Genomic DNA, 452,578 nt, shown 5'->3' with positions numbered 1-452,578 from the left:
GCACTGGATGCATAGGTGCCATTCTGGAACAGCGCTACCCTTCCACCCGCCTGCGTACTATCTTCAACTCATCGATCGGGGCGGCGCACTCCTCCTCCCAGCGCCCCTCGATTTGGATCGGCGACACTCCTCCTCCCGGTTGCCGATCAGAACAAAGCGACGCTCGCTGGATCTCCTCCCCCAGCGGGCGTTGTTTGTTTTTGGCCCTCACATTTCGGGCAGCTTTCCAGCCACGACAACTCGATTGCGCCGCGCGTTTTAGGCGCCAGCCGTGAACACGCCATCGCGTAGAGGCTTGCACGGCCTGCATGGGTGCGATGCAGCATTGTCTCTGTAACTTCTGCTCAAAAAGATTATATTTCAGAGCATCAGATGACGGCCAGCAAGAGAGATGAGCGCTGGCACACGACCCTAGAAAGGATAGGATCATGAACCTCGCACGTTCTTTCAACAATTGGCGCAAGTATCGTCAGACCTGCAACGAACTCGGCCGTATGACCGACCGCGAACTGTCTGACCTCGGCATCGGCCGTGGCGACATCCCGTACGTTGCTCGCCAGGCGATCAAGTAATTCAGGCTGCGCGTCAAGCGCAACCGACCTCCAAGTAAGACGCCCTCCGGTTCATTCCGGGGGGCGTTTTCTTTTGTCGCAGCGAGTACGATCCAGGTGACGCCTTCGCACTTGCGAGAGGCACCGGATGCTTCGCCATCTGCGACTGCCGATGCGGCCGAACCGCGTCCATCGACAGACGCTGCGTCCTTGCTCACCATCGGCTCGTAAGTCCCTTTGAAAACAATCGCTTATCAACGGGCAATTAAGTTTTTAATCAATCATTAATCGATGCCGCCTTTTGAAGCGGTGCCCATCTATGCGGCGATGCACTGCACAAATGCATAGCAGCTGCATTTTCTTTGCACTCCACCTTCTAATTAGACAAGCGTATAAGAACCTCAACGACGCAGACAGATGGCTGTCGCGACAACCTGATTTTGAGGAAATGACCATGAACCCGATTCGTATCGCAAAAAGCTGGATCAACTACCGCCGCACCGTCAGCGAGCTCGGCAACCTGTCGAACCACGCTCTCAATGACATCGGCATCACCCGTTACGACATCCGCAACATTGCGGCCCGTTCCTTCCGTTAATCGGAACGAACGACCAGGACTTCCAAGACGGCGCCTTCAGGGCGCCGTTTTCGTTTATAGGCGTTGGAACGAAAGGCCGAGCCGTGATAGGAAGCCGGCCATGAGCAAAGACACTTCTTCCCACTCCCCCATCCACGTCATCGGCGGCGGCCTTGCCGGATCGGAAGCCGCCTGGCAGATCGCCGAAGCCGGCGTACCGGTCATCCTGCATGAGATGCGCGGCGTGCGCGGCACTGACGCGCACAAGACCGACGGCCTTGCCGAACTCGTCTGTTCCAATTCCTTCCGCTCGGATGACGCGACCAGCAACGCGGTTGGCGTGCTGCATGCGGAAATGCGCCTTGCCGGCTCGCTGATCATGAAATCCGCCGACGCCAACCAGGTGCCTGCGGGCGGTGCGCTTGCGGTCGACCGTGACGGCTTCTCCGACGCGGTCAGCGCGGCGATCGCCGCTCATCCGCTGATCACGGTGGTGCGCGAAGAAGTCACCGGTCTGCCGCCGAAAGATTGGGATCTCGCCGTCATCGCGACCGGCCCGCTGACCGCACCCGGTCTTGCCGAAGCGATCCGCGCGGAAACGGGCGCCGATGCGCTCGCCTTCTTCGACGCCATCGCGCCGATCGTCTATACCGAGACGATCGACATGGACATCTGCTGGTTTCAGTCGCGCTACGACAAGGTCGGCCCCGGCGGAACCGGCAAGGACTATATCAACTGCCCGATGACCGAGGAGCAGTACAATGCCTTCGTCGATGCGTTGATCGCCGGCGACAAGACCGGCTTCAAGGAATGGGAAGGCACGCCCTATTTCGACGGCTGCCTGCCGATCGAGGTGATGGCGGAACGCGGCCGCGAGACGCTGCGCCACGGGCCTATGAAGCCGATGGGCCTCACCAATGCCCATAACCCCACCGTCAAGCCCTATGCCGTCGTACAGCTGCGCCAGGACAATGCGCTCGGCACGCTCTACAACATGGTCGGCTTCCAGACGAAGCTGAAGTATGGCGCTCAGGCCGAAGTCTTCCGCATGATTCCCGGCCTCGAGAATGCCGAATTCGCCCGTCTCGGCGGCCTGCACCGCAACACCTACATCAACTCGCCGACACTGCTCGACGGAACGCTGACGCTGAAGTCGCGGCCGGGCCTGCGCTTTGCCGGACAGATCACCGGCTGCGAAGGTTATGTCGAAAGCGCCAGCATTGGCCTGCTCGCTGGCCGCTTCGCCGCTGCCGAACGCAAGGGCGAGACTTTGGCGACCCCGCCGGCGACCACCGCCTTCGGCGCATTGCTCAACCACATCACCGACGGCCACATCGTTTCCGACGATGAACCGGGCAAGCGCTCTTTCCAGCCGATGAACGTCAATTTCGGCCTGTTCCCGCCGCTCGATCCGGGCGCGATCACCAAGCCGGAAGGCGTCAAGCGCTTCCGTGGCAAGGAAAAGGCAGTCGCCAAGAAGCAGGCGACGGCGTCGCGCGCGCTCGCTGATTGCGCCGCCTGGCTCGGCAAGTCCGCCTGACAGGCGGACACGCATTTGTTCCACGACAAAAGGCCCGCCTGCAGTGATGCAAGCGGGCCTTTTCTTATGGAAGAACGCGGTGAGAGCTACTCGGTCGCCTGTGCCGTATGCGGCGGCTCGGCGGCGGGCTGCTCGAACTCCGATTTCGGACTGAAGCTGCCGAGCAGCCAGAGCGAAACCTCGGCCGCCTCGCCGGCGCTCTGAAACTCGAAGTCGTTGTCGAGATAAGCAAAATCGGGGAAATGCACGATGAGGCCGCGGCCGGTCTCGGAGCTATTGACCCGAACCTTTCCGGGCTGGATCACGTGGCAGACATAGTGGGTGCCGTGCGACTGGATGAAGCCCGCCTTGCCGTCATGCAGCCGCAGGAAGATCGCCGTGCGGTCCGCCGTCGAGTGCAGCGCCCGGATCGCCTCGTCCGGAAAGGCACGCCCGAACTCCACCATCGCAGAGCCGGCATCGGGATTGTCCCAGTCCCGCTCGGCGCGGGCGTTCATCCACATGTAGAATGCGCCGACCAAGACGATGACGGCGATGAGCAATAACCAAAGCATCCGCGGGCGCTCCCCTTCGCTCGGCATGACGCCGATAAAGCGCTTCTATACGCTGCGAGGCTTGCGCCAATTTGTCGTCACGGCGTGTGCGTCTGCGCCAAAGCCCCGAGCAGACCGAACCTCTGACGTATCAGAAGCGGCGGCGCCGTGCCGCACGCCACATCCACCATTGCCGTTGCCATTGGGCCGGGCGGATGGGTTTCTGCAGAAGCCCGGCGCCCGCAGCCTCCGCGCGGTTAAGGATAGGCTCGACAAGCGCAAGCGGTATGAAGGCGGGGAAATTCGACGGCGCGATCGCCGCCAGCTGCGCACGCGCCCTGGCGAGATGATCTCGCCCGAAGCCCGCGAAGGCCCGGATCGCCTGGCTGATCGCGGCGCTGTCTTCGCCGGCGATCAGCGTTTCGCGATCGAGACCGGTGGCGCGCAGCAATTCGGCTGGCAGGTAGACCTGGCCACGGCGCAAATGCAGCGGCAACAGCATGAGGAGGCCTGCGACCGTCTGCGCGACTCCGCCGTGACCGGCGACTTCGGCCGATTTCGCGGCATTCTCTGGATCAAGGACCAGGGATGAGAGCTGGATCAGCGCCGAGGCGGTCTCGCCGGCATAGCCCTCAAGCGCCGAACGGTCTTCCATCGGATCGTCGTAGAGATCGAAGATCCGGGCATCGATCATGTTCTCGAACACGGAGACCGGCAGCCGATGCGCGCGAATGCAGCCAAGGAGCGCTTCAGCGAGCGGATGCCCTTCTCCGGTCGACGCGTCGTTGCCGATGAGGTCCCGCCACCATTGCATGCGGATCTCACCGGGGATCGGCTCGTGCACGAGATCGCGGATGCGGGCGATCTCCGCACTGAAGGCATAGAGTGCGGCAAGCGCGGGCTGCTTGTCGGCCGGCGCAAGCAGGCAGGCGAGATAGCGGTCGCGGTCCGTGTCCCGCAGGTCAGCCAGAATCTGGGCAGAATTGTCGTGCACGTCGTCTTCCCCAGACCCGATCAGACTGCGATCAGTGCGACGGCGACTGCGCGCGATTCGGCCAGCATCACATTGTAGGTGCGGACAGCGGCCCCGGTACTCATGGGATCCGACGATATGTTGGCGGCGCGTAAAGCTGTCTTCACATCGGCCGGCAGCGGGCGAATGTCCTTGCCGGTGCCGACCAGCAGCACCTCAATGTCCTTCGCCTCATCGACGACCTTGTAGAACTTCTCGACCGTCAGCGCATCGCCCTCCGCGACGTCCCATGCATAGACGCCCGAGGGCAGCATCAGGATCGAGCCACGATGCGACATGTCTGCGAAGCGAAAGCCACCATTGCCGTAGGCATCGATGGGCGCACGTCCCGGAAAATGGGCTTCGCGAATTTCAATTCCCTTAGGCATTTCAAACAGCACCCTTTGCCGCGCCCGCCGCACCCGTATCCGCGCCGGAGGCGTTCTCGTCCCCCGGAATGTGGTCGGTGCGCTTTCTGAAGAGGATGAGGATCGGCCCGGCGATGTAAATGGACGAGATCGTTCCGACGATAACGCCAAACAGCATTGTAACACTGAAGGCGCGGATAAGGCCGCCACCGAAGAGATAAAGCGCTGTCAGTGCCAGAACGGTCGTCAGCGCTGTCAGGATGGTGCGCGACAGTGTCTGGTTGATCGACGTATCGATCAGCACCGACAACGGCATGCGCTTGTAGCGTGCAAGGTTTTCGCGGATGCGATCGTAGATGACGACCGTGTCGTTCAGCGAGTAGCCGACGATCGTCAGAACCGCGGCAATGCTGCCGAGATTGAACTCGATGCCGGTCAGCACGAGGAAACCGATCGTCAGCAGGACGTCGTGCGTCGTGGCAATGATCGCGCCGACGGCGAAGCGCCACTCGAAGCGCAGCCACACATAGAGCAGGATAGCAAGGAACGAAACAGCAAGCCCGATAGTGCCGGCGCGTGTCAGTTCGCCGGATACGACGGGGCCGACCACCTCGACGCGGCGGAAATCATACTCGTCCGAAAGTTCCGACCGGATGACGCCGGCGGCCGTCTGTTCGGCGTTGTCTCCCGCCTCCTGCGACGGTACCCGCACCAGAACGTCCTCGCCCGAGCCGAGCTGCTGCACCTGGACCTCGCCGAAATTCAGCTCGTCGAGGCGCGCGCGAAGATCGGCGACATCGACCGGTCCGCCTTTGGAATGCAGCTCGATGATCGAGCCGCCCTTGAAGTCGACGCCGAGATTGAGCCCGATGCCGGCAAGCAGCAGGACGGAGGCGAGCGACAGCGCCGCCATCAGGATGAAGACCGGGTTGCGAATCCGCATGAAGCGGATGTCCAGGTCGCTGAAGCGGCCGGTCCGAATACCCTTCGGCAAGCGTTCCGACTTCCATTGGCGCAGCCAGCGCTTCACGATCAGGCGGGTGACCGTGTAAGCGGTGAAGAGCGTCGTCACGCTACCGATCGCAAGTGTAACGGCAAAGCCGCGCACCGATCCGGAGCCAAGATAAAAGAGGATGGCGCTCGCAATCAGCATCGTCAGGTTGGCATCGAAGATGCTGCTGAAGACACGCGAAAAGGCGTTGTTGATGGTGCGCCGCAGGGGCTCGGCGCCGCGAACCTCTTCACGCAGGCGCTCGTAGATCAGCACGTTCGAATCGACGGCCACGCCGATCGTCAGAATGATGCCGGCAATGCCCGGAAGGGTCAGCGTCGCGCCCGAGAGGGAGAGCGCCGCGATAATCAGGACAATGTTCAGGGCGAGCGCAATGACCGCAAAGACGCCGAAGACGCCGTAGAAAAAGATCATCGATGCGGCGACTGCGACAGCCGCGACCAGACCCGCCTTCAGGCCGTCGGCGATGGCGTCGCCACCGACACCGGGACCGACCGTTCGCTCTTCGACGAAGGTCAGGGGCGTCGCGAGCGGCCCTGTGCGCACGAGAGCGGCAAGGTCGGTCGCACCTTCGGTCGGCAGGTCTGCGGAGATGCGCAAGGTGTCGCCGTTGACAGCCTCCGACAGCTTGAGCGTCGCGATGACCTGTCCATCGAGAACGATCGCTGCATCCTTTGGCGGCTGCTGCGCCGCAAGGGCGGCAACACGCTGCTGCGAAGCGGCATCGATCTTGATGGCGACCGACGCGCTTTCGCCGGAAGCATCAGGTTCCGGCTGGGCTGCAACAAAATTCGCCGCTGCGAGCAGCGGTGCCTTTTCGACCAGATAGGGCACCGGCGGGTCGTCGAAGGAATAGAGGACTTCCGTGCCGGACGGAGGCTGGCCCTCCACGGCGCGTTGCACGGGCACGGAGGTATCCAGCATCCGCAGGGCCAGGTTGGCCCTTTGGCTGAGCAGATCCTTCAACCGCTGCGGATCGCCGAGGCCAGGCACCTGCACGATCAGCCGGTCATCACCACGGCGCTGGATCAGCGGCTCGATGGCGCCGACTTCGGCGACGCGGCGGCGCACGACGTCGATGGACTGCGCCACGGCCAGCGAGAGCCGGTAGTCGATGCCTTCGTCCGTCAGGCGCAGGCGAACCAGTTCATCCGGTTCTGCACTGTCGAACACCACCTCGGAAATCGGCTCGGAGCCGAAACCACCGATATCGACGGGCGCCGTCAGCGGCCTCAGCCGCTCGCGAGCGGCAGAGAGTTGCGACCGGTCGCGAACGCGGAAGGCGATCGACTGGCCTTCGCCGGAAAGGCCGATATAGGCGATGTCGGCATCGCGCAGCGATTTGCCGACCTCGTTGGCGATCGTCTCGAGCCGTTCAGCGACGATGTCGCTGCGCGCCGCCCGCAGCATGAAATGAGAGCCACCCTGGAGATCGAGCCCGAGCGCCACCTGGCGATGGGGCAGCCAAGACGGAAGTTCGGCTGCCTCTTCCCGGCTTAGAACGTTCGGCAGCGCAAAGGCGATGCCGGCAAGTGCCACCAACCAGACGAGGATACGTTTCAACGGCGGTAATCTGCGCATGCCTCAAACGCTCCAGTTGCTCGGCTGGTGGTGGCTGTTCCTGCCTTATTCCTTGACAGGCTCGCCCTTGACGCGAACTTCCGACACGCCGCTGCGGACGACGCGGATCTTCACGCCATCGGCGATTTCGACTTCGAGTTCGCTGTCGTCAACGACCTTGGTGACCTTGCCGACGATGCCGCCACCGGTCACGACCTGGTCACCGCGACGGATGTTCTTCAGGAGTTCCTCGCGGCGCTTCATCTGAGCGCGCTGCGGACGGATGATCAGGAAATACATAACGACGAAAATCAGCAGGAACGGCAGGATGGACATGAGAATGTCCGCGCCGCCGGCGGAAGGGGCGCCGGCAGTCTGCGCAAAAGCTTCGGTAATGAACATCGATCACTCCTTGAGTTCAAATATCGGCGGTTCCTCCGCGCCAAATCGGCCGGAATATAGGGACGCCCCGCCGCTCTGCAAAGCCGCGGGCACCCGTACCCGTTCCTGTGCCTCTGACACAATTTACACAAGAGGAGAACCCCTCGCGCGGGCCTCGGTGACCTTTTCCAGCGTAAACCTGCGTGCTACCGGGTTTCTGGTGGGACCTGGCCGCCACGCGGTTACGGTAAACACCAGGGCCACGCCGCCTCGAATCATGACGGCACGGCCAAACACCTGATTCAGCGAGTGGAGAGAGACATATGCCGGAAGCCAAGATCGACGTTCTCATCAGGGAAATGCAGAAGCTTTCCGCGGCGATCGAGCGCATGGCCGGACCCGCCGCTGCAGCCAACGACTGGACCGCTGCCGAGTGCTTCGTCTGGGCCCCGGCGACACACCATCTGCAGCCGGTCGCCAAGCCGAACCGCATCGAACTGTCCCTGATCACCGGGGTCGACCATGTCCGTGACATTCTGCTCGACAACACGCTGCGTTTTGCCGAGGGCTACACGGCCAATAACGTGCTTCTCTGGGGCGCACGCGGCATGGGCAAATCATCGCTGGTAAAATCGGTTCATGCGCAGGTTGCGCGCGACACCGGCGTTGCGGTCAAGCTGGTCGAGGTACATCGCGAAGATATTGCCACGCTTCCGGCGCTGATGGACATTCTGAAGTCGGCACCGGTCCCGGTTATCGTCTTCTGCGATGACCTGTCCTTCGATCACGACGATACGTCCTACAAGTCGCTGAAGGCCGTGCTCGACGGCGGCGTCGAGGGACGCCCTTCCAACGTGCTCCTTTACGCCACCTCGAACCGGCGCCACCTGCTGCCGCGGCATATGATGGAGAACGAGCAGTCGACCGCGATCAACCCGTCGGAAGCGGTCGAGGAGAAGGTTTCGCTGTCCGACCGTTTCGGCCTGTGGCTCGGCTTCCACAAGTGCAGCCAGGACGACTATCTGGCGATGATCGACGGCTATGCCGCGCACTATGGCTTCAAGCTCGATCGCGACACCTTGCACGCCGAAGCGCTGGAATGGGCAACGACCCGTGGCGCAAGGTCCGGCCGCGTCGCCTGGCAATTCATCCAGGATCTCGCCGGCCGCCTGCGCCACAGGCTCGACGGGTAACCGGGCGCGTCGCGAACCGCACGCCTTGCCGACATCCTGAAATAGAAAGCACCGCCTGCCCGAGAGGGCAAGCGGTGCAAACATCGGATCCGGATCGGCTTTGCGACCGATCGAGACTATTCGAGGAAGGTCGCCGGGTTTACCGCGGTGGCGTTCTTGCGCACCTCGAAGTGAACCTGCGGCTGGCTTGCCCGGCCGGTCATGCCCGAAGCAGCGAGCGTCTGGCCGCGCTGAACCTTCTGGCCGCGCTGAACCTTGAGTTCGGAAGCGTTACCATAAACCGTGACCGTGCCGTCGTCGTGGCGCACCAGGACGGCGTTGCCGAGTTCCTTCAGGCTGCTGCCCGAATAAATAACGACACCGTTTTCAGCCGCCTTGATCGGCGTGCCCTCGGGCACCGAGATGTTGATACCGTCGTTGCGGTTGCCATCGACATTGGCGCCGTAGCCGGCGACGACTGCGCCGCGCACAGGCCAGCGGTACTTGCTGATGCCGGTCGACTTCGGAGAATCGTCGTCGATATCCGTCGTCTTGCTGGCGACTTCGCTGACGCTCTGCTTGGCAACCGGCGCCTGGTATTCAGCCGGCTTGTTCTTGTCGAGCGAGGCAACCTGCGGCTGCTCGGCCTTCTTGGGAACCGAGGCCGTCTTGAGCTGATCCGGAACGGCACCATTTGCGCCCGGCAGCTGCAGCGTCTGGCCGACGCGGATCGATTCGGCCGTCAGGCCGTTTGCCTGCTTGAGGGCGGCAACGGATACGCCCGTCGTCTTGGCGATACGGTTGAGCGAGTCGCCCGGCTTGACGGTGTAGGATCCACCGCCGGCGCCCTCGCCGTTCGTTGCCGGCTTGCCTGCAACGACGTCAGACTTGCCTTCACCCTTTTCGCGGGACTGGGCCGAACCCGGCAGGATCGCAACGTCGCGCTGGTTGACCGGCAGCGGCGACGGCTGGCGGCTGTTGCCATCGAGATCGGCGATCGAGTTCGTGGCTGCCGCCTTGGCAGCGCTGCCTGCGACACCGAAGGTCGGGATGACGAGACGCTGACCGGTCTCGACCTGCGCTGCGGACTGCAGACCGTTGGCCTTCAGGATTTCCTTTTCCGGGACACCAAAACGCTTGGAGAGAACGGCGACATTGTCACCCGGGCGAACCATGATCGTCGGAGCGTTCTGCGTCGTCCAGCCGCTCTTGCTTGCGGTTTCCTTGACCGTTGCGGGAAGCGTCTGCTGCGTGGCGAGTGCGGCCTGCTGGCGTGCTGCCGGGAACGGCTGGGCTTCGGCGCGCTGGTTTCCAGCAGCGCTCGGGTCAGCCAGAGTGTTGCGCTGAACGGAGATCGGGGTCGAGGCGACGCGGGCGTTCGATACGGGCGTGGAGGCCGTGTTTACCGGATCGTAGGCACCCTGCCCAGCTGCCGCAGGATAGGGCTGACCGAGGGCTGAACCACGGTTATCAACCGGCGCTGCCGCCATCTGACCGACGGACACATCGCCGCGCGGAACCGGCGTTGCGTCTCGGGGGATGGAATTTGTGGTGATGTTGTCGGACCGGGAGAACAGGCCGTCAAACCGGCTTGCATCCGAACTGCAGCCTGTTGCGACGCCTGCCAGCAGGACCGCCACGCAAAGGCGGATCGTCGACTTTCCAACCCCGGGAGATACAAACTTACGCATGACGCTTACCCACTCCGAACGCAACTCGATGTGGATTGATTAAAGCGTATTAGAGTTACCGCGTGGTTAAGGCAGACCCCACCAAAGGACTAATTTGACCAAATGCTAACCATAGGTCGACCGTCGCCCGTGAAGGGCATGCTAGAGGCAACGTCACAGCTGCCGCCCGGGCACGAGGAGCCTAGCGCTAGATCAGTTCGGAATAGAGGCGCTCGATCTCGGATACGGATCGCCGCTCCGTCTGGTCCTCTTCGTAGCTGATGCTCGTCAGGTCCCAGGCAAAAATCTGGCGACCGGCCGGCTGCGCCAGGGTTTCGGACTGCGCCGTCTTGTCTTCGTCGAGCAGGACGCTCACCAAAGTCTGGAACGCCGCGTCTCCGTCCGCACCGCTTGCTTCTTCATATTCGAGCGACCGCAGACCGGCCACCGCCGCCTCGCGTGTCCCGAAATAGCGCAAACTGTTCTGGTCCTCCGGACGAAGGCCGTCGTAGTAGTCGATGAAGTTCTTGTAATAGGCCTGGTGATCGCCGGAATCGAGAAACTTGCCGAAGGCCTGGTATTCGCGCGAGGCCAGTTGCGGCGACAGGCGGTTGTTCCACTCCTCGCGGGTGAGTGCCGGCTGGCCGTCGGATCCCTTCTTCGTCTGGCCTAGATAAAGCAGGGCATCGGCCGAAAGCGAGATGCGTGGCGTCGGATCAAAGAAGGTCGCGGCAAGCGCCTGTGCCGCCTGCTCATCCTTGCCTGCGGAATTCGTCTGGCCGGCATTGCGCCCGGCAAGATTGTTCAGCCCGTCGCCGGATGCTGCCGCCGTCAACCTGTTCGCGATCTGCATGTGCCGTCTCCGTACCTCGCGTCCGCCGACGTCGCAAGGCAAGCGACGACTCGCAGGCGGAACCCTGTCCGTGCACGGCAGGCGTATGGCGCGAAGCTTGCGCGAAGCTGGAGGAAGTTAAGGGGTCGTTAATAGTCGACGCCGGCGCGACCGGCGCTCCTCACCCGCGCGGACGGGAATTCAATATTTAGAGAAACGACGCCAGCTGCTGCACGATCGGAAGGTAAGGCGCGTCGAACAGATCCTCGCGATCGAAGCGGCTGCCCGTGCGGCTGACGCGCACGACCCGGCAATGGGTCTCGCTCATCATGATCGGAACCAGCAGGGTGCCGCCCGAAACGAGGTGATCCGAAAACATGCGCGGCAGACTGTTGAAGGCGGCCGTGATCAGGATCCGGTCAAAGGTGCCCTCACCCGGCACGCCGGCGCTACCGTCGGCATGCCGGACGATGACATTACGAACACCTGTTTTTTCGAGGTTCTTCTGGGCCATGCCAACGAGCGTCTGATAGCGGTCGATCGTCAGCACCCGCTCGGCAACGCGTCCCATGACCGCGGCCGTGAAGCCGCTGCCGGTGCCGACTTCGAGAACACGCTGGCCGGATTTCAGATTGAGACTGTGCAGCAAACGGACCGCAAAGTCGTATCCCTCCATGAACGAACCGCAATCGAGCGGGATCGTCCGCTGCGAATGGGCTTCGGCCTGGTACTGCGGCGGCGCGAAATGGCTTCGCGGCGTCTGCTCAACCGCCTTCAACAGGTCATGGTTGGTGATGCCTTCGGCGCGCAGACGCAGCACCATCTTGGCAAAGCCTTCCTGTTCGGTCACCCGCGCACTCAAGCAACGGCTCCCTCGTTGAGCGCCCGCGCCAGGCGATCTTGGACACTGTAGTCGGTAAGGTCGAGTTTGAGCGGCGTGACCGAGATCATGTTTTCACGCAGGGCGTGAATGTCGGTTCCGGCGCGGAAATCGCCGAAGCGTTCGCCGAAACGCAGCCAGAAATAGGGAAAGCCGCGGCCATCCGTTCGCTCGTCGATCGACAGGCCGAAGTCGAGCTTGCCTTGCGACGTCACCTCCGTACCGGCAATAGCGTCCGCCGAGCAATTGGGGAAGTTGACGTTGAGCAGCGTACCGTCAGGCAGATCCACCTTCATCAGCTTGCGGACCAAGGCCGGCGCGTGCGTTTCGACGACATCCCACGGAACGGTCTTTCCGACGGCGTGATTGTAGGCCTGGCTCAGCGCGATCGAGCGGATACCCTGCAGCGTTCCTTCGATGGCGCCGGCGACGGTACCGGAATAGGTCACGTCGTCGGCCATGTTGGCGCCGATGTTGACGCCGGACAGCACGAGATCGGGCTTGCGATCGAGTACCTTGCGGACGGCCATGATGACGCAATCGGTCGGCGTGCCGCGAAGTGCGAAGCGCTTTTCCGCGATCTGCCGCAGCCGCAATGGCTCCGACAGGGTCAGCGAATGGGCAAGGCCGCTCTGGTCCGCTTCGGGCGCGACGACCCAGACATCGTCCGAAATCGTCCGGGCGATGCGTTCAAGTACCGACAGGCCCTCGGCGTGAATGCCGTCATCGTTTGTCAGCAGGATCCGCATGATGCCGCACTCCCCTCGACGTTCGCTCAGGCTACCTTTTCGATGCGCGTCTGGCCGCCCATGTAGGGGACCAGTACCTCCGGCACCGATATCGAACCGTCGTCATTCAGATAGTTCTCGATGACGGCGATGAGCGCGCGGCCGACGGCAACGCCCGAACCGTTCAGCGTGTGAACGAAGCGGGTTCCCTTGTCTTCCTTGGTGCGGTAGCGGGCGTTCATGCGGCGCGCCTGGAAATCGCCGCAGACCGAGCAGGACGAAATCTCGCGGAACGTATCCTGTCCCGGCAGCCAGACCTCGAGGTCGTAGGTCTTGCGGGCGCCAAAGCCCATGTCGCCGGTGCAAAGGGTCATGACGCGGTAATGCAGGCCGAGGCGCTTCAGCACCTCCTCGGCGCAGGCGGTCATGCGCTCGTGTTCGGCAACGGACGTTTCGGCATCGGTGATCGAGACGAGTTCCACCTTGTTGAACTGGTGCTGGCGCAGCATGCCGCGGGTATCGCGACCGGCAGAACCAGCTTCCGAGCGGAAGGACGGCGTCAGCGCGGTGAAACGCAGCGGCAGCTTTTCGCCTTCCAGGATCTGCTCCCGGACGATGTTGGTCAGCGGCACTTCCGCCGTCGGAATCAGCCAACGGCCATCCGTGGTGCGGAAGAGGTCTTCGGCAAATTTCGGCAGCTGGCCGGTGCCATACATCGCATCGTCGCGCACCAGAAGCGGCGGTTGCACTTCGGTGTAACCATGTTCCTGGGTGTGCAGGTCGAGCATGAACTGGCCGAGCGCGCGCTCGAGCCGCGCCAATTGGCCCTTGAGGATCGTGAAGCGCGAACCGGAAATGCGAGCCGCACCCTCGAAATCCATCAGCCCGAGCGCTTCGCCGATTTCAAAGTGCTCGCGCGGCTGGTGGTTCCAAGTGGGCTTCTTGCCAACCACGCTCTTGACGACGTTGCCGGTCTCGTCGGCACCGACGGGTACATCGTCCAGCGGGATGTTCGGAATGCGCGACAGGGCGTCGTTGAGCTCGGCCTCGATTTTGCGGCTGTCCTCTTCGAGCGCCGGCATGGCGTTCTTCAGGTCGGCAACCTCGGCCTTCAGCTTATCGGCGAGCTCGGCATTCTTCTGCGCCATGGCCGCGCCGATATCCTTCGAGGCCGCATTGCGGCGCGACTGCATGTCCTGCAGCGCCTGAAGGTTCGTACGGCGGCGTTCGTCGAGCGCGATCAGAGATGCCGACAAAGGCTCCGCGCCCCGCTTCGCCAGGGCGGCGTCCAGCATCTCGGCATTCTCACGGATCCATTTGATATCAAGCATTTTCGTTCCACGCGTTGGTCAGATCACGGCGCGAAATCTCGAATGCTCAGCCCTTGGCGGGGCCGACCTCTCCGGAAGATCCTTCCTGCGACTCGGCAGCCTCGCTCTTGAGCGCGTCCGCTGCCCGCTGCCTTTCGACGAGTCGCGCCGTATAGATCGAAATTTCGTAGAGAAGGATGGCTGGCAGCGCAAGGCCGATCTGGGAAATCGGGTCCGGCGGCGTGAGCACGGCCGCGACAACGAAGGCGATCACGATCGCGTATTTGCGCTTCTCGGCAAGACCCTGCGAGCTCACGAAGCCGACGCGGGCAAGAAGCGTGGTGATGACCGGGAGCTGGAAGACAAGGCCGAAGGCGAAGACCAGCGACATGATCAGGCTCAGATACTCCGAGACCTTCGGCAGGAGCTGAATGGCCACCTGCCCTTCGCCACCGCCCTGCTCCATGGCCAGGAAGAACCACATCACCATCGGGGTGAAGAAGAAATAGACAAGCGCGCCGCCAAGCAGAAACAGGAGCGGTGACGCGACCAGGAACGGCAGAAACGCCGCGCGCTCGTTCTTATAGAGCCCCGGTGCAACGAACTTGTAGATCTGTGCCGCGATTACAGGAAAGGCGATGACCAGCGCACCAAACATCGCCACCTTAATCTGGGTGAAGAAGAACTCCTGCGGCGCCGTATAGATGAGCTCGACATTGCGATGGTTGAGGCCCGCCCAGCTCACGGCCCATTTGAACGGCAGCACCAGAAGGTTGAACAGGCCCTTGGCGAAGTAGAAGCAGACGAGGAACGCAGCGAAGAACGCGCCGATGGCCCACATCAGGCGCTTGCGCAATTCGATCAGATGCTCGATCAGCGGCTGCGGCCGGTCCTCGATATCGCCGCTCATGCTTCACCTTTCTTGCGCGCGCTGGTGCGCGGCTTTGACGTCTTGGCAGCAGGCTCTGCCACTGTCGGCGTCACTTTTTTCTTTTCAGCGGCCGGCTTCGCGGGCGCCTTGGCAGCAGACTTTGCCGTGGCCGACTTGGATGCAGTTGTTGCCGTCTTGGGCGCTGCCGTTGTCGACTTGGGCGCGGCCTTCTTTACAGCCGGCGTCGCATCGGCCTTCGTTCTGGTCGCACGCTTCGACTTTTCTGCCGGTACGGATGCGACCTCTGCGCGCTCGATCTGGCGATTGGCCGAACCGATTGCCGCAGCGGCAACCGCATCTGCGGGCTTGGCTTCGACCGCGGCCGGCGCAACGGCCGGTTCGACGGCAGAAACCGTATCGACGGTGTTCGGTGTCGCAGGCTGGTCGGGTGTCGCCGCCTTCTGCAGGTCCGCCTTGATATCGTTGCCCATCTGGCGCAGCGGATTGATTGCATCGCGCAACGCATTGGCCGGATTGAGACTTTGCGCGTCGCTGATGGTCTTTCGAACCTCGTCAAGGTCCGCTTCGCGCAGCGCTTCATCGAACTGCTGACGGAATTCCGATGCCATGCCGCGCATCTTCGAGGTCATGCGGCCGAAAGCCCGCAACATTGGCGGAAGGTCTTTCGGCCCGACAACCACGATCAGAACGATTGCGATGACGACGAGCTCGGTCCAGCCGATATCAAGCATGCGATATGTCCTGCAAACCCTTGATGCCGCCAGCCCGGTATGGACACCGGACAGGCTTCACCGACACCAGACTGTTAGCGAACTTCGTCAGACTTGTGGTCAACGGTCTTGCTGTCGAGCGTCTTGTCGGCAGCAGCCGCCTCATCGTCGGACATGCCCTTCTTGAAACTCTTGATGCCCTTAGCAACGTCACCCATCAGTTCGGGGATCTTACCGCGACCGAACAAGAGCAGCACCACGACCAGAACGATCAGCCAGTGCCAAATGCTTAACGAACCCATGCTCTTACTCCTCTGAGCCTTCCCCGATTTAGGCTCTATCACATGTCAATTTTCAGGCGTGCCTCAAGCACGCGTCTCGTTGTGACAGAACCTAAGATGCCGAACTGCTTTTTTCAAACAGTAATATATCCCGCTCGTTAACTGAAAGCATTACATCACGCAATCCATGCGGCAATCGGTCCGCCCTGATGCGCGCCCGAACCACCTCTTCACAACGCGGCACAGCGAGCTCCAGAAGCTCGACCACGCCGATGAAGCGACGGGAGAGAATGCGGGCGGGAATGTCGCCATCCTCTTCGCCGACGCGCACTCCAGACAACCTGACAGCCACCGAGAGGCGCTTACCTTCCGGATGGGGGCCGGCTGCAACGCTTCCGACCGGCGTTTCGACGCGGCCGTCACGAACCTGCGCATCGAAGACGTTGATCTCCGAGAAGAAGCCGGCGGCAAAAAGATCCCTCGGCTCGCGGTAGAGTTCGTCGGCCGTTCCGACCTGAACGAGGCGCCCGTCCTTCAGGAGCGCGATGCGATCCGCCATGCGCATCGCCTCTTCGGCGTCATGCGTGACGACGATAGCCGTTGCCCGCGTTTCCCTGAGGATCGCCAGCGTATCGGCACGGATCGAATCCTTCAGGCGCGAGTCGAGGCCGGAAAATGGCTCGTCCATGAGCAGCACCGCCGGGCGCGGCGCGAGCGCGCGGGCAAGCGCTACGCGCTGCTGCTCGCCGCCGGAAAGCACGTGCGGATACAGATCGGCATAGTGCGACAGGCCGACACGCTCGAGCGCCGCATCCGCCTGGATCAGACCTTCCTTCTTGGGGATCGCCGTCAGACCGAAACGGACATTGTCGCGGATCGTCATGTGCGGGAAAAGCGCAAAGTCCTGAAACATCAGCCCGACGCCACGCTTTTCCGGCGGCAGGAAGACAGAGGGGCCGGAAATTTCCTGGCCATTGAGCATCAGACGCCCAGCGCTCTGCCTCTCGATACCCGCGGCGATGCGCAGCAGGGTCGTCTTGCCGGATCCCGAAGGCCCGAGCAGGCAAAGGACCTCGCCGGCCTTTGCCGCCAGGCTGACGCCCTTGATCGTTTCCTTGGCGTGATAGCTGTGGTGAATATCTTCGAAGGTCAGGCTCGCCGCGAAGGAGACGCCCGCTGTCCGTCGCGTGGTCATGACGGGAGCGTCCTGCGGATCTGAAACCATGCTCTTGCATTCCTTGACACCAGTGGCGCAGGGTCAGCGAGCCCCGACGCCATGGAAAGCCGATATCTATAATCAGGTTTTTCTAATCGGCTTCTTCGCCCTTCGGTGTCAAGAGCCCCAGTTCCTCCAGGTCGAGCTGGGTGATCGGATCCTCGTTCTCGGCCAGTTCGTCGTCGCCGGTCGGAACGGGGATGTTGAGGTTCGAAGGCACACGGCCGGAGAGCAGCCCGGCGCCCTTCAATTCCTCGATGCCCGGCAGGTCGCGCAGTTCCTCAAGCCCGAAGTGATCGAGGAAGTCGCGCGTCGTACCGAAGGTCACCGGACGCCCCGGTGTGCGCCGGCGCCCGCGGAACCGGACCCAGCCCGCCTCCATCAACACGTCGAGCGTACCCTTCGAGGTCTGCACGCCGCGGATATCCTCGATCTCGGCGCGCGTAACCGGCTGATGGTAGGCGATGATCGACAGAACCTCGAGGGCTGCCCTTGAAAGCTTGCGGACCTCCTGTTCGTCGGTCTGAACGACGAAAGAGAGATCGGCGGCCGTGCGGAAGGCCCAATGGTCGGCCACCTGAACGAGGTTGACGCCCCGCATCGCGTAAACGGCTTTAAGCCGCAGCATGATCGTGCGGACATCGGCGCCACGCGGCAACCGGCTCTCGATATAGGCCTCGGACACCGGCTGCGCCGAAGCGAACACCAGGGCTTCGGCGATCCGCTCGGCTTCCTGCTCCAGCCGGGGGTCGAGGGATGCCGTTTCGATCTCGTCCTCCTCGTCGGGAACGCCAGGCAGGTACTTCTGGGCTTCAGCCACGGGCTGCCTCCATCTCGGCGAGAGTCTCCGCATCGATCGGATTTGGTCCGCGCCGGAGATAGATCGGCGCGAAGGCCTCCTCTTGGCGGATCTCCAGGCGGCCCTCGCGAACCATTTCGAGCGACGCGGCAAAGGAGCTGGCGATTGCCGTCGCTCTCTCCTTCGGCGTCGTCATGTAGCGCACGAGAAAATGATCGAGCGCAGTCCAGTCGTCGAGACCACCGATCATGCGGGCCAGGATCAGCCGCGCATCGGACAGCGACCAGACGTGGCGCTTCTCGATTGTCACCTGGGTGATCGCCTGTCGTTGGCGCAGGCCCGCATAGGCGCTCAGCAGATCGTAGAGCGAAGCGTCGAAACCGGATTTCCTCTCGGTGACGATATGCTCCGGTGCGCCTCGGACGAAAACGTCCCGGCCGAGCCGGTTTCGGTTGATGAGCCGCGTCGCCGCCTCGCGCATCGCTTCCAGCCGCTTGAGCCGGAAGGCCAGCGCCGAGGCCATCTCCTCGCCGGTAGGACCGTCATCCTTCGCCTGCTGCGGGATCAGCAGCCGCGACTTCAGATAGGCGAGCCACGCCGCCATGACGAGGTAATCGGCCGCAAGCTCGATGCGGATGCTGCGCGCGCGTTCGATAAAGGCGATGTACTGTTCGGCGAGCGCCAGGACGGAAATGCGCGAAAGGTCGACGCGTTGGCTTCGGGCGAGATGCAGCAGCAGGTCGAGCGGACCTTCGAAGCCGGCGATGTCGACCACCAGCGCTTCCTCATGCAGTCCGCGCTCGGCAGTCTCATCCTGCCACAAGGGCTCCAACGGCGCCTTCGACGCAGGCTTGCCTTGTCTTTCGCCCGCATTGCTCACTGGCAGCCCGATCCTTTCCTTCAGTCCCTGTTTGCCGTCAGCCTCTGTTTGCCTCAGACGGTTGCAAACAGGGCATTGAACTCCGCCCGCAGATCGACTTCGCTCGCACCGTCAGGCGCCCGGAACGCGGCTTCGGCGGCCCGCGCCCGGCGCAAGCTTTCGCCGGCCAGAACCGGCACGACATCCGCGACGGCCTTCATTTCCTCCATTATGCCATGACAATGCAAGACGAGATCAAGTCCCGCAGCAATGATGTTGCGCGCGCGGGTCGTCATGTCGCCGGCAAGCGCGTTCATTGACACGTCATCCGACATCAGCAGGCCGTCGAAACCGATATGGCCGCGAATGATCTCGCGCACGACCTTCGCAGAGGTGGTCGCCGGATTGTCCGGGTCGATCGTGGTGAACACCATGTGCGCCGACATCGCCATCACCTCGTCCTTCATCGCAACGAAGGGCAGGAAGTCGCTCGCGGCAAGCTCATCGAATGTGGCGCTGACGACAGGCAGGTTGTGGTGCGAGTCGACGAAGGTGCGTCCGTGGCCCGGCATATGCTTCATTACAGGCAGCATGCCGCCGGCCTTCAGCCCCTCGCCCATCGCACGGCCGATAGCCGTGACGGTCTCGGGATCGTGCCCATAGGCGCGATTGCCGATGACGTCGTGGCTGCCGGGCACGGGCACGTCGAGCACAGGCAGGCAATCGACGGTGATGCCGAAGCGCATCAGGTCAAAGGCGTGCAGGCGTCCCATCAGCCAGGCGGCGCGCAGACCGAGCTCCGCGTCGCGGCGGTAGATTTCGCCGATCGCCGCGCCATTCGGATACTGCTGAACGAGCGGTGGGCGGATGCGTTGAACGCGTCCGCCTTCCTGGTCGATGAGCACGGGCGCATTGGGATTGCCGATGCTGTCGCGAAGGGCTGCCACCAGATCCGAGATCTGCTGCTCCTCGCCAATGTTGCGACCGAAGAGGATGAAGCCCCAGGGGCGTTCTCCTGCAAAGAAATCGCGCTCGTCGCTCGTGAGGAAAAGGCCCTTGCAGCCGGAGATAAATGCTTTTGATTCGCTCATCCCAAAAGCATAGAGCGTGGGCTGCCCGGCGCGAAGCCACAAAGACAGCGCCCCCCCACTCATGCACAAGGTCATGGGGCAATCGGAAGCCCGAAAACGCGAAGGGCGCGGCCTCCTCGGCCGCGCCCTTCGTCAACTCGATCATGATGCCCGTTTACTTGGTAACCAGGCAGCTTCCGCCAGCGCCCTTGTACTTGGAGCAAAGGGCATTGGCCTCGTCCTTCGAACCGGCCGGGATGCGGACGCGGTAGTAGGTACCCTTGCCGGCGATCTCCGCCTTGCGGATGTCGACGCCGCGGCCGCCGATGACGCTTCCGAACTTGCTCGAAAGGCTGTTGTAGGACTTCTGCGCCTCGGCTTCCGACGGCAGAGATGCGACCTGGATGAAGTAGCCACCGGCCGGAACCGATGCCGTGGCAACCTGCTGCGCGGGCTGGGTCTCAGCCGGGAGAGCGGCCTGCTCTTCCGCCGGACGGGCGTTTTCGGCAGGCTGTGCGGCCGGACGGGTCTGCGGCGTCGGCGCCTTGTCGCCACCGGCAGAAGCCGTCGTCGTGACGCTGCGCACCGGAACCTGTTCGATGTTGGCGTTACCCGTTGCGGCAAGCGCAACCTGGTCGGTGTTGGCCGCAGCCTGCCCTGCAGCAGCGACTTCGTTCGAAGGTGTTGCGGGCAGCGGCTGGGTCGTGCCGGCGACATCGGTCGCCGGTGCTGCAACCGGCTCTTCGCGAGCAACCAGCGTTCCATCCGGCTTGACGATCATCGTGCGCACCTTCCTCGGTGCGACGGCCGGCGTCTTGTCTTCTTCCTGGGCAGCGGTCTCGCCGTTGGCACCATCCGGCAGCAGGCGATCGCCGTCCTCTTCGTTGGGCAATGCCGTCTGCAGAGTTTCGGCCTCGTTGCTGCCTTCGAGCGGCAGGGTCTCCGGCGTCAGCGTCCTCTGGACGACATCCATCGGCTCCTCGGTCGAAGACACCAGGGCTTCCTGCTGCGGGGCACCAGCCTGAGCACCGGCAACGCGGTCATAAACCGCCTTGTCCTGGTTCGGCACGGTCTTGCCGCCCTTTTCCTCGGGCACGACCTTGACCGGGGCCTTGTCGGCAAGAATGATCTTCGGGCCTTCGGCCGAGCTGACCGCGCCGCTACCGCCCATCCAGGCGTAGACGGCAGCGCCACCAAGGATGATGACGCCGGCAACGCTTGCTGCCAGCAGCATCGTGCGCTGCGAGCGACGGCCGGTGCCATATTCGCGGTATTCGCCGGCATCCTGCTGGGTCTGCGCCGCTGAAAGCCGTTCGGCATCGCGGGCAACCGCCGGACGCTCGACGATCGAGCGGCGGAAATCTTCTTCCATCGCCTTTTCAAACTCGTCGAAATCGTCAAGCGAACCCTGACCGAAGGCCGGCGCAGCGGCAGCGGCCGGTGCCGGACGGGCCGGCTCCACCTTTTCGACGGCAGCCGGACGGCTTTCCTTGACCGGAGCCGGCGTTCCGAAGAGCTGGGCCATTTCCGCGTCGATGTCGAGATCGTAGTCGGCCGGATAAGCGACCGGCTTCTCGGTCTCGATAACCGGCAGCTGCGGCACGTCCATATCCGCGATCGGGGCGACGCCGTTCTCGGCTTCGGCAATCATCGACGGATCGAAGGGCAGCGTGCTCTCGGGCTGTGCTTCCTGGCGCTCGACCGGCGCGGGAGCGACGTAAGACTCGACGAACCGCTCCGGCTCGCGCGGCGGAACGGCCGCCTGCGCGACCGGTCGCACCGGTGCTTGCGGCACGACGGCAGCTACGACCGGCTCATCTACGGTGACGTCTGCGAAGTCGAGCTTCAGTGCCTCGTCGGAGAGCTCAATTTCGAAGTTCTCGATGTCGAAGCTCGGCTCGTGATCCGGCTGCTCGACTGGCTTGGCCACCTCGACCGCGGGTTCCGCGACCTGAACGGGGGCAGCAGCCACTGCCGCAACCGGCGCAGCAACAGCGGCGACCGGTGCTGCGACCGACGTTACCAACGGGCCGGCAAAGGCACGCTGCTGGCTGGCGCCCGAGGCGGACGCAACCGGCGTCGCCCGGCTAAAGGTGGGCGTAAAGGGATAAGGGCTCTTCTTTATCGGAGCGGCAGTGGCAGCCGCTGGCGTGACCACCGGCGCCACGACGGGCTGTGTTTCCACATGCAGAGCCGGATGCGACTGGACCGCAGCGGCAACCATCGCTGAGACCGGCGGAACCGGGAACCGCTCGATGTCCGCCAGAAGATCGTCGCGGCCAGCATCCTGCTCAACGACTGCCTGAGCTGCCACCACGTCTTCCTGATAGGAAGGCTCAATTTCGCGCGGCTGTTCATAGGCCGAAAATGCATCCGCAACCGGAGCCGGCTCGGCCCAGACCGAAGCGGCTTCGACGGCCGGCGCCTGCCACGCATCGACGAACTGGTCACGCGGATCGATATCCTGCGGCTCGACGTGCGCCGTAACCTCGGCAACGTCGTCCGACAACAGATCGGCTTCGCCAAGCGACAACTCGAGTTCGCGCTCAAGGTCGAACGCCGGCTCGTCGACAACGGCCTCGGCGTTACCGGCTTTGGCCTGCGGCGCCACGGAGAAGGCCTGAACCTCGGCATAGTCCTCGTCAGCGACGTGGGCTGGCGCCGCGTCGACGCGTTCGGGCTGGAGGAACACCGGCTCTTCAAGCTCGGCGACGGGCTCCGCCACCGGCTCTTCGTGAACGACGACGTGTTCGGCTACCGGCTCGAACCTGGGCTCTTCGATCGGAGCAGGCTGGATTGGAGCCGGCTGCGGCGCGGACCGCGGCGCGTCGTAGCTGTCGAACGCGCGAAGCAGTTCGTCTTCGAGATCGAAGGCGGGGTCTTGACGCACCGCCTCCTGGTGTCGCTGCAGTTCCTGCAACTGTTGGACGGCCGGCCGGGCATCGTAACCGACGATCCGGGCGAGTTCGGCCAACGGATCATCGTCTGCCAATACATCGAATTCAGCCGGCCCGCTTCGTGCGAATTGTTTGTCTGCCATGCTCTCCACTCACAATTGCCTGTATCGCTGTGCCAGTGCATTGTGGGAAAATGGTGACAATACTTATCGCATTTCCTCCGGTGCGGAGGTGCCTGTAATAGACAGGCCGGATTTCAATACCGAAGCGACAGCATGCACCAGCCCGAGTCTGGCAGTACTTAATTCTCTATTTTTATCGTTAACAAAACGTAATTCCGGATTCTCTTTACCTTTGTTCCAATGTGCGTGGAAGGCGGCAGCAAGATCATACAGGTAAAACGCGATGCGATGCGGCTCCTGAGCCAGTGCCGCAGCCTCGATGACTCGCGGATATTCTGCGAGCTTGGCGACGAGCTGGAGCTCCGTCGGATCCGTGATCTGGCCCAGAACGGCACTGGCGAGATCGACCGATTCGAGGTTCAGATCCGGGAACGCGTCCGCAGCCTGGCGGAAGACCGAGCGGCAGCGCGCATGCGCATACTGCACGTAGAAGACCGGGTTATCCTTCGACTGTTCTGTTACTTTAGCAAAATCGAAGTCGAGCGGTTCCGAGTTCTTCCGATAGATCATCATGAAACGAACCGGATCGCGGCCGACTTCATCGACGACGTCGCGCAGCGTGACGAAGTCACCGGAGCGCTTCGACATCTTCACCGGCTCGCCGTCGCGGAAGAGCTTGACCAGCTGGCACAACAGAACCGTAAGCTTCGACGAACCGCCGGAGACCGCGCGCGCCAGCGCTTCCAAGCGCTTGACGTAGCCGCCATGGTCGGCACCGAGCACATAGATCATCTCGTCGAAACCGCGGTCGAACTTGTCCTTGAAGTAGGCAACGTCGGCGGCGAAGTAGGTATAGCTGCCGTCCGACTTGATCAGCGGCCGGTCGATATCGTCGCCGACCTCGGTCGAACGGAACAGGGTCTGCTCGCGGTCTTCCCAATCTTCCGGCAGCTGGCCCTTCGGCGGCGGCAGGGTGCCCTTGTAGACGTGGCCCTTGAAGGTCAGGTCGTTGATCGCCGTGCGGATGGCGGCAGCACCGTTCGCGTGCAGCGTGCGCTCGGAGAAGAAGACGTCGTGATTGACGTTCAGCGCCGCGAGATCCTCGCGGATCATCGCCATCATCGCGTCGATCGTCCGGTCCTTGACGAGCGGCATCCACTTGTCTTCAGGCATCAGCCTGAGGCTCGTGCCGAATTCGTCGGCGAGCGCCTCGCCGACCGGCACGAGATAGTCGCCCGGATAAAGGCCCGGCGGGATCTCGCCGATCTCTTCGCCCAGCGCTTGGCGATAACGCAGGAATGCGGACCGCGCGAGAACGTCGATCTGCGACCCCGCATCGTTGATGTAGTATTCCTTCGTGACCTCATAGCCGGAGAAGGCCAAAAGGTTGGCCAGCGCGTCGCCGACAACGGCTCCGCGGCAATGGCCGACATGCATCGGGCCGGTCGGGTTGGCCGATACGTATTCGACGTTGACCTTGCGGCCGCCACCGACAGCGCTACGGCCGTAGTCGACGCCCGCACGCGCCATGCCCGACAGCAGCTTCTGCCAGTAGGAAACGGAAAGGCGGACGTTGATGAAGCCCGGACCGGCGACGGAGACGTCGGTGACTTCCGGATCCTGCTTGAGCTTCTCGACGATGAGTTCGGCAAGCGCGCGAGGATTCATGCCGAGCGGCTTTGCCAGCACCATCGCAGCATTGGTCGCAACATCACCATGGCTCGGATCACGTGGCGGCTCGACATTGACACGGCCGAAGTCAAGCTCGGATCGCTTTTCTCGAACGCTTTCAAGCGTTTCGAGAATGTCCTTAATTCTTGATTCGAAGTCCGTGAAGAGATTCATCTGATCCGTCCGCTTTTCCCGACCACAAGTGACCGGCGCAAAACTCAAAAAGGAGGCTCGGTTCGGCCGAACCGCAAGCCTCCGGGCGGGGGGTCCCTAGCGCAAATCGGGCGTATGGTCAAACAAGCGCTTGTGCACGCTGATCGCAAAAGTGTCGGTCATGCCGGCGAGGTAGTCGCCGACGTGCCGCGCCCGCGCCGGCTCCGCCATGCCGGCAATCTGGTCGATCCAATAGTGCTCACGCATCAGCTGCGGGTCGTCCATGAAGGCATGATAGAGATCGCAGACGATCGAGGCTGCATTTTCGCGCACGCGCATGACTTCCGGGTGCCGGTAGATCCGGGTCATCAGCAAGCGCTTGATCTGCTTGTCCGTCTCGCCCATCTCCTCAGAGAAGGTCGCCATCACGGTGCCGGCCTGGCGCACATCGACAGCACTTTGCGGCCGTATCTCGCCGATCCGTTGCTGCGCGACGCCGATCACGTCCTCGACCATCGCGGTAATCTGACGCCGCATGATCTCATGCGTGAAGCGGCTTCTTTCAAGACCGGGATAACGGTCATGGACCTCGCGCATCAGGCGCGCGAGAAACGGCACGTCTTCGAGCATTTCGAAGGTGAGATAGCCAGCCCGCAGACCGTCATCGATATCATGGGTGTTGTAGGCGATATCGTCAGCAATGGCCGCGACCTGCGCTTCGAGGCTCGCAAAACTCGCCAGTTCCAGATCATGCAGCGCGCAATAGTCGAGGATCGGCTGCGGCACAGGCCCTCGCGTGCCCTCACCGTCCGCGGTCAGCAACGGCCCGTTGTGCTTGACCAGGCCTTCCAGGCTCTCCCAGGTCAGGTTCAACCCGTCGAACTCGGCGTAGCGCCGCTCGAGCTTGGTGACGATGCGCAGCGACTGGGCATTGTGATCGAAGCCGCCATAGGGCTTCAGCATCTCGTGAAGGGCATCCTCGCCCGTATGGCCAAAGGGCGTGTGGCCGAAATCATGCACGAGAGCGACGCCTTCGGCCAGATCTTCGTCGAGCTTGAGCGCGCGCGCCAGAGCCCGGGCGATCTGCGCCACCTCGATCGTGTGCGTAAGACGGGTGCGGTAGTGATCGCCGTCAGCGGCAATGAAGACCTGCGTCTTGTGCTTCAGGCGGCGAAACGCCGTGGTGTGCACGATGCGGTCGCGGTCGCGCTGAAAATCGGAGCGCGTCGCGCTCGTCGCTTCGGGAAAGAGCCTGCCGCGCGTCATCCAGGGATTCGACGCGAACGGCGCATGTTCACCATAACCGAAGCCGAGCGCATTTTTGTCGAATGTCATCTTCCACCTAATTCGTCGTCCCATTGACGGGACATTCAAGCCTTCATACCTATAGTGAAAGCTACGGAAACGCGTGATGCAAGATCGACCGATTCCGCAAGCGGAAGCAACGGCTTGGCCGCGGGTCTTGAAAGAGGCCCCGAAACCGACCAGATCGCATGCTTTAACACAGGGCAATTCTCTCCGGTTCTTGACCCCGGCAGGAGGCAGATATGACGCATGAAACCGTGACCCTCTCGGACGCTGCAGCGAAGCGGATCGCCACGATCCTGCGTTCCGACAGCCACAACAACGCCATGCGAGTGTCCGTCGAGGGCGGCGGCTGTTCGGGCTTCTCCTACAAGTTCGACCTGGTCGACAGCAGCAATGACGACGACCTGGTGCTGGAAAAGAACGAAGCCAAGGTCCTGATCGACAGCCTGTCGCTCGTCTATATGGGCGGCTCGGAAATCGACTTCGTCGACAACCTGCTCGGCCAGTCGTTTCAGATCAAGAATCCGAACGCGGTTGCAAGCTGCGGATGCGGAACGAGTTTTTCCATCTGACGCCAGCGCCCCACGTCTCTCTTAGCCGGCTCCGTTTCAACAACGAACGGAGCCGTTTGCGTCAGAGATAGGGCGATCCGAGCCAGAGAATGCGGTTCGCCAATCGATCCGCGAACGACTTTTTGCGCAGCCTTTCGAGCGTGACCGGCTCGGCTGATGCGAGAATGTCGGAGATCGTGCCATTAATCGCCTCGGCGACACCACGGTCGAGAACCTCCAAGTCGAATTCGAAGTTGAGGCGCAGGGAGCGCGGGTCGAGATTGGTAGACCCGACATAGGCCCAACGCTCGTCCACGGTCAAAAGCTTGGAGTGGTTGAAGGCGCCCTTCGCCCGCCAGACACGACAATGGCCCTTCAGCACCTGATCGAACTGCGCAGTCATCGCCCTGTCGACCAGCAGCAGATTGTTGACTGCGGGAACGATGATATCCACCTCGACGCCGCGGCGCGCGGCGGTGACGAGCGCGCTGATCAGTTCGCGGTCCGGCAGGAAATAGGGTGACATCACGCGGATATTCTTCTGCGCGACCGAAAACGCCCCCATGAGCATCTTGTGATTGGTCTCATTGGTGGCGTCAGGTCCGGATGGCACGGCGCGCATCAGTACCGACGGCCCATCCGCCGGCAGCGGTGCCTCTTCGATCGCCCATGCGGGGCCCGCCAGAACCTCGCCACTTGAGAATTGCCAATCTTCGGACGAGACCTGGAAGATATCGGCGACCACCGGTCCGGCCATGCGGAAATGCGTATCCTGTGCCGGCGCCTGACCGGCGATCTCGCTGGTGAAGCCCACCCGGATGTTCATGCCGCCGGCAAAGGCAACCTGACCGTCGACCACGAGGATCTTGCGGTGCGTGCGCAGGTTGGCATAGGGCAGCCGTAACCCCATGATGATGTTGCCGTTGAAAACCGCCGTCGGAACGCCCGCCGCCTCCAGATGACCGACAATGCTCGGCACCGAGTAGCGCGCGCCTACGGCGTCAATCAGCACCCGCACCTCGACACCCCGCGCCACCGCCGCGATCAGGGCGTCGGCAAAGCGCAGGCCGATGACGTCGCGATCGAAGATATAGCTTTCGAGCAGGATCGAGCGCCGGGCGCCGGCGATCGCTTCCAACATCGCGGCATAGACGGCATCGCCGCCGGCGAGCACCGAAATACGGTTGCCCGTGCACATACGATGGCGTGAAACGCGGTCGCCGAGGATCTTCATCGCCGCAAATCGTTCTCCGAACTGCACCGATATGTCGGCATCCGAAATGTCGAAGCGGCCGAACTGATCCGGCCCCTGCCCGCGCAACAGAGCGCGTTGCGAGCCGATCGAGGAGCGCCGGATACGGTTGATTCCGGCAACGGCATAGATCAGCGCGCCGACGATCGGCGAAAGCAGGACGACACCGACCCAGCCGGCCGCGGCGCGCACGTCGTCCTTCGTCATCGCGGCATGAATGGCCGCAGGAATGCCCAGCGCGAAGGACAAAAGCGCCAGGATATGCGGCCAATAATTCTGCACGAGATCGATCATGGGCGGGACTATAGCCCGCCAACGGGCGGAATCAATTCGACGCCTGCAGCGTATACCGTATCGACCGCTGGCTCCTGATGGGAAGCGTCGGTGCTGCTCGGGCGCGCGGTTGAAAACCCGCAGGTAACGGATTTGTCAAAAGAATCCGGAGCGGCTAGAAATGACCCCGCCAAGGACTTAACCGACATGGAAAGGGCGTTTCGAGCCATGAAGATTGCCACCTGGAACATCAATGGCGTCAAGGCGCGAATCGACAGCCTGCTGGCCTGGCTGAAGGAAAGCGGACCGGATATCGTCTGCCTGCAGGAGATCAAATCGGTCGACGACGGCTTTCCACGCCTCGAGATCGAGGCGCTTGGCTATCATGTCGAAACACACGGCCAGAAGGGCTTCAATGGCGTCGCGCTGCTTTCCAAGCTGCGGCCGGACGAGGTCAATCGCGGCCTGCCTGGTGACGATACGGACGAACAGTCACGTTTCATCGAAGGTGTCTTCTCGGTCGAAGGCGGCGCGATCCGCGTCTGCTCGCTCTACCTTCCGAACGGAAACCCCGTCGACAGCGAGAAGTATCCCTACAAACTCGCCTGGATGCGCCGGCTTGAGGCCTATGCGAAGCAGCGCCTGTTGCTCGAGGAACCCTTCATCCTTGCCGGCGACTACAACGTCATCCCCGAGGAACACGACTGCTGGGATATCAAGGTCTGGCAGAACGATGCCCTCTTCCTGCCGGAAACGCGCGAGGCATTTCGCCGGCTGCGCAACCTCGGCTTCACCGACGCTGTGCGCGCGACGTCGGACACTGTGCCGCTCTATACGTTCTGGGATTATCAGGCCGGCTGCTGGCCGAAAAATTTCGGCATCCGCATCGACCATCTGATGCTGTCGCCGGAGGCGACCGATCGGCTGGTGTCAACATCCATCGACAAGCATGTCCGCGCCTGGGAGAAGCCTTCGGACCACGTGCCCGTCATCGGGACGTTTGCGTTCGCGCCCGCTTAAGGCGCGTCTTTCCAGATCTTAGTGTGTGGAGAATGATCCCTGGGCCGGCGGCGGTTCGGGGACCGCTCGACGATGACAATCAGTCGTCGTCGCCCTGCATGTGCAGGTTCTGCGACAGTGCGATTGCAGTGCGTCGATCGTCCTCGCTGGCAAGCGAGAAGGCCTGCTCCTGCATCGACTGCATCCAGGGCCGATCCTTCGGCGAACACTGGTCGAGTGCCGCAGTCATGAACGCGAGACCACGAACGGTCTGGCCTTCCTGGAAAATCACATTGCCAAAGACGCCCATGGCTCCGGCGTGACCGCTCTTGCGCGCACGATTGAGCCATTTCTTGGCCTGCTGAACATTCACGCTACCGCCCTCGCCCGACAAGAGCATGCGCGCGAGCTGGAACTGCGCCTCGGCGACGCCGAAGGTCGATGCCGCCTGGAAATAAAGCTGGCGCGCCTGGGACATGTCGGACTTGATCGGGCTGTCGGGAATGCCGCGGCGATAGTAGCCGGCAAGGGAGATCAACGCGTTGACGAAGTAACCGGTGTCTTCCGAGCCCGGCTCCACGCCTTCCTGGGCGATTTCGCTATAGATCTTGAAGGCTTCAAGGTCGTTCTCGGCGACGCCGTCGCCATAGGCGTACATGTTGGCGAGGGCCCAGCGGGATCCGGTGTGGCCCTTCTCGGCCGCGTATTTGTAGGCTTCTACGGCCTCGTCCTTGCGGCCATTCTTGTAGGCGGAAAACCCGAACTTGAAGAGCGCGAACGGACCTGATTCTTTGGTGACGCCCGCACCGGGATCAAAAGCGTAGGCCGGCATGGCGAAGGTCCCACAGACCGCCAGCGACACGCCGAGTATCGCAACCTTTAGTGACTTTAGTTCACCCGCAAGCATCACAGTCTAATTCTTCCGTTCCAGCCGGCCACGCCGAACCCATCACCGCTGCAAACACACAAGCCCGGACGACCCGCCGCCGGGAACTGCACCAACTCCGCCGACAAAGCCGGCGCAACCTTTCCACAATGAAACTTCGACATAGTCCCCGAAGCAGTCATTTTAATGGACCACTTGCACTGGCGTGCCGGAGGCCACATTTCTCATGACGGTCGTCGATCCAAGTTTCATTTCACCCCAAACGCTGCAGGTATCGCACTCACATTGCAGGCTTGTCCCTATATCGCTGCTCCCTGTTTGTGGCGGGAAATGGACATAGCCGGAACGAGTCTGATCCTAGCAAACTCTAGCATTAAAAGTGTTGCTGAATCGTCACATTGCGGCACAGTGCGGATGCGTGGTTAAGAGGCTCCACACATAAGAAAGGCCCGGTAAAACCGGGCCTTGCAGGATCAGATGACGAAGGATCAGAACTTCACTTTGATCGATGTCGAAATGGCACCGACAAAGTCGTCGTCGAAATCGTAGGAAACGTCGTCACCAATGACGTCGTCACCATACTTCACCGCACCGGAACTGCCACCGGTCATGATGCCGACAGCACCAGCAAGACGGAACTCGAGGTTCTCGGTCGGCGTGTAGGAAACACCGGTTCCCAGCGTCCAGGTGTCGGTCTGCGTTCCATACCCGTGGCTGGTGCCGCGGTCCCAGGTCAGGCTGACGGCGCCGCTCCATTGATCATTGAACTTGTGGCCGACACCGCCGGTGATGGTCCAGCCGTCACGGTAGAGAAGATCAAGGCTCGTGCACGGCGTAGTACGGGAGACCGTGGCGGGGCAGAACTTCAGGACCTGAAGCTGGCTCCAGTCCGTCCACTTCACCGAGCCAAATGCCGCCCAACCGGGTGCAAAGCCGCTCTGCAGCTTGAGTTCCAGCGAGTCCGGCATCGAAGCCGCACCGTTTACGTCGTATTTCGTACCGGTCACAAGGCCCACGCCCGGTACAACGAAGCCCAACTGGCGAAGGTCGATGAAGCCCGAGAGGTTATCCAGATCGACAGCACTGTTGTAGACGAGGCTCGCTCGCAAGGCATACTCGGGGATTTCGTAGGCAGCACCTGCGCGCCAGCCCCAGCCATGCCCTCCAAGCTCGAGCCTGCCAATGCCGGTAAAGGCACCAGCGAGCGGCGTGCCTGTATAATCCTGAACCAGCCTTTCCTTGAAGCCGTTGACTTCCTGATAGAAGACGCCGCCGATCACACGGAACTGGCCTGGCCCCATGTCCCATTTGTAGGAGCAGGTCGCGGCGTAGTTGTCGCTCTCTACCTTCGTTTCGATATTGCTGTTGGCACCGGCCCAGTTCTGCCCCGGATTGGTGTGGGCACCCCAGGGCTGGGAGTAGTCAGCCATACAGTCGACGCTGTCACCAAAGGCTGCCTTAACGCCGACGCGCGGAACCCAGTAGCTCTCGGTGTCGTCAGCAGTATTCGGTCTGTTGTTGAGATTGCCGCCACCAAAAGTCCCGGTAAGGATGTTGGTGTTCCCGGTATCGGTATCACGGACGTTCTTCAATTCGCGCTGCGGATTGACGTAGGTCGCCGACGCTTCCCCCGCATAATCCGACGGGTCGAACAGCAGATCGATGTTGTAACCGCCGCGCTCAAGACCGCCCGCGTGCGCGGCGGAGGCAAACAGCAAACCCGCTGCTACCGACAGAACACCCCGCTTCAAATTCATGTGAGCCATCCAGCTCCTCCCCCTGCACTGCAAAACTGCGACATTCCACCTCATGTCGTGTGGGCCGAAGTATTCTCACGATCCCGTGAAATCGCAAATGCGAGATCTAGCAGTTAGCAGGCTCGATCGGTCACAGAATTTACGTAAGATTCTCATGATTTAGCCACAATGACGCCAGATCGGAACCATTTTTCCAAAATCATGGATAAAATCCACTGAATTAGAATGGATTTCCAAACCATCGAAAACCTGTGTCGCCTGAACAACATTATCGCTTTTTGCGGTAGAACAGCGAAAAACTCCGTTGAAGTTCCGCTCAAACGCCACGCGCGCTTAATGACCCGCGCAGCAGATTCAACTGATCGAATCAATGCAAAATCTCGATAGGCTAAAGTCTATCTTGTATCTCTAAAATAAAGAATCCGCGGCATTTCTGCCGCGGATTTCGATTTCTGACGGTCAGGCATTCTCTTGAACGCCCTCTCGTTGAATCCGTCGATTAACGGCCTCAACCGGCCTCGGCGACGCGCGTCAGCGCAACGCTCAGCGATTCCTTCTGGAGATCGAGCTCTACGAGGCGTTCACGTTCCGCTTCGACCAGTTCCGGCTTTGCATTGGCGACAAACTTCTCATTGGCCAGCTTGCCGAGGATGCGCTCGCGCTCGGCTTCCACCTTGGCGATCGCCTTCTCAAGCCGGGCCTTCTCGGCGGAAAGGTCGATCAGGTTGCCGAGCGGCAGGCAGGCCGTTGCCTCGCCAACGACTATCTGGGCGCTGCCGCGCGGCGCAACAGTGGCGTGGTCGATATGCTCGACGCGCGCCAGACGACCGATGGCCTGCGCATGCTGCTGCAGGCGCTCGCGCGTCAGGTTGTTGGCACCGACAACGATCAGCGGCGCGGTTGCCGCCGGCGGGACGTTCATCTCCGAACGGACCGAACGAATGCCCGAAACCAGATCGATCAGCCAATTGATCTCGTCGGCCGCCGTGTCGTCAGCATAGGACGGCGCCGGCCATTCGGCGTGGCACAGCAGCGTCGAACGCTCCTGGCCCTCGCCTGCCGTCTGCGCCCAGAGCTCTTCCGTCATGAACGGCATGAACGGGTGCAGCAGCTTGTAGATCTCGTCGAGAACGTAGGCGACGCAAGCCTGCGACTCCCGTTTTGCCGCTTCGTCCTCGCCACTGAAGATCGGCTTCAGCAGTTCGAGGTACCAATCGCAGAACTGGTTCCAGACGAACCGATAGAGGCTGCCGGCCGCGTCGTTGAAGCGATAGGCATCGAGCGCCTCGGTGACGTCGCGGATGGTCCGCGACAGCTCCGTCAGGATCCAGCGGTTGACGGTGAGCGATGAGGTTTCAGGAATGAACCCATCGCTGCTGGTAACGCCATTCATCTGGGCAAAACGCGTCGCGTTCCACAGCTTGGTGCCGAAGTTGCGGTAGCCGGCGATGCGGGCCGGGTCGAGTTTCACGTCACGCCCCTGGGCCGCCATGATCGCGAGCGTGAAGCGCAAGGCGTCAGCACCGTATTCGTCGATCAGTTCGAGTGGATCGATGACGTTGCCCTTCGACTTCGACATCTTCTGGCCGTTCTTGTCGCGAACGAGCGCATGGACATAGACCGTATGGAAAGGCTCGACCGGAGTGCCGTCGGCATCCTTCATGAAATGCAGGCCCATCATCATCATCCGGGCGACCCAGAAGAAGATGATGTCGAAACCGGTGACCAGCACGTCGGTCTGATAGTACTTCTCCAGTTCCGGCGTCTCGTTCGGCCAGCCGAGCGTGGAGAACGGCCAAAGCGCCGAGGAGAACCAGGTGTCGAGAACGTCTTCGTCACGCGTCAGGATTTCGCCCGGCTTGAAGTTCTCGAGCAGATCCTCGACATAGGCCTTCATCGGGCCTTCATGCGCCAGATAATGCTGGATCGCTGCGTGCAGCGCCTCTTCCTCGGTCTTTTCGACGAAGACCTGACCGTCCGGACCGTACCAGGCCGGGATCTGGTGCCCCCACCACAGCTGGCGCGAAACGCACCAGGGCTGAATGTTTTCCATCCACTCGTAGTAGGTCTTCTCCCAGTTCTTGGGAACGAAGTTGGTCCGACCTTCCTTGACGGCCGCGATCGCGGGCTTGGCCAGCGTCTTCGCGTCAACGTACCATTGCTCTGTCAGACGCGGTTCGATCGGCACGCCGCCACGGTCGCCATGGGGAACCATGTGCTTGTGCGGCTCGATCTTGTCGAGCAGGCCCGCCTCTTCGAAGATGCGAACGATGATCTTGCGCGCTTCGAATCGGTCCTTGCCTTCGAGTTCGTCCCAGGCACCGTGCAGGGCAGCCGGATCGCTGAGCCCTTCGAGGAAATCCTCGTTGTCCTTGATCGTGATGCGGCCTTCGATCGTCATGATGTTGATCGCGCGCAGACCGGCGCGCTTGCCGACGTCGAAGTCGTTGAAATCATGCGCAGGCGTGATCTTCACCGCACCGGTACCGGCGGTCGGATCCGCATAGTCGTCGGCAACGACAGGAATGCGGCGACCGACGATCGGCAGAATGACGTGCTTGCCGATCAAAGGCTTGTAGCGCTCATCCTCCGGATTGACCGCGATGCCGCTGTCTCCGAGCATGGTTTCAGGACGCGTCGTGGCGACGACGAGGTAATCGCGCTTTTCCCACTCGGTCGCCTTGCCCTCTTCATCGAAGGCGACCGGGTAATCGAAGGTTACGCCAGGCTCCAACGGATAGCGCAGGTGCCAGAGGTTGCCGTTGATCTCGTGCTGCTCGACCTCCAGATCCGAAATCGCGGTCAGAAGCTTCGGGTCCCAGTTGACCAGGCGCTTATCCTTGTAGATCAGGCCTTCCTTGTAGAGCGAAACGAAGACCTCGAGAACGGCTTCGGACAGCCCTTCGTCCATGGTGAAGCGTTCGCGCGACCAGTCGCAGGACGCGCCAAGACGCTTCAATTGGTTGAAGATGAGCCCGCCCGATTCGGCTTTCCATTCCCAGACCTTTTCGATGAAGGCTTCGCGGCCCATCTGCCGGCGGTGCTGCTGGCTCTCCATCAGCTTACGCTCGACGACCATCTGGGTGGCGATACCTGCATGGTCCATGCCCGGCTGCCACAACACATCCTTGCCGCGCATGCGTTCGAAACGAACGAGCACGTCCTGAAGCGTGTTGTTGAGCGCGTGGCCCATGTGCAGCGAACCCGTCACGTTCGGCGGCGGGATCACGATGCAGAAACTGTCGGCGCCGGGCTTGGCACCCGCCCCTGCACGAAACGCGTTTTCTTCGTCCCACTTCTTGGCGATACGCGGGTCGACGGATGCGGAATCGTAGGTCTTATCAAGCATTTTGGAGCCAATTTACGAGATTGATGTCAGCGTCTTGTAAACCGGAACGGCCGGTGCAAGTCAACACGAACGCAAAAAGCCGCGACGATCGCGCGGCTTCTTTCGTGTTCGGATTCGGCTTTTAGCGGCGGGGGCCGCGCGCGACGCGTTCGATTTCCTCGCGGACGAGCCGCTCGACAAGCGTCGGCAGATTGTCATCGAGCCATTCCTGCAGCATCGGCCGTAGCATCGCTTCGGCAATTTCATCAAAGGAACGCCGCGATTCCTGATCCACTGCGTGGGCAAGATCGCCGAACGACTGAGCGACCTTGCGGCCGACCTCCGGCGAGACGATCGCCGCAAGCGCCGTCTCCGGCGCGGGCGCTTCCGGCGGAACGACGGCGGCCACCGGCGGAACCGCGCTTAGAACTTCCGGGAGTTCGACTGGCGGCGGCGCTACGACTTCCGGCTCTGCCGGCGCCTCAACAGCAGCAGCGGGCTCGATCACCGGCGCTTTCGGCGCGGAAACCGCTGCCATGCGCGAGGTGACGACCGGACTGTCCTGAATAGCGACGACCTGCGGCGCAGGCGGCACCTCACGTCCGGCAAAGCCCGTCGTATGACGCTCGGACGCGGCGCGAACCCGTGCTGCGACATCGGCAAGTGAAAGCGGCGGCTGCGCTGCCGGCGACGGCTCCGACAGCCCGGCCTGGCTGTCCACGACCGGTTCGACAAACGCGGCCTTGGGCGCCTCATCGCGTCGGCCAAAGGCGATCGTCTCGATCTCGCTGTCGATGGTCAGCTCGATCTCGTCGTTGCCCTCGTCCTCGAACTGCTCCTGCGGCGCAAATCCGGCTTGCCCGGGTTCGTTGCTCTCAATGATCTTGCGAATGGATGCCAGGATTTCATCCATCGACGGTTCACGCGCGACATTGAGCTGTGCCATTTCCATCCTCGTTTGACGCGGCAGACATGTGTCCCAAAACTGGACATGCGCCGATTTCCGACAAACCTTAAGTGAGTTCGCGAACGAAACATACGCCACGAATCAACGCTAAGGATTCTTGCACAGATTTGTTTTCAGGGGAAAAAATAGAAACGCCCCGGGGAAGACCCGAGGCGTTGGCAAGTACTCAATAATGCGAACGGACGCCTTAGCGACCGTCAACGGTTCGCAGACCGAACCACTTGTCCTTGACCACTTCGTAGTGCTCTTCGGCACGGTATTCGGCAACCTGCAGGCCCTGATCCTTCACGGTCAGCCGCGCGGCGGCAGCAAGCAGCGAATAGCTCGCAACGACCGCGTCGCGCTGGGCAACGGCCAGAAGTTCCTGTGCCTGAAGCACGTCCTGCTGCGAATCAAGCACGTCGAGTGTCGTACGCTGGCCGACCTTGCGCTCTTCGATCACGCCATCGAGAGCCAGCTTGGCGGCGGAAATCTGCGCCTTGTTGGCGGAGATGCGCGCAATCGCGGCTTCCAGCTGAGCATAGGCGGAGACAATAGTCTGCTGGACCGCCGCACGCGCCGAATCGACGAGGATGCGCTGCTGGCCGAGACGTTCCTTGGCCTGGCGGATCTGGCCGTACTCGGCGCCACCCTGATAGATCGGAACTTCGAGGCGAGCCGTAATGCTCGATGCATTGCTATCGAACTGGCTGGCATTGCCGGTGGTGCGGCCAACCTGGCCCTGCAGCGTCACACCGGGGAGCATCGTGCCTTCCGCCGACTTGACCTGATAACCGGCCGAATCAACGGAGTACTGCGCCGACAGAATGATTGGGCTTTCGCGCAGACCGGTCGCGACGGCCTGATCGAGCGTGCGCGGCAGGGCCTTCGAAGCCGGCGAAGCCTGCTTGATGCCACGTGGCACATCGCCGACGATCTGTACATAGGTCGCTTCGCTCTGCTTCAACTGAGCGACGGCGACGATAAGCTGCGACTGGGCGTTGGCGAGCGAGGCTTCGGCGAGGCTCACGTCCGTTCGGGTGCCTTCGCCCACATCGAGACGGGCTTTCGCCGCGTTAACCTGCTCCTGAAGGAAGGCGATGTTCTGCTTGCGGATCGATACGAGCTGCTGGTCGCGCGCGATGTTGGAATAGATGGTCGCGGCCGAAAGGAGAATCGATATCTCGTTGGCGCGCAGCGATTCGCGGGTCGCAAAGACGTTCGATTCAGCGGCGCGCACATTGTTCAGCGTCTGAAAGCCGTCAAACACCATCTGGTTTACGGTGATGCCGACCTGTCCCTGGTGGAGGTCTTCGCTCAGGGTCTTTTCTCTGTCGATGGTCGAAAGCGTTCCGGACGCGAATGCCGCCACCTGGGGGCGAAAGCCGGACTTGGCAATCGGCACGCTCTCATCGGTCGCCCTGAGGCCGGCCCGCGCGGCGTTCAGGTCAGGGTTGTTTGCGTAGGCTTTGGCCATTGCGCCGAAGATCGTTTCGGCCAGTACTGCGTGCGGTGCAAGCAGCAAGCTTGTCGAAACGGCGGCCAGGAGGGCCGCTTTGCGGACAATCGACACCATTACTTCTCTCTCCGATCGGGGCGGCAGAGCCTGCCCTCTATTTCCGCGGCGCCGCTCTCTTTGCAAAAAGCGACCCCAACTAGACACGGCGATGAAGCGCTCACACCGCCCACTGGTGAGCAAATCACTACCACTGCACTCTTTGAAACCCGGAATCAGCATTCCGACAACTGCGCAGCCATACTCTGCGCAGCCATTTCAAAAAGAAACAAGTACCGCGTTGCGAATTGGCAACATTGTTATTTTAGCAACGCAATTAATTGTTGATATCCCTCAATAAGCGGGACCTCAAAAAACAAATTCCTGTGCACGACGGAAGCCGGGAAGCGGCTTGACCGCGGTGTTGAAATCGGGGCGCTCGGACGTCTTTCCGTGCTCGTGCACATAGAGTTTAGCGCGAGAAGCATTGCCAAATCCTTCAACGACGACCAGCCGCCCGCCATCGCGCAACTGCTCGAACAAAGCGGTCGGCAGGACTTCGACCGAGCCGTGAACGAAGATCACGTCATAGGGTGCCTCGGCGGCATATCCCTTCTCGAGTTCGCCGGTCACGACGGCGATGTTGTCGTAGCCGAGGCGAGACAGCGTTTCCGTCGCGGTGGCGGCAAGGTCTTCATCGCTTTCGAGCGCAACGACCGAACCTGCAACCTGTGACAGCAGTGCGGACGCGTAGCCGGTGCCGCAGCCGATCTCCAGGACGACATCGGACTTGGCGATTTCGGCCAGCTGGAGAAGCTTGGCGAGCGGCGACGGCTCCATCAGGAAACGCGGCGCGTTGCCATTGGTAACCTCAAGCGCGATATCCGTGTCGATGTAGGCAAGCTCTTTCATCTTGGCAGGCACGAATTCCTCGCGCGGCACGCTCAGGAACGCGGACAGGACCGAGTGGGACGTGACATCCGTCGTGCGGATCTGGTTGTCCACCATCTTGGTGCGCGCTGCTTCGAAATTCATGGTAGTGCCCTCGTGTCCGGATAGGCGCGGCGCCCGCTTTCGGGCAAGCACGCACGATCGTCTTCTGGCTCCCGTCGGAAAGCCTTTGAGGTAAGCTCATAAATCGGCGCCCGGCCGGTTTCAAGCGATAGCGGCAATCTGCGCCGGAAAAACGGGAGGGAATTGCACTGCGAATGGCGGAGGCAACACGATTGCCAGCCGGGATCAGCGTCCCGGCGCGCCTTCCAGCCCAACGAGGGCAATCTTGGTGTAGCCGGCGTTCTGAATGAGGTTCATCACCGTCATCAGCTCACCGTAGTCGACGGCTTTGTCCGCGCGCAGCAGAACGCGCGTCTCGGTATTGCCTTCGGTCAGGCGCTTCAACTCGTCGGCAAAGCTCTCGCGCGCCGTCTCATCGTTGCCGATCGCCAGAGCCAGATCGGCCTTCAAAGTCACGAAGACCGGCTTGTCGTCCCGCGGAGCCGGCTTTGCGGCCGATTGCGGCAGGTCCACCTTCATGTCCACGGTGGCAAGCGGCGCCGCCACCATGAAAATGATCAACAGCACCAGCATGACGTCGATGAAGGGGGTGACGTTGATCTCGGCGTTTTCATCGAGATCGCCGCCACCGTCGCTGATTTTTCCGGCCATAGGTCACCCGATCCTTGCGATGGTCGTCTCGGTGTGACCGAAGTCCTGGCGGCGCGGCTGCGCCTTGCGGGCCAGGCGATGGTCGAGGTCGCGGCTGACGAGCCGTTCCACGGCCGCCGCGGCATCGGCGAGAATGACCTTGTAGCCACCGACCGAGCGGGCAAAATAGTTGTAGATGACGACGGCCGGGATCGCCGCCACCAGGCCGATAGCGGTCGCCAGAAGCGCCTCCGCGATGCCCGGCGCCACGATCGCCAGATTGGTCGTCTGTGCCTTGCTGATGCCGATGAAGGAATTCATGATCCCCCAGACCGTGCCGAAAAGGCCGACGAACGGGCCGACGGAGCCGATCGAGGCCAGGATGCCGGTGCCACTTGTCATGCGCTTACCGGCGCGAACCTCGATGCGGGTCAGAAGCGAGGAAACACGCTCCTTCAGGCCGCCTGTCGGCGCATGGTCGATCACCGCCTCCGAGCGGGCCATTTCGTCGATCGCCGCGGCGACCATTTCGGGCGCCGGTCCCGACTTGCCGTCAAAGGCTCCCTTGACGTCTGCCAGGCCGTTGGCAGCCGACAGCAGGCGAACTGCGCGCGTCAGGCGCGCCTTGGCGCCAAAGAGTTCCAGCAGCTTGACCACAAAGATCGCCCATGTGGCGACGGACGCCAGCGCAAGGCCAATCATCACGCTCTTCACCACCACGTCGGCGGCCATGAACATGCCAATCGGCGAAAGATCATGCGGCAACACCGGGCTTGCTGCTCCCTCGCCCGTTGCCGGCCCGCTTTCCGCCGTCGCCGGGGCGCCTTCAACGGCTACCGGCGCGCCCTCGCCCGACGTAGCGGCAGGAGCTTGCAGTGTCGGCCGCGCCTGTGTCGCCGGCTCCGCCGGCGGAACGGTTACGGCCGTGCCCTGACTTTCTGCCGTCGGCGCGGATGCGGACGGCGCTGTTGCGCCGCTTTGCGTACCACTAACCGCGGGTGCCTGCGTCGTGGCTTGGGCCAAGGCGGCCGTTGGCGAAGCTGCGGAGGACAGGACCAGCATCGCGGCTGCCAACAAATTGATCGTCGATCGGGCTCGTCTCGGCATCTCGTTCCTCACGTACTGGTCCATTTCGTCGTGTCAGGGCGAAGGGTTTTCCGTCATCCGCCGCTACCCTTGCGCGCTTCCGGGGCTCTTTAAGCAAAGGAAAACCGAATGACAAGGATTTGTGGAGTTTATCAATCAAGAATAATTTCGCAACCACCCATTGCCGGAACTGGACAGGCGTTTTCAGGGCGTCGGCTGATCTTCGATGAAGGTGTCGCTGCGCCAATCATAGGTGCGATGGCGCTCCCAGGGACGGGCAAGCGTCGTGAAAGCCGGCCGGATTTGCATGACGGGTGAGCCCCGCCCTTCCTGCTGCTCCGCCCGAATTTCGATTGCGCCCGTGCGGCGCAGCGTCCGTGCGTCGACGATGCGGGCTCGGCGCGGCGCGCACGCTTCCACATCGACCCGCGCGGCGACCACGATCAGGTCCGCCTGATCGCACAGGGCGGGAAAGAGGCGCGGGTTTTCGAGGGTGACGATCGTCCAGCCGATGGCGCTGCGCGCCGCACACCATTGCTTGTCGCGGCAGACAAATCGGCCTGGCCGGCTTGCCTCGATGGCCGATGAAAAATCCGCACGGATCGCCGTAGCCTTTTCTCCATCGATCGGTGGAGCTCGTCGGACCGCCTGTTCCATAGCCGGGTAAAGATCATCGGCTGCAGGCGGGAGCATGACCGGCCGCTCGTGCTCCCCCACGGCGAGCGCCCGTTGCCATTGCGAAAATATGAAGTCCGGCGGGCGCGGCCGGTTCGTTGCGATGGCATCATCCGTGACCAGACCGAGAAGGCGTCCGTCCTCGGCGATCAAGATGTCGGGCCGGCTCCTATCTTCCAATGCCAGGCTGAAGAAGCCTGCACAGATCAGCACGATGCCAGAGATTGCCAGCCAACTGCGCAGCACGCAGAGAAAAACACCGCCGATCGCGATCAGCACGAAGCCGATGGGTCCGATGCGGCCGGTCACGACCTCGCCATCGAGCGACGTCACGAACCGGGCGACGTCGAGCATCCGATCGAGACCCCACGCCATCGCCATCAAAGGCAGATGCTCAAGCCCGAACGGCATTAGCAGCATGGCGAACAGACCGAAGGGCATGATCACGATGCTGATCAGCGGCATGGTGAGAATGTTTGCGAGCAGGCCATAGGCCGGCAGCCTGTGGAAGTAGGCGATCGAATAGACCGACGTTGCCAGGCCGCCGATGAGCGAGGTGATGAGGATGCCTGCGGCGACGCCGGTGATGAGGCGCCCCTTGCTGCGGCCGCCAGCCGCTTCGGCCTTGCCGGTGCGCCGTTCGCGCCAGCGCCCGTAGCCGGCAACCAGCGCCAGGGTGGCGGCGAAGGACATCTGGAAGCCTGGCCCGGCCACAGCCGAAGGCATGAGAACCACGATGACGATTGCGGCGAGCGCGACGTTGCGCAGGCTGATCGACATGCGGTCGAAAAACACCGCGACCAGCATGATCGAGATCATGATCCAGGCGCGAAGTGCCGATACGGCGCCGCCGGAAATGAGGATGTAGAGGCAGACCATCAGCAGCGCACCGGCAGCGGCAACCTTCTTGATCGGCACACGGTGCGCCAGCCCCGGAACCATGCTGAGAGCAGTGCGTGCGCCGATCAGAAACGTGCCGGCTGCCAGCGCCATGTTGAGGCCGGAGATCGCCAGCACATGCGCTAGCCCCGCCTGTCGCAGCACCTCGACCGTCTCCCGGCTGATGGCCCTTTCCTCTGCGGTCACCAGAGCCGCCGCAAGCGCGCCGGTATCGCCGCCGATCGAGGCGCGGATCCTCTCGCCAACCGTTTCCCGCATTGCGGCCATCGTTTTCGCCGCTGCCGAACGCAGCGAGAAAGCCGCCTCGGGCTCTTCGGTCGCCACCTTCTCGGATAGTTTGGGCGCGCCGTAGAAAACCCCGACGGCGCCGATTCCCTTGAAATAGCTGTCGAAGGCGAAATCGTTCAGGCCGGGCAGCGCCGGACCCGAGGGCGGAGACAGCCGCGCCCTGCCCTCGATCATCGCGCCGAGCGGAAACGGCTCTCCGGAGCCCCGCGTCACCAGCGTCGCCTTCAGCGGCTGGCGGCGCAGCTTTGGCCGGCTCGTTTCCTCGATCTCCAGCCCGTAGCGCCAGCGGCCGCGATCGTCCTGCTCGCGCGAAAAGACCACGCCCCGCAGGTTCGTGGTCACCGGAGCGTCGAGAACAACCGTGTCGGTGCACCACGTGTCGATCGCGACCAGCAGCATGCCGCAGATGAAGAGCGTAACCGCAATCAACGGAGCCCTCAAAGGCGCCAGCCGCCACCGACAGGCCAGCGCTGCTATTCCGAAAATGCACAGCAGCACTGCAAGATTGGCAATCCGGATATCGAAGGGCAGCGCCAGCCAGGCGAGCACGCCGAAGATCAAGAACACCGGGATCAACACGAAACCGTGACCGAATGCCCGTTCCTCTTCGATCGCGGCGAGGAATGCCGGTTTAAGCGCGGCAGGCCGGAAACGAGCTGCGCGGCCCGCAATTGCTTGCCACGATGGCCGGAGAAACAGGAAGAACCGGCCTCGCGTAGGCAATGTCGCGGCGACAACGGCGGCATCGGATTCGGGAAGCCTGAAGCTTCCGCGTTCGACGTCGAGCGACGCTTGCCGCATTTCCGTTTCGCTCATTGCGCCCGCACTTTGGACCCTGACTTCGCGGTCGATCATGCAACCAACGCAGCGCAACTGCAACCGAGGCGCTATCTGCCGAAAAAAGCGGCAAACCTATATAGAATGGTACCGCACCATCATCGGACGAGCTTATTGATCTCTTTGGACTTATTGCCGTAACATGCCATTATTGCGTCGCCATATGCACATTTTCGCATCGCACAATTTGCCTTTCGTACAGCTTGGCAGTCGAAAATAAATCATATAGCAAATTCGCAACGTTCATTGTCGTGGCACGTCTGTGTGCCACGTTGCCATAAGACGGAGGGTCCGATGACTGATAAAACCGCGGTTGTAACACTCGATGGAAAGTCGGCGGATCTTCCGGTGCGATCTGGGTCCATCGGCCCTGACGTCGTGGACATCGGCTCGCTCTACAAGCAGACGAAGATGTTCACCTACGACCCGGGCTTCACGTCGACGGCGTCGTGCGAATCCAAGATCACCTATATCGACGGCGACGAAGGCGTGCTGCTCCACCGCGGCTATCCGATCGAACAGCTCGCCGAGCACGGCGACTTCCTGGAAGTCTGCTACCTGCTGCTTTACGGCGAACTGCCGACGAAGGCGCAGAAGGCTGACTTCGACTATCGCGTCACGCACCACACCATGGTGCATGAGCAGATGTCGCGGTTCTTCACCGGCTTCCGCCGCGACGCACACCCGATGGCCGTCATGTGCGGCTGCGTCGGCGCGCTTTCTGCCTTCTACCACGACTCGACCGACATCACCGATCCGCACCAGCGCATGGTTGCGTCGCTGCGCATGATCGCCAAGATGCCGACGATTGCGGCCATGGCCTACAAGTACCACATCGGCCAGCCCTTCGTTTACCCGAAGAACGACCTCGACTACGCCTCGAACTTCCTGCGCATGTGCTTTGCCGTTCCCTGCGAAGAATATGTCGTCAACCCGGTTCTGTCGCGCGCCATGGACCGTATCTTCATCCTGCACGCCGACCACGAACAGAACGCTTCGACCTCGACGGTTCGCCTTGCCGGCTCGTCGGGTGCCAACCCGTTCGCCTGCATCGCGGCCGGCATCGCCTGCCTCTGGGGCCCGGCGCACGGCGGCGCCAACGAAGCGGCACTCAACATGCTTGCCGAAATCGGCACGGCCGACCGTATTCCGGAATTCATCGCCCGCGCCAAGGATAAGAACGATCCGTTCCGCCTGATGGGCTTCGGTCACCGCGTCTACAAGAACTACGATCCGCGCGCCAAGATCATGCAGAAGACCACGCATGAAGTGCTCGCCGAACTCGGCCACAAGGACGATCCGCTTCTCGAAGTGGCGATGGAACTCGAACGCATCGCGCTCACCGACGAGTACTTCATCGAGAAGAAGCTCTACCCGAACATCGACTTCTACTCGGGCATCACGCTGAAGGCTCTCGGCTTCCCCACCACCATGTTCACCGTTCTCTTCGCGCTTGCCCGTACCGTCGGCTGGATCGCGCAGTGGAACGAGATGATCGAGGATCCGGAACAGCGCATCGGCCGTCCGCGCCAGCTCTATGTCGGCGCTCCGCAGCGCGACTACGTGCCGGTTTCCAAGCGCTAAGACTGACAATCAGCAGAGACAACAAAGCCCGGTCAGCGATGGCCGGGCTTTTGTTTTTGCAGGGTAGGATCGACGTTTCGCACCGGTTGTGGCGATTTTTGTAATAGCAGCAACACAACCACCCGAGCGCACACTGTGCGCCAGGCTCGTCTTCAGTGAAGCGTTGAGGCAATCGCGCGCTCGGGCGTAAGTCTTACGGCTTGCTCTTATTGAGATAGCCAAGAACGATTTCGGCCGCCATCTCGCCCGGCGGATGATCGGTCGCCATGCGCTGTTGCACCAGCGCGTAACCGTCGAGCATCGAGGCCCGCTGCGCCGTTGCGCCCGAAAGCCGCTCCATCCAGCGCGTCAACGCGCCGGGACGGATCGATTCGCCGAAATATTCCGGGACGATCGGGAAATCCGCGATCAGGTTCGGCAGTGCGCCACTCCAGATGCGGATGCGCTTGTGCAGGAACTTCACCAGGAAATCCGGCGCATAGGTTGAAACCACGGGCACGCCAGCCAAAGCGAGTTCCAGAATGACCGTACCCGAAGCAGCAATCGCCGCGTCGGCTCGATCGAAGGCCGCCCATTTGTCGGCCGCACCGACCGAAATTTCCGGCTGGATCGTCCAGGATGCGGTAATTTCCCGCACCAGCTTCTCCTGGCGCGGGACGGTCGGAAGCAGGAAGCGAATGCCCGGATGGCGGGCTTCGAGTTCCTCGACTGTCGCGCGGAAGATCGGAAGCAGGCGACCGACCTCGCTGGAGCGAGAGCCCGGCAATAGAAGGCATGTCTCAACACGCCCGTCCTTGGCGCCCGCAAGGCGCGGCTGGCGGCTTGCGCGAACGGCGAGCACATTGGCGTCGCTTGCAAGGCGATGGCCGACATAAGTGGTCGGGGGGCCTTGCAGCCGCTCCATCGCCTCCGGCTCGAACGGCAAGACGGCGAGCACGTGATCGACGTAGCCGCGCATGCGCGGTGCTCGCTCCGGCTTCCAGGCCCAGACGCTCGGGCAGACGTAGTTGATGACGGGCAGATCCGGCAATGCGGCGCGCACTTTTCGCGCTGCGCGGTGGGTGAAATCCGGGCTATCAATGATCAGAAGCGCGTCGGGTCGGGCTGCGATGATCGCCTTTGCCGTTTGGCGAATACGCATGATCAGCTTCGGCAGACGGGCGAGCACCTGGGTGAAGCCCATGATCGACAGTTCGGAATAGTCGAACAACGAGCGAAGGCCCTCGGCCTCCAGCGCCTCGCCGCCGACCCCGACGAGTTCGACGTCGGAATGGCTTTGCGCCCGAAGCGCGCGGACGAGATCGGCACCCAGAAGGTCGCCGGAAACTTCACCCGCGATTACTGCGAGCTTGTAACGTGGCGCGTTCATCGCCTGATACCTCCGGAAGTGCGCTCCACTCCGGCGACAAAAAGCCCCGCTTGATCGGCGACCTTGACCACTTCGCTACGTTCCAGCACCAGCGCCCGTCCGGCTTCGACGGCAACACCGGCAAGACCGGCCCGCTCGGCGAGCGCGATGGTGGACGGGCCGATCGACGGCAGATCCGCGCGCAGATCCTGCCCGGGCTTGCAAAGTTTGACGAGAACGCCGCGCCGGCGCGAAGAGACGCGCCCCTCCGCCTTCAAGACGGCGACACGCTCCAGCATGGCGTCCGTGCCCTCGGCGCCCTCGAGCGCTACGACACGCCCGCCGACCGCAACCGCCCCCTGCCCCACGTCGAGCGCGCCGAGCGCGTTGGCCGCAGCGATGCCCGCTTCTATGTCGCGTTGGTCGTCACCGTCAGGGTTCACAGCACCGATGGGGCCTGATTCGGCCAGGAGATTGGGTACCACCTCGTGCACGCCGATGACATGCGCGCCGCTTGCCTCGATCAGCTGCATCGCCATGCGCAGAACCGCATCGTCCCCGCCCGAGACCAAGGTCTTCAGCACTGACGGTATCTTTGCGAGGGTCCGCAACGTCGGGCGGATATCGCGCCACTCCGGCCGACGCCGAACCCACCCGGACAAGACGACGCGGTCGATGCCCTCTTCTTTGAATGTGCGGCTGATATTGGCGAAATCGCCGATCGCCAGAACCGAATGGTCAAAATCGACCCAATCGGTTTCTTCCGCTTCACGCGTGAGCGCGATGATGTAGGGATCTTCGCCGCGTGCACGAACCGCTTCGGCGACGTGATGAGGCAGCGCGCCGCCACCAGCGATGATTGCGAGCCGGCCGCTGGTCGCCGCGCGGCTCGCAGCAGAAGACATCACGGTCAGGCCTTGCCGCGTTGCGGCGAAGATAGCGCGCGGTCGCTCTCGGCGCCGATGAAATCGAGGATTTCCATGACCGGCGCGCAATCCATATAGTCTTCGCGAATCGCTGCGGCATTGGCGCGGATCGATTCCGGCCCTTCGAAGATCTGCTTGTAGGCGCGGCGAACCACATGGATCGTTGCACGATCGATGCCAGCCCGGCTCATGCCGACGACATTCAGACCGCTCAGCAGGCCGGGATTGCCGTTGAGCATGCCATAGGGAATGACGTCGTAGCTGACAGCCGACAGACCGCCGACAAAGGCCTGACGGCCGACGCGGGTGAACTGGTGGACCGCACAGCCGCCGCCGAGAATGACGCGATCTTCGACCGTGACGTGGCCCGCCAGCATCACATTGTTGGATAGGATGATGTTGCTGCCGAGGCGGCAATCATGCGCCACGTGCGAGTTGGCGAGAAAGAGATTGTTATCGCCGACGACCGTCTTACCGCCATGCTCGACGGTTCCGGTGTTCATCGTCACGCCTTCACGGATCGTGCAATTGGAGCCGATCAGAAGCTCGGTATCGACGGCGCTGTGGTGAACGCTCTGAGAATCACCGCCGACCACGGCGTTCGGGAAAATCTTCGTTCCCTTGCCGACGGACGTCCGGCCGATCACCACGACATGGCTGAGAAGCTCGATATCGTCGCCCAGAACGACTTTCGGCCCGATGTAGCAAAACGGGCCGATCTTGACGTTCTCGCCGATCACAGCACCGCTCTCGACGATCGAGGACGGGTGGATCTTCGCAGATGCTGCAATCATGTTCAGGCGTCTTCCTTGCTGACTATCATCGCGCCGATATCAGCTTCTGCGACAAGTTGCCCGTCAACTTTTGCGTCACAGTGAAATTTCCAGATATTGCCGCGCTGCTTCTGCTTCACGACATGGAATTCGACACGATCGCCGGGCACGACCGGCTTGCGGAAACGGGCATTGTCGATGGTCATGAAATAGACCAGGTTCGTGCCGGTTCCCACCTTGCGGGCGCAGATCGCGCCGGCGGTCTGCGCCATGCCCTCGACCAGCAGGACGCCCGGCATGATCGGCTGCTCCGGGAAGTGGCCAGTGAAATGCGGCTCGTTCGCCGAAACGTTCTTGATGCCGATCGCCGAATTGTCGCCGTCGATCTCGATGATGCGATCGACGAGCAGAAATGGGTAGCGATGGGGAAGCAGTTTCAGGATTTCCTGAATATCCGCCGTGCCGAGAACCGTTGCTGCTTCACTCATTCGCGCCGCCCTTCTTCTTTTTCTGTCTTTCCTCTGCCCGCATGGCCATCTCCGCAACGTCGCGCAGGAAATCACGCATCGGGCGCGCTGGAATACCGCCGTACCGTTCGCCGGCGGGAACATCAGCCGCCACGCCGCTCATGGCGGCGATCTGGACGCCATCACCAACCGTGATATGGCCATTGACGCCGCTGCCGCCGCCGATCATGACGCCATCGCCGATCTTTGTGCTGCCGGCGATGCCGACCCCGCTGACGATGCCGCAATAGCGACCAATGCGCACGTTGTGACCGATCTGAACGAGATTGTCGATCTTCGTACCCTCGCCGATCACTGTGTCATCCATCGTGCCACGGTCGATGGTCGTATTCGCGCCGATCTCGACATGATCCTGAATGATCACCCGTCCGACCTGAACGATCTTGATCATCCCGCCTTTCGGACCCGGCGCATAGCCGAAGCCGTCCTGACCGATGCGAGCGCCGGGGTGAATGATCACGCTGTTGCCGACGAGAGCGCAAAGTACGCTTGCACCTGCGGCAATCGTGCACTCGCGACCGATGCGTACGCCTGGGCCGATGACCGCGCCGGCCGCGATCCGCGTGCCGCGGCCGATCTCGGCGCCGGCACCAACCACAGCCGTCGGTTCGACCTCGACATCGTCCTCAAGCCGCGCCGTCGGATCCACGAACGCCCCAGGCGCGATGCCGCGTAGGCTCGTATTGCGTGCCGGACGCATCGCAATCTCGTGCAACAACGTGCCGGCAAGCGCAAAGGCCGTGTGCGGCCGCGCTGTCAAAAGGACGGGAATATGTGCAGGGACGAGAGACGAAATCGTCTTATCGCAAATGATCGCCGATGCTTCACACGTTTCGAGCTCGGCACGGCTCTTGCGAGACAACATATAGCAGACGTCCCCGGGCTTTGCCCGATAGACCGGCGCTACGGAGCGGACAGCACGGTCAGCGACCGCGACATCCACCAATTCCGCCCCAATTCGATCCGCCAGGTCGCCCAGGCGGATCCCATCGTGGGGCGGAAAAAACCAGTTCTGTTCCATGTACACTCCAGAACGATCTTCTGGCAGTTCTGGACTGCTTCTTATCAGAACGACGAGGAAATACCGAACTTCAAGTTCTGAACCTTGTCGAAATCTTCCTTGGCGATCGGCCATGCGTAGTCGACGCGCAGCGGACCGAAGGGCGAAGCCCAGATCAGACCAACACCGACCGATGCACGCAGCGACGAGTTGTTGCCCTGCACGGTCTCGCCCGGGGCCATCTTGACCTGGTTGCTGTAAAGCGTGCCGGCATCAGCGAAGACCGCACCGCGGAAGCCGCTGTCACGCGGGATACCCGGAAGCGGGAACGTCGCCTCGGCCGAAGCCGTGAAGTAGGTCGTACCGCCGAGCGCATCGCCCGTTGCCTTGTCCCGAGGACCAACACCGTTACGCTCGAAGCCACGGATGTCGCTGGTGCCGAGCTGGAACTGGTCGAAGACCTGCAGATCGCTACCGGTTTCGAAGATATGGCCGGCGCTACCGCCGAGCGAAGCGATGATGTCGGCTTCGTCGTTAACGGTGTAGTACCACTTGGCCTTACCGGTCATCTTGTAGAAGTCGGAGTCACCACCGAGGCCGGCGAATTCATGCGTGAAGGTCGCGAGAATGCCGTCATGCGGCAGCTGCGCATCGTCGAGCGTGTTGTACGTGATCGACTGCGACACCGACGAACGAACCCAGTTGCCACCCTCGACCGCGCGAACGTACGGCGAAGAAAGCTTCGCGACGTTACCGCTATAATCGAACTGCGTGAAGTTGTAACGCAGCGTCGTCGACAGGTTCTCGGTGATCGGCGCGGTCACGCGCAGGCTGAAGCCCTGATCTTCGTAGCTGTAGTTGTCGTCATCGAAGTCGTTTTCGTTCTTGAAGACGTCGAAGCCTGCGGCCAGACGATAGCCGAGGAAATACGGCTCCGTGAACGAAACGTTGTACGTGCGGCTCTCGTCACCACGACCAGCGGCAACGCGGATGTACTGACCACGGCCGAGGAAGTTCTTTTCTTCGATCGAAGCTTCGACGAGGAAGCCACCACCGCTACCGGCGGAGTAACCTGCACCGATACCGAACGAACCGGTCGACTGATCCTGTACGTCGACGATCACGACAACACGGTCAGCGGCGCTGCCCGGAGCGGTCGAAACGTTGACAGTCGAGAAGTAACCGAGAGCCTCGAGACGACGCTTGGCGCGCGCTACCATTTCCTGGTTGAAGGCGTCGCCTTCACCCATGTCGAACTCGCGACGGATAACGTAGTCGCGGGTACGGGTGTTGCCGCGGATTTCGATACGCTCGACATAGGCGCGCTCGCCCTGGTCGACGAGGTAGTCGACGGCGATCGTGTGGTTGCCGAGATCGCGGTTGCCGCGAGGCGTGACGCGAGCGAACGGGTAGCCAGCCGAAGCGACGCGCTTCGAGATCTCGGTCATCGTCGCCTGAACGTCCTTGGCCTTGTAGACCGAACCCTGACGGCTGACGATAAGCCCCTTCAGTTCTTCGGCGTTGATGCCCTCAACGGTCGATTCGACGTTGACGGAACCAAAGTCGTAGCGCGGACCTTCTTCGACGGTGATCGTCACCGTGTATTCGTTGGTCGCTTCATTCAGGGTCGCATCCGAGGTAACGACCTGGAAGTCGGCGTAGCCGCGGTTGTAGTAGAACTGACGCAACAGTTCTTCGTCCGCGCGCAGCTTGTCGGGATTGTAGACGTCCTTCCGCGTAATGAAGGAGAAGATGCCCGATTCCTTCGTCGCGATGACCGACTGCAGGCGACCGTCGCTGTACGCTTCGTTGCCGACGAAGTTGATCTGAGAAATCTTGGTGCGCTCGCCTTCGTTGATGACGAACGCGAGGTTGACGCGACCTTCGGCGACAGGAACGACCTGCGTCGTCACCGTGACATCGCCACGACCGATCGCCGCATAGGCGTCCTTGATCGACTGGATGTCCGTCTCAACCGTCGCTTCGCTATAAGGACCGAGCGGCTGCGTGCGCACAACGCCCTGCAGCTTGTCGTCCTTGATCTTGCGGTTGCCGTTGAAGACGACCTGGTTGACGAGTTGATTCTCGCTGACGCTGACGACCAGCGTGCCGCCGGAAACGTTGATGCTGACGTCGGAGAAGTAGCCAGTCGCATACAGGCGCTTCACGGAAGCGTCGATGTCGGTGTTGTTGAAGCTCTTGCCCGGAACGATCGTGATGTTGGCGCGAACCGTCTCAGCGCTGACGCGCGTGGCGCCGCGCACTTCGACACGATTGATGACCGCAGCTTCTGCAACGGACGTGCCTGCGAGCAACCCAACACCAGCGCCGGAAACAACAATGCTTGTTGACAGCGCAGCCGCCGACACCGCGTTCAAAAACCTTGAACCAGCTTTCATGTTCAAATCTTACCTTTTCCAAACGTCGCGCGGCAGTTTCGTGCCGACTCCGGTCACGGTTGCCGTTTTAACCGCTTTTCCCATACAAGCAAGCCAGCTCGTTAATTTCTGTTTACTTCAATTCGAACCGTGGCTTAACGGCCACTACAGCTTCGATTTATCGTAAACAAAACCTTTCGTCGCAAGCCGTTGAAAACCAATCGTTCACAGTATCCGTCGAAATCCCCCTCGCCGTTTCCCCGGCCGAACGCTAGCCGAAGAACATCGATATGTCGTTCCAGGTGGCAAAGACCATGAGCATCAGCACCATGGCAAAACCGATCCGGTAGGCGACATCCTGCGCGGCCGGGCCCACCGGCCTTCCGCGCAAGGCCTCAACCGCATAGAACATCAAGTGGCCGCCATCAAGCACCGGAACGGGCATGAGGTTAAGCAATCCTATGGAAACAGACAGGATCGCGGCAATATTCAGCAAAAACGGAATTCCAAGCGTCGCCATCTGCCCCGAGACCTTGGCGACGCGTATCGGTCCACCGATCTGATCCGCCTTCATCCGCCCGGTCACGACATTGGAGAGATAGTCGAAAGTACCGGTGACAACGTGCCAGCTTTGCAGGACGCCCTGCCCGACGGCCTCGATCGGACCATAGTTAACCGTGCGGAAATTGCCGGCTTCCTGGTCGGTCAGGATACCGATGACGCCGATTTCCATCTTGTTGCCAAACTGATCCGTGAGCTCGGTACGCTGCGGCACCATGGACAGATCGAGCATCGCGCCGTTGCGTTCGATTCGGATCGAAATCGGCATTTCCGGGCGAACACTGACGTAGCGGCGAACGTCGTCGAAGGTGACGACGGGCGTGCCGTCGATCGAAATCAGACGGTCTCCCGGCACGACACCGGCTTGCGCAGCAGCACTGTTCTCATTCACCCGCGCAACCACCGGATCGGCGACCTGACGCCCGTAGACGGAAAACAGCACGGCAAAGATGGCGATGGCGAGAATGAAGTTTGCGATCGGTCCGGCGGCGACGGTTGCCGCACGCTTCCACAATTTGGCGCCGAGGAAGGTCTGGCTGCGCTCTTCCGGCGCCAGCGCCTCCAGGCGCTTGTAGTCCGGCACGCTCGCCGCATCCTCGTCGCCGTAGAACTTGACGTAACCGCCAAGGGGAATCGCCGCCAGTTTCCACCGCGTTCCGTGCCGATCGGTCCAGCCGACGAGCTCAGGGCCAAAGCCGATCGAAAAAGCCAGAATGCGGATGCCCGACCAGCGGCCGACGAGGTAGTGGCCCATCTCGTGCACAAAGACCAGCAGCGTCAGCACCAGAAGAAATGGGACGACGTAGCCGGTCAGAATCTGAAGGGCATCAAGCAGATATGTCATGAACGTTCCTCAAGCACCCGCGGGCCTAAGCTCAAAGGCTATACAGGACGGATCCGAAAGCGATCTGGCGCCCATCGCTGACGAAATACTGAATCATGACCAGAATCAACGCCGCGACACACGCGAAAATCAACCCGTCGACCCGATCCATAACGCCGCCATGCCCCGGAATGAGACGGCTGGAATCCTTCACCCCAAAACGGCGCTTGATGAAGGATTCGAACAAGTCTCCCACTTGGCTGGCGACGGAAAGCACCAGCGCAATGATCGGAATGCGGAGATCTTGCAGTGAAAAATAAGCCATAAAGACGGCAACACCGGCAACGATGCCGCAAATTGTGCCACCGATGGCACCCGACCATGTCTTGCCGGGTGATATGCGTGGCGCGAGCTTCGGTCCACCGATCGCGCGGCCGGTAAAATAGGCGAAGATGTCGGTCGCCCAGACGACGGCAAAGACGAACAGCGTCGCCATCAAGCCAAGATCGTCGGCGCCGCGAAGGGCCGCAAGCGAAATGCCGGTCAGCCCGGCATAGGCGATGCCACCCGGCAGCCACCAACTGGTCTTCTGCAGAAATACCCAAAGGACAGTGAGAACTACAAAAGCGGCCAGGACCGGAAGGCTGTAGCCGATATAGCCGGTCACGATCAGGCCGGCGATGATCACGACGCCCAGCCAACCAACGGCATTGCCTTGGAAATCCCGCTCCTGGAGGTCCGTGATCGTCGACCACTCATAATAGACGAGCAGCGCAATCAGCGCCGACAGCAACTGAAACGCCAAACCGCCGAACCAGGTCGCCGCCAGTGTCACCGCTGCGAGGACCACGCCCGAAGCGATACGAAGCTTAAGTTCAGTCTGCATCAGGAACCGACCGCCAACGTGGGCTCGGCGACGCCGCCGAAGCGGCGCTCGCGGCAGGCGTATTTTTCAAGCGCCGCCTGGAACGTTTCGCGCGTAAAGTCCGGCCACAACTCCGGAACGAAGATCAGTTCCGAATAGGCGCCCTGCCAAAGAAGGAAATTCGAGAGACGCTCTTCGCCGCTGGTGCGGATGATCAGGTCCGGATCGGGAATGTCCGACGTGTCCAGCATCGCCGCGATACGCTCGGGGTTGATGTCTTCCGGCCGCAAGCGTCCTTCGGCGACTTCCGTCGCCAGCCGCCGCATGGCTCGTGTCATTTCGTCCCGGGCGCCGTAATTGAAGGCAATGACGAGCGTAATCCCGGTATTTGCCCGCGTCGTTTCCTCCGCCTCCACCAGCAACGGTAGAATGTCGCCTCTGAGGTTGGAGCGGTCACCGATGACTCGGATGCGGACATTCTCGCGGTGCAGATCGGCAAGATCCCGACGGATGAAGGTCTTGAGCAGCCCCATCAGATCGCTGACTTCCGCCGCCGGCCTGCTCCAGTTTTCCGAGGAAAAGGCAAAAAGCGTGAGGTAGCGGATCCCCAAGTCGCCCGCCGTCTTGACGGCGGCGCGAACGGTCTCGACACCCTTGCGGTGCCCCATCGTGCGCGGCAGCCCACGCGCGTTCGCCCAACGCCCGTTGCCATCCATGATGATGGCAACATGTTCCGGAACGGTCGTGGAATTGAGGTTTTGCATAAGGCGTCCGCGAAAGGAGACTCAGATCACGAGCAGAGCAGATCAGACCTGCATGATTTCCTTTTCCTTCTCGACGAGCAAGCGGTCGATATCGGAAATCGTTTCGTCGGTCATCTTTTGCACGCGCTCGGACTGAGAACGGCTGATATCCTGACCGATGTCGCCATCCTTTTCGGCTTTTTTCAGGTCGTCCATGCCGTCACGGCGCACGTGGCGCACGGCGACCTTCGCCTTTTCGGCGTAGTCATGTGCCACTTTGACGAGCGACTTGCGGCGCTCTTCGTTGAGTTCCGGCAGCGGAATGCGCAGGTTCTGGCCGTCGATGATCGGATTGAGGCCGAGGTTCGATTCGCGAATGCCGCGATCCACAGCGCCGACCATCTGCTTGTCCCAGACCGAGACGGACAGCATGCGCGGCTCGGGAACCGTGATGTTCGCCACCTGGTTGAGCGGCACGCGTGAGCCATAGGCTTCGACGGTCACCGGATCGAGAACGTTCGCCGACGCGCGGCCGGTACGGAGCGACGCGATATCGCTCTTGAATGCGGAAATGGCGCCATCCATGCGACGCTTCAGTTCCTTCAGGTCAACACCTTCACTCATGGTCGAAACTCCCGTTCTATCATTCGCCGGCCCGAGGGCCGTTCTGCAGCTTTTTAATTGTCTGTGACGATGGTCGCGCGACCGCCGCCGGTCAATATTTCCGCAAAGCCACCCTTCTCATGAATGGAGAAGACAACGATCGGAATGGCATTTTCGCGTGCAAGCGCGACGGCGGCAACATCCATGACGGCAAGCCCCTTCTCGAGGACTTCGCTGTGCGTCAGGCGGTCGAAGCGGGTCGCGTCCGGATCCTTCTTCGGGTCGGCGGAATAGATGCCATCGACCTGGGTGCCCTTGAAGATCGCCTGCGCGCCCATTTCGGCGGCGCGAAGGGCGGCGGCAGAGTCGGTCGTGAAGAAGGGATTGCCCGTGCCGCCGGCGAAGATCACGACGCGGCCGAGGGAAAGATGGTAGAGCGTTGCGCGCTGCGAGAAGCTCTCGCAGATTTCCGGCATCGCGATTGCCGAAAGCACGACCGTATCGATGTCGAGCTTGCGCAGCGACGTTGCGAGCGCCAGCGCGTTGATGACGGTTGCCAGCATGCCCATGTGGTCGCCGGTTACCCGGTCGCCGCCCTTGGAAGCGACGGCCACGCCGCGGAAGATGTTGCCGCCGCCGACAACCACGCCCACTTCGACGCCCATGGCGCGCGCTTCGGCGATATCTGCGGCGATGCGGTCAGCGACCGCCACATCGATACCGAAGCCCTGGCTGCCCATGAGAGCTTCACCGGAGGCTTTGAGTAGAACGCGTTTGTAGAGTGGCTCGGCCGGCATCATCGCTCCTGAACAGATCGGCGCGCGTGCGCACGATGGCGGCGCACAGCGCATAAGGACACATTGCGCACCATGGTTTCAACCGCAGCGGCGTATTTTCCGGCGGGTCCAGCGCATTGACGAAGCCGGATACACGAAGGGCATCGCGTTGTCACGCGATGCCCCAAGGTTTTCCCAATATGGGTGAAGAAATCAACCCTTGGCGACGGCTGCAACTTCTGCAGCGAAGTCGGACTCTTCCTTCTCGACACCTTCGCCGAGCAGCAGGCGAGCCATGCCGGTGACTTCGATCGGTGCGCCAGCGAGCTTTTCAGCGTCCTTGACGGCCTGACCGACGGTGATTTCCGGGTTCATGACGAAGGCCTGCGACAGCAGAGCGACTTCTTCGAAGAACTTGCGCATGCGGCCTTCGACCATCTTTTCGATGATGTTGTCCGGCTTGCCCGAAGCGCGCGACTGTTCGATGAAGACGTTGCGTTCGCGCTCGGCAACAGCGGCGTCGACTTCGTCCGCACGGATCGCCAGCGGGTTGGTGGCAGCAATGTGCATGGCGATCTGACGGCCAACCGAGAAGAGAACTTCCTTGTCGCCGATCGACTTCAGGGCGACGAGAACACCGAGCTTGCCGATGCCGTCGCCGGCAGCGTTGTGGATGTAGGTGGCAACAACACCGTCTTCGACCTTGAGCAGGGCTGCGCGGCGAAGCGTCATGTTCTCGCCGATGGTGGCGATCGCGTCCTTGATGGTCTCGTCGACCGACTTGCCGGTTGCCGGGTAGTTTGCAGCCGCGATGGCTTCAACCGAGCCGTCGGTGGTCAGCGCTACATTGGCAACGCCGCGGACGAGTTCCTGGAAGGCTTCGTTGCGGGCAACGAAATCGGTCTCGGAGTTGATTTCGACGACGACAGCCTTGACGCCACCGCTGACAATACCGATGAGGCCTTCAGCAGCCGTGCGGCCCGACTTCTTGTCGGCCTTGGCGATGCCCTTGGCGCGCAGCCAGTCGATCGCAGCTTCCATGTCGCCGTTGGTTTCGGCGAGCGCCTTCTTGCAGTCCATCATGCCTGCGCCGGTCTTTTCGCGCAGTTCCTTCACCATTGCTGCAGTTACACTCATCTTATTGCCTCTTTGTCTGTTTGGTTGGCGCGCTGCCCTTGAGGGCGCGGTACCAGGAGGTGTGGCAGGGAATGGCTTTTCAATGTGACACCGTGATGACTGAACCATCACGGGGTTGCTCGGCTCCAAAGATCCGAACGGATCAGCGCCATCCCCGGCTGAAAAGAACAAGGCCGTTCAGATTTTCATCACAAACGGCCTTGTCCCGACATTTCATTGGGGGCGGCAGGCTTACCTGCCGCCAAGGCCCGATCAGGCGTCGGAGGCCTCGTCGAGCGCCGGCTCGACCGGAGCTTCGGCAGATGCGCCGAGGTCACGGCCCGATGCGCCCTGCTGACGTGCGATGCCGTCGATGGCAGCGCGTGCAATGAGGTCGCAGTAGAGAGCGATGGCGCGCGAAGCGTCGTCGTTGCCCGGGATCGGATAGTCGATCTGGTCCGGATCGCAGTTCGAGTCGATGACTGCGACAACCGGGATGCCGAGGCGCTTGGCTTCGTCGATCGCGATCGATTCCTTGTTGGTGTCGATGATGAACATCAGGTCCGGCGTGCCGCCCATGTCGCGGATACCGCCGAGAGCGCGGTTCAGCTTTTCGCGTTCGCGCTCGAGGTTCAGGCGTTCCTTCTTGGTGAAGCCCGAAGCTTCCGAAGAGAGGATTTCGTCGAGCTTGCGCAGGCGCTGGATCGAGTTCGAAATCGTCTTCCAGTTGGTCATCATGCCGCCGAGCCAGCGAGCGTTGACGTAGTACTGGGCCGAACGCTTCGCAGCGTCAGCGATGATTTCGGACGCCTGGCGCTTGGTGCCGACGAACAGAACGCGGCCGCCGTTGGCAACGGTGTCGCTGACGATCTGCAGGGCGCGCGACAGCATCGGCACGGTCTGTGCGAGGTCGATGATGTGAACGTTGTTGCGATCGCCGAAAATGTACGGCTTCATCTTCGGGTTCCAGCGGTGCGTCTGGTGGCCGAAGTGAACGCCAGCTTCCAGAAGCTGACGCATGCTAAAATCAGGCAATGCCATGCCTTTTCTCCTTTTCCGGTTGAACCTCCGCGAAGCGTCGAGCATGTCTTTCGACCGGCCCACCGGCGGAACGATCCGGATTTCTCCCGGAACATCCCAAGCTTCACGTGTGGAATGGGCAGCCCCTTAACGGCAACCGCCCGAGAAATCAAGCCGCAAACGCCGCTTTTTACCGCAATCGGCTATTTGCAGTCCTCGGATTTGAACACTTCGAGGTCCGCAAGCTTGCCGCTCAGGACGAAATCGCCGTAGTCCATCGTCAGGTCGCGGGTGATTCCGTTCTCGTAGAGCTTGAACGACATACGGTAGATCGGCAGCGCGTCGCCGCTCTTGTCATCGTTGAAATAGGAGATCGTCACCGGCCAGTAATTGTCACCGCTGAGCTTGCCCGCCTTGCCGGCATCCGGCTCGTCCGCCGTGGGTTTGCGCGATTTGCCGACGAAGGTCGAGGTGATCAAGGTCTTGTCACCCGAATCGGAGCCGTCGAAGATGCGCGCCTCAAAGAGGCTCTCGCCTTTCTTCGCTCGCGAGATCACCTCCATCATGTGCGCCGTCGGAAACCGGCTCGCCGCAAGCTCGATTTCGCGCTTGTCCGGCGCAGTCAGCTCGACCTTAACGCCCGCTTTTTCCTCATGCGCCGTACCGCGCACTTCCTTGTCCAGCTTCTCATCGGTGAAAGAGCGGGTCAGGAAGCGGAAATTGCCATTCTTTAGATCTTCATAGGTGGTCGTCTGCTGATCGGTCAGGCGCACTTCCTCGCCGGTATCGACCTGGGTGACGAAACGGAAGCTGACGGTATAGCCCGCGCAGGCCGAGCCATTGAACTCGTAGACCATGCGACCATACATTCCGGAAATGCCCGAACGATCCGATGCATCCTTGAGTTCAAGATCATAGACGGCGCGGTGCGGCACAAGGGCGTTTGCGTGTGCCGCCGTGGCGCCCGATACTGTCATGACGGCGAAACAGGCGCTGCCCAAAGTGACGAGACCGAAGCCTTTATGAAACATCCGTTTCCTCCTGTTGGACTCGCCGGCAATGCTATAAACAAGCGTTCGGCAGAAGCGAGGCGGCGTTCGCAGGAAAAAGCCGGTGCCCGCCGCGATCCGGCCTGAATGCAGGATTTTAACACAAAAGACAACAATGGAGCTTTCCATGTCGGCAGAGATCGAAGCGCGCCTCAAGGACCTCGGCGTCACACTTCCCCAGGCTGCGACCCCGGTTGCAAACTACGTGCCCTACGTCATCAGCGGCTCGATGCTCTACATCTCTGGACAGCTTCCGATGGAAGACGGCAAGGTCGCTGTGACCGGCATCGTCGGCAAGGATGTGGACGTGGCCCGTGCACAGCGCGCCGCCGAACTCTGCTCGATCAACATCCTCGCCCAGGCCAAGGCAGCACTCGGCGGCGATCTCGGTCGCATCCGACGCCTGGTGAAGATCAACGGCTTCGTCGCCTCGACACCGGAATTCGTCGAGCAGCATCTGGTCATCAACGGCGCATCCAATCTGCTTGCGACCGTGCTCGGTGAAGCCGGCAAGCACGCGCGTGCCGCCGTCGGCATGGCTTCCCTTCCCTTCAATGCCGCCGTCGAGATCGACGCCGTCATCGAAATCGCCTGACAGAGTGCCCGGCATGGCTGATATTTCCTGGCTGAAGGCCCAACCGATTGCCCATCGCGGCTATCACGACATGAACAAGCAGGTGTGGGAGAATACGCTTTCGGCCTTCTCCCGCGCCGTCGACGCCGGTTTCGCGATCGAATGCGATCTGCAGTATACCGCCGACAGCATTCCGGTCGTCTTCCACGATGACGATACCGAGCGACTGTGCGGGATCAAGGGCGACGTTCGCGCGCGCACCGCCGGCGAACTCGGCCTGATGGCGATCGGCGGCACGAAGGACAAGGTGCCGACGTTGACGCAGATGCTGCGCCTGGTTGCCGGCAAGGTGCCGCTCGTCATCGAGCTCAAGGGCCGCAAGGGCGACGACGAGGGCTTTGCCGCCGCCGTGCTCGAAACGCTCGAAGGCTACAAGGGCCACGTTGCGCTGATGAGCTTCGATCACTGGCTGCTCAAGGACCTGAAGGCGCTCGACGCGCCCTACCCGCTGGGCCTCACCGCGGAAGGTGCCAATCCGGAGACCTTCTTCGTGCATGAGGAAGCGATGCAGCTCGGGCTCGATTTCATCTCCTACCACTACGGCCACCTGCCGAACTCGTTCATCACCAAGGAACGGACGCTCGGCAAGACGATCATCACCTGGACCGTGCGCGACCGGCAGGCCGAAGCCTACACGTTTGCCCATGCGGATCAGATGACCTTCGAGGGTTTCGACCCGCGGGAGGCCCTGGTTTCCTAAAGTAATGTCAGACGCCGTCACCCTCCGCATCGCGCAATCCTTCACCGATATACCAGCGGCACGCTGGAATGTGCTGTCCGGTGCATCGAAGGCGTTTCCTGGCGGCGTCTACAATCCCTTCCTCTCGCATGCCTATCTCTCGGCGCTCGAAGAGTCCGGGTCGGCGACGGCCAAGACCGGCTGGCTCGGCCAGCATCTGTTGCTTGAAGGCGGCGACGGGCAATTGCGCGGCGGCCTCGTCTGCTACCTGAAGAGCCACAGCCAGGGCGAATACGTTTTCGACCACGGCTGGGCAGACGCCTTCGAGCGCGCCGGCGGTCGCTACTATCCGAAACTGCAAAGTTCCATCCCCTTCACGCCTGCGACCGGACCACGGCTGCTTTCGGCACCGGACGAAAATACTAACGCCGTTCAGGATGCGCTTGCCGCGGACCTGAAAGAGCTTGCCCGCAGACACGATGTCTCTTCGGCACATGTGACTTTCGTGCCCGAAGCCGAGATCCCTGCGCTTGAGCGCGCCGGGTTCCTGCACCGCACAGACCAGCAGTTCCACTTCACCAATGAAGGCTATGGCTCCCACGCCGATTTTTTGGAGACCCTTGCCTCACGCAAACGCAAGGCGCTGAAGAAGGAGCGCAGGGCTGCGCTCGAAAACGGCATTTCGATCGACTGGCTGACCGGCAGCGACCTGACGGAATCGATCTGGGACGAGTTCTTCGCCTTCTACATGGACACCGGCGGACGCAAATGGGGCCGCCCCTATCTGACGCGCGCGTTCTATTCGCTCATTGGCGAGCGCATGGCCGACGATATCCTGCTGGTGATGGCACGCCGCAACGGCCGCTACATCGCCGGCGCGATCAACTTCATCGGCGGCGATGCGCTCTACGGTCGCCACTGGGGCTGCATCGAGGATCACCCGTTCCTGCATTTCGAAGTCTGCTATCACCAGGCGATCGATTTCGCGATCGCCAAGGGGCTGAAACGGGTCGAGGCTGGCGCCCAGGGCGAACACAAGCTTGCGCGCGGCTACATGCCCGTCACCACCCATTCCGCCCATTTCATCACACATCCGGGACTTGCCCGCGCCGTCGGAGACTATCTTCAGCGCGAGCGCAGGGATGTGGAGGAAACGGGCGAGTTTCTTGCCGAGCACGGACCTTTCCGAAAGGGTGAACGGCAGGACGACTGACCCCCTTTTCGTGAAGGCCGGCTTCATTACACGAGGAAGAACAATGAGCTACGACGACAACAACATTTTCGCCAAGATCCTGCGCGGCGAAATTCCCTCGCACCGCGTCTACGAGGACGACGCGACGATCGCCTTCATGGATGTCATGCCGCAGGCAGAAGGCCATCTGCTCGTGGTGCCGAAATCCCCTTCGCGCAACCTGCTCGACGCCGATGCAGCAACGCTGCCGGCGCTGATTGCCACCGTGCAGAAGCTGGCCGTTGCCGCCAAGGAAGCTTTCGACGCCGATGGTGTGACGATCATGCAGTTCAACGAAGCACCGGCCGGACAATCGGTCTTCCACCTGCACTTCCACGTCATTCCGCGGCAAGCAGGCGTGCCGCTGAAGCCGCATTCCGGCACGATGGAAGACGGCGCCGTTCTGGCTGCCAATGCCGAAAAGGTTCGGCAGGCGCTCTGATCGCGCTCATACTATCCGCGCAGGAGCCAGGGAGCCGGCGACGCGCCGGCTCTTTAACCGACGGTCAGGTGAAAGCACCTCACCCGGCCTAAAAACCCAACCACCACAGGCCCAGCGCCAACGCGGCAATCGCTGACGCGATCCCGATCGCCGGCTTTCTTCCGAACAGGAAGAAGGCGGCCGCCCCGAGCGCGACGGCACCTGCGCGCAGCCAGAGCGGAGATTGTTCGAGTACGCCGGTCGGATAGAGGATAAGCTTTGCGATGACCGCTGCGACCAGCGCGGTGGCAACCGCCCTCACCCAGTTCAGCGCCTCGGAATCATCGCGCAGCCTGTTGCCTGTGATGACGCCCAACCAGCGCCAGATGTCGGTCGCCAGCCAGCCGGCAATCGCGATGAAGACATAGGCCCACCAACCATCCTGCCAGGTCATGCTCCCACCTCCTTGCGGCGGCGCCAGAGGCGCTCGATGAGCCAGGCAAGCGTGCCGCCGACGAGGCCGGCGAGCAGGATGTCGAATTCCGGAAACAGCCAGTAGAACAGCGGCCCGCCTGCAAGACCGAAGAGCAACGCCACATAGACGACGGGATGGCGCGCCGAATGCCAGATCGAGGCGAGAAAGTAGACCGGCGTCAGGAAGAAAAGGCAGCCGGCAACGATCGGCGGGAAATCGGCGACGAAGTGGTAGACGACAGCGACGAGCAGCATGTTTGCCGCCACCAGCGTGATGCCGAAGCCCGCGAAAAAGGCGACGCGCCGCTCGCGCGGCACGTGCGGCACCTTCTCCATCGCGAACACCCAGGCGGTGATCGCGACGAAATGCGACAGGAAGAGCAGAAGCCAAGTCGGCGTGCGCGACCCGCGCAGCTCCGGTATCAGCGCGGTGACCATCGGCATCAGCCGGACGGACGACAGCGAGACCGCGAGGAACGCGGTCGCGAGCCCGGCTCCGCTCATCATCGAACTGACGAGAATGACCTTGGCCGGAAGCGCCCAGACCATGCCGACCATGAAGACCACCTGCTCGACCGGGATGCCGGCCTGAGCCGTCAGCGAACAGAAGCCGACAAAGGACAACATCAGAATGAAGGCCGGCAGACTGAAAATGCCGCGCATGCCTTTCCCGAACCAGGCGAGCGAAGATTGCTCGTCTTCTTCTCTCTTCATCGGCGATTCCGGATTGTTTTCAACTCGAATACGACCACCCCGGATCGAATCGTCCGGGATCAGCATGACCGAATATAGGCTATCAGACCGGCACGCGGACGAAAAACCACGCAGGCTCTTCTCATTTCGTTTTTAAAGAAAAACGGTGCCGGATGGTTTGCATCCAGCACCGTCGAACGTGTCTTGCGGAGGGCTACTTCTTGCGCGGCACCTTCGGCACCGTGCGGCCCTTTCTGGGAGCCGCGTCGCCCGCCCCGGCCTCGTCATCCGTTGACGCCTTGGCGGCAGCCTTCTTCGGCTTGGACTTCGGCGCAGGCTCGGCGCCCACCTCTTCCTTGTCCTCGGCCTTTTTCGGCTTGGCGGCCTTCATCGCCGGGCGGGATACTTCCGCCTTCGGCTTGATTGGCGTCGTCTCAGGAACGGCATCGAGCAGCAGGCCCTTGGTGCCATCGGCCTTCGTGCCGATCGTCACCTTGACGACGCCGCCCTTCTTCAGCTTGCCGAAGAGGATTTCATCGGCGAGCGGCTTCTTGATGTTTTCCTGGATGACACGCGACAGCGGTCGCGCGCCCATCTTCTCGTCGTAGCCCTTTTCGGCAAGCCAGGCGATCGCCTCCGGCGCGAGGTCGAAGGTGACGTTGCGCTCGGCAAGCTGGGTTTCAAGCTGCATGACGAACTTCTGAACCACCTGGTGGATAACCGGTGTCGGCAGCGAAGCAAACGGAATGACCGCATCCAGACGGTTGCGGAATTCCGGCGTAAACAGGCGGTTCAGCGCCTCTTCGTCTTCGCCCGTACGCTTGGAAGAACCGAAGCCGATGGCGGCCCGGGCCATTTCCGATGCGCCGGCATTGGTCGTCATGATCAGGATGACGTTGCGGAAGTCGATCTTCTTGCCGTTGTGATCCGTCAGCGAGCCATGGTCCATGACCTGCAATAGGATGTTGAACAGGTCCGGATGCGCCTTCTCGATCTCGTCGAGCAGCAGCACGCAATGCGGATGCTGGTCGACGCCATCGGTCAAAAGGCCGCCCTGGTCGAAGCCGACATAGCCGGGAGGTGCACCGAGCAGGCGGGAAACCGTATGCCGCTCCATGTATTCCGACATATCGAAGCGCAGGAGCTCGACGCCGAGCGAGGTCGCAAGCTGCTTGGCGACTTCCGTCTTGCCGACGCCGGTCGGGCCGGAGAAGACGTAGCAGCCGATCGGCTTGTTCGGTTCGCGCAGGCCGGCACGCGCCAGCTTGATCGACGAAGCGAGCGCCTCGATCGCCAGGTCCTGGCCGTAGACGACCGAGCGCAGCTCTCTCTCGAGATTGGCAAGCACGGCCTCGTCGTCCTTGGAGACGGTCTTCGGCGGGATGCGCGCCATCGTCGCGATCGTCGCCTCGATCTCCTTCTCGGTGATCAGCTTGCGGCGCTTGCTGGCTGGCAGCAGCATCTGTGCGGCACCGGATTCATCGATCACGTCGATCGCCTTGTCCGGCAGCTTGCGGTCGTTGATGTAGCGGGCCGAAAGCTCGACCGCGGCCTTGATCGCCTCGTTCGAGTATTTCAGGTGATGATATTCCTCGTAATAAGGCTTCAGCCCCTTCATGATCTCGATCGCGTCGGCAATCGTCGGCTCGTTCACGTCGATCTTCTGGAAACGGCGGACCAGCGCCCGATCCTTCTCGAAGAACTGGCGGTATTCCTTGTAGGTGGTCGAACCGATGCAGCGGATCGCGCCGGAGGAAAGCGCCGGCTTCAGAAGGTTGGATGCATCCATCGCGCCGCCGGACGTAGCTCCGGCGCCGATGACCGTATGGATCTCGTCGATGAAGAGCACGGCGCCCGGATAGTCCTCGAGCTCCTTGACGACCTGCTTCAGCCGTTCTTCGAAATCGCCACGGTAGCGCGTGCCGGCAAGAAGCGTGCCCATGTCGAGCGAGAAGATCGTCGCATCCTGCAACGCTTCCGGCACCTTCTTTTCGATGATCCGCTTGGCAAGGCCTTCGGCGATCGCCGTCTTGCCGACGCCGGGGTCCCCGACATAGAGCGGATTGTTCTTCGAGCGGCGGCACAGCACCTGGATGGTGCGGTTCACCTCGGCGTGACGGCCGATCAGCGGGTCGATCTTGCCGGACTTCGCCTTCTCATTGAGGTTGACGCAATAGGCGGTCAGCGCGTCCTGCTGCTTCTTGGCGCTGGCCTCCTCGTTGTCGCGCGCGGGCTTCTGCTCGCTCTCATGATCGTCAGAGCCGCGCACAGGACGGGACTCGGAGCTGCCAGGCCGCTTGCCGATGCCGTGCGAAATGAAGTTGACCGCGTCGTAGCGGGTCATCTCCTGCTCCTGCAGGAAATAGGCTGCGTGACTTTCGCGCTCGGCGAAGATCGCGACCAGCACGTTGGCGCCGGTCACTTCCTCGCGGCCGGACGATTGCACGTGGATCACCGCCCGCTGGATCACGCGCTGGAACCCGGCCGTCGGCTTGGAATCTTCGTCGTAGCCGGTCACCAGGTTCGACAGTTCGTTGTCGACATAATCGGTTACGGTCTTGCGCAGCGTCTCAAGATTGACGTTGCAGGCGCCCATCACGGCCGCCGCGTCGGCATCGTCGATCAATGCCAGAAGCAGATGCTCGAGCGTAGCGTATTCGTGGTGGCGCTCGTTGGCAAAAGTCAGTGCCTGGTGCAGCGCCTTTTCGAGGCTGGGCGAAAATGTTGGCACGTTAGTTCCTCATTTCTTTTCCATGACGCATTGCAACGGATGCTGATGCTGCCGGGCGAAGTCCATCACCTGCGTCACCTTGGTTTCGGCGACCTCATAGGTGAAGACGCCGCACTCTCCCACACCGTGATTGTGGACGTGGAGCATGATGCGGGTCGCCTCTTCCGGGTTCTTTTGAAAGAAGCGCTCCAGAATATGGATGACAAATTCCATCGGCGTGTAATCGTCATTCAAAAGCAGAACGCGATACAAACTCGGCTTTTTGGTCTTCGGCTTGGTACGCGTGATGACGGACGTGCTGCGGTTGTTGCCGTTCCCCTCATCATCGCTACCTTGCTGCATCCGGACCGGCATGGCGATCATTCTTGTCAGTTCCTTGTACAGTAGCGACCCATCGAACTCGGCCGCAGCCTGCTTGCCCTTTATCTAATGGTTCGTTTTCAGATTTTAAGACCGAACCAACACACTGCAATCATAATCGCACGTTGACCGGCAAGATTGATCAACTTTCTTTGGGCTGCGCACAGCTTATGCGAAAAACAAAAAGGCCGGTCGCAAGCGCTGCGACCGGCCTTTTTATTGAGAAATTGTTTTAGCCGGTGATCAGGCTGCTGCAGCGGCGGCCTTGACTGCTGCCGTTGCCTTGGCAACTGGCGCTTCGTAGGGCTTGTAGGCGTCCTTGGCGAGGTCGGCATACATTTCGCCGATCTTCGTTGCTTCGGCGACAAAGCCTTCGTAGCTCGACTTCACGAAGTTGGTTTGCAGTTCGAAAGCAGCCTCGACGCTCTTGACGCTGGTCAGCTTTTCGACATGCGCGACGCTGTCCTCGAAGGACTTCTTCGAAAAGTCGGCAGCTTCGGTCGCGATAGCCTGGAGACCCTTGGTCCAAGCGGAATAGCTCTTTACAGCCACGTCAATGGCTTCCTTGCTCTTCTTGTTTGCATCGTCGAAGTTGAACATCCGGTGTCTCCTTGGTGACGGCCTGATCTGGAGGCTTCAGTTTATGTGCACTGCACAAAAAGTCAACACGAGTGTGCGATGCAATAAAATACAACAGATGCAACAACTTGATGAAATATCGCGGTTCGGCATGAAATTTCTTGCCGCGCTCGCTACAGCCGCAAGATAAGCACTAGCGAGCAATTGCCCAGCAAGACATCAACATCCCGCACAAAACAATAAACCCCGAAAATCCCATGGATTTTCGGGGTTTATACTGAAAGCGTCCGGCGTCGCGACTTAGAGGTCGATGTCGAGGATCGCCATGGAGAAGTTGTAGGAAAGCTCGCCGTCTTCCTCATCGCGGAAGACCACACCGAGGAACTCGTCACCGAGATAGACTTCAGCGGACTCGTCCTTCTTCGGGCGAGCCTTGACGACCATCTGCTGATTGAAGGTGCGCTTGAAGTAGGCTTCAAGCTTGCGGATTTCTTCGGGCTTCAAAACACGTCTCCGTAGCCGTTTAAACTGTGCGGCGCTTCTCGCACGCTGCATCGGCGGGTGTAAACCCCTCGAAAGAGGCTACACACCGGTTCCCGCATGTCAGATATCGAAGCTGGCAAGGATCTGGTCCATCTGGCGCGACGGCTCGGAACAGCCGGCCTCGCCCACGACCTTTGCCGGTACGCCGGCGACCGTCGACTTCGGCGGCACCGGTTTCAGCACGACCGAACCCGCAGCGACGCGCGAGCAGTGTCCGATATGGATATTGCCGAGGATCTTGGCGCCGGCGCCAATCAGCACACCGTCGGCGATCTTCGGGTGGCGATCGCTGCCTTCCTTGCCCGTGCCGCCGAGCGTCACGCCGTGCAGGATCGAGACGTTGTCACCAATGACCGCGGTCTCGCCGACGACAAGGCCGGTGGCATGATCAAGGAAAATGCCGCGGCCGATGCGGGCGGCGGGGTTGATGTCCGTCTGGAAGACGCTCGACGCCCGGCTCTGCAGGTAGAAGGCGAAATCCTTGCGGCCGCGCTTCAATAGCCAATGCGCCAGGCGATGCGTCTGGATCGCATGGAAGCCCTTGAAATAGAGCACCGGCTCGATGAAGCGGGTGCAGGCGGGGTCGCGGTCGTAGACGGCCTGGATGTCGACACGCAGAATGGTGCCCCATTCCGGCCAGTCCTCCAGCATCTCCGAGAAGGTCTGGCGCAAAAGGTTCGCCTGCAGATCCGGGTGATCCAGCCTTTCGCAGATGCGGTAGATCACGCTTTCTTCGAGAGAGTGCTGATTGACCACGGTGGAATAGAGGAAGGCCGCGAGCATTGGGTCTTGCTCGGCGGCAATCCTGGCTTCTTCGCGCAGGCTGTTCCAGATCGGGTCCATCACTTGCAGCGCTTCTGCCTGGCGAAGTTCGGTCTTGGCGACCATCGTCGCTCTCCTTCCTTGTCCGTGCCTGCCACCACTATAGGGGAAATCAGGCGTGACTTAAATGGCGACTGGCGGCAATGACGATACGCTAGATGCGATCGATCTCTGCCAGAAATTCGAGCACCGCTTTCTTGAAAACCCGGTCGCCGACGGCGAGCATATGGTCGCGGCCCGGAATGTCGAGCGCACGCGCACGCGGCATCAGCGCTGCCAGTTCCTGCGCCGATCCGGCGATGTCATCGGTCGTCCCGACGCCAATCAGCGTCGGCTGCTCGATGCGCGCCATATCCTGTGCCGTCAGCAGATCCCGCGAGGTCGAGATACATGCCGCAAGCGCCTGCCGGTCGCTCTTGGTCTGGTCGGCAAAGGCGCGGAACATGCGCCCGCGCGCATGGGTCACGTCGTCAAGCGACGGCGCCACCAGAGCGTCGGCAATCGGATCCCAATCCCCTACCCCCGACACCATGCCGATGCCGAGGCCGCCGAAGACCAGCGAGCGCACGCGGTCGGGATGCGCGAGCGCCAGGAAGGCCGAGATGCGAGCGCCCATCGAATAGCCCATGACATGGGCCTCGGCGATCCCGAGATGCCCAAGCAATGCGGCGGCGTCACCCGCCATCTGCTGAGGGTGGTAGAGTTCCGGGTCGTAGGGCTTGCTGCTCTTGCCATGACCTCGGTTGTCGAGCGCGATGACGCGGTAGCCGGCGTCACCCAGCGTCTTCAGCCAGCCCGGGAAAACCCAGTTGACGTTGGCGCTGGATGCAAAGCCGTGAATGAGCAGAACGGGCGCGCCGGACGGGTCGCCCTCGTCGAAGAAGGCGATCTCCAGACCGTCATGATTGAAACGGGAAAACGGCGGCGGGGTGAGATCCATCTATTCATCCTCGGGCATATCGATCCGGCGCAACCTAGTTCGTCGCCTTGGCGGGCGAAACCCCGCACCGGCAAAAACCACAACTGCGGCAGCTTTGCCGCTACACATTTCCGGCAAAGCTGACTATGGTGCCGCCAAATTTGACCTTCAGACTTGCATTCATCGGAGCATGACATGGCCGGCCACAGCATCCCGCATTTCCAGAACGACGGCGGACATCAGGCAATCGAAATCGGCGTCAAGGAATTCATGTGCACCGGCGCATCCATTCCCTACGATCACCCGCACATCTTCATCGACATGGGTGACGACAACGAGAAGGTCTGCTCCTACTGCTCTACGCTCTATCGCTACAATCCGAAGCTGAAGGCGACCGAAACCAATCCCCCCGGCTGCCTCTTCGCCCATAAAGCCGCCTGATAAGCGCCGATGTCGCGCCCCGTCGCGATCATCGGCGCCGGCATCGGCGGCCTCACGGCTGCCCTATGCCTTGCCCGGCGCGGCTTCGACGTCGATATCATCGAGCGGGCGACGGCACTGACCGAGGTCGGAGCCGGCCTGCAGCTCTCACCGAACGCCTCCCGCATCCTCATCGAGCTCGGCCTGCTGACGCAGCTTGAGAGCGTATGGACGGAGCCCGAGCGCATCGGGCTCGTTGACGGCCGCTCTCTGCGCGCGCTTGCCAGCGTACCGGCCGGGACCTTCGCGCGCCGCCGCTGGCATGCGCCCTATGCCGTTCTCCACCGCGCCAGCCTTCAGAGAATCCTGTTTCAGGCTGTTCAATCCGAACCGCGCTGCCGTCTCCACCTCGGATGCCAGATCGACAAGCCCGGGGACCAGGCGATCGCGGCAGTGACAGGGCGCATGCCGGACGTCGTCATCGGCGCCGACGGCATCTGGTCGCGGCTGCGCGAGACTGTGCCCGCTGCCGGCCGTGTCCGGTTCTCGGGCAATATCGCCTGGCGCATGACGCTTGCAGGCGACGTTGCCGCGGGCGTGCTCAAGCGCGGTGAGGTCACCGCCTTCCTCGGCCCGCGCGCCCACCTCGTTGCCTATCCTCTGCGGGAAGTCGGCGGTTTCAATCTCGTCGCCATCATCGAGGGCAAGGAGACCGACGCGATCTGGGTCGGCAAGGATTCGGACGCGCGGCGCCAGGATTTCCTCAGCGCCTTTTCCGATTGGAGCCCAGGCATCCGCTCGCTTCTCGATAAGGCCGTGGCGCCCACCTACTGGCCGCTCTGCACCGTCGACGACGGCGCCTGGCATGATGGTCAAAAAACAGTGCTGATCGGCGACGCGGCCCATGCGATGACGCCCTTTGCGGCGCAAGGTGCGGCCATGGCCATCGAGGACGCATCCGCGCTTGCGGCTTGCCTGTCTGAAAACCTCAGCGTCGCGGATTCCTTGCGGAAATTCGAGGCGCTTCGCAGGCCACGCATCGCGCGCGTCCGCCGCCGTGCGGCCTTCAACCATTTCGCCTATCACGCCCGCGGGCCGGTGCGTATCGGCCGCGACATGGTGTTGAAGCTCAAGGGGCCCGACGCGCTTGCAGCCGACCTCGACTGGCTCTACGGCTACGGGGCGCCGGAGCACTGAGAAGCGACGGCCATTCACCGCGATCCGTTCGATAAACTGCCGGCGCGCAAGATCTAGTCCAGAAAAGCAGAACGCCGCGGATGACCGCGGCGTCCGTCATTGCCTTCGTCAAACGGCGTTTGCCGCAGCCAGGCCCGCTTCGATGTCGCGCCGGATATCCGGCACGTCCTCAAGGCCGATCTGCAGGCGCAGAACCGGACCTTCGGTCGGCGCCAGCGCCACCTTGCGATCTCCGAGACCGACATGGAGTGCCAGGCTTTCGAAACCGCCCCAGGAATAGCCGAGCCCGAACAATCTCAGCGCATCGAGGAAGGCGTGCGCCTTGGCCTTGAAGCGGTCAGGGCTCTCCGCCTTCAGCACGAAGGAAAAGATGCCGCTCGCGCCGGTGAAATCGCGCTTCCAGAGCTCGTGGCCGGGGAAGCTCGGCAGCGCCGGATGCAGCACGCGAGCGACTTCCTCGCGTGTTTCCAGCCATTTCGCCAGCGTCAGGGCGCTTTCCTGGTGCCGCTCGAGACGGATGCCCATGGTGCGAAGGCCACGCAGGATCTGGTAGCTGTCATCGGGCGAGACGCAGACGCCGAGCGTCACCATGGCCTCTGTCAGGGCCGGCCAGTGCTCGGCATTGGCCGAAACGGTACCGAAGAGCACGTCCGAATGGCCGGACGGATATTTGGTCGCCGCATGGATCGACACATCGACGCCATGGTCGAGCGGCTTGAAGTAAACGGGCGTCGCCCAGGTATTGTCCATGGTGACGATGCAGCCATGGCGATGGGCGGCATCGGCGATCGCGCGGATGTCCTGCATTTCGAAGGTGTTCGATCCCGGTGCTTCGGTGTGTACCAGGCGCGTGTTCGGGCGGATCAGGCTCTCGATCGCAGCGCCGATCATCGGATCGTAGTATTCGACCGTGACGCCAAGTCGCTTCAGCATCGTGTCGCAGAAATGGCGCGTCGGGAAGTAGACCGAATCGACGATCAAGGCGTGGTCGCCGGCCGAGAGATAGGCGAGGAACGGCACCGTGACCGCCGCCAGCCCCGAAGGCACGAGGATCGTTCCGGCGGACCCTTCGAGTTCGTTGATCGCGTCGCAGAGCGCGTCCGTGGTCGGCGTTCCGCGCGTGCCGTAGGTGTACTTCTGCGCCCGCGTCTCCATGGTCTTGGCGTTCGGGAACAGCACCGTGGAGGCGTGCACGACCGGCGGATTGACGAAGCCGAAGTAATCGGAGGGGTTGTTGCCGCCATGGGCGAGACGCGTGTTGATGCCTGCCTTGCCGTTCACATTGCCACTGTCTGCCATTGCTCATTCCGCTTCTAGATTTCGAATGCAAAACTCTTCGAACGAGCCACAATCGCGGTCAAGTGGCAAAAATCATGAAGCGTCGTTTTGACCGTCGCGAGGCCACTTCTGGCGAATTCTCCGCCAGAGCGTGCTTCACACCCCCAAGATCTGCCTAACTTTCTGGCTTGTTTCGAGTTTTTCACATGCAAAACCAGAAAATCGGCGGCCTCTCTTGACCCTCATGGAAATTGAGCATGAGATAGCCGACACTCGCGCCAGGAGGGTGGCGGAGGCTCACCGCGCTAGGAGACGCGACGGTGCAGACTGGAACTAACGACAACAGAAAAAGGTTCTAAAAATGGCAAAAAGAATTCTGACAGCTCTCGTTGGCGCTGCTGTCATGGGGATTGGCACACAGGCGGCTTCGGGCGCTACTCTTGATGACGTCAAAGCCAAGGGCTTTGTCCAGTGCGGCGTGAACACCGGTCTCGCCGGCTTCGCAGCGCCGGATGCTTCGGGCAACTGGAGCGGATTCGACGTAGACTACTGCAAGGCAATCGCCGCCGCGATCTTCGCGGATGGCAGCAAGGTGAAGTACACCCCGACCTCCGCCAAGGAACGCTTCCCGGCGCTGCAGTCGGGCGAAGTCGACGTGCTTGCCCGTAACACCACCTGGACGATCAACCGCGACACCGCGCTCGGCTTCAACTTCCGCCCGGTCAACTACTATGACGGCCAAGGCTTCATGGTTCGCAAGGGCCTGAACGTCAAATCCGCGCTGGAGCTTTCGGGCGCCGCTGTCTGCGTGCAGACGGGCACCACCACCGAGCTCAACCTCGCCGACTACTTCAAGTCGAACAACCTGCAGTACAATCCGGTCGTTTTCGAAAAGCTTGAAGAAGTCAACGCCGCCTATGACGCCGGCCGTTGCGACGTCTACACGACCGACCAGTCCGGCCTTTATTCGCTGCGTCTGACGCTGTCGAAGCCAGACGATCACATGATCCTGCCGGAAATCATCTCGAAGGAGCCGCTCGGCCCGGCCGTGCGCCAGGGTGACGACCAGTGGTTCGATATCGTCAGCTGGGTTCACTATGCGCTGATCCAGGCTGAAGAGTTCGGCGTCACCCAGGCCAACGTCGAAGAAATGAAGAAGTCCACCAACCCGGACGTTCAGCGCTTCCTCGGCGTCGAAGCTGACTCGAAGATCGGCACCGACCTCGGCCTCACCAACGAATGGGCCGTGAACGTGATCAAGGCCGTCGGGAACTACGGCGAAGTCTTCGACCGCAACATCGGCGCCGGCAGCCCGCTCAAGATCGAGCGCGGCCTCAACGCGCTGTGGAACAAGGGCGGCATCCAGTACGCTCCGCCGGTCCGCTAAAGCGAACCGAAAATACCGGGGAAGCGGACAACCGCTTCCCCATCCCAACGATAAAAACACCCAAAAGGGTGAAAAGGGGAAAGAGGCATTGCATGGCGATTGGCGTCACAACTACGCCTGAGAAATCGAAACCTTCGGGGTCGATCATCAACGACCCGCAGGTCCGCGGCATCTTTTATCAGGTTATTACCGTCGTCCTACTCGGGGCCTTCGTCTATTGGGTGGCCGACAACACGATCGAGAATCTCAAACGGGCGAACATCGCTTCCGGTTACGGCTTCCTCAATGGACGCGCCGGTTTTGACGTCGGGCAGTCGCTGATCGCCTATACCAGCGATTCCACGTATCAGCGCGCACTTGTCGTCGGCCTGCTCAACACATTGCTGGTCGCCGTCTGCGGTATTTTTACCGCCACCATCATCGGCTTTGGAGTCGGGATCGGCCGCCTGTCGCACAACTGGCTGATCGCCAAGCTGTCGCTCGCCTATGTCGAGATCTTCCGCAACATCCCGCCGCTGCTGGTCATCTTCTTCTGGTACAGCGGCGTCCTGGCGATCCTGCCGCAGCCGCGTGAATCGGCAGCACTGCCGCTCAACATGTTCCTCAACAACCGCGGCCTTGCCTTTCCCAAGCCGATCTTTGGCGACGGTTCGCTGTACACGGTTCTAGCCTTTGTCCTCGCGATCGTCGCCAGCTTCCTCCTGGCACGCTATGCGCGCAAGAAGCAGGAGGCCACCGGACAGCGTTTCCCGGTTCTTTGGGCGTCTCTCGGCCTGATCATCGGTCTGCCGTTGCTGGTCTTCCTTGCCACGGGATCGCCGATCACCTTCGACGTCCCCGTCGCCGGCAAATTCAACCTCACCGGCGGCTCGGTCATCGGACCGGAATTCCTGTCGCTGTTCCTGGCGCTCTCGTTCTACACGGCCGCCTTCATAGCCGAGATCGTGCGTGCCGGCATCCGCGGCGTATCCAAGGGGCAGACGGAAGCCGCGCACGCGCTCGGTGTACGCCCCGGCCTGACGACACGACTGGTGGTGGTTCCGCAAGCGCTCCGGATCATCATTCCGCCGCTCACCAGCCAGTATTTGAACCTTACCAAGAACTCGTCGCTCGCCGTTGCGATCGGTTACGCGGATCTTGTCGCCGTCGGTGGCACCATCCTCAACCAGACAGGACAATCGATCGAGATCGTCACGATCTGGATCGTCGTCTACCTGTCGCTGAGCCTTGCGACGTCGCTGTTCATGAACTGGTTCAATGCCCGCATGGCCCTGGTGGAGAGATAAGATCATGAACACACACCAGGCAACTTTTGTTCGTACCTCGATGATCGAAGGGTCCGCCCCGCCGGTCGCCGAAGGTGGCATCGTCCATTGGCTGCGCGAAAACCTGTTCGCGACGCCAAAGGATGCGGTGCTCACCATCGTCAGCCTGCTTGCGCTTGCGTGGCTCGTGCCTCCGGCCATCCAGTGGCTCTTCATCGACGCCGCCTGGACCGGCGGCGGCCGTGGCGTTTGCGCCACGGTTGCTCAAGGAGGCTCGCAGCCGGATGGCTGGAGCGGTGCGTGCTGGGCCTTCGTCAACGCGAAACTCGACCAATTCGCCTACGGCCGCTACCCGCTCGATGAGCGTTGGAGACCGACGCTGGTCGGCATCCTCTTCGTGCTTTTCCTCATTCCGATGTTGATCCCGAAGGCTCCCTTCAAGGGCATCAACGCCATCCTGCTCTTCGCCGTGCTGCCGATCATTTCCTTGATCCTGCTTCCCGGCGGCTGGTTCGGACTGACCTACGTCGAGACGCCGCTCTGGGGCGGTCTGATGGTGACGCTCATCCTTTCGTTCGTCGGCATTGCCGTGTCGTTGCCACTCGGCATTCTTCTGGCACTGGGGCGGCGATCGCATATGCCTGTGATCAAGATGCTCTGCACCGCCTTCATCGAACTGGTGCGCGGCATCCCTCTGATCACCGTGCTCTTCATGGCGAGCGTCATGCTGCCACTGTTCCTGCCGCAGGGCGTCACCTTCGACAAGTTCCTGCGTGCACTGATCGGCGTGTCGTTCTTCGCCTCGGCCTACATGGCCGAAGTGGTGCGCGGCGGCCTCCAGGCTATCCCGAAGGGGCAGTATGAGGGCGCGGATTCCCTCGGTCTCAGCTTCTGGCAGAAGATGAACCTCATCGTGCTGCCACAGGCGCTGAAGCTCGTGATTCCGGGCATCGTCAACACCTTCATCGGCCTCTTCAAGGACACGTCACTGGTGTCGATCATCGGCATGTTCGACCTGCTCGGCATCGTCCGCTTCAACTTCACGGACGCCAACTGGGCCTCTTCGGTGACGCCGATCTCAGGGCTAATTTTCGCTGGCTTCATATTCTGGCTTTTCTGCTTTGGTATGTCGCGCTATTCAGGTTTCATGGAACGCGTGCTCGACACGGCCCATAAACGATAAAATGAGGGGAGGATCGCATGGCAAACGCAGCCACTGCTTCCAAAATGACTGTTTCCGCAACGGATGTCGCAGTCGAAATCACTGGAATGAACAAGTGGTACGGGGACTTCCACGTCCTTCGTGACATCAACCTGAAGGTTATGAAGGGCGAGCGCATCGTCATTGCCGGCCCGTCGGGCTCCGGCAAGTCGACGATGATCCGCTGCATCAATCGCCTCGAAGAGCACCAGAAGGGCAAGATCGTCGTCGACGGCATCGAGCTCACCAACGATCTGAAGAAGATCGACGAAGTGCGCCGCGAAGTCGGCATGGTGTTCCAGCACTTCAACCTCTTCCCGCACCTGACGATCCTCGAAAACTGCACGCTTGCGCCGATCTGGGTGCGCAAGATGCCGAAGAAGCAGGCCGAAGAAATCGCGATGCACTTCCTGAAGCGCGTCAAGATCCCCGAGCAGGCCAACAAGTATCCGGGCCAGCTCTCCGGTGGTCAGCAGCAGCGCGTGGCGATCGCCCGCTCGCTGTGCATGAAGCCGAAGATCCTGCTGTTCGATGAGCCGACCTCGGCGCTCGACCCGGAAATGGTCAAGGAAGTGCTCGACACCATGGTGTCGCTCGCCGAAGAAGGCATGACCATGCTGTGCGTGACCCACGAAATGGGCTTCGCCCGCCAGGTTGCCAACCGCGTGATCTTCATGGACCAGGGCCAGATCGTCGAGCAGAACTCGCCGGCCGAGTTCTTCGACAATCCGCAGCACGAGCGCACCAAGCTGTTCCTCAGCCAGATCCTGCACTAGGACCGGACGAGACGACACAAAAAGAAGCCCGCCTCATCGAGGCGGGTTTTTTTTCGTTCTGTCCGTTATCGATCCTACTCGACGCGATAGCGCAGGGTGCCGACTGACCAATGGATTCCGCGCGTGTCGAGATCCTCGGTCCAGTTCTTCTGCAGCCGCGCGATGATCTCGCTCAAGGTCTCGCGCGCATCGACCTCCACCTTGAGGCCCCGCGATATCGGCGCAAGATCGCTCAAGTCGACAGCATCGCTGACGACAAGCGCCACGAAAATGCCGTCGCCCTCGCCCGAGGCCTCGAAATCGAAACCGTAATATTCATCCGGCAAGGTCAGCGGCACGTCCGGCGCCAACGTCGTGATCTTTTGCGCGAACTCGTTCGGGAAAATCTGTGTTGCCTTGCCCTGGCTGTTGACATCGAAAAGCAGGAGATTGCCGGCCGTGTGGCTGTTGACCGTCAGTTTGAAGACTTCGCCGGCCTTCATGGTGGTCGGCTTGTCGATAGAGAGCGTGACATCGCCGGCTTCGCTCTTGCCGATGATATCACCGACGGCATCGATGGGGTTGGCCGCCTGATAGCTCGGCACCGCTGCATTCGGTGCATTGGCGTGCTGATTACCGCCCTGCCCGCTGCCATCCGCATCGCGCTTTTCCGGCACCATCGCGCTGTCGCCGAGCGCCTCGGGTCTGCCTTCCAACTGCGGGTCGAGATTGCCGCATTGGTCCTGCAAGGCGCAGTAGGAGGCAGATTGCGCCTTTACATATCCAAGAAGCTCGGCGTTGCTCGTCAATCCGTTGCCATTGCCATCGGCAGCGTCGCCGGTCTGGCCGGCGACGAAGGCTGCGGTGAAGACCCCGTGCCGATCCGCTGTCGGTAACCGGACATCGTCCCAGGCGACCTGATAGGGCGCCGCCGCACTCCAGGCGGTCACCCCGGCATCGACGAGCTTCGGCTTGTCGACTAGGGCAAGATCGATCCTAAGGCCGCGGGTCAGCGCTTGCTCGACCGGCTTGGCATCGGGACGCGGGAGAAAGCGGGCGCCGTCGATAGGCTTTTTGATGTCCTCGGACAGCGACCGGGAGATCGTGCCGGAGTGACAGGCGTCGATCACGACCGTCACAGCGCGCCCCTTCAGGCGCTCCAGCACCGCATCGATCTCGTCGTCGAGGACAGCGCCTTGCCAGTCCGTTTCACCGGCGGCAATGTCGGCAGGTGCGATCGCTTCATCCAGCCCATCCGCTTCGTCGCCATCCGCATCCTTCACCTGCAGGCCGTGGCCTGAAAAATAGAGATAGACGCGATCGCCGGGCTTCGTCGCATCGACAAGCCAGCCGTTCATGGATGACAGGATTTCAGCTCTGGTCGCCTGCCCGTCCTTCAGCACGCGGATCGAGGCACTGTCGAAGCCGAGCCGTTCCGTGAGGAGCCTTTGCATCGCCACCAGATCGTTCGCCGGTCCGGGCAGGGAAAACTCGGTCGGCAAGTTCTGATAGTTGCCGACCCCGATCAGCAAAGCCCGATCTCCGGCGACCGCAGGAGCAGCCAGCAGCATGAAACACGCAAGGGCGTGAAAGAACGGCACTCGCGATCTGGCGCCCATGCTCATTGGCCCTGACCTCTCGTGTAAAGCGGTTGAACTGCGATCGTACTCTCACTCCCCTCCAGGCGCGTTTCGAGCAAGCGCAGCAAGGCCGCTGCGTCGAGGTCCGAATTGGCAAAGGCGGCCGCGATCGCGTCGACAGGCGCATTGGTCGCGATGACGACCAGATGGTCCGCACCGAAGGGCTTGACCACCTCCAGGTCACGCAGCTTGAAGGCATGGCTTTCGCTGCCGGCAATCTGCACGTCGAGCAGTTGCGCTTCGCCTGTGTTGGCGAGGTTGAAGACCAGCATGTTGGCATAGCCGCCCTGCGGCGCCTCGACGTTCAGGCGGTCGCCGGCAAAGTAGATGTCCTTGACGGGCTTCAGCGAAACGGCTCCCGGGCTCTGCGCCGCAAGTGCTTTCAGAAAACCCACCAGGATGAATTTGTCGACCACGCCCTGGAGCCTTTTGGGCGCGACATGTTCCGCGGCGACGTCCCCGTTCGGCGTATAGAAGACACCGGATGTCGCCTCCCACCGGTAGGGCACGCCGTCGCCACCGATATTGGCAAGATCAGGCATGTCACCGACGACGCTCAATGGCAACTTGCCCGTCCATCCGGTTTCGCGCGGCGACTTCAGTGCATGTTTCGTGCCGCTCACTGTTGGCGCCACGCCGACCTTGGCGCTGCGCGGCAGGGACAGCACGATCTCCTTATCGGAGCGCGCCAGTTGTGGCGTGAAGTTCGGCACCTGCAGGGCTTCCGACTGCAGCTTGACGTTGGAAAACACGTAGTCTTCGAGTTCGACCCGCGAAATCCGCCCGTCGCCATCGCGATCGGCGGCGCCTTCCAACGCACGGGCAAAACTCCAGCTCAGGGCGCCGCGGGGCTCGCCGCCGATAACCACTTCCGGGGTCGGCTGGCTTTCGAGCGATGCGGCGAGGATCGTCACCTGCGACAGCTCCACGTCCCTCACCTTGGCGCCGGACAGCGCCTCCTTGGATGGCGGCGGCAGCTTGGCGCGCACCATCGGCGCCAGCCGCGTCTTGCCGGAGATCGAGCGGTTCATGCCGCCTGAATAACAGCTGTCGGAGACGAACAGGACATGAATGCCCTTGGTTTCCGCCTCCGCGAACCAGGCGCTGAGCTCGTTGTCGACGATGATTTCGCTCGCCGTCTCCTCAGCACGCGCCCGGTCGAAGCCCGGCAGCTCCAGGAATTCGTCGAGCCCGTCCTCCTCACTGCCGGCGACCAGCTCCGGCATCTGCGCGCCGTGCCCGGCATAGGTGAAGACGATCGTATCACCATGCTCAGCGGCCGTCACAAGCTCGCCCCAGGCCGCACGGATTGCATCCTTGGTCGCCTGTTCGTTGATGAATTGGCGGATCGGGGCGACATCCGCCGCCTTCAGCGCCTGCGTGACGTCTTGCGCATCGCGGACGGCACCATCGAGGCTTACTTCGTGCGGATACTTGTCCACCCCGACGACCAGCGCCGAGGTCGAGGCCATCGCCGAGGCCACCGGCAATGCGAGCAAGCTCATCGCAAGCAGGGTTCTGCACAGCACTGTCATTTCCCCACATCCACATCCACACGCCGGTCGAGCTGGTGCAACATCTCCTCGCTATAGGCGGTCGGATCATCGGGTTTGAACGGTTCGTCCTCGCCCCTGCCGACGACTGTCCAGGTGCCGGGATAACCGGCGTCGACGAGGTATTGAGCCAACGCTTTTGCACGGGCGAGCGAGAGCGCCATGTTCGCCTCGGGGGTACCTACCGGATCGGTGTGACCGATCAGGGTGATCGCGGCCGGCTTTGCCGACTTCAGGCACTCGAACAGGTCCCTGGCCGACTCGAGGCCTTCGGGCGTAAACTCGGCCGTGCCGAAGACGTAGCGCACCGGCGTCGCCTTTTTCCGGATCGAGACACCGCGATAGGAGAACTTGCAGGCGCCGCGCGCGGCGAGCTTTACCGGCTTGCTTGCAGCGAGCCGCATTTCCGAAGCCAGGCGGTCCAGCCGTTCGATATAGGCCTTGTCCGGCGCCATCCAATCGGGCGTCAGTTCCTCGTTTGCCGCATCTTCCAGCGCCTGCTGATAGGAGGTCGCCGCGGCGTCGTAATCCTTGCGCTCGCGCTTGATGTCGCCGAGCGCATCGAGGATCTGCCAGGGGCCGCCGGCGTCGCGGCTTGCGGCCGTCAGTTCCGCTTCGAAGGTTTCAAGCTTCGCGCCTTGCCCCACTGCCGCTGCAACCCGGTTGAAGGTTGCGAGCGCCGCGATGCGCCGGGTGAGCGCGATCTCGGTCGCCGAGCAACCCTTCATGTTTACGGGGTCGGCCGCCACCTTAGTGCCGGCCTCGTCGGCGCGGTTCAGCGCCTCGGAGGCCAGGCGAAGACCGTCGCAGGCCATGACCGGCGCGGTGAAGACCGCCAGAACCGCCGAAGCGAGGAGAAATGCTCGTAGCTGAACCATGACTCGACCATCAATCCTTGATCTCGAACGTCACCATCTGAACACTGCTGGCACCCGCGTCACCCTGCGCCCGCTTGGCCAGGTTGATCGCGAGTCCCCGTGTCGGCGGCAACCGCGACGTCGCGACATATTGGCGTGCCTTCTCCACCGTCAGCTTCTGGTCACCGAGCCCGCCGGCACGGCAGAACGCCAGCATCGTTTCGGCGGGCGCAGGTGTGTCGAAGGTGAGCGTGCCCGTGCCCGGCTGCGGGATCAGGCGCCGCTCGCCCGGCTTAAGCGTGGTGTTGCCGATCATGACGTCCGGGATGACCTCGACGTTGCCGTTCTCCTCGACATAGAGGATTTGCAGCTCGCAGGCCTGGTTGGCGCTGAGTTCGAAGGAAAGCTCGTCGCCAACCTTCGCCGTCGTCGACTTCACGTTCAGGGCCAGCTCGAGCTTGTGGCCAGTCCCCGCATCCTCCTTGCGATAGTCCGGCACGGCGGCTGCGATCGACTGCGGCCTGTCGTCCACCATCGGCTCGGAACCGGCAATGACGATCGCCGTCGTGTCGAGCGGACGGCGCTGGGTGAGCGGCGCCATCAGCAATGCATATTGTTGCTCGACCTCGTTGCGCGGAATGGTTCCGCCCGCTTCCAGCGTCGTCACCCAGTCGAGCCCGAGGCGCAGGACATCGGTGTTCGTCACCCGCTTGATCGCTTCTGAGAATTGCTTGGGCGTCATGTCAAACTCGGCCGCCAGAGCATCGAAGTCGAGCTCGTCTTCGTACTTGTCGGCAAAGTAGGTGATGAGCTCCGCCTCGCCCGGCGCATGCTTGCTCTGGAGGCCCCCATCGGGCGTCGGCTCGGTGACGCCGAGCATCTTCAACGCGTTGACGAAGCGCTCGCGGTCCTTGCGATAGGTTTCGTCCAGTTCCTCCTGCTTCACATACATGGCAAGCAGCACGTCCTGTTGATCCTTGCTGAACAGCGTCGACGTCTCGATTTGCTCGCGCAGCTGATCGCGTTTCGAGAGGATGCCATCGGCGTGGCAATCGACACAGGACCGCGCGTTGATGATCTCGACGCCCTTGCCGATCGGGCGCTTGCGGAAGGACACGATGGTGGTCGGCCCGACATCAAGCTGCTTTCCTGCTGACGTCGAGAGGTAGTAGCCCTGCAGGCCGTTCGGCAACGAGAAGATCATTTCGCCGCCGTCGTGCTCGAAGGGCACGAGGCCCGCGTCGAGCGGTGCCAATTCCCGAGGCCCGTGCGGGAAGCGCTTCAGCACCTGCTTGCCGATGTCGCCGCCGAAATCATAGGACTTCCAGTAGTAGCCGCCGAACGGCATGTCGTGCCGTTCGAGCATGCGGTTGTGGTCGGAAACCCCGGACGAGCCGTCGGCGAATCCGGCCCGCAACACATCGCGCCTGCGAATGTTGCCGGCCACGTCGATCTTGAAGCGCTTTTCGAGTTCGGCGATCTCGGTCGGCAACTTCATCAGCCGGTTGTAGATCTCCGGGCGCGCGCCGTTGCTCATGAACCAGTCGACCCGCATGATCGGCAGTTGCGTCGCCGTTTCCTTCGAAAGGGCCGAAAGCGACGCATCGCTCTCGGGATCAATCCCATAGAAATAGCGCTTGATCAGGAAGTCATAGTCCGCCGCGTCCCATTGGAGTTCGCGCAGATCGACGCGCACCAGCAAGCCATTGGTGCCGTCGACCTCTGTCGGAAGCACCAGCATTGGCCCGTAGGACAGCGAATTCAGCAGCTTCTTGAAGCCGCCGGCAAGCACGTCCATGCGCTTCATGAAGGTCTGGTCGTCCTCGCAGCCCATCATGCCGTTGTACTGGTCGCGATACGAAAAGTAGCGCATGTAGGGGCGGTCGAGCGCGCTGACCGTCTCGATGTCCTTCAGCGCCGCATCGACGAACTGGCCATAACCCAACATCGGGCGGGCGCGCGCCGGTTTTGCGGCCACCGTCTGCGGCAGGCTCTTTTCGTTCAGTGCGTTGATCCAGTCCTCCAGCACCTTGATCTCTTCGGCAGAGGGGCGCTTGCCAAGCGGCATGCGGCCGCTGACGACAGTCGCGTAGAGCCGTGACTTCGAGGCATCTCCGGGGGTCACGAAGTTTGCGTCGGCGGCAATCGAGGCGAGTTCGCCCGCCGGGTAGCTCCCCTGCGAACTTTCGCCCGGCCCGTGACAGTTGCGGCAGTATCTGCCGATGAAGGCATCTGCCTGCTGCGCCAGCGCCGCATTGCCGCCGCCCAGCGCTTCAGTCGCCGTATTCTCCTTGCAGACGGCCGTGACCGACTGCGCCACCGGCGCGGGGGCCTTCACTTCACGATCGGCAAGGAAGGCATAGATCGCGCGGCGATCGTCGTCAGAAAGAACGTTCAGCCCCTTGGCTATACGCCGCATCACCGGATCGCTGATCGGCGCGCCCGAGAGCTTCTTGCCTTCCTCGATCAGGCCCCTGGTGAAAACGTCGGGCGAGGCAAGACCGGCCATCTTCGTCTTGCTGATGTCGGGCGCGACCGCGCCGCTCAAATCCTTTTCGCCCTCATAGGCGCGCTCCAGGTCGAGCCCATAGGTCGTGGTGCGCGGTGTGTGGCAATCGCCGCAGCCGCCGACATTCTCGACCAGATAGCGGCCGCGCTCGGCTTGCGTCTCCTCGCGCGGCTGGTAGGCCGGCACCGTGAAGTGGCTGCGCTTCCAGAGCGTGATCGTCGTCTGGCGACTGAACGGAAAAGCAATCTCATCCTCTTTCGACACCGCATCCGCCTGGGGCAACGTGTCGATATAGGCTTTGATGTCGAGCGCATCCTCCGGCTTCATGCCGCCATAGGAGGTGTAGGGCATAACCGGATAGAGGTTGTTGCCCTCGCGATCGAGACCGACCAGAACCGCATTCAGAAACTGCGCATTGGTCCAACCGCCGATGCCATTGGCGTGCGGCGAAATGTTCGGCGCATAGAAGGTGCCGATCGCCGTCTTCATCTCCATGCCGCCGGAGAGCAGTTCGGTGTTGTCGCCGGAGCCGTGGCAGGCGCCGCAGCCTGCGGCGTTGAACATGTATTTCCCGTTGTCGACATTGGCCTTGTAGGTGGAGAAGGCATCCTCAGCGAAGGCATCGCGTGCCGAGGCACCAGCGGGACAGAGCGAGACTGCGACCAGCGCCGCAAATGAAACGGCCCAATATCCGCGGCCAAGACCGGACAATGACGAGGCGCCTTCTCGCTTTCTCTGCAGACTGCGCATGAAACCCACTCCCTAAAACAATAGAATCGCTACTGAAATCCGCTGCACTATCGAAACTGAAATCGCTCGAATTCAACCCGCTTCGGCCGCTTACCGAGATCTTTCAGACCTTTGACGATCGCCTCCCTGAGAGGTGGCGGACCGCAAAACCACAGATCGGCTTCCGCCGGATCGATCGCGCTGCCGTTCGCGAGCTTGGCCGCATCCAGGCGCCCGTCCACGGAGGAATCGTGCAGGACAAAAGTGAAGTTGCCGAGCTTTCCGGCCTGCCCCTCGAAGGTCTCCAGGCCGATCGCCTCGCGCCGGTCGCGCACGCAATAGACCATGTGGATGTCCTGCCCCTCATCGCCATTGAGATGCCGCGCCATCGCCAGGAACGGTGTAACGCCGATGCCGCCGGCGAGCCAGATCTGCTTCTTGCCGCCACGGCGGTGGTTGAAGCGGCCATAGCCACCCTCGAGCTTCAATCGGTCGCCGACAGCGATTCCGTCGCGCAGGGCCTGGGTGTAGTCGCCAAGCGGCTTGATCGCGAAGCGCACGACCCCGTCGGGCTCGATACCAGCGATCGTAAACGGATGCGGCTCGCGCAGCCCAGGCTTCAGCACCCGCAGAAAACCGAATTGCCCGGGCTTGGCGCGCAAGGCACGCCGCAGCGGCCGCGCCGCAATCACCGTCGCCCCGTCCTCCCGGGCGACATCGAAGACTTCGTAGCCGCGGGTTCTGAGCCAGGGCAGCAGCTGGGTATAGGCGTAGCTCAGGATGCCAAGTGCTGCGAAGGCGTTGAGGTAGACCGCCAGAAGCGCGGTACCGTCATAGGGGCGCTTGATGAACATCTGGTGGAAGGCGACCATCAAGAAGAGCAGGCCGATGAAGCGGTGCGTGTAGCGCCACAGATGGTAGGGGATCTCGATCTTCGTCCGCGGTATGATCTTGACGATACTGAGAACGAGCAGCACGACGAAACCGTAGAAGGCATATTTGCCGGCGGATGCAGCAAGCTGGTTCAGACCGCTCGTCAGCGCCAGGCCCTTGAAGTCCGGTTTCAGGAAATAGTGCACGAGGATGAGGCACAGCACCGAGATGCCTATCCTGCGATGAAAATGATAGACACGGTCGAGCCCCCCGAAGAGAGCCTCGACGAACGGCGGGCGCGCGGCCATGAACTGCGCGACCGCCATGCCGACAAAGGCCGCCGACGACGCCATCAGCGAGAATGTCGTCAATGCATTGGTGTGACTGACTGCGGGTACGGCCAGCAGCGCCGCAAATGCCATCAAGGACCAGACCAGAAACGCGCCCACTTGCATCTTGCGCCCCTCAACGCCGATGGCTGACGGTTGTTGCCTTGCCTTGTGCCTGTTGCCTTCGACCCCTAGCGACCAAGGAAACATGCAACCAGGTTCTTGCCGCAACGGCCCACGCGCCTCTTTCACGCGGGGCCTTTGTTGGGAGAGTGGCAAGCACCTCCCGGTTCGTCAACACGATTCCTATTGGAAACGTCCTATGAGGTTGGTTTATTCATGCCTTTGAAATTCGTATTTTTTAAGCATTCGCTTATTTTATTGACCACATAGGCAAACCACCCCCTTTGACCCGCACAAATGCAGGCAATCGACGCGCTTGCCTGGTTGCAGGAAATCGTGCAAGTTACTGATATATCAGAACCAAAGGAACGGCATGTCACCGCAATCCCAGGCTCACCTCGCCTATCTCGCGCTTGAACGCCTGATCGTCACGCTGAAGCTCGAGCCCGGCGCCCTGGTCACCGAGAGACAGTTGATCGAACTTGCCGGGCTCGGGCGAACACCGGTTCGCGAGGCGATCCAGAAGCTGGCATGGCAGGGTCTCATGGATATCCGTCCCCGTGTCGGTTTGCAAATCACCACGATCCGGCCGGACGACCAGGTGCATGTCATGCAGACGCGCCAGAAACTGGAGCCGCTTGCCGCCGCCCTCGTGGCAACGCACGCAAGCGCCGAGGAGCGAAGCGCGATGAAACGTTGCGGTGCGGAGATGGCTACCTGTCTTGATGCGGGCGAAATGGAGGGTTTTCTCGTCGCCGACAAGGTGTTCGACGAACTGATGGAAGAAGCCTGCCCCAACCGGTTCCTGACCGCAGCACTTGCCCCGCTGCAGACACATGCGCGCCGCATCTGGTTTGCTTCGTCCTCGCCTGAAAAGATGGCCGGATCGGTCCGCCGCCATGTCACGGTGATCGATGCGATCGAGCGGGCCGACGCTGAAGGCGCGTCGGCCGCGATGGCGGACCTGATGAGCTATCTATCAGACGCCTGAAGAAACCTTGCCTGCACGAGAAGAAACAACGGCAAGCGATTGCTTTCACGGTTGTTTCTTCAACACACTTCAGGCCGTCGGCATCATGCTGCCGGTCTTCAGCCGGCGCACATGCCAGTCGAAAGCCTCTTCCAGAATATGCGGGGTCTGTCCGCCACGGGTGGCGACCGCACGATTGAAGTAATCCGACAAAAGCTCCCGATAGGCCGGGTGGCAGCAGTTTTCGATGATGACGGGTGCGCGCTCCCGCGGCGCCAGGCCGCGCAGATCTGCAAGACCATGCTCGGTCACCAGAATATCGACGTCGTGCTCCGTGTGGTCGACATGGGACACCATCGGCACGACAGACGATATCGCCCCGCCCTTGGCAACCGACTTGGCGACGAAGATCGACAGGAAGGCGTTGCGGGCGAAATCGCCGGAGCCGCCGATACCGTTCATCATGTCGGTACCGCCAACATGGGTCGAGTTGACGTTGCCGTAGATATCGAATTCGAGCGCCGTGTTGATGCCGATGACACCGAGGCGCCGAATGATCTCCGGATGATTGCTCACCTCCTGCGGCCGCAGCACCAGCTTGTCCTTGTAGGCGCGGATGTTGCGGAACACGCGATCAGCCCAGGCGCTGGAAAGCGTCATCGACGAGGCCGAGGCGAAGCTCAGCTTGCCGGCCTCGAAAAGCTCGAACGTGCTGTCTTGCAGCACCTCGCTATACATACGCAGATCATGGAACGGACTGTCGACCAGGCCGCTCAGCACCGAATTGGCGATGACGCCGATGCCCGCCTGCAGCGGGTTGAGCGTCATGTCGAGGCGGCCCTTGCGCACCTCCTCCTGCAAGAAGGCGATCAGGTGGCCGGCGATCGCCGTCGTCTCCGCATCCGGCGGAGAGATCCGTGCGGCGCTGTCCTCTTTCTCGGTGACGACGATTGCGACGATCTTTTCCGGATCGACAGGAATGTAGGGCGAGCCCGCACGGCTATCGCAGGCAACGACCGGGATCGGCGTGCGGCTCGGTCGCTTCGCCGGAATGAAGATATCGTGCAGGCCTTCGAGTTCGGGACTGTGGCTGAGATTGAGCTCGACGATCACCTTCTTCGCCAGGATCGCGAAGCTTGCCGAATTGCCGACCGATGTCGACGGAACGATGCCGCCGTCTTCGGTGATCGCCACCGCCTCGACCACCGCATAGTCGATCGGGCTGATCTGGCCGGACCGCAACTGCTCGACGGTTTCCGAGAGGTGCTGATCGATGAACATCACCTCGCCGCGGTTGATCGCCGCTCGCAGAACCGGGTCCGACTGGAACGGCAGGCGCCGGGCAAGAACACCGGCCTCTGTCAGCGTCTTGTCGATGTCATGACCGAGCGAGGCGCCCGTCATCAGCGTGATGCGAAACTTCTCCCGTGCGGCCCGTTCGGCCATGGCAAGCGGCACGGCCTTCGCGTCACCGGCCTTGGTGAAGCCGCTCATGCCGATGGTCATGCCGTCCTTGATCAGCCCGGCCGCCTCTTCCGGCGTAGCGATGCGATCACGCAGCGATTTGCAGCGGATCCTGGCTTCCAGGTCGGTTGGCGGAACATGACTCATCGGGCACTCCCAGAAATGGCCCACGAGGCTCATATCAGGACGGCGCGGGCTTGGTTCGTCGTGCGCTTATTTTCGCATGTCTGCGTGCGCACGCTATGAAGATTTGCAGGAGCACGATAGCCGCTCGGACCGCAGGGCGGTACGCAGAATGGGCAAGGCGGAACTACCGCCGACGCATAGCTCGATGGCATTTCGCCTTAAACGACGAGGGGCGCACCCTTGGCGCGCCCCTCGAACGATAAACTGCACAAAAAAGGGTCAGCCGACGAAGGCGCGTTCGATCACGAATTCGGCCGGCTTGTTGTTGGCACCTTCGGTGAGACCAGCGGCCTCGAGGATTTCCTTGGTGTCCTTCAGCATCGCGGTCGAGCCGCAGATCATGCCGCGATCGACAGCTGGATCGAGCGGCGGCAGGCCGAGATCGGAGAAGAACTTGCCGTTTACCATCAGGTCGGTAATGCGGCCCTTGAACGGGAAGTCTTCGCGGGTCACCGTCGCGTAGTGGCGCAGCTTGTCGCCGACAATCTCGTTCAGGAACTCATGGTTCCGGATTTCCTCGACCAGATCGAAGCCGTATTTCAGTTCGGCAACATCGCGGCAGGTATGGGTGAGGATCACTTCCTCGAACTTTTCATAGGTCTCGGGATCGCGGATCAGGCTTGCGAAGGGCGCAATGCCGGTGCCGGTCGAGAACATGTAGAGACGGCGCCCGGGAACGAGCGCGTCGAGCACCAGCGTACCGGTTGGCTTCTTGCGCATCAGCACCTTGTCGCCCGGCTTGATCCCCTGCAGGTGCGAGGTCAGCGGGCCATCCGGCACCTTGATCGAGAAGAACTCGAGTTCTTCGTCCCAGGCCGGACTGGCGATCGAATAGGCGCGATAGACCGGCTTGTCGCCGACCATCAGGCCGATCATCGCGAATTCGCCCGAGCGGAAGCGGAATTCGGCAGGGCGGGTCATGCGGAAGCGGAAGAGCCGATCCGTATAGTGTTCAACGCTGGTCACCGTCTCGACGTAGACGCCTGCCGGTGCCTGGATCGCGAAATCTTCCGTTTTTGCCGGAGCATTCATCTTAGCTACAAGTCCTGTAAATGATGACCCTGTCTATCAACAATAAGCCGATATTCCAAGCTGCGCCTTGTTGAAAGGAAATCTCTTCCAAATATAGTCGCTTTTGGGGATTTCGGCGTGCTTCACACTGTCGCGGCCAACCCTACCCTATGACACCCGGCGCCAGCTATAGGATTTAGCATCAGTCGAAGGCTTGGCGGTCGGCTGGTAGTGCACAGCAATGCCCGGCAGGCGTCCTTCGGACAAACGCTTCAGCGCTGTCGCATTGCTGACAGCGAAGCTTTCGACGCCACAGCGCAGCATCAGCGGGATCTGGTCGATCAGCACGTCGCCGACCGCCCTCACCTCGCCGGTAAAGCCAAGCCGCGCGCGCAGCAGCGACGCATGGCTGAAGGCGCGGCCGTCATTGAACGCCGGGAATGCGACGGCCACCAGCGCAAGGCGATCAAGGTGTGGTGCGAGCTTCGTCACGTCGTCTGCCGGCGCGATGACCACGCCAAGACCGGTTTCGTCGCTGTCTGCAACCTTGGCCAGGAACGCGTCGAGACCGACGATCGCCTTCTCGTTCGAGCCTGCCTTGGTTTCCTCCGTCTCGATGACCCAGGGATCATCGCCCACGAAACCGGTTTCCTTCCAGATTTTCGTCATTTCCGTTCCTCAGCGCCTCAGGCAGCTTCCTGCGCGCTGCCGTAGAGCGCATCCTTGAAGGGTTGGGGGCCGACGCGGCGATAGGCCTCGAGGAAGGTCTCTTGACCGTCGCGGCGCAGTCCCAAGTAGGTGTCGACGATGGTCTCGACGGCGTCGGTCACCTTCTCCGGTTCGAAGCCGCGGCCGATGATCTCGCCGATCGAGGTGTTCTCGTCGCCGGAGCCACCAAGCGTAATCTGATAGAGTTCCGCACCCTTCTTTTCAACGCCAAGCAGCCCGATATGGCCGACATGGTGATGACCGCAGGCATTGATGCAGCCGGAGATCTTGATCTTCAACTCACCGATCTCGGCCTGACGCTCGGGCGAACCGAAGCGGGTCGAAATTTCCTGCGCCACGGGGATGGAGCGCGCATTGGCAAGTGCGCAGTAGTCCAGCCCAGGACAGGCGATGATATCCGTGATCAGGCCGGCATTGGCAGTGGCAAGACCTGAGGCGACCAGCGCGCGGTAGACCGGCTCGAGATCGGCCAGCGCCACATGCGGCAGGATCAGGTTCTGTTCGTGGCTGACTCGGATTTCGTCGAAGGCGTATTCCTCGGCAATATCGGCAACGGCATCCATCTGCGCGTCGCTGGCGTCGCCCGGAATGCCGCCGATCGGCTTCAGCGAGATCGTCACCATGCCGTAGTCCGGGTGCTTGTGCGGTTGCACATTCTGCTGCACCCAACGGGCAAACTCGGGATCGGTCTTCTTCCAGCGCGCCAGGCTCTCCCAGCCTTCAGCACGGTTTTCGAGGGCCGGTGGTGCGAAATAGGTGGAGATCGCCTGGATGTCGGTCTCCGGCAGCTTCAGTTCTGTGTCCTTGAGGGCCGCGAACTCGACTTCGACCTGACGCGACAATTCTTCGGCGCCGGTCTCGTGTACGAGGATCTTGATGCGGGCCTTGTACTTGTTGTCGCGGCGGCCGTGCAGGTTGTACACGCGCATGATCGCCGTCGTGTAGGACAGCAGGTCCTCCTCCGGCAGGAAGTCGCGAATTTTCTTGGCGATCATCGGCGTGCGGCCCTGACCACCGCCGACATAGACGGCAAAGCCGATGCGGCCGTTTTCGTCCTTTTTCAGGTGCAGACCGATATCATGGACCTGGATTGCGGCGCGGTCGCGCTCAGCACCCGTGACGGCGATCTTGAACTTGCGCGGCAGGAACGAGAATTCCGGATGTACGCTCGACCACTGTCTCAAGATCTCGGCGTAAGGCCTTGGGTCTGCGACCTCATCGGCGGCCGCGCCGGCAAAGTGATCGGCGGTCACATTGCGAATGCAGTTGCCCGAGGTCTGGAGCGCATGCATCTCGACGCTTGCGAGCTCTTGCAGGATATCCGGCGTGTCGGACAGGCGCGGCCAGTTGTACTGGATGTTCTGGCGCGTGGTGAAATGGCCGTAGCCGCGGTCATATTTGCGCGCGATATGGGCGAGCATGCGCATCTGGCGGCTCGACAGCGTGCCATAGGGAATGGCGACGCGCAGCATATAGGCGTGAAGCTGCAGGTAGACGCCGTTCATCAGGCGCAGCGGCTTGAAGGCGTCTTCGGCAAGCTCGCCACTCAGTCGCCGCTCGACCTGATCGCGGAACTGTTCGACGCGGGAGGAAACGAAGGCGTGGTCGAATTCATCGTAACGGTACATCGGGTATCGGTTCCTCAGGCAGCGTGTTTCGGGCCGGAAAGGCCATTGTAGCCGGCAGCGTAGGGGATCGAGGGGCCTTCAGCGCGGATGCGCTCGCGCATGCGCAGCGGGCGAAGTGTGCCGTTGATCTCTTCGACGTCGACGACGTTGGCATCGACGACCTTGTTGTCATCGAACGCCTGCTTACCGGTGGCTTCGAGCGCCGTCACGGCCTCGGCGTGGCGAGCGATGAAGGCATCCTGAAGCTGCTCGACCCAGTTGCCCGCGGCATCCAGCCAGACGGAAATGCCGTCCGAAAGTCGATTTGCCGTCAAAACCTTGCTCACCATGACCTCTTCCTCAGTTCAAAATCTGTTCGTCGCGCCCGAAAGCGGCTTCAATGTTTTTCTTCTCGCCACGCGCCTTGCCTGCGACGAGCGGTTCGGACCGCTCGAAATTGGCGCCGGCGACGGCATCGCCGATGATGACCATGACCGGACCTGCAAGCTCGCTGCGGTTTTCAAGATCCGGAAGGTCCTTCAGCGTGCCGTGCAGCAGGCGCCGATCGGCGCGGCTGGCATTCTCGATGACGGCAACCGTCGTTTCCGGCGGAAGACCTGCCTGCATCAGACGACCGGCGACCGACGCCGCAACAGTGCGCCCCATGTAGACGGCGATCGTTGCGCCCGAGACGGCAAGCCGCGCCCAATCGGGCAGGACTTCGCCGGTCAGATCGTGGCCGGTCGTAAAGACCAGCGAGGAGGCAACACCGCGAAGCGTCAGCGGCAGTTCAAAATCGGCCGCCGCGGCGAAGGCCGAAGTGATACCCGGGACGATCTCGTAGCTGATACCGGCTTCGCGCATCGCCGCCATCTCTTCGCCGGCGCGGCCATAAACCAAAGGATCGCCGGACTTCAGACGGACGACGCGCTTGCCTTCGGCAGCCAGCGTCACCAGCAGCTGGTTGATCTCGTCTTGGGACTTGGTGTGGCAGCCCTTGCGCTTGCCGACCGACAGGCGCTCGGCGTCACGACGACCCATATCGACGATCGTCTGCGGCACCAGCGCATCATAAACGATCGCATCGGCTTCCATCATCACGCGCTGGGCGCGGAGCGTCAGCAGGTCTTCAGCGCCTGGACCGGCACCGACGAGCCAGACATGGCCCCCCGCCTTCTCGGTCGCATCGAGCAGACGCGAAGCCTCACGACGGGCAGCGGCCAGATCGCCGCCGGCGACCTTGTCTGCCACCGGCCCCTGGAAAAACCGACGCCAGAACATGCGGCGGGCAACGCCGCGCGGCACCAGGCGATCGACGGCCTCGCGATAGCTCGCGGCAAGCGAAGCAACGACGCCGAGCGAGGGGGGCAGCAGCTGATCTATCTGCGCACGGATCATCTGCGCCAGAACGGGTCCTGCCCCTTCGGTCCCGATGGCGACTGCAACGGGGGCACGGTTCACGAGCGCCGGCGTGAAGAAGTCGCAGAAGTCGGGTTGGTCGACGGCATTTGCCGGGATCTTGCGTTCACGCGCTGCAAGGACGATGCGCTGATCCTCGACGGCATTGCCGGTCGCGGCAAAAACGAGAATGGCGCCGTCGAGCTGCTCGGGTGCGAAGGCGGCCGCGACATGTTCGATCCCACGGTCACGAAGGTATTGTGCGAACTCCGCTTCCGGCGCGTCGGCGAAGACGACGATCGACGCTTCGGTGTTCAGCAGCAGCCGCACCTTGGCAAAGGCTTCGTCGCCATTGCCGAAAACCGCCACGCGCTTTTGCGCGACGCGAAAGAATGCGGGGAAAACGGCGAGCTGCTGCGACATGGTCTGGCGGTCGTTCCTTCTACAGGCTGCGGCGAATATCCCTTATGGCGCACGACAATTGAAGGAACAGAAATTTCAATGCCTTTCCAGGCACGTATTGTTTTGCTCGGCGGTGCACCATTTTGAGCAAATATCTCCGAGCCTGTTCAATCGCCGACCTTGGCGCGGCCATTGCGCCGCATGGGTAACCTCCGTTAAATGCCGTCAACGACCTGCCGGAGGCCCAAGACATGACAAAACCCGAACTCGCCGAACGGCTTTTGACCGTCATCGAGCAGGATATCCTGCCGCTTACCGAAAAGGGTGTTGCCGCCGGCAACAAGGTCTTCGGCGCAGCGATCCTGCGCAAGTCCGATCTGTCGCTGGTGCTTGCCGAAACCAACAACGAGACGGAAAATCCGCTCTGGCACGGCGAAGTGCACACGCTGAAGCGTTTCTACGAGATGGCGGAGAAACCGGACACGCGCGACCTCATCTTCCTCTCGACGCACGAGCCCTGCTCCATGTGCCTTTCTGCCATCACCTGGGCCGGCTTCGACAATTTCTACTATTTCTTCAGCCACGAGGATTCGCGCGACGCGTTCGCGATCCCGCACGACCTCAAAATTCTGAAGGAGGTCTTCCGGCTGGAACCGGGTGGCTACGCGCAAGACAACGCCTTCTGGCACTCGGCCTCGATTGCTGCACTCTCGAAAGACGCCGATGCCGAAACCCGCGATCGGCTTTCCGCCCAGGATGCCCGCATCCGCGCCCGCTACCAGAGCCTTTCCGACAGCTACCAGTCGGGTAAGGACGACAACGCCATTCCGCTGAACTGAGATCCATGGAACCTTCACGCGACATAACGCGCCTGCTCGACATCATGGCGGCGCTCCGCCAGCCCGAGACCGGCTGCCCCTGGGACATCGTCCAGACCTTCGAGACCATCAAGCCCTATACGATCGAAGAGGCCTATGAGGTTGCCGACGCCATTGAGCGCGGTGACATGCACGACCTCTGCGACGAGCTCGGCGACCTGCTGCTGCAGGTGGTCTTCCACGCCCGTATGGCCGAAGAGGCCGGCGACTTCGCTTTCGGCGACGTCGTTGAGGCGGTGACCCGCAAGATGATCCGCCGGCACCCGCATGTCTTTGCCCGATCCGACGCCGATACGCCCGAGGCGGTGAAGCTACAATGGGATGAGATCAAGCAGGCCGAAAAGGCAGAGCGGCAAGAAAAGCGCGCCAAGCGCGGCCTCGCGCCTGATGCAGCCGCAAACCATTTGGGCTCGGTGCAGCGCTCATTTCCGGCGCTCGTAGAAGCCCTGAAGCTGCAGGAGCGCGCCGCAAAAGTCGGCTTCGACTGGTCGGAGCCGGAACCGATCCTCGACAAGATCGAGGAGGAAATCGGCGAGTTGCGCCAGGCTCTGCGAGAAAAGGACCGCGCCAAAGTCAGCGACGAACTGGGCGACCTGATCTTTGCCGTGGTGAACATCGGGCGCCATGTCGGCACCGATCCGGAGATGGCGCTTCGCGGCACCAACACCAAATTCCGCCGCCGCTTCGCCCATATCGAGCGGGAACTCGGCGCGGCCGGCGAGACGCTGGATGAGGCAACGCTGGAGCGGATGGAAGAGCTCTGGCAGGCAGCCAAGGCGATCGAGCGACAGCTGGGCTAGAACGAGCGGGACGCGTGCCCGCCATACGTCCCCTTTCCCAAAGCTGAGGCCGACAGCCCGCTAGCCGCCGACCCCTGGAAAGCTACGGCTTACCAGTCTTCCTCGACGGGCTTCGGCCCGTTTCCAAGGCGACGCTCCAGCTCGGAGGCCTCGTTCTCGGTCAACCTGAGATCAAGGCTCACACGCCCGTCTTCCAGGTCTTCGCGACCGTCGACGATCGCGTGCTGGTAGACCCAGGGCAGAAGCTGCAGCTGATCGATGCCGAGAACGACAGTGCATTCCGTCAGGACGCCGGAAAGACGACGGCCGATTTCGCCGAGCAGTTCGTCGACGCCGTCACCGGTGATCGCGGAAACGGCAACCGTGTTGTTGGACGTCGCCGCTTTGCCGCGCAATGCCTCGCGTGATTCGTCATCCAACCGGTCGATCTTGTTCCAGACCTCGATCAGGCGCTCGGAGGCTTCCTTCTCGTCGATGCCGAGATCGGACAGGATTCTGAGAACGTCGCTTGCTTGTGCCTGGTTGTCCGGGTCCGAGAGGTCGCGGACATGCAGGATCAGATCCGCCTCCAGCACCTCTTCCAGCGTCGCGCGAAACGCGGCTACGAGATGGGTCGGCAGGTCGGAAATGAAGCCGACAGTGTCGGAGAGGATGACCATCCGGCCATGCGGCAGCTTCAGCCGCCGAAGCGTCGGGTCGAGCGTCGCAAACAGCATATCCTCGGCCAGAACGCCTGCCCCGGTCATGCGGTTGAACAGCGTCGACTTGCCGGCATTGGTGTAGCCGACGAGGGCGACGATCGGGTGCGGTACCTTCTTGCGCTTAGAGCGATGCAACTGCCGTGTGCGGCGCACCTGCTCCAACTCGCGCTCGAGCTTGACGATGCGATCCTGCAGCAAGCGCCGGTCCGCTTCGATCTGGGTTTCACCCGGACCGCCCATGAAGCCGCCACCGCCGCGCTGGCGCTCAAGGTGGGTCCAGCTTCGGACCAGGCGGCCCTTCTGATAGTTGAGATGCGCGAGATCGACCTGCAGCGTGCCTTCCTTGGTGGAGGCGCGGCGGCCGAAGATTTCGAGAATGAGGCCCGTACGGTCAATGACCTTGGCGTTCCATTCCTTCTCGAGATTGCGCTGTTGCACCGGCGTCAGCGGATGGTCGACGATGACAAGACCGGCATCGAGCTCGACGAGGATGTGGCCAATCTCTTCGATCTTGCCGGTACCAAGCAAGGTGCCCGGCTTCGGCTGCGCCACCGGAACGATGGCGCCATGCACGACCTCCAGATCGATCGCGATGGCGAGACCGGTCGCCTCTTCGAGGCGACTTTCGTCCGAGCGCGTCGTGGTGGTCGAGAGCATATCTGCGGACTGCCGTCCGGTCTTTTTCAAGACTGGAACGATGACGACCGCGCGCATGTCGTCGCGGAGCTTCTCGAGCTCCGGAATGATCGACGACAATTTTGAATCACGTTTGGTAATGTGCCTAACGTCCCGTCAGGATGCGGCTTCTTCGTTCTCGAACATCTGCAGCGGCTGGCCGGGCATGATGGTCGAGATCGCGTGCTTGTAGACCAGTTGCGAGTGGCCGTCGCGACGCAGCAGGACGCAGAAGTTGTCGAACGAGGTCACAACGCCGGTAAGCTTGACGCCGTTGATGAGAAAAATTGTCAAGGAAATCTTTTGCTTGCGGACCGTATTGAGAAAGAGATCCTGCAAGTTTTGAGAACGTTCCGCCATCGCGCCGCTTCTTTCTTATTTGCCGGCGTTTTGCGCCGGTGCATTTTTGTCAAATTCAGCAATCAGAGGCGCCACAAGTACCTTCCCCGACACCTCTTCAGAGTTGGTATCAAATCAATGTCTTTTCCGCAACGCCGAAAAAGGCTTCGCGAATATTCTGTGCTATGCTTCCTGGATGGCCGTTGCCGATCGGCTTGCCGTCGATCGAAACGACCGGAAAACAGATGCTGGTGGCGGCCGTAATAAAGACTTCGCGCGCCGCGAGCATCTCATCGACCGAGAACGCCCTCTCCTCGATTTTAAGCCCAAGCGGCACCGCCACATCCATCAAGGTGGTGCGGGTGATTCCCTTGAGGATGCCGTGTTCTGCCGGTCGTGTGCGCAGGTTTCCGTCGCGGTCGACAATCCAGACATTGGTCGCTGCGCCTTCCTTCACCGTGCCGTCAGCATCGACGAAGATCGCCTCCTGTGCGCCTTCCTCCTTGGCTTTCTGGCGCGCCAGCACGTTGGGCAGAAGCCCGACCGACTTGATGTCGACACGATCCCAACGGTTTTCCGGCACCGTGATCGCCGCAATGCCATGGGTCGCCTTCCTGGCAATGGCTGCAGCGTCGGTGCGCTTCGCCGTCACCACGATCGACGGGCGTGTTTCCGCTACGGGAAAGACGTGATCGCGGCGCGCCACGCCGCGCGTGACCTGCATGTAGAACAGGCCGTTTCTCACCCGGTTGCGCCGGATGACTTCGCGGATCACGTGGACGAGCGCGGCCCTTGTCATCGGCCAGTCGATGCGCAGTTCGCTGAGCGAGCGGCCGAGGCGATCGAGATGACGGGTGAGATCGACGATATAGCCGTGACGCACCTCGCAGACCTCGTAGACGCCGTCCGCAAACTGATAGCCGCGGTCCTCGATATGGACGCCGGCGTCCGCGTGCGGCACGTAGGCGCCGTTGACATAGGCAATTCGGGACATCGTCTCGACCTTAGAAATACTGGATGCTGACGCGGAACAATTGCTCGACATGGCGCACCGCATCGGCGGTGGCAAAGAGCACGACGCGGTCCTTCGCCTTGATCCGGGTGGCGCCATCAGGGCGGATGAACGTCTTGTCGCGATAGAGCGCGCCGATGCGGATTCCGTCGGGAAGTTCGAGGTCGCGCAGGGCCTTGCCGACGAGCGGCGACGTTTCCAGAGCCTCGGCCTCGATCACCTCGGCCATGCCCTTCTGCACCGCATAGACCGAGCGGATGCGGCCCTTGCGGACATGCTGCAGCACGCGCGAAATGGTCACCGCGCGCGGGTTCACATAGGCGTCGACGCCGGCAGTCGCGGCAAAATCCTGGTAGGACGGTTCGTTGATGAGGACGAGTGTGGACTTTGCACCCAGGTGTTTCGCCATCATACTGCCGAGGATGTTGATCTGGTCGTTGTTCGTGAGCGCCACGACGAGATCGGCGTCCTGGACATCGGCCTGCGCGAGGATCCGCTGGTCCATGGCCGACCCGTTGAGGACGACCGTGCTGCTCAACTTGTCGGCCATCATCACCGCGCGGTCGCGATCGCTCTCGATCAGCTTCACCCGCGTGCGCGGCTGGTGTTCCTCGATCGTCTTGGCGACGAAATAGCCGACATTGCCGCCGCCGAAAATGATGATGCGCCGCGCCTCCTGCTCTTCGTGGCCGAAGAGCGTCAGCGTGCGCCGCGCATGATCCCGATCGCAAACGACATAGGCGATATCGCCCGCCTGCAACTGGTCGTCGGAATGGGGCACGATCACCTTGCCGTTGCGGAAAATGCCGGTGACGGTCGCAAGCAGGTCAGGAAACAGTTCGCTCAACTGTTGCAGCGGCGTGCCGACGACGGGACAGTCTTCCAGGCACTCGAAGGCGACCATGGCGATGCGGTCATCGGCGAAACGCACGACGTCGATCGCGCCGGGAAAGGAAATGCGCCGCAGCACGAGCCGCCCGACCTCGACTTCGGGCGAGATGGTGACGTCGATCGGCACGTTCTCGCGCGAAAACAGGTTCGCATACTCAGGCGCGAGATAGCTCTGCGCCCGAATGCGCGCAACCTTCGTCGGCACGTTGAAGATCGCGTGCGCCACTTCACAGGCGACGATGTTGACTTCGTCGGACAGCGTGACCGCAATCAGCATGTCGGCCTGGTCAGCACCCGCCTTGGCGAGCACATCCGGATGCGCGCCATGGCCGACGTAACCGCGCACGTCGAGGCTCTCGGTGATGTTGGCGATCAGCGCCGCCGACGTATCGATCACCGAAACGTCGTTGTCTTCCTGCGCCAGTCGCTCGGCAATGCCGTAGCCGACCTGCCCCGCGCCACAAATGACTACCTTCATGTCGTTCTTTCACATGCGAGCGCGGGCGGGTTGGCCAGAAATTCCGGTTCAGACGCCCAGCGACTTCAGCTTCCGATGCAGCGCCGACCGCTCCATACCGACAAACTCCGCCGTGCGCGAAATATTGCCGCCGAATCGGTTGATCTGCGCGATCAGATAATCACGTTCGAACATTTCGCGAGCCTCGCGCAACGGCAAGGTCATGATGTGCTGGTCGCCCTGGGCCGAAATCTTCGGCAGGGTGTCACCCACTTCGGTTGGGAGCATGTCGGCCGAGATCGGCGTATCCGGACCGTCGCTGCGGGCAAGGATCATCAGCCGCTCGATGTTGTTGCGAAGCTGGCGGATGTTGCCCGGCCAGTCATGCGCCTGCAGCACCGCCAGCGCGTCGTCGCCAATCTTGCGCGGACGGATGCCCGCCTGCTCGCTGACCTGGCGCATGAACATGTCGACGAGGAACGGAATGTCTTCACGCCGCTCGGCCAGTGCCGGAACACGAACCGGAATGACTGCCAGCCGGTGGAACAGGTCTTCGCGGAAGAGCCCCTCGGAGATCATGTTTTCGAGATTGTAGGCCGTCGACGAGATGATCCGGACGTCGACCTTCACGCGTTTGGTGCCGCCGACACGCTCGAACTGCTGGTCGACGAGCACGCGCAGGATCTTGTTCTGCGTCTCGCGCGGCATTTCGCCGATCTCGTCGAGATAAAGGATGCCGCCATGGGCTTCCTCGAGCGCGCCCGTGCGGCGCGGCTGGCCCGGCGTGCCCTCGGTCCCGAAGAGCGCGATTTCCATTCGGTCCGGCGTGATAGCCGCTGCGTTCAGCGCCACGAAGGGGCCCGTCGATCGCGCCGACTTGCGGTGGATCATACGCGCGACCAGTTCCTTACCGGAACCAGAGGGCCCCTGGATCATGATGCGGCTGTTGGTCGGCGCGACCTTTTCGACCGTCTGGCGAAGCTGCGAGACGGCAACGGACGTGCCGATCAGCTCGACCGGATCGCCGGACTTCTTCTTCAGCTCCGAGACTTCGCGCCTGAGCTTGGAATTTTCCAGCGCCCGTTCGGCGATCAGGATCAGACGGTCAGCCTTGAAGGGCTTCTCGATGAAATCATAGGCGCCGCGCTTGATGGCGTTGACCGCGGTCTCGATGTTGCCGTGACCGGAAATCATGACAACCGGAAGATCCGGGTGCCGCCCCTTGATCTCGTCGAGCAGCGCCAGGCCGTCGAGGCGGCTTCCCTGCATCCAGATGTCGAGGAAGACCAGCCGCGGCACGCGATCGCTGATCGCCGCCAGCGCGCTGTCGCTGTCGAAGGCGGTGCGCGTTTCGTGCCCCTCGTCGGACAGGATACCCGACACGATCTCGCGGATATCTTCCTCATCGTCCACAACCAGAATATCAGCGGCCATCGCTCGCACCCTTATCCTTCAAACTCTCTTCGCCCCCGGTTTCTCCGGCAGGCGGCAGGATCACGCGGATCATCGCCCCGACACCGCCGTCGTATTCGGCAGGCGCGTCGTGCAATTCCAATTGTCCGCCATGGTCCTCAATGATCTTCTTGACGATGGCGAGACCCAGGCCCGTGCCCTTCTCGCGCATCGTCATGTATGGCTCCAGAATACGGTGCCGGTTTTCCGTGGGCAGGCCCTTGCCGTTGTCGATGATGTCGACGACAAACTGGCCGGTCGCCGCATCGGTTCGCGCACGCGCCACGACGACAGACTGGCCGCGGACCGCATCCGCCGGCACCGCCTCGATGGATTCCACGGCATTCTTGACGATGTTGCCGAAGGCCTGACCGAGCATGCGCCCGTCGAACGAGCCCTCAAGCGGCTCCTCGCCGAGATCGCGCACGAAGTTGATGTGGTTGTTGCCCATTTCGCGCAGGAACACTGCATCCTTCAGGATCGCGCGAAGATCCGCCCGTTCCTTTGTCGGCTTCGGCATGCGCGCGAAGGCCGAGAACTCGTCCACCATGCGTCCGATGTCTTCCACCTGGCGCACAATGGTGTCCGTGCACTGGTCGAAAACGGCTTTGTCGTCCTGATTGATCTGTTTGCCGTAGCGCCGCTTCAGGCGCTCGGCGGAAAGCTGGATCGGCGTCAGCGGGTTCTTGATCTCGTGGGCGATGCGGCGCGCCACGTCCGCCCAGGCGGTCGAGCGCTGGGCGATGACGAGATCGGTGATGTCGTCGATGGTGATGACGTAGGATTCGTTCGCCTCGCCGCCCTCTTCGCGCGTCACCTGAACGTTCAGCGTGCGCTCGGTTCCGCCGCGCATAACGTTGATCTGCTTGCGGTAATCGTTGCGATGGCGCCCTTCGGCCTCGACCAGGACCTCCTCGATCTCGGGCGCGATCTGCCTGAGATCGGCACCGAGAAGATCCGGCGCGGCCTTCTTCAGGAAATCTTCGGACGACGGATTGGCAATGGTGATCTGGCGGTCACGACCGACACCGATGACAGCCGCGGTCACGCCCGACAGAACCGCCTCGATGAAGCGGCGGCGGTGGTCGACTTCGTCCTTGGCCTCCAGGATCTGCTCCTGCTGGCTGCGGATCTCAGAAACCATCTTGTTGAAGGTTCGTGACAGATTACCGACGTCGCCATCGACGGCGCGCACCGGCACGACGACATCGAGATTGCCGGAAGCGACGCTGTCGGCGGCACCGATCAGCTGGCGGATGGGCCGGACAATCCGGTCAGCGACGGCGATCGCGGTCCAGATCGCGGCCAGCAGTACGATGAGGGCAAAGCCGAGATAGAGGACGCCGAAGGCGATCTGGGTGAAGGTTCGCCCGGCCTCGAGCATCTTGTACTCGGCGGTGTTCTCCTCCATCAGCCGGAGCGAGCGCATCACCTCCGGATCGACGTTGCGAACCGTGTAGAGGAAGGTGCCCGGGATGTCGTCAAGCGGGATGACTGCGCCGACAAGGTTGGTGATCCCCGGCGGGATCAGGGTCGGCTGGCCGGAGACGGAACTCTTCAACGCATCCGGCGGGATCGCCGGCAGCGGCCGATCGGTCGAGATGTTGGCCTGCACGATGGGGCTGCCGTCGGCACGCACAAGAAAGGCGCCCAGCATACCGCGTCCGCGCGCCTGGCGGGTCATCAGCTCGGCAAAGCCCGTGCGGTCGAGGCTGTAGAGCTGACGGTTGCGCTCGAGGTCGTTCGCCATCGACACGGTCTGGCCCTGGAGATAGCTGGCATTCTCGAGCACATAGGCCTGCGCCACGTTGATCGAGGAGCGGACGATCGCCTGGGTTCGGAGCGAAAACCAGCGGTCAAGGCCGACATCGAGCGTGATGCTGGCAAAGATCGCGACGAGAACCGCCGGCGTGATCGCCACGATTGAAAACAGCGCGACGATGCGCACGTGCAGTCGCGCTGCGGCACGGCCTTTGTGGCGGGCGCGCAGGAGACGCAGGATTTCACGGGCGATCAGATAGATGAGGCCGACGACGAAGAGGCTGTTGATCGCCGCACAGGCGATGACGATATTTCGTTCGAGCTTGATTGGCGTCAGGCCGAGAAGCACGAGCAGGGAAACGGTCGCACAGATCAGCGCGCCGGTTGCCAACATCAGGCCCGGCAGGGCAAAGGAGCCACGGCGATCCTGCGCCGCCAGTCCCTCATCTGTGCCCAGCGGCAAGGCCATTGCGTCCACCATGAAAAGCGTTCCCCCAACCGTCGCCGGCCGGCGACGGCATCTCTTGCTTGCATTCTCGGGTCAAAGGTTGACCTCACCACCCAGATGGGCTGCCGCGCTGTACCCCCGTCAATCGATTGGGTCAAATCGATTGAACAGGACGGCAACGACGCGCGATTCGGCGGCCGTTATCCGTTCAAGCAACGCATTGTGGCGAAAATGCAACGGTGGGTGCGACCAAGTCAAGCGCTGCGTGAGCTGCGATAGACCGAAACACCGAGCTCGCGGATCTTCTTGCGCAGCGTGTTGCGGTTGAGGCCGAGCAGATCGGCCGCCTTGATCTGGTTGCCGCGGGTGGCGGTGAGCGCTGCGAGGATCAGCGGATACTCCATTTCCGCAAGTACCCGGTCGTAAAGGCCGGCCGGAGGCAAGGCCTCGCCAAAGCTTGCGAAATACTGGCGCATATTTTCTTCGACCGCCTGCGAAATCGTCAGCGAGCCCGGACGCGCCGCCGCCTTTTCGATCGGGCTATCCGGGATCTCGGAGCGAAGCTCGTTTTCGATGATCTCGCGGCTGATGACATCCTGTGGATAAAGTGCCGTCAGGCGCCGCACCAGGTTCTCCAGCTCGCGAACGTTGCCCGGCCAGGGGTGCGCCTTCATCAGCTCCAGCGCCTCATGGTCGAAGCGCTTGACGTCCAAGCCTTCCTTTTCCGCTTGCTGGACGAAGTGGCGCACGAGGTCCGGAATGTCCTCGGCACGGTCGCGCAGCGGCGGCAACCGCAGCGGCACGACGTTCAGACGATAGTAGAGGTCTTCGCGGAACAGGCCCTGATTGATCGACTGCTTCAGGTCCTTGTTGGTTGCCGCGACAATACGCACGTCGGAGCGGATCGGCGTGCGTCCGCCGACGGTCGTATATTCCCCCTGCTGCAAGACGCGTAGAAGACGCGTCTGCGCGTCCATCGGCATGTCGCCGATTTCGTCGAGGAAGAGCGTTCCGCCTTCGGCCTGCTCGAAACGCCCGGTCGAGCGCATCTGCGCGCCGGTAAACGCGCCCTTCTCGTGGCCGAACAGTTCCGATTCGATCAGGTCGCGCGGGATCGCCGCCATGTTGATCGCGACAAACGGACCGTTGCGGCGCTTGCCATAGTCGTGCAGCGCGCGGGCAACAAGCTCCTTGCCGGTGCCGGACTCGCCGGTGATCATCAGGGTCAGGTCGGTCTGCATCAGGCGCGCCAGCACCCGGTAGATTTCCTGCATCGCAGCCGAGCGGCCGACCAGCGGCATGCCGTCCTGGGTGTCGTCGTCGAGCTTTGCCGGCCGGCGCTTCGGCTCCGACAGCGCCCGGCCGATGATGCCGATCAACTCGGTCAGGTCGAAAGGCTTCGGCAAATAGTCGTAGGCGCCCTTCTCCGATGCCTTGATCGCCGTCATGAATGTGTTCTGGGCGCTCATGACCAGCACCGGCAGGTCGGGGCGCGCCTTCTTGATGCGCGGGAGAAGATCGAAGGCGTTTTCGTCCGGCATCACCACGTCGGTCACGACCAGATCGCCATCGCCCGCCGCAATCCAGCGCCACAGCGTCGCCGCGTTGGAGGTGATGCGGACATCGTAGCCGGCGCGGCTCAGCGCCTGGTTCAGCACGGTGCGAATGGCGGCGTCGTCATCCGCGACGAGGATCGTGGCACCGGTCATGCAAGGTTTCCTTTTGTCATCGGCATGTCGTCGTCATCCGCGGCCTGGCCCTTGGAGGCAGGCATCAGCACGCGGAAGGTGGTGCGGTTCTGCTGGCTGTCGCATTCGACGATCCCGCCATGGCCGCCGATGATCTTGGCAACCAGAGCGAGACCCAGGCCTGAACCATTGGTCTTGGTGGTGATGAAGGGGTCAAACAAGAGCGGCAGCAGGTCCTGAGGGACGCCTGGGCCATTGTCGTGCACGCAGAATTCCAGCGGCAGCGAGATCTTCTCGCGCGTCCCGGCAACCGACAGGCGAATGCCCGGCCGGTAGGCGGTCGTCAGCAGGATTTCGCCGTCGTGGCGCTCGCCGATCGCTTCGGCCGCATTCTTGATCAGGTTCAGGAACACCTGAACCAGCTGATCGCGGTTGGCATAGACGGGCGGCAGCGACGGATCGTAGTGCTCCGCGAACTTGATGTGGCGGGCGAAGCCGGCCTTAGCGATCGCCTTCACGTGGTCGAGCACCGAATGGATGTTCAGCGGCACGCGATCGACGGGGCGCTCGTCGGAAAACACCTCCATGCGATCGACCAGCGAAACGATGCGGTCGGTCTCGTCGCAGATCAGCCGCGTCAGCGCGCGGTCCTCGTCGTTGGCGGAGGTCTCCAGCAGTTGCGCCGCACCGCGGATGCCTGAGAGTGGGTTCTTGATTTCATGCGCCAGCATCGAGGCGAGACCGGTCACCGAACGGGCAGCGCCGCGATGCGTCAGCTGCCGGTCGATCTTGTCGGCCATCGAACGCTCCTGGAAGACCACGACGACTGCACCCGGCTCGGACAGCACAGGGGCGACATAGAGATCGACGAGCTTGTCGGCCCCAAGGCGCGGCGAACTCAGGTCGACGCGATACTCGTTGACCGGCGCCTTGCGCTCGCGCACCTGCTCGATCAGCGTCAGCAGCGGACTACCAAAGGGAATGAAGGCGCTGATGTCATGGCGCGCCAGGTGGTTGGCGCTGGCGCCGAAAAACGATTCGGCCTCCCAGTTGGCAAAGGCGACGAGACCCTTGGCATCCACCATGATCACCGGGTTCTGGATGGCGTTCAGAACCGCCATCGACAGACCGTTGGCGACGGCATCGGGCATGCTCGGTTTCTCCGTCATGCGGCAATTCCTTCTGCGACCGCCTCGCCTTCCGGCTTACTCGAGGTGGCGTCGAGCATCGCCGCACGGGCTCTGTCGCGGACGAAACGGGCATCGGTCGATGTCAGGATTGCTGCCTTTTCCGGACCCGCAAGGTCCGGGGCGGCGCGATCGAGATACCAGGCGACATGCTTGCGGGCATGCCGGAGGCCGACCTCAACGCCATAGAATTCGAGCATCATCTCGTAGTGCTCCGCAAAGATATCGGCGACCTCCGCCGGTGACGGATGCGTGACCGCCCCGGCGAGAAGCCCGACGTGCCACGGGCGCCCCTGCGAGGAACGGCCGGCCATGACGGCGTCCGCGCCCGATCGGCGGAGAATCTCTTCCGCATCGGCGACCGTCTCCACGTCACCATTGGCGACCAGCGGCACGGTGACGACCTCGCGGACCAGTCGGATCGCATCCCAATCCGCCTTGCCGTTGTAGAACTGCATGCGCGTGCGGCCGTGCACGGTAATTGCCTTCACACCCGCCTCTTCGGCGCGCTTGGCAATCAGCGGCGCATTGATCGAGTTTTCATCCCAGCCGAGCCGCATCTTCAGCGTCACGGGCACATCGACGGCGTTGACGGTCGCCTCGACCAACGACAAAGCGTGATCGGGGTCGCGCATCAGGGCCGAACCGGAATAACCGCCCGTCACCTTCTTTGCCGGGCAGCCCATATTGATGTCGATGATGTCGGCGCCATTGTCGGCAGCGATCTTCGCGGCCTCTTCCATCCAGTGGGCCTCACGGCCCGCAAGCTGGACGATGTGCGGCTCGATCCCGGAGTTCTTCAGCCGCGCCCAGGATTCCTGGGCATTGCCGACCAGTTCACGGCTAGCCACCATTTCGGTCACGACGAAACCCGCACCGAAGCGCCAGGCAAGCCGCCGGAATGGGAGATCGGTGACGCCGGACATCGGCGCGAGCGCAACTCGGTTGCGGATTTCGATGGATCCGATGCGAAGCGGAGACGAAAGAGCCGGAATTGGCAAATGCATATCTTTCAGGCACATGTTGTTCCTGCACTATTTTTAGACATTGTTCTCGGACTTGCCAAGCGATTTCGGCGCGGCGCGCAAAATTCTAAGCTCAGCTGGCAAAGCACGACCCTTCGCGGTACATCACGGCGAAGATCGGCGAATGCGGGACCTCATACAGAAAATGCAGCCTCAAGAACAGTTCAAGTGCGGCGTGGTTATCGTCGCGGCAGGACGCGGCGAACGCGCCGGGCAATCCGCCGAGGGCCCGAAGCAGTACCGAACCATCGGCGACCGCCCCGTTATCGCCCATACGCTTGACACTTTCGCGACATGGCCGGGCGCCGGTCCGATCGTCGTCGTCATCCATCCGGACGACGAGGCGTTGTTCGACGCTGCATGCAAGCGCTCCGTGGCCAGCGACGTGATCATCGTCCACGGTGGCGCGACCCGGCAGATATCGGTGCTCGCCGGCCTCGAAGCCCTGGCCGACATCGGCGCGCGCCGCGTGATGATCCACGATGCGGTGCGCCCCTTTGCCGATCACGCGCTGCTGTCGCGGTGCGCTGCGGCATTGAGTGAGGACGTCAGGGCCGTACTGCCGGCGGTCGCCGTCGCAGACACGCTGAAGCGTGCCGGCAAGGATGGCATGGTCACGGAAACCGTGCCGCGCGACGGCCTCTACGGCGCACAGACGCCACAGACATTCGATCTCCAGGCCATTCTTGCCGCGCACCGGGAGGCGGCGAGAAGCGGCCGCACGGATTTTACCGACGACGCGTCGATCGCCGAATGGGCCGGCCTCAAGGTCGTGCTCGTCGAAGGCGCCGTCGACAATGTCAAGCTTACGCTGAAAAGGGATATCGCCATGGCCGACGAGAAACTCAAGCGCGCGCCCCTGCCCGATGTGCGCACTGGCAACGGCTACGACGTGCACCAGCTCGTCGAGGGCGACGGCGTCACGCTCTGTGGCGTCTTCATTGCGCACACCAAGAAACTTTCCGGCCATTCCGATGCCGACGTGGCGCTGCATGCGCTCACCGACGCGCTGCTCGCCACCTGTGGCGCCGGCGACATCGGCGATCATTTCCCGCCGTCCGACCCGCAATGGAAGGGCGCGCCGTCTCGCATTTTCCTGGAGCACGCGGCCAAAATCGTGCGCGAGCGCGGCGGCATCATCACCAATGCAGACGTTTCGCTGATCGCCGAAGCGCCGAAGGTCGGGCCGCACCGCCTGACGATGCGCGAAAATCTCTCGGACATGCTGGGGATTTCACTCGACCGCTGCTCGGTCAAGGCAACGACCAACGAACGCCTTGGTTTCGTCGGCCGCGACGAAGGCATCGCTGCGATCGCCACGGCGACGGTCGTCTATGGGAACCTTTCGTGATGTGGTCCGCCGACATCGAAGTCAAAGCCGGTGAGATCATCGCTCAGTTCACGGCAAATGGCCGCAAGGTCGCGACCGCCGAATCCTGCACTGGTGGCCTGATCGCCGGTGCGCTGACCGAGATCTCCGGTTCGTCCGCAGTCCTCGACCGCGGCTTCGTCACCTATTCCAATGAGGCAAAGGTCGCAATGCTCGGCGTCGAGACGGCGACGCTCGTCGCCCATGGTGCCGTCTCGCGGCAGACGGCGATCGAGATGGCACAGGGCGCAATCGCGCATTCGGCGGCTGACTTCGCCGTTGCCGTCACCGGCATCGCCGGGCCGAGCGGTGGTTCGGCTGAAAAGCCTGTCGGCCTTGTGCATCTCGCTGCGGCAGGGCGAAACGGCGCGCTGCTGCATCGCGAGATGCGCTACGGCGATATCGGCCGCAGCAACATAAGGCTTGCGACCATCCGCACCGCACTCGATCTGCTCACGCAGATCGCTCAGGCCGAATAGATGCTGTCGGCGCGCTTTTCGAAGGCGTCGGAGAACATGCGGAAGGCACGGTCGAACATCGAGCCCATCAAGGCCCCGAGGATGCGGCTCTTGAACTCGTAGTCGATGTCGAAGTGCACGATCGACTGCCCCTCGCCCGAAGGCTCAAAGCGCCAGCGGTTGTCGAGATATTTGAACGGCCCGTCGATGTATTTGACGTCGATCGTCCGCTCTGCCTTGTTCAGCAGCACCTGCGTCGTGAAGGTCTCGCGGATCGCCTTGTAACCGACGGTCATATCGGCAAGCAGAAGCACTTTTCCATCGCGCTCCTTGCGCGAGCGTACCGTCAGCGCCTCACAGAGCGGCAGGAACTGCGGATATTGTTCGACGTCGGCAACGAGGTCGAACATCTGGTCTGCGGTGTGCTTGACGACGTGGTTGGTTTCGAAATGCGGCATAAAGGGGAGTTAAGCGGGAGAACCGAGAAGATCAAGGAGCCTGCGCATCTGGCGCCGCGATTTCAACTGCAGAACTGGCACGTCAGGGCCGTGCTTCGCCAGACCTGCGACGATGTGCGGCGTAAACTTCTGCTCAAACGTCCAGATGAACTGAAGGAAATCCCAATCGACCTTTTCGATGCAGCCCGGTGCCATCTCCCGGCGGGTGCGGCCGAAATGTTTCAGCCAGCGGGTGACGACGCCCCATATGCAGACAAGCCGCGGCATGCGCACCCAGATCACGATGTCGCTTCTCGGCACCCGGATATCGAATGTGGACGGACCGGTGCCATCCATGACCCAGCGATCGGCGGCGATCCTCTCGACAATGCGCTGGCGCTGCTCCGCCCGGTCACGCTCTGCCCAACCCGGCAACCACCGGATATCGCGATCGATCGAGATGTAGGTCAACTGGAACTGACGGGCGAGCTTCTGTGAAAGCGTTGACTTGCCGCCGCCGGAGCATCCGACCACGAGGATGCGCCTGGCCCTGCGAATATGGTCGGCGGCAACGGCATCGTCGACATAGTTGACGATTGCCGGTTTTGACGGCAGGTCCATGGAAACTCCCGCGGAACTCGGGAACAAGTAAACCCAATGCGAAACTCCGGCTCGGGGCCGGAGTTTCGGTATTTTTTTGAGCGGCCGAGCCGTCAGCCTGCCACGGCCGCCAGCTTCTTTTCGCGGGCTGCACGCAGCCGCGCAAAGTCGTCGCCGGCGTGGTGCGACGAGCGCGTCAGCGGGCTCGACGACACCATCAGGAAGCCCTTGGTGTAGGCGACAGTCTCGTAGGACTTGAACTCCTCGGGCGTGACGAACGCTTCGACCTTGTGGTGCTTGCGCGTCGGCTGCAGGTATTGGCCGATCGTCAGGAAGTCGACATCGGCGGTCCTCAGGTCGTCCATCAACTGCAGCACTTCGTTGCGCTCTTCGCCGAGGCCGACCATGATGCCGGACTTGGTGAACATGGTCGGGTCCAGTTCCTTCACGCGCTGCAGCAGGCGGACGGAGTGGAAGTAGCGCGCACCGGGGCGGACCGTCAGGTAGTTGCCGGGAACCGTTTCCATATTGTGGTTGAAGACGTCGGGCTTGGCGGCAACGACGCGCTCCAGAGCGCCCGGCTTCTTCAGGAAGTCCGGCGTCAGGATCTCGATGGTCGTCGTCGGCGAGGCCTCGCGGATCGCCCAGATGACCTTCTCGAAATGTTCGGCGCCGCCATCTTCCAGATCGTCACGGTCGACCGAAGTGATGACGACGTGGCTGAGGCCCATCTGCTTGACGGCCTTGGCGATGTTGGCCGGCTCTTCCATGTCGAGCGCATTCGGCTTCCCGGTCGCGACGTTGCAGAAGGCGCAGGCGCGGGTACAGATCTCGCCCATGATCATGAACGTGGCGTGCTTCTTGTCCCAGCATTCGCCGATGTTCGGGCAACCGGCTTCCTCGCACACGGTCACGAGCTTGTGCGAACGCACCAGCTCGCGCGTCTCCTGGTAGCCCTTGGACATCGGCGCCTTGACGCGGATCCACTCCGGCTTGCGCATCACTTCCGTGTCGGGCTTGTGGGCCTTTTCCGGGTGGCGGACGCGTTGCGCCCGGTCAGAGACGGCATCGAACACCGTTACCATACTGTCTTCCTCGTCGCGGCGGATCCGGCATCAGGCCGGATGACCCATTTTCGCTCTATATAGACGGCCCGACCGGAAATGTCAGGCCGTCTATTTTCGAAGCCCGACGGAAGCGCAGATGGCCCGACGGACTATCGTTTCACGACCCGACCAGCGACGATCAACAGGCATGCGCCGATGAAGCCGATGATCAGGTAGGCGACCCAGCCGGCATAGGCCATGCCGAAGGCCGCCAGGACGAAATTCAGCACCACCGCACCGATGATGCCGAGCACTATGTTCATGATCAGCCCCATGCTGCTGCCCATGAACTTCTCCGCGAGCCACCCGGCCAAACCGCCGACGATGATCGCAGCCAAAATACCGACGCCGTTCACGCTCATTTTGGTCTCCGTGCATTGAAAATGCGCCCATTATCAATGCCAAAGCTACACCAAAAGCGCCGGCGCCGAAACCATCAGGCGTTGAGCGCGCGGCCGTAGGCGTCGAGCACGCTTTCCTTCATCGTCTCGGAGATCGTCGGATGCGGGAAGATCGTGTGCATCAGATCTTCTTCGGTCGTCTCGAGGTTCATCGCGACGACGAAGCCCTGGATCAGTTCGGTGACTTCCGCACCGACCATGTGGGCGCCCAAGAGTTCGCCGGTCTTCTTGTCGAAGATCGTCTTGACCATGCCCTGGTCCTCGCCGAGCGCGATCGCCTTGCCGTTGGCCACGAAGGGGAAACGGCCGACGCGGATGTCGCGTCCAAGTTCCTTGGCCTTGGCTTCCGTAAGGCCGACGGAGGCGACCTGCGGGTGGCAATAGGTGCAGCCCGGGATCTTCAGCTTGTCCATCGGGTGGACGTTCGGCAGGCCAGCGATCTTTTCGACGCAGATGACGGCCTCATGCTCGGCCTTGTGTGCGAGCATCGGCGGGCCGGCGACGTCGCCGATGGCGTAGACGCCGGGAACGTTGGTCTTGCCGTAGCCGTCGATGACGATGCAGCCGCGGTCGGTCTTGACCCCGAGCGTTTCGAGGCCGAGGTTCTCGATGTTGCCCTGAACGCCGACGGCCGAGATCATGCGGTCAGCGGTGATCTTCTCGACCTTGCCGTCCTTCATCTCGACATGGGCGGTGATCGAGTTGGCAGCCTTCTCGACCTTCGTCACCTTGGCCTGGAGATGGATCTTCATGCCCTGCTTTTCGAACTGCTTCTTGGCGATGTTCGAAATCTCGGCATCTTCGACCGGCATCACGTTCGGCATCACTTCGACGACCGTCACGTCCACACCCATGGTGCGGTAGAAGGAGGCGAATTCGATGCCGATCGCGCCCGAGCCCATGACCAGCAGCGACTTCGGCATTTCCTCAGGCTTCATCGCCTCGAAGTAGGTCCAGATCAGCTTGCCATCGGGCTCGATGCCCGGCAGCGCGCGTGGGCGGGCGCCGGTCGCGATGATGATATGCTTGGCGGTGTAGGTGCCCTCGCCCTTGGTGTTCTTCGGCAGCGGCGCCTGCGGCTGGACGACCGGCTTCGTCGACTTGCCGACGACGATTTCGCCGGGCTTCGTGAGCTTGGCTTCACCCCAGATCACATCGACCTTGTTCTTCTTCATCAGGAAGCCGACGCCGCCGTTCATGCGCTCGGCAATGCCGCGCGAGCGTGCAACGATCGCCTTCAGGTCCGGCGTCACCGTGCCTTCGATCTTGATGCCATAGCTGCCGGGGTGCTGGGCGTAGTGCAGAACTTCGGCGGAGCGCAGCAGCGCCTTGGTCGGGATGCAGCCCCAGTTGGAGCAGATGCCGGCCAGATGCTCGCGCTCGACGACCGCGGTCTTGAGACCCAACTGTGCCGCACGAATGGCGGCGATATAGCCCCCCGGACCCGAACCGATGACGATGACGTCGTAATTCTCAGCCATGTGTTTCCTGCCTTTGTCTCAAGCGACCTTGCGGGTGAAGAGCACCCAGTCGTGTTTCTTGCTTTCCTCAAAGAGCGGAACCGCCTCGGCGCGCGCTGCCTCGCCGAAACCGTTTGCCCTGTATAGTGCCTGAGCCCTGCCGTTGTGGCTCTCGGTGATCAGGCTCACCGGCGCCGATCCGGCGCGTTCGAATTCCTTTGCCAGAAGCGCCTTGCCGATCCCCCGGCCGCGCTGATGGCGATAGACGCCCAGGCTCTCTATGAACCAGTGGCCGACGATCTGGCGCTGCAGCGCCAGCAGGGGCTCGAGAACCGGGTGCCCGGCAACAATCTCAGCCGCTTCCGGCCCGACCCCATAGCCGAGCGACAGTCCGGCAACCTCGTCATCGACCTCGGCAACCAGCGCATCACGCCAGTTCCCCGGACCCGGCTCTTCGCGCAGCTTGTTGCGCCCGCGCTCAAAAGCCGTATCCGTCACCCCATGCTGGACGGCGCCGTACCAGAGCCAGGAGGCAAAGCCATGCGCGGCGATATCGACGAGGATGGCGAGTTCCGCCGCCTCACGTCTTTCGGCCGGACGTATGGTGACGCCCCCGACCATTCTCAGACCCCGAGCATCATCCGCACGACCGGTTCCAGACCCCGGCCAATCGCACGCGTGTTTTCCGCATCGAGATGCACGCCATCGAGCGGCGTCGTCACCGCCACTGATCCGGCATCGAAGAAGCCGCAATCGAGTTCGTCGGCGAGATCGCGATAAAGGGGCGCCAGCATCGAAGACTGCTCGATGCCGCCTGCGAACATTGCGGCAAAGCCGGCGTCGGCCGTTTCGCAAAGCACCGGCGGCGACACGATCAGGATCTCCGGGCCGTCCTCACTCTCAACCGGCCAATCGTGACGACGCACCAGATTGACCAACCGCTCGACGCCCTTGACGGCGCCGAAGGCGGTTCCGTGGATCACCGGCTTCATGTCATTTGCGCCGAGAAGAAGAATGATGAGATCGAGCGGCGCGTGGCTGTGCAGCAGCGTCGGCAGCACCTTCGCACCATTGCGGTCGCAATCGGCGAGGTGATCGTCGTAGGCGGTCGTGCGGCCGTTCAGCCCCTCGGCGATGACCTGGACGTCCGGCCCCAGCGCCTTCTGCAAGACACTCGGCCAGCGATCGGCAAGCGCATGTCGACCGCCATCCGTGGCATCATAGCCCCAGGTTAGACTGTCGCCGTAGCAGAGAACTGTTTTCATCGTCCGGGCCCGCCTTCGACTGCGCGAAAAGGAACGGACCGGCCCGAAGGCCGGCCCTCATCCAACTCAGACCAGCATGCCCATCGGGTTTTCGATGTAGCGCTTGAAGGCACCGAGCAGTTCGGCACCAAGCGCGCCATCGACGCAGCGATGGTCGGTCGAAAGCGTGACGGTCATGACGTTGGCGATGACCATCTGCTTGTTCTTGACGACGACGCGCTCCTCGCCGGCACCGACCGCGAGGATCGTGGCATGCGGCGGGTTGACGACGGCGGCGAAGTTCTTGACGCCCATCATGCCCATGTTGGAGACGGCAGTCGTGCCGCCCTGGTATTCTTCGGGCTTCAGCTTGCGGTCCTTGGCACGCTGGCCGAGGTCCTTCATCTCGTTGGAGATGGTCGACAGGCTCTTCAGTTCCGCCTGGCGGATGATCGGGGTGATCAGGCCGCCCGGGATCGACACGGCAACGCCGACATCGGCGTGCTTGTGCTTGACCATGTTGCTCTCGGTCCACGAGACGTTCGCGTTCGGAACATCGCGCAGTGCCAGCGCCAGAGCCTTGATGACCATGTCGTTGACGGAGAGCTTGTAGACCGGCTTGCCACCCTGCTCGGGAGCCGCTGCGTTGAGCTGCGCACGCAGTGCCAGCAGCGCGTCGAGTTCGCAGTCCACCGACACGTAGAAGTGCGGGATCGTCTGCTTGGATTCGACGAGACGCTTGGCGATCGTCTTGCGCATGCCGTCATGCGGCACGAGTTCGTAGGAACCTGGCTCGAACAGCTTGAGAACGGCGTCTTCCGACATGCCCTTGGCAAGCGGTGCGGCTGCAGGAGCAGCAGCGCCGGCGGCCGGTGCGGCGGCGGGCTTGGCAGCGCCACCGGAGACGGCGGCTTCGACGTCCTTCTTGACGACGCGGCCATGAGGACCGGTGCCGGCAACTGCCGACAGGTCAATGCCCGCGTCCTTTGCCAGACGGCGTGCGAGCGGCGAGGAGAAGACGCGTGCGCCGCCCTCGGCCTTGGCCGGCTGGGCTGCAGCCGGTGCAGCGGCAGGAGCCGCAGCCGGAGCTCTCGGCGCTGCCGGTGCAGGCGCTTCGGCCTTGGCGGCGGGTGCCGGTGCTGCCGCGCCGTTGCCGCCCTTGGCGGCGGCGGCGACATCCTCGCCATCGGCGGCGAGAACGGCGATCAGCGCATTGACCTTGACGCCATCGGTGCCGGCGGGAACGACGATCTTGGCAACGGTGCCTTCGTCGACGGCTTCGACTTCCATCGTCGCCTTGTCGGTCTCGATCTCGGCAATCACGTCACCGGACTTGACCTTGTCGCCTTCCTTGACGAGCCACTTGGCCAGATTGCCTTCTTCCATCGTCGGGGAGAGGGCAGGCATTGTGATGTTGATAGGCATCGAAGGGCCCTCCCCTTATTTGTAGCAAACGGCTTTCACCGCATCGACAACCTCTGCGACGTTCGGAAGCGCGAGCTTCTCGAGGTTCGCGGCGTAAGGCATCGGCACATCCTTGCCGGCGATCGTCAGGATCGGGGCGTCAAGGTAGTCGAAGGCCTGCTGCATGACGCGGGTTGCGATCTCGGTGCCGACGGAAGACTGCGGATAGCCTTCTTCGACGGTGACCAGACGGCCGGTCTTCTTGACGGATTCGATGACCGTCGGCAGGTCCATCGGACGGATGGTGCGCAGGTCAATCAGTTCGACATCGATGCCCTGGGCTTCGAGTTCGGCAACCGCCTTGACGGCGTAGGTCATGCCGATACCGAAGGAAACGATCGTTGCGTCCTTGCCGACCTTGTGGATACGGGCCTTGCCGATCGGCAGCACGAAATCGTCAAGCTTCGGCACTTCGAAGGAGTGACCGTAGAGGATTTCGTTTTCGAGGAAGATGACCGGGTTCGGGTCGCGGATCGCAGCCTTGAGCAGGCCCTTGGCGTCGGCAGCCGTGTAGGGCATGACGACCTTGAGGCCCGGGATATGGCTGTACCAGGCGGCGTAGCACTGCGAGTGCTGGGCGGCCACGCGGGCAGCGGCACCGCTCGGGCCACGGAAGACGATCGGCGCGCCCATCTGGCCGCCGGACATATAGAGTGTCTTGGCAGCGGAGTTGATGATCTGGTCGATCGCCTGCATGGCGAAGTTGAAGGTCATGAACTCGACGATCGGACGAAGGCCGGTCATGGCAGCGCCGACGCCGACGCCGGCAAAGCCGTGCTCAGTGATCGGGGTATCGATGACACGGCGGGCGCCGAATTCCTGCAGCAGGCCCTGAGTAATCTTGTAGGCGCCCTGATATTCGGCGACCTCTTCACCCATGACGAAGACGTCATCGCTTGCGCGCATTTCTTCGGCCATGGCGTCGCGAAGTGCTTCGCGAACGGTCATCGTCACCATTTCGGTGCCGGCAGGGATCGCCGGATCAGCAGCGACTTCGACCTTCGGCTGGGCTGCAACCGGAGCCGGCGCGGAAGCGGCCGGCGCTTCGGCAGCGGCTGCCTTCGGCGCTTCGGCCTTCGGAGCGGCGATGTCGCCAGCGCCTTCACCGTCCTGCAGCAGCACGGCGATCGGGGTGTTGACCTTGACGCCTTCGGTGCCGGCGGCAATCAAGAGCTTGCCGATCGTGCCTTCATCGACGGCTTCGACTTCCATCGTTGCCTTATCGGTCTCGATTTCGGCAATGACGTCGCCGGAGGACACCTTGTCCCCCTCGTTCTTCAGCCATTTCGAGAGCGTGCCTTCCTCCATGGTCGGGGAAAGGGCGGGCATAAGAATTTCTACTGGCATGTTTGTCCCTCCCCGGATCAAAGCAGGATGTCGGTGTAGAGCTCGGATGCATCCGGCTCCGGATCGGCCTGGGCAAAATCGGCGCTGTCGGCAACGATGTCACGGACTTCCTTGTCGATCTGCTTCAGCTCATCCTCGTTCGCCCAACCCTTTTCGGTCAGACGCGCCTTCACCTGCTCGATCGGGTCATGCTCCGAGCGCATCTTCTGCACTTCGTCCTTCGAGCGGTACTTCGCCGGATCGGACATCGAGTGACCGCGGTAGCGATAGGTCTGCATCTCAAGGATGATCGGACCCTTGCCCGAGCGGCAATGCTCGACCGCCTCGTCGCCAGCGGCCTTGACCGCGCGCACGTCCATGCCGTCGACCTGGAAGCCCGGAATGTTGAAGGAGACACCACGCTGCGAGAAGTCGGTCTGTGCCGAAGCCCGCGAAACGGAAGTACCCATGGCGTAGCGGTTGTTCTCGATCACGTAGATCACCGGCAGCTTCCAGAGCTGCGCCATGTTGAAGCTTTCGTAGACCTGGCCCTGGTTGGCAGCGCCGTCACCGAAATAGGCAACGGACACATTGTCGTTGCCGCGATAGCGGTTGGCAAAAGCAAGACCGGTGCCGAGCGACACCTGGGCGCCGACGATGCCGTGGCCGCCATAGAAGTGCTTTTCCTTGGAGAACATGTGCATCGAGCCGCCCTTCCCCTTGGAAAGACCGCTGCGACGACCGGTGAGTTCGGCCATGACGCCGCGGGCGCTCATGCCGCAGGCCAGCATGTGGCCATGATCACGGTAGGCGGTGATGACCTGGTCGCCTTCCTTCAGCGCCATCTGCATGCCGACGACAACGGCTTCCTGGCCGATGTAGAGGTGACAGAAGCCGCCGATGAAGCCCATGCCATAGAGCTGGCCGGCCTTTTCCTCGAAACGCCGGATCAGCAGCATCTCGCGGTAGGCACTCAGATCTTCCTGTTTGGAGAAGTCGGCGAACGTGCCGCCGTTGAAGTCTTTCTTCGCCGGCTTTGCGGCACTCTTGCGGCTGGAAACGGACGCGGATTTTCGCGGAGCCATTCGTTCCTCCCAATGGTTAGCCTTTTGCGGTTACCATAGGGAAAGAAAGCAGACACAGCAATGCCATATTTGCATGGCTCACATTCCACGCAAATAATTGATTTTGCTTTACAAATTTCAATTAACTGAATTCAGGTTAATTTGCGGCACGGTGGAAAATAACGATCTCGTCACTTCGCGACATGTTCAGCGCGAGGCGAGCCTTTTCATCCAGCATGTCCCGTTCCAGCGACCCATCACTCATCAGCTGAACCTCCTTTTCGAGGATCATTCGCTGCTTCGTGAGCTTATCCAGCCGCGCCTGCCGCTCGACGATCTGACGATCGAATTGCTCGGTCGCCTTCAGGCCATAGCCGCCGTGAATGGAATGATAGCCGAAGTAGGAGAGAAAGGCGACCGCGATCAGCGGCATCACCAGCCGACCCAGTTTCCGTTTCTTATGATGCCGTGTCCACATGCATTCCCGCCCTGATACGCAGTACGGCAATCAGATTAGCGGCGATTGATTAACCGACCGTTGACCATGAACGGCAGGAAAATAGAAACCCGCCCACACGGGGCCGTGTGGGCGGGCTCAGTTTTCAGACAAAAATCAGGCGGCGATCAGCCACGCAGGATCGAGCGGCCGGCGTACTCGGCCTGCACGCCGAGCTGCTCTTCGATGCGGATCAGCTGGTTATACTTTGCGAGCCGGTCCGAACGGGCGAGCGAGCCGGTCTTGATCTGGCCGCAGTTGGTGGCAACCGCGAGATCGGCGATCGTCGCATCTTCGGTTTCGCCCGAACGGTGCGACATGACGGCGGTGTAGCGCGCCTTGTGCGCGGTCTCGACGGCGTCGAGCGTTTCCGACAGCGAACCGATCTGGTTGACCTTGACGAGGATCGAGTTGGCAACGCCCATCTTGATGCCGTCGCGCAGGCGGGCCGAGTTGGTGACGAACAGGTCGTCCCCGACAAGCTGGCACTTGTTGCCGATGAGGTCGGTCACAGCCTTCCAGCCGTCCCAGTCGTCTTCGGCCATGCCGTCTTCGATCGAGAAGATCGGGTACTTGGCGGCGAGTTCCGCCAGGTATTCAGCCATGGCACCCGGCTCCAGCGTGCGGCCTTCGCCTTCGAGCACGTACTTGCCGTCCTTGAAGAATTCGGTTGCGGCGCAATCGAGCGCGATGAACATGTCTTCGCCCGGCTTGTAGCCAGCCTTCTCGATCGACTTCATGATGAAGTCGAGCGCTGCCGGAGCAGAGGCGAGACCCGGCGCGAAGCCGCCTTCGTCGCCGACATTGGTGTTGTGGCCGTCGGCTGCAAGCTGCTTCTTCAGCGTGTGGAACACTTCCGAACCCATGCGAACCGCATCACGCATCGTGTCGGCGCCAACCGGAACGATCATGAACTCCTGGAAGTCGATCGGGTTGTCGGCGTGCGCGCCACCGTTGATGATGTTCATCATCGGAACCGGGAGCACGTGGGCGTTCGGACCACCGACGTAACGGTAGAGCGGCAGGCCGGCAGCTTCGGCGGCAGCCTTGGAAACGGCAAGCGAAACGCCGAGAATGGCGTTGGCGCCGAGGCGCGACTTGTTCGCCGTGCCGTCGAGCTCGATCATGGTCTTGTCGATCTGGATCTGGTTCTCGGCATCGAGACCGCCGATCGCTTCGAAGATCTCGCCGTTGACGGCTTCGACGGCACGTTCGACGCCCTTGCCGAGGTAACGCGTACCACCATCGCGCAGCTCAACAGCCTCATGGGCACCGGTCGAGGCGCCCGACGGGACTGCCGCGCGGCCGAAGCTTCCGTCTTCCAGGTACACGTCGACCTCGACGGTCGGGTTGCCGCGGCTGTCCAGAATTTCTCGGCCGATGATGTCGATGATTGCAGTCATGATCTCTTCCCTGTTGAGGACGGTGGGTGGTCGGGGCCTGTCATACGCCAAGGCCTCGAAATTACAATGGCGCGCAATATGCAAAAACAACCGCGCCATTGCGGTTCATGAAAATTTCACGAAGCGTCGCGCGGGTCTCAGCCCTTGGCGATCGCGTCGAAAGCCAGCAGCTTTTCGAGCAGCCGCGGCATGTCCTTCAGATGCACCATGTTCGGGCCGTCCGAGGGTGCGTTGTCCGGGTCTTCGTGCGTCTCGACAAACACACCTGCGACGCCAACCGCCACGGCCGCACGCGCCAGGGTCTCGACAAATTCTCGTTGACCGCCCGAAGAGCCGCCCTGCCCGCCCGGCTGCTGAACCGAATGGGTCGCATCAAAGACGACCGGCGCGCCGAGCGAAGCCATGATCGGCAGCGAGCGCATGTCGGAGACCAGCGTGTTGTAGCCGAAGGAAGCGCCACGCTCGCAGAGCATGACATTGGGGTTGCCGCTGTCGGTGAATTTCGCCAACACGTTCTTCATATCCCAGGGCGCCAGGAACTGGCCCTTCTTGACGTTGATCGCGCGGCCGGTCTTGGCGGCTGCGACCAGAAGATCGGTCTGGCGCGACAGGAAGGCCGGGATCTGCAGGATATCGACCGTCGGCGCGACCAGAGCACATTGCTCTTCGGTGTGCACGTCGGTCAGAACCGGAAAGCCGAATTCCCTTTTCAGGTCGGCGAAGATTTCCATCGCCTTGTCGAGACCGATGCCACGCTTGCCCGAAAGGGAGGTGCGGTTGGCCTTGTCGAAGGAGGACTTGTAGACGAGGCCGAGGCCGAGCTTGTTGCAGAGTTCTGAGAGCGCGCCCGCCATCATGAAGGCGTGTTCACGGCTCTCCATCTGGCAGGGGCCGGCGATCAGCGACAACTTCTCGGTCTGTGCGAAGGCGACCTGACGGGCGCCCTCACCGACAACGACTCTGGCATTGGTTTTCATCATCAAGCTCCAAACGCGAAGATCACCCCTTGCCCCGGCATTTCGGGGACAATGAGGCGCCCGCCCATTTCTGCAAATTCGATATCGTTCTCGGCAAAGAGCGCCCGCGTTGCCTCGAGATCGGCAACACGGAAGACGACCGCCCGTCCGCGAAGGCCCCGTTCGGCACCGCGCACCGAGCGACCGAAGAAGGCTTCCATGCCGGCGGCGTTCAGCACCGAGATCTTGGCGTTGGTGGTCGCGACGTCCATGCCGAAGGAATGCGCCGAAACCTCGCGCTCATCGACCGCTTCCTGCAGCAGATACTGGAAATCAGTCGGATTGGCTTCCGACAGCACCACTTCGCTTATGCCGATCACGCCGTTGTCGTGTCGCTCCAGCGCCGCCCGGTCGGTCGGGAGTGCGCGAACGCGCTGACAATTGAAAAGAAAGAGATCCGGCGCGCGCAGGTCCGCCGCAAAGGCAAGACGGAACGAGCCCAGTCCTTCGCGGCCATCGGGCAGCTTCATCGGCCGGGAAAACTCCAGCATGTCGCCGCCGGAGATGCCCCGCGCCCGAAAACGGATGTGGTCGCTCGCCGCATCCTCGGTGCCGAAGACCAGCGCCGAGAGGCCTTCCGGTCCCTGGCGGAAACGAAACGCCTGATCACGCGCCACAAAGGCGTTGCCGTCGAGTGCCGCCGCCTCGCACTCCTCGCGGGACGCTATGGCTAGCGGTTCGAGATAGGTGCCGTCGGCGAAGAAGACGCAGGCATTTTCGGTGCCGAAGGGATGGCGGGCATCGTCGGCGACGGTGAAGCCGAGATTGGAAAGCCGACGCCGCGCCTGGGTAAGCGTATCCACCGGCAGCACGAGGTGATCGAGCGGGCGGGTGGTGCGCTTGGAGAGGCTCATGGCGTGTTCCCTGATGGTTCGCCGCTGTTTGCAACTTTTGGCCGGCGAATGCAAGCCGGGTCACCGCCAGGGACCGGATCGGCCATCCGGGTTCGGGCCGTTGCCGCAAAAGTGAGCCGTCCGCGGCCGGCTGCGCCCGCCGCGGATTATGCCTGTCAGCGGGAGACGAACCGCCGGGAGGTCAGTAGTAGCCCGGCGCCGTCGTGGCGTTCGCCGTGTTCCCCGCACCGAGACCGGGGGCGAACGTCTGGGGCTGCGTGTAGGATGTATTGGTCGAGGACGTCGAGGCACAACCCGAAAGCCCCAGCACGGCAACCGCCAAAGGCACGAACAATAAAGCGATGAAGCGCATACGGATTGACCCCTTTCCAGTTTCGCTGACGAACAGGAAAGTACGAAACCGATGCGTTGGCGAGTACGTAACAGTAACGCGAGGTAAAAAGGCGGTGCGGAAGCCGGGATCGGCAACCGCAGCGCCTTCCGGCCGCTGCGACTGCCCTCGTTACGTGCGAGCTTGCGGGCCCGAACAGAGCGCCGGGCCTGCCGCATCAGGGATGAAGATCGCCTTTGATGGCAAAGGTGGCGATGAAGGTCGGCACGAACCTGTCGATCAGGAAACGAGCCGACGGCTGCCAATCCTCGTGAAAGCCGGCCAACAGGAAACCGACCTTCAGCTGCCCCTCGATCTGCGCAGAAAGGCTGTGTCCGAAGACCAGGGCCTCGCCCCGATCGACCTTGGCCTGCACGACATCGGGCGCGAGATGCTCCACCTCGGCAAAGGGGAGCCGGTAAGCCGGGCGGATAAAGCCCTTTTCCGCATGGGCCGGATCGCGGTCGCCGACGAAAACGATCGGATTGTAGAAGCTCGAAAGCAGCCGACCGCCGGTCTTCAGCACCCGGTGGCACTCCCGCCAGACCGGCTGGATGTCGGGAACATAGAGGTTCGAGATCGGATGAAAGACGATGTCGAAGGTTTCGTCCGCAAAGGTCGCGAGGTCCCGCATGTCGCCCTGCACGGTCAAAAGCGACAGCCCTTCGCGTTCGGCGACGCGCCGATCCTGTTCGAGCTGTCCCTCGGAGAGGTCGAAGACCGTAACGTCCGCACCGGCGGCGGCCAGGATCGGCGCCTGCTGCCCGCCGGCGGACGCCAGGCAGAGGATCTTCTTGCCCTTGACGTCGGGCAACCAGCCCACAGGCAGATCGCCGGGCGTCAGCCGCGCCTGCCACTGCCCTTTGCGGGCGTCGGCGATCATCTCCGGTGTTACCGGACGCGACCATTCGCAGTCCTGGCTTGCCTGCCTGTCCCACGCCTGGCGATTGTGATCGATGATATCGAGATTGAAGGAGGAAATATCTTGCATGTTCGGTCCCTGGAAACTTTGTCCTGATGTGACCGCCCACGAAGGCGAATGGAGATCGCAGGCAGAAATGCCCTAGCGTTCGTCCGTCGATGCGGATCGCAGCAATGCCATCGTCCATCCTCTTCGCAAGCGAAGTTGAGGCGATTCGGTTTTCACCGGGCATTACTGGCGCATTGGACGACGCTCCCCTTACTGGAAGCCGCAAGCTAGCGGCTAGGTTGCGGATGGTCAACGCGAACGGAGGCCAACGGCTGCGACGTGCCGCCGCAATGGTTTCTCCGTCATGGTGTCGGCGAACGAATATCCGGCATGGTCTGCGCGTTATCATGTTGCGCATGATTTCAACCGCTTGAGAAGCCGTCACAATTGCGTAAAATTCGTCATTGCAGCCTGGAGTTATGCCGGGCAGCAGGCTGAGGGGCAGCATTTGATTATTGAGTCGCAAGACAAGAAACGCATCCGGGCACGGCCGAGTCACGCCAAGGGGCGCTTCGGCACACTGGCTCGGCTCCCAACCGGGCACAAAACCACATGATGCGCGAGATGATGGCCAAGCTGGCTTCCATCGCCATCATGATGTTTGCGCGGGCGCTGACGGCAGCGCGCGCCATCTGGCATGAGACCGGCCTGCCGCCGAAGCAGAGCATCTATTTCGCCAACCACTCCAGCCACGGCGATTTCGTGCTGATCTGGGCGGTCTTGCCGCCCTGGCTCAGGGAACGCGCGCGGCCGGTCGCAGGTGCCGAATACTGGCTGAAATCGAAGCTTTCGACCTTCATCGGCCGCGACGTCTTCGACGCGGTGCTGATCGAGCGCGACCCGGATGCGCGCACGCAGGACCCGGTCGAGCAGATGACGGCCGTGCTCAACGACGGATCGTCGCTCATTCTCTTTCCCGAGGGAACGCGCAACCAGACCGAAGCGCGACTGCTGCCGTTCAAGAGCGGGCTCTATCACCTCGCCTGCAAGCGCCCGGACGTGGCGCTGGTTCCCGTCTGGATCAACAATCTCAACCGCGTCATGCCCAAGGGGGAGTTCGTGCCGATCCCGCTCATCTGCACCGTCAATTTCGGCGAACCGATGCGCCTCAAGGCGCAGGAGACGAAGGAAGAGTTCATCGCTCGCGCCGAGACCGCCCTGCTTTCGCTCGCGCCTTCATCGACGGATGACGGCGCATGAGCGCGGCCAGCCTGGACATGCTCAAGCTGCTCTTCGGCGTCGGCGGCGTTCTCGTGCTGGCGTCAAGCGTCGGCTACATGCTCAAGCAGAAGCTGTCGCCTGACGGGTCGAACGGCTCGATCGAGAACCTCAACGCCCGCATCAAGGCGTGGTGGGCAATGGTAGTGCTGATCGCCATCGCCTTCGTTGCCGGACGGGTCGGCGTGCTCCTGCTCTTTGCCTTCTGCTCGTTTGCGGCGCTGCGCGAGTTCATCACGCTCATCAACACGCGGCGCGGCGACCACTGGGCGATCGCGGGCGCCTTCTTCGTCGTCCTGCCGATCAACTACTTCCTGCTGTGGGCCGAGCAATACGGCATCTATTCGATCTTCGTGCCGGTCTACGCCTTCTTGCTGATGCCGATCGTCGCGGTTCTTCGCGGCGACACGCGCGACTTCCTGGTCCGGATCTCCGAGGTGCAATGGGCGCTGATGATCTGCGTCTTCTGCGCCTCGCATGTGCCGGCGCTGCTAACGCTGCAGATCCCGGGCTATGAGGGACGCAACGTGCTTCTCATCGCCTTCCTCGTCATCGTCGTTCAGTCGAGCGACGTGCTGCAATATGTCTGGGGCAAGCTCTTCGGCAAAACCAAGATCGCGCCAACCCTTTCGCCGTCGAAAACGGTCGAGGGTTTCGTCGGCGGCGTTGCGAGCGCAACGCTGATCGGCGCCTCGCTCTGGTGGATTACCCCGTTCACCCCGGCACAAGCCGCGTTGATGTCGCTCATCATAACCCTGATGGGATTCTTCGGCGGGCTCGTCATGTCGGCGATCAAGCGGGACCGCGGCGTCAAGGACTGGGGCCATCTGATCGAAGGCCATGGCGGGCTGATCGACCGGCTCGATTCCGTCGTCTTCTCCGCGCCGATCTTCTTCCACCTGACGCGCTACTGGTGGTCGCTGACATGAGCGCGAAACTGAAGGGGTTGGCATCAAGCGGCGTCGTACATGTGGCCTTCGCCTTTTTCGCCATGGGCGGCTGGGCGCTTTTCGCCAACGGCCATCACCCCATGCCCAAGCCGCTTGTTGCCGGCCTCGTGCAGGGAACGCTTTCGGCGCTGCTTACCCTCTACCTCAAAACGGCGATCGATGCGCTTTCCAGGCGGTTCCGCGGCGCAAGGCGCCTGGTTCTGCCACCGCTCTTCGCGTGCCTTGGCTCATCTGCAATTCTGATCGCGATCCATGCCGCCAGCGGCACGCCCGAGATCCTGAAAACGATTGCGCTGCCGCTCACGGTTTCGACCACCTACGCCGCCATCTACAACTATTCCATCAGCCGAGGCGAACATGACCGAGACCGGTGACCGCAGGCCGCTCGCGAGCCGCAACACCCGCTGGGCGCAGGCCACCGCGCGCCGCCTGGCATCGATGAACCTCACGCCAAACCGGATCTCGCAGGCAAGCATGCTGGCGGCCGCCCTTGCCGGCCTTTCCTTCTGGCTCACGGGCGAAAGCGAGGACGGCGTAAGGGCGAGCCTGTTCATCGCCGCCGCGCTCTTCTGCCAGTTGCGCCTGCTCTGCAACCTTTTCGATGGCATGGTCGCCGTCGAGGGTGGCAAGGGCGAGGCCGATGGTCCCTTCTGGAACGAGTTTCCCGATCGCATCGCCGACATCTTCATCTTCGTCGGCGCCGGATTTGCCATCGGCGTGCCGGCTCTCGGTTTTGCCGCGGCCACCTTCGGCGTGCTGACCGCCTATGTACGCGAGCTCGGCCGTGCCAATGGAGCGCCGGGCGACTTCTCCGGCCCGATGGCCAAACAACACCGCATGGCGACGATGACGCTGGCCGCCGTGGTGTCCGCCTTCGAAGGCCTCTGGCTCGGCGATGGCGAACTGCTGTGGATCGCGCTCCTTGCGATCTCGACTGGGGCTGCGCTTACGGCCCTTCTGCGCGCCCGTCGCCAGATTGCCTGGCTTCGGCAAAACGCTCCCCACAAAGGCTAAACACCCGCTTCACGCACCATGAACGAGGCCGCCGCAACATCGCGCGGCCCTCTTGACGTATGTCCATGCCAATTATTAGATAGATTAGTCAATTTATTAAATGCCACGCGTGTCGACGATGAACGAATGCTCGCGCGCACCAAGATCGGCGGCGATCAGGTCATGGTCGCTGCCTCATGAAAGCGAACTTTTTCAATCGGTTACGGCGCAAATTTATAGCGCCTCCCGTAACGGAGAACACGAATGAGTACCCCAGACCGCATCGACGACGTCGATGCATTGCGTGGCTTTGCCTTGCTCGGCATCCTCCTTGTCAACATCATGGCCTTCGCCTCCGCCTTCTACGGGCTGGAAATTTCCGACCCCGCCTTCGGCGGCATCCTCGATCGCAGCGTGCATTTCGTGATCGCCCTGTTCTTCGAAATGAAATTCTACCTGCTCTTCTCGTTCCTGTTCGGCTACAGCTTCACCCTGCAGATGCGTTCGGCGGAAAAATCCGACGAGGCCTTCGTTCCCAGGCTCTTGCGCCGACAGATGGGCCTCTGGCTGATCGGGCTTGCCCATGCGGTCCTGCTTTTCCATGGCGATATTCTCACCACCTACGCGGTGCTTGGCATCGTCCTCCTGATGCTCAGAAACCGCAGCGATGGGGCCCTCTTCCGCCTGGCGAAATGGCTGGTCCTTATCCTTGCAGTGGTCTGGGGCACACTCGGCATCCTCATCACGCTGGATCCGGTACCGCTCGATCGGTCTGCCATTCTTTCCGCCGCGGAGGCGGCCGAGCTTGCCTTCCAAGGCGACTGGCAAGCCGTCATCGGTCAGCACCTTAAGGAGCTCAACTCGGTCTGGATCATCCTCGTCCTGCTGCAAGCGCCGTGCGCGCTGGCGATGTTCCTGCTCGGCCTGATCGCCGGGCGTCGCAAGACCTTGGCGCGGCCGGAGGAGAACACGGCGTTGTTCCAGCGCCTCGTTCGTACCGGTCTCTGGATCGGCCTGCCTGGCGCCGTCATCTATGCCTATGTCAGCGTCGAGATGCCCGAATCGCCAATCGCGGTCATCGCGCTTTCGATCGGGCTCGCCACCGGCCCGCTTCTCACCGGCGCCTATGTCGGCGCCATGATGCTGCTCTTCGGATCCGAAACCGGCCACAGCCTGCGCAACCTGCTGGCGCCTGCCGGCCGCATGGCGCTGTCCAACTATCTGCTGCAGTCGCTGATCGCGGCGCTGATCTTCCATGGTTACGGCCTTGGTCTCATCGGCCAGGTCGCGCCTTTGGCAAGCGTGCTGATCGCGCTTGCGATCTTTGCCGCCCAGCTCTTCATCAGCCACTGGTGGATGGCCCGTTTCGCCTATGGCCCGCTCGAATGGATCCTGCGCTTCATCACCATCGGCCGCGTGCCGCAGTGGCGCCGCCCGGCGGAGGCGCGCTGACGGACACCAGCCAATTCCCGCAACCAATGCTGCCCGGCGCCTTCGGCGCTGGGCATTTTCGCTTCCTGGCTTGAGACACAGTTCGGCACTATTTCGCTTTGACTCTAATTAGATGCTTGTCTAAATATTGAGACAACAAGCGAGCGGAGACGATGCGGATCAACAGGGTTTTCGAGGCGCTTTCTCATCCCGTGCGGCGGCAGATCCTGGCACTGTTGAAGGCCGGGCCGATGAGCGCCGGCGAACTCGCCGAGCATTTCGACCTGACCAAGCCGACGCTTTCCGTGCATTTCAACAAGCTGCGCGAGGCAGAACTCGTCGCGGTCGAGCGGCGCGGCACGAGCCTCATCTACCACCTCAACATGTCCATTCTCGAAGAGGCGCTCGGCGGTCTCCTCAGCACAAGGGATCAAGCACCATGACCTTGCTTTTGCGTTCCCCGATCGCGCTGGTCGCTGGCGGCATACTTTTTTCCGCGACGCTCGTCGGCTATCTCGCAATCCCCGCCGAGGCGCTGCTTCCGATCCATTGGGGTGTTGACGGCACGGCCGATGCCTTCTGGCCGCGCGACCGGGCGCTGGCGCTGGCGCCTGTGGCGGTCGCCGTGCTTGCCGCATTCTCGTTCGCCGTTGGTCGGTTCGCACCACAGGCCGAGCTTCAGGCGGGCCGGCATATCGCCGAAGTCACCCTCCCCGCGATCCTCGCGCTCTTTGCCGCCATTCAAACTGTGATCGTGCTGATCGGGCTTGGCGGCGACCTCTCGATGACGCGCGTGATCGCCTTCGGCCTCGGACTTCTGTCGATCGTCGTCGGCAACGTCCTGCCGAAATCGCAGCCGAACGGCCTTGCCGGCATTCGGCTGCCGTGGACGCTCGCCGATAACGCCAACTGGCGGGCAACGCACCGGCTTGCGGGCCTGCTGATGGTCTGCGCCGGTATCACCCTGGCGCTGCTGGCCCTCGTCATGAGCACCGGTCCAGCGCTTGCCGCAGCGACGATCGCCGCGCTGCTGCTGCCGGTCGCAATTGCAACGCTCTATAGCTACCACATCGCCCGTCGCAGTTAGTGGCTCCAGGCGTCGCAGCTCGGCCGCAGCGCAACGGCAGAAATGAAAAAGGCCGGTCTTGCGACCGGCCTTTTGCTTGTCTTTCCTGTGCGCCTCAAACGAGACGCGACTGTTCCAGTGCAGCTTCGATGAAGCTTGCAAACAGCGGATGCGGATCGAGCGGACGCGACTTCAGTTCCGGGTGGTACTGAACGCCGATGAACCACGGATGGTCCGGATACTCGACCGTCTCCGGCAGGATGCCGTCCGGCGACATGCCCGAGAACACCAGACCGCAGGACTCAAGCCGATCCTTGTAGTCAACGTTGACTTCGTAGCGGTGGCGGTGACGCTCAAAGATCTCGGTCGAACCGTAGATCTCGGCAATCTTGGTGTCGGCCTTCAACGATGCGCGATAGGCGCCAAGCCGCATCGTGCCACCGAGATCACCCGATGCGGAACGCTTCTCGAGTTCGTTGCCCTTCACCCACTCGGTCATCAGACCAACGACCGGTTCCTTGGTCGGACCGAACTCGGTGGAGGACGCCTTCTCGATGCCGGCGAGGTTGCGGGCAGCTTCAACGACAGCCATCTGCATGCCGAAGCAGATGCCGAAATACGGCACCTTGCGCTCGCGGGCAAAGCGCGCCGCGTTGATCTTGCCCTCGGAACCGCGTTCGCCGAAACCGCCGGGAACGAGGATGCCGTGTACCTTTTCAAGGTAGGGCGCTGCGTCTTCCTTCTCGAAGACTTCCGATTCGATCCACTCGAGCTTGACCTTCACCCGGTTGGCGATGCCACCATGGTAAAGCGCTTCAATCAGCGACTTGTAGGCATCCTTGAGGCCGGTGTACTTGCCGACGATCGCGATCGTGACTTCGCCTTCCGGCGTGCGGATGCGATCGGCAACCCGTTCCCAGGCGTCCATGCGCGGCTTCGGCGCCGGCTCGATGCCGAAGGCTGCCAGCACTTCGTTGTCGAGGCCTTCCTTGTGGTAGGCGATCGGAACGTCGTAGATCGAGGCAACGTCCAGCGCCTGGATGACTGCCGACTGGCGGACGTTACAGAAGAGCGACAGCTTGCGACGCTCGGCCTCCGGAATTTCGCGGTCCGCACGAACGAGGAGGATATCAGGGTGGATGCCGAGTGCCTGCAGTTCCTTGACGGAATGCTGCGTCGGCTTGGTCTTCAGTTCGCCGGCTGCCGGGATATAGGGCATCAGGGTGAGATGGACGTAGACGGCGGTGCCACGCGGCAGGTCGTTGCCGAGCTGGCGGATCGCCTCCATGAACGGCATCGCTTCGATGTCGCCGACGGTGCCGCCGATTTCGCACAGCACGAAGTCGTAGTCGTCGTTGCCTTCGGTAACGAAGTTCTTGATTTCGTTGGTAACGTGCGGGATCACCTGAACGGTTGCGCCGAGATAGTCGCCGCGACGTTCCTTGTCGATGATGTTCTTATAGATCCGGCCCGTGGTGATGTTGTCGGTCTTCGTCGCTGAACGCCCTGTGAAGCGTTCATAGTGGCCGAGATCGAGATCGGTCTCCGCGCCATCGTCGGTTACGAAAACCTCACCGTGCTGGGTCGGGCTCATGGTGCCCGGGTCAACGTTGAGATAGGGGTCGAGCTTGCGCAGTCTCACCCGGTAGCCACGCGCCTGCAGCAGTGCTCCGAGAGCCGCTGCAGCGATGCCTTTTCCGAGGGAGGAAACCACGCCGCCTGTGATGAATACATATCGCGCCATGGGAGTCACCGGATACCTTTTAACAAATGATTCCGCCACCGAAAAATTCATGTTCCAGAACTTTTCGTCTTGGGATGGAGGCAGATTTCACACAAAACAAAACCGGCGGATGAAACATCCGCCGGCGGGTTCTTCAGAATTGCGACCTTATTGGCCGCTGGGAACTTGCGATCCCGTATTGCTGTTGGCGCCAGCGGCGGGCGCCGGGGTCGTTGCGCCGCCGGCCGGGGCTTCGCCCGTCGTTGCCGGTGCGGTCGTCGAGGGAACGCCATTGTCGGCCGGAGCGGCGTTGCCGGTTGCCGGCTGCTGTCCAGTCGCACCGCCAGCCGGAGCCGGAGCGCCGCCACCGAGCGAATTGAGAACGCCTCCGCCATTCGAGCTGGTGCCCGGGATACGGTCGAGGATGTCGGTCGCCTGCGGCTGGTAACGCGCGAGAATGCCCATGCCGAGCGCCAGGACGAAGAAGAGCGCGGCAAGGATCGCCGTCGTGCGGGTCAGCGCATTGGCCGTGCCGCGCGCGGACATGAAGCCCGAGCCGCCGCCGATGCCCAGGCCACCGCCTTCGGAACGCTGAATGAGTACGACGCCGATCAGGGCGACGACGACCATGAGATAGATGACGAGTAGTACGGTCTGCATCAGCTTCCAGTCCTGCCCTTGGGGCACACGAATCAAACCCTGCGCAAACTCGGCATGGCCGGGCGCAATTTTCGCGCCTCTTTATACCATGCCGTGCGCCATTCCAAGCCCCTGCCCGGTAACCCGGGCGATCAGGCCGTCAATTCTTCATAAGCCCGGTAGATGGCGAGGAAGTCTTCGGCTTTCAAGCTTGCGCCACCGATCAGTGCGCCGTCGACATTGGCAACGCCCATCAATTCCTTCGCATTGGACGGCTTGACCGAGCCGCCATAGAGGATGCGCATCTTGGCGCCGCCGTCGGCAAAGCGTGCGATCAGCTCCTTGCGCATGAAGGCGTGGGCTTCCTCGACATCCGTGGCCGTCGGCGTCAGGCCGGTGCCAATCGCCCAGACGGGCTCATAGGCAATCACGGTGTTTTCCGCGGTTGCTGCATCCGGCAGGCTTTCGGCGAGCTGGCGCTTCAAAACATCGAGCGTCTTTCCGGCCTTGCGCTCATCACCGGTCTCGCCGATGCACACGATCGCGACGAGTTCGGCCGAATGGGCCGCTTCCGTCTTTGCGCGTACCAGCGCATCGCTTTCGGCATGATCGGTGCGGCGCTCGGAATGGCCGACAATGACGTGGGTGCCGAAGCAATCGGCGATCATTTCGGCGGAAAGGTCGCCAGTGTGGGCGCCCGACTGCTTCTGGTGGCAGTCCTGCGCGCCGATCAGCAGCGGGCTGTCGTCGCAAAGCGCCGTCGCCACGTAGAGCAACGTTGCCGGCGGGCAGATCAACGTTTCGACCTTGGCGGAGAGTTCGCCCTTGACCCCTTCGGCCATCGCCTTGATCTGATCGAGCGAAGCGCGGGTTCCGTTCATCTTCCAGTTGCCGGCGACGAGCGGGCGGATATCGGGCGTCATGCTATTTCCTCCGGGTACTTTTCTCCGGAAGCGGCCTAGCAAATGCAGCCGGCAAATAAAAGCACCGCCGTCGATTATTCATGGGCCGCGGGGCCGGTTGCCCTGCCCCGCCGTCAGGCGTTGCGCGTCGCCAGCATCATGACGAAGGACGCCCTGCCTTCTCGCGATATTCCGCCGTCGACCCGACCTTTGCGGCCACAATCGCATACATCAGCGGCAGGCTCGGCATGGCCGCCGGCGGCGCCATGCGCCCGCCGCCAAGGTCGCGCATGCCTTCAAACGCCACCCAGCCGTTGGCATAGGGGTATTCCTTCAGGACTTCCATCCGGAGCCCGGCGTCGATCAGCGCCTGCACAACATCGGCGATACCCCAGTTGAACTCGAAGGACGGGTGCGGATTGGTGAATCCCACCACGCCCTCCTGATAGCCGCCATGGGCAAGGCCTGCGCCCGAGTCGGCGACATAGTCACCGACGCCCGCTTCCGCGACCGGGTCTTTGGGCGCGTAGTCGTAGTGTGGCTTCCAGCCCTGATCGAAAACCATCGCAAAGGGATGGAATTCAACGAAGGCGAAACGCCCGCCGGGCTTCAGCACGTCGGCAATGCCACGCGCCCAGACACCGAGGTCCGATAGCCAGCAAATGGTACCATAGGAAGCAAAGACGCGATCGAACCGGCGGCCGGCCTTGCGGGCGTCGTCGAACCAGCCGAACAGGTCGGACCGCTCGAAGGCGGCTGCGATGCCGCTTTCCGCCGAAAGCCCTGTGGCAAAGGCGATCGCCTCATCCGAGATATCGACTCCGGTCACGTTCGCGCCGCGCCGCGCCAGGCTCAGGCTATCCTGGCCGGAATTGCATTGCAGGTGGAGGACGTCGAGCCCAGCGATATCGCCGAGCAACTCGATCTCTTCCGGATAGAGCGTGGAGCCGCCGGCGCGGAAGAAAGCGGCCTGGTCGCCCTTGTGACTGTTGTGCGCGACGGTCGCGGCATTCCACGAGAGGCGATTGGCCTCGTGAAGATCAATGCTCATGTTCCAACTCTTGAATATCTGGGAGAGACACGGGAGGTTTTTTCCCCGTATCCCGGCGCCCTTAGAATTTCAGCACAGCCTCAAGCTCGTCATCATAGTACTCGCCCGTCGGCTTGAAGCCGAGGCCTTGGTAAAAGCCCTCGGGGCTGCCAGGGCCCTGCCCGTAACTCGTGTAGAGCTCATGCAGGCCCCGCGCCTTCAGATCGCGCACGACAAGGGCAATCGCCTGCTTGCCATACCCTTTGCCCTGGAAAGGCCGGGCGATCATGAAGCGCCAGAGATAGACACCCGGGCAATCGATGCCGTCATCCCAGTCGGATCCTTCGTGTAGCATGATGAAGCCAATGAGCGTCTCATCGGCGTAGACTGCACGGAACCAGGCATTCTCGGAAAAATGCGCCTCGGCGATCGAGGTGCCGTTGTCCGCCACCATGTTGCGTTGTTCGTCGCTCAGCGTCTCGCTGAGTTCGCAGACGTCGCAGACGGTCAAGGCTGATATGCGCCGAAGGGTGATTTCGGCATCGGACGGCAATACGGTTTCACTCATGGGAAACTCCTTAGAAAAATCAAAATGTTAAAAAAGGGCCCGAACCAGAACGGCGGACCTCGAATCACCCGTTAAAGGGGCAATCGGCGGATAAAATGAAATCATGGCGAGAAAACGCCAAAGTCAGAACTGCCGGTATCTCGCCAGATTCCGGCACCGCTGTTACTAGGCTATACGCCTGCCTTCACTTCGGGCGGCCGGCCGTCGGTTGATTGCCCCCGTTCTCCAAGCCGGCGATCGCCGCGTGAACGTCGGCTTCGGCATCCTCGTCGAACTGCTCGAAGATCGCGTCGCCGATCAGGGCGTGAACCTCGCGGAGATAGGGTGCTGCCGCCTCGCCTTCGCCGAGCGCCAGATAAGCGCGCGCGATCGAAAGCGACGAGAGCGGCTGGCGCCGCGCGAGCGTCCACTCACGGGCAAGCAGGGAGACTGCAATGCTCTCCCGATGGTGCCCGGCATCGCAAAGGGCGGCGCCGTAGCCGCTCTTGACCCAATAATACATGTCCGTGAAAGCGAGGTGGACATCGGCTACGTTGGATGCCAGACGCCAGGCGTCGACCGCTTCGCCATAGTTGCCTTCGGTTCCAAGCCGGATGCCCGCGCGGCCGTGTTCGTAGGCTTCCCGCTCGTGCGGGTTCATTGGTGTCGTTTTCTTCTTTGTCATGTACGCCAGTCCACATGCTCCCAGGAACAACCCCTCCGTGTCCCCTCCACCAGCAAATGGACCATAGCTTGCCGAGATCAACAAGATCTCAGTGCAATTTTATGGTATTCTAGGCGAATAAAAGCACGAACTCATGAGTCTTACCGCAGTCGCCGAGCCAATAGCGGCCGGGCGAGCGACCATGGGGTCGAACATGCTGCGCAACGACAAAGCCGGATTTGGGTGGATCACCATCGTCCTTCACTGGGCGATTGCGGCATTGATCCTCACCCTACTCGGCCTCGGCTTCATCATGCGGCGAACGCCCGTCGATCCGGCGCTGCAGTTTTCGCTTTACCAATGGCACAAGTCGCTCGGTTTCACCGCGCTCGGTCTGGCGACAATCCGCGCGCTCTGGCACCTGGTCGAGGTTCGTCCGCGCCCGCCCGCAGGCCTCAACGCGCTCGAGCGCCGTGCAGCCAGCGCCACCCATGTGGTGCTCATCCTCCTCGCGCTCGCCGTTCCGCTTGCCGGCTGGGCGGTGGCCTCGACATCGACGCTGAACATACCGAGCTTCTATTTCAACTGGATCGTCATCCCCCACCTGCCGATGGCGAAATCGGAATCGGCCGAAGACCTCTGGACGCTCGTCCATATGACGCTCGCCTACCTCCTGCTCTGCTTCGTCGCGCTTCACGTCCTGGCCGCCCTCTACCATCACTTCGCACGCCGCGACGACGTCCTCGTCCGCATGCTTCAGACCGGATCACGCCAACGCGCTTCCTCCCAAGCGGCTGGTTCGGATCCGGTTATCGCCGGAAGGAAGAAACCATGACACTGCACTCGCAATCACCAACAAAGGCCATTGCCTTCACGCTGCTGCTGGCGCTCGGGAGCATTCCGTCGCCCGCCACGGCAGCCGCGCCGGACCTTGCCGATGCTGCCGGCAACTACGGGATCACGCCGGCTTCGCGTATCCATTTCACCGTTGCGCAAGCGGGCGGCGGCGGCATTGTCGGCGATTTCGCCAAGTTTTCCGGCAATTTCCGCATCGACCGAAATGATGTCGGCCATTCGACGGTCGAATTCACGCTTTACCCGGAGAGCGTGAAAACCGGAGAAAAGCGGATCGAGGACTTCCTGAAGTCGAGCGCCGTCTTCGATACCGCAAACTTCAGCACCGTCACATTCCATTCGACGACCGTGAAACAGACCGGACCGGACACGGCCGCGGTCGAGGGAACGCTGACGGCGCGCGGCACGTCGCGAAAGGAGCGCTTCTCGGTAACGCTGCTTGACTGGAACCGCGGCTCGATCGCCTTCAACATCCGCGGCAATATCCACCGATCACCCTACGGCATGGATGTCGGCACGCCGATCTATTCCAACGTCGTCGAGTTCGACATGAACATCAAAGGGCAGAGGCGCTGAACGCCCCTGCCCTTTGCAAGTCGATAGGCTTCTCGATCAACCGATCTGGCTGCCGACGAAATCCTTGACGATCCGCACGATGCCGCGGCCGAGCAGGTCGTCGAGGGCGGCGATGAACTGGTCGACATGAGCGCGCTCGCAGATCAGCGGCGGTTCGAGCCGGATGACGTTGCGATTGTATTCGGTGAAGGCCACCAGCACGTCGTAGTCACGCAAGAGCAGCGCACCGATGAAGCCAGAGAGCGAGCCTTTGAGCTTGTCGTCGAGCATCGAGACAACAGGACGCAGCACCATCGGCAGCGTCTGGCTGAAGTCCTGGAATTCCAGGCCGACCATCAAGCCCTTGCCGCGGACGTCCTTGATGATCTTCGGATACTTCTCTTTCAGCGCCTGCAGACGCTCGAGCAGATAGTCGCCGCTGTCGGCGGCGCGGTCGATCAGGTGCTCGTCGTAAAGCACATTGATGCCTTCAATCGCCGTGACGCAGGCCTCGCCCATGCCGCCGAACGTGGCCATCGCATGGATCATGGCGGTCTTCGGCGTGCCGTAAGCCTTCATGTAGACCTCACGACGGGCAATCATTGCGCCGACGGCGGCCTTGCCGGCGCCGAGCGACTTGGCGAGCGCCGTCACGTCAGGCACGACGCCGTAATGCTCGAAGGCATAGAAGCGGCCGGAGCGGCCATAGCCGCACTGCACTTCGTCGGCGACCCAGAGCACGCCGTATTTGTCGCAGAGCGCACGCAGCTTCTGCCAGTACTCCGCCGGTGCCTGGATGATGCCGCCGCCGCCCTGGATGGTTTCGAGCACGATGACGCCGATTTCCGGGTCGGACTTGAAGGCATTCTCCACCGCGTCGATATCGGCAAAGGGCACGCGCACTGTGTTGTCCGTGATCTTGAAGTCGGCGCGGTAAAGCTGGCCATCGGTGATGGCGAGCACGCCCTTGGTCTTGCCGTGGAAGGAATTCTCCGCATAGACGACCTTCGGCCGCTTCGGGCCGGCGGCACGTTCGGCAAGCTTGACGGCAGCCTCCATGGCCTCCGAACCGGAAGAGCCGAGGAACACCATGTCGAGATCACCCGGCGAGCAGGCCGCGATGTTCTTCGCCAGCGCCGCTGCATATTGCGACATGAAGGCGATCGCGATCTCGTGGCGCTTTTCGTCCTGGAATTTCTGTCGGGCTCCCAGAATGCGCGGATGGTTGTGGCCGAAGGCGAGCGAGCCGAATCCGCCGAAGAAATCGAGGATCTGGCGGCCATTCTGGTCGGTGTAGAACATACCCTCGGCGCTCTCGATCTTCACCTTGTGGAAACCGAGCAGCTTCATGAAGTGGAGCTGGCCCGGGTTCAGGTGTTCCTTGAACGCGGAGGTGATGTCGCCGATCGACATGGCTTTCGCCTGTTCGACGGTGATGAGATCGGGCTTGGCGACGCCACCGTCGAGCGACGGCGCGGCAACGGCGATACGGTTCGGTCTGTCCAGCATGATCTTTCCCCTCATTCGGCCGGCACGGCGGCAGCTGCAGGAACTGCGGCGCCCATCTTCTTGGCCCGATATTCGTCATAGGCGGCGATCAACATGTCGCCATCGTTGAACTCCGCGCGCCAGCCGAGTTCGCGCTTCAGCTTGCCGGTCTCGCGCACGCACATTTCGTCGGCGATCAGGTACTGTTCCGGATCCATGATCGGCTTGTTGATCAGGTCGAAGAAAGCCAGCGTCTGCTTGACCGCAAAGGCCGGCGTCGGCAGCAGGAACGACTTCGAACCGGCATGCTTGATCAGGTTGCCGAGCAGGTCGCGCACGGACGGCGGATTGTCGGAGCCGAGATTGTAAGCTTCGTTCGGCACGCCACCCTTCCAGGCAAGGCGCGCAGCTTCAGCGCAATCGAAGACCGAGATGAACTGGTAGGGCGCCTTGCCCGAGCCGATCATCGGCACCGGCAGGTTCAGGTCGATCAGCTTGAACAATTTCTCGAGGATGCCGAGACGGCCGGGACCGATGATCAGGCGCGGGCGGAAGATCGAAATGTTCATGCCCTGCTTGCGCCACTGCATGGCCAGCTGCTCGGTTGCCCATTTCGACTTGCCATATTCGCCGAGCGGCTTTGCCGGATGGGTCTCGGTTTGCGGCGACTGGACGGTGTGGCCATAGATCATGTCGGTGGTGAACTGCACCAGGCGTGATGCGCCGGCGGCATCCATCGCCTTCATGATGTTTTCGGCACCGTAATAATTGACGGGCCAGAAGAACTCCCAGCGCTTGGCGCGGACCTGCAACGGTGACAGCATCTTGGCCGCCATGTTGTAGATCATGTCGTCGGCGCCGATGCCGACCTTTTGGACGGCTTCCAGATCGGTGACGTCGCAATGAACGAAGCGGACGCGGCCGTAGTGCGGCAGGTCGGACTTGACGATATCGGCGACAACGACGTCCTCGCCTTCCTTGACGAGGCGTTCCGCCAAATGACGGCCAACGAAGCCGTCGCCACCAAAGATGATGTGTTTCATGACTTGCTCCCGAATTCTGCGGTGCTCACCCCGGCGGCATCAGCCGATTTCTCGTCGGCGCTGGATGAGATGCCCGACTGGGCGATAAGAACGGTTCCGGCGCAGATCAGCGCGATGCCGGCGATACGCCAGGCATTGAGGTCTTCGCGAAAGACGAAATAGGCGAAGACCGCAACGAGAACGTAAGCGAGGCTCAGGAACGGATAGGCAAAGGAAAGCTCGACCTTCGACAGCACATAAAGATGCGACGCCATCGAGATGACGAAGGTCGCAAGACCGGCAAAGACCCATGGGTTGAAGACGATCTGAAACAGCCGGACGATCGCGGTTTCGGCAGTCATCGAAATCGGTCCGAGCGTCATCATGCCCTGCTTCAGCATCAGCTGAGCGGCGGCGTTGGTGAGCACGGTAAAGAGAATGAATGGAATATATTTCATAGTTTTACTCCCAGTCCCGAAAATCTACTTACGGGCAAGAGACGGATATTCCGTGAAGTTTGCGCATTTAATTGAATAAAATTGTCTGCATTCTCATTCTGGCAAAGCCAGAGCCGTGCGTTTCCAGAAGTTCGAAACCAGCGCAGGGTCGCGCAACGTTTCGATCTTTCTCCAGAAAGGAAAAGATTTTTCAAAAACTTGCGGGCTCATGCGGGCATCCTTGTACGGATTGATCGCACCGCCGGCCTCGACTACGATGCGATCGAGCGCATCGAGCAGCTTTACTGTCCGTTCACCTTGATTGGCGAAGTCCAGCGTCAAAGTAAAACCGGGACGCGGGAAGGACAGGATGCCCCGGGAGCCGATGTCGCCGAAACGCTTCAGGATCGTCAGAAACGACGCATGGCCGGCCTGGCGGGCGGTTTCCATGAGCTTGGCCGTGATCTCCGGTGCGTTTTCCGCGGGATAGACGCTCTGATGCTGGTAGAGCCCGCGCGGGCCATAGAGCCGGTTCCAGGCGCCGATCGCATCCAGCGGATAGAAATAGGACGTCCAGGGAACGGTCGTCACCGTCTCGCCCGGCTTCACCTTGCGGAAGTAATACTCGTTGAAGCCTTTGAGCGTTGCCTGGTTGAGGAGGTTGAACGGCGGCGAAAACGGCACGGACAGCTTCAATCCCTTGGGGATGTCGGGCAGTTCGCAGGAACCGTCGGCATGATCGCCGGCGAGCAGCACGCCCCTGCCCATTCGAGATCCCTTTGCGAGCTGGTCGATCCAGGCGACGGAGTATTCATGCTCGGCATCGACGCCGTCGACGAGGGCAAAATATTGGTCCAGGTTCTCGAAACGGATCGCGTGCTGCTGCACATGCGGCGACGGCACCTTCATCAACCGGATATCGACGGTGAGGATCAGTCCGGTCAGCCCCATACCGCCGATGGTCGCGGCGTAGAGTTCCGGGTTTTCGACCGGCGAGCAGGTCAGCCGTTCGCCGGTCGAGCGCAGCAGCGTGAAACGCGTCACGTGATTGCCGAAGGTGCCGCGCGCGTGATGGTTCTTGCCGTGCACGTCGTTGGCGACCGCGCCGCCGACGGTGACAAAGGCCGTGCCAGGCGTCACCGGCAGGAAGAAGCGATGCTCGATCGCCCGTTCCAGCACCTGGCGCAGCGTCACCCCCGCCTCGCAGGTCATCATGCCGGTGCCGGGATCGAAGGCGAGTATCCGGCCGTGAAGGTTGCTTTCGATCAGCGTACCGCGATCGTTGTGGCAGCTGTCGCCGTAGCTGCGTCCGTTGCCGAAAGGGAGATAGCCTTCGGCCTCAAGGCTGCCGAGCCGGTCTTCATAGTCGTCAGGCGAAATTCCAGGCCGCACGCGATTGTCGATGCGGCCCCAGCTTTCATGGTCTTGCAGGGTCATTGCGGCCCGATGGCTCCGAATAGGATCAGCAGCGCGCCGATCAGCATGGTCAGTTGGCTGCGCCAGTCGCGCATGATGAAGACGACCGGATCCTCATGCAGCATGCCGCGGCGCGCAAGCATCCAAATGCGCAGCAACATATAGAGCACCAGCGGGCAGAGCGGCCACAACGCCCAGGGCGTGGTGTACATCTCCTGCAGTTCCTTGCTGTGCACGTAGAGCGCCAGAACCAGGGCCGAGGTGAAGGCGGAGGCAACGCCGGCCTGGCCGACCATCTCGAAGTCGACAGCGAGATAGCCACGCCCCGGCACGTTGCCGCCGTCCTTGTCCTCGAATTCGTGCAGCTCGACGTAACGCTTCACCAGCGCGAGGCTCAGGAAGAAGAAGATCGCAAAGGACACCAGCCAGAAGGACAGTTCCGTGCCGGTCGCGGCCGCGCCAGCGACGATGCGTGTGGTGTAGAGGCCGGCGAGCGTGAACACGTCGACGAGCAGCTTGCGCTTCAGCACGAAGGTATAGGCCGTCGTCGCGCAGGCGTAGAAGGCGAGCACCCCGGCAAACTTCCAGGGCAACAGAAGGGTCAGCGCCACGGACGCGATGATGAGGCAGCCTGCAAGCACCAGCGCTGTCGGCACGGACATCTGGCCGCTCGCGAGCGGCCGGTAACGTTTCTTCGCATGGCGGCGATCGTTGGCAAGGTCCGAAAGATCGTTGATGACGTAGACGGCGGATGCGAGGAAGCTGAAGGCAAAGAAGGCGATGATGACGCTGACGATCGCATCGAAATGCAGCACCTCGTGGTTGAGGATCATCGGCACGCCGATGAGCACGTTCTTCGCCCATTGATGCACGCGGATCGACTTCAGCGGCGCAAGCGCGCTGACCTTGCCGGTATCGAGCCGTTCGGCATCATGGTTGCGACGCCATCTTTCCGCGGCCGCATCGGGCGAGACCACGATCGCGCGGCGTGCCACCTCAAAGACGGCGATATCGTCACGGCTGTTGCCCATGTAGTCGAAGGCGCCGTCGCCGTACCGCTCGACCAGCGCCCGGCGCTTGTTGCTGCTCGTCAGGTTGAGCGCGTCGGTCGAATGCATGACCGAGGAGAACATGCCGACATGGGCGGCAATGTCGTTTGCAACGGACGGTGCTGCGCCGGTCACGAGCACGAGTTCGCGCCCGCTCTTCTTTTCCTCCATGAGCCGGTCGATGACGGCCTGCCGATAAGGCCAGTCTTCCGCACGGCGGCCGGATCTAAGGGCCACTTCGTGCTTCAGCCGTGCCTTACCTTTTGCCAGCCAGACCAGCATCGGAAACAGCATCAGCGGATTGCGCAGCAGGATGATCGCCGCCCCTTCCCACAAGGTGTCGGCGGCCAGCAAAGTGCCGTCAAGATCCACACACAGCGGAATGTGCCGTGTCTCGGTTCGCGCGTCCATGAAGTCCATCCCAGCCATAGTTGCCGGTATCATCACGACTTCAACTTTCCAGAGTGGAAACGCAGGCCTTGGTTTCGCTCGCAAATTGGCGGGCTGGTTAACAAATCCGCAGCAGCAGGGCGACGCCTATCGCCTGTCGCGTGAACGAAGAATCACACACCGGGCCTTAGGCTCTTGTTTTGATGCATGTCGCTGCCGCAAAACTGCTGCACACTTTTGCGCGACATGCATTAGCGGCTGCCGATCCAGTTCAGCGCATCGCGCCAGTCGGTCATGCGCACCGGCGTTCCGTGCGAGCCGGTTTCGAAAAGCACGAAGCGCGTCGGATAGCCCTTGGCCTTGAGAGAGCGATAGAGCGCCTTCTGGCCTTCGGCGGGATAGACGCTGTCACGGCTGCCATGGCTGAAGAACATCGGCAGCTTCGCCTTGTAGGCGGCACTTTTCGTGAAGTCCGGATCACTGACGCCGCCCATCACCATCATGCCGGAGAGTGCTGCGACGGCGGAGGCGTCGCGCGCGACACCCCAGCAGATGAAGCTTCCCATCGAGGCGCAGGCGAGCACGACCGGACGGCCTCCGGAACGTTCGGACGCGTATCGAACCAGGCCGGCAATATCGGCGGCACCTGCCGTATCGAAGGACCGGACGCTCGGGGCGTAATAGACGCCGCCATTGGCGACGGCGAGGTTCTTCAGCCGGTTGAAGTTTCCACCGAAGGAAAAGTCGTTGGCACCGAGCCGACGGTCGCCGCCGCGGCCATGGATGAAGATGACCGAGAAGCCGGCGCCGCGATCGGGGCCGACACGGGTCACGTCGAGCGCGCGGCCACCGATATCGAGCGTTTCATTGGCCTGCTCGTTCTTCACGCCAAGCGACACATAGGCGCGCTTCACCCGGCGTTCGGGGATTTCGTCGCGTTCGTTGATATCCCGCAGTTCCTGGTAATCGATCGTCAGGTCGTCACCGCCATCCTCCTGGCCGAGCACCTTGGCATAGGAGAACAGATCGTCCTTGTAGGGCTTGAGCGTCTGCGCCTCTGCCGGCGAGGCGGCAATTGCCAAGGCCAGAGCGAACAGGCAGGCACGAAACGGAAAAACAACTGTGGACACGGCCAAATGACGGGCTCCCTCTTTCGCCGCAAGCCTTGCCATTGGCCGCACCGCAAAGCAACACTTGGCCCGAAACACGGCCGTTCGTGCGAAAAATCATCGGCGGCCGGTGCCAGAAATTCTCCTTTTGTTCGCGTATCCTGTGAGAGTCTGGCAGAATTCAGGTGATTCGACCGCCGGGGGATGGCGGCAGAGCCTGGGGCTTGCTATGGCCTCTGGCATTCCCGAACGACAGGAACGATCCGAACGGCCCCATGGACGACAACAGCGACCTCTTCTCAATGCCCGAGCAACCGAACGCCGTACAGCCGAGCGCCAAGCCGGCCGTGGCTGCAGCCCCCATCGCGCGCGAAGAGCCGCGCCCTGCCCCGAAAGGCAGCGATGGCAGCGATTACGATGCGTCGGCGATCGAGGTGCTCGAGGGCCTTGAGCCGGTCCGTCGTCGTCCGGGCATGTATATCGGCGGCACCGACGAGAAGGCGCTGCACCATCTCTTTGCCGAAGTCATCGACAACTCGATGGACGAAGCGGTCGCCGGCCATGCCAACTTCATCGAGGTCCATCTCGACGCGGACGGGTTCCTGACGGTCACCGACAACGGCCGCGGCATCCCGGTCGAAAACCATCCGAAATTCCCCGGCAAGTCGACGCTCGAAGTCGTCATGACGGTGCTCCATGCCGGCGGCAAGTTCGATGGCAAGGCCTACGAGACCTCGGGCGGTCTGCACGGCGTCGGCGTATCCGTCGTCAACGCACTCTCCGACGCGCTCGAAGTCGAGGTCGCCCGCAATCGCAAGCTCTATCGCCAGCGCTTCTCCCGCGGTATTCCGCAGGGCGGGCTCGAGGAACTCGGCGACGTGCACAATCGCCGCGGCACGCGCGTCCGCTTCCATCCGGACCCGGATATTTTCGGACCGCACGCGCATTTCGAGCCCGGCCGGCTTTTCCGCATGGCGCGCTCGAAAGCCTATCTCTTCGGTGGCGTCGAGATCCGCTGGTCCTGCGATCCGTCATTGCTGCAGGAAGGTTCGGAGATCCCGGACAAGGCCGTCTTCCACTTCCCGGGCGGCCTGAAGGACTACCTGGCGGCGACGCTCGGCAAGGAATTCACCGTTACCCGCGAGATCTTCGCCGGCAAATCGGAGAAGGCCAACGGTCACGGTTCGCTCGAATGGGCGGTCACCTGGTATGGCGGCGACCAGCAGGTTCACTCCTACTGCAACACCATTCCGACGCCTGAGGGTGGTACACACGAGGCGGGCTTCCGCATCGCGCTGACCAAGGGACTGAAGAACTATGCCGAGCTGAAGCAGAACAAGCGTGCAGCGCTCATCACCACCGATGACGTGATGATCTCGGCCGCCGGAATGCTGTCCGTGTTCATCCGCGAACCGGAATTCGTCGGCCAGACCAAGGACAAGCTAGCGACAGTCGAAGCACAACGCATCGTCGAAAATGCGCTGCGCGATCCCTTCGACCATTACCTTGCCGACAATCCGGCCGAGGCCGACAAGCTGCTCGACTGGGTGGTCGAGCGCGCCGAGGAGCGCGTGCGCCGGCGCAAGGAAAAGGAAGTCAACCGCAAGACGGCCGTGCGCAAGCTGCGCCTGCCCGGCAAGCTTGCCGACTGCTCGCAGAACACCGCTGAAGGTGCCGAACTCTTCATCGTCGAAGGGGACTCAGCAGGCGGCTCGGCGAAGCAGGCGCGCAACCGCGCCAACCAGGCGATCCTGCCCTTGCGCGGCAAGATCCTCAACGTGGCGAGCGCCGGTCGCGAAAAGCTCGGCGCCAACCAGCAGATTGCCGACCTCATCCAGGCGCTTGGCTGCGGCACCCGCAGCAAGTACCGGGAAGAGGATCTGCGCTACGAGCGCATCGTCGTCATGACCGACGCCGACGTCGACGGCGCGCATATCGCCTCGCTGCTGATCACCTTCTTCTACCAGGAGATGCCCGAACTGATCCGCGGCGGTCACCTCTATCTCGCCGTGCCGCCGCTCTATCGCATCAGCCAGGGCGCAAGGACGCTCTATGCCCGCGACGACGCGCACCGCGAGGAGCTGATGCGCACCGAGTTTGCCGGTCGCGGCAAGGTCGAGATCGGCCGCTTCAAAGGTCTCGGCGAGATGCTGCCGGCGCAGCTCAAGGAAACGACGATGGATCCGAAGTTCCGCACGCTGCTCAAGGTCGAGATCGACGATGTCGATTTCGAGGGCACGCGCGAAGCGGTCGACAACCTGATGGGCACGAAGGCGGATGCCCGCTTCCGCTTCATCCAGGAGCGCGCTGTCTTTGCGGAAAACCTGGACATCTGAGCCGGCTTTTTGCCGGCAAGCAGGATCACAATAATCCATACAGAAACGGCGGCTCACAGGCCGCCGTTTCTGTATTCAGGGTTTGAAGGCTGCTCGAGCTTACGCAACGTGAACGGGCTTCTCCATGAAGAGGCTCAGCGGATCCGGCTGATACTCCCCGAACGGCGGGCGCTCGACGTAGCCGGCCGCCTTGTAAAGGCCGATCGCTTCGGGCTGATAGATGCCTGTTTCGAGGCGGATTGCCGCCAGTCCGAGTTGCGCCGCGCGCGCCTCCAGCGCCTGCAGCAACAACTTGCCGACCCTCAGCCCCCTCGCCTCGGGATCGACGAACATGCGCTTGATTTCCGCAGTCCCGTCACCGGCATCAACCAGGGCGCAGCAGCCGACGGTATCGCCGTCACGCCGTGCGACGAAGAACGATACCTCCGGCTTTTCCAGGTTCGACAGATCGACCATGTGATTGCTCTCGGCGGGGTAGAGTGAGGCGGCGTAGGCGTCAGAGAGTTGCAGGAGACGCAGAACTTCAGCTTGGCGCGGCGTCTCCTGGGCTATGATTACGGCAGGCAATCGGGTCGTCCTTTTCATTCAGGCGTGGTTTCGCGCCAAACTACCGCCGGCCTACGCCCGGACCAATACGTCAAATGGCGCAGGCTCGTATGCCTCCCCATCAATCCGCCTAACAGGCTGAAACAATTTGTTCCGCGCTGCCGGCAGCATCGCCCTATTTCGAGGAGAATCATGCAGGCATAGGTTGATCCACCACAACCTGCAAAGACGATGGGAATGCGATGCAAGCGGCGCTGATAGTGATGACCATTCTCGGCTGCGACCACGACGTCAGCCAATGCCAGTACATCTCGACGGTCAACGGGAGCTGGCCATCGATCGCGCAGTGCGACACGGATTCGAACGCGCAACTGCCGAAGTTTTCCAATGCGAACTATCCGGTCGTCGTTGCGGTTTGCGAGAGCTCGGCGCCAAGCGTCGCCGAAATCCCCACGCCGCCACCCGGCGCCCAGCAGAACCAGGCGCTGCCCGTTCCGGCAGCGGAGCCGGAACCCGCGCAAGGGTTGCCGAAACGCACGCTGGCTTTCCTGTCGGGCGCCATCCCCGATCGGGAGAAGCTGAAGACCATCGTCACGAAGCCGGTGCGCTATGTCGAAGATGGCTATTCCTGGGTCGCGCGCCGCTTTACCGACTGACGCACCAAGCACGCCTCAGACGAGGCCGGCCGAAATCAGGCTGTTCGCCGAGGCCACGACGGCCTCTTCGGCAGAGCGCGGCTGCCATGCGAGAACACGGCGCGCCTTTTCGTTGGAAATGCGGGGGTCATGCCCGAGTTCGCGCACGATGAGGCGCAGGCCCGCATCGAAGGGGGCGGCAAGCCCTGCCAGCCAATTGGGCAGCGCGAACCTCGGAAGCCTGCCCGCATGTTCAGGGAACCTGCGCCGGAGGATGGCCGTGATATCCGCAAGGGAAGCGCCTCTCCCGCAATCAGGAAACGCTCGCCTGCCGCTGCGGCGACGCTTAAGGCCTGCACATGCGCATCCGCCACGTCGCGGACGTCGACAACCGGCACGGCGAACTTCGGCAAGGCGGGATAGTTCCCCTTGAGCAGGTTGCGCACCACGGCGACGGATGTGCCGATCTCATGGCCAAGAACCGGCCCGAGGACCATTCCGGGATTGATGACCACAAGCTCCAGGCCGCTGTCAGCCGCACAGTCCCAGGCCGCGCGTTCGGCGAAGGTCTTGGAGCGGTAGTAGGGTGTCGCAAGCGATGACTGCGGATCGGTCCAATCGTCCTCCGTAAACGGCGCGCGCCCTGCCCCGTAGATGACCGCGGCGACCGACGACGTGAGCACGACGCGTTTGGCACCGGCCGCATGGGCTGCCCTGAGCACACGCAGCGTACGGTCACGGGCCGGCCCGATCAGGTCATCTTCATTGGCGGGCAAGCGAGCCGGAAATGGCGAGGCGGTGTGGACGACGTAGGAAACCTCGGCAAAGGCCTCAGCCCAGCCCCGCTCCTCCAGGAGATCCGCCTCTCCAAACGTCAGGCGCGCGGCATCCGTACCACCGGCCGCGCGAATGGATCGCTCGATCTCCTCGACGCGCCCGAGCGCGCGAACCGTGCCGTGCACAGGATAACCTTCGCGCAGCAAGGCGAGCGCGACGTGCCGTCCGACAAAACCGCCGATTCCGGTCACGGCAACGGTCGCGGTCCTCGCGTTCATGGGTCCATTCCTCGCTAAAACGGGTCGCGATCAGGCGGCCTGGCGTGCGGCAAGTTCCGCGTAGTCACGGGCCGACTGGCGCTCCTCGGCGAATGCCAGGCGCTCGAGCAGATCGATCATCGCTGCGTCGGTCGGCGATGTTGCCCGTCCACGTCGCAGGCGCACGAGCAGTTCTGCCGAGACCGTCGCGTGGCCGCCGATTGAACCCGGCCCGTCCTGACGCCACAGGAGGACCGCTGTCGCAAACGTCTCGCTGACGTCGCGGCCGAGCCCGGCGCTTTCGAACAGGGCACGGATCGAGTGGACGCGCCCACCGGACAGGATGGAACGCACGCGTTTTTCGTTGACGCCGGAGAGGTCGACGATTGCGGCCGAGAAAAACTCTGCACGGCCGGTCACGAGCGCATGCAGCAGGAAGGCGGGCGTCAGGCGGCCGGTCTCGCGCAGATGCGTGACGAGGTCCGGCAGCTCCTCGACGGCTGTCGTTCCAACCATGCCGACGGCAGCGATATCGCAGGCTTCACGGGTGACCCGCTGCACGCGACCTTCTCCAATCGTCACCTGTACGAGGCCGAAGGCGGCAAGTGCTGCACCGACTTCTTCGACAAGCGCGTGGCGGGCGGCACTCGGCAGGTCGTCGCGCGCAAGAAGCAGGTCACGAACCGAAGCCGAATGGCCAAGACGCTCGGCAATGCGCTTCAGCGAACGGCGCGACAGAAGAGCGCCGGGGTTTTCGAGCAGGATCAGCATTTCGTCTTCGTCGCCGATTTCGGCGATCGCAGCGGCGACCCCGCGCGAAACGAAACTGCGCGCCGCGATCAGCGCGCGGGTCTCCAGCGTTCCCCGAGCCGCGAGGTCGACCAGGTCGTCGTCGGTCAGGACGGGAGAATGCGAAACGACGAGATAGGCAATTTCAGGCTGGTCCCCGGCAAGACCAAGAATGATGGCGCGCGGCACGGACGAGCAATTGCAAAGGACTTCGGCCAAGGCAAGGCGCACTTTCGGCGATGGATCGTCCAGCAGAAAGGTCATCGCCATCTCGGCGGCGCGACGATCGAGGCCATTCAGTTGCGCGTCGACATAGGCGCGGCCGAGCGCGCTGGCGGCGCGAATGCGCTCGCCTGTTCTCGCCGTTTCCACCCAGCGAAGAAATGCTTGTATGATCACCTACGCCCCACTAGACCACGCCAATGCCACCGATGTTCTGAGCCTAGCGAGCAAAGGTTTAAGATTGGTTCACCATGTCTGTTAACCGCCTCCAAACCATAATACCGCTGCTGTTTGCGGACGCCGACGCGCTTAGCCTGGACGTGAGCGTTCTCAACACATTGGCTGGGCTGATCCTGACTGCCGGCTGCGGCCACGAAACGCGTCTTGGCCTCGCCCGGATGGAAGGACGCGATCTCGCGCTGCTCGCCTGTGTGGAACCGGTCGGGCTGCTCCATGAAGACGACGTACACTGGCTGCTTGATAGCGGCATCGATGGCGTCGTGCTTACCGGATGCCGCGGCCGCGCGGACATACAGAAGCTCGACGTGATGCTGCGGGTTGCCGAAGCAAGGATTGGCCTTCCAGCCAATCGCACCCGGATTTACGCCGAATACGGCGCAGCACCCGAAGGCCTGCTGTCGCCGCACACACTGGCGGGGTGCTCGCAGCGACTGGAAGGATTGATCTTCAACGGCTCGGCGCTGGCAAAGGCAGTCGGCTGCAAGGAGCCGGCGAGTGCCGCGCATCAGGGCGTGGCCGCGCCCGTGCTCGCGGGTCGCGCCAATGTGGTGCTAAGGGCCCACGAGGCCGGCATCCGCGCCTATGAGGTGCTGCCGCCCACCGCCGATGCGGCAGCCACACGCTGGGCGCTTTCACAAAGCAGGAACGACGGATTCGCTTCGGTCGTCTGCCGCTCGCCCGAGCAAGCAGTCATCGCCGGCAGCCTATGACGCCGAGCCGGCGCGGTAACCGTCAGCGCGTCGGGCGGGTCATCTGGAAGACGTCGCCGCCGTCGCAATAGTCCATGTAGCCGAGGCGGGCGAGCGGCTTGACTGTCGCCATGTCGAAACGGCCATCGCGGATCGCGTCTTCGCGAATGTGGATGCCGACGACCTGGCCGATGACGACGTAGTTGTCGGACAATGCACCATCCAGATCCTTGGGCTGGAACATCTCGGTCATCCGGCATTCGAGCGCGGCATAGGCTTCACCGACGAACGGCGCCCCAACCAGCGCGCCGTCGACCGGCGTCAATCCGGCGATCTCGAATTCGCTCTCGCCATGCGGCGCCGGGATCGACGTCTTGTTGATGGCGGCCGCCAGGTCACGGCTGGCGAAGCTCGCCGTGAACTCGCCGGTTGCCTCGATGTTGCGAACCGAATCCTTATAGCCGCTCGATGAAAACATCACGAGCTTCGGCCGGTCGCTGATGGCATTGAAGAAGGAATAGGGCGCGAGGTTCAGCGCGCCCTCGGCCGACCGCGTGCCAATCCAACCGATCGGCCGCGGCGAAACAATCGCCTTGAAAGGATCATGCGGCAGACCGTGACTGTTCGAGGTCGTATCGTAAAACATCAGGCTTCCTCGCCAACCCAGGTGACGATCTCGGCCAGCTCCGGCCGCGGCCGCTCCGTCGGTGGCACCATGGCGGTACCGATATGGATGAAGCCGGCAATTTTCTCGCCCGGCTTCACGCCCAGCAGCGGATAGGTGCGCTCGTCGAAAGCATACCACTCGGTCAGCCAGTTGGATGCGTAACCGAGGGCGTTGGCGGCCATCAGCAGGTTGAGGCAGACGGCACCAGCGGACATGACCTGTTCCCATTCCGGGATCTTGAAATGCGGCGCGGCGGTGCTGACGACGGCAACGACCACAGGCGCGCGCGACAGACGGGTTTCCTCCACCTTGATCATCTCTTCCGACAGATCCGGCTTCAGCTCAAGCGCCATTGCCTTCAGCTTGGCGCTGATGCGTACCCTCTCCTCGCCGCGATAGACGATGAAGCGCCAGGGCGCGAGTTTGCCGTGGTCCGGCACGCGCGAAGCAAGCTTCAGCATTTCCTCGACCTCGGCCTTGCCGGGACCGGGACCTCCCATCTGGAAAGCGGGGATGGAGCGACGGGACGTCAGGTAGTCGACGAGCTTAATTTCGGTTTTCATGTCAGATGAATTCCACTAATTTGCCGCCCCACAGGCAGCCACGAAAATGCCATACCGGCGTCCCAAGTGGAGTCACTCAGTCAGGAAGTCAACTGTTCTCATGCGTGCACTCTCTCGTATTTTCCTTCAGACCGGTCTTGCGATCCTTGTCGCCGGCACCGCTACGGGAAATGTGTTCGCAGAGGATGCGACCCAGGCGTTTGAAAGTTTCCCCTCGATCGCCGGCCCGCGCAAGATGCCGAAGCTGACGGGCTTCAGCCCGATGACATCGGATCCGCTGGCGGACGGCACGCTGAAGGATATCAAGCTCGAGGCGCTGCTGACCGAAAAAGGCGGACCGGTCGAAGCTGGGCTCACCTGGCGTGTGTTCAGCCCGATCCCCGGAAGCGACGGCAAGCTGCCGCTTCTCGCAACGTCGGAAGGCGGCTCGACAGCGTTCAATCTGGTACCGGGCGAATATTTCGTCAATGTCTCCTTTGGACGCGCCTCAGCCACGCGCAAGGTCCGCGTGCCGGAGCAAGGCGCGCTCGACAAGCAGGTGCTGGTGCTCGATGCCGGCGGCATGAAGCTCAATGCGGTCTCCGGCAGCGACGTGCGCATCCCACCGGCCGAACTCAGCTTCGACGTCTATTCCGCCGACACCCAGAGCGACGGCGAACGGGCGCTCATTGTCGAGGACGTCAAGCCGAACACGGTGGTCCGGCTGGGTGCCGGAACCTATCACGTGACCTCCAGCTATGGCGGCACGACCAACGCCTCGACCGCGGCAGACATCCAGGTCGAAGCGGGCAAGCTGACCGAAGCAACCATGCAGCACCGCGCCGCCAAGCTCACGCTCAAGCTGGTTTCGGAACCGGGCGGCGAAGCGATCGCCAACACCGCCTGGACGATCCTCACCTCCGCCGGCGATACGGTGAGCGAAGCCAACGGCGCCTTCCCGACGCAGGTTCTGCTCGAAGGCAGCTATTCCGCTGTGGCGCGCTACAAGGACAAGATCTACGAGCGCGACTTCACCGTGAAGGCCGGCGTCAACATGGACGTGGAAGTACTGCTCAGCAGCGGCGGCAACAATGCGAACACCAATGCGAGCGTTGTGTCGGAAGCACAGGACTGAGCTTCGACGTGACGGAACGCAGTTGACCTAACGTCAGCCTGCCCGTCGCATGAACCGCCGACGCGGCGGCGCCATGGAAAAGACCGCTTCATAGATGCGCGCCAAAAGGTCCTTGCGATCGCCACAGGCACAGAGATCCTCGGGCGTGAGCACGCCGCCGATGCGCGCCGCGATCGTCGTTCCGGACAGACGCCGGAATTCGCGGATCAAGAGCGACAGTCTCAGCGTCAGTGAAATCTTGCTCGCCAGGTGGAAGAACGGGCCGTTCTGCCCTTCGAAGTAGATCGGGATCACGCTCGCCCGCGCCGCCTGAATGAGCTTTGCCGGAAAGATCTTCCACGGCAGGTCCTCGGCCCGACCAAAACCCTTCGGCGCGGTCGCCACGCCGCCGGCCGGGAAGATGACGATGGTCACGCCTTCCTTCAGCAGTCGCAGCGCTTCATGGCGTGTCGCCATGTTGACGGCCAGCGCCTCCTTCGTCTCTTCGAACGATACCGGCAGCGAGTAAGGCGCCATTTCCGGCACCTTCAGCAGTTCGTTGTTGATGAGGACGCGGAAGGGACGGCCGAGCTGTTCGGCAAGCGCCAGCACGGCGATGCCGTCGCCGATGCCGAAAGGATGATTGGCGATGATGACGATCGGCGTATCGGGCAGGTTCCGCGGCGGCCACTCGCCTTTTGTCTGCAGCGTCACATCGATGAGCTGCAACATCTCCCCGAAGACGCGCTCGCTCTTGCCGACGATGTCGGACCGCCAGCGCGTATAAAGCTTGGCATAGCGGTTGCGGCCCGACAGGCCTTCCATGGAGCGAATGAACCAGCGCTTCAGGCGCCGGTCGTTCTCATTGGCGTAGGACAGCTCTTTGAACTGCACGGAAATCTCCGATGGATACGATCTTATCCGGATATTCCGCTAATATGACAGTTTGCTGACAAAGCAAATGCTCGGGGTCTCAACCCCGAGCTTTCTTTTCTGCCTTGCGCTTGAGATCCGGCGCCATGGCTTCGAGCGCAAGCGATGCAATCGCCTCGTCGAGCGACATGGCGGTCTGGGCCTGCGAGCCCAGACGGCGGATGTTGACCGAGCGCTCTTCGGCTTCGCGCTTGCCGCAGACCACGATGACCGGAACCTTCGTGACCGAATGTTCGCGGACCTTGTAGTTGATCTTCTCGTTGCGGAAGTCGGTCTCTACAGTCAGCCCTGCATCACGCAGGAGTTCGGCAACCTCGCGACCGTAGTCGTCGGCTTCCGAAGTGATCGTCGCGACGACGACCTGCAGCGGCGAAACCCAGAGCGGCATGTGGCCGGCGAAGTTCTCGATCAGGATGCCGAGGAAGCGTTCCATCGAGCCGCAGATCGCGCGGTGGATCATCACCGGCTGGCGCTTTTCGGATTCCTTGTCGATGTAGAAGGCACCGAAACGCTCCGGCAGGTTGAAGTCGACCTGGGTCGTGCCGCACTGCCATTCGCGACCGATCGCGTCCTTCAGGGTGTACTCGAACTTCGGACCGTAGAAGGCGCCCTCGCCCGGCAGAATGCCGGTCTTGATTCGGCCTTCCGACTGCGCCTCGATCGTCTTCAAGACGTCCGTCATCACGCTTTCAGCGCGATCCCAGAGCTCATCGGAACCGACGCGTTTGTCCGGACGGGTGGAGAGCTTGACCACGACTTCCTTGAAGCCGAAGTCCTCGTAGACCGAGAGGATGAGGTCGTTGATGCGCAGGCATTCTTCCGCCATCTGCTCGTCAGTGCAGAAGACATGCGCGTCGTCCTGGGTGAAGCCGCGCACGCGCATCAGCCCGTGCAGGGCGCCCGACGGCTCGTAGCGATGAACGTTGCCGAACTCGGCGAGGCGCACCGGCAGTTCGCGATAGGACTTCAGGCCATGCTTGAAGATCTGGATATGGCCCGGGCAGTTCATCGGCTTCAGCGCAAAGATGCGCTCGTCGTCGGTCTCGTCACCGGCAACGGTCACCTTGAACATGTTGTCCCGGTACCAGCCCCAGTGACCCGAGGTTTCCCAGAGCGACTTGTCGAGCACCTGCGGCGCGTTGACTTCCTGATAGGTGTTGGCGAGCCGGCGACGCATATAGGCAACCAGCGTCTGGAACATGCGCCAGCCCTTGCCATGCCAGAAGACGACGCCCGGGCCTTCTTCCTGGAAATGGAACAGGTCCATTTCGCGGCCGAGGCGACGGTGGTCGCGCTTTTCGGCTTCAGCGAGCACGTGCAGGTACTGGTCGAGCTCTTCCTGGGTGTGCCAGGCGGTGCCGTAAATGCGGGTCAGCATCGCGTTGTTGCTGTCGCCGCGCCAATAGGCGCCGGCCACCTTCATCAGCTTGAAGGCGGTGCCGATCTGGCCGGTCGAGGCCATGTGCGGGCCGCGGCAAAGATCGAACCAGTCGCCCTGATAGTAGATCTTGAGATCCTGCCCTTCGGGGATCGCGTCGACGAGTTCGACCTTGTAGGCCTCGCCCTTGTCGGCAAAAACCTGGCGGGCCTTATCGCGCGACCAGACTTCCTTGGTGAAAGGCTTGTTGCGGGCGATGATCTCCTTCATCCGCTTTTCAATGAGCGGCAGGTCGTCGGGCGTGAAGGGCTCGTTGCGGGCAAAGTCGTAATAGAAGCCGTTGTCGATGACCGGGCCGATGGTCACCTGCGTTCCCGGCCACAGTTCCTGAACGGCCTCCGCCATCACGTGCGCGGCATCGTGGCGGATCAGTTCGAGCGAGCGCTTGTCGTCACGAACGACGATTTCGAGGCGACCATTGGTCACCGGATCGGACAGATCGCGCAGCTCGTCGTCGAGCGCGATCGCAACCGCCTTCTTGGCGAGCGACTTCGAAATCGATTCTGCCACGTCGCGGCCGGTCGTGCCGAAGGGATATTCGCGCACCGAGCCATCAGGAAATGTAAGGGAAACAGGATTCGACATAGTGATCTCCTATCCAGTCCCGCCAACGAATGCGGGTGGTATGGTTGACCGGCAAGGCCGGTGAATTGACGATACAGCGTCGCATCCGTCAGGCGCGCAGAGATCGCTGTAGTGCTTTGGATTGCTGCGTGTTTTTCCCCGAGCCGGAGGACGACCCGCGGAAACACGCCGTAGCCTGATAAAGGGTTTTCGAAAGTGAGTAAAGGCAAAGGCTGCTGCGGAGGCTAGCTGCGCAGCATCTCGCAAAGCCCCTTCACGGTGTTCCAGTTGCGGAACGTCCCGATGCCCAGCCGCTTGGTGGTCATGGCGCCGAGCAGCTTCGATTCGCTCGCCTTGCCCGGGAAATGCACCCAGAGATCGCCATCGACGATCGCCAGTCGCTCGCCGGCGGTGCAGTACCGCCGAAGCCCTTCGAGTGCCGCTTCCGTCAAAGGTTCGCGCATCACCCGGACATGAACCTGCGTCGCGTCCGCCTCGCCCTCCTCATGGAAGGGATTGGCTGCGGCAAGCGTCTGCCAATCGGCGCCCGACCGGACAAGAATGTCGACGTGCCGGCCAAACGTCTCGGCAAAGGCCTTCTCAAGCGGCATTTCGAGGTTCCGAGTGGACGTTTGTTCGGTCTGAAACACCAGATTGCCCGTTGCGACCAACGTCCGCGGCGCTTGATAGCCGAGCCCTTCCGCCATCTTCTTCAGGTCAGCCATGACGACCCGGCGGCCAGGCCCGAGAACGATGCTGTAAAGCAAGGCGACGTAGCTGTTCATCATTCCCCTTGTCAGGCGCGCCAGAAATCCGCTGCGCCCGCCGGCAGCCGGGCGAGCACCCGGTCGAGTTTCGCCTCGTCGATGTTGCGACGCAAGGCGCCAGCGACGTCTGCAATGGCGCTGTCCGGGGAAATATTGTGATCCGGGCGCAGCGCCTGTACCTCGCGGGTCATGGCGATGCGACCCGAAAACGGGAGCCGCGGCTCTTCAAGGTCCCACTCGGCAACGAAGATCGCCCGGATGACAGGCGGCAGGATGTCGGCAAACAAAATGGCATCCTCGATATCGAGCCGGCGCCGAAACGTCTGCAGTACCGCCTGGACCATCGTATAGGCCTGGTTCGTCGTCTGCAGCCCTGCCACGTCGCGGGCATCGAGAAGGAAGCGCTCGAAGTCTAAGGAAGCCTGACGATACTCCATCGGCATGGGCATGGCGGTCATCCAATCTTCGGCCGCGGCCGCCAAAAGCGCCACGGCGCATACCATACGAGGCGCGGTTCAAGCCGCTCCGGCACCGGATCGAAACCATGCGTTCCGCCCGGCCCGCAGCGCGCCACGCGAAACAGCGTCATCCAGCCTCCGGCCCAGAAGCCATGGCGCGCAATCGCCTCATAGCCATATTCCGAACAGGTCGGCAGGTGTCGGCACGAATTGCCGATAAAGCTCGAAAGCGTGAGCTGATAGGCGCGGATGAGCGCCATGCCTAAGAGCCGCCCGGGGGTCTTGCGAAAGGGGCCCGACCAGTTTCGGCCACGGACCGCTGGCGCTGCCTTGTCGTGCGCAGCGTGCCGGCAATTCGGTTCCCCGCACATCTCAGACGGCCGCGAGCAGTCGCCTGGCCTCGATCTGCTCGATGGCATCGACGACCGCATCGAAGGTTAGCATGGTCGATGCGTGGCGCGCCTTGTAGTCCTTCACCGGACGCAGGAAGCGCATATCCTCGAAACGGCCCGAAGGCCCCTCACCGTCCGCCTTCAACATAGCCAGCATGTCCTCGCGCGCCTGGCGGATCTCCTCAGCCCCGGCGCCGACGACATGGCGCGCCATGATCGAGGACGACGCCTGGCCGAGCGCGCAGGCTTTGACGTCATGGGCAAAATCGGTGACGACGTCGCCATCCATCTTCAGCCAGATATGCACCTTGGAGCCGCACAGCTTGGAATGCGCCGTCGCGTCCGCATCGGCATCGCCGAGCGTCCCGATACGGGGAATGTTGCCGGCGAATTCGAGAATTCGGCTGTTGTAGATGTCATCCATCATTTGACGCGATCCGACTGATTTTTCGCGGTTTTGAGTGATCGACGCATGATTTTCTCCGGTAGACGGGAAAAAAGCACGACGCGACACGCTCCGCCTCTTTCATCTCTGTGGCACCATACTATATGCTATGTTGTGTTGGGGCGACAGTTCCGCAAGAGGAACAATGTCGCCTGTTGTTTGGGAAACCGTGCCGGAAGGTCCAGTGCACTGCTAAGCCAGGACCGGAAAGCCCCGGAGCCCGCCAACGGAACCCAAGCCTGCAGGGTTAGGCGAATGGCCAGTGGCGAGTTGTCCGAAAGATAAAACGTCAAGCAATCCCGTATTGCTAAAAGAGGCCATTATGGATGCCATAGTGAAGAATTTTCCTGTGCTCGACGATGCGAGCGGCCGCCCCACCCAGAAGGAGGCCGAGGAAGCGGTGCGCGTTCTTTTGCGCTGGGCTGGCGAAGACCCGCAGCGCGAGGGGCTTTTGGATACGCCCGCGCGCGTGGCCAAGTCCTACCGCGAGCTTTTCAGCGGTTATGATCTGGCTGCCGAAGACGTGCTTGGCCGCACCTTCGAGGAGGTTGCCGGCTACGACGATATGGTGCTCGTCAAGGACATCCCGTTCTATTCGCATTGCGAGCACCACATGGTGCCTATCATCGGCAAGGCGCATGTCGCCTACCTGCCGAACGGGCGCGTGCTCGGCCTGTCGAAGATCGCCCGCGTGGTCGATATTTACGGCCGCCGCCTGCAGACGCAGGAATCGATGACGGCGCAGATCGCCAGGGCGATCGACGAATCGCTCGCCCCGCGCGGCGTTGCCGTCATGATCGAAGCCGAGCATATGTGCATGGCGATGCGCGGCGTGCAGAAGCAAGGCTCGACAACGCTGACGACCACATTTACGGGTACCTTCCAGACGGAGCCGGCCGAGCAGGCGCGGTTCATGACGATGATCAGGGGCTTCAAGTAAGGCTCCGACAGACGGAGCCTTTCCATGACGCTCACCTTCGACGCTCCCTCCTCAGACAAGGCCGAACTGGAAACCGGTCCGGCCTTCACTCCCCGTTTCGATGAAAAGGGGCTGATCACCGCCGTCGTCACCGACGTCAGAGACGGCGAGTTGCTGATGGTCGCCCACATGAACGCGGAGGCCCTGGCCCTGACGATCGAGACCGGCGTGGCCCACTACTACAGCCGCTCGCGCAAGAGCCTCTGGAAGAAGGGCGAAAGCTCCGGGAACCTGCAGACAGTCAAGGAAATCCGCACCGATTGCGACCAGGATGCGATCTGGCTGAAGGTTTCCGTCGCCGGCCACGACGCCACCTGCCACACTGGCCGCCGCTCCTGTTTCTACCGCACCGTCGGCACTGAAGACGGCAAGGCCTCGGTCAAAATCACCGACGACCACAGGCATTTCGACCCCGCCGAGATCTATGATAAAAATTAAGCATCGCGCATCTTTTTGGCGCGGGTGCATGCTATATTTATATTTTGGAAACCAACCGGGCGCCTAATCCTTAAGCAGGGATGCGGCGCAATCGGAACGATCTCGTTCCAAACTGTATTGCAAACTGTATCCAATGTTTATCGGTCGTGCCGCAATCGTCGGTGGGATCGGTGATATACCTTAGACAAAGGTGCCAGTCTTTCAGCAATGAAGCGGACAAGGCCAGCACCGGCGCCGGCTTGGCGGAGCCTCCCCAGGACGCGCGCATGAAATTGCCTCTCTCCAGGATCAATCCCGACCCCTGGAAGTTTAGTCAGCGATGAATTGCCACAGCGACCTTCGCGCATTCTCATCGACGTGTCGCGCTGCGGAGTATTCGGCGGTGTTGGAGGTGCCGGATGTTGAATTGGACGTTTACGCGTAACAATCAGATTACGGATCTGTCCGGACCGGACGGAACATCGATTTCGACAACGCCACCTGAACCGGCGCCACCTCCGCAAAAACCGAAGATCGCAATCGCGCTTGGCGGCGGTGCCGCGCGCGGCTGGGCCCATATCGGCGTGCTGCGCGCGCTCGACGAAGAAGGCATCGAAGTCGGCATGATCGCCGGCACCTCGATCGGCGCGCTCGTCGGTGGCTGCTATCTTGCCGGCAAGCTCGACGAACTCGAAGCCTTCGCCCGCTCCCTCACCGTACGCCGGATCGCCGGCCTGCTCGATTTCGCCATCGGCGGCGGCGGCCTTTTCGGCGGCCTGCGGCTCACCAAGCGCATGCAGGAGCATTTGGAAGGCCTCAGCATCGAAGGCCTCGACAGGCCGTTCATTGCTGTTGCAACGGAAGTTCACAGCGGCCACGAGGTGTGGCTTGAAAAGGGATCGCTGATCACCGCGATCCGGGCCTCCTACGCCCTGCCCGGCATCTTCGAGCCGATCAAGGCGAATGGACGCTTGCTGATCGACGGCGCGCTCGTCAATCCGGTTCCGGTTTCGGTGTGCCGCGCCCATGAGCAGCAACTCGTCGTCGCGGTGAACCTCAACTACGATCTCTATGGCCGCTCGGCCGTCGTCAAACACAGCGCCGGCGCTGAATCCCTGGATGCGCCCGCCAAGGAAGCGCCGCACCAGTCGCGCCTCGGCATGACCAGCGTCATGGTCCAGGCCTTCAACATCATCCAGGACCGGATTTCCCGCGCCCGGCTTGCCGGCGACCCGCCGGACCTGGCGCTGCACCCGAAACTCAACGACATTGGTCTTTCGGAATTCCATCGCGCGGGCGAAGCAATCGATCGCGGCTACCACGAGGCAAAAGCGAGGCTGGTTGAAATTCGCCGCATGCAGGAAGTGCTCGTTCGCTGACGGAGCGTGCGCGGCATGAAAGCCGCGATACGCGGCGGCGCACTTACCGGTCGCCCAGGGTGCATCCTGAACACACGGGTGCTTCGCGGCTCCCAGGGGGATTAAGAGGGCGGCGCAATGCCGCCCTTTCCTGTCAGCCGGCGATATAGGCCTTGATCTGTTCGGTCTCGTGCTCGATGGCGCGGATGTGATGCTTGATCACGTCACCGATCGAGACGATGCCGGCAAGCTGGCCGTTCCTTTCGACCGGCAGGTGACGGGCCCTGAGCTTGCTCATCATTTCCATCAGGGTCTGAACCGACATGTCCTCGGTGCAGCAATAGACATTCTGCCACATGACCGCTGCCACCGGCCTTTCGAGACAGGTCGAACCCTGCTTGGCAATCGCTGCGACGATGTCGCGCTCGGTGAGGATGCCTGCGATCTGATCGTCCGCGTCGAGGATGACGACCGCACCGATATGATTGTCACGCAAGAGGATGGCAGCCTGTTGGACTGTCATCTGAGGGCCGACCGTTACGACATTCCGGCCCTTTTCATCGAGTATGGCTTTTACTGACATGCGCACATCTCCCGTTGCGACAACACCGGGTCGGCAGGGATAGGTCCAGCCATCTCACGTGCGGTACGGTCGGGCGATGGAACCTGTACCCTGGCCGCTTGCGAAAGCCGTCTCGCGTGCTCCTCAGACGCGGATGGCATTCGATTCCCGGCCTACACGGGTCGCCCAGTCTTTCGATCACGGGCGACCGTAACAAATGGTGCGCCAGCGCCCTGGGGAAATCAAGCGCTCACAAGCGCCGTCCGCCGATCTTTCGCTCCGTCAGTCACGCGGATCGAAAAGGCTGAAGAGCAGAAAGCCGAAGAGGAAGCCGCCGATATGCGCTTCCCAGGCCACGCTGCCCGCTCCGCCGGGGGTAAACATGCCAAGGCCGATCAGGAAATTGGTCAGGAACCAGATACCGGCAAAGACCACGACCGAGCGGTTGGCCAGAGCCTCACCGACGTCGAGCCGGCGATTGAGATGGGCAAACTGCCGGCTGATGCGTCCGCTCGGCGAGAAGACGAAGCGCGCGGCAGCCCCCATGAATCCGGACACCACGCCGGAAGCGCCGACGACGACGATCATTTCCCCCCAGTGAAACGCCGTATGCAGCGCGACTGCGGCCGCCGCCGACAGGCACCAGAACACGGCGAGACGCCCCATGCCGATCCGCCGCACGACCGGCGCACCGAAGGCCACCATCCAGAAGATGTTGAAGATCAGATGCTCCCAGCTTCCATGCAGGAAGGAATAGGTGACGGGGCTCCACAGCCAGGCAAGCCCCTGCTCGGCCAATGGGTGATCGTAGCGGGCCGGGAGAAAGGCGAAGTTGAAGATGATCTCCTGATCGATCGCCGGCGGCAGCACGTAGGTTCGCAGAACATGGATTGCGATCAGAAACAGCAGGATGAAGGTCAGCCCCGCCGGCAGATTGAAGGCCGGCTCGCGCGCCGGGTTCGCGGCGCTGTCGCGCTCTGCTTCCGGTGGCGTCGCCGTCTGATCTCGTTCCATGGTTGCTGTGTTCTCCTCTCAATGCGGCCCACACATTCCTGTGCGATCGCGGCAATGGCATGGCATCACCGGAATTAGGACTGGAGTTGGGGCGACCAGCCATAAGCAAACAAAAAAAGACCGTCCAGCAAAAACTGAACGGTCGCCAAGCTCAGATCCGAGCTCCAGTTCAAGTGCCGAAGACAACGCTTCGTAAAGTGATGTCCTCCCCTGCCAGTTGCGGCGGCGCACTGCAACGGAAACCGTTTGTTAACCTTAATTTCCGGCTGGCACGGTTTTCGCTCCTTAATCCTCAGAACCGAAATGCATGGCCGAAGATGTCTCGAACCGGGACACAACGGGCCGCAGGAATGGAATGAAAGAAGCGATGCGCAGCAATACGACGACGGAGCTTTTCCGATACTGGAACACCATTCGCGGGAAGCGCGAGCTTCCGCGCCGCGACGAGCTTGAACCTTCCGACATCAGAACGCTGCTGCCGAACCTGTTCATTCTCGAGCGCGACCGCAATGCCGGCATCTCGTTTCGCCTAGCGGGAACCCAGGTGTGCGCCCTCTTCGGGCAGGAGCTGCGCGGGCGGCAATTCGGCATGCTCTGGCTCGGCAGCCAGGCGGCGAAAACGCAGCGCATCACCGGCCAGGTCATGACGCACCGTGTGCCGCTCGTGCTTTCGGCCAAGGGCCGTACCGCCGACGCGCGGGAAGTCGATATCGAAACCCTGCTTTTGCCGCTTGCCTCCAGCGAAGGCGAAAGTGACCGGGTCCTTGGCGCCCTCTCACCTCTTTCCCGCCCGTATTGGTTGCATGCAACCTCAATCGAATGTCTCGATGCGACGGGCATGAAGGTTCTTGACCCTGATCGGACCGCTGTTTTTCGCGACGAGGAAACCGAACGACAGAGCGATGCCCTTGCGAAATCGCCTGCCGCCGGCGCATTTTCGCGCGAATTCCGCCAGTTCGGGCATCTCCGCATCCTCGAGGGTGGGCGCCGCGATTGATCGCGCCGACTGTCCCGAGATGATGTCAGGGACCAACCGGAGGACGAACCTTCTATTAACTTGAAAAGGCTAAGCTCCGCCAGCCAAGCTATGTCGCCACAGAGTCAACATGTTCTCGTTTCAGCACGCACAGAATACCGCTCCGAAACCGCACCACGAAGGTGCGTTCCAGCGCGTTTCCGTGAATCTGGCGGGGCGGCTGATGCTTGCCAATCGTGACGAGTTCGAGTGCACCGCCATCGACATGTCGCCCGGCGACGTCCTGCTTTCCTCGCCGGCCCAGCCGCGCGCGGGCGAACGCATCATCGCCTATGTCGATCACGTCGGTCGCCTCGAAGGCACGGTGTCTCGCATCGCCGATGGCGCTTTCGTCATCCAGCTCAACGCGACCGAGCGCAAGCGCGAGAAGCTCGCGGCCCAGCTCACCTGGATCGCCAACAAGCATGAGCTCGGCCTGCCCGAAGACCGCCGCCACGATCGCCTTGCGCCGCGCAAAACGGTAACCGAATTGACGCTCGACACCGGCGAAAAGTTCCCGTGCCGCATCATCGACCTTTCGCTGTCCGGTGCTGCCGTCGACATCGAGAACCGCCCGCCGATCGGAACCGCCATCCTCCTGGGAAATATGAAGGGCCGGATCGTCCGTCACTTCCAGGAAGGCTGCGCCATCGAGTTCTTGGGCATCCAGTCCCGTGAGGCACTGACCGAATTCCTCTAACGGCGCGCCTGCGCCGTCCTTCGGCTACCCGCCTTGCATTGAGCAACGCTCCTAGCCCGACCATCTCCCGAACTGTCCTTCAGACATAAAACCGTCTTCGTGCTTCTTTTGTGCGGCAAAGAACCCCCGCTCCCACATCGCTCCGCTCGGCTACGCCCGAGGGAACGCGCTAAAGGCGTGCTCGCTTAGGCCCTACGTCCCCGAGCCCGAAGACACACGATGATCGGTGGCAACCGGAGCGGTATTCGCGAGCAGAAGCGCGCCGCATCCGCGCCTGGATCATTTCGAGACAAGTCCGGCGCCGCGATCAAAATGCTCTCGTCGTCCGCAAATATTTTTCCGGTGGAATTCAAGCGAAAACGCATATTTCAAGTCAAAACTCTCCTGAAGTGGCAAGTACAGACGCTGCAAAGACGCATCTCCTGCCGTGGCCGCGCCGCAGTTTTTGCACCGCCCAGTCGCTCGTTTCCCGCATAACCAAGCAAATACAGCGGGTTAAATGCTTAACAAATTACGTCTCCACCAGCGGGCGGAGCTAAAATCGATAAAATTTGATTCAAATTCGATTCAAATACAAATAAAATTCTATTCTTGTTTTATTCTTATACGACTTTCATTTGTACTTGTTTTTAGCTCGCAAGTTCGCGAGCGATAAAAACGTCTGTGCCATTGTCGAACCATAACGGGGAGACAATCATGCTCAAGACAATCACCAAGCTGATCGCGGTTGCGGTCCTTTTCACCGGCGGCCTTTTCGGCACGGCTCAGGCGCTTCCGGCCAACATGGTCGTGACCGGCTCCACCAACCCGCCGATCGGCCACTACGAGTTCTGCAAGATCTATGCGTCGGAGTGCACCTCCAACGGCAAGGATGGCGGCCCGATGGTGCTGACCCGCGAAGGCTGGCAGAAAATTCTCGAGATCAACTACGACGTCAACCAGGCGATCACTCCGATGACCGACATGGAAATCCATGGCGTCGAAGAGAAGTGGTCCTATCCGGAAACCGTCGGCGATTGTGAAGACTACGTCCTCCTGAAACGCCGCAAGCTGATCGAAAACGGCTTCTCCGCATCCGACCTGCTGATCACCGTCGTGCTGCAGCCGAATGGCGACGGCCATGCCGTCCTCACCGTTCGTACCGACCGCGGCGACTTCATCCTCGACAACATGCGCAACAAGGTGCTGCTGTGGTCGGATACCGAATACACCTACCTCAAGCGCCAATCGACCGAGCATTCCGGCCGCTGGGTCAAGCTTCAGGACGGCCGCACCGTTGCCGTCGGTAGCGTTCGCACGCAGTAAGATCTGATACACAGGCGAGCCGCCACCCGGCGGACGTCTCCCAACGGGCCTCGGTCAGTCCATTTTCCCCGTCCAGACCGAGCCTCGGCCGGTTCCGTGTCCCTCGGAACCGGCCGTTTTTTTGCGGCCTTGCCTCCCCGGACGCACGCAGGCATAGGGCATTCATCGAAAGTTAACCGTCTTCGACCAGCGTCGGGCAAGCGGCGTCCGCCACACTTCGGTCCGCCGCCAACCAGGGGCTCGACACTCGACTTGGGCGCGGCCAACGCGACGGGACGGCCACCATGAGCAACGCTCCAAACGGGATAGACGAACCGGAACTCCGGCCGCTGCTGTCGGCCCGCTTCATCTACCGGGTGACGGCGGTCGTTGTTGTGCTCGCAGCCCTGACGGCGGCAATCGCGTTCGCGGGAAGATGGTTCGGCGAAAACCTGGCGCTGGCCGGTCACACCGCCAGCAGGGAGCCCTACGATATCTTCATCGGACAGGATCATCTGCGGCTGCCGGCGAACATGATCCGCTTCGAGGCCCAACGTGCCACCTCGATCGTCGGGCGTGTCGATGTCTACCTGACATGGCCCGGCCTTGAAGGTTACAGCGACGAAAATCGCGACCTCTTCAACGACGTCGACGCGCCTGAAAATCTGATCTTCCTGCAGATTTCGCAAAGCACGATGTCCCGCGACATGTCGGGTCGGGTGGAGCCGATCTACAAGCAGGTCTTCGACGGCACTCCATCCCCCGGGCCGAACGGACTGCTTTTACATGCGACCAAAGCTGCCTCCAGCTACGCAGGCGAAGTCTTTTATACTGCGGAGCGGACAGGCCAGGCGCCCTACGTGGTCCGCTGCCTGAAATCCGATGCGCAAACCATATCGACCAGCGCCGACTGCCAGCGCGACATTCATGCCGGCAAGGACCTCGTCGTGCTCTACCGCTTCGCCAACAAACTGTTGCCGCAATGGAAGGAAATCGACCACGCGATTACAGCTTTCATCAAAAGCCGAATCGTGCCCTGATTTCGTCCAACTGATGTGGTGCAGGCAGGCACCGCATCATTGCGCTACACCGGAATTGTCTTTGTACGAATGCGTCCGATTCCGGAAACCAATCATTCATCATAAACCGATTGGTAACGCTATGCCGATACTGTCTCGAGAACGGTCGTTCCCGGAGGCGGCGTCCGGACAACCCCATGACATGAGAATAAAGAGCAGCGTAGTGTCCCAAACCGGTTTTTTTGATCTCGCGAAGCGCCCGTTCGGCGCTCTTTCAAAGATGGTAAAGCGGGTCGTCCTGGCAGGCACCATTGCCTCGGTCGCCTTTGTGTTGCCCGGCTTTGCGGCGTCGACCTACGCCAATCCCAAATATTCGGGCATCGTCGTCGATGCCAAGACCGGCAAGATCCTCTATGGCGAGGATGCCGACGAACTGCGCTATCCGGCGTCTCTCACCAAGATGATGACGCTCTACCTCACCTTCGAGGCGCTCGAAGCCGGTCGGATCAGCAAGTCCACGCAGATTCCCTTCTCGAAGAATGCGTCCGCGGAACCCCCGTCGAAGCTCGGCGTGCGCGCCGGCCAGTCGATCACCGTCGAACAGGCGATCCTTTCGCTCGTTACACGGTCGGCCAACGATGCCTCCACGGCACTTGGCGAGTATCTCGGCGGCTCCGAGCAACGCTTCGCCCGTATGATGACGAACAAGGCGCGCGCGCTCGGCATGACGCGCACGACGTACCGCAACGCCAACGGCCTGCCCAATCCGGAACAGCGCACGACCGCACGCGACCAGGCCCGCCTCGGCCTCGCGCTTCGCCAGCATTTCCCGCAGTATTACGACTACTTCTCCACGCGCAGCTTTCGCTTCGGCAAGCAGACCATCGGCAACCACAACCGCCTGCTCGGCAATGTGCGCGGCGTCGACGGCATCAAGACCGGCTACACGCGCGCTTCCGGCTTCAACCTCGTGACCTCGGCCCAGCTCGACGGCCGCAGCATCGTCGCCGTCGTCATGGGCGGCACCTCGGGCGCCAGCCGCGATGCACAGATGCGCCGCCTGGTCGCGAAGTACATGCCGGACGCATCGCGTCGCGGCAACGGCAACCTGATTGCCGAGACCAAGCCGACCCCCGTTCCGGCCGAAGAGACCCAGGTTGCAGCCGCAGCGCCCGTTGCCGAGACGCCGGTCGTCGCAGCCGTCGCCGCTGGCCATGACCTGCCCAACACCGGTCCCGTTCCGGATTTCCGCTACAACGGCGAAAGCGCCAGCAGCGTGCAGATGGCCTATGCCGGCAACAAGCGTGCATCGGACAACCCTGTCCTTTCTCCGAAAATCGTTCCCAACACGCTCGACGCGCAGAGCCTGAAGCTTCGCCAGCCTGCGACCGCAGCGATGGTCGACACCCAGATCACCAATTCCGTGCCGAAGAAGGCAGAGGCTGTTGCCAAGGCAGAGCCTGCTGAAGTCGCAAAGGCCGAGCCGATGCCGGCGCAGCCGCAGGGCTGGGTGATCCAGATCGGTGCCACTCCGGACAAGGATCAGGCCATGACGCTGCTCGGCAACGCCAAGGACAAGGGTGGCAAGGCACTGCGCAACGCGCAGCCGTTCACCGTCGCCTTCGGCCAGGTATACCGCGCCCGCTTCGGCGGCTTCGATGACCAGAATTCGGCAGTCAACGCCTGCAAGGCCTTGAAGAAGAAAGGCATCTCCTGCTGGGCCAGCCAGCAGTAACGACGAAATTTGGCGGCCGGATGTGTTTGTTTTCCGGCCGCCTTCCTCGGATTTGTACAGCGTAACGAGGTTAAACATGGCAATGAACGAGAACGTTCCGGGTGTCACCCCGCTGCCGGGGCGACGGGCTAAACCGTCGCGCATCAATCTGCACCCCCTGCACGAGGCGGCCATGCGCATCGCCGATCTCGGCCTCAATCGATCAAAGGCCAAGACACGCGATCTCGTCGGCATGCTTTTGACGCACGGAGCTCGAGCCTGGCGCTCGACCCAGCCGCGCGCGGGCATCCACCTTCACGTGACGGCGCCAAACCGGCGCCATCCGCTGAAGATGCGGATCACCTGAACATTCACAGTTCGAAAGGCGGCCACGGCCGCCTTTTTGCTTTCTGGCTGGATGATGGTGCGGCCTCGGTAGGACCGTTTCGCGCGCGCAGAAGAGTGCGAAAGCAGGCGACACCTTCAAGGACGCGTTGGTTGCCGCTCGATTGCCAAGAGCTCAGCAAAATGCCCGCGGCATAGGACTTCTAGAGAAGCCCGAGTTCGGCCAGTTCGCGCCGCAGTTCGAGCGGCATCTCGGAGCCGCCGCCCGATAGCGACGCCAGGTCGCGCGGGGCGTCCTTGTCGGTCAGGTAACGCCATCCCTGAAACGCGCGACGCGGCTGCAGTTCGGTTTCGATCACTTCCGGGCCCAGCAGCAGATTACAACGGCCGATACCTTCGCCGTCGGTAAAGGTCTCGATGCCGATGAGCGGCTGGCGCGCCTGCACGCTGCCCTTGATCACCCAGTAGAGCGAGCCGCCTTCCAGCAACTCCTCCACGCGTTTGGGCACCATGCGCGTCGTGTGGAACGAATGCGGCTCGAGGCCGGCGGCCATGGCCGCCATCGCCTTGCGCGAAACCCATTCGCGCAGGTCCTCGATCGATTCCGCTCCGACGCAAAGCTTTATGAGATGTAGAGACATGGCTTTTTTTGAACACCCGTCCGGCCGTTGCGGTCAAGCGGCCAGACGTCGTTCATCCACAATCACCGCAATACGTCCGGTCGATATACCGGCGTCTGGGCTTCGAGAGGCTTGAAAGCCTCAACATTCGACAACGTTGACCGCAAGACCGCCAGTCGATGTTTCCTTGTACTTCTCGTTCATGTCGACGCCCGTCTGCCGCATCGTCTCGATGCAGGCGTCGAGCGGCACGAAATGCTTGCCGTCACCTTTGAGCGCCAGAGAAGCGGCCGTCACCGCCTTGACCGCGCCAAGCGCATTGCGCTCGATGCAGGGCACCTGCACGAGGCCGGCCACAGGATCGCAGGTCATGCCGAGGTGATGTTCGAGTGCAATCTCGGCGGCATTTTCGATCTGCTCGGGGGTACCGCCCATAACGGCAGCAAGGCCCGCCGCCGCCATCGCGGACGCCGAGCCGACTTCGCCCTGACAGCCGACCTCAGCGCCGGAAATCGAGGCGTTGTGCTTGATGATGCCGCCGATCGCGGCAGCCGTCAGCAGATAGTCGCGAATGCCTTCCTGGTCGGCGTCGTCATGGAAATGCATGTAGTAGCGGATCGTCGCCGGCACCACGCCTGCGGCACCGTTGGTGGGCGAAGTGACGACGCGGCCGCCGGCGGCATTTTCCTCGTTGACCGCCATTGCGTAGACGCTCAGCCAATCGTTGGCGAGCAGAGGATTGGCCTTGTTGGAACGCCACTCCTCCTGCAGCTTGTCGTGGATCGAGCGGGCGCGGCGGCGAACCTTCAAGCCGCCGGGCATGATGCCGTCCTGGCTCAAGCCCCGGTCGATGCAATTGCTCATGGCGCCCCAGATGCGGTCGAGCCCGGCGTTCAGCTCGTCCGGCGACATCGTCGCCTCTTCGTTCGCCCGCTTCATCTGCGCAATCGTCAAGCCGGAGCGCGCAGACATGTCCAGCATTTCCTGGGCCGAGGAGAACGGGAACGGCACCTTGACGCCCGTCGCTTTGTTCTTCGAGGCGCGCATGGCCTCAAGTTCCGTGTCGGTCACGACGAAGCCGCCGCCGATCGAATAGTAGATCCGCTTCAACAGCAGCCGGCCGTCACGGTCGAAGGCAGAAAACGACATGCCGTTGGCATGGCCGGGCAACGGCACCTTCTTGTCGAAGACCAGATCGGTCTTCGGCTGGAATTCGTAGGACGGATGGCCCGGCGGTGTAATGCGGCCCGTGCGTTCGACCTCATCGATGAGGGCATCCATGCGATCCGGATCGACGAGATCCGGGCGTTCGCCAACGAGTCCGAGGATCACCGCCCTGCCCGTTCCGTGGCCGATGCCGGTGTGGGCGAGCGAACCGTGCAGGCTCACCTTGATCGCCGCAACGGAGGCATGGGACGGACGTGGCCAGTCGTCGGAAAGGATGAGATCGAGAAAGCGATTGGCGGCCGACATCGGCCCCATCGTATGCGAGCTCGAAGGCCCGATACCAATCTTGAACACGTCGAAGACGGAAAGAAACATAAGCTGCCTGCCCCGGAGACTGACCCGCGACGCACGGGCATGATCGCCCGGCACCGCATTCACGATTGCCTCGATACCACGCTTCGAAGTCTATGCGAACCGGCGTGATACCCTCTTATTTGCTGGTGGATTTTACGCCTTGATCGGTGCCGATTTAAGGAGATCCGCAAGCAGATATAGGAACGAAGCCTAAGCGATCCCATAGCAGGCCGTCAGGCGGTCAACCGACATTCGATCCCGTCCGTGCGACATTGACCTCCCGCAAGGGCTCCGGGTAGCGCCACCGGTTGCCTGGAATCAAAAACGGCGCGGCTTTTGGGAAGCCGCGCCGTCAATCAGTGGACTTTTCTAGATACTAGATATCAAAGGCCGCCGAAAAGATAAGCAAGAACAAGAACGCCAGCGAAACCAGCCACAGCGCGTGCAGTTACGCCCCAGCAAGACTTCTGAATTGTATTGTCCATGATGTCTCCGAAAACACTCTCAACGGCCGCGGGCAGCACAGTGGGCGCCCGCGTCTGGGGCCATGCATATTGAAGAAAGCGTAAATGCGCAATGGGGGAATGTGGCGGAAAGGTGTCAAGCCCGTGCGACCGAACACAGGATCCTGGTGAAAACCGCACAAATGGTCGGTACGGCCGGGAAGAAATTCCGCCGCAATTTCATCACAGTAGTTGACGCGTCGCGGATTCCGACACCGCCCCGGCCACCTTGCAATTTCCAAAAGCCATGCCAAAAACACGTGTATGACCTTCGAAGATTACATAGCGCTTGTCGTGTTTATCCTGCTTTGGGCGGGTTTCAGCTGGGCGACCGATGGCACGCGCGGCTTCAAACGCGTGAGTCTTACGCGCCTCATGAACGAGCATCGCGGCCGCTGGATCCGCAATTCGCTCAACCGCGACCTGAAGATGATCGATACGCAGATCATCGCGGGGCTCCAGGCCGGCACCGCTTTCTTCGCTTCAACAACCATCTTCGCGCTCGGCGGCTGCTTCGCACTGCTCGGCGCTACCGAACAGGCGCAGATGATCTTTGCCGACATGCCCTATGTCTTCCATGGCGGGCGCACGGCGTTCGAGCTGAAGGTCGGCGGCCTCACCTGCCTCTTCGGCTACTCCTTCTTCAAGTTCGGCTGGTCCTACCGGCTGTTCAACTATTGCTCGATCCTGATGGGTGGCATCCCGATGACCGCCGACATGCAGCGGGATCGACATGCGGCGGAGAAGGCGGCCGAACGGGCGATCCGCATGAACGTGCTTGCCGCCAAGCACTTCAACGCCGGTCTCCGGGCGATCTTTCTTTCGATCGGCTATCTCGGCTGGTTCATCAGCCCCTATGTGTTCGTGGCGCTCACCGCCTTCGTCATCTTCGTCTTGACCCGCAGACAGTTCTTCTCGGAGGCGCGTTCCGCGCTCCTCAAGGACGCAACACCCTGACAATCCGCGCAACCGGCGCGCCGGACGGCTGCGGATCGCAGCCGCGGCGTTCCATCAGCAATCAAGGACGCGTGCCTGGCGCAAGCCAGGCCTGCCACTCTTCCTCACGCCAACAGGATGGCGAATGCCCATGTCCGATATCCATGTGACCGCACCGGCAGCAGAGACCCCAGCGAAACCGACAGGCAGGCGGCTCGCCTTCATCGATGTCGCGCGCGGCGTGGCGCTGCTTGCCATGGCGACCTATCACTTCGTCTGGGACCTCGAGTTCTTCGGCTATGTCGCAGCAGGCACGGCCGGCACCGGCGGCTGGAAGATTTTTGCGCGGCTAATTGCCAGCAGCTTCCTGTTTCTTGCCGGCTACAGCCTCGTGCTCGGACAATGGCCGACGATCCGCATCAATGCGTTCCTGCGCCGTTTCGCCAAGATCGCCGGCGCCGCAGCGCTGATCACGATTGCCACCTATTTTGCCTTCCCGGACACCTTCATCTTCTTCGGCATCCTGCACGCGATCGCCGCGGCAAGCCTGATCGGTCTGATATTCCTCAGGCTTCCTGCCGTCGTTTCCTTCGCCGCAGCCGCCGCGGCCATCGCGGCACCCTTCTATCTGCGCTCGCCGATCTTCGATGCGCCCTGGCTCTGGTGGGTCGGTCTGTCCGAGACGCTGCCACGGTCCAACGACTACGTGCCGCTTTTGCCGTGGCTCGGGCCGTTTCTGCTCGGCCTTGGTGCCGCCAAGCTCTTCCACGCGCGGCTGGTATCCGCTCTTGCAAGCCGGCCCTCCACAGATGGCAAGGGGCGGCTGTGGATGACGCCCCTCGTCTTCGGCAGCCGTCACAGTCTGGCCATATACCTCATTCACCAGCCCGTGCTCATCGGACTGGTCTATCTCTTCTCGCTGATCTCTCCGCCGACACTGCCGGATCCCAAGGAAGCCTACCGCAGCAATTGCGTTGCGGCCTGCAACCAGGGAAATCCAGCCGTGCCGTGCGACAGCTTCTGCGGCTGCACCCTCGACCGTCTGGTGGAACAGAACCTGTTCGACAGCCTGAACAGGGGAGAGATCAACGTCAGCAGCGATGAACGCATTGCGCGAATCGCGCAGCAATGCACAATGAACGTGCAATCAGGGGACTAGGACATGAATGCCTATCGTGCCAAGCCGCTGAACTTCCCATGGCCGGCCCTTCTCTACGGGGTCGCCACTTTTGCGGCGCTTCTACTGGCGCGACATTTTCCCATTCCGGTGGCACATGGCCACGGCTGGTTTCCCTGGATCAGCGGCGGCGCTCTGATTGTCGTCGCGATCTGGCTGGCCCTCTGGGCCGTCAAAACTCTCCTCGATCGGCATACAGCGGTCATGCCCTACCGATCGGCCACATGCCTGGTTACCTACGGTCCGTTCCGCTTCACCCGCAATCCGATCTATCTCGGCTACACCTTGATGATGATCGGCTTTGGTTTGGCGACGCTCAATCCCTGGTTCTTCATCATGGCAATCGCAGCCGTGATGCTCACGACGCTCTTTGCCATCCGCAGTGAAGAGCGGCACCTGCTATCGCGCTTCGGTTTCGAATTCGAGCGCTACTGCCGGCATACCAGCCGTTGGATCTGAGCGGCGGCAGGGATACACGCCGCAAAAAGGGCAGCGCGAACGCTACCCTTCGAAATTTCCAGACATAAACCAGCAACCCTTCAGGTGCCGACGCCGATTTCGGCCAAACGCGTCAGGCACGCTTCCTCGACATTGTCGAGTTCCGTCAGCGTATCGTCGATGTCCTTGCGCTTCTGGCGCAGCTCTTCGCGCTTTTCCTCGACGCGCGACATCAGCAGCTGAAGCTGGCCGAGCTCGCCGGGCGGGTCCTTGTAGACCTGAATGATTTCACGGATCTCGGCGATGGTGAAGCCGATGCGGCGCCCTCGCAGAATCTCCTGAATGAGCCGCCGGTCGGCCGGCCGGAACAGGCGCGTGCGACCACGGCGCTCCGGATGGATGAGGCCCTCGTCCTCATAGAAACGCAGCGTTCGCGTGGAAATGCCGAATTCCCGCGTCAATTCGGTGATGCTATAGTATTTATCCACGCTGCCATTCCATGTGTTCCTGGGCATGCACTATCGTTGACCTTGACGTAAAAGTCAAACAACGCGCCACGTTACGTGACGTGGAACCACCAGGTGGCGATGCCGAGAAAGCTGAAGAAGCCGGTGATATCGGTAATGGCCGTCACGAAGACGGCGGAAGAGACCGCCGGGTCGGCGCCAAAGCGATCGAGGCAGAGCGGCACGAGGATACCGCCAAGGGCCGCAGCCATCATGTTGATCAGCATCGCAGTTGCGATGATGCCGCCGATGTTCGGGTCCTGAAACCAGAGACCGGCAAGAAGCCCGATCAGCGTGCCGAAGATCATGCCGTTGAGCAGCCCAACGCCGGCTTCACGCCGGATGATGCGCGGCGCGTTGTGAATGTCGAGACCCCGTGTTGCGAGCGCGCGCACGGTAACGGTCATCGTCTGCGAACCGGCATTGCCGCCCATGCCCGCAACGATCGGCATCAGGATGGCGAGAGCCACGATCTGCTGGATCGTCGCGTCGAAGAGGCCGATGACCGAAGCGGAGATGCAGGCGGTCATCGAATTGATGAACAGCCAGGGCACGCGCGAGCGCGATGCCTCCCCGACGGAGTCCGAAAGCTCTTCGTCGCCGACGCCGCTCAGGCGCAGCAAGTCTTCCTCGGCCTCTTCCTGAATGACGTCGACGACGTCATCGATGGTGAGCACGCCAACAAGCCTGCCATTGTCATCGACGACGGCCGCAGAAAGAAGGTCGTATTGCTCGAATAGCTGGGCCGCCTCTTCCTGGTCCATCTCGGCCGGAATGGCATGGCTGGTGTCGTGCATGATCGCATCGACCTTGACCGAACGCTTGGTTCGGAGGATGCGGTCGAGGTCAATGGCGCCGAGCAGCTTGAAGGTCGGGTCGATCACGAAGATCTGCGTGAAACTCTCCGGCAGGTCCTCGTCTTCGCGCATGTAGTCGATCGTCTGGCCGACAGTCCAGAATGGCGGCACCGCCACGAACTCGGTCTGCATGCGCCGGCCGGCCGTGCTTTCGGGGTAATCCAGCGAGCGTCGCAGGCGAACCCGTTCGGTAAACGGCAGCTTCGCCAGGATCTCGTCCTGGTCTTCCTGGTCCAGGTCTTCCAGAATGTAGACCGCATCGTCCGAATCCATCTCGCCGATGGCCTCGGCGATCTGTTCGTTCGGCATGTGCTCGACGATATCGAGACGGATCGCTTCGTCGACCTCCGTCAGTGCCGAAAGGTCGAATTCCTTGCCGAGCAGCGAAACCAGCGCCAGGCGCTGATCGGGCTGGATCGCCTCGAGCAGGTCACCCATTTCCGACGAGTGCAGGTGGGCAACGTGCTGGCGCAGATAGATCGTATCGCGGTCGGCGATTGCCGCGCCGACATGCATGAGAAAATCAGAGCGGATAGAACCGTCGTCGGCATAAATGTCCGAGCCGTCAAAGGCCTTGACGTCTTCTGAGCCGCGGTCTTCGTCGCCAGTATTGCTCATGCGCGCCCTCGAAACGATTTGCTGCTTCCCGGCCGTCCGCCTCGCGAGCCGGAAAGAATGCGTCCACTGACGTTTGCCTCGCCCTCATCCGCCGCCATGGGCGGGAATTCTGGCCTTACAGCGTGCTAGCGCAAAGCCCTGCCGAGGTCCACAGCACAGATACCACCGGGCGCGCCGCAACAACAGATTTATTCAAGCTGTTGCAAATACATGAAAAACCGGCTGCTTCTCGACACAGTCGACATCGACCGCGCGATCGGCTAGCACTTCAGTCGAGATATCGGAGGCGCAACACCCATTTGGCGCCGCCAAGGAAGATCTGATGGCCATTCGCCCCATTGTCCGCTTTCCCAACCCGCTGCTGACGCGGAAGGCGGAGACGATCACCCGCTTCGACGCGGCATTAGAGGCGCTGGCCGCGGACCTTCTCGACACGATGCGGGACGCCCCCGGCGTCGGCATCACCGCGCCGCATATCGGCATCCTGGAGCGCGTGACGGTGATCGAGCTCGATCGCGAAAGCGGCGCCAGGACCTTCGTCAATCCGGAGGTCATCTGGCGTAGCGACGAGAAGGCGACCCATACGGAAGGCAGCGTCTCGATGCCGGGCATCCTTGAAGAGGTCGAACGCCCCCGCGCCGTTCGCGTCCGCTACCAGACGCTTGGCGGCGAGACGATCGACGAGGAAGCCGACGGCTTCATGGCCACCTGCCTGCAGCACGAAATCGACCAGCTCGACGGCATCTTCTGGACACAACGGCTCTCGCGCCTGAAGCGCGATCGCGCCATCAAGAAGTTCGAAAAGCTGACCAGGGAGCAGGCGCGCGGCTAGCGCACCGATTCCCTGCTCGCAACATCACGTCATAGTCACCAAGGACCGAACCATGAAACCGACCTATCTCGCCCTCATCGGCCTCCTCGCGCTCGCCGGCTGCAACAGCGCCCAGCAAGATCTCGAGCCCCTGCCCCAGAGCCTGACCTATGGCGAGAACGCGGCCAGCAGGAAGACACAGGCCGCACCGGGCGCCATGATCCAGAACCGCTTCATGTATGAAGGCCAGATGGTCTACGAGACCTACGAGGTTCAGCCCGACCGCACCTACAAGCTCGTCCGCCGCCGCATGGACCAGAGCGGACCTGCCGGCAACAACTGACACGGATCAGGGCGGACGGGCGCAGCGACCTCTGTCGCCCGTCGCCGCTATGTATTTCGAGCCGCGTACACCGCCGTTTCGAAATCGAGATAGCTCCCGAACGAAGCGGGATCGGCAAAGGGCAGTATCTGTGTCGCCCACAGGCCACCGAGACCGTTTTGGCGATCTATCCAGTAGTAGAGGTTCGCAAGCCCCGCCCAGGCTAACGCACCGGCTGGCCGTCCCGTCGGTGCTGCTTCATCGTTGATCATGAAGCTTATCCCCCAGGACTTCGGCATGCCGGGGAAAAATTCGGCGTCGTGCGACAGGCTTCTTATTACCCCCGGGAGCCTCTTGATCTTCCTTTCTCCGAGGCCGTTCCTTGCCGCCATTTCGACCGTTTCCGTCTTCAGCACCCGACCGCCGGGTGACATCCCGTCGTTGAGCCACATGCGGATAAATTTGGCGTAGTCGACGGCCGTCGAATAGAGACCGTGCCCGCCCATCTGGACCTCCGGGTCCTGCGGGAGCCTGAAATCAGGCAACGGCGACAAACGTCCGGCATCGTCCCTTTGGTGCAAGGTAACCACGCGGGATGTCATGGATGCGGTCATTGCAAAGCCGGTGTCTTCCATGCCAAGCGGCTGGAGGATGCGTTCCGCCATCACAGCGCCAAGCCGCTTGCCGGTGATGCTCTCCACGACCTGCCCGGCCCAGTCCAGGCTGCTCCCATATTCCCAGTCGTCGCCCGGATCGAAGAGCAAAGGCGTCCGGATGGATGCATGGGACGCGGTGATCACGCTCGGCTGTCCATGTTGCCGCGCCAACCGGGCATAGGTCTCGTTGAAAAAATCGTAGCCAAAACCGGCCGTGTGCAGGAGCAGCATGCGCGTGGTGATGTCCCGTTTGGGCGGGCGGAGTTTCGGATTCCCCGCGAGGTCAAACCCCTCGATCACCTGCAGCGTGCCGATTTCGGGCGCGTATTGCCTGGCGGGAGCGTCGAGATCGAGCTTGCCCTCCTCGACCAATTGCAGGCAGACCGTCGCCGTGATCGCCTTCGTCATCGAGAAGATCGCAAAGACGCTGTCGATGGTCATATCCGTCGCGCCAGCCAAAGAGCGCTTTCCGGTGGCGCCCGCGTAAAAATTGCCATGGCGATCCGTGGCGATTGCGACAACGCCTGGCACGCCATCGGCGGAAGCGACCGCGGTATTGAGGATTGCATCGGCAGCAGTCTTGAGATCGCCGGACAAAGGAACCTCCCGCACAGCCAAGGCTTCGACACGCGTGGCGGTCGTGCCACCCTTCACGTTGAACCGCCGCGCAAATCTTAACATCAAAGGGCGGCCCAAGCCATTTTCTAACGGCTGTGGAAAAAGAGTGCCGTCGGCCAACTCAGCGCGAAACGAGCGAGACTCGGATTGCCAGAAGGCATCGCGATGCCGCCGATCAGGGCGCGCCAGAACGGGGAAGCTAAACATGGATTTGAAACAAAAAACCCGGCCGAAGCCGGGTATTTGGTGCGGTCGAGAAGACTCGAACTTCCACGGGTTGCCCCACAGCGACCTCAACGCTGCGCGTCTACCAATTCCGCCACGACCGCATCGTGGTAGGGCCGACTTGCGTCGGCGCGGCTGCATGTAGCAAAAGCCCCTTGAGTGCACAAGGGATGGCTGTGGACAAATTAAACGATGGCGACGGACGGGAGGGCATTCACAGTGCGGCGCTAAAAAAGTCAGCGTTCAGCGCGCGCATTTCAGACCAGCGAACGAACCTCCCCGACGCCTTTCGAGGCTCGCTCTCGCCACGACGGGATCGTCGGCAATTCGTTCGGCATTCGCGCGCAAGATGAGCGACGGCCGCCACCCCTATTCGAACGCATGATATGGACTGGAAGACAAAAGGGATGCGCCGGTTGCGCCCGGGCAGAAGGCCTATTTGGCTAACACCAGGATTAAAAACAAAAAACCCGGCCGAAGCCGGGTTTTTTTGGTGCGGTCGAGAAGACTCGAACTTCCACGGGTTGCCCCACAGCGACCTCAACGCTGCGCGTCTACCAATTCCGCCACGACCGCATCGTGGTAGGGCCGACTTGCGTCGACGGGGCTGCATGTAGCAAAAGCCCCTGGGGGGCACAAGGGGATCACGACAGAATTTTGACGGGAAATGAAACTATTTCAACAGCCCGCCCGAGGAGCCCCGGAAACGCTGGACTCTTGCCTCGCGCCATCCCATGTACAGGCTCTAAAAAACAGGAATGCCGAGCGAATGCAGCGTGAAAATCTGAGCCAGGACATGTTTGCCCCTCCGAAATCACCCCCGGTTCGCTGGCGGATTGCCGGCGAACTGGTCGATTATCCGCAGGCCGTCGAGCTGATGGAGCAGGAAGCCGCGGCGATTGCCGCCGGCACCGCAGATGAACTGGTCTGGCTCGTCGAGCATCCGCCGCTCTACACGGCCGGCACCAGTGCCGACGCCGCCGATCTCGTCATGCCCGACCGTTTTCCGGTCTTTGCCACCGGCCGCGGCGGCGAATACACCTATCACGGCCCGGGCCAGCGCGTCGTTTACGTCATGCTCGACCTCAAGCGCAGGAAGCAGGACGTACGCGCTTTCGTCGCGGCACTCGAAAGCGTCGTCATCTCCACGCTCGATTCGATGAACGTTCGGGGCGAGCGGCGTGAAGACCGGGTCGGTGTCTGGGTGCGGCGCCCGGAAAAGCCTGCCCTGCCCGACGGCTCCATGTCGGAAGACAAGATCGCCGCGATCGGCATCCGCCTGCGCAAATGGGTGAGTTTCCATGGCTTTGCGCTCAACGTCGACCCGGATCTCGACCATTTCGGCGGCATCGTGCCCTGCGGCATTCGCGGTTATGGCGTCACCAGCCTCGTCGATCTCGGCCTGCCCGTGATGATGCCGGACGTGGACATCCGCTTGCGCGAGGCCTTCGAGACCGTGTTCGGTCCGACGCGGAACGACGCGCCGTAAGCCCGTTCAACTTGCCGCTCGACGTCCAGCCTGCCGCTCACGCCAGATGATGAAGAGGCCCGAGCCAACGATGATGGCGATACCAAGCCATTTGGAGAGCGACGGAAAGTCTCCGAAGATGAGATAACCGAGCGCCGTCGCCGTGACGATCTCGAAATAATGAAACGGCGCGAGCAGCGAGACGGGTGCCGCCCGGAACGCCTTGACCACCAGCAGATGGCCGTAGCCGGATAGTGCGCCAAGCACGATCACGAGCATCCAGCCAAGCGGCGACTTCGGCAGCGACGGCACGAAATCGGCGCCGCCCATGCCGTTGCCGATCAGGATCACCAGCGCCATCGTCAATGTGCCGCCGATGCCGGCAATTGTCTGCATCGTTAGCGGCGAGTCGCCGGTACCGACAGCGCGGTTGAGGAGCAGGTAGCAGGCAAAGACGAAGGCGCAGGCAACCGGCAACAGCGCGGTCAAGCCGAAAGCGGCAAAGCTCGGCTGGATGACGATCATCGCTCCACCGAAACCGACGACAATGGCGAGCCAGCGCCGCCAGCCCACTCTTTCCTTGAGGAACACCGCCGAAAGGCAGGTCAGGATGAAGGGCTCGACGAAATAGATGGCGAAGGTGTCGGCAAGCGGCATGTACTTCACCGATATGAAGAAGAACAAGGCCGCGGTCGCCAGCAGCACACCGCGCAGCAGATTGGCCCAGGGCCGCTTTGGCCTCAACGCCCGCAGGCCACCGGCGCCAAGCAGCATCGGTAGCGTCGCCACCAGTTGGAAGAAGAAGCGGTAAAAGGTCACCTGCCCCGGCGACATGCCCTCATAGACGGCCATGTATTTCGCAATCACGTCCATACCCGGCAGGATGACCATGGCAAAGAGCATGATGGCGACGCCCTGCATCACCGTGTCGGTGTGTTCGGTGGTCGCAGTTCGGGCGTCTGTCATGGGGCAAGCTCCTGTGGCCGCCGCACATTAGAGCCTACGCGTTGGTTTTCAACGGCCGAGGATGCGACGGAGGAAGAACTATCCGCGCCCCAGCCGCAATTGACGGTGTTTTTGGCGCTTCGGGGTGGTCCCTCGCCGCCCAAATGCCTATAAGCTCAGGACAATCTTCCGCCCCGGATCTCATGGTCAGCCGTCGGCCCCATGGTTCGGGACCTTTGAACGTGACCGTGGCAAAGGAGATGTCCATGCGCTTGTCCACCGAAACGATGATTGCCCGCCTGCGCGACACCAGCGACGGTGATACGCTGGGAGGACGCATCTGGAGGGCGCGCGACGCCGCAAATCTCAGCGCCAAGGAACTGGCCGATCAACTCGGCGTGCGCACGGAGACGATCGCGGCCTGGGAGCGAGATCGGGCCGAACCCCGCACAAACCGGCTGTTCATGCTTGCAGGCGTACTCGGCGTCACCCCGGCCTGGCTGATCGCCGGGCTCGGCCGCGCGCCGGATGCCGACGCAATCGACGAGAAGGACGGCCTGCGCGAGCAGCTCGCCCTCGTCAAGAAGCTGCACGAACAGACCGGCAAGGCGATTGCCGCTCTTGAGATGGAACTCAATCGCGTTCAACAGAACATTCGATAACCTATTGCGATTCCACTTAGGGCCGCCGTTCTGGCGGCCCGACGTCATTTCAGTCCAAGGAGAAAATAGATGGATGTACGCGCCGCCGTTGCCGTTCAGGCAGGCAAGCCGCTCGAGGTCATGACGGTTCAGCTCGAAGGCCCGCGGGCCGGCGAAGTGCTGATCGAGGTCAAGGCCACAGGCATCTGCCACACCGACGATTTCACCCTGTCCGGCGCCGATCCGGAAGGCCTGTTCCCGGCGATCCTCGGCCATGAAGGCGCCGGCATCGTCGTCGACGTCGGCCCGGGTGTGACCTCGGTGAAGAAGGGCGATCATGTCATTCCGCTCTACACGCCCGAGTGCCGCTCCTGCCCGTCGTGTCTGTCGCGCAAGACCAATCTGTGCACCGCGATCCGCTCGACGCAAGGCCAAGGCCTGATGCCTGACGGCACCTCGCGCTTCTCGATCGGCAAGGACAAGATCCACCACTACATGGGCTGCTCGACCTTCGCCAACTACACGGTGCTGCCGGAGATCGCGGTTGCCAAGGTCAACCCGGACGCCCCCTTCGACAAGATCTGCTACATCGGCTGCGGCGTGACGACCGGCATCGGCGCCGTCATCAACACGGCACAGGTGGAAATGGGTGCGACTGCGATCGTCTTCGGTCTCGGCGGCATCGGCCTCAACGTCATTCAGGGCCTGCGCCTTGCCGGCGCCGACATGATCATCGGTGTCGACCTCAACAACGACAAGAAGGCCTGGGGCGAACGCTTCGGCATGACCCACTTCGTCAACCCGAAGGAGGTCGGCGATGACATCGTGCCTTACCTCGTCAACATGACCAAGCGCGGAGCCGACCAGATCGGCGGCGCCGACTACACCTTCGACTGCACCGGCAACACCAAGGTCATGCGCCAGGCGCTCGAGGCCTCGCATCGCGGCTGGGGCAAGTCGGTCGTCATCGGCGTTGCCGGCGCGGGCCAGGAGATCTCCACCCGGCCGTTCCAGCTCGTCACCGGCCGCAGCTGGATGGGCACCGCCTTTGGCGGCGCGCGCGGCCGCACCGACGTGCCGAAGATCGTCGACTGGTACATGGAAGGCAAGATCGAGATCGACCCGATGATCACCCACACGATGCCGCTCGAAGACATCAACAAGGGCTTCGAACTGATGCATTCTGGCGAGAGCATCCGCTCGGTCGTTCTCTACTAAGCTGCTATTTTGATTCAAGGAGGCGCCGGAGACGATTGATTTCCGGCGCCTTTTTCAGTCCCGTTGAGAAGTTGATTCAAGATGATCTATGTCGACGCAGACGCCTGCCCGGTGAAAGCCGAAATCCTGAAAGTGGCCGAGCGCCACGGGATCGAGGTGACCTTGGTCGCTAATTCGGGCCTGCGCCCTTCGCGCGACCCGATGGTGCACAATGTCATCGTCTCGGCAGGCTTCGACGCGGCCGACAACTGGATCGCCGAACGGGCGCACGAGGGCGATATCGTCGTTACCGCCGACGTGCCGCTTGCCGTTCGCTGCGTTGCCGCCGGCGCACTTGTCACCGGCCCCTCCGGCCGGGTCTTCGACAAGGGCAATATCGGCATGGCGTCTGCGATGCGCGATCTCGGACAGCACCTGCGCGAGACCGGCGAGAGCAAGGGCTACAACGCCGCCTTCACACCGCGCGATCGATCCGCCTTCCTCGAAACCCTTGACCGACTCGCGCGTCAGTCGAAAAAATGATCGCGCAACGGGCGGGACCATGGGGCCCGCAATCGCAGGGGCACTAGCATGGCAGCGACGACTAAGCTCAGGCACTGGCCGTTTTACACTGCCATTCTGTGCGCGCTCGCAAGCGTGCCTGTCCTCTGGTTCGTGGCGCAGCGTTTCGCCCTTGAAGGGGCAGCGATCACCTTCTTCTGCGTCTATCTCGTCCTATGCTGGCGGCGCTTGCGGATGATGACCGGTCGGCATCTGAAGACCCATGCCAGGAACACCGACGAGCCCGAGGTCGTGATCCTGCTCGTGACGTTCGGGGCAGCCGCGAGTTCGCTCGTATCCCTGTTTTTCGCGCTCAACGGCGAGAAGTCCGGCTCGGCGCTGGCGCTCGGCCTCGCCTTTGCCTCCGTTGTGCTCGGCTGGGCAACGATCCACATGATGGCAGCCATGCACTACGCCCATGTCTATTGGGTCCCAGCGCCCGATGGTCTGACCACCGAACCGGCACGCGGACTCGATTTTCCCGAAACGCCCGAGCCCGGCGGCTTTGACTTCCTCTATTTTTCCTTCGTCATCGGCATGACGGCGCAAACCTCCGATGTCGCCATCACCAAGACGGCCATGCGGCGCATCAACCTGATACACGCCATCGTATCGTTTTTCTTCAACACCGTGCTCGTCGCCGCCGCCGTCAATGCGGCCGTGCAGCTTGCCGGCTGAGCATCTTTATCCAAGGAGCATCCCATGAAAGTCCTTTCGCAAAATACCGCCTTCGGCGGCATGCAGGGCGTCTTTTCGCACGAGTCCGAGGCATGCAAGGGCGAGATGACCTTCGCCGTCTTCGTACCGCCGCAGGCAATCAACGAGCCGCGGCCGGTGCTCTGGTATCTCTCCGGCCTCACCTGCACGCATGCGAACGTCATGGAGAAAGGCGAGTACCGGCGCATGGCCGCCGAGCTCGGCTTGATCGTCGTCTGCCCGGATACGAGTCCGCGCGGCACTGATGTTCCCGACGAACTGACGAACTGGCAGATGGGCAAGGGCGCAAGCTTCTATCTCGATGCCACCGAAACGCCCTGGGCCGAGCACTACCAGATGTATAGCTACATCACCGAGGAGCTGCCCGCCTTCGTCAGCCAGCACTTCCGCATGGACATGAGCCGCCAGGGCATCTTCGGCCATTCGATGGGCGGTCACGGCGCCATGACCATCGCGCTCAAGAACCCGGGCCGCTTCAAGAGCTGCTCGGCCTTCGCCCCGATCGTCGAGCCTTCGACCGCCGACTGGTCGATCGGCGCCTTCGAGAAATATCTGGGCGCGGACCGCGCCGCATGGCGCCAATATGATGCCTGCGCGCTCGTCAAGGATGGTGCGCGCTTCCCCGAGTTCCTGATCGATCAGGGCAAGGCCGACAGCTTCCTTGAAAACGGCCTGCGTCCCTGGCTGTTCGAGGAAGCGGTCAAGGGCACCGGCATCGATTTGACGCTGCGCATGCATGAACGCTACGACCATTCCTACTACTTCATCTCGACTTTCATGGACGATCATCTGCGCTGGCATGCCGAGCGGCTGATCTAGCCACCGAATGGCGCAATTCCGTATGAAAGCCGCTTTCGCGGAATTGCGCCATCAATCTACCCGGAGCGACTGATGACCCACCTTCTCCTTGTTGGCGCCGGCGGCGCGATCGGCTCGATGCTGCGTTATCTCGTCGGTCTCTGGGCCGTTCACCGCTTCGGGTCCGGCTTTCCCTGGGGCACGTTTGGCGTCAACATAACGGGGTCGTTCCTGATCGGCGTGCTCGCTGAAGTGATCATGCGCAAGTTCGGCGCCTCGCCGGACATGCGTGTCTTCCTCATCACCGGTATTCTCGGCGGTTACACCACCTTTTCCGCCTTCTCGCTGGACGCAATCACGCTCTTCGAGCGCGGCGATGTCATGCTATCGGCCGTCTATGTCATCGCCAGTGTCGCGCTTTCGATCCTCGCGGTCTTCAGCGGGCTGGCTCTGATGCGCGCAATAGTCTAAAGGCTCGTCTTACAGGCGCTGCGTATCCAGGGGACACGCGGCGCATTGCTGCATTGTCCTTCAACCGTTGTCGCTTCAAGGGCATTGTCATGCAGCAACGAAAATATTGCGGCAGCCTTTGCGCGCCTGAAGCTTCCTCTTTGCGTCATCCCAACGCAGGGGCTTCGGACCGACGCGCGACGCTGCGACCAAACAGAAGGCAGGTTCGCTCAAATGGCAGGCATAGAACACAGGCAGGTGGACGGTGACGAGGCGGGCATGCGCCTGGATCGCTGGTTCAAGGTGCATTTTCCGGGACTGGGCTTCGGCCCGCTGCAGAAGCTTTTGCGCTCCGGCCAGATCCGCGTCGACGGTGCCCGCGCCAAATCCGACACGCGGATCCAGCCCGGCCAGACGATCCGCATTCCGCCGCTCGGAGTGGATCCCAAGGAAACCAAGACCGGGCCGATCGCCGGACGCGACCTCAGGAACTCACCCGACGGCGAACTGCTGTCGCGCATGGTGCTGCACGAGGACGCCAAGGTTATCGTGCTCAACAAGCCTGCCGGCCTTGCCGTTCAGGGCGGCTCGGGCGTCAACCGACATATCGACAAGATGCTTGAAGCCTGGACCAACCAGAAGGGCGAAAAGCCGCGTCTCGTCCACCGGCTCGACCGCGACACGTCAGGCGTGTTGGTGATCGCCCGCACCCGGGGTGCAGCGCAGAAGCTGACCGCCGCCTTCCGCGAGCGCGACACCAAAAAGACCTACTGGGCGCTGGTCAAGGGCGTGCCGCGCAAGCGCGAAGACCGCATCTCCACCTGGCTCGTCAAGGAGCAGACGCCGGATGGCGACCGTATGCGCATCGCCAAACACGGTGAAGACGGTGCCGACCACGCCATCTCCTACTACCGTATTCGCGAACAGGCCGCACAGAACCTCGCCTGGCTGGAGATGGAGCCCTATACCGGCCGCACCCATCAGCTTCGCGTCCATGCACTGCACATTGGACACCCGATCCTCGGCGACCCCAAATATTTCGACGCCGACGTCAATTGGAGCCTGCCCGGCGGCATGCAGAACCGTCTGCATCTGCACGCGCGCCATATCGATATTCCTCACCCGGACGGTGGCCGCCTGCGCGTGACCGCGCCGCTGCCACCGCACATGGTCCAGAGCTGGAACCTGCTGGGCTTCGAAGAGAACGAGCCTGGCGAGGACGACTGATGAAACTGGCGCTTTTTGATTGTGACGGTACGTTGGTCGATAGCGGAGGCCTGATCCATGAAGTGATGGCGCGCACCTTCGAGGCCTTCGATCTCGAGCGCCCGCCCCTGTCGGCAACCAAGAGCATTATCGGCTTGACCCTCGACATTGCCATCGCGCGCCTGCTCGGCCGTGAACATGTCGACGATCAGGCGCTGGCGATGACGGCGCACTACAAGTCGATCTTCGCCGGCGTTCGCGCAGAGGCAGGCTTCCAGGAGCTTCTGTTTCCGGGTATCGCCGACATGATGCAGACGCTGTCGTCACGCGACGCACTGTTGATCGGCGCCGTAACCGGCAAGTCGCGTCGCGGCCTGACGCATATTTCCGAGACTCACGGCTTCGACCGGATTTTCTTCGTGTCCCGCACCGCCGACGACTGCCCCTCCAAGCCGCATCCGGCCATGGTGACGGAATGCTGCTTTGAAGCCGGCATCGATGCGAAGGATACAGTCGTCATCGGCGACGCGATCTACGACATGCAGATGGCCAAGGCCGCTGGAGCATCCGCCATCGGCGTCGCCTGGGGCTATGCTTCCGTTCCCGACCTCATCGAGGCGGGCGCGGATTTCGTTGCCCGGACGCCGGCCGACATCATTGAATGGATGGAACACAATCATGTCTGATATTCGCGACGAACTCAGCGGTGCGATGAGCCACGAGGATCCGGTCCGCCGCGCGCAAATCCAGATGCTGAAGCCACTGCCGAAGCGCTTCTACAAGGACGTCAGCGTGGCCGCGGCCGATGGCGATACGCACGCGGTGCTGCTCGACGGCCGCACCGTGCGCACGCCGGCCAAGCAGCCGCTTGCCGTGCCGACGCGCAAGCTCGCCGACATGCTCGCCGCCGAATGGGATGCGCAGGCAGAGGTCATCGATCCCGGCAAGATGCCGATCACGCGAATCGTCAATACCGCACTTGACGGCGTCGCCAAGGACCAGCGCTCGGTCTTCGACGATATCCTGCGTTTCGCCGGAACGGACATGCTCTGCTATCGCGCCGATAGCCCGGAGGGCCTCGTCGCCCGCCAGAACGAAATCTGGAACCCGGTGATCGAGTGGGCCCAGCAGGCACTCGGCGCCCGTTTCATACTCGCCGAAGGCGTGATCCACCAGGAGCAGCCGGAGGAAGCGCTTTCCGCCTATGCCGAAGGCCTGCGCGCCTTCGCAACCCCGCTCGGCCTCACCTGCGTCCACACGGTGACGAGCCTGACCGGCTCTGCGTTGCTGGCGCTCGCCTTCGCTTCCGGCCGGATATCCGCCGAAAAAGCCTGGACGGCCGCCCATGTCGACGAGGACTGGCAGATCGAACATTGGGGAACCGACGAGGAGGCCTTCCGCCGCCGCGAGAACCGCTGGCAGGAAATGCAGGCGGTCGCCACGGTTCTTGACGCCCTGCGCTGACGACACCGGATACCACGGAATGCGAAGCGGGCTGCGTGTCTTCCGACGCGCAGCCCGCTTTCTTTTTGGTTCAATATGTCGCCGTCAGAGCGGCTCTGTTCGCGCTAACGTAACGGAAGCCAATAGCCGCAGCGTTAAGCGGCCAGCTTCAGGCCGGCGATACCGCTGACGATGAGCGCGATGCAGCCAAGGCGAACGAAGGTTGCCGGTTCGGCAAACAGGAAAATGCCGAGGATCACGGTGCCGACGGTGCCGATACCGGTCCAAACAGCGTAAGCCGTACCGAGCGGCAGGGTCCGCACGGCGAGACCGAGCAACGCGATGCTGAGGATCATCGAACCGACGGTCAGGATCGTCGGTGTCACCCGCGTAAAACCATCCGTGTATTTGAGACCAATTGCCCAGCCGATTTCAAGAATACCGGCAAGCAGAAGAAGGAACCAGGCCATGTCAAACTCCCAAAGTTTGGAGCGAGGCCGTCCCCGCGGATGTTCGGTATCGCCTTTGCGAACCGTGCAGCCGTCTGCAACGCGGGTTCTATCTCACACTCCAGTTTCGCCGGCAAGGCGGTCAAGGGCAAATCAGCCTTGCGTCCGCGGCAAAGCTAAACCATTTCACGCTGTCGTTGAAACCATGGAAACGTGCGAGGCGCTGAGGGTCTGCAAGTCTGCCCCCTACGGTGCGTTGCGCTCCCGACGGAGTTTCGCCCACCATTCCAGCCGCTTGCGGATCTCGCGCTCGAAACCGCGCTCCGGCGGATCATAGAAGGTTCTGCGCCCCATCTTCTCGGGGAAATAGTCCTGGCCGGAAAAAGCATCCGGCTCGTCATGGTCGTAGCGGTAGCCGTCGCCGTAGCCCTCACCCTTCATCAGTTTCGTCGGGGCGTTGAGGATATGTTTCGGCGGCAGCAGCGAGCCGTTTTCCTTCGCCGCCCGCATCGCTGCCTTGTAGGCGGTATAGACGCCGTTCGATTTCGGCGCGGTCGCGAGATAGACGCAGGCTTCGGCAAGCGCCAGTTCGCCCTCGGGCGAGCCGAGATAGTCATAGGCGTCCTTGGCGGCGTTGCAGATCACCAGGGCCTGCGGGTCGGCAAGGCCGATGTCCTCGACCGCCATGCGCACCAGGCGCCGCCCGAGATAAAGCGGATCCTCGCCAGCATCGAACATGCGGCAGAGATAGTAGAGTGCGGCATCCGGATCAGAGCCACGCACCGCCTTGTGCAAGGCCGAGATCAGATTGTAGTGGCCGTCCTGGCCCTTGTCATAGACGGGCGCCCGGCGCTGTACGATGTTCTGGAGTGCTGCCGCATCGAAGATCTCGTCGCGGCGCGCGGCGCGCCAGACTTCTTCCGCCAGTGTCAGCGCAGCGCGACCGTCGCCGTCGGCCATACGGATGAGGCTGGCGCGCGCATCCGCATCGAGCGGCAGTTTCTTGGCCTCGGACTCTTCGGCGCGCGACAGCAGTTCCTCGATGCTGTCTTCGCCATGCGGCTTGAAGGTCAGCACCCGGGCTCGGGACAGGAGAGCGGCGTTGAGTTCGAAGGATGGGTTTTCCGTCGTCGCGCCGACAAGGATGACGGTGCCGTCTTCCATCACCGGCAGGAAGCTGTCCTGCTGTGCCCGGTTGAAGCGATGAATCTCGTCGACGAAGAGCAGCGTCTGACGGCCGGACATGCGCCTTGCCCGCGCCGCCTCGAACACCTTCTTGAGATCGGCGACACCGGAGAAGATCGCGGAGATCTGCTCGAAGGCGAGACCCGCCTCCCCCGAAAGCAGCCGCGCCACGGTCGTCTTGCCGGTTCCGGGCGGCCCCCAGAAGATCATCGACCCGAGCGAACCCGAAGCAATCATGCGCGACAGCACGCCGTCCTCACCGGTCAGGTGATCCTGACCGGTGACTTCGGCAAGCGTTCGCGGGCGAAGCCGGTCGGCAAGCGGTCTTGCCGACGCCATTTCCGGTGGCTCGTGGGCGGTGAACAGGTCGCTCATCGGAAGAACTGACGGATGAGCTGGCCGTCGCGCTCGATCTCGACACGCCAGAAGGAGGCATCGTCGGCCATTACCTGTTCCAGCGTCTTCGACGTGTCAATCGCCGTGCCGTTGACCGACCGCACGATGTCCTTCGGCTCGAGGCCGATGCGGGCGGCGGGCGAACCGCGGTTGACCTGCATGACGACGACGCCCTGCAGCGAGGTCGACATGCGCAGCTCGTCGGCAAGGCGCGGCGACAGGTTGGCAACGACTGCACCGGCGAAGGGGTTACGACCTTCGATCAGCCGTTCATCCCGTGGCGACGTTTCTGGAGCCCGGTCGAGCTTGATCGTCACTTCCCGCGGCTTGCCGTTTTCCGATACGGTGACGCGCGCCTCATGACCGATGCCGACCGTCGTCAGGCGATAACCGAGTGCGTCGGGATGTTCGACCTCGATGCCGTTGACGGCGGTGATCACCTGGCCGGGCTTGATACCGGCCTGTTCGGCCGGGCCACCGGCCACGACGGCGGTCACCAGCGCTCCGCGGGCGCGGCTGAGGCCCAGGGCTTCGGCCACTTCCGAAGTGACCGGCTCGAAGCTGGCGCCGATGAAGGGACGCACGAAGGCGCCGTTGCCACCTTCGGCCGACGCAACGAAGACCTTCACCAGATTGGCCGGGATGGCAAAGCCAACGCCGTTAGAACCGCCGCCCTTGGAGAAGATCGCGGTGTTGATGCCAATGAGCTGGCCGTTCATGTCGATAAGGCCACCGCCGGAATTGCCCGGGTTGATCGCCGCATCCGTCTGGATGAAGAAGCCGAAATCACCCGAGGAGACCTGATTGCGCGCGAGCGCCGAAACGATGCCACTCGTCACCGTCTGGCCGACGCCGAAGGGGTTGCCGATCGCGAGAACGAGGTCGCCGACCTCGACTGCATCGGAATCACCAAGCGGCACGATGTCGAAGGGACCGTCCGACTGGATCTTCAAAACAGCGAGGTCGAGCCGGTCGTCCTTGAGCACGATCTTGCAGGGAAACTCGCGGCCATCGGCCAGCGCCACCTTGATATCGTCAGCGCCCTCGATGACGTGGTTATTGGTCACGACGATGCCGTTCTTGCCGACGATCACCCCGGAACCGAGCGAAGACTGCTTCTCCGAGCGGTTCGGCATGCGTTGGCCGAAGAACTCCTCGAAGAAGGGGTCACCGGAGAAAATCGAACGGCGCTCGACCACCCGCTCGGCATAGACGTTGACGACGGCATTTGCCGTCTGCTTGACGAGAGGCGCAAAGGAAAGCTGCATTTCGGTCCGCGATTGCGGAACGCTCTTGGCCTCCTGGGCCAATGCCGGACAGGCGAGAGAAACAGCGATGACGAGCGAAACAAGCGCTCTTCGACCTACGATCATGTGAAGCATTCTCCTATTCGTCGCGGCTACGTTCAGATAGGATTTCGCGGGAAAAAAGGCAAATGTTGGCGCAGGATATGCAAAGTTGCCGGCTTCACGCGCTACGCACGAAAACGTGGTTCGCAACCCCTTTCACGGTGATCGAAAGTCTGGTGAGTTCATAGAAGACAAGGCTCATAAATCACTTCGGAAAAGACCATGCCATCTTACCGCCCGCCGCGAATCGTTTCCTCCGAGATCACCCCGGAGGCCCTCTTCTTCAACCGCCGCACCTTCCTCGGGGCTGCTGCCGGCGGCGGCATGCTGCTTGCAGGCAGCGGCACGGGGCTGGCGGCCGCACTCGGCGCGCCCAAGAGCAAATACACTGTCGACGAAGACCTGACGCCGGAGGCCGACGTCACCAGCTACAACAATTTCTATGAGTTCGGGACCGGCAAGGGCGACCCGGCTGCCAATTCGAACAGCTTCAAGGCAACGCCCTGGACGGTGAAAGTCGATGGCCTCGTCGGCAAGCCGAAGGAATTCGGGCTCGAGGAACTGCTCGCGCTCCCGATCGAGGAACGCGTCTACCGCATGCGCTGTGTCGAGGCCTGGTCGATGGTGATCCCCTGGACCGGGTTTCAGCTCTCGGCCCTGCTCGACAAGGTAGAGCCGCTTGGCAGCGCGAAATATGTCTCGTTCGAAACCGTGGTGCGCCCGTCGGAAATGCCGGGACAATCCGGTTTCTTCCAGCCGCTTGCCTGGCCCTATCGCGAAGGGCTGAGGCTCGACGAGGCCCGTCACCCGCTGACGCTGCTGTCCGTCGGCGTCTACGGCAAGACGCTTCCCAACCAGAACGGCGCGCCGATCCGGCTGGTTACCCCCTGGAAATACGGTTTCAAGGGGATCAAGTCGATTGTGCGCATTTCGCTCACGGAAACCCAGCCACCGTCCACCTGGAACCTCTCGGCGCCGAACGAGTACGGCTTCTTTGCCAACGTCAATCCGGCGGTCGATCATCCACGCTGGAGCCAGGCAACGGAAAACCGCATCGGCGGTGGCGGCTTCTTCGGCTCCAACCGGCGCGATACCCTGCCCTTCAATGGCTATGCCGACGAGGTGGCCGGACTTTATGCCGGCATGGATCTCAGAGCGAACTATTGATCATGGCCCGCCTGCCCTCGCTACCGAAACGCTACCATTCGGCCTCGGTCTGGGGGCTCTACGGCTTTGGTCTGCTGCCCGCCGCCTATGCATTCTATCTCGGCGCTACGGGCCAACTGCCCGGAAACCCGGTCAAGGAATTCGAACACCTGCTCGGCCTGTGGGCGCTGCGTTTCCTCGTCGCGACATTGGCGATCTCGCCGATCCGCGACCTATTCGGCATCAACTGGCTGCGCTATCGGCGGGCCTTGGGTTTGCTGGCGTTCTACTATGTGCTGATGCACTTCCTTGCCTACATGCTGCTCGATCAGCGGCTAAACTTTCCGAGCATACTGGCCGACATCGCCCGCCGCCCCTTCATCACCATCGGCATGGCCGCACTCGTCATGCTGATCCCGCTGGCGCTCACCTCCAACAACTGGTCGATCCGCAGGCTCGGTACGCGGTGGAACACGCTTCACCGCCTGGCCTATGTGATCGCCACCGCCGGCGCCGTGCATTTTTCGATGTCGGTGAAGGTCATCGGCGCCGAACAGCTGCTTTATCTCGGGCTCGTCGCCGTACTGCTTGTCTGGCGGCTGGTGCGCAAGCCGTATCTGCGGCGCAAGCGACAGGCGGCCAATGCGCCGGTCAGAACCGCCGCCGGAAGCGCCTGCGGCCATCTTCGCCTCGCCAGGACATCGACCCTCGATCGCATTTCGACGAAACGGTGACAGAACGAGCACACCGCCAAACGCACGCTAAGCAACAGCCCCAAAAGAAAAAGCGGCCGGGTGACGAACACCCGGCCGCTTCAATTTTCTGCCTTCGATCGGCTTAGGCTGCTTCAGCAGCTTCGGCTTCTGCAGCAACGCGGGCGAGATCCTTCGCGCCCTTTGCCGAGACGTCGCGGTCAACGAATTCGATGACGGCGAGCGCGGCGTTGTCGCCGTGACGGAAGCCAGCCTTCATGATGCGCAGGTAGCCGCCGTTGCGGGTGGCGTAGCGCGATGCGATCGTGTCGAACAGCTTGGCAACGACAGCGGCGTCGCGGATCTGCGAGATCGCCTGGCGGCGAGCGTGCAGGTCACCGCGCTTGCCGAGCGTGACGAGCTTCTCGACGATCGGGCGGATTTCCTTGGCCTTCGGCAGCGTCGTAACGATCTGCTCGTGTTCGATCAGCGAAGCTGCCATGTTGGCAAACATCGCCTTGCGGTGGCTGGCGGTTCTATTCAGCTTGCGGCCGGCTTTACCGTGGCGCATGGCTATTCTCCTTCACTTGCAGGCATTCGCCCGCAGTCTAATGGTTAGTATTGGTCTTCGTAACGCTTGGCGAGATCTTCGATGTTCTCGGGCGGCCAGGACGGCACTTCCATGCCGAGGTGCAGGCCCATGGAAGCGAGAACTTCCTTGATTTCGTTCAGCGACTTGCGACCAAAATTCGGCGTGCGGAGCATTTCTGCTTCGGTCTTCTGAATGAGGTCGCCGATGTAGACGATGTTGTCGTTCTTCAGGCAGTTGGCCGAACGGACCGAAAGTTCCAGTTCGTCGACCTTCTTGAGAAGCGCCGGGTTGAAGGCGAGTTCGGTAACGGCCTCTTCCTCTGCTTCCTTCTGCGGCTCGTCGAAGTTGACGAAGACCGACAGCTGGTCCTGAAGGATGCGGGCCGCAAATGCGATCGCATCTTCACCGGTGACGGAACCGTCCGTCTCGATGGACATCGTCAGCTTGTCATAGTCAAGAACCTGGCCTTCGCGGGTGTTTTCCACCTTGTAGGACACCTTCTTGACCGGCGAGTACAGGCTGTCGACCGGGATCAGGCCGATCGGAGCATCTTCCGAACGGTTGCGATCAGCCGGCACGTAACCCTTGCCGTTGTTGACGGTGAACTCCATGCGGATCTCCGCGCCCTCGTCGAGGGTGCAGATCACATGGTTCGGGTTGAGGATTTCGATATCGCCAACCGTCTGGATGTCACCGGCGGTTACAACGCCCGGACCCTGCTTGCGCACGACCATGCGCTTTGCGTCGTCGCCATCCATCTTGATGGCGATTTCCTTGATGTTGAGCACGATGTCCGTCACATCTTCCCGGACGCCCGGGATAGAGGAGAACTCGTGCAGGACGCCGTCGATCTGCACTGCGGTGACAGCAGCACCGCGCAGCGACGACAGCAGCACGCGGCGAAGCGCGTTGCCGAGCGTCAGACCGAAGCCGCGTTCAAGCGGTTCCGCAACCAACGTTGCCTTGGTGCGGCCGGAGGAGACGAACTCCACCTTGTTCGGCTTGATCAGTTCCTGCCAATTCTTCTGGATCATGTTTTCTGCCTTCCGTTCGTTGCCACCATCCAATCGTGACAACCGAGCCCCGAAGACCGGGAGCGCGCGTCTGCGCCCTCACCGGCATGTTGAATGCATATGATCAGACGCGGCGCTTCTTGCGCGGGCGGCAGCCGTTGTGCGGGATCGGGGTCACATCGCGGATCGAGGTGATCATGAAGCCCGCAGCCTGCAGCGCGCGAAGAGCGGATTCACGGCCGGAACCCGGACCGCAAACTTCGACTTCCAGCGACTTCATGCCGTGTTCCTGAGCCTTCTTGGCGCAGTCTTCAGCGGCGATCTGTGCGGCAAACGGGGTCGACTTACGCGAACCCTTGAAACCCTTGGCACCGGCAGACGACCAGGCAATCGCGTTGCCCTGTGCGTCGGTGATGGTGATCATGGTGTTGTTGAACGACGAATTGACGTGCGCGACGCCAGACGTGATGTTCTTGCGTTCGCGACGGCGAACGCGGGTGGCTTCCTTGGCCATAGGATCCCTTTCTTAGATCTCTGCACCGCCGTAATTCCAGCGGCTCCACCGGGAAAAGGATTTGACGTCCCCTGCCCTGCATCTTCATTTCCCGCAGGACGAGATATCGTCCGGCGAACATATCGCCCGGCCGGATCGGCCGAACAAAGGTCAGGCAAACGCCCTTCCAAACTGCAAAAGGAGGCCGGCGTTTGACACCAGCCTCCCAATCTCCCTTTTCGGGAAATTACTTCTTCTTACCGGCAATCGCCTTCGCCGGACCCTTGCGGGTGCGGGCGTTGGTGTGGGTGCGCTGACCGCGAACCGGCAGGCCACGACGGTGACGCAGGCCGCGGTAGCAGCCAAGGTCCATCAGGCGCTTGATGTTCATCGAGGTCTCGCGACGCAGGTCACCTTCGACCTGGTAGTCGCGGTCGATCGTTTCGCGGATCTGCAGGACTTCAGCGTCCGTCAGCTGATGCACGCGACGATCAGCCGGAATACCGACCTTCTCGATGATTTCCTGTGCGAATTTCGGGCCGATCCCGTGAATGTAGGTCAGCGCAATAACTACGCGCTTTGCCGTCGGGATGTTGACGCCAGCGATACGTGCCACGTCTATTCTCCTTGCGTTCCAGTTGCCATCCGGCAATAGGTGCTTCGTTACGCGACCTCGAAGAGCCGCACGTTGATTGAGGTTCGAGACACGTCAAAAACGACCGTACCCGGACTTCATTTTCTTTGAAGACCGCGCCGACCGCTCTCATGTCGCGAGTTGGCGCTGTCTTTGGCGGAATCGGCCGGAAAAGTCAACTCCCCGGCAGTTCCTTTTCGGCAAAGACCAGTGTCTAAGCCAGAATCTTCTCGATCTCGGCGGTGACGGTGTTCACTTCCGCCATGCCATCAACCGTTCTGAGCTGCCCCGTTCCGGCGTAGTGCTCGGAGAGCGGCGCCGTCTTTTCACGGTACTCGGTCAGGCGGCGCTTGAAGGCTTCCGGATTGTCGTCCGAACGGACGGTGCCGCCGGCTGCGATGGTTTCCGCTACGCGATTCTCCATCCGCTTTACAAGGGCTGCCTCGTCGACCTTGAGCTCGATTACGGCATCGAGCTTCAGACCCTTGCCCTCGAGCATCTTGCCGAGCGCAATCGCCTGCGGAACCGTGCGCGGGTAACCGTCGAGGATGAACCCCTTCGCGCAGTCCGGCTGGTCGATGCGATCCGACACGATTTCGTTGACGATCTCATCGGATACCAGCTGACCGGCATCCATGACCGCCTTCGCACGCTTGCCGACCTCGGTCGCCTGGGCGACGGCCGCCCGCAGCATATCTCCTGTGGAAAGCTGCGGAATGCCGTATCTCTCCGTCAGAAGCTTGGCCTGTGTCCCCTTGCCAGCGCCCGGCGGTCCCAAAAAAATCAGTCTCATCGTCCCCTCTTTCCTCCGCGCAGCTTCGACTTCTTGATCAGCCCCTCATATTGCTGTGCGATGAGGTGGCCCTGGATCTGTGCTACCGTATCAAGGGTGACGCTGACAACAATCAAAAGCGACGTACCACCAAGGTAGAACGGCACGCCGGTCTGAGCGATCAGAACTTCCGGCAGAATGCAGACGAAGATCAGATAGGCCGCACCGATCACGGTGATGCGCGTCAGGACATAATCGATATATTCCGCGGTACGCTCGCCCGGACGAATGCCCGGAATGAAGCCGCCGTGCTTCTTCAGATTGTCGGCAGTGTCCTTCGGATTGAACACGATCGCGGTGTAGAAGAAGGCGAAGAACGCGATCATCGCACCGTAAAGCACCATGTAGAGCGGCTTGCCGTGCGCAAGTGCACCGACCACGGTGGTCGCCCAACCCGGCAGCGTCGCCGTATTGGCAAAGCCTGCGAGCGTTGCCGGCAGAAGCAGCAGCGACGAGGCGAAGATCGCCGGGATGACGCCCGCAGTGTTGAGCTTCAGCGGCAGGTGCGAGGTGTCGCCCTGGAACATGCGGTTGCCGACCTGGCGCTTCGGATACTGGATCAGAAGCCGCCGCTGCGCACGTTCGACGAACACGATGAGCGCGATCACGCCGACGACCATGACGATGATCGCGAGGATCAGCGGGGTGGACAGAGCGCCGGTGCGGCCGAGTTCGAGCGTGCCAGCGAGAGCCGTCGGCAGATGTGCGACGATACCGGCGAAAATGATCAGCGAGATGCCGTTGCCGATGCCGCGCGAGGTGATCTGTTCACCGAGCCACATCAGGAACATGGTGCCGCCAAGCAGAGAAATGACGGTCGAAACACGGAAGAACCAACCCGGATCGTTGACGAGGCCGTTGCCGCTCTCGAGGCCGACGGCGATGGCGTAAGCCTGCGCCGTGCCGAGAAGCACCGTGCCGTAACGGGTGTACTGGTTGATGATCTTGCGGCCCTGCTCGCCTTCCTTTTTCAGCTGTTCCAGTGCCGGAACGACAGAGGTCATCAGCTGAACGATAATCGAAGCAGAGATATAGGGCATGATGCCGAGCGCGAAGATCGCCATGCGCTCAACTGCACCGCCCGAAAACATGTTGAAGAGGCCGAGGATACCGCCGCTCTGGCCGCGGAATGCCTGGGCAAACGCTTCCGGGTTAAGACCGGGCAGCGGGATATAGGTGCCAAGACGGTAAACCAGAAGCGCACCAAGCGTGAACCAGAGCCGTTTCTTCAGATCTTCCGCCTTGGCGAAAGTCGAGAAATTCAGGTTCGAGGCGAGCTGTTCCGCTGCAGAAGCCATGCAATTCTCCGCGTACCAAATCTCGGAATCAGCGGGAACACCCGGTCCGTTCCGGAAGGACTAACTTTTCGTCTTGAAAACCGGACGCTAGGCGATTGTGTCTGCAATCGGATGCCTCACCGTGGTTTCCGCTATGTCCGCCGCGGCGAGCGATTCGCGCTTGCGGACGTGAGGCTCACATATGGGAGCAAAACCGCCCGGAGTGAAGCACCCCGGGCGGTTCATCAATAATATTATTCAGCAGCCGCAGCGAGCAGCTTGATCGAGCCGCCAGCCTTTTCGATCTTCTCGATCGCCGACTTGGAAGCACCGGCAACTTCGAGCGAAACCTTCGCCTTCAGTTCGCCGTCGGCCAGAACGCGGACGCCGTCCTTTTCGCGACGGATGACGCCGGCAGCCTTGAGGGCAGCTGCGTCAACGGTCTTGGAAGCGTCGAGCTTCTTGGCGTCGATTGCCGTCTGGATACGGCCGAGCGACACGACAACAAACTCCGAAGCGAAGATGTTGTTGAAGCCGCGCTTCGGCAGACGACGGTAGATCGGCATCTGGCCGCCTTCGAAGCCGTTGATGGCGACGCCCGAACGAGCCTTCTGACCCTTCACACCGCGACCGGCGGTCTTGCCGGAGCCCGAGCCGATACCACGGCCAAGACGCTTACGGCTGTGGGTCGAGCCTTCGTTGTCCTTGATTTCATTCAGTTTCATGAGCTTATCCCCCTCACTTCTCGTCGACGACGCGAACGAGGTGCTGGACAGTCCGGATCATGCCGCGGACAGACGGAGTGTCTTCCAGCGTGCGAACCCGGTGCATCTTGTTGAGGCCCAGACCGATCAGCGTCTGACGCTGTACGGCCGGACGGCGAATGGGGCTACCGATCTGCTCGACGGTAACGGTCTTCGCTGCGACTTCTTTCTTAGCCATCTGTCAGCTCCCTTATTCTTCGGAAGCAGCGCCGGAGGAAACACGACGAGCCTGGAGCGTGGCGTACTTCATGCCGCGCTGAGCTGCGATGTCCTTCGGGTGCATCTGGTTCTTGAGGGCGTCGAACGTTGCGCGAACCATGTTGTAGGGGTTCGACGAACCGGTCGACTTGGCAACGACGTCATGAACGCCGAGCGTTTCGAAGACGGCGCGCATCGGGCCACCAGCGATGATACCGGTACCGGCCTTGGCCGAACGCAGCAGCACCTTGCCGGCGCCATGACGGCCGTGAACGTCGTGATGCAGGGTACGACCACCACGCAGCGGGACGAAAATCAGGTCGCGCTTTGCGGCTTCGGTTGCCTTGCGGATGGCTTCCGGCACTTCGCGTGCCTTGCCATGACCGAAGCCAACGCGGCCCTTCTGGTCGCCAACGACGACGAGAGCGGCGAAACCGAAACGACGACCGCCCTTCACCACCTTGGCGACGCGGTTAATTGCTACGAGCTTATCGACAAATTCGCTGTCGCGCTCTTCGCGGTTCTGGCGATCTTCGCGAGAACCCTTTCTTTCCTGTGCCATTGTCCTTTTCCTTTTTCTTTTCCGGGTGCAATCGGCAGATTGACAAAAGTCGCCCCCGTCCGATGGATCGGATGCGACCGGAAACCTATGAGAGTGCCAGGCAGGCGCAACGCCCGCCTGGCGACCGATCAGAAGTTCAGACCACCTTCACGGGCAGCATCGGCCAAAGCCTTGATGCGGCCGTGATAGATGAAGGCGCCACGATCAAAGACAACGTCCTTGACGCCAGCCTTAGCGGCACGCTCAGCGATGAGCTTGCCGACGGCAGCAGCAGCTGCCGTGTCAGCGCCCGTCTTCAACGACGAACGCAGATCGGTATCGAGCGTGGAGGCAGACGCAAGCGTCTTGCCGGCCACGTCGTCGATAACCTGTACGTAGATGTTCTTCGACGAGCGATGAACCGACAGGCGCGGACGGCCATTGGCGACCGCCTTGATTTGACGGCGCACGCGGTTGGCGCGACGCACAAGAGTATCTTTCCTGCTAGCCATTTCGCGTGATCCTTACTTCTTCTTGCCTTCTTTGCGGACAATCCGCTCTTCGGCATACTTGACGCCCTTGCCCTTGTAGGGCTCGGGGCCGCGGTATTCGCGGATTTCCGCGGCAACCTGGCCGACCTGCTGCTTGTTGATGCCGGACACGATGATTTCGGTCGGCTTCGGAACAGCAATCGTGATGCCTTCCGGGGTCTGGTAGACGACGTCGTGGCTGAAGCCGAGCGCCAGCTGCAGGTTCTTGCCCTGCAGCGACGCACGATAACCAACGCCGTTGATTTCGAGCTTGCGCTCGTAACCGTCCTTGACGCCCTTGAAGATGTTCTCGATCATCGTGCGGGACATGCCCCACTTCGAACGAGCATCCTTGCTCTGGCTGAGCGGCTGTACAACAACCGCATTTTCTTCGAGCTTTACCGATACTTCGTCGTTTGCAACAAAGAACAGTTCGCCCTTCGGGCCCTTCGCCGTTACCTTCTGGCCATCAACGCTTGCCGTGACGCCTGCCGGAACCTGAACGGGCTTCTTACCGATACGAGACATTTTTATACCTGTCTGTTCGCTATGGAGAACTTGCTACCGTCTTCGATTAGAAGACGGAGCAAAGGATCTCGCCACCAACATTCTGTTCGCGTGCCTGATGATCGGCCATCACGCCCTTCGGGGTCGAAAGGATGGTGATGCCGAGGCCGTTCGCGACCTGCGGAATGGACTTAACCGAGACATAAACTCGGCGGCCCGGCTTGGAGACGCGTCCGATCTCACGGATCACGGAAGCGCCTTCGTAGTACTTCAGTTCGATGTTCAGCTCGGCCTTGCCGTTGCCGAATACGACTTCGGAGTAACCACGGATGTAGCCTTCAGCCTGAAGAACATCCAGAACACGTGCACGGAGCTTCGAAGCCGGCGTGGAAACGCTCGACTTGCGGCGAGCCGCGCCGTTACGGATACGGGTGAGCATATCGCCCAGCGGATCAGTCATTGCCATGTGCCCGTCTCCTTACCAGCTCGACTTGACAATACCCGGCACCTTGCCGAGGTTGCCCAGTTCGCGAAGCGCAATACGCGACATACGAAGTTTACGATAGAAGGCGCGCGGACGGCCGGTAACTTCGCAACGGTTGCGGATGCGGGTCTTGGATCCATCGCGCGGCAGGCCTGCCAGCTTGATGGTTGCCTTGAACCGCTCTTCAATCGGCAGAGACTGGTTCATGATGGTCGCCTTCAGAGCGGCACGCTTTGCAGCCTGCGAGGCAACCAGTTTGCGGCGGCGCTTGTTCTTTTCAACTGCGCTCGTTTTCGCCATTACAGTTATCCTTCTTTACGCTTGTCGTTACGGATTACTGACGGAACGGGAAGTTGAACTCTGTGAGCAGAGCGCGAGCTTCGTCGTCGTTAGTAGCCGTCGTGCAAACGATGATGTCCATGCCCCACATCTGATCAACCTTGTCGTAGTTGATCTCAGGGAACACAATGTGTTCCTTGACGCCCATGGCGAAGTTGCCACGTCCGTCAAAGGACTTCGGATTGAGGCCACGGAAGTCGCGAACGCGCGGAAGCGCGATGTTCACGAGGCGATCCAGGAACTCAAACATCCGAACGCCGCGCAGGGTAACCTTGGCACCGATCGGCATACCTTCGCGAAGCTTGAAGCCTGCGATGGAGTTGCGAGCGCGGGTGATTACCGGCTTCTGACCAGCAATCGCTGCGAGGTCGGCTGCAGCAACGGTCGGCTTCTTGGAGTCGCCCGTCGATTCGCCAACGCCCATGTTGATGACGATCTTGTCGAGGCGCGGGATCTGCATTTCGTTGGCGTAGGAGAACTTCTCCTGCATAGCCGCACGAATACGCTCGACATATTCCTTCTTGAGCCGCGGCTCGTAAGCGGACTTAGCCATCGATCACTACTCCCGAACGCTTGGCCACGCGGACCTTCTTGTCGCCATCGATCTTGAAACCGACGCGGGTCGGCTTGCCGTCCTTCGGATCGGCAATCGCGATGTTCGAAAGATGGATCGAGGCTTCCTTGTTGATGATGCCGGCTTCCTGGCTCTGGGTCTGGCGCTGGTGACGCTTCACCATGTTTACGCCACGCACGACAGCCCGGTCTTCCTTCGGCATTACCTGTACGACTTCGCCGGTACGACCCTTGTCCTTACCGGTGAGAACGACGACTTTGTCGCCTTTGCGAATCTTTTGCATCTCTCAACGCTCCCTTAGAGTACTTCTGGAGCCAGCGAGATGATCTTCATGTGGTTCTTGGCGCGAAGTTCGCGCGGAACCGGTCCGAAGATACGGGTGCCGATCGGCTCTTTCTTGTTATCGATAAGAACGGCTGCGTTGGTGTCAAAGCGGATGACAGAGCCATCCGGACGGCGGATGTCCTTCGCAGTGCGAACGACAACAGCCTTCATGACATCACCCTTCTTTACGCGGCCGCGCGGAATGGCTTCCTTGATCGAAACGACAATGATGTCGCCGACCGACGCATACTTGCGCTTGGAGCCGCCCAGCACCTTGATGCACATGACACGACGTGCGCCGGAATTATCCGCCACGTCGAGGTTTGTTTGCATCTGAATCATGTCAGGTCGCCTTCTTGTTGTTACCAGGCCGGTTGGGTCGAAACCCCCTCGCCCGGCTTATAGTGCTCATCTCAAAGCAAAAGAACGCCCGGAATCGAGCGTTCCCCTGCTTCAATTGCGTGCTTCATACAGGTATTTTCCCAAGACGCAAGGGTCTTGGCGTCAAAACCTGCTGAAATCAAGCGTGGGCGGCGACTACCGTCCAGCGCTTATCCTTCGAGATCGGCGCACATTCCTCGATGGAAACGACGTCACCAACCTTGTACTGGTTGTTTTCGTCATGCGCCTTGTACTTCTTGGAGCGACGGACGGTCTTCTGGAGGATCGGATGCGCAAAGCGGCGCTCGACCCGTACGACGACGGTCTTGTCGTTCTTGTCGCTGACAACAGTGCCCTGCAGAATGCGTTTCGGCATATTTTCTGGTCCTTAGGCCTTGGCTTCTGCCGCCTTCTGGCGGGCAATGGTTTTGACGCGTGCGATGTCCTTGCGGACTTCGTTGATACGCGAAGACTTCTCGAGCTGGCCGGTTGCCTTCTGGAAGCGCAGGTTGAACTGCTCCTTCTTCAGCTTGGCGAGCTCTTCGTTGAGTTGATCGGCGCTGAGAGCGCGAACATCTACGGCTTTCATGAGTTCACTCCTTACTCTGCGATACGCTGCACGAAGCGCGTCTTGACAGAGAGCTTGGCAGCGCCAAGACGAAGTGCCTCACGGGCAAGTTCTTCGCTGACACCATCGATCTCAAACATCATTCGGCCGGGCTTGACCTTGCATGCCCAGTATTCGACCGAACCCTTACCCTTACCCATGCGGACTTCCGTCGGCTTGGCGGTGACCGGAACGTCAGGGAACACACGGATCCAGACGCGGCCGGCGCGCTTCATGTGACGCGTGATCGCGCGGCGGGCCGCTTCGATCTCGCGTGCATTCACGCGGTTGGGTTCCTGAGCCTTAAGGCCGAATTCGCCGAAAGCGAGATCAGATCCGCCCTTGGCTACGCCCTTGATGCGGCCCTTGAACTGCTTGCGATACTTCGTACGCTTTGGCTGCAACATTTTTTTACTTCTCCGATATTGGCTGCCAAACGCGAATGTTACGCGTTTTCACGACGGCGGTCACGATCGCCACGGTCGCGATCACGGCCTGCCGGGCCCTGGTTGTCACTTTCGATCGCGCGACGCTCCGAAGCCATCGGATCGTGCTCAAGGATTTCGCCCTTGAAGATCCAGACCTTGATGCCGCAGATACCGAAAGCGGTTTCCGCTTCAGCCGTGCCGTAGTCGATGTCCGCACGCAGCGTGTGCAGCGGAACGCGACCTTCGCGGTACCATTCGGTACGAGCGATTTCGGCGCCACCGAGGCGGCCGGCGCAGGTGATCTTGATGCCTTCGGCGCCAAGACGCATGGCCGACTGAACAGCGCGCTTCATCGCACGGCGGAAAGCCACGCGGCGCTCGAGCTGCTGGGCAATCGACTGAGCGACGAGGGTCGCGTCGACTTCCGGCTTACGCACTTCAACGATGTTGAGGTGCGTTTCGGAGCTGGTCATCTCGGAAAGCTTCTTGCGGAGCTTCTCGATGTCAGCGCCCTTCTTGCCGATGATCAGGCCCGGACGAGCGGAGTGAATCGTGACGCGGCACTTCTTGTGCGGACGCTCGATTACCACCTTGGCGATGCCGGCAGCCTTCAGTTCTTCCATCAGGTAAGCGCGGATCTTCAGGTCTTCGTGAAGAAGCTGGCCGTATTCGGCGTTGTCCGCGAACCAGCGGCTGTCCCAGGTCCGGTTGATACCGAGACGGAAGCCGATCGGATTAATCTTCTGACCCATTATGCGGCCTCCCCTTTGGCTTCCACTTCACGGACGACGATCGTCAAGTGCGAGAACGGCTTTTCGACACGCGATGCACGGCCGCGACCACGAGCGTGGAAGCGCTTCATGACAATCGACTTGCCAACGTAAGCTTCTGCAACGACGAGCGAATCGACGTCGAGATCGTGGTTGTTCTCCGCGTTTGCGATGGCAGATTCAAGGGTCTTCTTGACCGTCTCTGCAATGCGCTTGCGGGAGAATTCCAGTTCGGCCAGAGCGCGATCGACCTTCTTGCCGCGGATCATCGCGGCAACCAGGTTGAGCTTCTGGGGGCTGACGCGGATCGTGCGCGCAACTGCCTGCGCCTCATTATCCTTCAGCCGGCGTTCGGCTTTTGCCTTGCCCATTGTTACTTCCTCTTTGCCTTCTTGTCCGCACCGTGACCGTAGTAGGTCCGGGTCGGAGAGAATTCACCAAACTTGTGGCCGACCATGTCTTCGTTGACGCTGACCGGAACGTGCTTGCTGCCGTTGTAGACGCCGAAGGTGAGACCGACAAACTGCGGAAGGATCGTGGAGCGGCGGCTCCAGATCTTGATCACTTCGTTGCGACCGCCTTCGCGGACCTTCTCAGCCTTCTTGAGAAGATAACCGTCAACGAACGGACCTTTCCATACTGAACGAGTCATTCGAGACTTCCTCTCTTACTTCTTCTTCTGGTGGCGCGAGCGCATGATGAACTTGTCGGTCGACTTGTTCGAGCGCGTACGCTTACCCTTCGTGGGCTTGCCCCACGGGGTAACCGGGTGACGACCACCCGAGGTACGGCCTTCACCACCGCCGTGCGGGTGGTCAACCGGGTTCATGACGACACCGCGAACGTGCGGCCTCTTGCCACGCCAACGCGAACGACCAGCCTTACCGTCATTGATGTTGCCGTGGTCGGGGTTCGACACGGCGCCGATCGAGGCGAGGCAGGAACCATGCACCAGGCGCTGTTCACCAGAGTTCAGGCGAAGGATCGCCATGCCCTGGTCGCGGCCAACGAGCTGTGCGTAGGTACCGGCGGAGCGAGCCATCTGGCCGCCCTTGCCCGGCTTCATTTCCACGTTGTGGATGATGGAGCCGACCGGGATGTACTGCAGCGGCATCGTGTTGCCGGGCTTCACGTCAACGGCCTTTTCCGAAGCGATGACCTTGTCGCCAGCAGCAAGGCGCTGCGGAGCGAGGATGTAGGCCTTTTCGCCGTCGGCGTAGTTGACGAGCGCGATGAACGCGGTGCGGTTCGGGTCGTATTCCAGACGCTCGACCGTGCCTTCAACGTCGAACTTGCGACGCTTGAAGTCCACCAGACGATAGGTGCGCTTGTGACCGCCGCCCTGGAAGCGAACGGTGATGCGACCGAGGTTGTTGCGACCGCCCTTGGAGGACAGGCCCTCGGTCAGCGCCTTCACCGGCTTGCCCTTGTAGAGGCCGGACCGGTCAACGATGACCAGCTGGCGCTGGCTCGGGGTCGTCGGATTGAAACTTTTCAATGCCATTTTCTTGTTCCCTTTTGGGTTTTTACCCTAATGGGCCTATCCGTTAGAGACCGGTGGAGACGTCGATGGACTGACCGTCGGCGAGCGTAATGACCGCCTTCTTCACGTCCTTCTGCTTTCCGGCAAAGCCGCGGAAACGCTTCGTCTTGCCCTTGCGGACCAGCGTGTTCACGGCCGTAACCTTGACGCCGAACAGAGCTTCGACTGCAGCCTTGATTTCAGGCTTCGAAGCGTCCTTGGCGACGTTGAAGACGACCTGGTTCTGTTCGGAAACCAGCGTCGACTTTTCAGTGATCGAGGGGGACACGATCACGTCGTAGTGGCGAAGATCCGTCATTTGAACCGCTCCTCCAGAGCTTCCACGGCAGCCTTGGAAAGCACGAGCTTGCCACGGCGCAGAATGTCGTAAACGTTGATGCCCTGAACCGGCAGAACGTCCACGTTCGGGATGTTCTGGGCTGCGAGCTTGAAGTTGTTCTCGATCTCGGCGCCGCCGATGATGAGAGCGTTGGTGAGGCCGAGCGACGCGAATACGCCGGCGAGAGCCTTCGTCTTGGCTTCCTTGGCAACGAGATCGTCGATGACGATGATCTCTTCAGCCTTCAGCTTGGCCGAGAGCGCATGGCGCAGGCCGAGGGCGCGAACCTTCTTCGGCAGGTCATGGGCGTGGCTGCGAACAACCGGGCCATGAGCCTTGCCACCGCCGCGGAACTGCGGAGCACGAGCGGAGTGGTGGCGGGCGCGGCCCGTACCCTTCTGCTTGTACATCTTGGCGCCGGTGCGGGACACTTCAGCGCGGCCCTTGGCCTTGTGCGTGCCCTGCTGCTTCTTGGCGAGCTGCCAGCGAACGACGCGGGCAATGATGTCTTCACGGGGTTCGAGGCCGAAAATGGCGTCAGAAAGAGAAACCTTTCCTGCGTCCTTGCCCTCGAGGGTTTTGACGTTGAGATCCATTATTCGGCTCCCTTACTTCGATGCTTCGGCGCGCACAGCGGCCGGACGCGGAGCGCCTTCCGGGGTGCCCGACTTGATGGCGTCACGAACGACGATCCAGGCACCCTTGGAGCCGGGGACAGCGCCCTTGACCAGGATCAGACCGCGGTCTTCATCGGTCGATACGACTTCGAGGTTCTGAGTGGTGACGCGCGTCTGGCCCATGTGACCAGCCATGCGCTTGCCCTTCCAAACGCGGCCCGGGTCCTGGTTGGAACCGGTAGAACCATGCGAACGGTGCGATACGGAAACGCCGTGCGTTGCACGCAGACCGCCGAAGTTGTGGCGCTTGATGGCGCCGGCAAAGCCCTTACCGATCGTGGTACCGGTGACGTCGACGAGCTGACCGGCGACGAAATGGTTCGCCGTCAGTTCTGCACCGATGTCGATCAGGTTGTCCGCGGAAACGCGGAACTCGACGAGCTTCGCCTTCGGCTCGACGTTGGCAGCAGCAAAGTGGCCGCGCATCGCCTTCGGCGTGTTCTTGACCTTGGAGCGGCCAGCACCGAGCTGGACAGCAACGTAGCCGTTCTTTTCTTCCGTACGCTGGGCAACCACCTGGCAGCTTTCCAGCTTCAAAACTGTAACCGGGATATGCTCACCGGCGTCGTTATAGACGCGGGTCATTCCCACTTTCTGTGCAATCACACCTGAACGCATTGGTTCATTCCTCTTGAGAGTTAGTGACGGAGCAAGCCCCTTCACATCTCTGGTTTAAGGTTTCCTCGAGATCATCCGATCTTGAGGTCGCCCGTTTTTGGAAGCCGTTGGACCGAGGTCCACGTACCTTCCTTGTTTATTAAAGCTTGATTTCCACGTCGACGCCGGCAGCCAGGTCGAGCTTCATCAGCGCGTCAACGGTCTGCGGGGTCGGGTCTACGATATCGAGAAGGCGCTTGTGGGTGCGCATTTCGAACTGTTCACGGCTCTTCTTGTCGACGTGCGGCGAGCGGTTGACCGTAAACTTTTCAATGCGCGTCGGCAGCGGTACGGGACCGCGCACGCTTGCACCGGTACGCTTTGCAGTCGACACGATTTCGCGCGTCGAGGCGTCGAGGATCCGGTGATCAAACGCCTTGAGGCGGATGCGGATGTTCTGGCCGTTCATACGACTTATCCTTGTTCAGGTTACTTGCGGTTTCCGTGGAAAAACACGCAGTGAACTTCGTTTAATTTCGGCCAGTCCGCTAACTTTTCAAAGATCGGAGGGACAGGGTTTCCCCTGCCCCTTCCTATTTGAGCGGCCGTGGCCGGCCTGTCTTTCTGTGAGCGCACAACGTCGAAGCACCGTGCAAATCACGCGTGGGCGCCATTTGCACTATTTCGTCGTCTTCGGCAAGCCGTGCGACCAACTAAATCTTTCGGGGCGGGTATGTCCAAGGCGCATAGCACATGCGCCTTGTGTCTTCCCGCCCTCAGTCTCGTCGATTACTCGACGATCGAGGCAACGATGCCTGCGCCGACGGTACGGCCGCCTTCGCGGATTGCGAAGCGCAGCTTTTCTTCCATCGCGATCGGAACGATCAGCTCAACGGCAACGGTGACGTTGTCGCCCGGCATAACCATTTCCGTGCCTTCCGGCAGCGTCACGATGCCCGTCACGTCCGTCGTGCGGAAGTAGAACTGCGGACGGTAGTTGGTGAAGAACGGCGTATGACGGCCGCCTTCTTCCTTCGTCAGGATGTAGGCTTCAGCCATGAACTTCTTGTGCGGCTTGACCGAACCCGGCTTGCACAGGATCTGGCCACGCTCGACGCCGTCACGGTTAACACCACGGATCAGCGCGCCGATGTTGTCGCCGGCCTGGCCCTGGTCGAGCAGCTTGCGGAACATTTCAACGCCCGTAACCGTCGTCTTCGACGTGTCGCGGATGCCGACGATTTCGACTTCTTCGCCGACCTTGACGATGCCGCGCTCAACGCGACCGGTCACAACCGTACCACGGCCCGAGATCGAGAACACGTCTTCGATCGGCATCAGGAACGGCTGGTCGATCGGACGCTCAGGCGTCGGGATGTAGGCGTCAACAGCTGCCATCAGCTCGCGGATCGCGTCTTCGCCGATCTTCTTGTCCGAATCTTCCAGAGCAGCAAGAGCCGAGCCCTTGATGATCGGAATGTCGTCGCCCGGGAATTCGTAGGACGACAGAAGTTCGCGAACTTCCAGCTCGACGAGCTCGAGAAGCTCGGCGTCGTCAACCTGGTCGACCTTGTTGAGGAACACGACGATTGCCGGAACGCCAACCTGACGAGCGAGCAGGATGTGCTCGCGGGTCTGCGGCATCGGGCCGTCAGCAGCCGAGCAAACCAGGATCGCGCCGTCCATCTGCGCTGCACCGGTGATCATGTTCTTGACGTAGTCGGCGTGGCCGGGGCAGTCAACGTGAGCGTAGTGACGGTTCGGCGTCTCATACTCAACGTGCGCCGTCGAAATCGTGATACCACGGGCCTTTTCTTCCGGAGCAGCGTCGATCTGGTCGTACGCCTTGAACTCGCCGAAGTACTTCGTGATCGCTGCGGTCAGCGACGTCTTGCCATGGTCAACGTGGCCAATCGTGCCAATGTTAACGTGCGGCTTGTTGCGCTCAAATTTGCTCTTTGCCATTTCCGGCTCTCCGTTTTCTATCCCCTACCGGGGAAAACTTTTAACTTCTGTCAGCGTCTTGGTATTCCGGTCACTTCTGACCGGAATACTTCGCCTGGATTTCCTGCGCGACGTTCGACGGAACCGGCGCGTAGTGATCGAAGGTCATCGTGTACTGCGCACGGCCCTGAGACATGGAGCGCAGGTTGTCGACGTACTTGAACATGTTCGCCAGCGGAACGTTTGCGTTGATCACAACGGCAACGCCACGCGATTCCTGGCCCTGGATCTGGCCACGGCGGGAGTTCAGGTCGCCGATAACGTCGCCGACGTAGTCTTCCGGCGTTACGACTTCGACCTTCATCATCGGCTCGAGAAGCTGTGCACCAGCCTTCTTGGCCGCTTCGCGGAAGCAAGCACGCGATGCGATTTCGAAGGCGAGAACCGACGAGTCGACGTCGTGGAATGCACCGTCGATGAGCGTCGCCTTGACGCCGAGCATCGGGAAGCCAGCGAGCGGACCCGAAGACAGAACGCTTTCGATACCCTTCTGAACGCCCGGGATGTATTCCTTCGGAACAGCACCACCGACGATCTTGGATTCGAAGACGAAATCTTCGCCATCCGGGTTCGGTTCGAACACGATCTTGACGCGCGCGAACTGACCGGTACCACCGGACTGCTTCTTGTGCGTGTAGTCTTCTTCGTGCTGACGCGTGATGGTTTCGCGGTAGGCAACCTGCGGAGCACCGACGTTGGCTTCAACCTTGAACTCGCGACGCATACGGTCGACGATGATGTCGAGGTGAAGTTCGCCCATGCCAGCAATAATCGTCTGGCCGGATTCCTGGTCGGTCTTGACGCGGAACGACGGGTCTTCAGCTGCCAGGCGGTTGAGCGCGAGGCCCATCTTTTCCTGGTCGCCCTTGGACTTCGGCTCGATCGCGATCTGGATGACCGGCTCCGGGAATTCCATGCGCTCGAGGATAACCGGCTTCAGCGGATCGCAAAGCGTGTCACCCGTGGTGGTTTCCTTGAGACCGGCAAGAGCAACGATGTCGCCTGCGAAGGCTTCTTCGATGTCTTCACGCGAGTTCGAGTGCATCTGCAGCATACGGCCGACGCGCTCGCGCTTGTCCTTGACCGTGTTCATGACAGACGAGCCCTTTTCGAGCTTGCCCGAGTAGATGCGTGCGAAGGTCAGCGAACCGACGAAGGGGTCGTTCATGATCTTGAACGCGAGCATCGAAAGCGGCTCGGCGTCGTCAGCGTGACGCTCGATCTCGGCTTCGGTCTTGGCGTCGATGCCCTTGATCGCCGGAATGTCGAGCGGCGACGGCAGGTAATCGACAACCGCGTCGAGAAGCGGCTGAACGCCCTTGTTCTTGAACGCGGTACCGCAGAACATCGGGTGGAACTTCACGTCGATGGTGCCGCGGCGAACGAGTTCGCGGATCTTGTCGTTCGAGGGCATGTTGCCTTCGAGGTAGGCTTCCATCGCGGCTTCGTCGATCTCGACAACGGTCTCGATCAGCTTCTCGCGATATTCTTCGGCCTTGTCCTTCATGTCGTCCGGAATCTCGACGACGTCCCACTGGGCGCCGAGCGATTCGTCGCGCCAGACGAGAGCGTTCATCTCGACCAGGTCGATAACACCCTTGAACTCGGTTTCAGCGCCGATCGGCAGCTGCATGACGACGGCGATCGCGCCCAGACGGGTCTTGATCATCTCGACCGAGCGGTAGAAGTCCGCGCCGGTCTTGTCCATCTTGTTGCAGAAGATCATGCGCGGAACGTTGTACTTTTCCGCCTGACGCCAGACGGTTTCCGTCTGCGGCTCAACACCGGCGTTGGCGTCGAGCAGCGCGATGGCGCCGTCGAGAACGCGCAGCGAACGCTCGACTTCGATGGTGAAGTCAACGTGGCCGGGGGTGTCGATGATGTTGAAGCGGCGAGCCTTGCCGTCACGACCCTTCCAGAAGGTGGTCGTCGCAGCAGACGTGATCGTGATGCCGCGTTCCTGTTCCTGCTCCATCCAGTCCATGGTAGCGGCGCCGTCGTGGACTTCGCCGATCTTGTGGGACTTGCCGGTGTAGTAGAGGATGCGCTCGGTCGTCGTGGTCTTGCCGGCGTCGATGTGCGCCATGATACCGAAGTTACGGTAATCTTCGATTTTGTATTCGCGTGCCATAGTGGACTGCCTCTTGAGACGTTCGCGCCAGAATTACCAGCGATAGTGCGAGAACGCACGGTTGGCATCAGCCATCTTGTGCGTGTCTTCGCGCTTCTTCACGGCGCTACCACGGTTGTTCGCTGCGTCCATGAGTTCGCCGCAGAGGCGATCAACCATGGTCGTTTCGTTGCGCTTGCGTGCAGCCGTGATCAGCCAACGGATGGCGAGAGCCTGGCGACGCTCCGGACGAACGTCGACCGGAACCTGGTAGGTTGCACCACCAACGCGACGCGAACGCACTTCAACGTGCGGCGCGATGTTGTCGAGCGCGGAATGGAATACAGCGATCGGCTCCTGCTTCAGCTTGGCCTGAACCGCATCGAACGCACCGTAAACGATGGTTTCAGCGACCGACTTCTTGCCGTGCAGCATGATCGCATTCATGAACTTCGTGACAACCAGATCACCGAACTTCGGATCCGGGTTGATCTCACGCTTTTCTGCTCTATGACGTCTGGACATACTTCTCGTCTCTTCAAACTATTTAGCGCTCTACCACGCGGAGGACCTCGCGCAGCGCCGGGATTTTCAAAACCGAATTACTTCGGACGCTTCGCACCGTACTTCGAACGGCGCTGCTTGCGGTTCTTGACGCCCTGGGTATCGAGAACACCGCGGATGATGTGATAACGAACACCCGGAAGGTCCTTAACGCGGCCGCCACGGATCATCACGACCGAGTGTTCCTGAAGGTTGTGGCCTTCACCCGGAATGTAGCCGATGACTTCGAAGCCGTTCGTCAGACGAATCTTGGCAACCTTACGCAGAGCCGAGTTCGGCTTCTTCGGGGTCGTCGTGTAAACGCGGGTGCAAACGCCACGCTTCTGCGGGTTTTCCTGCAGAGCAGGAACCTTGTTGCGCTTTACCTGTGCCTGACGAGGCTTACGGATCAGCTGGTTTACGGTAGGCATATACCCATCCCTTGCAAAATCTTGTCACATTACCCTTGCGGGCGGATCGTTGCCGTCGCCGGCAGTTTCGAACGCCTCATGAAATGCGCAAAACAAGGGCCGATCCGCCTTTTCCGCAGATGGCCCCAAATAAAGCAGAGGACGCACTATTTCGTGCGTCGTGCGTGCAGCATTGTAGTCGTCAGCGTGCGTTTCGAACCTTGTTTGAGGCGAACTTCAGAACGCGACGTTCCGAACCAGCCAGCCTCACATGGGCTCCGATGCGGCGGGGTGTACTGATTTCAAGGCGAACAGTCAAGGGCAATTAAGAAATATTCCCGGACGCGTGCGCCCGGCATGCCTGAAAAACAAGGCTTTTGCACATGGTTTGGCGCCTGGCGCCCGCCTCATCTGCCCTTCTGTGCCCGGAGTGTCTGACGGGATTAAGGAATCGGCAACCACTTTGTGGGGGTTTTCCACGATGATCGACTCGCTCTCAACGGAAGCGTCCGCGCGGCATTGCATTTCCATCGCGCTGATTCAAAAAGGAAGCTAAGGTCGCACCAAACCCATTCGAAAGGAAACAAAATGGCCGTCACCCCAGACAACGACAATGCCCCGGACGAGCCGATGGTGTTCATCATCATCGGCAAGGCCTACGAGACCGACGGCGATGAGGACGGCGTGGACATTCACGTAATGCTGAAGGCGCCCGACGACGATACCGCGGTACGCGAAGCGCTCAACGCGCTTGCAGAAGAAGGTTTTCTCGAGGCCGACCTGGACCAGATCGGCACATTGACCGACGTTCCGAGCGAAGAGCCGCACGCGTCCGCCTATCAGGGTGCGCTCGAAGGCGAAGTCGCAATCATCCGCTTCAGCTGAGACGCTGCAAGACAGCCCATCGCACCAGCTCCCAAGACCGTATTTGCAAAAGAAGAAGCCGCCGAGATCGCTCTCGGCGGCTTCTTCTTTTGTGAGGTTGGAGGGCGAACACGCCCTCCCCCATTATTCGGCTGCCGCGTTCTCGCTTGCGAGATCGGCGAGCATCGGCGTTGCCACGTCTGCACCGGTGCCGCGACGACGCTCTTCCAGGATCATTTCGTCGCGCGCGGTTGCGATGCGACGGATCTGGGTCATCGTGCCGCCGGTACCGGCCGGGATCAGACGGCCGACGATGACGTTTTCCTTCAGACCCTGCAGGCCGTCGGTCTTGCCGGCGATTGCGGCTTCCGTCAGGACCTTCGTGGTCTCCTGGAACGACGCTGCCGAGATGAACGACGGCGTCTGCAGCGAGGCCTTGGTGATGCCGAGCAGGACCGGATCGCCGTAAGCCGGCTTCTTGCCCTGTTCGATCAGGCCGTCGTTGACGTCTTCGAGCTCGATGCGGTCGACGTTGTCGCCGACGATGTAGGTCGAGTCACCGGCGTCGGTGATTTCAACCTTCTGCAGCATCTGACGGACGATCACCTCGATGTGCTTGTCGTTGATGACAACGCCCTGCAGTCGGTAGACTTCCTGGATTTCGTTGACCAGGTAGGAAGCAAGTGCTTCCACGCCCTTGATCGCCAGGATGTCGTGCGGCGCCGGGTTGCCGTCGAGGATGTAGTCGCCCTTTTCGATGTAGTCGCCATCCTGAAGATGGAAGGGCTTGCCCTTCGGGATCAGGTATTCGACCGGCTCGACACCGTCTTCCGCCGGCTCGATCAGAACGCGACGCTTGTTCTTGTAGTCGCGGCCGAAGCGGATCGTACCATCGATCTCGGCGATGATGGCGTGATCCTTCGGACGACGTGCTTCGAACAGTTCGGCAACGCGCGGCAGACCACCGGTGATGTCCTTGGTCTTGGCGCTTTCGAGCGGCGAACGTGCAAGCACGTCACCCTGCGAAACCTTCGTGCCCGGTTCGACCGACAGAATGGCGTCAACCGAAAGCATGAAGCGGGCGTCGCCACCACGCGACAGCTTCATGACTGCGCCGTTCTTGTCCTTGATGACGATCGCCGGCTTCAGGTCCGTACCGCGCGGCGTCGAACGCCAATCGATAACCTGACGCTTGGTGATGCCGGTGGACTCGTCGGTCGCTTCCAGAACCGAGATGCCGTCGACGACGTCTTCGAAGTGAACGGTACCTTCCACTTCCGTCATCATCGGACGGGTGTAGGGGTCCCATTCGGCGAGACGCTGACCGCGCTTCACCTTGTCGCCGTCGTCGACGAAGATCTTCGAACCGTAGGCAACGCGCTGCGAGGACCGCTCGACGCCACGTTCATCCAGGATCTGGACGGCCATGTTACGACCCATGGCGACGAGAACGCCGTCAGAGTTGCGCAGCATGTTGCGGTTCTTGATCTGGACCGTACCTTCGTAGGACGCTTCCAGGAACGACTGGTCAACCACGGTCGCCGTACCACCCAAGTGGAAGGTACGCATGGTGAGCTGGGTGCCCGGTTCACCGATCGACTGTGCGGCGATAACGCCAACCGCTTCGCCCATGTTGACCGGCGTACCACGAGCCAGGTCGCGGCCGTAGCAGACGCCGCAAACGCCCGTCTGGATTTCGCAGGTCAGCGCCGAGCGGATGCGGATCGACTGAATACCGGCCTTCTCGATCTCGATGACATCCGGTTCAAGGATCATCCGGCCGGCGTCGACGATGCGAGCGCCCGTGACCGGGTGATCGATGTCGTCCAGAGCCGTACGGCCGAGAATACGAGCGCCAAGCGAAGCCACGACCTGACCGGCATCGACGATCGCCGTCATGGTGAGGCCCTTGTCGGTGCCGCAATCGACGGAGTTGACGATGCAATCCTGCGCGACGTCGACGAGACGGCGGGTCAGGTAACCGGAGTTCGCGGTCTTCAAGGCGGTGTCTGCCAGACCCTTACGGGCACCGTGGGTCGAGTTGAAGTACTCGTTAACGGTCAGGCCTTCCTTGAAGTTCGAGATGATCGGCGTCTCGATGATTTCGCCCGACGGCTTGGCCATGAGGCCACGCATGCCGCCCAGCTGGCGCATCTGGTTCGGAGAACCACGAGCACCCGAGTGCGACATCATGTAGATCGAGTTCATCGGCTTCTGGCGACCATTGTCGTCGAACTCGACCGCCTTGATGCGGGCCATCATTTCTTCGGCGACCTTTTCGGTCGCCTTGCCCCAGGCGTCGACAACCTTGTTGTACTTTTCGCCCTGGGTGATGAGGCCGTCATTGTACTGCTGCTCGTATTCCTTCACGAGCGCTTCAGTGTCGCCGACGATCTTCACCTTGGTGTCCGGAATGACCATGTCGTCCTTGCCGAACGAAATGCCGGCGCGGCAGGCATGGGCGAAGCCGAGCTGCATGATGCGGTCGCAGAAGATGACCGTGTCCTTCTGGCCGCAATGACGGTAGACCGTGTCGATCATCTTGGAGATGTTCTTCTTGGTCATTTCCTGGTTGCAGGTGTCGAACGGCACGTTGACGTTGCGCGGCAGCAGCTCGCCGATGATCATGCGGCCAGGCGTGGTTTCATAGATCTTCGTAACCGGGTTGCCCTCGGCGTCGACGGTCTTGAAGCGGCCACGGATCTTGGCGTGCAGCGTCACGGCCTTGGTTTCGAGCGCGTGGTGCAGCTCGCCCATGTCCGAGAACGCCATGCCTTCGCCCGGCTCGTTCTGGTTCAGGATCGACAAGTAGTAGAGACCGAGAACCATGTCCTGCGACGGAACGATGATCGGCGCGCCGTTTGCCGGGTGCAGAATGTTGTTGGTCGACATCATCAGCACGCGGGCTTCGAGCTGAGCTTCGAGCGACAGCGGCACGTGAACGGCCATCTGGTCACCGTCGAAGTCGGCGTTGAAGGCCGTGCAGACGAGCGGGTGCAGCTGGATCGCCTTGCCTTCGACCAGGGTCGGTTCGAAGGCCTGGATGCCCAGGCGGTGCAGCGTCGGCGCACGGTTCAGGAGAACCGGGTGCTCGCGGATGACCTCGTCGAGGATATCCCAGACTTCCGGCTTTTCCTTTTCGACGAGCTTCTTTGCCTGCTTGACGGTGGACGAGAAGCCCTTGGCGTCAAGACGCGCGTAGATGAACGGCTTGAACAGCTCGAGCGCCATCTTCTTCGGCAGGCCGCACTGGTGCAGCTTCAGCTCCGGGCCGGTCACGATGACCGAACGGCCGGAATAGTCGACGCGCTTGCCGAGCAGGTTCTGACGGAAGCGGCCCTGCTTGCCCTTGAGCATGTCGGACAGCGACTTCAGCGGACGCTTGTTGGCGCCGGTGATGACGCGGCCACGACGGCCGTTGTCGAACAGCGCATCGACAGATTCCTGCAGCATGCGCTTTTCGTTGCGGATGATGATGCCCGGGGCGCGCAGTTCGATCAGGCGCTTCAGACGGTTGTTACGGTTGATGACGCGGCGATAGAGATCGTTCAGATCCGACGTCGCGAAGCGGCCACCGTCGAGCGGCACGAGCGGACGCAGATCCGGGGGAATCACCGGAACGACCTTCATGATCATCCATTCCGGGCGGTTGCCGGAATCCATGAAGTTCTCGACGATCTTCAGCCGCTTCATCAGCTTCTTCTGCTTCAGATCCGAGGTCGTCTCAGCGAGCTCGGCGCGCAGGTCGCCGGCGATCTTTTCCAGGTTCATTGAAGCGAGCATTTCGTAGATCGCTTCGGCGCCGATCATGGCGGTGAACTGGTCTTCGCCGAACTCGTCGACGGCGAGCATGTAGTCTTCTTCGCTGAGGAGCTGGTTTTCCTTCAGCGACGTCAGACCCGGCTCGGTGACGATGTAGTTTTCGAAGTACAGAACGCGCTCGACATCCTTCAGCGTCATGTCGAGCAGCGTCGAAATGCGGCTCGGCAGCGACTTCAGGAACCAGATGTGGGCAACGGGAGCGGCGAGCTCGATGTGGCCCATGCGCTCACGGCGAACGCGCGACAACGTCACTTCGACGCCGCACTTTTCGCAGATGATGCCCTTGTACTTCATGCGCTTGTACTTGCCGCACAGGCACTCGTAGTCCTTGATCGGTCCAAAGATGCGCGCGCAGAACAGACCGTCGCGTTCCGGCTTGAACGTGCGGTAGTTGATCGTCTCCGGCTTCTTGATCTCACCGTAAGACCAGGAAAGAATCTTCTCCGGCGAGGCGATCGAAATCCGAATGGAATCGAAGGTCTGTGCAGGCACCTGCGGATTGAAAAGATTCATGACCTCTTGGTTCATGCCTGTCTCCTTTACGGGCTTTACGCCCTGAGCTTGGCGAGGGTGCCGACAAATCCCGGGCGCCGGCCCCTGCCCCATAAACAGCTAAAACCGCATTGGCTGCGGCTTCGTTCCTGCCGGAGACGTCAGCGTCTCCCGGCGGAAACGGTGCGCGCCGCATGAGCGGCACGCACCTTGGGTCTCTTTACTCGGCTGCGTCGGGCAACTGCGCCGCGCCAGCCTCGTCGACCTTCGAGTTTTCCAGCTCGACCGAAAGGCCCAGCGAGCGCATTTCCTTGACGAGAACGTTGAAGCTCTCCGGAATGCCCGCTTCGAAGGTATCGTCGCCACGGACGATCGCTTCGTAGACCTTCGTACGACCGGCAACGTCGTCCGACTTGACCGTCAGCATTTCCTGCAGGGTGTAGGCGGCGCCGTACGCTTCGAGCGCCCAGACCTCCATTTCCCCGAAGCGCTGACCGCCGAACTGCGCCTTACCACCGAGCGGCTGCTGGGTGACGAGCGAGTACGGACCGATCGAACGGGCGTGGATCTTGTCGTCGACCAAGTGGTTGAGCTTCAACATGTAGATGTAGCCCACGGTCACCTGGCGGTCGAACTGATCGCCGGTACGGCCGTCATAGAGCGTCGACTGACCGGTCACCTTCAGACCTGCCTGCTCCAGCATCTCGTTGACGTCGGCTTCGACAGCACCGTCGAAGACCGGCGTTGCGATCGAAACGCCGCGACGGGTCTGCTCGGCCAGGCGCACGATCGACTCGTCGTCGTACTGCTTGATCGGCTCACCCTTCGGGCCCGACCCGATGACGCTGTCGATGGTGTCGCGCAGCGGCTGGATATCGGCACCTGCCTTGTAGGCGTCGAGCATCGCGCCGATCTTCTGACCCATGCCGGCGCAAGCCCAGCCAAGGTGGGTTTCGAGGATCTGGCCGACGTTCATGCGCGAAGGCACGCCGAGCGGGTTCAGAACGACGTCGACATGCGTGCCGTCTTCCAGGAACGGCATGTCTTCGATCGGTACGATACGCGACACAACGCCCTTGTTGCCGTGACGGCCGGCCATCTTGTCACCCGGCTGGATCTTGCGCTTCACAGCGACGAAGACCTTGACCATCTTCATGACGCCCGGAGGCATTTCGTCGCCGCGCTGGACCTTCTCGACCTTGTCCATGAAGCGCTGTTCGAGGCGCGACTTGGATTCGTCGTACTGGGCGCGCAGAGCTTCGATCTCGCCCTGAGCCTTTTCGTCTTCGACGGCGAACATCCACCACTGCGAGCGGGGGTATTCGCTGACGACGAGGTTCGAAAGCTCGGTGCCCTTCTTGAAGCCCTTCGGGCCGGCAACGGCCGTGTGGCCACGCAGCATGTCGACGAGACGGGCGTAGACGTTGCGGTCCAGGATCGCCTGTTCGTCGTCGCGGTCCTTGGCGAGGCGTTCGATTTCCTCGCGCTCGATCGCCATCGCGCGCTCGTCCTTCTCAACGCCGTGGCGGTTGAAGACGCGAACTTCGACGACGGTACCGAAGGTGCCCGGGGGCATGCGCATCGAGGTGTCGCGAACGTCGGAGGCCTTTTCACCGAAGATGGCGCGCAGAAGCTTTTCTTCCGGCGTCATCGGGCTTTCGCCCTTCGGCGTGATCTTGCCGACGAGGATGTCACCCGGCTGAACCTCTGCACCGATATAAACGATACCGGCTTCGTCAAGGTTGCGCAGCGCTTCTTCCGAAACGTTCGGAATGTCGCGGGTGATTTCTTCCGGACCCAGCTTGGTGTCACGCGCCATCACTTCGAATTCTTCGATGTGGATGGAGGTGAACACGTCGTCGCGCACGATCCGCTCGGAGAGCAGGATCGAGTCTTCGTAGTTGTAGCCGTTCCACGGCATGAACGCGACGAGCGCGTTGCGGCCGAGAGCCAGGTCACCGAGGTCGGTCGACGGACCGTCAGCGATGATGTCACCCTTGTTCAGGATGTCACCGACGGTGACCAGCGGGCGCTGGTTGACGCAGGTGTTCTGGTTCGAGCGCTGGAACTTCTGCAGACGGTAGATATCGACGCCCGACTTCGACGGATCGAGGTCTTCGGTGGCGCGGATAACGATACGCGTCGCGTCAACCTGGTCGACGACACCGCCACGACGGGCTGCAATAGCAGCGCCGGAGTCACGGGCAACGACCGGCTCCATGCCGGTACCGACGAACGGTGCTTCGGCGCGCAGCAGCGGCACGGCCTGACGCTGCATGTTCGAGCCCATCAGTGCGCGGTTGGCGTCGTCGTTCTCGAGGAACGGGATGAGCGCCGCTGCGACCGAAACGAGCTGCTTCGGCGAAACGTCCATCAGGTTGATGTTGTCGCGCGGCGCCAGCATAACTTCGCCGGCGTGACGGCAAACAACGAACTCTTCAGCGAACGAGCCATCGTTCTCGAGAACCGAGTTTGCCTGGGCAACGTGGTACTTCGCCTCTTCCATTGCGGAGAGATAGACGACGTCGTTCGTCACCTTGCCGTCAACGATCTTGCGGTACGGGCTTTCGATGAAGCCGTACTTGTTGACGCGGGCAAAGGTTGCAAGCGAGTTGATCAGACCGATGTTCGGGCCTTCCGGCGTTTCGATCGGGCAAATACGGCCGTAGTGGGTCGGGTGAACGTCGCGGACTTCGAAGCCGGCGCGCTCGCGGGTCAGACCACCCGGGCCAAGAGCCGAAAGACGGCGCTTGTGGGTGATTTCCGAAAGCGGGTTCACCTGGTCCATGAACTGCGACAGCTGCGAGGAGCCGAAGAACTCGCGAACGGCGGCCGCAGCCGGCTTCGCGTTGATCAGGTCCTGCGGCATGACCGTGTCGATTTCGATCGAGGACATGCGTTCCTTGATCGCGCGCTCCATGCGGAGCAGGCCGAGACGGTACTGGTTCTCCATGAGTTCGCCAACCGAACGAACACGGCGGTTGCCGAGGTTGTCGATGTCGTCGATCTCGCCCTTGCCGTCACGCAGCTCGACGAGCATCTTGACGACAGCCAGGATGTCTTCCTTGCGCAGGATGCGCACGGTGTCGGCAACTTCGAGGTCGAGACGCATGTTCATCTTGACGCGACCGACGGCCGAAAGGTCGTAGCGCTCGGCATCGAAGAACAGCGTGTTGAACATGGCTTCCGCGGAATCCATGGTCGGCGGTTCACCCGGACGCATGACGCGGTAGATGTCGAACAGGGCGTCCTGACGGTTCTCGTTCTTGTCTACGGTCAGCGTGTTGCGGATGTAGGCGCCGACATTGATGTGGTCGATGTCGAGAACCGGGATCTCGTCGAAACCAGCCGAGAGGATGACCGGAAGGGTCTTCTCGTCGATTTCGTCGCCGGCTTCGAGATAGATCTCGCCGGTGCTGTAGTTGACGACGTCTTCGGCAAGGTAGTTGCCGTAGAGGTCATCATTGGTCGCCTTGAGCGCCTTCAGGCCCTTTTCCTGCAGCTGGCGCAGCAGACGCGGGGTCAGCTTCTTGCCGGCTTCGACAACGACTTCGCCGCTGTCGGCGTCGACCATCTCGGTGATGGCCTTCTGGCCCTTAAGGGCGTCCGGCTGGAACGGCACGCGCCAGCCTTCGCCGTCGCGCTGGTAGAGCGACTTCGTGTAGAAGGTGTCGAGGATTTCCTCGCCGTCCATTCCGAGCGCCATCAACAGCGACGTCACCGGAATCTTGCGGCGACGGTCGATACGGGCATGAACGATATCCTTGGCATCGAACTCGATGTCGAGCCAGGAACCGCGGTAAGGAATGACACGGGCCGCAAACAGCAGCTTGCCCGACGAGTGGCTCTTGCCCTTGTCGTGGTCGAAGAACACGCCCGGCGAACGGTGCATCTGCGAAACGATGACGCGCTCGGTGCCGTTGACGATGAAGGTACCGTTGTCGGTCATGAGCGGCATGTCGCCCATGTAGACGTTCTGTTCCTTGATGTCCTTGATCGACTTCGCGCCGGTATCCTCGTCGATATCGAACACGATGAGGCGCAGCGTCACCTTGAGCGGCGCTGCGTAGGTCAGATCGCGCTGACGGCATTCTTCGACGTCGAACTTCGGCGGCTCGAATTCGTACGAAACGAATTCAAGCATCGATGCGCCCGAGAAGTCCTTGATCGGGAAAACGGACTTGAAAACAGCTTGGAGCCCTTCATCAGGGCGACCGCCCTTGGGCTCTTCAACCATCAGAAACTGGTCGTAGGATGCCTTCTGAACCTCGATGAGGTTCGGCATTTCTGCGACTTCTGGAATTTTACCAAAAAACTTGCGTACGCGCCTGCGACCGTTAAACGAAAGGGTCTGAGCCATCGTCGCTCCTTGTCAATCTTGCATCCGGGCCTGCAACGGACGGGAACCGATGGCCAGTCGACCCCGTCAATCAATGAGTAGTTCAATCTCGTCCAACCAACGAAAAACGCTCAGCGCGGATTGCTGTGCTGCCTTCCGTTCGAGACCATCCTCTTGAAGAACCCATTACCCAAAAGCCGTTTTTCGACAGGCTTTTGGGTAATATGTTCTAAAAACGGTCAAAGAGAGGCGGCCTGAAAAGGCCACCTCCCCTTGCATGTAGCCGAATTACTTGACGTCAACCTTGGCGCCAGCGTCTTCGAGCTTCTTCTTGAGGTCAGCAGCTTCAGCCTTGGAAACTGCTTCCTTAACCGGCTTCGGAGCGCCTTCGACCAGGTCCTTGGCTTCCTTGAGGCCGAGGCCGGTGATGCCGCGAACTTCCTTGATGACGTTGATCTTGTTGGCGCCAGCGTCAACGAGGATAACGTCAAACTCGGTCTTTTCTTCTTCAGCAGCAGCCGGAGCAGCAGCGCCGCCAGCAGCAGCGACAGCTACCGGAGCAGCAGCCGAAACGCCCCACTTCTCTTCGAGCAGCTTGGAAAGCTCAGCAGCTTCCAGAACGGTCAGCGAGGAGAGGTCTTCAACGATCTTTGCGAGATCAGCCATTTTACTTTTCCTTTTGTTCGGTTCGAACTGGTTTTAAATACAACAGCGAAAATCCGCCTTAGGCGGCTTCGTCCTTCTTGGCATAGGCCGAGAACACGCGAGCAAGCTGGCTTGCCGGTGCCTGAACAACCGTTGCGACGCGGGTTGCCGGGGCATTGAGAAGGCCCAGCAGCTTTGCGCGCAGCTCGTCGAGCGAAGGCAGGGTCGCAAGCGACTTGACTGCTTCGGCGTTGAGCGTGGTCGTGCCCATGGCGCCACCGAGAACAACGAGCTTGTCGTTGGTCTTGGCGAAATCCATGACAACCTTAGGAGCCGTGATCGGGTCTTCGCTGTATGCGATCAGCGTCTGACCCTTGAAGAGATTGGTCATCCCTTCCGACTCGGTGCCCTGAAGAGCGATCTTGGCCAGGCGGTTTTTCGCGACTTTGACGGTGCCGCCAGCAGCGCGCATCTTCGAACGGAAGTCGTTCATCTGCGCAACTGTGACACCAGCATAGTGGGCCACGACAACCGAACCGGAAGCCTTGAAGACTTCGTTCAGCTCCGTGACGAATTCGCGTTTTTCCGCTCTTTCCACTGTCTGTCTCCAGTAGACAGGGTTGCAATAATGCAGCCCCATCGGGTTTGCCTTTGTCACCCGAGATCGAGCTCGATCCCTGATAACGCTTAAGGATCCTGTCCCTTGGCGTTCCCGGAAGAGCCGGGTCTGACACAAGGCAAGCGAGGTTCGAACCGAATTTCGACGCCTCCGGCGTCATGGCGAAATTCAGATCTTACCCGTCTCATGCAGGCCGAAGTGATTAAGGTATAACCACCCGCAATCTCGGACAGGAGTTCCGGATCGAAATCCGGATTTCCGGCCCCGAAGGGCCGGAAACTCTTTCTCGGGCCGAAGCCCGAAAATTCTTTAGGCGACGCTGAGCGTGGCCGGGTCGATCTTGAGACCCGGGCCCATGGTCGACGAAATCGCGACGCGCTTGACGTAGTTGCCCTTGGCGCCGGTCGGCTTTGCCTTGATCACTGCGTCAGCGAAAGCACGGATGTTTTCTTCCAGTGCCTTGGCGTCGAAGGACGCCTTGCCGATGCCAGCGTGAACGATACCGGCCTTCTCGACGCGGAACTCAACGGCGCCGCCCTTGGAAGCCTTGACGGCACCAGCGACATCCATCGTAACCGTGCCAACCTTCGGGTTCGGCATCATGCCACGCGGGCCGAGAACCTTACCGAGGCGACCGACGAGCGGCATCATGTCCGGGGTGGCGATGCAGCGATCGAAATCGATCTTGCCGCCCTGGACGATTTCGACAAGCTCTTCTGCGCCAACGACGTCAGCACCAGCAGCCTTGGCTTCGTCAGCCTTGGCGCCACGTGCGAAAACGGCGACGCGAACCGAGCGGCCGGTGCCGTTCGGCAGGTTGACAACGCCGCGGACCATCTGGTCAGCGTGGCGCGGGTCAACGCCGAGGTTCATCGCAACTTCGACGGTTTCGTCGAACTTGGCAGTTGCGCGTTCCTTGACCATCGAGACGGCTTCGGTAAGACCGTAGATCTTCGTCGGGTCAACGCCCTCGCGGGACTTCTGTACTCGCTTTGCAATCTTCGCCATGGTCTTAGCCTACCACTTCCAGGCCCATAGCGCGGGCAGAGCCCTCGATCATGGCCATTGCGCCTTCGATATCGGCGGCATTGAGATCCTTCATCTTGGCTTCGGCGATCGACTTGATCTGAGCCTTGGTGAGCTTGCCAGCCGAACCGCCCTTGCCGGGGGTCTTCGAGCCGGACTGGATCTTTGCTTCCTTCTTCAGGAAGTAGCTGACCGGCGGCTGCTTCATGACGAAGGTGAAGGACTTGTCCTGGTAATAGGTGATGACGACCGGGATCGGCATACCCTTTTCCATTTCCTGCGTGGCGGCATTGAACGCCTTGCAGAATTCCATGATGTTAATGCCACGCTGACCGAGCGCAGGACCGATCGGCGGAGACGGATTGGCCGCCCCAGCCTTCACCTGCAGCTTGAGCTGGCCTGCAACTTTCTTAGCCATTTCTCTCTGCCTTTCTAAAATCCCCTCGCGACGGATCGCTCCAGGGACCTGTTATGCCAGTTACCCGGCTCTTGCCGACCTCAATGGCCGGCGGCTGCGGTTGCGTGGTACGGAACATCCGACCCGGCTAAGGCCGGCATCCTTCCACGCGCATGCGGATTTCTCCGCCAGAATGGGCCTAAACCCACCCTATCCTTTTAAGGCCTTATCAGACCTTCTCGACCTGACCGTATTCCAGCTCGACCGGGGTCGCGCGGCCGAAGATCGAAACTTCGACCTTGAGGCGCGAACGCTCTTCGTCGACATCCTGAACGACGCCGTTGAACGAGGCGAACGGACCGTCGGAGACGCGAACCTGCTCGCCGATCTCGAACGAGACCGAAGGCTTCGGACGCTCGACGCCATCCTGGACCTGACCGAGGATGCGCTCGGCTTCATGGTCCGGAATCGGAACCGGCTTGCTGTCGGTACCGAGGAAACCGGTCACCTTCGGCGTGTTCTTGATGAGATGGAAAGCCTCATCCGTCAGGTTGGCGCGAACCAGAACGTAGCCCGGGAAGAACTTGCGCTCGGCGTCAACCTTGCGACCGCGACGCACTTCGACAACCTTCTCGGTCGGCACGAGAATCTTCTCGAACAGGTGCTCGAGACCCTTCTGCTTGGCCTTTTCCTCGATCGATTCAGCGACCTTCTTTTCGAAGTTCGAATAGGCGTGAACAATGTACCAGCGCGCAGCCATACTAGCCTCCACCCAATCAAGCGCCAACGTTGAGGATGAGGCCGATCGCCCAACCCATCAACTGGTCCGCAGCAAAGAAGAAGGCAGCGGCAAAAAAGACCATGACAAAGACCATCAGCGTCGAGATCATCGTCTCGCGCCGAGAGGGCCAGGTCACTTTCGACGTTTCAGAGCGAACCTGCTGCAGAAACGTTACCGGATTCGTTTTGGATGCCATGTAATGCTCACGCCATTACGGCGCGTAAAGCCGATGATTCAGCCCCACGCACCGCGTGTCTGTTTGGACCCTACATAAAGACCGATTTTAAAAACCACAAGAGCCAATCAGTCTTTTCTGTGAATTTCGTCGACCGGCTAACCGATCCTTAAACTTACTCTGCCGAACCCTCAGCTCTTACGCAAGCCTGGAGAGAATGGCAGGGGCAGAGGGGCTCGAACCCCCGACCTGCGGTTTTGGAGACCGCCGCTCTACCAACTGAGCTATACCCCTATTCGGCTGCGTGCCCGTTCAACAACGTCTCGCCGCCTCAAGTCAGCGGCTTCATATTCAGTTTGCCGGAGGATGACAAGCACCTTTCAACGCCGATCCGAAAAAATCCGCATTCAATCGCATCTATCCCCTGCCCTGCCGGCCGGAGTGCCCCACAAAGAAAGGCAAGTCATTGCCTCGTCACTCAGAAATGGTCGCGGCGCTGCGGGCATTCGCTATCCTGCCAGAAGCTCTCCTCACCGGAATCGATTCGCATGTCGCGTATCACGCTGGTCGAATATGATCCTCTCTGGCCGTCGCTCTTTGAGGCGCGGGCGCTTTCCATCACCGCCCTGCTCTCGCCTTTCGTCCGCGAGATCCACCACATCGGAAGCACGGCGATACCCGGACTGGCCGCGAAGCCGAAGATCGATATCGATGCGGTGGTAGCGGACGTAGCGGAACTGCCGGAGCTCAGCGCTCGCCTCTGCAACGCAGGCTACACCTTTCACGGCGACCCGCACGCAAGCGACCTATGGACGTTTACTATGGCAACGCTTGCCTATGGCACGCGGCTCTATCTCTGTGGAGACGACAACGCCGCCCATGCGGCACGTCTAGTGCTCAGGGACCGGCTGCGTGACGCTCCCGAACTCGCCAGCCGCTACGAAGCCCTGAAGCGGCAACTCGCAGAGCAGGCCAATGGCGATTGGGATATCTACACCCACGGCAAGCGCGCCTTCATCGACGAAGTCCTGGCGACAACCGAAACGAAAAAGGCCCCGCCGTTGCCGGCGGGGCCTCTCTACTGATCTGAAATCAGTCGATTACTCGACGATCGAGGCAACGATGCCTGCGCCGACGGTACGGCCGCCTTCGCGGATTGCGAAGCGCAGCTTTTCTTCCATCGCGATCGGAACGATCAGCTCAACGGCAACGGTGACGTTGTCGCCCGGCATAACCATTTCCGTGCCTTCCGGCAGCGTCACGATGCCCGTCACGTCCGTCGTGCGGAAGTAGAACTGCGGACGGTAGTTGGTGAAGAACGGCGTATGACGGCCGCCTTCTTCCTTCGTCAGGATGTAGGCTTCAGCCATGAACTTCTTGTGCGGCTTGACCGAACCCGGCTTGCACAGGATCTGGCCACGCTCGACGCCGTCACGGTTAACACCACGGATCAGCGCGCCGATGTTGTCGCCGGCCTGGCCCTGGTCGAGCAGCTTGCGGAACATTTCAACGCCCGTAACCGTCGTCTTCGACGTGTCGCGGATGCCGACGATTTCGACTTCTTCGCCGACCTTGACGATGCCGCGCTCAACGCGACCGGTCACAACCGTACCACGGCCCGAGATCGAGAACACGTCTTCGATCGGCATCAGGAACGGCTGGTCGATCGGACGCTCAGGCGTCGGGATGTAGGCGTCAACAGCTGCCATCAGCTCGCGGATCGCGTCTTCGCCGATCTTCTTGTCCGAATCTTCCAGAGCAGCAAGAGCCGAGCCCTTGATGATCGGAATGTCGTCGCCCGGGAATTCGTAGGACGACAGAAGTTCGCGAACTTCCAGCTCGACGAGCTCGAGAAGCTCGGCGTCGTCAACCTGGTCGACCTTGTTGAGGAACACGACGATTGCCGGAACGCCAACCTGACGAGCGAGCAGGATGTGCTCGCGGGTCTGCGGCATCGGGCCGTCAGCAGCCGAGCAAACCAGGATCGCGCCGTCCATCTGCGCTGCACCGGTGATCATGTTCTTGACGTAGTCGGCGTGGCCGGGGCAGTCAACGTGAGCGTAGTGACGGTTCGGCGTCTCATACTCAACGTGCGCCGTCGAAATCGTGATACCACGGGCCTTTTCTTCCGGAGCAGCGTCGATCTGGTCGTACGCCTTGAACTCGCCGAAGTACTTCGTGATCGCTGCGGTCAGCGACGTCTTGCCATGGTCAACGTGGCCAATCGTGCCAATGTTAACGTGCGGCTTGTTGCGCTCAAATTTGCTCTTTGCCATGGGTACGTTTCCTGTGGTCAAGTATGAATAATGATCAGCCGGCAGGGCCGGTTTGTGGAGCCGTTTAAGGGTTTCAGGGGATTTGCGCAAGACTTAATTGCGCGCGCCCGGACCGGCCGCCGCTGGCCTTTTCCTGCCGATATATAAGAAGCGCGCGACGCCGCTACAAGATTCGGTGCTATCGAGCTACGAATCGCAGCCGCAGTAAAACATTCAAACGCTTAGCGATGAAAGTTGACTTGATACATTAATTCGAAAAGAAGGAGGAAGCCGCTATTGGAGCGGGTAGCGGGAATCGAACCCGCGTATTCAGCTTGGAAGGCTGCTGCTCTACCATTGAGCTATACCCGCGGGCCTTCGATCCAGAAGCAGAATGGTGGAGGGAGTTGGATTTGAACCAACGTAGGCTGAGCCAACGGATTTACAGTCCGTCCCCTTTAACCACTCGGGCATCCCTCCATTATTCTGTCGGGATCTTTCGACCAAGCATTTGAGATCGTGAGACAACCAGCGACTTGGCCGTGCCGCTCTCGATCTGTGGCCGGGTATATGACTGCCCCGTTTCGTCCTGTCAACACGGGTCAGCGGAAAATTTCCGATTTTCTCCACAGCCGTAAAAAAGGACCCGACGCTGAAAACCGTTTCGCCCCGCGTGCAACCTCTCTATAAGACGCCAATGAGCAAAGATCGCACCGGCGACAAGAGCGCCAAGGACACCCATTACGCCAACCTTCGGCGCGCGCATCGCGACGCCAAGCGGGAACGTGGCGAAATCCCCACGCCAAGAGAGGACAAGCGCCGAAAGGCGCCGGCCGACTGGAAGCCACAGCCGCTCTCGCCCGAGCAAGTTCTACTCTATGGCCTGCACACGGTTCGCGCGGCGCTGGACAATCCGGCTCGCGAGGTCATCCGTCTCAGCGTTACGCCGAACGCGGCCGCCCGCCTGGAACTCGGCGAGCTTTCGGCCCTGCCCTTCCCGGTCGAAACGGTGACGCCGCAGGATCTCGACAAGATTCTCGGTCCCGACGCGATCCACCAGGGCGTGATGCTCGAGACCCGCCCATTGCCGCATCGCCGGCTCGAGGCTCTGCGCGACTGCCCGCTGATTCTCGTGCTCGACCAGGTGACCGATCCGCACAATGTCGGCGCCATCATGCGCTCGGCCGTCGCCTTCGATGCCGGCGCGCTGATCACCACCATGCGCCACAGCCCGACCGAATCGGGCGTGCTCGCCAAATCGGCCTCCGGCGCGCTTGAGATGATCCCCTATATCCAGATCACCAACCTTGGCGATGCCATCGAGGAACTGCATCGGCTGGGCTTCCAGACGATCGGACTTGATTCGGAAGGGCCGCAGCCGCTGGAAGGGACATTCAGCGGCGAAAAGATCGCCCTCGTTCTCGGCTCAGAGGGCAAGGGGCTTAGGCAGAAGACCCGCTCGATCGTCAACGATCTTGCCCGGCTCGACATGCCCGGCGCGATAAAGTCGCTGAACGTATCGAACGCAGCGGCGATCGCGATGTATGCGGCGCGCCAGCATCTGAAGCGCTGACATCACCAGGTGTTCCGGGCGGCCTCACCGCAAAGCGCGGCGGCCCTCCGCAGCTCACAGACAACGGCGCCAAAGCCGAGGCGGTAACGCGAAATAGCGCCTGTGGAAATTTCCGCACCGGTGGGATCGCGGAGCGCTGCGCCGTGCAGTTTCGAAAAAGATCGGAATGAGGACGGCAAGCCGCTCTTCTGCGTCAGAAACGGATCGATTGCTCCGCAAGGCTACCCGGTGTGCTCATGCCAGCCGTAGGGCAGCCTTCACGCAGTTTCTTCCAGGTCGTGACGTTGAGGTTCATCTCGCAGCGCGCGAGATAGGCGTTGCCGTCGACACGCAGGCAAGCGACCTGCCCAAGTTCGTATTTGGAACCGTCTCGATTGCGGCAGGTGCAGCCATGATCCGGCGGCGCAGCAAGGGTCGCTTCGGCGGCGAACAAAAAGGCCACCGCAGCGGTCATGCCCCAAAGGATCGCCCGCCCGTCCATCATGAGGGCATTATAAAGCAGATATCGATGTTCGAAAACGGACAATGCCGGCTGCTTGCGCAACCGGCACCGTCCGCACGTGGGGCATACGCCCCTCCCACCGGATCACCTCGGTGATCCGCTGAATTTGGTCTTAGCTCGCCAGGCGAAGCACGCTGCCTTCCGAGATGGTCTTTTCGGCCTCGGCGATCGCAAACTGCTTGCTGTCGGCGCTGAGGTTCAGGCCTTCGGCGCGCACGAATTCGACATCGGTGATGCCAAGGAAGCCGAAGACCGTCTTCAGGTAAGATTCCTGGTGATCCATGACGGCTGCCGGGCCGGCGGAGTAGTGGCCGCCGCGGGTCGAGGCGACGATAATCTTCTTGCCCTTGGCGAGGCCTTCCGGACCATTCTCGGTGTAACGGAAAGTCTTGCCGGAGACGGCGATGCGATCGATCCAGGCCTTCAGCTGGCTCGGAATGCCGAAGTTGTACATCGGAGCGCCGATGATGACGGTGTCGGCGGCGAGGAATTCTTCCAGCATGTCGCGGCCAAGCTTGACGTCGGCAGCGAGACCCGCGTCGACGCCTTCGAGGTCGGCCGGGGCCATGATCTGGGCGCCGGTCAGATGGGGCAGCGAGCTGGCAGCGAGGTCGCGATAGGTCACCTGCGCATCCGGGCGGTCAGCCTTGACCTGCGCGGCAAGGGCGGCCGTCAGACGGCGGGAAACCGAGTGGTCGCCAAGGATACCGGAGTCGATATGAAGAACGTTCATGGGAACACCTTTGTGTTTACGTTGCGGTGATCCACATATGAGGGGAAAACAATGGCCCGATAAGCCAGCGGATATTTGACATACTGTTTCCAGACGGAAACAATCATACCCATCATCCGCACCTCGGAGACAGGACAATGCAGGATCTGAACGACCTCGGGCTTTTTGCCGCCGTCGTGCGAAACAACGGCTTCAGTGCTGCGGCACGGGACCTCAATATACCCAAATCCAAGCTCAGCAAACATGTGGCCCGCCTTGAGGAGCAGCTCGGTGTGCGGTTGCTGGAGCGCTCGACCCGCAAGCTGCGTGTCACCGATATCGGCCGGGTCTTCTATGAGCATTGCCAGAGCCTTCTCGACGGGGTGGCTGCCGCCGAAGCCGAGATCGCCGCCGTGCGCGCGGAGCCCTCGGGCACGGTGCGGCTCGCCTGCCCGCTCGGTTTCACCCCTATGCTTGCCGACATCCTGCCGGCGTTTCACCGCCGCTACCCCGGCGTCCGGCTGCTGATCACCGCCACCAACCGTCGCATCGATCTGATAGAAGAGCGGGTCGACGTGGCGCTGCGCGCCCGCGGGCAGCTCGATACGGACAACCAACTCATCATCCGCAAGTTCGGCGAGGTTCGCGAGCGGCTTGCAGCCAGCCCCACCTTCCTCGCCCGCGCCGGCGAGATCACGATCGAGAACCTCAGCCAGCAGGCGACGCTGTCGATGAACGAACAGCACCCGACCGATGTCTGGCGGCTGGTTTCGATCGATGGCAACACGACGGAAATCACCCATCGTCCGATCGTCGGCTGCAGCGATTTCCTGATTCTCGAACGCGCCGCGATCGAAGGGATGGGGGTCGCCCTCTTGCCTGACCATATCTGCGAGCGCGCTTTCCGCGCCGGCGTCCTTGCGCCGGTGCTGCCGGAATGGACGTCGAACGACGTCGTCGTGCACCTCGTCTTCCCGTCCCGCCAGGGCATGTTGCCGGCGACCCGGGCGCTGATCGACTATCTCGCCGAAAACCTGCTCAACGCCCTGCAGAAATGCCGCGAGGTTCCGGTGCGCATGGGACCGTCCTTCGACATCTGATGCCGCCGCGCTGCGGCTTTTCCGATCAGCAGCGGCAGATCATCAGCACGTCGCCGTCGGGATCGCGAATCGTGAACCATTGCCCGGACTGCACCGGCGTCACGATCTCGAGACGCACGGAGAGCGCCGGACTAAGCGATGCGGGAGCCGGTGATCGATCGAGCGTTGACCGCTTACTCCGACCAAGGCTCCGCATCTCATCGGCGGCAAAACTCGCCGCCGTCCGCAAGCTCGGCAAAAGACTTGGCGCCGACGTCATATCGATAGGCGATCACCTCCACTGTGCAGGCGTCCGTCGATCGCGCGCAAGCCTCCATCGAAACGCAGAGATGGTCGTTAGCACCCCAGACCTTCGCAGGGGGATTGTCATAGGTGCCTTCGTAGATCGTCTGCGTCCGCTTGCCGCCGTCACGCCACTCAACCACGATCTCCGAACCAAAGTGGTCATAACCGATGTTGCTGTATCCCACGGAATAGCGGACCGCCCCCAAACCGGAAACTTGGGTCGCGCCCGAACTCATCTCCGCCCAATCGGATCCCTCCTGCGCGTTGGCAGGGCTCCAGACGACAAACCCACAAAGCAGAACGACCGCCCATCTGACCGGCGCCAGTGCCGCGGGGTTGGTAAGGCTGCTTTTGGCGGCAGCCGAAAGAACGTGTTCGATGACCAAGACCTTTCCAAGAGAGCCAGCTGACGAATGCTCGCCCTCCGTTCATCGGCGCTGGAGAAACAATCGGCGGTGGCCGAAACCACTGATTCCCTATATTTCAGGAGGATGAGAACTCTTGGAAGACTGATCATCTCCGCCGTCCTGGCGTTCCTTGTAAGCCTTATCGTCGCGGGCCTGTTCCTACCCGTCTACGGCATATTCGAGGGCGGGCCGTACAACTGCCTGAAGGATGGCATTGCGGTATGCATCGCCGGCATACCGCTGAGCGCGCTGATCTATGGGCCGCTATTTTCGATTGCCGGCGTTCTGATCGGCACACCAGTGTTCATGGCCATCTTTGCGATGCGTGACTAACTGCTCGCTTTGCGCCGACGGTATACCCGCGGCAACACGCCGAACCTGAAATTCCGGCTCGAATAGCCGCCAAAAATTCGGAAAAAACAATGGGGAAGAAATGAAGTGGTGCCCCCAGAGAGACTCGAACTCCCGACCTACTGATTACAAATCAGCCGCTCTACCAACTGAGCTATAAGGGCACTTGCTTTGGTGGGAGTTACCATAATCTCATGTGGTGTAAAGCAAAATTGCGAATTGTCCCAATTTTTCAGATGCGTTCGGTTCCGGGCCATGCCAGAAACGATAGAGAGAGATTGCCGCTGGCGGCGCATAACATATCGAGCGGACTAGAGTTTCATGGCCCGAACGTTCACTTCCCTAGCCTTTCTCGCCTCGTCCGCGGAAGAGGCACAAAAGGCTGCGGCTGATCTCAAGGCGATCTATGGCGACCATGATCCGTCGAAGGCCGATGTGATCGTCGCGCTTGGCGGCGACGGCTTCATGCTCCAGACGCTGCATCAGACCATGAACAGCGGCAAGCTGGTCTACGGCATGAACCGTGGCTCGGTCGGGTTCCTGATGAACCGCTACAGCACCGAGAACCTGACGGACCGCATCTGCCAGGCAGTCGAGAACGCGTTTCATCCCCTGGAGATGCAGACGACCGACGTCTATGGCGAGAGCTTCACGGCACTTGCGATCAACGAGGTCTACCTTTTCCGCCAGTCCTACCAGGCGGCGAAGCTCCGCGTCCTGATCGATGGCAAGACAAGGCTGGAGGAGTTGACCTGCGACGGCCTGCTGGTCGCCACCCCTGCCGGCTCCACCGCCTACAATCTCTCCGCCCACGGGCCGATCCTGCCGCTCGAGGCCCCGCTTCTGGCGATGACCCCGGTCAGCGCCTTCCGCCCGCGCCGCTGGCGTGGCGCGCTTCTGCCGAACCATGTCACAGTCGAGATCGAAATCCTTGAGGCCGACAAGCGGCCGGTAAACGCGGTGGCCGACCATCAGGAAGTGAAGTCCGTGGTCAAGGTGAAGATCGCCGAATCGGAAAACATGACGGCGCGCATCCTCTCGGATCCCGATCATTCCTGGTCGGATCGCATCCTCGCCGAGCAGTTTTCGAACTGAGCGCACGTTCTCCGCGCGACCTATGGTATCATCATGCCGGCTAAGTTTCCGCCGGCCCGCAGCAAACGGCAACCGAGCCGCCGCCTTAAGGACGACGACCCAATGCACAGATCCGCCCTCCTCGCGCTGTTCCTGTTTCTCAGCAGTGCCGGCGCCAAGGCTCAGGATGCCAACATCGTTCCGCCTGAGGCGACCTTCGTGACCAGCACCGGCTACTGGGAGGAAAGCGGAGAGCCGCTTTCATCCCTCGATCCGAACGCGGCCGCCGAGAAGCCGGGCGACGCCCGGCGCGGTTACTACAAGCTGATCGCGCTTCGCCAGGCGGATGGAACCGCCCAGATCCATCTGCAGCAGGTGGCAGCGACCTCGGCCGGCCCTGTGGTGATTTCGTCGGCGGAACTCGAAGAATTCTCCGCGCTCAAGGCCTACGTCACCGACATCCGCCCGGAGACCTCGACCGGTGTCACCGCGCAGCCCGGCATGTTTGCGACCGTCTATCTGAAGACGGACCCGTCGGTGAGAGAGCCCGAGAGCTGGACCGTGCTCATCGACGATCTCGGCGACATCAAGATCGAGCGTGCCTCCAACTGAGCAAAAGCAAGGGCCGGATGCGAACACCCGACCCTCTTCAATTGCATTGGTGCAGACCGCTGTCTGCCTTAGTTCAGATCATCCACGACGGCATCCGCGCCGCCGCTGACGCGGTGCGCAAGGGCGGCCTCCATGAACTCGTTGAGTTCACCGTCAAGAACGTCGCCCGGTGCCGTGCTTTCAACGCCGGTGCGCATGTCCTTGACCAGCTGATAGGGCTGCAGAACGTAGGAGCGGATCTGGTGGCCCCAGCCGATGTCGGTCTTCGACGCGGCTTCGGCGTTGGCGGCCTCTTCCCGCTTCTTCAGTTCGGCCTCGTAGAGGCGCGCACGCAACATGTCCCAGGCCTTCGCCCGGTTCTTGTGCTGCGAACGTTCCTGCTGGCACTGCACGACGATGCCCGACGGGATGTGCGTGATGCGCACGGCCGAGTCGGTCGTGTTGACGTGCTGACCGCCGGCGCCTGACGAGCGGTAGGTGTCGATACGGCAATCGCTCTCGTTGATGTCGATCTGGATCGAATCATCAACGACCGGGTAGACCCAGATCGAGGAGAACGAGGTGTGGCGGCGCGCGTTGCTGTCGTAGGGCGAGATGCGAACCAGGCGGTGCACGCCCGATTCGGTCTTCAGCCAGCCATAGGCATTGTGGCCCTTGACGAGCAGCGTCGCGGACTTGATGCCGGCCTCTTCGCCGTCCTGGATTTCCAGAAGCTCGACCTTGTACCCCTGGCGCTCGGACCAGCGGGTGTACATGCGCAAAAGCATGTTGGCCCAGTCCTGGCTTTCGGTACCGCCGGCACCCGAATGCACTTCGAGATAGGTATCGTTCTGGTCCGCCTCGCCCGAGAGCATGGCTTCGACCTGCTTCTTCGCCGCTTCGTTTCTGAGATCCCGCAACGCCTGTTCGGCGTCGGCGATGATGGCGGCGTCGCCCTCTTCCTCGCCGAGTTCGATGAGTTCGATGTTGTCATTGAGCTGCTGCTCGAAACGGCGCAGGCCATTGATGCCGTCATCGAGTTGCTGGCGCTCGCGCATCAGCTTCTGCGCTTCCGAAGCGTCGTTCCAAAGCGCCGGATCTTCCGCTTTGTTGTTCAACCAGTCCAGTCGTCTTACCGCCTGATCCCAGTCAAAGATGCCTCCTCAGCAGGCTTATGGCCTGCTTGATTTCGTCGACAATGTTCTCGATTTCGCTGCGCATGATCCTGCTTCTTTTGAACCGATAGGAAAGTGAGCGTCAAATAGCGATGCCCACCGCTGATGTAAAGGCGGCGGGCATCGCGTGAAGGGGATAAGGATTAGAACAGGCCGTTGGAACCGGAGGTCACTGCCTGGTTCGCCTGCGGCGAGTTCTTGAGGATCTCTTCTGGCGGCACGTACTGGTCAAGACCGCCGATGACCGAGAAGGTGTCGGCCGGGCCGGTGCCGGGCTTGAAGGCCTCGATGATCGTGTCCGGCTCGCCCTCTTGGGCGGCCATGCCGGTCTTGCGGTTGACGGCGACCATGCTCATGCCTTCGGGCACGACGAACTTGCTCGGGCGCGTGCCCTTCACTGCTTCTGTCATGAAGTCATTGAAAATCGGCACGGCGAGGCTGCCGCCGGTCGCGCCGCGGCCAAGCGGGGCCGGGTTGTCGAAGCCGAGATAGAGGCCTGCAACCATGTCCGGCGTGTAGCCGACGAACCAGGCATCCTTTTCGTCATTGGTGGTACCGGTCTTGCCGGCAACCGGACGATCGAGCTTGATCTTGCCGGCAGCCGTGCCGCGCAGCACCACGCCCTCCATCATCGACGTGATCTGGTAGGAGGTCATCGGGTCGAGCACCTGCTCGCGGTTGTCGGTGAGAACCGGTTCTTCCTGGCTCTGCCAATCGCCGGCGTTGCAGTTGTCGCAGGTGCGGTCCTCGTGACGGAAGATCGTCTTGCCGTAGCGGTCCTGAATGCGGTCGATCAGCGACGGCTTGATCTGCTTGCCGCCGTTGGCGAGCACGGAATAGGCCGAGACCATGCGCAGAACAGTCGTTTCGCCCGAGCCCAGCGACATCGCAAGCAGCGGCGGCATCTTGTCGTAGATGCCGAAGCGCTCGGCATATTCGGCGACAAGGTTCATGCCCATGTCGTTGGCAAGGCGAACGGTCATCAGGTTACGCGACTTCTCGATGCCGAGACGCAGCGTCGACGGACCGGCCGAGCCGCCGCCGTAGTTTTCCGGGCGCCAGACCTGGCCACCAGCGACGATCTCGATCGGCGCGTCGAGAATGACCGATGCAGGCGTATAACCGTTGTCGAGGGCCGCCGCGTAGACGAAGGGCTTGAACGACGAACCCGGCTGGCGCATCGCCTGCGTCGCGCGGTTGAATTCCGACTGGCCATAGGAGAAGCCGCCGACCATCGCCAGAACGCGGCCGGTCTGCGGGTCCATGGCGACGAGGCCACCCTGCACCTTCGGCGGCTGGCGCAGGCGGTATTCGCCCTTCTCCGACAGCGGCTCGACATAGATGACGTCGCCGGCGCCGAAGACGCCTTCAGGCGATTTCGCCGACTTGCGGTCGCCGCTGGCGGAACGGTAGGCCCACTGCATGTTCTTGGCGGAGATATGCCCGGTGACACGCTCGGCGACAATCTTGCCCGAGGCTTCCTTCTCCGGCTGAATGCCGATCTCGGCGCCCTGTCCATCGACGGAGAGAACAACGGCAAGCTTCCACTCCGGCACGTCGTTGAAGGCAACGACAGCGCCCAGCGGCTCGCCCCAATCGCCACCGATTTCGATCGACTTGACCGGGCCGTGGAAGCCGCGACGCTCATCGTAGCTGAGCAGACCCGCCTGCAGCGCCTTGCGCGCGGCGATCTGCAGCCGCGGATCGAGCGAGGTGCGAACCGACAGGCCGCCTTCATAGAGGGCGTTGTCGCCGTATTTCTGGATGATCTGCCGGCGGACTTCCTCGGCGAAAAAGTCGGAGGCGAAGAGATGCGCCCCACCGCGACGCGGGTTGACGCCGAGCGGCTGCTTCTTGGCTTCTTCGCCATCGGCCTTGGTGACGTAGCCGTTCTCGACCATGCGGTCGATTACCCAGTTGCGGCGCTCAAGCGCCGCTTCGGTCTTGCGGAACGGATGATAGTTGGCCGGTCCCTTCGGAAGGGCTGCGAGATAGGCGGTCTCGGCAATGGTAAGCTCAGTCACAGACTTATCGAAATAGGTCAGCGCCGCACCGGCTATGCCGTAGGAATTCAGGCCGAAGAAGATCTCGTTGAGATAGAGTTCGAGAATGCGGTCCTTGGTGTAGGCCTGCTCGATGCGGAAAGAGAGGATTGCTTCCTTGACCTTGCGGTCGATCGTCTGGTCGGACGAGAGCAGGAAGTTCTTGGCCACCTGCTGCGTGATCGTCGAGGCGCCGACCGGGCGACGGCCGGAGCCGAAGTTCTGCAAGTTCACCGCGATGGCGCGCGCAAGACCGGTGATGTCAACGCCCGGGTGCTGATAGAAGTTCTTGTCTTCAGCCGAGATGAAGGCCGCCTTGACGCGATCCGGGATGGCCTGGATCGGCAGATAGAGACGCCGCTCACGGGCATACTCCGCCATCAGCGCGCCGTTGCCGGCGTGGAAGCGCGTGGTCACCGGCGGCGAATATTTCGCCAGCACCTCGTAATCCGGCAGGTCCTTGGTGACGACACCAAGATAGAGCGCCACGGCCCCGGCCACACCCAGCAGCAGAAACGCGCCAATCCCGAAGAAATATCCAATCAGCCTGATCATCAGTCAGATACCGGTACCTTAATTATCGTCCAATTGCCGAACCGCCCGACTGACAGTCCATGCTCTGTCCTGCCGGCTTCTATACAGCGGGCCGACCAAACTCTTTCACGAGAAATCGTCTGGCGTCGCAACGCCCCACCTAGCCCGGCTCCTCATATGGCGGGGAACTCCGGGCTTCAACTCGTTTCTCAACAAATCCGGGCGCAATTCCGGTTAGGTCCCGGATTGTGCGTAAAATAGGGCTGTTATGCGATAATCCCGTGCGCATCCCGTTGAAAAGCATAGCGCTGTTACCGGGGCGACACAAATCACTTCGTTCCCGGGCCTGCCTTCAAGCGTCAGCCGCCGCTGGCGATGGCCTGCGCGCGGTATCGCTGAACAGCGACCGCAAGACGCTCTGAAACCTTCTTGCGCCACTCCGGATCCAGCAGCAGTTTTTCGTCCTCCTTGTTCGACAGGAAGCCCAGTTCAAGCAGGATCGAGGGCACGTCCGGCGCCTGCAGCACGCGGAAGCCGGCAAAACGGTGCGGATTGTTGATGAGATTGATCTGGCCCTCGAAGGACGTAACGACGGCGCGCGCCATGTTGACCGAGAAGGCCTGCGTCTCGCGGCGCGTCAGATCGATCAGGATGTCGGCCACTTCCGCCGGCTCGCTCTGAAGCGGCACGCCGGCGATTTCGTCGGACAAATTTTCGCGGGCGGCAAGACTTGCGGCCAGATGGTCGGAGGCCTTGTCGGAGATGGTATAGACCGTCGCGCCGCGGATGTCCTTCTGGCGCAGCGCGTCCGCATGAAGCGAAATGAAGAGATGGGCGCCCTTGTTGCGGGCGATCTGTACGCGCTGGGGAAGCGAGAGGAAGACGTCCTTGTCGCGGGTGAGGAAAGCCTCGATCCCGGCGCCCTTGTTCAGGGCCTCGACGAGATCTTTCGCGAAGGCGAGCGTTACATGCTTCTCCTCCGTCTTCGTCTCGCCGGCGAGCGCACCGGTATCGATGCCGCCATGGCCCGCATCGATCGCGATGATGAACGGCCCGCCTTCCCTCGTGGGAGCGACGGCAACCGGCCTGTCGGTCTTGGCGGCGGCGACCGATCCGGTCCACTGCTGTTCGCCGAGAAGCGCATCGAAGCGCGCCTGGTCGACGCGCTCGGCATCGAGCACGAGCCGGTAGCCCTTGCCCCCCTCTTCCGCGACGACTTCCGCATGGGTTACCGCCACAGGGCCTTTCGCCGAAAGAACGATGCGGGAGTTGCCCGCCCCCATGCCGCCGTAGCGGATCGCATCGAAGAGGCCGCGCGGTTCAAGGCTGTCCGCCTTGAGACCGAAGGCCGTTTCCGGCAGGTCGACCACGACGCGAACGGGATCGGCTACGTAGTGCAGGGAGAATTCCGGTTTGCGATCGAACTCGACGACGACGCGCGTGCGTGCATCGTCACCGGCGATCCGCGCAGCAAAGGCGAGCAAAGGACCCGGCTCGGCGGCAACAGCCGCGGGCACGTTCAAAAGAAAACCGCCGGCAAGCAGCGATGCTCCGAGCAGAAGCCTGCCCGTGCGCGACATCAACGACAACAGCGAACCACGCATACAAACCGCCAAAGGCCTCACCTCGGGCTCTCCACCACTTTCTCAGAAAACCAAACAGCAGCCGACGCACGGCTGCTGGACGCACAGGTTGATCAATGAACCCTTATGGTTAACCAATGCTTGACAATGATCATCTTCCCCGCCCCGCCGGGACAATCGATTTACCGTTTATCGACCTACTCCACGTGGACAAGCGAATCGATCATTATTGTGGCGGCACGGGCTTTTCCCTTGCCAATGTGACATAGAAAACATAAAAGCGTCACAAGGAGAAAGTGTTGACGGGATAGAACAGTCGACCGGGCAGCCGGAGCTTCTCCAAAGCTTGGCGCCAGGGTGCGGTCGAACCGGATTGACCGGTTAACTTATCGCAATTCCGCGGTCGCAAGTGTTCATCCGCCGTCGCTGCATTTCCTCCCCGTACACTGGATCGCAAATTTCCGGCGGTGGCCGGAGTTCTTGATGGTGATTTTTCACCGACGCCCGCAAGCGGGCGCATTCATCGGGTCTTCATGAGACCTTGGACATTGGCATTCTTGTTTGGTCATTGATGTTGACTCAGCAGTATCGGTCAGAAGTAGCGCGGCCCCGGGACACACATGTTCCGGCTGTCGTCTGGCTGCTGCACCATCGCCTGCGCCAAACAGGAACTTTCATATCCGGCGCACCTTCCGACGTGTTTGGCAGTCTTCCTAAGGAAGCAGGTCTGTCTCCCGTTCCGCTGGCGCGCCGAGGAGCACAGCTTAGATGGCAGAGAAAATGCTTATCGATGCGTCTCATTCAGAAGAGACGCGCGTCGTTGTCGTTCGCGGGAACCGCATAGAAGAGTTCGACTTCGAGTCGGAACATAAGAAGCAGATCCGCGGCAATATCTATCTGGCGAAGGTCACCCGGGTGGAGCCCTCGCTCCAGGCCGCCTTCGTCGACTACGGCGGCAACCGCCACGGGTTCCTGGCTTTCGCCGAAATCCATCCCGACTACTACCAGATCCCGCTCGCCGATCGTCAGGCGCTCTTGAAGGCCGAAGCCGAAGAAGCGCGGCGTGACGACGACATCGAGCATGTCGAGACCGCCCCTGCCCCGGCAAGCGAACTTTCCGTTCCCGTAGACCTCGAAGTCGTCGCGGAAACTGAAGCCGAGCCGGTCGCAGCGGTCGCTGACGCCGCACCGGTCGTCGAAGAGGAAGCGCCGGCCGAAAAGCCGAAGGCGAAGCCGAAGCGCACCCGCAAGACCAAGGCCAAGACCGCTGAAGAAGCGGCTGCTGCATCGACCGATGGCGACGAGAGCAATGGCGGCGAAATGGCTGCCATGGTCGATACCGACGCCATCTCCGAGGATGTCGACAGCCGCCGTCGCCATGACGACGACGATGATGACGACGACAGTCACGACGGCGAAAAGGAAATCATCGAATCCGTCGGCGCCGAAGACGCCATGGAAGAAGTTCCGGATCGCCAGGTTCGCAAGCCGCGCAAGCAGTACCGCATCCAGGAAGTCATCAAGCGCCGCCAGATCCTGCTGGTTCAGGTCGCCAAGGAAGAGCGCGGCAACAAGGGCGCGGCACTGACGACCTACCTGTCGCTCGCCGGTCGCTACTCGGTGCTTATGCCGAACACCGCACGTGGCGGCGGCATCTCCCGCAAGATCACCAATCTGCAGGACCGCAAGCGCCTGAAGGAAATCGCCCGCGGCCTCGAAGTGCCGCAGGGCATGGGCGTGATCCTGCGCACCGCCGGTGCCAACCGCACCAAGGTCGAGATCAAGCGCGACTTCGAATATCTGATGCGCCTGTGGGAAAACGTCCGCACGCTGACGCTGAATTCCACGGCCCCCTGCCTCGTCTATGAAGAAGGCAGCCTGATCAAGCGCTCGATCCGCGACCTCTACAACAAGGACATCAGCGAGATCATCGTTTCCGGTGAGGAAGGCTACAAGGAAGCCAAGGGCTTCATGAAGATGCTGATGCCCAGCCACGCCAAGGTGGTTCAGCCTTACCGTGACGTGCATCCGATCTTCTCGCGCTCCGGCATCGAAGCGCAGCTCGACCGCATGCTGCAGCCGCAGGTAACGCTGAAGTCCGGTGGCTACATCATCATCAACCAGACCGAAGCCCTGGTTTCGATCGACGTCAACTCCGGCCGTTCGACGCGCGAGCACTCGATCGAAGACACCGCTCTCCAGACGAACCTGGAAGCGGCGGAAGAAGTGGCACGCCAGCTCCGCCTGCGCGACCTTGCCGGCCTCGTCGTCATCGACTTCATCGACATGGAAGAAAAGCGGAACAACCGCTCGGTCGAGAAGCGTCTGAAGGATTGCCTGAAGAACGATCGCGCCCGCATCCAGGTCGGCCGCATCTCGCATTTCGGCCTGCTCGAAATGTCGCGCCAGCGCATTCGCGCCTCGGTGCTCGAATCGACGATGCAGACCTGCCCGCACTGCAACGGAACGGGTCACGTCCGCTCGCAGTCTTCGGTTGCACTGCACGTCTTGCGCGGCATCGAGGAACACCTGCTGAAGAACACGACGCACGACATCACCGTGCGCACCATCCCGGATATCGCGCTCTACCTGCTCAATCAGAAGCGCGGCACGATCATGGACTACGAAGCCCGCTTCGGCGTTTCGATCATCATCGAGGCTGATGCCCATGTCGGCGCACAGCACTTCGCGATCGATCGTGGCGAGCCGGTCGAAAACCCGGTCAAGATCGAACAACTGCTGCACTTCGAGCCGGAAGAGGAAGAAGACGACGTCGTGATCGAAGAGGATCTCGACGAGGAAGAAGCAGAAGAAATTGCCGGCGAACAGCGGCAGGAACAGCCGAAGGCTGCTGCCCAGTCCGACGATCAGAACGGACGCAAGCGCAAGCGCCGTCGCCGCCGGCGCGGCAAGGGCGGCCAGCAGGCCGAAGGCAGCGCTCTCCAGGTCTCCGAATCGGCAGGCGATGCCGACGACGGTTCCGATGAGGACGAAGGCGATGACGAGGGCGTCGATGCAGACGCCGCGACCGCCGATGGCGATCAGAAGCGCAAGCGCCGCCGCCGCGGCAAGCGTGGCGGCCGCCGCAACCGTCCGGAAGGCGAAGGTGAAGGCGAAGGCGAAGGCCAGCTTGAAGCCGGTGCCGATGCGGAAGCCGGCGACGATGGCGCAGAAGAAGCCGAAACCGTAGAGGCACCGGCCGCTGCGGCCGAGGTCGAAGTGGCTGTCGCTGTTGAGGAAACGGCTGTGGTGGCCGAAGAAGCCGAGGTGGCGGACGTAAAGCCTGCCAAGCCGAAGCGCACCCGCAAGAAGGCCGTCAAGGCTGAAGAACCGGCAGTAAGCGTCGACGAAGTTGCTCAGGCAGTGATCGAAGACCAGCCTGCGGTTGCCGACCCGGCCGTCGAAGCGGTGGAAGAGGCTGCGGCCGACCTTGCCGAAACCAAGCCTGTGCGTGCGAACCGCGACCTCTCGAAAATCGCTTCCGAACCGGTGGTAACGTCGAGCGCGACGAAGCCCGAAGAGGAAGAGCCGGGCAAGCCCAAGAAGGGCGGCTGGTGGCAGCGCCGCGGCTTCTTCTAAGAAGCCGCGCGGCCAGCGCCAAATTCTGAAAACACGAAAGGCCCGGAGCGATCCGGGCCTTTTCCTTTGGGCGGATGGCAGAAGGGACTTGCCCCTGCCTGCCTGTTCAGAGCGTCACGCCAGCCAACGCGCGATCCTGTCCATGGCCTCGACCATGTCGGCCTCGGCGCCGGCATAGGAGAAGCGCATTGTGCGGTGCCCTTCCAGCGGATCGAAGTCGAATCCCGGGGTTGCCGCGACGTTGATCTCGGCGAGCATCCGCTTGGCAAAGGCCATGCTGTCATTGGTAAAGCGGGTGACATCCGCATAGGCGTAGAAGGCACCGTCCATCGGCGAGGCGATCGAGAAGCCGATCTCCGGCAACCGCTTCATGAGCATGTCCCGGTTGGCGGCATAGGCGGCCTTGTAACGGTCGAGCTCCTCATGCGCGTTGAGCGCTGCTTCTGCCGCGATCTGCGAGAGCTCGGGCGGCGAGATGTAGAGGCTCTGGGCGATGCGCTCGAAGCCGCGCACCTTGTCAGCCGGCAGCACCATCCAGCCGATCCGCCAGCCGGTCATGCAATAGTATTTCGAGAAGGAGTTGATGACGATTACCTCGTCGGTCACCTCCAGCGCGCTTGCCTCTTCGCCGGCAAAGGTCAGTCCGTGATAGATCTCGTCGGAAATGAAGGCGATCGATTCGGCCCGGCAATAGTCAGCCAGCGCCTTGAGGCCCGCCCTGCCCGTCACCGTTCCGGTCGGGTTGGCTGGGCTCGCCAAAAGCACGCCCTTCAATGGACGGCCTATTTTCGCAGCGGCACGCGAAAGACTTTCAGGCGTCAGAGTGAAGCCGGTCTCGGCATTGGCCTCGACCTCGACGACCGTCAGGCCAAGCGCTGCGAGGATGTTGCGATAGGCCGGATAGCCGGGCCTCGCGATCGCGACGCAATCGCCAGGATCGAAGAGGGCCAGGAAAGCGAGATTGAAGCCTGCGGATGAGCCGGTGGTGACCGCGACCCGCTGCGGATCGAGCGCGATGCCGTGGCGCTTTTCATAGTGCCGGGCGATTGCTGTGCGCAGCGACAAGGTGCCGAGCGCATCGGTATAGCCGAGCCGGCCATGTTCAAGCGCTTTGCGCGCCGCTTCAAGAGCTGCCTTCGGCGCCGGGTGGGCGGGCTGCCCGACGGCCATCGAAATCACCGGGTGGCCGGCATCCCGGCGACGAGTCGCCTCCGCCAGTACGTCCATCGCATGGAAAGGTTCGACGGCACTGCGTTTTGACAAATCTACCAACGGAAAATCCTCGATATGCGGCTGTTCTCCAGCCCTTTGCCCGATGAAAATGACCTTCACAAGTCCGCGAGTGCCGTATTTCCGCCGATTTTGCCGTTTCGTTTCCGCGGCACCCACCCTATGCTGCCGGCATATTGCGGATACGAGGAATCCTGTTGTCATTCAGAACAGCCGGTTGACCCGGCGACACGCGATGGACGACACACGGGATACGCAAGGACAACGAGGTAGAAATGAACTTCAGCACCAAGATGATTGCCGCCGGGACGCTCGCAGCGCTCGTGGCCGGGGTCAGCCTGCCCCAGAACGCATTCGCGCTCGACGCGAAGCAGAAGGAAGAGATCGGCGCCTTCATCAAGGAATACCTGATCGCCAATCCGGAGATCATGCTCGAGGTCCAGGAGGCGCTGACGACGAAACAGCGCGCCAAGCAGCAGGAAGCGGCGGAAAGCGCGATCACCGAGAACAACAAGGCGATCTTCAATTCCGACTACGACATGGTGCTCGGCAATCCCAAGGGGGACGTCACCGTTGTGGAGTTCTACGACTACAACTGCGGCTACTGCAAACGCGCGCTTTCCGACATGGACGACATCCTCGCCAAGGACAAGAACGTGCGCTTCGTGCTGAAGGAACTGCCGATCCTCGGACCGGATTCGCTGGCCGCCCACAAGGTGAGCGCCGCCTTCCGCCTGGTCGCTCCGGAAAAATACGGCGACTTCCACCGGGCGCTGCTCGGCGGGGAAGACCGCGCCACGGAGGAGACAGCGCTTGCGGTTGCCGCCAAGCTCGGCGTCTCCGAAAAGGACCTGCGCGCGAAAATGGAAAAGGAGCCGCATGATGCGGCCGTGCGCGAGGCCTACAGCCTTGCCAACGACCTCGGCATCACCGGAACGCCCTCCTACGTCATCGGCAACGAAGCGGTCTTCGGGGCAGTCGGCGCCGACGAGATCGAGGGCAAGGTCGCCAATATGCGCGAATGCGGCAAGACCGCCTGCTGACAAACCTTCCCATGACTGTGGACAAATCCCGCGGGGGCCCAAAGGGCTTTTCCTCGCGGGACCATCAGTCTATAGGTAACCCTCCATGACCGGACCGGAATCCCTTATGCCATCGACCATTTTCGTGCTGAACGGCCCCAACCTGAATGCGCTGGGCAAGCGCGAGCCGGGTATTTATGGCGGCCAGACCCTGGCCGACATCGAGGCCATGTGCAAGGCAGAAGGCAAGGCGCTCGGATTCGACGTCGATTTCCGCCAGTCGAACCATGAGGGAATGCTGGTCGATTGGCTGCACGAGGCCGGCAACGTCGCCGCGGGCGTGGCAATCAACCCGGCCGCCTATGGCCACACGTCGATCGCGCTTCACGATGCCATCCGCGCCATCGGCATTCCGGTCGTCGAACTGCACCTCTCGAACATCCATGCGCGTGAGGAGTTCCGCCACAAGTCGATGATCGCACCCGCCGTCAAGGGCGTCATCTGCGGCTTCGGCGCCCAGAGTTACATTCTTGCGCTGCATGCGCTAAAGAACCTGACAAATCCGTCGAAATAAAAAGAACACAAGAGGCTCATATTCCATGGCTGACAAGAAACCAGGTATCGACCAGGCGCTGATCCGCGATCTCGCCAACATTCTCAAGGACACCGATCTGACCGAGATCGAAGTCGAGCAGGACGACCTGCGCATTCGCGTTTCGCGCAACGGCACGCCGGTTGCCATGCCGATGGCCATGCCGCAGATGCCGGCTTACCAGATGCCCGCCGCAGCGGCCGCTCCCGCAAACGCCGTTGCTGCTCCTGTCGCCGAGAGCGCCCGTGCATCGAAGAATGCCGTGACCGCGCCGATGGTCGGCACTGCCTATCTGTCTCCCGCACCGGGAGCCCGCCCCTTCGTTGAGGTCGGCGCCACGGTCAAGGAAGGCCAGACGATCCTCATCATCGAAGCGATGAAGACAATGAACCAGATCCCGGCTCCGCGCTCGGGCAAGGTCACCGAAATCTTCGTCCAGGACGCAGCCCCCGTCGAATATGGCGAACCGCTGATCGTAATCGAATAAGGCGGCGCGGCGATGATCTCGAAAATTCTCATTGCCAATCGCGGCGAAATCGCCCTTCGCGTGCTTCGTGCCTGCAAGGAACTCGGCATCGCCACGGTCGCCGTTCATTCCACGGCCGACGCCGACGCCATGCATGTGCGCCTCGCCGACGAGAGCGTTTGCATCGGCCCGCCGCCCTCGCGCGATAGCTATCTGAACATTCACCAGATCGTCGCCGCCTGCGAAATCACCGGTGCCGACGCTGTGCATCCAGGCTACGGCTTCCTGTCGGAAAACGCCAAGTTCGCCGAAATCCTTGAAGCGCACGACATCACCTTCATCGGCCCGACGGCGGAACACATCCGCATCATGGGTGACAAGATCACCGCCAAGCAAACGGCGCAGGAACTTGGCATCCCGGTCGTTCCGGGCTCCGACGGCGAAGTGAAGCCGGAAAACGCCCTCGAAGTCGCCCGCAAGATCGGTTTCCCGGTCCTGATCAAGGCGACCGCCGGCGGCGGCGGCCGCGGCATGAAGGTCGCCCGCAGCGAAGCTGACCTCGAGGAAGCCGTTGCGACGGCCCGCACCGAAGCGCTTGCCGCTTTCGGCAACGACGCCGTCTACATGGAGAAGTACCTCTCGAAGCCGCGCCACATCGAAATCCAGATCGTCGGCGACGGCGCCGGCAATGCGGTGCATCTCGGTGAACGCGATTGCTCGCTGCAGCGTCGTCACCAGAAGGTCTGGGAAGAGGCAAACTCTCCGGCGCTCAACGTCGACCAGCGCATGAAGATCGGCCAGGTCTGCGCCGACGCCATGAAGAAGCTGAAGTATCGCGGCGCCGGCACGGTCGAATTCCTCTACGAAAACGGCGAGTTCTATTTCATCGAAATGAACACCCGTCTTCAGGTCGAGCATCCGATCACCGAGGCGATCACCGGCATCGACCTTGTGCACGAGCAGATCCGCGTCGCCTCCGGCGGTGGCCTCTCGGTCCGGCAGGAAGACATCGTGTTCTCCGGACACGCGATCGAGTGCCGCATCAATGCCGAAGACCCGCGCACCTTCGTCCCATCCCCGGGCACGATCACGCATTTCCATGCGCCGGGCGGTCTTGGCGTGCGCGTCGACTCGGGTGCCTATCAGGGCTACCGGATCCCGCCTTACTACGACAGCCTGATCGGCAAGCTGATCGTGCACGGCCGTACCCGCGTCGAATGCATGATGCGTCTGCGCCGCGTGCTTGACGAATTTGTCATCGACGGCATCAAGACGACGCTTCCGCTGTTCCAGGACCTGATCAATAATCAGGACATTGCCAACGGCGACTACGATATCCACTGGCTGGAGAAGCATCTGGCCGCCACGTCCGAGTAAGGACCTGACATTGAAGGGGACGCGCAGCAAGCAGCCCGATATTACGCCGGACATGCTGCTGCGCGCCTATTCGATCGGCCTCTTCCCGATGGCCGATTCGGCTGACGACCCGGAAATCTTCTGGGTCGAGCCGGAAATTCGCGGGGTGATCCCGCTCGCAGGCTTTCACACCTCTCGCAGCCTCGCCAAAACCATCCGCCGAAAGCCCTTCGACATCCGCTTCAACACCGCGTTCGAAGCGGTCATGGACGGCTGCGCTGCCCCTGCTCCCGACCGGCCAACCACCTGGATCAACAACAAGATCCGCACGCTCTACGCGACGCTGCATACGATGGGCTATGCCCACAGCGTCGAGGCGTGGGAAGGCGACCAACTGGTTGGCGGACTTTACGGCGTTTCGCTCGGCTCGGCCTTCTTCGGCGAAAGCATGTTTTCCAGACGCACCGACGCCTCGAAGATCTGCCTCGTCCATCTGGTCGAGCGACTGAAGGCGCGTGGCTTCGAACTGCTCGATACACAGTTCACCACCGAGCACCTGAAGTCGTTCGGTGCCATCGACGTGCCAAAGGCGGAATACGAAGTGCTTCTGGCGAACGCGATGTCGTCGCCCGACCTCGCCTTCTAACCAAGCCAAATCTCAAAGAATGGGAATACGCCGCCGCTCAGCGCTTCTGCGCGGTGTCCGGCGGCGGCAGGTCCGAGGTCGCCTTGCAGGACTGCAGCCAGACGTCATAGACCGGATGCTCGACGGCGTTCAGACCGGGGCTATCGGCAAACATCCAGCCGGTGAAGATGCGGCGGATCTTGCGGTCGAGTGTGATTTCCTCGACCTCGACGAAGGTCGTGATCTTCTGCGCTTCCGTGTCGTCACGGCTGTAGCAGACGCGCGGCGTGACCTGAAGGGCGCCGAACTGCACGGTCTCGCCGATGTAGACGTCGAAAGTGGTGATGCGGCCGGTGATCTTGTCGATACCGGAGAACACGGCGACGGCGTTGGAAAGGCGGGCTGCGTCAACCGCTTCCGCAGATGCGACCAGCGGCAAGGCGGCAAGCAGGGACAAGCCCAAACGCCGTGTTCCTTGGCCGATTGCCTTGCGCAGATCAGAACCTGCCATAGTCGCCTGTCTCCCGCGTATCCTGTTCGTCATCGATGGATTTCAGGCGCTAACCATCAATTGTGGCCGCGCCATGATCGAGGAACCCATTCCGCGGTCCGTCGTCGTCACTGAGAACAGATTGTTCAGGAGCCGGGCGTCCAGGCGTCGTAGTCGCCGGTCACGCGGGGACGCTTGCCGGTGGCGGCAATCGAGCCCTGCGGGCGGTAGGCGTTGGCCGTTCCGGTCGGATTGACGCGGTGCGCCTTCTGCCATTCGCGCGGCGTGTACTTTTCATCAGCCGGAGAAACGTCGGTCCGGTGATGCATCCAGCCGTGCCAGCCGGCCGGAATGGCGGAGGCTTCGGCGTAGCCGTTGTAGATCACCCAGCGGCGGGTGCGGCCTTCGGAGTCCTTGCCGCCCTGGTAGTAGACATTACCGAGTTCGTCTTGACCGACCCGTTGACCGTGGCGCCAGGTGTGAAAGCGCGTTCCGATCGTCTGTTCGTTCCACCAGGTGAAAATCTGCAGCAGGAGCTTCATGGATGCCGTCCTTGACCGGCCGTTGGGAAGGCGGCCAGATACCAAAACAATGTTCCCGCTTATGCCCCGCCGCTCAGGGCTTGTCCAGTGATTCCGAGGCGGAGGCGGTCATTTCAACGGCAGCTGAAAGCCGAAGTGGCTGCGCGCAAAGCCGAGACGCTCGTAGAACCGATGCGCATCGGTGCGCACGGCGTTGGACGTGAGCCTTACCTTCTTTGCGCGCTTCTCCCGCGCCTCGCCGATCGCATGGCGCATCATGCGCTCACCGATCCCACGGCCGCGCATGTCCGCACGCGTCTGGACCGCTTCGACGATCAGGCTGGAGCTTCCACGCCCCGACAGAGACGTGTGCAGCGCGGTTTGAAAAGTGCCGACGACCTGCCCTTCAAGAACCGCAACAAAGAGTGTCTGCAGCGCCGAGGCTTCAATCCGGTCGAAGGCAGCGGCGTAGTCCGCGAAGGCCTCGGGGTCGGTCGTGTCGCCGTGGCCGCCGAGCGGATCATTGGCGAATAGCGCGACGATCGCTTCGAGGTCCTTACGCTCGGCCTTGCGGATCAAGAGTTCGGTCGCGTCCATGGTTTCCTCGCTCACATCGTTCGTCGCCCGCGGATCAAACACCCGGAGGTAACGGCGCGATGACAGAGCCGTGCCTCTCAAGCTTATCCACAGGCATGCGAAACTTCAGGCAATCGGACGGATCGCCTAGCCGAGAAGCGGCTTTTCCAGAGCGATGGCCGGCAGACCGGACGGGTCGTCAACCTGGGTCTCGCCCACTTCGGCAAAGCCGTGCGCGCGATAGAAGGTGAGCGCGTGCAGGTTCTGCGGCTCGACCTCGACGCGCATGCGCTCGGCGTCCGGGAAGCAGGTTTCGAGTTCGGCGAAGATATCGCGGCCGACGCCCTGGCGCTGGAACTTCGGAAGGACATAGAGCTGGTGCAGCACCACCGTCTTGGCTTGCGTGTCGGACATCGCCGCATAGCCCATGCCGCCCAGCTGCCTTCCATCGTCGGCAACAAGAAACTCGGCGTTCTTGCGCGCGAGCCGGGCTTTGAGCGCCGGCAGCGAATGCCAGCGCTCCGTGAGTTCGTTGACCTTCTCGACACCGTAGAAAGTGTCATAGGTCGCGTGCCACGTTTCGATCAGCAGAGCGCGAACCTTCTCCAGGTCGCGCTCGCTTGCCGTGCGCACGAAGAACATCGTTATTCCTCGATGCCGAGCTTGGCCTTCACGAGCGCCTGTACAGCCTGCGGGTTGGCCTTGCCGCCGGTCGCCTTCATCACTTGGCCGACGAACCAGCCAGCGAGCGAAGGCTTGGCCTGCACCTTGGCGACCTGATCCGGGTTGGCGGCGATGATCTCGTCGACGGCCTTCTCGATGGCGCCGGTGTCGGTCACCTGCTTCATGCCGCGCGCTTCAACGATCTCGGCCGGGTCGCCGCTCTCGTTCCAGACGATCTCGAAGAGGTCCTTGGCGATCTTGCCGGAGATGGTCTCGGCCTTGATGAGATCGATGATGCCGCCGAGCTGTGCCGGGGAAACCGGAGTCTCTTCAATGGCTTTGCCGGCTTTGTTCAAGGCACCGAGCAGGTCGTTGATGACCCAGTTGGCGGCAATCTTGCCGTCGCGCCCTTCGGCAACCGCCTCGAAATAATCGGCGATCGACTTTTCGGAGACGAGCACCGAGGCGTCATAGACCGAGAGGCCGAGGTCGCGCACGAAGCGCTCCTTCTTGTCGTCGGGCAGTTCCGGCAGGTCGGCCTTCAGCGCCTCGACGAAAGCATCGTCGAACTCCAGTGGCAGCAGGTCCGGATCCGGGAAGTAGCGGTAGTCGTGCGCGTCTTCCTTGGAGCGCATCGAGCGGGTCTCGCCCTTGTTCGGGTCGAACAGGCGGGTCTCCTGGTCGATGCTGCCACCGTCCTCAAGAATGCCGATCTGGCGGCGTGCCTCGTATTCAATCGCCTGGCCGATGAAGCGGATCGAGTTGACGTTCTTGATTTCGCAGCGCGTGCCGAAGCCCTCGCCCGGACGACGCACAGAAACGTTGACGTCGGCGCGCATCGAGCCTTCGTCCATGTTGCCGTCGCACGTGCCAAGATAGCGCACGATCGAGCGCAGCTTCGTCATGTAGGCCTTGGCCTCATCCGACGAGCGCATGTCCGGCTTGGAGACGATCTCCATCAGCGCCACGCCCGAGCGATTGAGGTCGACATAAGACATCGACGGATGCTGGTCGTGCATCGACTTTCCGGCATCCTGTTCCAGATGCAGGCGCTCGATGCCGATCTCGACATCCTCGAACTGGCCCTGACGATCCGGCCCGACCGAAATGATGATCTTGCCCTCGCCGACGATCGGATCCTTGAACTGCGAGATCTGATAGCCCTGCGGCAGGTCCGGATAGAAATAGTTCTTGCGATCGAAGATCGAGCGATTGTTGATCGCGGCCTTGAGGCCGAGACCGGTGCGCACCGCCTGCTTCACGCATTCCTCGTTGATCACGGGCAGCATGCCGGGCATAGCGGCATCGACCAGCGAGACGTTCGCATTCGGCGCATTGCCGAACTCCGTCGATGCGCCCGAGAACAGCTTCGAATTGGAAAGCACCTGGGCATGGACTTCCATGCCGATGATGACTTCCCAGTCGCCAGTGGCGCCGGGGATGAAGCGTTTCGGATCGGGGGTGCGGACGTCGACAATGCTCATATCATGCTCTTCTTTGAAGCCTGAATTCTTGGTTTCTCGGTAGAACAATTGGTCCGCCGGTGCAAGTTGTTCGGCTGGATCAGAAGCGCCATATGCAATCTCATGCGGACAGCGAGCCTCTCTTAACCACCGTTTAGCGCCTATCGGCAAGACTTCGCTCATGTCCATCGGCCCTGCCCTGCTCTCGTTCGCAATTCTCGTCAACTTGGCGGCCTTCGGGCTGTTCTGGTACGACAAGCAAGCGGCGCGCTCCGGCCGACGGCGGATCAGCGAGCGGACCCTGCTCACTCTCGCCTTTTTCGGCGGCAGCCCGGGAGCGATGACGGCGCGCCATATCTTCCGACACAAGACGCGTAAGGAACCCTTTCGCACGCGCCTCGCGTTGATCATCGTCTTGCAAGTGGCGCTGGCGGCCATTGGCACCCTGGCGTTGCAATGACACCTTGACGCGCGAACGACGGCCTTTTAGGAAGGCACCGTTCTATTGGAGTTTTTATGTTCCGTTCTTCGCCTGAGTCCCGGTAAAGCCCGTCCGCGTAATCCGCTTTGATTGCGCGCACGGGCCGGAAACGTCACCCCGCATCTTCAGTAATTTGCGGAACGTTTTCCTGCGTTCATACGAACGCGATTCCGGAACATTCAGACAATGGACATCTCGCGCGCAGAACAGCGCATTCTTCATCATTTGGCCCAGGGCGGCCGCATCGAAATCACCCGCGACGACAAGGCGATCACCGAAATCCGGTGCTTCACCCGTGACGGCTGGGTCTATCCCGGCTTCGACCTCGAACTTTTCCGCAAATTGAAGCGGAAGAAGGCGATTTCATCGTCCGGCGGAAAACCCTACCGTATCACGGAACGCGGGCTGCAGCTCGTGCGCTCCGAACTTAACAACCGCTAGCGGCGAATACGAACGATACCGGGCATGCCAGCATGCCCGGTATCGTCAGATGCGCACTTTACTTTACGGAAAGCGACTTACGTCGCGTGAGCGCTCGACGGGGCAGCGCATTGCACGCGGTCGCGGCCCGCAGCCTTCGCCTGGTAGAGCGCGCGGTCGGCCGCAAGCAGCAGGCCGTCGAGACCGGTGTCGCGGGTCATGACTTCGGCAGCGCCGATGCTGATGGTGACGGTGATCCTTCCGCCCTGCTCCAGATCGATATGGAGCGCGCGCACGGCCTCGAGCAGTCGCTCGGCGACCTTGAGCGCATCAGTCGGGGATTGCCGAACCAGCACAACGGCAAACTCTTCGCCGCCAAGCCGACCGACGAGATCCTCAAAACGCAGCGTCCCGCGAACGGCGCCTGCGACCGAGACCAGCACCTGATCGCCGACGGCGTGACCATAGGTGTCATTGATCGCCTTGAAGCGGTCGATGTCGAGCATCATTACCACGGTCCCGCCTTTTCGGGCGACCGGCGCTGCGATCAGCGCGGCCGCGCGCGCCATGAAGGTCGCGCGCGCCAGGCACTGGGTCAGAAAATCATAATCGACCGCATGGGACAGGCGCCCAATCAGCGCCCGTCGTGCGGCATCGACGCTGGCGACCGCCAGCGGGCAGAGCGCAAGAAGGGTCGTCCCCAGCCGGGTGGAGGTGAGCGTCTCCTCGGCAACGCCGCTGACGCCGAGATGCAGGGCGCCGGAGGCAACGGCAATCTGCGTCAACACACAGACGATCGCCGTCAGGATCGTCACCGGGAACAAGCCATAGCTGAGCGCGCACCACAAGAGTGCCGGCACCGGGAAAGCGAAAGCGCCTGGGCCGCCGATGACGAGCGCCGCAGCGCAGGACAAGACCAGGGAGACGAACGGCCAGACGGTTGCAAAAGCAGAGGCCGTTGACACCGCCGTTCTCGTGGCACGGGATCGCAAACCGTCTTCAGGAAGCGGCGCTGCCAGGAAAACCGGGAGCAGAACCACATAATTGACCAGCTCGGTGGTGAGCCAGGCGACGAATGCGTCCGCGACGGGTTTGCCGAAGGACAAGTGAACCGCGACCGCTCCGACGAGCGAGGCGCCCATCGCCGCCAGAGAGGAGGCAGCGAACATGTAAAGGACCGAGCGCGCCCGGCGCAGGTGCCGATGCTCCGGCGAAAAGCGGCGATAGAGCAGGAAGCCGATGACGACGCCGACCATGTTGGCCGCATTCAGCGCCGCAGCTTCATAGAGATCCGCGCCGGTCACCAGGTCCGCAAGAACGTAGGCCAATGCCGCCGTCAGCCATCCAGCCGGGCTGGCGAGCGACGGTTTTCTGATCAGCAGACCGAGCAGGATCGCATTTGCCGGCCAGATCGAAGCCAGCATGCCGACCGGGCGACTCAAGATGCCGAGCACGCAGGCGGTGAAGACGATCACGCCCAGGCCGGCAAGCCAAAACGAATGGTGGAAAGGTCTCAGAACCAACGGTCGCGGAACCGTTTTATCCAGCATCTGCAACAAGCGCCCCCCTTGCGGTGCCCCGCCACCACGTCATACCCCATAATATTTCATGGGCCTAATGAATGCGGTGTGAATAGGCCAGCCGGCTTTGCGCGTGGCTGCCATGCATGGGGTGGCGGGGTGTCAGTGATCCGGGCTTTGCTCCAGAGATTTGCTCAGACCGATGAAGGCAACATCGCTGTCGAGTTGCGGCGCATAGGCGGTCGACAGCCAACTCACGCCATAGCCGTGATTGCGGAAGAAGCGCACGGCGCGGTCGTTGCGCGCGTGCGTCTTGGTGGTGGCCGCGTCGAATCCGTCCGCAGCAATACGACGCTCGATCTCGGCAAGCAGCAGCCCGCCGAAGCCCCTGCCCTGGAGCTGCGGCTCGATCCACAGATCGGAGATCGCATTGTCGAAGTTCTCGCACGCCACCCAACCGCAGATGGCGCCCTCGCCTTCGACGAGCAAAACGGAAAGCCAGTGATCGAACAGAAAACGGAGAAATGCGGCCTCGGCCACGCGCCGCATCATTTCGCCATCGGCGAGGCCCGCAATTGCCGACTGCCAGGATCTAAGGCCGATTTCGGCCAGCCGGTCGACGTCGCCGGCGCGGGCATGGCGGATGACGGGCATGACGCGGTCTCCTTCCGCGACAAGAGTGGCTTTCAATGCAACCGAAGAAGAAAGGGCGGTACCTCGTCGGTACCGCCCCTCAAGAGATTACCACCATTTGGTGGGTGTGAAGCGGCCGGCCGCCTGTTCGATCACATGCGCCGTCTTGAACAGCGTCTCTTCCTCGAACGGCTTGCCGATCAGCTGCAGGCCAAGCGGCAGGCCCTTGTGGTCGAGACCGCCGGGAACGGCAATACCGGGAAGGCCGGCCATGTTCACCGTTACCGTGAAGATGTCGTTGAGGTACATCTTGACCGGATCGGATGCCAGATCCTCGTCGGCGATGCCGAAGGCAGACGACGGCGTCGCCGGCGTCAGGATGGCGTCAACGCCGGCATGGAACGCCAGTTCGAAGTCGCGCTTGATCAGGGTGCGCACCTTCTGTGCCTGCAGATAGTACGCATCGTAGTAGCCGGCCGAAAGCACGTAGGTGCCGATCATGATGCGGCGCTTGACTTCGTGACCGAAGCCGGCGGCGCGCGTCTTTTCGTACATGTCGACGATGTCCTTGCCGTCGACGCGCAGGCCGTAGCGAACGCCGTCATAGCGGGCAAGGTTCGAGGAGGCCTCGGCCGGAGCGACGATGTAGTAGGCCGGCAGCGCGTATTTCGTGTGCGGCAGGGTGATGTCGACGATCTCGGCACCGGCTTCCTTCAGCCAGGCAATGCCCTGCTGCCAGAGCGCTTCGATCTCTTCCGGCATGCCATCGACGCGGTATTCGCGCGGAATGCCGATCTTCATGCCCTTGATCGACTTGCCGATCGCGGCTTCGTAATCCGGCACCGGCAGATCGACCGAGGTCGTGTCCTTGGCGTCGACGCTTGCCATCGACTTCAGGAGGATCGCGGCATCGCGCACGTCACGGGCGATCGGGCCTGCCTGGTCGAGCGACGAGGCGAAAGCGACGGTGCCCCAGCGCGAGCAGCGACCATAGGTCGGCTTGATGCCGACGGTGCCGGTGAAGGCTGCAGGCTGGCGGATGGAGCCGCCGGTATCGGTGGCGGTCGCGCCGGCGCAGAGATGCGCGGCAACGGCTGCGGCGGAACCACCGGAGGAGCCACCCGGCACGAGATCCAGATTGGAGCCCTTGGCGCGCCACGGGTTCTTGACCGCGCCGTAGTAGGAGGTCTCGTTCGACGAGCCCATGGCGAACTCGTCCATGTTCAGCTTGCCGAGCATGACGGCGCCGTCGCTCCAGAGGTTCTGGGTCACGGTCGATTCGTAGCGCGGCGCGAAACCGTCGAGGATGTGGCTGCAGGCCTGGGTGTGCACGCCTTCGGTGGCGAAGAGGTCCTTGATGCCGAGCGGGATGCCTTCGAGCGCACCGGCCTTGCCGGCGGCGATACGCGCATCCGAGGCTTTGGCCATCTCTCGTGCCTTTTCGGGCGTGACGGCGATGTAGGCGTTGATCGCCTCATTGGCGGCATCGATCGCGCCGAGATAGGCATCGGTCAGTTCGACGGCGGTGATGTCCTTCGCGGCGAGCTTGGTGCGGGCTTCGGCAATCGTCAGGCTGGTAAGGTCGGTCATGGTAAAATCTGGCTTTCGCAATCAGAAACGTCGGGGCGGCTGGCGGGAGATTACTCGACCACCTTCGGAACGAGGAAGAAATTGCGATCGGAATTCGGCGCATTGGCAACGATGTCGTCGGCCTTGTTGCCGTCCGATACGGTGTCCGTCCGCTTCTTCATATCCATCGGCGTGACCGAGGTCATCGGCTCGACGCCATCGACATTCACTTCGGAGAGCTGCTCGACGAAACCGAGGATGCCATTGAGCTCACCCATCATCCGTTCGGCTTCTTCTTCGCTGACGGCGATACGGGCAAGGCGCGCGACGCGCTTCACGGTGGCAAGGTCTACGGACATGATCGTCTCCGGTAACTGGAACTTCCCCCGCTATAATGGCGCAGGGCGAGCCACGCAACGGGGGAATTGCCGGAGGACCGGGCCTCTCGTCAAAAGGCCCGGCGCAACATCAGATCTCGACGACGCCGCCGACGTGCGGCGTCGCCACCTTGGTCGACGCGCTTTCCATGCCGGCAACGAAGGTTTCCGGGGTCTGGTCGATGATCGGGAACGAGCCGTAATGGCAGGGGATGGCTGTCGAGAACTTGAAGAAGCGCTGGCAGGCCAGGGCCGCAACCGCCCCGCCCATGGTGAAACGATCGCCAATCGGCACGATGCCGATCTCCGGCTGATGCAGCTCGTTGATCAGCGCCATGTCGGAGAAGATGTCCGTATCACCCATGTGATAGAGCGTCGGCTCGTCCTCGAAATGCAGCACCAGGCCGTTGGCATTGCCGAGCGAGTGCGAGACGCCGTCCTCGGTCAGCTGCGCCGACGAATGCAGCGCGTTGACGAAGGTCGTCGAGAAACTACCGAGATTGATCGTGCCGCCGGTGTTCCCCATTTCCAGCGCCTTGACGCCATGCCGGCCGAGCCAGGCGGCAAGGTCGGCATTGGCAACGACCGTCGCGCCCGTCTCCTTGGCGATCGCAATGGTATCGCCGACATGGTCGCCGTGACCATGGGTCAGGAGAATGTGGGTGAGCCCGGCGGTCGCGTCCCGGCGCTCCTCGTCGCGGAACGCCGGATTGCCGGTAAAGAAGGGGTCGATCAGGATTTTGGACTTTGCCGTTTCGATGTGAAAGGCGGCATGGCCGAGCCATTTGATCTTCATGACGATCTCCCTGATGATTTGTCTGTCGCAACAGCATATGGATCAGACAACTCTCCGCGCAAAGATCGAATCGACAATCCCATGGCAATTCTCACCATCGAAGAACTCGCAGCCCAGCTACAGCCGAACCAGGCGATTGCAGGCCTCGACCTCGGCACGAAAACGATCGGCCTCTCGGTCTCCGATCTCGGTCGCCGCTTTGCGACCCCGCGCGAGGTGATCCGTCGGGTCAAGTTCGGCGTGGACGCGGAGGCGCTGCTGTCGGCAGCGACGAAAGAAAAGATCGCGGCCTTCGTCATCGGCCTGCCCGTCAATATGGACGGCAGCGAGGGGCCGCGCTGTCAGGCGACCCGCGCCTTCGTGCGCAACATGGAACAGAAAACGCCCCTGCCCTTCGTCTTCTGGGATGAACGGCTTTCGACCGTCGCGGCCGAGCGGGTGCTGATCGAGATGGACGTGTCACGACGCAAGCGGGCCGAACGCATCGATTCGGCCGCGGCCTCGTTCATTCTTCAGGGCGCGCTCGACAGGCTGGCGTCGCTGGCAAGAGACGGCCTCTCGGACTGAGGGGCCGCGGCACCGAAGCGGCGACGATACCAGGCGGCGATCTGGCGGCGCTTGCGAAAGCCGATGATGGCGAAAACGATCAGGCTGTCGACGACGATCGCGCGGGCTACGAGCGGCGGAATGGTTTCCGGCGGGATGCCGAGGACGTTTCCGTAGATCTGGAACACCAGATCATGGGTTTGGCGCGTCAGCATAAAGAAGCCGAAGCTCATGTCGTAGTACGACAGGGCGTACCAGGAGCCCAGCAGCAGGATCGGCCCGCCCCAAAGGATCAGAAACCACTTCATGCGGCTCCCCTTTCCGAGATCTGCCGAAAGACAACTGGGTAAATCGCGCGGTCAGCCAGCACGACGGCCACAAGAACCATAGCCGGAACTGCGATATCTAGCGCCAGTCCGGCAAAAAACATCATCATGATGATCATAAGACCAGTTCTCACCGAACCGCTCCATTCCGGAATCCATTAAAATTCCGGATCAATCTCCGCCCTTGCGGCGACCCGCGCAACGTAAACCATTTGTTAAGGTTAATTTTCACAGGGCAGTCCGGTCGCGGATCCTTGAAGGCGGGACACTCCCGTTTGATCGCCGCCTCGTGCCACTAGCGCATTCCGGTCGGCGATGATTTGAGGTAGCGATAGACGTCCCGCACGCAGGCCCTCCCCCATGACCGTCGTCTTTGAAAGCATCCTTCCCGTATTCCTCCTGGTTCTGCTTGGCGCCTGGCTCAAGCGTTCGACCTTGATCGATCAGGGTCTTTGGCTCGGGCTCGAGCAATTCGGCTACTTCATCCTTTTCCCGTCGCTGTTGTTTTCGACGCTCGCCCAGGCCGATTTTGCCGGATTGAAGGCCGATGCGACGGCGATCGCAACGATCGGAAGCGTCAGTTTGATGTCGGTCTTCGTGCTGCTGTTGTGGCCGATGCTGCGGAACCGCCAGGTATCAGGTGCATCCTTCACCTCGGTCTTCCAGACGGCGACACGCTGGAATGGGTTCATGGCGCTGGCGATCGCGCAGAAACTCTATGGCCCGATTGGCCTGACACTGACCGCCCTGGTGATGACGCTCGTGATCATCCCGATCAATCTCTACAATATCGGTGTTCTCGTCTGGTTCGGCGGTGGCAATCGCGACTTCCGCCGCTTCTTCGCCAAGATCGTCACCAATCCGCTGATCGTCGCCTCGGTGCTCGGTATTCTCGTCAACATGATCGGATTGAAGATCTACGGCCCAGTGATGGCCACGATCGATATGCTGGCAAGCGCCTCGCTCAGCCTCGGCCTGGTGATGGTCGGTGCGGGCCTGCGGGCATCCGATGCGCTGAAGCCCAGCAGGACGGCGTTGCTCGCGGTCTTCCTCAAGCTGATCGTGATGCCGGTCTTCATGGTGAGCGCGAGCTACCTGCTCGGCATTCGCGGCGATGCTCTGCTGGTCATCGCGCTCGGCGCGGCCGTGCCGACCGCGATGAACGGCTATCTACTGGCCAAGCAGATGGATGGCGACGCCGAACTCTATGCGGCGGTCGCGACCGTCCAGACGGTCGTTTCGTTCTTCACGATACCGCTCGTGCTCTGGCTGACGGCTTACGCCGCAGGGGGCTGACGGCTTACGCCGGACGTCCTGCGGCTCAGGCCGCAGGGGGATAGAGAAGGTCGAGGATGTAGGCGGAATCGAAGCGCGAATCGAGCATGCCGTAGGTCGAGCGCCACCCGGCAGCCAGGCGCGATTCGAGGAAGGCGTCGGCAATGCGACCGGCACCGAGACGGTAGAGCTCGGCGGCAGCGGCCGCGAGCGCCAGTTGCTCGACCAGCATGCGGGCCGCACCCTCGTCACGCTCGCACAGCGACATGGCCGCGCGCAGCACGTCGATCGTCTTGCGACCGGACGGGCCGAGATCGCGGGCCAGCACGACGAAGAGCTGCTCGAACAGATCCTTGCCCTTGGCGAGAACCCGCAGCACATCCAGCGCCATGACGTTGCCGGAGCCTTCCCAGATGGCATTCACAGGCGCTTCGCGGTAGTGGCGCGCCAGTGCCCGCTCTTCCACATAGCCGTTGCCGCCGAGGCACTCCATCGCCTCATAGATCAGAGCCGGCGCGATCTTGCAGGCCCAGTATTTCGCAACCGGCGTCATGATCCGCGCGTAAGCCGCGTCTTCCACGCTGCTGCGCGCCTTGTCGAAGGCTTCGGCCAGGCGGAACGAAAGTGCGCTTGCCGCGGCAACGTCGAGCGCCATGTCGGCGAGCACCCGCGTCATCATCGGCTGGCTGACGAGCGGCTTGCCGAAAACCTTGCGGCCGCGGGTATGATGTACGGCTTCGGCAAGCGAGGCGCGCATCATGCCGGCGGAAGCGAGCGCGCAGTCGAGCCGCGTCAGCGTCACCATGTCGAGGATCGTGCGGAGGCCTGCATCCGGCGCGCCGAGAATGAAGCCGAACGTGTCTGAGAACTCGACCTCGGAAGACGCATTGGAGCGGTTGCCGAGCTTGTCCTTCAGCCGCTGGAACCGCAGGCCGTTGGCGCTGCCGTCTTCCAGGAGCCTCGGTACCAGGAAGCAGGCAAGCCCTTCGCGGGTCTGCGCCAGCATGACGAAAGCGTCGCTCATCGGCGCCGACATGAACCACTTGTGGCCATTCAGCCGATAGATGCCCTCGCCCACGCGTTCGGCCGTCGAAGTGTTGGCGCGCACGTCGGTGCCGCCCTGCTTCTCGGTCATGCCCATGCCGACGGTGACGGCCGACTTCTGCATCCACGGACGGTTGGTGGAATCGTACTTGCGCGACAGGATCTTCGGCGCCCACTCCTTCTGCACCGCCGGCGACGCGGTGATCGCGGCCAGCGATGCACTGGTCATCGTCAGCGGGCAGAGATGGCCGCATTCGAGCTGCGCCGTCAGATAGAAGCGGATCGCCCGCGTCTTGTGCGACTGGTTGCGCTCGTCCGGCAGATTTTCCCAGGCGGACGCGTGCAGGCCCGAGGACATCGAGCGGCGCATCAGCGCATGCCAGGCCGGATGGAACTCGACGACATCGAGACGCTCGCCGAGCGGCCCGTGGGTCTTCAGCTTCGGCGGACCTTCGTTCGCCATGCGCGCCAGCTCCTGGGCCTCCGGCGAGGTGACGTAGCGGCCGAGCACGTCGAACTCATCGCGCAGCGTCTTGCTCATGCCCGATGTGATGTCGACCACCAGCGGATCGGAGCGATAGGCGTTGACACCGGACCAGGGCTTGGGCTGGTTGAGCTCGGCGAGTTTCTGTTCAGTCCGGTTCATCTGATTCATGGGCCGGTTCTAGCGCAAGTTTCTCGACCACGGAACGGGGCGAAGAAAAGATAGGATCGCCGTTGCAAGTTTTCTGCGGACTGAACCGCGCAAGCCTTGCCGTGCCGGGGACCAGGTCTTATAGAGCGACCACATTTCCAGAGCGCAAGGGCGGCCCATGATCACTTTCCCGCATCGCCACCTGCTCGGCATCAAGGGGCTCACGGAGCAGGATATCACCTATCTGCTCGATCGCGCCGATGAAGCCGTCCAAATCTCCCGTCAAAGAGAAAAGAAGACGTCGACGCTTCGGGGTCTGACGCAGATCAACCTCTTCTTCGAGGCCTCGACCCGCACGCAATCTTCCTTCGAACTTGCCGGCAAACGCCTTGGCGCCGACGTGATGAACATGTCGGTCGGCAATTCCTCGGTGAAGAAGGGCGAAACGTTGATCGACACGGCAATGACGCTGAACGCCATGCACCCGGACGTGCTGGTCGTGCGCCACTCCTCGGCCGGTGCCGCAGCCCTTCTCGCACAAAAGGTCTCCTGCTCCGTCGTCAACGCGGGCGACGGCCAGCACGAGCACCCGACGCAGGCGCTGCTCGACGCGCTGACGATCCGCCGCGCCAAGGGCAAGCTCTCGCGCATCATCGTGGCGATCTGCGGCGACGTGCTTCACTCGCGCGTTGCGCGCTCCAACATCCTGCTCCTGAACCAGATGGGCGCACGGGTTCGGGTCGTCGCACCGGCGACGCTGCTTCCCTCCGGGATCGCCGACATGGGCGTCGAAGTCTACCACTCGATGGCCGAGGGCCTGAAGGATGCCGATGTCGTCATGATGCTGCGCCTGCAGCGCGAGCGCATGGCCGGGTCCTTCGTGCCGTCTGTACGCGAATACTTCCACTACTACGGGCTCGATGCGGAAAAGCTGAAGGCAGCCAAGGCGGATGCGCTTGTCATGCATCCCGGGCCGATGAACCGCGGCGTCGAGATCGCCTCGGAAATCGCCGACGGGCCGCAGAGCGTGATCGAACAGCAGGTCGAGATGGGCGTTGCCGTGCGCATGGCGGTTATGGAAACGCTGCTTCTCTCGCAGAACCAGGGGCCGCGCACATGACCAGACCACTCGTTCTGAAGAACCTTCGCATCGTCGATCCCTCGCGCAATCTCGATGAAGTCGGCACTGTTATCGTCGGCGACGACGGCCTTATCCTTGCTGCCGGTGCCGATGCCCAGAACCAGGGCGCGCCGGATGGCGCCTTCGTCAAGGACTGCGCCGGCCTCACCGCCGTTCCGGGCCTCGTCGATGCCCGCGTCTTCGTCGGCGAACCGGGAAGCGAACACCGCGAGACCTTCGAGTCCGCATCGCGTGCCGCCGCTGCCGGCGGCGTCACCACCTTCATCGCCATGCCGGAGACCGACCCTGTCATCGACGACATCGCGCTCGTCGAATATGTGAAGAAGACGGCGCGCGACAAGGCGCTCGTCAACGTACACCCGGCCGCAGCGCTGACCAAGGGTCTTGCCGGCGAAGAGATGACCGAGTTCGGCCTGCTTCGCGAAGCGGGTGCTGTCTGCTTCACCAATGGTCGTCGCTCGATTCACGACACGCTGGTCCTGCGCCGCGCCATGACCTATGCGCGCGAATTCGGTGCCGTCATCTCCCTTGAGACCCGCGACAAGTATCTCGGTGCCAACGGCGTCATGCACGAGGGCCTGCTTGCAAGCTGGCTCGGCCTTTCCGGGATCCCGCGCGAAGCGGAGATCATTCCGCTCGAGCGCGACCTGCGCATCGCCGGACTGACGCGTGCCGCCTATCACGCCGCCCAGATCTCGGTTCCCGAATCGGCCGCCGTGATCCGTACCGCACGCGAGCGTGGCGCCAACGTCACCTGCGGCGTGTCGATCAACAATCTCGCGCTCAATGAGAACGACATCGGCGAATACCGGACATTCTTCAAGCTTTCGCCGCCGCTGCGCAGCGAGGACGACCGGATCGGGATGGCCGAGGCACTGGCCGACGGCACAATCGATATCATCGTCTCCTCGCACGACCCGCAGGACGTCGACACCAAGCGGCTGCCCTTTGCCGATGCTGCCGATGGGGCGATCGGCCTGGAAACGCTGGCCGCGGCCGCGCTTCGCCTGCATCACAGCGGCCAGGTTCCGCTGATGCGCCTGATCGATGCGATGTCGACGCGGCCGGCGGCGATCTTCGGTCTCGACGCCGGTACGCTGAAACCCGGCGCCAAGGCCGATATCACAGTCCTCGATCTCGACGAGCCCTGGGTGCTTTACGAAGAGGCGATCGTTTCTCGCTCCAAGAATACGCCGTTTGAAAATGCGCGCTTTACCGGGCGGGTCGTGCAAACCTATGTTGCCGGCAAGCTGGTGCATTCGGCCTAAGCCGAAAGCGGTCGCGCGGGAGGGGAACCGGTGGATCTATTGTCCTGGCAGCTTGGGCTGCCCTTTACGCTCTTAAGCCTTGCCTTCGGCTATCTCCTTGGCTCGATCCCGTTCGGACTGATCCTGACGCGCATGGCCGGGCTCGGCGACGTGCGCAAGATCGGCTCCGGCAATATCGGCGCGACCAATGTGCTGCGAACCGGCAACAAGAAGCTTGCTGCCGCAACGCTGTTGCTCGATGCCCTGAAAGGCTCCGCCGCAGCGTTCATCGCATCCTACTGGGGCGTCGAGGCGGGAATCGCCGCGGGCTTTGCCGCCTTCATTGGCCATCTCTACCCGGTCTGGCTTGGCTTCAAGGGCGGCAAGGGTGTCGCCACCTATATCGGCGTCCTGCTCGGCCTTGCTCCCCTCATGGTGCTTGCCTTCGCGGTCATCTGGCTCGGCATAGCGAAAATCAGCCGCTACTCCTCATTGTCCGCCCTGGTTGCAACGGCTATCATTCCGGTTCTACTTTACGCGGCAGGCAACGAGAAGGTCGCCCTCCTCTTTACCGCCATGACGGTCATCACCTGGGTGAAGCACCGCGCCAACATTCAGCGGCTGCTCGCCGGCACGGAAAGCAAGATCGGAGACAAGGGATAATGTCTGAGGCCAGCGCAGGACGAAACGGAGTGGCGCTGACCGAACGACAGAAGATATCCTGGCTCCGGCTCATTCGCAGCGACAATGTCGGCCCCATCGCCTTCCGCGACCTGATCAACCATTTCGGCACCGCGGAAAATGCGCTCGACGCCTTGCCTGAACTGTCGCGGCGCGGTGGAACCAGGCAGACCTATCGTGTGGCTTCCGTAAGCGAGGTCGAACGGGAACTCGAAGCTGCCCGACGCCACGGCGCCGTTTTCGTCGGCATCGGCGAAGCGGCTTATCCCTCGGCGCTGCGGCAGATCGACGGTGCTCCCCCTCTGCTCGCGATCAAAGGCGATCTCAGCGCGGCCGCCCGCCCGTCGCTCGGCATTGTCGGCTCGCGCAATGCGTCGGTCAGCGGCGCAAAGTTTGCGGCGATGATTGCGTGCGACGCCGGCCGCGCCGGTTATGTCGTGACCTCAGGTCTTGCGCGCGGCATCGATACGGCCGCCCACCGCGCCAGCCTTGATACCGGCACGATCGCTGCCCTTGCCGGCGGTCTCGACCGTCCCTATCCGCCCGAGAACGTCGGCCTGCTCGAAGAAATCACTGCCGGTCGGGGCCTCGCGATCAGCGAAATGCCTTTCGGCTGGGAGCCACGGGCGCGCGACTTTCCGCGCCGCAACCGGCTGATCGCCGGCATCAGCCTCGGCGTTGCGATCGTCGAGGCCGCGCACCGCTCCGGCTCGCTCATCACCGCGCGCTACGCCGCCGATTTCGGCCGGCTCGTTTTTGCGGTTCCCGGCTCGCCACTCGATCCGCGATGCCATGGCACCAACGATCTCCTGAAACAGGGCGCGATCGTCACGACCGGCCCGGATGACGTGATCGAGGCGCTGGCGCCACTCAGCCAGCTGGAGCTGCCGCTGCCGGGCGTGCGGGAACCGGATGGTCAGGCGCGGGCTGGTGTTCCGGCGAGCGCGAGCGACGGCGACCGCGCCGCGGTCAGCACCGCGCTCGGCCCGACGCCGGTCGAGATCGACGATATCGTCCGCCACACCGGGCTTTCGCCGGCTCAGGTCTATCTGCTTCTGCTGGAACTTGATCTGGCCGGTCGGCTTGATCGCCATGCTGGCGGCCTCGTGTCGCTCGCGACGCCCGAATGATGACAAGCCACAGCCACAGGCGGGCACGCCAGCGGGACCAATCACACGTTTCAGATCGCAGATTCCGCGTGTTTCCGCATGGTTCGCCCACTGGCCTCTCTTCGTTATTTTGGGCGAACCCCCTTGACCCCGTTCGAATCCCTGTCCATTTCGGGGCGTCGATATCAGGCGAAGTACGGCGCAAACGGCGCTGACGCCGAACCAGGACCGGTTGTCTCAGAAAATGACGATGAATGTTGTAGTGGTGGAATCGCCTTCCAAGGCAAAGACGATCAACAAGTACCTGGGCCCCGGCTACAAGGTACTGGCTTCGTTTGGTCACGTGCGCGACCTGCCGGCGAAGGACGGTTCGGTCCGTCCCGACGAAGACTTCGAGATGTCCTGGGAAGTCGACAGCGCCTCGGCGAAACGCATGAAGGACATCGCCGACGCGGTCAAATCCGCTGACGGCCTCATTCTCGCAACCGACCCGGATCGCGAAGGTGAAGCGATTTCCTGGCACGTACTTGACCTTCTGAAGAAGAAGAAGGTGCTCGGCGACAAGCCGGTCAAGCGCGTAGCCTTCAACGCCATCACCAAAAAGGCCGTTCTCGAAGCGATCGCTCATCCGCGCGACATCGACACCTCGCTGGTCGACGCTTACCTGGCGCGCCGCGCACTCGACTATCTCGTCGGTTTCAACCTCTCGCCGGTGCTCTGGCGCAAGCTGCCGGGCGCCCGCTCGGCTGGCCGCGTGCAGTCGGTGACGCTGCGCCTCGTCTGCGATCGTGAAAACGAGATCGAGCGCTTCATCTCCGAGGAGTACTGGAACATCTCGGCGCTCTTGAAGACGCCGCGCGGGGACGAGTTCGAGGCGCGTCTCGTTTCGGCCGATGGCAAGCGTCTTGCGCCGAAGGCTGTCGGCAACGGCGAAGAAGCAAATCGTCTCAAGACCCTGCTCGATGGCGCCGCCTATGTGGTCGATAGCATCGAAGCAAAGCCGGTCAAGCGCAACCCGTCGCCGCCTTTCACCACCTCGACACTGCAGCAGGCCGCCTCCTCCAAGCTCGGCTTCTCCGCTTCGCGCACCATGCAGGTCGCGCAGAAGCTCTATGAAGGCGTCGACATCGGCGGCGAGACGGTCGGTTTGATCACCTATATGCGTACCGACGGCGTGCAGATGGCGCCGGAAGCGATCGAAGCCTCGCGCCTTGCGATCGCCAGCCAGTTCGGCGACCGCTATCTACCGGAAAAGCCGCGCTTCTATTCGACCAAGGCGAAGAATGCCCAGGAAGCGCACGAGGCCATCCGCCCGACCGATTTCAACCGGACGCCGGACCAGGTTCGCCGTTTCCTCGATGGCGACATGCTCAGGCTCTACGACCTCGTCTGGAAGCGCGGCATCGCCAGCCAGATGGCATCGGCCGAGATCGAGCGTACGACCGCGGAAATCACTGCGGACAATGGCGGCCAGAAGGCCGGTCTGCGCGCCACCGGCTCGGTCATCCGCTTCGACGGCTTCATCGCTGCCTATACGGATGCCAAGGAAGACGGCGAACAGACTGATGACGGCGACGAGGATGGCCGCCTGCCGGAGATCAATGCGCGCGAAAACCTCGCCAAGCAGAAGATCAATGCCTCGCAGCATTTCACTGAGCCGCCGCCGCGCTATTCCGAAGCAAGCCTGATCAAGAAGATGGAAGAGCTCGGCATCGGCCGTCCCTCCACCTATGCCGCCACCGTCACGACCCTGCTCGATCGCGACTACATCACCAACGACAAGCGCAAGCTCATCCCCCAGGCCAAGGGACGGCTGGTGACAGCGTTCCTGGAAAGCTTCTTCACACGCTATGTCGGCTACGACTTCACCGCGTCGCTCGAAGAAAAACTCGATCAGGTCTCCGCCGGCGAGGTCAACTGGAAAGACGTGCTTCGCGACTTCTGGAAGGATTTCTTCGCCCAGATCGAGGAAACCAAGGAACTGCGCGTCACGAACGTGCTCGACGCGCTGAACGAGGAACTGGCGCCGCTGGTCTTCCCCAAGCGCGAGGACGGCGGCGATCCGCGCATCTGCCAGGTCTGCGGCACCGGCAAGCTGTCGTTAAAGCTCGGCAAGTACGGCGCCTTCGTCGGTTGCTCGAACTATCCGGAGTGCAACTTCACCCGCCAGCTTTCCTCCGACAGCAACGGCGAGGAGGCGGCGGTCTCGAACGAACCGCAGGCGCTCGGCAAGGATCCGCATACCGGCGAGGAAATCACGCTCAGGAGCGGCCGGTTCGGCCCCTATGTCCAGCGTGGCGACGGCAAGGAAGCCAAGCGCTCGAGCCTGCCGAAGGGCTGGACGCCGTCGACGATCGACCACGAGAAGGCGGTCGCGCTGCTGTCGCTGCCGCGCGATATCGGTGCCCATCCGGAATCCGGTAAGATGATCTCAACCGGGCTTGGCCGCTACGGACCGTTCGTGCTGCACGACGGCACTTATGCCAACCTCGAATCGATCGAAGACGTCTTCTCGATCGGCCTCAATCGCGCCGTCTCGGTTCTCGCCGACAAGCAGTCGAAGGCCGGTGCCGGCCGGGGCCGCACCGCTGCCGCGTCGCTCAAGGAACTCGGTGACCATCCCGACGGTGGCCCGATCACCGTTCGTGACGGCCGTTACGGCCCCTATGTCAACTGGGGCAAGGTCAACGCCACCCTGCCGAAGGGCAAGGATCCGCAGTCGGTGACGGTCGAGGAGGCACTTGTGCTGATCTCGGAGCGTGCTGCCAAGGGCGGAACGGCCAAGGGGAAGGCGACCAAGGCCAAGACGACCAAGGCAGCGGCGAAGTCCGAGGACGGCGCCAAGGCGACCAAGGCTAAGGCCAAGGCGCCCGCCAAGAGCAAAACAAGGACGGCCGCCAAGGCCAAGAAGGACTGATCTTGACCAGAATACCGCGCGACCCGACCGAACAGTCCGGCAAGAGAAGCCAGGGCAAGAAGCCTGCTCGCGCGGCAAAGGCCGGATCGGCCCAGCCAAGCGAGCCGATCATCCACGGCGCGGTCCCGCCGCGTGACGTGCTGATGCGCTTCATCGCTGAAAACCCGGACCGCGCCTCCAAGCGCGAAATCGCCAAGGCTTTCGGCCTGAAGGGCGAGACCCGTGTCGAACTCAAGGCCCTGCTGAAGTCGCTGGAAGTCGACGGCCTGGTCGAAAAGAAGCGCAAGTCGCTGGTGCGTCCGGGCGCCCTGCCCCCGGTGACCGTGCTCGACATCACCATCCGCGATGTCGATGGCGAGCTGATCGGCCGCCCCGCCGAATGGCTCGACGACGACGGCGTCGCACCGGCGGTGCTGATCAAGCAATCCGCCGTCGCCAAGGGTAAGGGCAAGGCTCCGGTGGGCGGTCTCGGCGACCGCGTTCTCGCCAAGATCTTCCCGGCCAAGGAACGGGGCGGCCCGGCCTATACGGCGCGCATTATCAAGGTGCTGGACAAGCGCAAGGATGCCGTGCTCGGCGTCTTCCGCTCGACGCCCGGCGGCGGTGGCCGCCTGATGCCGATCGAAAAGCGCGGCGAGGAAATACTTGTTGATCCGGAGTTCACGGGCAACGCTGAGGACGGCGATCTGGTCGAGGTGCAGCTGTCGCGTCTCGGCCGTTACGGTCTGCCGCGCGCGCAGGTGCAGACCGTCATCGGTTCGGTCGCCTCTGAGAAGGCGATCTCGATGATCGCCATCCATGCCCACGGCATTCCCCACGTTTTCCCGGAACGGGTGATCGAGGAGGCGAACGCCGCAGGCCCCGCCACCATGGCGCACCGCGAGGACTGGCGCACGCTGCCGCTGATCACCATCGATCCGGCCGACGCCAAGGACCATGACGACGCCGTTTATGCGGAGCCGGATCCGTCCGAGGACAATCCCGGCGGCGTCATCGTCACGGTGGCGATTGCCGACGTCTCCTACTACGTGCGTCCGAAGTCCGCTCTGGACCTTGAAGCGCTGAAGCGCGGCAACTCGGTCTACTTTCCCGATCGGGTCGTGCCAATGCTGCCCGAGCGCATCTCCAACGACCTCTGCTCGCTCAAGGAAGGCGTCGATCGCCCGGCGCTTGCCGTGCGCATGCGCTTCTCCAAGGAAGGCCGGAAGGCCGGCCATACCTTCCATCGCATCATGATGAAGAGTGCGGCAAAGCTCTCCTACCAGCAGGCGCAGGCAGCGATCGACGGCAATCCGGACGACAAGACCGGGCCGATCCTCGAGACGATCCTGAAGCCACTCTGGGAAGGCTATCGCATCCTCACGCGCGGCCGCGACCGGCGCCAGCCGCTCGAACTCAACATGCCCGAGCGCAAAATCATCCTGAAACCCGACGGTACGGTCGACCGTGTCTTCGTTCCCGAACGCCTCGACGCGCACAAGCTGATCGAGGAAATGATGATCCAGGCGAACGTTGCCGCCGCCGAGACGCTGGAGCAGAAGCGCCAGGTGCTGATCTACCGCATCCACGACCAGCCCTCGCTTGCCAAGCAGGAGAGCCTGCGTGAATTCCTGGCGACGCTCGACATCTCGCTCGTCAAGGGCGGGAACATGCGCTCGAACCACTTCAACGGCATCCTCGCCAAGGCCGAAGGCAAGCCCTTCGAGACCATGGTCAACGAGATGGTGCTGCGCTCGCAGAGCCAGGCGATCTACAGCCCCGAGAACATCGGGCACTTCGGCCTCAACCTTTTGAAGTACGCGCATTTCACGTCTCCGATCCGGCGCTATGCCGACCTGATCGTGCACCGGGCGCTGGTTGCCTCGCTCGGCCTTGGCGAAGGCGGGCTGACACCGCAGGAAGAGGCCGTACTCGACGACATCGCCGCCGAGATCTCGACTTTCGAGCGCCGTGCCATGGCGGCCGAGCGCGACACGGTCGACCGACTGATCGCGCATCATCTCAACGGTCGCGTCGGGGAGGAATTCGACGGCCGCGTTTCCGGTGTCACCAAGGCGGGACTCTTTGTCACCCTGCCGGCCTATGGCGCCGACGGCTTCGTTCCGATATCAACACTTGGACGCGACTACTTCATCTACGATGAGGCGCATCAGGCGCTTTCCGGCGAGAAGACCGGGCTCGGCTATCGCCTGGGCGATCCGGTACGCGTCAAGCTCGTCGAGGCCGTGCCGCTTGCGGGTGCGCTCCGCTTCGAGATGATCAGCGAAGGACGCAAGATGCCGACGGCAACGCGCTCCTTCCACAAGTCCGGTCGCAGGGATCGCACCGGCGCCCGGAAGAAGCCGGGAACACGGCCGCCGCGCGGCCGGCGATAGGGTCCCGATAGGACAGAGGAATGCACATGAAAGCGGCGTCAGGCGAAACACTTCATCTGGGCGGGTCCAAAAGCGACGAGCGCTCCGTTGGTCTTTCGATGAAGCGCGGCTTTCTCGGCCGCTGTCCAGCGTGCGGCAGCGGCAAGCTGTTTCGCAGCTACCTCAAGTCGGTTGAGACGTGCGCGGCCTGCGGCGAGCGCATGGACCACCACCGCGCCGACGACTTCCCGCCCTATATCGTCGTCACGATCGTCGGCCACCTCGTGCTTGCCGGCTACATGGCGACCGACCTCATCCTTCCGCTCAACAGCTGGCAGCATCTCGCCATCTGGGCACCGATCACCGTCATCAGTTCGCTGGCGCTGCTGCAGCCTGTAAAAGGCGCCGTCATCGGCCTGCAATGGGCGCTGAAGATGCATGGCTTCGGCGGACACGAAGATGCGCCTGAGGACGTGTTGCCCCCGAGAGACGAACGGGCATGAGGCCGGCGCGGGAGACGGGCAACGAACCCAAGCCTCCGCGTCCCGCGACCATGCGGCCCCGGGATGCCGCTTCGATCATGCTGCTCGATCGCGTTGGCGGCCGCGTGCGTGTGCTTATGGGGCGGCGCCACAGTGCGCACGCCTTCATGCCGGATCTCTATGTGTTCCCCGGCGGACGCCGCGATACCGGCGATCATCGAATTGGCTTCGGCTCCGATCTCCATCCCTCCGTCCTGCGAACGCTGAAGGTGGCCGGCGCGCGCGGACTGTCGGATGCCCGGGCGCGCGCGCTCGCGCTTGCCGCCCTGCGTGAACTTTACGAGGAAGCCGGCATCGCCATAGGCGCGCCGCTTCCTTCGGCCGAAGCTCCCGTTCCCTTTCTTCCCGATCTTGCAAAGTTGCGCTATATGGCTCGGGCCATCACCCCTCCAGGCAACACGAGGCGGTTCGATACGCGCTTCTTCGCCGTGTTCGCCGACGAGGCCGAAATCGATCCCACGCGGTTCCTGGACAGTCGGGAGCTTCAGGATTTGCAGTGGATCGATGTGAACGTTACTCCGTCGCTACGGATACCTGACATCACCGCGGTCATCCTCGCGGACCTCAGGAACGGACTGGACGCCGATCCTTCGCTGCCCTGCGAACGACCGGTTCCACTCTATACCTCGCGCCATGGGCGCTTCGTGCGCACATTGCTCTAAGGATCCGCGTCAGATGTCACAGCCATCGCCCGGTACGGCTGCACCGGTTGAGGAAATTCACTGGCGGTCGCTGATCGCGGCCGTTGCTGCCATCAGCGCGGTCGGCATCGCCATCGGCCTCGGCCTGCCGCTGCTATCCATCATCATGGAGAAGCGCGGAATTTCCTCGACCCTCATCGGCTTGAATTCCGCCATGGCGGGCCTGGCATCGATGGTGGCTGCCCCCTTCACGACGAAGTTCGCCCACCGGCATGGCGTAGCGCCAACGATGCTATGGGCCGTGCTGATCGCGGCCACCAGCGCGCTCGGCTTCTATTACATCACCAATTTCTGGCTCTGGTTCCCGCTCCGAATCGTTTTCCACGGAGCGATCACCGTCCTCTTCATTCTTTCCGAGTTCTGGATCAACGCGACGGCCCCGCCGAGCAAGCGCGGTTTCGTGCTGGGGATCTACGGCACATTCCTGTCGCTTGGGTTCCTGACCGGCCCGCTGCTGTTTTCGATCCTCGGCAGCGAAGGCCTCCTGCCCTTCCTCGTCGGCGCCGGCGTCATCCTCCTGGCATCCGTGCCGATTTTCCTCGCACGCGACGAAAGCCCCGTCATCGACGAGAAGCCCGAGCGGCATTTCCTGCGCTACGTCTTCCTCGTGCCCACGGCAACGGCTGCCGTCTTCATATTCGGCGCGGTCGAATCAGGCGGTCTCTCGCTGTTCCTCATCTTCGGGACGCGGTCCGGTTTCAGCGAATCGCAGGCAGCGCTTCTGCTAACGGTCATGGGGGTCGGCAATTTCATCTTCCAGATCCCGGTCGGCATGCTCTCCGACAGGGTCAAAGACCGGCGCACACTGCTCTCTGCGATGACGCTGATCGGTCTTATCGGCGCGCTGTTCCTGCCGCTGTTGGTCGAGAGCTGGTTCCTGATGGCAATTGTGCTGTTGTTCTGGGGCGGCTGTGTCTCCGGCCTCTACACGGTCGGCCTCAGCCACCTGGGCTCACGGCTTCAGGGCGCGGATCTCGCCGCCGCCAACGCGGCCTTCGTGTTTTCCTACGCCGTCGGTACCGTCGCTGGACCGCAGGCGATCGGCGCGGCAATGGACGCCACCGGCAACAACGGTTTTGCCTGGGCGATCGCCGGCTTTTTCGGTCTCTATGTCGCGCTTTCGGTGGTCAGGATCGTTTTGAAACCAAAACGGTCTTGACTTTTCGGCCGCGATTTGTAGTTTCGCGCCAACCTTGCCCGTGGCCCGCAACCGGTTGTCCACGGCTTTCATTGTTACAAAGGCAGGACGACCATGGCAAAAGCCACCACCATCAAGATCAAGCTGCTTTCGACAGCCGACACGGGTTTCTTCTACGTCACGACCAAGAACAGCCGTACGATGACGGAAAAGATGACGAAGACCAAGTACGACCCGGTCGTCAAGAAGCACGTCGAATTCAAGGAAACCAAGATCAAGTAAGATCGCCGGTTTTCGGGAATTGAAGGGCGCCGACCGCAAGGTCAGGCGCCCTTTCCTTTTTAGGCCAATGCCTTGAGCATCTAGCGTAGGCGCTGAGTGAAACGGGTTCCACGCCAGGGGGAGGAAACGGCTCGCCCGCCCCTGCTATACCCCCAGAATCAAAACGCCGCCCCGAAGGCGGGACGGCGTGTCGGAAAGGGGGTCGGCTGGCCTCTGACTGCGGCACGAGGATTCCGCGGACGCCAAAAGCCAACCGACCGACCCCACGACCCAGGAGATGCGGCGGACCTGAGCATCATGGGGTAACGAATATCGCAGAAGGCTGGATGCCCCCTCTTTCATGAGCATCACCTGAAAATAAAAAAAAATCAACGAATTCTTAATGCGCGGAGCGGTGCCGCTCGGCGCATGGTTAATTCTGTATCAGACCTGGACAGGCACACTGCATGATCTCTGCTGCCACCCAAACTCCCCGGTAGCAACAGGTGACGCGAGAATACAACTTTGAATGCAGGCCGCAAGAGGCGGGCAAAGAAATTCCCTGGGGTGCTTTGAGGCCAGAAACGCAGGAGGCGCGGCTCAGGCGGCGGCTGCCACCACCCGATTTCGGCCTTCGTGCTTGGCCTGATAGAGCGCCGTATCGGCGCGCTTCAGCAGCGCTTCGGCCGTGTCGCTGCCGGGCCTGAGCGTGGCAATCCCCATGGACGCGGTGACCTTCAGGGGGCCGTCCGCCTGCGGGATCGCAAATGGCAGGCTTTCGATGATCGTGCGCAGACGCTCGGCGACACCGGCCGCCATTTCGGCTGACGTATCCGGCATCACCAAGATGAACTCTTCACCGCCGAACCGGCAGGCAAGGTCGGCACCCCGCACCGTCGTGCGGATGCGATTGGCGAATTCCCGCAAGACTTCGTCGCCAACGTCATGGCCGTAGGTGTCGTTAACCTGCTTGAAGCGGTCGATATCGGTCATGCAGATGGACAGCGGCCGACCGCGCGCAGCAGCCCGATCCATCAGCAGTTTCAGGTGCGTGTCGAAATAGCGCCGGTTATGCAGCCCGGTGAGGCCGTCGGTGACGGCAAGCTCGATGGTTTGCTGCACGCTCGACCGCAGCCTGTCATTGCAGTGCTTGCGCCGGATCTGGGTCATCGACCGGGCAATCAGTTCATTGGGATCGACCGGCCGCATCAGATAGTCCGTCACGCCCAGATCGAGCGCGCGGACGACCAACTCATCGCTGCCCTGCTCGGCGATCAGCAGGATAGGGATGAAACGGGTGCGCTCCAGCGAGCGCAACTGCGAGCAGAGCCGCAGCGGATCGTAGTCGTCGAAATTCGCATTGACGATAACGAGGTCGAAATTGTTCTCCGCCGCCTCGAACAATGCCGCCTGCGGATCGGAGATGACCGAGACCTCGGCAATCGGCTTGAGGGCGCGCTGCAGCCGCTCCTGCGACGAGCCGCGGCCATCGACGAGCAGGACGTTGCCGGGCTCGTCAGGCCGGTCCGCCCGGCCAACATCTTCAAGCCCGATCGTCTGCGCCGTCTGGGCCCGCAGGCGCAGCTCATCGCTGACGTTCTTCAGCCGCACCAGGCTCTTCACCCGCGACATCAGCTGCAGATCGTTGACGGGCTTCGTCAGGAAATCGTCGGCGCCGGCCTTCAGACCTCGCACGCGATCAGAAGGCTGGTCAAGCGCGGTGACCATGACAACCGGGATATGTGCCGTCTTCGGGTTCGCCTTCAGCCGTTCGCAGACTTCGAAACCATCGAGACCGGGCATCATGATATCGAGCAGCACCAGGTCGATGGGCGTCTTTTCGCAGAGCGCCAGGGCGGCATAACCGTCACTGGCCGTCAGCACGTCGAAGTACTCGGCAAGCAACCGGGCTTCGAGCAGCTTCACATTGGCCGGAACGTCATCGACAACAAGAATACGCGCAGTCATATCAATTTTCCCGCCGCTCAGGCATCGCCCAGGTAGGTTTTGATCGTCTCAATGAACTTCGGTACGGAGATCGGCTTGGAGACATAGGCTTCGCACCCGCCCTGGCGGATCCGCTCCTCATCGCCCTTCATCGCAAAGGCGGTCACGGCGATGACCGGGATGACGTGTAGCTCATCGTCTTCCTTCAACCACTTCGTCACTTCCAGACCGGAAACCTCCGGCAGCTGAATGTCCATGAGAATGAGATCGGGCCGATGCTTGCGCGCGAGCTCGAGCGCCTCCATGCCGTTGCGAGTCTGGATCGTCGCATAGCCGGAGGCCTCAATCAGGTCGCGGAAGAGCTTCATGTTCAGCTCGTTGTCCTCAACAATCATCACCTGTTTGGGCATGTCGATCCCTTGCTGTCCATCGTCACCTTGCAAGTCTCCTCAGGACAATTAACGTGCGGAGCCGACGACTCGACCCATTTCCTCAACGTCAGAGATAGGCCTATTTGGTTGAAAAATAGGTAACTCCGCACGTAAAAACCATACGGGGACAAACCATTGAAGAGCGCCGACGAAATCGCCATCGACATTCTCTCCTGGCTTGCCGGCGAGCCTGAGCTTCTGTCCCGCTTTCTGGCGCTGACCGGCACGGACCCAACGGCGTTGCGCAACGCGATTGCCGAACCCGGCTTCATGGGCGGGCTCGTCGCCTTTCTGATGGACCATGAGCCGACCCTGATGGCATTCTGCACGGCGACCGGTACGGCGCCTGAAGACGTCGTGCGCGCCCATATGGCACTTTCCGGCCACGCAGGCTTCGAGGATTGAGGGTGGCAAACGCGCCGACAGCTCACAGCATAACGCTTGGAAACCGCCCGCTGATCGTCAGCGACATCGACGATGTCGTGCTTGAATTCATCAATCCGTTCAAAGCGTTCCTTGGGAGCTGCGGCCATGTCCTCCTGCCCCGATCGTTTCGCCTGACCGGCAACATCATCACCCACGCGGACGAGCAGCCGGTGACGGAGCCAGAGGTCAAGATCCTGCTCGACACCTTCTACGGCTCGCAGGATCGTTGGCAAACGCCCGCCGCCAAGGTCGTCGAGACCCTGGCCGCATTGTCGGAGGAAGCCGATATCGTCTTTCTGACTGCGATGCCGCCGCAGCACGCCGCGGTTCGTCGCGCTCTTCTTGACCGGCTCGGCCTGCCCTATCCGCTGCTTGCGTCCGAAGAGCCGAAGGGGCCGATCGTCCAAAAACTTCACGGCAGCCGCACCGTCCCCCTCGTCTTCATCGACGACATGCTTCGCAACCTGCGATCGGTGAAAGATCACGCGCCGACCTGCCTGCCGATAAACCTCATGGCGGACTCGGAGTTCAAGGCGCTCGCGCCGAAGCTCGACGCCGACATCCGCGCCGTCGCAGACTGGCCGGAGGCAGCCGGAGCCATTCGCGCGCACTTCCGCGGCTAGCCCGGATCGGCTGCCCGTCGGCGCAAATTCAGCCGCGCCGGCGCTGCGCAAGACGCGCCGGGTGATCCTTTTCAACGGCGACAATTGCATTGTGATTTCCAATCTCGCCTCCTTGAGACTCGCTAGAGTAGAGCTTAAGGTCGCAATGTTCAATATTTGTTCCCGATATGCCCGACAGCGCTGCTCACTCTCCAGGCTTCTGCCGCGACTGCCTCAAGGAACAGGCGGCGTCGGTGCGACGCTGTCTTGCCTGCGGCAGCCCGCGCATTCTGCGGCATGCGGAGCTCTATGACCTGACGCTGGCGCACATCGACTGCGACGCCTTCTATGCCTCGATCGAGAAGCGCGACAACCCGGAGCTTGCCGACAAGCCGGTGATCATCGGCGGCGGCAAGCGCGGTGTGGTCTCCACCGCCTGCTACGTCGCCCGCATTCACGGCGTGCGCTCGGCCATGCCGATGTTCAAGGCGCTGGAAGCCTGCCCCCAGGCCATCGTCATCAAGCCCAATATGGAGAAATACGCCCGCGTCAGCCGCGAGGTGCGCACGCTGATGCAGGAACTGACCCCGCTGGTGCAGCCGCTGTCGATCGACGAGGCCTTCCTCGAACTCAGCGGCACGGAGCGGCTGCATCACGATCCACCGGCACGCACGCTTGCGCGGCTCGCCCGCCGGATCGAGCAGGAAGTCGGCATCACCGTCTCGGTCGGCCTCTCCTATTGCAAGTTTCTCGCCAAGGTGGCGTCCGACCTGCAAAAGCCGCGCGGCTTTTCCGTCATCGGCCAAGCCGAGGCGCTGGAGTTCCTGCGCGAGAAGCCGGTGACCCTGATCTGGGGCGTCGGCAAGGCCTTTGCCGCCACGCTGGAGCGTGACGGCGTGCGCACGATCGGGCAATTGCAGACCATGGAGGAAGGCGACCTGATGCGGCGCTATGGCACCATGGGGCAGCGGCTCTTTCGCCTATCGCGCGGGCTCGACGAGAGAGCGGTCGAAATCGACGGCGAAGCCAAGAGCGTTTCCGCAGAGACGACGTTCAACGACGATATCGCGCGCTATGACGACCTGGTCACGCATCTGCGGCGCCTCAGCGAGCAAGTGGCCCACCGGCTGCGAAAGTCGGAACTCGCCGGCCAGACGGTGGTTCTCAAGCTCAAAACCGCCGACTTCAAGATCCGCACCCGCAATCGGCGCCTGGATAGCCCTACCCGCCTTGCCGACCGCATTTTCCGCATCGGCCTGCAGCTTCTCGAAAAAGAGGCGGACGGAACGAAGTATCGGCTGATCGGCATCGGCGTCAGCGATCTCTCCGCCCCGGATCTCGCCGATCCGCCCGATCTCGTCGATCCCGCGGCCACCAGGCGCGCTGCGGCCGAGGACGCGATCAACAAGCTGCGCGACAAATTCGGCAAGGCGAGCGTCGAAACCGGCTACACTTTCGGCACCAGAAAACGCGATCCGTGAGACCGCAAGCGTGCTTGCCCGAGCAGGCACGCTTCGCAAAGCGATCACGCAACCTTGATCGACAGCCCACACAGCAGGATGAATTCCTTAAAGATTGAAGGCTAGGCTTGTTCGCCAAGTCACGTGTTGGGTTGAGTGTATGGTATCGCGTTTCGCTCTCACCGCCAGCGTCGTCGCACTGCTTTTGTCGCCGGCTACCGGCTTTGCAGGCAGTCGCGGGCCGCTGCAGATCATCGTCTCGAAAGATCAGCAATCGCTCGTCGTCTATGACGGCGACGCTGTCATTGCGACATCACCGGTCTCGACCGGCAAGGCGGGCCACACGACGCCATCGGGCATCTTTTCGATCCTGGAAAAGCGGCGTCATCACAAGTCGAACATCTATTCGAACGCGCCGATGCCGTTCATGCAGCGGCTCACCTGGTCGGGCATTGCTCTGCATGGCTCCAACCATGTGCCGGACTATCCGGCGTCCCATGGCTGCGTGCGGTTGCCGAGTGAATTTGCTGCCTCGCTCTACAAGTTGACCGAGCGCGGCGTGCACGTGCTGATCTCCGACCGGCAGATAACGCCCTTGGAGGTCAAGAGCGCCCTACTCTTCCGCCCGGCCCCGATCGATCTCCAGCCGCCGCTTTCCGACGTGCCGCTCAGACCGGCGATCAGCCAGGCCGGCGATGCGCCGGTGGAAGTGGCGATGCGGGAGCCGCCCGGCGGCGCCAATTCGATGCGATCCACCGAGGAGCCGATCCGTATCCTGATCACCCGCAGCGATACCCGCGACACCATGCGCGAGGTTCAGACGTCCCTGGATTTCCTCGGCTACGCGCCGGGCGCGATCGACGGCCATGCCGGGCCGGCGACGATTGCGGCCCTGCGTGCCTTCCAGGCAAGCGAAGGCATCGACGGCGACGGCAAGCTGACACCGGACCTGACCGACAGGCTCCTGCGCAAGGCCGGACGTACGCCGCCGCAAAACGGCAAGATCCTCGTGCGGCAAGGGTTCGAGCCGCTCTTTGAAGCCGGGCTTACGATCGACAAGCCGGAAGAGGCGCTCGGAACGCATTTCCTCCAGTTCCGGCACAATGAAGAAGAAGGTGCCGAAGGCAAATGGTTCGGCGTCTCGCTCGAGAACCACCTGCCCGCCTCGACGAAGAAGCGACTCGGCATCTCCACGGAGGCCGATCCCTTCGCCTATAACGGCATCCAACGCACGCTGGCGCGCGTGACGATCTCCGACGATGTGCGCAAGCGCGTGGAAGCGTTGCTCGCCGAGGGCTCATCGCTCTCGATTGCCGATGTGGAAAGCGGGTTGGAGACCGGTCAGGGCACCGACTTCATCACCGTTACCCGGACACGTCCCGGCGACTGATCTGCGAGACCGGCAGACAAGCACCCGGCGAGCGTCCCGCCGCGGGTCGATAGGTTCCAAGCCGGCTCAATCGCCGCTCCACCGCAATTCAGTGGAGCCCCGCCTCGGATTACACCAGTTCGACGTCGATGACGCCCGGCGCCGAGCGCAATGCTGCAGCGATCTCCGGCGAAATCCGGAACTTCTCGTTCAGTTCAACCTCGATCTCGCGCTGGCCATTGTCCTTAATGACGACGAAGGAGACGAGCCCGTCGCCCTTCGTGTTGAGGTGCGAGGCGATCGACTTCAGCGGTCCGGAATCGCGCACATAGACGCGCAGCGCCTTCTGCAGTTGCAGCGATTCTTCTTCGAGCGACCGCAGCGTCTGGATGCGCAGGCCGATGCCTTCCGGCCGCTCTTCCGCCGCCACGGTCATGACCAGCGACTTGCCGGGCTCCAGCAGGTCTCGATACTGGTGCAGCATCTCGGAGAACAGTACCGCCTCGAACTGGCCGGAGGAATCCGAGAAGGCGATGATGCCCATCTTGTTGCCGGTGCGCGTCTTGCGCTCCTGCTTCGAGGTTACGGTTCCGGCGAGCCTTCCGGCCGTCGCCCCCTTCTTCACAGCGCCTGCGAAATCGCCGAAGGTCTGCACGCGCATCTTGGCGAGCAGCGCATTGTAGGTGTCGAGCGGATGGGCAGACAGATAGAAGCCCAGAACCTGGAACTCACGGTGCAGCTTTTCCGAGGCAAGCCACGGCGTGTAGGTCGGAAGCGCAATGCGCTCCGGCCCGGTGGCCGCCCCTGCACCGAACATGTCGCTCTGCCCGCTCGTCTTGTTTTCCTGAGCCCGCTGGGCAAACCCGAGAATACGATCGAGCCCGCCGACCAGCTCCGCTCGGTCGTAGCCGAAGCAATCGAAGGCGCCGGCGGCAATCAGGCTTTCAAAGACACGACGGTTGAGCAGCTTGGGGTCGATCCGGAGGCAGAAGTCTTCGAGGCTTGCGAAGGCCTTGTCGCCTCGAACCTCAACGATGTGCTCGACGGCTGATTCGCCGACGCCCTTGATCGCCGCAAGCGAGTAATAGATGCGGCTTTCGCCCGTCTGGAAGTGCCGGAACGAGGTCTGTACCGACGGGGCGATCACCTCGATGCCCAGGCGCTTGGCATCCTGGCGGAAGTCGTTGACCTTTTCGGTGTTGGACATGTCGAGCGTCATCGACGCCGCCAGGAACTCCACTGGATAATGCGCCTTCATGTAGGCGGTCTGATAGGACACGATGGCGTAGGCTGCCGCGTGCGACTTGTTGAAGCCGTAGTTGGCGAACTTGGCGAGCAGGTCGAAAATGAGGTCGGCCTGCGGCTTCGACACCTCATTCTTGACGGCGCCATCGACGAAACGGGCGCGCTGCTTGTCCATCTCCTCCTTGATCTTCTTGCCCATGGCGCGGCGCAGAAGATCGGCCTCGCCGAGCGAGTAGCCAGAGAGCACCTGGGCGATCTGCATCACCTGCTCCTGGTAAACGATAACGCCCTGCGTTTCCTTGAGCAGGTGGTCGATCTTCGGATGGATCGACTCGACCTCTTCCTCGCCATGCTTACGGGCGTTATAGACCGGGATGTTCTCCATCGGGCCCGGGCGATAGAGCGCCACGAGTGCGATGATGTCCTCGATGCAGTCGGGCCGCATGCCGATCAGCGCCTTGCGCATGCCGGCACTTTCCACCTGGAACACGCCGACCGTTTCGCCGCGCGACAGCATCTCGTAGGTCTTCAGATCATCGAGTGGGATGCTCGCGAGATCGACCTCGATGCCGCGCTGCTTGACGAAATCGACCGCGACCTTCAACACCGTCAGCGTCTTCAGGCCGAGGAAGTCGAACTTGACGAGACCGGCCTGCTCGACCCACTTCATGTTGAACTGGGTGACCGGCATGTCGGAGCGCGGATCGCGATACATCGGCACCAGCTGCGACAGCGGCCGGTCGCCGATCACGATACCGGCGGCGTGGGTCGAGGCGTGGCGGTAAAGGCCTTCGATCTTCTGGGCGATATCGAGAAGGCGGGCGACCACCGGCTCCTTCTCGGCCTCTTCCTGCAGGCGCGGCTCCTCCTCGATCGCCTTGGAAAGCGGCGTCGGGTTGGCGGGGTTGTTGGGCACCAGCTTGCAGATCTTGTCGACCTGACCATAGGGCATTTCGAGCACGCGACCGACGTCGCGCAAGGCGGCACGGGCCTGCAGCGAACCGAAGGTGATGATCTGCGCCACCTGTTCGCGACCGTACTTGCGCTGCACGTAGCGGATCACCTCTTCGCGCCGGTCCTGGCAGAAGTCGATGTCGAAGTCGGGCATCGAGACGCGCTCGGGATTGAGGAAGCGTTCGAACAGCAGCGAGAAGCGCATCGGATCGACGTCGGTGATCGTCAGCGCATAGGCGACGAGCGAGCCGGCGCCCGAGCCGCGGCCCGGCCCGACGGGGATGTCGTGCTGCTTGGCCCATTTGATGAAGTCGGCAACGATCAGGAAGTAGCCGGGGAACTTCATGCGCTCGATGACGCTCAATTCGAAGGCCAGGCGCTCGCGGTATTCCTCTTGGGTGTAGCCGGGCGCCATACCGAGTCTCGCGAGACGGTCTTCGAGGCCCTCCTCCGCCTGGCGACGCAGTTCGTCCGACTCGGCGCGCTCGGCCTCCTCCGGATCCGCCGTCGCGCCGGTAAAGCGCGGCAGGATCGGCCCACGGGTCTTCAGCATGAAGGAGCAGCGCCGGGCGATCTCGAGCGTGTTTTCCAGTGCCTCGGGCAGATCGGCAAACAGCGCCGCCATTTCTTTGCGGCTCTTCAGATAGTGGTCCGGTGTCAGGCGGAACCGGCTGTCGTCCGACACCATGGCGTTGTGCGCTACCGCCATCAGGGCGTCATGCGCCTCATAGTCGGAGGGCGACGGGAAGAAGGCTTCGTTGGTGGCGACAAGCGGAATGTCGAACTTGTAGGCAAGCTCGATCATCCGGCTCTCGTGCCGCCGGTCGTGGCCACCGTGGCGCTGCAGCTCGATATAGAGCCGATCGCCAAAGAGATCATGCAAGGCTTCGAGACGCGCTTCGGCGAGCGCCGTGGAGCCCGCCTTCATGGCGATATCCACCGGGCCACCGGACGCGCCGGTCAGCGCAATCAAGCCCTCGGTGCCGCATTCGCCAAGCCAGGAGCGCGTAATGCGCGTCGCCTGGCTGCCCTCGCCGCTGAGATAGGCACGGCTGACGAGATCGACGAGGCGCGTATAGCCGTCATCGGTGGCGGCGATGAGCACGATCGATGGCAGCTTGGCGAGCTGATGCCCATGGCCGCGCCGATCCCCCTCGGTCTCGTCCTCCATGTCGATCGACAGCTGGCAGCCGGTGATCGGCTGCAGCCCGTCACCGGCTGCCTTCTGCGAGAATTCGAGGGCTGCGAAGAGATTGTTGGTGTCGGCGATCCCGATCGCCGGCTGGTTATCGGCGACCGCCTTGCCGATGACCTTCTTCAGCGGCAGAGCGCCTTCGAGCAAGGAGAAGGCAGAGTGGACGCGCAGATGCACGAACTGCGGATCCGTGCCGAGCGCCTCACTCGATGCTGCCTTGCTGTCGTCTGCCATTGTCGCACCCTGATTCCTGTCCAGTCGGAAGGATATCCCGTTTATCGCCCGTCATGTCCAGATTCCCCTGACATGTCGTCCCCCTTATTCAACGGGGATGAGACGCTTTGCGGAGGTGCTTGAGAGAAGATGTTGACGCCCGCCTTCAGAGGCCGAGCGCAATGAAAGAGATGCTTGCGATGAACAGGCTCATCGACGCGAAGGCGGCGAGGTCACGAACAAAATCAGTCATAACATGGCTCCTTTTCCGTTATGTTTTTACTTTGTTCCATTTTTGTTCACGCGTCAAGCAGTGCACAGGCATTCTGTTCACGATGGTTAACATCGCGCCCGAATGCAGGTTAACTGACGACGAGCCGCTTGAGGAAAGCGCGGCGCCCGCATATCAAGAGGAACGACCACGCGGAGCGCTCCGACATGCTTGCACGCCTGATTCTCCCCTTGCTGATCCTGCTTCCGACCACCGTCTCCGCAGCAGAGACGATAGACCCCGCCCGCATCGTCTCGGCGGCGACCGGCGACTGGAACAAGGACGGGAGCCCGGATCTCGCGCTCATCGTACGACCCGCCGAAGGCAGCGACGAGGACAACGGCATCTATCTCTACCTCACCGGCGACAACGGCGCGCTGGCATTAAAGTCGGCCATTCCGAACAAGGTCTGGGGTCAGTTCGAACTCGTCGGCCAAGCGCCGTCGATCGAGGCGCTGCCGAGCGGCTCGTTGCTCATCACCAGTCAGAACGATGCCATCGGGCGCGACCGCTGGGAACAGAAGCTGACGGTCGCCTATCGCAACTTCGACTTCGTCGTGGCGGGCTACACCTACTCGTCCTACGATACGCTCGATCCGGACAACACCGCGCAATGCGACCTCAACGTGCTGACGGGCAAGGGCAAATCGAACGACAAGCCAATCACCGCGAAAGGCGAGCTCATCCTTCTCAAGGACTGGAGCGACGATCGCGGGCAGAAGGCGTGCGGCCTGTAATAACCGGGCGATTGTTCTCTATTTGTTCTTTACAACTTCAGCGGATCGCGACATCCTCCGGCGCGAACGTATGAGGAACAATCATGGCCGCGCTCGAAGCACTCAGAGAATTCATCGTTGAAGCCAAATCAAAAACCTATGTCGGCGGCGGCGGGCAGCGACCGTCGTCACGCCCGGGTTCCCACGACATCGGCTACGAGCGGGATAGCTGGAGCTACCTCGACAGCTATTTCGGCGGGACCGATTTCGCAGGCCAGGAGACCGTGTGGCAGAATGACGAGCCGCACTGGGCGATGAACTACTTCGGCCGGATCATCCGTCCTGACCTCATAAACGGCGAAAAGGCAGGCGTCGTCATCAGGGCGGCGCTTCAGGCGATGTACCGCGACAAGCGGCATTTCCTCGGCGGCACGGAGTTCCGGCACGCCCATGGCTACTACATCGACAACAGCCGCGGCGACACCGCACATTTTTCCGGGCATGAGGTCATCTTCGTCGACGGCGAGGAAGCCTACGAGCTCGACTATCGCGGCGGTCTGATCAGGCGTTGAGGGCAAGGCCCGCAGCAAGTGACGCAGGAGCGCGCAGCGGTTCGCGAATCTGAAGGATCGCGGCGCGCTTTGGACGCCAAACGCCGCGGATGGCCGGCGAAGCTGGTAGTCGCTGTGTCAGACGCACGCATTCATTCAAGAAACGACGTTGCAAGTCACAGCGTGGGGTCAATCGTAACGCAAGGCTTGCACCGGATCGAGGCGCGAGGCGCGCCAGGCCGGAAAGATCGTGGCGAGGAAGGAAAAGGTCAGCGCCATGACGACGACGAGTGCGGTCTCGTCGCCGTTCATATCGGCCGGGAGCTGGTTGAGGAAATAAAGCTCAGGGCTGAATATCGTCGTTCCCGAGATCCAGGAAAAGAACTGCCGGATGGATTCGATGTTGAGGCAGACGACGACGCCGAGCGCCACGCCCGCGACCGTTCCGGCGACGCCGATTGCAGCCCCCGTCATGAAGAAGATGCGCATGACAGAGCCCGAGGTCGCGCCCATGGTCCGCAGGATCGCGATGTCGCTGCCCTTGTCCTTCACCAACATGATCAGGCCGGAGATGATGTTGAGTGCCGCGACCAGCACGATCAGCGACAGGATCATGAACATCACGTTGCTCTGGACCTCGAGCGTCGAGAAGAAAGTCTTGTTGCGGTCGCGCCAGTCGGTGATGAAGATTTGCCGTCCGGCCGCATCCTCGATCGGCTGGCGCAACTCCTCAACGACATCAGGATGCTCGACGAAGATCTCGATCGACTGGACCAGTCCCTCGGCGTTAAAGAACAGCTGCGCTTCTTCAAGCGGCATGAAGATGATCGTCGCGTCATACTCCGACATCCCGATCTCGTAGATTGCCGAGACGGTATAGGCCTTCACACGCGGGTTCATGCCGAGCGGCGTCACGTCGCCGTTGGGCGAGGTCAGCGTGATGGTACCGCCGACCGTTATGCCAAGCTGTTCGGCCATGCGCGAGCCGATCGCCACGCCAGAGCCGGAGGCAAAGCCGACGAGATCACCGGACTGGATGTGGCCGGAAACCGACTTCATCTTGCTCAAGTCGTCGGCGCGGATGCCGCGCACCAGCGCGCCGGTCGAACTGTCACCGACCCCTTGCGCCAGAACCTGGCCTTCGACCATCGGGATCGCCATGGTGACGCCCTTGACGCCCGAGAATTTAGTCGCCAGTTCCGGATAGTTGTTGAGCGGACCATCGATCGGCTGGACGATCATGTGGCCGTTGATGCCGAGGATGCGGGAAATGAGCTCGGTGCGGAAGCCGTTCATCACCGCCATGACGATGATCAGCGTCGCCACCCCGAGCATGATGCCGACGAAGGAGAAGCCGGCGATGACAGAGATGAAGGCTTCCTTGCGCCTGGAGCGCAGGTAGCGCCAAGCCACCAAACGCTCGAAGGCGGAAAAGGGTCGGCTGGAGGACTTTTCAGGCTGCGCTGCGGCCTGCACCCGATCTTCGGTCACGGCGGTCATCCTGCCTTCCTTCGCCTCATCACTTCGTTGCGACCAGCTTGTCGATCACCGCTTCGACAATCATCGAGGGCGGTCTAGATTTACGTCGAGAGACTGTAGGTGCGCCAGCGAAAGGCAGGCTGACGTGGCGGCGTCCGAGTGGTCGTCGCATCCGCCCTCCGGCACACTCACTTCATCTCGACGACCTTGCCGTCTTCGATCGTCACCCGCCGATCCATCAGTCCGGCGAGCTCGTGATTGTGCGTCGCGATCAATGCCGCGAGGCCCGACTGCCGTGCCAGCGCTTCCAGCGCCTCGAAGACATAACCGGCGGTCTCCGGATCGAGATTGCCTGTCGGTTCGTCGGCAAGGAGAACGAGTGGCGCGTTGGCAACGGCGCGCGCAATCGCAACGCGCTGCTGCTCGCCGCCGGAAAGTTCCGCCGGGCGGTGATCGGCGCGGTGGCCGATGCGCATATAGTCGAGCAACGCCCCAGCCCGCTCCGCGGCTTCCGCCTTGGGCAGACCGGCGATCAACTGCGGCATCATGATGTTCTCGAGTGCCGAGAACTCAGGCAACAGGTGGTGGAACTGGTAGACGAAACCGATCTCGTTGCGACGGATCGCCGTGCGCCGATCGTCGTTGAGCCCGCCGCAGGACACCCCGTTGACCAGCACCTCGCCGCTATCGGGGCGCTCCAGCAGACCCGCCACATGCAGCAGCGTCGATTTTCCGGTCCCTGACGGCGCGACCAGCGCCACGGTCTCGCCGCTTCTCAGCGTGAAGTCAGCACCCTTGAGGATGGAAAGGAACGTCTCGCCTTCCCCATAGTGTCGTTCGACGCCGGAAAGCTGCAGTGCCACGCGCGCATTCATTGAGGTGATGTCCTTGTCATTCGTAACGCAGGGCCTGCACCGGATCGAGGCGCGAGGCGCGCCAGGCCGGAAAGATCGTGGCGAGGAAGGAAAGGGTCAGCGCCATGACGATGACGAGTGCAGTCTCGTCTGCGTTCATGTCGGCCGGAAGCTGGCTGAGGAAATAAAGCTCAGGGCTAAACAGCGTCGTTCCGGAGATCCAGGAGAAGAACTGTCGGATGGATTCGATGTTGAGGCAGACGACGACGCCGAGCGCCACGCCCGCGACCGTTCCGGCGACGCCGATGGCAGCCCCGGTCATGAAGAAGATGCGCATGACAGAGCCCGAGGTCGCGCCCATGGTCCTTAAGATCGCGATGTCGCTGCCCTTGTCCTTCACCAACATGATCAGGCCGGAGATGATGTTGAGCGCCGCGACCAGCACGATCAGCGTCAGGATCATGAACATCACGTTGCGCTCCACCTGGAGCGCGGAGAAGAAGGTCTTGTTGCGGTCGCGCCAGTCGGTGATGAAGATCTGCCGTCCGGCCGCGTCCTCGATCGGCTGGCGCAACTCCTCGACGACATCTGGATGTTCGACGAAGATCTCGATCGACTGAACCAGTCCCTCGGCGTTGAAGAACAGCTGTGCCTCTTCAAGCGGCATGAAGATGATTGTTGAATCATATTCCGACATGCCGATCTCGTAGATCGCCGAGACGGTATAGGCCTTCACACGCGGGTTCATGCCGAGCGGTGTCACGTCGCCGTTGGGCGAGGTCAGCGTAATCGTTCCGCCGACCGTTATGCCAAGCTGCTCGGCCATGCGCGAACCGATAGCGACGCCAGAGCCAGAGGCAAAGCCGACGAGATCGCCGGACTGGATGTGGTCAGAAACCGACTTCATCTTGCTCAGGTCGTCGGCGCGGATACCGCGCACCAGCGCGCCGGTCGAACTGTCACCGACCCCTTGCGCCAGAACCTGGCCTTCGACCATCGGGATCGCCATGGTGACGCCTTTGACGCCCGAAAATTTGGTCGCCAGTTCCGGATAATTGTTGAGCGGACCATCGATCGGCTGGACGATCATGTGGCCGTTAATGCCGAGAATGCGGGAGATGAGCTCGGTGCGGAAGCCGTTCATGACGGCCATGACGATGATCAGCGTCGCCACCCCGAGCATGATGCCGATGAAGGAGAAACCGGCGATGACAGAGATGAAGGCTTCCTTGCGTCTGGAGCGAAGGTAGCGCCACGCCACCATACGCTCGAAGGCGGAAAAGGGTCGGCTGGAGGACTTTTCAGGCCGCTCTGCGGCCTGCACCCGATCTTCGGTCACGGCGGTCATCCTGCCTTCCCTCGCCTCGTCACTTCGTTGCGATCAGCTTGTTGATCGCCGCTTCGACGGTCATCGTCTCGCGCTCGCCGGTCTTGCGGTCCTTGACCTCGACTTCGCCATTGGCGATCGAACGCGGTCCGACGATGATCTGGACCGGAACGCCGATCAGATCCGCCGTCGCGAACTTCGCACCGGCGCGGTCGTCCCTGTCGTCGAGCAGCGCCTCGAATCCAGCCTTGCCGAGTTCGGAATAGAGCGTCTCGCAGGCGCCGTCGCAAGCGGCATCGCCCGCTTTCATGTTGATGATGACGCCATCGAACGGCGCGATCGACTTCGGCCAGATGATGCCGTTGTCGTCATGCGAGGCTTCGATGATCGCCGGCACCAGACGGGTCGGACCGATGCCATAGGAGCCCATGTGCACTGCATGCTCCTTGCCGTCGGGGCCGAGAACCTTGGCGCCCATGGCTTCGGAGTACTTGGTGCCGAAATAGAAGATGTGGCCGACTTCGATGCCGCGGGCCGACAGTCGGTCGCCCTCGGCAACCGCGTTGAAGGCTGCCTCGTCGTGCATTTCCGACGTCGCCGCATAACGCGAGGTCCACTTGTCGAAAATCGTCTTCAGGCCGGTAACGTCATCGAAATTCGTGTCTTCGCCCGGAATATCGAAGCCGAGGAAATCCTTATGGCAGAAGACTTCGGACTCGCCGGTATCGGCAAGAATGATGAATTCGTGGCTGAGATTGCCGCCGATCGGGCCGGTATCGGCGCGCATCGGAATGGCGCGAAGGCCCATGCGCGCGAAGGTGCGCAAGTAAGCGGCAAACATCCGGTTATAGGCGTGTTCGGCCCCTTCCCGATCGAGATCGAAGGAATAGGCGTCCTTCATCAGGAATTCGCGCGAGCGCATGGTGCCGAAGCGCGGACGGATCTCGTCACGGAACTTCAGCTGGATGTGGTAGAGGTTGAGCGGCAGGTCGCGGTAGGACTTCACGTAGGAACGGAAGACGTCCGTGATCATTTCCTCGTTCGTCGGGCCGTAGAGCATCGGCCGGTCCTGCCGGTCCTTGATACGCAGCATTTCCTTGCCGTAGGCGTCGTAGCGACCGCTTTCCTGCCACAACTCGGCAGACTGGAGGGTCGGCATCAGAAGCTCGATCGCGCCGGAGCGGTTCTGCTCCTCGCGGATGACCGCGTTGACCTTGTCGAGAACCCGCTTGCCCAGTGGCAGCCAGGTATAGATGCCCGAAGACTGCTGCCGGACCATGCCCGTGCGCAGCATGAGGCGGTGGGAAACGATTTCCGCTTCCTTGGGATTTTCCTTCAGGATGGGCATAAAAAAGCGGGACAGGCGCATGACGGGTTCCAGAACTTGATGAACGTCGCACTATCGGCGGATTCGGGCGAAATGACGTTGAGCGAGATGCCGGCTTCACCTTTTGATTGGTAAAGGCGACCGCTGCTTCTCGGGTCGGGCTCTCCATTTTCCATCACCGGCAAAGCCGGCAGGAACCTTTAGGAGCCTTGCGTTCATAGCTGCTTCGCCGGCGGAAGAAAACCCTGCTCTCCGTTGTCACGGACAGAGAAAGCATCCACGGATTTTCAGGGGGAACTCGACGCCGCTCCTGCGTCAAAAGAGCACGCTAGTAACAAGATTACGACAGTAATTGTCAACGGGAATATTTTACCCGACTGTAGCAAAAATGCAAAAAAACAGGATGACAGAGCCCAATGTTTGGGCTAGTTTCGGCTCACAAAACAGGCATGAAGACTAAATTCTTGCCGACTTTCGCGGTCAAGTCTTGGGAGGATAAGATCTTAGGCGCGATTCGTCGCTGCCGCCGGAAACGGATTAAAGATCACGCGAAACTTGAAAAACAAGGCTTTTAGCCTTGTTTTTTTTTGCTTTTCAGCAAGAGACAGACGCGCGAAGCACCTCGCAAAATTGAACTATGTCAATTTCACGGCGGTCAATCCTGCAATTGCCCGGGTTTTGCCCGCGGGCATGCGCGCAGGCTCCGTCAAGGCACAGATGTGCCCATCAAATTGCACAGAACATGTCGCATTGAGAGCGACCGGCTCACGCGGCGGCCGCGATGAACTTATCAATCAAATTTTGGGTAGAAACGCGGAATGGAATCTATGCCGTAGCCGAGCCTGACGGACAGGATATACCAGGCAAGTTGAATGACGGCCGCAATCACCGTCGTCAAAAGCACAACACGCTTGGCGTTGAACTTCGCCGGGGCGCTCTCGACACTCCCCGGAACGACGCTGTTTTCTTCAGCCTGAGTGCGCACGCCGAGGGGCAGCACGGCAAAGAGCGTGATCCACCAGATGATGAAGTAGATGGCAAAGGTCGAAAAAAGCGGCATTTCAAGCTCCCGGTGAAGGCGATCGGCAAGACAGCGAGCAACCCGCGTTTCGCCGCGACTTCCGCGACATTCCGTCCGCCTTATAGCGCTGACCGCCCGATCGCACAAACCGGCATCGCGCGATCTACTGTCACACCTCTTCGAGTTCGATCAGCGTACCCTGAAAATCCTTGGGATGCAGGAAGAGCACCGGCTTGCCATGGGCGCCGATCTTCGGCTCGCCATCGCCCAACACTCGCGCTCCGGCGGCGCGCAACGCGTCGCGCGCCGACAGGATGTTCTCTACCTCGTAGCAGATGTGATGCATCCCGCCCGAAGGGTTCTTCGCCAGGAAAGCGGCAATCGGTGAGCCCTCGCCGAGCGGCTCAAGCAGCTCGACCTTGGTGTTTGCAAGCGTGACGAACACGACGGTGACGCCGTGTTCGGGCAACGCCTGTGGCTCGGTGACGGAGGCGCCGAGCGTCGAGCGATAGCTTTCGGCGGCGGAGTGAAGATCCGGCACTGCGATGGCGATGTGGTTCACTCTTCCAAGCATTGCGATCTCCCGCTTTGACGTCCGGTTCCGCTTACATGGTCACGGGCGACCGGCCAATCAGACTTTGGTGACAAACACCGTGACGATCGGCTTCTTGCCCCAGATCTGGTTCGCGGTGCTGCGCACGGCGCGGCGGACCGCCTCCTGCAGCATTGCCAGATCCTTGCGCTTTGCCCGCGGAATGCTCTCGACGGCGCCAAGAATGGCGTCATAGAGCGTGTCCTCCATGTCCTCGCCCTCGTCGTCGAACTCCGGCAAGCCGATCGCGACGATATCCGGGTCGCCCAGGAAATCGTAGCGGCTGTCGAGAACGACGTTGACGGCGACATGGCCGGCGAAGGAGAGCTTGCGGCGTTCGCCGATGCCCATCTCCTCGAAATCGCCGATGAGGCTGCCGTCCTTGTAGATGCGGCCATGGGGCGCTTCGTCGATCACTTCGGCGGGACCTGGCGCAAGACGCAGCATTTCGCCGTTCCTGAGACGCGGAACGCTGGCGATGCCGGACTGCCGGCCCAGTTCGCCATGCGCCGTCAGATGCGCCGCCTCGCCATGAACAGGTACGAGGATCTGCGGCCGCAGCCACTGGTACATCTGCTGCAGCTCGGTGCGACGCGGGTGGCCGGATACGTGCACCAGCGCCTCGCTGTCGGTGATGATGTGGATGCCCTGTTCCACCAGGCCGTTCTTGATGTCGTTGATCGCCTTTTCGTTGCCCGGGATCGTGCGTGAGGAAAACACGACCGTGTCGCCAGCCGAGAAGGCGACATTTCGCATCTCGTCACGGGCGATCTTGGCAAGGGCAGCCCGCGGCTCGCCCTGGCTGCCAGTCAGGATGACCACGACCTTGTCGCGCGGCACGTAGCCGAACTCGTCTTCGGCGAGGAAAGGTTTGATGCCTTCCATCAGCCCAAGATCCGTAGCGACGGCGACGACCCGCTTCATCGAACTGCCGAGCAGGAGCACATCCCTGCCGGCCTCTTCCGCCGCTTCGGCGATCGAGCGGATGCGCCCGACATTCGAGGAAAACGTCGTGATCGCCACCCGACCTTCAGCGTTGGCGATGATCTTCGTCAGGCTTTCGGAAACCTCCTGCTCCGACGGCGAAACGCCGTCGCGCATCGCATTGGTGGAATCGCAGACGAGCGCAAGCACACCTTCATCGCCGATCTGGCGGAAGCGTGTCTCGTCGGTCAACGGTCCGAGCGACGGGTGAAGGTCGATCTTCCAGTCGCCGGTATGAACCACAGTGCCGACCGGCGTGCGAATGATCAGCGACATTGGCTCGGGGATCGAGTGGTTGACGCCGACGGCCTCAATCTCGAAGGGGCCGACATTGATACGGTCGCCCTGCTTGAAGATCGTGATGGGGATCTCGCCCCGGCTCTTCTCGAAGTCCCGCTTGGCTTCGAGCATGCCTGCCGTGAACGGCGAGGCATAGACCGGCACATTGAGACCGGGCCACAGGTCGTTCAGACCGCCATAGTGGTCCTCGTGCGCATGGGTGATTATGATCGCCTTGAGATTGCGGCGCTCTTCGGCGAGAAAGCCGATATCGGGGAGCACGAGGTCGACCCCCGGGAGCTCTGGCCCCGGGAAAGTCACACCGCAATCGACCATGATCCACTGGCGGCTGCCCGGCCGTCCGTAGCCGTACAGGCCAAGATTCATGCCGATTTCGCCGACGCCGCCGAGCGGCAAGAACACCAATTCTTCTTCTTGCGCCATGTCGTGTTGCGCCCCTGTTCCAAATTTATCCGAAAAATACGTCGCCGGCGGCAATCGCCTGCGTCATGCCGTTGCCGGTGTCGAGCACCAGCCGTCCGGCCTCATCAATACCGGCAAAGCGCCCTGAAAGCGACCGGTCCGGCAGGTTCACGGTTATCGTTTCACCGATGCCGCGGGCTGCTGCCCGCCATTGTTCGATCGTCGTGGCGATACCGGCGCCCCGATCCCAAACCTGCAGGGTCTCCGCCATCGTCAGGAACAGGCGCGCAAACAGTTCGTCGGGCGAAACCGACGCACCTTCGTTGGCCAGCGACGTCACGGGATAGAGCCCTTCATCCGGCTGGACCGCGATGTTGATGCCGCAACCGATGACCAGCGCCCGGCGCCCGTCCGGGAGGCTTTCGCCTTCAAGCAGGATACCGCAGGTCTTCTTGCCGTCGATCAGGATGTCGTTCGGCCACTTGATCTCCACCGGCGCCGAACCCGGCGGCATCACCTGGCGGATCGCCCTGTGAACGGCGACGGCGACAGCAAGCGGCAAAGAGTGCAGGTGCTCGACCGGTGCCGGCTCGATGAGGAGAAGCGAAGCGTAGAGATTGCCCGGTTCGGAGAACCATGCCCGGCCGCGACGTCCGCGCCCGCCGGTCTGCCTGATGGCCGTGACCCAGAGATTGCCCGGGTCACCCTGGCGCGCACGCGCCAGGCATTCACTGTTGGTCGACCCGACCGCATCGAGAGCGACGTGCCGGAAATCGTCGAGCGAGATCCGGCCGCCGCTTTCAAAGGCGATCAAAAGAAAGTCCGCGCCGCGACTTCAGCGGCGTTTCCGAGCGGGCCGCCGATGAGCACGTATCCGAGAACGAACAGGCCCGAGAGACCGAACACCAGCCGCAGTTCGCCGGCGGTACGGGCGAACTCGCCCTTGGCATCGTCGAACCACATCACCTTGATGACGCGCAGGTAGTAGTAAGCGCCGACGACGGATGCGAGAACGCCGATGATGGCGAGCGCATAGAGCTGGGCTTCGATGGCCGCCATGAAGACGAAGTACTTCCCGAAGAAGCCTGCCATCGGCGGGATGCCGGCGAGCGAGAACATCAGGACGGTCAGCACCGTCGCCATGAAGGGGTTGGTCTGAGAGAGACCGGCGAGATCGTCGACGTTCTCGACGTTTTCGCCTTCCTTGCGGCGCATCGCCAGGATGCAGGCGAAGGTGCCAAGCGTCATGACCATGTAGATGAGCATGTAGAGCAGCACGCCGCGAACACCAGCCATGGAGCCGGCAGCAAGGCCGACCAGCGCGTAGCCCATGTGGCCGATCGAGGAATAGGCCATCAGGCGCTTGATGTTCTTCTGGCCGATCGCCGCGAAGGCACCGAGCAGCATCGATGCGATCGAGATGAAGACGATGATCTGCTGCCAGTCAGCAACGACAGGCTCGAAGGCGTTGATGACGATGCGAACGAGGATCGCCATGGCGGCGACCTTCGGTGCCGCCGCAAAGAAGGCGGTGACCGGCGTCGGCGCGCCTTCATAAACGTCAGGCGTCCACATGTGGAACGGCACGGCCGAGATCTTGAAGGCTAGGCCGGCGAGTACGAAGACCAGACCGAAGATCAGGCCGAGCGAGCGGCCTTCAGCCGTCAGCGCAGCCGCGATCTGGGTAAAGCCGGTGTGGCCGGTGAAGCCGTAGATCAGCGACATGCCGTAAAGCAGCATGCCCGAAGAAAGCGCACCGAGGACGAAGTACTTCAGGCCGGCTTCCGTCGAGCGGATGCTGTCTCGGTTGATGGCAGCGACGACATAAAGGGCCAGCGACTGCAGTTCCAGCGACAGGTAGAGCGAGATCAGGTCGTTGGCCGAGATCATCAAGAGCATGCCGAGCGTTGCCAGCACCAGAAGCACTGGGAACTCGAAACGGTCAATCTGGGCGGAGCGCGCATGGCCGACCGTCATCACCAGGGCGGTGATGGAGCCGATCAGGGCCAGAACCTTCATGAACTTGGCGAAGGGGTCCGACAGGAAGGCGCCGCCATAGGCTTCGCCTTCACCGGTCTTAAGCACGAGCCAGAGGCCAGCGATGATCAGGAGGGCAACCGCAAGACCGGTGACCGTCGACGCCGACTTCTCGCCGGAAAACACGCCAATCATCAGCAACGCCATCGCGCCGACCGCGAGGATCAGCTCGGGGATCGAGAGTTGCAGGCTTGCAAGGAGGGTTTCAGCAGTCATGTCCAATCACGTCCTGTGGTCATTGCACCGAAAGCGCAACGTTTTGCGCTGCCTGCAGGGCTGCGGAGTAGTTGTTGACGAGCAGATCCACGGAGGCCGCGGTCGCATCGAAGATCGGTGCCGGATAGACGCCGAAGAAGATCGTCAGGATCACCAGCGGATAAAGGATGGCCTTTTCGCGCGGCGACAGGTCGAGCAACGCCTTCAGGCTTTCTTTTTCCAGCGCGCCGAACACGACCCGGCGATAGAGCCAGAGCGCATAGGCGGCCGACAGGATCACGCCGGAGGTGGCAAAGAGCGCAACCCAGGTGTTGGCACGGAAGGCACCGACGAGGGTCAGGACTTCGCCGACGAAGCTGGACGTGCCCGGCAGGCCGACGTTCGCCATGGTGAACACCATGAAGGCGACGGCGTATTTCGGCATGTTGTTGACGAGGCCGCCATAGGCGGCGATTTCGCGGGTGTGCAGGCGGTCGTAGACAACGCCGACGCAAAGGAAGAGCGCGCCGGAGACGATGCCGTGCGACAGCATCTGGAAGATCGCACCCTGCACGCCCTGAACGTTGGCGGCAAAGATACCCATCGTCACGTAGCCCATGTGCGCAACGGACGAATAGGCGATCAGCTTCTTGATGTCGGTCTGCATCAGCGCCACCAGCGAGGTGTAGATGATGGCGACGACCGAAAGCGTGAAGACGAACGGCGCGAAGTAATCTGAGGCCAGCGGGAACATCGGCAGCGAGAAGCGCAGGAAGCCGTAACCGCCGAGCTTCAGCAAGACGCCGGCCAGAATGACCGAGCCCGCCGTCGGCGCCTGAACGTGTGCGTCGGGAAGCCAGGTGTGGACCGGCCACATCGGCATCTTCACCGCAAAGGAGGCGAAGAAGGCGAGCCACAGCCAAGTCTGCATCTGGCGCGGGAAGTTATAGGCCAGTAGCTGCGTGATGTCGGTCGTACCGGCCTGCCAGTACATCGCCATGATCGCGAGCAGCATCAGCACTGAGCCGAGCAGCGTATAGAGGAAGAACTTGTAGCTGGCGTAAACGCGGTCCTTGCCGCCCCAGACACCGATGATGAGGAACATCGGGATGAGACCGGCTTCGAAGAACACGTAGAACAGCACGATATCGAGCGACACGAAGACGCCGATCATGAACGTTTCCAGAACCAGGAACGCGATCATGTAGGCCTTCAGCCGCTTCTCGATCGACAGCCAGCTCGCCAGTACGCAGAACGGCATGAGGAAGGCCGAGAGCACAACGAACAGCATCGAGATGCCATCGACACCGAGATGGTAGGAAATGCCGGTGCCGAGCCACTCATGCTTCTCGATCATCTGGAAGCCTGGGTTCGAAGAATCGAACTGGTACCAGATGTAGACCGACACGGCGAAGGTGAAGATCGTCGTCAGCAGCGAAACGTTCAGGATATTCCGGCGGCCGTAGGCGCTGTCTTCCCTTGTGAGCAAGAGAAGCAGGACGCCGACGAGCGGCATGAAGGTGACCGCGGAAAGTACGGGCCAATCGGTCATCAGAAGGAACTCCTGAACATCATCCAAGTAACAAGCGCGGCAATGCCGATCAGCATCGCAAACGCGTAGTGATAGAGGTAACCAGTCTGCAGGCGGACAACGCGGTCAGTAACGTTGAGCACACGTGCGGCAATGCCGTTCGGGCCGTAGCCGTCGATCACGCGACCGTCGCCTTCCTTCCACAGGAAGGTGCCGAGCCACTTGGCCGAGCGCACGAACAGGAAGTCATAGAGCTCGTCGAAGTACCACTTATTGAGCAGGAACTGGTAGAGGCCACGGTGCTGCTCTGCCAGATACTTCGGCAGTTCCGGCCGGCGGATATACATGTACCAGGCCGTGAAGAGGCCAATCGCCATGGCAGCAAACGGGCTCCACTTAACCCACTTCGGCACGTGGTGGTACTCATGCAGGATTTCGTTTTCCGCCGAGGTGAACAGCGCACCCTTCCAGAATTCGGCATAGCCTTCGCCGAAGAAGTGATCGTGGAAGATGAAGCCGGCGACCAGCGCACCGACGCCAAGGATATAGAGCGGCACCAGCATGACCTGCGGCGATTCGTGGACGTGATGCATGACATCCGAGGAAGCGCGCGGCTTGCCATGGAAGGTCATGAAGGTCAGGCGCCACGAATAGAAGCTGGTGAAGAGTGCAGCGACAACGAGCAGCGCATAGGCGAAACCGGAAACCGAGCTATGGGCGGCATAGGCGGACTCGATGATCGCGTCCTTCGAGAAGAAGCCCGCGGTACCGATGATCGTCCCAGGGATGCCGACGCCGGTCAGTGCGATCGTGCCGATGAACATCATCCAGTAGGTAACCGGAATGTGCTTCCGGAGACCGCCCATGTAACGCATGTCCTGCTCGCCATCGACGGCGTGGATGACCGAACCGGCACCCAAGAACAGCAGAGCCTTGAAGAAGGCGTGCGTGAACAGGTGGAAGATCGCCGCGCCATAGGCACCGACGCCGAGGGCCACGAACATGTACCCGAGCTGCGAGCAGGTCGAATAGGCGATGACGCGCTTGATGTCGTTCTGGACGAGGCCGACGGTCGCCGCGAAGAAGGCGGTGATCGCGCCGATGATGGTGACGACGGTCAGCGCATCCGGCGACAGCTCGAACACCGGCGACATGCGGGCGACGAGGAAGACGCCGGCGGTAACCATGGTCGCGGCATGAATGAGAGCCGAAACCGGGGTCGGGCCTTCCATGGCGTCCGGAAGCCAGGTGTGCAGCAGGAACTGCGCCGACTTGCCCATCGCGCCCATGAAGAGCAGCAGGGATGCGGCGGTGATGGCATCAGCCTTGTCGAGGTGCATGCCGAACAGGGTGACGACGGCCTCCCCTGCTCCCGCACCTTCGGCCGGCAGATAGGTCTTGGCGGCAGCGAAGATCGTTTCCAGGTTGACCGAGCCGAACAGCACGAAGACCAGGAAGATACCGAGCGCGAACCCGAAGTCACCGACGCGGTTGACGATGAAGGCCTTCATCGCAGCAGCGTTGGCCGACGGCTTCTTGTACCAGAAGCCGATGAGCAGGTAGGACGCAAGACCCACGCCTTCCCAGCCGAAGAACATCTGCACCAGGTTGTCCGACGTGATGAGCATCAACATCGCGAAGGTGAAGAGCGACAGATAGGCAAAGAAGCGCGGACGATGCGGATCGTGGTGCATGTAGCCGATCGAATAGACATGCACGAGGGTCGACACCGTGTTGACGACCACGAACATGACCGAGGTCAGCGTATCGACGCGGAACGCCCATTCGACATCGAAGGTGCCGGACTGGATCCAGCGCAGCACCGAAACCTTGATCATTTCCTGGTGGCCCATGGCGACGTCGAAGAAGACGTACCAGGAGAGCGCAGCGGCAATGATCATCAGACCGCTGGTGACATATTCCGATGCCTTGGCGCCGATCGAACTACCGAAGAGGCCGGCGATCAGAAAGCCGATCAAAGGCAGGAAGACGATAGCCTTGATGATGGTATCCATAGCCCAATCAGCCCTTCATCATGTTGACGTCTTCAACAGCGATCGAGCCGCGGTTGCGGTAGAAGACGACGAGAATTGCAAGTCCGATAGCCGCTTCCGCAGCCGCGACGGTCAGGATGAACAGGGCAAAGACCTGGCCAGTGATGTCATTCAGGAACGCCGAGAAGGCGACCATGTTGATGTTGACCGCAAGAAGAATGAGTTCGACCGACATCAGGATGACGATGACGTTCTTCCGGTTCAGGAAGATGCCGAAGACGCCCAGCGTGAACAGGATGGCGCTGACGGTGAGATAGTGGGAAATTCCGATTTCCATTTTTTGTTCCTCGATCTCGCGTCCGACTTAAATGCCCTGGCCGGGCTTGACCGTGACCACTTCGACGGCGGTCTCGGGCGTGCGGGCAACCTGCTGCGGGATGTTCTGGCGCTTGATGTTTTCGCGGTGGCGCAGGGTCAGCACGATCGCGCCGATCATGGCGACGAGCAGGACCAGGCCGGCGATCTGGAAGAAGTAGACGTAGTGCGTGTAAAGCACGTCGCCGAGCGCTGCCGTGTTCGTGCGGTCGGCGACCGCCGGGATCGGCATCGAAATCGACTTGGCGATCTCGGGCGAGAACGTCGCACCGCCAACCACGATGATGAGCTCGGCTGCAAGGATCAGACCGATCAGCGCGCCCACCGGCGCATATTCAAGCACGCCGGCCCGCAGTTCCGCGAAGTCGATGTCGAGCATCATAACCACGAACAGGAACAGCACCGCGACCGCGCCGACATAAACGACCAGCAGGATCATCGCGAGGAATTCGGCGCCAGTCAGCAGGAACAGACCTGCCGCGTTAAAGAAGGTCAGGATCAGGAACAGAACCGAATAAACCGGGTTCCTGGCCGCAATGACCATGAATGCCGACGCCACCGCGATGAAGGCAAAGAGATAGAAAAAAAGAACCTGCAGACCCATGATCGGTGCCTTCTTCGTCTTGCACGGCGTGAGGCGCTTCTGGCCCCACTCCACAGGCAAAGCCGGACACGCGTCCGGCCGTTGCCCAAACCTATGTCACATGCACCGCCCTCCCCGGGGCGGCGCTACGCTCTGGCCTCAGCGATAGGGCGAGTCCATTGCGATGTTGCGTGCGATTTCCCGTTCCCAACGGTCGCCGTTGGCGAGGAGCTTGTCCTTGTCGTAGTAAAGCTCTTCGCGCGTCTCGGTGGCGAACTCGAAGTTCGGGCCCTCGACGATGGCATCGACCGGACAGGCTTCCTGGCAGAAACCGCAATAGATGCACTTCACCATGTCGATGTCGTAGCGAACCGTACGGCGTGTGCCGTCGTTGCGGCGCGGGCCGGCTTCGATGGTGATGGCCTGTGCAGGACAGATCGCCTCGCACAGCTTGCAGGCGATGCAACGCTCTTCACCGTTCGGATAACGGCGCAGCGCATGCTCGCCGCGGAAGCGCGGGCTGACCGGTCCCTTTTCGAAGGGGTAGTTCAACGTCGCCTTCGGCTTGAAGAAATAGCGCATCGACAGAAAGAACGCGCCGACGAATTCCTTCAGGAACAGCGAGCTGACGGCTTGCGAAAGACCGGCCATCATTTACCTCCAGAGTTGCCGGCCTGGGAGCGACCGGCGGTATGCTGCCAAACGTGAGCCATCGTCATGCGGCTCCCGTCAGCTTGAGAACGAACGCAGTGATCACGACCATTGCGAGAGAGATCGGCAGGAAAACCTTCCAGCCAAGACGCATCAGCTGGTCGTAGCGGTAACGCGGCACGAAGGCCTTCACCATCGCGAACATGAAGAACACGAAGGATGCCTTCAGCACGAACCAGATGATGCCGGGTACCCAGTTGAGGAACCAGACGTCCACCGGAGGCAGCCAGCCACCGAGGAACAGGATCGTCGTCAGCGCGCACATCAGGCAGATGGCGGCATATTCGCCGAGCATGAACATCATGTAAGGCGTGGAGCCGTACTCGACCATGAAGCCGGCGACGAGTTCGGATTCCGCTTCGGGAAGGTCGAAAGGCGGGCGGTTCGTTTCGGCCAGCGCCGAAATGAAGAACACGATGAACATCGGGAACAGCGCCAGCCAATGCCAGTCGAGGAACGACGCCGGCAGGCCGAGGTTGGTGCCGATGCCGCTCGACTGCGCGTTGACGATGTCCGTCAGGTTCAGCGAGCCGACGCAGAGCAGGACGGTGACGATAACGAAGCCGATCGAGACTTCGTAGGAGACCATCTGAGCTGCGGAGCGAAGCGCGCCGAGGAAGGGATATTTGGAGTTCGACGCCCAGCCGCCCATGATGATGCCATAAACTTCGAGAGAAGATATGGCGAACACGAAGAGGATGCCGACGTTGATGTTCGCGATCACCCAGCCGGCGTTGAGCGGGATCACGGCCCAAGCGGCGAGCGCCAGCGTCACGGAGACGAGCGGGGCTAGCAGAAAGATCGCCTTGTTGGCGCCGGCCGGGATAACCGGCTCCTTGAAGACGAACTTCAAAAGGTCGGCGAAGGACTGGAAAAGTCCCCAGGGGCCCACCACATTCGGACCACGGCGGAGCTGAACTGCAGCCCAGATCTTACGGTCTGCGAGCAGGATGTAGGCGATGAAAAGCAGCAGCGCGACCAGGAGCAGCAGCGACTGGGCGACCATGATGATCGCGGGCCAGACATAGGTCGAAACGAAAGCGTCCATGATACTCTATTCCCTCGCGCTCATTCCGCCGCAGCTTTGAAATTGTTGCGTGCCAAAGCCGAGCATTCGGCCATGACGGCGGATGCGCGCGCTATCGGGTTCGTCAAATAGAAGTCTTTGACCGGAGACGCAAACACGGATTTGCCCATCTCACCGGCTTTTTGACCAAGTGCGGCAATTTCGTCGCCGTTGCCGTTCGCGATCGCGTCGATATCGGCGAAATGCGGGTGGGCCGCATAGAGCTTCGAGCGCAATTCGCCAAGCGAATCAAAGGGCAGCTTCTTGCCGAGCACGTCGGAGAGCGCGCGGATGATCGCCCAGTCCTCGCGTGCGTCGCCCGGTGCGAAGCCGGCGCGGTTGCCGACCTGAACGCGGCCTTCGGTGTTGACCCAGGTGCCGGACTTTTCGGTGTAGGTCGCGCCCGGCAGGATGATGTCGGCGGCATGTGCGCCGTTGTCGCCGTGCGAGCCGATATAAACCGTGAAGCCGGACTTGCGTTCCGCAAGGTCGATCTCGTCGGCGCCGAGCAGGAAGAGAACTTCGGAGGCGGTGACCATCTCGGCCGCCGTCTTGCCGTTCGCGCCCGGAACGAAGCCGAGGTCGAGACCACCGACGCGGGAAGCGGCCGTGTGAAGAACGGCAAAACCGTTCCACTCGGCGGTAACCGCACCGACAGCGCCTGCGAGCTTGGCGGCGGCAGAAAGAACGGCAGCGCCGCCCTCCCCTGCAACAGCACCCTGGCCGATGAGGATCATCGGGCGCTGCGCCTTCTTCAAGGTCGCTGCAAACTTGCCCTTGCCCGAGACGAGCTCGGCGAGCGTTTCGGTGCCGGCGCCGAGATACTCGTATTCGTAACGCAGTTCGCCCGGCTCGCCGATCACGGCGATCGGGAAGTTGCCCATGCGGTAGCGCTTGCGGATGCGAGCGTTGAGAACCGAAGCCTCAAAGCGCGGATTGGAGCCGATGATCAGCAGCGCGTCAGCGCTTTCGATGCCAGCGATCGTCGGGTTGAAGAGGTAGCTGGAGCGGCCGAGCGACGGGTCGAGTGCGGCACCATCCTGGCGGCAGTCGACACTCTCGGAGCCGAGCGCTGCGATCAGCTGCTTCAGCGCGTACATTTCTTCGACCGAAGCGAGGTCGCCGGCAATGGCGCCGATCTTGTCGCCGGAAGTCTGGGCGACGGCAGCCTTGACCGCCTGGAAGGCTTCGCCCCACGTTGCCGGCTGCAGACGGCCGTCCTTCTTGACGTATGGACGATCGAGGCGCTGCGTCTTCAGGCCATCCCAGATGAAGCGGCTCTTGTCGGAGATCCACTCTTCGTTGATGTCCTCATTGACGCGCGGCATAATGCGCATGACTTCGCGGCCGCGGGTATCGACGCGGATCGCCGAACCGAGCGCGTCCATCACGTCGATGGATTCGGTCTTGTTCAGCTCCCACGGACGGGCGGTGAAGGCAAACGGCTTCGAGGTCAGCGCACCGACCGGGCAGAGGTCAACGACGTTGCCCTGCAGCTCGGAGGTCATCGCCTGCTCGAGATAGGTGGTGATCTCGGCGTCTTCGCCGCGGCCGATCAGGCCAAGTTCGGCAATGCCGGCAACTTCGGTCGTGAAGCGAACGCAGCGCGTGCAGTGAATGCAGCGGTTCATCACGGTCTTGACGAGCGGGCCGATATACTTGTCTTCGACGGCGCGCTTGTTTTCCTGGTAGCGCGAGCTGTCGATACCGAAGGCCATGGCCTGGTCCTGCAAGTCGCATTCGCCGCCCTGGTCACAGATCGGGCAGTCGAGCGGATGGTTGATCAGCAGGAATTCCATCACGCCTTCGCGCGCCTTCTTGACCATCGGCGTGGTCGTGAAGACTTCCGGCGCTTCGCCGTTCGGGCCCGGACGGAGGTCGCGCACGCCCATGGCGCAGGAAGCGGCGGGCTTGGGCGGCCCTCCCTTCACCTCGATCAGACACATGCGGCAGTTGCCGGCGACCGAAAGCCGCTCGTGGAAACAGAAGCGCGGAACTTCAGCCCCGGCCTCTTCGCACGCCTGAAGCAGCGTGAAATGATCCGGTACCTCGATCTCTTTTCCGTCGACTTTCAGCTTTGCCATCTTCGTACTCAATCCTGTCTTCCGTCCGTCGGCCCATCGGCGACGCACAATTCCAACACAGCCTTGCTGCTTGCGGGCGATGGCCGTCCCCGGTCCCCGCCCTGTTGTCTCAAGCGCCTTTCAGCGCCTTGGCCTGTCCAACCCAATCGTCCCGCTTGATCCGCCCGCCGAAACCGAGTTCGTCGTCGAAGCGGGCGACATCCGCCTCGCTCCAACCGGCGATGTCGGCAAAGCCGCTGATGCCCTTCGCGTTCAGCACCTGCTCGAGCTTCGGGCCGATGCCGGAGATCCGCTTGAGGTCGTCGGCGGCTTTCGCCTTGGCGCGCGTCGCGCGAACCTTGACCACCTTTTGAGTGGCAACCTTCTCGACCACCGGCTTTGCGGCTGCGCGCTTGGCAGGCGCGGACGGCTTGGCGACCGGTTCCGGCTTTGCGTCGGCCTGCACTGTCTTTGCGACAACGGCAGTCGTCGTGTCAGACGCTGCGGGCTCTGCCCGCTTCTGCGCCGCCTCGACGGCCCCTTGCATCGCGCCGATCATGGCGCCTGCAATCTGGGTCGTGAGACCGAAGCCGATCGCGGTCGCTGCTGCAACTGCGGCTGCCGGGTGAACCATCAGCGGATGCAGCGGCACCTGTGAAAGGCCCTTCATCCATTCGCCCATGCCGAACGGGTCGGCCGGATCGCCGCCAAGCGGACGTGCGAACGGAATGCCTGCTTCGGCCTGTCCCTTCATCTGTCCCTCTTCGCGTGCGCCGGCCATCGTCGGGTTACTCCGCCGCTTCCAGAACCGCGCCATGCGACGACGCATTGCGCGTATATTCGTCGATGCGCTTTTCCATTTCCGGACGGAAATGCTTGATCAGGCCCTGAATCGGCCAGGCAGCTGCGTCGCCGAGGGCGCAGATCGTGTGGCCTTCCACCTGCTTGGTGACGTCGAACAGCATGTCGATTTCGCGCTTCTGGGCGCGGCCCTGAACCATGCGTTCCATGACGCGCATCATCCAGCCGGTGCCTTCGCGGCACGGCGTGCACTGACCGCAGCTCTCGTGCTTGTAGAAGGCCGAGAGACGCCAGATCGCCTTGATGATGTCGGTCGACCTGTCCATCACGATGACGGCGGCGGTTCCAAGACTGGAACCGACCTCGCGCAGACCGTCGAAATCCATGATCGCGTCCTTCATCTGCGCGCCGGGCACGCAAGGAACGGACGAACCGCCGGGAATGACGGCAAGCAGGTTGTCCCAGCCGCCGCGGATGCCGCCACAGTGCTTTTCGATCAGCTCATGGAACGGGATCGACATCGCGTCTTCGACCGTGCACGGGCGGTTGACGTGACCGGAGACCGAATAGAGCTTGGTGCCGTGGTTGTTCGGCCGGCCGAAGCTCGTGTACCAGCCGGCGCCGCGGCGCAGGATGGTCGGGGTGACCGCGATCGACTCGACGTTGTTGACGGTCGTCGGGCAGCCGTAGAGGCCCATGTTGGCCGGGAACGGCGGCTTCAGGCGCGGCTGGCCTTTCTTGCCTTCAAGGCTTTCGAGCAGCGCCGTCTCTTCGCCACAGATGTAGGCGCCGGCACCATGGTGCACGTAGATGTCGATGTCGTAGCCGAGCTTGTTGTTCTTGCCGAGCAGGCCATAGGCGTAGCACTCGTCGATCGCCGCCTGCAGCGCCTCGCGCTCGCGAACGAATTCGCCGCGGACGTAGATGTAGGCGACATGGGCACCCATGGCGAAGCTGGCGATGACGCAGCCTTCGATCAGCGTATGCGGATCGTGACGCATGATGTCACGGTCCTTGCAGGTGCCGGGCTCGGACTCGTCGGCATTGACGACGAGGTAATGCGGACGGCCGTCGCTTTCCTTCGGCATGAAGGACCACTTGAGGCCCGTCGGGAAGCCGGCGCCGCCACGACCGCGAAGGCCGGAAGCCTTCACTTCGTTGACGATCCAGTCACGGCCCTTTTCGAGCAGCTGCTTGGTGCCGTCCCAGTGGCCGCGCGCCATGGCGCCCTTCAGGGACTTGTCCTTGAGGCCGTAGATATTGGTAAAGATGCGGTCTTCATCTCTGAGCATAATTCACCTCTTTACCGCGGCTTCTTGCCGAAGACCTTGATGTATTCGGCTTCGCCGCCCTTGGCGAGCGCCTTGGCCTGCTTGACCCAGTCGTCGCGTTCGATGCGGCCCTTGAAATTCAGGTATCCGTCGACCCACTCGCGCTCCGCCTTCTTCCACGAAGCAACTTGCGCGTAGGTGTAGATGCCCAGTTCGTTGAGCGTACCCTCGATCTTCGGACCGACGCCCGAGATCAGCTTGAGGTCGTCGGTCGCTTCCGGCTTCTCGATGCCGGCCGGACGGTTCTTGTCCTCCAGCGACGGCTTGCCGGAGACGGCAGCAGCCTTGGCCGGCTTCGACTTGTCGACAGTGTCGCCTTCCACCTTGGCGTTGGCAGCGGCTTCCGCCTTTGCCGTCGCCGGGGTCTTCAGCGATGCGTCGGTCACGGCCGACGCGGTCTTGGCGCGGCCGGCATTCGACGGCGGCACGGAGACGGCCGGAGCATCGCTCACCTTCTTGGCGGCGCTGGCCGCAGCCTTGGCCGGAGCCGCATCCGCAAGCATGAGGGTCGTCGGGCCGCCTTCCGGAGCCGAATAGATGCGATCGATCTGCGGACCGGGGGTGACTTCAGCACCCTTGCCTGCTTCGAAACGGTCGATGATCTGCTCGAGCTGCTCGGGCGTCAGGTCTTCGAAGGTGTCCTTGAAGATCATGACCATCGGCGCGTTGACGCAGGCGCCCTGACATTCGACTTCTTCCCAGGAAAGCGTGCCACTCTCGTTCAGGGTGAAGGGATCATGGGCAATCTTGCTCTTGCAAACCTTGATCAGGTCTTCGGCACCACGCAGCATGCAGGGCGTCGTACCGCAAACCTGGATGTGGGCGCGCGTGCCGACCGGCTTCAACTGGAACTGGGTGTAGAAGGTCGCAACTTCGAGCGCGCGGATGTACGGCATGCCGAGCATGTCCGCGATCGACTCGATGGCGGCCTTCGTGACCCAGCCGTCCTGGTCCTGAGCGCGCATCAACAACGGGATGACGGCAGACTGCTCACGACCCTTGGGGTACTTATTGATCGTTTCCTTCGCCCAGGCGGCGTTCTCCTTGCTGAAGGCAAAGCTCGCTGGCTGGACGGTGTCTTCGGCTAGTCGACGAACGGACATTCTAGTGGACACCTTATCAGTTAATCGAACCGCACCGCGATTTCGTCACCGAGACGAACTCACAGGCATAGGCTGACTGGTCTTTCTGCAAAAATACGATGTAGCGCGTGCCATTGGCGACCGCGGCCTTGATCTCGTAGCCCTTGGCAACGAGATCGGCCATCGAGCCCCCGCGCATGCCGCCCGACGTCGCGCCGCTTTCGACCTGCTCCTGCGCAGAAACGGTCGATGCAAGCGCGAGAAGAGCGAGCGTGGCCAGGGGCGCGAGACGCATCAGCGGTCCACCTCACCGAACACGATATCGAGGGAGCCCAGCACGGCCGAAACGTCGGCAAGCTGGTGTCCCCGACAGAGGAAATCCATCGCCTGCAGATGCGCATAACCTGGGGCACGGATCTTGCAGCGATAGGGCTTGTTGGTGCCGTCGGAGACGAGATAGACGCCGAATTCGCCCTTCGGCGCTTCGACGGCGGCGTAAACTTCGCCGGCCGGCACGTGGTAGCCTTCGGTATAGAGCTTGAAGTGGTGGATGAGCGCTTCCATCGAACGCTTCATCTCGCCGCGCTTCGGCGGAACGATCTTGCCGTCGAGCGACGAAACCGGACCGACCTTGGCATCGCCGAGCAGACGATCGACGCACTGGCGCATGATGCGAGCCGACTGGCGCATTTCGATCATACGGATCAGATAACGGTCGAAGCAGTCGCCGTTCTTGCCGATCGGGATATCGAACTCGAGATCCGAATAGCACTCGTAGGGCTGCGAACGACGCAGGTCCCAGGCAGCGCCCGAGCCACGCACCATCACGCCCGAGAAGCCCCAGGCCCAGGCATCGTCGAGCTTGACGACGCCAATGTCGACGTTGCGCTGCTTGAAGATGCGGTTGCCGGTCAAGAGTTCGTCGATGTCGTCGACGGTCTTCAGGAACGGATCGATCCACTTGCCGATGTCTTCGACGAGTTCGTGCGGCAGGTCCTGATGGACGCCGCCCGGACGGAAGTAGGCCGAGTGCATGCGCGCGCCGCAGGCACGCTCGTAGAACACCATCAGCTTTTCGCGCTCTTCAAAGCCCCAGAGCGGCGGCGTCAGCGCGCCGACGTCCATGGCCTGAGTCGTGACGTTCAGAAGATGCGAGAGGATGCGGCCGATTTCCGAATAGAGGACGCGGATGAGCTGGCCGCGGATCGGAACTTCGGTCGCCGTCAGCTTCTCGATCGCCAGCGCGTAGGCATGCTCCTGGTTCATCGGCGCCACGTAGTCGAGGCGGTCGAAATAGGGCACGGCCTGCAGGTAGGTCTTGGTCTCGATCAGCTTTTCGGTACCGCGATGCAGCAGGCCGATATGCGGATCGACGCGCTCGACGATTTCGCCATCAAGCTCGAGCACCAGACGAAGAACGCCGTGCGCCGCCGGATGCTGCGGACCAAAGTTGATGTTGAAGTTGCGGACGTTATGTTCGGTCATACCGATTGCTCCAGGTCGGACGGCAGCCGTTCACCGGCTACCGCGGACCACTTAGTCTCACCGTGCTTTCGCCTTCTCGTCGCCGGGCAGCACGTAGTCCGTGCCTTCCCAGGGAGAGAGGAAGTCGAAGTTGCGGAATTCCTGCTTCAGTTCGACGGGTTCGTAGACGACGCGCTTTGCTTCGTCATCGTAACGCACCTCGACAAAACCGGTGACCGGGAAGTCCTTGCGCAGCGGATGTCCTTCGAAACCGTAGTCCGTCAGGATGCGACGCAGGTCAGGATGGCCGGTAAACAGGATGCCGTACATATCGTAGGCTTCGCGCTCGAACCAGTCGGCACCGGGATAGACCGGCGTTGCCGACGGAACCGGCTCGTTCTCGCCGGTTGCGACCTTGACGCGCACGCGCAGGTTCTGGCGCGGCGACAAGAGATGATAGACAACGTCGAAACGGTCCGGCCGCTGCGGCCAGTCGACGCCGCAGACATCGACGAAATTGACGAAGGCGCACTGCACATCGTCACGAAGGAACGTAAGCAGCGCGATCAGGTTCGCCGACGTCGTCGTCAGCGTCAGCTCGCCATAGGCCAGCGATGCGTCGGAGATCAGCGCACCGCGCGTTTCGCGCAGGTAGGACGCAAGCTCATTCAGGGCTTCACTCATATCAAAGATCCCCTGCCCTTAGCGCTCGATCGTGCCGGTCCGGCGGATCTTCTTCTGCAGCAGGAGCACGCCGTAAAGCAGCGCTTCTGCCGTGGGAGGACAGCCTGGCACGTAGATGTCGACGGGAACGACGCGGTCGCAACCGCGAACAACCGAATAGGAATAGTGGTAGTAGCCGCCGCCATTGGCGCACGAACCCATCGAGATGACGTAACGCGGCTCCGGCATCTGGTCATAGACCTTGCGGAGCGCAGGCGCCATCTTGTTGGTCAGCGTGCCGGCGACGATCATGACGTCGGACTGGCGCGGCGAGGCGCGCGGCGCAAAACCGAAGCGTTCGGCGTCGTAGCGCGGCATCGACATCTGCATCATTTCGACCGCGCAGCAGGCGAGACCGAAGGTCATCCACATCAGCGAACCGGTACGGGCCCAATTGATGAGCTCGTCGGTCGAGGTGACCAGAAAACCCTTGTCGGCGAGCTCATTGTTGATCTCGCCGAAGAATGCATCATTGCTGCCAATCGGCTTGCCGGTGGAGGGATCGATGATCCCTTTCGGCTTGGGCGCAACGAGCGTGGTGCCGGAGGTCAGTTCCATTCCAGCGCTCCCTTCTTCCATTCATAGATAAAGCCGATCGTCAGCACACCGAGGAACACCATCATCGACCAGAAGCCGAACCAGCCCAATTCATGGAACGAAACCGCCCAAGGAAAGAGGAAGGCAACTTCGAGGTCGAAGATGATGAAGAGGATCGACACGAGATAGAAGCGGATGTCGAACTTCATGCGGGCGTCGTCGAACGCATTGAAGCCGCACTCGTAGGCCGACAGCTTTTCCGAATCAGGAGCCTTGAAGGCGACGGCGAAGGGAGCAATCAGAAGCGCCACACCGATCACCAATGCGATTCCAATGAAAATCGCGATCGGAACGTAGGAACCGAGAAGTTCAGTCATTGTTATCCGTCCCTGCCTGCGGGAGGGCGCATGGGAGAGCGCCAGAACAACAAATCTCGCAGGCCGAAAAATATGTTGCAACGCCGGAGTGGTTAGCGCAGCCCGCGCCGTCGCGCAAGCCTTGAGGGGCCATTTAAACCGCTTCGCAACACAGGATCGGACGGGTGATACCGACAAAGCGCGGATTCGCAGGCCGACGCGAACTTTACGGTAAAACAAAGCGAGACGAGACAGATTGCCGCAGCGCACAATCCGGCCCCAGGGCCGACGCAATTCGCAGTAAGGACGGAGAGAAGAAATGGCGCGAGTGACGGGGCTCGAACCCGCGACCTCCGGCGTGACAGGCCGGCACTCTAACCGACTGAGCTACACCCGCGCATGATGACCGCGAACGGTCATTAGTACCACCATCGGCCCTCGTTGAGAACACCTAGGCAAATCCAGATCAAGAGTGGCGCGAGTGACGGGGCTCGAACCCGCGACCTCCGGCGTGACAGGCCGGCACTCTAACCGACTGAGCTACACCCGCATCATCTTGACTTGGTTGAGGCGTTTCCGCCCCGCATCGAGCAGCAGCGCCGTTCGATGAGCGGCTAACTAAGCGGTTCGGATTGGGGTGTCAAGCGTGTTTGAAGACAAATCCGTGACGGAGTGAAAATTGATCCACAGGGCGATAAAAGGATCGAAATCGGAATGGACCAATGGCGCCTGCCGCCACCGGCCCGTCGTCACCTATCCCAACACGCACTCGTCGATGCGCGTACACGGAGGCTGATTCCGGATTGCCTCCCCTCCCTCCCCCGTTCGCCGTTACCGAGGCACCGTCCGCGCATTTTGTCCACAAGCACGAAGCCCGCAGTTTCAGGGTGTCGCGCAACCGCCAACAAAAAAAATCATAAAAACGATACAAATGCTCTTGCGGTTTTTTTCGGTTACGCCTAGATCACGGCCACCGACGCGGCGGACTGATCCGGTCCAAACGCGGAAGGGCGATTAGCTCAGTTGGTAGAGCGCCTCGTTTACACCGAGGATGTCGGGAGTTCGAGTCTCTCATCGCCCACCATTTTCTCCCACAGAAAATCATCACCAAATCTGCTCAAATTGCTGTTCGCGTTATCGCGTGCCGTTTGCGATAGGCCTGCCGCTTCGAATTGCTTTGGCTTTAGAGCTCAGCCGTCAACGGTCGGGAATCAGGGATTCGACGGCCTCGATCGCGATACCCGCCACCGTCAGCCTCGCCGGAGCAGCAAACCCGCCAAATCCCAACGTATCGATAGGCCCACCGGTGCTACCCGCCGCGATACTGCTCGTCGCTGACATGCTCCAGCCAATCCACAGCCTTGCCGTCGAGCGCTTCCTGAATCGCAAGATGCACCATGGCCGTATCGGGTGCTGCACCGTGCCAGTGCTTTTCGCCCGGCGGGAACCAGACGACATCGCCCATACGAATCTCTTGCACAGGGCCACCCCAGCTTTGCACGAGACCACGGCCGGCGGTGACAACCAGGGTCTGGCCGAGCGGGTGCGTATGCCAGGCCGTCCGAGCGCCGGGCTCGAAGGTGACGCTGACAGCGCGGACGCGCGCCGGGTCTGCGGCCTCGATCACCGGGTCCTGGCGTACCGTGCCGGTGAAGTATTCCGCCGGGGCGCGCATCGAAGGTCTCGATCCACCGGGTATGATGTCCATATCTCGTTCCTCCGATTTTCGTGTGTGGCGCTCGTCGTCAGCGAAAGTGCGCTACGGCCAACAGGCCCGACCTCGCCCGCGAGCCTATCATAACCTGTGGATTGTCACAGTCGGACAGGCCTCACGGGCGATCTCGCAAAGATGCTCGTGGTGCGTCAGATAGATCACCTGGCCGACGCGGGCCATTTCGGCCATCTGCTCGAAGGCGCGGCCGGCGCGTCCGTCGTCGAAGGTCTCCATGATGTCGTCGGCGATGAAGGGCAGCGATTCGCGCGCGGCTGCGATTTCGTGATAGCCGGCGATTCTGAGCGCCAGATAGAGCTGAAAGCGCGTGCCCTTGGAGAGATCCTTGGCAAGCTTCGACCCACCGGCCGCCGCATTGGCGATCAGGAACTCCTGTCCCCGGTCGGACTGCGCCGACAGGCCGGAATATTCTCCGCCGCTGATCCGGCTGAAGGTCTCCGACGCGCGCCGCATCATTGCGCTGCGATGCCGCTCGCGGAAAAGCCGGAGCGCGGTCTCGGCGGCGATTACGCCGGCGCGAAGCCGCAGATAGGCAAGCGCCTTGTTTTCGATGTCGAGCAGCAACGTCCGCCGCTTCTGTTCGAGTTCTGCGACCGTGTCGCCGCCTTCGACAGCCGCGAGCGCCTTTTCTCTTTCCCGCATCTCCGTATGCAGTTCACTGACGTCGCGGTCGCTTTGTTCGAGTGCGGCATCCAGCCGTGCCAGCTCCAGCCGCACCGCCGTGTCATCGAGTTCCGCGAGCAAAGCCTCCGCCTGCGTGCTCTCGGCGACATCAAGGCGGGAGGCAAGATCCGCCTCCGATTCGGCGATGCGTTCACGCAGGCGCTGCTGTTCCCGACCGGCCTCGAATAGCTGCGCGGCCTCATCGAGCGTTTCGCAGTCGAAGAATTCAAGCACCTGCCGCCTGCGCGCCACATGGAGTTCCCGCTCCGCACAGGCGACACGCCGCTCTTCCTCCAGGCGGGCGATTTCGGCGAGGAAGGTTGCGCGGCGATCCGAAAGCCGCTGCGCCTCGGCGGCGCGCGTCTTCAACGTCATGTAGGTCGTCAGTGTGTCATCAGCGGCCGTCCCGCGGGCAAGCTCGGCAATGGCACGGTCGAATTCAACCTGGTCCTTGCGCATGCCGGCGATGCGATATTCGAGGTCGGCCTTGCGCTGCGTCAGCTTATCGAGCTCCTGCAGGATCGTCAGCATCGGACCGGTCTGCTCTGGCGTCAGCGGTTCGCTCCGCGCGGCCAACCAGCTTTTGGCAAGAAGTTCCGACCATTGTTCTTGCCACGCGTCCATCGCGTCTTCAGCCAGATCGAGCGCCGACTGCCGGCTTTCCAGAAGCGTTCGCGCCCGCTTTGCCGCCTCACGGGCTGCGTTGCGGGCGCCGTCCAGCGCACGCGCCTGCGACACCGCCTGCTCGGCGGCAAGGAGAAGGTTGTCGAGCCGCTCCGGCAGGCGTCCGTCGATATCTATGGCCGCAAGCTCCTCGCGCAAGCCGGCAATCGCTTCGGCCTCCTCGGAATGGGCGCGATCGAAATCCTGGCGCGCCGCGCGCAAATGCGCGCGCAGGTCCAGCGCCGCAAGCCGTGTGGTCAGCCAAGCCTCCAGCTGCGTCAGACGCATCACGCTAGGTAAGCCGCAGGCCAAGACGGCTGTTGCCAAAACCTGCGCTTGCGTCGCCGCGTCGGCCAGAGATTGCTTCTCCTGCTGACGCAGCGTCGCGATGCGGGCACGCCGCTCGGCGATCGACAGCGACAAGCCGCGCATGTCGGCAAGCTGCGCCGTGTCCGCAAGGCGTCGCGCGGAAACCTCATCGTCTTCGCTCATCGCCTGCTCGAAGGCAGTGGCCGTTTCCAGAGCAAGCTCCGCCTTGTGCTGGCGCCACGCTTCATTGCGGCGCTGACGCAGTGCTGAGGCCGAGAAATCGTCCATCGTGCCGCCAACGGCGGACAGCCCGGCCAGCCGCGCCTCGTCCCCCGCCAGCAACTCCTGCTCGGCGGCGATGCGGTCGACAACTCGCAAATGCCGCTCCTCCTGACTGGCAGCTGCCCTGCGCCAGGTCTCCAGCGTTGCCGGCGACGGGGCGTCGAGCGCGAGCAGGTCATCGGCCGTTCCGGCAAAGGGCCTCAGCTGCACAAGCTTGTCGGCGAGTTCCGCATCCAACCGGTCGATGGCCTGTTGCGCCGCCTGCTTGCGCAGGACGCAGTCGCTGCGCCGCAACAGCGACAGCTTTTCGGCAAGCCCGGAGACGTCCGCTGCCCCCTGCTCTTCGAGCCGTAGCAAATCGCCTTCAGCGTCCCGATCCGATTCGACGGCGCTCTGCAGCTCCAGGCGAGCCGAAGCGACACGTTCGACGAGGGCCGAGTGCCGGCGCGCCAAATCCTGAAGCTGCGCGCCGGTCCCGGCCGCAAGTAAAAGCGACGCGGGATCGCGGTCAGCCGGTTCGCCGAGCCGCAACAGGCAGCCAAGAATTTCTGCCCCGGTCCGCGCCAGATCCTCCAATCGAGACGGCATGTCGCGCGCCGCGGTGACATAACGCGCATCAAGCGCGGTTTCCTGAAGCGCGGTCAGGCGCTCGATCAGGCAGAGGCCTTCCTTGTCGAGCGGCATTTCCTCGAGCGCATCGCGGCGATGCTGCATCTCGCTGTCGATCTGTCGTAGCCTGATCTCCGTCTCCGCCTCCTGGCGCCGAAGCGCCGGCAGTTCACTCGCCCACTCCGCTGGCGGGACCGGCAGCGGCGGAGCGCCCGCCAGTTCCGCACGGAGGGCGCGCAGCCTGCCGAAATGGGGCAACGCTTCGACCTCGACTTTCAGGCGGGCCCGCGCCAGCCGCAACTCGGCTCGACGCGTGATCGCTTCGTCGTGGCGTTCACGCGCCTGCGTCAGCGTCTTGCGCAGCGCCGCATATTCGCGTGCATTGATATCGAGCGCATTGCGTTCGACCCTCAGGGCCTCAAGCTCGCCTTTCAGTTCCGCAAGCTGATGCTTGCGCGCCTGTGGCCGGTAGAAGCCGTCGGCCTGCCCGCGCAGGGCCGCAAGGATCGCCGTGCTGTCCGGCAGGCCCGAGCTCGCCGAAAACAGCAGTGACCCGAGTTCGCCCTCGCTTTTCAGGATCGCCTCGCCGCCCTTCTCGATGCTCTCGTCGTCCAGCGAGAACATCATCTGGTAGGTGTCGCGATCGATCGCGCCGAGCGCTCCGGAAAACGTGTTGTCGGGCAAGGGCTGGTCGTCGAGGCCGACCAGTGAATTCGTCTTTCTCTTGATGCGGAAGACCCGATCGAAGCGGCCGGCCGCTTCGATCGTGCCGCCCACGCGCATCGTCTGGTAAGGGTGCAGGAAGCCGTAGGGGCTCGAATGCTCGATGCCGAAGAGTAGGTCGAGAAAACCGGAAAACAGAGTCGATTTTCCAGCCTCGTTCGGGCCGTAGACGATGTGGAGGTCGGGAGTGCCGGGCACGCCATCGCCGAAGTCAAGGCGACGATCGGTAAACTTGCCGTAGCGGACGAGATCGAGCGCGCTGATCCGCATCAGTGGCCACCCTCGCCGGCGCCACCGCCATGAAGATGGGCGAGCACCTCGGCGGTTCCCGACACACCGGCTTCAAACGCCAGCCGCGCGACCGCCTCTTCGTCCGGCGCCAGCGATTGGCGAAGCTCGGGCGGAAGCTGTTGCAGGACGTCTTCCACGGCCGCCAGCACGTCCTGGCGAAACCCGTGCGCCGGCAAGACGTCCGCTTCGACGAGCGCCGCCAGCTCTTCGACGGGATCGAGCATGGCGCCCGGTTTTTCGGTCCGGGCGTTGCCGCAGGTGAGTTCGACCTTCTCGATCCAGCAGCCGGCGATGCCGGCGGCAATGTTGTCGATCTCCGCCCGCAACAGGTCCGCGTCACGGCGAAGGCGCCAGGCCAAGGGCGTCGCGCCTGCGAGCGTCAGACGCAGGATGACGTTCTCTGCCGCCGCTTCACCACAGGTGCGCGAAAGCGCCTGCCTGACGGCATCGAGCATGTCGCGCCATTCCGTGATGCCCGTCAGATCGACACGAAGGCGTTCGAAGCTGGCGATGCCGATCGCCCGCTCGGCAAGACTGACATGGCCGTCGTCGTCGACCGTGACGAACGACACGCTCTTCACGCCGACTTCATTGATGTCGCGACCCTGCGGCATACCCGGCATCACGATGAAGGGCTCCGCCGCATGGACCTGCCGCTGGTGGATGTGGCCGAGCGCCCAGTAATCGAAGCCATGGGCAACGAGATCGGCGACGCTGCAGGGGGCATAGAGATCGTGACCTGCGGCCCCTGCGAGGCTCGTGTGCAGCATGCCGATGTTCACCGCACCGGGCACCGGCGGCTGGAAGGCCGGAAGCAGGCTTTCGGGCGCATGCGGGCTGGCGAAGCTCACGCCGTGCACATAGACGTCGCGACCGCTTGCCAGCGTCTTGGCGACCACCGCCTTTGCCCTGCCCTTGAAGACGTGGGCGGATGGCGGCAGGGTCAGTTCATTGGTGACCTGCGACTGGGCGTCGTGGTTGCCGCGGATGATGAAGACGCGGATGCCGTGTTCATCCAGCCGGCGCAGTTCCCGTCCGAGAAACAGGGCCGTGTTCATCGACGTCTGGCTGCCGTCATAGAGATCGCCGGCAATCAGCAGGGCATCGGCCTCTTCGGCGATGCAGAGATCGACGATCTTGACCAGAGCCTGCCGCGACGCCCCGCGCACGATCTCTGCGAGGTCGGCATTTCTAAGGGCGAGGCTGCGGAGAGGCGAATCGAGATGCAGGTCTGCGGTATGGACGAAACGGAAGGGCATGGCCGACCATGGCCGTCCCGCCACCGCCCGTCAATCAGCCGTCACACGTCATCCACTTGCGAGATGCGCAGGCTCCCGGCAAGCATATTTCAGCCTGCTGAAGTAAAGGCGGCGCTAATACAAATGCTGTTGGCGGCGATTGTTAACATCGTCTGTTCAAGACATCGCGGCGCTACCTGCAAATATCAGATTATACTCACTTTAATTGATTAGGGCTTTTGTAAGATCTTGTTCGATAGGTTTGCCCCGGCTGCGTTTCAAGCGCGTCCAGGCACCGGAATGATTCCTGCTTCGGCTATCCGCTCCGTCATGACGATCAAGAGCCGGAATGACTTAATTCAAGTACAATTTTACGGACGGCCGTCCTTCCGGGGGTACCATGTCACGGCTCAAGATTTCCCGCACGCTTATTGCCCTTTTCCTCGTGGTCGCCGTTATCGTTTCGGCGCTTGCCGTTTCATCTCTCGGCGGCATCAAGATGATGAACGAGCGCAACAACGAGATCGCCACCACCTGGCTACCGCGCGTCTCGCTTTCCCGCGCGCTCGAAACGCAGCTTTCCGATACCCGCATGGCGTTTGCCCGCCATCTGATTTCCCTGACGCCGTTTGAAAAGAAGGCAGCGGAAAAGGTCATCGGTGAGACCGTCGGAGGCTTCAACAAGCTCGCCGACGAATATTCGAGCCTGATGGTCACCGATGCCGACAAGGCGGCGCTCGACAATGTCCGGACTGCCTATCAGGCCTATCTCTCCGTCGCCGAAGGCATGGTCAAGCTCTCCAACAACCTCGAGAACATGAAGGCGCAGAGCGTCTTCAAGGTCGAGATGCGCGAGACCGAAGGCAAGGTCGACGAGGCGATCAAGGAAATGCGGGCGCTGAACCTCGCCGGCGCGGATGCCGCCGTTGCCGCAAGCTCGGCCACGCATGACCAGATCCGCATGATCGAGATCGGCGTCATCGCCCTTGCCGCCGTCATCGTGCTCGGCGCCATCCTCTATGCCGTGCGCGGCATCGCTCGCCCGATCCAGATCATCACCCGCTCGATGGCACGCCTTGCCGAAGGTGACACCGACAGCAGCATCCCCTATGGCGCCCGCAAGGACGAAATCGGCGAGATGGCCCGTGCGGTCGAGGTCTTCCGCCAGGCGGCGATCGCCAATCAGCATCTCGAAGCCGACGCCCAGACACAGCGCGCCAAGGCGGAAGCCGAGCGTCTGCGCGTGACGGAAGAAGCGGAAGCAGCAGCCCAGCGCCGCCTTCAGGAAGCCACCGCCGGTCTTGCGAGCGGCCTGCGCCGCCTTGCTTCGGGCGATCTCGCTTTCCAGCTCAACGAACCCTTCTCGCCCGATTTCGAGCAGCTGCGTCACGACCTGAACCAGGCTGTCGCCCAGCTCGCCGACACGCTTGCCGCCGTCTCGTCAGCATCGGGCAGCATCGACAGCGGTGCCCGTGAAGTCAGCCAGAGCGCCGACGACCTGTCGCGCCGGACCGAGCAGCAGGCAGCGTCTCTGGAAGAAACGGCGGCAGCACTCGACCAGATCACGGTCAATGTCGGCAATTCGTCAAAGCGCACCCACGAGGCCCGCAGCGTTGCCGGCCAGGCCAACGAAAGCGCCCGCAAGTCCGGCGCGATCGTCTCGGGCGCGGTCGACGCCATGGGCCGCATCGAGCATTCGTCGAGCCAGATCTCCAACATCATCGGCGTCATCGACGAGATCGCTTTCCAGACCAACCTGCTGGCGCTCAACGCCGGCGTCGAAGCAGCACGTGCCGGTGATGCCGGCAAGGGTTTCGCCGTCGTCGCCCAGGAAGTGCGCGAGCTTGCCCAGCGCTCGGCCAACGCGGCCAAGGAGATCAAGGATCTGATCCGCAACTCCGCCGTCGAAGTCGAAAGCGGCGTCCGTCTCGTGCGCGAAACCGGCGAGGCTCTTCGCACGATCGAAGGCTTCATCGTCACGATCAACCAGCATATGGATGCGATCGCCGTCTCGGCACAGGAACAGTCCGCCGGGCTCTCCGAGGTCAATACGGCCGTCAACCAGATGGACCAGGTCACCCAGCAGAACGCGGCGATGGTCGAGGAAGCCAATGCGGCAAGCGCGACGCTTGCCCAGGAAGCCGGCCGTCTGCGCGAACTGATCGCGCGCTTCACGCTCGCCGAGGCTGGCGGTCACGGCTACGCCCAGTCGACCAACGGCGCGCGCTGGGCCGCCTGATCGCGATCGGAGGCGTCGCGCAAGTCGTGTGACGCGCAAACGGTCGCCTGTCGCGAGAATTTCTTGCCGCATCGAGTGAAACGGCCGCCAGAAATGGTGGCCGTTTCTTTGTCGGCGATGGAGTTACCGTGAAACGCCGGAGGTTTGTGTCGACAAATCCGGCAATTATAACTATCACTAATGTTACTGCCATTTCACATGGCACCTCATGAAATTCCAGCGACGATCATGAAGAAGACATTTGAAGTTTCCGATAGACTGTTCGAGCTTTATCACCGGGTTCACCGGCTGGTGAACGAATCGATGACCGAGGAAGGCGTGTCGCTGGCGCGCAGCAAGTTCCTCTTCTTCCTCAGCAAGCTCGGCCCCTGTCGTTCGACCGACATCGCCTGTGCGCTGAACTTCGCGCCGCGCACCGTCACCGAAGCGATCGACGGCCTGGAGCGTGACCGCCTGGTCATGCGCAAGCCCGATCCTGAAGACCGGCGCGCCAAGATCGTCTCGATCACCGAAACGGGCCGCGTCGTACTGGAAGCCGCAGAGCATCCGCGCAAGCAGCTGCTCGAGGAGATCTTCTCGGCCCTCGACGACGAAGAACTCGACGCGCTCTTTGATATCGTCGGCAAGCTGGTCGACCGGACGGACGAGATCCGCAAGCGCAAGGATGAGGCCGAAGAGGCAGCGCAGATCGCGATCGCCCGCTAGGAGCGTTCTCGCTCGTCGCAAATCACAAGTGCCGAAACAGAAAGAGGCCGGGACGTCATGTCCCGGCCTCTCCCGTTTTCTCCGGGCGGTAACGCTTACATCGCGTTAATGGCGCCAATGGAGAAGAACAGGGTTTCGCCAGAGGAGTCGTCGACGCCGTCATTGTCGGTGACGACATAGCCGTTGCCGGCGGCATCGACGGTGAAGCCTTCGACCTTGTCGACGACGTAGCCATTCAGCGCCTTCAGTTCCGGAATGAGGTCACGAACCTCTTCCTTCTTGACGACGGGCAGTTCACCGCCAAGGGCAGCTGGCTTCAGTTCCGAGAGCGCAACGCGATAGATCTTCTTCAGCTTGGCAGCCTGACCGATCAGGTTGTCGCGCTCGATGACATAGGCATAGTCGCCGTGGACGGAAATTTCCGACAGACCAACCCAGCCGTCACCGGCCTTTTCGAGTGGGTAGCGCACGGCGCCCCATTCTTCGCTCTTCACGTTGTAGGAGACGAGCTTGACGAAGCCCTTCTCGTCATCCTTCCATTCGCGCTGAACCGCCATCCACAGCGTCTGCTCGTCGCCTTCGCCGACAACGGTGATGCCTTCGAAGCCAAAGCGGGTTTCGCCGGCACGCAGCGCTTCCGGCAGGGCGATTTCCTTCTTGATCTCGCCCTTCTTGTTCACGTGGAAGATCGCGTGGCTGTAGAGCTTGTCGGAGTTGCCTTCCGACGCAAGCCAGAAGCCCCCTTCCCCGTCATTGGCGATGCCTTCGATGTCGAGCTTCTGCGCCGGTGCGCCATCGCGGGTGATGGCGAGCGCTTCGGTGATCAGCGCCGGCTTCTGGGTGGCGTCGATGGTGAAGATCGTGGGCTGCGACGAGTAGACCGAATCGTTGACGGCGCGCAGGAAGCCGGGCTTGTCGGCGACGGCAGCGAGACCGGAGAGTGCGCCGAAGCCGATCGGCAGGCCATCCTTCTCGGCGGAGCGGATCTGCGGATAGACCGCTTCGCCCTCGGCACGCTCATAGATCATCACGTGCGAGCGCGCGCCGCCGTCCTCGACGAGATCGACTTCGTTTGCGGTCGCAAAGAGATTGCGCGCGGGGATCGCGACGGCGCCTTCCGGCGAGATGCCCGACGGCAGGAGCTGCAGCAGCTCAGGCTCGGCGCCCGTATCCTTGTAGACGCCGACGATCGAGGCACGCTCGGACAGAACGAAGAACAGGTTGTCGTCACCGAACTTCGCCGCTTCCAGGCCCTCGGGCTCAACGCCCTTGGCCGAAGAGCGCTTCTCGGGATAGTGGCCGATGGCGGCAATCGCATGCTCGAAGCTCGCGCCCGATTCGAAGAGTACCTTGCCGGTGGTGTCGAAGATCGTGAAGCCGCGCGAACCGCCTTCATAGTCGCCTTCGTTGGCAACAACGATGCGGTTGTCGTCGAGCCACTTCACCGCGTCGGGCTCGCGCTTGCGGCCCGGCTGCTCGTCCTTGAAGGCAATCGCGCCGTTGCGCTTGGTGTCGATGTTCTTGAGGTCGACCGTGCCGGCAGAGAAATGCGTCTTCACCGTTCCCGTCTTGCCGTCGATGATGACGATGTGGTTGTTCTCCTGCAGCGTCAGCGCGATCTCGTCCTTGCCGTTGAAGGAAACGAATTCCGGCTCCGGGTCTTCACCGGCGATTTCGGCAAGACCGGTCAGCGTCACGCGCTTCAGCGAACCGCAATCGGCAACACCATCCTTCAAAGACAAGATGACGAGGTCGCCGGCCGGCATCTGCGGGATCTTGCCGTCGTTCAGCTCTTCATCGCGCTCGTTCTCGATGGCGATGGCCGCCAGCGTGCGGTCCTTGTTGACGGCGATCGAATCCGGCTGGCCGCCGAGATCGCAGGTGGCATCGACTTTCTTCGAGGCCAGATCGACGATCGCAAGGAGCCCCGAAGGCTTGACGAAGCTTTCGCGCGTGTTGACCGCGACGAGTGCCTTTGCACCGGCGATGGTGACCGAGGTCGGCTCGCCGTCAAAAGAGACCGTGCCGGCTGCCTTCGGCGCCTTGGCATCGGTGATGTCGATCAGGCCGACGCGCTTGCCGGGGCTGTCGGAATAGACAAGCGTGTTGCCGTCTTCGCTGGCCGTGATGATTTCGGCAGATGTCGGCGCCTTGCGCGCATCGCCTTCCGGCAGGTTATCGGCAACAGCAAAGGATGCAATGCGGTTGAAGACGGGCTCGGCCGCCGCAGGAAATGCTGCGGATGCAAGAAGAACGGCCGCAAGCGCGGTCACGCGCGAAGTGATGGTCATGAAATCCCCCATGTGCGAACACTGAAAACATGGGGGTTCTGCGCGATGCCGATGACAGCCGAATGACAACGCTTGGGTTTTACACCGTTCCGGTTGCAGGCGCGGCGCGCTCGCGCCGCAACTCGTTGCGCATGATGAACAGCGAGGCGCCAAGGATCAGCACTGCGCCGACCCAAAGATATCCTGTCGGCGCGTAACCGAAGACCAGCCAGCCCGCAAAGACGTTAAGCGGCAGCTTCAGATCGTCGAAGGGCTGCACATAGGCGGCGTCGGCAACAGTATAGGCGAGCGTCAGCAGATATTGTGCGACTACGGTCAGTATCCCGGCGAGCAGCAGGAAGCCGAGTGCTGTCCCATCCGGCATGGTGAAGCCGGCCGAAAGCGCGATGGCGCCGTTGATCGGGGTCAGAAGCACAAGCAGCCATACGGTGATCGTTTCGGGGCGCTCGAGACTTGTGAGGCTCTTGGTGATGAGCGACGAAGCGCCCCACAACAGCGCCGACAGGATCGGCAAAAGGGCGGCCCAGCTGAAGCTGTCCGACCACGGTTCGAGAATGATCATCGCCCCGGCGAAACCGACCGCGGTTGCGGCCCAACGCGCCGCGCCGACGCGTTCACCGAGAAACAGGCGGGCGCCGAGGATGATGAAGAACGGCGAGGTCATGACCAGCGCGATCGCCTGCCAGATCGGCACGTGCGCCAGACCGGAGACCCAGGCCCCCACACCGAAGGCGGCCAGCACCACGCGCGCGATGTGACGCCAGGGATAGTCGGTGCGCATGGCCGACAGCCCGACGCGTCGCAGAAACGGCAGTGAGAAGAGGAAGGCGAAGGCATATTGCCAGAACGCCATGGCGGTGGCTGGAAAACCGAGCTTCATCGTCAGCCATTGGGTGACGACATTGAGGCCGGCGAAAGCGATCCCGGCCAACACCATGAAGCCGGCTCCGGCCATGGCGCGCGAGGAGGAAAAGCCGAGGGAAGTCTGATTCATGTCATGCACCCTGAAAGCGGACCAAACACAAATCAGGACGCATGAGCGCACGGCACGACGCCGGGCATCCCTGCCCTTCGTGCCAGCGACCATTCTCTTTCATCCGGACTATGACCGTCGGCTCCGGAGTTGCACCGGATCTGCTGACCCTCTCCCCAAAAATCGAGGAAAGGCGCTCGCGGGCTTGGGCCACCTTCGCGCGTCTCCAAGACGCCGCGCTGTCATGCCCTTACCGCCGGTGGGGACTTTCACCCCGCCCTGAGAATGGGCAAGCCCTAGAGCAAATGACGGACACCCGCAAGGGCTGCCCCCAAAATGCGAAAGGGTCCGGCTTGCGCCGAACCCTCGAATACCTGGACTGCCGGCCTCGTGTCCGGCCGCCAAGCAAATCTCATCAGCCGTTGACGGCATCCTTCAGGCCCTTGCCGGCCGTGAACTTCGGCACGTTGCGTGCCGGGATGTCAACTTCCGCACCCGTGGACGGGTTACGGCCCTTCGAGGCTTCGCGGCGCGAAACCGAGAAGTTGCCGAAGCCGACCAGGCGAATGTCGCCGCCGTTCTTCAGCTCAGCCTGGATGGTCTCGAAAACTGCATCAACTGCAGAAGATGCGTCGGTCTTGGAAAGTCCGGCCTTCTCAGCAACGGCAGACACGAGCTCATTTTTGTTCATGTTTCCACCCCTTTCAGATTGGTTCGAAACGACTGTGTTTTAAGGCGCGGCGGCTTGCGCTTCGCCCGCGTCTTGCCTTTCCCAATTGCGCCTAATCCCTTGGAATGCAAGGCTTGCAGGGCGCTTTTACAACAAAAAAGACCGGCCAATGGCCGGTCTTCCCAATTTTTCTGCAAAATGAGCGCCGCGCGAGCCGGCTGCACCCATTTTCAAGCGCCCGTCAGTGGGCGACGGAGGAGCCTGCTTCGTCCTGCGAATCAACCGGTGCTACGGTTGCCGGCTCGTTTGCCGGGTCCCAATCGATCGGTTCCGGCATGCGCACCAGAGCGTGTTCGAGCACCTCGCCCACCCGCGAAACCGGGATGATTTCGAGCGCGTTCTTCACGTTGTCCGGGATCTCGGCGAGATCCTTGGCGTTCTCTTCCGGGATCAGCACCTTCTTGATGCCGCCCCGCAGCGCTGCCAGGAGCTTCTCCTTCAGACCGCCGATCGGCAGCACGCGGCCGCGCAGCGTGATCTCGCCGGTCATTGCGACATCCTTGGAGATCGGGATGCCGGTCATGATCGACACGATCGTGGTTGCCATGGCGACGCCGGCCGAAGGGCCATCCTTCGGCGTCGCACCTTCCGGTACGTGCACGTGGATGTCACGCTTGTCGAACAGCGGCGGTTCGATGCCGAAGTCGATTGCGCGCGAGCGGACATAAGAAGCCGCCGCGGAAATCGATTCCTTCATCACGTCGCGCAGGTTGCCGGTGACGGTCATGCGGCCCTTGCCGGGCATCATGACGCCTTCGATCGTCAGAAGCTCGCCGCCGACCTCAGTCCATGCGAGACCGGTGACAACACCGATCTGATCGTCACGTTCGGCTTCGCCGTGGCGGAAGCGCGGAACGCCCAGATAGTCGTTGATGTTGGCAGCGTTCACTTCGACCTTCTTGGCCTTGCCCTTGATGATCTCGGTCACGGCCTTGCGGGCGAGCTTCATCAGCTCGCGTTCGAAGTTACGCACACCGGCTTCGCGGGTGTAGGTCTGGATGACCGCCATCAGCGCGCCGTCTGTGACCGAGAATTCCTTCGGCTGCAGCGCGTGGTCGCGGATCGCCTTCGGCAGCAGATGCCGCTTGGCGATTTCCAGCTTTTCCTCTTCCGTGTAGCCGGCGATGCGGATCACTTCCATGCGGTCCATCAACGGCGCCGGGATATTCAGCGTGTTGGCGGTGGTGATGAACATCACGTTGGACAGGTCGTATTCGACCTCCAGGTAGTGGTCCATGAAGGTCGAGTTCTGTTCCGGATCCAGCACCTCGAGCAGCGCCGACGACGGATCGCCGCGGAAGTCCTGGCCCATCTTGTCGATTTCGTCGAGCAGGAACAGCGGGTTGGACCGCTTCGCCTTCTTCATCGACTGAACGACCTTGCCCGGCATGGAGCCGATATAGGTGCGGCGGTGGCCACGGATCTCGGCTTCGTCACGAACGCCGCCCAGCGCCATGCGCACATATTCGCGGCCGGTCGCCTTGGCGATCGACTTGGCGAGCGAGGTCTTGCCGACGCCCGGAGGGCCGACGAGGCACAGGATGGGGCCCTTGATCTTGGTCGAACGCGCCTGCACGGCGAGATACTCGACGATGCGCTCCTTGACCTTGTCGAGGCCGAAATGATCGACGTTGAGCACTTCCTCGGCATGGTTCAGGTCGGTCTTGATCTTCGACTTCTTGCCCCAGGGCAGGCCGAGCAGCCAATCCAGGTAATTGCGAACGACGGTGGCTTCCGCCGACATCGGGCTCATCTGGCGCAGCTTCTTCAGCTCTGCATCAGCCTTTTCGCGCGCTTCCTTGGAAAGCTTGGTCTTGGCGATACGCTCTTCGAGCTCGGCCATCTCGTCGCGGCCGTCCTCGCCGTCGCCGAGTTCCTTCTGGATCGCCTTCATCTGTTCGTTGAGGTAGTACTCGCGCTGGGTCTTCTCCATCTGGCGCTTGACGCGCGAGCGGATGCGCTTTTCCACCTGCAGGACGGAGATCTCGCCTTCCATGAAGCCGAGCGCCTTTTCCAGGCGCATCTTCACGCTGGTGGTCTCCAGCATTTCCTGCTTTTCGACGATCTTGATCGACAGGTGCGAAGCGACCGTGTCGGCCAGCTTCGAATAGTCCTCGATCTGGCTGGCAACGCCGACGACCTCGGGAGAGATCTTCTTGTTGAGCTTTACGTAGCTTTCGAATTCGGAGACGACCGAGCGGCTGAGCGCCTCGATCTCGACCGGATCTTCCTCCGGCTCGCTCAGGCTATGCGCCGAAGCCTCATAGAATTCCTCGCGCGGCGTGTAGCCGTCGATTTTGGCGCGCGCGCGGCCCTCGACCAGTACCTTGACGGTGCCGTCGGGCAGCTTCAGCAGTTGCAGAACGTTGGCGATGGTACCGACTTCGTAGATCGCAGACGGTTCCGGATCGTCGTCGGTGGCGTTGATCTGGGTGGCAAGCATGATCTGCTTGTCCGTGCCCATGACTTCCTCAAGCGCACGGATCGATTTTTCGCGGCCGACGAAAAGCGGCACGATCATATGCGGGAAGACTACGATGTCGCGGAGCGGCAGGACCGGGTAGGTCGCGCTTTCAGTCGCCGGTGACGTTTTGTTCGTCATGTCATTTCCTTTCCGTCCCGATTTCGGGCCCGTATCCGGGAGCCCTACAGGCACTCCCGGCTGTCATATTTTCCACATGAAAGTGGAGTGCGACCGCGTCCATTTCAAGGCTCGACGCAGACATCCACAAACAGTGGCCGGGTCCTTCTGACTACGCATCAATGCTGTTGCGGACCTTGCGACGGACTACAAGCTCATGGACCGCAACCATTAAGGTCCTTCATTGAATCGTCACATCATTGCGTTGTTTGCGGCACTTTAGCAACAATCGAATTGTGAAATCTGCGCCCCGGCGCAGGTGTCTCAACAGCTAAGTGTGAACACATGAAGCAGACATGAAAAAGCCCGCACGAGGCGGGCTTCTCAAAGGGTAATTCAGGACGCTCAGGCCGAAACGTTGGTCTTTTCGTCCGACCGTTCCGAGTAGATGTAGAGCGGCCGGGCAGCGCCCTTGACCACCTCGTCCGAGATAACCACTTCGCGCACGCCTTCGAGCGTCGGCAGCTCGAACATGGTGTCGAGCAGGATCTTCTCCATGATGGAGCGAAGGCCACGGGCACCAGTCTTGCGCACGATCGCCCGACGCGCGATCTCGCGAAGCGCGTCCTCGTGGAAGGTCAGTTCGACGTCTTCCATCTCGAACAGGCGCTGGTACTGCTTGATCAGAGCGTTCTTCGGCTCGGACAGGATCTGGATCAGCGCATCTTCATCGAGATCTTCCAGCGTCGCCAGAACCGGCAGACGACCGATGAATTCCGGGATCAGGCCGAACTTGACGAGATCTTCCGGCTCCAGTTCGCGCAGAACTTCGCCGACACGGCGATCTTCCGGCGAGCGGACCGTTGCGCCGAAACCGATCGAGGTCTTCTCGCCACGGGCGGAGATGATCTTGTCGAGGCCGGCAAAGGCACCGCCGCAGATGAACAGGATGTTGGTCGTATCCACCTGCAGGAATTCCTGCTGCGGATGCTTGCGGCCGCCCTGCGGCGGTACCGAGGCAACCGTGCCTTCCATGATCTTCAGAAGCGCCTGCTGCACGCCCTCGCCCGATACGTCGCGGGTTATCGACGGGTTGTCGGACTTGCGCGAAATCTTGTCGACTTCGTCGATGTAGACGATGCCGCGCTGGGCGCGCTCGACGTTGTAGTCGGCAGCCTGAAGCAGCTTCAGGATAATGTTCTCGACGTCTTCACCGACATAACCGGCTTCGGTCAGCGTCGTTGCGTCGGCCATGGTGAACGGCACGTCGATGATGCGGGCGAGCGTCTGGGCGAGATAGGTCTTGCCGCAGCCGGTCGGGCCGACCAGCATGATGTTCGACTTCGCAAGCTCGACGTCGCTGCCCTTGGCGGCGTGCGCCAGGCGCTTGTAATGGTTGTGAACGGCGACCGAAAGGATGCGCTTCGCCTGCTGCTGGCCGATGACGTATTCGTCCAGAACCTTGATGATTTCCTGAGGCGTCGGAACACCGTCGCGGGACTTGACCATCGAGGTCTTGTTCTCTTCGCGAATGATATCCATGCACAGTTCGACGCATTCATCGCAGATGAACACGGTCGGTCCGGCAATCAGTTTTCGGACTTCGTGCTGGCTCTTGCCGCAGAACGAACAATAAAGTGTATTCTTCGAGTCACCGCCGTTGCTTCCGCTGACCTTGCTCATTTCCACTTCCTTCCAGCACGCCGGACACTTTCAAGATAAGTATCGCGGACCACTCAATTTGCCCTGAGCCTCAACCTCAAACAGGGCTTCCGGGAGTACTCACCGCCCCAGGCGTAAACGCCCGACGCAGTCGCAACGACTCTCCCAACTCCGAACGAACACTACGCTGACAGATTCCAACATAGCATTAATGGTTCATATTACCGGCTTTACCCTGTCGATAAAGCCCTTGAGCCATTACAATTGTGTCACAATTACATCTATCCCGACACAAATGCGCGTTATCAGGCCTGCTCGCCGCCCTCGATCTCTTCGCGCGAGGTCAGAACCTTGTCGACAAGGCCCCAGCTCAGAGCTTCGTCCGCATTCATGAAATGATCGCGATCGAGCGTCTGCTCAACCTCTTCATAGGTCCGTCCGCAGTGCTTGACGTAGACCTCGTTGAGGCGGCGCTTCATCTTCAGGATGTCCTTGGCGTGACGCTCGATATCCGAGGCCTGGCCCTGGAAACCGCCCGAGGGCTGGTGAACCATGATGCGCGCGTTCGGCGTGGCGAAACGCATGTCCTTGTGGCCGGCGGCCAGGAGCAGCGAACCCATCGAGGCGGCCTGACCGACGCAGAGCGTCGAAACGGCCGGCTTGATGAACTGCATCGTGTCGTAGATCGCCATGCCCGACGTGACGACGCCGCCCGGCGAATTGATGTAGAGCGCGATTTCCTTCTTCGGGTTTTCCGCTTCAAGGAAAAGAAGCTGGGCGCAGACGAGCGTTGCCATCTGGTCTTCGACCGGGCCGGTCACGAAGATGATGCGCTCCTTCAGAAGGCGCGAAAAGATATCGTAGGAACGTTCACCGCGGTTGGTCTGTTCAACAACCATCGGCACCAGTGCCAGGGCGGTATCAACGGGATTTCTCATATCGAACCTTCATCAATCGGGTTCGCAAAACCTTTGCGAACCGGGAATCACGGGATTTACCTTCTGCTCCTACATAGAGTGTCAACACCCTTCACTTCAAGTCGCGAAGCTTCGATAAGCTTAATCGAAGGTCCGCTTTGCTTCGAAGTTCGGCCGTCCTCCACACATGGTTGGCGATAGAACATTTTTCCATCGATATCCTCGGTTGAGGCGATGGACGCAAACTCTGCACACAGGCTTCGGTGATATCGGTAAACGAAGGGGAAATCCGCGAACCTGGGCGCTGTTCACAGCTGCGACTCGATCGGCAGCACACGGATTACCCCGGCGATCATGCGCCTTGCCAGGCTCGCGTCCGGCTCGTGGCGCACCAGCCGCTCGGAGCCATTGGCGCGGTCACGCCAGACAAGACGCGATCCTTCGATGTCGACCCGGTAGCTGATCGACGGCGAAGTTTCCTCCTCGAACATGGAAGCCAGTTCGCCGGCGAGTGCCGCATCCTGAAAGACGACGCCCATTTCCGTGTTGAGTGAAGCGGAGCGCGGATCGAAGTTCATCGAGCCGACAAAACCGTTCAGGCCATCGACCACGAACGCCTTGCTGTGCAGGCTCGCGTTGCGGCGTCCGAACAATGTCATGCGGTGTCCCTCGGCGACATCGCCCTGCTCCTTCAACTCGAAGAGCGCGACGCCGGCCCGGATGAGCTTCCGGCGATATTTGACATAACCGCCGTGAACGGCGGCAACGTCGGTCGCTGCAAGCGAATTGGTCAGGACCGCCACGCGAGCGCCGCGCGAAACAATGGCGGCGAGTTCCCGCGTGCCGGCAACGCCGGGAATGAAATAGGGCGAGATTATCCGCAAGTCCCGCGTGGCTGCCTCGATCAGCGGAAAGAGTTCGCGCAACAGCCAGTTCTGGCGCCGCTGCATCAGCGCCTTTTCCGGCGGATCGGATGCCAGACGGATCTCGGAACTCCAGTGAAGCCGCCGTGTGCCTTGGTAGATCTCCGCCTCTTCAACCGCCTTGTCGACGCGCTCGAGATAGAACCGGCCTGCCGGCGTGCGCGCCAATCCTTCGACGGCATCGCGCAGTGCCGGCAGATACTGCTTGCGCGGCGTGCGCAGCGCCGCGATCGGGAGCACGGATGTGCTGTTCCAGTAGCGGTCGAACATGGCAGACGCCTGCTCCAGCACGGGTCCGACCATCCAGACATCGAGGTCACGGAAATTGGAGAGCTCGGCGGCATCGAAATAGGCGTCTCCGATGTTGCGGCCGCCGGCTATCGCAACGCGGCCGTCGGCTACCCAGAGCTTGTTGTGCATGCGGCGCGTGGCGCTGAAGGCGCGGATCGCCATTTCGAAGCCGCGGCGAAAGCGGTCGGTGCGCGCCCGGCTCGGATTGAAGAGCCGTACGTCGATATGGGGATGGGCGTCGAGTGCGATGCACATTCGGTCATGGATGCCCGCATTGATGTCGTCGAGCAGCAGCCGGACGCGCACGCCACGGTCCGCGGCGGCCAGGATCTCGCGGGCGAGAAGAAGACCGGTCAGGTCGCCCTTCCAGTAGTAGTACTGCAGGTCGAGGCTGCGTCCGGCGCGCCGTGCTGCGTGCGCTCGGACCACCAGGGCCTCGATATTGTCGGAAACAAGCGCCACCCCATTGGCACCCGCCTGCCCCGCAACGAGCGGCGCCACATATCGGTCGAGCTCCGTGCCGGCATCGGCCAGCGGGAGTGCGCTTGACGGCGGCCCGTGCGGGCGGCGGCCGAACCGGCCGTAGACATAGAGAACCGTCGCCACAACCAGTCCGAGGATGGCGGCAACGGTGAACAGGATAGAGGATCCCATCGAAAACTCGCCCGTGCCTTTAGGCCGCCCCCGTACGCCCGGCTTCGACCCGTCGGCCGTCTCTTTGTTCCGGCTGCGCCGCCTTCAGGTCGATCGAGGCCTTTACCGGCAGATGATCCGAGGCGATCCGCGCCAACGGCGAATCGTGCACGGCGACCGACGTCACCAGGCTATGCGGGTTTCCGAGCACACGGTCGAGCGGCAACAGGGGAAAGCGTGAGGGAAAACTGGCGACCGTCGCGTGGGACGGATCGAATACCGGGCTGAGGAAGGACAGCGATGAACGCCGCCCCATCCGCCATTCATTAAGGTCGCCGATGAGCAGCGTCGGCCGCCCGTTCGCGTCGGACGCTGCCTCGAGGATCGCCTCGGCCTGCTGGGCACGCGAATGCCGCAGAAGTCCTAGATGGGCGGCGATGATGCGCAGCGGCCCCACTTTCAGATCGAGATCGACGACCAGCGCACCGCGCGGTTCCACGCCGGGCAGCTTGAGCTGCCGCACGTCGGAAACGGCGCCCTCACGCAGCAGCAGGACATTGCCGTGCCAGCCATGCCCCTTGGTCGAAAATCCGGAAATCGGCACCGAAACAAGGTGTGCCTCGCGGCGCAAATGCTCGAGATCGAGCAGACCGGCACGCTCACCGAACCGCTGGTCGGCCTCCTGAAGCGCGACGATATCTGCGCCCAACTCACCGATGACATTGGCGGTACGACCGGGGTCGAAGCGCCCGTCGGTGCCGACGCATTTGTGGATGTTGTAGGAGGCGATGACGATATCGCCACGGCTGACCGCGGCTTCGCGATGAACGACGGTGGGGCGTCTCTTGCGGATCGCAGCGACGATCCCCGCCGATAGACTGGACTGGTTTTTTCCCATGCCGCTCCCTGCTTGCTGGCCGCATCATGCGCAAATAGGTCGCCTGGTGCCACAGAAAAAGGGAGGAAAGCGGAAGTTTGTTCCCCGTGGATAGCACGCCGGGAGATACGGACGCCGGCAGCAAACGCGCGCTACCGGCGCCCCTTCCCGCGCTTTCGTTCAATCGGCCGGCCCTGCAAACAGGATCAGATTTCCGTCGGGATCGAGCACGATAAACGTCCGTGCGCCCCAGGGTTCCGTGCGCAACGTTTGGTGAAAAAAGACCCCGGCCGACTGGTAGCTCAGGAACAATTGCTTGATGTCATTGGCGGTATCGAGGGCGATGGAGGCGGAAAGCAGGTGCTCGCGCTGCCGGATGTCGCCGACGAAGACGGGTTCGCAAACGAGACGCAGAGCGAGCCGAGCATTGTCCCGGATCACCTGCCCATAGAAGGGCGGATCGCCGTAGACGAAATCGACCGCAAAGCCGAGCTTCTCTGTGAAGAAGTCGCACGCGGCGCTGATATCGGCAACGAACAACTGCGCGGCTGTCGATTGCAGCACCGGCTGCGGTGTGGCGGGTTTGGATTGCAAGGTCATTGTCAGGGCTCCTGATTTGAGCGCCTGCCAACTGTCGAACCCCGATTGACGCGCGATCAGTTCCTGCGCGTCGGCGAGCTTGAACTCCGACTTGAGAATGGTCTTGTCGTCAAGATCGCGGAAGCGCGGCAAGGCAGCCCTGATCTCGGCTGCGACCGGATAGTATTGGTCGCGATGCCATCTGAGGTATTGCTTCGCCTGCTTCTTCAGGTTTTCAAAGTTTGGCATGGGCGCAACTACGGTCTGTGTTCCGTAGGCGGGCGTTGCCCTTTCAGCCCTCTGCCGATGCGCCCTACGCAGCCAGCAGAGATTGGCCGCCATGGCACGTGCTGTCAACGCCCCGATGGCCGCGGGTGCCGATATCCGCCCTTGCCGGCCGAACCGCGGTTCCCTTAGACATAGGGACCATTGAAGTCCGCGTAGAGCCGCTGCCATGCCTGCCATTTCCATCGACCGCACGCTGAGGCGCGTTTCCATCAACGCGCGCGATCCAGCCTTCTACCGTGATCCGCTCGCAGCCTATGCCGAGATCCATGCGCAGTGCCCGGCCTTCTTCTGGGAGGAACGTCAGCAATGGTATTTCGCCGGCTACGACCTGGTGAACGCACTTTTGCGCGACCGACGCTTCGGCCGGCAGATACTGCATGTGGCGACACGCGACGAACTCGGCCTGCCGCTGCCGAAGCCGCATCTGAAGGATTTCGACGCGCTCGAAGAACATTCGCTGCTGGAACTCGAACCGCCGGCGCACACGCGGCTGCGCACGCTCGTCAACCGGGCCTTCGTCTCGCGGCAGATCGAACAGCTCCGGCCGGACATCGAGCAACTGTCGCATGCCCTCATCGACGGCTTTGCCGATGACAGCGAGGTCGAACTGCTGAAAAGCCTTGCCGAAACGCTTCCCGTGACGATCATCGCCCGCATGCTCGGCATTCCCGTCGAAGCGGCGCCCGATCTGCTCGACTGGTCGCATCGCATGGTCCGGATGTATGTCTTCAACCCGAGCTACGAGACCGAACTCGACGCTAACCAAGCCTCCGCGGATTTTGCCGACTATCTGCGCGGCATCATCGCCGAGAAGCGCCGCACCCCCGCAGACGACCTGCTGACGCACATGATCACCTCGGAAAAGGATGGCGAGCGGCTGTCGGAGGCGGAGTTGGTCTCGACCACCGCCCTCCTCCTCAATGCAGGTCACGAGGCGACCGTGCATCAGATCGGCAACGCGGTGAAGACGATCCTGCAATCCGGACTTCCGGCGAAAGACCTCTTTGCCACGGAAAGGGCAACCGCGCTGACGGTGGAGGAGTGTCTGCGCTTTGCGGCACCGCTGCATATTTTCCAGCGTTATGCGCTCTCGGATATCGAACTCGATGAAGGCGTCACTCTGCGAAAGGGCGACAAGATCGGCCTGCTGCTCGGAGCGGCGAATGTGGACCCGAAGAAGTTCACCGGACCGAACGCGTTCCGGCCGACGCGCGACGAAGGCGCCAATGTCTCTTTCGGAGCGGGCCTGCATTTCTGTATCGGCGCGCCGCTTGCCCGGCTGGAGCTCAATCTGGCGCTGCCTATCCTGTTTCAGCGCCTGCCGAACATGCGGCTGAAGAACGAGCCCGAGGTCAAGGACGCGTTCCATTTTCACGGCCTGGAACGCCTCGACCTCGTCTGGTGACGAGCACCGAAGACTGATCTCCGGTGCTTGAGCGATCACAGACGGATGACATAGTCCTTGCGGGTCGTCTCCACGACCTCCCAGGTGCCCTCAAAGCCGGGACGCAGGATCATGCTGTCGCCGGCGCGCAGATGCGCCGCTTCGCCGCCATCCTGCGTGACGATCGAATAGCCTGAGAGGATGTGGAAGTATTCCCACTCCTCGTAGACGATCCGCCATTTGCCGGGCGTCGATTCCCAGACCCCGGCATAGAGACCACCTTCGGCCTCCTCAAGGTTCCAGGTCTTGAACTGCGGCGCACCTGAGATGAGCCGGTCGGCCGCAGGCGTACCGATTTCCGCCTCGGCGGTGGACAGGTCAAACTTCTGCATATTCGTCATCTTGGCACCCTTGCGAAGGGCGCGCTGGCGCGCCCTTCGCGGCTAGTGTTTCAAAGCTTTGCCAACGACTGTTCGAGATCGGCGATGATGTCCGAGACATCCTCAATGCCAACCGACAGGCGCACGACGTCAGGGCCGGCGCCGGCCGCCACCTGCTGCTCGGGCGTCAGCTGGCGGTGCGTGGTCGAGGCTGGGTGAATGACGAGCGAGCGCGTGTCGCCAATATTGGCGAGGTGCGAGAACATTTCCAGCCCCTCGACGAAACGCTTGCCCGCCTCGTAGCCACCCTTGAGCCCGAAGGTGAAGACGGCACCGGCGCCCTTCGGCGAATAGCGCTGCTGCAGGGCGTGGTTCGGGTCGTCCTCCAGCCCGGCATAGTTGACCCAGGAAATCTTGTCGTGCGTCTTCAGCCACTTGGCGACCGCAAGCGCGTTGTCGCAATGGCGCTGCATGCGCAGCGGCAGCGTTTCGGAGCCGGTCACCAGCATGAAGGCATTGAACGGCGAGATCGCCGGACCGAAGTCGCGCAGGCCGAGGACGCGCGCGGCGATGGCGAAGGCGATGTTACCGAAGGTCTGATGCAGCACGACGCCGGCATACTCCGGACGCGGTTCGGACAGCATCGGATACTTGCCGGACTTCGACCAGTCGAAGGTGCCGCCATCGACGATGACGCCGCCCATGGAGTTGCCGTGGCCGCCGATGAACTTCGTCAGCGAATGCACGACGATATCGGCGCCATGCTCCAGCGGCCGCAACAGGTAAGGTGTGGCCATGGTGTTGTCGACGATCAGCGGCAGGTCGTGCTTGCGGGCAACCTCGGCGATGGCGGCAATATCGACGAAGGTGCCGCCGGGATTGGCGAGGCTCTCGATGAAGATCGCCTTGGTGCGCCGATCGATCTTCGCCTCAATGGAAGCCGGATCGGCAGGGTCGGCCCAGCGGACCTGCCAGTCGAAGGACTTGAAGGCGTGGCCGAACTGGTTGACCGAGCCGCCATAAAGCCGGTTGGCGGCAATGAAATTGTCGCCCGGGCTCATGATCGTGTGGAAGACGAGGAGCTGTGCGGCGTGGCCGGAGGCGACGGCGAGCGCCGCCGTGCCGCCTTCGAGCGCGGCAATACGCTCTTCGAGCACTGCCTGCGTCGGGTTCATGATGCGGGTATAGATGTTGCCGAACTGCTGGAGACCGAAGAGTGCCGCCGCATGGTCGGTGTCGTTGAAGACGAAGCTCGTCGTCTGGTAGATCGGCGTCGCCCGTGCACCCGTGGTTGGGTCAGGTTGCGCCCCCGCATGGATTGCGAGCGTGTTGAAACCAGGATTGTCTTTCGTCATTTCGTCCCTCCCGTGACCAGAGCGCGGCCGCCAACCGGCGCGCCGGAGATGCTCTATCACCTTGAATCTACGCGTGAACCGCTATCGAACCTGCGCAGTTGCACGCGCAAGCCGCGGCACTATTCCAGAGCCTTCGCATGCGGTCAAAGAGGATTTTTCAAGAACTGACGGTTGTATGGTCCGCCGGCGATGTGCCGCCCGAGATCAGCCGATCAGGCGTGGGTACTCGATCGCCGGACAGCGGTCCATGACCACCTTGATGCCGGCGGCTTCCGCTTTCGCCGCAGCGCCGTCATGGCGCACGGAGAGCTGGCCCCAGATCGCCTTCGGCAGCGTCTCCAACGCGAGAATCTCGTCGACGAGCGCCGGCAGGGCGTCGGCAGCGCGGAAGACGTCGACCATATCGATCGGCTCCTTGATATCGGCGAGCCGCCCGACCACGGCCTGGCCCTGGATGCTCTTGCCGACATGCCCGGGATTGATCGGGATTACCCGGTAGCCCTTGCGCAGCAGAAACGCCATGACCCGATGGCTCGGACGCTCAGGATTGGGCGAAGCGCCGACAAGGGCGATCGTCTTGGTCTCGCGCAGGATGTCTGCGAGATAATAGTCCGGGTAAGCGTCGTGGTTCATCTGCAGCTTCGGATCCGTTCGTGTTAAACGGTCGTATAATGATGGCGAGGCCGGCCAAGTCAACCGTGCGGCCCGCTCGTCCCCCGCCAAAGATTGCCACTTCCGCAAGACTTTCCGGTTGCTTTTGCGCCCGTGCGGCGCGACAAGCGTCTCAACGCCCGCTACACCGTTTCCGAGGTTTCAATCTTGCCGCTTGATGTCATTGCGCTCGTCCTGTTCGGGGCGTTGTTGCACGCGACCTGGAATGCGTTGGTCAAGGCGGGAACGGAAAAGTCGCTCGACGCTGCGATGATCGCGCTCGGGGCCGCAGCCGTCGCCATCCCCTTCCTGCCGTTCATGCCGTTGCCCAAACCGGAAGCGTGGCCATACATCCTGGTTTCGGCACTGTTCCAGTTCGCCTATTTCCAGCTCGTCGCCGCATCCTATCGCGCCGGCGACATCGGCCTTGTCTATCCGCTGATGCGCGGAGCGGCGCCGTTGATCGTCGCGATGACCAGTGGGGCGTTGATCGGCGAAAAGCTCACCTTCGGAACGATGATCGGTATCCTAACGATCTCTGCCGGGGTACTGACGCTCGCCTTCGAGTCGCGCAAGGGCGGCAAGAACGCGATCGTGCTTGCGCTGCTCAATGCCTGCGTCATCGCAAGTTACACCTTTGTCGACGGCATCGGCGCGCGCGTCTCGGGCAATGCGATCTCCTACACGCTGTGGATGGCGCTGCTGCCACCGGTTCTGCTTTTCACCTGGGCCTTTGCCCGGCGCGGCATCAAGCCGGTCGCCCGCCACGTCTACAAGAACTGGTGGCGGGGCCTCATCGGCGGCGCCGGCTCGATCGGCGCCTATGGCCTGGCGCTCTGGGCGATGACCAAGGCGCCGGTCGCGACCGTCGCGGCACTCCGCGAAACCTCGATCCTCTTTGCCGTGGTGATCTCGGTCGCGTTCCTCAAGGAGCCGGTCAGCGTCTGGCGCATCGCAGCGGCCTGCGTCATCGCGCTCGGCGCCCTGCTCCTGAAGCTCGCCTGAGCGTCAGTCTTCCTTCCATTCCGGCATGCGCTTGCCGAGGAATGCGCCGATACCGTCCTCGGCATCGCGCGCGAGCATGTTCTCGACCATGACGCCGACGGCATAGTCGTAGGCCTCTGGCAGGTCCATCTCCGCCTGGCGATAGAAGGCCTCCTTGCCGATCTTCAGCGCCTGCGGCGACTTCGAGGCAATGACTGCTGCGTATTTGTCGACCACCTGGCGCAGGTACTGCTGCGGTACGATGCGGTTGACGAGACCGAAATCCTTGGCGGTCGAAGCGTCGATGGTCTCGCCGGTGAGCAGCATTTCCATCGCCTGCTTGCGATGTGCCGCACGCGTGAGCGCGACCATCGGCGTCGAGCAGAAGAGGCCGATATTGACACCGGGCGTGCAGAAGGTGGAGCTGTCGGTGCAGATCGCGAGGTCACAGCTTGCGACGAGCTGGCAGCCAGCTGCCGTAGCCAAACCATCGATCTCGGCGATGACGGCCTGCGGCAGCCGGGTGATTTTCAGCATGAGATCGCCGCAGAGGCGGATCGTCCGTTCGAAGAAGGCCCTGCCCCGGTCGTCGTCTTCGCGGTGCGCAGTCATTTCTTTCAGATCGTGACCGGCGGAAAACAGCTTGCCCGTGGCGGCGAGCACGACGACCCTGATGTCCTTGGCGGTGGCGACCGCATCGAACTCGGCGTGCAGCGCCTCCATCATGGCGATCGACAGCACGTTGGCCGGCGGGTTGTTGAGCGTCAGCCGCAAGACGGGCCCTGACTGTTCACGCAGCAGCAGGCCGTTCGGCTCTTCCTTCTTGAACGACACGACGTCGGCCATCTTCTTCTCCTGAAACTTGAATTTGGTTGGTGGTACGCCGGCCACGCGTGCCGTGCAAGCCGACAGCACACCCCGGTGACGCATTCCGCCTACGACCATTTTCCGCCTTGCGTCCGGCCACCAGCCGGTTTCAGGTGACGGACAGACATGTTGAAGGACAGAATGCATGACCATCGAGCCGATCATGACCGTCGACGACCTCAACCGATTTCTCGACACGGATTTCCCGCAGGTCCATACCGACGGCAAGGTCTTCCATGTCACGGCTGTTGGACCCGGCTTTGCCACCATGCGGCTCGACCCGAACGAACGGCATATCCGGCCAGGCGGCACGGTTTCCGGCCCTACCCTTTTCGCGCTCGCGGACGTCTCGGCCTATATCGCATTGATCGCCCATATCGGACCGGTTGCGCTTGCCGTCACCACCAATCTCAACATCAACTTCCTGCGCAAGCCCGAGCCGGAACCGCTCGAATGCACCTGCCGCATCCTCAAACTCGGCAAGCGGCTCGCCGTTCTCGACGCGTCGATCGTCAAGGTTGGCGACGACGACCTCGTTGCGCATGCCACAGCGACCTATTCGATTCCGCCGCGATAATTTGTGGTATCAAAATACCATACATATAACATATTGTTTTTGCTTATCTTTATTTCCATGTCGCAGATTTCGCGTTCTTGACGCTTGTTTCGCACTTGCGTATAAGCTGCCGCAGATCGCGGTCCTCTGAGGGCCGCTTTCTCTTTTGCCCGGGAAACTGGACAAAACCAAGCAACAAGAAACGCCCAGCGGTTCGCCGCTCGGGTCCAAAGAAAGATTTTTGATATGGCAACCTTCGTTCAGAAGCCTGCAGAGGTGGAGAAGAAGTGGATCATCATCGACGCCGAAGGCCTCGTTGTTGGTCGCCTCGCTTCCCTCATCGCAAACCGCCTGCGCGGCAAGCACAAAGCTACCTTCACCCCGCATGTTGACGACGGCGACAACGTCATCGTCATCAACGCCGAGAAGGCAGTTCTGACGGGCAAGAAGTACACCGACAAGAAGTACTACTGGCACACCGGCTACCCCGGCGGCATCAAGGAGCGCACCGCGCGCCAGATCATCGAAGGCCGCTTTCCGGAGCGCGTCATCGAGAAGGCCGTCGAGCGCATGGTTCCGCGCGGTCCGCTTGGCCGTCGCCAGATGAAGAACCTGCGCGTATACGCAGGCGCCAACCACCCGCATGAAGCACAGCAGCCGGCCGTCCTCGACGTCGCCAAGCTGAACAGCAAGAACACAAGGAGCGCCTGATAATGGCTGACCTTTCCGCTCTCAAGGAAATCGCCACGACCGCGGAACCGGCTGCTCCGGTTCACGTCAAGAAGGTCGACGCCCAGGGTCGCTCCTACGCGACCGGCAAGCGTAAGGACGCTGTCGCCCGCGTATGGGTCAAGCCGGGCACCGGCAAGATCACCATCAACGGCAAGCCCTACGCGGCTTACTTCGCCCGTCCGGTTCTGCAGATGATCCTGCAGCAGCCGATCGTCGCTGCTGCCCGTGACGGCCAGTTCGACATCGACGCGACCGTTGCTGGCGGTGGTCTTTCCGGCCAGGCCGGTGCCGTTCGTCACGGCATCTCCAAGGCACTCACCTACTTCGAACCGGGCCTGCGCTCGGTCCTGAAGCGCGGTGGCTTCCTCACCCGCGACAGCCGCGTGGTCGAGCGTAAGAAGTACGGCCGTGCGAAGGCACGTCGTTCGTTCCAGTTCTCGAAGCGTTAATCGCTTCAACTGCGACACTTGGAAAGGCGGGGCTTTGCTCCGCCTTTTTTTGTTATCATCCGCCCCACCGTTTCCCGCAACGTCGACCCCTCGAGGCACAGCATGACAAGCTCCCCCGTCGCCAAGACCCCAGAGCCGCCCTATTACATCGTCACGTTCGCCTCGCGGCGCACGGCAGGCGACCACGGCTACGACAACATGGGAGACGAAATGGAGCGACTTGCGCGCGAGCAGCCGGGTTTTCTCGGTCTCGAAAGCGTGCGCGGCGCCGACGGCTTCGGCCTAACCAATTCCTACTGGGCGGATGAGGAGAGCATCGCGGCCTGGAAAAACAATGTCCGCCACCTGACGGCCCAGCGCCTCGGCCGCGAGCGCTGGTACGAGGATTATCAGGTTCGTGTGGGCAAGATCGAGCGCCAATACGGTTTCGAACGCCCCTAGTTCTGCGGCTGCGCACGGTCGCCGCCGGCAAGCGGGCTAAATCGGCAACTCCGTCGTCGACTTGAGTTCGCGCAGGACGAAGCTCGACACCACGGTGCGCACATGGGGATTGCGCATCAGATAGCGCGTCATGAAGGTATCGTAGCTTTCGACGTCGTTGGCGCGGATCTTCAGCATGTAGTCGAATGTGCCGGATAGAGCGTAGCACTCCATGATCTCCGGCCGGTCGCGCACGACGGCGGAAAAGGCGGCAATCGCCTCGTCGTGATGATCTTCGAGCGTCACATGGGCGATGATACAGAGTTTCAGGTCGAGCTTTGCCGGATCGAGCAGCGCCACGCGCTTGCGAATGACGCCATCCGTCTCCAGTTCCTGCAGCCGCCGCCAGGCCGAGCTTTGCGACATGCCAGCTTTCTCCGCGAGATCGGAGAGCGACTGGCCGCTATCGGCCTGAATGAGCCGCAGCAGCTTTCGCACGGGCTGAAGACTTTCTTTCACATCAGCAGGCATTTCGAATTTTCCTCCCGGGATCAGGCGTCAACCTGGCAACTGTGGAACAAATACTCGCTCCATCCGCGATACAATCGCAACAGGAGAGTTCATCTGACGAATGAGGAGACGTCATGACGAAGGAAAGCAGCTACACGGCCAAACTGCCGGAACCGGACGGCACCTATCACTATACCCCGGAAGAAGATGCAATCTGGGGCGAACTGTACCAGCGGCAGATGAAGCTTCTGGCCGACAAGGCGTGCGACGAATACCTCGAGGGCGCCAAGACGCTCGATCTCGGCCCTGACCACGTGCCGCAGTTGAAGGACGTGAACCGCCGCCTTGCCGAAACCACCGGCTTCGGTGTCGAAGGTGTTCCCGCCCTCATTCCGCCGTCCCGCTTCTACGAACTGCTGTCCCAAGGCAAGTTTCCGCTGGCGACCTTCATTCGCCGCCGCGAGCATATCGATTACATCGAAGAACCCGACATCTTCCACGAGGTCTTCGGTCACTGCCCGCTATTGACCAACCAGAGCTACGCCAATTTCGTCCGCCGCTTCGGCGAAAAGGCGGTTTCGCTCGGCAAGGGCTATTCCTGGCACATGTTCCGGATCTTCTGGTTCACCGTCGAGTTCGGGCTGATCAACACGTCGAAGGGCCGCCGCTGCTATGGCGCCGGCATCGTGTCTTCGCCGAACGAGACACGGAATGCGATGGGAACTCCAGGCGTCGAGTTCCGCCCCTTCGACCTGATGACTGTGCTGCGTACACCCTATCGCATCGATATCGTCCAGCCGATCTATTACGTGATCGACAGTTTCGCCCAGCTGGAAACGATCATCGAAGAGGATATCGCCGCGCGCATCACCGAAGCCAAGGCGCTTGGCGATTTCGCCCCGACCTACGAAGCCAAGGCCTCGTAATCGCCGAAGAAACGGCCGGCAGGGCCTTGCCTTGCCGGCAACGATTGTCCAACCTTCCGCCACCACAGGTTTGAGCGGGATGCGCGCAGAGGATGCGCGCTTTCCGGCTCCGAGGCAGAGGCGGGATATGGCGAACAGGACGATCGATCATGCGCTGACGGCGCGCTCACTCACATCGGCGGCGTCCGATCCGACCCATGCCGGGATTCTCTCCTTCATGCGCCGCAAATATTCGAAGCAGTTGAAGGGTGTCGATGCCGTCGTCTGGGGCATTCCCTTCGACGCCGCCACTTCGAACCGCCCCGGCGCGCGCTTCGGGCCGCAGGCGATCCGCCGCGCCTCGGCAATCTTCGACAACGATCCGCAGTACCCGTTCGACCGCGATCTCTTCGCGGAGATGGCGACGGTCGACTATGGCGACTGCCTCCTCGACTATGGCAATCATTCGAAGACGCCGGCAACGATCGAACGCGAAGCGACTAAGATCATCAGGAGTGGCGCCTATCTGCAGACGCTCGGCGGCGACCACTTCGTCACCTACCCGATCCTGAAGGCGCAGGCGGCTCTGCACGGCCCCCTCGCCCTCGTCCAGTTCGACGCCCACCAGGATACCTGGCCGGATGAACGCGGGCGCATCGACCACGGCTCCTTTGTCGGCCGTGCGGCGCGCGAGGGCCTGATCGATACAGATGCCTCGATCCAGATCGGCATCCGCACGCACGCGCCTGAGGATTGCGGCATCCGCATTCTCTATGGCTACGACGTCGAAGAGATGAGCGCTGCCGAGATCGCCGAGACGATCATAAGGCAGGTCGGCGAGCGCAAGGCCTATCTGACCTTTGATATCGACTGCCTCGACCCGGCTTACGCGCCTGGCACCGGCACACCGGTCGCCGGCGGCCCGTCGAGTGCCAAGATCCTCTCTGTCCTGCGCAAGCTCGGAGCGCTGACCGTGGTCGGCAGCGACGTCGTCGAAGTGGCGCCAGCCTATGACCATGCCGACGTCACCGCAATCGCCGGTGCGACGGTCGCGATGTATATGCTGGGCCTGCATGCGGAGAAGCTTGCCGAGCGTGCGCCGCTTCGCTGAGCGCTGCCGTTGCGGTGAATGGCCGCTGCTTATATAGGAACAGGTGGGTTTGGCGGCGTTCCGCCGGCCCGTTGAGAAATTGATTCAATTCTATGCCAGAATGATTCCGGAACGGCTTCTAACTGTCTGGCAGAACGGGAAAATCATGAAACCGAAGATCTTCATCGATGGCGAACACGGCACCACGGGCCTGCAGATCCGCACGCGCATGGCCGGCCGTAGCGATCTCGAACTGCTTTCCATTCCGGAAGCGGAACGACGCAACGCCGCGATGCGAGAAGATCTTCTGAACGAAGCAGACATCGCCATCCTCTGCCTGCCGGACGACGCCTCGCGCGAGGCGGTTTCGATGGTCTCGGGCAACAACAAGGTCCGCATCATCGACACCTCGACCGCGCATCGGATTGCTCCCGACTGGGCCTATGGCTTTGCCGAAATGGACAAGGCGCAGCCGGAGAAGATCCGCAGCGCCCGTTGCGTCGCCAATCCCGGTTGCTATCCGACCGGCGCGATCGGCGTGATCCGGCCGCTGCGCCAGGCCGGCATCCTGCCGGACGGCTATCCGGTGACGGTCAACGCGGTCTCCGGCTACACGGGCGGCGGCAAGCAGATGATCGCGCAGATGGAAGACGAGACCAATGCGGATCACATCAGCGCACCGCACTTCCTCTACGGCCTGACGCTCAAGCACAAGCATGTGCCCGAGATGAAGATGCACGGGCTACTCGACCGCGCACCGGTCTTTGCGCCCTCGGTCGGCAAGTTCGCACAGGGCATGATCGTCCAGGTGCCGCTCTATCTCGAAGACCTCGCCGCCGGCACGACGCTGGAGACGATCCATGCTGCAATCGTCGCGCATTATGCCGGCCAGTCGATCGTCGAGGTCGTGCCGCTCCAGGAGAGTGAAAAGCTCGGCCGCATCGACGCCACCGAGCTTGCCGGCAAGGACACGATGAAGCTTTTCGTCTTCGGCACCCCTGGCGGCAACCATGTGAACCTCGTCGCCCTGCTCGACAATCTCGGCAAGGGCGCTTCGGGCGCGGCGGTCCAGAACATGGACCTGATGCTGTCGGCCTGATCGGCACTGAGCTCAAAACAAAAGACCCCGGCGAGCCGCTCGCCGGGGTCTTTTCTTTTTCCGGAGCTCGTCCGGCGTCAGTCGCGCAATTCGATCGCCGTCGACCGCGGATACTCGCCGTAGAAACCGCGCCAGTGGGCGATGGCAAAGCCAAGCACCACAAGCGCGCCACCCTGGTGCGCCACGCCCCAGCCGACCGGCACCTGCAGCACCAGCGTGGTGATGCCGATCACCGCCTGCACCGAGACGAGCAGGAACAGGAGCACGGCGCGGCGCGCATGGGTGGTTTCGGGTGCGGCCCGCAGCGAGGCAATCATGTGCATCAGTGCGAAGGCAAAGAGCACATAGGCGCCAATGCGGTGGACGAACTGGACCGTCTTCGGGTTCTCGAACAGGTTGATCCACCAGGGCTGCTGCAGGAACAGGTCCTGCGGGATGATCGCGCCATCCATCAGCGGCCAGGTGTTGTAGCTGAAGCCGGCATCGAGACCGGCGACGAGCGCGCCGAGATAGATCTGGAACAGACTGAAGATGGCGATGATCGCCGCCATCTTGCGCGAACGGTCGGTGGGCGCCGTGTCATTCGAATGCGCGCTCAGCCCGCGGAAGATCCACATACAGGCGGCAAAGATCAGACAGGCGATGACGAGATGCGTCGCAAGCCGGTACTGGCTGACCTCGGTGCGCTCCACGAGGCCCGATGAAACCATCCACCACCCGATGAACCCCTGGAAACCGCCAAGCGCAAGGATACCGAGCAGCGGCATGCGCAGCTTGCGCTCGACCTTTCCGGTGAACCAGAAATAGGCAAGCGGCAACGCGAAGATCAGGCCGATGGTGCGGGCAAGCAGACGGTGCGCCCATTCCCACCAGAAGATCGTCTTGAACTCGTCGACCGTCATGCTGCTGTTCATCTGCTGATACTGCGGAATGCGCTGGTAGAGCTGGAATTCCTCTTCCCACTCGGCGACCGTCAGCGGCGGGATCACGCCATGGATCGGCTTCCACTCGGTGATGGAGAGGCCCGATTCGGTAAGCCGCGTCGCGCCGCCGACGAGCACCAGGGCAAAGAGGGTGAACAGCACGACTGCCAGCCAGCCGCGGATCTGCCGGCGGTTGCGGTCGGTCCTGCCGATCTCGTTTCGAAGCATTTGTTCAGTCGCCATTTCGACGCCGGCCATCATGTTCCCTCTGGTGTCGCAGGGTTGTCGGCGGTGCAACCGGACGGATCAACGGTCGCACCTTCAGGAAAGCCGTTGATTTGCACCAGAGCGGCATGCAAAACAAGGCCGAAACCTTTGCGGCATGCGGTCGCGGCCGCTCCGCGCGCATTTGCCCATGTGAAAGATATGAAATGCCCGTACGCCTCAGAAAGCTGATCGGCACGATCCTGATCATCATCCTCGTCGTCGTCTATGCGCTGGCCGCCGTCACCTTCGCCTCGCTGCTGCTCGGCGCTGCCCCCTGGTACGTGCATCTGGCCTACTTCTTCTTCACCGGCCTGCTCTGGATATTGCCGGCCATGCTGATCATCAAATGGATGGAAAAGCCCGCGAAGGATCGTTGATCCTCAATCCGGTAGCCATTCGGGGGGACGCCCATGCGACTTGCAGTTATCGCTGACATCCACGGCAACGATCTTGCGCTCGAAGCGGTGCTCGCCGACATCGATGCGCAAGGGATCACCGATATCGTCAATCTTGGCGACCATCTGAGCGGCCCCCTCAATGCCGCACGCACGGCCGACATCCTCATCAAACGGGCGATCCTTTCGATCCGAGGCAATCACGATCGCTATCTTTTGACCATGGATCCGCATGAAATGGGGCAATCTGATCGCGCAGCCTATGATCAATTGCAGCCGCAGCACCGCGAATGGCTGGCGACCCTGCCCGTCGCACACGTCCACGAGGAAGCGTTCTTCCTGTGCCATGCGACGCCGACCGATGACGAGACCTACTGGCTGGAGGCCCTGACGGCCGATGGCACCGTCCACATGGCGCAGCATTCGGCCATCGAAGCGAAAGCAGCCGGCGTCGACTATCCGGTTATCCTGTGCGGCCACACCCATATCCAGCGCGCCGTGCGGCTTTCCGACGGCCGCCTCGTCGTCAATCCCGGCAGCGTCGGCTGCCCCGGGTATGAGGACGACCAACCGGTGCCGCACAAGGTCGAAGCAGGCTCCCCGGACGCCCGCTACGCGATCATCGAGAAATCGGCCTCGGGGTGGCACGTCACCTTCCGCAATGTCCCCTATGACTGGATGGCAATGTCCCAGCTTGCGGCCAGCCGCAACCGCATGGAATGGGCAAAGGCGTTGGCCACCGGCTTTCTCGATTGAAATTTGCGCGCGCTTCACATTCCTCGCTTCACGCTTTGCTAACCGCGTTCGCCGGTTATTCCCAATCGGCTTCATAAGTATTCCCGAATTAAAGCGATCGTAGCGGGCTTGAGGTTCAATCTCTCCGCAACAAGGACCGGACGGCACCTGCGATGACGAACTCGGAACTCACCATGGACGGCTCCGGCGACCGCCGCGCGCACGCGTCCTTGCGTGCAGATCCCACCGATGCCGCCGGCCGCTTCGAAATCTCGCTTCACCGCAATATGGAGGCGCTCGAATCCGAGTGGCGCGTGCTCGACGGTCCTCCTGAGAACTCGCTGCATCATGCCTATCAATGGTGCAGCGCCTGGGCTGCGACCCATGTCAGCGACCTGGCCCTTCTGCGCGTTACCTTCGATGGCGAACTCCTGCTCGTCCTGCCGCTGGAAGTGGCGCGCGGACGCTTGTTTCGAACGGCAAAGCTGATCGGAACCGAGCATAGCAACCTCAACACCGGGCTCTTTGCCCCCAACGCCGCGGCGATCATCAGCACGCCCGCGCTTGCCGACGCGCTTGCCCGCGCCATCTGTGGCGCACTGCGCGGCCTTGCCGACATCGTCATGCTCGATCGTCTACCGAGCGACTGGCGCGGCGCCCCCAGCCCCTTCGCCCTGCTTTCGGGCGTTGCCAATCCCAACCCGTCGTTTCAGCTTCCCCTTCTCGGTGGCATTCAGCCGACACTGGCCCAGCTCAACGCCAAGCGGCGGCGCAAGAAGATGCGCATTTCCGAGCGACGGCTGGCTGAAATGGGCGGCTACGACTATGTGGTCGCGCGTACGGGTGACGAGGCCCACGCGCTGCTTGATACCTTCTTTCGGCAGAAGGCGACGCGTTTTGCTGCGCTCGGCCTTCCCGATGTCTTCCAGGACAAGGAAACGCAGGCGTTTTTCCATGCGCTCGCCGCCCGTATGGGCGACGACGTTCAACTCATGGAACTCAATGCCATCCGCCTGCGGGGCGAAAACGACGGCCGCATCGTCGCCGTCGCCGGACTTTCCCGCAAGGCAGATCACGTGATCTGCCAGTTCGGGTCGATCGACGAAGCTTTGGCCGGCGATGCCAGCCCGGGTGAATTGCTGTTTTACCGCATGATCGAGCGCCTATCGGGGGAAGGCGTGCGCCTGTTCGATTTCGGCGTCGGCGACCAGCCCTACAAACGCTCCTGGTGCACGATCGAGACACCGCTGCGCGACATCGTGTTGCCGGTGACGTTCGCCGGCCGGCTCGCAGGCCTGCGGCATCACCTCGTCGTGAGGGCAAAAAGGGCGATCAAGGCGAACCGGGCCGTTTATGCCCGCATCCAGCGCACGCGACGGCACAGGCAAGACAAGACCTTCGACAGCAGCGCCGACTGATAACCTAGATAAGAGGACGGGGCCCAGGCGCGTTGTCGCCGGTGACCGGCGAGACCATTATGCCGCGTCGCGGTCCGGGTATTCGGGGTCCGATTGTACCTGGCCAGTCATCAGCACAATGTCGCGATAGCCCGCTGCACCGAATCCGGTCAGCACCTCGACGATCCGCTCATCGCTCACCGACGGCGCCGACAGGATGATTTCCGCGCCATCGCGGCCAGCGATCTTCTCAACAGCCATTTCATCGGCAGGGCCGCATTCGAGCAGGACGAGATCATAGGCGTTGGTCAAGGCGTCGATGATCATCTTCAACCGGTCGATGCCGCGCATCGCCTGACGCGGATCGGCATCGCCCTGAGGAATGATGTGCGCGTCGGAAAAACGGTCGGCGTGGATCGTGTCCGTGAAGGGCACCTCCCCCGCCAGCAGGTTGGTGATCCCAGGAAGCTGCTGCGAGCGCGCCATCAGGCGTGTCGGGCAGGCAGAACCCGTCAGGTCGATCAATACGACCTTCAGCTCCTCTTCGGCCAGCAACCGGGCGAGCATCACGGTGGCGGTAGAACCCTCGTCTCCGCCGGGCGAAACCGAAATCGCAACGCGCACGTTGGTGGCGCGCAGATGCTCGGCGACGGCCTCGATCGAGAAATCCGCCTCGGCGGCCTCTTCCTCCATGTCCGGTGCAAGCGACACGTCCATCGCAGGCAGCAAGTCGACGGCGTCATCAGCCGCGGGCGCAATTGCAGGCGAAGCCTGAGCCATCTCGACCGGCGGCAAATCGGCGACGCTTGCGGCCAGCGCCGGACGCGGGTGGACCGGTGCCCGTTCACCCGTAGCCGCGACCGGCCGCAAGGCTCGTCCGCTGAAAAGCTCGCCGAGCATGATGCCAATGCAGGTCAGGAGGAACGTGGCAAGCGCTGCGACGATCGTGATCGGCAGCACTTTCGGGAAACTCGCGCCGGTCGGAACCACGGCACTCGAAATGACCCGTGCATCGGCCGGCGTCGCATTCTCCACCGTCCGCGATGTCGCTTCGCGGTAGCGCGCGAGATAGGTCTCCAGCAATTGCCGCTGCGCCGTTGCCTCGCGCTCGAGCGCGCGCAGCCCCACCTCTTCTTCGCCCGCCCGAGCCGACTGCGCCTTCAACGCATTCAGCTGCTGGGTCAACTGCTGTTCGCGCAGTTCACCGACCTTCGCCTCGTTTTCAAGGCTCGTCAGGATCTTGCGGGTCTCGGAGCTGATCTGGCCGCGGATGCCTTCGAGCTGCGACTTCAGCGCCTTCAGGCGCGGATGACCGTCGAGCAGGGTCGTCGAAAGATCGGCGACCTGCGCCTGGAGATTGGCCTCGGTTTCCTTCAGCCGCTGGATCATCTGTGAACCGACGACGTCGGCGATCGTGTCCGGCGCGCGGCCGCTCGCAAGCGCCGAACGCACGCCGGCGGCACGCGCCTCCGCATTGGCACGCTCGCCGCGCACCCGGGTCAGCTCCGTCGAGATGTCCGTGAGCTGCCGCGTCGCGAAGTTGGTGGTTTCGCCGGTTGGTAGCAGGTCCGACGAGGCGCGATAGGCCGCCACCTTCGCCTCGGCGTCGCGCACCTTCTCGCGCAGATTGGCGATCTCCGGTTCGAGCCAGCGTGTCGCCTCGGAATTGGTGTCGAGTTTCGCACCGCTCTGGAGCGCCAGGAAGACCTTCGCCATCTCGTTGGGCACTGCGGCCGCAAGCTGGCGGTCCTTCGAGGTGAAGCCAATCGCGATCACCCGCGATTTCTCCACCTGGTAGACCTGGAGCTTGTCGGAGAATTCCTTGAGCACCCTCTCCTCGGGCGGCATCTCCAGCGGGTTCTTCTTCAGCCCGAGCATGACGAGAAGATCCGAAAGCGCCGAGGGCGCCGACGACGGGTCGAATTCCTTGAGCTCATAGAGCTTCATGTTGCGGGCGACCTGCTTGATGAGATCGGCCGACTTGAGCACCTGTACCTGGCTGAGGATGCCGGATTCATCGAAGACGCGGTCGGCGCCCGCCTGCGAAGCCTGGTTGGGGCCGCTGAACTCCGGCTCGCGCGATTCGATGAGTACACGGGTTTCGCTCTGGTAATCCGGCGCGATCATCTTTGCTGCGCCGAAGGCAAGCGCCGCCACAGCGACGGTGGCGAGCAAAACCTTGACGCGCCGATCCCAGACGGCGCGAAACAGGCCGCCGAGGTCGATATCCACATCCTGTTGTGCGCTGCCGCTTCCCGACATGCTAGTCGCTCCGAACCTTCAAATCTCGCCGGACCGTAAAGGAACATGGTAACGCAAGGGTTAATGCGATCAACCTGCGGATGATAAAGACGGGGCGGTATCGCCAGGTCTCCGCGAAAATTCTACCGCGAGTTTACCTGCTATTAACCCTAACGGACCGATAACGTCACAAAAGCTGGTCGTTTCCGGAGCCTATGAACCGCATGTCCACCGCAGCTATCAAGACGGGTCTCGCGATCACGGCGGCAGCGCTGTCGATGTTGCTCGGCGGCTGCACGAGCTACCAGCCCGCACCCAAGGCCTTCAGTGAAGCCACGATCCAGCCCTATCGGCTCGACAGCGGCGACCGCCTGCGCATCAATGTCTTCGAACAGGCCGGTCTCAGCGGCACTTACACGGTCGATCAGGCCGGCTACGTCGCCTTCCCCCTGATCGGCACCGTCGCCTCGCGCGGCAGGACCCTACCTGAACTCGAGGGCATGATCGCCGCCAAGCTGAAGCAGGGCTATCTGCGCGATCCAGACGTCACGATCGAGGTCGATCGCTACCGTTCCGTCTTCATCATGGGCGAAGTCGGCCAGGCTGGCCAATATGCCTATGTGCCCGGCATGACCGTGCAGAACGCGATCGCTGTCGCCGGAGGATTCTCTCCGCGCGCCAATCAGTCCAACGCCGACATCACGCGCAAGATCAATGGCCGCATCATCACCGGCCGGGTGCCGATCACCGACGCGGTTCTTGCCGGCGACACGATCTATGTTCGCGAACGCCTGTTCTGATCTCGATGCAACAAGAGCGGCCTTTGCGCATCATCCACTGCTTCAGGTCGCCTGTCGGCGGGATATTCCGCCACGTGCGCGACCTGGCCGAGGCGCATGCCAAGGCCGGCCACGAGGTCGGGATCCTCTGCGACAGCACGACGGGTGGCAGTCACGAGGATCGGTTGTTCGACGAAATCCGCCCCTATCTGGCGCTCGGCCTCATACGGATGCCGATCCATCGCTCGGTCGGGCCGTCGGATTTTGCCGCGTTGTGGCGCGGCTATAAGGAAATCAGAAGTTTGCGACCGGATGTGTTGCATGGGCACGGCGCCAAAGGCGGCGTCATTGCCCGGCTCATCGGTTCAGCCTTGCGGGTCAACAGGTATCGCGTAGCCCGCCTCTATTCGCCGCATGGCGGCAGCCTGCACTACCGTCCCGGCTCTATGACAGGCCGGCTGGTCTTCCCGGCGGAGCGGATCCAGCAGCGGATTACCGACGCCCTCGTCTTCGTCTGCGATTTCGAGCGGCAGACCTATTTCGCAAAGGTCGGCGCGCCGCGTGAGCGCAACGAACTGATCTACAACGGCATCGACGACCTAGAGTTCGAGACCGTCCCGCCCGGGCCGGATGCGGTCGACTTTCTCTATATCGGCATGATGCGGGACCTGAAGGGTCCCGATCTGTTTGTGGAAGCTTTCGCCCAGACAGAAAGGCTTGTCGGCAGGCCGCTGTCGGCGCTTATGATCGGTGACGGCCCGCAGCAGCAGGAATACAGCGATCTGGTGCTGCAGCAGGGCCTCGCCCGCCGCATCCGCATGCAGCCGGCGATGAAGACGCGCGAGGCCTTCGCGCTGACGCGCAACATCGTCGTTCCCTCGCGCGCCGAGTCCATGCCCTATATCGTGCTCGAGGCGCTTGCCGCGCGGAAGCCGGTCATCGCCAGCCGTGTCGGCGGCATCCCGGAAATTCTCGGACGCGACAGCACCGCACTTGCCGAACCCGCCAATGCCCGGTCGCTCGCCGACATCATGGCCCGTGCAATCACCGAGAAGGACTGGGCGGCACGTGTGATGCCCGATCCGAGCACGTTCAAGTCGCAATTTGCAGCTTCGGTAATGTCGGCGGATATGCTAAGCCTCTATCGGGAATTGTGCCGTTACCAGCCGCCCGCCGATAGCGTGTTGCCCACAACGTAAGCGTTTCTTAGTGGCTTTCTGCTATCCCGGCTGAGGGACTTCAGCGCCGGAAGACAGCCATGAACAAGTTTGACCGCCCGGGTTCGTTCGATCCCGAAGCGCTTCGCAAGAAGATTTCGGAAATCCGCGCCCGCGCGCCCGGCGAAATGCCGGGCGAAACGACGACCACGGATCTCAATCCGCTTGCGCGGCAGATCGCCGAGCAGTTCAGCGCCGATACCTATTCGCCTGCGATGATCATGGGGCTGATGCGCCTGTTCGAATTCAGCGCGCTCTTTACGATCGGCTATGCCATCAACGCGCTCTATGTCCAGCCGGGCTTCGAACAACTGCCGCTTTACCTGGCAATTCTCGTCGGTGGTTCCGCATTGGCGGTCGCCGCCATGCAGATCGCCGACACCTATCAGATCCCGGCGTTGCGCGCCTGGCTGCGGGTGATGCCGCGCATCCTCGCCTCCTGGGCCATCGCGTTTGGCGGCATCGCCATCGCGCTGTTCTTTCTGAAATCCGGTCACCAGTATTCGCGCGTCTGGTTCGGCGGCTGGTTCATCGGCGGCGCAATCTTTCTGATCGCAGAGCGCGCCTTCATCGCCTATTCCATCCGCCATTGGGCCCGAAACGGCACGATGGAACGCCGCGCGGTCGTCGTCGGCGGCGGCCAGCCGGCCAAGGACCTGATCCGCACGCTCGAGGACCAACCCGACAACGACATCCGCATCTGCGGCATTTTCGACGACCGCGACGAGCGCCGCTCGCCCAATGTGATCGCTGGCTACCCGAAGCTTGGGACGGTCGACGAACTGGTGGAATTCGCCCGCCTGGCGCGCATCGACATGCTGATCATCTCGCTGCCGCTGACGGCGGAGAAGCGCATTCTCCAGCTTCTGAAGAAGCTCTGGATCCTGCCGGTCGACATCCGGCTCGCCGCCCACGCCAACAACCTGCGGTTCCGCCCGCGCAGCTACTCACATGTCGGCGATGTCCCCATGCTCGACATCTTCGACAAGCCGATCGCCGATTGGGACTCGGTCGCCAAGCGCGGCTTCGACATCTTCTTCAGCCTGGTCGCCCTCGTGCTTCTGTGGCCGATCATGCTCGGCGCGGCGATCGCCGTCAAAGCGACGTCCCCGGGCCCGATCATCTTCAAGCAGAAGCGGCACGGCTTCAACAACGAGACCATCGAGGTCTACAAGTTCCGCTCGATGTATACGCATATGAGCGACCCGACGGCCCGCAACGCCGTGACCAAGCGCGACCCGCGCGTTACCCCCGTCGGCCGTTTCATCCGCAAGTCCTCGATCGACGAACTGCCGCAGATCTTCAACGTGCTGAAGGGCGAGCTGTCGCTCGTTGGGCCGCGGCCGCACGCCGTGCTCGCCCAGACCCAGAACCGAACCTACTCCGACGTCGTCGAAGGCTATTTCGCCCGCCACCGCGTCAAGCCCGGCGTCACCGGCTGGGCGCAGATCAACGGCTGGCGCGGCGAGATCGACAATGACGACAAGATCCGCCTGCGCACCGCCTTCGACCTGCACTACATCGAAAACTGGTCGTTGCTCTTCGATCTCAAGATCCTGTTCCTGACGCCGTTCCGGCTTCTCAATACCGAGAACGCCTATTGAGCACCGTCGATACAGGTCGGCTCCCGATCGCTCGCCCCCAGCTCGCGGCGCTCTCGCTGCTTGGCTCCGGGCTCGTCGCCTTTGCCGTGTTTCTCTCCGGTTTCGTCATTTTCGAGCCGGCGCCCTATGAGCTGTTCCTGGTCGCGCTCATCGGCCTTTGGGCGCTCGTGGGCCTCAAGATCTCGCGCAGCGTCGCCCCGCTGCTGACGCTTCTGACCCTGTTCATGGTCGGCGGCATCCTGTCCCTGACGGTCATGACAGACCTGACGAAGGGGCCGATGTACATGGCGGTCTCCGGCTTCCTGGCGCTCTCCTCGGTCTTCTTCGCAGCCATCATCGAGGACCGCCACGAACGCCTGCGGCTGATCTTCAATGCCTGGACGGCGGCGGCCATCATCACCGCCCTGCTCGGCATCCTCGGCTATTTCGGCGCCGTGCCGGGCGCGGAAAGCTTCACGCTCTATGGCCGCGCCAAGGGCGCGTTCCAGGATCCGAACGTCTTCGGCCCGTTCCTCTCGGTGCCGGCCATGTACCTCATCCACGGCATCCTCACGCAGCCCATCCAGAAAGCCCCCCCGAAGATCGCCGCGCTGATGGTGCTGGCGCTTGGCGTCTTTCTTTCGTTCTCCCGCGCAGCCTGGGCCCTCAACCTCTTCTGTGTCGTCGCCTTCGTCTTCGTCATGCTGCTCAAGGAGCGAAACGGCCTCTTCCGCCTGCGGATTCTGGTGTTGGCTCTCGTCGGCGGGATCATGATCGTCGGCGCCCTCCTCGTCGCGCTGCAGTCCGAGCAGGTCGCAACACTCTTTTCCAGCCGCTCGCAGCTGGTGCAGGACTATGACGGCGGCCACCTCGGGCGCTTCGATCGCCACCGGCTAGGCTTCCTGATGTCGATGGAAAAGCCGCTCGGCATCGGCCCGATGGTTTTCAGCACGATCTTCCCGGAGGACGAGCACAACGTCTGGCTGAAGTCGCTGACGTCCTACGGCTGGCTCGGCTTTGTCAGTTACGTGACGCTGATCGTCTGGACGCTCTCGCTCGGCTTTCGCTTTCTGCTGCTCAACCGCCCATGGCAGACCTATCTGATGATCGCCTGGGTCGCCGTTCTCGGCCATGTCGGGGTCGGCAATGTCATCGACACGGACCATTGGCGCCACTTCTATCTGCTCATCGGAATCATCTGGGGATGCGCCGCCCTTGAATATCGCCATCGCCGGCAGGCGCGCGCCGGCCGGAGCTCCTGACCATGGAACATGTGGTTCCGCGCCGGTCGCCGGCCCCTCCCCTCAAGCTCCTGCAGGTGCTGGAGCCGAGTGGCGGCGGCTCGGGCCGACACTTTCTCGATCTGTGCCGCGGCATGCACAAGCGCGGGCATCACGTCGAGGCCGTCTATTCGCCGGTGCGCGCCGAGGAAGGTTTCGTTCGTGAACTGAAGGCAATCGGCCTGCCTGCCGTACACGCCGTCAACATGAAGCGCGCACCCGGACCGTCTGACGCCATCCGCTTTCTCGAACTCCGCCGCATCATGCGGGCCAACAGTTTCGACATCATCCATGGCCACAGTTCCAAGGCCGGTGCGCTGACACGCCTGCGGCTGCCTGGTTCTCATGTTCCGCGGATCTACACGCCCCACGCCTTTCGCACACTGGACCCGACGCTCGGCCGTGGTGGACGGTTGATCTACGGCGCGATCGAATGGGCGCTGGCCCGTTTCTTTACCGATCAACTGATCTGCGTTTCCGACGACGAGTTCCACCATGCGCTCTCGCTGCATATGCCCGAGAAGCGCATGTCGGTGATCGTCAACGGCGTGGCACCGCCCTCATGCGAAATGGCGCAGACGCTGCGCGCGAGCTTCGGGATCGCGCCGGACGCTTTCGTCTTCGGCTTTGTTGGACGACTTTCCGCACAGAAGGCGCCGGAACGGCTGATCGCAGCGTTCAAGAGTGTTGCCGCTTCCGTCAGAAACAGCCACCTGGTCCTGGTCGGCAGTGGCGAGCTCGAAGGTGACCTTCGCAAGGCGATCGCCGAAAGCGGACTGCAGAACCGCATGCATTTGACCTCCGCCTTCACCGGCCCGCAAGCCGTTCCCGCCTTCGACCTCCTGGTGATGCCAAGCCGCTACGAGGCCATGTCCTATGTGATGCTCGAAGGGGCCGCCGCCGGCAAGGCGATCATCGCAACCGACATCGGTGGCGCGCGCACGGTGATCGAGGACGGGCGGAACGGTTATATCCTGCCCAATAGCGACGACACGTCCGCGCTCGCCAAGACCATGATCCAGGCGGCGGAGCCCGAAACGTTCAAGGCCCTGTCGGCTAGCGCCGAAAACCTGAAAGACCGCTTTACGCTCGCCGTCATGCTCGATAGCACAGAGGCCCTCTACCAGAAGGCGGCCTCAAAGCGGCAGACGGTCGACATGCTCCAGTCAACCAGGTAGCGCAGAAAGAACGGCGTGATTGCCGCGCTGTATTCTCGGGAAAAAAAGAGGCCCTGCTGAAGGACCTCTTTTGCTGCGGTCGCAGGATCGCTTAAGGCGTCGACCCTTCTGCGCCCGAACCGCCACCGGTATCGGGATTTGAACTCGGCGCCCCGGTATCACCGTTGGCGTTTGCGGTGCCGGTATCAGGGTTGGAGCTCGGAGCACCGGTGTCCGGGTTGGAACTCGCTGTACCCGTATCGCCCGGCGACCCGGTGGGCTGGCCCGGAACGAGGATGACGGCGTCGTCTGCACGGGCAGTGCCGGACGCCGAGATGAGCGGCATTGCCGTCAGGGCCGAAAGCCCGAGCAACGACGCGGCAAAAATCTTCGAAAACGTCTTCATTACATTTCCTCCTTTGGCAGACAGACGCCCGCCATGAGGCCATTCCATCACTTTCGCGAGGACGGCGATCGACCCCAGCCGCGTGGACCATCGCACCGGAACGAGGCATTTTAGCGATTTCCGATGGGCGATAAATTTTGTCAGGCGCAAGCGACAAAACCGCATCCGATCTCGGAGCAGACACGGTGGGCCAAAGCGAAACAATCAGCAGGCGTTTGAGATTTTTGCCGGGGCAATGGGTGCCCGAATGCGCGATTTTACGCGTGGAACTACTGGCTACCGCCAGCCGCCAATTGCGGTAGCGCTGCTGTATGACTGAAATCAAAGAGGAAAATGGTCGGAGCGGCGGGATTCGAACCCACGACCCCTTGACCCCCAGTCAAGTGCGCTACCGGGCTGCGCTACGCTCCGAACCGAGGAAACCCCTATATAACCAACGCTTAGAGCGCAAGCGGGAAAATGCGGCCTGGATCGAAAAAGGAACAAACGGCGTGGAAAAGTATGTTTGGGAACCGAAAGTCCAACGGGACTTCCGCAAACTCACAGCATGGCGTCGCACCTGTGATGCGACCGTGGACATAGAAAGCTCCCGCCATTCGCGCGCCACTGGGTGTCTGCAAGTTCCGATGCTGCCTGACGAGGGACTCACCGACCGGCCGTCCGTCTACCGAACCTTCACCAAAACGAGATCCCGTCGCTCGAAACTTGCTGCCTAACGCAACGTGAGCTTGCCATCATGGATGAATTGAGGGACAGTTTGATACTGGCCCTTGAGGCCTGGAGCGTCTCCCCTGCTAGGAGAAAACCATGCCTCTTAAGTCCCTTATGGCCCTCACCGCGCTTGCGCTTCTCACGCTCTCCGGCTGTGCGACCTCCGGTTCGACCAACACGACCTATGCGCAGTGGACCGGCCCCTACCCGGAGCCCGACGTCTCCGCGGCGAGCCCCGGCGGCTTCCGGATCTCCTACTGACGCTTTCAATCCTTGCTGGAATAGTCGCGCGGGCGCCCTGCGGACGGATGCGTATATGCCCCTCTTCGGCAGGAAGCCCGCAGACGGCACCATCTCGGCAATCGTGTAAAAGGTGTCTGTGGAGGCAACCGTATTCGGCAGACGTTCGGCCGTGCGGAACCGGTCTTGATAATCGCCTGCTATGGCTTTCTCAGCGCACCTGGTCGAGAAGCCGCTTGCATTCCAGGAGGTCGTAGAGCGCCTCCTGAAGCAGGGCGCGATCTTCCTTGCCAACGGACGACGATTTGCCGAGCGAGATCTCCGGCACGTCGTCGCTGTTGCCGCCGAAGGAGAAGAAACGGCGGCTCGCCGGCGCCTTGGCGCGGCCGACGATCTGATCCTCCTCGGAAAGACCAGCCTTCGGCGGTGCCGGCTCCTCGTTGCTGGAGGCTGCCAGCGCCTCGACGGTCGCGAGATCGCCGCTTGCAATCGCCGCGACGAACTTGTTGCCGTTGGTCTTCAGGAGCTTCTGCACGCCCTTGATCGTATAGCCGTGATCATAGAGCAGATGCCGGATACCCTTCAGAAGGTCGACATCCTCCGGCCGGTAGTACCGCCGGCCGCCGCCGCGCTTCATCGGCTTGATCTGCTGGAAGCGGGTTTCCCAGAAACGCAGGACATGCTGCGGCAGATCGAGATCGTCAGCGACCTCGCTGATGGTGCGAAAAGCGTCCGGGCTCTTTTCCATATCGTTCCCAATCCATGCCGTGCGACTCAGGCTCGAAAGCCGTAGTGAGCCGATACCGCGCCAATGATGGCACGAATCGGCTCCATTTCAACGGCTTATGGATGGGTTTTCAACCACATTTGTGGCTGTCGTCAGGCGTTCACGAAACGGGAGATACCGGTTTCTGCTTGGCCCTGCGGCCCAGATGCGCCTTCAGGACGCGCTGCTTCAAGACATTCGACGCCTTGAAGGTCATCACGCGCCGGGGCGAAATCGGCACTTCCTCGCCGGTTTTCGGGTTTCGCCCGATGCGTTCGTTCTTGTCGCGGACCTGGAAGGTCGCGAAAGAGGACAGCTTCACACTCTCGCCACGCACGATTGCGTTGCATATTTCGTCAATGACGGTTTCCACCAATTCGGCAGACTCTGTCCTCGACAGACCCACCTTGCGAAAAACCGACTCAGCCAAGTCCGCCCGTGTTACTGTTTTTCCGCTCATCTTCCCCCACCAACGTCTGGTACGCCGATCAGCGTCCGAAGACTATTGCCCTTGCCTTTTGCGGTCAAGCGTCTGTTGCTTAAGCAATTTCTTTACCAGCGGAGAAGCACGGAGCCCCAGGTGAAGCCGCCGCCCATGGCCTCGAGCAGGACGAGGTCGCCCTTCTTGATCCGGCCGTCGCCCGCCGCCGCATTCAACGCCAGCGGAATGGAGGCTGCGGAGGTGTTGCCATGGAGATCGACCGTGACCACAACCTTATCGAGAGGGATGCCGAGCTTCTTGGCGGAGCCGTCGATGATGCGCCGGTTGGCCTGGTGCGGCACCAGCCAATCCAGATCTTCGGCCGTCGTCCCGGTCGCCTCGAAGGCAGCCTCGATCACATCGGTGATCATGCCGACCGCGTGCTTGAAGACTTCGCGGCCTTCCATCTTCAGATGGCCGACCGTCCCAGTGGTCGAAGGGCCGCCATCCACATAGAGCTTGTCGCGATGTGCGCCGTCGGAGCGAAGCTTCGCCGTCAGCACGCCCCGGTCGGCAATGGTGCCCTCGCCTTCCTGGGCTTCCAGGATGATGGCGCCGGCGCCGTCACCGAAGAGCACGCAGGTCGTGCGGTCGTTCCAGTCGAGGATACGCGAGAAGGTCTCCGAGCCGATCACCAGCACGCGCTTAGCAAGCCCACCGCGGATATAGGCATCCGCCGTGGTAACCGCGTAGACGAAGCCCGAGCAGACCGCCTGCATGTCGAAGGCCGCGCCATGGCGCATGCCGAGGCGGTCCTGGATGTTGACAGCCGTTGCCGGAAACGTGTTGTCGGGAGTGGAGGTCGCCAGGATGATCAGGTCGATATCATCAGGGGTAAGCCCCGCATTGGCGAGCGCAGCACGCGCGGCACCTTCGCCGAGCGAAGCTGTGGTTTCGCCCTCGCCGGCGATGTAGCGCTGCCGGATGCCGGTGCGCTGCACGATCCACTCATCGGACGTATCGACCTTGGATTCCAGCTCCTGATTGGTGACCACGCGCTTCGGCAAAGCTGCGCCGAAACCGCGAACGACGGAACGGATCATCTATTCAAACCTCATCATTCATGCCGGCGGAAAGGGCCTTGGGCGGTTCGCCGCCATGGTACTTCGCCAGATCGAGCTCGATCTTCGACTTCAGGCCATTCTTCACCATGTCGTAGCCGACGTCGATCGCGGCTGCAAAACCCTCAGCATCTGCACCACCATGGCTCTTGATCACGACGCCATTGAGGCCGAGGAACACGCCGCCATTGACCTTCCTCGGGTCCATCTTCTCCCGCAGGCGGTCGAATGCGCCCTTGGCCAGGATGTAGCCGATCTTGGCAAGAAGCGTGCGCGACATCGCCGCGCGCAGATATTCGGCGATCTGGCGCGCGGTGCCTTCTGCGGCCTTCAGCGCGATGTTGCCGGAAAAACCTTCCGTGACGACGACGTCGACGGTCCCGCGACCGATGTCGTCGCCCTCGACGAAGCCGTAATAGTCGAAGCCGTCGATGTTGGCTTCACGGATCAGGCGGCCGGCTTCCTTGACCTCTTCCTGTCCCTTGATTTCCTCGACGCCGACATTCAGCAGCCCGACCATCGGCCGCTCGATCTCGAACAGCGCCCGTGCCATGGCGCCGCCCATCAGCGCGAAATCCATCAATTGCTGCGCGTCCGCGCCGATCGTCGCGCCGACATCAAGCACGATGCTCTCGCCTTTCAGCGTCGGCCAGATGGCGGCAATCGCCGGCCGTTGAATTCCCTGCATGGTGCGCAGACAGAAGACCGACATGGCCATCAGCGCGCCGGTATTGCCGGCGGAAACAACGACATCTGCCTCGCCGGCATTGATCGCGTCGATCGCTTTCCACATGCTCGACTTGCCGCGGCCTCGGCGAAGCGCCTGGCTCGGCTTCTCGTCCATGGCGACTGCAATCTCGCAGTCGTAAAAGGTGCTGTTGGCCTTCAGCTTCGGATGTTTTTCAAGGAGGCCCGCGCACTGCGCTTCGATGCCGAACAAAACGAACTTGATGTCCGGATGACGTTCAAGCGCCCTTGCGGCGCCGGGGATGACGACTTCAGGACCATAGTCGCCCCCCATCACGTCAAGTGAAATTCTGACCACGCGTGTCTTATCCTTCATTTCTGCCACACAACACGTGCCGCCGCGGCGTACTCAACGGAAACGCATTGACGAAACATATTGCTTCTGACGCTTGAGCCAAGCACGCGGCAGATCGCTTTAGCGGCTCTTCTGGCCGGTTTGGGGCCAAAATACTGCTTTTCCTTTGCGTGACAACCGAATTGTAGATGACGCTTTCGCGACCTCAGTCCTTTTTCCAGTCCTTCAGGACCGCAAAGGGGTTCGGCTTCTTGTCATCGGCAGATGTGCTCTCGATGCGCTCGCCGAACGTCACGCCGGGCTTACGGGGATAAGGCTCGATCGCGAGTGCAACCTGCTCGCTGACGACGACGCCGGCGTCGATGGTGTCGCCGATAAAGGTATCGGGAATATCGGGGCCGTCAGGGTCGAGAATCATCTCGCCACCGTCATTGCTCGCCTGGCGGGCAAGCCGCGAGCCCTCGGGCACGAAGATCGCTTCGACCGGTTCGTCGATATCGGCTTCGACCGGCTCAAGAGTGACGACACAGCTCTGCACGACGCGGGCCCTGACGTCGCCCTTGATCTTCACGCCATCCTTCTTCCAGCGCGCGATCTGCAGGTCGGCTTCGAGCGACAGAACCTCGTTGATGTTCCAAAGCGCGGCAAGCGCCTTGCGCTCGCGCTCGTTGGCGGAGAGATGCACGCTGACCGCGTTCGCCGAAATGTGCCCGACTTTCACCGGATAAGAAAAGGCCGCCTGACTTTCGTCTTTCATGATTGGATCCTTCCTCGCGCGGGCTACCTGGCACCCATCGCGAACGCAGCCGCCAACCGGCTGCCGGTGGCGACGCTCTTGTTTTCTATTACGCCCCAGCCGGCGGAATGTGCAACTGGCCGATTTCGACGGCGTCTTCCGCGACATCGACGAGCTGGGCCTCAACCGCCAGCAGATAGCCAGCAAGCGCAACCATCGAAGGCGCCGCGTCGCCGCCATCAGGATGGAAGTTGCGCCTGAGCGCTGCCGCCAGGGCCTCGACGTCCCTTGCTTCCAGCGCCGCCGCATAGGATTCGAGTCGACCGTAATACATGCCGGCCAACTTCTTCATCTTCTTCGGCACGCCGGCATCGCCGACGCCGAGCTCGCGGATCGAGTGATCCACATCCTCGAAGAAGGCATCGATGATCTCCTGGGCGATTTCCTGGCCAGGCCTTGCCGAAGCACGTGTGCGGCGGAAATAGAGGATCAGCGTCGCCGACAGCATCTCGAACCGGCCCATGACCGTGTCCGGAACATCGAGGTCGGTGTAAAGGTAGGGCTGGCGTGCCGCCGCCGTCAGCAATGCATATTGCCGCTCGACAATCGCGGTGTTGCCACTTTTTCTTTTAAACAGTCCAAAAATCATCACAAAGCTCGGGCTTGGCTTTCTCGAAATGCGCGCAAGCGCCCATGACGTTGTTGCATGACAGCCGAAGCTGGTTTACCGAAGCAGGCACGAATTGCAATGGCGGATCTGCCATCGTTTCTCCAAGGGGAGCTGTCGTTGACGAAGCGGTATTTGAGAAAAAACTTTAAGACCCTCGGCCGCGTGGCGGTCGTAGCCACCATCGCCGGTTTTACCCTTTCCGCCTGCCAGTCCGCCAATGTCGGTGAAGTTCTCCATCAGGGCTATGTGGTTGATCAGGAAACGCTAAACCTCGTTCCGGTCGGTTCCAGCCGCGAGCAGGTGCTGCTCTCGCTCGGCACGCCGTCGACGACCGCGACCTTCGACAACGAAGTGTTCTACTACATCTCGCAGACGCGCAAGCGCCCTGTCGCCTTCATGAAGCCCAAGCTGATCGACCAATCGATCCTGGCCGTCTATTTCGACAAGGAAGGCACCGTCAGCCAGCTGGCTCACTATACGCTGAAGGACGGCAAGGTCTTCGACATGCTGACACGCACGACGCCGACAGGTGGCAAGGAAACGAGCTTCCTCGGCCAGCTGCTGACGGGCCCCGGCGCCGGTCAGGCCGCGGCGCGCAGCCTGTTCAAGGACTTCGGCAACTAAGCCTCCCCATTCCAAACAAAGGCCCGCGGAACGATGTTCCGCGGGCCTTTTGTTTGCGCATCGATGCGATCAGGCGAGGACGGCCAGAAGCAAGAGCGCCACGATGTTGGTGATCTTGATCGCCGGGTTCACAGCCGGCCCGGCCGTGTCCTTATAGGGGTCGCCGACGGTGTCGCCGGTTACCGACGCCTTGTGGGCGTCGGAGCCCTTCAGATGGCGTTCGCCATTCTTGTCGACAAACCCGTCCTCGAAGCTCTTCTTGGCGTTGTCCCAGGCACCGCCGCCCGAGGTCATCGAGATCGCCACGAAGAGGCCGTTGACGATGACACCGAGCAGAGAGGCACCGAGAGCCGCGAAAGCCGAAGCCTTCGAGCCCGAGAGCAGCAGCACGCCGAAATAGACGACAATCGGCGCCAACACCGGGAGCAGCGAAGGAATGACCATTTCGCGGATCGCCGCTTTTGTCAGAAGGTCGACGGCGCGGCCATAGTCCGGCCGTTCGGTCCCCTGCATGATGCCGGGCTTTTCGCGGAACTGGCGGCGAACCTCCTCGACGATCGACCCGGCCGCACGGCCGACCGCAGTCATCGCGATACCGCCGAAGAGGTAGGGAATGAGGCCGCCGAAGATCAAACCCGCGACCACGTAAGGGTTGGAGAGATCGAAGGAGATCTGCCCGACATCGGCGAAGTACGGATACTTGTCGCCGTTGGCGGCAAAGTAGCTGAGGTCGTTCGAGTAGGCGGCGAAGAGCACCAGCGCACCGAGACCGGCCGAGCCGATCGCGTAGCCCTTGGTGACGGCCTTGGTGGTGTTGCCGACGGCGTCGAGCGCGTCGGTGGATTTACGCACTTCCGGCGGCAGATGCGACATTTCCGCGATGCCGCCGGCATTGTCGGTGACCGGACCGAAGGCGTCGAGCGCCACGATCATGCCGGCAAGGCCAAGCATGGCGGTGACGGCGATGCCAGTGCCGAAGAGGCCGGCAAGCTGGTAGGTGGCGATGATGCCGCCGACGATGACGATCGCCGGCAAAGCCGTCGATTCCAGCGAGACGGCCAGACCCTGGATCACGTTGGTGCCGTGACCGGTCACCGACGCCTGGGCGATCGAGTTGACCGGCCGCTTGTTGGTGCCGGTATAGTATTCCGTGATCACCACGATCAGGGCCGTTACGATCAGGCCGAGAATACCGCAGAGGAACAGATTCCAGCCGGTGATCTCCTTGCCGGCGACGGTGCCGATCGTGCCCCAGCCGATGGTGAAGGACGTGGCGGCGCCGAGACCGAGGATCGACAGGACACCGGTCACGATCAGGCCCCTGTAGAGCGCACCCATGATCGAGTTGTTGGACCCGAGCTTCACGAAGAAGGTGCCGACGATCGAGGTGATGATGCAAGCCGCGCAGATGGCAAGCGGATAGACCATGACGGTCGCAAGCACAGGCGTGCCGGCAAAGAAGATCGCCGCCAGAACCATGGTCGCCACGACCGAGACCGCATAGGTCTCGAACAGGTCGGCTGCCATGCCGGCGCAGTCGCCGACATTGTCGCCGACGTTGTCGGCGATGGTTGCCGGGTTGCGCGGATCATCCTCGGGAATGCCGGCTTCGACCTTGCCGACGAGGTCGCCGCCGACGTCGGCACCCTTGGTAAAGATGCCACCGCCGAGACGGGCGAAGATCGAAATCAGCGATGCGCCGAAGCCGAGCGACACCAGTGCGTCGATGACTTCGCGCGAGGCGGGCTCATGACCCAGGCCGGCCGTGAGGACGACGTAGTAGACCGAGACGCCAAGGAGCGCGAGGCCGGCCACAAGAAGGCCGGTGATCGCGCCGGATTTGAATGCGATATCGAGGCCGGAGGCGAGGCTCACGGACGCCGCCTGGGCAGTGCGGACGTTTGCCCGGACCGAAACATGCATGCCGATGAAACCCGCGGCACCCGAAAGGATCGCACCGATCAGAAAGCCGAAAGCGGCGGCGGGAGAAAGAAGAACCCAAGCGGCGATGAATACGACGACGCCGACAATGGCAATGGTCTTGTATTGACGCGTGAGATAGGCCTGCGCCCCTTCACGAATGTAGCCTGCGATTTCTTGCATGCGGGCGTTCCCCTGGTCGGCGGCAAGCACCGACTGTGTTGCCCAGATGGCATAAGCCACCGCGAGCAACCCGCATGCGATAACGCCCAATAAAATGGTCATTTCGCATTACCCTCCGTTACAACCCGCGGACTCACTCCCGGCCGCAGGCCCCTCAAAACCGCGAATCACGCACCACCTCCTCAAGCAGCACCCCTCACGGCGCGGCCAGAGTGCGGTTGCAACAGGAGATCGTCAAGCCCCGAGAAACGCCACTGGCGGCGCCTCGTTCGCTTTAGATTTCAGGGGAATGGAGCGTTAGGCGGCGGCCTTGCGCGGCGCCCGCTTCAGGAGCAGCAGGAGGATAAGGCAGACGATCGTTACCGGCCACACGACCGCGTTCAGCATGTCCCAGCCATAGGCGGTGAGCACCTTGCCCGAGGCAAACGACGACAGCGCCACCGTGGTGAACAGGATGATGTCGTGGAAGGCCTGAACCTTGTCGGCCTCCTGCGGGCGATAGCTGCTGGCAACAATCGCCGTCGAGCCGATGAAGCCGAAATTCCAGCCAAGGCCGAGCAATACGAGCGCGCCCCAGAAGTTCCAGAGCTCGATACCCATATGCGCAACCGCGGCGCAGGCCATCAGCAGAAGGAGGCCACAGCCGACAATGCGCTCGGCGCCAAAGCGGCTGATGAGCATGCCGGTGACAAAGCTCGGCGCGAACATCGCCAGCACGTGCCACTGGATGCCGAGCGTGGCGAGTTCGGTCGAGAAGCCGCAGCCGATCACCATGGCGACCGGCGCCCCGGTCATCATGAAGGTCATCAGCGCGTAGCTGGAAATGCCGCAGATCATGCCGGTGGCGAAGCGTTGGCTGCGGACAATCTCGCCGAGGGGACGGACAGACTGATCGTGGTGGGCACTCACCATTGCGCCCGGCTCGGGCAGCCGCAGCGGCGCGAAAAACAGGGCTGCAACCAGGCAAATCGGCATCAGGACGACGAAAGCCCCGGCAAAGGAAACCGGCGCGAACAGGTCGCCAGCAAAAATGACGATCTGCGGACCAAGAACGGCCGAAACGATTCCGCCGCCAAGGATCAGCGAGATTGCCTTGGGCTTGTAGAACGACGGCGAGGCGTCGGCGGCAGCGAACCGCAGCTTCTGCGTAAAGCCGTTCGACGAGCCGAGCATCGCAAGGGCGAAGGCGAAAAGCCAGAAATTCTCGCGGAAGAGCGCGACGGCGGCGAGTGCTGCCCCGGCGGCCGCTATTGCGGTCCCGCTCATGAAGGCGAAGCGGCGGCCGATCAGGCGCGACAACACCGCAACCAGCACGACGCCGAGCGCCATGCCGACGTTAAAGGCAGTGAGCGGCGCGGTGGCCAGCGACTTGTCCTCCGCCAGCATCTGGTAGCCGGCGACACCGCCGACCGAAAAGCAGATGGGCCCGACGACGCCAAGAACGGCCTGTGCGGCTGTCAGGAGGTAAACGTTGCGGCGTGTTTCGCGAAGGGTGTTCCCCATGTCCTCAGCAGCAGCCGCAACCATCGACCTTACTTCCTCGGTTCGCCGCGGACCTGCTTGGCAATGCGGTCGAGAACGGCATTGACCAGCTTGGGCTCATCATCCGAGAAGAAAGCCTTGGCGATCTCGACATACTCCGTGACGATCACCGGAACCGGCACGTCCTTGCGCTCGAGCATCTCGAATGTACCCGCGCGCAAGATGGCACGCACGGTGGAATCGAGGCGCGACAGAGCCCAGTCGTCCTGGAGTGCCGAGCCGATCAGCGGATCAAGCTTGCGCTGGTCGCGCACGACACCGGCGACAATCGACCGGAACCAGGAGGCGTCCGCCTTCAGGTAGGTGTCGCCGTCGACATCCTGTCCGAGGCGATGCGCTTCGTATTCAGCAACCACTTCCAGGACACCGGTGCCGCCGATGTCCATCTGATAGAGCGCCTGCACCGCAGCGAGGCGTGCTGCACCGCGCTGGTTGACCTGCTTCAGCGGTTGATCCGAGGGGGTTTTCGTCACTTTTCCGTGCCCAATTTCTTCTTAAGTTCAATCATGGTCAGTGCCGCACGCGCAGCAAAGCCACCCTTGTCGCCTTCCGACCGGCGGGCGCGCGCCCAGGCCTGGTCGTCGTTCTCCACCGTCAGGATACCATTGCCGATCGCAAGGCTCTCGCTGACGGCGAGGTCCATGATCGCGCGCGAAGACTCGTTCGCGACGATGTCAAAATGGTAGGTTTCGCCGCGAATGACCATGCCAAGGGCCACGAAACCATCATATTCGGTGCCGCCCTCGTCGGCGCCGTCGAGTGCCATGGCAATCGCCGGCGGGATTTCGAGCGCACCCGGAACCGTCACGATATCATAGGTGGCCCCGGCTGCGTCCAGCGCATGCTTGGCGCCGTCGAGCAATGCATCGGCCATATCGTCATAGAAACGCGCTTCCACAATCAGGATGTGGGCTGCCGTGGTCTCTGCCATGGATCACCTGTCTTTGAGAGTTCCGCGCCGGATGCGACCGGCTGAGGCGGCGGTAAAACCACGCCCGGCGCCGAATGGCAAGCAAATTCCGCCGCAGACGGCCTTTTGCCGCGTTTACAGGGCCGCAACATGCGGCCGTTGCCGCTGCAAAATGCCAATGCCGTGGGTCTTGCGCGGCCGCGTTGCTGGCTCCAAGTTCGAAGCCGTCGATATCAAGCTGGATTTTTCGTATGCCCGAAATCGGTTCGACCAACATCGTCCTGCCCATGAAACCTCTTGGCGTCGTCTTCGACATGGACGGATTGCTCTTCGACACCGAAGCGCTCTACCGCGACGCGATGATCCAGACAGCGGCAGCGCTCGGTCACAACATGCCTGTCTCCCTTTATCTCGATACGATCGGGCTTTCGGCCGAGGCGACGCGCATGTTGCTTCGCGGTCGCTTCGGCGATGCCTTCGACCTCGCTCAGTTCTGGGAGCGTACCTCGGCGCAATTTGCGACAATGGCGACGACCGAGCTGCGGCTGAAGCCTGGCGTCGTCGATCTCCTCGACCTGCTTGACGGCATGGGCCTGCCGTTTGCGATTGCCACCTCGTCACAACATCACGACGTACAGCGCAATCTCGACCGGCACGGATTGCGCGACCGCTTCCCGACGGTCGTTGCCTATGGCGACTACGATCATGGCAAGCCGCACCCGGCCCCCTTCCTGACGGCTGCAAGTCGGCTCGGTATCGCGCCGCAGTATTGCCTCGCTCTCGAAGACAGCCACAACGGCGTGCGTTCGGCTTCGTCTGCCGGCATGATGACGGTCATGGTGCCCGATCTCCTGCCTCCGACCGAAGAAATGAAAACCCTTTGCGTTGGGATCGCCAGGTGTCTTCACGAGGTCGCCACGGCGCTGATCGGCAGACGAACGTGACCGCGCAGCTCGGCGTTAAACCAACGCGCGATAGCGCCCATATGCTTTCGCCAATGGATTGCAACACTAGGATGTATTCCTGTAACCATCGTCGCTAATTTTAGCGATCGCAGGTTGACGACGGGACGAACGCGCGACACGGATAGAACGTATTAGCGTTGCCGCGACAACGGTACGCGAGGGAGGAACATGTGACCGATACGAAAAAGCCGATCGTTAATCCCAAAAACCTAGAACTCGACCACTGGACGCAAGGCACCTTTTTCGAATCCCGCGACGCCGCCTTCGGCGCGCTACTCGGCCTCAAGGATCTGGGCATCGGCTACGGTGAAGTACCGCCGGGCAAGTCCGGCTGCCCGTTCCACAATCATCACGTCGAAGAAGAACTTTTCATCATCATCGAAGGCGAAGGCACGTATCGCTTCGGCAGCGAGCGGTATCCGGTCGGCCCCGGCGACATTCTGGGCGCCCCTGCGGGTGGACCGGAAACGGCCCACCACCTGATCAACACCGGCTCGGTGCCGCTCAAGTACCTTTCCATCTCGACCAAGGCGGCCACGGAAATCTGCGAGTATCCGGACTCCGGCAAATTCCTTGCCAGGACGCGTGGTTCCGATGGCCAAAGACGCTTCCTTTTCACCGGCCGTCCGGAAAGCGATGTCGACTACTGGGACGGCGAGCCCGGCGCCTGATTTCATCACAGCTTAGGATCGAATATGCATAGCGTTCCCATTATCGAGACCGACCGCCTCATCCTGCGCCCCTACCGCCGTGACGATTTCCCCGCCTATTCCGCGCTGTTCGGCGATGCCGAGGTGATCCGCTATGTCGGCGGGGTGCCGTTTACGCGCGAACAGTCCTGGACGCGATTCCTGCGCCAGGTCGGCATGTGGCACTATTTCGGCTTCGGCTTCTTTGCCATCCAGGACCGGGAGACCGGGGGTTTTCTCGGCGAGGCCGGCTTCCACGACGTGCACCGCGCCATCACACCTTCGCTCGAAGGGACGATGGAAACCGGATGGGCATTGTCACCGAAAGCGCACGGCAAGGGGCTGGCGACGGAAGCCGTCAGTGCGGCGCTCAAGTGGGCCGACCACCAGTTTCCGAAGCTACGCAAGACCTGCATCATCGACGTCGGAAACCGCGCTTCGATCCGGGTCGCGGAGAAGCACGGCTTCAAGGAATTCTGGCGAACGACCTATCACGGCAACCACGTGATCATGTTCGAGCGCCACCAGAAGGCAGCAGCCGCGACAGGCGACCGAAGGGCTCGCGCGCACGCCGAAACATGAACAATTTTTAATTGTTTTCCCGATGCCAGCGCCATGGAAAGGGCCACATTCCGGCCCAGTTTCCTAGTCGTTGGCACGACGCGCCCTCCCCAAGAAGGGAGCAAACGCCGACCAATCAGTCGAAACAGTCCAGCGCCTTTGCTTGCGGGTGACAACGCCCGCAAACGAACCCTGCTGGCCGCCGCAATGGGCGATCCTCACCGGCCCGGAAACCCGCAAGGTTCCGCGTTCCCGTAACGGGTCGGCTTGCGCCTTGTTGCCGGCAAACAAAGGAGCATGACCATGAACCGCATAGCCAAGCTTTCCGTCATCGCTGCTCTCTCCGCCCTTTCCTTCGGCGGCGTCTCCTATGCTGCGAGCGCAGCCATGAACTGGCCGGCCGAAATCGACCACACCGTTCGCGATTTCAAGGGCGATCATTTCAACGTCGTCGACGTGGATACGCTGAAGGAATCGAGCCAGACGCGCATGTGGATCAACGAAGCGACGCCGCAACAGATTTCGTCCCTGCACGCGGCCGTCGAAGGCAACAAGCCGCTTGCAGCCAAGCTCAAGGCGCAGAATGTCGAGATGAACAACATTGCCGGCGCCGAACAGGCAGCCGATGGCAGCCTGACCCTCTACGTGCGTTGAGTGTCAACACCTCCCGAAACCAGAACCGCCCCCGATTGGGGGCGGTTTGCATTCGGCAAAAGAGGAAGTCGGCTTACTCCGGCTTTGGTGCCGGGAATTCGGCGAGGCGCGCCGCATAACGCGCCATGGTGTCCACCTCGAAGTTGACGAAATCGCCGGCCTTGCGCTCACCCCAGGTCGTGACCTCCAGCGAATGGCGGATCAGGAGCACGTCGAACTCGGCGCCGGCGACCTTGTTGACCGTCAGCGACGTGCCGTCGAGCGCGACCGATCCCTTCGGCGCGACGAATTTCGCCAGATGCTCAGGCGCCCGCAGACGAAAGCGCACAGCGTCGCCTTCCGCTTCCACCGACAGAATTTCCGCCTTGTCGTCGACATGGCCGGAAACCAGGTGGCCGCCGAGCTCGTCGCCGATCTTCAGCGAGCGCTCGAGATTGATGCGCGTTCCCTTGGTCCAGCCGGCGATCGTCGTCAGGCGGAGCGCCTCTTCCCAGGCCTCGACCTCGAACCAGCGCTCGTTGCTGCCGGCTTCAGGCAAAGCCGTCACCGTCAGGCAGACGCCGGAATGGGCGATCGAGGCACCCATGTCGATGGTCTTCGGGTCGTAGCTCGTGGCGACACGCAGCTTGATGCCTTCTTTCAGCGGAGTGACGGCATCGACGGTGCCGATATCGGTAACAATGCCTGTGAACATCAGTTCTCTCTTTCGTATTCCTCGAACAGATCGTCGCCATACCGTGCCTCGGCGACGCGCCGGAAGCCTGCCGGCACGGACTTACGGTCAAATGGGGATGCAATGCCGTTTTCGCCAATGGTCCCCGGTCCGGTGTAGAGCTGGATACGGTCGACCAGATCAGCATCGAGAAAGGCGCGTGCAGCCACAGCACCACCTTCGACCATCAGCGAGGAGATACCGCGGGAAGCGAGTGCCGCAAGAAGGTCGGCGATCGAGCCGGCTTCGAGCACCTCGACACCGGCGGCCTCCAGGGCCGCCTTGCGTGCTGCTCGGCCGTCATCAACGTCCGCATCCGCATCGCCGGATCCGTCGCTGGAGACCACGATCACCGGGACCGCCCGCGCCGTTAACACCAGTTTGGAGGAAAGCGGCAGGTCAAGCCGGCGGTCGAGAACGATGCGCAGCGGCGAACGATGTTCGAGCCCCGGCAAGCGCACGGTCAGTTCCGGATCGTCAGCCGCAGCCGTGCCGATCCCGACCAGGATCGCGTCGGTCTCCGCGCGCAGCATCTGTACCTGCCCGCGCGAAATCGGACCGGTGATGCGCACTTGCCCCTCGCCCTTGCGGCCGATCATGCCATCGGCCGAAACCGCAAGCTTGAGAGTCACATAAGGTCTCTTGCTGACCTGGCGCATGAGGTAGGCTTCAAGCGCGTGATGCCCTTCCTCGGGGAGCACACCGATATCGACGGTGATGCCAGCATCGCGCAGGCGCACGACGCCACGCCCGGCAACCCGCACGTCCGGATCGAGGATCGAAATCACCACGCGGGATATGCCGGAGGCGACAAGCGCATCGGCGCAAGGCGGCGTCTTGCCGTGATGGGAGCAAGGCTCCAGCGTCACATAGGCCGTAGCACCCCTCGCCTTCGCACCGGCCTCCGTCAGTGCCTGGGTTTCGGCATGCGGGCGGCCGCTCCGCGCGGTTACGGCCCGGCCGACGATAACGCCGTCCTTGACGATCAGGCAGGCGACGGAGGGATTGGTGGATGTCTGTCCGAGATGGTGGCGAGCCAGCCTCAGCGCCGCGGCCATGAACCTCTCGTCTTCACGGTTGGGCGCTGTCATGGCTCTATCCAGCGTAGTCTACTCGCCGGGATCGCGCGCGATCTTGGCGCTGATCTCGGTGATGACCTTCTCGAAATCCTCCGCATGGGAGAAATCGCGATAGACCGAAGCGTAGCGCACGAAGGCCACGTCATCGAGGCTCTTCAGTGCTTCGAGCACCTGCAGGCCGATTTCTTCCGAAGGGATCTCGGTCTCGCCGGAGCTTTCGAGGCGACGGACGATGCCGGAAACAGCCCGCTCGATGCGGTCGCGATCGACCGGGCGCTTGCGCAGCGCAATCTCGAAGGACCGCAGAAGCTTGTCCCGGTCGAAAGGAACCTTCCGACCGGTTTTCTTGATGATCATCAGTTCACGCAACTGCACCCGTTCGAAGGTCGTGAAACGACCTCCGCAATCCGGACAAATCCGGCGGCGGCGAATGGCATTCCCGTCCTCTGCCGGACGGGAATCCTTCACCTGACTGTCTTCAGAACCGCAATAGGGGCAGCGCATGGGCGACCGATCACATGTAGCCGTACATCGGGAAGCGGTCGGTCAGCTTGATGACCTTGTCGCGAACACCGGCTTCGACGGCGGCATTGCCCTCGTCGGAGTTGGCGACCTTCAGGCCGTCAAGAACCTCGACGATCCGCTCGCCGATTTCCTTGAACTCGGCTTCCTTGAAGCCACGGGTCGTGCCGGCCGGCGTGCCGAGACGGACACCCGAGGTGACGAAGGGCTTTTCAGGATCAAACGGAATCCCGTTCTTGTTGCAGGTGATGAAGGCACGGCCAAGGGCGGCTTCCGCGCGCTTGCCGGTTGCGTTCTTCTTGCGCAGGTCGACGAGCATCAGGTGGTTGTCCGTGCCGCCCGATACGATGTCGAGGCCGTTGGCCTTCAGCGTTTCGGCGAGCGTGCGGGCGTTCTTGACGACCTGAGCCGCATAGTCCTTGAACGACGGCTGCAGCGCTTCGCCGAGTGCCACGGCCTTGGCGGCGATGACGTGCATCAGCGGACCGCCCTGGAGACCCGGGAAGACGGCCGAGTTGATCTTCTTGGCGATATCTTCGTCGTTGGTCAGAATCATGCCGCCGCGCGGGCCGCGGAGCGACTTGTGCGTCGTCGTCGTTGCAACGTGGCAATGCGGGAACGGCGACGGATGCTGGCCACCGGCAACGAGACCGGCGATGTGGGCCATGTCGACCATCAGCCAGGCGCCGACTTCGTCTGCGATCTCGCGGAAGCGCTTCCAGTCCCAGATGCGCGAGTAAGCGGTGCCGCCGGCGATGATCAGCTTCGGCTTGTGCTTGCGCGCCTGCTCGGCGACGTTGTCCATGTCGAGCAGGTGATCGTCTTCACGCACGCCGTAGGATACGACGTTGAACCACTTGCCGGACATGTTGACCGGCGAACCGTGCGTCAGGTGGCCGCCCGAGTTGAGGTCGAGGCCCATGAAGGTGTCACCCGGCTGCAGGAGCGCCAGGAACACGGCCTGGTTCATCTGCGAACCGGAGTTCGGCTGAACGTTGGCGAAGTTGACGCCGAAGAGCTTCTTGGCGCGCTCGATCGCCAACTCCTCGGCGATGTCGACGAACTGGCAGCCGCCGTAGTAGCGCTTGCCCGGGTAGCCCTCGGCATATTTGTTGGTCATGATCGAGCCCTGGGCTTCGAGCACGGCGCGGGAAACGATGTTCTCGGAGGCGATCAGCTCGATCTCGTGGCGCTGGCGACCCAGCTCCTTTTCGATCGCACCGAAGATGTCCGGATCGCTGTCGGCCAGAGAGCGGGTGAAGAAGGCGTCATTCGTCTGTGCAGTCATCGGCGCGAGGCTCCTCTCAAGGGTGGCAGTTCTTTAGCTTCCTCGCACGGCGAGAGCAATATCCGCTGTGCGGTTTGCGTCATTTCCCCCATCTGCCGCGCCGAAATATCGCGGCGCTCAACCCATGAAAAAGCCGCGCTCCCAAGGGAAGCGCGGCTCGAAGAATTCCGTGTCGCAAATTCGCTTATTGCGGCAAGGCGTCCTGGTCGACCGAGCCGGGCGACTGCTCGACGCCATAGGGGGTCTGCAGCGCCAGTTCGGTGGCACCGTCGCGCTGATAGATATCGTCGCGGAACTGCACGACGCCGTCCTTGGCAGACCAGGCGGTGATGTAGGTGAAGAAAACAGGGACTTCCTCGGCGAGCGTGATCGGCGTGTTGACGCCGGTCTTGATTGTCGCCTCGATCTGCTGGCGCGACCAGCCGGGCGTTTCCTTCAGAAGCCAGGTCGAAAGGTCGCGCACGTTCTGTACGCGCACGCAGCCCGACGATTCGAAGCGCATCAGCTTGTTGAACAGGCCCTGCTGCGGCGTGTCGTGCATGTAGACCTGATGCTCGTTGTGGAAGTTGATCTTCGTCGACGACATCGCGTTGATCTTGCCCGGGTCCTGGCGGAACATCAGGTTCGGTGCCTTCTCGGCGTTCCAGTCGACGGTTTCCGGCGACACTTCGCCGCCGCTGCCATCAAACAGGCGGATCGAGTTGCGCGCCAGATAGGTCGGATCCTTACGCATCAGCGGCATGATATCCTTCTGGATGATCGAGCGCGGCGCGGTCCAGTAGGGGTTGAGGATGACCTCGTAAATCTTCGAGTTCAGGATCGGCGACTGGCGGTCGATCTTGCCGACGATCGCCGTGTGGCGCAGCGCCACGCGGCCGTTCTCGACCGCTTCGATGTAGGCCGCAGGGATGTTGACCATCACGTAGCGGCGGCCGAGGTCGCCGGACATCGACTGCAGGCGCACGAGGTTGGTCTGGAGCTGGCCGAGGCGGGTGTTGGCGTCGACATTGATCGCCTTCAGCGTGTATTCGCCGATGACGCCGTCCGCCGGCAGGCCGTGGCGGGCCTGGAAGCGCTTGACCGCGCCTTCGACGTAGCTGTCGAAGGACGAGGAGATGCCGGCCGAACGCGGCAGGTCGCCGGAAACCATCAGGCGCTGGCGGAGCTGCTGCACGGACGGATCGGTGACGCCGAGTTCAAGCTTGACGCTGGTCTGGACCGACGGCCAGCCGCCCTGGGACACGATGTTCTGATAGTCGAAGATCGCTTGCTGCACATGGGCGATCGTTTCCGGGCCGAAAACCGGCGTGTTCGAAACGACCGTCGTCGCGGTTCGCGATGCCCCTTTCGCGTCGAACTGGTCGTCCCAGGAGCCGCGGCGAGGCGAATTGATGATCTCGTTCAGGGCGTCCTGTGCGCTTGCCGCGCCGGCGACTGCCACGGCGCCGAAGGTCGCTGCCGAGCGCAAGAAGGCGCGGCGCGAGAATGCATCAATTCCATTCTTTTTCGACATAATCCTACCATCCCAATGCGTCGGCACGCGCCCTATGCGCTGACACGCACGTTGCCGGAGCCCTAACACGATCGTGGTTAACAAAGGTCAACCAACGAGCCACCCTGCCCTCACATGTCTTCACGATGCCGCGAGTGAGGACCCTCATCCGGCAGGCGAAACGCGAAACGAATCCACACGCAGGAAAACACGTGGGCGCACCTACCGCATGTCGTCGTCGCTGTCATAGCAATATGGCCAATTCGTGTCTGGGCGCGAGCGAACGGGGACATGGCATGCCTTTTGCTTTTCGCTGGACGCGACGGGGTTGCAGCCGAACCGGAAACGGCAACATTTTGATTTACTAATGTTTTTGGTTTGAAAAATCACGCGAACGCGAGGAAAGCGTGCCGCAGCGGTGCAGCTTTTCGGCAACAGAACGGGGTGCCGCAAATGGCAAAGGTCGGACACGCAGGGATTGCGCCCGACCCTTGAACTGGAGGTTTTGGCCTGATTACAGGCGATACATGATCGAGTCGTTCCAGAAGCGATCGAGGCGCTGCAGGAGCTTGTTCATCTGGGTGAACTCGTCCGAGCCGATGCCGCCGACCTTCTGGATCGAGCCGACGTGGCGCTCGTAGAGTTTGGCAACGGTTTCGGCGATTTCCTGGCCGTCTTCCGTCAGGCTGATGCGGACCGAGCGGCGGTCGACGCGGGAGCGCTGGTGGTTGATCAGGCCGAGATCGACGAGCTTCTTGACGTTGTAGGAGACGTTCGAGCCGAGGTAGTAGCCGCGGGAGCGAAGTTCGCCGGCGGTCAGTTCCGAGTTGCCGATGTTGAAGAGCAACAGGGCCTGAACGGCGTTGACGTCGCTGCGACCTTCGCGGTCGAACTCGTCCTTGATGACGTCGAGCAGGCGGCGGTGCAGACGCTCGACGAGGTGAAGGGATTCCATATAGAGACCGCGGATGGTTTCTTCCTGGGGGTCTCGGGGCTGAACTGCCTGCGGCTTCATCTTGGTGTTCATTTGACTGCCTCACTGTTTTGTTTGGCGGTGTCTGTTTGTCTTCCCGCCTTGAGTGAGACCCTATCGAATACGTCTAAAATTCTACTTAAACCGCAGCCTTAACAAGAGCTTGCCATTTGGCGACCCTGTCTCAGGGTGAATCAACCCTTACCTGCCTGGCGAGCCGCCAGCGCTGGTAGAAGATCGCCGCGCGGAAAAGAACGAAGGTAACGGCAACCGCCGCATGCAGCACGACCAGCAGCGGACGGCCGCCGAAACTGGCCGGATAGAACTCGTACATCACGATCTCGATGGCTGCCGCAACCACCCAGACGACCGGCCCCCAGGAGACGAGCAGCCACAGGCCGAGGGCGGCGACCGGATAGATGACTGCAAGTGCGGTTGCGGCCGCCCGCCACTCCGGCGTCAGGAGATCGAAGCGTCCGGCGCCGCCATGGGAAAAGCCGATCAGCATGGCCCAGTAGTTCAGCGCGAACCAGATGCATGAGGCGGAGACCAGACGCAGAAAGAGACCGAAGAGGATCTCGGTCAGCGACGGTTTCGGCACATGGGCAGAATCATGAAGCATGGCCGGCAAGATAGGGCGGGTCTTTGCCATCCGCCAGCGGCATCGCGCCGTCCCCTCCCCCATGGCTCCTCTTAAAGAGAAGAAATGCCGCAGCCCGTTCGCCGGCCGCGCGGTTCCCAATGGCGGCCAGCCCATGATAAAGCGCTTGGCTATCGACGATTTTCACGGGAAAGGCGCGGCGCGATGAACGACAGGACAAATCTTGTGGACAGGGTCACCGGCCATCGCCGCATGCGCCGCAACCGCAAGGCCGACTGGACGCGCCGGCTGGTGCAGGAAAACCGCCTGACCGTCGACGACCTGATCTGGCCGATCTTCATCGTGCCGGGCGAGAACATCATCCAGCCGATCGACGCGATGCCGGGCGTCAACCGCATGAGCATCGACAAGGCGGTCGAAGCGGTGAAGGAAGCGGCCGATCTCGGCATCCCGGCGATCGCCACCTTCCCCAACATCGACCTGTCTCTGCGCGACGATACCGGCTCCAACAGTCTTGCCGCCGACAACCTGATCAACCAGGCGACCCGCGCCTTCAAGAAAGCCGTGCCTGAGATCGGCATCATCACCGACGTCGCGCTCGACCCCTTCACCAGCCACGGCCATGACGGCATCCTGCGCAATGGCGAGATCGTCAACGACGAGACGGTCGAGACGATCGCAAGGGCGGCCATCGCCCAGGCGGACGCCGGCTCCGATATCATCGCCCCCTCCGACATGATGGACGGACGCATCGGCGCCATCCGCCAGGCGCTCGACGCTCACGGCCACCAGAATGTCGGCATCATGTCCTATGCGACGAAGTTCGCCTCCGGCTTCTACGGTCCCTATCGCGAGGCGATCGGCACCGGCGGCCTTTTGAAGGGCGACAAGAAGACCTATTACATCGACCCGGCCAACGGCACCGAAGCGATCCGCGACGCAGCCCTCGACGTCGAGGAAGGCGCCGACATGCTGATGGTGAAGCCAGGTCTGCCCTATCTCGATATCTGCTGGCGGATGAAGGAAGCCTTCGGCCTGCCGGTCTTTGCCTATCAGGTGTCCGGCGAGTATTCGCAGGTGAAGGCGGCGGCTGCCAACGGCTGGATCGATGGCGAGAAGGTGATGCTCGAAACGCTGCTCGCCTTCAAGCGCGCCGGCTGCGACGGCATCCTCAGCTACTTCGCGGTCGAAGTGGCCCGCATTCTCGCCAAAGGCCGCTGAAACGCACCGCTTGATCCCGGCTCCGATCCTTGTTTTGCAGGGAATGCCATCCCATATCCTTGCTGCAACCAAACGAGGCTTTGACCGATGACCATGCACAACGAAGAACTGAGGCTGCCGAGCAATGACTGGCGCGCCTATCAGGGCGTGCTGTCGCGACGCGTCTTTGCCTTTTTGCTCGATTACGCGAGCATTGCGCTCCTCTGGATCCCCGCGGCGGTCGTCGTCTTCTTCCTCGGCATCCTGACGCTCGGCCTCGGCTTCATGCTTTATCCGGCGCTCTTTGCGATCGTCGCCATGCTCTATTTCGGCCTGACGGTCGGTGGCCGCGAACAGGCCTCTCCCGGTATGCGCTTGATGGGCCTGGCGATTGCTCGAACTGATGGACGCCCGATGGACTTCCTGACGGCGATCGTCCACCTCGTCATCTTCTGGATCGCCAACGCGCTGCTGACGCCGCTGATCCTGCTGATCGGCCTTTTCACCGACCGCAGCCGCCTGCTGCACGACCTGCTGATCGGTACCGTCACGGTGCGCCGCGACATGTATTGAAACCGGCGCAGGCATAGAGCTGAAAGCGTAAGGCGGTGTTTTCCGCCTCACCGCCGCCACCTATTGTGGTCACCACTAAAATATCGGCCGGCGCAGGCGGAAGCGGCAAACGAGTGAGTTGACGTTTTCCATTCTTGCGCCATGCTACTGTCATGAACCACAGCGCGAAGAGTGACCTCCGCACTCGATGAACACACAGACCGCACCGTCTCCGCAATTTTATCTGACTGCGCCGGCAGCCTGCCCTTATCTGCCGAACGAGATGGAGCGGAAGGTTTTCACCCACATGGTGGGCGAGCGCGCGCCCGAGCTCAATGATCTCCTGACGCAAGGCGGCTTCCGACGCTCGCAGAACATCGCCTATCGCCCGGCTTGCGAGACCTGCCGCGCCTGTATTTCGGTGCGCATCCTCGCCAACGAGTTCAAGCCCACCCGTTCCATGCGCCGGGTGCTTGCCGCCAATCACGACGTGATCTCGGCGGAATATCCGGCCGAGCCGTCGAGCGAGCAGTACAACCTCTTCCGCCGATACCTCGACCGACGCCACCAGAAGGGCGGCATGTCGGACATGTCGGTGCTCGACTATGCGATGATGGTCGAGGACACCCATGTGCACACCAAGATTATCGAGTATCGCCTGAGGGTCGAAGGCGACGGCGTCAGCGAGAAGGCACGCGGGCCGCTGATCGCTGCGGCGCTCACCGACCGCATGGGCGACGGACTGTCGATGGTCTACTCCTTCTTCGACCCGACGCAGGAAGAGCGGTCGCTCGGCACCTTCATGATTCTCGATCACATTCGCCGCGCCCGGGAGCGCGGCCTTCCCCACGTCTATCTCGGCTACTGGGTGAAAGGCTCGCGCAAGATGGGGTATAAAACAAAGTTTTTGCCGCAAGAGCACCTCATGGCCCGTGGCTGGGAGCGCTATGAAGGCGGAGACACCACCCTGGAAGCCGCTCCTACGAAAACGGGTTAGAAATTGAGTTCATCTTCCGATGCCGCGATGCACCGGCGCGGCCTTGCCATCACCGGCCTCGGCGGCCTTGCCCTCTCCTTCGACATTCCGCTCATCCGATCCGCCGGCGGCGACGTCTGGTCGCTGCTCGCCGTGCGCAGCCTGTCGACTTTCGTGATCGCGCTCGGCGCCTGGTTCGTACTCAACCGGGTGCTCGGCCGGAAGATTTCGCTGCTGCCGGGCAAGACCGGCCTTTTGGTCGGCGTCTTCTACGGAATCAATTCCTGCACGTTCCTGCTCGCCGTCTTCAACACCTCGACGGCGAATGTGGTCTTCATCCTCGCCTTCACCTCGATGTTTGCCGCCATCCTCTCCTGGATCTTTCTGAAGGAGAGACCATCGAACGCGACGCTCGTGACCATGCTGGTCATGGTGCTCGGCGTCGGGCTGATCGTCCAGGACGGACTGGAAAGCGGTCACCTCTTCGGCGACGCCATGGCGGCATCCTCCGCCTTTCTGCTGGCAAGCGCGATTACGATCAGCCGTGCGAGCAAGCGCGACATGGCGCTGGTGCCACTGGTGACGGCGATCTTCCCGGCGGCCGTCGCTCTCCTGATGCTGCCGGCCGGCGGCTTCACGATCGCCGCCCCCGGCTACATCCTCTTCAACGGCCTGGTGATGATCCCGCTCGCCTTCTTCTGCCTTGCGACCGGGCCGCGTTATCTCTCAGCCCCGGAAGTGGGCATGTTCTATCTGCTAGAGACTATTCTCGCGCCGATCTGGGTCTGGATGGTCTTCGCTGAAACGCCGACAACGCAGACGCTGATCGGTGGCTCGATTCTCGTCTTCGCGCTGATCGGCCATTCGCTTTGGCAGTTGCGCAGCCGGTCGCTGAGAGCGGCCGTTGCCTGCGCCGAGTAACGCTGTTCAAGACTTGTCGTCGCGCTGACCGCTGGGCCGCGGACGACGCTGCTTGTGGTCGACGCCCCGATCGCGCACCGGCAGCGGCTCCTGCGGCTGTCCCAGCGAAGCCGGGCGGACGCCGGGCATCTCTACGCGCATGACCCACAGTTCGCGGTTGGTGTTGATCCAGGTGGCCGCGACGCTCAACGGCGCCGGATTGCCGATCAAGGCCTCGCCGTCGCGCCGTTTGAGGCGGGTGACGAGGCCTGCAGCCTCCAGGAGCGCGATGTGCGTCTCCAGCTCTTCGCGGGTTGCCGCGACGGCTACGGCAATATCGGCGACGCGCGCCTCACCGGCAAAAAGGATCTCGAACATCCGGCGGCGGACCGGGTGGGCAAGGGCCAGCAGGACGTCATCAAGGGCTGTGGCATTCGGCATCGCTGTCATCCCTGTTGGACGCGCAGTGATCCATTATAGCCTTCCGGCTTACAAGCGCCAGTTGCGCCTGCGTTTCATTTGGATTTCCAATGATTTAAGAGACTGCGCCAAACTGCGCCAAAACGAAACAGGAGCCACGCGGCCTCTCGACCGCATGGCTCTCCTTATCCCGGTCAGCCGCTGAACTTGCCGCTGCGCGGGAAGCCCTTCGGAACGACGCGGCCGGCAGAAGCGCGGTCGCCCTGCCATTCGATCAGTTCGTCCTTGGTCTTGGTAAAGACCCGGCCGGCGCTGTCTTCCCAGACGAGACCGTCGGCGATCGTGAAGCAGCGAATGTCGGAGATGCCGCCATCCTTGTAACGCTGCAGCCGCACGCCCTTGCCGCGTGCCATCTCGGGGATCTGAACGAGCGGGAAGACGACCAGCTTGCGGTTTTCGCCGACGACGGCCACGTGATCGCCCTTGACCGGAACGACCAGCTTCGCTTCGTCGCTGGCCGAGACGTTCATCACCTGCTTGCCCTTGCGGGTATTGGCGACGATATCACTTTCGGTGACGACGAAGCCGTTGCCGGCGACCGAGGCGACGATGAGCTTGCGCGCCGGGTCGTGAACGAAGGCCGTCAGGACGTCCTGATCGGTCTCCATGTCGACGATGATGCGCAGCGGCTCGCCATGGCCGCGACCGCCGGGCAGCTTGTCGCCGCCGAGCGTATAGACCTTGCCGCCTGTCGTGAAGACGAGGATCTTGTCGGTCGTCTGCGCCGGGAACGCCACCTTCAGCGCGTCACCCTCCTTAAACTGGAGCGAAGACGTGTCGGAGATGTGGCCCTTCAGCGCGCGGATCCAGCCCTTCTCAGAGATGACGACGGTGATCGGTTCCTTCTCGATCATCGCCTGCTGGATCGCCTCTACGTCGGCTTCCGGCGCATCGGCAAAGGTGCTGCGGCGCTTGCCGATCTCGGTCGCCTTGGCAAACTTCTTTTTGACTTCGCCGATTTCCCAGGCGACGGTCTGCCATTGCTTTTCGTCGGAGGCGAGCAACGCCTCGATCTCGGCCTTCTCCTTCGAGAGCGCATCGAACTCGGTGCGGATCTCGAATTCCTCGAGCTTGCGCAAGGAGCGCAGGCGCATGTTGAGGATCGACTCGGCCTGGAGATCGGTGAGCGAGAACCGCTCCATCATCACCGTCTTCGGCTCATCCTCTTCGCGGATGATGCGAATGACTTCGTCGATGTTCAGATAGGCGACGAGGTAGCCGCCGAGGATTTCGAGCCGGCGGTCGATTGCGGCCAGCCGGTGGCGCGATCGGCGCTGCAGCACTTCGCGGCGATGCGCCAGCCATTCCGACAGCACTTCGTTCAGTGCCATGACCCGCGGCACGCGTCCGAGCGACAGCACATTCATGTTAAGCGGAATGCGACTTTCGAGCTCGGTCAGCTTGAACAGCGATTCCATCAGGATGCCGGCATCGACCGAACGGGTCTTCGGCACGAGGACGATGCGGATGTCTTCGGCCGATTCGTCGCGGATGTCTTCGAGCAGCGGCAGTTTGCGGGCGACCAGGAGCTCGGCAATCTTTTCGATCAGGCGGGACTTCTGCACCTGATAGGGGATTTCGGTGACGACGATCTGGTAGCCGCCGCGCCCAAGGTCTTCCTGCGCCCAGCGGGCACGAACACGGAAACCGCCGCGGCCGGTGCGGTAGGATTCGGCCATGCTTTCCCGGCCTTCGACGATCACGCCGCCAGTCGGGAAGTCGGGCCCTTCGATGCCGCCCTTTTGCGGGTTGGCCGGATCGTAAAGCAGATCCTCGACGGTCGCGTCGGGATGGCGGATGAGATGCAGCGCCGCGTCGCAAAGTTCATGCGCGTTGTGCGGCGGGATCGAGGTGGCCATGCCGACGGCGATGCCGGTCGCGCCGTTTGCGAGCAGGTTCGGGAAAGCGCCGGGGAGCACGGTCGGCTCCTGGTCTTCCTCGTTGTAGGTCGGGCGGAAATCCACCGCGTCCTGGTCGATGCCTTCCAGGAGCAGCGAGCAGACGTCCGTCATCTTCGCTTCGGTGTAGCGCATCGCCGCGGCGTTATCGCCGTCGATGTTGCCGAAGTTGCCCTGGCCGTCGACCAGCGGATAGCGGATCGCGAATTCCTGCGACAGGCGCACCAGCGCGTCGTAGATCGAGGCGTCGCCGTGCGGGTGGAACTTACCCATCACGTCGCCGACGATACGCGCGCATTTCTTGAACGAGGAGTTGGGGCGCAGCCCCATCTCGCTCATCGCATGCACGATACGACGATGCACGGGCTTCAGCCCGTCTCGGACGTCCGGAAGTGCGCGGTGCATGATGGTCGACAAGGCATAGGCGAGGTAACGCTCTTCCAGCGCCGCCTTGAGGTCAACCGGCTGAATGTGATCGTCCCCGCCTGACGGGGGATTGAGGCTTTGTCCCATAGGTTCTTGCTAGCGCAACAAACCCGGAACGGCAAGGTTTTCAGGGCTTGCGCTTGTGGAGAACCCCCTCGCCCCAAATAACCGGCTCGCGCACCGATCCGCTTGCCCCGGCGCAATGTTCGTGCAACGGTCGCGCCGCTATGCGTCGGAGGCTGCCGACAGGTAACGTCCCGGAAAGCATGCCCGAGCAGGAAGATGTGCGGTTCGCCCAAGCGAATATAATTTCGCCCTGTTTCGTAATAGCTTCGGCTGGAGTTGATTTGGACGATTTGCAAGGGGGATCGCAGGACGCGCATTGGCAGACGGAACTGGCGGCCGCGCGCCGCCGACAAAGACGAATGCTGCCATGCGCCTACAGTTGACGCCCTCTCCAAGGGAACCAGATCAGCGACGCCTTATCTTCTTAAACAGCTACACAATCAAAGATTTTCACGAAGGAACTCGAAATGATGCACACGCGCAAGATCCGCCTGATGATGGCGAGCGCCGCGCTTCTCACGCTGACCGGCCCGGCCTTCGCGCTCGATGGCGCCGATTTGATGAAGAAACTCGACGCAGCGACGAACGCGAACGGCACCTCGATCACCTATGACAAGGCCGAAGTCGACGGCGACAAGGTGACGGTGACCGGCGTGAAGCTGAAGGTCGCGAGCCAGCCGGGCGACGCTGTGGACCTGAATATCGGGGACCTGACCTTTGAGGGCGTCGAGGAGACCGAAGGCGGCGGCTATTACGCCGAAACCGTTTCGTTCCCCGACGTCAATGTCAGCCAGGACGAAGGCGCCATTTCCGTCAAGGACATCCTGCTCTCCGGCCTGACGATCCCGGCCAATGCGACCGGCGGAACGATCAACGACATCATTCTCTATGAAAGCGCCAGCACCGGCCCGATCGCCGTCAGCTCCAAGGGCAAGGAAGTCTTCTCGCTCGAAAGCACCGAAGCCAACCTCGCGCGCCAGGAAAATGACGCCGGCTTCGACTTCGACGCGACCGCTTCCGGCATCAAGGCCGACCTGTCGTCGGTCGAGGACGCCAAGACCAAGGAGGCGATCGAAAAGCTCGGCCTCACCACTATCGACGGCGCCCTGACCATGAAGGGCAGCTGGGAAGTCGAAAGCGGCAATGTCGCGCTCGAAGAATATGCGCTCGACTTCAAGAATGTCGGCCGGCTGAACTTCGCTCTCGACATCTCCGGCTACACGCTTGCCTTCGTCAAATCGATGCAGGAAGCGATGAAGGCTGCCGAAGCCAATCCGAACAAGGAAGAGGCCAACCAGGCGATGGGTCTCGCCATGATGGGCCTCATGCAGCAGCTGACCTTCAACAGCGCCGAAATCCGCTTCGACGACGCCTCGATCACCAAGAAGGCGCTCGACTATGCCGGCTCGCAGCAGGGCGTGACCGGTGAGCAGATGGCACAGTCGCTGAAGGGCCTGGTGCCGATCATGATGGCGCAGCTCAACGTGCCGGAACTGCAGAACCAGGTGTCGGCTGCCGTCAACGCCTATCTCGATGGCCCGAAGAGCCTGACGATCAGCGCGGCACCGGAAAAGCCGGTTCCGTTCCCGATGATCATGGGTGCCGCCATGGGCGCGCCGAACACCATCCCGTCGGTGCTCGGCGTCAAGGTAACGGCGAACGACTAGTCGTTCAGGTCTCTCCCGGCCTCAGCCGAGCCCGGCAGAAGCCGACATGACGACCAGCCTTGCGCGCCGAGACAGGCGCGCAAGGTTTGATGGCGCCGCACCGGCTTCCCATGTCGCCCACGGCATTCACTCGACGGACTTCGCCGGCCGAAAGCTGCGCCGCCGCCCTCCCCTGAAAGAACAAGCATCGCCCTTACTTGCAAACCGCATAGTCGGATCACCTTGCACGCCCTTGTGGAGCACGCATCGGCTGCGGGGCTCTTTTCTTCCCGGTGAGCTATTGCTTGCGCCAAGAAATTTTCACCGTAAGGCGATAGCGTTTTTCATCGAAATCGTGCATGCCACCCTCAGGCAATTCAGAATCCGACTTCCAACGAACTTGAGAGCATTTAAGCCTCGAAGAGGACGTCTCGGACTTTGTGCAAATATACAAATACATGCCCGAATATCGTCTCCACGTTACGGCAGATCGGACGTAAATGCTCGCCTGGCTCCAGCAGTCTGTAAATTTCACTGAAGAATTGTTGGAGGGGAGATTCGCCCCCGTCCGAGCTGACTACTATACGGGCCCGCCCGGTAAGCCGTTGCGGCTGCTGCTCCAGGCGCGAACGGATTTCCTGTCGATCTGGCGGGCGAGCGACTATACCGAAACGGTCTCGCAGACCCGGATCCTTGGGCGGCAGATCATCGTCGTCAACTCGCCCGACCTGATCCGGCAGGTCGTCGTCAAGCGTCACGAAAACTTCGAGCGCAAGAGCCCGCAGATGCGCCGGGCACTCGAATTCCTGCTGGGCGACGGGCTGTTTATTTCGGACGGGGACACCTGGAAGCAACGCCGGCCGCTGGTGGCGGACATCGTCCACGCCAAGCGGGTCCCCTCTTTCGGGCCCGTCATGGAAAATACGACCAGCGAACTGGTCGAGCGCTGGAACCGCATGCCCGATGGCGCCGAGGTCAACGCGTTGCACGAAATGGCTGGGCTGACCGCCGAAATCATCGCGCGCAGCGTCTTCGGCAACCAGCTCGGCGACGGTAGCGCGGCGGCGGTGACCGAGGGCTTCACCAGCTACCAGTCGCTGGTCGATTCCATCAACATCGGTTACTTCCTCGGCTTTGACGACGGCCTGCCAGTGCTGCGCACGCCGAGCCTGCGTCGTTCGGTCAAGCGCATCCACGCAACTATCGACAAGGTGGTTGAGGATCACCTTGCCGGACGCGGTGACCACAATTCGATGGTCGAGCTGCTGATCCGGCGCCAGCAACGAAACCCGGAACTGAAACTCGACCTCGTCGCCTTGCGCAACGAGGCCGCGACCATCTTCATGGCCGGGCACGAGACGACGGCGGCGACGCTGACCTGGACCTGGTATCTGCTTTCGAAGGCAGGCTGGGTCGAGAAAGCCGTTCACGACGAAATCGCCAGGGTCTGCGGCGACCGGACACCGACGATCGACGACGTGCCTCAGCTCGAATGGTGCCGGGCAGTTATCGAGGAGACGCTTCGCCTCTATCCACCGGTTCCGATCCTGGCGCGGCAGACCCGTGAGGCGGATATGATCGGCGACGTTGCCGCAGAGCCGGGCTCGCTCGTGCTGATCGTGCCGTGGCTCCTTCACCGGACTGAAAGCCTCTTCCAGGATCCACACCACTTCCATCCGGAACGGTTCACCGAAGGCCGGCGCCCGACGCCCTACAGCTTCATCCCCTTTGCCAGCGGACCGCGCGTCTGCCCCGGCCTGCATTTCGGGCTGACCGAAGCGATCCTGTGCCTGGCGATCATCGCGCAGCGCTACCGGGTTCGTGTGAGCCAGCGCCACGCGGTCGAACCGATCTGCCGCCTGACCCTCAGGCCGAAGAATGGCCTGCCGGTCACCTTGCACAAGCGAGAGGCCCCGTCGCATGGCGCCGGATGATCCGCACGCGGCGCAGCCGATCGGCAAGCGCAGGGCCTGGATCTTCGCCGAGGAAAGCGCCCCGCGGCTCGCCGATGCACTGGCGGGTGGCGACAGGGCGCGGGCCTTCCGGCGCTATTGGATCACCGACAACATCTGGAACGTCGCCAACATCGCCGCCCATTTCGGCATGAAGCTGCTGCCGATGGACGCCTGCTCCAGGCTTGGGGCGGCGCTCGGTCTCTTCATGGTTCCGCGCTTCCACAAGGTGGCAACCCGCCGCGCCCGTGAAACCATCGAACAGTTGCGGCCGGACCTTGACGCCCCGCAACGCGAGGCACTGTTTCTCGAAAACTGTCGCGCTCAGGGACGGTTGATGACGGAGTTCTCTGTCGTCAACCGATTGCAGCAGCGGCCGGAGCGGCTGAAAACCGAGGGCCTTGCACCCATCCGTGAGGCGGCAAACCGCGGCCCAGTCATTCTCGTCGGCCTGCATCTCGGCAACTGGGAAGTGGGCACGATCGCATTCCGCAAGCTCGGCCTCCAGCCGCATGCCTTCTATGTGCCGCCCAAGGGCCGGGCCAAGGCGTGGATCGCCGGTCGGGTGCGCAGCAAGGCTGGCTTGCAGTTTCTGCCTCCGGGAATGGACGGGATCCGGCCGGCACTGAAGGTTCTGAAAGGCGGCGGCGTTGTCAGCATCTTCTGCGACGAGGGATTCGGCGGTATGATCCGCGGGCCGTTCTTCGGCCGCCGGCCGCATCAGGAAGGCAACATCGCCATCGCCATACGGCTGGCGCGCATGACGGGCGCTACGATCTGCCCCTGGTACGGCCTTCGCACCGACGACTTCCGCTTCGAATGCACGGCCTTGCCGCCGATACGTTTGCCGGCGGAGGAGCGCCCCAATGCCCGGCTGCTGGATGACATGCAACTGCTGAACGACACGATCGAGCCGGTCGTCCGCGCCCATCTCGACCAATGGTATTTCCTCGATAACGCGCTACGGCCGCGGTGAGCTTACTCGCGCCTTTTTAACGCCTGCACGTCGCGGCTTTGCGATCGGCGCTTGATGCCGGCCGGGTCTGGCCTATTTATTCCACCAAGGACCGAAATCCCTGTTCCTGACCGATAAAACGGAAGGAGAAACCCATGGGACTGAAGCAGGCGGACATTACAGCCATCCTTGGCCCGGTTGACGAGACGCTGATGGCCGAACTGCTTGCGACCGGCGCGACGGCCGGCGAGCTTGCGGAGGCGATCGCCTGGGTCAACAACGATGAAGCGCTGATCGGGGAAGGCCGCCATCTGCCGGCCGGCCGCGTTGCGGCGCTGATCGATATCTTGACCCCGGACAACGAAGAAGAGCGGAATTTGGGACTGTAGTCGCGAAAGCCGGTTGCCGGGTACGTCCGATTGCAAGCCGCCTTCCGGGCGGCTGGGTGCGTGAGGCCATATGTTCGTGTTGAGGGAGGTCCACAATGGCTGCCAAGGAAGTCAGGTTCAGTAGCGATGCCCGCGATCGGATGTTGCGCGGCGTCGACATTCTCGCCGATGCGGTCAAGGTCACGCTCGGCCCGAAGGGACGCAACGTCGTCATCGAACGCGCCTTCGGCGCGCCGCGCATCACCAAGGACGGCGTGTCGGTCGCCAAGGAAATCGAGCTCGACGACAAGTTCGAGAACATGGGCGCGCAGATGCTGCGGGAGGTCGCGTCGCGCACCAGCGACGTGGCCGGCGACGGCACAACGACGGCCACCGTGCTCGCACAGGCCATCGTCAAGGAGGGTGTCAAGGCGATCGCGTCCGGCATGAACCCGATGGATCTGAAACGCGGCATCGATCTCGCTGTCGACGCGATCGTCGCGAAACTGAAGACCCATGCGCGCAAGATTTCAAACAATGAGGAGATCGCGCAGGTGGGCACGATCTCGGCCAACGGCGACGCCGAAATCGGAAGCTATCTGGCAAAGGCCATGGAGCGTGTCGGCAACGAAGGCGTGATTACGGTCGAGGAGGCGAAGACGGCCGAAATAGAGCTGGAGATCGTCGAAGGCATGCAATTCGACCGCGGCTATCTCTCCCCCTATTTCGTCACCGACCAGGAGAAGATGCGGGTTGAATTCGAAGACCCCTACATCCTCATTCACGAAAAGAAGCTTTCCAACCTGCAGGCGATGATCCCGATTCTCGAAGCAGTGATCCAGGCAAGCCGGCCGCTGCTGATCATCGCCGAGGATGTGGAAGGCGAAGCGCTGGCGACGCTGGTCGTCAACAAGCTGCGCGGCGGGCTGAAGATCGCCGCCGTCAAGGCGCCGGGCTTCGGCGACCGGCGCAAGGCGATGCTCGAGGACATCGCCATCCTGACGGGCGGGACCGTCGTCTCCGAAGATCTCGGCATCAAGCTTGAAAACGTGACGCTCGCCAATCTCGGGCGGGCCAAGCGGGTGATGGTCGAGAAGGAGGACACCACCATCGTCGATGGCGCCGGCACCAAGGCGGACATCGACGGGCGCGTCGGCCAGATCAAGGCGCAGATCGAGGAAACGACCTCCGACTACGATCGCGAGAAGCTGCAGGAACGGCTGGCCAAGCTTGCCGGCGGCGTCGCGGTGATCCGGGTGGGCGGCTCGACGGAAGTGGAAGTGAAGGAAAAGAAGGACCGGGTCGACGATGCGCTGCATGCGACGCGGGCCGCGGTGGAGGAAGGCATTCTGCCTGGCGGCGGCGTCGCGCTGCTCCGCGTCGTCCACGCGCTCGATGGGCTCAAGCCCGAAAATGACGACCAACGCGTCGGCGTCGAGATCGTCCGGCGGGCGCTGGAGGCGCCGGTGCGCCAGATCGCCGAAAACGCCGGCGCCGAAGGCTCGGTCATCGTCGGCAAACTTCGGGAGATGAGCGACTTCGCCCAGGGTTGGAACGCGCAGACCGGTGAATATGGCGATCTCTACCGCATGGGCGTCATCGATCCGGCGAAAGTCGTGCGGGCGGCGCTGCAGGATGCGGCGTCGGTCGCCGGCCTGCTTGTGACCACCGAAGCGATGGTCGCCGAAAAACCGAAAAAGAACGTACCCACGCCACCGCCCGGCCCGGGCATGGATTTCTGACCCGCGCCAGGCGGTCGGTCGCCTAACCGGACGGCTGCCGGTGGCGCCCGACCTCGTCGATCGCAAGTTCAGCGATCGGCAAGAGGTCCGCTTCGCCGGCACCGTCCTGCGCCTGGACGGTCATGCCCTGGAGAATGGCGCCGACGAAGCGCGCGAGGCCGCCGGCATCGGTATCCGCACGTAGCTCTCCGTCCGCTATGCCCTGCCGGAAGCGCGCCTCCAGCAAGGCCAGCGTCTCACTGCGCAGGGCAGAAGATCACCGTCGTCGCCATGACGAACACGACCTTCGAGGGCATGTGGGGTCCGTTCACCCGCGAGGTTCGCGACGCCGTCTACGGCAGGCACAGAACAGACATGGCGCAGACAAAGAAAAAGCCCGGCGAGACGATCGCCGGGCTTTTCTCTTGGGGTCAGGTCGTTCGACCTCAGTCCTTCTTCTGCGGAATCGGGCGGATCGCCAGTTCGCGCAGCTGGGCCGGCGTCGCTTCGGACGGTGCGCCCATCAGGAGGTCGACGGCCTGCTGGTTCATAGGGAAGATCGAGATCTCGCGCAGGTTCTTGGCGCCGACGAGCAGCATGACGATACGGTCGATGCCGAATGCCATGCCGCCATGCGGCGGTGCGCCGTACTGGAAGGCGCGGTAGAGGCCGCCGAACTGATCTTCGACCTCCTGCTGCGACTTGCCGGTCAGCTCGAACGCCTTGACCATGACTTCCGGAAGCTGGTTACGGATCGAGCCCGAGGCGATTTCGAAGCCGTTGCAGACCATGTCGTACTGGTAGGCCTTGATCGACAGCGGATCTTCGCCGTTCAGCGCTTCCAGACCACCCTGCGGCATCGAGAAGGGGTTGTGGGCGAAGTCGATCTTCTTTTCGTCTTCCAGCCATTCGTAGAACGGGAAATCGACGATCCAGCAGAATTCGTAGCGGTCGCGGTCGACGAGGTTCAGTTCCTCGCCGGCGCGGGTGCGGGCTTCGCCAGCAAACTTGTAGAACTTGGCGGGGTCACCGGCGACGAAGAAGCAGGCGTCGCCGTCGTCGAGGCCGAGCTGGGTGCGGATCGCATCCGTGCGCTCTTCGCCGATGTTCTTGGCGAGCGGGCCGGCGCCTTCGAGCTTTTCGCCCTCCTTGCGCCAGAAGATGTAGCCGAGGCCGGGCTGACCCTGGCTCTGCGCCCAGGCGTTCATGCGGTCGCAGAAGGCGCGCGAGCCACCGGTCTTGGCCGGGATCGCCCAGACTTCGACCTTCGGGTTAGACGCGATCATGTTCGCGAAGACCTTGAAGCCGGAACCGGCGAAGTGTTCGGTAACCGCCTGCATCTCGATCGGGTTGCGCAGGTCCGGCTTGTCGGAGCCGTATTTGCGGATCGCCGTGTCGTAAGGAATGCGCGGGAACTTTTCCGTCACCGGCTTGCCGTCGGCAAACTCCACGAAGATGTCGCGGATCACCGGTTCCATCGTCGACCAGACGTCTTCCTGCTCGACGAAGCTCATTTCCAGGTCGAGCTGGTAGAACTCGCCCGGCAGGCGGTCGGCGCGCGGGTCTTCGTCGCGGAAGCACGGGGCGATCTGGAAGTAGCGGTCGAAGCCGGCGACCATCAGCAACTGCTTGTACTGCTGCGGCGCCTGCGGCAGGGCATAGAAGCTGCCGGGATGGATGCGCGAAGGCACGAGGAAGTCGCGCGCGCCTTCCGGCGACGAGGCCGTCAGGATCGGGGTCGTGTATTCGGTGAAACCGACGTCGCCCATGTGGCGGCGCATCGACGAGATGATCTGGGTGCGCTTGACGATGTTCTTGTGCAGCGTGTCGCGACGCAGATCGAGGAAGCGGTACTTGAGGCGCACGTCTTCCGGATAGTCCGGCTCGCCGAAGACCGGCAACGGCAGTTCCTTGGCGGCCGAGAGAACCTCGATCTCCTGCGCATAGAGTTCGATTTCGCCGGTTGGCATGCCCTTGTTGACGGTGTCGTCCATGCGCGCCTTGACGAGGCCGTCAATGCGCACGACCCATTCGCCGCGAACGGTCTCGGCCGCCTTGAAGGCGGGGCTGTCGGGATCGGCAACGACCTGGGTGATGCCGTAGTGGTCGCGCAGGTCGATGAAGAGCAGGCCGCCATGGTCGCGGACGCGGTGGACCCAGCCCGAAAGGCGAACGGTGGAACCGACGTCCGACTTGCGGAGGGCGGCACAGGTGTGGCTGCGGTAACGGTGCATCGTCTTATCCCGGAATTGCAAAGAGCCGCGCAAGCTCGTGGGACACAGCGCGCGGCAACATGGTCAAAATCGGGCGGAAAAGCGCATGATGCGCAGCCTTTGTCAAGCTGCAGCGCCCGCTGCCGCCCCCGATGGAGGTGCGTTGTAAACGAAGGCAAGAGCCAGTCCAAGACCGCTTGTGACAGAAGGCGGCCGAAATGCCGCGAAAAGAACGGCAATCGTCACAATTCGGGACTGTCCGGCGGCAGAATGCGGGGCTACACATGAGCAAGGCCCGATAGTGATCCCACCCGAGTCGTGGCCGCCTGCCCGGATGTCGCCTGCCCCATGTCCCAGATTCGCCCGCTTATCCCCCTCCTCGTCACCGCAGGCATCCTCATCGGCGGCAACGGCCTGCAGGGCACTTTCATCTCGCTGCGTGCACTCGAAGAAGGTTTCTCGACATCGCTGATCGGCGTTATCGGCGCCGGCTACAATATCGGCTTCGCGCTTGGCTGCGTCTACGTCACCCGCATCCTGCGCTCGATCGGTCACATCCGCACCTTCTCGGCGATGGCGGCTATCGCTTCGGCCGCAGCCATCTCGATGGTGCTCGTCATCAATCCGCTGATGTGGTTCCTGATGCGGCTTCTTGCCGGCATCTGTTTCGCCTGCCTGTTTGCGACAGTCGAGAGCTGGCTCAATGCCAGCGTCACCAATAAAAACCGGGCCCGCACGCTTTCGGTCTATCGCCTCGTCGACCTCGGCTCGGTCACGGCCGCACAATATGTCATTCCTGGCATCGGGCTTGGCGGCTTCGAGCTTTTTGCCATCATCTCCATGGCGCTGACGCTGTCGCTGGTGCCGATCTCCTTTGCCGACCGCTCGAGCCCTGTGGCCCCGGAGGCGATCCGCTTCGACGTCAAGGCGCTCTGGAACATCTCGCCGCTTGCGACCGTCGGCTGCATCGTCGTCGGTCTGACCAACGCCGCCTTCCGCTCGCTCGGGCCGATCTATGCGCAGGGCATCGGCCTGTCGGTGACGGCAATCGCCACCTTCATGAGCGCCGGCATCATCGGCGGCGTCGTGCTGCAGTATCCGCTCGGCCACTATTCCGATCGGTTCGACCGCCGCCTGATCATCCTGATCGCCACCTTCGGGTCGCTGCTCGCAGGCTTGTTTCTCGCCTTCGGCGCCGGCAACGACGAATGGCTGAACTTTGCCGGCATCTTCCTGTTCGGCGCCTTTGCCATGCCGCTCTATTCGCTCTGTTCGGCCCATGCGAACGACCACGCGGCCGAGGGGCAGCATGCGCTCGTCTCCGCCGGCATGCTGTTCTTCTGGTCGCTGGGCGCGATCATCGGGCCGCTGTTTGCCTCCTTCCTGCTCGAGATCTTCGGGCCGCAGGCGCTGTTCATCTACACGGCAGCGATCCTCTTTCTGTTCATGCTCTACACCCTGCAGCGCATGACGGCGCGCGGGCCGGTGCCCGCCGGGGAGCGCGCCTTGCCGTTCCGCAATCTCCTGCGCACCTCGTCCTTTTTCAACAAGCTCGCCGCCGGCAACAACCACAAGCGCAAGGATCGCTGACCTGCGGCAAGATGCGCGCGATCCGGATAATTGCTGAACGCAATAATCAGGTTTAGAACCGGGGCACCTCAAACAGCAGCCGAGATTGCCGAAATGCCCGTCATCAGCCGCCGCACCTTCCTCCAAGGCTCCGCTGCTCTCGGAGGCGCCTTCGCGCTCGGCGCCGGCATGGCGGCGCGCGCCGGCACCGCACCCGATCCGCAGATCCTGATGGCACAGCTTGCCGAAGCCCAGATCGCCAAGGATGGGCTTACGCCCAAGGTCATGACCTACGGCTTGGGTGAGGCTCCAAGTACCGGCATGCCGCCCGTCCTGCGCATGCGCAAGGGCGAGCCCTATGCGGCCCGCCTCTTCAACCGGCTGGACGAGCCGACGACGGTACATTGGCACGGACTGCGCATTGCCAACGCCATGGATGGCGTGCCGGAACTGACGCAGCCCTATGTCTATCCGGGCGACCGTTTCGACTATGTGTTCACCCCGCCGGATGCCGGCACCTTCTGGTATCATCCACATTGCAACACGCTGACCCAGATGGGTGCCGGCCTGACCGGCATGATCGTCGTCGAAAACCCGGACGATCCGACGTTCGATGCCGAGATCGTGCTCAACCTGCGCGATTGGCGGCTCGGCACCGGCGGCGCGTTCATCGACGCATTCAAGCCGCGGGATGCGGCCCGCGGCGGCACTTACGGCACGGTGCGCACCGCCAACTGGCAGCAGGAGCCTACTTACGATGCACCGGCCGGCGGCCTGGTGCGCGTACGCATCGCCGCAACCGACGTCACCCGCATCTATACGATCGGCCTTGAGGGCGCTGAGGCGATGGTCATCGCGCTCGACGGCAATCCGGTCGACAAGCCCTTTGCACTTGATCGCTACGATTTTGGGCCCGGCCAGCGCGTCGATCTTATCGTGCGCATGCCCGACGGCGAGGGTCAGACGGTTGCGCTCGGCAACCTGCGTGGATCGCATCCCTGGACGATCGCGCGCTTCCGGTCAGCCGGAGCGTCGCTCAAGCGCGATCTTCGGGATGTCAGCCCCCTGCCTGCCAACCCGATCGCGGAAGCCGACCTCTCCACCGCCACCCGCGTGCCGCTCGAACTGACGGCGACGGCCGAGCACAAGGCGACGCCTTCGATCTGCGGTTCGCTTGGCTACACCTTCTGGGCGATCAACAAGGTTCCGTGGCCGGGCGACACGCCCGATCCGATCGCGCCGATCGAGGAGATGAAGCTCGGCAAGAGCTATGTGCTGGAGGTCGCCAACCGGACGCCGCATGCGCACCCGATCCATCTGCACGGCCTGAGCTTCCGCATTCTCAATTCCAACAAGCGGACTTTCCTGCCGCCGCCGACCGATACGATCCTGCTTTTGCCCGATGAACAGGCGGAAGTGGCGCTTGTGGCGGACAATCCGGGCGATTGGGTCGTGCATTGCCATATCATCGAGCACCAGAAGACCGGCATGACGGGTTATTTCAAAGTCGTCTGAGATTTCGATTGTGACAGATGCCGCGAAGAGTTACACGAAATTCCAAGCCGCATTTTCGCCACAGTGATTTAAATCTGATGATTGAAACAACAGCAGACCTTGAGGCCGCCTGCCAGCAGCTGGCCCTATCAAATTATATTACGATTGATACCGAATTTCTTCGCGAGACGACTTTCTGGCCGGAGCTTTGCCTGATCCAGATGGCGAGCCCGGACCTTGCCGTCATCGTCGACCCGATGGCGAAGGGCATCGATCTTGCGCCCTTCTTCGCGCTGATGGCAAACCCTGAGGTCATCAAGGTGTTCCATGCCGCGCGTCAGGACATCGAGATCATCTTCCATCTCGGAAACCTTATTCCGCATCCGATCTTCGATACGCAGGTCGCAGCGATGGTTTGCGGCTTTGGCGACAGCGTTTCCTATGACCAGCTGGTCAACCGCGTCACCGGCACGCAGATCGACAAGTCCTCGCGCTTTACCGACTGGAGCCGCCGTCCGCTGACCGAAAAGCAGCTCGACTATGCGCTGGCCGACGTGACGCATCTGCGCGACATCTACAAATACCTGGCGGCAGAACTCGAACGCGAAGGCCGTTCGCTCTGGCTGACCGAAGAGATGGCCATTCTCGAAGCCCGCGACACCTACGACCTGCATCCTGACGACGCCTGGCAGCGGCTGAAGATGCGGGTAAAGAAGCCGATTGAGCTCGCCGTGCTGAAGACGGTCGCCGCCTGGCGCGAGCGCGAGGCACGCGCCCGCAACGTGCCGCGCGGCCGCATCCTCAAGGATGACGCCATTTACGAGATCGCCCAGCAGCAGCCGAAGGATGCGGAAGCACTGGCACGGCTCCGGACCATCCCCAAGGGCTGGGAACGCTCCACCGCCGGAACGGCGGTCGTCGAGGCCGTCAACGAGGCGCTGGCGATCCCGAAGACCGATCTGCCGAAGCTTCCGCGCCAAAGCCATGCGCCGGAAGGTGCTGCGGCCGCTGGCGAGATGCTGAAGGTGCTTTTGAAGCTGATCGCCGAGAAGCAGGGTGTCGCCGCGAAGATCATCGCCAACAGCGAAGATCTCGACAAAATAGCTGCCGAGGGCGAGAAGGCGGATGTCGCCGCGCTCAAGGGCTGGCGGCGCGAACTCTTCGGCGAAACGGCACTGAAGCTGATCAACGGCGACGTTGCCCTGCGCTTCGTCGACAAGAAGATCGAAGCAGTGGAAATCAGCGCCGAGATCACGTCCGCGTCAGCTTGAAAAAGGGATTGGGCGGAGACAAGTTTCCGCCTGAATCCAGCTCTAGCGAAGGGCCGGGCGGAACAGAATCACCATCGTATCAAACGATGTGACGTGAGCCGGCGCCTTGGGCAACGCCGACCGACACGGATGCCGCCTCTTCCGGTACCGGAGCTTTCTGCATGCGTTGGCGCTTTTCTACTTTCGAAGGACTTCTCTTGCTGCTGGTCGTCGCAGGCGCCGGCGCGGTCTACGCATGGGTTTTCTACGGCAAGGGCGCCTTGATCGGCGCGACCTATGCGCTCTTCATGTGCCTGCCGATCATCGCCTTCGAGCGACGCATCATTTTCCGGCGCCTGCATCGACGGATCCACGCCTTTTCCACGCCGGTCTTTTTCGTCGCGTCGCTGGTGATCTACTTCGTGCTTCTCGACATCGGATATGCCGCCGCTGGCCTGCTCATGCAGTCGGGCGGCGTCATGGAGGACCATTGGATGGACGCGATGATGCCGTCCAAGACGGTCCTAATCTTCGCGCTCGGCGTATCAGGTTCGCTCGTCTTCATCCTCAGGGTTCGCGAACTCCTCGGGCGCGACGTCTTTTTGAGCCTGCTCACCGGCCGCTATCGCAGACCGGTCGAGGAAGAACGCGTCTTCCTCTTCATCGACCTGGCCGGCTCGACCGCCTATGCCGAGAAACACGGCGACCTGCGGATGCAGGAGTATCTCGGCAGGCTGTTTGCGACGATCGCCGACCCGGTCATGCGCTACCGCGGCTCGATCGACGACTATATCGGTGACGCCGCCGTCATTACCTGGCCTTTCGATCGCGCCACCAACAATGCGGCCTGCATTCATTGCGTCTTCGACATTCTGGAAATGATCGATGCGGATGCGCGCCGTTGGCAAAAGGAGTTCGGCGAGGTTCCGCGGCTGCGCGCGGCGCTTCATGGCGGCACCATCGTCGCGGCGGAAATCGGGCTCGACCGGCACAAGATCACCTATTTCGGCGATACGGTGAACACCACCGCCCGGCTCGAAGGTTTCTGCAAGACGCTCGGCCACCAGGTACTGATCTCCACCGATCTCGCCCGCAAGATGCGTCTGCCGCATTATGTGCGGGTCGAGGATCTCGGCGAGCACGCCGTCAGAGGACGCGGGCAGAAGCTTGGCGTTCTGTCGTTGCGCGCAGGCAGCGCGGCTCCTCAGCTGGCATCGACCGCGGCCGAGTGATCCCGGCCGGCGCGCAGGGCATCGATCGGCCGGATCGCGATCGCCGTCAGCCGTGCAGCTTGGCACCCTTGGTGATCTTGTCGACCAGCTTCCTGTCCGCATGAATGGCAATGCCGGCGACTGCCGCGTCGTCCGGCCTGGTCTCGGCGAAAACCGCACGGTTGGCGTGGTCGTGACCGGTGGCAAACATGCCGTCGACATAGATCGAAGCTTTGACCTCTCTTTCGATCGCGCGCCGTTGAATGTTGCCGAGCGTCTTCCCATCTGCGGCAAGGACGATGATCGGCTGGATGCTCAAGGCGTTGTAGACGTTGCCGGCGCCATCGCGATAATCTTCGCCGATGATCCCGGGCTTCTGTCCGGCGATCCCGGTGGCGAGGAAGGCGGTGACGTTGAGCTTCTGCCAGGTTGCCAGGTCCTCGCGCAAGACGATTGCAAATTTGGTATCGAACATGACGGCCATCTCCATTTCAGCCCGACAGGGCGTGCCGGAAGACGCATTATCGGACGGCGCTGCGATCGATCTTGAACGATTGTGCGGCGCGCCCGGCGACGGCATTCGGGTTGCGCCTGCCGTCGATGGCATCGAGCGCATCGAGGCGCGCCTGCATGGAAAATTTTTTGAGCCGCACCGCCACGACACCTATGCCATCGGCGTAACGCTCGGCGGCGTCCAGACGTTTCAGTATCGCGGCGAAAGCCGCTTCAGCAATCCTGGAAGCATCATCATCCTCCACCCGGACGAGATCCATGATGGCGGCGCGGGAACGGAGATCGGGCTGCGCTACCGGATGATGTATCTGCAGCCGGAACGGCTACTCGCAGCCCTTGATGAAACCGACCGCTCCCTGCCCTTCGTCGCAGCCCCTGTCGTGGGCGACGAGGCGCTGCGGCAGGCGGTCGGCGAAGCCGTGATGGATCTCGACAATGGCATCGACGAACTGGCGCTCGACGATATCCTCGTGCGGATCGCCGAGGGGCTCTACCGTCACGCCGGCACCAAGGACGCCAAGCCCGCAAAGGCCGACAAGCATGCCGTTCTACAGGCGAGCGAATTCCTTCGCGCCAATCTCGAACGGCCCGTCGGCTCGCAGGAACTTGAGGCGGTGAGCGGGCTCGATCGCTTCACGCTCGCCCGGCAATTCCGCCGGGTTCTCGGCACCAGCCCCCATCGCTACCTGCTGATGCGCCGGCTGGAGCGGGCACGGCAGATGATCGCCCGGGGCGAAAGCCTTGCCGGTGCTGCGCTCGAAACCGGCTTTGCCGACCAGGCGCATTTCACCCGTCATTTCAAGCGCGCCTACGGCCTGACGCCCGGCCGCTGGGCAAGCCTCGCCGTCGCCGGCTAATCCTGTCACCAAAGCTTCATCGGGTTGTAAAGCAAGCATCACCCAACCGTCATCATAGCCGCCTATCGGGTTGCGGACTGCAGCGCCGCGCGTCCTAGGACGCGCAAGGGTCGCTGCAGCACGTCGAATTTGCTGCACGTCTGCCTCCTTGGATCTAGGGCGATCCAAGGAGACATGCAGAAGGCTCCAACCCAAGGTGAACCTCATGACGAAAACGCTTCTCGCCACCGCGGCTCTTTCTCTTTTGATGACGATGGCCGCCTCGGCCGAGGAAAAGTCCTTTACCGCGACGCTGAAGGGCCACGCGATCCTGCCGGCCAACACGATCATCGCCGCCCCCTCGGACGCACCGGAATACCTCAAGACCTCCGGCAAGTTCACCACCGCGGACCGCAAGCGTGCCGAAGCGCTCGGCACCGTTCCGGGCAAGGACGGCGTTCGCCTGACCGGCCTGTCGCTGCCCTTCGACGGCCAGCCGATGCAGGGCTTTTCCGGCATCAAGGCGATGGAAGACGGCACCTTCTGGAGCCTCTCCGACAACGGTTTCGGCAGCAAGATGAACTCCAGCGACGCCATGCTGATGCTGCACCACGTGAAGATGGACTGGGACGCCGGCAAGGTCGAAGCACTGAAGACGTTGTTCCTGACCGACCCGGACAAGAAGGCCCCCTTTCCGATCGTCATGGAAGGCTCGGACAAGCGTTATCTCACCGGCGCCGACTTCGACGTCGAATCGATCCAGCCGGTTGCGGACGGCTTCTGGGTCGGTGAAGAGTTCGGCCCCTACATCCTCAAGTTCGATCTCGACGGCAAGCTGACCGATGTGATCGCGACCACGGTCGACGGCAAGCCGGTGCTTTCGCCCGACAATCCGACGCTGACGCTGCAGGGCGATCCCTCGAAGAAGACGCCCGCCTTCAACCTGAAGCGCTCCGGTGGCTATGAAGGCATGGCGCTTTCCAAGGACGGCAGCAAGCTTTACGGCCTGCTCGAAGGCCCGCTCTGGACCGACAGCGAAACGGTCGAGCAGGCCGATGGCCGCCCGGCGCTGCGCATCATCGAACTCGATGTTGCGAGCAAAGCCTGGACCGGCCGCAGCTGGCTCTATCCGCTGGCTGAAGGCGGCGAGGCGATCGGCGACTTCAACATGCTCGACGACAAGACCGCACTGGTGATCGAGCGCGACAATGGCGCCGGCACGGTGGACAAGGCCTGCGCCGATCCGAAGGACCCGAAGCCGGACTGCTTCGCAACGGGCTCCAAGGTCAAGCGCATCTACAAGATCGCCTTTGACGACAACAATGCCGGCAAGGCCGTGCGCAAGATCGGCTACATCGACCTCTTGAAGATCGCCGATCCGGACAACAACAAGCGCCAAGGCGGCGGCGAAGGCTTCTACGATATGCCCTTCGTCACCATCGAGAACGTCGACCGCGTCGATGAGACCCACATCATCGTCGGCAACGACAACAACCTGCCGTTCTCGGCCGGCCGCGCGCTCGACAAGGCCGACGACAACGAGTTCGTGCTGCTCGAAGTCGGCGACTTCCTCAAGGCCGAATAATCAAAAGGGCGCGCGAACATAGGTTCGCGCGCCCTTCCCGTTCGACCGGTGACTTTTCGGCGTCAGCTTTCGAAGTGGAAAGCGAGACGCTTGCCAGTGAGCTTTCCAAGCTGCTGCAGGCGTCCATCCAGGCGCTCGCCCTGGAATTCCGAATAGTCCGCAGGCACGACGATTTCGAGATCCACGTCCGGCAGAGACGACTTGCGGAACGTCAGGTTACGGGCAATCCCCGGCATCGATGCGGAGAAAAGATAGGCGACACGCAAGAGGCCGCCGAGCAGCTTTGCCAGTTCCAGCAGGCGCGGCGTGGTGATGCCGGCAAGTGCGTTCGTGGCGCCGTCGTCGTTGAGCCCCTCGAAGCGGTAATAATTGGAAAGCGCAATATAGGCGCGGCCGGCATGGGTAATGCCGGAGAAGGTCGAGTGGGCGATGATGTTCAGCGCCTGGAGACCGCGATAGTCGGGGTGCGCCCGCCAGCTGATATCCGCGAGCAGGCAGGCCGCCTGGCGATACCGGCCTTCCTCTTCCGTCTCCTCAATCCCGAAGAACGGCACCATGCGACCGGTCCAGTCAGCCAGTTCGCGGGCGTGCTCGGGCGAGCGGGCACGCAGGATGGCGATCTCGTTGGCCGCCGTCAGCAGCGGATCCTGAGCACGTTCCTCGTCCCTCAAGAGCGAGAAAAGATAACCTTCGCGAACGCCGAGCGCCGAGAAGGAAATCCGCTCCGGCTTCATGATCTCCAGCGCTTCCTGCATGGCGATCGCGCCGAAGGGCAGAAGGCTGCGGCGGCTCTTCGAGATCGTCGAATAGGCGGACGGCTTGATGTTCTTCGGCTCGATCACTTCCGGCAAAAGCGCCATCGCCTCGTCAAAGGAAATCTCGTAGCCCTGCATCATGTGCAGCGGATAGTCGCGGATCTCCATGTGCAGCTTGGCGATCGAACGCCAAGTGCCGCCGACCGCATAGAACGTCCGTCCCGTGCCGGTCTTCAGCACCGCCGAGTTCTTCATGAACTTGCGCACCCAGGTGCGCGCCTTGGTGAGTGAGCCGTTGCTGTGCTCGAACAAACGGATACCGCCGAGCGGGAGGGTGATGCCCTTGCCGATTTTCGTGCCGGAGACCTCGACGAGTTCCAGCGAGCCACCGCCAAGGTCGCCGACGACACCGTCGGGATCGTGATAGCCGCTGACGATGCCCATCGCGGAATAATAGGCCTCTTCCTCGCCGGTAAGGATGCGGACCTTGTGACCGAGGATCGCCTCCGCCTTCTCGATGAAGGCGGGCCCATTGCTCGCCTCGCGTGCGGCGGCCGTCGCCAGCACATACATCGAGGTCGCACGCGCCTGCTTGGAGAGCGCGTGAAAGCGATGCAGCGCTTTCAGCGCGCGCTCGACGCTGTCTTCATCCATGCGTCCGGTCGCATCGATGCCCTTGCCGAGACCGCACATCACCTTTTCGTTGAACAGCATGGCCGGCGAGCGGCTCAGGCCTTCATAGACGACAAGGCGGATGGAGTTCGAACCGATATCGATAACGGAAACCGGGCGGATGCCGGGCAGACGCCCCTGCGCTTCAGATTCGACCATGCAATTCCAGTTTATTTGTGCCAGCCGCTCTTCCAGCCGGCTATGAGCTTCGGTGCGCTGGACTTCAGGGCCTCGCCCCGGCCGGAGAGGCTGGGATTGGTCATGAAATAGTGCTGTGCGTTGAAAGGCTCGGCATCCTTGCCGACTTCCATCCGGCGAGAGGTGCCATCGGGAAGAATTTCGTAGCTCTGCTGGTTGTCGATGAGATTACCCAGCATGATCTGCGACAGAACCTGTTCGTGCACAGTCCGGTTGATGAGAGGCACGAGCGTCTCGACCCGCCGATCCAGATTGCGCGGCATCATATCCGCCGAGCCGATATAGACAAGGGCATTCTCCGATGGAAGCCCGTGACCGTTACCGAAGCAGAATATGCGGGAATGTTCGAGGAATCGACCGACGATGGACTTGACACGGATATTGTCCGAGAGCCCCGGGACCTGCGGGCGCAGGCAGCAGATGCCGCGCACCACCAGGTCGATTTCGACGCCGGCGCGGCTCGCCTTATAGAGCGCGTCGATGATCTCCGGATCGACGAGCGAGTTCATCTTCATCCAGATCGCCGCCGGGCGCCCGGCCTTGGCATGCTCGATCTCTTCGTCGACGTGCCTGAGAATGCGCGGGCGCAGCGTGTGCGGCGAGACGGCCAGCTTCATGCCCGCCTCCGGCTCGCCGTAGCCGGTGATGAAGTTGAAGATGTTCGCCATGTCGTGGGCGATGACCGGGTTGCAGGTGAAGAACGACAGGTCGGTGTAGATCTTCGCGGTGACCGGGTGATAGTTGCCGGTGCCGAGATGGCAGTAGGTCCGAAGCTTGCCCTCTTCGCGCCGCACCACCATCGACATTTTGGCGTGGGTTTTCAGTTCGATGAAGCCGAAGACGACCTGGACGCCGGCGCGTTCGAGGTCGCGCGCCCAGCGGATATTGGCTTCCTCGTCGAAGCGGGCCTTGAGCTCGACGAGCGCCGTCACCGACTTGCCGGCCTCGGCGGCGTCGATCAGGGCGCGCACGATCGGGCTGTCGTTCGACGTGCGGTAAAGCGTCTGCTTGATGGCGACGACTTCAGGATCGCGCGCTGCCTGCAACAGGAACTGCACGACCACGTCAAAGGACTCGTAGGGGTGATGCACCACCATGTCCTTCTCGCGGATCGCCGCCAGGCAGTCGCCGGCATGCTCGCGCACGCGCTCGGGGAAACGCGGATTGTACGGCTCGAAGCGCAGATCATCGCGTGGAGCCTTGGTGATTTCGGACAAAGTGTTGAGTGCCAGCAGTCCCGGCAGGACGGCGATCCGGTTTTCCGGGACGCCCAGTTCCTGCACGACGAACTGGCGCAGCGACGCCGGCATTTCCGAATCGGTCTCGATGCGGATCACCGAACCGCGGCGACGGCGCTTCAGCGCGGTCTCGAAAAAGCGAACGAGGTCTTCCGCCTCTTCTTCCACCTCGATATCGCTGTCGCGAATGATGCGGAAGGTACCGGAGCCTTTGACCTCATAGCCCGGAAACAGCCGGTCGATGAACTGGCTGACCATGTCTTCGAGGGTGATATAGCGGATGACGTTCTTGACGTCGGGCAGCCGGATGAAGCGGTCGAGTGCCACCGGCAGACGCAGGAGCGCCGTCATTGGCTCGCGGCCGGTCTTGCTGACGAGCTGCAGGCCCATCGAAAAGCCGAGGTTCGGAATGAAGGGGAACGGATGCGCCGGGTCGATGGAGAGCGGTGTCAGCACTGGGAAGATCGACTGATCGAACTCGTTGGCAAGCCAGCTCCTGTCCTGCACCGAAAGCGAGGCCGGGCGAACGATCAGGATGTCTTCCTTGGCGAGATACTGCTGAAGCACGGCGAGCGAGGCCTGCTGCTCCATCTGCAGATTGTCGATTTCCTTCAGGATGTCTTCGAGCTGCTCGACCGGGGTCTTGCCGTCGGGCGAACGCATCGAGAGGCCCTGGCGCACCTGGCCTTCGAGGCCGGCGACGCGCACCATGAAGAACTCGTCGAGGTTGGCGGCAGAGATCGACAGAAAGCGAACACGCTCCAGCAGAGGATGCGCCGTGTTCAGCGTTTCCTCGAGCACGCGGCGATTGAACTGCAGCCAGGAAAATTCGCGGTTGATGAAGCGCTGCGGGCTCGTCAGCAGGTCGACGTCCTCCGCCGATGCCTGGTTTTCGTTCACCGCAGATAGCGCGTTATCCATGCTTTTCAGATCCCATTGCTCCGGCTGCACCGGCTATCTCAGTTTGACGACGGTTCTGTGACAGTCAATCGGACCGACGCTGATTTCCCAGTTCTTCGAGAACTTCGGAAGCGAGCGCGCGTGAAAGCTTCGTGCCGCGGGCCAGCGCCAGATGGTCGATGCGCTCGACGATCGTCTGCGCTGCCTCCAGCGAGCGCTCCATGCGCTGGACGATGTAGCCCACCAGCCGCTCGTCGACGAAAAGCTGGCGATCGGCAAAGAGCTTGATCAGCACCTGCGTCAGCAATTCGTCGTCCGGCTCACCGATCTCGACCACGGTCGCCGCCTTCAGGCGCGAGCGCAGGTCCGGCAGCGTCACCGGCCAGGACATCGGCCAGAGCCGCGTCGTCATCAGCAGGCTGGTGCCGTGCTGGCGCACATTGTTGATGACGTGGAACAGCGTCGTGTCGTCGAAGCCGCTGCGGTCGGCATCCTCGAAGAGAACAGGTCGTTCGGCCGCGATCAACGCGGCATCGGAGCCGGCGAGCGGGTGGATCACTTCCGCTCCTGCCCGCTCCTTCCAGATGCTGGCGAGATGCGATTTTCCCGAGCCGATCGGGCCGGCGATGATGACCACGGGCGCCGGCCAGTCCGGCCAGTGGTCGACGATGGCGATGGCCGCGCTCAGCCTGTCGGAGACGAGCAGGTCCTCACGACCCGTCGCCGGGTCGTGGCCGAAAGCCAGGGGGATTTGTTCGAATGGGCGTTTTGTCATGCTGTACTCGGGACAATCGTCGGAAATCAGGCGGCCTTGTCGCTCTTCGCCTTCTTTTCCACGGCCTTGCCGTGCCCGTGATAGAGGTCGCTATCAAGGTAGCGCTGGATGCCGAAGCGGACAAGCACGCCGATGGCGGCTGCTGCGGGCACCGCGACCAGAAGACCGACGAAGCCGAACAGTGCACCGAAGGCAAGCAGCGCAAACATCAGCCAGACCGGATGCAGGCCGACGCTTTTGCCCACCAGCTTCGGCTGGAGGATATTGCCCTCCATGAACTGGCCGCTGAAGAAGACGGCAAGCACGAGGCCGATCCACAGATAGTCCGGCCAGAACTGGACCAGTGCGACGCCAACGGCGAGCACCAGGCCGACCATGGATCCGACATAGGGAATGAAACTGATCATGCCGGCGAAGAGACCGATCAGCAGACCGAAATTGAGACCGACCAGCGACAGGCCGATCCCGTAATAAAGACCAAGGATGAGGCAGAGCGAGCCCTGCCCGCGCACAAATCCGGCGATCGTCGCGTTCATGTCGCGGGCGATCTGGCGCACATCCGAGACGTAGTCGCGCGGAACCCAGCTATCGACCTTCTCGACCATCCGGTCCCAATCGAGCAGGATATAGAAGGCGACGACAGGGGTGACGACCAGCAGCGAGATGACGTCGAGCAACGCCACGCCGGAGTTCCAGATCTGCTGGAAGAGCGTGCCGACGAAGGCCGCACCCTGTTCGAGCAGTTTGCCGGAGCTTTGCTTCAGCGAGGGCATCTGGCTCGCGAGCCAATCGGGAATCAGCCGCGTCTGCGCTTCGTTGACGAGCACCTGCAGCTTGGCGGCATAGCCGGGGATGTTCGCAATGAAATCGGCCGCCTGGCTGACGACGACAGGAATGATGACCATGAGGGCCAGCACGAAGACGACGACGAAGCCGATCAGGATCACGACCGTCGCCATCAACCGGCTCAAGCCGAACCGCTCCAGGCGGTCGGCGACCGGGTCGAGGAAATAGGCAAGCGCCATGCCGGCCAGGAACGGCAGCAGGATCGAGCTGAAAACCATGAGGAAGGCAATGAAGGCGGCAAGCACCAGTAGCCAGAAAATGACCTGGCGCTGCAATCCGGAACCGCTGACCTTGATATCCATGACACTCCTCGTGAGGCGCCGCTCGCCACTGTTGCGTATCACAACCCTGTCAAGGAGATAGGGGGCGGTGCGCGTAACGGTCAAGTCCGACCGGTGCAGTCATCCAGTTTATAGCCAAGCTGACTGGCTTGCGCCGTGGGATATGGGCAAAATGGTGAAAAAACGCCGCCAAGGCCTGCTCTCGGCTTGCACTCCCTTGCCTGCCGTGCCAATCGCATCCGCAAAATACCTGTCGCACGACGAGCCTTGGAGAACGAGCATGAGCCAGTCGGGAAAGAACGGTCTCACCTATAGCGACGCGGGCGTTGATATCGACGCCGGGAACCTGATGGTCGAGAAGATCAAGCCGCATGTGCGCTCGACCCGACGGCCCGGCGCCGACGGCGAAATCGGCGGCTTCGGCGGTCTCTTCGATCTCAAGGCCGCGGGCTTCACCGACCCGGTTCTGGTGGCCGCCAATGACGGCGTCGGCACCAAGCTGAAGATCGCCATCGACGCCAACAAGCACGACACCGTCGGCATCGACCTCGTCGCCATGTGCGTCAACGACCTCGTCGTCCAGGGCGCCGAACCGCTCTTCTTCCTCGACTATTTCGCGACCGGCAAGCTTGACCCGGACCAGGGTGCCGCGATCGTCGCCGGCATCGCTGCGGGCTGCCGCGAATCCGGTTGCGCGCTGATCGGCGGCGAGACCGCCGAAATGCCCGGCATGTATTCGGGCGGCGACTACGATCTCGCGGGCTTTGCCGTCGGCGCTGCCGAACGCGGTCAGTTGCTGCCGGCCGGTGACATCTCCGAAGGCGACGTCATCCTCGGCCTCGCCTCCTCCGGCGTGCATTCCAACGGCTATTCGCTGGTGCGCAAGATCGTCACGCTCTCGGGCCTTGCCTGGGATGCTCCTGCTCCGTTCGGCGAAGGTACGCTTGCCGATCTCCTGATGACGCCGACGCGCATCTATGTGAAGCCGCTCCTGAAGGCGATCCGCGAGACCGGTTCGATCAAGGCGCTCGCCCACATCACCGGCGGCGGTTTCCCTGAGAACATTCCGCGCGTGCTGCCAAAGCACCTCGCTGCCGAGATCGACCTCGACGCGATCAAGGCGCCGAAGGTGTTCTCCTGGCTTGCCCAGACCGGCGGCGTTGCCGCCAATGAAATGTTGCGCACCTTCAACTGCGGCGTCGGCATGATCGCCGTCGTTCCGGCCGACAAGGCCGCAGAGGTTTCCGCCGTGCTCACCGGCGAAGGCGAAACCGTCTTTACGCTGGGCCGCATGGTCGCCCGCGACGAAGGTGCAGCCGGCACGATCTACAAGGGCAACCTGGCCCTATGACGACGGAAGTCTCGACGGGCAAGAAGCGGGTCGTCGTCTTCATCTCTGGTGGCGGCTCCAACATGCTGGCGCTCGCAAAGGCAACGGCCGAGCCGGATTTCCCGGCCGAGATCGTCGCCGTCATCGCCGACAAGGCGGATGCCGGCGGCCTCGCCAAAGCCGAGGCGCTTGGCATCCCCACCCGTGCTTTCCTGCGCAAGGACTTCGACAGCAAGGACGCCCACGAGGCGGCAATTCTTGCCGAGCTCGACCGGCTGTCGCCGGACATTATCTGCCTCGCCGGCTATATGCGTCTGCTGTCGGCGACGTTCATCCAGCGCCACGAGGGACGCATCCTCAACATCCATCCGTCCTTGCTGCCGCTTTTCCCCGGCCTGCACACCCATCAGCGGGCTATCGACGCCGGCATGAAGGTCGCCGGTTGCACTGTGCACTTCGTCACCGAAGGCATGGACGAAGGCCCGATCCTGGCGCAGGCGGTGGTTCCAGTCGTGCCCGGAGACACGTCCGACAGCCTTGCTGCCCGAGTGCTGACCGTCGAGCACCGCACCTATCCGATGGCGCTTCGGCTGATGGCCGAGGGCAAGATACGCATGGAAGGCGGTCGCGCTGTGAGCAAGAGCCTTGGCGAGGCGACGGGTACGCTGATTTCGCCGGGTGCGTAATCACGCCGGGTTGCTTTGTCCCGACCGCAGCGCATCTCACGCGGTTAACGCCCCTCTGTCATGCCGGGCATCTCCCCCGCAAGGGGGGAGATCAGCAGATGGCGACCACTCGGCGGTCATTACCGGTTCGCCGGTGGCAACTCTATCTGGCGCAGAAGGATACCCCCATCGTCAACATCGAGCCGGCGGGCAATCTCGTTCAGTTGTAGCGGGTGGGCGCGTCTAGCCGATCTCCCCTTTGTGGGGGGAGATCCCCGGCGGGGCAGAGGGGGGTAAGCCTCACGCCCCCACACACCGACCGTTCACTTCGCCGAAGCCAGCCGGCGATCGAGGGCATCAAGCACGCGCCGTGTCAGCGCCGGATAATCCTCGTCGAAGTGGTGGCCGCCGTCGATGCCGATGACGTCGACGCCGGTGCCCTTCAGTTGCGGGCAGGCATCGTCCTCTTCGTCGGTGCCGTAGATGCATTGCACCAGCGCCGGATCGATGCGCTTGATATCGTCGAGCGGATCACCACCCTTGCCGTCGCCCGAAGCTCCTAGCCAACCCAGCACAGAGACCTTGTAATCGACCATGTGCGAGAGGGCCATCAAGGTCACCTGACGAACATGGGCCTTTTCGCCGGCCGGCAGCAGGTTGAAGGTTCGCGGCAGCACGTCGGCACCGAAGGAATAGCCGATGAGGAGCACGTTTCGCACGTTCCAGTGCTTGCGGTAGTAGCTCATCACCTTGGCAAGGTCGTCCGCCGTCGCCTGCGGATCGCGCTCGGACCAGAAGTAATGCAAGGAATCGAAACCGACGACCGGTACACCCTGCTGCTGCAGCACGTCGCCGACTTCCTTGTCGATATCGCGCCAACCACCGTCGCCCGAATAGATCACCGCCATCGTGTCACGGGTCGGCTTTGCGTCGAGGATGGTCAGGGGCAAGCCGAACGGATTGCCGGCGTCGCGCTCGCTGTCGATGATATCGGTGAGGTGATCGGACAGCGTCGTATAGGCGTCGTCGTCACTGTCCTCCTGCTCGACGTCCGGATGCTTGGCGATCAATGCCGCCACATGGGCGCGCCCGTCGGCCGATGCCGCGGGTGAAAAGACGACGGAAACCGGATCCGGCAATGCCCCGTCGGTCAGGCCGTAGACCATGCGGTCGCCCTTCTTCACCTTTTCGGCCGGGGTGCAGAGTTGCTTTTCAAGCGCGATCCCCTCTTCCGGATCAATCGCAAGTGTTTGGCCGATGGTGGCAGGCGGTGTCTGGGCAGCGATGGCGAGTGCCAGCGCACCACCGGCACCGACGCCTGCGACGACGGGCAATTGGTAAGCGTCGGTGCCGACGGCACGCTGCACCTGCTGGCTCAGCGATTCGATGTCGGAGACCATGTAGATGCAGTCGCCATCATCCTTGGCGAGTGAAGCGAGATAGGCCTTGAGGTCGATGCCGACAACGACTGTCTTGTCATCGGTGAGCGTGTCGGCGATCGCCTGTTCCTTGTCCGTCCAGCCGGCGGCGTCCGACAGCAGCACAACAAGTGCGGCCGCCTTTTCCTTCGGCAGCATGATGCGCGGCGACGGGATCATCCCGGTATCGTAGCTCTTCGGCGCGTCTTCCGCGAGAGCGGGGAACATCGATGCGGAGAGCAGCAGCGCCGCCGAAGTCAGGCATTTCCAGGCGTTCGCGACAGGGATCATTTCTTCACCACTCCCTTGAGACCGCCGCCGATCAGGAATGTCGCATCCATCAGGGCGAGGATCGGATTGATGCCGCCACTGGCGACAAGATAGCGCGGTTGCCACTGCGGATGAAACTTCGACTTGAAGGCGCGCAAGCCCTTGAAGTTGTAGAAACGTTCGCCGTGTTCGAAGAAGGTGCGCCCGGCCCGGTCCCAGACCGGCGCGATCTGGCGCGTGGACATGCCCGACAGGGGCGCCATGCCAAGGTTGAAGGTACGGTACCCCTCGGCCTTCAGATACTCCATCACCTGGGCGAAGAGAAAATCCATCGCGCCCTTCGGCGCATCCGGCGAAAAGCGCATGAGGTCAACGGTCCCCTCCTCCTTGGTCGCCGTCACCAGAATATTGGCAAATGCGACCGTACGCCCACCACAGGTGAGGATCGCCACCGGCTGCTCGCGAAGATACTCGGGATCGAAGGCACCGAGCGAGAAGCCTTTCTCCTTGGCATTGTGATGCGCGAGCCAGGCATCGGAGACCGCGGTCAGGTCAGGCATGACGTCCGGAACGTTTTCGGGCGCTACGACACGGAACTCGAGCCCGTCGCGCTGGGCGCGGCTCACCTGCTGGCGCAGGTTCGCCCATTTGCCCCCCTTCAGCTCGAAGCGGGCGAGATCGACGCGCGCGAGTTCGCCGAGCCGGAAGGCGCGCAGCCCGGCATCGGCATAGTATGCAAGCCCCAGGGGCGAGACCTGGTAGAAAACCGCCCGGCAGCCGGCCGCGCGCGCCTTTTCGATGAAGTGCCAGATCAGCTCCGGCCAGGCATCGATCGGGCCGACGGGATCGAAAAGCGCGATCCAGGAACGAGCACGCTGGCCATACATGATGAAGGCTCGGCCGTCGGCGGAAAACAACAGGCTCTTGTCGCCCATGCGCACCAGATTGGCATCGGACATGTCCTGCGCCTCGACGATCGAGAGCGCCCGCTCCATCGCGTCGTCGGAGGCAGGCTCGGCGGCTCCGGTTGCCGGGCGCATCAGGCTCCAGATCGCAAGCATGCTCGCGCCGATCGTTACGCCGAGAAGCGCGCGCAGGCCGCGGGGGGCTTCGGCGGAGAATTCGAACTGCCACCAGAGCTCATGGCTGTATTCGACATCGCGATAGACGAAGAGCAGCACGACCAGCGCGCCCAGGCAGATGACCCCGAGCGCCGTCAGCCACGGCACCGTCAGCGCCTGCCCGAACAGCGAGGCCGGCCGCACGAACAGGCGGCGGCTGACGATGAGCCCCACCAGGAAGAAGGCCAGCATGCCCGCTTCCACCACGGCGATCGCCTTGATCAGCGACAGCAGCAGCGCGGCGATCCCGATCACGATCGAGGCCCACCAGGCGCCGTCAAGCCTCAGCGCCAGTCCGCGCGAGACGACCACCAGGGCAAGGCCGAGCAGGCTGGCGAGGAAGTGTGCGCCCTCGACGATCGGCAAGGGCAGCAGTCCTTCGAGGAATGCCAGGTTCTCGTCGGGCGTCGGGGTCACGCTGGAAAGAACCAGCATGATCGCCAGCACGATGCCGAGCGTTGCCAAAAGCAGCGGCGTCATGCGGCCGCCGATGCGCCGCACGCTGGAGGCAACCGGATGACCGGACAACTGGCGGAGTTCGATGCCGATGACGACGGCGATCGCGATCACGAGCGGCAGAACGTGATAGATCACGCGGTAGAGCACCAGCGCGCCAAGAATGGTGTCGACATCGGCATTGTGGCCGAGCGTCGCGATGATGATCGTCTCGAAGACGCCAAGACCGGCCGGCACATGGCTCAAGACGCCAACGCCGACGGCCAGCGAATAGACCGCAAGGAGGGCCGGCCAGCCGATCGTGCCGGCGGGTAGAAGAACATAGAGAACGGTCGCCGAGGCGGCGAGATCGAGCGCCGTCACCAGGAACTGGCGCGAAACGGTGCGCGAATCCGGGAGCCGAAGCGTCAGACGCCCGATGCTGACCTCGCGCCCGTCACGGGCAAGAAAGAACACTGTGAACAGACCGCCGAGGATCACGGCCGCGATTACGCGCAATACCAGAGGATCCATCCCGGTCATCGGCGCCACATACTCGCCGACGGCAAGCAGGCTGAGGCAAGTCACCGCCAGCAGCCCGAGCCCGAAGGCGAGCGTCACGAAGGCGATGATGCGGGCGATGTTCTCAGGCTCGATGCCGAGGCGCGAATAGGAGCGGTAGCGGATGGCGCCGCCACTGAGCGCCCCGAACCCCGCAGTATTGCCGACCGCATAGGCCGAGGCCGCCGTCAGCGCCACATCGGCATAGGGCAGCTTTCGCTTGACGTAATCAAGCGCGCTGACGTCATAGAAGGTGAGCGCGAGGAAACTCAATGCGGTGAAGAACACCGCCGCCGCGACGGAGATCCAACTGGTATCCGCCAATGCCTGGACGACCTCGTCGTACTGGACTTCGGACGTCAGGTGAAAGATCGCAAAGCCGAAAAGTGCGATTACGAAGAGCGTACCGGCAGCCGATAGATAACGGCGATTGCGACGCAGGAAGGAGAACCAGCCTCCCTCCGCCTGTTGCTCGTCGTCGGTTGCACGTTCCGGTAGGGAGGATGTCATGAAGCGCCCATGTCGATAATGAGGACATCAGCGCTTTAGCTTACCCGATACGGATCAAAAAGTGAAATATCGGTAATAAATTATACCCTTATAAAACAATCCCTTAGGCAAACAGCTGCTGCCGGTTGAGCTGCGCCCACTGCAGGAGCATGATCGTCTTGGCATCGCAGATCTCTCCGGTCGCGATCATTGCGACGGCTTCGTCGAAGGGGATTTCCAGCACTTCGATGTCCTCGCCCTCATGCGCAAGCCCGCCGCCGTCGCCGCGTTTCTCGGTGGCGTCGATGTGGCCGGCAAAGAAGCTCGTGCGTTCGGTCAGCGCCCCCGGACTCATATAGACATCGAAGAGGTGGATGACGTCCTGGACGTGGTAGCCGGTCTCCTCCAGCGCCTCGCGGCAGATCGCCTCTTCCGGAGTGTCGCCGTCGAGGAGCCCGGCGGCCGCCTCGATCAGATAGGCCGGGTCGCCCTGGAGCAGAACGGGAACGCGAAGCTGCCGCACCAGGATGACGCTCTGGCGCCTGGCATCGACGAGCAGGATGGTCGCCGCATTGCCATGGTCGTGGATCTCCCGCTTCAGCGTCACGGTCGCGCCATCGGACATCTGCTGTTCGAACGTCACCTCTTCCAGGTGCGCAAAGCCCTTCCACAGCGTGCGGCGGCCGACGATCCTGACGCGTGGGTCATGCTGGGTGCTCATGCAACTTCCTTCTCCGGCGAGTGCAATCCCGCCCTTTCAGCCATCAGTGGATATGTTCCGCTGCCGTGCGATCTTCCCGCTCCATCTGCAGCGTCGTGTGGTGCAGGTCGAACGTCGCGCGCAACTGCTCCTCGATTGCACGGCGCACGGTCTCGGCATCGGCACCGTCGGCAAGTACCGCATGGGCGGTCAGCGACGGCTGGCTCTGGGTGATCGCCCAGAGGTGCAGGTCATGCACGGAGGCAACACCGGGAACGGCGGCAATCGTCGCGTGGACATCGGCGAGGCGCATGCCCGGCGGCACGCCTTCGAGCAGGATGTTGACGCACTCCTTCAGCAGCACCCAGGTGCGCGGAAAGACCATGAAGCCGATGCCGACAGCGAGCAGCGAATCCACCCACTGCCAGCCGGTCAGCCAGATGACCACCGCGCCGACGATGACGGCGAGCGAGCCCAGCATGTCCGACCAGACTTCGAGATAGGCGCCGTTGACGTTGAGGCTTTCGTCCTTGTGGCTGGTGAGCAGCCGCATCGAGGCGAGATTGACGAGAAGGCCGATGACGGCAATCACCAGCATGCCGCCGGACTGGATCTCCTGCGGCTCGGACAGCCGCTTCCAGGCCTCATAGAGAATGTAGAAGGCGACAGCGAGCAGGAGCAGCGCGTTGAAGGCGGCAGCCAGGATCTCGAAGCGGGCGTAGCCATAGGTGCGCAAGAGGTCTGACGGGCGACGGCCGACATGGATCGCGACGAGCGCGATCGCAAGGGCCGCCGTGTCGGTCAGCATGTGCATGGCGTCGGATATCAGCGCCAGGCTGCCGGTCAGGATGCCGCCGACGACTTCGGCCAGCATGAAGCCGCCGGTCAGGCCAAGCGAGGCCCAGAGCCTCGAAAGCGGCGTGCTCGTGACATCTGCATGGTGGTGGTCGCCGCTCATGGGAGGTTCCGTCTGCCGTTCTACAACCTGACTTAGCGCGCCAACCTTACCCAGACCCTGTTGTCGTGAAAGGCGGCACCACCATAGGGCGCCACCGCATCGGCGCCGGTGAGCACGTTGATGCCCTCCCCGTCGAGATGCGCGCCATTCGGCCACAGGCCCTCGGCGATGACGACGCCGCGACGGGCGCCGCCACCGATCTTCGCATGCAGACGCACCTCGCCGCGGACGTTGCCGAGTTGGACGACATCGCCATCGGCAATGCCGAGTTCTGCAGCATCTTCCGCATGAACCATCACTTCCGGGCGCACTTCCTTCTGGATCGAGGACGGCGTCTCGGCAAAGGTCGAATTCAGGAAGGATCGAGCCGGAGAGGTCGCCAGCCGGAACGGGTGCTCGGCGTCGGCAACCTCGATGAGGTCGACATGATCAGGAAACTCCGGCAGCGCCTGGTGCGGCCCCTGAATGCCCATCGACTTCGGCGGCCGGTTCGGCGCCGGCGTCCCCGTCCAATCCGCCTTGAAGCGGAACTTGCCGTCCGGGTGGCCAAAGCCGTTGAGATAGTGCGCCTCCTCGAAGGCGGGCTGACAGTCGAGCCACTTCTCCCGTTTCATCTCTTCGTAGCCGATGCCGTAGTTGGCGAGCAGCCGATCAATGTGCTCACGCTCGGTCAGGCCGAAGCCGGCATGATCGGCAACGCCAAGGCGCTTGGCCAGTTCCTCGATGACGAACAGATTGGTGCGCACGGTCGAGGGTGGTTCTACCACCTTAGGGCCGATCAGGATGTGCTGATGGCCGCCGCCGCGATAGAGATCGTCATGCTCCAGGAACATGGTGGCCGGCAGCACGATATCGGCAACAGCAGCCGTATCGGTCATGAACTGCTCGTGCACGGCAACAAAGAGGTCGTCGCGCAGGAAGCCGCGCTTCACCAGCCGCTGCTCCGGCGCGACGTTCACGGGATTGGTGTTCTGGATCAGCATCGCCGTCACCGGACCGCGGTGGCGCAGCGCCTCGGCGTCGCCGGTCAGCACTCGGCCGATCTGCGACTGGTCAAGCATGCGCACATCCGGATCGTGAAAGGCCGAGCCGATCAACTCGCGCTTGTCGAGCTTGAAGATATCGTTGTTGGAGTGGAAGGCACCGCCGCCTTCGTGTTTCCAGGAGCCGAGCACGGTCGCCACGGATGCCGCCGCGTGGATGGCGACGGCACCGTTGCGCTGGCGCGTGAAACCGTAGCCGAGCCGGAAATAGGTCCGCGGCGTCGCGCCGACCAATTTTGCAAAGGCCTCGATTTCCTCGGCCGAAAGGCCGGTGATCGCCGACGCCCACTCCGGCCCGCGCGACTTCAGATGCGCTTCAAGGCCGGCCGGATCGTCGGCGAATTTCGCCAAGTAGGCCCGGTCGGCGTAGCCGTCGCGAAACGCGATGTGCATCACGGCGCAGGCAAGTGCTGCGTCGGTGCCCGGCTTCAGCACCAGGCCCATGTCCGCTTGCTTGACCGTCGGATTGTCGTAGATGTCGATGACGACGATCTTCGCGCCGCGATCCTTGCGGGCTTTCACCGCATGGGTCATCACGTTGACCTGGGTCGCAACCGCATTCGTGCCCCAGATCACCACGCAATCGGCCTTGGCCATTTCGCGCGGGTCGGGGCCGCGCAAGGCGCCGGTCGCCATGCTCAAACCGGTCCAGGCCATGTTGGTGCAGATCGAGCCGAAAAAGCCGGAATAGCGCTTGGCGTGACGCAGCCGGTCGATCGAGTCGCGCTGCACCTGACCCATGGTGCCCGCATAGAAGTATGGCCACACGGTCTCGGCGCCATATTTCTGCTCGGCGCGAATGAACTGATCGGCGATCTCATCGAGCGCGGCCTCCCAGCTCACTTCCTGCCAGCCGCCCTCGCCCTTGGCGCCCTTGCGGCGCTTCGGCACCATCAGACGGTCGGGATGATAGATGCGCTCGGAATACCGCGCCACCTTGGCGCAGATCACGCCGGCGGTGTAGGTATTGGCGGCTGCACCGCGTACACGGCCGATCCGCCCTTCGGCGGTCAGGTCGACTTCCAGGGCGCAGGCCGAGGGACAGTCGTGCGGACAGACCGAGTGGCCGATGGTTTTTTCTGCTTTGATGGGGGTCGCAACGTTCATGGCTTTTCTATATGGCATCGGCATTTCGGCTCAAAGAGCCAATCGCCCACCCATCGCAACTATTGATCACAGCCATCGGCGGCGCTCATGAACTATCGGCACATCTATCACGCAGGCAATTTTGCCGACGTCCTGAAGCACGCAGTGCTGGCGCGGCTCGTCACCTATCTCCAGCAGAAGGAGAAGGCGTTCCGCGTTCTCGATACCCATGCGGGCATCGGGCTCTACGATCTCTCCAGCGAGGAAGCGCAGAAGACCGGCGAATGGCGCGACGGCGTCGGCCGGCTGCTCGAGGGCGAACTGCCACCGGAGATCGCGGCGATCCTCGCCCCCTACCTGTCCTCCATCCGCGCGCTGAACCCCGGCTCCGAGCTGACGCTCTACCCTGGCTCGCCGAAGCTCGCGCGCATGCTCTTCCGACCCCAGGACCGGCTTTCGGCGATGGAGCTGCATCCGGACGACTACGAAACGCTGCACCGGCTGTTCGACGCCGATTTCCAGAGCCGCGTCACCGAGCTCGACGGCTGGCTGGCGCTGGGCGCGCACCTGCCGCCGAAGGAAAAGCGCGGATTGATTCTCGTCGACCCACCCTTCGAAAAGGAGGGCGAATACGAACGGCTGGTGGATGGCCTTGCGCGCGGCTACCGCCGCTTTACCGGCGGCGTCTATTGCCTGTGGTATCCCTTAAAGCAGGGCGCGCCGATCAAAGCGTTTCATGAGGCGCTGAAGGCGCTGGACATCCCGAAGATGCTCTGCGCCGAACTGTCCGTCAGAAGCGACCGGGAAACCACAGGGCTTTCCGGTTCCGGCCTCATCATCGTAAACCCGCCCTTCACGCTGAAGAGCGAGCTCGACCTGCTGCTGCCGTTCCTGAAAAGCCGGTTGGGGCAGGATCGTTTCGCGTCCAGCCGCTGCTTCTGGCTGCGCGGGGAAGAACAGACAACCCGAGGGGCTTGACGGACGGGCGCGACGCACCGCAATCTCATGCGACGACATAGGGAGACGCCCATGACTCGCACGCTCGCCGCCACGCTTCTCATTTCGCTTTCCCTCGCCGGCGCTACGGCGCCGGGCGCCATTGCCGCCGACTACATCGGCAGCAGCCAGGCGCAATCCTACAACGCCGGGGTCTGCAGTGAATCCTCGGTTCTCGGCTTCATCACATCCCGTTTCGAGTATCGGGATGCAAACTACCTGCACGCCAATCTCTCGATCGCCGAGATCCGCGACATGGGGCAGAATCGGCAGGAGTTCCGCGACGAGACGCATCTCGTCGAGCGTGAATATTGCTACGGAACCGCTGTGATGACCAACGGCGAACAGCGTGCGCTCTATTACCTCATCGAACGCCCGTGGGGCTTTGCCGGCGTCGGCAGAAGCATCGAGTTCTGCGTCGGCGGCCTCGATCCCTGGTATGTCTACGGCGCCTATTGCGCTTCGCTCCGTTAATCATGAGATCATTCCGGAAAACGCGCCGGCTTCTGCCGGCGCTTTTCGTTGCAGCAGCCCTCGTTGGCTGCAGCGATCAGAACACTGAAAAGGCGCCGACGGCGACGGGAACGCAAGCCACGAAGGCGGCCGTTACGGTGCCGGTCGGCAGCGGCTTCGATTTCTATGTGCTCTCGCTTTCCTGGTCGCCGACCTGGTGCGGCGACAATGACCCCAAGGGAAAATCCAGCCAGTGCGAAGTCGGCGGCAATCGCGGCCTGATCGTGCATGGCCTGTGGCCGCAGAACGAACGGGGCTATCCGGACTTCTGCCCGACACGCCAGTCCGATCGCGTGCCGTCGTCGCTCGGCAAGCAATATCTCGACCTCATTCCATCGATGGGCCTGATCGGCCACCAATGGCGCAAGCACGGGACCTGCTCCGGCCTCAGTCAGGAGGAATACTTCGCCGTCACGCGCGCGGCGTGGGACCGGCTGACGCTGCCATCGGAGCTCGCACCTCCCCCGCAGGAAAAGGGCCTGCGCGTCGCCGCCATCGAAGATGCGCTCGTTGCCAAGAATCCCGGCATGACGAAGGACGCGGTCGCCGTGACCTGCGAGGGTAGTCGGCTCGAGGAAATCCGGATCTGCTTCGACAAGTCGCTCAATTTCCGCGCCTGCCCGGCGGTCGATCGCCAGGCCTGCCGAAAGGAAAGCGTGTCGCTGCCCCCCGCGCTTTGACCAGCCGCAGAAGGCGCCTTTTAGAAACCCATCTCGCAATCCCTGGAAGGAAAGACGCCCGATGAAGATATTGTACTCGCCCGCCTCGCCCTATTCGAACAAGGTGCGCATGGCGGCGCATTATGCGGGCTATGCGGCCGAAAGTGTCTTGACCGACACCAATGCCAATCCGCCGGAGCTGATCGACAACAATCCGCTCGGCAAGATCCCGACGCTGATTCTCGACGACGGACGGGCGCTCTACGACAGCCGTACGATCATGCATTTCATCGACCGGGAGACCAAGGGCAAGCTCTATCCCAGGAACGCCGAAAAGCGCACCGACGTCGAGTTGCTGGAAGCGCTATGCGACGGCGTCTGTGACAGCCTGCTGTCGATCGTCTACGAGAAACGCTCCCATCCGCCGGAAAAGGTGCACCAGCCCTGGATCGACCGGCAATGGGAAAAGGTCGAGCGCAGCCTCGACCATCTGAATGCCAACCTGCCGAAGACCGGGGCCAAGCTCAATGCAGGCCATTTCGCACTCGCGGCGATGCTGCGCTACATCGAGTTGCGGTTTGCCGGCGAATGGCAGAAGGGGCGTGCCAAGCTGAAGAACTGGCCGGCGAAGTTCGAAAAGCACTTCCCGGATTACCCCAAGTTCATGGCCTAACGTGCAGACACAAAAAAGGCCGGGTCTCCCCGGCCTTTTCTTTGATCCGGCAGAAGCCGATCAGAACTTCACGCCCATACCGACTTTAACAGCGTGCTCGTCGTAGCCGGACGAGACCTTGGTGCTGCCCATACGGAAGTCCTTCGAACCGTAGTCCGTGTAACGGTACTCGACGCGTGCGGTGATGTTGTCCGTGACGAAGGTTTCAGCACCGACGCCTGCGGTCCAGCCGACCATGGTGTTCTTGTCGGAAGCGCCGCCGACGGTGCCCTTGGTCTGGCCGACGGCAAGACCTGCGGTACCGTAGACGAGGACCGGGTTCAGATCGACACCGACGCGGCCACGGAGCGAGCCGTTGACGCCCTGCTTCATGCGCAGGTTGCCCTTGGTCGAATCCTGGCCGGAGTAACCGATATCGGCTTCGCCGCCGTATACCATCTGGCCGTCCTGAACGTTGTAGCCACCATAGAGGCCGCCGCCGAAGCCGGCTGCGGTGTTGCTGCCGGTCGCATCGTGCTGGCCATGCTTCCAATCGGCGGTACCGCCGACATAGGCGCCCGACCAGTTCTTGACTGCCGGCTCGCTGTATTCGGCCTGCGGAGCTGCCGGAACTTCGTCGATCGCGTCTGCAGCCTGGGCGGCCTGGAAGGCGATGAGGGACACAGCCGAAGCCATGAGGGTGGTGGTGAGCGTACGCATAAACATTCTCCTTTTCGTCCCGATGCGCCGAGGGCTTGGGGTCCCACAGTGAAACATCAGGCAACTCTTAATTTAACCCGCCCGGTTGAGCTGAAATTGGCCAGCAAATGCGGATTCACAAGAGCCAAAATGTGAAATTTTGGTGGCACAAACGCGCCCGAAATTTGATGTTGCTTTGGCGCCACAGGAGATTTGTTAACCATAAATCAAGATTAACGAAAGCTATACTATAAGTACGCAAAATAATACAATTTACGCCAATTCCATTAATTTTTGGGCAAGGAATCGTCAGGGAGTGTTTCAGCCCCGCGTTTCTTCCCTATATCTTCGTCCGCGGACGCGAAGATTCGAAAAAGCGGGATGAAACGTTGAAGAAAGCACTGAAGGCGGCTCTCGTAACCGGGGGCGCCAAGAGGATCGGTAAAGCTATAGTGGAGGACCTGGCCGCCCACGGCTTTGCGGTCGCCATTCATGCCGATGCCTCGTTTGACGAAGCGCGGGCCCTGGCCGAAACCCTGAAGAAGACGGGAACGAATGCCGTCGCGATTCGAGCCGACCTTACGGATACGGGCGCGACATCGACACTGATCGAGCGCGCGACAGCAGCACTCGGCCCGATCGATCTGCTCGTCAACAATGCGTCGCTGTTCAAGAAGGATAGCCTCGATGCCTTCGACGAAGGGGTCTGGGACCAGCATTTCGCGCTGCATGTGAAAGCCCCTTCCCTGTTGGCGCGCGATTTCGCCGCGCAACTGCCGGCCAACGCCAGCGGGCTCATCATCAATGTGATCGACCAGCGCGTCTGGGCTCCCAATCCGCGCTTTTATTCCTATATGTTGTCCAAGTCGGCGCTTTGGACGGCCACCCGGACGATGGCGCAGGCACTCGCCCCGCGCATCCGCGTCAACGGCATCGGCCCCGGGCCGACGCTGCCGAACGAACGGCAGGACCCGAAGGATTTTGAGGCGCAGGTCGATGCGCTGATCTTGAAGCGCGGGCCGACGCTCGACGAATTCGGACGGACGATCCGCTTCCTGTTCGACACGCCGTCGATTACCGGACAGATGATTGCGCTGGACGGGGGCCAGCACCTCGCCTGGGAAACGCCCGACATCAGGGAGATAGTGGAATGAATGGACGCGTGCCGGCCGACGGCGGCATCCTTTATGATGGCAGCGAAGCGGAAGACGACGACGACGACGACCTGATCGAAGTGTCTGACGTGAGCGGCGTTGCGCCCGTCGTCGAGTGGCACGAGAATCACTCGGAGACCGAGGGACTGAAGGGCGCGGAGCTGATCCAGGCCTTCGTCAAGCTGCTGCCGAATGGCCCCGGCGTCTATCGCATGTTCAACGAGGCCGGCGACGTTCTCTATGTCGGCAAGGCGCGCAGCCTGAAGAAGCGCGTCAGCAATTATGCCCAGGGGCGCGGTCATTCCAACCGCATCGCCCGCATGGTGCGCGAGACCGCGAACATGGAGTTCGTGACGACGCGCACCGAGATCGAGGCGCTGCTGCTCGAAGCGAACCTGATCAAGCGCCTGAGGCCCCGCTTCAACGTGCTTTTGCGCGACGACAAGTCGTTTCCCTATATTCTGGTGACCGGCGACAGCCGTGCGCCGGCACTCTACAAGCATCGCGGCGCACGCAGCCGCAAGGGCGACTTTTTCGGTCCCTTCGCGTCCGCCGGCGCGGTCGGCCGCACGATCAATTCGTTGCAGCGCGCCTTTTTGCTTCGGACCTGCACCGACAGCGTCTTCGAGACGCGCACGCGCCCCTGCCTGCTCTACCAGATCAAGCGCTGTTCGGCGCCCTGCACCGGCGAAATCAGCGATCAGGGCTATGCGGAACTCGTTCAGGAGGCCAAGGACTTCCTCTCGGGCAAGAGCCAAGCGGTGAAGGCGACGATCGCTGCCGCCATGGGCGAGGCAGCCGAGAACCTCGACTTCGAAAGGGCAGCGCTTTACCGCGACCGCCTCGCCGCACTCAGCCACGTCCAGAGCCACCAGGGCATCAACCCCTCTGGCGTCGAGGAAGCCGACGTCTTTGCGATCCACCACGAGGGTGGCATCTCCTGCATCCAGGTGTTCTTCTTCCGCACCGGGCAGAACTGGGGCAACCGCGCCTATTTCCCGAAGGCCGACCCGTCGCTGCCGACGGCCGAGGTGCTCTCGCAATTCCTCGCACAGTTCTACGACGACAAGCCCTGTCCGCGGCAGATCCTGCTTTGCGAAGCGGTGGAAGAGCAGGAACTGCTCGGCCAGGCGCTCAGCGAAAAATCCGGATACAAGGTCGCGATCCAGGTGCCGCAGCGCGGCGAAAAGAAGGATCTCGTCGATCACGCGCTCGCCAATGCGCGCGAGGCGCACGGCCGCAAGTTGGCAGAAACGGCCTCGCAGTCGCGCCTGCTCGAAGGCTTCTCGGAAACCTTCAAGCTGGAGCGCACGCCGCGCCGCATCGAGATCTACGACAACTCGCACATCATGGGCACCAATGCCGTCGGCGGCATGGTGGTGGCGGGGCCGGAAGGCTTCGTCAAAGGCCAGTACCGCAAGTTCAACATCAAATCGACCGACATCACCCCGGGCGACGACTTCGGTATGATGCGCGAAGTGATGACGCGGCGGTTCTCGCGGCTGCTGAAGGAAGAGGGCAAACCGGACCGGAGCGTGGAGGTCGGTGACGATGCCGCTTTCCCCGCCTGGCCCGACGTCATTCTCATCGACGGCGGTCAGGGACAGATGACCGCGGTGCGCGCCATCCTCAAGGAGCTCGATGTCGAGGACTGCGTGACGGCGATCGGCGTCGCCAAGGGCGTCGATCGCGACGCCGGCCGCGAACGCTTCTTCGCGCTCGGTCGCGACAGCTTCACGCTGCCGCCGCGCGATCCGGTGCTCTATTTCATCCAGCGGCTGCGCGACGAGGCGCACCGTTTCGCGATCGGCTCGCATCGGGCTCGCCGCAAAAAGGAGATGGTCAAGAACCCGCTCGACGAGATCGCCGGCATCGGGCCGACGCGCAAGCGCGCGCTGCTCACGCATTTCGGCACCGCCAAAGCCGTCTCGCGCGCCGGCATCAACGACCTGATGGCCGTCGCCGGGATTTCCGAAACGGTGGCGCGGCTGGTCTACGAACATTTCCACGACGATGCCGGGAAATGAAAACCTGATGTCACAATTCACCCGGCGTTCACATGCGATAGGGCAAATATGACAGTTGACGACGATGACCTGTTGACCTCCGGCCAGCAAAGTCATTTCTGTACCTGACGAACCAGAGAACACGAATCCATGCCCACGCCCGTCGCCTACAGCATCCCGAACCTGCTCACCTATTTCCGCATCCTGATCGTGCCGCTGATCGTCCTTTGCTTCTTCGTCGAAGGACGGCTGCACAGTTCGGACTTCGCGCGCTGGACGGCAGTGGCGCTTTTTGCCGTTGCCTCAATCACCGATTTCTTCGACGGCTATCTCGCACGCATCTGGAAGCAGACATCGAACATCGGCAAGATGCTCGATCCGATCGCCGACAAGCTGCTGGTCGCCTCCATCCTGCTGCTGGTCGCCGCCGACGGCACGATCGCCGGCTGGTCGATCTGGGCTGCGATCATCATTCTGTGCCGTGAAATCCTGGTCTCGGGCCTGCGCGAATATCTGGCGGCGCTGAAGGTCAGCGTTCCCGTTACCCGCATCGCCAAGTGGAAGACGACGATCCAGATGGTCGCCATCGCCTTCCTGCTTGCCGGCCCGGCCGGCGACAAGATTTTGCCCTATACGACGGAAGCCGGTATCGTGCTCCTGTGGATTGCCGCCGCGATCACGCTCTATTCGGGCTACGATTACTTCCGCGCCGGCCTCAAGCACGTGGTCAACGAATGAGCACCGTCAACCTTGTCTATTTCTCATGGGTGCGCGAGCGTATCGGCAAGGGCGAGGAAACCCTCGACCTTCCCGCCGGTGTCGTCACCATTGCCGATCTGCTTCAGCACCTGAAGACGCTCGGCGAGGAATACGAGGCGGCGCTCGAACATGAAAACGTCATCCGCGCGGCCATCAACCAGGAACATGTCGACCACAAGGAGCCGATCGCCGGCGCCCGGGAGATCGCCCTGTTTCCGCCGATGACGGGTGGCTGAGGCCATGCGCGCGCCGGTGACCGTGCGCGTCCAGCGCGAGGATTTCGACCTCAATAGCGAGGTCGCAAAGCTTTCGGCCGGGCGTGCCGACATCGGCGCCATCGTCACTTTTTCCGGGCTTTGCCGCGACGAGGCAGGCACGCTTGCCGCCCTCGAACTGGAACACTACCCCGGCATGGCCGAGGCGGAGATCGAACGCATCTGCCAGGAGGCGATCGAGCGCTTCTCGCTCCAGGCGGCCACCGCCATCCACCGCTACGGCAAGATCCTTCCCGGCGAGAACATCGTGCTTGTCGTTGCCGCCTCGCGGCACCGGCAGGCCGCCTTCGACGGCGCCAACTTCATCATGGATTTCCTGAAGACATCGGCTCCCTTCTGGAAGAAGGAACATTTGGGCGACGGCACGACCGGCGGCTGGGTCAGCGCCAAGGATGCCGACGACACCGCACGGGACCGCTGGTCGAAGTAGCCGCCGTTCCTTGAGGTCAGGGAATGACCTTCTCCTTGCGCGTCACCGCCAGCACGATCACCAGAAATCCGAAGATCGCAAAGTCGCGCCAGAGGATCGGCCCATAGGCGCTCCATAGTGTTTCGAGCAGGCCGACCGCGGCAGCGCCGAGGGCTGCATAGAGCGGTGAGGCCTGGCCGCCGATCGCGGCGATGAACAGTACCTTGACGCCGAAAGTAAGCCCTGTGCCGAAATCCATGTTGCCGTAGTAGGACGCGGCGAGGATGCCGCAAAAGGCGGCAATCAGGGACGCCGCGCCATACGCGACGACGTAGACAGTGGCCGCGTCGACCCCGCAAAGCGCTGCAGCCCCCCGGTCCTCGGAGACGGCCCGCCAAAACCGCCCCGCCCGCGAATGGGTCAGGAACCAGTGCCCGGCCGCCACCAACGCCGCCATCAGCGCGGTATTGCCGAGTTGGATGACGGTCAACGTGACCGGGAAACGCGGATCATCCCAGAAGACGATGTTGGCATTGAGGAACGGCGGCAGCCACAGGCTGCGGGTCTCCGAGGCAAGCCGTGCCGTTTCCATCAGCACCAGCAGGCAGCCGAGCGAGGCGACGACGACGGTGTTGGCCGACGAGAAGGCCAACGGCCGCATGACATAACGCCCGGCGACGAGCCCGGCACCAACACTGAAAGTCAGGGCAGCCGCCGCACCGAGACCAAGGGCGGCCGGAAGCACCAGCCACAGTCGGTCCCAGCCGAAAGCAGCAAATAGCACAAAGATCTGGCCCGAGAAGGCAAAGAGCGCACCATAGGTGAGATCGGCCCGGCGGGTCACGGCAAAGGCGATCGCGTAGCCAAAGGCCAACGCCGCGTAGAGCGCTGCGACGGGAACGGCATTGGCGAGCTGCTGCAGAAAATAGAGCATGGCGCATCCGGAGCGTGACAAGATCAATATAACTGGTAAAATCAATTTTACCAGTTAGGATTTTTGCATGACCTTCACCTGGACAGCCCATCGATTTGCCGGCGGCGCCCTGGCACTGGATGTCGCCAATTCCATCGTCCTGCGTTTCGATCCCGAACGCCGGATCGACCGCTTCGCCGATGTCGTCGCACTCCATTCCTTTGCGGAAGCGGCCAACCGCTATAGCGCGGAGAGTGTACGCTTCGGCGCGCTTGCGCCTGTCGCCGCGGAGAACCGTGACCGGCTCTTGCAGTTGCGCGAAGCGACCGACCGGCATTTTCGCGCGGAGATCTCGGACACGGGCCGGCCGGAACTGTTGGCGGATCTGCTGGAAGCCATCGCCAGCGTCTTGCGCGGCTCGATGCACCAGGGCGGCCTGCTTTCGCTCGACACCGCAACGGCGCAATCGGCTCTCACGCTTGCCGCCAACCCCGAGCCCGATCGGCTGAAGATCTGCCCGAATTGCGGCTGGCTGTTTCTCGACCGCAGCCGCAACCGCAGCCGCACCTGGTGCGACATGGCCGTCTGCGGCAACCGCACCAAAGCCAAGCGCCACTATCACCGCAACAGGGAAGAGGCAGGCCCATGACAAGGACATTCGGGATCTTGGCCACACTTGCCATCGCACTCGCCACAGTGGCATGTCAGCGCGAGAGCGGCCCGGATCCGCTGAAGCTGACGGGCAAGATGTTCGTCTTCAACTACCGCCTCGCCTATGCGACCTACATGGTCACGCTGACGAAGGCCGAGGCGGTGCCCGACGGCAGCATCGTGGTGGCGCACTTCGAAAATCCGGCCGGCGGCGACGCGCTGACACTGGAGCGCAAGCTCTTTCCGAAGTTGGAGAAGGTGGTGCTGGAAAGCCCCGATGTCACCTGCGTGAAGAAGGATCGCCCCTATACGGTGTCGATCGAGGTGAAAGGCCCCGAAGGCCAGTCATTGCAGAAGCTCGAGACCACCGTCGTCTCCGATATCGATCAGGATATCATGCCGGCCAAACCGCTGGTCGAGGGCCCGGCCTACGACAAGAACCCGGCGGTCTTCAGCGGCGGCAAGGCACCAGCCCATTTCGAAACCGCGAAGTGCCCCGTCTGAGAGACCGGGCAACAAAAAACCGGAGCGTTTCCGCTCCGGCTCAAATCCTGAGTCAATTCAAGCCGCTATGGCTCGAACCGAAGATTTTGAATCAGCCAACGATCTCGGTGCCCGAGAACCAGTAGGCGATTTCTTCAGCAGCGGTTTCCGGAGCATCCGAACCGTGAACCGAGTTTTCGCCGATCGAGAGAGCGTGAACCTTGCGGATCGTGCCTTCGTCAGCGTTTGCCGGGTTGGTGGCGCCCATGACTTCGCGGTTCTTGGCGATTGCGTTTTCGCCTTCGAGAACCTGAACGATGGTCGGGCCGGAGGACATGAACTCGACCAGTTCGCCGAAGAACGGACGCTCCTTGTGAACGGCGTAGAAGCCTTCGGCTTCGCGACGGCTCATCCAGACGCGCTTGGAAGCGACGACGCGCAGGCCGGCATCTTCGAGCATCTTGGTGATGGCGCCGGTCAGGTTGCGCTTGGTCGCGTCCGGCTTGATCATCGAGAAGGTACGTTCAATAGCCATTGGCTCAAATCCCTTGTTTCTTGAGAAGTGGCGGTTCATTAGCCGCCAATTCCGCGCAAAACAAGGGGGTTCACCGATGATTCGGCTTAGGCCAGGCGGGTTTCACGCAGCCGTCACACTGCGCCCGAGCCCGCCATGCAGATCGAGGCAGCGCTCAAACCAGGCGGTGACGGGATCACCCGGCTGAAGCAGGCGCTGCGGCGAGACGATGCGCGCCCATTGAAACGCGCCGAAGACGATGTAGTCGGCGAAAAGCGGCGTTGCACCACCCAGAAAATCCTGAATCTTCAGCAAATGGCGCAAAGGCTCGAGCTTTTCCGAGAAGGTTGCGAGAGAGGATCCGCCACTTTCGGCCACGGCCTCGAGCGACGTGCCGAAGCGCTTTTCCCGGCTCTCGCGGAAATAGGCCTGATCGACGGGATCCAGCCTGTCGTGAATATCCCGGATAATGATGCGGGTGACGGCCGGGTGCAGCGTCGTCTGCGACCAACCCTCGACGAAGCGGGAGATCGCCATCGCCCCCTCGCCGGCAAAGAGCGCCGGACGGTCCGGATAGGTCCGTTCGAGATAAAGGGCGATCTCGAAGCTGTCCTTCACGAGCTTTTCTCCATCCCGCAGTAACGGCACCAGGTTCGTCGCCCCGTCCTCGACCGCTCGGATTTCGGTGAAACCGATCGGCACGGTGTCAAAGTCGAGCCCCTTGTGGGCCAGCGACATCGCGGTCTTCCACACATGCGGCGAGAAGGGACGCGCCCTGTCGGATCCACACAGCGAATAGAGCTTTCTAGTCATGCAAACTCTCCGGGACGATTGGCGTCCTCTTGAACGACATATCCGCCGCGTCATCAAATCAGTAAATTTCATGAATGATATCAGACACAGGAATGCGGTTCCGGGTTAGCGTCGCCATCCGCGACCGCAGCCATCAGGAAGGTAGCCGATGCTCGATCATTTTCGCATGTTCGCCGATTATAACCGCTGGGCGAACCGCCTCGTCTATGCTGCTGCTGCGGAGCTGACCGATGCCGAATTGCGGGAAAACCGCGGCGCCTTTTTCGGCTCACTGCTTTCAACCCTCAATCATATCCTTGTTGCCGACCGCATCTGGATGAAGCGCTTCACAGGCGAGGGCAATACCCCTGCTTCACTCGACACGACCCTGCACGAGGACCTCGCCGGGCTTACCGCCGCGCGGGCGGCCGAGGACGAACGCATCATCGCCTGGATCGACAACCTCAGCGATGAGCGCCTTGGCGCTTTGCTTAGCTACAGAACGCTCACCAATCCGGCGGCCGTCACGCAGAGGCTGGCGCCAACGCTCGGCCACTTCTTCAACCACCAGACCCACCATCGCGGTCAGGCGCACGCGACGCTCACCGCGCTCGGGCGCCCGTCCCTGATACTGGACCTGGCCCAGTTTCTGAGGACCCAAGGATCACAGTGGGCGTAACGGCGAGCGCAACGCCTCGAAGCCGAACAGCCGCAGTGGCCGGATCTCACGCCCGCGCCATGCGGTAAGCTTCTTCAAGAGCTGACGCTGGCCGAGCCATGCGACGAGGCCGAGCGCCACGCCGCCGACGATCGACAGCAGCGAAAAAGCCGCCGGCGGCAAGGCCGGCTGCATCGGCACCATCAGCAATTCCGGCACGAAGCGGTGCAGGATGTAGATGTGGAAACCCGCCGCCGACAGGGGCAGGATGAGCTGAGTCGACCAGCGCGGCAGACTGACGCGTGGAAGGTAAAGCAGCGCGGCCAAGACGGCGATCTGCAGCAGATATTTGATCTTCGTGCCGATCCAGACTCCTTCGTAGAGGCCGAAGAACAGGAAGGCCGCCGTGCCGGCCAGCATCAACAGCAGCCGCTGCCTGGCCGTTTCCGCAACGGCGGCGCACCAGCCAATGACGGCGAGATAGAAGATCCATGGCAGCGTGAAGATCTGGCGATTGCCGATCGGCCAGACGAGTGGCAGCGCCAGACGGGTAACAAGCGCGGCCAGAAGCAGGGCCATCCCGGCGGCGAAGGGTTTTGCCGACACGAAACGTCGAAACTGCGGGACGGCAAAAAGCCCGACGAAGACCACCATCATCTGGCAATAGGCCTCGATGAACCAGTAGAGATAGGGCACCATGCCGTGCGTTTCCGGCAGGGCCACGCCGAAGTTGCCGACGAGAAAGACCGAGGCCCAGGGCACCTCACCCCAGGCGACCGCATAGGCCGCAACGATCAGATAATAGGGGATCAGCACCTGCGCGAGCGGCCGCAGGATCGCCCAGCCGTCGCCTGCAAGCAGCGGTCCCATCTGAAAGCGCGCAAGGCTGAAGCCGGCGAGAACGACCATGGCCGCCGACCCGCCGGGGATCGGCCACAGGACCTCGTGGTGCAGGACGACCAGAAGAATGGCAAGCGCACGGATCAAGAGGTCCGTGCCGATCCGTCGCGTGGCAGTCTCGCGCCGTTCCTGGAGCGATAGCCCGGCGATCGGCAAGGTCTCCCAGGCATCCGGAACTTGCCCCAGCGCCTTTTCCAGCCCGATCGACAGCTGAACGAAGCGCAAGGAATCGCCACCGAGCGAGACAAAGCTGTCGGACCGCTTCACCCGCTTTGGATAGAAGACCTGGGCAAAGAGCCCTTCGATACCGCCGTTATCATTATCGCCACTGGCCGTCGCTTGGCGGGCTGCCATGTTCAGTGCGTTGTAATCGATCTTGCCGCTGGCAAGCCGCGGCATCTCGGCAAGGGGCGTCGCCTTCAGGTGGGCCAATGTCAGCCCGCTTGCCTGCGCCAAGAGCCGCCTGATCTCTTCGGCATCGCGGCTGCCGGCGTAAAAGGCGTGAAGGCCGGCATCGTCGCCGACAACGGCAGCGGTGATGCCGCGCGCCTCGAGCCCCGCTTCCAGCACATCGTGCGCGATCCTGAGCCCGGCGATCTTGGAGATCCGCTTCATGCGGCCGACGATCTGGAACAGGCCGTCGGCATGGCGCATGGCGAGGTCGCCGGTCCGCAATTCGGCAAGGTCGGCGCCGCGGCAGAGGTCATCCCGTGAAATGGCATAGCCCATCATGACGTTCGGGCCGCGATAGACGAGTTCGCCAGCCACGCCGTCGCTTTCGATCGGCACGCCGCTCTCGCTCACGATCAGAAGGCGTCCACCTGGAATGGCGACGCCGATCCTGTCCTCGTTGCCGGAAAGCTGAGCCGGCGGCACATAGGCGATGCGGGCGGTGGCCTCGGTCTGGCCGTACATGGCGAAGAAAGCCACACCCTGGGTGCCGAGATGGTCGTTGTAGAGTCGGATGACATCAGCGCTCAAGCGGCCACCGGCGACAGTCATGAAACGCAGCTTGGCGAAGCGACGGTCGCGGAAGCCCACTTTTTCCAGCAGCTCGTAGGAGTAGGGCACGCCCGAGAGGTTCGTGCTTCCGCTTTCCGCGAGACCATCGAGAAAAGCGGCATCGAGGATGGAGCCGCCGGGAATATAGAGGCTGGCGCCGACGGCCAGGTGAGAATTCAGCACCGACAGGCCGTAGGAATAATGGAGCGGCAGGATCAAGCAGCCGCGATCTTCCGCCGTCAGGCCGAGATAGTCCGCGATCGCCACAGCGTTGGCCGAAATGTTTTCCCGCGAGAGGCGCACGGCCTTGCCGCAACCGGTGCTGCCCGAAGTCGAGAGCATGACGGCCAGTTCGTCATGGGGCGTCCTGTCGCCCTGTCGCAGATGCTCCGTGCGCCAGCGGCCATCGATGCGACGGAAGCCGAAGTCTGGCTCGAAGGCATCGACCCAGGAGCCGGCAGCGCCGTTCTTCGGGGCTTGCATGGCGACGGCATGCCCGGCGGCGAGCGCTGCCAGATAGGCGACAATCGCATGCTCGCAAAGCTCGGCCTCGATCGTTACCAGCCCGCGCGGACCGCGAAAGGCAAGTGCCTGGCGGGTGACCCGCTCATGGAGTTCGCGATAGGTGACGATCCGTTGCCCGGAAAAGAGCAGCGCCGGCCGGTCGCCCCATATCGCCAGATCCGCAATGAACGAGAGGGACATGCTTGACCGTCGCTGTTTGCCCGGGCTCGATGCCCGATTTAGCAGCGCCGAATATAATTGGTGACTAAAGGCGTCAAGTATAAAGATGGCGACAGTTGACGACCGTCCATTCCCCCGCGACATGCGGTTGCGGTGGACGGAGGGCCGATGGAATTTAGCAACCATACCGGGCGGGAATCGCCCAGAGCTCGAAATCTTCAGACTCCCTTAAATGCGGCCTTCTCATAGTGGCGGCTTATCAATCCAGAGATCGAGAAGCGACCGGGGGCCACGACAGAATGAACAGGCAAGTTCCAGCGGATGCCAGCCGATCGCAGGCGAGGCAGGCGGCGATCATTCTGAAGGTGGCGCATGCGATGTCGGCGCACGGGATCGCGGCCCTGCCCCGCAATTACGAGCTTGTCTACGAGGCGCTATCCGGTCGCCTGCCGGAGCTTTCCCGCGAACTCGCCGCACTCGGGCACAACCCGCAGCAGGATGCGCTGGATGCCCTGGGTCTCAGGCATCACCTCATCTCCCATGCAGCACTTGCCGCGGACCGCGCGAGAGCCGCTGGCCAGGAAGCGCTTGTCGAGATTGCCGGAAAGCTCAGGCTCGCCTTGCTGCAGAAACAGAGCTTCAAGGATGAACTGGACCATTTCGCCGGCCGCCTGGCCACGGACCCCGTTGCAGGCATGTCCGAATTCGCCGACGACGCCGCGCGACTGCGGGAAGCGGCTGGCCGTTTGACGAATGAAGAAGGCGCTCTCCAGCAGGCGCTGGAAACCAGCATGAGACATCTCGCCGAACTCGAAGGCGAGCTTGCCGAAAGCCGGCGATCCCTGACCCGCGACCCGACCACGGGCCTGCCGAACCGCCTGGCGCTGACGGCAAAACTCGACTCGATCCTCGAAGCGGAACGGGCAGACCAGCCGGTTGCCCTGCTTCTTGCCTCGGTGGAAGGGCTGCGTGAAATGGCGGAGCACCACGGCGGTACGGTCGCCGCGAAGGCGCTTGCCAAGCTCTCGACGCTGTTTCGCAAGTCGATCAAGAAGGACGATTTCGTCGCCCGCGTAGGCCAGCAGGAGTTTGCCTTCGTGTGCCGGGATGTCAGCACCGAAAATGCCGAGGCCATTGCCCGGCGTCTGCGGCAGTCGGTGAAGGAACTGACGGTCACCCTCCCCGGACGGGCGCACACAGCCGAGACGCTTTCGCTTGCGGCCGGCATCACCCTTGCGCAACCGGCATCGACGAGCGCCGATCTGCTGACCCAGGCGGAGCAGGCCCTCGCCGGCGCACGCGATGGCGCCGGCATCCTGTGCTATTCGGCGGCCCTCGGCCGCGGCAGGGGCTACGGCCAGAGCGCCGCTTGACGCTTGCAAATCAGGCGGCGTCCGGGTGACGGCTTTCGTCGATTTCCGACGCCCTTTCACGCAGACAGCCCAGCAGCCGGAAGAGTTCGGTGCGTTCACAATCGTCGAGCGCTGAGAACAGCTCATCGATCGTGCGATGGCGCGGCTGCAATGCCGCCTCCAGCGCCAGCCGACCGCGGTCGGTGATCGAGATGATCTTCGCGCGACGGTCTTCCGGATCCGGTTCTCGCAGGACCATGCCGTCCCGCTCCAGGCCATCGATCGCTTCGGTGACGGTTCTGGCCGCAAAGCCGAGCGCCGAGGCGATATCCGCGCAGCGACAGGGGCCGAGCGTGTTCAGATAAAACAGGAATTTGCTGCGCGCGAGCGAAACGCCTTCCTCCGACATCGATGCGTTCACCAGGCGATGAACGCAGTGGTAGAGCTCGAAGAGCCGCTCGGCGACCTCGACTTTTTCTGTCATGGCAATGTACCTCATTTGGCAACGCCAAAACGAAACAACCCGGCCCCGCGTGGGCGGGACCGGGTTGTTCGGTCAACCGTCTGGCGTGACTTACTGCTTGTTTTGGTCGGCCTCGCCGAAAGCCCTGGCGCCGCCATTGGCGATCGCGCCGGTTGCCGTCGTGTCGACGGATTTGTCTTCAATGCCTGCATAGTAGTCGCCGCGGCTTGCGGTCGCGGACACGCCGGTGCCGGCGGAAGCCTCGGCGCGGCCGGTAAAGAGCGGCGTGGAGCTCACACCCTCGTAGTAGCTTCCGCCGGCGACAGCGGCGGACGCGCCGCCGAGCATGGCGGCCGCAACGAGGATTGCGGCAAAGGACTTCTTCATCGATCTGTTCCTTGGTGGAGATGTAAGGTCGGGGCTGAGCCCGCATAGGCGCTTGGGGTCGCCTCATAGGACCATCACGGTGATCCATCAAATCCCTTGAAATGGGGTGCGGGCCAAAACCCGCGCCCCCTCATTCATCGCCGTTAGCGCGAAATGCCCTGGTAGTATTCGCCTTCGCCGCCGATCACGCTCTTCGGCGCGACGCTGAAGTTTGCGACCGAGCCGGTGTTGGTGCGATCGACATAGCCGGCTTCGGAGCTGCCGATGGTGAAGGACGACTTGCCGGTGACGGCCGGCGTGCGCTCGGTATAGAGCGGCGTCGGGCTGACGCCTTCATAGTAGCTGCCGCCGGCAAAGGCAGCGGAAGCGCCACCGAGGATAGCGGTTGCAACGAGAGCGGCGGAAAGAGCGGTCTGGATTGCGGATTTCATGGTCTTCACTCCTGGGAGGCTCGTTCGGCTGAACGAGGTTTCATCAAAAATGTCCTTGGCCGGATCGGTCGTCCCTCGGAACGCGGGGCCACTGCCACTGGCGTTCGGTCGATCGAGGCGGTCAGAAGAGCGTTCCCCGCCCTTCCGTTATTGAGATGGTCCCTCACGATGAGGATGTGTAGTATCGATTGTCGGAACGCCTTGTTCAAAAATCGATAACAATGACCTCTTGAATTCCCGACCCGCCACAGCGGTGGCAACAGCACGCCGACGCCTCTTGCCTTCCCGGCCAAGTCCGGGCAAAAGGCCGCAATGATCCAGATTTCCGGCCTTTCCGCCCGCATCGCGGGACGTCTCCTCATCGAAAACGCATCCGTGACGCTTCCGGCGGGCACGAAGGCGGGGCTCGTGGGCCGAAACGGCGCTGGCAAGTCCACGCTGTTTCGCATCATAACCGGCGAATTCGCGTCGGAAGCCGGCACGATCGCGCTACCCAAAAACGCGCGCATCGGCCAGGTCGCGCAGGAAGCGCCCGGCACAGAAGAACCGCTGATCGAGATCGTGCTCAAGGCGGACAAGGAGCGCACGGCGCTGGTCGCCGAAGCCGAGACCGCGACCGATCCGCACCGGATTGCCGAGATCCAGACGCGGCTTGCCGACATCGGCGCCCATTCGGCCGAAGCGCGTGCTGCAAGCATTCTCGCCGGCCTCGGCTTCGACCATGAAGCACAGCTGCGTCCCGCCTCGTCGTTTTCCGGTGGCTGGCGGATGCGGGTGGCGCTTGCGGGCGTACTCTTTTCCGAGCCGGATTTGCTGCTGCTCGACGAGCCGACCAACTATCTCGACCTTGAAGGCACGCTGTGGCTCGAGGATTACATCCGCCGTTATCCGCACACGGTCATCATCATCAGCCACGACCGGGACCTCTTGAACACCGCAGTCAACGCCATCGTGCATCTCGACCAGAAGAAGCTCACCTTCTATCGTGGGCCCTACGACCAGTTCGAGCGGCAGAAGGCGGAAGCCGACGAGTTGCAGATGAAGGCGAAGGCCAAGAACGATGCGGCGCGTAAGCACCTCCAAAGCTTCATCGACCGCTTCAAGGCCAAGGCCACCAAGGCGCGCCAGGCGCAAAGCCGCGTCAAGGCGCTGGAGCGCATGGGAACGATTGCGGCCGTGATCGAAGATCATGTCCAGGGCTTCTCCTTCCCGGATCCGGAGAAGGAAGCGGCTTCGCCGATCATCGCCGTCACCCGCGGTACCGTCGGCTACGAGCCCGGCAAGCCTATCCTCAAGCGCTTGAACCTGCGGATCGACACGGACGACCGGATCGCGCTGCTCGGCTCGAACGGCAACGGCAAGTCCACTTTCGCCAAGTTCATCTCGGGTCGCCTCGCGCCTGAGGCGGGCGAACTGAAGATCGCTCCCAATCTCAAGGTCGGCTTCTTTGCCCAGCATCAGCTCGACGACCTGATCCCGACGCAAAGTGCGGTCGAGCATGTGCGCCGGCGCATGCCGGAAGCGCCTGAAGCCAAGGTGCGCTCACGCGTGGCGCAGATGGGGCTTGCGACGGAAAAGATGGAAACGCCCGCCAAGGATCTTTCCGGCGGCGAAAAGGCGCGGTTGCTGATGGGCCTTGCCGCCTTCGACGCGCCGAACCTTCTGATCCTCGACGAGCCGACCAACCACCTCGACATCGACAGCCGCAACGCGCTGATCACCGCACTCAACGACTATTCCGGCGCCGTGATCCTGATTTCACACGACCGGCACCTGATCGAAGCGACGGCCGACCGGCTGTGGCTGGTGCGCGACGGTACCGTGACGAGCTATGACGGCGACCTCGAAGATTACCGCAGCCTGATTGTCGGTGGCCCCAAGGCGAAGGACGAGAAGCCGAGGCCGACCGGTGTCGACGACAGCCTTTCGAAGGCGGACCAGCGCAAGGTCAATGCCGACAAGCGCGCCTCGCTGGCGCCGCTCCGCAAGAAGATCAACGAAATCGAATCCTTGACCGGAAAGCTGGAGAAACTGATTCAGGCACTTGATGTGGAACTTGCCGATCCGGCGCTCTACGAAAAGTCGCCGGCCAAGGCTGCACAAAAGGCCAAGGAACGCTCCGACGCGGCAGCGAAACTCACGCATGCCGAAGAGCAATGGCTCGAACTTTCCGCCGAATATGAAGACGCGATGGCCGGCTGACAGAAGCCGGCCCCGCCGTCGCCTCCCCTCCGTCAGCCCAGCTCGAAAGTGGTAATTCCGTAGATTCGCGCCAGCGGCAGCCCCGGATCCGGCCCACGATACATGCGCGCGGTCTCAAACACGGGCTTGAGATTGTAGCGATCGCAAAGTGCCTTGGCCGAGGCGTTCGGTTCAGGGATGTCGAGGTATACTTCGCTGCCGTTGACGCCGGCGGCAAGCTTGCGAAAGACCAGATCGGCGCCGGTCTCGGTGTCGGAAAAGAGCGGCCCGATCTTGTATCCGTTGCGGCAGGCCCGGATCGTCCCATAGGCCGCCACCGCGCCATCGCGCAGCAGCAAGACGCTGCGCCGCCCGTCGCTCGCCTTCAGCCACTCGCGCAGAAACACCTCGCGACGCGCCGGGACGAAGCGGCGATCATAGTCGATGAGGAGCGGCATATGCACCGGCGCGACCTCCAGAAGATCCGCGCCCGGCGGCTCGACCACGTCGATGATGCCGCCGTAGCGGATGTTCGCGTGGGCGTAGACGAAGCCGGACCGGCTATAGTTCTCCTGCTGCGCGACCACACCGTCCAGACCGACGATGCGCCGATCGGCAACCGACATCGCCTGTTGCCACAGCTGTCGGCCGATGCCCCTGCCACGATGATCCGGCCGGGTGATGAAGAAGCCGAGAAAGCCGAAGCTTTCGTTGTACCGCGCCAGTGAGATCGCGGCGACCGGCGCCCCCTCTCCATCCGCCACCCAATAACCCTCGGGGTCGGCTGCCCAGAAAGGCCCCGCGTCGCCGAGGCCGGGGTTCCACCCCTCTTCCGCGGCCCACTCGATCATGATGTCGAGGTCGGCTCGGCTTGCCCGACGGATCTGCTGCTGCATCGTTCACTCCTCGTTCGGGTGGTCAGACCACCCATGTCAGTCCAGTTGACGGCACGGCATCGCACGTCCACCGGTAGAGTTAGTGCGGCGACGTTGAGAGGGAATGACAATCTGTCGATTCCATCGACATCGATGTCATAGCCGTGGGCGGAGCGGCGGCTTGCTCCCGGTGTGCAATCTGCTACAAGAGCCGACAATAAGTCATACAAATCGAGCGGAACACCATGGCCCCCATCAAAATTGCGCTTGTCGGCATCGGCAAGATCGTTCGCGACCAGCACCTTCCGGCGATCGCCAAGAACAGCGACTATCAGCTGATTGCCGCCGCGAGCCGACATGGGACGGTCGACGGCATCGACAATTTCAAATCGATCGAGGCGATGCTCGACGCGGTTCCTGCGATTGAAGCCGTGTCGCTCTGCATGCCGCCGCAGTATCGCTACGAGGCAGCTCGCGTCGCGCTCGACGCCGGTAAGCACGTGTTTCTGGAAAAGCCGCCGGGCGCGACGCTCAGCGAGGTCGCGGACCTCGAGGCGCTGGCAGCATCGAAGGGGCTGTCGCTGTTTGCAAGCTGGCACTCCCGCTACGCGCCGGCCGTGGAAGCTGCAAAGTCCTTCCTGGCAACGACGACGATCAAGGATGTCCAGGTCATCTGGAAGGAAGACGTGCGGCACTGGCACCCGAACCAGGAATGGATCTGGGCGGCCGGGGGCCTCGGGATCTTCGATCCGGGCATCAACGCGTTGTCGATCGTCACCCACATCCTGCCACGCCCGCTGTTCGTAACGTCGGCCGTGCTCGAATTCCCGGAAAATCGTGACGCGCCGATCGCCGCCAACATCACCTTCACCGACGGCCAAAAATTGCCGGTCGCGGCGGAATTCGACTGGCGCCAGACAGGCAAGCAGAGCTGGGACATCGTTGCCCGCACGGCGGCGGGCGAGATGGTGCTGTCGGAAGGCGGCGCCAAGCTCTCCATCGATGGCAAGCTCGTGCACGAGGAGCCGGAGCAGGAATATCCGATGCTCTACCGGCGCTTCGCCGAAATCGTCAAAGCCGGGAAGTCGGACGTCGATCTGGCGCCGTTGCGCCACGTCGCAGATGCCTTCATGCTCGGCAAGCGCAAATTCGTCGAGGCCTTCCACGACTGATCTTCCGGACATGCCGGAAACAAAAAGCCCGCGGTCTCGTCCGCGGGCTTTTTTGTCGTAACGCTTGTAAACTCAGGCCTTCTTTTCCCAGCGACCATCGCGGTTCTGCTGCCAGTAGGTCAAGGTGTGGCCCTCGCCCTTCAGCCGCTTCCAATGGCCGCGCGCGCCTTCCAGCTGTTCCTGGTCATAGCCGTCGAACATGAAGACGATGCGCTCATAGGCCGAAACGTCAGGCGGGCTCGCGCCATCGACGACGAAACGCACCGTCGCCGCATTGGCATTGCCGTCGTCGGCGACGAGCAACACCGGCTGATCCGCCGCAAAGTCCCCGGCGTCAGTGCCATGCGGCAGGAAACTCTCGTCGCGATAGACCCAGAGATGCGTATCGAGCGCATCGCGGCGTTCGGCATCGACCGTCTGTACGACCACGCGCCAGCCGCGCTCGACACTCTTGTCGAGCAGCGGCGGCAGCGCGTCTTCCAGCTTCGATTCCGTCAGGTGGTAGAACAGGATCTCGGTCATGCCGATTGCCTCCCGCCTTTCATCACGTCCGGCATTGCCGATCAGGCCTCGTAGCTCGCCCGCACCAGCTCATCGAGCAGCCGCACGCCGAAGCCCGAACCCCAGGACTGGTTGACCTCGTCGGTCGGCGCGCCCATGGCGGTGCCGGCAATGTCGAGATGCGCCCAGGGGGTATCCTTGACGAAGCGCTTGAGGAACTGCGCCGCGGTCACCGCGCCACCGTGGCGGCCGCCGGTGTTCTTCATGTCGGCGAACTTGCTGTCGATCATCTTGTCGTATTCCCGGCCGAGCGGCATGCGCCACAGGGGCTCGTGCGTCGCGATGCCAGCGGCAAGAAGCTGCCCCGCCAGACGGTCGTCGTTGGAGAACAGGCCGGCATGATGCGTTGCAAGTGCGACCATGATCGCGCCGGTCAGAGTCGCGAGATCGATAATCGCCTGCGGCTTGAAGCGATCGTTGCAGTACCAGAGCGCATCACAAAGCACGAGACGGCCTTCGGCGTCGGTGTTGATCACCTCGATCGTCTGGCCGGACATGGAGGTCACGATATCACCCGGGCGCTGCGCACTGCCGTCGGGCATGTTTTCCACAAGGCCGATGATACCGATGGCGTTGACCTTGGCTTCGCGGGCAGCGAGCACGTGCATGAGACCGGTGACGGCGGCCGCACCACCCATGTCGCCCTTCATTTCCTCCATGCCGGCAGCCGGCTTGATCGAGATGCCGCCGCTGTCGAAGACGACGCCCTTGCCGACGAAGGCGAGCGGACGGTCCTTGGACTTGCCGCCCTTCCACTGCATGATGACGAGGCGCGGTGGACGGCTCGACCCTTGCGCGACGCCGAGCAGCGCGCCCATGCCGAGCTTCTTCATTTCCTTTTCGGTGAGGATCTCCACCTCGACGCCGAGCTTTTCCAGCTCCTTCGCCTTGGCGGCAAACTCGACCGGGCCCAGCACGTTGGCCGGTTCGTTCACCAGATCGCGGGCGAGGAACACGCCTTCGGCAACGGCCTGCGCCGCCGTGAACGCCTTTTTCGCCGCGATGACCGTGCCGGTGACGATCGTCACCTTGGTCGGCTTGCCGGATGGCTTCGCGTCGTCGTCGGCCTTCTTGGTCTTGTAGCTGTCGAAGGCGTAGGCATTCATCTCCATGCCGAGTGCAAAGTCCGCTGCCGCCTTTCCGGTCACGTTGGCGTCGGGCGCGTCGATGAAGACCGTCACCTTGTCGACCGAACCAAGCTTCGCAGCGACGGCTCCGCCCGCCTTCAGCCAGTCATGGTCCGTCAGCGCATCCGCGTCTCCAAGACCGAGCACGACGATTCGATCGGCGGGCGAGCCATGCGGCGCGACGATGTCGAGGGAGGAGAACGCCTTGCCGGTAAACTTCTTGATCTTCGCCGCCCTTGCGACGACGTTCTCGGGGTCGGCGACATCGGCGCCGGCAGCCGCCGACGCGCCCGCGCTCTTCAGCAGAACGGCGACGCCACCGCTCGGCTTATGGGACTTGGCAAAGGTGAACTCAAACTTCATCGACATTGAAAACTCCGGGTATTTCCTGTCTGGACGCAACCCTTTGGATCGAATGGATCTTTCCGGGAGATCGAGCGCCAGCCCAAGGGGATCTAGGCCGCACAACGCAACCGGACGACACGGCAAGGCTTATGGCAAGCCGGCCTGTTACCGGGCGGTTACAGTGGCAAATATTCGCATCATTCGCCACCGTCAAAGCTGTGGCCGGCACCCTTCTCGCTTTTCAACCGCTTGGCAAGATGCCCGCAGATGTTTACATGCGGTTAACCGAGGTTCTTCGCCTTAAATTATCCCTGTTGCTGCACAATTCGAGCAGCACGGGTGGCTGGCAAAGAACCGGGCTTCGGTTTACGGACATGGGCGAAATCCGGTTCGATAACCGCCGCCGGAACAGAAACATGAGCAGGATTTTGGACCGGACACGGGCATGAAGCTGATCGAACGCTACATATTCCGGCGTGCCGTGATCATGTTCCTCGCGACGCTCCTGCCGTTGCTTGGCATCACCTGGACGACTCAGGCGTTGACCAACGTCAACCTCGTCACCGACAACGGCCAATCCGTGCTCGCCTTCGCCAAGGTGGCGACCCTCATCCTGCCTTCCGTCATCACGATCATCCTGCCGTTTGCGCTGGTGATCGGCGTCACGCAGACGCTGACGACGATGAACACCGATTCGGAGCTGACGGTCCTCAACGCCGCCGGCAGCTCGCGCATGGCGATCATCCGACCGGTGGTCTACCTGGCATTGGGCCTCAGCGTGCTTTCCTTCGTGGTCGACAATTTCGTCGAGCCCTATTCGCGTATGGCCTTGCGCAAGATGCTGGCAACCGCCAACGCCGATCTGCTGTCGTCCGTCGTGCAGGAGAACACCTTCCGCAAGGTCGCAGACAATCTTTATGTCCAGGTTGGCGCGCGGCGGGGCGGCGGCGTGCTGCAGGGCATCTTCGTCGCCGATTCGCGCAATCCGAGCTTCGAGCTCGTCTATTATGCCCGCGAAGGCGCCATCGACGACAAGAGTTCGGCCCTGGTGATGAAAGACGGGGAAGTGCAGCGCAAGCTCCCCGACGGCAGCGTGTCGATCATCAAATTCGACTCCTACGCCTTCGATCTCGCCGACATGACCAAGACGACGCGCGAGGCGACCATTCGGGCAAAGGACCGCGACCTTCCCGGCCTGATCAATCCGGACCCGGAAGATCACGTCTACAAGAACAATCCGCTCGCCTTTACCGCCGAGCTCAACCGTCGCTTCACGGAATGGACCTTCCCCCTTCTCTTCGGCCTGATTGCGCTGGTCTTCAGCAGTGACGCACGCTCCCACCGCGAAGCTCGGCTTCATCCGATGGTCAGCGCGCTCGGCACGGCCCTGCTCATCCGCTGGATGACGTTCTATGCCGGCAACAGCGCCGAGGACTCCGTCTGGTTCGTGCCGTTGATGTATGCCGTGCCGCTGATGGCGGGCGCCCTCTGCATTCACCAACTCGTCAGCAACAGGCGACTGGACATTCCGATGACCGGGCAGGAAAAGCTGCAGGAACTCCTGGTTCGCCTGCGCCTGATGCGGCCTGACGCCGAGAAAGGGCAGCCGTCATGATGGGCACGCTCGGCCGCTACTTCTTCATGCGCTACGTTATCACGACGTTCTGGTTCCTCGTCGGGATCTTCTCGCTGGTCTTCATCATCGACTTCAGCGAACAGGCAAGCCGGCTGGCAAACCTGCCGCGCTACAGCATCTCCGGCGCCCTGTTGATGACCGCGCTCCGGATCCCGCTGATCCTGCAGCAGACGATACCCTTCGTCGCGCTGTTTTCGGCCATGGCGGCGCTGATTTCGCTCAACCGCCGCTACGAGCTGGTCGTGACCCGCGCAGCCGGTATTTCCGTCTGGCAGTTCCTGCGGCCCTTCATCCTCGGCTCCTTCCTCTTCGGCGTGCTGGCGGTCGTGGCGCTCAACCCGCTTGCTGCCTGGGGAACGAAGCGCGGCGAGGCGCTTTTGGCCGAATGGGGCTCCACGCGGAACGCCGATGCCGGCTCGATCCCGTGGCTGCGGCAGATCTATAACGGCACGGACACGATCATTGGCGCGCGCTCGGTTCAGGACAACGGCACGACGCTTCTCAACGTCACCGTCATCCACTTTGATCCACAGGGCACGATCATTCTGAGACAGGATGCGGCGTCGGCGAAACTCGAAGATGGTTACTGGCTTCTTAACGACGTCACGGAAACGCGCAACGGACAGCTTCCGCAACGTTTGAAAACAGCACAGCTGGCCACCAATCTTAAGCCGGAGTTTGTTCAGGAACGTCTTGCAAAGGCTGATTCCATTCAGTTTTTCGACCTGCCGCGCAAGATCGAAGTGGCCCGCTCCTTCGGTTTTTCGACCAACGGCATGGAAACTCAATTCCACTCAATGTTGTCGTTGCCGCTGCTGCTCGTCGCCATGACGCTGATCGCCGCTTGCGTGTCGCTGAAATTTAGCCGGTTTAACCAATCGCGCTCCGTAATTCTCGGTGGCATCCTTTCAGGCTTCGTGCTTTATGTCGTCACCGTGCTTGTCAAAGCATTCGGGAGCAGCGGCATTGTGCCTCCTTTCGTTGCAGCCTGGTTGCCAGTTGTTGTAGCGATGGCGCTGGGCTCGACGATTCTTTTAAATCAGGAGGATGGCTAGTGGCGGTAGTGAACCGCAAACGTATAAGGCTGATCAACGCTGCCCTGCTTGCAGGCGTGGCGCTGCAGACACTTGCCATGGGAATGAGTGCGCCTGCAATGGCGCAGCAGGCTTCGGACCGCCTCGATTCGTTGCGCCCGAACATGCCGGAAGACGCCAAGCTGCTTCTGTCCGCCAATGAGCTCGTCTACAACAAGGACGCCGAAAAAGTGATCGTGCGCGGCAACGTGCAGATCGATTACGGCGGCTACAAGATGGTGGCCCGTCAGGTCGAGTACGACCAGAAGAATGGCCGCATCTATGCATCCGGGGAAATCCAGTTCATCGAGCCGGGCGGCAACGTCGTCTATGCCGACAAGATGGATGTCACCGACGATTTCGGGGACGGTTTCCTCGAGCAGATGCGCATCGAAACCACCGATCTGACGCGGCTTGCTGCCACGAGCGGCGAGCGCCGGAACGGCGAAGAATTCATCCTGAACGAGGCCGTCTATACGGCTTGCACGCCGTGCTCGACCAAGCCGGAACATCGCTCGCTGTGGCACATCAAGGCCCAGCGCGTCATCCAGAACGGCCGCACGCGGACCATCCGTCTGGAGAACGCGCGCTTTGAGCTGTTCGGCAAGCCGATCGCCTATATTCCGGTCATGGAGCTGCCGGACCATACGGTCAAGCGCAAGAGCGGCTTCCTGTTTCCGACGTTCCGCTCGGCCCAGAAACTCGGAGTTGGCGTCGGCGTCCCCTACTACTGGGCGATCTCGCCCTATATGGACGCGACGGCGACGCTTACCGGCCTGACGCGACAGGGCTTCCTGCTGGAGGGAGAATTCCGCCAGCGGTTCCACAACGGCTTCCATACGCTGAACTTCGCCGGCATCAGCCAGCTCGATAAGGGCAAGTTCACGCCCGGCACCGTCGACGCGATGCATACCAATCGCGGCATGATCGCGTCGAAGGCTGAGTTCGAGATCAATCCGCGCTGGACCTTCGGCTGGAACGTACTCGTCCAGTCCGACGCCAACTTCGCCAAGACCTACGAGCTGTCGACGTTCGACGGCACCACCTATACCAATCAGGCCTACCTGACGGGGCTCGGCAAGCGGAACTACTTCGATCTGCGCGCCTTCTACTTCGACATTCAGGACGCCGACGCCAACAGCATCGAGGAAAACCAGCAGCCGGCGGCGCAGGTCCTCGACTATTCCTACAAGGCGCCTGATCCCGTGCTGGGCGGCGAGCTTTCCGCGACGTTCAACTTCACGAACGTGAAGCGCAACCGGCTCGACGCGTTTACCCAACCGGGCGTGGTCCGCTTCCGCGGCCTAGAAGGCACCTCGCACCGCCTGACCGGCGAGCTCGAGTGGAAGCGCACCTTCATCGCCCCGGGCGGCCTGGTCCTCACGCCGCTGCTGGCGGCGCGCGGCGATGCCATCGGGCTGAACATGGACAATCCGGGTCCGGCCTATACCGGCGACTTCAACACGAGCGATGCGGCAACGCGGCGCATGTTGACCGCAGGCCTCGAAGCCCGCTACCCGATCCTGTTCGTCGGCGAGGACAGCAGTCACGTTGTCGAGCCGATCGCACAGCTCTACGCGCGCCCGAACGAGCAATATGCCGGTGGCCTGCCGAACGAAGACGCGCAGAGCTTCGTGTTCGACGCAACGAACCTCTTTGACCGCGACAAGTTCTCCGGTTTCGACCGGATCGAGGGCGGCACCCGCGCCAATGTCGGCTTCCGCTACACGGGGACCTTCGACAGCGGCTACGGCCTGCGTGGCATCGTCGGCCAGTCGTTCCATCTGGGTGGCCTGAACTCGTTTGCGACGGACGACCTGGTCAAGGCCGGGGCGAATTCCGGTCTTGAGACCAAGAGCTCTGACTACGTTGCCATGTTCGGCATCGACGCACCGTCCGGCCTGATGGCGAGCGTTTCCGGCCGCCTCGACGAAAAGGATCTGTCGCTGCGCCGCGCCGATACCACCGTCGGCTATCTCGGCACGACCTGGCAGGCCGCGATGACCTATACGCGCATCGAAGCGCAGCCGCTCTACGGATCTCTGTCCAACCAGGATGAAATCCAGACCGCCGCCGCCTACCGGTTCCACGACTATTGGTCTGTATTCGGCGCGATCACCTATGACATCAACAAGGATGTCATCTCACGCAACGGTTTCGGCATAACCTATGACGATCAGGACACGCTGTTCTCGATCGTCTACAAGCAGGAACGCGATACCGATGCCAATGTCGCGAACGACTGGTCGATCGGCGCGAGAATCAGCTTCCGTACGCTCGGCGACGTGAACGTCGGCGACACCAAGTTCGAAGAGCTCGACTATTATTGATATCGTCAAGCGAGTGGGCGAGCCAAAAGTTCGCCCATTCGTCGATATCGGCACCGTCAAACGGTCTTGTCATCGTTTGGCCGCATGTATTATGCATTCCCTCCGACAAGATAAGGCAACGGCGCAAGGCCGGCAGGCGGACAAAGCCTGTCGACGGTGATAGTCCGGGATATAGGAAAAGAGAATGGGCGGGAAAATGTCGATCTTGAGGACACTGTCGGTACTGGCTTTGGCCGGCACCTTGAGCGTTGCAATATGCTCCGGAGCTCAGGCAGCAGCGAGCACGGTCAAGGTAACGGTCAACAACACGGTGATTACCTCCGGCGACATCGCCAAGCGCGTGGCCTTCCTTCGCCTGCAGCGCCAGAAGGGCGGCAACGACGAAGCCAAGAAGCAACTCGTCGACGAAGTTCTCAAGCGTGCTGAGATCGCACGCATCGGCCAGTCCGTCAGCACGCAGGAAGTCGATGCCGCCTATGCGCGCTTCGCCTCGGGCAACAAGCTTTCGACCGAGCAGCTCGGCAAGATTCTCGATCAGGCCGGCGTCGGCTCCGAACATTTCAAGCAATTCATCGCCGTGCAGATGAGCTGGCCGCGTGCGGTCAACTTCCGTTACGGCAGCTCTAACCGCCTCCAGGGCGCCGACCTCGTCAAGCGCATGATGGAAGGCGGCGGACAGAAGCCGGTGACCACCGAGTATTTCCTGCAGCAGGTGATCTTCGTCATTCCCGAGAAGAAGCGCGGCGCGATCACCGCGAAGCGGCAGGCGGAAGCCAACGCCTCGCGCGCTCAGTTCCCGGGCTGCGAAACCTCGAAGGTGTTTGCCGCCAACTATCGCGACGTGTCGATCCGCAGCCTCGGCCGCATGCTTGCCCAGCAGCTGCCTGACGAATGGAAGCCGCTGATCGAGAAGGCCGGCGAGAACGGCACCACCGGAACCCGCGTGACAGAAAAGGGCGTCGAGTACCTGGCGATCTGCAAGAAGCGTGAGGTCAACGACGACACCGCCGCCGAAATCGTCTTCCGCGCCGAGGATATCGGCAAGAAGAAGGCCGGTGGCGAAGACCCGAACAGCGAGAAGTACCTCGAGGAGCTGCGCAAGAAGGCGCAAATCGTCAACAAGTAATCACGACGGAAACATGCGCGAAACTACCGGCGGGCCCCTCGCCCTGACCATGGGCGACCCGGCCGGTATCGGGCCGGACATCAGCCTCTCGACCTGGCTCGGCCGCCGCGACCATGCGACGGCCCCCTTCCTTTTCATCGGCGATCCCGCAGTCCTTGCCGCGCGCGCCTCGATGCTCGGCTACACGGTGTCCATCCGCGAGACGGATTGCGCCGGCGCCCTCTCCCTCTTCGACACGGCGCTGCCGGTCCTGCCGCTTGCCTGCCCTGCCCCGGTCAAGGCCGGCGAGCCCGACACCGTCAATGCCAGCGCCGTGATCGGGGCGATCGACACGGCCGTGCGACTGGTGACCGCCGGACAGGCCTCGGCCGTGGTCACGAACCCGATCGCCAAGGCGGTTCTCTATGACGCCGGCTTCCGCTTTCCGGGCCATACCGAATATCTCGCCGATCTTGCCGAAAAGGCGACGGGACAGCCGGTGCTGCCGGTGATGATGCTGGCCGGACCGAAGCTGCGCGCCGTTCCCGTCACCATCCATATCCCCTTGAAGGACGTGCCGGAGCAACTGACGCCGGACCTCATCTACCGCACCTGCGCGATTACTGCGGCCGACCTTCGCAATCGTTTCGGACTTCGACAGCCACGGCTCGCGATCGCCGGGCTGAACCCGCATGCGGGCGAAAACGGTGCGCTCGGTCTCGAGGACGACGCCGTCATCCGGCCCGTCATCGACAGGCTGCGTGCCGAGGGTATCGATGCGGTCGGCCCGCTGCCGGCAGATACGATGTTCCATGATCGCGCACGCGCCACCTACGACGTGGCCATCTGCATGTATCACGACCAGGCGCTGATCCCGGCCAAGGCGCTCGGCTTCGACGATAGCGTCAACGTCACGCTCGGTCTTCCCTTCATCCGCACGTCGCCCGACCACGGCACGGCCTTCGGCCTTGCCGGCAAGGGCGTCGCCCGCGACGACAGCCTTCGGGCCGCGCTCGACCTTGCCGCATCGCTTGCGGCCAATATGCCAGGAGATACCCGCTGATGGCCGCCCTTGACGGTCTTCCTCCGCTACGCGACGTCATCCAGCGTCACGGCCTCGATGCCAAGAAGGCGCTCGGCCAGAACTTCCTGCTCGATCTCAACCTGACGCAGAAGATCGCGCGGACCGCCGGTTCGCTCGAAGGGGTAACGGTCATCGAGGTCGGCCCCGGACCGGGAGGCCTCACCCGCGCCATCCTCGCGCTCGGTGCCAAGAAGGTCATTGCGATTGAGCGGGACTCGCGCTGCCTGCCGGCACTTGCCGAAATCGGCGCGCATTATCCCGATCGGCTACAGGTCATCGAAGGCGATGCTTTGAAGACGTCGTTCGAGACGCTTGCCGACGATGGGCCGGTCAAGATCATCGCCAACCTGCCCTACAATGTCGGCACTCAGTTGCTCGTTAACTGGCTCCTGCCCGAGCGCTGGCCGCCCTTCTGGCAGTCGCTGACGCTGATGTTCCAGCGCGAAGTGGGCCTGAGGATCGTCGCCGACGCGGATGACGACCACTATGGCCGCCTCGGCGTGCTCTGTGGTTGGCGCACAAAGGCGCGGATGGCATTCGACGTGCCGCCGCAGGCCTTTACGCCACCACCGAAGGTGACGTCGTCCGTGGTCCATCTGGAGCCGGTGGAAAACCCGATCCCCTGCTCGGTCGCGGCGCTCGAGAAAGTGACGCATGCAGCCTTCGGCCAGCGCCGCAAGATGCTGCGGCAGAGCCTGAAGCCACTCGGTGGCGAGGCGCTGCTTGCCAAGGCCGATATCGACCCGCAGCGACGCGCCGAAACACTTTCAGTGGAAGAGTTCTGTCGCCTGGCCAACTGCCTCTGAGCGGGCATATGGATCGCAAGGCGCGCGCTACAAATAGCGTGAATCAAAAATGGCTCCTCACGGAGCCATTTCTTTTGAAGCCTTAGAACGGGTTTTCGGTCAGCAGCCCGTTGACGAAATCGAACAGGCCGGGGCGCCGGTCGCGGCGCAGGCGTTCGGCCTCGACGATCGCACGCACGGACGCAAAGGCGCGGTCGAGGTCGTCGTTGAGCACGATGTAATCATACTCCCGCCAGTGCTCGATCTCGGCGCGCGAGTTGGCAAGGCGCGTGGCGATCACCTCTTCGCTGTCTTCGGCGCGACGATGCAGGCGTGACTGCAGTTCAGCCATTGACGGCGGCAGGATGAAGATCGAGACGACGTCGCCCGCCATCTTCTCCTGGAGCTGCTGAGCGCCCTGCCAGTCGATATCGAACAGCATGTCGCGGCCCGCGGCCATGGCCGCCTCGACCGCATCGCGCGGCGTGCCGTAGAAGTTGCCGTGCACCTCCGCCCATTCGAGCAGCGAGTCGGTGGACCTCAGCGCCTCGAACTCGCGGATCGACTTGAAGTGATAGTGCCGTCCATCGATCTCGCTTGGTCGCCGCTGACGCGTCGTCACGCTGACCGAAATGCTCATCTCCGGATCGGCTTCCAGGAGATTGCGCGCAATGGTCGACTTGCCTGCGCCCGACGGCGAGGAAATGACGAGCATCAGCCCACGACGGGCGATCTTGATGGGCGAAGGGGTCGCCGGGTTCATACCTTACTCCAGATTCTGGACCTGTTCGCGGAACTGGTCGATGACGACCTTCAGCTCGATGCCGGCGGCAGACACAGCGGCCGCGTTGGACTTGGAACAGATCGTATTCGATTCTCGGTTAAATTCCTGTGCGAGGAAATCGAGCTTGCGCCCGACGGGACCGCCCTTCGACAGAAGCTCCCGGGCGGCAACGATGTGGGAACCAAGCCGGTCGATCTCTTCGCGAAGATCCGCCTTGGTGGCGAGCAAAGCGACTTCGGCATGGAGCCGGTCCCGGTCGAGCGACGAGCCGTTGTCCATCACCAGAGCCACCTGCTGCGCCAGCCGATCGGCAATCGCAGCGGCGCTACGTGACGGGTCGGACTCGACCGTCGCCGTCAGCCGCTCGATCGTCTCGACCTGTCCCAGCAGGATCTGACAGAGTGCCGCGCCCTCGTCTTCTCGCATCGCGCGCAAATCGGCGAGCGCACCCGCCAGACCTGCCAGGATACCGGCATCGAGCGCCGCACGCTCTTCTTCGCTTTCTTCCGGCTCGCGGAAGTCGACGATGCCGCGGATCGAGAGAAGCGTGTCGAACCGGAGCGGCGCGGGATCGACGAGATCACCGAGCTGGCCGCGCAGGTTCAGCACCGCCGTCAAGGCTGCCTGGTTGACCACGGCCTCGACGGCCGCCTCGCCGCCGCTGACGGAGAGGCCGATCTGAAGATTGCCGCGGGAAAAATACTCTGCTGCGAGCTTGCGCGCCTCGGGCTCGAAGCGCTCGAGCCCCTGCGGCAGGCGCAGCCTGAGGTCCAGGCCCTTGCCGTTGACGGAGCGCAACTCCCAGGCCCAACGACGGCGGCCGCTGCTGCCTTCTCTCCGGGCAAAGCCGGTCATCGATTGGAGCGGCATCATCACCTCCGTTGCGGTTTCAGCAGAAGCAATAAGGCGACGGCGCGGCATCCCGCAAGGGATATCCGCGCCGTGATTCGTCCGTCCACAATGCAAGCACCGCTGCGCGGCTATGCGCCGCCAGCAGCCGGCGTTATTGCGGCTGCGTGGCTGCCGGTTCGGCGGTGCCCGCGTCAGCCGCAGCCTTCGCCGCTTCTGCCGCCCGCTCCGCCTCGACCTTGCGCCAGCGGCGGACATTGGCATTGTGCTCGTCGAGCGTCTCGGCAAAGACGTGGCCGCCCGTGCCATCGGCAACGAAGTAAAGCTCAGGCGTGCGCGACGGATTGGCGACCGCTTCCAGCGCTGCACGACCAGGATTGGCGATCGGCGTCGGCGGCAGCCCCTTGATGATATAGGTGTTGTAAGGCGTCTGCTTGTCGATGTCCGACTTCAGGATCGGCCGGTCGGCCGGCTTACCGTCACCGCCGAAGATGCCATAGATGATCGTCGGGTCGGATTGCAGCCGCATGCCCTTGTCGAGCCGGTTGATGAAGACGGAGGCGACGCGCGGACGCTCGTCGGCGCGACCGGTTTCCTTCTCCACGATCGAGGCAAGCGTCACGAGCTCCTCAACCGTCGACACCGGCAGGTTGGGATCGCGCTTTTCCCAGATCTGGCCGACCAGCACCTTCTGGGCTGCGGCCATCTGCTGGACGATCTCGCCGCGCTTGGTGCCGCGCGTGAACTTGTAGGTGTCCGGCATCAGCGTGCCTTCCGGCGGCAGCTCCGTCGGCAGGTCGCCGACGAGCACCGGATCGTCGGCCAGCCTGTGGAACATCTGCTTGACGGTCAGGCCTTCCGGCAGGGAGACGGAGTAGAGGATCGACTTGCCCGACTTCAGGAGCTGCATGACCTCCTGCATCGACGAGCCGGCCTTGATCTCATATTCGCCGGCCTTCAGCGTCTCATTGTCGAGGTAGGCTTCGGAAACGAAACGGAAAACGCGCGCATCGGTGATGATGTTGCCGCGCTCGAGCCCGCTGGCGATCTCGCTCATGCCGGCGCCGCCCCGGACGATGAAGTTCTGGTTCGCCTGCAGCGGACCCGGCTTTTCGTACTGGTGCATCGCATAATAGACCGTGCCGGCAGCGGCGAGCGCTGCAAAGACAATGACGGTCATGACAAAGTTCAGGAAGATCACGACCTGGCTGCGGGCCTTGCGCGATCGTTTCGGCGGTTGCGGCACTTTTTCCGGACGCAAGGCCTCGTTTGCCGATTTCGGAATGATCGGTCCGTTGCTCGCGTTTTCACTGCGGCCAAATTGCGCCGCGCCGTTATCGTTTGAGTCGCTCACGATTATCCCGAACCCGAAATTCGCGGCCTCATTCTCTTCCTGCTTCCGGTGCGAATTTCGGACTGGACCGTGGCAGGCATAGGTCAAATTTATAAAACGGTGCCGCCCAGAAGGCCGACGTCCGCAGTTACTCAAAAATCCGCAGTCGGTGCAATCTCACCGAAGAACCACAGAAATGTGTCGAATCACCGTCCGTTCAAGAGAACCCGGCGGACGACCGACACTTTAATCCGGAACCACGGCCCGCGGCAAAAACCCGGCAAACCGCAATTCCAGGCAATGACTGAAGGACAATCTGACAGATATGCCTTGCGCGAACATCGCGGTCGGCGAGCGCCGTCTTCCGTGACGACGCCTCCTCCCACCACATGCTTGTAGCGAGCAATACGGCAAAAGCTGGATCATCGCGCCGCCTTTGACGGTCGGCGCGACAATTGGCTCAAGCGACGCTCCGGGCGCGCGATCAGGCGCCGGTGTAGCGGCGCAGGACCAACGAGGCGTTGGTGCCGCCGAAGCCGAAGGAATTCGAGAGCGCCACGTTGATTTCGCGCTTGCGCGCGACATGCGGCACGAGGTCGATCTTCGTCTCGATCGACGGATTGTCGAGGTTCAGCGTCGGCGGCGCAATGTTGTCGCGGATCGCCAGCGCCGAGAAGATCGCTTCCACCGCGCCGGCAGCGCCGAGCAGGTGGCCGATGGCCGACTTGGTTGAGGACATCGAGATCTTCGACGCGTGTTCGCCGACCAGGCGCTCGACGGCGCCAAGCTCGATCGTGTCGGCCATGGTGGAGGTGCCGTGGGCGTTGATGTAGTCGATATCGGCAGCCGTCAGGCCGGCTCGCTTCAGCGCCATCTGCATGCAGCGATAGGCACCGTCGCCATCTTCCGACGGAGCGGTGATGTGGAACGCATCGCCCGAAAGGCCGTAGCCGACGACTTCCGCATAGATCTTGGCGCCACGGGCCTTGGCATGCTCGAGCTCTTCGAGGATGACGACGCCGGCGCCCTCGCCCATGACGAAACCGTCACGGTCGATATCGTAGGGGCGCGAGGCCTTCTGCGGATCGTCATTGTGCTGGGTCGATAGCGCCTTGCAGGCGGCAAAGCCGGCGAGCGAGATCCGGCAGATCGGCGATTCCGCACCACCGGCCACCATGACGTCGGCATCGCCGAGCGCGATCAGGCGGCTCGCATCGCCGATCGCATGCGCGCCGGTCGAACAGGCGGTGACGACAGAGTGGTTCGGACCGCGCAGCTTGTGGCGGATCGACACCTGGCCCGAGGCAAGATTGATGAGCCGGCCGGGAATGAAGAACGGCGAGATGCGGCGGGGACCCTTGTCGCGCAGCGTGTAGCCGCCTTCGACGATGCCTTCGAGACCGCCGATGCCCGAACCGATCAGCACGCCGGTCGCGATCTGGTCTTCATCGTTCTCCGGCTTCCAGCCGGCATCGGCCAGCGCCATGTCGGCCGCTGCCATCGCGTAGACGATGAACGGATCGACCTTGCGCTGCTCCTTCGGCTCCATCCAGTCGTCGGCATTGAAGGTAGCATCGGTGCCGTCGCCGAAGGGAATGCGGCAGGCAATCTTGGCAGGAAGATCCTCGACCTCGAATTCGGTCACCTTGCGCGCGGCATTGTGCCCGGCAAGCAGGCGCGCCCACGTCGCCTCAGTTCCGCAACCCAAGGGAGATACCATGCCGGTACCGGTGATAACGACACGTCTCATAGTCCGCGACCCACCCTGACTTTTCCATTTCAGAGCCGGATCGGACCACGTGTAACGAACCCGATCCGGGCATCCATTTTAAGGTTCTTATTCACGATCAGAGGGATATGCGGGAAACGCTTGCTGATCGAAATCCCCGCTCAGCGCGGGATAGCCCACTTCCCTGGGCTGAAACGGGCCGCTTTAGGCGGCCCGTCCACGGCCGAAGCCGCTTTAAGGTATTAGGCCTGAGCCTTTTCGATGAACTTGACGGCGTCGCCGACAGTCAGGATCGAGTCAGCAGCGTCGTCCGGGATTTCAACGCCGAATTCTTCTTCGAAAGCCATGACCAGTTCGACGGTGTCGAGCGAGTCCGCGCCGAGGTCGTCGATGAAGCTTGCGCCTTCGCTGACCTTTTCGGCGTCGACGCCAAGATGATCAATAACAATTTTCTTTACGCGTTCTGCGATATCGCTCATGTCGGAGTTCCTCGACCTTCGTTTCTGTAGGCGCCTATTCCGGCACCGGTACTCTTCTGTAAGCCTGATAGACCAAGACGGCCCACCCGGCAATCCATCCAACCGGAACTGCGGCAAACCCAAGGCAGCCAAGGCTGCCGGGCACCTGGCGGGACCGGTCGACTGCTAACAGTCATGGCCCGATTAACACGGTTTAACGCTGTCGCAAAGTCCGAAAATGCCTGTCATTCGCTTGCTCAACATTGAATTTCAGGCATTTGGCAGGCGGCGTCCCGGGACGTTGAAGATCGCCCACCGCACAATCTCGGCGGGCGGCCCGTCCTGGAAAGCGGATCAGATCATGGCCATGCCGCCATTGACGTGAATCGTCTGGCCGGTGACGTAGCCCGCTTCGTTGGAAGCGAGGTAAACGACCGCCGAAGCGATTTCAGCGCCGGTGCCCATCCGCTTCATCGGGATCGCGCCCATGATCGCGTCCTTCTGCTTGTCGTTGAGCTTGCCGGTCATCGCGCTTTCGATGAAGCCCGGAGCCACGCAGTTGACCGTGACGTTGCGCGTCGCGATTTCCTGGGCCAGCGACTTGGAGAAGCCGATCATGCCGGCCTTGGAGGCGCAATAGTTCGCCTGGCCGGGGTTGCCGGTGACGCCGACGATGGAGGTGATGTTGACGATGCGGCCGAAACGGCGACGCATCATCGGATGGGTGAGTTCGCGCGTCAGGCGGAACACGGCCGTCAGGTTCACTTCGAGAACGGCATCCCAGTCCTCGTCGCTCATGCGCACGAAGAGACCGTCCTTGGTGATGCCGGCATTGTTGACGAGGATGTCGACGCCGCCAAGCTCGGCTTCGGCCTTCTCGCCGAGCGCCTTGACTTCGGCGCGGTCGGAAAGGTTTGCCGGGAAGAGCTGCACGCGATCGCCAAGTTCGTTGGCAAGCGCTTCCAGCTTTTCGACGCGGGTGCCGTGCAGACCGACGGTCGCGCCCTGGGCGTGCAGCATGCGGGCGATTTCTTCGCCGATACCACCGGATGCACCGGTAACGAGAGCCTTGCGGCCGGAAAGATCAAACATCTCTTTGATTCCTTATAACTGGAGCGCCTAGGCGTTCGCTCAGGCGAGCAAGGCGGCGAGTGCTGCGTCGATATCGGCGGGCGTATTGACGGCGATACCGTTGACGGTCTTGTCGATGCGGCGGGCAAGCCCGGTCAGGACCTTGCCGGAGCCGAGTTCATAAAGCGTCGTGACATTGTTGGCGGCAAACCATTCGACCGTTTCGCGCCAGCGGACCTGGCCGGTGACCTGCTCGACCAGCAGCCGGGCGATCTCGTCGGCATCGCTGACCGGGGCGGCGAGCACGTTGGCGATGACAGGCACCACCGGGTTACGCTTCTCGACCTTGGCCAGCGCCTCGCGCATCGCGTCGGCAGCCGGCGCCATCAGCGCGGAATGGAAGGGGGCAGAGACCGGCAGCATCAGAGCGCGCTTGGCGCCCTTTTCGGAAGCGAGTGCTGCGGCCTTCTCGACGGCAGCCTTCTCGCCGGAGATCACCAGCTGGCCGCCACCATTGTCGTTGGCGATCTGGCAGGAACCGAGCGCGGAGGCTTTGCGGCA

At 62.1% G+C, this 452,578-nt stretch carries 437 protein-coding genes, 10 tRNA genes, 1 pseudogene and 1 riboswitch (1 of these 449 running past the window's edge); of the genes and pseudogenes, 161 read left to right on the top strand and 287 right to left on the bottom strand.

Annotation, left to right across the window (positions count from 1 at the left end; genetic code table 11):
• The first annotated feature begins 428 nt into the window (after positions 1–428).
• The 3 genes from IB279_RS08350 (at position 429) to trmFO (ending at position 2,668) form a co-directional block, all read left to right on the top strand.
• Complete coding sequence (locus tag IB279_RS08350) at positions 429–572, top strand: DUF1127 domain-containing protein (protein ID WP_064816990.1); 144 nt, start codon at positions 429–431, stop codon at positions 570–572.
• A gap of 433 nt (positions 573–1,005) precedes the next feature.
• The gene (locus tag IB279_RS38115) at positions 1,006–1,149 is read left to right on the top strand and encodes a DUF1127 domain-containing protein (protein ID WP_064816989.1); all 144 of its coding nucleotides are present in this window, start codon (positions 1,006–1,008) and stop codon (positions 1,147–1,149) included.
• A 100-nt stretch (positions 1,150–1,249) separates the two neighbouring features.
• Positions 1,250–2,668: a methylenetetrahydrofolate--tRNA-(uracil(54)-C(5))-methyltransferase (FADH(2)-oxidizing) TrmFO gene (gene trmFO, locus IB279_RS08340; RefSeq protein ID WP_192339139.1), complete on the top strand. Its 1,419-nt coding sequence runs from the start codon at positions 1,250–1,252 to the stop codon at positions 2,666–2,668.
• Positions 2,669–2,754: 86 nt separating this feature from the next.
• Here the strand turns inward: trmFO and IB279_RS08335 are convergent, their stop codons facing one another.
• The 5 genes from IB279_RS08335 to yajC form a co-directional block, all read right to left on the bottom strand.
• Positions 2,755–3,222 (bottom strand): hypothetical protein, encoded by a 468-nt coding sequence (locus IB279_RS08335; protein WP_034796603.1) that lies wholly within the window; start codon positions 3,220–3,222, stop codon positions 2,755–2,757.
• Positions 3,223–3,352: 130 nt separating this feature from the next.
• A complete protein-coding gene (locus tag IB279_RS08330; protein WP_060607510.1) occupies positions 3,353–4,195 on the bottom strand; it encodes a phytoene/squalene synthase family protein in 843 nt (280 codons plus the stop codon).
• 20 nt (positions 4,196–4,215) lie between these two features.
• Positions 4,216–4,602: an Mth938-like domain-containing protein gene (locus IB279_RS08325; protein WP_034796607.1), complete on the bottom strand. Its 387-nt coding sequence runs from the start codon at positions 4,600–4,602 to the stop codon at positions 4,216–4,218.
• Between the two features lies 1 nt (position 4,603).
• On the bottom strand, positions 4,604–7,174 hold the full coding sequence (gene secDF, locus IB279_RS08320; RefSeq protein WP_113186983.1) for a protein translocase subunit SecDF: 2,571 nt from the start codon (positions 7,172–7,174) through the stop codon (positions 4,604–4,606).
• 45 nt (positions 7,175–7,219) lie between these two features.
• Complete coding sequence (gene yajC / locus IB279_RS08315) at positions 7,220–7,555, bottom strand: preprotein translocase subunit YajC (RefSeq protein WP_034796611.1); 336 nt, start codon at positions 7,553–7,555, stop codon at positions 7,220–7,222.
• A gap of 302 nt (positions 7,556–7,857) precedes the next feature.
• On the opposite strand from yajC, the gene IB279_RS08310 reads away from it, so the two are divergent.
• On the top strand, positions 7,858–8,727 hold the full coding sequence (locus IB279_RS08310; protein ID WP_034796613.1) for an ATP-binding protein: 870 nt from the start codon (positions 7,858–7,860) through the stop codon (positions 8,725–8,727).
• Between the two features lie 116 nt (positions 8,728–8,843).
• Here IB279_RS08310 and IB279_RS08305 read toward each other — a convergent pair whose 3' ends face one another.
• From IB279_RS08305 to IB279_RS08235, 15 genes are all read right to left on the bottom strand, one after another.
• On the bottom strand, positions 8,844–10,397 hold the full coding sequence (locus IB279_RS08305; RefSeq protein ID WP_113186982.1) for a LysM peptidoglycan-binding domain-containing M23 family metallopeptidase: 1,554 nt from the start codon (positions 10,395–10,397) through the stop codon (positions 8,844–8,846).
• Positions 10,398–10,584: 187 nt separating this feature from the next.
• Positions 10,585–11,229 carry a hypothetical protein gene (locus IB279_RS08300; protein WP_034796617.1) on the bottom strand — a complete coding sequence of 215 codons (645 nt, stop codon included), beginning with the start codon at positions 11,227–11,229 and terminating at the stop codon, positions 10,585–10,587.
• A 187-nt stretch (positions 11,230–11,416) separates the two neighbouring features.
• On the bottom strand, positions 11,417–12,070 hold the full coding sequence (locus IB279_RS08295) for a protein-L-isoaspartate(D-aspartate) O-methyltransferase (RefSeq protein WP_034796623.1): 654 nt from the start codon (positions 12,068–12,070) through the stop codon (positions 11,417–11,419).
• Positions 12,067–12,837: a 5'/3'-nucleotidase SurE gene (gene surE / locus IB279_RS08290; protein ID WP_113186981.1), complete on the bottom strand. Its 771-nt coding sequence runs from the start codon at positions 12,835–12,837 to the stop codon at positions 12,067–12,069. The genes IB279_RS08295 and surE overlap by 4 nt, the downstream gene beginning before the upstream one ends.
• 26 nt (positions 12,838–12,863) lie before the next feature.
• On the bottom strand, positions 12,864–14,147 hold the full coding sequence (serS, locus tag IB279_RS08285; RefSeq protein WP_060516993.1) for a serine--tRNA ligase: 1,284 nt from the start codon (positions 14,145–14,147) through the stop codon (positions 12,864–12,866).
• A gap of 46 nt (positions 14,148–14,193) precedes the next feature.
• The gene (gene tatC / locus IB279_RS08280) at positions 14,194–15,036 is read right to left on the bottom strand and encodes a twin-arginine translocase subunit TatC (RefSeq protein ID WP_060516991.1); all 843 of its coding nucleotides are present in this window, start codon (positions 15,034–15,036) and stop codon (positions 14,194–14,196) included.
• Entirely contained in the window at positions 15,033–15,749 is a 717-nt protein-coding gene (gene tatB, locus IB279_RS08275; RefSeq protein ID WP_112976443.1) for a Sec-independent protein translocase protein TatB, read from the bottom strand. Before tatB ends, tatC begins: the two co-directional genes overlap by 4 nt.
• Before the next feature lie 74 nt (positions 15,750–15,823).
• The gene (locus IB279_RS08270; protein ID WP_113186980.1) at positions 15,824–16,030 is read right to left on the bottom strand and encodes a twin-arginine translocase TatA/TatE family subunit; all 207 of its coding nucleotides are present in this window, start codon (positions 16,028–16,030) and stop codon (positions 15,824–15,826) included.
• Between the two features lie 91 nt (positions 16,031–16,121).
• Complete coding sequence (locus IB279_RS08265) at positions 16,122–17,234, bottom strand: ABC transporter ATP-binding protein (RefSeq protein ID WP_060516987.1); 1,113 nt, start codon at positions 17,232–17,234, stop codon at positions 16,122–16,124.
• A gap of 82 nt (positions 17,235–17,316) precedes the next feature.
• The gene (gene scpB, locus IB279_RS08260) at positions 17,317–18,045 is read right to left on the bottom strand and encodes an SMC-Scp complex subunit ScpB (RefSeq protein WP_113186979.1); all 729 of its coding nucleotides are present in this window, start codon (positions 18,043–18,045) and stop codon (positions 17,317–17,319) included.
• Entirely contained in the window at positions 18,038–18,904 is an 867-nt protein-coding gene (locus IB279_RS08255; protein ID WP_034796647.1) for a ScpA family protein, read from the bottom strand. Before IB279_RS08255 ends, scpB begins: the two co-directional genes overlap by 8 nt.
• A gap of 53 nt (positions 18,905–18,957) precedes the next feature.
• Complete coding sequence (gene nagZ, locus IB279_RS08250) at positions 18,958–19,974, bottom strand: beta-N-acetylhexosaminidase (RefSeq protein ID WP_113186978.1); 1,017 nt, start codon at positions 19,972–19,974, stop codon at positions 18,958–18,960.
• Between the two features lie 154 nt (positions 19,975–20,128).
• Positions 20,129–22,993: an SPOR domain-containing protein gene (locus tag IB279_RS08245; RefSeq protein WP_192339138.1), complete on the bottom strand. Its 2,865-nt coding sequence runs from the start codon at positions 22,991–22,993 to the stop codon at positions 20,129–20,131.
• Between the two features lie 63 nt (positions 22,994–23,056).
• Positions 23,057–24,817: an arginine--tRNA ligase gene (gene argS, locus IB279_RS08240; RefSeq protein WP_034796661.1), complete on the bottom strand. Its 1,761-nt coding sequence runs from the start codon at positions 24,815–24,817 to the stop codon at positions 23,057–23,059.
• 96 nt (positions 24,818–24,913) lie between these two features.
• Complete coding sequence (locus IB279_RS08235; protein WP_089044629.1) at positions 24,914–26,131, bottom strand: deoxyguanosinetriphosphate triphosphohydrolase; 1,218 nt, start codon at positions 26,129–26,131, stop codon at positions 24,914–24,916.
• Between the two features lie 212 nt (positions 26,132–26,343).
• Between IB279_RS08235 and erpA the strand changes: the two genes are divergently transcribed.
• Entirely contained in the window at positions 26,344–26,676 is a 333-nt protein-coding gene (gene erpA / locus IB279_RS08230) for an iron-sulfur cluster insertion protein ErpA (RefSeq protein WP_034796669.1), read from the top strand.
• 61 nt (positions 26,677–26,737) lie between these two features.
• Here the strand turns inward: erpA and IB279_RS08225 are convergent, their stop codons facing one another.
• On the bottom strand, positions 26,738–28,201 hold the full coding sequence (locus tag IB279_RS08225) for a phosphatidylserine/phosphatidylglycerophosphate/cardiolipin synthase family protein (RefSeq protein WP_113186976.1): 1,464 nt from the start codon (positions 28,199–28,201) through the stop codon (positions 26,738–26,740).
• Between the two features lie 207 nt (positions 28,202–28,408).
• Here IB279_RS08225 and xth point away from each other — a divergent pair, with 207 nt between their 5' ends.
• Positions 28,409–29,200, top strand: coding sequence for an exodeoxyribonuclease III (gene xth, locus IB279_RS08220; RefSeq protein WP_113186975.1), 792 nt, complete (start codon positions 28,409–28,411; stop codon positions 29,198–29,200).
• Between the two features lie 79 nt (positions 29,201–29,279).
• Here xth and exoR read toward each other — a convergent pair whose 3' ends face one another.
• The 9 genes from exoR to IB279_RS08175 all read right to left on the bottom strand — a co-directional run bounded on the left by exoR (position 29,280) and on the right by IB279_RS08175 (position 43,000).
• On the bottom strand, positions 29,280–30,086 hold the full coding sequence (gene exoR / locus IB279_RS08215; RefSeq protein WP_034796672.1) for an exopolysaccharide production regulator ExoR: 807 nt from the start codon (positions 30,084–30,086) through the stop codon (positions 29,280–29,282).
• A 467-nt stretch (positions 30,087–30,553) separates the two neighbouring features.
• On the bottom strand, positions 30,554–31,831 hold the full coding sequence (locus tag IB279_RS08210) for an outer membrane protein transport protein (protein ID WP_034796673.1): 1,278 nt from the start codon (positions 31,829–31,831) through the stop codon (positions 30,554–30,556).
• 499 nt (positions 31,832–32,330) lie between these two features.
• Entirely contained in the window at positions 32,331–35,171 is a 2,841-nt protein-coding gene (locus IB279_RS08205) for a valine--tRNA ligase (RefSeq protein WP_034796674.1), read from the bottom strand.
• A gap of 121 nt (positions 35,172–35,292) precedes the next feature.
• Positions 35,293–36,096 (bottom strand): PopZ family protein, encoded by an 804-nt coding sequence (locus tag IB279_RS08200; protein ID WP_112976465.1) that lies wholly within the window; start codon positions 36,094–36,096, stop codon positions 35,293–35,295.
• 208 nt (positions 36,097–36,304) lie between these two features.
• Entirely contained in the window at positions 36,305–37,672 is a 1,368-nt protein-coding gene (locus IB279_RS08195) for a TolC family outer membrane protein (protein WP_034796676.1), read from the bottom strand.
• 288 nt (positions 37,673–37,960) lie between these two features.
• Positions 37,961–38,626: a protein-L-isoaspartate O-methyltransferase gene (locus IB279_RS08190; RefSeq protein WP_113189481.1), complete on the bottom strand. Its 666-nt coding sequence runs from the start codon at positions 38,624–38,626 to the stop codon at positions 37,961–37,963.
• Positions 38,627–38,830: 204 nt separating this feature from the next.
• A complete protein-coding gene (exbD, locus tag IB279_RS08185) occupies positions 38,831–39,256 on the bottom strand; it encodes a TonB system transport protein ExbD (RefSeq protein WP_034796684.1) in 426 nt (141 codons plus the stop codon).
• Positions 39,257–39,259: 3 nt separating this feature from the next.
• Positions 39,260–40,342, bottom strand: a complete 1,083-nt coding sequence (gene exbB, locus IB279_RS08180; protein WP_162741413.1) for a tonB-system energizer ExbB — start codon at positions 40,340–40,342, stop codon at positions 39,260–39,262.
• A gap of 183 nt (positions 40,343–40,525) precedes the next feature.
• Positions 40,526–43,000 carry a ComEC/Rec2 family competence protein gene (locus tag IB279_RS08175; protein WP_246801859.1) on the bottom strand — a complete coding sequence of 825 codons (2,475 nt, stop codon included), beginning with the start codon at positions 42,998–43,000 and terminating at the stop codon, positions 40,526–40,528.
• A 315-nt stretch (positions 43,001–43,315) separates the two neighbouring features.
• Here IB279_RS08175 and gltA point away from each other — a divergent pair, with 315 nt between their 5' ends.
• Positions 43,316–44,605, top strand: a complete 1,290-nt coding sequence (gltA, locus tag IB279_RS08170) for a citrate synthase (protein WP_034796688.1) — start codon at positions 43,316–43,318, stop codon at positions 44,603–44,605.
• A 193-nt stretch (positions 44,606–44,798) separates the two neighbouring features.
• Here gltA and lpxB read toward each other — a convergent pair whose 3' ends face one another.
• From lpxB to bamA, 6 genes are read right to left on the bottom strand one after another with little or no spacing between them, the layout of a single operon-like run.
• Entirely contained in the window at positions 44,799–45,974 is a 1,176-nt protein-coding gene (gene lpxB / locus IB279_RS08165; RefSeq protein ID WP_113189483.1) for a lipid-A-disaccharide synthase, read from the bottom strand.
• Positions 45,971–46,858 (bottom strand): LpxI family protein, encoded by an 888-nt coding sequence (locus tag IB279_RS08160; RefSeq protein ID WP_060585276.1) that lies wholly within the window; start codon positions 46,856–46,858, stop codon positions 45,971–45,973. The genes lpxB and IB279_RS08160 overlap by 4 nt, the downstream gene beginning before the upstream one ends.
• A 5-nt stretch (positions 46,859–46,863) precedes the next feature.
• Positions 46,864–47,679 (bottom strand): acyl-ACP--UDP-N-acetylglucosamine O-acyltransferase, encoded by an 816-nt coding sequence (gene lpxA, locus IB279_RS08155; RefSeq protein ID WP_162741414.1) that lies wholly within the window; start codon positions 47,677–47,679, stop codon positions 46,864–46,866.
• A complete protein-coding gene (gene fabZ / locus IB279_RS08150) occupies positions 47,676–48,140 on the bottom strand; it encodes a 3-hydroxyacyl-ACP dehydratase FabZ (RefSeq protein WP_034796695.1) in 465 nt (154 codons plus the stop codon). The genes lpxA and fabZ overlap by 4 nt, the downstream gene beginning before the upstream one ends.
• Positions 48,133–49,200, bottom strand: a complete 1,068-nt coding sequence (gene lpxD / locus IB279_RS08145) for a UDP-3-O-(3-hydroxymyristoyl)glucosamine N-acyltransferase (protein ID WP_034796696.1) — start codon at positions 49,198–49,200, stop codon at positions 48,133–48,135. Before lpxD ends, fabZ begins: the two co-directional genes overlap by 8 nt.
• Positions 49,201–49,244: 44 nt before the next feature.
• Positions 49,245–51,578, bottom strand: a complete 2,334-nt coding sequence (gene bamA / locus IB279_RS08140) for an outer membrane protein assembly factor BamA (protein ID WP_089044621.1) — start codon at positions 51,576–51,578, stop codon at positions 49,245–49,247.
• Here bamA and IB279_RS08135 point away from each other — a divergent pair.
• Positions 51,520–51,744, top strand: a complete 225-nt coding sequence (locus IB279_RS08135; protein ID WP_162251000.1) for a hypothetical protein — start codon at positions 51,520–51,522, stop codon at positions 51,742–51,744. The genes bamA and IB279_RS08135 overlap by 59 nt on opposite strands.
• A gap of 84 nt (positions 51,745–51,828) precedes the next feature.
• Here the strand turns inward: IB279_RS08135 and rseP are convergent, their stop codons facing one another.
• The 8 genes from rseP to IB279_RS08095 form a co-directional block, all read right to left on the bottom strand.
• On the bottom strand, positions 51,829–52,962 hold the full coding sequence (rseP, locus tag IB279_RS08130; protein WP_034796698.1) for an RIP metalloprotease RseP: 1,134 nt from the start codon (positions 52,960–52,962) through the stop codon (positions 51,829–51,831).
• Positions 52,963–52,993: 31 nt separating this feature from the next.
• Positions 52,994–53,827 carry a phosphatidate cytidylyltransferase gene (locus tag IB279_RS08125; RefSeq protein ID WP_034796700.1) on the bottom strand — a complete coding sequence of 278 codons (834 nt, stop codon included), beginning with the start codon at positions 53,825–53,827 and terminating at the stop codon, positions 52,994–52,996.
• Positions 53,827–54,570, bottom strand: coding sequence for an isoprenyl transferase (locus tag IB279_RS08120; protein WP_060516958.1), 744 nt, complete (start codon positions 54,568–54,570; stop codon positions 53,827–53,829). The genes IB279_RS08125 and IB279_RS08120 overlap by 1 nt, the downstream gene beginning before the upstream one ends.
• A 42-nt stretch (positions 54,571–54,612) precedes the next feature.
• Entirely contained in the window at positions 54,613–55,173 is a 561-nt protein-coding gene (gene frr, locus IB279_RS08115; RefSeq protein ID WP_034796704.1) for a ribosome recycling factor, read from the bottom strand.
• Between the two features lie 53 nt (positions 55,174–55,226).
• Positions 55,227–55,949: a UMP kinase gene (pyrH, locus tag IB279_RS08110; RefSeq protein WP_034796706.1), complete on the bottom strand. Its 723-nt coding sequence runs from the start codon at positions 55,947–55,949 to the stop codon at positions 55,227–55,229.
• 192 nt (positions 55,950–56,141) lie between these two features.
• Entirely contained in the window at positions 56,142–57,065 is a 924-nt protein-coding gene (gene tsf, locus IB279_RS08105; protein ID WP_034796708.1) for a translation elongation factor Ts, read from the bottom strand.
• A gap of 252 nt (positions 57,066–57,317) precedes the next feature.
• Positions 57,318–58,085 carry a 30S ribosomal protein S2 gene (gene rpsB / locus IB279_RS08100; RefSeq protein ID WP_034796710.1) on the bottom strand — a complete coding sequence of 256 codons (768 nt, stop codon included), beginning with the start codon at positions 58,083–58,085 and terminating at the stop codon, positions 57,318–57,320.
• Between the two features lie 182 nt (positions 58,086–58,267).
• Positions 58,268–59,095 carry a cell envelope integrity EipB family protein gene (locus IB279_RS08095; RefSeq protein ID WP_113189485.1) on the bottom strand — a complete coding sequence of 276 codons (828 nt, stop codon included), beginning with the start codon at positions 59,093–59,095 and terminating at the stop codon, positions 58,268–58,270.
• A gap of 145 nt (positions 59,096–59,240) precedes the next feature.
• Here IB279_RS08095 and IB279_RS08090 point away from each other — a divergent pair, with 145 nt between their 5' ends.
• Genes IB279_RS08090 through IB279_RS08075 form a run of 4 tightly spaced genes read left to right on the top strand, consistent with a single transcriptional unit; the run spans position 59,241 to position 62,099 of the window.
• A complete protein-coding gene (locus tag IB279_RS08090) occupies positions 59,241–59,708 on the top strand; it encodes a RidA family protein (protein WP_043622203.1) in 468 nt (155 codons plus the stop codon).
• Positions 59,709–59,721: 13 nt separating this feature from the next.
• Positions 59,722–60,447, top strand: coding sequence for a glycerophosphodiester phosphodiesterase (locus IB279_RS08085; protein ID WP_060585298.1), 726 nt, complete (start codon positions 59,722–59,724; stop codon positions 60,445–60,447).
• 4 nt (positions 60,448–60,451) lie between these two features.
• Positions 60,452–61,639 (top strand): GNAT family N-acetyltransferase, encoded by a 1,188-nt coding sequence (locus tag IB279_RS08080; RefSeq protein WP_113189486.1) that lies wholly within the window; start codon positions 60,452–60,454, stop codon positions 61,637–61,639.
• A 43-nt stretch (positions 61,640–61,682) separates the two neighbouring features.
• Complete coding sequence (locus IB279_RS08075) at positions 61,683–62,099, top strand: HIT family protein (RefSeq protein ID WP_034796718.1); 417 nt, start codon at positions 61,683–61,685, stop codon at positions 62,097–62,099.
• Between the two features lie 88 nt (positions 62,100–62,187).
• On the opposite strand, the gene IB279_RS08070 is transcribed toward IB279_RS08075, so the two are convergent.
• From IB279_RS08070 to IB279_RS08035, 8 genes are all read right to left on the bottom strand, one after another.
• On the bottom strand, positions 62,188–62,532 hold the full coding sequence (locus IB279_RS08070; RefSeq protein WP_034796719.1) for an AzlD domain-containing protein: 345 nt from the start codon (positions 62,530–62,532) through the stop codon (positions 62,188–62,190).
• On the bottom strand, positions 62,529–63,266 hold the full coding sequence (locus IB279_RS08065; RefSeq protein WP_113189492.1) for an AzlC family ABC transporter permease: 738 nt from the start codon (positions 63,264–63,266) through the stop codon (positions 62,529–62,531). Before IB279_RS08065 ends, IB279_RS08070 begins: the two co-directional genes overlap by 4 nt.
• A 193-nt stretch (positions 63,267–63,459) precedes the next feature.
• Complete coding sequence (clpA, locus tag IB279_RS08060) at positions 63,460–65,976, bottom strand: ATP-dependent Clp protease ATP-binding subunit ClpA (protein ID WP_034796722.1); 2,517 nt, start codon at positions 65,974–65,976, stop codon at positions 63,460–63,462.
• Positions 65,977–65,985: 9 nt separating this feature from the next.
• Positions 65,986–66,339 carry an ATP-dependent Clp protease adapter ClpS gene (gene clpS / locus IB279_RS08055; protein WP_043622145.1) on the bottom strand — a complete coding sequence of 118 codons (354 nt, stop codon included), beginning with the start codon at positions 66,337–66,339 and terminating at the stop codon, positions 65,986–65,988.
• 240 nt (positions 66,340–66,579) lie between these two features.
• Positions 66,580–66,936 (bottom strand): phasin family protein, encoded by a 357-nt coding sequence (locus IB279_RS08050; RefSeq protein WP_034796735.1) that lies wholly within the window; start codon positions 66,934–66,936, stop codon positions 66,580–66,582.
• Between the two features lie 279 nt (positions 66,937–67,215).
• Positions 67,216–67,419 (bottom strand): DUF3126 family protein, encoded by a 204-nt coding sequence (locus tag IB279_RS08045; RefSeq protein ID WP_034796738.1) that lies wholly within the window; start codon positions 67,417–67,419, stop codon positions 67,216–67,218.
• Between the two features lie 99 nt (positions 67,420–67,518).
• Complete coding sequence (cysE, locus tag IB279_RS08040; protein ID WP_034796741.1) at positions 67,519–68,346, bottom strand: serine O-acetyltransferase; 828 nt, start codon at positions 68,344–68,346, stop codon at positions 67,519–67,521.
• Positions 68,347–68,434: 88 nt separating this feature from the next.
• Positions 68,435–69,220: an alpha/beta fold hydrolase gene (locus IB279_RS08035; protein ID WP_034796743.1), complete on the bottom strand. Its 786-nt coding sequence runs from the start codon at positions 69,218–69,220 to the stop codon at positions 68,435–68,437.
• A 174-nt stretch (positions 69,221–69,394) separates the two neighbouring features.
• On the opposite strand from IB279_RS08035, the gene IB279_RS08030 reads away from it, so the two are divergent.
• Together IB279_RS08030 and IB279_RS08025 are read left to right on the top strand one after the other, a co-directional pair.
• Complete coding sequence (locus IB279_RS08030; protein ID WP_057255736.1) at positions 69,395–69,640, top strand: zinc-finger domain-containing protein; 246 nt, start codon at positions 69,395–69,397, stop codon at positions 69,638–69,640.
• Between the two features lie 9 nt (positions 69,641–69,649).
• Positions 69,650–70,816 carry an FAD-dependent oxidoreductase gene (locus IB279_RS08025; protein ID WP_113189487.1) on the top strand — a complete coding sequence of 389 codons (1,167 nt, stop codon included), beginning with the start codon at positions 69,650–69,652 and terminating at the stop codon, positions 70,814–70,816.
• Between the two features lie 108 nt (positions 70,817–70,924).
• Here the strand turns inward: IB279_RS08025 and IB279_RS08020 are convergent, their stop codons facing one another.
• Positions 70,925–72,115: a cystathionine beta-lyase gene (locus IB279_RS08020; protein WP_113189488.1), complete on the bottom strand. Its 1,191-nt coding sequence runs from the start codon at positions 72,113–72,115 to the stop codon at positions 70,925–70,927.
• Positions 72,116–72,455: 340 nt separating this feature from the next.
• On the opposite strand from IB279_RS08020, the gene IB279_RS08015 reads away from it, so the two are divergent.
• The 4 genes from IB279_RS08015 (at position 72,456) to IB279_RS08000 (ending at position 76,723) form a co-directional block, all read left to right on the top strand.
• Positions 72,456–73,481 (top strand): amino acid ABC transporter substrate-binding protein, encoded by a 1,026-nt coding sequence (locus IB279_RS08015; protein ID WP_034796750.1) that lies wholly within the window; start codon positions 72,456–72,458, stop codon positions 73,479–73,481.
• Positions 73,482–73,573: 92 nt separating this feature from the next.
• Entirely contained in the window at positions 73,574–74,767 is a 1,194-nt protein-coding gene (locus IB279_RS08010; protein ID WP_113189489.1) for an amino acid ABC transporter permease, read from the top strand.
• Between the two features lie 4 nt (positions 74,768–74,771).
• The gene (locus IB279_RS08005; RefSeq protein ID WP_034796753.1) at positions 74,772–75,929 is read left to right on the top strand and encodes an amino acid ABC transporter permease; all 1,158 of its coding nucleotides are present in this window, start codon (positions 74,772–74,774) and stop codon (positions 75,927–75,929) included.
• A gap of 17 nt (positions 75,930–75,946) precedes the next feature.
• Positions 75,947–76,723: an amino acid ABC transporter ATP-binding protein gene (locus tag IB279_RS08000; RefSeq protein ID WP_064816988.1), complete on the top strand. Its 777-nt coding sequence runs from the start codon at positions 75,947–75,949 to the stop codon at positions 76,721–76,723.
• A 74-nt stretch (positions 76,724–76,797) separates the two neighbouring features.
• On the opposite strand, the gene IB279_RS07995 is transcribed toward IB279_RS08000, so the two are convergent.
• From IB279_RS07995 to IB279_RS07975, 5 genes are all read right to left on the bottom strand, one after another.
• Positions 76,798–78,234, bottom strand: a complete 1,437-nt coding sequence (locus tag IB279_RS07995) for a caspase family protein (protein ID WP_162741173.1) — start codon at positions 78,232–78,234, stop codon at positions 76,798–76,800.
• An 89-nt stretch (positions 78,235–78,323) separates the two neighbouring features.
• Positions 78,324–79,877, bottom strand: a complete 1,554-nt coding sequence (locus tag IB279_RS07990; protein ID WP_113187823.1) for a caspase family protein — start codon at positions 79,875–79,877, stop codon at positions 78,324–78,326.
• The gene (locus IB279_RS07985) at positions 79,874–80,773 is read right to left on the bottom strand and encodes an OmpA family protein (protein ID WP_113187824.1); all 900 of its coding nucleotides are present in this window, start codon (positions 80,771–80,773) and stop codon (positions 79,874–79,876) included. The genes IB279_RS07990 and IB279_RS07985 overlap by 4 nt, the downstream gene beginning before the upstream one ends.
• A gap of 10 nt (positions 80,774–80,783) precedes the next feature.
• Positions 80,784–84,011: a c-type cytochrome gene (locus IB279_RS07980; protein ID WP_113187825.1), complete on the bottom strand. Its 3,228-nt coding sequence runs from the start codon at positions 84,009–84,011 to the stop codon at positions 80,784–80,786.
• 47 nt (positions 84,012–84,058) lie between these two features.
• Positions 84,059–85,318 carry a ferric reductase-like transmembrane domain-containing protein gene (locus IB279_RS07975; protein WP_089044609.1) on the bottom strand — a complete coding sequence of 420 codons (1,260 nt, stop codon included), beginning with the start codon at positions 85,316–85,318 and terminating at the stop codon, positions 84,059–84,061.
• A 370-nt stretch (positions 85,319–85,688) separates the two neighbouring features.
• Here IB279_RS07975 and IB279_RS07970 point away from each other — a divergent pair, with 370 nt between their 5' ends.
• A complete protein-coding gene (locus IB279_RS07970; RefSeq protein WP_112983689.1) occupies positions 85,689–86,306 on the top strand; it encodes a GntR family transcriptional regulator in 618 nt (205 codons plus the stop codon).
• 69 nt (positions 86,307–86,375) lie between these two features.
• Here IB279_RS07970 and IB279_RS07965 read toward each other — a convergent pair whose 3' ends face one another.
• The 6 genes from IB279_RS07965 to cysG all read right to left on the bottom strand — a co-directional run bounded on the left by IB279_RS07965 (position 86,376) and on the right by cysG (position 93,103).
• The gene (locus tag IB279_RS07965) at positions 86,376–87,896 is read right to left on the bottom strand and encodes an acetyl-CoA hydrolase/transferase family protein (protein ID WP_060517396.1); all 1,521 of its coding nucleotides are present in this window, start codon (positions 87,894–87,896) and stop codon (positions 86,376–86,378) included.
• Between the two features lie 258 nt (positions 87,897–88,154).
• Positions 88,155–88,967 carry a ferredoxin--NADP reductase gene (locus tag IB279_RS07960; protein WP_034795721.1) on the bottom strand — a complete coding sequence of 271 codons (813 nt, stop codon included), beginning with the start codon at positions 88,965–88,967 and terminating at the stop codon, positions 88,155–88,157.
• A gap of 147 nt (positions 88,968–89,114) precedes the next feature.
• Positions 89,115–89,615, bottom strand: coding sequence for a DUF934 domain-containing protein (locus IB279_RS07955; RefSeq protein WP_034795725.1), 501 nt, complete (start codon positions 89,613–89,615; stop codon positions 89,115–89,117).
• A 17-nt stretch (positions 89,616–89,632) separates the two neighbouring features.
• Positions 89,633–91,303, bottom strand: coding sequence for a nitrite/sulfite reductase (locus IB279_RS07950; protein ID WP_034795728.1), 1,671 nt, complete (start codon positions 91,301–91,303; stop codon positions 89,633–89,635).
• Between the two features lie 14 nt (positions 91,304–91,317).
• Positions 91,318–91,632, bottom strand: coding sequence for a DUF2849 domain-containing protein (locus IB279_RS07945; protein WP_034795732.1), 315 nt, complete (start codon positions 91,630–91,632; stop codon positions 91,318–91,320).
• 10 nt (positions 91,633–91,642) lie between these two features.
• A complete protein-coding gene (gene cysG, locus IB279_RS07940) occupies positions 91,643–93,103 on the bottom strand; it encodes a siroheme synthase CysG (protein ID WP_113187826.1) in 1,461 nt (486 codons plus the stop codon).
• A 230-nt stretch (positions 93,104–93,333) separates the two neighbouring features.
• Here cysG and IB279_RS07935 point away from each other — a divergent pair, with 230 nt between their 5' ends.
• Complete coding sequence (locus tag IB279_RS07935; RefSeq protein ID WP_034795738.1) at positions 93,334–93,921, top strand: deaminase; 588 nt, start codon at positions 93,334–93,336, stop codon at positions 93,919–93,921.
• A 5-nt stretch (positions 93,922–93,926) separates the two neighbouring features.
• The gene (gene mazG / locus IB279_RS07930) at positions 93,927–94,760 is read left to right on the top strand and encodes a nucleoside triphosphate pyrophosphohydrolase (protein WP_034795753.1); all 834 of its coding nucleotides are present in this window, start codon (positions 93,927–93,929) and stop codon (positions 94,758–94,760) included.
• Between the two features lie 89 nt (positions 94,761–94,849).
• Here the strand turns inward: mazG and hflX are convergent, their stop codons facing one another.
• The 9 genes from hflX to dusB all read right to left on the bottom strand — a co-directional run bounded on the left by hflX (position 94,850) and on the right by dusB (position 106,393).
• Positions 94,850–96,175, bottom strand: coding sequence for a GTPase HflX (hflX, locus tag IB279_RS07925; protein ID WP_113187854.1), 1,326 nt, complete (start codon positions 96,173–96,175; stop codon positions 94,850–94,852).
• Positions 96,176–96,253: 78 nt separating this feature from the next.
• Positions 96,254–96,496, bottom strand: a complete 243-nt coding sequence (gene hfq / locus IB279_RS07920; protein WP_003535434.1) for an RNA chaperone Hfq — start codon at positions 96,494–96,496, stop codon at positions 96,254–96,256.
• A gap of 109 nt (positions 96,497–96,605) precedes the next feature.
• Positions 96,606–97,469 carry a D-amino-acid transaminase gene (locus tag IB279_RS07915; RefSeq protein WP_060607423.1) on the bottom strand — a complete coding sequence of 288 codons (864 nt, stop codon included), beginning with the start codon at positions 97,467–97,469 and terminating at the stop codon, positions 96,606–96,608.
• Between the two features lie 10 nt (positions 97,470–97,479).
• The gene (gene trkA / locus IB279_RS07910; RefSeq protein WP_034795767.1) at positions 97,480–98,856 is read right to left on the bottom strand and encodes a Trk system potassium transporter TrkA; all 1,377 of its coding nucleotides are present in this window, start codon (positions 98,854–98,856) and stop codon (positions 97,480–97,482) included.
• Positions 98,857–98,904: 48 nt separating this feature from the next.
• Entirely contained in the window at positions 98,905–100,269 is a 1,365-nt protein-coding gene (ntrX, locus tag IB279_RS07905) for a two-component system response regulator NtrX (RefSeq protein WP_113187827.1), read from the bottom strand.
• On the bottom strand, positions 100,259–102,529 hold the full coding sequence (locus IB279_RS07900) for a PAS domain-containing sensor histidine kinase (protein WP_113187828.1): 2,271 nt from the start codon (positions 102,527–102,529) through the stop codon (positions 100,259–100,261). Before IB279_RS07900 ends, ntrX begins: the two co-directional genes overlap by 11 nt.
• 221 nt (positions 102,530–102,750) lie before the next feature.
• Positions 102,751–104,205, bottom strand: coding sequence for a nitrogen regulation protein NR(I) (gene ntrC, locus IB279_RS07895; protein WP_034795776.1), 1,455 nt, complete (start codon positions 104,203–104,205; stop codon positions 102,751–102,753).
• The gene (locus IB279_RS07890; protein ID WP_034795779.1) at positions 104,202–105,353 is read right to left on the bottom strand and encodes a nitrogen regulation protein NR(II); all 1,152 of its coding nucleotides are present in this window, start codon (positions 105,351–105,353) and stop codon (positions 104,202–104,204) included. The genes ntrC and IB279_RS07890 overlap by 4 nt, the downstream gene beginning before the upstream one ends.
• Positions 105,350–106,393 (bottom strand): tRNA dihydrouridine synthase DusB, encoded by a 1,044-nt coding sequence (gene dusB, locus IB279_RS07885; RefSeq protein WP_113187829.1) that lies wholly within the window; start codon positions 106,391–106,393, stop codon positions 105,350–105,352. Before dusB ends, IB279_RS07890 begins: the two co-directional genes overlap by 4 nt.
• 148 nt (positions 106,394–106,541) lie before the next feature.
• Between dusB and IB279_RS07880 the strand changes: the two genes are divergently transcribed.
• Both IB279_RS07880 and IB279_RS07875 read left to right on the top strand, forming a co-directional pair.
• Positions 106,542–107,747, top strand: coding sequence for a bifunctional 2-C-methyl-D-erythritol 4-phosphate cytidylyltransferase/2-C-methyl-D-erythritol 2,4-cyclodiphosphate synthase (locus IB279_RS07880; RefSeq protein WP_192339165.1), 1,206 nt, complete (start codon positions 106,542–106,544; stop codon positions 107,745–107,747).
• Positions 107,747–108,244, top strand: coding sequence for a CinA family protein (locus tag IB279_RS07875; RefSeq protein WP_034795789.1), 498 nt, complete (start codon positions 107,747–107,749; stop codon positions 108,242–108,244). Before IB279_RS07880 ends, IB279_RS07875 begins: the two co-directional genes overlap by 1 nt.
• Here the strand turns inward: IB279_RS07875 and IB279_RS07870 are convergent.
• The 15 genes from IB279_RS07870 to IB279_RS07800 all read right to left on the bottom strand — a co-directional run bounded on the left by IB279_RS07870 (position 108,232) and on the right by IB279_RS07800 (position 122,455).
• Positions 108,232–108,681 (bottom strand): type II toxin-antitoxin system RatA family toxin, encoded by a 450-nt coding sequence (locus tag IB279_RS07870; protein ID WP_060516918.1) that lies wholly within the window; start codon positions 108,679–108,681, stop codon positions 108,232–108,234. The genes IB279_RS07875 and IB279_RS07870 overlap by 13 nt on opposite strands.
• A gap of 9 nt (positions 108,682–108,690) precedes the next feature.
• Positions 108,691–109,281, bottom strand: a complete 591-nt coding sequence (locus tag IB279_RS07865) for an AAA family ATPase (RefSeq protein ID WP_113187831.1) — start codon at positions 109,279–109,281, stop codon at positions 108,691–108,693.
• Between the two features lie 92 nt (positions 109,282–109,373).
• Positions 109,374–110,345, bottom strand: a complete 972-nt coding sequence (gene lipA / locus IB279_RS07860) for a lipoyl synthase (RefSeq protein ID WP_034795803.1) — start codon at positions 110,343–110,345, stop codon at positions 109,374–109,376.
• Positions 110,346–110,476: 131 nt separating this feature from the next.
• A complete protein-coding gene (locus IB279_RS07855) occupies positions 110,477–110,728 on the bottom strand; it encodes a GlsB/YeaQ/YmgE family stress response membrane protein (protein ID WP_113187832.1) in 252 nt (83 codons plus the stop codon).
• 74 nt (positions 110,729–110,802) lie between these two features.
• Complete coding sequence (lpdA, locus tag IB279_RS07850) at positions 110,803–112,248, bottom strand: dihydrolipoyl dehydrogenase (RefSeq protein ID WP_034795808.1); 1,446 nt, start codon at positions 112,246–112,248, stop codon at positions 110,803–110,805.
• Between the two features lie 18 nt (positions 112,249–112,266).
• Positions 112,267–112,848 carry an N-acetyltransferase gene (locus tag IB279_RS07845; protein WP_060582476.1) on the bottom strand — a complete coding sequence of 194 codons (582 nt, stop codon included), beginning with the start codon at positions 112,846–112,848 and terminating at the stop codon, positions 112,267–112,269.
• A 2-nt stretch (positions 112,849–112,850) separates the two neighbouring features.
• Positions 112,851–113,492, bottom strand: coding sequence for an SGNH/GDSL hydrolase family protein (locus tag IB279_RS07840; RefSeq protein ID WP_034795815.1), 642 nt, complete (start codon positions 113,490–113,492; stop codon positions 112,851–112,853).
• 66 nt (positions 113,493–113,558) lie between these two features.
• Positions 113,559–114,896, bottom strand: a complete 1,338-nt coding sequence (locus tag IB279_RS07835) for a pyruvate dehydrogenase complex dihydrolipoamide acetyltransferase (RefSeq protein ID WP_113187833.1) — start codon at positions 114,894–114,896, stop codon at positions 113,559–113,561.
• Between the two features lie 15 nt (positions 114,897–114,911).
• Positions 114,912–116,282: a pyruvate dehydrogenase complex E1 component subunit beta gene (locus IB279_RS07830; RefSeq protein WP_060516909.1), complete on the bottom strand. Its 1,371-nt coding sequence runs from the start codon at positions 116,280–116,282 to the stop codon at positions 114,912–114,914.
• A 17-nt stretch (positions 116,283–116,299) separates the two neighbouring features.
• The gene (pdhA, locus tag IB279_RS07825) at positions 116,300–117,346 is read right to left on the bottom strand and encodes a pyruvate dehydrogenase (acetyl-transferring) E1 component subunit alpha (RefSeq protein WP_034795824.1); all 1,047 of its coding nucleotides are present in this window, start codon (positions 117,344–117,346) and stop codon (positions 116,300–116,302) included.
• A gap of 136 nt (positions 117,347–117,482) precedes the next feature.
• Positions 117,483–117,803 carry a septum formation initiator family protein gene (locus tag IB279_RS07820; protein ID WP_034795840.1) on the bottom strand — a complete coding sequence of 107 codons (321 nt, stop codon included), beginning with the start codon at positions 117,801–117,803 and terminating at the stop codon, positions 117,483–117,485.
• A gap of 146 nt (positions 117,804–117,949) precedes the next feature.
• Positions 117,950–119,224 carry a phosphopyruvate hydratase gene (gene eno / locus IB279_RS07815; protein WP_113187834.1) on the bottom strand — a complete coding sequence of 425 codons (1,275 nt, stop codon included), beginning with the start codon at positions 119,222–119,224 and terminating at the stop codon, positions 117,950–117,952.
• Positions 119,225–119,361: 137 nt separating this feature from the next.
• Positions 119,362–120,204 (bottom strand): 3-deoxy-8-phosphooctulonate synthase, encoded by an 843-nt coding sequence (gene kdsA, locus IB279_RS07810; RefSeq protein WP_083523708.1) that lies wholly within the window; start codon positions 120,202–120,204, stop codon positions 119,362–119,364.
• Complete coding sequence (locus tag IB279_RS07805) at positions 120,204–121,094, bottom strand: VOC family protein (RefSeq protein ID WP_060516905.1); 891 nt, start codon at positions 121,092–121,094, stop codon at positions 120,204–120,206. Before IB279_RS07805 ends, kdsA begins: the two co-directional genes overlap by 1 nt.
• Before the next feature lie 548 nt (positions 121,095–121,642).
• Complete coding sequence (locus IB279_RS07800; RefSeq protein WP_113187835.1) at positions 121,643–122,455, bottom strand: class I SAM-dependent methyltransferase; 813 nt, start codon at positions 122,453–122,455, stop codon at positions 121,643–121,645.
• A 534-nt stretch (positions 122,456–122,989) separates the two neighbouring features.
• On the opposite strand from IB279_RS07800, the gene IB279_RS07795 reads away from it, so the two are divergent.
• The 7 genes from IB279_RS07795 to IB279_RS07765 all read left to right on the top strand — a co-directional run bounded on the left by IB279_RS07795 (position 122,990) and on the right by IB279_RS07765 (position 128,113).
• The gene (locus IB279_RS07795) at positions 122,990–123,634 is read left to right on the top strand and encodes a lysophospholipid acyltransferase family protein (RefSeq protein WP_060582507.1); all 645 of its coding nucleotides are present in this window, start codon (positions 122,990–122,992) and stop codon (positions 123,632–123,634) included.
• Positions 123,631–124,581 (top strand): phosphatidate cytidylyltransferase, encoded by a 951-nt coding sequence (locus IB279_RS07790; RefSeq protein WP_034795857.1) that lies wholly within the window; start codon positions 123,631–123,633, stop codon positions 124,579–124,581. Before IB279_RS07795 ends, IB279_RS07790 begins: the two co-directional genes overlap by 4 nt.
• Entirely contained in the window at positions 124,578–124,976 is a 399-nt protein-coding gene (locus IB279_RS07785) for a hypothetical protein (RefSeq protein ID WP_113187836.1), read from the top strand. The genes IB279_RS07790 and IB279_RS07785 overlap by 4 nt, the downstream gene beginning before the upstream one ends.
• Complete coding sequence (locus IB279_RS07780) at positions 124,960–125,616, top strand: CDP-alcohol phosphatidyltransferase family protein (protein ID WP_034795863.1); 657 nt, start codon at positions 124,960–124,962, stop codon at positions 125,614–125,616. Before IB279_RS07785 ends, IB279_RS07780 begins: the two co-directional genes overlap by 17 nt.
• 243 nt (positions 125,617–125,859) lie before the next feature.
• Positions 125,860–127,047 carry a DUF418 domain-containing protein gene (locus tag IB279_RS07775; protein WP_192339137.1) on the top strand — a complete coding sequence of 396 codons (1,188 nt, stop codon included), beginning with the start codon at positions 125,860–125,862 and terminating at the stop codon, positions 127,045–127,047.
• 152 nt (positions 127,048–127,199) lie between these two features.
• Positions 127,200–127,469, top strand: coding sequence for an autorepressor SdpR family transcription factor (locus tag IB279_RS07770; RefSeq protein WP_197067148.1), 270 nt, complete (start codon positions 127,200–127,202; stop codon positions 127,467–127,469).
• The gene (locus IB279_RS07765) at positions 127,466–128,113 is read left to right on the top strand and encodes an SdpI family protein (protein ID WP_060582483.1); all 648 of its coding nucleotides are present in this window, start codon (positions 127,466–127,468) and stop codon (positions 128,111–128,113) included. Before IB279_RS07770 ends, IB279_RS07765 begins: the two co-directional genes overlap by 4 nt.
• A gap of 94 nt (positions 128,114–128,207) precedes the next feature.
• Here the strand turns inward: IB279_RS07765 and IB279_RS07760 are convergent, their stop codons facing one another.
• From IB279_RS07760 to IB279_RS07735, 6 genes are all read right to left on the bottom strand, one after another.
• Complete coding sequence (locus IB279_RS07760; RefSeq protein WP_082566349.1) at positions 128,208–129,845, bottom strand: CTP synthase; 1,638 nt, start codon at positions 129,843–129,845, stop codon at positions 128,208–128,210.
• 138 nt (positions 129,846–129,983) lie between these two features.
• Entirely contained in the window at positions 129,984–130,475 is a 492-nt protein-coding gene (secG, locus tag IB279_RS07755; protein WP_034795875.1) for a preprotein translocase subunit SecG, read from the bottom strand.
• Between the two features lie 131 nt (positions 130,476–130,606).
• On the bottom strand, positions 130,607–131,377 hold the full coding sequence (gene tpiA / locus IB279_RS07750) for a triose-phosphate isomerase (RefSeq protein WP_060582484.1): 771 nt from the start codon (positions 131,375–131,377) through the stop codon (positions 130,607–130,609).
• Between the two features lie 136 nt (positions 131,378–131,513).
• Positions 131,514–132,407, bottom strand: coding sequence for a bifunctional 2-polyprenyl-6-hydroxyphenol methylase/3-demethylubiquinol 3-O-methyltransferase UbiG (locus IB279_RS07745; protein ID WP_113187838.1), 894 nt, complete (start codon positions 132,405–132,407; stop codon positions 131,514–131,516).
• A gap of 61 nt (positions 132,408–132,468) precedes the next feature.
• Positions 132,469–132,954 (bottom strand): N-acetyltransferase, encoded by a 486-nt coding sequence (locus tag IB279_RS07740; RefSeq protein WP_060582485.1) that lies wholly within the window; start codon positions 132,952–132,954, stop codon positions 132,469–132,471.
• Positions 132,955–133,138: 184 nt separating this feature from the next.
• Entirely contained in the window at positions 133,139–133,618 is a 480-nt protein-coding gene (locus tag IB279_RS07735; RefSeq protein ID WP_113187839.1) for a hypothetical protein, read from the bottom strand.
• A 193-nt stretch (positions 133,619–133,811) separates the two neighbouring features.
• Between IB279_RS07735 and IB279_RS07730 the strand changes: the two genes are divergently transcribed.
• Complete coding sequence (locus IB279_RS07730) at positions 133,812–134,432, top strand: cytochrome b (protein ID WP_113187855.1); 621 nt, start codon at positions 133,812–133,814, stop codon at positions 134,430–134,432.
• Entirely contained in the window at positions 134,429–135,028 is a 600-nt protein-coding gene (locus IB279_RS07725) for a YceI family protein (protein WP_060516885.1), read from the top strand. Before IB279_RS07730 ends, IB279_RS07725 begins: the two co-directional genes overlap by 4 nt.
• Before the next feature lie 36 nt (positions 135,029–135,064).
• Here IB279_RS07725 and IB279_RS07720 read toward each other — a convergent pair whose 3' ends face one another.
• The 6 genes from IB279_RS07720 to IB279_RS07695 form a co-directional block, all read right to left on the bottom strand.
• Positions 135,065–136,516: an aspartate aminotransferase family protein gene (locus tag IB279_RS07720; RefSeq protein WP_192339136.1), complete on the bottom strand. Its 1,452-nt coding sequence runs from the start codon at positions 136,514–136,516 to the stop codon at positions 135,065–135,067.
• 11 nt (positions 136,517–136,527) lie between these two features.
• The gene (locus IB279_RS07715) at positions 136,528–137,538 is read right to left on the bottom strand and encodes an NAD(P)-dependent oxidoreductase (protein ID WP_113187841.1); all 1,011 of its coding nucleotides are present in this window, start codon (positions 137,536–137,538) and stop codon (positions 136,528–136,530) included.
• On the bottom strand, positions 137,535–137,975 hold the full coding sequence (locus IB279_RS07710) for an EamA family transporter (protein ID WP_034795905.1): 441 nt from the start codon (positions 137,973–137,975) through the stop codon (positions 137,535–137,537). Before IB279_RS07710 ends, IB279_RS07715 begins: the two co-directional genes overlap by 4 nt.
• 93 nt (positions 137,976–138,068) lie before the next feature.
• The gene (locus IB279_RS07705; protein ID WP_034795908.1) at positions 138,069–139,391 is read right to left on the bottom strand and encodes an FAD-binding oxidoreductase; all 1,323 of its coding nucleotides are present in this window, start codon (positions 139,389–139,391) and stop codon (positions 138,069–138,071) included.
• Positions 139,388–140,830 carry a UbiA family prenyltransferase gene (locus IB279_RS07700; protein ID WP_113187856.1) on the bottom strand — a complete coding sequence of 481 codons (1,443 nt, stop codon included), beginning with the start codon at positions 140,828–140,830 and terminating at the stop codon, positions 139,388–139,390. The genes IB279_RS07705 and IB279_RS07700 overlap by 4 nt, the downstream gene beginning before the upstream one ends.
• Positions 140,831–141,060: 230 nt before the next feature.
• Positions 141,061–141,981 carry an alpha/beta hydrolase gene (locus IB279_RS07695; RefSeq protein ID WP_112772655.1) on the bottom strand — a complete coding sequence of 307 codons (921 nt, stop codon included), beginning with the start codon at positions 141,979–141,981 and terminating at the stop codon, positions 141,061–141,063.
• A 212-nt stretch (positions 141,982–142,193) separates the two neighbouring features.
• Here IB279_RS07695 and parE point away from each other — a divergent pair, with 212 nt between their 5' ends.
• Positions 142,194–144,254, top strand: a complete 2,061-nt coding sequence (parE, locus tag IB279_RS07690; RefSeq protein ID WP_113187843.1) for a DNA topoisomerase IV subunit B — start codon at positions 142,194–142,196, stop codon at positions 144,252–144,254.
• Positions 144,255–144,353: 99 nt separating this feature from the next.
• On the opposite strand, the gene IB279_RS07685 is transcribed toward parE, so the two are convergent.
• Positions 144,354–144,821 carry a GNAT family N-acetyltransferase gene (locus tag IB279_RS07685; RefSeq protein ID WP_060582491.1) on the bottom strand — a complete coding sequence of 156 codons (468 nt, stop codon included), beginning with the start codon at positions 144,819–144,821 and terminating at the stop codon, positions 144,354–144,356.
• 221 nt (positions 144,822–145,042) lie between these two features.
• Here IB279_RS07685 and IB279_RS07680 point away from each other — a divergent pair, with 221 nt between their 5' ends.
• The gene (locus tag IB279_RS07680) at positions 145,043–145,456 is read left to right on the top strand and encodes a hypothetical protein (protein ID WP_112976205.1); all 414 of its coding nucleotides are present in this window, start codon (positions 145,043–145,045) and stop codon (positions 145,454–145,456) included.
• Between the two features lie 35 nt (positions 145,457–145,491).
• On the opposite strand, the gene IB279_RS07675 is transcribed toward IB279_RS07680, so the two are convergent.
• Both IB279_RS07675 and IB279_RS07670 read right to left on the bottom strand, forming a co-directional pair.
• Positions 145,492–146,490: an NAD-dependent epimerase/dehydratase family protein gene (locus IB279_RS07675; protein WP_246801858.1), complete on the bottom strand. Its 999-nt coding sequence runs from the start codon at positions 146,488–146,490 to the stop codon at positions 145,492–145,494.
• Positions 146,491–146,520: 30 nt separating this feature from the next.
• On the bottom strand, positions 146,521–147,657 hold the full coding sequence (locus IB279_RS07670) for a DUF2336 domain-containing protein (protein WP_113187844.1): 1,137 nt from the start codon (positions 147,655–147,657) through the stop codon (positions 146,521–146,523).
• Between the two features lie 74 nt (positions 147,658–147,731).
• On the opposite strand from IB279_RS07670, the gene IB279_RS07665 reads away from it, so the two are divergent.
• Positions 147,732–148,430: an aldolase gene (locus IB279_RS07665; RefSeq protein ID WP_113187845.1), complete on the top strand. Its 699-nt coding sequence runs from the start codon at positions 147,732–147,734 to the stop codon at positions 148,428–148,430.
• Between the two features lie 22 nt (positions 148,431–148,452).
• Here IB279_RS07665 and IB279_RS07660 read toward each other — a convergent pair whose 3' ends face one another.
• Both IB279_RS07660 and IB279_RS07655 read right to left on the bottom strand, forming a co-directional pair.
• Positions 148,453–149,055, bottom strand: a complete 603-nt coding sequence (locus IB279_RS07660) for a flavin reductase family protein (protein WP_034795932.1) — start codon at positions 149,053–149,055, stop codon at positions 148,453–148,455.
• Complete coding sequence (locus IB279_RS07655) at positions 149,055–149,639, bottom strand: nitroreductase (protein WP_113187846.1); 585 nt, start codon at positions 149,637–149,639, stop codon at positions 149,055–149,057. Before IB279_RS07655 ends, IB279_RS07660 begins: the two co-directional genes overlap by 1 nt.
• Before the next feature lie 100 nt (positions 149,640–149,739).
• On the opposite strand from IB279_RS07655, the gene IB279_RS07650 reads away from it, so the two are divergent.
• Complete coding sequence (locus IB279_RS07650) at positions 149,740–150,753, top strand: hypothetical protein (RefSeq protein WP_113187847.1); 1,014 nt, start codon at positions 149,740–149,742, stop codon at positions 150,751–150,753.
• Positions 150,754–150,786: 33 nt separating this feature from the next.
• On the opposite strand, the gene IB279_RS07645 is transcribed toward IB279_RS07650, so the two are convergent.
• From IB279_RS07645 to IB279_RS07620, 6 genes are all read right to left on the bottom strand, one after another.
• Complete coding sequence (locus IB279_RS07645) at positions 150,787–151,626, bottom strand: lysophospholipid acyltransferase family protein (protein WP_034795943.1); 840 nt, start codon at positions 151,624–151,626, stop codon at positions 150,787–150,789.
• A 79-nt stretch (positions 151,627–151,705) separates the two neighbouring features.
• Positions 151,706–153,688, bottom strand: a complete 1,983-nt coding sequence (gene thrS, locus IB279_RS07640) for a threonine--tRNA ligase (RefSeq protein WP_060582497.1) — start codon at positions 153,686–153,688, stop codon at positions 151,706–151,708.
• Positions 153,689–153,912: 224 nt separating this feature from the next.
• On the bottom strand, positions 153,913–154,452 hold the full coding sequence (locus IB279_RS07635) for a DUF1697 domain-containing protein (protein ID WP_113187857.1): 540 nt from the start codon (positions 154,450–154,452) through the stop codon (positions 153,913–153,915).
• Between the two features lie 11 nt (positions 154,453–154,463).
• The gene (locus tag IB279_RS07630; protein WP_060582498.1) at positions 154,464–154,892 is read right to left on the bottom strand and encodes a DUF2267 domain-containing protein; all 429 of its coding nucleotides are present in this window, start codon (positions 154,890–154,892) and stop codon (positions 154,464–154,466) included.
• Positions 154,889–155,263 (bottom strand): membrane protein insertion efficiency factor YidD, encoded by a 375-nt coding sequence (yidD, locus tag IB279_RS07625; RefSeq protein ID WP_060582499.1) that lies wholly within the window; start codon positions 155,261–155,263, stop codon positions 154,889–154,891. Before yidD ends, IB279_RS07630 begins: the two co-directional genes overlap by 4 nt.
• Before the next feature lies 1 nt (position 155,264).
• Positions 155,265–155,711, bottom strand: a complete 447-nt coding sequence (locus tag IB279_RS07620; protein WP_034795955.1) for an iron-sulfur cluster assembly scaffold protein — start codon at positions 155,709–155,711, stop codon at positions 155,265–155,267.
• 340 nt (positions 155,712–156,051) lie between these two features.
• On the opposite strand from IB279_RS07620, the gene folE reads away from it, so the two are divergent.
• The 3 genes from folE to IB279_RS07605 all read left to right on the top strand — a co-directional run bounded on the left by folE (position 156,052) and on the right by IB279_RS07605 (position 158,504).
• A complete protein-coding gene (gene folE, locus IB279_RS07615; protein ID WP_034795957.1) occupies positions 156,052–156,669 on the top strand; it encodes a GTP cyclohydrolase I FolE in 618 nt (205 codons plus the stop codon).
• A gap of 24 nt (positions 156,670–156,693) precedes the next feature.
• A complete protein-coding gene (gene hisI, locus IB279_RS07610) occupies positions 156,694–157,146 on the top strand; it encodes a phosphoribosyl-AMP cyclohydrolase (RefSeq protein ID WP_060516845.1) in 453 nt (150 codons plus the stop codon).
• 398 nt (positions 157,147–157,544) lie between these two features.
• Complete coding sequence (locus IB279_RS07605; protein WP_034795962.1) at positions 157,545–158,504, top strand: patatin-like phospholipase family protein; 960 nt, start codon at positions 157,545–157,547, stop codon at positions 158,502–158,504.
• Positions 158,505–158,637: 133 nt separating this feature from the next.
• On the opposite strand, the gene IB279_RS07600 is transcribed toward IB279_RS07605, so the two are convergent.
• The gene (locus IB279_RS07600; protein WP_034795965.1) at positions 158,638–159,066 is read right to left on the bottom strand and encodes a CBS domain-containing protein; all 429 of its coding nucleotides are present in this window, start codon (positions 159,064–159,066) and stop codon (positions 158,638–158,640) included.
• A gap of 261 nt (positions 159,067–159,327) precedes the next feature.
• A complete protein-coding gene (locus tag IB279_RS07595; protein ID WP_034795968.1) occupies positions 159,328–160,059 on the bottom strand; it encodes a rhomboid family intramembrane serine protease in 732 nt (243 codons plus the stop codon).
• Positions 160,060–160,426: 367 nt separating this feature from the next.
• Here IB279_RS07595 and IB279_RS07590 point away from each other — a divergent pair, with 367 nt between their 5' ends.
• The 7 genes from IB279_RS07590 to IB279_RS07560 all read left to right on the top strand — a co-directional run bounded on the left by IB279_RS07590 (position 160,427) and on the right by IB279_RS07560 (position 166,158).
• Positions 160,427–161,056 carry a PAS domain-containing protein gene (locus IB279_RS07590; protein ID WP_246801857.1) on the top strand — a complete coding sequence of 210 codons (630 nt, stop codon included), beginning with the start codon at positions 160,427–160,429 and terminating at the stop codon, positions 161,054–161,056.
• A 109-nt stretch (positions 161,057–161,165) separates the two neighbouring features.
• Positions 161,166–161,774, top strand: a complete 609-nt coding sequence (locus tag IB279_RS07585; RefSeq protein WP_034795971.1) for a PilZ domain-containing protein — start codon at positions 161,166–161,168, stop codon at positions 161,772–161,774.
• A 219-nt stretch (positions 161,775–161,993) separates the two neighbouring features.
• The gene (locus IB279_RS07580) at positions 161,994–162,251 is read left to right on the top strand and encodes a hypothetical protein (protein ID WP_156400714.1); all 258 of its coding nucleotides are present in this window, start codon (positions 161,994–161,996) and stop codon (positions 162,249–162,251) included.
• Positions 162,252–162,470: 219 nt separating this feature from the next.
• The gene (locus IB279_RS07575) at positions 162,471–163,079 is read left to right on the top strand and encodes a transglutaminase-like cysteine peptidase (protein WP_034795974.1); all 609 of its coding nucleotides are present in this window, start codon (positions 162,471–162,473) and stop codon (positions 163,077–163,079) included.
• A gap of 284 nt (positions 163,080–163,363) precedes the next feature.
• On the top strand, positions 163,364–164,098 hold the full coding sequence (locus IB279_RS07570) for a hypothetical protein (RefSeq protein ID WP_060516839.1): 735 nt from the start codon (positions 163,364–163,366) through the stop codon (positions 164,096–164,098).
• Positions 164,099–164,279: 181 nt separating this feature from the next.
• A complete protein-coding gene (locus tag IB279_RS07565) occupies positions 164,280–165,812 on the top strand; it encodes an SPOR domain-containing protein (protein WP_113187849.1) in 1,533 nt (510 codons plus the stop codon).
• Positions 165,813–165,888: 76 nt separating this feature from the next.
• Positions 165,889–166,158, top strand: a complete 270-nt coding sequence (locus IB279_RS07560) for a hypothetical protein (protein ID WP_034795983.1) — start codon at positions 165,889–165,891, stop codon at positions 166,156–166,158.
• A 181-nt stretch (positions 166,159–166,339) separates the two neighbouring features.
• Here the strand turns inward: IB279_RS07560 and IB279_RS07555 are convergent, their stop codons facing one another.
• Both IB279_RS07555 and IB279_RS07550 read right to left on the bottom strand, forming a co-directional pair.
• Entirely contained in the window at positions 166,340–166,777 is a 438-nt protein-coding gene (locus IB279_RS07555) for a DUF1489 family protein (RefSeq protein WP_034795986.1), read from the bottom strand.
• 120 nt (positions 166,778–166,897) lie between these two features.
• Positions 166,898–168,298 (bottom strand): L-serine ammonia-lyase, encoded by a 1,401-nt coding sequence (locus IB279_RS07550; protein ID WP_034795990.1) that lies wholly within the window; start codon positions 168,296–168,298, stop codon positions 166,898–166,900.
• A gap of 746 nt (positions 168,299–169,044) precedes the next feature.
• Between IB279_RS07550 and IB279_RS07545 the strand changes: the two genes are divergently transcribed.
• From IB279_RS07545 to IB279_RS07535, 3 genes are all read left to right on the top strand, one after another.
• Positions 169,045–169,737: a DUF599 domain-containing protein gene (locus IB279_RS07545; RefSeq protein WP_192339135.1), complete on the top strand. Its 693-nt coding sequence runs from the start codon at positions 169,045–169,047 to the stop codon at positions 169,735–169,737.
• A gap of 130 nt (positions 169,738–169,867) precedes the next feature.
• Entirely contained in the window at positions 169,868–170,875 is a 1,008-nt protein-coding gene (locus IB279_RS07540; protein WP_060517381.1) for a heparan-alpha-glucosaminide N-acetyltransferase, read from the top strand.
• 3 nt (positions 170,876–170,878) lie between these two features.
• Positions 170,879–171,352, top strand: a complete 474-nt coding sequence (locus IB279_RS07535) for an isoprenylcysteine carboxylmethyltransferase family protein (protein ID WP_113187850.1) — start codon at positions 170,879–170,881, stop codon at positions 171,350–171,352.
• A gap of 80 nt (positions 171,353–171,432) precedes the next feature.
• On the opposite strand, the gene IB279_RS07530 is transcribed toward IB279_RS07535, so the two are convergent.
• Entirely contained in the window at positions 171,433–171,819 is a 387-nt protein-coding gene (locus IB279_RS07530; RefSeq protein WP_089044566.1) for a MerR family DNA-binding transcriptional regulator, read from the bottom strand.
• Positions 171,820–171,890: 71 nt separating this feature from the next.
• Positions 171,891–173,312, bottom strand: coding sequence for a magnesium transporter (mgtE, locus tag IB279_RS07525; protein WP_113187851.1), 1,422 nt, complete (start codon positions 173,310–173,312; stop codon positions 171,891–171,893).
• Between the two features lie 322 nt (positions 173,313–173,634).
• Between mgtE and IB279_RS07520 the strand changes: the two genes are divergently transcribed.
• Together IB279_RS07520 and IB279_RS07515 are read left to right on the top strand one after the other, a co-directional pair.
• Positions 173,635–174,144, top strand: a complete 510-nt coding sequence (locus tag IB279_RS07520) for a peptide deformylase (protein WP_113187852.1) — start codon at positions 173,635–173,637, stop codon at positions 174,142–174,144.
• A 52-nt stretch (positions 174,145–174,196) separates the two neighbouring features.
• A complete protein-coding gene (locus IB279_RS07515) occupies positions 174,197–174,466 on the top strand; it encodes a hypothetical protein (protein ID WP_034796014.1) in 270 nt (89 codons plus the stop codon).
• A 47-nt stretch (positions 174,467–174,513) separates the two neighbouring features.
• Here the strand turns inward: IB279_RS07515 and IB279_RS07510 are convergent, their stop codons facing one another.
• From IB279_RS07510 to IB279_RS07500, 3 genes are all read right to left on the bottom strand, one after another.
• Entirely contained in the window at positions 174,514–175,698 is a 1,185-nt protein-coding gene (locus IB279_RS07510; RefSeq protein WP_113187858.1) for a serine hydrolase, read from the bottom strand.
• Between the two features lie 265 nt (positions 175,699–175,963).
• Positions 175,964–176,048 (bottom strand) — tRNA-Leu (locus IB279_RS07505).
• A gap of 387 nt (positions 176,049–176,435) precedes the next feature.
• A tRNA-Leu gene (locus IB279_RS07500) sits at positions 176,436–176,520 on the bottom strand.
• A gap of 193 nt (positions 176,521–176,713) precedes the next feature.
• Here IB279_RS07500 and lipB point away from each other — a divergent pair.
• Entirely contained in the window at positions 176,714–177,433 is a 720-nt protein-coding gene (gene lipB / locus IB279_RS07495; protein WP_113187853.1) for a lipoyl(octanoyl) transferase LipB, read from the top strand.
• 6 nt (positions 177,434–177,439) lie between these two features.
• Here the strand turns inward: lipB and IB279_RS07490 are convergent, their stop codons facing one another.
• Positions 177,440–178,378: a DMT family transporter gene (locus IB279_RS07490; RefSeq protein WP_246801856.1), complete on the bottom strand. Its 939-nt coding sequence runs from the start codon at positions 178,376–178,378 to the stop codon at positions 177,440–177,442.
• Positions 178,379–178,623: 245 nt separating this feature from the next.
• Here IB279_RS07490 and IB279_RS07485 point away from each other — a divergent pair, with 245 nt between their 5' ends.
• The 9 genes from IB279_RS07485 to IB279_RS07445 all read left to right on the top strand — a co-directional run bounded on the left by IB279_RS07485 (position 178,624) and on the right by IB279_RS07445 (position 185,391).
• The gene (locus IB279_RS07485) at positions 178,624–179,019 is read left to right on the top strand and encodes a helix-turn-helix domain-containing protein (protein ID WP_034804375.1); all 396 of its coding nucleotides are present in this window, start codon (positions 178,624–178,626) and stop codon (positions 179,017–179,019) included.
• A 69-nt stretch (positions 179,020–179,088) separates the two neighbouring features.
• Positions 179,089–180,216 carry an S-(hydroxymethyl)glutathione dehydrogenase/class III alcohol dehydrogenase gene (locus IB279_RS07480; RefSeq protein WP_077961485.1) on the top strand — a complete coding sequence of 376 codons (1,128 nt, stop codon included), beginning with the start codon at positions 179,089–179,091 and terminating at the stop codon, positions 180,214–180,216.
• Positions 180,217–180,297: 81 nt separating this feature from the next.
• Positions 180,298–180,738 carry a YaiI/YqxD family protein gene (locus IB279_RS07475; RefSeq protein ID WP_113187868.1) on the top strand — a complete coding sequence of 147 codons (441 nt, stop codon included), beginning with the start codon at positions 180,298–180,300 and terminating at the stop codon, positions 180,736–180,738.
• A 48-nt stretch (positions 180,739–180,786) separates the two neighbouring features.
• Positions 180,787–181,434 carry a DUF1345 domain-containing protein gene (locus IB279_RS07470; protein ID WP_060520941.1) on the top strand — a complete coding sequence of 216 codons (648 nt, stop codon included), beginning with the start codon at positions 180,787–180,789 and terminating at the stop codon, positions 181,432–181,434.
• A gap of 24 nt (positions 181,435–181,458) precedes the next feature.
• Positions 181,459–182,292: an S-formylglutathione hydrolase gene (fghA, locus tag IB279_RS07465; RefSeq protein ID WP_112771318.1), complete on the top strand. Its 834-nt coding sequence runs from the start codon at positions 181,459–181,461 to the stop codon at positions 182,290–182,292.
• A 72-nt stretch (positions 182,293–182,364) separates the two neighbouring features.
• Positions 182,365–182,742, top strand: a complete 378-nt coding sequence (gene crcB, locus IB279_RS07460; RefSeq protein ID WP_060520939.1) for a fluoride efflux transporter CrcB — start codon at positions 182,365–182,367, stop codon at positions 182,740–182,742.
• Between the two features lie 213 nt (positions 182,743–182,955).
• Entirely contained in the window at positions 182,956–183,948 is a 993-nt protein-coding gene (locus tag IB279_RS07455) for an RluA family pseudouridine synthase (protein ID WP_113187869.1), read from the top strand.
• The gene (locus IB279_RS07450; protein ID WP_034795628.1) at positions 183,948–184,613 is read left to right on the top strand and encodes an HAD-IA family hydrolase; all 666 of its coding nucleotides are present in this window, start codon (positions 183,948–183,950) and stop codon (positions 184,611–184,613) included. The genes IB279_RS07455 and IB279_RS07450 overlap by 1 nt, the downstream gene beginning before the upstream one ends.
• On the top strand, positions 184,606–185,391 hold the full coding sequence (locus IB279_RS07445) for an ATP12 family chaperone protein (protein WP_113187867.1): 786 nt from the start codon (positions 184,606–184,608) through the stop codon (positions 185,389–185,391). Before IB279_RS07450 ends, IB279_RS07445 begins: the two co-directional genes overlap by 8 nt.
• A gap of 134 nt (positions 185,392–185,525) precedes the next feature.
• On the opposite strand, the gene sugE is transcribed toward IB279_RS07445, so the two are convergent.
• The 3 genes from sugE to IB279_RS07430 all read right to left on the bottom strand — a co-directional run bounded on the left by sugE (position 185,526) and on the right by IB279_RS07430 (position 188,773).
• A complete protein-coding gene (gene sugE / locus IB279_RS07440) occupies positions 185,526–185,840 on the bottom strand; it encodes a quaternary ammonium compound efflux SMR transporter SugE (RefSeq protein WP_034795623.1) in 315 nt (104 codons plus the stop codon).
• A 225-nt stretch (positions 185,841–186,065) separates the two neighbouring features.
• A complete protein-coding gene (locus IB279_RS07435) occupies positions 186,066–187,379 on the bottom strand; it encodes a replication-associated recombination protein A (protein ID WP_113187865.1) in 1,314 nt (437 codons plus the stop codon).
• Positions 187,376–188,773, bottom strand: a complete 1,398-nt coding sequence (locus IB279_RS07430; protein ID WP_034795616.1) for a DegQ family serine endoprotease — start codon at positions 188,771–188,773, stop codon at positions 187,376–187,378. Before IB279_RS07430 ends, IB279_RS07435 begins: the two co-directional genes overlap by 4 nt.
• Positions 188,774–188,971: 198 nt before the next feature.
• Here IB279_RS07430 and msrP point away from each other — a divergent pair, with 198 nt between their 5' ends.
• Positions 188,972–189,916, top strand: a complete 945-nt coding sequence (msrP, locus tag IB279_RS07425) for a protein-methionine-sulfoxide reductase catalytic subunit MsrP (protein WP_112977359.1) — start codon at positions 188,972–188,974, stop codon at positions 189,914–189,916.
• Positions 189,917–189,918: 2 nt separating this feature from the next.
• Complete coding sequence (gene msrQ / locus IB279_RS07420; protein ID WP_192339134.1) at positions 189,919–190,629, top strand: protein-methionine-sulfoxide reductase heme-binding subunit MsrQ; 711 nt, start codon at positions 189,919–189,921, stop codon at positions 190,627–190,629.
• Between the two features lie 103 nt (positions 190,630–190,732).
• Here the strand turns inward: msrQ and rplQ are convergent, their stop codons facing one another.
• From rplQ to rpsL, 31 genes are all read right to left on the bottom strand, one after another.
• Positions 190,733–191,158 carry a 50S ribosomal protein L17 gene (gene rplQ / locus IB279_RS07415; protein ID WP_034795595.1) on the bottom strand — a complete coding sequence of 142 codons (426 nt, stop codon included), beginning with the start codon at positions 191,156–191,158 and terminating at the stop codon, positions 190,733–190,735.
• 44 nt (positions 191,159–191,202) lie between these two features.
• Positions 191,203–192,213 (bottom strand): DNA-directed RNA polymerase subunit alpha, encoded by a 1,011-nt coding sequence (locus tag IB279_RS07410; protein ID WP_034795592.1) that lies wholly within the window; start codon positions 192,211–192,213, stop codon positions 191,203–191,205.
• Between the two features lie 103 nt (positions 192,214–192,316).
• On the bottom strand, positions 192,317–192,706 hold the full coding sequence (rpsK, locus tag IB279_RS07405) for a 30S ribosomal protein S11 (RefSeq protein WP_003536496.1): 390 nt from the start codon (positions 192,704–192,706) through the stop codon (positions 192,317–192,319).
• Positions 192,707–192,932: 226 nt separating this feature from the next.
• Entirely contained in the window at positions 192,933–193,301 is a 369-nt protein-coding gene (rpsM, locus tag IB279_RS07400; protein ID WP_034795586.1) for a 30S ribosomal protein S13, read from the bottom strand.
• Between the two features lie 232 nt (positions 193,302–193,533).
• Positions 193,534–194,112 carry an adenylate kinase gene (locus tag IB279_RS07395; RefSeq protein ID WP_034795582.1) on the bottom strand — a complete coding sequence of 193 codons (579 nt, stop codon included), beginning with the start codon at positions 194,110–194,112 and terminating at the stop codon, positions 193,534–193,536.
• Positions 194,109–195,449 (bottom strand): preprotein translocase subunit SecY, encoded by a 1,341-nt coding sequence (gene secY / locus IB279_RS07390; protein WP_034795578.1) that lies wholly within the window; start codon positions 195,447–195,449, stop codon positions 194,109–194,111. The genes IB279_RS07395 and secY overlap by 4 nt, the downstream gene beginning before the upstream one ends.
• 233 nt (positions 195,450–195,682) lie before the next feature.
• Positions 195,683–196,153, bottom strand: a complete 471-nt coding sequence (gene rplO / locus IB279_RS07385) for a 50S ribosomal protein L15 (RefSeq protein ID WP_034795576.1) — start codon at positions 196,151–196,153, stop codon at positions 195,683–195,685.
• A gap of 13 nt (positions 196,154–196,166) precedes the next feature.
• Positions 196,167–196,370 carry a 50S ribosomal protein L30 gene (gene rpmD / locus IB279_RS07380; RefSeq protein WP_043623384.1) on the bottom strand — a complete coding sequence of 68 codons (204 nt, stop codon included), beginning with the start codon at positions 196,368–196,370 and terminating at the stop codon, positions 196,167–196,169.
• Between the two features lie 12 nt (positions 196,371–196,382).
• Positions 196,383–196,952, bottom strand: coding sequence for a 30S ribosomal protein S5 (gene rpsE, locus IB279_RS07375; protein WP_034795569.1), 570 nt, complete (start codon positions 196,950–196,952; stop codon positions 196,383–196,385).
• A gap of 128 nt (positions 196,953–197,080) precedes the next feature.
• The gene (gene rplR, locus IB279_RS07370; protein ID WP_034795567.1) at positions 197,081–197,443 is read right to left on the bottom strand and encodes a 50S ribosomal protein L18; all 363 of its coding nucleotides are present in this window, start codon (positions 197,441–197,443) and stop codon (positions 197,081–197,083) included.
• 12 nt (positions 197,444–197,455) lie between these two features.
• Positions 197,456–197,989 carry a 50S ribosomal protein L6 gene (gene rplF, locus IB279_RS07365; protein WP_034795564.1) on the bottom strand — a complete coding sequence of 178 codons (534 nt, stop codon included), beginning with the start codon at positions 197,987–197,989 and terminating at the stop codon, positions 197,456–197,458.
• Between the two features lie 46 nt (positions 197,990–198,035).
• Complete coding sequence (gene rpsH / locus IB279_RS07360; protein WP_025426677.1) at positions 198,036–198,434, bottom strand: 30S ribosomal protein S8; 399 nt, start codon at positions 198,432–198,434, stop codon at positions 198,036–198,038.
• Between the two features lie 12 nt (positions 198,435–198,446).
• Entirely contained in the window at positions 198,447–198,752 is a 306-nt protein-coding gene (gene rpsN / locus IB279_RS07355) for a 30S ribosomal protein S14 (protein ID WP_034795562.1), read from the bottom strand.
• 34 nt (positions 198,753–198,786) lie between these two features.
• The gene (gene rplE, locus IB279_RS07350) at positions 198,787–199,344 is read right to left on the bottom strand and encodes a 50S ribosomal protein L5 (RefSeq protein ID WP_034795552.1); all 558 of its coding nucleotides are present in this window, start codon (positions 199,342–199,344) and stop codon (positions 198,787–198,789) included.
• The gene (gene rplX / locus IB279_RS07345; protein ID WP_025426674.1) at positions 199,337–199,648 is read right to left on the bottom strand and encodes a 50S ribosomal protein L24; all 312 of its coding nucleotides are present in this window, start codon (positions 199,646–199,648) and stop codon (positions 199,337–199,339) included. The genes rplE and rplX overlap by 8 nt, the downstream gene beginning before the upstream one ends.
• A 14-nt stretch (positions 199,649–199,662) precedes the next feature.
• A complete protein-coding gene (gene rplN, locus IB279_RS07340) occupies positions 199,663–200,031 on the bottom strand; it encodes a 50S ribosomal protein L14 (RefSeq protein WP_034795548.1) in 369 nt (122 codons plus the stop codon).
• Between the two features lie 178 nt (positions 200,032–200,209).
• Positions 200,210–200,446, bottom strand: coding sequence for a 30S ribosomal protein S17 (rpsQ, locus tag IB279_RS07335; protein ID WP_034795546.1), 237 nt, complete (start codon positions 200,444–200,446; stop codon positions 200,210–200,212).
• Positions 200,447–200,458: 12 nt separating this feature from the next.
• Positions 200,459–200,659: a 50S ribosomal protein L29 gene (gene rpmC / locus IB279_RS07330; RefSeq protein ID WP_034795543.1), complete on the bottom strand. Its 201-nt coding sequence runs from the start codon at positions 200,657–200,659 to the stop codon at positions 200,459–200,461.
• An 11-nt stretch (positions 200,660–200,670) separates the two neighbouring features.
• A complete protein-coding gene (gene rplP / locus IB279_RS07325) occupies positions 200,671–201,084 on the bottom strand; it encodes a 50S ribosomal protein L16 (RefSeq protein WP_011975175.1) in 414 nt (137 codons plus the stop codon).
• A gap of 38 nt (positions 201,085–201,122) precedes the next feature.
• On the bottom strand, positions 201,123–201,857 hold the full coding sequence (gene rpsC, locus IB279_RS07320) for a 30S ribosomal protein S3 (RefSeq protein WP_034795537.1): 735 nt from the start codon (positions 201,855–201,857) through the stop codon (positions 201,123–201,125).
• On the bottom strand, positions 201,857–202,246 hold the full coding sequence (gene rplV / locus IB279_RS07315) for a 50S ribosomal protein L22 (protein WP_034795534.1): 390 nt from the start codon (positions 202,244–202,246) through the stop codon (positions 201,857–201,859). The genes rpsC and rplV overlap by 1 nt, the downstream gene beginning before the upstream one ends.
• A 2-nt stretch (positions 202,247–202,248) precedes the next feature.
• Positions 202,249–202,527 carry a 30S ribosomal protein S19 gene (gene rpsS / locus IB279_RS07310; RefSeq protein ID WP_018239488.1) on the bottom strand — a complete coding sequence of 93 codons (279 nt, stop codon included), beginning with the start codon at positions 202,525–202,527 and terminating at the stop codon, positions 202,249–202,251.
• A gap of 15 nt (positions 202,528–202,542) precedes the next feature.
• The gene (gene rplB, locus IB279_RS07305; RefSeq protein ID WP_192339133.1) at positions 202,543–203,379 is read right to left on the bottom strand and encodes a 50S ribosomal protein L2; all 837 of its coding nucleotides are present in this window, start codon (positions 203,377–203,379) and stop codon (positions 202,543–202,545) included.
• Positions 203,380–203,422: 43 nt separating this feature from the next.
• Entirely contained in the window at positions 203,423–203,716 is a 294-nt protein-coding gene (locus IB279_RS07300; protein ID WP_034795524.1) for a 50S ribosomal protein L23, read from the bottom strand.
• The gene (gene rplD, locus IB279_RS07295; RefSeq protein WP_034795521.1) at positions 203,713–204,333 is read right to left on the bottom strand and encodes a 50S ribosomal protein L4; all 621 of its coding nucleotides are present in this window, start codon (positions 204,331–204,333) and stop codon (positions 203,713–203,715) included. The genes IB279_RS07300 and rplD overlap by 4 nt, the downstream gene beginning before the upstream one ends.
• Before the next feature lie 12 nt (positions 204,334–204,345).
• Positions 204,346–205,032 carry a 50S ribosomal protein L3 gene (rplC, locus tag IB279_RS07290; RefSeq protein ID WP_034795518.1) on the bottom strand — a complete coding sequence of 229 codons (687 nt, stop codon included), beginning with the start codon at positions 205,030–205,032 and terminating at the stop codon, positions 204,346–204,348.
• 139 nt (positions 205,033–205,171) lie between these two features.
• Positions 205,172–205,480, bottom strand: a complete 309-nt coding sequence (rpsJ, locus tag IB279_RS07285) for a 30S ribosomal protein S10 (protein ID WP_003507767.1) — start codon at positions 205,478–205,480, stop codon at positions 205,172–205,174.
• 320 nt (positions 205,481–205,800) lie between these two features.
• On the bottom strand, positions 205,801–206,976 hold the full coding sequence (gene tuf, locus IB279_RS07280; RefSeq protein WP_034795467.1) for an elongation factor Tu: 1,176 nt from the start codon (positions 206,974–206,976) through the stop codon (positions 205,801–205,803).
• Positions 206,977–207,046: 70 nt separating this feature from the next.
• On the bottom strand, positions 207,047–209,146 hold the full coding sequence (fusA, locus tag IB279_RS07275) for an elongation factor G (protein WP_034795515.1): 2,100 nt from the start codon (positions 209,144–209,146) through the stop codon (positions 207,047–207,049).
• A gap of 33 nt (positions 209,147–209,179) precedes the next feature.
• Positions 209,180–209,650 carry a 30S ribosomal protein S7 gene (gene rpsG, locus IB279_RS07270; protein WP_034795512.1) on the bottom strand — a complete coding sequence of 157 codons (471 nt, stop codon included), beginning with the start codon at positions 209,648–209,650 and terminating at the stop codon, positions 209,180–209,182.
• Positions 209,651–209,727: 77 nt separating this feature from the next.
• The gene (gene rpsL, locus IB279_RS07265) at positions 209,728–210,099 is read right to left on the bottom strand and encodes a 30S ribosomal protein S12 (protein ID WP_003507760.1); all 372 of its coding nucleotides are present in this window, start codon (positions 210,097–210,099) and stop codon (positions 209,728–209,730) included.
• Between the two features lie 567 nt (positions 210,100–210,666).
• Here rpsL and IB279_RS07260 point away from each other — a divergent pair.
• On the top strand, positions 210,667–210,963 hold the full coding sequence (locus IB279_RS07260; RefSeq protein WP_034795498.1) for a hypothetical protein: 297 nt from the start codon (positions 210,667–210,669) through the stop codon (positions 210,961–210,963).
• A 123-nt stretch (positions 210,964–211,086) separates the two neighbouring features.
• Here IB279_RS07260 and rpoC read toward each other — a convergent pair whose 3' ends face one another.
• The 9 genes from rpoC to IB279_RS07215 form a co-directional block, all read right to left on the bottom strand.
• Positions 211,087–215,292, bottom strand: a complete 4,206-nt coding sequence (rpoC, locus tag IB279_RS07255; RefSeq protein WP_192339132.1) for a DNA-directed RNA polymerase subunit beta' — start codon at positions 215,290–215,292, stop codon at positions 211,087–211,089.
• 184 nt (positions 215,293–215,476) lie between these two features.
• Positions 215,477–219,616 (bottom strand): DNA-directed RNA polymerase subunit beta, encoded by a 4,140-nt coding sequence (gene rpoB, locus IB279_RS07250; RefSeq protein WP_113188497.1) that lies wholly within the window; start codon positions 219,614–219,616, stop codon positions 215,477–215,479.
• Between the two features lie 267 nt (positions 219,617–219,883).
• Positions 219,884–220,261 (bottom strand): 50S ribosomal protein L7/L12, encoded by a 378-nt coding sequence (gene rplL, locus IB279_RS07245; RefSeq protein ID WP_034795489.1) that lies wholly within the window; start codon positions 220,259–220,261, stop codon positions 219,884–219,886.
• A 58-nt stretch (positions 220,262–220,319) separates the two neighbouring features.
• Positions 220,320–220,838, bottom strand: coding sequence for a 50S ribosomal protein L10 (gene rplJ, locus IB279_RS07240; RefSeq protein WP_034795485.1), 519 nt, complete (start codon positions 220,836–220,838; stop codon positions 220,320–220,322).
• A 330-nt stretch (positions 220,839–221,168) separates the two neighbouring features.
• Positions 221,169–221,867 carry a 50S ribosomal protein L1 gene (gene rplA / locus IB279_RS07235; RefSeq protein ID WP_034795482.1) on the bottom strand — a complete coding sequence of 233 codons (699 nt, stop codon included), beginning with the start codon at positions 221,865–221,867 and terminating at the stop codon, positions 221,169–221,171.
• A gap of 4 nt (positions 221,868–221,871) precedes the next feature.
• Positions 221,872–222,303 (bottom strand): 50S ribosomal protein L11, encoded by a 432-nt coding sequence (gene rplK / locus IB279_RS07230; RefSeq protein ID WP_034795479.1) that lies wholly within the window; start codon positions 222,301–222,303, stop codon positions 221,872–221,874.
• Between the two features lie 208 nt (positions 222,304–222,511).
• Entirely contained in the window at positions 222,512–223,042 is a 531-nt protein-coding gene (gene nusG, locus IB279_RS07225; protein ID WP_034795476.1) for a transcription termination/antitermination protein NusG, read from the bottom strand.
• Between the two features lie 16 nt (positions 223,043–223,058).
• Complete coding sequence (gene secE, locus IB279_RS07220) at positions 223,059–223,259, bottom strand: preprotein translocase subunit SecE (protein WP_034795473.1); 201 nt, start codon at positions 223,257–223,259, stop codon at positions 223,059–223,061.
• 197 nt (positions 223,260–223,456) lie between these two features.
• A tRNA-Trp gene (locus tag IB279_RS07215) sits at positions 223,457–223,532 on the bottom strand.
• A gap of 254 nt (positions 223,533–223,786) precedes the next feature.
• On the opposite strand from IB279_RS07215, the gene IB279_RS07210 reads away from it, so the two are divergent.
• Positions 223,787–224,323 (top strand): GrpB family protein, encoded by a 537-nt coding sequence (locus IB279_RS07210; protein WP_113188498.1) that lies wholly within the window; start codon positions 223,787–223,789, stop codon positions 224,321–224,323.
• 15 nt (positions 224,324–224,338) lie between these two features.
• Here IB279_RS07210 and tuf (IB279_RS07205) read toward each other — a convergent pair whose 3' ends face one another.
• The 3 genes from tuf (IB279_RS07205) to IB279_RS07195 all read right to left on the bottom strand — a co-directional run bounded on the left by tuf (IB279_RS07205) (position 224,339) and on the right by IB279_RS07195 (position 225,973).
• Entirely contained in the window at positions 224,339–225,514 is a 1,176-nt protein-coding gene (gene tuf, locus IB279_RS07205; RefSeq protein WP_034795467.1) for an elongation factor Tu, read from the bottom strand.
• A 277-nt stretch (positions 225,515–225,791) separates the two neighbouring features.
• Positions 225,792–225,865 (bottom strand) — tRNA-Gly (locus tag IB279_RS07200).
• A gap of 23 nt (positions 225,866–225,888) precedes the next feature.
• A tRNA-Tyr gene (locus tag IB279_RS07195) sits at positions 225,889–225,973 on the bottom strand.
• 217 nt (positions 225,974–226,190) lie between these two features.
• Between IB279_RS07195 and IB279_RS07190 the strand changes: the two genes are divergently transcribed.
• Entirely contained in the window at positions 226,191–227,066 is an 876-nt protein-coding gene (locus IB279_RS07190; protein WP_060583574.1) for an RNA methyltransferase, read from the top strand.
• A 193-nt stretch (positions 227,067–227,259) separates the two neighbouring features.
• Here the strand turns inward: IB279_RS07190 and IB279_RS07185 are convergent, their stop codons facing one another.
• Together IB279_RS07185 and IB279_RS07180 are read right to left on the bottom strand one after the other, a co-directional pair.
• Positions 227,260–227,550 carry a hypothetical protein gene (locus tag IB279_RS07185; protein WP_113188330.1) on the bottom strand — a complete coding sequence of 97 codons (291 nt, stop codon included), beginning with the start codon at positions 227,548–227,550 and terminating at the stop codon, positions 227,260–227,262.
• Positions 227,551–227,680: 130 nt separating this feature from the next.
• Positions 227,681–228,301 (bottom strand): FMN-dependent NADH-azoreductase, encoded by a 621-nt coding sequence (locus IB279_RS07180; RefSeq protein WP_034795463.1) that lies wholly within the window; start codon positions 228,299–228,301, stop codon positions 227,681–227,683.
• Positions 228,302–228,438: 137 nt separating this feature from the next.
• On the opposite strand from IB279_RS07180, the gene IB279_RS07175 reads away from it, so the two are divergent.
• Positions 228,439–229,380, top strand: a complete 942-nt coding sequence (locus IB279_RS07175; protein ID WP_034795460.1) for a LysR family transcriptional regulator — start codon at positions 228,439–228,441, stop codon at positions 229,378–229,380.
• Positions 229,381–229,577: 197 nt separating this feature from the next.
• On the opposite strand, the gene IB279_RS07170 is transcribed toward IB279_RS07175, so the two are convergent.
• The gene (locus IB279_RS07170; RefSeq protein WP_210209356.1) at positions 229,578–230,051 is read right to left on the bottom strand and encodes a hypothetical protein; all 474 of its coding nucleotides are present in this window, start codon (positions 230,049–230,051) and stop codon (positions 229,578–229,580) included.
• 27 nt (positions 230,052–230,078) lie between these two features.
• Between IB279_RS07170 and IB279_RS07165 the strand changes: the two genes are divergently transcribed.
• On the top strand, positions 230,079–230,405 hold the full coding sequence (locus IB279_RS07165) for a hypothetical protein (RefSeq protein WP_210338594.1): 327 nt from the start codon (positions 230,079–230,081) through the stop codon (positions 230,403–230,405).
• 106 nt (positions 230,406–230,511) lie between these two features.
• Here IB279_RS07165 and IB279_RS07160 read toward each other — a convergent pair.
• Positions 230,512–230,587 (bottom strand) — tRNA-Thr (locus IB279_RS07160).
• A 157-nt stretch (positions 230,588–230,744) separates the two neighbouring features.
• Here IB279_RS07160 and IB279_RS07155 point away from each other — a divergent pair.
• Entirely contained in the window at positions 230,745–231,518 is a 774-nt protein-coding gene (locus IB279_RS07155; RefSeq protein WP_034795458.1) for an NAD kinase, read from the top strand.
• A 102-nt stretch (positions 231,519–231,620) separates the two neighbouring features.
• Positions 231,621–232,109: a hypothetical protein gene (locus tag IB279_RS07150; RefSeq protein ID WP_060606539.1), complete on the top strand. Its 489-nt coding sequence runs from the start codon at positions 231,621–231,623 to the stop codon at positions 232,107–232,109.
• Positions 232,110–232,177: 68 nt separating this feature from the next.
• Here the strand turns inward: IB279_RS07150 and prfB are convergent.
• From prfB to IB279_RS07135, 3 genes are all read right to left on the bottom strand, one after another.
• Positions 232,178–233,309, bottom strand: a protein-coding gene (gene prfB, locus IB279_RS07145; protein ID WP_110818441.1) for a peptide chain release factor 2 whose coding sequence is annotated in 2 segments (ribosomal slippage) — positions 232,178–233,239 and positions 233,241–233,309 — 1,131 coding nt in all. Because the reading frame shifts where the segments join, the coding sequence is not laid out codon by codon here.
• A 97-nt stretch (positions 233,310–233,406) separates the two neighbouring features.
• On the bottom strand, positions 233,407–235,860 hold the full coding sequence (locus tag IB279_RS07140) for a penicillin-binding protein 1A (protein WP_110818442.1): 2,454 nt from the start codon (positions 235,858–235,860) through the stop codon (positions 233,407–233,409).
• A 338-nt stretch (positions 235,861–236,198) separates the two neighbouring features.
• Positions 236,199–237,419, bottom strand: coding sequence for an N-acetylmuramoyl-L-alanine amidase (locus IB279_RS07135; RefSeq protein ID WP_162741219.1), 1,221 nt, complete (start codon positions 237,417–237,419; stop codon positions 236,199–236,201).
• Positions 237,420–238,190: 771 nt separating this feature from the next.
• On the opposite strand from IB279_RS07135, the gene IB279_RS07130 reads away from it, so the two are divergent.
• Complete coding sequence (locus tag IB279_RS07130; protein ID WP_192339131.1) at positions 238,191–241,001, top strand: ribonuclease E/G; 2,811 nt, start codon at positions 238,191–238,193, stop codon at positions 240,999–241,001.
• 114 nt (positions 241,002–241,115) lie between these two features.
• Here the strand turns inward: IB279_RS07130 and IB279_RS07125 are convergent, their stop codons facing one another.
• On the bottom strand, positions 241,116–242,273 hold the full coding sequence (locus IB279_RS07125; protein WP_089045752.1) for a pyridoxal phosphate-dependent aminotransferase: 1,158 nt from the start codon (positions 242,271–242,273) through the stop codon (positions 241,116–241,118).
• A 233-nt stretch (positions 242,274–242,506) separates the two neighbouring features.
• On the opposite strand from IB279_RS07125, the gene IB279_RS07120 reads away from it, so the two are divergent.
• The 5 genes from IB279_RS07120 (at position 242,507) to aat (ending at position 246,313) form a co-directional block, all read left to right on the top strand.
• Entirely contained in the window at positions 242,507–243,274 is a 768-nt protein-coding gene (locus IB279_RS07120) for a DsbA family protein (protein WP_060606546.1), read from the top strand.
• A gap of 106 nt (positions 243,275–243,380) precedes the next feature.
• A complete protein-coding gene (gene aroQ / locus IB279_RS07115; protein ID WP_034795448.1) occupies positions 243,381–243,827 on the top strand; it encodes a type II 3-dehydroquinate dehydratase in 447 nt (148 codons plus the stop codon).
• Positions 243,828–243,852: 25 nt separating this feature from the next.
• Positions 243,853–244,332, top strand: coding sequence for an acetyl-CoA carboxylase biotin carboxyl carrier protein (accB, locus tag IB279_RS07110; protein WP_090294493.1), 480 nt, complete (start codon positions 243,853–243,855; stop codon positions 244,330–244,332).
• Between the two features lie 12 nt (positions 244,333–244,344).
• Positions 244,345–245,688, top strand: coding sequence for an acetyl-CoA carboxylase biotin carboxylase subunit (accC, locus tag IB279_RS07105; protein WP_113188317.1), 1,344 nt, complete (start codon positions 244,345–244,347; stop codon positions 245,686–245,688).
• A gap of 10 nt (positions 245,689–245,698) precedes the next feature.
• The gene (aat, locus tag IB279_RS07100; protein ID WP_034795444.1) at positions 245,699–246,313 is read left to right on the top strand and encodes a leucyl/phenylalanyl-tRNA--protein transferase; all 615 of its coding nucleotides are present in this window, start codon (positions 245,699–245,701) and stop codon (positions 246,311–246,313) included.
• 37 nt (positions 246,314–246,350) lie between these two features.
• On the opposite strand, the gene IB279_RS07095 is transcribed toward aat, so the two are convergent.
• The 5 genes from IB279_RS07095 to gatB all read right to left on the bottom strand — a co-directional run bounded on the left by IB279_RS07095 (position 246,351) and on the right by gatB (position 250,026).
• Positions 246,351–246,803, bottom strand: coding sequence for a DUF2155 domain-containing protein (locus IB279_RS07095; RefSeq protein WP_034795441.1), 453 nt, complete (start codon positions 246,801–246,803; stop codon positions 246,351–246,353).
• A gap of 125 nt (positions 246,804–246,928) precedes the next feature.
• The gene (locus IB279_RS07090) at positions 246,929–247,324 is read right to left on the bottom strand and encodes an NADH:ubiquinone oxidoreductase subunit NDUFA12 (protein ID WP_034795438.1); all 396 of its coding nucleotides are present in this window, start codon (positions 247,322–247,324) and stop codon (positions 246,929–246,931) included.
• Between the two features lie 108 nt (positions 247,325–247,432).
• Positions 247,433–247,900, bottom strand: coding sequence for a GNAT family N-acetyltransferase (locus IB279_RS07085; RefSeq protein ID WP_113188329.1), 468 nt, complete (start codon positions 247,898–247,900; stop codon positions 247,433–247,435).
• A 126-nt stretch (positions 247,901–248,026) separates the two neighbouring features.
• A complete protein-coding gene (locus IB279_RS07080) occupies positions 248,027–248,521 on the bottom strand; it encodes a GNAT family N-acetyltransferase (RefSeq protein ID WP_113188316.1) in 495 nt (164 codons plus the stop codon).
• A 2-nt stretch (positions 248,522–248,523) separates the two neighbouring features.
• Positions 248,524–250,026 (bottom strand): Asp-tRNA(Asn)/Glu-tRNA(Gln) amidotransferase subunit GatB, encoded by a 1,503-nt coding sequence (gene gatB, locus IB279_RS07075; protein WP_113188328.1) that lies wholly within the window; start codon positions 250,024–250,026, stop codon positions 248,524–248,526.
• A 160-nt stretch (positions 250,027–250,186) separates the two neighbouring features.
• Here gatB and IB279_RS07070 point away from each other — a divergent pair, with 160 nt between their 5' ends.
• Together IB279_RS07070 and IB279_RS07065 are read left to right on the top strand one after the other, a co-directional pair.
• Positions 250,187–250,465 (top strand): DUF1294 domain-containing protein, encoded by a 279-nt coding sequence (locus tag IB279_RS07070; RefSeq protein ID WP_060522221.1) that lies wholly within the window; start codon positions 250,187–250,189, stop codon positions 250,463–250,465.
• Positions 250,466–250,672: 207 nt separating this feature from the next.
• Positions 250,673–250,927, top strand: a complete 255-nt coding sequence (locus IB279_RS07065; RefSeq protein ID WP_034795416.1) for a YjhX family toxin — start codon at positions 250,673–250,675, stop codon at positions 250,925–250,927.
• Positions 250,928–251,004: 77 nt separating this feature from the next.
• Here the strand turns inward: IB279_RS07065 and IB279_RS07060 are convergent, their stop codons facing one another.
• The 5 genes from IB279_RS07060 to IB279_RS07040 all read right to left on the bottom strand — a co-directional run bounded on the left by IB279_RS07060 (position 251,005) and on the right by IB279_RS07040 (position 255,801).
• Positions 251,005–252,456 (bottom strand): diguanylate cyclase, encoded by a 1,452-nt coding sequence (locus IB279_RS07060; protein WP_113188315.1) that lies wholly within the window; start codon positions 252,454–252,456, stop codon positions 251,005–251,007.
• Between the two features lie 132 nt (positions 252,457–252,588).
• Positions 252,589–253,080 (bottom strand): GNAT family N-acetyltransferase, encoded by a 492-nt coding sequence (locus tag IB279_RS07055; protein WP_089045734.1) that lies wholly within the window; start codon positions 253,078–253,080, stop codon positions 252,589–252,591.
• A gap of 87 nt (positions 253,081–253,167) precedes the next feature.
• Positions 253,168–254,649 (bottom strand): Asp-tRNA(Asn)/Glu-tRNA(Gln) amidotransferase subunit GatA, encoded by a 1,482-nt coding sequence (gene gatA, locus IB279_RS07050; RefSeq protein ID WP_060583558.1) that lies wholly within the window; start codon positions 254,647–254,649, stop codon positions 253,168–253,170.
• A 50-nt stretch (positions 254,650–254,699) separates the two neighbouring features.
• The gene (gene gatC, locus IB279_RS07045; protein ID WP_034795408.1) at positions 254,700–254,987 is read right to left on the bottom strand and encodes an Asp-tRNA(Asn)/Glu-tRNA(Gln) amidotransferase subunit GatC; all 288 of its coding nucleotides are present in this window, start codon (positions 254,985–254,987) and stop codon (positions 254,700–254,702) included.
• A gap of 109 nt (positions 254,988–255,096) precedes the next feature.
• On the bottom strand, positions 255,097–255,801 hold the full coding sequence (locus IB279_RS07040) for a metal-dependent hydrolase (RefSeq protein ID WP_034795392.1): 705 nt from the start codon (positions 255,799–255,801) through the stop codon (positions 255,097–255,099).
• Positions 255,802–255,882: 81 nt separating this feature from the next.
• Between IB279_RS07040 and ruvX the strand changes: the two genes are divergently transcribed.
• The gene (gene ruvX / locus IB279_RS07035) at positions 255,883–256,368 is read left to right on the top strand and encodes a Holliday junction resolvase RuvX (RefSeq protein ID WP_090294502.1); all 486 of its coding nucleotides are present in this window, start codon (positions 255,883–255,885) and stop codon (positions 256,366–256,368) included.
• Here ruvX and IB279_RS07030 read toward each other — a convergent pair.
• Positions 256,314–256,655: a DUF6105 family protein gene (locus tag IB279_RS07030; protein ID WP_192339130.1), complete on the bottom strand. Its 342-nt coding sequence runs from the start codon at positions 256,653–256,655 to the stop codon at positions 256,314–256,316. The genes ruvX and IB279_RS07030 overlap by 55 nt on opposite strands.
• On the bottom strand, positions 256,652–256,792 hold the full coding sequence (locus IB279_RS07025; protein ID WP_089045732.1) for a hypothetical protein: 141 nt from the start codon (positions 256,790–256,792) through the stop codon (positions 256,652–256,654). The genes IB279_RS07030 and IB279_RS07025 overlap by 4 nt, the downstream gene beginning before the upstream one ends.
• 241 nt (positions 256,793–257,033) lie before the next feature.
• Here IB279_RS07025 and IB279_RS07020 point away from each other — a divergent pair, with 241 nt between their 5' ends.
• The gene (locus IB279_RS07020) at positions 257,034–257,969 is read left to right on the top strand and encodes an AEC family transporter (protein WP_113188314.1); all 936 of its coding nucleotides are present in this window, start codon (positions 257,034–257,036) and stop codon (positions 257,967–257,969) included.
• 25 nt (positions 257,970–257,994) lie between these two features.
• Here the strand turns inward: IB279_RS07020 and IB279_RS07015 are convergent, their stop codons facing one another.
• Positions 257,995–259,647, bottom strand: a complete 1,653-nt coding sequence (locus IB279_RS07015; RefSeq protein WP_192339129.1) for an acyl-CoA dehydrogenase family protein — start codon at positions 259,645–259,647, stop codon at positions 257,995–257,997.
• Between the two features lie 157 nt (positions 259,648–259,804).
• Between IB279_RS07015 and IB279_RS07010 the strand changes: the two genes are divergently transcribed.
• From IB279_RS07010 to rpmG, 10 genes are all read left to right on the top strand, one after another.
• Entirely contained in the window at positions 259,805–260,746 is a 942-nt protein-coding gene (locus IB279_RS07010; RefSeq protein ID WP_034795379.1) for an aspartate carbamoyltransferase catalytic subunit, read from the top strand.
• Positions 260,743–262,035: a dihydroorotase gene (locus IB279_RS07005; RefSeq protein ID WP_113188313.1), complete on the top strand. Its 1,293-nt coding sequence runs from the start codon at positions 260,743–260,745 to the stop codon at positions 262,033–262,035. Before IB279_RS07010 ends, IB279_RS07005 begins: the two co-directional genes overlap by 4 nt.
• 30 nt (positions 262,036–262,065) lie before the next feature.
• A complete protein-coding gene (gene plsY, locus IB279_RS07000; protein WP_113188312.1) occupies positions 262,066–262,677 on the top strand; it encodes a glycerol-3-phosphate 1-O-acyltransferase PlsY in 612 nt (203 codons plus the stop codon).
• Positions 262,677–263,825 (top strand): DNA-processing protein DprA, encoded by a 1,149-nt coding sequence (gene dprA / locus IB279_RS06995; RefSeq protein WP_113188311.1) that lies wholly within the window; start codon positions 262,677–262,679, stop codon positions 263,823–263,825. The genes plsY and dprA overlap by 1 nt, the downstream gene beginning before the upstream one ends.
• Before the next feature lie 229 nt (positions 263,826–264,054).
• Positions 264,055–266,721: a type I DNA topoisomerase gene (gene topA / locus IB279_RS06990; RefSeq protein WP_113188327.1), complete on the top strand. Its 2,667-nt coding sequence runs from the start codon at positions 264,055–264,057 to the stop codon at positions 266,719–266,721.
• A 2-nt stretch (positions 266,722–266,723) separates the two neighbouring features.
• Positions 266,724–269,096: a ribonuclease R gene (rnr, locus tag IB279_RS06985; protein ID WP_060583547.1), complete on the top strand. Its 2,373-nt coding sequence runs from the start codon at positions 266,724–266,726 to the stop codon at positions 269,094–269,096.
• A gap of 26 nt (positions 269,097–269,122) precedes the next feature.
• Entirely contained in the window at positions 269,123–269,578 is a 456-nt protein-coding gene (locus IB279_RS06980) for a DUF983 domain-containing protein (RefSeq protein WP_034795645.1), read from the top strand.
• Entirely contained in the window at positions 269,575–270,279 is a 705-nt protein-coding gene (locus IB279_RS06975) for an NUDIX hydrolase (protein ID WP_060583546.1), read from the top strand. The genes IB279_RS06980 and IB279_RS06975 overlap by 4 nt, the downstream gene beginning before the upstream one ends.
• A gap of 13 nt (positions 270,280–270,292) precedes the next feature.
• Complete coding sequence (locus IB279_RS06970; protein ID WP_034795359.1) at positions 270,293–271,477, top strand: MFS transporter; 1,185 nt, start codon at positions 270,293–270,295, stop codon at positions 271,475–271,477.
• Between the two features lie 93 nt (positions 271,478–271,570).
• On the top strand, positions 271,571–271,738 hold the full coding sequence (gene rpmG, locus IB279_RS06965) for a 50S ribosomal protein L33 (RefSeq protein WP_034795357.1): 168 nt from the start codon (positions 271,571–271,573) through the stop codon (positions 271,736–271,738).
• Between the two features lie 579 nt (positions 271,739–272,317).
• On the opposite strand, the gene IB279_RS06960 is transcribed toward rpmG, so the two are convergent.
• The gene (locus tag IB279_RS06960) at positions 272,318–273,685 is read right to left on the bottom strand and encodes a PleD family two-component system response regulator (RefSeq protein WP_089045729.1); all 1,368 of its coding nucleotides are present in this window, start codon (positions 273,683–273,685) and stop codon (positions 272,318–272,320) included.
• Between the two features lie 17 nt (positions 273,686–273,702).
• Positions 273,703–274,074, bottom strand: coding sequence for a response regulator (locus IB279_RS06955; RefSeq protein WP_003537642.1), 372 nt, complete (start codon positions 274,072–274,074; stop codon positions 273,703–273,705).
• A gap of 156 nt (positions 274,075–274,230) precedes the next feature.
• Between IB279_RS06955 and IB279_RS06950 the strand changes: the two genes are divergently transcribed.
• The 4 genes from IB279_RS06950 to IB279_RS06935 all read left to right on the top strand — a co-directional run bounded on the left by IB279_RS06950 (position 274,231) and on the right by IB279_RS06935 (position 277,973).
• A complete protein-coding gene (locus tag IB279_RS06950) occupies positions 274,231–274,500 on the top strand; it encodes a DUF3572 domain-containing protein (RefSeq protein ID WP_034795349.1) in 270 nt (89 codons plus the stop codon).
• Positions 274,501–274,502: 2 nt separating this feature from the next.
• Positions 274,503–275,144, top strand: coding sequence for a hypothetical protein (locus IB279_RS06945; protein WP_112771297.1), 642 nt, complete (start codon positions 274,503–274,505; stop codon positions 275,142–275,144).
• Between the two features lie 167 nt (positions 275,145–275,311).
• Positions 275,312–276,604, top strand: a complete 1,293-nt coding sequence (locus IB279_RS06940; protein WP_034795342.1) for a DNA polymerase IV — start codon at positions 275,312–275,314, stop codon at positions 276,602–276,604.
• Between the two features lie 139 nt (positions 276,605–276,743).
• Positions 276,744–277,973: a L,D-transpeptidase family protein gene (locus tag IB279_RS06935; protein ID WP_113188310.1), complete on the top strand. Its 1,230-nt coding sequence runs from the start codon at positions 276,744–276,746 to the stop codon at positions 277,971–277,973.
• A gap of 109 nt (positions 277,974–278,082) precedes the next feature.
• Here the strand turns inward: IB279_RS06935 and dnaE are convergent, their stop codons facing one another.
• Positions 278,083–281,580, bottom strand: coding sequence for a DNA polymerase III subunit alpha (gene dnaE / locus IB279_RS06930; protein ID WP_113188309.1), 3,498 nt, complete (start codon positions 281,578–281,580; stop codon positions 278,083–278,085).
• 417 nt (positions 281,581–281,997) lie between these two features.
• Here dnaE and IB279_RS06925 point away from each other — a divergent pair, with 417 nt between their 5' ends.
• Both IB279_RS06925 and IB279_RS06920 read left to right on the top strand, forming a co-directional pair.
• On the top strand, positions 281,998–282,567 hold the full coding sequence (locus tag IB279_RS06925; protein ID WP_060522202.1) for a hypothetical protein: 570 nt from the start codon (positions 281,998–282,000) through the stop codon (positions 282,565–282,567).
• A gap of 83 nt (positions 282,568–282,650) precedes the next feature.
• The gene (locus IB279_RS06920) at positions 282,651–283,118 is read left to right on the top strand and encodes a DUF5680 domain-containing protein (protein ID WP_090294517.1); all 468 of its coding nucleotides are present in this window, start codon (positions 282,651–282,653) and stop codon (positions 283,116–283,118) included.
• A gap of 168 nt (positions 283,119–283,286) precedes the next feature.
• On the opposite strand, the gene IB279_RS06915 is transcribed toward IB279_RS06920, so the two are convergent.
• The 26 genes from IB279_RS06915 to IB279_RS06790 form a co-directional block, all read right to left on the bottom strand.
• Positions 283,287–284,597 (bottom strand): lipoprotein-releasing ABC transporter permease subunit, encoded by a 1,311-nt coding sequence (locus tag IB279_RS06915; RefSeq protein ID WP_113188308.1) that lies wholly within the window; start codon positions 284,595–284,597, stop codon positions 283,287–283,289.
• A gap of 167 nt (positions 284,598–284,764) precedes the next feature.
• Positions 284,765–285,451 (bottom strand): ABC transporter ATP-binding protein, encoded by a 687-nt coding sequence (locus tag IB279_RS06910; protein WP_034786709.1) that lies wholly within the window; start codon positions 285,449–285,451, stop codon positions 284,765–284,767.
• Between the two features lie 16 nt (positions 285,452–285,467).
• Complete coding sequence (locus IB279_RS06905; RefSeq protein WP_113188307.1) at positions 285,468–286,778, bottom strand: lipoprotein-releasing ABC transporter permease subunit; 1,311 nt, start codon at positions 286,776–286,778, stop codon at positions 285,468–285,470.
• Positions 286,779–286,797: 19 nt separating this feature from the next.
• Positions 286,798–288,126 (bottom strand): proline--tRNA ligase, encoded by a 1,329-nt coding sequence (proS, locus tag IB279_RS06900; protein ID WP_113188306.1) that lies wholly within the window; start codon positions 288,124–288,126, stop codon positions 286,798–286,800.
• A gap of 748 nt (positions 288,127–288,874) precedes the next feature.
• Positions 288,875–289,144, bottom strand: a complete 270-nt coding sequence (locus IB279_RS06895) for a DUF1467 family protein (RefSeq protein WP_034803557.1) — start codon at positions 289,142–289,144, stop codon at positions 288,875–288,877.
• A 130-nt stretch (positions 289,145–289,274) separates the two neighbouring features.
• Positions 289,275–289,679, bottom strand: a complete 405-nt coding sequence (gene mce / locus IB279_RS06890; RefSeq protein WP_034803559.1) for a methylmalonyl-CoA epimerase — start codon at positions 289,677–289,679, stop codon at positions 289,275–289,277.
• A 57-nt stretch (positions 289,680–289,736) separates the two neighbouring features.
• Complete coding sequence (locus IB279_RS06885) at positions 289,737–291,404, bottom strand: ribonuclease J (protein WP_060580866.1); 1,668 nt, start codon at positions 291,402–291,404, stop codon at positions 289,737–289,739.
• 25 nt (positions 291,405–291,429) lie between these two features.
• Positions 291,430–292,194 carry a biotin--[acetyl-CoA-carboxylase] ligase gene (locus tag IB279_RS06880; RefSeq protein ID WP_162727209.1) on the bottom strand — a complete coding sequence of 255 codons (765 nt, stop codon included), beginning with the start codon at positions 292,192–292,194 and terminating at the stop codon, positions 291,430–291,432.
• Positions 292,194–293,636 (bottom strand): NADH-quinone oxidoreductase subunit NuoN, encoded by a 1,443-nt coding sequence (gene nuoN, locus IB279_RS06875; protein WP_034803562.1) that lies wholly within the window; start codon positions 293,634–293,636, stop codon positions 292,194–292,196. The genes IB279_RS06880 and nuoN overlap by 1 nt, the downstream gene beginning before the upstream one ends.
• A gap of 19 nt (positions 293,637–293,655) precedes the next feature.
• The gene (locus IB279_RS06870) at positions 293,656–295,167 is read right to left on the bottom strand and encodes an NADH-quinone oxidoreductase subunit M (protein ID WP_060522197.1); all 1,512 of its coding nucleotides are present in this window, start codon (positions 295,165–295,167) and stop codon (positions 293,656–293,658) included.
• Positions 295,167–297,161: an NADH-quinone oxidoreductase subunit L gene (gene nuoL, locus IB279_RS06865; protein WP_113188305.1), complete on the bottom strand. Its 1,995-nt coding sequence runs from the start codon at positions 297,159–297,161 to the stop codon at positions 295,167–295,169. The genes IB279_RS06870 and nuoL overlap by 1 nt, the downstream gene beginning before the upstream one ends.
• A gap of 7 nt (positions 297,162–297,168) precedes the next feature.
• Complete coding sequence (gene nuoK, locus IB279_RS06860; protein WP_034803568.1) at positions 297,169–297,477, bottom strand: NADH-quinone oxidoreductase subunit NuoK; 309 nt, start codon at positions 297,475–297,477, stop codon at positions 297,169–297,171.
• A 27-nt stretch (positions 297,478–297,504) separates the two neighbouring features.
• Positions 297,505–298,119 carry an NADH-quinone oxidoreductase subunit J gene (locus tag IB279_RS06855; RefSeq protein WP_034804235.1) on the bottom strand — a complete coding sequence of 205 codons (615 nt, stop codon included), beginning with the start codon at positions 298,117–298,119 and terminating at the stop codon, positions 297,505–297,507.
• A 138-nt stretch (positions 298,120–298,257) separates the two neighbouring features.
• Positions 298,258–298,749, bottom strand: a complete 492-nt coding sequence (nuoI, locus tag IB279_RS06850) for an NADH-quinone oxidoreductase subunit NuoI (protein WP_025426590.1) — start codon at positions 298,747–298,749, stop codon at positions 298,258–298,260.
• A gap of 64 nt (positions 298,750–298,813) precedes the next feature.
• On the bottom strand, positions 298,814–299,857 hold the full coding sequence (nuoH, locus tag IB279_RS06845; protein WP_034803570.1) for an NADH-quinone oxidoreductase subunit NuoH: 1,044 nt from the start codon (positions 299,855–299,857) through the stop codon (positions 298,814–298,816).
• 20 nt (positions 299,858–299,877) lie between these two features.
• The gene (gene nuoG / locus IB279_RS06840; protein ID WP_113188304.1) at positions 299,878–301,959 is read right to left on the bottom strand and encodes an NADH-quinone oxidoreductase subunit NuoG; all 2,082 of its coding nucleotides are present in this window, start codon (positions 301,957–301,959) and stop codon (positions 299,878–299,880) included.
• A 109-nt stretch (positions 301,960–302,068) separates the two neighbouring features.
• Positions 302,069–302,719 (bottom strand): NADH:ubiquinone oxidoreductase, encoded by a 651-nt coding sequence (locus tag IB279_RS06835; protein WP_060606597.1) that lies wholly within the window; start codon positions 302,717–302,719, stop codon positions 302,069–302,071.
• A 7-nt stretch (positions 302,720–302,726) separates the two neighbouring features.
• Entirely contained in the window at positions 302,727–304,031 is a 1,305-nt protein-coding gene (gene nuoF / locus IB279_RS06830) for an NADH-quinone oxidoreductase subunit NuoF (protein WP_057252325.1), read from the bottom strand.
• Between the two features lie 11 nt (positions 304,032–304,042).
• The gene (locus IB279_RS06825; protein ID WP_113188303.1) at positions 304,043–305,173 is read right to left on the bottom strand and encodes an NADH-quinone oxidoreductase subunit E; all 1,131 of its coding nucleotides are present in this window, start codon (positions 305,171–305,173) and stop codon (positions 304,043–304,045) included.
• A 16-nt stretch (positions 305,174–305,189) separates the two neighbouring features.
• Positions 305,190–305,447: a hypothetical protein gene (locus IB279_RS06820; RefSeq protein ID WP_034803583.1), complete on the bottom strand. Its 258-nt coding sequence runs from the start codon at positions 305,445–305,447 to the stop codon at positions 305,190–305,192.
• The gene (locus IB279_RS06815) at positions 305,447–306,637 is read right to left on the bottom strand and encodes an NADH-quinone oxidoreductase subunit D (protein ID WP_060522193.1); all 1,191 of its coding nucleotides are present in this window, start codon (positions 306,635–306,637) and stop codon (positions 305,447–305,449) included. Before IB279_RS06815 ends, IB279_RS06820 begins: the two co-directional genes overlap by 1 nt.
• Before the next feature lie 57 nt (positions 306,638–306,694).
• Entirely contained in the window at positions 306,695–307,300 is a 606-nt protein-coding gene (locus tag IB279_RS06810; RefSeq protein WP_034803588.1) for an NADH-quinone oxidoreductase subunit C, read from the bottom strand.
• A gap of 18 nt (positions 307,301–307,318) precedes the next feature.
• The gene (locus IB279_RS06805) at positions 307,319–307,897 is read right to left on the bottom strand and encodes an NADH-quinone oxidoreductase subunit B family protein (RefSeq protein ID WP_034803591.1); all 579 of its coding nucleotides are present in this window, start codon (positions 307,895–307,897) and stop codon (positions 307,319–307,321) included.
• Positions 307,888–308,253 (bottom strand): NADH-quinone oxidoreductase subunit A, encoded by a 366-nt coding sequence (locus IB279_RS06800; RefSeq protein ID WP_034803593.1) that lies wholly within the window; start codon positions 308,251–308,253, stop codon positions 307,888–307,890. Before IB279_RS06800 ends, IB279_RS06805 begins: the two co-directional genes overlap by 10 nt.
• Positions 308,254–308,552: 299 nt before the next feature.
• Positions 308,553–308,629 (bottom strand) — tRNA-Asp (locus IB279_RS06795).
• Positions 308,630–308,705: 76 nt separating this feature from the next.
• Positions 308,706–308,782: transfer RNA gene (locus tag IB279_RS06790), tRNA-Asp, on the bottom strand.
• Positions 308,783–309,240: 458 nt separating this feature from the next.
• Between IB279_RS06790 and IB279_RS06785 the strand changes: the two genes are divergently transcribed.
• Positions 309,241–309,316 (top strand) — tRNA-Val (locus tag IB279_RS06785).
• A gap of 225 nt (positions 309,317–309,541) precedes the next feature.
• Here the strand turns inward: IB279_RS06785 and IB279_RS06780 are convergent.
• The 3 genes from IB279_RS06780 to IB279_RS06770 all read right to left on the bottom strand — a co-directional run bounded on the left by IB279_RS06780 (position 309,542) and on the right by IB279_RS06770 (position 314,763).
• Positions 309,542–309,940, bottom strand: a complete 399-nt coding sequence (locus tag IB279_RS06780; protein WP_034803594.1) for a cupin domain-containing protein — start codon at positions 309,938–309,940, stop codon at positions 309,542–309,544.
• An 87-nt stretch (positions 309,941–310,027) separates the two neighbouring features.
• Complete coding sequence (locus tag IB279_RS06775; protein WP_113188302.1) at positions 310,028–313,483, bottom strand: AAA family ATPase; 3,456 nt, start codon at positions 313,481–313,483, stop codon at positions 310,028–310,030.
• Positions 313,483–314,763 (bottom strand): exonuclease SbcCD subunit D, encoded by a 1,281-nt coding sequence (locus IB279_RS06770; protein WP_060580872.1) that lies wholly within the window; start codon positions 314,761–314,763, stop codon positions 313,483–313,485. Before IB279_RS06770 ends, IB279_RS06775 begins: the two co-directional genes overlap by 1 nt.
• Positions 314,764–315,142: 379 nt before the next feature.
• Between IB279_RS06770 and IB279_RS06765 the strand changes: the two genes are divergently transcribed.
• Together IB279_RS06765 and IB279_RS06760 are read left to right on the top strand one after the other, a co-directional pair.
• On the top strand, positions 315,143–316,981 hold the full coding sequence (locus IB279_RS06765; RefSeq protein ID WP_113188301.1) for a methyl-accepting chemotaxis protein: 1,839 nt from the start codon (positions 315,143–315,145) through the stop codon (positions 316,979–316,981).
• A gap of 228 nt (positions 316,982–317,209) precedes the next feature.
• Positions 317,210–317,686, top strand: coding sequence for a MarR family winged helix-turn-helix transcriptional regulator (locus tag IB279_RS06760; protein WP_034803611.1), 477 nt, complete (start codon positions 317,210–317,212; stop codon positions 317,684–317,686).
• A gap of 95 nt (positions 317,687–317,781) precedes the next feature.
• On the opposite strand, the gene IB279_RS06755 is transcribed toward IB279_RS06760, so the two are convergent.
• The 9 genes from IB279_RS06755 to IB279_RS06715 all read right to left on the bottom strand — a co-directional run bounded on the left by IB279_RS06755 (position 317,782) and on the right by IB279_RS06715 (position 330,392).
• Positions 317,782–319,989 (bottom strand): esterase-like activity of phytase family protein, encoded by a 2,208-nt coding sequence (locus tag IB279_RS06755; RefSeq protein WP_162741217.1) that lies wholly within the window; start codon positions 319,987–319,989, stop codon positions 317,782–317,784.
• A gap of 67 nt (positions 319,990–320,056) precedes the next feature.
• Complete coding sequence (locus IB279_RS06750) at positions 320,057–320,971, bottom strand: DMT family transporter (protein WP_113188300.1); 915 nt, start codon at positions 320,969–320,971, stop codon at positions 320,057–320,059.
• 87 nt (positions 320,972–321,058) lie between these two features.
• A riboswitch (FMN riboswitch) is annotated at positions 321,059–321,241 on the bottom strand.
• A gap of 124 nt (positions 321,242–321,365) precedes the next feature.
• Positions 321,366–321,641: a DNA-binding protein HupB gene (gene hupB, locus IB279_RS06745; RefSeq protein ID WP_034803616.1), complete on the bottom strand. Its 276-nt coding sequence runs from the start codon at positions 321,639–321,641 to the stop codon at positions 321,366–321,368.
• A gap of 220 nt (positions 321,642–321,861) precedes the next feature.
• The gene (gene lon / locus IB279_RS06740) at positions 321,862–324,282 is read right to left on the bottom strand and encodes an endopeptidase La (RefSeq protein ID WP_034803619.1); all 2,421 of its coding nucleotides are present in this window, start codon (positions 324,280–324,282) and stop codon (positions 321,862–321,864) included.
• Positions 324,283–324,666: 384 nt separating this feature from the next.
• On the bottom strand, positions 324,667–325,944 hold the full coding sequence (clpX, locus tag IB279_RS06735; RefSeq protein ID WP_034803621.1) for an ATP-dependent Clp protease ATP-binding subunit ClpX: 1,278 nt from the start codon (positions 325,942–325,944) through the stop codon (positions 324,667–324,669).
• A 284-nt stretch (positions 325,945–326,228) separates the two neighbouring features.
• Entirely contained in the window at positions 326,229–326,861 is a 633-nt protein-coding gene (locus tag IB279_RS06730; protein WP_034803630.1) for an ATP-dependent Clp protease proteolytic subunit, read from the bottom strand.
• A gap of 287 nt (positions 326,862–327,148) precedes the next feature.
• Positions 327,149–328,708 (bottom strand): phospholipase D family protein, encoded by a 1,560-nt coding sequence (locus IB279_RS06725; RefSeq protein ID WP_113188299.1) that lies wholly within the window; start codon positions 328,706–328,708, stop codon positions 327,149–327,151.
• Positions 328,709–328,727: 19 nt separating this feature from the next.
• Positions 328,728–329,585 carry an endonuclease/exonuclease/phosphatase family protein gene (locus tag IB279_RS06720; protein ID WP_034803635.1) on the bottom strand — a complete coding sequence of 286 codons (858 nt, stop codon included), beginning with the start codon at positions 329,583–329,585 and terminating at the stop codon, positions 328,728–328,730.
• 159 nt (positions 329,586–329,744) lie between these two features.
• Positions 329,745–330,392: a VOC family protein gene (locus tag IB279_RS06715; RefSeq protein WP_113188298.1), complete on the bottom strand. Its 648-nt coding sequence runs from the start codon at positions 330,390–330,392 to the stop codon at positions 329,745–329,747.
• 205 nt (positions 330,393–330,597) lie between these two features.
• Between IB279_RS06715 and IB279_RS06710 the strand changes: the two genes are divergently transcribed.
• A complete protein-coding gene (locus tag IB279_RS06710; RefSeq protein ID WP_113188297.1) occupies positions 330,598–331,836 on the top strand; it encodes a cytochrome P450 in 1,239 nt (412 codons plus the stop codon).
• Positions 331,837–331,871: 35 nt separating this feature from the next.
• On the opposite strand, the gene IB279_RS06705 is transcribed toward IB279_RS06710, so the two are convergent.
• The 3 genes from IB279_RS06705 to IB279_RS06695 form a co-directional block, all read right to left on the bottom strand.
• The gene (locus IB279_RS06705) at positions 331,872–332,216 is read right to left on the bottom strand and encodes a cupin domain-containing protein (RefSeq protein ID WP_034803653.1); all 345 of its coding nucleotides are present in this window, start codon (positions 332,214–332,216) and stop codon (positions 331,872–331,874) included.
• Between the two features lie 50 nt (positions 332,217–332,266).
• A complete protein-coding gene (locus tag IB279_RS06700; RefSeq protein ID WP_034803656.1) occupies positions 332,267–333,550 on the bottom strand; it encodes an O-acetylhomoserine aminocarboxypropyltransferase in 1,284 nt (427 codons plus the stop codon).
• Between the two features lie 204 nt (positions 333,551–333,754).
• Positions 333,755–334,183 (bottom strand): CoA-binding protein, encoded by a 429-nt coding sequence (locus IB279_RS06695; RefSeq protein WP_034803659.1) that lies wholly within the window; start codon positions 334,181–334,183, stop codon positions 333,755–333,757.
• Between the two features lie 186 nt (positions 334,184–334,369).
• Here IB279_RS06695 and IB279_RS06690 point away from each other — a divergent pair, with 186 nt between their 5' ends.
• Positions 334,370–335,206, top strand: coding sequence for a DMT family transporter (locus tag IB279_RS06690; protein WP_113188325.1), 837 nt, complete (start codon positions 334,370–334,372; stop codon positions 335,204–335,206).
• Between the two features lie 3 nt (positions 335,207–335,209).
• Here IB279_RS06690 and IB279_RS06685 read toward each other — a convergent pair whose 3' ends face one another.
• Positions 335,210–336,031, bottom strand: a complete 822-nt coding sequence (locus IB279_RS06685; RefSeq protein WP_034803661.1) for an enoyl-CoA hydratase — start codon at positions 336,029–336,031, stop codon at positions 335,210–335,212.
• Between the two features lie 166 nt (positions 336,032–336,197).
• Here IB279_RS06685 and IB279_RS06680 point away from each other — a divergent pair, with 166 nt between their 5' ends.
• The 4 genes from IB279_RS06680 (at position 336,198) to IB279_RS06665 (ending at position 338,230) form a co-directional block, all read left to right on the top strand.
• The gene (locus IB279_RS06680; RefSeq protein ID WP_043611470.1) at positions 336,198–336,629 is read left to right on the top strand and encodes a PaaI family thioesterase; all 432 of its coding nucleotides are present in this window, start codon (positions 336,198–336,200) and stop codon (positions 336,627–336,629) included.
• 225 nt (positions 336,630–336,854) lie between these two features.
• Complete coding sequence (gene rplM / locus IB279_RS06675; RefSeq protein WP_057252379.1) at positions 336,855–337,319, top strand: 50S ribosomal protein L13; 465 nt, start codon at positions 336,855–336,857, stop codon at positions 337,317–337,319.
• A 2-nt stretch (positions 337,320–337,321) separates the two neighbouring features.
• Positions 337,322–337,789, top strand: a complete 468-nt coding sequence (gene rpsI, locus IB279_RS06670; RefSeq protein ID WP_034803667.1) for a 30S ribosomal protein S9 — start codon at positions 337,322–337,324, stop codon at positions 337,787–337,789.
• A 102-nt stretch (positions 337,790–337,891) separates the two neighbouring features.
• Positions 337,892–338,230 (top strand): antibiotic biosynthesis monooxygenase, encoded by a 339-nt coding sequence (locus IB279_RS06665; protein ID WP_060580878.1) that lies wholly within the window; start codon positions 337,892–337,894, stop codon positions 338,228–338,230.
• Between the two features lie 36 nt (positions 338,231–338,266).
• Here the strand turns inward: IB279_RS06665 and IB279_RS06660 are convergent, their stop codons facing one another.
• Positions 338,267–338,740 (bottom strand): Lrp/AsnC family transcriptional regulator, encoded by a 474-nt coding sequence (locus IB279_RS06660; RefSeq protein ID WP_060522181.1) that lies wholly within the window; start codon positions 338,738–338,740, stop codon positions 338,267–338,269.
• Positions 338,741–338,853: 113 nt separating this feature from the next.
• On the opposite strand from IB279_RS06660, the gene IB279_RS06655 reads away from it, so the two are divergent.
• From IB279_RS06655 to argC, 3 genes are all read left to right on the top strand, one after another.
• A complete protein-coding gene (locus IB279_RS06655) occupies positions 338,854–339,645 on the top strand; it encodes a phenylalanine 4-monooxygenase (protein WP_034803671.1) in 792 nt (263 codons plus the stop codon).
• Positions 339,646–339,772: 127 nt separating this feature from the next.
• Positions 339,773–340,735 (top strand): agmatinase, encoded by a 963-nt coding sequence (gene speB, locus IB279_RS06650; protein WP_034803674.1) that lies wholly within the window; start codon positions 339,773–339,775, stop codon positions 340,733–340,735.
• 145 nt (positions 340,736–340,880) lie between these two features.
• Positions 340,881–341,813, top strand: a complete 933-nt coding sequence (gene argC / locus IB279_RS06645; RefSeq protein WP_060522178.1) for an N-acetyl-gamma-glutamyl-phosphate reductase — start codon at positions 340,881–340,883, stop codon at positions 341,811–341,813.
• Positions 341,814–341,890: 77 nt separating this feature from the next.
• Here the strand turns inward: argC and IB279_RS06640 are convergent, their stop codons facing one another.
• Positions 341,891–342,994 (bottom strand): COX15/CtaA family protein, encoded by a 1,104-nt coding sequence (locus IB279_RS06640; RefSeq protein WP_060606641.1) that lies wholly within the window; start codon positions 342,992–342,994, stop codon positions 341,891–341,893.
• A 173-nt stretch (positions 342,995–343,167) separates the two neighbouring features.
• On the opposite strand from IB279_RS06640, the gene IB279_RS06635 reads away from it, so the two are divergent.
• The 3 genes from IB279_RS06635 to IB279_RS06625 all read left to right on the top strand — a co-directional run bounded on the left by IB279_RS06635 (position 343,168) and on the right by IB279_RS06625 (position 345,551).
• Entirely contained in the window at positions 343,168–343,380 is a 213-nt protein-coding gene (locus tag IB279_RS06635) for a DUF2842 domain-containing protein (RefSeq protein WP_034804246.1), read from the top strand.
• 33 nt (positions 343,381–343,413) lie between these two features.
• A complete protein-coding gene (locus IB279_RS06630; RefSeq protein WP_113188296.1) occupies positions 343,414–344,154 on the top strand; it encodes a metallophosphoesterase in 741 nt (246 codons plus the stop codon).
• A gap of 152 nt (positions 344,155–344,306) precedes the next feature.
• Positions 344,307–345,551, top strand: a complete 1,245-nt coding sequence (locus tag IB279_RS06625) for a GNAT family N-acetyltransferase (RefSeq protein WP_113188295.1) — start codon at positions 344,307–344,309, stop codon at positions 345,549–345,551.
• Positions 345,552–345,608: 57 nt separating this feature from the next.
• On the opposite strand, the gene IB279_RS06620 is transcribed toward IB279_RS06625, so the two are convergent.
• Positions 345,609–347,792: an exopolysaccharide transport family protein gene (locus IB279_RS06620; protein WP_060522175.1), complete on the bottom strand. Its 2,184-nt coding sequence runs from the start codon at positions 347,790–347,792 to the stop codon at positions 345,609–345,611.
• A gap of 203 nt (positions 347,793–347,995) precedes the next feature.
• Here IB279_RS06620 and IB279_RS06615 point away from each other — a divergent pair, with 203 nt between their 5' ends.
• The 5 genes from IB279_RS06615 to IB279_RS06595 are packed head-to-tail and all read left to right on the top strand — an operon-like array spanning position 347,996 to position 353,808.
• Positions 347,996–348,571 (top strand): polysaccharide biosynthesis/export family protein, encoded by a 576-nt coding sequence (locus IB279_RS06615; protein ID WP_034804249.1) that lies wholly within the window; start codon positions 347,996–347,998, stop codon positions 348,569–348,571.
• A gap of 5 nt (positions 348,572–348,576) precedes the next feature.
• Entirely contained in the window at positions 348,577–349,749 is a 1,173-nt protein-coding gene (locus IB279_RS06610; RefSeq protein WP_113188294.1) for a glycosyltransferase family 4 protein, read from the top strand.
• 59 nt (positions 349,750–349,808) lie between these two features.
• On the top strand, positions 349,809–351,371 hold the full coding sequence (locus IB279_RS06605) for an undecaprenyl-phosphate glucose phosphotransferase (RefSeq protein ID WP_034803694.1): 1,563 nt from the start codon (positions 349,809–349,811) through the stop codon (positions 351,369–351,371).
• Positions 351,368–352,612, top strand: a complete 1,245-nt coding sequence (locus IB279_RS06600) for an O-antigen ligase (protein WP_060606649.1) — start codon at positions 351,368–351,370, stop codon at positions 352,610–352,612. The genes IB279_RS06605 and IB279_RS06600 overlap by 4 nt, the downstream gene beginning before the upstream one ends.
• Positions 352,613–352,614: 2 nt before the next feature.
• Positions 352,615–353,808: a glycosyltransferase family 4 protein gene (locus tag IB279_RS06595; protein ID WP_113188293.1), complete on the top strand. Its 1,194-nt coding sequence runs from the start codon at positions 352,615–352,617 to the stop codon at positions 353,806–353,808.
• Between the two features lie 91 nt (positions 353,809–353,899).
• Here IB279_RS06595 and IB279_RS06590 read toward each other — a convergent pair whose 3' ends face one another.
• Both IB279_RS06590 and IB279_RS06585 read right to left on the bottom strand, forming a co-directional pair.
• Entirely contained in the window at positions 353,900–354,193 is a 294-nt protein-coding gene (locus IB279_RS06590; RefSeq protein ID WP_034803714.1) for a hypothetical protein, read from the bottom strand.
• Positions 354,194–354,527: 334 nt separating this feature from the next.
• Positions 354,528–354,604: transfer RNA gene (locus tag IB279_RS06585), tRNA-Pro, on the bottom strand.
• 396 nt (positions 354,605–355,000) lie between these two features.
• On the opposite strand from IB279_RS06585, the gene IB279_RS06580 reads away from it, so the two are divergent.
• Entirely contained in the window at positions 355,001–355,165 is a 165-nt protein-coding gene (locus IB279_RS06580; RefSeq protein ID WP_089043959.1) for a hypothetical protein, read from the top strand.
• A 190-nt stretch (positions 355,166–355,355) separates the two neighbouring features.
• On the opposite strand, the gene IB279_RS06575 is transcribed toward IB279_RS06580, so the two are convergent.
• The 6 genes from IB279_RS06575 to IB279_RS06550 form a co-directional block, all read right to left on the bottom strand.
• Positions 355,356–355,892, bottom strand: a complete 537-nt coding sequence (locus IB279_RS06575; RefSeq protein ID WP_060580887.1) for a MerR family transcriptional regulator — start codon at positions 355,890–355,892, stop codon at positions 355,356–355,358.
• A 139-nt stretch (positions 355,893–356,031) separates the two neighbouring features.
• On the bottom strand, positions 356,032–356,370 hold the full coding sequence (locus tag IB279_RS06570; protein WP_034803721.1) for an integration host factor subunit alpha: 339 nt from the start codon (positions 356,368–356,370) through the stop codon (positions 356,032–356,034).
• A 92-nt stretch (positions 356,371–356,462) separates the two neighbouring features.
• Positions 356,463–357,434 carry a beta-ketoacyl-ACP synthase III gene (locus IB279_RS06565; RefSeq protein WP_034803724.1) on the bottom strand — a complete coding sequence of 324 codons (972 nt, stop codon included), beginning with the start codon at positions 357,432–357,434 and terminating at the stop codon, positions 356,463–356,465.
• A 4-nt stretch (positions 357,435–357,438) separates the two neighbouring features.
• A complete protein-coding gene (plsX, locus tag IB279_RS06560) occupies positions 357,439–358,497 on the bottom strand; it encodes a phosphate acyltransferase PlsX (protein WP_034804255.1) in 1,059 nt (352 codons plus the stop codon).
• 202 nt (positions 358,498–358,699) lie between these two features.
• Positions 358,700–359,251: a DUF177 domain-containing protein gene (locus IB279_RS06555; protein ID WP_034803727.1), complete on the bottom strand. Its 552-nt coding sequence runs from the start codon at positions 359,249–359,251 to the stop codon at positions 358,700–358,702.
• An 88-nt stretch (positions 359,252–359,339) separates the two neighbouring features.
• Positions 359,340–359,879, bottom strand: coding sequence for a ubiquinol-cytochrome C chaperone family protein (locus IB279_RS06550; RefSeq protein WP_034803730.1), 540 nt, complete (start codon positions 359,877–359,879; stop codon positions 359,340–359,342).
• A 138-nt stretch (positions 359,880–360,017) separates the two neighbouring features.
• Here IB279_RS06550 and IB279_RS06545 point away from each other — a divergent pair, with 138 nt between their 5' ends.
• Entirely contained in the window at positions 360,018–360,524 is a 507-nt protein-coding gene (locus IB279_RS06545; RefSeq protein ID WP_034804258.1) for an outer membrane protein assembly factor BamE, read from the top strand.
• 69 nt (positions 360,525–360,593) lie between these two features.
• On the opposite strand, the gene IB279_RS06540 is transcribed toward IB279_RS06545, so the two are convergent.
• The 4 genes from IB279_RS06540 to ribH form a co-directional block, all read right to left on the bottom strand.
• Positions 360,594–362,729 carry a sodium-translocating pyrophosphatase gene (locus IB279_RS06540; RefSeq protein WP_060522169.1) on the bottom strand — a complete coding sequence of 712 codons (2,136 nt, stop codon included), beginning with the start codon at positions 362,727–362,729 and terminating at the stop codon, positions 360,594–360,596.
• Between the two features lie 195 nt (positions 362,730–362,924).
• On the bottom strand, positions 362,925–364,154 hold the full coding sequence (locus tag IB279_RS06535; RefSeq protein WP_060529814.1) for an MFS transporter: 1,230 nt from the start codon (positions 364,152–364,154) through the stop codon (positions 362,925–362,927).
• A gap of 5 nt (positions 364,155–364,159) precedes the next feature.
• A complete protein-coding gene (gene nusB, locus IB279_RS06530) occupies positions 364,160–364,642 on the bottom strand; it encodes a transcription antitermination factor NusB (protein ID WP_034803740.1) in 483 nt (160 codons plus the stop codon).
• Entirely contained in the window at positions 364,639–365,100 is a 462-nt protein-coding gene (gene ribH / locus IB279_RS06525) for a 6,7-dimethyl-8-ribityllumazine synthase (protein WP_034803742.1), read from the bottom strand. The genes nusB and ribH overlap by 4 nt, the downstream gene beginning before the upstream one ends.
• A 230-nt stretch (positions 365,101–365,330) precedes the next feature.
• On the opposite strand from ribH, the gene IB279_RS06520 reads away from it, so the two are divergent.
• The 4 genes from IB279_RS06520 (at position 365,331) to IB279_RS06505 (ending at position 367,948) form a co-directional block, all read left to right on the top strand.
• The gene (locus IB279_RS06520; protein ID WP_210338593.1) at positions 365,331–366,023 is read left to right on the top strand and encodes an HAD family phosphatase; all 693 of its coding nucleotides are present in this window, start codon (positions 365,331–365,333) and stop codon (positions 366,021–366,023) included.
• A 191-nt stretch (positions 366,024–366,214) separates the two neighbouring features.
• Positions 366,215–366,715, top strand: coding sequence for a cupin domain-containing protein (locus tag IB279_RS06515; RefSeq protein WP_034803747.1), 501 nt, complete (start codon positions 366,215–366,217; stop codon positions 366,713–366,715).
• Between the two features lie 24 nt (positions 366,716–366,739).
• Positions 366,740–367,315 carry a GNAT family N-acetyltransferase gene (locus tag IB279_RS06510; RefSeq protein WP_051659660.1) on the top strand — a complete coding sequence of 192 codons (576 nt, stop codon included), beginning with the start codon at positions 366,740–366,742 and terminating at the stop codon, positions 367,313–367,315.
• A gap of 282 nt (positions 367,316–367,597) precedes the next feature.
• Entirely contained in the window at positions 367,598–367,948 is a 351-nt protein-coding gene (locus IB279_RS06505) for a hypothetical protein (protein ID WP_034803749.1), read from the top strand.
• 73 nt (positions 367,949–368,021) lie between these two features.
• Here IB279_RS06505 and IB279_RS06500 read toward each other — a convergent pair whose 3' ends face one another.
• The 7 genes from IB279_RS06500 to IB279_RS06470 form a co-directional block, all read right to left on the bottom strand.
• Positions 368,022–368,642, bottom strand: coding sequence for a riboflavin synthase (locus tag IB279_RS06500; RefSeq protein WP_060522164.1), 621 nt, complete (start codon positions 368,640–368,642; stop codon positions 368,022–368,024).
• Positions 368,642–369,751, bottom strand: coding sequence for a bifunctional diaminohydroxyphosphoribosylaminopyrimidine deaminase/5-amino-6-(5-phosphoribosylamino)uracil reductase RibD (gene ribD / locus IB279_RS06495; protein ID WP_113188291.1), 1,110 nt, complete (start codon positions 369,749–369,751; stop codon positions 368,642–368,644). The genes IB279_RS06500 and ribD overlap by 1 nt, the downstream gene beginning before the upstream one ends.
• Before the next feature lie 18 nt (positions 369,752–369,769).
• Positions 369,770–370,243 carry a transcriptional regulator NrdR gene (gene nrdR / locus IB279_RS06490; RefSeq protein ID WP_034803756.1) on the bottom strand — a complete coding sequence of 158 codons (474 nt, stop codon included), beginning with the start codon at positions 370,241–370,243 and terminating at the stop codon, positions 369,770–369,772.
• Positions 370,244–370,253: 10 nt separating this feature from the next.
• Positions 370,254–371,549: a serine hydroxymethyltransferase gene (gene glyA / locus IB279_RS06485; RefSeq protein WP_034803759.1), complete on the bottom strand. Its 1,296-nt coding sequence runs from the start codon at positions 371,547–371,549 to the stop codon at positions 370,254–370,256.
• Positions 371,550–371,733: 184 nt separating this feature from the next.
• Positions 371,734–373,062, bottom strand: a complete 1,329-nt coding sequence (locus IB279_RS06480; RefSeq protein ID WP_034803761.1) for a murein L,D-transpeptidase — start codon at positions 373,060–373,062, stop codon at positions 371,734–371,736.
• A 493-nt stretch (positions 373,063–373,555) separates the two neighbouring features.
• Positions 373,556–374,068 (bottom strand): transcriptional regulator LdtR, encoded by a 513-nt coding sequence (gene ldtR / locus IB279_RS06475; protein ID WP_034803764.1) that lies wholly within the window; start codon positions 374,066–374,068, stop codon positions 373,556–373,558.
• Positions 374,069–374,198: 130 nt separating this feature from the next.
• Entirely contained in the window at positions 374,199–374,636 is a 438-nt protein-coding gene (locus IB279_RS06470) for a DUF6163 family protein (RefSeq protein ID WP_034803767.1), read from the bottom strand.
• On the opposite strand from IB279_RS06470, the gene IB279_RS06465 reads away from it, so the two are divergent.
• From IB279_RS06465 to IB279_RS06445, 5 genes are all read left to right on the top strand, one after another.
• Positions 374,635–374,823 carry a hypothetical protein gene (locus IB279_RS06465; RefSeq protein ID WP_060522162.1) on the top strand — a complete coding sequence of 63 codons (189 nt, stop codon included), beginning with the start codon at positions 374,635–374,637 and terminating at the stop codon, positions 374,821–374,823. The two genes, IB279_RS06470 and IB279_RS06465, sit on opposite strands and share 2 nt — an antisense overlap.
• Entirely contained in the window at positions 374,820–375,836 is a 1,017-nt protein-coding gene (gene hemB, locus IB279_RS06460; RefSeq protein ID WP_112983843.1) for a porphobilinogen synthase, read from the top strand. Before IB279_RS06465 ends, hemB begins: the two co-directional genes overlap by 4 nt.
• Positions 375,837–375,923: 87 nt before the next feature.
• Positions 375,924–376,388, top strand: coding sequence for an RDD family protein (locus IB279_RS06455; protein ID WP_113188290.1), 465 nt, complete (start codon positions 375,924–375,926; stop codon positions 376,386–376,388).
• 187 nt (positions 376,389–376,575) lie between these two features.
• Positions 376,576–377,364, top strand: coding sequence for an arginyltransferase (locus IB279_RS06450; protein WP_034803779.1), 789 nt, complete (start codon positions 376,576–376,578; stop codon positions 377,362–377,364).
• Between the two features lie 3 nt (positions 377,365–377,367).
• The gene (locus tag IB279_RS06445) at positions 377,368–378,264 is read left to right on the top strand and encodes a DMT family transporter (protein WP_060522160.1); all 897 of its coding nucleotides are present in this window, start codon (positions 377,368–377,370) and stop codon (positions 378,262–378,264) included.
• Between the two features lie 126 nt (positions 378,265–378,390).
• Here the strand turns inward: IB279_RS06445 and IB279_RS06440 are convergent.
• Positions 378,391–378,684, bottom strand: a pseudogene (locus IB279_RS06440) (transcriptional regulator); the annotation flags it as partial.
• A 173-nt stretch (positions 378,685–378,857) separates the two neighbouring features.
• Complete coding sequence (gene parC / locus IB279_RS06435; protein WP_034803783.1) at positions 378,858–381,134, bottom strand: DNA topoisomerase IV subunit A; 2,277 nt, start codon at positions 381,132–381,134, stop codon at positions 378,858–378,860.
• A gap of 446 nt (positions 381,135–381,580) precedes the next feature.
• On the opposite strand from parC, the gene IB279_RS06430 reads away from it, so the two are divergent.
• The 5 genes from IB279_RS06430 to groL all read left to right on the top strand — a co-directional run bounded on the left by IB279_RS06430 (position 381,581) and on the right by groL (position 387,776).
• Positions 381,581–382,780 carry a hypothetical protein gene (locus tag IB279_RS06430; RefSeq protein ID WP_034803785.1) on the top strand — a complete coding sequence of 400 codons (1,200 nt, stop codon included), beginning with the start codon at positions 381,581–381,583 and terminating at the stop codon, positions 382,778–382,780.
• 584 nt (positions 382,781–383,364) lie between these two features.
• Positions 383,365–384,693 (top strand): cytochrome P450, encoded by a 1,329-nt coding sequence (locus tag IB279_RS06425; protein ID WP_246801855.1) that lies wholly within the window; start codon positions 383,365–383,367, stop codon positions 384,691–384,693.
• Positions 384,680–385,687 carry a lysophospholipid acyltransferase family protein gene (locus IB279_RS06420; protein ID WP_162741216.1) on the top strand — a complete coding sequence of 336 codons (1,008 nt, stop codon included), beginning with the start codon at positions 384,680–384,682 and terminating at the stop codon, positions 385,685–385,687. Before IB279_RS06425 ends, IB279_RS06420 begins: the two co-directional genes overlap by 14 nt.
• A 134-nt stretch (positions 385,688–385,821) precedes the next feature.
• Positions 385,822–386,055, top strand: a complete 234-nt coding sequence (locus IB279_RS06415; protein ID WP_034803790.1) for a hypothetical protein — start codon at positions 385,822–385,824, stop codon at positions 386,053–386,055.
• Positions 386,056–386,150: 95 nt separating this feature from the next.
• Positions 386,151–387,776: a chaperonin GroEL gene (gene groL, locus IB279_RS06410; RefSeq protein ID WP_113188286.1), complete on the top strand. Its 1,626-nt coding sequence runs from the start codon at positions 386,151–386,153 to the stop codon at positions 387,774–387,776.
• A 22-nt stretch (positions 387,777–387,798) separates the two neighbouring features.
• Here groL and IB279_RS06405 read toward each other — a convergent pair whose 3' ends face one another.
• Entirely contained in the window at positions 387,799–388,002 is a 204-nt protein-coding gene (locus IB279_RS06405) for a hypothetical protein (RefSeq protein WP_060522155.1), read from the bottom strand.
• 199 nt (positions 388,003–388,201) lie between these two features.
• Positions 388,202–389,989, bottom strand: a complete 1,788-nt coding sequence (gene aspS, locus IB279_RS06400) for an aspartate--tRNA ligase (RefSeq protein WP_060580900.1) — start codon at positions 389,987–389,989, stop codon at positions 388,202–388,204.
• Positions 389,990–390,316: 327 nt separating this feature from the next.
• Between aspS and IB279_RS06395 the strand changes: the two genes are divergently transcribed.
• The 4 genes from IB279_RS06395 to IB279_RS06380 all read left to right on the top strand — a co-directional run bounded on the left by IB279_RS06395 (position 390,317) and on the right by IB279_RS06380 (position 395,513).
• On the top strand, positions 390,317–391,558 hold the full coding sequence (locus tag IB279_RS06395) for an MFS transporter (RefSeq protein ID WP_089043952.1): 1,242 nt from the start codon (positions 390,317–390,319) through the stop codon (positions 391,556–391,558).
• 93 nt (positions 391,559–391,651) lie between these two features.
• Positions 391,652–393,052 carry a multicopper oxidase family protein gene (locus IB279_RS06390; RefSeq protein ID WP_113188285.1) on the top strand — a complete coding sequence of 467 codons (1,401 nt, stop codon included), beginning with the start codon at positions 391,652–391,654 and terminating at the stop codon, positions 393,050–393,052.
• A gap of 77 nt (positions 393,053–393,129) precedes the next feature.
• On the top strand, positions 393,130–394,302 hold the full coding sequence (gene rnd / locus IB279_RS06385) for a ribonuclease D (protein WP_060522151.1): 1,173 nt from the start codon (positions 393,130–393,132) through the stop codon (positions 394,300–394,302).
• 161 nt (positions 394,303–394,463) lie between these two features.
• Positions 394,464–395,513 (top strand): adenylate/guanylate cyclase domain-containing protein, encoded by a 1,050-nt coding sequence (locus IB279_RS06380; RefSeq protein ID WP_034803810.1) that lies wholly within the window; start codon positions 394,464–394,466, stop codon positions 395,511–395,513.
• A gap of 46 nt (positions 395,514–395,559) precedes the next feature.
• On the opposite strand, the gene IB279_RS06375 is transcribed toward IB279_RS06380, so the two are convergent.
• Positions 395,560–395,967, bottom strand: coding sequence for a DUF2000 family protein (locus IB279_RS06375; RefSeq protein WP_034803813.1), 408 nt, complete (start codon positions 395,965–395,967; stop codon positions 395,560–395,562).
• On the opposite strand from IB279_RS06375, the gene IB279_RS06370 reads away from it, so the two are divergent.
• Together IB279_RS06370 and IB279_RS06365 are read left to right on the top strand one after the other, a co-directional pair.
• On the top strand, positions 395,966–396,862 hold the full coding sequence (locus IB279_RS06370) for an AraC family transcriptional regulator (protein ID WP_083523625.1): 897 nt from the start codon (positions 395,966–395,968) through the stop codon (positions 396,860–396,862). The two genes, IB279_RS06375 and IB279_RS06370, sit on opposite strands and share 2 nt — an antisense overlap.
• A 205-nt stretch (positions 396,863–397,067) precedes the next feature.
• Complete coding sequence (locus tag IB279_RS06365) at positions 397,068–398,426, top strand: esterase-like activity of phytase family protein (protein ID WP_060604298.1); 1,359 nt, start codon at positions 397,068–397,070, stop codon at positions 398,424–398,426.
• A 62-nt stretch (positions 398,427–398,488) separates the two neighbouring features.
• Here the strand turns inward: IB279_RS06365 and ppx are convergent, their stop codons facing one another.
• The 4 genes from ppx to IB279_RS06345 all read right to left on the bottom strand — a co-directional run bounded on the left by ppx (position 398,489) and on the right by IB279_RS06345 (position 404,112).
• Complete coding sequence (ppx, locus tag IB279_RS06360) at positions 398,489–400,012, bottom strand: exopolyphosphatase (RefSeq protein ID WP_034803818.1); 1,524 nt, start codon at positions 400,010–400,012, stop codon at positions 398,489–398,491.
• 11 nt (positions 400,013–400,023) lie between these two features.
• Positions 400,024–402,210, bottom strand: a complete 2,187-nt coding sequence (locus tag IB279_RS06355) for an RNA degradosome polyphosphate kinase (protein ID WP_034803821.1) — start codon at positions 402,208–402,210, stop codon at positions 400,024–400,026.
• A 64-nt stretch (positions 402,211–402,274) separates the two neighbouring features.
• Entirely contained in the window at positions 402,275–402,964 is a 690-nt protein-coding gene (gene hdaA / locus IB279_RS06350) for a DnaA regulatory inactivator HdaA (RefSeq protein WP_089043948.1), read from the bottom strand.
• A 26-nt stretch (positions 402,965–402,990) separates the two neighbouring features.
• Positions 402,991–404,112 carry an AI-2E family transporter gene (locus tag IB279_RS06345; RefSeq protein ID WP_060522149.1) on the bottom strand — a complete coding sequence of 374 codons (1,122 nt, stop codon included), beginning with the start codon at positions 404,110–404,112 and terminating at the stop codon, positions 402,991–402,993.
• 259 nt (positions 404,113–404,371) lie between these two features.
• Between IB279_RS06345 and purM the strand changes: the two genes are divergently transcribed.
• Positions 404,372–405,442: a phosphoribosylformylglycinamidine cyclo-ligase gene (gene purM, locus IB279_RS06340; RefSeq protein WP_034803829.1), complete on the top strand. Its 1,071-nt coding sequence runs from the start codon at positions 404,372–404,374 to the stop codon at positions 405,440–405,442.
• Entirely contained in the window at positions 405,439–406,107 is a 669-nt protein-coding gene (gene purN, locus IB279_RS06335; RefSeq protein WP_113188284.1) for a phosphoribosylglycinamide formyltransferase, read from the top strand. The genes purM and purN overlap by 4 nt, the downstream gene beginning before the upstream one ends.
• A gap of 302 nt (positions 406,108–406,409) precedes the next feature.
• Here the strand turns inward: purN and IB279_RS06330 are convergent, their stop codons facing one another.
• The 5 genes from IB279_RS06330 to IB279_RS06310 form a co-directional block, all read right to left on the bottom strand.
• Positions 406,410–407,732 (bottom strand): virulence factor family protein, encoded by a 1,323-nt coding sequence (locus IB279_RS06330; protein ID WP_246801884.1) that lies wholly within the window; start codon positions 407,730–407,732, stop codon positions 406,410–406,412.
• A 59-nt stretch (positions 407,733–407,791) separates the two neighbouring features.
• The gene (mprF, locus tag IB279_RS06325; protein WP_113188282.1) at positions 407,792–410,401 is read right to left on the bottom strand and encodes a bifunctional lysylphosphatidylglycerol flippase/synthetase MprF; all 2,610 of its coding nucleotides are present in this window, start codon (positions 410,399–410,401) and stop codon (positions 407,792–407,794) included.
• Between the two features lie 103 nt (positions 410,402–410,504).
• A complete protein-coding gene (locus tag IB279_RS06320) occupies positions 410,505–411,101 on the bottom strand; it encodes an NUDIX domain-containing protein (protein ID WP_060522145.1) in 597 nt (198 codons plus the stop codon).
• Positions 411,102–411,144: 43 nt separating this feature from the next.
• Positions 411,145–412,038 carry a cation diffusion facilitator family transporter gene (locus IB279_RS06315; protein WP_113188281.1) on the bottom strand — a complete coding sequence of 298 codons (894 nt, stop codon included), beginning with the start codon at positions 412,036–412,038 and terminating at the stop codon, positions 411,145–411,147.
• A 32-nt stretch (positions 412,039–412,070) separates the two neighbouring features.
• Positions 412,071–414,206, bottom strand: a complete 2,136-nt coding sequence (locus tag IB279_RS06310) for a molybdopterin-dependent oxidoreductase (RefSeq protein WP_113188323.1) — start codon at positions 414,204–414,206, stop codon at positions 412,071–412,073.
• A 69-nt stretch (positions 414,207–414,275) separates the two neighbouring features.
• On the opposite strand from IB279_RS06310, the gene IB279_RS06305 reads away from it, so the two are divergent.
• The 4 genes from IB279_RS06305 (at position 414,276) to IB279_RS06290 (ending at position 417,008) form a co-directional block, all read left to right on the top strand.
• Entirely contained in the window at positions 414,276–415,145 is an 870-nt protein-coding gene (locus tag IB279_RS06305; protein ID WP_060604272.1) for a 23S rRNA (adenine(2030)-N(6))-methyltransferase RlmJ, read from the top strand.
• Positions 415,146–415,196: 51 nt separating this feature from the next.
• Complete coding sequence (locus tag IB279_RS06300; protein ID WP_034803848.1) at positions 415,197–415,637, top strand: hypothetical protein; 441 nt, start codon at positions 415,197–415,199, stop codon at positions 415,635–415,637.
• Positions 415,638–415,639: 2 nt separating this feature from the next.
• Positions 415,640–416,356, top strand: a complete 717-nt coding sequence (locus IB279_RS06295; RefSeq protein WP_112975711.1) for a ribonuclease T(2) — start codon at positions 415,640–415,642, stop codon at positions 416,354–416,356.
• 61 nt (positions 416,357–416,417) lie between these two features.
• Positions 416,418–417,008 (top strand): glutathione S-transferase, encoded by a 591-nt coding sequence (locus IB279_RS06290; protein ID WP_113188280.1) that lies wholly within the window; start codon positions 416,418–416,420, stop codon positions 417,006–417,008.
• A 60-nt stretch (positions 417,009–417,068) separates the two neighbouring features.
• Here the strand turns inward: IB279_RS06290 and IB279_RS06285 are convergent, their stop codons facing one another.
• Positions 417,069–417,707 carry an outer membrane protein gene (locus IB279_RS06285; protein ID WP_060522140.1) on the bottom strand — a complete coding sequence of 213 codons (639 nt, stop codon included), beginning with the start codon at positions 417,705–417,707 and terminating at the stop codon, positions 417,069–417,071.
• Between the two features lie 368 nt (positions 417,708–418,075).
• Between IB279_RS06285 and IB279_RS06280 the strand changes: the two genes are divergently transcribed.
• From IB279_RS06280 to IB279_RS06260, 5 genes are all read left to right on the top strand, one after another.
• Positions 418,076–418,840, top strand: a complete 765-nt coding sequence (locus IB279_RS06280; RefSeq protein ID WP_060522139.1) for an SDR family oxidoreductase — start codon at positions 418,076–418,078, stop codon at positions 418,838–418,840.
• Positions 418,837–420,867: an excinuclease ABC subunit UvrC gene (gene uvrC, locus IB279_RS06275; RefSeq protein ID WP_113188279.1), complete on the top strand. Its 2,031-nt coding sequence runs from the start codon at positions 418,837–418,839 to the stop codon at positions 420,865–420,867. The genes IB279_RS06280 and uvrC overlap by 4 nt, the downstream gene beginning before the upstream one ends.
• Before the next feature lie 129 nt (positions 420,868–420,996).
• On the top strand, positions 420,997–421,584 hold the full coding sequence (gene pgsA, locus IB279_RS06270; protein WP_034803862.1) for a CDP-diacylglycerol--glycerol-3-phosphate 3-phosphatidyltransferase: 588 nt from the start codon (positions 420,997–420,999) through the stop codon (positions 421,582–421,584).
• Positions 421,581–421,841 carry a molybdopterin converting factor subunit 1 gene (gene moaD, locus IB279_RS06265; protein WP_034803865.1) on the top strand — a complete coding sequence of 87 codons (261 nt, stop codon included), beginning with the start codon at positions 421,581–421,583 and terminating at the stop codon, positions 421,839–421,841. The genes pgsA and moaD overlap by 4 nt, the downstream gene beginning before the upstream one ends.
• 4 nt (positions 421,842–421,845) lie before the next feature.
• On the top strand, positions 421,846–422,310 hold the full coding sequence (locus IB279_RS06260) for a molybdenum cofactor biosynthesis protein MoaE (RefSeq protein ID WP_113188278.1): 465 nt from the start codon (positions 421,846–421,848) through the stop codon (positions 422,308–422,310).
• Between the two features lie 16 nt (positions 422,311–422,326).
• Here IB279_RS06260 and IB279_RS06255 read toward each other — a convergent pair whose 3' ends face one another.
• Positions 422,327–423,223 (bottom strand): branched-chain amino acid ABC transporter permease, encoded by an 897-nt coding sequence (locus IB279_RS06255; RefSeq protein ID WP_113188277.1) that lies wholly within the window; start codon positions 423,221–423,223, stop codon positions 422,327–422,329.
• Positions 423,224–423,290: 67 nt separating this feature from the next.
• On the opposite strand from IB279_RS06255, the gene IB279_RS06250 reads away from it, so the two are divergent.
• The gene (locus IB279_RS06250) at positions 423,291–423,851 is read left to right on the top strand and encodes a CGNR zinc finger domain-containing protein (protein WP_113188276.1); all 561 of its coding nucleotides are present in this window, start codon (positions 423,291–423,293) and stop codon (positions 423,849–423,851) included.
• Entirely contained in the window at positions 423,848–424,357 is a 510-nt protein-coding gene (locus IB279_RS06245) for a hypothetical protein (protein WP_113188275.1), read from the top strand. The genes IB279_RS06250 and IB279_RS06245 overlap by 4 nt, the downstream gene beginning before the upstream one ends.
• A 91-nt stretch (positions 424,358–424,448) precedes the next feature.
• Here the strand turns inward: IB279_RS06245 and ndk are convergent, their stop codons facing one another.
• Positions 424,449–424,871 (bottom strand): nucleoside-diphosphate kinase, encoded by a 423-nt coding sequence (gene ndk, locus IB279_RS06240; protein ID WP_034803877.1) that lies wholly within the window; start codon positions 424,869–424,871, stop codon positions 424,449–424,451.
• Between the two features lie 102 nt (positions 424,872–424,973).
• Positions 424,974–425,663 (bottom strand): glutathione S-transferase family protein, encoded by a 690-nt coding sequence (locus IB279_RS06235; protein ID WP_113188274.1) that lies wholly within the window; start codon positions 425,661–425,663, stop codon positions 424,974–424,976.
• Positions 425,664–425,811: 148 nt separating this feature from the next.
• Here IB279_RS06235 and IB279_RS06230 point away from each other — a divergent pair, with 148 nt between their 5' ends.
• Positions 425,812–426,321: a DinB family protein gene (locus tag IB279_RS06230; protein WP_060580918.1), complete on the top strand. Its 510-nt coding sequence runs from the start codon at positions 425,812–425,814 to the stop codon at positions 426,319–426,321.
• On the opposite strand, the gene IB279_RS06225 is transcribed toward IB279_RS06230, so the two are convergent.
• Complete coding sequence (locus IB279_RS06225; protein WP_113188273.1) at positions 426,307–428,907, bottom strand: AMP-binding protein; 2,601 nt, start codon at positions 428,905–428,907, stop codon at positions 426,307–426,309. The genes IB279_RS06230 and IB279_RS06225 overlap by 15 nt on opposite strands.
• Positions 428,908–429,185: 278 nt before the next feature.
• On the opposite strand from IB279_RS06225, the gene IB279_RS06220 reads away from it, so the two are divergent.
• On the top strand, positions 429,186–430,259 hold the full coding sequence (locus IB279_RS06220) for a GGDEF domain-containing protein (protein ID WP_060580920.1): 1,074 nt from the start codon (positions 429,186–429,188) through the stop codon (positions 430,257–430,259).
• A 10-nt stretch (positions 430,260–430,269) separates the two neighbouring features.
• Here IB279_RS06220 and IB279_RS06215 read toward each other — a convergent pair whose 3' ends face one another.
• The 3 genes from IB279_RS06215 to IB279_RS06205 form a co-directional block, all read right to left on the bottom strand.
• Positions 430,270–430,722 carry a MarR family winged helix-turn-helix transcriptional regulator gene (locus IB279_RS06215; protein WP_060580921.1) on the bottom strand — a complete coding sequence of 151 codons (453 nt, stop codon included), beginning with the start codon at positions 430,720–430,722 and terminating at the stop codon, positions 430,270–430,272.
• Between the two features lie 90 nt (positions 430,723–430,812).
• A complete protein-coding gene (locus IB279_RS06210; RefSeq protein ID WP_060580922.1) occupies positions 430,813–431,088 on the bottom strand; it encodes a hypothetical protein in 276 nt (91 codons plus the stop codon).
• Positions 431,089–431,231: 143 nt separating this feature from the next.
• The gene (locus IB279_RS06205) at positions 431,232–431,519 is read right to left on the bottom strand and encodes a hypothetical protein (RefSeq protein ID WP_192339128.1); all 288 of its coding nucleotides are present in this window, start codon (positions 431,517–431,519) and stop codon (positions 431,232–431,234) included.
• Positions 431,520–431,831: 312 nt separating this feature from the next.
• On the opposite strand from IB279_RS06205, the gene IB279_RS06200 reads away from it, so the two are divergent.
• A complete protein-coding gene (locus tag IB279_RS06200) occupies positions 431,832–433,721 on the top strand; it encodes an ABC-F family ATP-binding cassette domain-containing protein (RefSeq protein WP_113188272.1) in 1,890 nt (629 codons plus the stop codon).
• Between the two features lie 32 nt (positions 433,722–433,753).
• Here the strand turns inward: IB279_RS06200 and IB279_RS06195 are convergent, their stop codons facing one another.
• Positions 433,754–434,596, bottom strand: a complete 843-nt coding sequence (locus tag IB279_RS06195) for a GNAT family N-acetyltransferase (protein WP_113188271.1) — start codon at positions 434,594–434,596, stop codon at positions 433,754–433,756.
• 224 nt (positions 434,597–434,820) lie between these two features.
• On the opposite strand from IB279_RS06195, the gene IB279_RS06190 reads away from it, so the two are divergent.
• Positions 434,821–435,747, top strand: coding sequence for a Gfo/Idh/MocA family protein (locus IB279_RS06190; RefSeq protein WP_034803912.1), 927 nt, complete (start codon positions 434,821–434,823; stop codon positions 435,745–435,747).
• Between the two features lie 72 nt (positions 435,748–435,819).
• On the opposite strand, the gene IB279_RS06185 is transcribed toward IB279_RS06190, so the two are convergent.
• Entirely contained in the window at positions 435,820–436,269 is a 450-nt protein-coding gene (locus IB279_RS06185) for a DNA polymerase III subunit chi (protein ID WP_113188270.1), read from the bottom strand.
• Positions 436,270–436,310: 41 nt separating this feature from the next.
• Positions 436,311–437,804 (bottom strand): leucyl aminopeptidase, encoded by a 1,494-nt coding sequence (locus tag IB279_RS06180; protein ID WP_110818459.1) that lies wholly within the window; start codon positions 437,802–437,804, stop codon positions 436,311–436,313.
• Between the two features lie 421 nt (positions 437,805–438,225).
• On the opposite strand from IB279_RS06180, the gene lptF reads away from it, so the two are divergent.
• The 6 genes from lptF (at position 438,226) to rsmA (ending at position 445,814) form a co-directional block, all read left to right on the top strand.
• Positions 438,226–439,395: an LPS export ABC transporter permease LptF gene (gene lptF / locus IB279_RS06175; protein WP_034803922.1), complete on the top strand. Its 1,170-nt coding sequence runs from the start codon at positions 438,226–438,228 to the stop codon at positions 439,393–439,395.
• Positions 439,392–440,471: an LPS export ABC transporter permease LptG gene (lptG, locus tag IB279_RS06170; protein ID WP_034803924.1), complete on the top strand. Its 1,080-nt coding sequence runs from the start codon at positions 439,392–439,394 to the stop codon at positions 440,469–440,471. Before lptF ends, lptG begins: the two co-directional genes overlap by 4 nt.
• Positions 440,471–442,819, top strand: a complete 2,349-nt coding sequence (locus tag IB279_RS06165) for an LPS-assembly protein LptD (protein ID WP_060580928.1) — start codon at positions 440,471–440,473, stop codon at positions 442,817–442,819. Before lptG ends, IB279_RS06165 begins: the two co-directional genes overlap by 1 nt.
• Before the next feature lie 184 nt (positions 442,820–443,003).
• Complete coding sequence (locus tag IB279_RS06160; RefSeq protein WP_034803927.1) at positions 443,004–443,945, top strand: peptidylprolyl isomerase; 942 nt, start codon at positions 443,004–443,006, stop codon at positions 443,943–443,945.
• Between the two features lie 13 nt (positions 443,946–443,958).
• Positions 443,959–444,987 (top strand): 4-hydroxythreonine-4-phosphate dehydrogenase PdxA, encoded by a 1,029-nt coding sequence (gene pdxA, locus IB279_RS06155; protein WP_060522124.1) that lies wholly within the window; start codon positions 443,959–443,961, stop codon positions 444,985–444,987.
• On the top strand, positions 444,987–445,814 hold the full coding sequence (gene rsmA, locus IB279_RS06150) for a 16S rRNA (adenine(1518)-N(6)/adenine(1519)-N(6))-dimethyltransferase RsmA (protein WP_113188268.1): 828 nt from the start codon (positions 444,987–444,989) through the stop codon (positions 445,812–445,814). Before pdxA ends, rsmA begins: the two co-directional genes overlap by 1 nt.
• 82 nt (positions 445,815–445,896) lie before the next feature.
• Here rsmA and gmk read toward each other — a convergent pair whose 3' ends face one another.
• The 7 genes from gmk to fabD all read right to left on the bottom strand — a co-directional run.
• Positions 445,897–446,556 carry a guanylate kinase gene (gene gmk / locus IB279_RS06145; protein ID WP_034803935.1) on the bottom strand — a complete coding sequence of 220 codons (660 nt, stop codon included), beginning with the start codon at positions 446,554–446,556 and terminating at the stop codon, positions 445,897–445,899.
• Between the two features lie 3 nt (positions 446,557–446,559).
• On the bottom strand, positions 446,560–447,447 hold the full coding sequence (locus IB279_RS06140; protein WP_060580968.1) for a YicC/YloC family endoribonuclease: 888 nt from the start codon (positions 447,445–447,447) through the stop codon (positions 446,560–446,562).
• Between the two features lie 133 nt (positions 447,448–447,580).
• Positions 447,581–448,780: an endolytic transglycosylase MltG gene (gene mltG / locus IB279_RS06135; RefSeq protein WP_034803938.1), complete on the bottom strand. Its 1,200-nt coding sequence runs from the start codon at positions 448,778–448,780 to the stop codon at positions 447,581–447,583.
• A gap of 463 nt (positions 448,781–449,243) precedes the next feature.
• Positions 449,244–450,509, bottom strand: coding sequence for a beta-ketoacyl-ACP synthase II (fabF, locus tag IB279_RS06130; RefSeq protein ID WP_034803942.1), 1,266 nt, complete (start codon positions 450,507–450,509; stop codon positions 449,244–449,246).
• A 221-nt stretch (positions 450,510–450,730) separates the two neighbouring features.
• Positions 450,731–450,967 carry an acyl carrier protein gene (locus IB279_RS06125; RefSeq protein WP_003531676.1) on the bottom strand — a complete coding sequence of 79 codons (237 nt, stop codon included), beginning with the start codon at positions 450,965–450,967 and terminating at the stop codon, positions 450,731–450,733.
• Positions 450,968–451,300: 333 nt separating this feature from the next.
• The gene (gene fabG, locus IB279_RS06120) at positions 451,301–452,038 is read right to left on the bottom strand and encodes a 3-oxoacyl-[acyl-carrier-protein] reductase (RefSeq protein ID WP_034803959.1); all 738 of its coding nucleotides are present in this window, start codon (positions 452,036–452,038) and stop codon (positions 451,301–451,303) included.
• 39 nt (positions 452,039–452,077) lie between these two features.
• Positions 452,078–452,578, bottom strand: partial view of an ACP S-malonyltransferase gene (gene fabD, locus IB279_RS06115; protein WP_113188267.1) — the 3' portion only. 444 nt of this gene lie beyond the right edge of the window; only the last 501 of its 945 coding nucleotides appear in the window; the start codon falls outside the window, past its right edge; its stop codon occupies positions 452,078–452,080.

Source organism: Ensifer sp. ENS06 (genome assembly GCF_014852205.1).
GTDB classification, from domain to species: domain Bacteria; phylum Pseudomonadota; class Alphaproteobacteria; order Rhizobiales; family Rhizobiaceae; genus Ensifer; species Ensifer adhaerens.
This window is presented reverse-complemented; position numbering and strand designations above follow the sequence as displayed.

Excerpts from the sequence above, each read along its gene's own strand:
- IB279_RS08350 (WP_064816990.1), top strand. The coding sequence starts at position 429 with ATGAACCTCGCACGTTCTTTCAACAATTGGCGCAAGTATCGTCAGACC.
- IB279_RS38115 (WP_064816989.1), top strand. The coding sequence starts at position 1,006 with ATGAACCCGATTCGTATCGCAAAAAGCTGGATCAACTACCGCCGCACC.
- trmFO (WP_192339139.1), top strand. The coding sequence starts at position 1,250 with ATGAGCAAAGACACTTCTTCCCACTCCCCCATCCACGTCATCGGCGGC.
- IB279_RS08335 (WP_034796603.1), bottom strand. The coding sequence starts at position 3,222 with ATGCTTTGGTTATTGCTCATCGCCGTCATCGTCTTGGTCGGCGCATTC.
- IB279_RS08325 (WP_034796607.1), bottom strand. The coding sequence starts at position 4,602 with ATGCCTAAGGGAATTGAAATTCGCGAAGCCCATTTTCCGGGACGTGCG.
- secDF (WP_113186983.1), bottom strand. The coding sequence starts at position 7,174 with ATGCGCAGATTACCGCCGTTGAAACGTATCCTCGTCTGGTTGGTGGCA.
- yajC (WP_034796611.1), bottom strand. The coding sequence starts at position 7,555 with ATGTTCATTACCGAAGCTTTTGCGCAGACTGCCGGCGCCCCTTCCGCC.
- IB279_RS08310 (WP_034796613.1), top strand. The coding sequence starts at position 7,858 with ATGCCGGAAGCCAAGATCGACGTTCTCATCAGGGAAATGCAGAAGCTT.
- IB279_RS08305 (WP_113186982.1), bottom strand. The coding sequence starts at position 10,397 with ATGCGTAAGTTTGTATCTCCCGGGGTTGGAAAGTCGACGATCCGCCTT.
- IB279_RS08300 (WP_034796617.1), bottom strand. The coding sequence starts at position 11,229 with ATGCAGATCGCGAACAGGTTGACGGCGGCAGCATCCGGCGACGGGCTG.
- surE (WP_113186981.1), bottom strand. The coding sequence starts at position 12,837 with ATGCGGATCCTGCTGACAAACGATGACGGCATTCACGCCGAGGGCCTG.
- serS (WP_060516993.1), bottom strand. The coding sequence starts at position 14,147 with ATGCTTGATATCAAATGGATCCGTGAGAATGCCGAGATGCTGGACGCC.
- tatC (WP_060516991.1), bottom strand. The coding sequence starts at position 15,036 with ATGAGCGGCGATATCGAGGACCGGCCGCAGCCGCTGATCGAGCATCTG.
- tatB (WP_112976443.1), bottom strand. The coding sequence starts at position 15,749 with ATGCTTGATATCGGCTGGACCGAGCTCGTCGTCATCGCAATCGTTCTG.
- IB279_RS08270 (WP_113186980.1), bottom strand. The coding sequence starts at position 16,030 with ATGGGTTCGTTAAGCATTTGGCACTGGCTGATCGTTCTGGTCGTGGTG.
- IB279_RS08265 (WP_060516987.1), bottom strand. The coding sequence starts at position 17,234 with ATGGTTTCAGATCCGCAGGACGCTCCCGTCATGACCACGCGACGGACA.
- nagZ (WP_113186978.1), bottom strand. The coding sequence starts at position 19,974 with ATGAGCGAATCAAAAGCATTTATCTCCGGCTGCAAGGGCCTTTTCCTC.
- IB279_RS08245 (WP_192339138.1), bottom strand. The coding sequence starts at position 22,993 with ATGGCAGACAAACAATTCGCACGAAGCGGGCCGGCTGAATTCGATGTA.
- argS (WP_034796661.1), bottom strand. The coding sequence starts at position 24,817 with ATGAATCTCTTCACGGACTTCGAATCAAGAATTAAGGACATTCTCGAA.
- IB279_RS08235 (WP_089044629.1), bottom strand. The coding sequence starts at position 26,131 with ATGACATTCGACAAAAATGCGCTCGGCTTCGGTTATGGTGAACATGCG.
- erpA (WP_034796669.1), top strand. The coding sequence starts at position 26,344 with ATGACGCATGAAACCGTGACCCTCTCGGACGCTGCAGCGAAGCGGATC.
- IB279_RS08225 (WP_113186976.1), bottom strand. The coding sequence starts at position 28,201 with ATGATCGATCTCGTGCAGAATTATTGGCCGCATATCCTGGCGCTTTTG.
- xth (WP_113186975.1), top strand. The coding sequence starts at position 28,409 with ATGAAGATTGCCACCTGGAACATCAATGGCGTCAAGGCGCGAATCGAC.
- exoR (WP_034796672.1), bottom strand. The coding sequence starts at position 30,086 with ATGCTTGCGGGTGAACTAAAGTCACTAAAGGTTGCGATACTCGGCGTG.
- IB279_RS08210 (WP_034796673.1), bottom strand. The coding sequence starts at position 31,831 with ATGGCTCACATGAATTTGAAGCGGGGTGTTCTGTCGGTAGCAGCGGGT.
- IB279_RS08205 (WP_034796674.1), bottom strand. The coding sequence starts at position 35,171 with ATGCTTGATAAGACCTACGATTCCGCATCCGTCGACCCGCGTATCGCC.
- IB279_RS08200 (WP_112976465.1), bottom strand. The coding sequence starts at position 36,096 with ATGGCACAGCTCAATGTCGCGCGTGAACCGTCGATGGATGAAATCCTG.
- IB279_RS08195 (WP_034796676.1), bottom strand. The coding sequence starts at position 37,672 with ATGGTGTCGATTGTCCGCAAAGCGGCCCTCCTGGCCGCCGTTTCGACA.
- IB279_RS08190 (WP_113189481.1), bottom strand. The coding sequence starts at position 38,626 with ATGAATTTCGAAGCAGCGCGCACCAAGATGGTGGACAACCAGATCCGC.
- exbD (WP_034796684.1), bottom strand. The coding sequence starts at position 39,256 with ATGGCCGGAAAAATCAGCGACGGTGGCGGCGATCTCGATGAAAACGCC.
- exbB (WP_162741413.1), bottom strand. The coding sequence starts at position 40,342 with ATGCCGAGACGAGCCCGATCGACGATCAATTTGTTGGCAGCCGCGATG.
- IB279_RS08175 (WP_246801859.1), bottom strand. The coding sequence starts at position 43,000 with ATGAGCGAAACGGAAATGCGGCAAGCGTCGCTCGACGTCGAACGCGGA.
- gltA (WP_034796688.1), top strand. The coding sequence starts at position 43,316 with ATGACTGATAAAACCGCGGTTGTAACACTCGATGGAAAGTCGGCGGAT.
- lpxB (WP_113189483.1), bottom strand. The coding sequence starts at position 45,974 with ATGAACGCGCCACGTTACAAGCTCGCAGTAATCGCGGGTGAAGTTTCC.
- IB279_RS08160 (WP_060585276.1), bottom strand. The coding sequence starts at position 46,858 with ATGTCTTCTGCTGCGAGCCGCGCGGCGACCAGCGGCCGGCTCGCAATC.
- fabZ (WP_034796695.1), bottom strand. The coding sequence starts at position 48,140 with ATGAGTGAAGCAGCAACGGTTCTCGGCACGGCGGATATTCAGGAAATC.
- lpxD (WP_034796696.1), bottom strand. The coding sequence starts at position 49,200 with ATGGAACAGAACTGGTTTTTTCCGCCCCACGATGGGATCCGCCTGGGC.
- IB279_RS08135 (WP_162251000.1), top strand. The coding sequence starts at position 51,520 with ATGCTTGTTGACAGCGCAGCCGCCGACACCGCGTTCAAAAACCTTGAA.
- bamA (WP_089044621.1), bottom strand. The coding sequence starts at position 51,578 with ATGAAAGCTGGTTCAAGGTTTTTGAACGCGGTGTCGGCGGCTGCGCTG.
- rseP (WP_034796698.1), bottom strand. The coding sequence starts at position 52,962 with ATGACATATCTGCTTGATGCCCTTCAGATTCTGACCGGCTACGTCGTC.
- IB279_RS08125 (WP_034796700.1), bottom strand. The coding sequence starts at position 53,827 with ATGCAGACTGAACTTAAGCTTCGTATCGCTTCGGGCGTGGTCCTCGCA.
- IB279_RS08120 (WP_060516958.1), bottom strand. The coding sequence starts at position 54,570 with ATGCAAAACCTCAATTCCACGACCGTTCCGGAACATGTTGCCATCATC.
- frr (WP_034796704.1), bottom strand. The coding sequence starts at position 55,173 with ATGAGTGAAGGTGTTGACCTGAAGGAACTGAAGCGTCGCATGGATGGC.
- pyrH (WP_034796706.1), bottom strand. The coding sequence starts at position 55,949 with ATGCCGGCCGAGCCACTCTACAAACGCGTTCTACTCAAAGCCTCCGGT.
- tsf (WP_034796708.1), bottom strand. The coding sequence starts at position 57,065 with ATGAGTGTAACTGCAGCAATGGTGAAGGAACTGCGCGAAAAGACCGGC.
- rpsB (WP_034796710.1), bottom strand. The coding sequence starts at position 58,085 with ATGGCATTGCCTGATTTTAGCATGCGTCAGCTTCTGGAAGCTGGCGTT.
- IB279_RS08095 (WP_113189485.1), bottom strand. The coding sequence starts at position 59,095 with ATGTTTCATAAAGGCTTCGGTCTCGTCACTTTGGGCAGCGCCTGTTTC.
- IB279_RS08090 (WP_043622203.1), top strand. The coding sequence starts at position 59,241 with ATGTCGGCAGAGATCGAAGCGCGCCTCAAGGACCTCGGCGTCACACTT.
- IB279_RS08085 (WP_060585298.1), top strand. The coding sequence starts at position 59,722 with ATGGCTGATATTTCCTGGCTGAAGGCCCAACCGATTGCCCATCGCGGC.
- IB279_RS08080 (WP_113189486.1), top strand. The coding sequence starts at position 60,452 with ATGTCAGACGCCGTCACCCTCCGCATCGCGCAATCCTTCACCGATATA.
- IB279_RS08075 (WP_034796718.1), top strand. The coding sequence starts at position 61,683 with ATGAGCTACGACGACAACAACATTTTCGCCAAGATCCTGCGCGGCGAA.
- IB279_RS08070 (WP_034796719.1), bottom strand. The coding sequence starts at position 62,532 with ATGACCTGGCAGGATGGTTGGTGGGCCTATGTCTTCATCGCGATTGCC.
- IB279_RS08065 (WP_113189492.1), bottom strand. The coding sequence starts at position 63,266 with ATGAAGAGAGAAGAAGACGAGCAATCTTCGCTCGCCTGGTTCGGGAAA.
- clpS (WP_043622145.1), bottom strand. The coding sequence starts at position 66,339 with ATGATCGCCATGCCGGTCCGGATGCAGCAAGGTAGCGATGATGAGGGG.
- IB279_RS08050 (WP_034796735.1), bottom strand. The coding sequence starts at position 66,936 with ATGTTCAACTTCGACGATGCAAACAAGAAGAGCAAGGAAGCCATTGAC.
- cysE (WP_034796741.1), bottom strand. The coding sequence starts at position 68,346 with ATGGTCGCCAAGACCGAACTTCGCCAGGCAGAAGCGCTGCAAGTGATG.
- IB279_RS08035 (WP_034796743.1), bottom strand. The coding sequence starts at position 69,220 with ATGGATCTCACCCCGCCGCCGTTTTCCCGTTTCAATCATGACGGTCTG.
- IB279_RS08030 (WP_057255736.1), top strand. The coding sequence starts at position 69,395 with ATGGCCGGCCACAGCATCCCGCATTTCCAGAACGACGGCGGACATCAG.
- IB279_RS08025 (WP_113189487.1), top strand. The coding sequence starts at position 69,650 with ATGTCGCGCCCCGTCGCGATCATCGGCGCCGGCATCGGCGGCCTCACG.
- IB279_RS08020 (WP_113189488.1), bottom strand. The coding sequence starts at position 72,115 with ATGGCAGACAGTGGCAATGTGAACGGCAAGGCAGGCATCAACACGCGT.
- IB279_RS08015 (WP_034796750.1), top strand. The coding sequence starts at position 72,456 with ATGGCAAAAAGAATTCTGACAGCTCTCGTTGGCGCTGCTGTCATGGGG.
- IB279_RS08010 (WP_113189489.1), top strand. The coding sequence starts at position 73,574 with ATGGCGATTGGCGTCACAACTACGCCTGAGAAATCGAAACCTTCGGGG.
- IB279_RS08005 (WP_034796753.1), top strand. The coding sequence starts at position 74,772 with ATGAACACACACCAGGCAACTTTTGTTCGTACCTCGATGATCGAAGGG.
- IB279_RS08000 (WP_064816988.1), top strand. The coding sequence starts at position 75,947 with ATGGCAAACGCAGCCACTGCTTCCAAAATGACTGTTTCCGCAACGGAT.
- IB279_RS07990 (WP_113187823.1), bottom strand. The coding sequence starts at position 79,877 with ATGACAGTGCTGTGCAGAACCCTGCTTGCGATGAGCTTGCTCGCATTG.
- IB279_RS07985 (WP_113187824.1), bottom strand. The coding sequence starts at position 80,773 with ATGGTTCAGCTACGAGCATTTCTCCTCGCTTCGGCGGTTCTGGCGGTC.
- IB279_RS07980 (WP_113187825.1), bottom strand. The coding sequence starts at position 84,011 with ATGCGCAGTCTGCAGAGAAAGCGAGAAGGCGCCTCGTCATTGTCCGGT.
- IB279_RS07975 (WP_089044609.1), bottom strand. The coding sequence starts at position 85,318 with ATGCAAGTGGGCGCGTTTCTGGTCTGGTCCTTGATGGCATTTGCGGCG.
- IB279_RS07970 (WP_112983689.1), top strand. The coding sequence starts at position 85,689 with ATGTCACCGCAATCCCAGGCTCACCTCGCCTATCTCGCGCTTGAACGC.
- IB279_RS07965 (WP_060517396.1), bottom strand. The coding sequence starts at position 87,896 with ATGAGTCATGTTCCGCCAACCGACCTGGAAGCCAGGATCCGCTGCAAA.
- IB279_RS07960 (WP_034795721.1), bottom strand. The coding sequence starts at position 88,967 with ATGAATGCTCCGGCAAAAACGGAAGATTTCGCGATCCAGGCACCGGCA.
- IB279_RS07955 (WP_034795725.1), bottom strand. The coding sequence starts at position 89,615 with ATGACGAAAATCTGGAAGGAAACCGGTTTCGTGGGCGATGATCCCTGG.
- IB279_RS07950 (WP_034795728.1), bottom strand. The coding sequence starts at position 91,303 with ATGTACCGTTACGATGAATTCGACCACGCCTTCGTTTCCTCCCGCGTC.
- IB279_RS07945 (WP_034795732.1), bottom strand. The coding sequence starts at position 91,632 with ATGGTGAGCAAGGTTTTGACGGCAAATCGACTTTCGGACGGCATTTCC.
- cysG (WP_113187826.1), bottom strand. The coding sequence starts at position 93,103 with ATGTCGCAGCAGCTCGCCGTTTTCCCCGCATTCTTTCGCGTCGCGCAA.
- IB279_RS07935 (WP_034795738.1), top strand. The coding sequence starts at position 93,334 with ATGACAAAACCCGAACTCGCCGAACGGCTTTTGACCGTCATCGAGCAG.
- mazG (WP_034795753.1), top strand. The coding sequence starts at position 93,927 with ATGGAACCTTCACGCGACATAACGCGCCTGCTCGACATCATGGCGGCG.
- hflX (WP_113187854.1), bottom strand. The coding sequence starts at position 96,175 with ATGCGCGCGGTCGTCATCGTTCCAGTCTTGAAAAAGACCGGACGGCAG.
- hfq (WP_003535434.1), bottom strand. The coding sequence starts at position 96,496 with ATGGCGGAACGTTCTCAAAACTTGCAGGATCTCTTTCTCAATACGGTC.
- IB279_RS07915 (WP_060607423.1), bottom strand. The coding sequence starts at position 97,469 with ATGTCCCGAATTGCCTATGTCAACGGCGCCTACGTGCCGCACGCGGAC.
- trkA (WP_034795767.1), bottom strand. The coding sequence starts at position 98,856 with ATGAAGGTAGTCATTTGTGGCGCGGGGCAGGTCGGCTACGGCATTGCC.
- ntrX (WP_113187827.1), bottom strand. The coding sequence starts at position 100,269 with ATGGCCGCTGATATTCTGGTTGTGGACGATGAGGAAGATATCCGCGAG.
- IB279_RS07900 (WP_113187828.1), bottom strand. The coding sequence starts at position 102,529 with ATGGTGGACGCAATGGCCTTGCCGCTGGGCACAGATGAGGGACTGGCG.
- ntrC (WP_034795776.1), bottom strand. The coding sequence starts at position 104,205 with ATGACCGGTGCCACGATCCTCGTCGCGGATGACGACGCCGCCATTCGC.
- IB279_RS07890 (WP_034795779.1), bottom strand. The coding sequence starts at position 105,353 with ATGACGGAGAAACCGAGCATGCCCGATGCCGTCGCCAACGGTCTGTCG.
- dusB (WP_113187829.1), bottom strand. The coding sequence starts at position 106,393 with ATGTGCCTGAAAGATATGCATTTGCCAATTCCGGCTCTTTCGTCTCCG.
- IB279_RS07880 (WP_192339165.1), top strand. The coding sequence starts at position 106,542 with ATGCAGCCTCAAGAACAGTTCAAGTGCGGCGTGGTTATCGTCGCGGCA.
- IB279_RS07875 (WP_034795789.1), top strand. The coding sequence starts at position 107,747 with ATGTGGTCCGCCGACATCGAAGTCAAAGCCGGTGAGATCATCGCTCAG.
- IB279_RS07870 (WP_060516918.1), bottom strand. The coding sequence starts at position 108,681 with ATGCCGCATTTCGAAACCAACCACGTCGTCAAGCACACCGCAGACCAG.
- IB279_RS07865 (WP_113187831.1), bottom strand. The coding sequence starts at position 109,281 with ATGGACCTGCCGTCAAAACCGGCAATCGTCAACTATGTCGACGATGCC.
- lipA (WP_034795803.1), bottom strand. The coding sequence starts at position 110,345 with ATGGTAACGGTGTTCGATGCCGTCTCTGACCGGGCGCAACGCGTCCGC.
- IB279_RS07855 (WP_113187832.1), bottom strand. The coding sequence starts at position 110,728 with ATGAGCGTGAACGGCGTCGGTATTTTGGCTGCGATCATCGTCGGCGGT.
- lpdA (WP_034795808.1), bottom strand. The coding sequence starts at position 112,248 with ATGGCTGAGAATTACGACGTCATCGTCATCGGTTCGGGTCCGGGGGGC.
- IB279_RS07845 (WP_060582476.1), bottom strand. The coding sequence starts at position 112,848 with ATGGTCGGGGGCGTCACCATACGTCCGGCCGAAAGACGTGAGGCGGCG.
- IB279_RS07840 (WP_034795815.1), bottom strand. The coding sequence starts at position 113,492 with ATGAAAACAGTTCTCTGCTACGGCGACAGTCTAACCTGGGGCTATGAT.
- IB279_RS07835 (WP_113187833.1), bottom strand. The coding sequence starts at position 114,896 with ATGCCTATCAACATCACAATGCCTGCCCTCTCCCCGACGATGGAAGAA.
- IB279_RS07830 (WP_060516909.1), bottom strand. The coding sequence starts at position 116,282 with ATGCCAGTAGAAATTCTTATGCCCGCCCTTTCCCCGACCATGGAGGAA.
- pdhA (WP_034795824.1), bottom strand. The coding sequence starts at position 117,346 with ATGGCTCCGCGAAAATCCGCGTCCGTTTCCAGCCGCAAGAGTGCCGCA.
- IB279_RS07820 (WP_034795840.1), bottom strand. The coding sequence starts at position 117,803 with ATGTGGACACGGCATCATAAGAAACGGAAACTGGGTCGGCTGGTGATG.
- eno (WP_113187834.1), bottom strand. The coding sequence starts at position 119,224 with ATGACTGCAATCATCGACATCATCGGCCGAGAAATTCTGGACAGCCGC.
- kdsA (WP_083523708.1), bottom strand. The coding sequence starts at position 120,204 with ATGATGAAAACCAATGCCAGAGTCGTTGTCGGTGAGGGCGCCCGTCAG.
- IB279_RS07805 (WP_060516905.1), bottom strand. The coding sequence starts at position 121,094 with ATGAGCCTCTCCAAGCGCACCACCCGCCCGCTCGATCACCTCGTGCTG.
- IB279_RS07800 (WP_113187835.1), bottom strand. The coding sequence starts at position 122,455 with ATGCAAGATATTTCCTCCTTCAATCTCGATATCATCGATCACAATCGC.
- IB279_RS07795 (WP_060582507.1), top strand. The coding sequence starts at position 122,990 with ATGCGCGAGATGATGGCCAAGCTGGCTTCCATCGCCATCATGATGTTT.
- IB279_RS07790 (WP_034795857.1), top strand. The coding sequence starts at position 123,631 with ATGAGCGCGGCCAGCCTGGACATGCTCAAGCTGCTCTTCGGCGTCGGC.
- IB279_RS07785 (WP_113187836.1), top strand. The coding sequence starts at position 124,578 with ATGAGCGCGAAACTGAAGGGGTTGGCATCAAGCGGCGTCGTACATGTG.
- IB279_RS07780 (WP_034795863.1), top strand. The coding sequence starts at position 124,960 with ATGACCGAGACCGGTGACCGCAGGCCGCTCGCGAGCCGCAACACCCGC.
- IB279_RS07775 (WP_192339137.1), top strand. The coding sequence starts at position 125,860 with ATGAGTACCCCAGACCGCATCGACGACGTCGATGCATTGCGTGGCTTT.
- IB279_RS07770 (WP_197067148.1), top strand. The coding sequence starts at position 127,200 with ATGCGGATCAACAGGGTTTTCGAGGCGCTTTCTCATCCCGTGCGGCGG.
- IB279_RS07765 (WP_060582483.1), top strand. The coding sequence starts at position 127,466 with ATGACCTTGCTTTTGCGTTCCCCGATCGCGCTGGTCGCTGGCGGCATA.
- secG (WP_034795875.1), bottom strand. The coding sequence starts at position 130,475 with ATGCAGACCGTACTACTCGTCATCTATCTCATGGTCGTCGTCGCCCTG.
- tpiA (WP_060582484.1), bottom strand. The coding sequence starts at position 131,377 with ATGACGCCCGATATCCGCCCGCTCGTCGCCGGCAACTGGAAGATGAAC.
- IB279_RS07745 (WP_113187838.1), bottom strand. The coding sequence starts at position 132,407 with ATGAGCATTGATCTTCACGAGGCCAATCGCCTCTCGTGGAATGCCGCG.
- IB279_RS07740 (WP_060582485.1), bottom strand. The coding sequence starts at position 132,954 with ATGAGTGAAACCGTATTGCCGTCCGATGCCGAAATCACCCTTCGGCGC.
- IB279_RS07735 (WP_113187839.1), bottom strand. The coding sequence starts at position 133,618 with ATGACAAAGAAGAAAACGACACCAATGAACCCGCACGAGCGGGAAGCC.
- IB279_RS07730 (WP_113187855.1), top strand. The coding sequence starts at position 133,812 with ATGCTGCGCAACGACAAAGCCGGATTTGGGTGGATCACCATCGTCCTT.
- IB279_RS07725 (WP_060516885.1), top strand. The coding sequence starts at position 134,429 with ATGACACTGCACTCGCAATCACCAACAAAGGCCATTGCCTTCACGCTG.
- IB279_RS07720 (WP_192339136.1), bottom strand. The coding sequence starts at position 136,516 with ATGCTGGACAGACCGAACCGTATCGCCGTTGCCGCGCCGTCGCTCGAC.
- IB279_RS07715 (WP_113187841.1), bottom strand. The coding sequence starts at position 137,538 with ATGAAACACATCATCTTTGGTGGCGACGGCTTCGTTGGCCGTCATTTG.
- IB279_RS07710 (WP_034795905.1), bottom strand. The coding sequence starts at position 137,975 with ATGAAATATATTCCATTCATTCTCTTTACCGTGCTCACCAACGCCGCC.
- IB279_RS07705 (WP_034795908.1), bottom strand. The coding sequence starts at position 139,391 with ATGACCCTGCAAGACCATGAAAGCTGGGGCCGCATCGACAATCGCGTG.
- IB279_RS07700 (WP_113187856.1), bottom strand. The coding sequence starts at position 140,830 with ATGGACGCGCGAACCGAGACACGGCACATTCCGCTGTGTGTGGATCTT.
- IB279_RS07695 (WP_112772655.1), bottom strand. The coding sequence starts at position 141,981 with ATGGCAAGGCTTGCGGCGAAAGAGGGAGCCCGTCATTTGGCCGTGTCC.
- parE (WP_113187843.1), top strand. The coding sequence starts at position 142,194 with ATGGACGACAACAGCGACCTCTTCTCAATGCCCGAGCAACCGAACGCC.
- IB279_RS07680 (WP_112976205.1), top strand. The coding sequence starts at position 145,043 with ATGCAAGCGGCGCTGATAGTGATGACCATTCTCGGCTGCGACCACGAC.
- IB279_RS07675 (WP_246801858.1), bottom strand. The coding sequence starts at position 146,490 with ATGAACGCGAGGACCGCGACCGTTGCCGTGACCGGAATCGGCGGTTTT.
- IB279_RS07665 (WP_113187845.1), top strand. The coding sequence starts at position 147,732 with ATGTCTGTTAACCGCCTCCAAACCATAATACCGCTGCTGTTTGCGGAC.
- IB279_RS07660 (WP_034795932.1), bottom strand. The coding sequence starts at position 149,055 with ATGTTTTACGATACGACCTCGAACAGTCACGGTCTGCCGCATGATCCT.
- IB279_RS07655 (WP_113187846.1), bottom strand. The coding sequence starts at position 149,639 with ATGAAAACCGAAATTAAGCTCGTCGACTACCTGACGTCCCGTCGCTCC.
- IB279_RS07650 (WP_113187847.1), top strand. The coding sequence starts at position 149,740 with ATGCGTGCACTCTCTCGTATTTTCCTTCAGACCGGTCTTGCGATCCTT.
- thrS (WP_060582497.1), bottom strand. The coding sequence starts at position 153,688 with ATGTCGAATCCTGTTTCCCTTACATTTCCTGATGGCTCGGTGCGCGAA.
- IB279_RS07635 (WP_113187857.1), bottom strand. The coding sequence starts at position 154,452 with ATGAACAGCTACGTCGCCTTGCTTTACAGCATCGTTCTCGGGCCTGGC.
- IB279_RS07630 (WP_060582498.1), bottom strand. The coding sequence starts at position 154,892 with ATGACCGCCATGCCCATGCCGATGGAGTATCGTCAGGCTTCCTTAGAC.
- yidD (WP_060582499.1), bottom strand. The coding sequence starts at position 155,263 with ATGTGCGGGGAACCGAATTGCCGGCACGCTGCGCACGACAAGGCAGCG.
- IB279_RS07620 (WP_034795955.1), bottom strand. The coding sequence starts at position 155,711 with ATGATGGATGACATCTACAACAGCCGAATTCTCGAATTCGCCGGCAAC.
- folE (WP_034795957.1), top strand. The coding sequence starts at position 156,052 with ATGGATGCCATAGTGAAGAATTTTCCTGTGCTCGACGATGCGAGCGGC.
- hisI (WP_060516845.1), top strand. The coding sequence starts at position 156,694 with ATGACGCTCACCTTCGACGCTCCCTCCTCAGACAAGGCCGAACTGGAA.
- IB279_RS07605 (WP_034795962.1), top strand. The coding sequence starts at position 157,545 with ATGTTGAATTGGACGTTTACGCGTAACAATCAGATTACGGATCTGTCC.
- IB279_RS07600 (WP_034795965.1), bottom strand. The coding sequence starts at position 159,066 with ATGTCAGTAAAAGCCATACTCGATGAAAAGGGCCGGAATGTCGTAACG.
- IB279_RS07595 (WP_034795968.1), bottom strand. The coding sequence starts at position 160,059 with ATGGAACGAGATCAGACGGCGACGCCACCGGAAGCAGAGCGCGACAGC.
- IB279_RS07590 (WP_246801857.1), top strand. The coding sequence starts at position 160,427 with ATGCGCAGCAATACGACGACGGAGCTTTTCCGATACTGGAACACCATT.
- IB279_RS07585 (WP_034795971.1), top strand. The coding sequence starts at position 161,166 with ATGTTCTCGTTTCAGCACGCACAGAATACCGCTCCGAAACCGCACCAC.
- IB279_RS07580 (WP_156400714.1), top strand. The coding sequence starts at position 161,994 with ATGATCGGTGGCAACCGGAGCGGTATTCGCGAGCAGAAGCGCGCCGCA.
- IB279_RS07575 (WP_034795974.1), top strand. The coding sequence starts at position 162,471 with ATGCTCAAGACAATCACCAAGCTGATCGCGGTTGCGGTCCTTTTCACC.
- IB279_RS07570 (WP_060516839.1), top strand. The coding sequence starts at position 163,364 with ATGAGCAACGCTCCAAACGGGATAGACGAACCGGAACTCCGGCCGCTG.
- IB279_RS07565 (WP_113187849.1), top strand. The coding sequence starts at position 164,280 with ATGAGAATAAAGAGCAGCGTAGTGTCCCAAACCGGTTTTTTTGATCTC.
- IB279_RS07560 (WP_034795983.1), top strand. The coding sequence starts at position 165,889 with ATGGCAATGAACGAGAACGTTCCGGGTGTCACCCCGCTGCCGGGGCGA.
- IB279_RS07555 (WP_034795986.1), bottom strand. The coding sequence starts at position 166,777 with ATGTCTCTACATCTCATAAAGCTTTGCGTCGGAGCGGAATCGATCGAG.
- IB279_RS07550 (WP_034795990.1), bottom strand. The coding sequence starts at position 168,298 with ATGTTTCTTTCCGTCTTCGACGTGTTCAAGATTGGTATCGGGCCTTCG.
- IB279_RS07545 (WP_192339135.1), top strand. The coding sequence starts at position 169,045 with ATGACCTTCGAAGATTACATAGCGCTTGTCGTGTTTATCCTGCTTTGG.
- IB279_RS07540 (WP_060517381.1), top strand. The coding sequence starts at position 169,868 with ATGTCCGATATCCATGTGACCGCACCGGCAGCAGAGACCCCAGCGAAA.
- IB279_RS07535 (WP_113187850.1), top strand. The coding sequence starts at position 170,879 with ATGAATGCCTATCGTGCCAAGCCGCTGAACTTCCCATGGCCGGCCCTT.
- mgtE (WP_113187851.1), bottom strand. The coding sequence starts at position 173,312 with ATGAGCAATACTGGCGACGAAGACCGCGGCTCAGAAGACGTCAAGGCC.
- IB279_RS07520 (WP_113187852.1), top strand. The coding sequence starts at position 173,635 with ATGGCCATTCGCCCCATTGTCCGCTTTCCCAACCCGCTGCTGACGCGG.
- IB279_RS07515 (WP_034796014.1), top strand. The coding sequence starts at position 174,197 with ATGAAACCGACCTATCTCGCCCTCATCGGCCTCCTCGCGCTCGCCGGC.
- lipB (WP_113187853.1), top strand. The coding sequence starts at position 176,714 with ATGCAGCGTGAAAATCTGAGCCAGGACATGTTTGCCCCTCCGAAATCA.
- IB279_RS07490 (WP_246801856.1), bottom strand. The coding sequence starts at position 178,378 with ATGACAGACGCCCGAACTGCGACCACCGAACACACCGACACGGTGATG.
- IB279_RS07485 (WP_034804375.1), top strand. The coding sequence starts at position 178,624 with ATGCGCTTGTCCACCGAAACGATGATTGCCCGCCTGCGCGACACCAGC.
- IB279_RS07480 (WP_077961485.1), top strand. The coding sequence starts at position 179,089 with ATGGATGTACGCGCCGCCGTTGCCGTTCAGGCAGGCAAGCCGCTCGAG.
- IB279_RS07475 (WP_113187868.1), top strand. The coding sequence starts at position 180,298 with ATGATCTATGTCGACGCAGACGCCTGCCCGGTGAAAGCCGAAATCCTG.
- IB279_RS07470 (WP_060520941.1), top strand. The coding sequence starts at position 180,787 with ATGGCAGCGACGACTAAGCTCAGGCACTGGCCGTTTTACACTGCCATT.
- fghA (WP_112771318.1), top strand. The coding sequence starts at position 181,459 with ATGAAAGTCCTTTCGCAAAATACCGCCTTCGGCGGCATGCAGGGCGTC.
- crcB (WP_060520939.1), top strand. The coding sequence starts at position 182,365 with ATGACCCACCTTCTCCTTGTTGGCGCCGGCGGCGCGATCGGCTCGATG.
- IB279_RS07455 (WP_113187869.1), top strand. The coding sequence starts at position 182,956 with ATGGCAGGCATAGAACACAGGCAGGTGGACGGTGACGAGGCGGGCATG.
- IB279_RS07450 (WP_034795628.1), top strand. The coding sequence starts at position 183,948 with ATGAAACTGGCGCTTTTTGATTGTGACGGTACGTTGGTCGATAGCGGA.
- IB279_RS07445 (WP_113187867.1), top strand. The coding sequence starts at position 184,606 with ATGTCTGATATTCGCGACGAACTCAGCGGTGCGATGAGCCACGAGGAT.
- sugE (WP_034795623.1), bottom strand. The coding sequence starts at position 185,840 with ATGGCCTGGTTCCTTCTTCTGCTTGCCGGTATTCTTGAAATCGGCTGG.
- IB279_RS07435 (WP_113187865.1), bottom strand. The coding sequence starts at position 187,379 with ATGAGCGACCTGTTCACCGCCCACGAGCCACCGGAAATGGCGTCGGCA.
- IB279_RS07430 (WP_034795616.1), bottom strand. The coding sequence starts at position 188,773 with ATGATCGTAGGTCGAAGAGCGCTTGTTTCGCTCGTCATCGCTGTTTCT.
- msrP (WP_112977359.1), top strand. The coding sequence starts at position 188,972 with ATGCCATCTTACCGCCCGCCGCGAATCGTTTCCTCCGAGATCACCCCG.
- msrQ (WP_192339134.1), top strand. The coding sequence starts at position 189,919 with ATGGCCCGCCTGCCCTCGCTACCGAAACGCTACCATTCGGCCTCGGTC.
- rplQ (WP_034795595.1), bottom strand. The coding sequence starts at position 191,158 with ATGCGCCACGGTAAAGCCGGCCGCAAGCTGAATAGAACCGCCAGCCAC.
- IB279_RS07410 (WP_034795592.1), bottom strand. The coding sequence starts at position 192,213 with ATGATCCAGAAGAATTGGCAGGAACTGATCAAGCCGAACAAGGTGGAG.
- rpsK (WP_003536496.1), bottom strand. The coding sequence starts at position 192,706 with ATGGCCAAGGAAGCCACCCGCGTTCGCCGTCGCGAACGCAAGAACATC.
- IB279_RS07395 (WP_034795582.1), bottom strand. The coding sequence starts at position 194,112 with ATGAGACTGATTTTTTTGGGACCGCCGGGCGCTGGCAAGGGGACACAG.
- secY (WP_034795578.1), bottom strand. The coding sequence starts at position 195,449 with ATGGCTTCTGCAGCGGAACAGCTCGCCTCGAACCTGAATTTCTCGACT.
- rplO (WP_034795576.1), bottom strand. The coding sequence starts at position 196,153 with ATGAAACTGAATGAAATCAAGGACAACGAAGGCTCGACCCACAGCCGT.
- rpmD (WP_043623384.1), bottom strand. The coding sequence starts at position 196,370 with ATGGCTAAGAAAGAAGTCGCAGCGAAGACCGTTACCGTCGAGCAGATC.
- rpsE (WP_034795569.1), bottom strand. The coding sequence starts at position 196,952 with ATGGCACAGGAAAGAAAGGGTTCTCGCGAAGATCGCCAGAACCGCGAA.
- rplR (WP_034795567.1), bottom strand. The coding sequence starts at position 197,443 with ATGGCTAGCAGGAAAGATACTCTTGTGCGTCGCGCCAACCGCGTGCGC.
- rplF (WP_034795564.1), bottom strand. The coding sequence starts at position 197,989 with ATGTCTCGTATCGGTAAGAAGCCCGTTCAGGTTCCGGCAGGCGTCACG.
- rpsH (WP_025426677.1), bottom strand. The coding sequence starts at position 198,434 with ATGGCAATGACTGATCCGCTGGGCGATATGCTCACCCGTATCCGTAAC.
- rpsN (WP_034795562.1), bottom strand. The coding sequence starts at position 198,752 with ATGGCGAAAACGAGCGCAGTTGAAAAGAACAAGCGCCGCCGCAAACTG.
- rplE (WP_034795552.1), bottom strand. The coding sequence starts at position 199,344 with ATGGCTAAGTCCGCTTACGAGCCGCGGCTCAAGAAGGAATATGTCGAG.
- rplX (WP_025426674.1), bottom strand. The coding sequence starts at position 199,648 with ATGCAAAAGATTCGCAAAGGCGACAAAGTCGTCGTTCTCACCGGTAAG.
- rplN (WP_034795548.1), bottom strand. The coding sequence starts at position 200,031 with ATGATTCAGATGCAAACAAACCTCGACGTGGCGGATAATTCCGGCGCA.
- rpsQ (WP_034795546.1), bottom strand. The coding sequence starts at position 200,446 with ATGCCGAAACGCATTCTGCAGGGCACTGTTGTCAGCGACAAGAACGAC.
- rpmC (WP_034795543.1), bottom strand. The coding sequence starts at position 200,659 with ATGAAAGCCGTAGATGTTCGCGCTCTCAGCGCCGATCAACTCAACGAA.
- rplP (WP_011975175.1), bottom strand. The coding sequence starts at position 201,084 with ATGTTGCAGCCAAAGCGTACGAAGTATCGCAAGCAGTTCAAGGGCCGC.
- rpsC (WP_034795537.1), bottom strand. The coding sequence starts at position 201,857 with ATGGGTCAGAAGATTAATCCGATCGGCTTCCGTCTCGGTATCAACCGG.
- rplV (WP_034795534.1), bottom strand. The coding sequence starts at position 202,246 with ATGGGCAAGGCAAAAGCCGAACGCCGGCTGAAGGATAATGAGGCGCAG.
- rpsS (WP_018239488.1), bottom strand. The coding sequence starts at position 202,527 with ATGACTCGTTCAGTATGGAAAGGTCCGTTCGTTGACGGTTATCTTCTC.
- rplB (WP_192339133.1), bottom strand. The coding sequence starts at position 203,379 with ATGGCATTGAAAAGTTTCAATCCGACGACCCCGAGCCAGCGCCAGCTG.
- IB279_RS07300 (WP_034795524.1), bottom strand. The coding sequence starts at position 203,716 with ATGACGGATCTTCGCCACTACGACGTGATCGTGTCCCCCTCGATCACT.
- rplD (WP_034795521.1), bottom strand. The coding sequence starts at position 204,333 with ATGGATCTCAACGTCAAAACCCTCGAGGGCAAGGACGCAGGAAAGGTT.
- rplC (WP_034795518.1), bottom strand. The coding sequence starts at position 205,032 with ATGCGTTCAGGTGTGATTGCACAGAAAGTGGGAATGACCCGCGTCTAT.
- rpsJ (WP_003507767.1), bottom strand. The coding sequence starts at position 205,480 with ATGAACGGCCAGAACATCCGCATCCGCCTCAAGGCGTTTGATCACCGG.
- tuf (WP_034795467.1), bottom strand. The coding sequence starts at position 206,976 with ATGGCAAAGAGCAAATTTGAGCGCAACAAGCCGCACGTTAACATTGGC.
- fusA (WP_034795515.1), bottom strand. The coding sequence starts at position 209,146 with ATGGCACGCGAATACAAAATCGAAGATTACCGTAACTTCGGTATCATG.
- rpsG (WP_034795512.1), bottom strand. The coding sequence starts at position 209,650 with ATGTCCAGACGTCATAGAGCAGAAAAGCGTGAGATCAACCCGGATCCG.
- rpsL (WP_003507760.1), bottom strand. The coding sequence starts at position 210,099 with ATGCCTACCGTAAACCAGCTGATCCGTAAGCCTCGTCAGGCACAGGTA.
- IB279_RS07260 (WP_034795498.1), top strand. The coding sequence starts at position 210,667 with ATGGCCGTCACCCCAGACAACGACAATGCCCCGGACGAGCCGATGGTG.
- rpoC (WP_192339132.1), bottom strand. The coding sequence starts at position 215,292 with ATGAACCAAGAGGTCATGAATCTTTTCAATCCGCAGGTGCCTGCACAG.
- rpoB (WP_113188497.1), bottom strand. The coding sequence starts at position 219,616 with ATGGCTCAGACCCTTTCGTTTAACGGTCGCAGGCGCGTACGCAAGTTT.
- rplL (WP_034795489.1), bottom strand. The coding sequence starts at position 220,261 with ATGGCTGATCTCGCAAAGATCGTTGAAGACCTCTCCTCGCTGACCGTT.
- rplA (WP_034795482.1), bottom strand. The coding sequence starts at position 221,867 with ATGGCGAAGATTGCAAAGCGAGTACAGAAGTCCCGCGAGGGCGTTGAC.
- rplK (WP_034795479.1), bottom strand. The coding sequence starts at position 222,303 with ATGGCTAAGAAAGTTGCAGGCCAGCTCAAGCTGCAGGTGAAGGCTGGG.
- nusG (WP_034795476.1), bottom strand. The coding sequence starts at position 223,042 with ATGGCTGCGCGCTGGTACATTGTTCACGCCTATTCGAACTTCGAAAAG.
- secE (WP_034795473.1), bottom strand. The coding sequence starts at position 223,259 with ATGGCATCCAAAACGAATCCGGTAACGTTTCTGCAGCAGGTTCGCTCT.
- IB279_RS07210 (WP_113188498.1), top strand. The coding sequence starts at position 223,787 with ATGTCGCGTATCACGCTGGTCGAATATGATCCTCTCTGGCCGTCGCTC.
- tuf (WP_034795467.1), bottom strand. The coding sequence starts at position 225,514 with ATGGCAAAGAGCAAATTTGAGCGCAACAAGCCGCACGTTAACATTGGC.
- IB279_RS07190 (WP_060583574.1), top strand. The coding sequence starts at position 226,191 with ATGAGCAAAGATCGCACCGGCGACAAGAGCGCCAAGGACACCCATTAC.
- IB279_RS07185 (WP_113188330.1), bottom strand. The coding sequence starts at position 227,550 with ATGATGGACGGGCGGGCGATCCTTTGGGGCATGACCGCTGCGGTGGCC.
- IB279_RS07180 (WP_034795463.1), bottom strand. The coding sequence starts at position 228,301 with ATGAACGTTCTTCATATCGACTCCGGTATCCTTGGCGACCACTCGGTT.
- IB279_RS07175 (WP_034795460.1), top strand. The coding sequence starts at position 228,439 with ATGCAGGATCTGAACGACCTCGGGCTTTTTGCCGCCGTCGTGCGAAAC.
- IB279_RS07165 (WP_210338594.1), top strand. The coding sequence starts at position 230,079 with ATGCTCGCCCTCCGTTCATCGGCGCTGGAGAAACAATCGGCGGTGGCC.
- IB279_RS07155 (WP_034795458.1), top strand. The coding sequence starts at position 230,745 with ATGGCCCGAACGTTCACTTCCCTAGCCTTTCTCGCCTCGTCCGCGGAA.
- IB279_RS07150 (WP_060606539.1), top strand. The coding sequence starts at position 231,621 with ATGCACAGATCCGCCCTCCTCGCGCTGTTCCTGTTTCTCAGCAGTGCC.
- IB279_RS07140 (WP_110818442.1), bottom strand. The coding sequence starts at position 235,860 with ATGATCAGGCTGATTGGATATTTCTTCGGGATTGGCGCGTTTCTGCTG.
- IB279_RS07135 (WP_162741219.1), bottom strand. The coding sequence starts at position 237,419 with ATGTCGCGCACGGGCAGGCTTCTGCTCGGAGCATCGCTGCTTGCCGGC.
- IB279_RS07130 (WP_192339131.1), top strand. The coding sequence starts at position 238,191 with ATGGCAGAGAAAATGCTTATCGATGCGTCTCATTCAGAAGAGACGCGC.
- IB279_RS07120 (WP_060606546.1), top strand. The coding sequence starts at position 242,507 with ATGAACTTCAGCACCAAGATGATTGCCGCCGGGACGCTCGCAGCGCTC.
- aroQ (WP_034795448.1), top strand. The coding sequence starts at position 243,381 with ATGCCATCGACCATTTTCGTGCTGAACGGCCCCAACCTGAATGCGCTG.
- accB (WP_090294493.1), top strand. The coding sequence starts at position 243,853 with ATGGCTGACAAGAAACCAGGTATCGACCAGGCGCTGATCCGCGATCTC.
- accC (WP_113188317.1), top strand. The coding sequence starts at position 244,345 with ATGATCTCGAAAATTCTCATTGCCAATCGCGGCGAAATCGCCCTTCGC.
- IB279_RS07095 (WP_034795441.1), bottom strand. The coding sequence starts at position 246,803 with ATGGCAGGTTCTGATCTGCGCAAGGCAATCGGCCAAGGAACACGGCGT.
- IB279_RS07090 (WP_034795438.1), bottom strand. The coding sequence starts at position 247,324 with ATGAAGCTCCTGCTGCAGATTTTCACCTGGTGGAACGAACAGACGATC.
- IB279_RS07085 (WP_113188329.1), bottom strand. The coding sequence starts at position 247,900 with ATGGACGCGACCGAACTCTTGATCCGCAAGGCCGAGCGTAAGGACCTC.
- IB279_RS07080 (WP_113188316.1), bottom strand. The coding sequence starts at position 248,521 with ATGTTCTTCGTGCGCACGGCAAGCGAGCGCGACCTGGAGAAGGTTCGC.
- gatB (WP_113188328.1), bottom strand. The coding sequence starts at position 250,026 with ATGAGCATTGTCGACGTCCGCACCCCCGATCCGAAACGCTTCATCCCC.
- IB279_RS07070 (WP_060522221.1), top strand. The coding sequence starts at position 250,187 with ATGTCCATCGGCCCTGCCCTGCTCTCGTTCGCAATTCTCGTCAACTTG.
- IB279_RS07065 (WP_034795416.1), top strand. The coding sequence starts at position 250,673 with ATGGACATCTCGCGCGCAGAACAGCGCATTCTTCATCATTTGGCCCAG.
- IB279_RS07060 (WP_113188315.1), bottom strand. The coding sequence starts at position 252,456 with ATGCTGGATAAAACGGTTCCGCGACCGTTGGTTCTGAGACCTTTCCAC.
- IB279_RS07055 (WP_089045734.1), bottom strand. The coding sequence starts at position 253,080 with ATGCCCGTCATCCGCCATGCCCGCGCCGGCGACGTCGACCGGCTGGCC.
- gatA (WP_060583558.1), bottom strand. The coding sequence starts at position 254,649 with ATGACCGACCTTACCAGCCTGACGATTGCCGAAGCCCGCACCAAGCTC.
- gatC (WP_034795408.1), bottom strand. The coding sequence starts at position 254,987 with ATGTCCGTAGACCTTGCCACCGTGAAGCGCGTCGCGCGCCTTGCCCGT.
- IB279_RS07040 (WP_034795392.1), bottom strand. The coding sequence starts at position 255,801 with ATGAAGATCAAATGGCTCGGCCATGCCGCCTTTCACATCGAAACGGCA.
- ruvX (WP_090294502.1), top strand. The coding sequence starts at position 255,883 with ATGGCAATTCTCACCATCGAAGAACTCGCAGCCCAGCTACAGCCGAAC.
- IB279_RS07030 (WP_192339130.1), bottom strand. The coding sequence starts at position 256,655 with ATGAAGTGGTTTCTGATCCTTTGGGGCGGGCCGATCCTGCTGCTGGGC.
- IB279_RS07025 (WP_089045732.1), bottom strand. The coding sequence starts at position 256,792 with ATGATCATCATGATGATGTTTTTTGCCGGACTGGCGCTAGATATCGCA.
- IB279_RS07020 (WP_113188314.1), top strand. The coding sequence starts at position 257,034 with ATGACCGTCGTCTTTGAAAGCATCCTTCCCGTATTCCTCCTGGTTCTG.
- IB279_RS07015 (WP_192339129.1), bottom strand. The coding sequence starts at position 259,647 with ATGAATCAGATGAACCGGACTGAACAGAAACTCGCCGAGCTCAACCAG.
- IB279_RS07010 (WP_034795379.1), top strand. The coding sequence starts at position 259,805 with ATGATCACTTTCCCGCATCGCCACCTGCTCGGCATCAAGGGGCTCACG.
- IB279_RS07005 (WP_113188313.1), top strand. The coding sequence starts at position 260,743 with ATGACCAGACCACTCGTTCTGAAGAACCTTCGCATCGTCGATCCCTCG.
- dprA (WP_113188311.1), top strand. The coding sequence starts at position 262,677 with ATGTCTGAGGCCAGCGCAGGACGAAACGGAGTGGCGCTGACCGAACGA.
- topA (WP_113188327.1), top strand. The coding sequence starts at position 264,055 with ATGAATGTTGTAGTGGTGGAATCGCCTTCCAAGGCAAAGACGATCAAC.
- IB279_RS06980 (WP_034795645.1), top strand. The coding sequence starts at position 269,123 with ATGAAAGCGGCGTCAGGCGAAACACTTCATCTGGGCGGGTCCAAAAGC.
- IB279_RS06975 (WP_060583546.1), top strand. The coding sequence starts at position 269,575 with ATGAGGCCGGCGCGGGAGACGGGCAACGAACCCAAGCCTCCGCGTCCC.
- IB279_RS06970 (WP_034795359.1), top strand. The coding sequence starts at position 270,293 with ATGTCACAGCCATCGCCCGGTACGGCTGCACCGGTTGAGGAAATTCAC.
- rpmG (WP_034795357.1), top strand. The coding sequence starts at position 271,571 with ATGGCAAAAGCCACCACCATCAAGATCAAGCTGCTTTCGACAGCCGAC.
- IB279_RS06960 (WP_089045729.1), bottom strand. The coding sequence starts at position 273,685 with ATGACTGCGCGTATTCTTGTTGTCGATGACGTTCCGGCCAATGTGAAG.
- IB279_RS06955 (WP_003537642.1), bottom strand. The coding sequence starts at position 274,074 with ATGCCCAAACAGGTGATGATTGTTGAGGACAACGAGCTGAACATGAAG.
- IB279_RS06940 (WP_034795342.1), top strand. The coding sequence starts at position 275,312 with ATGCCCGACAGCGCTGCTCACTCTCCAGGCTTCTGCCGCGACTGCCTC.
- IB279_RS06935 (WP_113188310.1), top strand. The coding sequence starts at position 276,744 with ATGGTATCGCGTTTCGCTCTCACCGCCAGCGTCGTCGCACTGCTTTTG.
- dnaE (WP_113188309.1), bottom strand. The coding sequence starts at position 281,580 with ATGGCAGACGACAGCAAGGCAGCATCGAGTGAGGCGCTCGGCACGGAT.
- IB279_RS06925 (WP_060522202.1), top strand. The coding sequence starts at position 281,998 with ATGCTTGCACGCCTGATTCTCCCCTTGCTGATCCTGCTTCCGACCACC.
- IB279_RS06920 (WP_090294517.1), top strand. The coding sequence starts at position 282,651 with ATGGCCGCGCTCGAAGCACTCAGAGAATTCATCGTTGAAGCCAAATCA.
- IB279_RS06915 (WP_113188308.1), bottom strand. The coding sequence starts at position 284,597 with ATGACCGCCGTGACCGAAGATCGGGTGCAGGCCGCAGCGCAGCCTGAA.
- IB279_RS06910 (WP_034786709.1), bottom strand. The coding sequence starts at position 285,451 with ATGAATGCGCGCGTGGCACTGCAGCTTTCCGGCGTCGAACGACACTAT.
- IB279_RS06905 (WP_113188307.1), bottom strand. The coding sequence starts at position 286,778 with ATGACCGCCGTGACCGAAGATCGGGTGCAGGCCGCAGAGCGGCCTGAA.
- proS (WP_113188306.1), bottom strand. The coding sequence starts at position 288,126 with ATGCGCCTGTCCCGCTTTTTTATGCCCATCCTGAAGGAAAATCCCAAG.
- IB279_RS06895 (WP_034803557.1), bottom strand. The coding sequence starts at position 289,144 with ATGCCGCTTTTTTCGACCTTTGCCATCTACTTCATCATCTGGTGGATC.
- mce (WP_034803559.1), bottom strand. The coding sequence starts at position 289,679 with ATGCTTGGAAGAGTGAACCACATCGCCATCGCAGTGCCGGATCTTCAC.
- IB279_RS06885 (WP_060580866.1), bottom strand. The coding sequence starts at position 291,404 with ATGGCGCAAGAAGAAGAATTGGTGTTCTTGCCGCTCGGCGGCGTCGGC.
- nuoN (WP_034803562.1), bottom strand. The coding sequence starts at position 293,636 with ATGACTGCTGAAACCCTCCTTGCAAGCCTGCAACTCTCGATCCCCGAG.
- IB279_RS06870 (WP_060522197.1), bottom strand. The coding sequence starts at position 295,167 with ATGACCGATTGGCCCGTACTTTCCGCGGTCACCTTCATGCCGCTCGTC.
- nuoL (WP_113188305.1), bottom strand. The coding sequence starts at position 297,161 with ATGGATACCATCATCAAGGCTATCGTCTTCCTGCCTTTGATCGGCTTT.
- nuoK (WP_034803568.1), bottom strand. The coding sequence starts at position 297,477 with ATGGAAATCGGAATTTCCCACTATCTCACCGTCAGCGCCATCCTGTTC.
- IB279_RS06855 (WP_034804235.1), bottom strand. The coding sequence starts at position 298,119 with ATGGGTCTGCAGGTTCTTTTTTTCTATCTCTTTGCCTTCATCGCGGTG.
- nuoI (WP_025426590.1), bottom strand. The coding sequence starts at position 298,749 with ATGGCCGGTCTTTCGCAAGCCGTCAGCTCGCTGTTCCTGAAGGAATTC.
- nuoH (WP_034803570.1), bottom strand. The coding sequence starts at position 299,857 with ATGGACGCTTTCGTTTCGACCTATGTCTGGCCCGCGATCATCATGGTC.
- nuoG (WP_113188304.1), bottom strand. The coding sequence starts at position 301,959 with ATGGCAAAGCTGAAAGTCGACGGAAAAGAGATCGAGGTACCGGATCAT.
- IB279_RS06835 (WP_060606597.1), bottom strand. The coding sequence starts at position 302,719 with ATGGCCGGCGCACGCGAAGAGGGACAGATGAAGGGACAGGCCGAAGCA.
- nuoF (WP_057252325.1), bottom strand. The coding sequence starts at position 304,031 with ATGCTCAGAGATGAAGACCGCATCTTTACCAATATCTACGGCCTCAAG.
- IB279_RS06825 (WP_113188303.1), bottom strand. The coding sequence starts at position 305,173 with ATGTCCGTTCGTCGACTAGCCGAAGACACCGTCCAGCCAGCGAGCTTT.
- IB279_RS06820 (WP_034803583.1), bottom strand. The coding sequence starts at position 305,447 with ATGCGTCTCGCGCCCCTGGCCACGCTCGCTCTTCTCGCGCTTGCATCG.
- IB279_RS06815 (WP_060522193.1), bottom strand. The coding sequence starts at position 306,637 with ATGACCGAACATAACGTCCGCAACTTCAACATCAACTTTGGTCCGCAG.
- IB279_RS06810 (WP_034803588.1), bottom strand. The coding sequence starts at position 307,300 with ATGAGTGAAGCCCTGAATGAGCTTGCGTCCTACCTGCGCGAAACGCGC.
- IB279_RS06805 (WP_034803591.1), bottom strand. The coding sequence starts at position 307,897 with ATGGAACTGACCTCCGGCACCACGCTCGTTGCGCCCAAGCCGAAAGGG.
- IB279_RS06800 (WP_034803593.1), bottom strand. The coding sequence starts at position 308,253 with ATGACTGAACTTCTCGGTTCCTACGTTCCGATCGCGATTTTCATTGGA.
- IB279_RS06780 (WP_034803594.1), bottom strand. The coding sequence starts at position 309,940 with ATGGACATCATACCCGGTGGATCGAGACCTTCGATGCGCGCCCCGGCG.
- IB279_RS06775 (WP_113188302.1), bottom strand. The coding sequence starts at position 313,483 with ATGCGGATCAGCGCGCTCGATCTCGTCCGCTACGGCAAGTTTACCGAT.
- IB279_RS06770 (WP_060580872.1), bottom strand. The coding sequence starts at position 314,763 with ATGCCCTTCCGTTTCGTCCATACCGCAGACCTGCATCTCGATTCGCCT.
- IB279_RS06765 (WP_113188301.1), top strand. The coding sequence starts at position 315,143 with ATGTCACGGCTCAAGATTTCCCGCACGCTTATTGCCCTTTTCCTCGTG.
- IB279_RS06760 (WP_034803611.1), top strand. The coding sequence starts at position 317,210 with ATGAAGAAGACATTTGAAGTTTCCGATAGACTGTTCGAGCTTTATCAC.
- IB279_RS06755 (WP_162741217.1), bottom strand. The coding sequence starts at position 319,989 with ATGGGGGATTTCATGACCATCACTTCGCGCGTGACCGCGCTTGCGGCC.
- IB279_RS06750 (WP_113188300.1), bottom strand. The coding sequence starts at position 320,971 with ATGAATCAGACTTCCCTCGGCTTTTCCTCCTCGCGCGCCATGGCCGGA.
- hupB (WP_034803616.1), bottom strand. The coding sequence starts at position 321,641 with ATGAACAAAAATGAGCTCGTGTCTGCCGTTGCTGAGAAGGCCGGACTT.
- lon (WP_034803619.1), bottom strand. The coding sequence starts at position 324,282 with ATGACGAACAAAACGTCACCGGCGACTGAAAGCGCGACCTACCCGGTC.
- clpX (WP_034803621.1), bottom strand. The coding sequence starts at position 325,944 with ATGAGCAAGGTCAGCGGAAGCAACGGCGGTGACTCGAAGAATACACTT.
- IB279_RS06730 (WP_034803630.1), bottom strand. The coding sequence starts at position 326,861 with ATGAGAAATCCCGTTGATACCGCCCTGGCACTGGTGCCGATGGTTGTT.
- IB279_RS06725 (WP_113188299.1), bottom strand. The coding sequence starts at position 328,708 with ATGGGATCCTCTATCCTGTTCACCGTTGCCGCCATCCTCGGACTGGTT.
- IB279_RS06720 (WP_034803635.1), bottom strand. The coding sequence starts at position 329,585 with ATGGGAAAAAACCAGTCCAGTCTATCGGCGGGGATCGTCGCTGCGATC.
- IB279_RS06715 (WP_113188298.1), bottom strand. The coding sequence starts at position 330,392 with ATGCCAAACTTTGAAAACCTGAAGAAGCAGGCGAAGCAATACCTCAGA.
- IB279_RS06710 (WP_113188297.1), top strand. The coding sequence starts at position 330,598 with ATGCCTGCCATTTCCATCGACCGCACGCTGAGGCGCGTTTCCATCAAC.
- IB279_RS06705 (WP_034803653.1), bottom strand. The coding sequence starts at position 332,216 with ATGACGAATATGCAGAAGTTTGACCTGTCCACCGCCGAGGCGGAAATC.
- IB279_RS06700 (WP_034803656.1), bottom strand. The coding sequence starts at position 333,550 with ATGACGAAAGACAATCCTGGTTTCAACACGCTCGCAATCCATGCGGGG.
- IB279_RS06695 (WP_034803659.1), bottom strand. The coding sequence starts at position 334,183 with ATGAACCACGACGCTTACCCGGACTATTATCTCGCAGACATCCTGCGC.
- IB279_RS06685 (WP_034803661.1), bottom strand. The coding sequence starts at position 336,031 with ATGGCCGACGTCGTGTCGTTCAAGAAGGAAGAGCCGAACGGCCTGCTG.
- IB279_RS06680 (WP_043611470.1), top strand. The coding sequence starts at position 336,198 with ATGACCATCGAGCCGATCATGACCGTCGACGACCTCAACCGATTTCTC.
- rplM (WP_057252379.1), top strand. The coding sequence starts at position 336,855 with ATGGCAACCTTCGTTCAGAAGCCTGCAGAGGTGGAGAAGAAGTGGATC.
- rpsI (WP_034803667.1), top strand. The coding sequence starts at position 337,322 with ATGGCTGACCTTTCCGCTCTCAAGGAAATCGCCACGACCGCGGAACCG.
- IB279_RS06665 (WP_060580878.1), top strand. The coding sequence starts at position 337,892 with ATGACAAGCTCCCCCGTCGCCAAGACCCCAGAGCCGCCCTATTACATC.
- IB279_RS06660 (WP_060522181.1), bottom strand. The coding sequence starts at position 338,740 with ATGCCTGCTGATGTGAAAGAAAGTCTTCAGCCCGTGCGAAAGCTGCTG.
- IB279_RS06655 (WP_034803671.1), top strand. The coding sequence starts at position 338,854 with ATGACGAAGGAAAGCAGCTACACGGCCAAACTGCCGGAACCGGACGGC.
- speB (WP_034803674.1), top strand. The coding sequence starts at position 339,773 with ATGGCGAACAGGACGATCGATCATGCGCTGACGGCGCGCTCACTCACA.
- argC (WP_060522178.1), top strand. The coding sequence starts at position 340,881 with ATGAAACCGAAGATCTTCATCGATGGCGAACACGGCACCACGGGCCTG.
- IB279_RS06640 (WP_060606641.1), bottom strand. The coding sequence starts at position 342,994 with ATGGCCGGCGTCGAAATGGCGACTGAACAAATGCTTCGAAACGAGATC.
- IB279_RS06635 (WP_034804246.1), top strand. The coding sequence starts at position 343,168 with ATGCCCGTACGCCTCAGAAAGCTGATCGGCACGATCCTGATCATCATC.
- IB279_RS06630 (WP_113188296.1), top strand. The coding sequence starts at position 343,414 with ATGCGACTTGCAGTTATCGCTGACATCCACGGCAACGATCTTGCGCTC.
- IB279_RS06625 (WP_113188295.1), top strand. The coding sequence starts at position 344,307 with ATGACGAACTCGGAACTCACCATGGACGGCTCCGGCGACCGCCGCGCG.
- IB279_RS06620 (WP_060522175.1), bottom strand. The coding sequence starts at position 347,792 with ATGTCGGGAAGCGGCAGCGCACAACAGGATGTGGATATCGACCTCGGC.
- IB279_RS06615 (WP_034804249.1), top strand. The coding sequence starts at position 347,996 with ATGTCCACCGCAGCTATCAAGACGGGTCTCGCGATCACGGCGGCAGCG.
- IB279_RS06610 (WP_113188294.1), top strand. The coding sequence starts at position 348,577 with ATGCAACAAGAGCGGCCTTTGCGCATCATCCACTGCTTCAGGTCGCCT.
- IB279_RS06605 (WP_034803694.1), top strand. The coding sequence starts at position 349,809 with ATGAACAAGTTTGACCGCCCGGGTTCGTTCGATCCCGAAGCGCTTCGC.
- IB279_RS06595 (WP_113188293.1), top strand. The coding sequence starts at position 352,615 with ATGGAACATGTGGTTCCGCGCCGGTCGCCGGCCCCTCCCCTCAAGCTC.
- IB279_RS06590 (WP_034803714.1), bottom strand. The coding sequence starts at position 354,193 with ATGAAGACGTTTTCGAAGATTTTTGCCGCGTCGTTGCTCGGGCTTTCG.
- IB279_RS06580 (WP_089043959.1), top strand. The coding sequence starts at position 355,001 with ATGCCTCTTAAGTCCCTTATGGCCCTCACCGCGCTTGCGCTTCTCACG.
- IB279_RS06575 (WP_060580887.1), bottom strand. The coding sequence starts at position 355,892 with ATGGAAAAGAGCCCGGACGCTTTTCGCACCATCAGCGAGGTCGCTGAC.
- IB279_RS06570 (WP_034803721.1), bottom strand. The coding sequence starts at position 356,370 with ATGAGCGGAAAAACAGTAACACGGGCGGACTTGGCTGAGTCGGTTTTT.
- IB279_RS06565 (WP_034803724.1), bottom strand. The coding sequence starts at position 357,434 with ATGATCCGTTCCGTCGTTCGCGGTTTCGGCGCAGCTTTGCCGAAGCGC.
- IB279_RS06555 (WP_034803727.1), bottom strand. The coding sequence starts at position 359,251 with ATGAAAGACGAAAGTCAGGCGGCCTTTTCTTATCCGGTGAAAGTCGGG.
- IB279_RS06550 (WP_034803730.1), bottom strand. The coding sequence starts at position 359,879 with ATGATTTTTGGACTGTTTAAAAGAAAAAGTGGCAACACCGCGATTGTC.
- IB279_RS06540 (WP_060522169.1), bottom strand. The coding sequence starts at position 362,729 with ATGACCATTTTATTGGGCGTTATCGCATGCGGGTTGCTCGCGGTGGCT.
- IB279_RS06535 (WP_060529814.1), bottom strand. The coding sequence starts at position 364,154 with ATGGTTGCGGCTGCTGCTGAGGACATGGGGAACACCCTTCGCGAAACA.
- ribH (WP_034803742.1), bottom strand. The coding sequence starts at position 365,100 with ATGGCAGAGACCACGGCAGCCCACATCCTGATTGTGGAAGCGCGTTTC.
- IB279_RS06520 (WP_210338593.1), top strand. The coding sequence starts at position 365,331 with ATGCCCGAAATCGGTTCGACCAACATCGTCCTGCCCATGAAACCTCTT.
- IB279_RS06510 (WP_051659660.1), top strand. The coding sequence starts at position 366,740 with ATGCATAGCGTTCCCATTATCGAGACCGACCGCCTCATCCTGCGCCCC.
- IB279_RS06505 (WP_034803749.1), top strand. The coding sequence starts at position 367,598 with ATGAACCGCATAGCCAAGCTTTCCGTCATCGCTGCTCTCTCCGCCCTT.
- IB279_RS06500 (WP_060522164.1), bottom strand. The coding sequence starts at position 368,642 with ATGTTCACAGGCATTGTTACCGATATCGGCACCGTCGATGCCGTCACT.
- ribD (WP_113188291.1), bottom strand. The coding sequence starts at position 369,751 with ATGACAGCGCCCAACCGTGAAGACGAGAGGTTCATGGCCGCGGCGCTG.
- nrdR (WP_034803756.1), bottom strand. The coding sequence starts at position 370,243 with ATGCGCTGCCCCTATTGCGGTTCTGAAGACAGTCAGGTGAAGGATTCC.
- glyA (WP_034803759.1), bottom strand. The coding sequence starts at position 371,549 with ATGACTGCACAGACGAATGACGCCTTCTTCACCCGCTCTCTGGCCGAC.
- IB279_RS06480 (WP_034803761.1), bottom strand. The coding sequence starts at position 373,062 with ATGTCGAAAAAGAATGGAATTGATGCATTCTCGCGCCGCGCCTTCTTG.
- ldtR (WP_034803764.1), bottom strand. The coding sequence starts at position 374,068 with ATGAACACCAAGATGAAGCCGCAGGCAGTTCAGCCCCGAGACCCCCAG.
- IB279_RS06465 (WP_060522162.1), top strand. The coding sequence starts at position 374,635 with ATGGCCGGCAAGATAGGGCGGGTCTTTGCCATCCGCCAGCGGCATCGC.
- IB279_RS06470 (WP_034803767.1), bottom strand. The coding sequence starts at position 374,636 with ATGCTTCATGATTCTGCCCATGTGCCGAAACCGTCGCTGACCGAGATC.
- hemB (WP_112983843.1), top strand. The coding sequence starts at position 374,820 with ATGAACGACAGGACAAATCTTGTGGACAGGGTCACCGGCCATCGCCGC.
- IB279_RS06455 (WP_113188290.1), top strand. The coding sequence starts at position 375,924 with ATGACCATGCACAACGAAGAACTGAGGCTGCCGAGCAATGACTGGCGC.
- IB279_RS06450 (WP_034803779.1), top strand. The coding sequence starts at position 376,576 with ATGAACACACAGACCGCACCGTCTCCGCAATTTTATCTGACTGCGCCG.
- parC (WP_034803783.1), bottom strand. The coding sequence starts at position 381,134 with ATGGGACAAAGCCTCAATCCCCCGTCAGGCGGGGACGATCACATTCAG.
- IB279_RS06430 (WP_034803785.1), top strand. The coding sequence starts at position 381,581 with ATGATGCACACGCGCAAGATCCGCCTGATGATGGCGAGCGCCGCGCTT.
- IB279_RS06420 (WP_162741216.1), top strand. The coding sequence starts at position 384,680 with ATGGCGCCGGATGATCCGCACGCGGCGCAGCCGATCGGCAAGCGCAGG.
- IB279_RS06415 (WP_034803790.1), top strand. The coding sequence starts at position 385,822 with ATGGGACTGAAGCAGGCGGACATTACAGCCATCCTTGGCCCGGTTGAC.
- groL (WP_113188286.1), top strand. The coding sequence starts at position 386,151 with ATGGCTGCCAAGGAAGTCAGGTTCAGTAGCGATGCCCGCGATCGGATG.
- aspS (WP_060580900.1), bottom strand. The coding sequence starts at position 389,989 with ATGCACCGTTACCGCAGCCACACCTGTGCCGCCCTCCGCAAGTCGGAC.
- IB279_RS06395 (WP_089043952.1), top strand. The coding sequence starts at position 390,317 with ATGTCCCAGATTCGCCCGCTTATCCCCCTCCTCGTCACCGCAGGCATC.
- IB279_RS06390 (WP_113188285.1), top strand. The coding sequence starts at position 391,652 with ATGCCCGTCATCAGCCGCCGCACCTTCCTCCAAGGCTCCGCTGCTCTC.
- rnd (WP_060522151.1), top strand. The coding sequence starts at position 393,130 with ATGATTGAAACAACAGCAGACCTTGAGGCCGCCTGCCAGCAGCTGGCC.
- IB279_RS06380 (WP_034803810.1), top strand. The coding sequence starts at position 394,464 with ATGCGTTGGCGCTTTTCTACTTTCGAAGGACTTCTCTTGCTGCTGGTC.
- IB279_RS06370 (WP_083523625.1), top strand. The coding sequence starts at position 395,966 with ATGACGGCCATCTCCATTTCAGCCCGACAGGGCGTGCCGGAAGACGCA.
- IB279_RS06375 (WP_034803813.1), bottom strand. The coding sequence starts at position 395,967 with ATGTTCGATACCAAATTTGCAATCGTCTTGCGCGAGGACCTGGCAACC.
- IB279_RS06365 (WP_060604298.1), top strand. The coding sequence starts at position 397,068 with ATGACGAAAACGCTTCTCGCCACCGCGGCTCTTTCTCTTTTGATGACG.
- ppx (WP_034803818.1), bottom strand. The coding sequence starts at position 400,012 with ATGGTCGAATCTGAAGCGCAGGGGCGTCTGCCCGGCATCCGCCCGGTT.
- IB279_RS06355 (WP_034803821.1), bottom strand. The coding sequence starts at position 402,210 with ATGGATAACGCGCTATCTGCGGTGAACGAAAACCAGGCATCGGCGGAG.
- hdaA (WP_089043948.1), bottom strand. The coding sequence starts at position 402,964 with ATGACAAAACGCCCATTCGAACAAATCCCCCTGGCTTTCGGCCACGAC.
- IB279_RS06345 (WP_060522149.1), bottom strand. The coding sequence starts at position 404,112 with ATGGATATCAAGGTCAGCGGTTCCGGATTGCAGCGCCAGGTCATTTTC.
- purM (WP_034803829.1), top strand. The coding sequence starts at position 404,372 with ATGAGCCAGTCGGGAAAGAACGGTCTCACCTATAGCGACGCGGGCGTT.
- purN (WP_113188284.1), top strand. The coding sequence starts at position 405,439 with ATGACGACGGAAGTCTCGACGGGCAAGAAGCGGGTCGTCGTCTTCATC.
- IB279_RS06330 (WP_246801884.1), bottom strand. The coding sequence starts at position 407,732 with ATGTTCCCCGCTCTCGCGGAAGACGCGCCGAAGAGCTACGATACCGGG.
- mprF (WP_113188282.1), bottom strand. The coding sequence starts at position 410,401 with ATGACATCCTCCCTACCGGAACGTGCAACCGACGACGAGCAACAGGCG.
- IB279_RS06320 (WP_060522145.1), bottom strand. The coding sequence starts at position 411,101 with ATGAGCACCCAGCATGACCCACGCGTCAGGATCGTCGGCCGCCGCACG.
- IB279_RS06315 (WP_113188281.1), bottom strand. The coding sequence starts at position 412,038 with ATGAGCGGCGACCACCACCATGCAGATGTCACGAGCACGCCGCTTTCG.
- IB279_RS06310 (WP_113188323.1), bottom strand. The coding sequence starts at position 414,206 with ATGCCATATAGAAAAGCCATGAACGTTGCGACCCCCATCAAAGCAGAA.
- IB279_RS06305 (WP_060604272.1), top strand. The coding sequence starts at position 414,276 with ATGAACTATCGGCACATCTATCACGCAGGCAATTTTGCCGACGTCCTG.
- IB279_RS06300 (WP_034803848.1), top strand. The coding sequence starts at position 415,197 with ATGACTCGCACGCTCGCCGCCACGCTTCTCATTTCGCTTTCCCTCGCC.
- IB279_RS06295 (WP_112975711.1), top strand. The coding sequence starts at position 415,640 with ATGAGATCATTCCGGAAAACGCGCCGGCTTCTGCCGGCGCTTTTCGTT.
- IB279_RS06290 (WP_113188280.1), top strand. The coding sequence starts at position 416,418 with ATGAAGATATTGTACTCGCCCGCCTCGCCCTATTCGAACAAGGTGCGC.
- IB279_RS06285 (WP_060522140.1), bottom strand. The coding sequence starts at position 417,707 with ATGCGTACGCTCACCACCACCCTCATGGCTTCGGCTGTGTCCCTCATC.
- uvrC (WP_113188279.1), top strand. The coding sequence starts at position 418,837 with ATGAATGGACGCGTGCCGGCCGACGGCGGCATCCTTTATGATGGCAGC.
- pgsA (WP_034803862.1), top strand. The coding sequence starts at position 420,997 with ATGCCCACGCCCGTCGCCTACAGCATCCCGAACCTGCTCACCTATTTC.
- moaD (WP_034803865.1), top strand. The coding sequence starts at position 421,581 with ATGAGCACCGTCAACCTTGTCTATTTCTCATGGGTGCGCGAGCGTATC.
- IB279_RS06260 (WP_113188278.1), top strand. The coding sequence starts at position 421,846 with ATGCGCGCGCCGGTGACCGTGCGCGTCCAGCGCGAGGATTTCGACCTC.
- IB279_RS06255 (WP_113188277.1), bottom strand. The coding sequence starts at position 423,223 with ATGCTCTATTTTCTGCAGCAGCTCGCCAATGCCGTTCCCGTCGCAGCG.
- IB279_RS06250 (WP_113188276.1), top strand. The coding sequence starts at position 423,291 with ATGACCTTCACCTGGACAGCCCATCGATTTGCCGGCGGCGCCCTGGCA.
- IB279_RS06245 (WP_113188275.1), top strand. The coding sequence starts at position 423,848 with ATGACAAGGACATTCGGGATCTTGGCCACACTTGCCATCGCACTCGCC.
- ndk (WP_034803877.1), bottom strand. The coding sequence starts at position 424,871 with ATGGCTATTGAACGTACCTTCTCGATGATCAAGCCGGACGCGACCAAG.
- IB279_RS06235 (WP_113188274.1), bottom strand. The coding sequence starts at position 425,663 with ATGACTAGAAAGCTCTATTCGCTGTGTGGATCCGACAGGGCGCGTCCC.
- IB279_RS06230 (WP_060580918.1), top strand. The coding sequence starts at position 425,812 with ATGCTCGATCATTTTCGCATGTTCGCCGATTATAACCGCTGGGCGAAC.
- IB279_RS06225 (WP_113188273.1), bottom strand. The coding sequence starts at position 428,907 with ATGTCCCTCTCGTTCATTGCGGATCTGGCGATATGGGGCGACCGGCCG.
- IB279_RS06220 (WP_060580920.1), top strand. The coding sequence starts at position 429,186 with ATGAACAGGCAAGTTCCAGCGGATGCCAGCCGATCGCAGGCGAGGCAG.
- IB279_RS06215 (WP_060580921.1), bottom strand. The coding sequence starts at position 430,722 with ATGACAGAAAAAGTCGAGGTCGCCGAGCGGCTCTTCGAGCTCTACCAC.
- IB279_RS06210 (WP_060580922.1), bottom strand. The coding sequence starts at position 431,088 with ATGAAGAAGTCCTTTGCCGCAATCCTCGTTGCGGCCGCCATGCTCGGC.
- IB279_RS06205 (WP_192339128.1), bottom strand. The coding sequence starts at position 431,519 with ATGAAATCCGCAATCCAGACCGCTCTTTCCGCCGCTCTCGTTGCAACC.
- IB279_RS06200 (WP_113188272.1), top strand. The coding sequence starts at position 431,832 with ATGATCCAGATTTCCGGCCTTTCCGCCCGCATCGCGGGACGTCTCCTC.
- IB279_RS06195 (WP_113188271.1), bottom strand. The coding sequence starts at position 434,596 with ATGCAGCAGCAGATCCGTCGGGCAAGCCGAGCCGACCTCGACATCATG.
- IB279_RS06190 (WP_034803912.1), top strand. The coding sequence starts at position 434,821 with ATGGCCCCCATCAAAATTGCGCTTGTCGGCATCGGCAAGATCGTTCGC.
- IB279_RS06185 (WP_113188270.1), bottom strand. The coding sequence starts at position 436,269 with ATGACCGAGATCCTGTTCTACCACCTGACGGAATCGAAGCTGGAAGAC.
- IB279_RS06180 (WP_110818459.1), bottom strand. The coding sequence starts at position 437,804 with ATGTCGATGAAGTTTGAGTTCACCTTTGCCAAGTCCCATAAGCCGAGC.
- lptF (WP_034803922.1), top strand. The coding sequence starts at position 438,226 with ATGAAGCTGATCGAACGCTACATATTCCGGCGTGCCGTGATCATGTTC.
- lptG (WP_034803924.1), top strand. The coding sequence starts at position 439,392 with ATGATGGGCACGCTCGGCCGCTACTTCTTCATGCGCTACGTTATCACG.
- IB279_RS06160 (WP_034803927.1), top strand. The coding sequence starts at position 443,004 with ATGGGCGGGAAAATGTCGATCTTGAGGACACTGTCGGTACTGGCTTTG.
- pdxA (WP_060522124.1), top strand. The coding sequence starts at position 443,959 with ATGCGCGAAACTACCGGCGGGCCCCTCGCCCTGACCATGGGCGACCCG.
- rsmA (WP_113188268.1), top strand. The coding sequence starts at position 444,987 with ATGGCCGCCCTTGACGGTCTTCCTCCGCTACGCGACGTCATCCAGCGT.
- gmk (WP_034803935.1), bottom strand. The coding sequence starts at position 446,556 with ATGAACCCGGCGACCCCTTCGCCCATCAAGATCGCCCGTCGTGGGCTG.
- IB279_RS06140 (WP_060580968.1), bottom strand. The coding sequence starts at position 447,447 with ATGCCGCTCCAATCGATGACCGGCTTTGCCCGGAGAGAAGGCAGCAGC.
- fabF (WP_034803942.1), bottom strand. The coding sequence starts at position 450,509 with ATGAGACGTGTCGTTATCACCGGTACCGGCATGGTATCTCCCTTGGGT.
- IB279_RS06125 (WP_003531676.1), bottom strand. The coding sequence starts at position 450,967 with ATGAGCGATATCGCAGAACGCGTAAAGAAAATTGTTATTGATCATCTT.
- fabG (WP_034803959.1), bottom strand. The coding sequence starts at position 452,038 with ATGTTTGATCTTTCCGGCCGCAAGGCTCTCGTTACCGGTGCATCCGGT.